Annotated in this window: 326 protein-coding genes and 6 pseudogenes; 153 read left to right on the top strand and 179 right to left on the bottom strand. The window is 72.8% G+C overall.

Annotated features, from left to right (window positions below; translation table 11 throughout):
* Positions 1 to 128 precede the first annotated feature (128 nt).
* From ABGB06_RS18025 to ABGB06_RS17980, 10 genes are all read right to left on the bottom strand, one after another.
* A complete protein-coding gene (locus tag ABGB06_RS18025) occupies positions 129 to 1,421 on the bottom strand; it encodes a YcaO-like family protein (protein ID WP_347590458.1) in 1,293 nt (430 codons plus the stop codon).
* Positions 1,418 to 2,152: a nitroreductase family protein gene (locus ABGB06_RS18020; protein ID WP_347590456.1), complete on the bottom strand. Its 735-nt coding sequence runs from the start codon at positions 2,150 to 2,152 to the stop codon at positions 1,418 to 1,420. The genes ABGB06_RS18025 and ABGB06_RS18020 overlap by 4 nt, the downstream gene beginning before the upstream one ends.
* An 11-nt stretch (positions 2,153 to 2,163) precedes the next feature.
* Positions 2,164 to 3,747, bottom strand: coding sequence for a hypothetical protein (locus tag ABGB06_RS18015; RefSeq protein WP_347590453.1), 1,584 nt, complete (start codon positions 3,745 to 3,747; stop codon positions 2,164 to 2,166).
* A 1-nt stretch (position 3,748) separates the two neighbouring features.
* Positions 3,749 to 4,123 carry a TOMM precursor leader peptide-binding protein gene (locus tag ABGB06_RS18010; protein ID WP_347590451.1) on the bottom strand — a complete coding sequence of 125 codons (375 nt, stop codon included), beginning with the start codon at positions 4,121 to 4,123 and terminating at the stop codon, positions 3,749 to 3,751.
* Between the two features lie 286 nt (positions 4,124 to 4,409).
* A complete protein-coding gene (locus ABGB06_RS18005) occupies positions 4,410 to 4,601 on the bottom strand; it encodes a hypothetical protein (RefSeq protein WP_347590449.1) in 192 nt (63 codons plus the stop codon).
* A 185-nt stretch (positions 4,602 to 4,786) separates the two neighbouring features.
* Positions 4,787 to 5,719, bottom strand: coding sequence for a ParB N-terminal domain-containing protein (locus ABGB06_RS18000; protein WP_347590447.1), 933 nt, complete (start codon positions 5,717 to 5,719; stop codon positions 4,787 to 4,789).
* Positions 5,720 to 5,725: 6 nt separating this feature from the next.
* Entirely contained in the window at positions 5,726 to 7,681 is a 1,956-nt protein-coding gene (locus ABGB06_RS17995; RefSeq protein ID WP_347590445.1) for a condensation domain-containing protein, read from the bottom strand.
* A 264-nt stretch (positions 7,682 to 7,945) separates the two neighbouring features.
* Positions 7,946 to 9,352 (bottom strand): beta-xylosidase, encoded by a 1,407-nt coding sequence (locus tag ABGB06_RS17990; RefSeq protein WP_347590443.1) that lies wholly within the window; start codon positions 9,350 to 9,352, stop codon positions 7,946 to 7,948.
* Positions 9,353 to 9,558: 206 nt separating this feature from the next.
* Positions 9,559 to 10,581, bottom strand: coding sequence for a LacI family DNA-binding transcriptional regulator (locus tag ABGB06_RS17985; RefSeq protein WP_347590441.1), 1,023 nt, complete (start codon positions 10,579 to 10,581; stop codon positions 9,559 to 9,561).
* Between the two features lie 83 nt (positions 10,582 to 10,664).
* Complete coding sequence (locus tag ABGB06_RS17980; RefSeq protein ID WP_347590439.1) at positions 10,665 to 11,213, bottom strand: MaoC family dehydratase; 549 nt, start codon at positions 11,211 to 11,213, stop codon at positions 10,665 to 10,667.
* 253 nt (positions 11,214 to 11,466) lie between these two features.
* On the opposite strand from ABGB06_RS17980, the gene ABGB06_RS17975 reads away from it, so the two are divergent.
* The 3 genes from ABGB06_RS17975 (at position 11,467) to ABGB06_RS17965 (ending at position 15,716) form a co-directional block, all read left to right on the top strand.
* A complete protein-coding gene (locus tag ABGB06_RS17975) occupies positions 11,467 to 12,456 on the top strand; it encodes a GNAT family N-acetyltransferase (protein ID WP_347590437.1) in 990 nt (329 codons plus the stop codon).
* 190 nt (positions 12,457 to 12,646) lie between these two features.
* Positions 12,647 to 14,863 (top strand): PQQ-binding-like beta-propeller repeat protein, encoded by a 2,217-nt coding sequence (locus ABGB06_RS17970; RefSeq protein ID WP_347590435.1) that lies wholly within the window; start codon positions 12,647 to 12,649, stop codon positions 14,861 to 14,863.
* A gap of 61 nt (positions 14,864 to 14,924) precedes the next feature.
* The gene (locus tag ABGB06_RS17965) at positions 14,925 to 15,716 is read left to right on the top strand and encodes an SAM-dependent methyltransferase (RefSeq protein WP_347590433.1); all 792 of its coding nucleotides are present in this window, start codon (positions 14,925 to 14,927) and stop codon (positions 15,714 to 15,716) included.
* 39 nt (positions 15,717 to 15,755) lie between these two features.
* Here ABGB06_RS17965 and ABGB06_RS17960 read toward each other — a convergent pair whose 3' ends face one another.
* Entirely contained in the window at positions 15,756 to 16,568 is an 813-nt protein-coding gene (locus tag ABGB06_RS17960) for a universal stress protein (RefSeq protein ID WP_347590503.1), read from the bottom strand.
* Positions 16,569 to 17,108: 540 nt separating this feature from the next.
* Between ABGB06_RS17960 and ABGB06_RS17955 the strand changes: the two genes are divergently transcribed.
* From ABGB06_RS17955 to ABGB06_RS17925, 7 genes are all read left to right on the top strand, one after another.
* Positions 17,109 to 20,096: a glycoside hydrolase family 2 TIM barrel-domain containing protein gene (locus ABGB06_RS17955; RefSeq protein ID WP_347590431.1), complete on the top strand. Its 2,988-nt coding sequence runs from the start codon at positions 17,109 to 17,111 to the stop codon at positions 20,094 to 20,096.
* 236 nt (positions 20,097 to 20,332) lie between these two features.
* Positions 20,333 to 21,613 carry an extracellular solute-binding protein gene (locus ABGB06_RS17950; RefSeq protein ID WP_347590428.1) on the top strand — a complete coding sequence of 427 codons (1,281 nt, stop codon included), beginning with the start codon at positions 20,333 to 20,335 and terminating at the stop codon, positions 21,611 to 21,613.
* A gap of 64 nt (positions 21,614 to 21,677) precedes the next feature.
* Positions 21,678 to 22,631: a sugar ABC transporter permease gene (locus ABGB06_RS17945; protein ID WP_347590426.1), complete on the top strand. Its 954-nt coding sequence runs from the start codon at positions 21,678 to 21,680 to the stop codon at positions 22,629 to 22,631.
* Entirely contained in the window at positions 22,628 to 23,545 is a 918-nt protein-coding gene (locus ABGB06_RS17940) for a carbohydrate ABC transporter permease (RefSeq protein ID WP_347590424.1), read from the top strand. The genes ABGB06_RS17945 and ABGB06_RS17940 overlap by 4 nt, the downstream gene beginning before the upstream one ends.
* Positions 23,546 to 23,651: 106 nt before the next feature.
* A complete protein-coding gene (locus tag ABGB06_RS17935) occupies positions 23,652 to 24,857 on the top strand; it encodes an ROK family transcriptional regulator (RefSeq protein ID WP_347590422.1) in 1,206 nt (401 codons plus the stop codon).
* A 75-nt stretch (positions 24,858 to 24,932) separates the two neighbouring features.
* On the top strand, positions 24,933 to 25,055 hold the full coding sequence (locus ABGB06_RS17930; protein WP_347590420.1) for a hypothetical protein: 123 nt from the start codon (positions 24,933 to 24,935) through the stop codon (positions 25,053 to 25,055).
* 266 nt (positions 25,056 to 25,321) lie between these two features.
* The gene (locus ABGB06_RS17925; protein WP_347590418.1) at positions 25,322 to 25,969 is read left to right on the top strand and encodes an RICIN domain-containing protein; all 648 of its coding nucleotides are present in this window, start codon (positions 25,322 to 25,324) and stop codon (positions 25,967 to 25,969) included.
* Positions 25,970 to 26,055: 86 nt separating this feature from the next.
* Here the strand turns inward: ABGB06_RS17925 and ABGB06_RS17920 are convergent, their stop codons facing one another.
* Positions 26,056 to 26,706, bottom strand: coding sequence for a hypothetical protein (locus ABGB06_RS17920; RefSeq protein ID WP_347590416.1), 651 nt, complete (start codon positions 26,704 to 26,706; stop codon positions 26,056 to 26,058).
* A gap of 214 nt (positions 26,707 to 26,920) precedes the next feature.
* On the opposite strand from ABGB06_RS17920, the gene ABGB06_RS17915 reads away from it, so the two are divergent.
* Positions 26,921 to 27,652: a D-Ala-D-Ala carboxypeptidase family metallohydrolase gene (locus ABGB06_RS17915; RefSeq protein WP_347590414.1), complete on the top strand. Its 732-nt coding sequence runs from the start codon at positions 26,921 to 26,923 to the stop codon at positions 27,650 to 27,652.
* Positions 27,653 to 27,741: 89 nt separating this feature from the next.
* Here ABGB06_RS17915 and ABGB06_RS17910 read toward each other — a convergent pair whose 3' ends face one another.
* On the bottom strand, positions 27,742 to 28,287 hold the full coding sequence (locus tag ABGB06_RS17910; protein WP_347590501.1) for a choice-of-anchor C family protein: 546 nt from the start codon (positions 28,285 to 28,287) through the stop codon (positions 27,742 to 27,744).
* A gap of 639 nt (positions 28,288 to 28,926) precedes the next feature.
* Between ABGB06_RS17910 and ABGB06_RS17905 the strand changes: the two genes are divergently transcribed.
* Both ABGB06_RS17905 and ABGB06_RS17900 read left to right on the top strand, forming a co-directional pair.
* Positions 28,927 to 29,391 carry a hypothetical protein gene (locus ABGB06_RS17905; RefSeq protein WP_347590412.1) on the top strand — a complete coding sequence of 155 codons (465 nt, stop codon included), beginning with the start codon at positions 28,927 to 28,929 and terminating at the stop codon, positions 29,389 to 29,391.
* 89 nt (positions 29,392 to 29,480) lie between these two features.
* Positions 29,481 to 31,700: a tetratricopeptide repeat protein gene (locus ABGB06_RS17900; protein ID WP_347590410.1), complete on the top strand. Its 2,220-nt coding sequence runs from the start codon at positions 29,481 to 29,483 to the stop codon at positions 31,698 to 31,700.
* Here the strand turns inward: ABGB06_RS17900 and ABGB06_RS17895 are convergent.
* Positions 31,658 to 33,883, bottom strand: a complete 2,226-nt coding sequence (locus ABGB06_RS17895) for an alpha-glucuronidase family glycosyl hydrolase (RefSeq protein ID WP_347590408.1) — start codon at positions 33,881 to 33,883, stop codon at positions 31,658 to 31,660. The two genes, ABGB06_RS17900 and ABGB06_RS17895, sit on opposite strands and share 43 nt — an antisense overlap.
* A gap of 260 nt (positions 33,884 to 34,143) precedes the next feature.
* On the opposite strand from ABGB06_RS17895, the gene ABGB06_RS17890 reads away from it, so the two are divergent.
* From ABGB06_RS17890 to ABGB06_RS17875, 4 genes are all read left to right on the top strand, one after another.
* Complete coding sequence (locus ABGB06_RS17890) at positions 34,144 to 34,434, top strand: DUF2087 domain-containing protein (RefSeq protein WP_347590406.1); 291 nt, start codon at positions 34,144 to 34,146, stop codon at positions 34,432 to 34,434.
* A 142-nt stretch (positions 34,435 to 34,576) separates the two neighbouring features.
* Complete coding sequence (locus tag ABGB06_RS17885; RefSeq protein WP_347590404.1) at positions 34,577 to 35,572, top strand: right-handed parallel beta-helix repeat-containing protein; 996 nt, start codon at positions 34,577 to 34,579, stop codon at positions 35,570 to 35,572.
* A gap of 223 nt (positions 35,573 to 35,795) precedes the next feature.
* Positions 35,796 to 40,028: a LamG domain-containing protein gene (locus ABGB06_RS17880; RefSeq protein ID WP_347590402.1), complete on the top strand. Its 4,233-nt coding sequence runs from the start codon at positions 35,796 to 35,798 to the stop codon at positions 40,026 to 40,028.
* A gap of 77 nt (positions 40,029 to 40,105) precedes the next feature.
* The gene (locus tag ABGB06_RS17875) at positions 40,106 to 46,882 is read left to right on the top strand and encodes a polymorphic toxin-type HINT domain-containing protein (RefSeq protein ID WP_347590400.1); all 6,777 of its coding nucleotides are present in this window, start codon (positions 40,106 to 40,108) and stop codon (positions 46,880 to 46,882) included.
* Positions 46,883 to 47,085: 203 nt separating this feature from the next.
* Here the strand turns inward: ABGB06_RS17875 and ABGB06_RS17870 are convergent, their stop codons facing one another.
* A complete protein-coding gene (locus tag ABGB06_RS17870; protein ID WP_347590398.1) occupies positions 47,086 to 47,262 on the bottom strand; it encodes a hypothetical protein in 177 nt (58 codons plus the stop codon).
* A 1,268-nt stretch (positions 47,263 to 48,530) separates the two neighbouring features.
* Here ABGB06_RS17870 and ABGB06_RS17865 point away from each other — a divergent pair.
* Complete coding sequence (locus tag ABGB06_RS17865) at positions 48,531 to 50,996, top strand: LamG domain-containing protein (RefSeq protein ID WP_347590396.1); 2,466 nt, start codon at positions 48,531 to 48,533, stop codon at positions 50,994 to 50,996.
* 416 nt (positions 50,997 to 51,412) lie between these two features.
* Here the strand turns inward: ABGB06_RS17865 and ABGB06_RS17860 are convergent, their stop codons facing one another.
* The 4 genes from ABGB06_RS17860 to ABGB06_RS17845 form a co-directional block, all read right to left on the bottom strand.
* Positions 51,413 to 51,838, bottom strand: coding sequence for a hypothetical protein (locus ABGB06_RS17860; protein WP_347590394.1), 426 nt, complete (start codon positions 51,836 to 51,838; stop codon positions 51,413 to 51,415).
* Between the two features lie 125 nt (positions 51,839 to 51,963).
* Positions 51,964 to 53,151 (bottom strand): helix-turn-helix transcriptional regulator, encoded by a 1,188-nt coding sequence (locus ABGB06_RS17855; protein WP_347590499.1) that lies wholly within the window; start codon positions 53,149 to 53,151, stop codon positions 51,964 to 51,966.
* A 158-nt stretch (positions 53,152 to 53,309) separates the two neighbouring features.
* Positions 53,310 to 53,963 (bottom strand): HAD family hydrolase, encoded by a 654-nt coding sequence (locus tag ABGB06_RS17850; protein ID WP_347590392.1) that lies wholly within the window; start codon positions 53,961 to 53,963, stop codon positions 53,310 to 53,312.
* Between the two features lie 230 nt (positions 53,964 to 54,193).
* Positions 54,194 to 54,511 carry a VOC family protein gene (locus ABGB06_RS17845; protein ID WP_347590390.1) on the bottom strand — a complete coding sequence of 106 codons (318 nt, stop codon included), beginning with the start codon at positions 54,509 to 54,511 and terminating at the stop codon, positions 54,194 to 54,196.
* Positions 54,512 to 54,660: 149 nt separating this feature from the next.
* On the opposite strand from ABGB06_RS17845, the gene ABGB06_RS17840 reads away from it, so the two are divergent.
* Positions 54,661 to 55,896, top strand: a complete 1,236-nt coding sequence (locus tag ABGB06_RS17840) for an MFS transporter (protein ID WP_347590388.1) — start codon at positions 54,661 to 54,663, stop codon at positions 55,894 to 55,896.
* A 471-nt stretch (positions 55,897 to 56,367) separates the two neighbouring features.
* A complete protein-coding gene (locus tag ABGB06_RS17835; RefSeq protein WP_347590386.1) occupies positions 56,368 to 57,045 on the top strand; it encodes a lytic polysaccharide monooxygenase auxiliary activity family 9 protein in 678 nt (225 codons plus the stop codon).
* Positions 57,046 to 57,127: 82 nt separating this feature from the next.
* Here ABGB06_RS17835 and ABGB06_RS17830 read toward each other — a convergent pair whose 3' ends face one another.
* From ABGB06_RS17830 to ABGB06_RS17820, 3 genes are all read right to left on the bottom strand, one after another.
* Complete coding sequence (locus ABGB06_RS17830) at positions 57,128 to 58,579, bottom strand: hypothetical protein (protein WP_347590384.1); 1,452 nt, start codon at positions 58,577 to 58,579, stop codon at positions 57,128 to 57,130.
* 83 nt (positions 58,580 to 58,662) lie between these two features.
* Positions 58,663 to 59,157 carry a DinB family protein gene (locus tag ABGB06_RS17825; RefSeq protein WP_347590382.1) on the bottom strand — a complete coding sequence of 165 codons (495 nt, stop codon included), beginning with the start codon at positions 59,155 to 59,157 and terminating at the stop codon, positions 58,663 to 58,665.
* Positions 59,154 to 59,819: a class I SAM-dependent methyltransferase gene (locus ABGB06_RS17820; RefSeq protein WP_347590380.1), complete on the bottom strand. Its 666-nt coding sequence runs from the start codon at positions 59,817 to 59,819 to the stop codon at positions 59,154 to 59,156. The genes ABGB06_RS17825 and ABGB06_RS17820 overlap by 4 nt, the downstream gene beginning before the upstream one ends.
* A gap of 50 nt (positions 59,820 to 59,869) precedes the next feature.
* On the opposite strand from ABGB06_RS17820, the gene ABGB06_RS17815 reads away from it, so the two are divergent.
* Positions 59,870 to 60,487 (top strand): XRE family transcriptional regulator, encoded by a 618-nt coding sequence (locus ABGB06_RS17815; protein ID WP_347590378.1) that lies wholly within the window; start codon positions 59,870 to 59,872, stop codon positions 60,485 to 60,487.
* 13 nt (positions 60,488 to 60,500) lie between these two features.
* Here ABGB06_RS17815 and ABGB06_RS17810 read toward each other — a convergent pair whose 3' ends face one another.
* Positions 60,501 to 61,130: an NAD(P)H-dependent oxidoreductase gene (locus tag ABGB06_RS17810; RefSeq protein ID WP_347590376.1), complete on the bottom strand. Its 630-nt coding sequence runs from the start codon at positions 61,128 to 61,130 to the stop codon at positions 60,501 to 60,503.
* Positions 61,131 to 61,242: 112 nt separating this feature from the next.
* On the opposite strand from ABGB06_RS17810, the gene ABGB06_RS17805 reads away from it, so the two are divergent.
* Entirely contained in the window at positions 61,243 to 62,079 is an 837-nt protein-coding gene (locus tag ABGB06_RS17805) for a helix-turn-helix transcriptional regulator (protein WP_347590374.1), read from the top strand.
* Positions 62,080 to 62,111: 32 nt separating this feature from the next.
* On the opposite strand, the gene ABGB06_RS17800 is transcribed toward ABGB06_RS17805, so the two are convergent.
* Both ABGB06_RS17800 and ABGB06_RS17795 read right to left on the bottom strand, forming a co-directional pair.
* Entirely contained in the window at positions 62,112 to 63,269 is a 1,158-nt protein-coding gene (locus ABGB06_RS17800) for a DUF6596 domain-containing protein (protein WP_347590497.1), read from the bottom strand.
* A 19-nt stretch (positions 63,270 to 63,288) separates the two neighbouring features.
* Positions 63,289 to 63,696 carry a YciI family protein gene (locus tag ABGB06_RS17795; protein ID WP_347590372.1) on the bottom strand — a complete coding sequence of 136 codons (408 nt, stop codon included), beginning with the start codon at positions 63,694 to 63,696 and terminating at the stop codon, positions 63,289 to 63,291.
* Between the two features lie 134 nt (positions 63,697 to 63,830).
* Between ABGB06_RS17795 and ABGB06_RS17790 the strand changes: the two genes are divergently transcribed.
* The gene (locus tag ABGB06_RS17790) at positions 63,831 to 67,043 is read left to right on the top strand and encodes a BTAD domain-containing putative transcriptional regulator (protein WP_347590370.1); all 3,213 of its coding nucleotides are present in this window, start codon (positions 63,831 to 63,833) and stop codon (positions 67,041 to 67,043) included.
* Here ABGB06_RS17790 and ABGB06_RS17785 read toward each other — a convergent pair.
* From ABGB06_RS17785 to ABGB06_RS17760, 6 genes are all read right to left on the bottom strand, one after another.
* Positions 67,021 to 67,815: an ABC transporter permease gene (locus ABGB06_RS17785; RefSeq protein WP_347590368.1), complete on the bottom strand. Its 795-nt coding sequence runs from the start codon at positions 67,813 to 67,815 to the stop codon at positions 67,021 to 67,023. The genes ABGB06_RS17790 and ABGB06_RS17785 overlap by 23 nt on opposite strands.
* Entirely contained in the window at positions 67,812 to 68,798 is a 987-nt protein-coding gene (locus ABGB06_RS17780; RefSeq protein WP_347590366.1) for an ATP-binding cassette domain-containing protein, read from the bottom strand. The genes ABGB06_RS17785 and ABGB06_RS17780 overlap by 4 nt, the downstream gene beginning before the upstream one ends.
* A gap of 134 nt (positions 68,799 to 68,932) precedes the next feature.
* Entirely contained in the window at positions 68,933 to 70,354 is a 1,422-nt protein-coding gene (locus ABGB06_RS17775; protein ID WP_347590364.1) for a serine/threonine-protein kinase, read from the bottom strand.
* Positions 70,341 to 72,605 carry a PQQ-binding-like beta-propeller repeat protein gene (locus ABGB06_RS17770; protein WP_347590362.1) on the bottom strand — a complete coding sequence of 755 codons (2,265 nt, stop codon included), beginning with the start codon at positions 72,603 to 72,605 and terminating at the stop codon, positions 70,341 to 70,343. The genes ABGB06_RS17775 and ABGB06_RS17770 overlap by 14 nt, the downstream gene beginning before the upstream one ends.
* An 86-nt stretch (positions 72,606 to 72,691) precedes the next feature.
* Positions 72,692 to 73,240: a hypothetical protein gene (locus tag ABGB06_RS17765; RefSeq protein ID WP_347590360.1), complete on the bottom strand. Its 549-nt coding sequence runs from the start codon at positions 73,238 to 73,240 to the stop codon at positions 72,692 to 72,694.
* 88 nt (positions 73,241 to 73,328) lie between these two features.
* Positions 73,329 to 74,120: a hypothetical protein gene (locus ABGB06_RS17760; protein ID WP_347590358.1), complete on the bottom strand. Its 792-nt coding sequence runs from the start codon at positions 74,118 to 74,120 to the stop codon at positions 73,329 to 73,331.
* 275 nt (positions 74,121 to 74,395) lie between these two features.
* On the opposite strand from ABGB06_RS17760, the gene ABGB06_RS17755 reads away from it, so the two are divergent.
* Positions 74,396 to 76,429 (top strand): FAD-dependent oxidoreductase, encoded by a 2,034-nt coding sequence (locus ABGB06_RS17755; RefSeq protein ID WP_347590356.1) that lies wholly within the window; start codon positions 74,396 to 74,398, stop codon positions 76,427 to 76,429.
* 82 nt (positions 76,430 to 76,511) lie between these two features.
* Here the strand turns inward: ABGB06_RS17755 and ABGB06_RS17750 are convergent, their stop codons facing one another.
* From ABGB06_RS17750 to ABGB06_RS17740, 3 genes are read right to left on the bottom strand one after another with little or no spacing between them, the layout of a single operon-like run.
* Positions 76,512 to 77,552: a sulfotransferase gene (locus ABGB06_RS17750; protein ID WP_347590354.1), complete on the bottom strand. Its 1,041-nt coding sequence runs from the start codon at positions 77,550 to 77,552 to the stop codon at positions 76,512 to 76,514.
* Entirely contained in the window at positions 77,549 to 78,805 is a 1,257-nt protein-coding gene (locus ABGB06_RS17745; protein ID WP_347590352.1) for an ATP-grasp domain-containing protein, read from the bottom strand. Before ABGB06_RS17745 ends, ABGB06_RS17750 begins: the two co-directional genes overlap by 4 nt.
* Complete coding sequence (locus ABGB06_RS17740) at positions 78,802 to 79,560, bottom strand: methyltransferase domain-containing protein (protein ID WP_347590350.1); 759 nt, start codon at positions 79,558 to 79,560, stop codon at positions 78,802 to 78,804. The genes ABGB06_RS17745 and ABGB06_RS17740 overlap by 4 nt, the downstream gene beginning before the upstream one ends.
* Before the next feature lie 155 nt (positions 79,561 to 79,715).
* Between ABGB06_RS17740 and ABGB06_RS17735 the strand changes: the two genes are divergently transcribed.
* Entirely contained in the window at positions 79,716 to 80,408 is a 693-nt protein-coding gene (locus tag ABGB06_RS17735) for a hypothetical protein (RefSeq protein WP_347590348.1), read from the top strand.
* On the opposite strand, the gene ABGB06_RS17730 is transcribed toward ABGB06_RS17735, so the two are convergent.
* Together ABGB06_RS17730 and ABGB06_RS17725 are read right to left on the bottom strand one after the other, a co-directional pair.
* Positions 80,381 to 81,058, bottom strand: coding sequence for an alpha-L-rhamnosidase C-terminal domain-containing protein (locus tag ABGB06_RS17730; protein ID WP_347590346.1), 678 nt, complete (start codon positions 81,056 to 81,058; stop codon positions 80,381 to 80,383). The genes ABGB06_RS17735 and ABGB06_RS17730 overlap by 28 nt on opposite strands.
* Positions 81,046 to 81,228: a hypothetical protein gene (locus tag ABGB06_RS17725; RefSeq protein ID WP_347590344.1), complete on the bottom strand. Its 183-nt coding sequence runs from the start codon at positions 81,226 to 81,228 to the stop codon at positions 81,046 to 81,048. The genes ABGB06_RS17730 and ABGB06_RS17725 overlap by 13 nt, the downstream gene beginning before the upstream one ends.
* Positions 81,229 to 81,341: 113 nt before the next feature.
* On the opposite strand from ABGB06_RS17725, the gene ABGB06_RS17720 reads away from it, so the two are divergent.
* The 10 genes from ABGB06_RS17720 to ABGB06_RS17675 all read left to right on the top strand — a co-directional run bounded on the left by ABGB06_RS17720 (position 81,342) and on the right by ABGB06_RS17675 (position 93,078).
* Entirely contained in the window at positions 81,342 to 81,668 is a 327-nt protein-coding gene (locus tag ABGB06_RS17720) for a hypothetical protein (RefSeq protein WP_347590342.1), read from the top strand.
* 163 nt (positions 81,669 to 81,831) lie between these two features.
* A complete protein-coding gene (locus ABGB06_RS17715) occupies positions 81,832 to 82,650 on the top strand; it encodes a serine protease (RefSeq protein WP_347590340.1) in 819 nt (272 codons plus the stop codon).
* A 654-nt stretch (positions 82,651 to 83,304) separates the two neighbouring features.
* Positions 83,305 to 83,493: a hypothetical protein gene (locus tag ABGB06_RS17710; RefSeq protein WP_347590338.1), complete on the top strand. Its 189-nt coding sequence runs from the start codon at positions 83,305 to 83,307 to the stop codon at positions 83,491 to 83,493.
* A gap of 16 nt (positions 83,494 to 83,509) precedes the next feature.
* The gene (locus ABGB06_RS17705; protein WP_347590336.1) at positions 83,510 to 84,208 is read left to right on the top strand and encodes a hypothetical protein; all 699 of its coding nucleotides are present in this window, start codon (positions 83,510 to 83,512) and stop codon (positions 84,206 to 84,208) included.
* Positions 84,205 to 85,182 (top strand): hypothetical protein, encoded by a 978-nt coding sequence (locus ABGB06_RS17700; RefSeq protein ID WP_347590334.1) that lies wholly within the window; start codon positions 84,205 to 84,207, stop codon positions 85,180 to 85,182. Before ABGB06_RS17705 ends, ABGB06_RS17700 begins: the two co-directional genes overlap by 4 nt.
* Positions 85,179 to 86,099 (top strand): hypothetical protein, encoded by a 921-nt coding sequence (locus tag ABGB06_RS17695; RefSeq protein ID WP_347590332.1) that lies wholly within the window; start codon positions 85,179 to 85,181, stop codon positions 86,097 to 86,099. Before ABGB06_RS17700 ends, ABGB06_RS17695 begins: the two co-directional genes overlap by 4 nt.
* Positions 86,096 to 87,160 carry a serine hydrolase domain-containing protein gene (locus ABGB06_RS17690; protein ID WP_347590331.1) on the top strand — a complete coding sequence of 355 codons (1,065 nt, stop codon included), beginning with the start codon at positions 86,096 to 86,098 and terminating at the stop codon, positions 87,158 to 87,160. Before ABGB06_RS17695 ends, ABGB06_RS17690 begins: the two co-directional genes overlap by 4 nt.
* A 95-nt stretch (positions 87,161 to 87,255) precedes the next feature.
* Positions 87,256 to 89,442 carry a SpoIIE family protein phosphatase gene (locus ABGB06_RS17685; protein ID WP_347590329.1) on the top strand — a complete coding sequence of 729 codons (2,187 nt, stop codon included), beginning with the start codon at positions 87,256 to 87,258 and terminating at the stop codon, positions 89,440 to 89,442.
* A 159-nt stretch (positions 89,443 to 89,601) separates the two neighbouring features.
* Positions 89,602 to 91,047: a family 43 glycosylhydrolase gene (locus tag ABGB06_RS17680; protein WP_347590327.1), complete on the top strand. Its 1,446-nt coding sequence runs from the start codon at positions 89,602 to 89,604 to the stop codon at positions 91,045 to 91,047.
* A gap of 132 nt (positions 91,048 to 91,179) precedes the next feature.
* Positions 91,180 to 93,078, top strand: coding sequence for a chondroitinase-B domain-containing protein (locus tag ABGB06_RS17675; protein WP_347590325.1), 1,899 nt, complete (start codon positions 91,180 to 91,182; stop codon positions 93,076 to 93,078).
* Positions 93,079 to 93,134: 56 nt separating this feature from the next.
* Here ABGB06_RS17675 and ABGB06_RS17670 read toward each other — a convergent pair whose 3' ends face one another.
* The 4 genes from ABGB06_RS17670 to ABGB06_RS17655 form a co-directional block, all read right to left on the bottom strand.
* The gene (locus tag ABGB06_RS17670; protein ID WP_347590495.1) at positions 93,135 to 93,914 is read right to left on the bottom strand and encodes a carbohydrate ABC transporter permease; all 780 of its coding nucleotides are present in this window, start codon (positions 93,912 to 93,914) and stop codon (positions 93,135 to 93,137) included.
* A 132-nt stretch (positions 93,915 to 94,046) separates the two neighbouring features.
* Positions 94,047 to 95,003: a sugar ABC transporter permease gene (locus ABGB06_RS17665; protein WP_347590323.1), complete on the bottom strand. Its 957-nt coding sequence runs from the start codon at positions 95,001 to 95,003 to the stop codon at positions 94,047 to 94,049.
* Positions 95,004 to 95,017: 14 nt separating this feature from the next.
* Positions 95,018 to 96,412: an extracellular solute-binding protein gene (locus ABGB06_RS17660; RefSeq protein WP_347590321.1), complete on the bottom strand. Its 1,395-nt coding sequence runs from the start codon at positions 96,410 to 96,412 to the stop codon at positions 95,018 to 95,020.
* Positions 96,405 to 97,889, bottom strand: a complete 1,485-nt coding sequence (locus ABGB06_RS17655; protein WP_347590319.1) for a sulfatase-like hydrolase/transferase — start codon at positions 97,887 to 97,889, stop codon at positions 96,405 to 96,407. Before ABGB06_RS17655 ends, ABGB06_RS17660 begins: the two co-directional genes overlap by 8 nt.
* A 168-nt stretch (positions 97,890 to 98,057) precedes the next feature.
* Between ABGB06_RS17655 and ABGB06_RS17650 the strand changes: the two genes are divergently transcribed.
* On the top strand, positions 98,058 to 99,086 hold the full coding sequence (locus tag ABGB06_RS17650; protein ID WP_347590317.1) for a LacI family DNA-binding transcriptional regulator: 1,029 nt from the start codon (positions 98,058 to 98,060) through the stop codon (positions 99,084 to 99,086).
* A 34-nt stretch (positions 99,087 to 99,120) separates the two neighbouring features.
* On the opposite strand, the gene ABGB06_RS17645 is transcribed toward ABGB06_RS17650, so the two are convergent.
* The 3 genes from ABGB06_RS17645 to ABGB06_RS17635 all read right to left on the bottom strand — a co-directional run bounded on the left by ABGB06_RS17645 (position 99,121) and on the right by ABGB06_RS17635 (position 101,697).
* Entirely contained in the window at positions 99,121 to 100,068 is a 948-nt protein-coding gene (locus tag ABGB06_RS17645; RefSeq protein ID WP_347590315.1) for an RNA polymerase sigma-70 factor, read from the bottom strand.
* Positions 100,069 to 100,183: 115 nt separating this feature from the next.
* The gene (locus ABGB06_RS17640) at positions 100,184 to 100,657 is read right to left on the bottom strand and encodes a carboxymuconolactone decarboxylase family protein (protein WP_347590313.1); all 474 of its coding nucleotides are present in this window, start codon (positions 100,655 to 100,657) and stop codon (positions 100,184 to 100,186) included.
* Positions 100,658 to 100,755: 98 nt separating this feature from the next.
* Positions 100,756 to 101,697, bottom strand: coding sequence for a hydrolase (locus ABGB06_RS17635; protein WP_347590311.1), 942 nt, complete (start codon positions 101,695 to 101,697; stop codon positions 100,756 to 100,758).
* 494 nt (positions 101,698 to 102,191) lie between these two features.
* Between ABGB06_RS17635 and ABGB06_RS17630 the strand changes: the two genes are divergently transcribed.
* Positions 102,192 to 103,301 (top strand): non-reducing end alpha-L-arabinofuranosidase family hydrolase, encoded by a 1,110-nt coding sequence (locus tag ABGB06_RS17630; RefSeq protein ID WP_347590309.1) that lies wholly within the window; start codon positions 102,192 to 102,194, stop codon positions 103,299 to 103,301.
* Between the two features lie 109 nt (positions 103,302 to 103,410).
* Complete coding sequence (locus ABGB06_RS17625; protein ID WP_347590307.1) at positions 103,411 to 104,337, top strand: alpha/beta hydrolase; 927 nt, start codon at positions 103,411 to 103,413, stop codon at positions 104,335 to 104,337.
* A gap of 76 nt (positions 104,338 to 104,413) precedes the next feature.
* Here ABGB06_RS17625 and ABGB06_RS17620 read toward each other — a convergent pair whose 3' ends face one another.
* The 3 genes from ABGB06_RS17620 to ABGB06_RS17610 form a co-directional block, all read right to left on the bottom strand.
* Complete coding sequence (locus tag ABGB06_RS17620) at positions 104,414 to 105,316, bottom strand: carbohydrate ABC transporter permease (RefSeq protein WP_347590305.1); 903 nt, start codon at positions 105,314 to 105,316, stop codon at positions 104,414 to 104,416.
* Positions 105,316 to 106,215, bottom strand: a complete 900-nt coding sequence (locus tag ABGB06_RS17615) for a sugar ABC transporter permease (protein WP_347590303.1) — start codon at positions 106,213 to 106,215, stop codon at positions 105,316 to 105,318. Before ABGB06_RS17615 ends, ABGB06_RS17620 begins: the two co-directional genes overlap by 1 nt.
* Before the next feature lie 97 nt (positions 106,216 to 106,312).
* Entirely contained in the window at positions 106,313 to 107,599 is a 1,287-nt protein-coding gene (locus ABGB06_RS17610; protein ID WP_347590301.1) for an ABC transporter substrate-binding protein, read from the bottom strand.
* Between the two features lie 274 nt (positions 107,600 to 107,873).
* Here ABGB06_RS17610 and ABGB06_RS17605 point away from each other — a divergent pair, with 274 nt between their 5' ends.
* Genes ABGB06_RS17605 through ABGB06_RS17590 form a run of 4 tightly spaced genes read left to right on the top strand, consistent with a single transcriptional unit; the run spans position 107,874 to position 112,160 of the window.
* Complete coding sequence (locus tag ABGB06_RS17605) at positions 107,874 to 108,992, top strand: ROK family transcriptional regulator (RefSeq protein WP_347590299.1); 1,119 nt, start codon at positions 107,874 to 107,876, stop codon at positions 108,990 to 108,992.
* Positions 108,989 to 110,140 carry a substrate-binding domain-containing protein gene (locus ABGB06_RS17600; RefSeq protein WP_347590298.1) on the top strand — a complete coding sequence of 384 codons (1,152 nt, stop codon included), beginning with the start codon at positions 108,989 to 108,991 and terminating at the stop codon, positions 110,138 to 110,140. The genes ABGB06_RS17605 and ABGB06_RS17600 overlap by 4 nt, the downstream gene beginning before the upstream one ends.
* A complete protein-coding gene (locus ABGB06_RS17595) occupies positions 110,137 to 110,910 on the top strand; it encodes an ATP-binding cassette domain-containing protein (protein WP_347590297.1) in 774 nt (257 codons plus the stop codon). Before ABGB06_RS17600 ends, ABGB06_RS17595 begins: the two co-directional genes overlap by 4 nt.
* Complete coding sequence (locus tag ABGB06_RS17590) at positions 110,907 to 112,160, top strand: sugar ABC transporter permease (protein WP_347590295.1); 1,254 nt, start codon at positions 110,907 to 110,909, stop codon at positions 112,158 to 112,160. The genes ABGB06_RS17595 and ABGB06_RS17590 overlap by 4 nt, the downstream gene beginning before the upstream one ends.
* 76 nt (positions 112,161 to 112,236) lie before the next feature.
* Here the strand turns inward: ABGB06_RS17590 and ABGB06_RS17585 are convergent.
* Positions 112,237 to 112,476 (bottom strand): annotated as a pseudogene (locus ABGB06_RS17585) (alpha/beta fold hydrolase); the annotation flags it as partial.
* A 71-nt stretch (positions 112,477 to 112,547) separates the two neighbouring features.
* Between ABGB06_RS17585 and ABGB06_RS17580 the strand changes: the two are divergent.
* Positions 112,548 to 112,720 (top strand): annotated as a pseudogene (locus ABGB06_RS17580) (AraC family transcriptional regulator); the annotation flags it as partial.
* Between the two features lie 204 nt (positions 112,721 to 112,924).
* Here ABGB06_RS17580 and ABGB06_RS17575 read toward each other — a convergent pair.
* Positions 112,925 to 113,473 (bottom strand): DUF1707 domain-containing protein, encoded by a 549-nt coding sequence (locus ABGB06_RS17575; RefSeq protein WP_347590293.1) that lies wholly within the window; start codon positions 113,471 to 113,473, stop codon positions 112,925 to 112,927.
* Between the two features lie 275 nt (positions 113,474 to 113,748).
* Between ABGB06_RS17575 and ABGB06_RS17570 the strand changes: the two genes are divergently transcribed.
* The gene (locus ABGB06_RS17570; protein ID WP_347590291.1) at positions 113,749 to 114,681 is read left to right on the top strand and encodes an aldo/keto reductase; all 933 of its coding nucleotides are present in this window, start codon (positions 113,749 to 113,751) and stop codon (positions 114,679 to 114,681) included.
* Positions 114,682 to 114,738: 57 nt separating this feature from the next.
* Here the strand turns inward: ABGB06_RS17570 and ABGB06_RS17565 are convergent, their stop codons facing one another.
* The 8 genes from ABGB06_RS17565 to ABGB06_RS17530 form a co-directional block, all read right to left on the bottom strand.
* The gene (locus ABGB06_RS17565) at positions 114,739 to 116,319 is read right to left on the bottom strand and encodes a S8 family serine peptidase (RefSeq protein ID WP_347590289.1); all 1,581 of its coding nucleotides are present in this window, start codon (positions 116,317 to 116,319) and stop codon (positions 114,739 to 114,741) included.
* Between the two features lie 267 nt (positions 116,320 to 116,586).
* Positions 116,587 to 119,016, bottom strand: a complete 2,430-nt coding sequence (locus ABGB06_RS17560) for a SpoIIE family protein phosphatase (protein ID WP_347590287.1) — start codon at positions 119,014 to 119,016, stop codon at positions 116,587 to 116,589.
* 155 nt (positions 119,017 to 119,171) lie between these two features.
* Positions 119,172 to 120,395, bottom strand: coding sequence for an alginate lyase family protein (locus ABGB06_RS17555; protein WP_347590493.1), 1,224 nt, complete (start codon positions 120,393 to 120,395; stop codon positions 119,172 to 119,174).
* Positions 120,396 to 120,533: 138 nt separating this feature from the next.
* Entirely contained in the window at positions 120,534 to 123,845 is a 3,312-nt protein-coding gene (locus ABGB06_RS17550; protein WP_347590285.1) for an alginate lyase family protein, read from the bottom strand.
* Positions 123,842 to 125,377 (bottom strand): glycosyl hydrolase family 28 protein, encoded by a 1,536-nt coding sequence (locus ABGB06_RS17545; protein ID WP_347590283.1) that lies wholly within the window; start codon positions 125,375 to 125,377, stop codon positions 123,842 to 123,844. The genes ABGB06_RS17550 and ABGB06_RS17545 overlap by 4 nt, the downstream gene beginning before the upstream one ends.
* 124 nt (positions 125,378 to 125,501) lie before the next feature.
* A complete protein-coding gene (locus ABGB06_RS17540; RefSeq protein WP_347590491.1) occupies positions 125,502 to 126,269 on the bottom strand; it encodes a carbohydrate ABC transporter permease in 768 nt (255 codons plus the stop codon).
* A gap of 56 nt (positions 126,270 to 126,325) precedes the next feature.
* Positions 126,326 to 127,201, bottom strand: a complete 876-nt coding sequence (locus ABGB06_RS17535) for a sugar ABC transporter permease (protein WP_347590489.1) — start codon at positions 127,199 to 127,201, stop codon at positions 126,326 to 126,328.
* 116 nt (positions 127,202 to 127,317) lie between these two features.
* On the bottom strand, positions 127,318 to 128,673 hold the full coding sequence (locus ABGB06_RS17530; protein WP_347590281.1) for a sugar ABC transporter substrate-binding protein: 1,356 nt from the start codon (positions 128,671 to 128,673) through the stop codon (positions 127,318 to 127,320).
* Between the two features lie 160 nt (positions 128,674 to 128,833).
* On the opposite strand from ABGB06_RS17530, the gene ABGB06_RS17525 reads away from it, so the two are divergent.
* From ABGB06_RS17525 to dgoD, 3 genes are read left to right on the top strand one after another with little or no spacing between them, the layout of a single operon-like run.
* Positions 128,834 to 130,060 (top strand): ROK family transcriptional regulator, encoded by a 1,227-nt coding sequence (locus ABGB06_RS17525; RefSeq protein WP_347590279.1) that lies wholly within the window; start codon positions 128,834 to 128,836, stop codon positions 130,058 to 130,060.
* Positions 130,057 to 130,860, top strand: coding sequence for an SDR family NAD(P)-dependent oxidoreductase (locus ABGB06_RS17520; RefSeq protein ID WP_347590277.1), 804 nt, complete (start codon positions 130,057 to 130,059; stop codon positions 130,858 to 130,860). The genes ABGB06_RS17525 and ABGB06_RS17520 overlap by 4 nt, the downstream gene beginning before the upstream one ends.
* Positions 130,861 to 130,899: 39 nt before the next feature.
* Entirely contained in the window at positions 130,900 to 132,045 is a 1,146-nt protein-coding gene (gene dgoD, locus ABGB06_RS17515; protein WP_347590275.1) for a galactonate dehydratase, read from the top strand.
* A 25-nt stretch (positions 132,046 to 132,070) separates the two neighbouring features.
* Here the strand turns inward: dgoD and ABGB06_RS17510 are convergent, their stop codons facing one another.
* Both ABGB06_RS17510 and ABGB06_RS17505 read right to left on the bottom strand, forming a co-directional pair.
* Positions 132,071 to 132,418: an SH3 domain-containing protein gene (locus ABGB06_RS17510; protein ID WP_347590273.1), complete on the bottom strand. Its 348-nt coding sequence runs from the start codon at positions 132,416 to 132,418 to the stop codon at positions 132,071 to 132,073.
* A gap of 58 nt (positions 132,419 to 132,476) precedes the next feature.
* Positions 132,477 to 132,929 carry an MmpS family transport accessory protein gene (locus tag ABGB06_RS17505; RefSeq protein WP_347590271.1) on the bottom strand — a complete coding sequence of 151 codons (453 nt, stop codon included), beginning with the start codon at positions 132,927 to 132,929 and terminating at the stop codon, positions 132,477 to 132,479.
* A gap of 167 nt (positions 132,930 to 133,096) precedes the next feature.
* Between ABGB06_RS17505 and ABGB06_RS17500 the strand changes: the two genes are divergently transcribed.
* Positions 133,097 to 133,906: an SAM-dependent methyltransferase gene (locus ABGB06_RS17500; protein ID WP_347590269.1), complete on the top strand. Its 810-nt coding sequence runs from the start codon at positions 133,097 to 133,099 to the stop codon at positions 133,904 to 133,906.
* A gap of 32 nt (positions 133,907 to 133,938) precedes the next feature.
* Here the strand turns inward: ABGB06_RS17500 and ABGB06_RS17495 are convergent, their stop codons facing one another.
* From ABGB06_RS17495 to ABGB06_RS17475, 5 genes are all read right to left on the bottom strand, one after another.
* On the bottom strand, positions 133,939 to 134,892 hold the full coding sequence (locus ABGB06_RS17495) for a GNAT family N-acetyltransferase (protein ID WP_347590267.1): 954 nt from the start codon (positions 134,890 to 134,892) through the stop codon (positions 133,939 to 133,941).
* Positions 134,893 to 134,901: 9 nt separating this feature from the next.
* Positions 134,902 to 135,753, bottom strand: coding sequence for a DUF6202 family protein (locus ABGB06_RS17490; RefSeq protein ID WP_347590265.1), 852 nt, complete (start codon positions 135,751 to 135,753; stop codon positions 134,902 to 134,904).
* 187 nt (positions 135,754 to 135,940) lie between these two features.
* The gene (locus tag ABGB06_RS17485) at positions 135,941 to 137,056 is read right to left on the bottom strand and encodes a DUF6421 family protein (protein WP_347590263.1); all 1,116 of its coding nucleotides are present in this window, start codon (positions 137,054 to 137,056) and stop codon (positions 135,941 to 135,943) included.
* Positions 137,057 to 137,281: 225 nt separating this feature from the next.
* On the bottom strand, positions 137,282 to 138,448 hold the full coding sequence (locus ABGB06_RS17480; protein ID WP_347590261.1) for an aldo/keto reductase: 1,167 nt from the start codon (positions 138,446 to 138,448) through the stop codon (positions 137,282 to 137,284).
* The gene (locus tag ABGB06_RS17475) at positions 138,418 to 139,326 is read right to left on the bottom strand and encodes an ATP-grasp domain-containing protein (RefSeq protein ID WP_347590259.1); all 909 of its coding nucleotides are present in this window, start codon (positions 139,324 to 139,326) and stop codon (positions 138,418 to 138,420) included. The genes ABGB06_RS17480 and ABGB06_RS17475 overlap by 31 nt, the downstream gene beginning before the upstream one ends.
* 261 nt (positions 139,327 to 139,587) lie before the next feature.
* On the opposite strand from ABGB06_RS17475, the gene ABGB06_RS17470 reads away from it, so the two are divergent.
* The 8 genes from ABGB06_RS17470 to ABGB06_RS17435 all read left to right on the top strand — a co-directional run bounded on the left by ABGB06_RS17470 (position 139,588) and on the right by ABGB06_RS17435 (position 150,339).
* Positions 139,588 to 141,264, top strand: coding sequence for an AMP-binding protein (locus tag ABGB06_RS17470; RefSeq protein ID WP_347590257.1), 1,677 nt, complete (start codon positions 139,588 to 139,590; stop codon positions 141,262 to 141,264).
* A gap of 41 nt (positions 141,265 to 141,305) precedes the next feature.
* On the top strand, positions 141,306 to 142,787 hold the full coding sequence (locus ABGB06_RS17465; protein WP_347590255.1) for an MFS transporter: 1,482 nt from the start codon (positions 141,306 to 141,308) through the stop codon (positions 142,785 to 142,787).
* A complete protein-coding gene (locus tag ABGB06_RS17460; RefSeq protein WP_347590253.1) occupies positions 142,784 to 143,962 on the top strand; it encodes an FAD-dependent oxidoreductase in 1,179 nt (392 codons plus the stop codon). The genes ABGB06_RS17465 and ABGB06_RS17460 overlap by 4 nt, the downstream gene beginning before the upstream one ends.
* An 18-nt stretch (positions 143,963 to 143,980) precedes the next feature.
* On the top strand, positions 143,981 to 147,505 hold the full coding sequence (locus ABGB06_RS17455; protein WP_347590251.1) for an amino acid adenylation domain-containing protein: 3,525 nt from the start codon (positions 143,981 to 143,983) through the stop codon (positions 147,503 to 147,505).
* A 7-nt stretch (positions 147,506 to 147,512) separates the two neighbouring features.
* Positions 147,513 to 148,496 carry an aldo/keto reductase gene (locus tag ABGB06_RS17450; protein ID WP_347590249.1) on the top strand — a complete coding sequence of 328 codons (984 nt, stop codon included), beginning with the start codon at positions 147,513 to 147,515 and terminating at the stop codon, positions 148,494 to 148,496.
* The gene (locus ABGB06_RS17445) at positions 148,484 to 149,215 is read left to right on the top strand and encodes a sulfotransferase family protein (RefSeq protein WP_347590247.1); all 732 of its coding nucleotides are present in this window, start codon (positions 148,484 to 148,486) and stop codon (positions 149,213 to 149,215) included. Before ABGB06_RS17450 ends, ABGB06_RS17445 begins: the two co-directional genes overlap by 13 nt.
* 30 nt (positions 149,216 to 149,245) lie before the next feature.
* Positions 149,246 to 150,076 carry a family 3 encapsulin nanocompartment shell protein gene (locus ABGB06_RS17440; protein ID WP_347590245.1) on the top strand — a complete coding sequence of 277 codons (831 nt, stop codon included), beginning with the start codon at positions 149,246 to 149,248 and terminating at the stop codon, positions 150,074 to 150,076.
* Positions 150,077 to 150,165: 89 nt separating this feature from the next.
* On the top strand, positions 150,166 to 150,339 hold the full coding sequence (locus ABGB06_RS17435; protein ID WP_347590243.1) for a hypothetical protein: 174 nt from the start codon (positions 150,166 to 150,168) through the stop codon (positions 150,337 to 150,339).
* Between the two features lie 152 nt (positions 150,340 to 150,491).
* Here the strand turns inward: ABGB06_RS17435 and ABGB06_RS17430 are convergent, their stop codons facing one another.
* From ABGB06_RS17430 to ABGB06_RS17415, 4 genes are all read right to left on the bottom strand, one after another.
* On the bottom strand, positions 150,492 to 151,217 hold the full coding sequence (locus ABGB06_RS17430; protein ID WP_347590241.1) for a hypothetical protein: 726 nt from the start codon (positions 151,215 to 151,217) through the stop codon (positions 150,492 to 150,494).
* A gap of 240 nt (positions 151,218 to 151,457) precedes the next feature.
* Positions 151,458 to 151,910 (bottom strand): PIN domain-containing protein, encoded by a 453-nt coding sequence (locus ABGB06_RS17425; protein ID WP_347590239.1) that lies wholly within the window; start codon positions 151,908 to 151,910, stop codon positions 151,458 to 151,460.
* Positions 151,903 to 152,193, bottom strand: coding sequence for a type II toxin-antitoxin system prevent-host-death family antitoxin (locus ABGB06_RS17420; RefSeq protein ID WP_347590237.1), 291 nt, complete (start codon positions 152,191 to 152,193; stop codon positions 151,903 to 151,905). Before ABGB06_RS17420 ends, ABGB06_RS17425 begins: the two co-directional genes overlap by 8 nt.
* A 48-nt stretch (positions 152,194 to 152,241) precedes the next feature.
* A complete protein-coding gene (locus tag ABGB06_RS17415; RefSeq protein WP_347590235.1) occupies positions 152,242 to 153,093 on the bottom strand; it encodes a slipin family protein in 852 nt (283 codons plus the stop codon).
* 369 nt (positions 153,094 to 153,462) lie between these two features.
* Between ABGB06_RS17415 and ABGB06_RS17410 the strand changes: the two genes are divergently transcribed.
* Positions 153,463 to 154,821 carry a dicarboxylate/amino acid:cation symporter gene (locus tag ABGB06_RS17410; RefSeq protein ID WP_347590233.1) on the top strand — a complete coding sequence of 453 codons (1,359 nt, stop codon included), beginning with the start codon at positions 153,463 to 153,465 and terminating at the stop codon, positions 154,819 to 154,821.
* 117 nt (positions 154,822 to 154,938) lie between these two features.
* Positions 154,939 to 155,823, top strand: a complete 885-nt coding sequence (locus ABGB06_RS17405) for an aminoglycoside phosphotransferase family protein (protein WP_347590231.1) — start codon at positions 154,939 to 154,941, stop codon at positions 155,821 to 155,823.
* Positions 155,824 to 156,094: 271 nt separating this feature from the next.
* On the opposite strand, the gene ABGB06_RS17400 is transcribed toward ABGB06_RS17405, so the two are convergent.
* From ABGB06_RS17400 to ABGB06_RS17390, 3 genes are all read right to left on the bottom strand, one after another.
* The gene (locus ABGB06_RS17400) at positions 156,095 to 156,442 is read right to left on the bottom strand and encodes a YciI family protein (protein WP_347590229.1); all 348 of its coding nucleotides are present in this window, start codon (positions 156,440 to 156,442) and stop codon (positions 156,095 to 156,097) included.
* Between the two features lie 132 nt (positions 156,443 to 156,574).
* The gene (locus tag ABGB06_RS17395; protein WP_347590227.1) at positions 156,575 to 157,849 is read right to left on the bottom strand and encodes a lipase; all 1,275 of its coding nucleotides are present in this window, start codon (positions 157,847 to 157,849) and stop codon (positions 156,575 to 156,577) included.
* A gap of 197 nt (positions 157,850 to 158,046) precedes the next feature.
* Entirely contained in the window at positions 158,047 to 158,613 is a 567-nt protein-coding gene (locus ABGB06_RS17390) for a GNAT family N-acetyltransferase (protein WP_347590225.1), read from the bottom strand.
* A 336-nt stretch (positions 158,614 to 158,949) separates the two neighbouring features.
* On the opposite strand from ABGB06_RS17390, the gene ABGB06_RS17385 reads away from it, so the two are divergent.
* Both ABGB06_RS17385 and ABGB06_RS17380 read left to right on the top strand, forming a co-directional pair.
* The gene (locus tag ABGB06_RS17385) at positions 158,950 to 161,277 is read left to right on the top strand and encodes a beta-L-arabinofuranosidase domain-containing protein (protein WP_347590223.1); all 2,328 of its coding nucleotides are present in this window, start codon (positions 158,950 to 158,952) and stop codon (positions 161,275 to 161,277) included.
* 186 nt (positions 161,278 to 161,463) lie between these two features.
* The gene (locus tag ABGB06_RS17380) at positions 161,464 to 162,435 is read left to right on the top strand and encodes a hypothetical protein (protein ID WP_347590221.1); all 972 of its coding nucleotides are present in this window, start codon (positions 161,464 to 161,466) and stop codon (positions 162,433 to 162,435) included.
* Between the two features lie 162 nt (positions 162,436 to 162,597).
* Here the strand turns inward: ABGB06_RS17380 and ABGB06_RS17375 are convergent, their stop codons facing one another.
* The 5 genes from ABGB06_RS17375 to ABGB06_RS17355 all read right to left on the bottom strand — a co-directional run bounded on the left by ABGB06_RS17375 (position 162,598) and on the right by ABGB06_RS17355 (position 167,688).
* Positions 162,598 to 164,043 (bottom strand): amidase, encoded by a 1,446-nt coding sequence (locus ABGB06_RS17375; RefSeq protein ID WP_347590219.1) that lies wholly within the window; start codon positions 164,041 to 164,043, stop codon positions 162,598 to 162,600.
* Between the two features lie 118 nt (positions 164,044 to 164,161).
* Positions 164,162 to 164,794: an SRPBCC family protein gene (locus tag ABGB06_RS17370; protein WP_347590217.1), complete on the bottom strand. Its 633-nt coding sequence runs from the start codon at positions 164,792 to 164,794 to the stop codon at positions 164,162 to 164,164.
* Complete coding sequence (locus ABGB06_RS17365) at positions 164,791 to 165,144, bottom strand: metalloregulator ArsR/SmtB family transcription factor (RefSeq protein WP_347590215.1); 354 nt, start codon at positions 165,142 to 165,144, stop codon at positions 164,791 to 164,793. Before ABGB06_RS17365 ends, ABGB06_RS17370 begins: the two co-directional genes overlap by 4 nt.
* Positions 165,145 to 165,195: 51 nt before the next feature.
* A complete protein-coding gene (locus tag ABGB06_RS17360) occupies positions 165,196 to 166,428 on the bottom strand; it encodes a sialidase family protein (RefSeq protein ID WP_347590213.1) in 1,233 nt (410 codons plus the stop codon).
* 225 nt (positions 166,429 to 166,653) lie between these two features.
* On the bottom strand, positions 166,654 to 167,688 hold the full coding sequence (locus ABGB06_RS17355) for a pectin esterase (protein ID WP_347590212.1): 1,035 nt from the start codon (positions 167,686 to 167,688) through the stop codon (positions 166,654 to 166,656).
* Between the two features lie 286 nt (positions 167,689 to 167,974).
* On the opposite strand from ABGB06_RS17355, the gene ABGB06_RS17350 reads away from it, so the two are divergent.
* Positions 167,975 to 169,060 carry a LacI family DNA-binding transcriptional regulator gene (locus ABGB06_RS17350; RefSeq protein WP_347590210.1) on the top strand — a complete coding sequence of 362 codons (1,086 nt, stop codon included), beginning with the start codon at positions 167,975 to 167,977 and terminating at the stop codon, positions 169,058 to 169,060.
* A gap of 26 nt (positions 169,061 to 169,086) precedes the next feature.
* Here the strand turns inward: ABGB06_RS17350 and ABGB06_RS17345 are convergent, their stop codons facing one another.
* From ABGB06_RS17345 to ABGB06_RS17335, 3 genes are all read right to left on the bottom strand, one after another.
* Positions 169,087 to 170,268, bottom strand: a complete 1,182-nt coding sequence (locus ABGB06_RS17345; protein WP_347590208.1) for a serine hydrolase domain-containing protein — start codon at positions 170,266 to 170,268, stop codon at positions 169,087 to 169,089.
* Between the two features lie 125 nt (positions 170,269 to 170,393).
* Positions 170,394 to 170,837 (bottom strand): HIT family protein, encoded by a 444-nt coding sequence (locus ABGB06_RS17340; RefSeq protein ID WP_347590206.1) that lies wholly within the window; start codon positions 170,835 to 170,837, stop codon positions 170,394 to 170,396.
* Between the two features lie 86 nt (positions 170,838 to 170,923).
* On the bottom strand, positions 170,924 to 171,349 hold the full coding sequence (locus tag ABGB06_RS17335; protein ID WP_347590204.1) for a hypothetical protein: 426 nt from the start codon (positions 171,347 to 171,349) through the stop codon (positions 170,924 to 170,926).
* A 122-nt stretch (positions 171,350 to 171,471) separates the two neighbouring features.
* On the opposite strand from ABGB06_RS17335, the gene ABGB06_RS17330 reads away from it, so the two are divergent.
* Together ABGB06_RS17330 and ABGB06_RS17325 are read left to right on the top strand one after the other, a co-directional pair.
* Positions 171,472 to 172,020 carry a GrpB family protein gene (locus ABGB06_RS17330; protein WP_347590202.1) on the top strand — a complete coding sequence of 183 codons (549 nt, stop codon included), beginning with the start codon at positions 171,472 to 171,474 and terminating at the stop codon, positions 172,018 to 172,020.
* Between the two features lie 291 nt (positions 172,021 to 172,311).
* Positions 172,312 to 173,520, top strand: a complete 1,209-nt coding sequence (locus ABGB06_RS17325; protein ID WP_347590200.1) for a helix-turn-helix transcriptional regulator — start codon at positions 172,312 to 172,314, stop codon at positions 173,518 to 173,520.
* Between the two features lie 146 nt (positions 173,521 to 173,666).
* On the opposite strand, the gene ABGB06_RS17320 is transcribed toward ABGB06_RS17325, so the two are convergent.
* Positions 173,667 to 176,048 carry a bifunctional serine/threonine-protein kinase/ABC transporter substrate-binding protein gene (locus ABGB06_RS17320; protein ID WP_347590198.1) on the bottom strand — a complete coding sequence of 794 codons (2,382 nt, stop codon included), beginning with the start codon at positions 176,046 to 176,048 and terminating at the stop codon, positions 173,667 to 173,669.
* A gap of 190 nt (positions 176,049 to 176,238) precedes the next feature.
* Entirely contained in the window at positions 176,239 to 177,276 is a 1,038-nt protein-coding gene (locus tag ABGB06_RS17315; protein ID WP_347590196.1) for a LacI family DNA-binding transcriptional regulator, read from the bottom strand.
* A gap of 185 nt (positions 177,277 to 177,461) precedes the next feature.
* Between ABGB06_RS17315 and ABGB06_RS17310 the strand changes: the two genes are divergently transcribed.
* The 3 genes from ABGB06_RS17310 (at position 177,462) to ABGB06_RS17300 (ending at position 180,139) form a co-directional block, all read left to right on the top strand.
* On the top strand, positions 177,462 to 179,297 hold the full coding sequence (locus ABGB06_RS17310; RefSeq protein ID WP_347590194.1) for a sugar-binding domain-containing protein: 1,836 nt from the start codon (positions 177,462 to 177,464) through the stop codon (positions 179,295 to 179,297).
* 198 nt (positions 179,298 to 179,495) lie between these two features.
* Positions 179,496 to 179,741 carry a hypothetical protein gene (locus tag ABGB06_RS17305; RefSeq protein ID WP_347590192.1) on the top strand — a complete coding sequence of 82 codons (246 nt, stop codon included), beginning with the start codon at positions 179,496 to 179,498 and terminating at the stop codon, positions 179,739 to 179,741.
* Positions 179,738 to 180,139, top strand: coding sequence for a DNA-binding protein (locus tag ABGB06_RS17300; protein ID WP_347590190.1), 402 nt, complete (start codon positions 179,738 to 179,740; stop codon positions 180,137 to 180,139). Before ABGB06_RS17305 ends, ABGB06_RS17300 begins: the two co-directional genes overlap by 4 nt.
* Positions 180,140 to 181,119: 980 nt before the next feature.
* Here ABGB06_RS17300 and ABGB06_RS17295 read toward each other — a convergent pair.
* The 5 genes from ABGB06_RS17295 to ABGB06_RS17275 all read right to left on the bottom strand — a co-directional run bounded on the left by ABGB06_RS17295 (position 181,120) and on the right by ABGB06_RS17275 (position 185,868).
* Positions 181,120 to 182,031, bottom strand: a complete 912-nt coding sequence (locus ABGB06_RS17295; RefSeq protein ID WP_347590188.1) for a right-handed parallel beta-helix repeat-containing protein — start codon at positions 182,029 to 182,031, stop codon at positions 181,120 to 181,122.
* A 395-nt stretch (positions 182,032 to 182,426) separates the two neighbouring features.
* Positions 182,427 to 182,765 carry a hypothetical protein gene (locus ABGB06_RS17290; protein ID WP_347590186.1) on the bottom strand — a complete coding sequence of 113 codons (339 nt, stop codon included), beginning with the start codon at positions 182,763 to 182,765 and terminating at the stop codon, positions 182,427 to 182,429.
* A 306-nt stretch (positions 182,766 to 183,071) separates the two neighbouring features.
* Positions 183,072 to 183,287 carry a DUF397 domain-containing protein gene (locus tag ABGB06_RS17285; protein WP_347590184.1) on the bottom strand — a complete coding sequence of 72 codons (216 nt, stop codon included), beginning with the start codon at positions 183,285 to 183,287 and terminating at the stop codon, positions 183,072 to 183,074.
* Positions 183,284 to 184,111 carry a helix-turn-helix transcriptional regulator gene (locus ABGB06_RS17280; RefSeq protein ID WP_347590182.1) on the bottom strand — a complete coding sequence of 276 codons (828 nt, stop codon included), beginning with the start codon at positions 184,109 to 184,111 and terminating at the stop codon, positions 183,284 to 183,286. Before ABGB06_RS17280 ends, ABGB06_RS17285 begins: the two co-directional genes overlap by 4 nt.
* Positions 184,112 to 184,323: 212 nt before the next feature.
* The gene (locus tag ABGB06_RS17275; protein ID WP_347590180.1) at positions 184,324 to 185,868 is read right to left on the bottom strand and encodes an alpha-L-arabinofuranosidase C-terminal domain-containing protein; all 1,545 of its coding nucleotides are present in this window, start codon (positions 185,866 to 185,868) and stop codon (positions 184,324 to 184,326) included.
* Between the two features lie 78 nt (positions 185,869 to 185,946).
* Here ABGB06_RS17275 and ABGB06_RS17270 point away from each other — a divergent pair, with 78 nt between their 5' ends.
* The 5 genes from ABGB06_RS17270 to ABGB06_RS17250 all read left to right on the top strand — a co-directional run bounded on the left by ABGB06_RS17270 (position 185,947) and on the right by ABGB06_RS17250 (position 190,110).
* A complete protein-coding gene (locus ABGB06_RS17270; RefSeq protein ID WP_347590178.1) occupies positions 185,947 to 186,453 on the top strand; it encodes a hypothetical protein in 507 nt (168 codons plus the stop codon).
* A gap of 545 nt (positions 186,454 to 186,998) precedes the next feature.
* Positions 186,999 to 187,364, top strand: coding sequence for a DUF4180 domain-containing protein (locus ABGB06_RS17265; RefSeq protein WP_347590487.1), 366 nt, complete (start codon positions 186,999 to 187,001; stop codon positions 187,362 to 187,364).
* Between the two features lie 37 nt (positions 187,365 to 187,401).
* Positions 187,402 to 187,764 (top strand): MazG-like family protein, encoded by a 363-nt coding sequence (locus tag ABGB06_RS17260; RefSeq protein WP_347590176.1) that lies wholly within the window; start codon positions 187,402 to 187,404, stop codon positions 187,762 to 187,764.
* A gap of 49 nt (positions 187,765 to 187,813) precedes the next feature.
* Positions 187,814 to 188,824 (top strand): peptidyl-alpha-hydroxyglycine alpha-amidating lyase family protein, encoded by a 1,011-nt coding sequence (locus ABGB06_RS17255; protein ID WP_347590174.1) that lies wholly within the window; start codon positions 187,814 to 187,816, stop codon positions 188,822 to 188,824.
* A gap of 29 nt (positions 188,825 to 188,853) precedes the next feature.
* Positions 188,854 to 190,110: a pyridoxal-phosphate dependent enzyme gene (locus ABGB06_RS17250; RefSeq protein WP_347590485.1), complete on the top strand. Its 1,257-nt coding sequence runs from the start codon at positions 188,854 to 188,856 to the stop codon at positions 190,108 to 190,110.
* Positions 190,111 to 190,213: 103 nt separating this feature from the next.
* Here the strand turns inward: ABGB06_RS17250 and ABGB06_RS17245 are convergent, their stop codons facing one another.
* On the bottom strand, positions 190,214 to 190,585 hold the full coding sequence (locus ABGB06_RS17245; RefSeq protein ID WP_347590172.1) for a MarR family transcriptional regulator: 372 nt from the start codon (positions 190,583 to 190,585) through the stop codon (positions 190,214 to 190,216).
* A gap of 101 nt (positions 190,586 to 190,686) precedes the next feature.
* Between ABGB06_RS17245 and ABGB06_RS17240 the strand changes: the two genes are divergently transcribed.
* Positions 190,687 to 192,177 carry an MFS transporter gene (locus ABGB06_RS17240; RefSeq protein WP_347590170.1) on the top strand — a complete coding sequence of 497 codons (1,491 nt, stop codon included), beginning with the start codon at positions 190,687 to 190,689 and terminating at the stop codon, positions 192,175 to 192,177.
* A gap of 69 nt (positions 192,178 to 192,246) precedes the next feature.
* Here ABGB06_RS17240 and ABGB06_RS17235 read toward each other — a convergent pair whose 3' ends face one another.
* Positions 192,247 to 193,461: a glycosyltransferase family 4 protein gene (locus ABGB06_RS17235; protein ID WP_347590168.1), complete on the bottom strand. Its 1,215-nt coding sequence runs from the start codon at positions 193,459 to 193,461 to the stop codon at positions 192,247 to 192,249.
* Positions 193,462 to 193,735: 274 nt separating this feature from the next.
* On the opposite strand from ABGB06_RS17235, the gene ABGB06_RS17230 reads away from it, so the two are divergent.
* On the top strand, positions 193,736 to 195,865 hold the full coding sequence (locus ABGB06_RS17230; RefSeq protein WP_347590483.1) for a TIM-barrel domain-containing protein: 2,130 nt from the start codon (positions 193,736 to 193,738) through the stop codon (positions 195,863 to 195,865).
* Between the two features lie 42 nt (positions 195,866 to 195,907).
* Here the strand turns inward: ABGB06_RS17230 and ABGB06_RS17225 are convergent, their stop codons facing one another.
* The 5 genes from ABGB06_RS17225 to ABGB06_RS17205 all read right to left on the bottom strand — a co-directional run bounded on the left by ABGB06_RS17225 (position 195,908) and on the right by ABGB06_RS17205 (position 202,046).
* Positions 195,908 to 197,245: an FAD-dependent oxidoreductase gene (locus ABGB06_RS17225; RefSeq protein WP_347590166.1), complete on the bottom strand. Its 1,338-nt coding sequence runs from the start codon at positions 197,243 to 197,245 to the stop codon at positions 195,908 to 195,910.
* Positions 197,246 to 197,291: 46 nt separating this feature from the next.
* The gene (locus tag ABGB06_RS17220) at positions 197,292 to 198,107 is read right to left on the bottom strand and encodes a carbohydrate ABC transporter permease (RefSeq protein ID WP_347590164.1); all 816 of its coding nucleotides are present in this window, start codon (positions 198,105 to 198,107) and stop codon (positions 197,292 to 197,294) included.
* A gap of 11 nt (positions 198,108 to 198,118) precedes the next feature.
* Entirely contained in the window at positions 198,119 to 198,946 is an 828-nt protein-coding gene (locus tag ABGB06_RS17215; protein WP_347590162.1) for a sugar ABC transporter permease, read from the bottom strand.
* A 173-nt stretch (positions 198,947 to 199,119) separates the two neighbouring features.
* Entirely contained in the window at positions 199,120 to 200,430 is a 1,311-nt protein-coding gene (locus tag ABGB06_RS17210; RefSeq protein ID WP_347590160.1) for an extracellular solute-binding protein, read from the bottom strand.
* Between the two features lie 23 nt (positions 200,431 to 200,453).
* A complete protein-coding gene (locus tag ABGB06_RS17205; RefSeq protein ID WP_347590480.1) occupies positions 200,454 to 202,046 on the bottom strand; it encodes an FAD-dependent oxidoreductase in 1,593 nt (530 codons plus the stop codon).
* A gap of 35 nt (positions 202,047 to 202,081) precedes the next feature.
* Between ABGB06_RS17205 and ABGB06_RS17200 the strand changes: the two genes are divergently transcribed.
* On the top strand, positions 202,082 to 202,930 hold the full coding sequence (locus ABGB06_RS17200; RefSeq protein ID WP_347590158.1) for a helix-turn-helix transcriptional regulator: 849 nt from the start codon (positions 202,082 to 202,084) through the stop codon (positions 202,928 to 202,930).
* Positions 202,931 to 202,954: 24 nt separating this feature from the next.
* Here ABGB06_RS17200 and rocD read toward each other — a convergent pair whose 3' ends face one another.
* The 3 genes from rocD to ABGB06_RS17185 all read right to left on the bottom strand — a co-directional run bounded on the left by rocD (position 202,955) and on the right by ABGB06_RS17185 (position 205,629).
* Positions 202,955 to 204,190, bottom strand: coding sequence for an ornithine--oxo-acid transaminase (gene rocD / locus ABGB06_RS17195; RefSeq protein ID WP_347590156.1), 1,236 nt, complete (start codon positions 204,188 to 204,190; stop codon positions 202,955 to 202,957).
* Complete coding sequence (gene ddaH, locus ABGB06_RS17190) at positions 204,187 to 205,002, bottom strand: dimethylargininase (protein ID WP_347590154.1); 816 nt, start codon at positions 205,000 to 205,002, stop codon at positions 204,187 to 204,189. Before ddaH ends, rocD begins: the two co-directional genes overlap by 4 nt.
* A gap of 123 nt (positions 205,003 to 205,125) precedes the next feature.
* Positions 205,126 to 205,629, bottom strand: coding sequence for an Lrp/AsnC family transcriptional regulator (locus ABGB06_RS17185; protein ID WP_347590152.1), 504 nt, complete (start codon positions 205,627 to 205,629; stop codon positions 205,126 to 205,128).
* Positions 205,630 to 205,799: 170 nt separating this feature from the next.
* Here ABGB06_RS17185 and ABGB06_RS17180 point away from each other — a divergent pair, with 170 nt between their 5' ends.
* The 6 genes from ABGB06_RS17180 to ABGB06_RS17155 all read left to right on the top strand — a co-directional run bounded on the left by ABGB06_RS17180 (position 205,800) and on the right by ABGB06_RS17155 (position 212,720).
* Complete coding sequence (locus ABGB06_RS17180; RefSeq protein ID WP_347590150.1) at positions 205,800 to 206,069, top strand: dsRBD fold-containing protein; 270 nt, start codon at positions 205,800 to 205,802, stop codon at positions 206,067 to 206,069.
* 262 nt (positions 206,070 to 206,331) lie between these two features.
* Positions 206,332 to 207,984, top strand: a complete 1,653-nt coding sequence (locus ABGB06_RS17175) for an alkaline phosphatase D family protein (RefSeq protein WP_347590148.1) — start codon at positions 206,332 to 206,334, stop codon at positions 207,982 to 207,984.
* Between the two features lie 142 nt (positions 207,985 to 208,126).
* Entirely contained in the window at positions 208,127 to 209,572 is a 1,446-nt protein-coding gene (locus tag ABGB06_RS17170) for a multidrug effflux MFS transporter (protein ID WP_347590146.1), read from the top strand.
* Between the two features lie 83 nt (positions 209,573 to 209,655).
* Positions 209,656 to 210,573 (top strand): alpha/beta hydrolase, encoded by a 918-nt coding sequence (locus ABGB06_RS17165; RefSeq protein ID WP_347590144.1) that lies wholly within the window; start codon positions 209,656 to 209,658, stop codon positions 210,571 to 210,573.
* 9 nt (positions 210,574 to 210,582) lie between these two features.
* Entirely contained in the window at positions 210,583 to 211,692 is a 1,110-nt protein-coding gene (locus ABGB06_RS17160; protein ID WP_347590142.1) for a small ribosomal subunit Rsm22 family protein, read from the top strand.
* Positions 211,693 to 211,970: 278 nt separating this feature from the next.
* Positions 211,971 to 212,720, top strand: a complete 750-nt coding sequence (locus ABGB06_RS17155) for a bifunctional DNA primase/polymerase (protein ID WP_347590140.1) — start codon at positions 211,971 to 211,973, stop codon at positions 212,718 to 212,720.
* Between the two features lie 995 nt (positions 212,721 to 213,715).
* Here the strand turns inward: ABGB06_RS17155 and ABGB06_RS17150 are convergent.
* On the bottom strand, positions 213,716 to 214,714 hold the full coding sequence (locus ABGB06_RS17150) for a hypothetical protein (protein WP_347590138.1): 999 nt from the start codon (positions 214,712 to 214,714) through the stop codon (positions 213,716 to 213,718).
* 101 nt (positions 214,715 to 214,815) lie between these two features.
* Here ABGB06_RS17150 and ABGB06_RS17145 point away from each other — a divergent pair.
* A pseudogene (locus ABGB06_RS17145) lies at positions 214,816 to 215,535 on the top strand (CDP-alcohol phosphatidyltransferase family protein); the annotation flags it as partial.
* Here ABGB06_RS17145 and ABGB06_RS17140 read toward each other — a convergent pair.
* Positions 215,481 to 216,002 (bottom strand): adenylyltransferase/cytidyltransferase family protein, encoded by a 522-nt coding sequence (locus ABGB06_RS17140; RefSeq protein WP_347590136.1) that lies wholly within the window; start codon positions 216,000 to 216,002, stop codon positions 215,481 to 215,483. The pseudogene ABGB06_RS17145 and the gene ABGB06_RS17140 overlap by 55 nt on opposite strands.
* A gap of 181 nt (positions 216,003 to 216,183) precedes the next feature.
* Here ABGB06_RS17140 and ABGB06_RS17135 point away from each other — a divergent pair, with 181 nt between their 5' ends.
* Genes ABGB06_RS17135 through ABGB06_RS17125 form a run of 3 tightly spaced genes read left to right on the top strand, consistent with a single transcriptional unit; the run spans position 216,184 to position 220,636 of the window.
* Entirely contained in the window at positions 216,184 to 217,470 is a 1,287-nt protein-coding gene (locus ABGB06_RS17135) for a glycosyltransferase family 4 protein (protein WP_347590478.1), read from the top strand.
* On the top strand, positions 217,467 to 219,347 hold the full coding sequence (locus tag ABGB06_RS17130; protein WP_347590134.1) for a lipopolysaccharide biosynthesis protein: 1,881 nt from the start codon (positions 217,467 to 217,469) through the stop codon (positions 219,345 to 219,347). Before ABGB06_RS17135 ends, ABGB06_RS17130 begins: the two co-directional genes overlap by 4 nt.
* Complete coding sequence (locus tag ABGB06_RS17125; RefSeq protein ID WP_347590132.1) at positions 219,347 to 220,636, top strand: hypothetical protein; 1,290 nt, start codon at positions 219,347 to 219,349, stop codon at positions 220,634 to 220,636. Before ABGB06_RS17130 ends, ABGB06_RS17125 begins: the two co-directional genes overlap by 1 nt.
* A gap of 54 nt (positions 220,637 to 220,690) precedes the next feature.
* Here the strand turns inward: ABGB06_RS17125 and ABGB06_RS17120 are convergent, their stop codons facing one another.
* The 4 genes from ABGB06_RS17120 to ABGB06_RS17105 form a co-directional block, all read right to left on the bottom strand.
* Entirely contained in the window at positions 220,691 to 221,095 is a 405-nt protein-coding gene (locus ABGB06_RS17120; RefSeq protein WP_347590130.1) for a hypothetical protein, read from the bottom strand.
* 73 nt (positions 221,096 to 221,168) lie between these two features.
* Positions 221,169 to 222,116, bottom strand: a complete 948-nt coding sequence (locus tag ABGB06_RS17115; RefSeq protein ID WP_347590128.1) for a M28 family metallopeptidase — start codon at positions 222,114 to 222,116, stop codon at positions 221,169 to 221,171.
* Positions 222,117 to 222,273: 157 nt separating this feature from the next.
* Positions 222,274 to 223,734 (bottom strand): O-antigen polymerase, encoded by a 1,461-nt coding sequence (locus ABGB06_RS17110; RefSeq protein WP_347590126.1) that lies wholly within the window; start codon positions 223,732 to 223,734, stop codon positions 222,274 to 222,276.
* Between the two features lie 55 nt (positions 223,735 to 223,789).
* On the bottom strand, positions 223,790 to 224,377 hold the full coding sequence (locus tag ABGB06_RS17105) for a hypothetical protein (protein ID WP_347590124.1): 588 nt from the start codon (positions 224,375 to 224,377) through the stop codon (positions 223,790 to 223,792).
* 171 nt (positions 224,378 to 224,548) lie between these two features.
* On the opposite strand from ABGB06_RS17105, the gene ABGB06_RS17100 reads away from it, so the two are divergent.
* Positions 224,549 to 225,703, top strand: a complete 1,155-nt coding sequence (locus ABGB06_RS17100; protein WP_347590122.1) for a glycosyltransferase — start codon at positions 224,549 to 224,551, stop codon at positions 225,701 to 225,703.
* Here ABGB06_RS17100 and ABGB06_RS17095 read toward each other — a convergent pair.
* The 4 genes from ABGB06_RS17095 to gmd form a co-directional block, all read right to left on the bottom strand.
* Complete coding sequence (locus tag ABGB06_RS17095) at positions 225,655 to 226,524, bottom strand: glycosyltransferase (RefSeq protein ID WP_347590120.1); 870 nt, start codon at positions 226,522 to 226,524, stop codon at positions 225,655 to 225,657. The genes ABGB06_RS17100 and ABGB06_RS17095 overlap by 49 nt on opposite strands.
* Entirely contained in the window at positions 226,521 to 226,997 is a 477-nt protein-coding gene (locus tag ABGB06_RS17090; RefSeq protein WP_347590118.1) for a hypothetical protein, read from the bottom strand. Before ABGB06_RS17090 ends, ABGB06_RS17095 begins: the two co-directional genes overlap by 4 nt.
* Positions 226,997 to 229,801, bottom strand: a complete 2,805-nt coding sequence (locus ABGB06_RS17085; protein ID WP_347590116.1) for a DNRLRE domain-containing protein — start codon at positions 229,799 to 229,801, stop codon at positions 226,997 to 226,999. Before ABGB06_RS17085 ends, ABGB06_RS17090 begins: the two co-directional genes overlap by 1 nt.
* A gap of 224 nt (positions 229,802 to 230,025) precedes the next feature.
* Entirely contained in the window at positions 230,026 to 231,039 is a 1,014-nt protein-coding gene (gene gmd / locus ABGB06_RS17080; protein ID WP_347590114.1) for a GDP-mannose 4,6-dehydratase, read from the bottom strand.
* 30 nt (positions 231,040 to 231,069) lie between these two features.
* On the opposite strand from gmd, the gene ABGB06_RS17075 reads away from it, so the two are divergent.
* Positions 231,070 to 232,047, top strand: coding sequence for a GDP-L-fucose synthase (locus ABGB06_RS17075; protein WP_347590112.1), 978 nt, complete (start codon positions 231,070 to 231,072; stop codon positions 232,045 to 232,047).
* Positions 232,048 to 232,291: 244 nt separating this feature from the next.
* Here ABGB06_RS17075 and ABGB06_RS17070 read toward each other — a convergent pair whose 3' ends face one another.
* From ABGB06_RS17070 to ABGB06_RS17055, 4 genes are all read right to left on the bottom strand, one after another.
* Entirely contained in the window at positions 232,292 to 233,806 is a 1,515-nt protein-coding gene (locus tag ABGB06_RS17070) for a sugar transferase (protein ID WP_347590110.1), read from the bottom strand.
* Between the two features lie 292 nt (positions 233,807 to 234,098).
* Positions 234,099 to 234,971, bottom strand: coding sequence for a heme ABC transporter ATP-binding protein (locus ABGB06_RS17065; protein ID WP_347590108.1), 873 nt, complete (start codon positions 234,969 to 234,971; stop codon positions 234,099 to 234,101).
* Positions 234,968 to 236,104, bottom strand: coding sequence for an iron ABC transporter permease (locus ABGB06_RS17060; RefSeq protein WP_347590476.1), 1,137 nt, complete (start codon positions 236,102 to 236,104; stop codon positions 234,968 to 234,970). The genes ABGB06_RS17065 and ABGB06_RS17060 overlap by 4 nt, the downstream gene beginning before the upstream one ends.
* Before the next feature lie 728 nt (positions 236,105 to 236,832).
* Complete coding sequence (locus ABGB06_RS17055; RefSeq protein WP_347590106.1) at positions 236,833 to 237,885, bottom strand: ABC transporter substrate-binding protein; 1,053 nt, start codon at positions 237,883 to 237,885, stop codon at positions 236,833 to 236,835.
* A gap of 60 nt (positions 237,886 to 237,945) precedes the next feature.
* Between ABGB06_RS17055 and ABGB06_RS17050 the strand changes: the two genes are divergently transcribed.
* Entirely contained in the window at positions 237,946 to 239,397 is a 1,452-nt protein-coding gene (locus tag ABGB06_RS17050; RefSeq protein WP_347590104.1) for an HtaA domain-containing protein, read from the top strand.
* The gene (locus tag ABGB06_RS17045) at positions 239,394 to 240,866 is read left to right on the top strand and encodes an HtaA domain-containing protein (protein WP_347590102.1); all 1,473 of its coding nucleotides are present in this window, start codon (positions 239,394 to 239,396) and stop codon (positions 240,864 to 240,866) included. Before ABGB06_RS17050 ends, ABGB06_RS17045 begins: the two co-directional genes overlap by 4 nt.
* 857 nt (positions 240,867 to 241,723) lie before the next feature.
* Here the strand turns inward: ABGB06_RS17045 and ABGB06_RS17040 are convergent.
* The gene (locus ABGB06_RS17040; protein ID WP_347590100.1) at positions 241,724 to 242,710 is read right to left on the bottom strand and encodes a LysR family transcriptional regulator; all 987 of its coding nucleotides are present in this window, start codon (positions 242,708 to 242,710) and stop codon (positions 241,724 to 241,726) included.
* Between the two features lie 103 nt (positions 242,711 to 242,813).
* On the opposite strand from ABGB06_RS17040, the gene ABGB06_RS17035 reads away from it, so the two are divergent.
* Positions 242,814 to 243,788: a pyridoxal-phosphate dependent enzyme gene (locus ABGB06_RS17035; RefSeq protein WP_347590098.1), complete on the top strand. Its 975-nt coding sequence runs from the start codon at positions 242,814 to 242,816 to the stop codon at positions 243,786 to 243,788.
* A 75-nt stretch (positions 243,789 to 243,863) separates the two neighbouring features.
* Here ABGB06_RS17035 and ABGB06_RS17030 read toward each other — a convergent pair whose 3' ends face one another.
* The 3 genes from ABGB06_RS17030 to ABGB06_RS17020 all read right to left on the bottom strand — a co-directional run bounded on the left by ABGB06_RS17030 (position 243,864) and on the right by ABGB06_RS17020 (position 245,193).
* Positions 243,864 to 244,088: a hypothetical protein gene (locus tag ABGB06_RS17030; protein ID WP_347590096.1), complete on the bottom strand. Its 225-nt coding sequence runs from the start codon at positions 244,086 to 244,088 to the stop codon at positions 243,864 to 243,866.
* Between the two features lie 81 nt (positions 244,089 to 244,169).
* A complete protein-coding gene (gene npdG / locus ABGB06_RS17025) occupies positions 244,170 to 244,904 on the bottom strand; it encodes an NADPH-dependent F420 reductase (protein WP_347590094.1) in 735 nt (244 codons plus the stop codon).
* 19 nt (positions 244,905 to 244,923) lie between these two features.
* Entirely contained in the window at positions 244,924 to 245,193 is a 270-nt protein-coding gene (locus ABGB06_RS17020; protein WP_347590092.1) for a hypothetical protein, read from the bottom strand.
* 33 nt (positions 245,194 to 245,226) lie between these two features.
* On the opposite strand from ABGB06_RS17020, the gene map reads away from it, so the two are divergent.
* The 7 genes from map to ABGB06_RS16985 all read left to right on the top strand — a co-directional run bounded on the left by map (position 245,227) and on the right by ABGB06_RS16985 (position 252,767).
* On the top strand, positions 245,227 to 246,093 hold the full coding sequence (gene map, locus ABGB06_RS17015; RefSeq protein WP_347590090.1) for a type I methionyl aminopeptidase: 867 nt from the start codon (positions 245,227 to 245,229) through the stop codon (positions 246,091 to 246,093).
* A 163-nt stretch (positions 246,094 to 246,256) separates the two neighbouring features.
* Positions 246,257 to 246,943 (top strand): biliverdin-producing heme oxygenase, encoded by a 687-nt coding sequence (locus ABGB06_RS17010; protein ID WP_347590089.1) that lies wholly within the window; start codon positions 246,257 to 246,259, stop codon positions 246,941 to 246,943.
* Positions 246,944 to 247,044: 101 nt separating this feature from the next.
* Complete coding sequence (locus ABGB06_RS17005) at positions 247,045 to 248,673, top strand: alpha-amylase family glycosyl hydrolase (RefSeq protein ID WP_347590087.1); 1,629 nt, start codon at positions 247,045 to 247,047, stop codon at positions 248,671 to 248,673.
* A gap of 291 nt (positions 248,674 to 248,964) precedes the next feature.
* Positions 248,965 to 249,486 carry a DUF6879 family protein gene (locus tag ABGB06_RS17000; protein WP_347590085.1) on the top strand — a complete coding sequence of 174 codons (522 nt, stop codon included), beginning with the start codon at positions 248,965 to 248,967 and terminating at the stop codon, positions 249,484 to 249,486.
* Positions 249,483 to 250,337: a helix-turn-helix transcriptional regulator gene (locus tag ABGB06_RS16995; protein ID WP_347590084.1), complete on the top strand. Its 855-nt coding sequence runs from the start codon at positions 249,483 to 249,485 to the stop codon at positions 250,335 to 250,337. The genes ABGB06_RS17000 and ABGB06_RS16995 overlap by 4 nt, the downstream gene beginning before the upstream one ends.
* Positions 250,338 to 250,545: 208 nt before the next feature.
* Positions 250,546 to 251,691 carry a protein-L-isoaspartate(D-aspartate) O-methyltransferase gene (locus ABGB06_RS16990; RefSeq protein ID WP_347590082.1) on the top strand — a complete coding sequence of 382 codons (1,146 nt, stop codon included), beginning with the start codon at positions 250,546 to 250,548 and terminating at the stop codon, positions 251,689 to 251,691.
* 131 nt (positions 251,692 to 251,822) lie between these two features.
* Entirely contained in the window at positions 251,823 to 252,767 is a 945-nt protein-coding gene (locus ABGB06_RS16985) for a phosphotransferase (protein WP_347590081.1), read from the top strand.
* Here ABGB06_RS16985 and ABGB06_RS16980 read toward each other — a convergent pair.
* The 4 genes from ABGB06_RS16980 to ABGB06_RS16965 all read right to left on the bottom strand — a co-directional run bounded on the left by ABGB06_RS16980 (position 252,764) and on the right by ABGB06_RS16965 (position 254,406).
* Positions 252,764 to 253,252 (bottom strand): GNAT family N-acetyltransferase, encoded by a 489-nt coding sequence (locus tag ABGB06_RS16980; protein WP_347590079.1) that lies wholly within the window; start codon positions 253,250 to 253,252, stop codon positions 252,764 to 252,766. The genes ABGB06_RS16985 and ABGB06_RS16980 overlap by 4 nt on opposite strands.
* A 90-nt stretch (positions 253,253 to 253,342) precedes the next feature.
* Positions 253,343 to 253,507 carry a hypothetical protein gene (locus tag ABGB06_RS16975; RefSeq protein WP_347590077.1) on the bottom strand — a complete coding sequence of 55 codons (165 nt, stop codon included), beginning with the start codon at positions 253,505 to 253,507 and terminating at the stop codon, positions 253,343 to 253,345.
* On the bottom strand, positions 253,504 to 254,019 hold the full coding sequence (locus ABGB06_RS16970; RefSeq protein ID WP_347590075.1) for a hypothetical protein: 516 nt from the start codon (positions 254,017 to 254,019) through the stop codon (positions 253,504 to 253,506). The genes ABGB06_RS16975 and ABGB06_RS16970 overlap by 4 nt, the downstream gene beginning before the upstream one ends.
* Before the next feature lie 111 nt (positions 254,020 to 254,130).
* Positions 254,131 to 254,406, bottom strand: a complete 276-nt coding sequence (locus tag ABGB06_RS16965) for a hypothetical protein (protein WP_347590073.1) — start codon at positions 254,404 to 254,406, stop codon at positions 254,131 to 254,133.
* Positions 254,407 to 254,536: 130 nt separating this feature from the next.
* Here ABGB06_RS16965 and ABGB06_RS16960 point away from each other — a divergent pair, with 130 nt between their 5' ends.
* Positions 254,537 to 255,946 carry a glycoside hydrolase family 43 protein gene (locus ABGB06_RS16960; RefSeq protein WP_347590072.1) on the top strand — a complete coding sequence of 470 codons (1,410 nt, stop codon included), beginning with the start codon at positions 254,537 to 254,539 and terminating at the stop codon, positions 255,944 to 255,946.
* On the opposite strand, the gene ABGB06_RS16955 is transcribed toward ABGB06_RS16960, so the two are convergent.
* Together ABGB06_RS16955 and ABGB06_RS16950 are read right to left on the bottom strand one after the other, a co-directional pair.
* Positions 255,930 to 256,709: a class I SAM-dependent methyltransferase gene (locus ABGB06_RS16955; protein WP_347590070.1), complete on the bottom strand. Its 780-nt coding sequence runs from the start codon at positions 256,707 to 256,709 to the stop codon at positions 255,930 to 255,932. The genes ABGB06_RS16960 and ABGB06_RS16955 overlap by 17 nt on opposite strands.
* 10 nt (positions 256,710 to 256,719) lie before the next feature.
* Positions 256,720 to 257,289, bottom strand: coding sequence for a GNAT family N-acetyltransferase (locus tag ABGB06_RS16950; protein WP_347590068.1), 570 nt, complete (start codon positions 257,287 to 257,289; stop codon positions 256,720 to 256,722).
* A 166-nt stretch (positions 257,290 to 257,455) separates the two neighbouring features.
* Here ABGB06_RS16950 and ABGB06_RS16945 point away from each other — a divergent pair, with 166 nt between their 5' ends.
* On the top strand, positions 257,456 to 257,734 hold the full coding sequence (locus ABGB06_RS16945; protein WP_347590066.1) for a type II toxin-antitoxin system Phd/YefM family antitoxin: 279 nt from the start codon (positions 257,456 to 257,458) through the stop codon (positions 257,732 to 257,734).
* 20 nt (positions 257,735 to 257,754) lie between these two features.
* On the opposite strand, the gene ABGB06_RS16940 is transcribed toward ABGB06_RS16945, so the two are convergent.
* On the bottom strand, positions 257,755 to 258,357 hold the full coding sequence (locus ABGB06_RS16940; RefSeq protein WP_347590064.1) for a hypothetical protein: 603 nt from the start codon (positions 258,355 to 258,357) through the stop codon (positions 257,755 to 257,757).
* Between the two features lie 207 nt (positions 258,358 to 258,564).
* Here ABGB06_RS16940 and ABGB06_RS16935 point away from each other — a divergent pair, with 207 nt between their 5' ends.
* Together ABGB06_RS16935 and ABGB06_RS16930 are read left to right on the top strand one after the other, a co-directional pair.
* A complete protein-coding gene (locus tag ABGB06_RS16935; RefSeq protein ID WP_347590062.1) occupies positions 258,565 to 259,395 on the top strand; it encodes a helix-turn-helix transcriptional regulator in 831 nt (276 codons plus the stop codon).
* Positions 259,392 to 259,610 (top strand): DUF397 domain-containing protein, encoded by a 219-nt coding sequence (locus ABGB06_RS16930; protein ID WP_347590060.1) that lies wholly within the window; start codon positions 259,392 to 259,394, stop codon positions 259,608 to 259,610. The genes ABGB06_RS16935 and ABGB06_RS16930 overlap by 4 nt, the downstream gene beginning before the upstream one ends.
* A gap of 386 nt (positions 259,611 to 259,996) precedes the next feature.
* Here the strand turns inward: ABGB06_RS16930 and ABGB06_RS16925 are convergent, their stop codons facing one another.
* Positions 259,997 to 260,569, bottom strand: coding sequence for a hypothetical protein (locus tag ABGB06_RS16925; RefSeq protein WP_347590059.1), 573 nt, complete (start codon positions 260,567 to 260,569; stop codon positions 259,997 to 259,999).
* A gap of 148 nt (positions 260,570 to 260,717) precedes the next feature.
* On the opposite strand from ABGB06_RS16925, the gene ABGB06_RS16920 reads away from it, so the two are divergent.
* The gene (locus tag ABGB06_RS16920; protein WP_347590057.1) at positions 260,718 to 261,275 is read left to right on the top strand and encodes a hypothetical protein; all 558 of its coding nucleotides are present in this window, start codon (positions 260,718 to 260,720) and stop codon (positions 261,273 to 261,275) included.
* Positions 261,276 to 261,409: 134 nt separating this feature from the next.
* Here ABGB06_RS16920 and ABGB06_RS16915 read toward each other — a convergent pair whose 3' ends face one another.
* The gene (locus ABGB06_RS16915) at positions 261,410 to 261,778 is read right to left on the bottom strand and encodes a helix-turn-helix domain-containing protein (RefSeq protein ID WP_347590055.1); all 369 of its coding nucleotides are present in this window, start codon (positions 261,776 to 261,778) and stop codon (positions 261,410 to 261,412) included.
* A gap of 62 nt (positions 261,779 to 261,840) precedes the next feature.
* On the opposite strand from ABGB06_RS16915, the gene ABGB06_RS16910 reads away from it, so the two are divergent.
* Positions 261,841 to 262,251 (top strand): DUF4440 domain-containing protein, encoded by a 411-nt coding sequence (locus tag ABGB06_RS16910; RefSeq protein ID WP_347590053.1) that lies wholly within the window; start codon positions 261,841 to 261,843, stop codon positions 262,249 to 262,251.
* On the opposite strand, the gene ABGB06_RS16905 is transcribed toward ABGB06_RS16910, so the two are convergent.
* The 4 genes from ABGB06_RS16905 to ABGB06_RS16890 form a co-directional block, all read right to left on the bottom strand.
* Complete coding sequence (locus ABGB06_RS16905; RefSeq protein ID WP_347590052.1) at positions 262,215 to 262,505, bottom strand: hypothetical protein; 291 nt, start codon at positions 262,503 to 262,505, stop codon at positions 262,215 to 262,217. The genes ABGB06_RS16910 and ABGB06_RS16905 overlap by 37 nt on opposite strands.
* A 36-nt stretch (positions 262,506 to 262,541) precedes the next feature.
* On the bottom strand, positions 262,542 to 263,888 hold the full coding sequence (locus ABGB06_RS16900) for a TRAP transporter large permease subunit (protein ID WP_347590050.1): 1,347 nt from the start codon (positions 263,886 to 263,888) through the stop codon (positions 262,542 to 262,544).
* A gap of 117 nt (positions 263,889 to 264,005) precedes the next feature.
* Positions 264,006 to 264,917 carry a CoA ester lyase gene (locus ABGB06_RS16895; protein ID WP_347590048.1) on the bottom strand — a complete coding sequence of 304 codons (912 nt, stop codon included), beginning with the start codon at positions 264,915 to 264,917 and terminating at the stop codon, positions 264,006 to 264,008.
* A complete protein-coding gene (locus ABGB06_RS16890) occupies positions 264,914 to 266,101 on the bottom strand; it encodes a CoA transferase (protein WP_347590046.1) in 1,188 nt (395 codons plus the stop codon). The genes ABGB06_RS16895 and ABGB06_RS16890 overlap by 4 nt, the downstream gene beginning before the upstream one ends.
* Positions 266,102 to 266,271: 170 nt before the next feature.
* Between ABGB06_RS16890 and ABGB06_RS16885 the strand changes: the two genes are divergently transcribed.
* Together ABGB06_RS16885 and ABGB06_RS16880 are read left to right on the top strand one after the other, a co-directional pair.
* Complete coding sequence (locus ABGB06_RS16885) at positions 266,272 to 266,919, top strand: GntR family transcriptional regulator (RefSeq protein ID WP_347590045.1); 648 nt, start codon at positions 266,272 to 266,274, stop codon at positions 266,917 to 266,919.
* Positions 266,920 to 266,988: 69 nt separating this feature from the next.
* Positions 266,989 to 268,014: an aldo/keto reductase gene (locus ABGB06_RS16880; RefSeq protein ID WP_347590043.1), complete on the top strand. Its 1,026-nt coding sequence runs from the start codon at positions 266,989 to 266,991 to the stop codon at positions 268,012 to 268,014.
* On the opposite strand, the gene ABGB06_RS16875 is transcribed toward ABGB06_RS16880, so the two are convergent.
* The 3 genes from ABGB06_RS16875 to panB form a co-directional block, all read right to left on the bottom strand.
* On the bottom strand, positions 267,965 to 270,901 hold the full coding sequence (locus tag ABGB06_RS16875) for a SpoIIE family protein phosphatase (RefSeq protein WP_347590041.1): 2,937 nt from the start codon (positions 270,899 to 270,901) through the stop codon (positions 267,965 to 267,967). The two genes, ABGB06_RS16880 and ABGB06_RS16875, sit on opposite strands and share 50 nt — an antisense overlap.
* Before the next feature lie 82 nt (positions 270,902 to 270,983).
* On the bottom strand, positions 270,984 to 271,367 hold the full coding sequence (locus ABGB06_RS16870; protein WP_347590039.1) for a VOC family protein: 384 nt from the start codon (positions 271,365 to 271,367) through the stop codon (positions 270,984 to 270,986).
* Between the two features lie 142 nt (positions 271,368 to 271,509).
* Positions 271,510 to 272,397, bottom strand: a complete 888-nt coding sequence (panB, locus tag ABGB06_RS16865) for a 3-methyl-2-oxobutanoate hydroxymethyltransferase (RefSeq protein WP_347590037.1) — start codon at positions 272,395 to 272,397, stop codon at positions 271,510 to 271,512.
* A 300-nt stretch (positions 272,398 to 272,697) separates the two neighbouring features.
* Between panB and ABGB06_RS16860 the strand changes: the two genes are divergently transcribed.
* From ABGB06_RS16860 to ABGB06_RS16850, 3 genes are all read left to right on the top strand, one after another.
* A complete protein-coding gene (locus tag ABGB06_RS16860) occupies positions 272,698 to 273,753 on the top strand; it encodes an endonuclease/exonuclease/phosphatase family protein (protein ID WP_347590035.1) in 1,056 nt (351 codons plus the stop codon).
* Between the two features lie 65 nt (positions 273,754 to 273,818).
* A complete protein-coding gene (htpX, locus tag ABGB06_RS16855; RefSeq protein WP_347590033.1) occupies positions 273,819 to 274,715 on the top strand; it encodes a zinc metalloprotease HtpX in 897 nt (298 codons plus the stop codon).
* Between the two features lie 5 nt (positions 274,716 to 274,720).
* Positions 274,721 to 275,320 (top strand): hypothetical protein, encoded by a 600-nt coding sequence (locus tag ABGB06_RS16850; RefSeq protein ID WP_347590031.1) that lies wholly within the window; start codon positions 274,721 to 274,723, stop codon positions 275,318 to 275,320.
* Positions 275,321 to 275,374: 54 nt separating this feature from the next.
* Here ABGB06_RS16850 and ABGB06_RS16845 read toward each other — a convergent pair whose 3' ends face one another.
* On the bottom strand, positions 275,375 to 277,195 hold the full coding sequence (locus ABGB06_RS16845) for an NAD+ synthase (protein WP_347590029.1): 1,821 nt from the start codon (positions 277,193 to 277,195) through the stop codon (positions 275,375 to 275,377).
* A 329-nt stretch (positions 277,196 to 277,524) separates the two neighbouring features.
* On the opposite strand from ABGB06_RS16845, the gene ABGB06_RS16840 reads away from it, so the two are divergent.
* Positions 277,525 to 278,589, top strand: coding sequence for a terpene cyclase (locus ABGB06_RS16840; RefSeq protein WP_347590027.1), 1,065 nt, complete (start codon positions 277,525 to 277,527; stop codon positions 278,587 to 278,589).
* Between the two features lie 30 nt (positions 278,590 to 278,619).
* On the opposite strand, the gene ABGB06_RS16835 is transcribed toward ABGB06_RS16840, so the two are convergent.
* The 5 genes from ABGB06_RS16835 to ABGB06_RS16815 form a co-directional block, all read right to left on the bottom strand.
* The gene (locus ABGB06_RS16835) at positions 278,620 to 280,143 is read right to left on the bottom strand and encodes a cytochrome P450 (RefSeq protein WP_347590025.1); all 1,524 of its coding nucleotides are present in this window, start codon (positions 280,141 to 280,143) and stop codon (positions 278,620 to 278,622) included.
* The gene (locus ABGB06_RS16830) at positions 280,140 to 280,787 is read right to left on the bottom strand and encodes an ATP/GTP-binding protein (RefSeq protein WP_347590023.1); all 648 of its coding nucleotides are present in this window, start codon (positions 280,785 to 280,787) and stop codon (positions 280,140 to 280,142) included. The genes ABGB06_RS16835 and ABGB06_RS16830 overlap by 4 nt, the downstream gene beginning before the upstream one ends.
* Positions 280,768 to 281,157 carry a DUF742 domain-containing protein gene (locus ABGB06_RS16825; RefSeq protein WP_347590021.1) on the bottom strand — a complete coding sequence of 130 codons (390 nt, stop codon included), beginning with the start codon at positions 281,155 to 281,157 and terminating at the stop codon, positions 280,768 to 280,770. The genes ABGB06_RS16830 and ABGB06_RS16825 overlap by 20 nt, the downstream gene beginning before the upstream one ends.
* Positions 281,154 to 281,558, bottom strand: a complete 405-nt coding sequence (locus tag ABGB06_RS16820; RefSeq protein ID WP_347590474.1) for a roadblock/LC7 domain-containing protein — start codon at positions 281,556 to 281,558, stop codon at positions 281,154 to 281,156. Before ABGB06_RS16820 ends, ABGB06_RS16825 begins: the two co-directional genes overlap by 4 nt.
* 140 nt (positions 281,559 to 281,698) lie before the next feature.
* Positions 281,699 to 283,198, bottom strand: a complete 1,500-nt coding sequence (locus ABGB06_RS16815) for an ATP-binding protein (protein ID WP_347590019.1) — start codon at positions 283,196 to 283,198, stop codon at positions 281,699 to 281,701.
* Between the two features lie 399 nt (positions 283,199 to 283,597).
* On the opposite strand from ABGB06_RS16815, the gene glnA (ABGB06_RS16810) reads away from it, so the two are divergent.
* Positions 283,598 to 284,959: a type I glutamate--ammonia ligase gene (glnA, locus tag ABGB06_RS16810; RefSeq protein ID WP_347590017.1), complete on the top strand. Its 1,362-nt coding sequence runs from the start codon at positions 283,598 to 283,600 to the stop codon at positions 284,957 to 284,959.
* Positions 284,960 to 285,491: 532 nt separating this feature from the next.
* Positions 285,492 to 288,557, top strand: coding sequence for a bifunctional [glutamine synthetase] adenylyltransferase/[glutamine synthetase]-adenylyl-L-tyrosine phosphorylase (locus ABGB06_RS16805; RefSeq protein WP_347590015.1), 3,066 nt, complete (start codon positions 285,492 to 285,494; stop codon positions 288,555 to 288,557).
* A gap of 145 nt (positions 288,558 to 288,702) precedes the next feature.
* Here ABGB06_RS16805 and ABGB06_RS16800 read toward each other — a convergent pair whose 3' ends face one another.
* Both ABGB06_RS16800 and ABGB06_RS16795 read right to left on the bottom strand, forming a co-directional pair.
* On the bottom strand, positions 288,703 to 289,632 hold the full coding sequence (locus ABGB06_RS16800; RefSeq protein ID WP_347590014.1) for a phosphatase PAP2 family protein: 930 nt from the start codon (positions 289,630 to 289,632) through the stop codon (positions 288,703 to 288,705).
* A 695-nt stretch (positions 289,633 to 290,327) separates the two neighbouring features.
* Positions 290,328 to 291,356 carry a LacI family DNA-binding transcriptional regulator gene (locus tag ABGB06_RS16795; protein ID WP_347590012.1) on the bottom strand — a complete coding sequence of 343 codons (1,029 nt, stop codon included), beginning with the start codon at positions 291,354 to 291,356 and terminating at the stop codon, positions 290,328 to 290,330.
* 291 nt (positions 291,357 to 291,647) lie between these two features.
* Here ABGB06_RS16795 and ABGB06_RS16790 point away from each other — a divergent pair, with 291 nt between their 5' ends.
* From ABGB06_RS16790 to ABGB06_RS16770, 5 genes are all read left to right on the top strand, one after another.
* Positions 291,648 to 292,901 carry an extracellular solute-binding protein gene (locus ABGB06_RS16790; protein ID WP_347590010.1) on the top strand — a complete coding sequence of 418 codons (1,254 nt, stop codon included), beginning with the start codon at positions 291,648 to 291,650 and terminating at the stop codon, positions 292,899 to 292,901.
* A 200-nt stretch (positions 292,902 to 293,101) separates the two neighbouring features.
* Positions 293,102 to 293,980, top strand: coding sequence for a sugar ABC transporter permease (locus ABGB06_RS16785; protein ID WP_347590472.1), 879 nt, complete (start codon positions 293,102 to 293,104; stop codon positions 293,978 to 293,980).
* A 1-nt stretch (position 293,981) separates the two neighbouring features.
* Positions 293,982 to 294,884: a carbohydrate ABC transporter permease gene (locus ABGB06_RS16780; RefSeq protein WP_347590008.1), complete on the top strand. Its 903-nt coding sequence runs from the start codon at positions 293,982 to 293,984 to the stop codon at positions 294,882 to 294,884.
* 53 nt (positions 294,885 to 294,937) lie between these two features.
* Positions 294,938 to 296,659 carry a glycoside hydrolase family 13 protein gene (locus tag ABGB06_RS16775; RefSeq protein ID WP_347590006.1) on the top strand — a complete coding sequence of 574 codons (1,722 nt, stop codon included), beginning with the start codon at positions 294,938 to 294,940 and terminating at the stop codon, positions 296,657 to 296,659.
* On the top strand, positions 296,644 to 297,714 hold the full coding sequence (locus tag ABGB06_RS16770) for a LacI family DNA-binding transcriptional regulator (RefSeq protein WP_347590004.1): 1,071 nt from the start codon (positions 296,644 to 296,646) through the stop codon (positions 297,712 to 297,714). Before ABGB06_RS16775 ends, ABGB06_RS16770 begins: the two co-directional genes overlap by 16 nt.
* Here ABGB06_RS16770 and ABGB06_RS16765 read toward each other — a convergent pair.
* Positions 297,711 to 299,264 carry an alpha/beta fold hydrolase gene (locus ABGB06_RS16765; RefSeq protein WP_347590002.1) on the bottom strand — a complete coding sequence of 518 codons (1,554 nt, stop codon included), beginning with the start codon at positions 299,262 to 299,264 and terminating at the stop codon, positions 297,711 to 297,713. The genes ABGB06_RS16770 and ABGB06_RS16765 overlap by 4 nt on opposite strands.
* A gap of 28 nt (positions 299,265 to 299,292) precedes the next feature.
* Positions 299,293 to 300,843, bottom strand: coding sequence for an MFS transporter (locus ABGB06_RS16760; protein WP_347590000.1), 1,551 nt, complete (start codon positions 300,841 to 300,843; stop codon positions 299,293 to 299,295).
* Positions 300,844 to 300,982: 139 nt separating this feature from the next.
* Between ABGB06_RS16760 and ABGB06_RS16755 the strand changes: the two genes are divergently transcribed.
* Positions 300,983 to 301,594, top strand: a complete 612-nt coding sequence (locus ABGB06_RS16755) for an NADPH-dependent FMN reductase (RefSeq protein WP_347589998.1) — start codon at positions 300,983 to 300,985, stop codon at positions 301,592 to 301,594.
* 210 nt (positions 301,595 to 301,804) lie between these two features.
* Here the strand turns inward: ABGB06_RS16755 and ABGB06_RS16750 are convergent, their stop codons facing one another.
* Together ABGB06_RS16750 and ABGB06_RS16745 are read right to left on the bottom strand one after the other, a co-directional pair.
* Positions 301,805 to 302,341, bottom strand: coding sequence for a GNAT family N-acetyltransferase (locus ABGB06_RS16750; protein WP_347590470.1), 537 nt, complete (start codon positions 302,339 to 302,341; stop codon positions 301,805 to 301,807).
* 35 nt (positions 302,342 to 302,376) lie between these two features.
* Positions 302,377 to 303,216 (bottom strand): phytanoyl-CoA dioxygenase family protein, encoded by an 840-nt coding sequence (locus tag ABGB06_RS16745; protein ID WP_347589996.1) that lies wholly within the window; start codon positions 303,214 to 303,216, stop codon positions 302,377 to 302,379.
* 364 nt (positions 303,217 to 303,580) lie between these two features.
* Between ABGB06_RS16745 and ABGB06_RS16740 the strand changes: the two genes are divergently transcribed.
* The gene (locus tag ABGB06_RS16740) at positions 303,581 to 305,011 is read left to right on the top strand and encodes an alpha-amylase family protein (protein ID WP_347589994.1); all 1,431 of its coding nucleotides are present in this window, start codon (positions 303,581 to 303,583) and stop codon (positions 305,009 to 305,011) included.
* Positions 305,012 to 305,135: 124 nt separating this feature from the next.
* A pseudogene (locus ABGB06_RS16735) lies at positions 305,136 to 305,568 on the top strand (alpha-1,6-glucosidase domain-containing protein); the annotation flags it as partial.
* Between the two features lie 26 nt (positions 305,569 to 305,594).
* Here ABGB06_RS16735 and ABGB06_RS16730 read toward each other — a convergent pair.
* The 6 genes and pseudogenes from ABGB06_RS16730 to glnII form a co-directional block, all read right to left on the bottom strand.
* Positions 305,595 to 306,338 (bottom strand): peptidoglycan-binding domain-containing protein, encoded by a 744-nt coding sequence (locus tag ABGB06_RS16730; protein ID WP_347589992.1) that lies wholly within the window; start codon positions 306,336 to 306,338, stop codon positions 305,595 to 305,597.
* Positions 306,339 to 306,629, bottom strand: coding sequence for a hypothetical protein (locus ABGB06_RS16725; RefSeq protein WP_347589990.1), 291 nt, complete (start codon positions 306,627 to 306,629; stop codon positions 306,339 to 306,341).
* A 188-nt stretch (positions 306,630 to 306,817) separates the two neighbouring features.
* Positions 306,818 to 306,982, bottom strand: a pseudogene (locus ABGB06_RS16720) (alkaline phosphatase PhoX); the annotation flags it as partial.
* Between the two features lie 55 nt (positions 306,983 to 307,037).
* Complete coding sequence (locus ABGB06_RS16715; RefSeq protein WP_347589988.1) at positions 307,038 to 307,700, bottom strand: response regulator transcription factor; 663 nt, start codon at positions 307,698 to 307,700, stop codon at positions 307,038 to 307,040.
* Between the two features lie 34 nt (positions 307,701 to 307,734).
* The gene (locus ABGB06_RS16710; protein WP_347589986.1) at positions 307,735 to 309,027 is read right to left on the bottom strand and encodes a sensor histidine kinase; all 1,293 of its coding nucleotides are present in this window, start codon (positions 309,025 to 309,027) and stop codon (positions 307,735 to 307,737) included.
* A gap of 286 nt (positions 309,028 to 309,313) precedes the next feature.
* Positions 309,314 to 310,336, bottom strand: coding sequence for a glutamine synthetase (glnII, locus tag ABGB06_RS16705; protein ID WP_347589984.1), 1,023 nt, complete (start codon positions 310,334 to 310,336; stop codon positions 309,314 to 309,316).
* A gap of 212 nt (positions 310,337 to 310,548) precedes the next feature.
* Here glnII and ABGB06_RS16700 point away from each other — a divergent pair, with 212 nt between their 5' ends.
* Positions 310,549 to 311,436, top strand: coding sequence for a Gfo/Idh/MocA family oxidoreductase (locus tag ABGB06_RS16700; protein ID WP_347589982.1), 888 nt, complete (start codon positions 310,549 to 310,551; stop codon positions 311,434 to 311,436).
* Between the two features lie 304 nt (positions 311,437 to 311,740).
* Here ABGB06_RS16700 and ABGB06_RS16695 read toward each other — a convergent pair whose 3' ends face one another.
* The 4 genes from ABGB06_RS16695 to ABGB06_RS16680 all read right to left on the bottom strand — a co-directional run bounded on the left by ABGB06_RS16695 (position 311,741) and on the right by ABGB06_RS16680 (position 314,726).
* Positions 311,741 to 312,736: a bifunctional helix-turn-helix transcriptional regulator/GNAT family N-acetyltransferase gene (locus ABGB06_RS16695; protein ID WP_347589980.1), complete on the bottom strand. Its 996-nt coding sequence runs from the start codon at positions 312,734 to 312,736 to the stop codon at positions 311,741 to 311,743.
* Positions 312,737 to 312,923: 187 nt separating this feature from the next.
* Positions 312,924 to 313,334, bottom strand: coding sequence for a Rid family hydrolase (locus ABGB06_RS16690; protein ID WP_347589978.1), 411 nt, complete (start codon positions 313,332 to 313,334; stop codon positions 312,924 to 312,926).
* A 31-nt stretch (positions 313,335 to 313,365) separates the two neighbouring features.
* Positions 313,366 to 313,938 carry a chloramphenicol phosphotransferase CPT gene (gene cpt, locus ABGB06_RS16685; protein WP_347589976.1) on the bottom strand — a complete coding sequence of 191 codons (573 nt, stop codon included), beginning with the start codon at positions 313,936 to 313,938 and terminating at the stop codon, positions 313,366 to 313,368.
* A 227-nt stretch (positions 313,939 to 314,165) separates the two neighbouring features.
* Positions 314,166 to 314,726 (bottom strand): hypothetical protein, encoded by a 561-nt coding sequence (locus ABGB06_RS16680; RefSeq protein WP_347589974.1) that lies wholly within the window; start codon positions 314,724 to 314,726, stop codon positions 314,166 to 314,168.
* Positions 314,727 to 314,911: 185 nt separating this feature from the next.
* Here ABGB06_RS16680 and ABGB06_RS16675 point away from each other — a divergent pair, with 185 nt between their 5' ends.
* On the top strand, positions 314,912 to 315,379 hold the full coding sequence (locus tag ABGB06_RS16675; protein WP_347589972.1) for an SPW repeat protein: 468 nt from the start codon (positions 314,912 to 314,914) through the stop codon (positions 315,377 to 315,379).
* 117 nt (positions 315,380 to 315,496) lie between these two features.
* On the opposite strand, the gene rsgA is transcribed toward ABGB06_RS16675, so the two are convergent.
* The 4 genes from rsgA to arsM form a co-directional block, all read right to left on the bottom strand.
* Positions 315,497 to 316,618, bottom strand: a complete 1,122-nt coding sequence (gene rsgA, locus ABGB06_RS16670; RefSeq protein WP_347589970.1) for a ribosome small subunit-dependent GTPase A — start codon at positions 316,616 to 316,618, stop codon at positions 315,497 to 315,499.
* Positions 316,619 to 316,801: 183 nt separating this feature from the next.
* Positions 316,802 to 317,980 (bottom strand): serine/threonine-protein kinase, encoded by a 1,179-nt coding sequence (locus ABGB06_RS16665; RefSeq protein WP_347589968.1) that lies wholly within the window; start codon positions 317,978 to 317,980, stop codon positions 316,802 to 316,804.
* A 102-nt stretch (positions 317,981 to 318,082) separates the two neighbouring features.
* A complete protein-coding gene (locus tag ABGB06_RS16660) occupies positions 318,083 to 320,173 on the bottom strand; it encodes an acyltransferase family protein (RefSeq protein ID WP_347589966.1) in 2,091 nt (696 codons plus the stop codon).
* Between the two features lie 61 nt (positions 320,174 to 320,234).
* Positions 320,235 to 321,044 carry an arsenite methyltransferase gene (arsM, locus tag ABGB06_RS16655; protein WP_347589964.1) on the bottom strand — a complete coding sequence of 270 codons (810 nt, stop codon included), beginning with the start codon at positions 321,042 to 321,044 and terminating at the stop codon, positions 320,235 to 320,237.
* A gap of 103 nt (positions 321,045 to 321,147) precedes the next feature.
* On the opposite strand from arsM, the gene ABGB06_RS16650 reads away from it, so the two are divergent.
* The 3 genes and pseudogenes from ABGB06_RS16650 to ABGB06_RS16640 all read left to right on the top strand — a co-directional run bounded on the left by ABGB06_RS16650 (position 321,148) and on the right by ABGB06_RS16640 (position 322,303).
* A complete protein-coding gene (locus ABGB06_RS16650) occupies positions 321,148 to 321,534 on the top strand; it encodes a metalloregulator ArsR/SmtB family transcription factor (protein ID WP_347589962.1) in 387 nt (128 codons plus the stop codon).
* A pseudogene (locus tag ABGB06_RS16645) lies at positions 321,525 to 321,797 on the top strand (phosphotyrosine protein phosphatase); the annotation flags it as partial. The gene ABGB06_RS16650 and the pseudogene ABGB06_RS16645, both read left to right, overlap by 10 nt.
* A 32-nt stretch (positions 321,798 to 321,829) precedes the next feature.
* On the top strand, positions 321,830 to 322,303 hold the full coding sequence (locus tag ABGB06_RS16640) for an N-acetyltransferase family protein (RefSeq protein ID WP_347590468.1): 474 nt from the start codon (positions 321,830 to 321,832) through the stop codon (positions 322,301 to 322,303).
* 78 nt (positions 322,304 to 322,381) lie between these two features.
* Here ABGB06_RS16640 and glnA (ABGB06_RS16635) read toward each other — a convergent pair whose 3' ends face one another.
* Complete coding sequence (gene glnA / locus ABGB06_RS16635; RefSeq protein WP_347589960.1) at positions 322,382 to 323,797, bottom strand: type I glutamate--ammonia ligase; 1,416 nt, start codon at positions 323,795 to 323,797, stop codon at positions 322,382 to 322,384.
* 241 nt (positions 323,798 to 324,038) lie between these two features.
* On the opposite strand from glnA (ABGB06_RS16635), the gene ABGB06_RS16630 reads away from it, so the two are divergent.
* Together ABGB06_RS16630 and thrS are read left to right on the top strand one after the other, a co-directional pair.
* Positions 324,039 to 324,506 (top strand): RDD family protein, encoded by a 468-nt coding sequence (locus ABGB06_RS16630; protein ID WP_347589958.1) that lies wholly within the window; start codon positions 324,039 to 324,041, stop codon positions 324,504 to 324,506.
* Positions 324,507 to 324,723: 217 nt separating this feature from the next.
* Positions 324,724 to 325,968, top strand: coding sequence for a threonine--tRNA ligase (thrS, locus tag ABGB06_RS16625; RefSeq protein ID WP_347589956.1), 1,245 nt, complete (start codon positions 324,724 to 324,726; stop codon positions 325,966 to 325,968).
* A 55-nt stretch (positions 325,969 to 326,023) separates the two neighbouring features.
* Here the strand turns inward: thrS and ABGB06_RS16620 are convergent, their stop codons facing one another.
* From ABGB06_RS16620 to lipB, 4 genes are all read right to left on the bottom strand, one after another.
* Positions 326,024 to 326,740: a DUF4191 domain-containing protein gene (locus ABGB06_RS16620; RefSeq protein ID WP_347589954.1), complete on the bottom strand. Its 717-nt coding sequence runs from the start codon at positions 326,738 to 326,740 to the stop codon at positions 326,024 to 326,026.
* A gap of 118 nt (positions 326,741 to 326,858) precedes the next feature.
* Entirely contained in the window at positions 326,859 to 327,059 is a 201-nt protein-coding gene (locus ABGB06_RS16615; protein WP_347589952.1) for a hypothetical protein, read from the bottom strand.
* A gap of 115 nt (positions 327,060 to 327,174) precedes the next feature.
* Complete coding sequence (gene lipA, locus ABGB06_RS16610; protein WP_347589950.1) at positions 327,175 to 328,134, bottom strand: lipoyl synthase; 960 nt, start codon at positions 328,132 to 328,134, stop codon at positions 327,175 to 327,177.
* Positions 328,135 to 328,266: 132 nt separating this feature from the next.
* Positions 328,267 to 329,082 (bottom strand): lipoyl(octanoyl) transferase LipB, encoded by an 816-nt coding sequence (gene lipB, locus ABGB06_RS16605; RefSeq protein WP_347589949.1) that lies wholly within the window; start codon positions 329,080 to 329,082, stop codon positions 328,267 to 328,269.
* Positions 329,083 to 329,291: 209 nt separating this feature from the next.
* Between lipB and ABGB06_RS16600 the strand changes: the two genes are divergently transcribed.
* Positions 329,292 to 330,878 carry a regulator gene (locus ABGB06_RS16600; protein ID WP_347589948.1) on the top strand — a complete coding sequence of 529 codons (1,587 nt, stop codon included), beginning with the start codon at positions 329,292 to 329,294 and terminating at the stop codon, positions 330,876 to 330,878.
* Between the two features lie 88 nt (positions 330,879 to 330,966).
* Here ABGB06_RS16600 and ABGB06_RS16595 read toward each other — a convergent pair whose 3' ends face one another.
* The 3 genes from ABGB06_RS16595 to ABGB06_RS16585 all read right to left on the bottom strand — a co-directional run bounded on the left by ABGB06_RS16595 (position 330,967) and on the right by ABGB06_RS16585 (position 334,148).
* Positions 330,967 to 332,349 carry an FAD-dependent oxidoreductase gene (locus ABGB06_RS16595; RefSeq protein WP_347589947.1) on the bottom strand — a complete coding sequence of 461 codons (1,383 nt, stop codon included), beginning with the start codon at positions 332,347 to 332,349 and terminating at the stop codon, positions 330,967 to 330,969.
* A gap of 233 nt (positions 332,350 to 332,582) precedes the next feature.
* Positions 332,583 to 333,575, bottom strand: a complete 993-nt coding sequence (locus ABGB06_RS16590; protein WP_347589945.1) for a TIGR01777 family oxidoreductase — start codon at positions 333,573 to 333,575, stop codon at positions 332,583 to 332,585.
* Between the two features lie 54 nt (positions 333,576 to 333,629).
* On the bottom strand, positions 333,630 to 334,148 hold the full coding sequence (locus ABGB06_RS16585; RefSeq protein ID WP_347590466.1) for a DUF4240 domain-containing protein: 519 nt from the start codon (positions 334,146 to 334,148) through the stop codon (positions 333,630 to 333,632).
* A gap of 138 nt (positions 334,149 to 334,286) precedes the next feature.
* Between ABGB06_RS16585 and ABGB06_RS16580 the strand changes: the two genes are divergently transcribed.
* Positions 334,287 to 335,258 (top strand): SDR family oxidoreductase, encoded by a 972-nt coding sequence (locus ABGB06_RS16580; protein ID WP_347589943.1) that lies wholly within the window; start codon positions 334,287 to 334,289, stop codon positions 335,256 to 335,258.
* Between the two features lie 147 nt (positions 335,259 to 335,405).
* Here the strand turns inward: ABGB06_RS16580 and ABGB06_RS16575 are convergent, their stop codons facing one another.
* From ABGB06_RS16575 to ABGB06_RS16550, 6 genes are all read right to left on the bottom strand, one after another.
* A complete protein-coding gene (locus tag ABGB06_RS16575) occupies positions 335,406 to 336,413 on the bottom strand; it encodes a YafY family protein (RefSeq protein ID WP_347589941.1) in 1,008 nt (335 codons plus the stop codon).
* Positions 336,414 to 336,684: 271 nt separating this feature from the next.
* Positions 336,685 to 337,308, bottom strand: coding sequence for a GntR family transcriptional regulator (locus tag ABGB06_RS16570; RefSeq protein WP_347589939.1), 624 nt, complete (start codon positions 337,306 to 337,308; stop codon positions 336,685 to 336,687).
* A gap of 128 nt (positions 337,309 to 337,436) precedes the next feature.
* Positions 337,437 to 339,248, bottom strand: coding sequence for a 2-oxoglutarate dehydrogenase, E2 component, dihydrolipoamide succinyltransferase (sucB, locus tag ABGB06_RS16565; RefSeq protein WP_347589937.1), 1,812 nt, complete (start codon positions 339,246 to 339,248; stop codon positions 337,437 to 337,439).
* Positions 339,249 to 339,291: 43 nt separating this feature from the next.
* Positions 339,292 to 340,680: a dihydrolipoyl dehydrogenase gene (gene lpdA, locus ABGB06_RS16560; RefSeq protein WP_347589935.1), complete on the bottom strand. Its 1,389-nt coding sequence runs from the start codon at positions 340,678 to 340,680 to the stop codon at positions 339,292 to 339,294.
* Between the two features lie 238 nt (positions 340,681 to 340,918).
* Positions 340,919 to 342,445 carry a leucyl aminopeptidase gene (locus tag ABGB06_RS16555; protein ID WP_347589933.1) on the bottom strand — a complete coding sequence of 509 codons (1,527 nt, stop codon included), beginning with the start codon at positions 342,443 to 342,445 and terminating at the stop codon, positions 340,919 to 340,921.
* A 488-nt stretch (positions 342,446 to 342,933) separates the two neighbouring features.
* The gene (locus ABGB06_RS16550) at positions 342,934 to 343,755 is read right to left on the bottom strand and encodes an adenosylcobinamide-GDP ribazoletransferase (RefSeq protein ID WP_347589931.1); all 822 of its coding nucleotides are present in this window, start codon (positions 343,753 to 343,755) and stop codon (positions 342,934 to 342,936) included.
* A gap of 34 nt (positions 343,756 to 343,789) precedes the next feature.
* Here ABGB06_RS16550 and ABGB06_RS16545 point away from each other — a divergent pair, with 34 nt between their 5' ends.
* Positions 343,790 to 344,533, top strand: coding sequence for a hypothetical protein (locus tag ABGB06_RS16545; RefSeq protein ID WP_347589929.1), 744 nt, complete (start codon positions 343,790 to 343,792; stop codon positions 344,531 to 344,533).
* A 321-nt stretch (positions 344,534 to 344,854) separates the two neighbouring features.
* Here ABGB06_RS16545 and ABGB06_RS16540 read toward each other — a convergent pair whose 3' ends face one another.
* Both ABGB06_RS16540 and ABGB06_RS16535 read right to left on the bottom strand, forming a co-directional pair.
* A complete protein-coding gene (locus ABGB06_RS16540; protein ID WP_347589927.1) occupies positions 344,855 to 345,988 on the bottom strand; it encodes a nicotinate-nucleotide--dimethylbenzimidazole phosphoribosyltransferase in 1,134 nt (377 codons plus the stop codon).
* An 80-nt stretch (positions 345,989 to 346,068) separates the two neighbouring features.
* The gene (locus ABGB06_RS16535; RefSeq protein WP_347589925.1) at positions 346,069 to 347,274 is read right to left on the bottom strand and encodes a bifunctional adenosylcobinamide kinase/adenosylcobinamide-phosphate guanylyltransferase; all 1,206 of its coding nucleotides are present in this window, start codon (positions 347,272 to 347,274) and stop codon (positions 346,069 to 346,071) included.
* A 177-nt stretch (positions 347,275 to 347,451) separates the two neighbouring features.
* Here ABGB06_RS16535 and ABGB06_RS16530 point away from each other — a divergent pair, with 177 nt between their 5' ends.
* Positions 347,452 to 347,664 (top strand): hypothetical protein, encoded by a 213-nt coding sequence (locus ABGB06_RS16530; protein ID WP_347589923.1) that lies wholly within the window; start codon positions 347,452 to 347,454, stop codon positions 347,662 to 347,664.
* 160 nt (positions 347,665 to 347,824) lie between these two features.
* On the opposite strand, the gene ABGB06_RS16525 is transcribed toward ABGB06_RS16530, so the two are convergent.
* Entirely contained in the window at positions 347,825 to 348,940 is a 1,116-nt protein-coding gene (locus tag ABGB06_RS16525) for a trypsin-like peptidase domain-containing protein (RefSeq protein ID WP_347589921.1), read from the bottom strand.
* Between the two features lie 176 nt (positions 348,941 to 349,116).
* A complete protein-coding gene (locus tag ABGB06_RS16520) occupies positions 349,117 to 349,713 on the bottom strand; it encodes a DUF3043 domain-containing protein (RefSeq protein WP_347589919.1) in 597 nt (198 codons plus the stop codon).
* A gap of 265 nt (positions 349,714 to 349,978) precedes the next feature.
* On the opposite strand from ABGB06_RS16520, the gene ABGB06_RS16515 reads away from it, so the two are divergent.
* The 4 genes from ABGB06_RS16515 (at position 349,979) to ABGB06_RS16500 (ending at position 353,473) form a co-directional block, all read left to right on the top strand.
* Positions 349,979 to 350,770 carry a PspA/IM30 family protein gene (locus ABGB06_RS16515; RefSeq protein ID WP_347590464.1) on the top strand — a complete coding sequence of 264 codons (792 nt, stop codon included), beginning with the start codon at positions 349,979 to 349,981 and terminating at the stop codon, positions 350,768 to 350,770.
* Positions 350,771 to 350,846: 76 nt separating this feature from the next.
* Positions 350,847 to 351,176, top strand: coding sequence for a hypothetical protein (locus ABGB06_RS16510; RefSeq protein WP_347589917.1), 330 nt, complete (start codon positions 350,847 to 350,849; stop codon positions 351,174 to 351,176).
* A 357-nt stretch (positions 351,177 to 351,533) separates the two neighbouring features.
* Entirely contained in the window at positions 351,534 to 352,805 is a 1,272-nt protein-coding gene (locus ABGB06_RS16505; protein ID WP_347590462.1) for a histidine kinase, read from the top strand.
* Positions 352,796 to 353,473 (top strand): response regulator transcription factor, encoded by a 678-nt coding sequence (locus ABGB06_RS16500; RefSeq protein WP_347589915.1) that lies wholly within the window; start codon positions 352,796 to 352,798, stop codon positions 353,471 to 353,473. The genes ABGB06_RS16505 and ABGB06_RS16500 overlap by 10 nt, the downstream gene beginning before the upstream one ends.
* A 596-nt stretch (positions 353,474 to 354,069) precedes the next feature.
* On the opposite strand, the gene ABGB06_RS16495 is transcribed toward ABGB06_RS16500, so the two are convergent.
* Both ABGB06_RS16495 and nadA read right to left on the bottom strand, forming a co-directional pair.
* Complete coding sequence (locus tag ABGB06_RS16495; protein WP_347589913.1) at positions 354,070 to 354,957, bottom strand: GNAT family N-acetyltransferase; 888 nt, start codon at positions 354,955 to 354,957, stop codon at positions 354,070 to 354,072.
* A 99-nt stretch (positions 354,958 to 355,056) separates the two neighbouring features.
* Positions 355,057 to 356,247, bottom strand: a complete 1,191-nt coding sequence (nadA, locus tag ABGB06_RS16490; protein WP_347589911.1) for a quinolinate synthase NadA — start codon at positions 356,245 to 356,247, stop codon at positions 355,057 to 355,059.
* A 296-nt stretch (positions 356,248 to 356,543) separates the two neighbouring features.
* On the opposite strand from nadA, the gene ABGB06_RS16485 reads away from it, so the two are divergent.
* Positions 356,544 to 356,897, top strand: a complete 354-nt coding sequence (locus ABGB06_RS16485) for an iron-sulfur cluster assembly accessory protein (RefSeq protein ID WP_347589909.1) — start codon at positions 356,544 to 356,546, stop codon at positions 356,895 to 356,897.
* 121 nt (positions 356,898 to 357,018) lie between these two features.
* Here the strand turns inward: ABGB06_RS16485 and ABGB06_RS16480 are convergent, their stop codons facing one another.
* On the bottom strand, positions 357,019 to 358,839 hold the full coding sequence (locus ABGB06_RS16480) for a hypothetical protein (protein WP_347589907.1): 1,821 nt from the start codon (positions 358,837 to 358,839) through the stop codon (positions 357,019 to 357,021).
* 163 nt (positions 358,840 to 359,002) lie between these two features.
* Between ABGB06_RS16480 and ABGB06_RS16475 the strand changes: the two genes are divergently transcribed.
* Positions 359,003 to 359,977 carry a carbohydrate kinase family protein gene (locus tag ABGB06_RS16475; RefSeq protein WP_347589905.1) on the top strand — a complete coding sequence of 325 codons (975 nt, stop codon included), beginning with the start codon at positions 359,003 to 359,005 and terminating at the stop codon, positions 359,975 to 359,977.
* A 49-nt stretch (positions 359,978 to 360,026) separates the two neighbouring features.
* Here the strand turns inward: ABGB06_RS16475 and ABGB06_RS16470 are convergent, their stop codons facing one another.
* A complete protein-coding gene (locus ABGB06_RS16470) occupies positions 360,027 to 361,433 on the bottom strand; it encodes an aminotransferase class V-fold PLP-dependent enzyme (RefSeq protein WP_347589903.1) in 1,407 nt (468 codons plus the stop codon).
* 214 nt (positions 361,434 to 361,647) lie between these two features.
* On the opposite strand from ABGB06_RS16470, the gene coxB reads away from it, so the two are divergent.
* From coxB to ABGB06_RS16450, 4 genes are all read left to right on the top strand, one after another.
* On the top strand, positions 361,648 to 362,625 hold the full coding sequence (coxB, locus tag ABGB06_RS16465) for a cytochrome c oxidase subunit II (RefSeq protein ID WP_347589901.1): 978 nt from the start codon (positions 361,648 to 361,650) through the stop codon (positions 362,623 to 362,625).
* Positions 362,626 to 362,708: 83 nt separating this feature from the next.
* Positions 362,709 to 364,346, top strand: coding sequence for a cytochrome c oxidase subunit I (gene ctaD, locus ABGB06_RS16460; RefSeq protein WP_347590460.1), 1,638 nt, complete (start codon positions 362,709 to 362,711; stop codon positions 364,344 to 364,346).
* Positions 364,343 to 364,741 carry a cytochrome c oxidase subunit 4 gene (locus tag ABGB06_RS16455; protein ID WP_347589899.1) on the top strand — a complete coding sequence of 133 codons (399 nt, stop codon included), beginning with the start codon at positions 364,343 to 364,345 and terminating at the stop codon, positions 364,739 to 364,741. The genes ctaD and ABGB06_RS16455 overlap by 4 nt, the downstream gene beginning before the upstream one ends.
* A 109-nt stretch (positions 364,742 to 364,850) precedes the next feature.
* Entirely contained in the window at positions 364,851 to 366,137 is a 1,287-nt protein-coding gene (locus ABGB06_RS16450; protein WP_347589897.1) for an Ig-like domain-containing protein, read from the top strand.
* Between the two features lie 229 nt (positions 366,138 to 366,366).
* Here the strand turns inward: ABGB06_RS16450 and ABGB06_RS16445 are convergent, their stop codons facing one another.
* Positions 366,367 to 366,771: a hypothetical protein gene (locus ABGB06_RS16445; RefSeq protein ID WP_347589895.1), complete on the bottom strand. Its 405-nt coding sequence runs from the start codon at positions 366,769 to 366,771 to the stop codon at positions 366,367 to 366,369.
* A 104-nt stretch (positions 366,772 to 366,875) separates the two neighbouring features.
* On the opposite strand from ABGB06_RS16445, the gene ABGB06_RS16440 reads away from it, so the two are divergent.
* The 5 genes from ABGB06_RS16440 (at position 366,876) to trpD (ending at position 372,362) form a co-directional block, all read left to right on the top strand.
* Positions 366,876 to 367,523: a heme-copper oxidase subunit III gene (locus tag ABGB06_RS16440; protein ID WP_347589893.1), complete on the top strand. Its 648-nt coding sequence runs from the start codon at positions 366,876 to 366,878 to the stop codon at positions 367,521 to 367,523.
* A gap of 74 nt (positions 367,524 to 367,597) precedes the next feature.
* Positions 367,598 to 368,404 carry a c-type cytochrome gene (locus tag ABGB06_RS16435; RefSeq protein ID WP_347589891.1) on the top strand — a complete coding sequence of 269 codons (807 nt, stop codon included), beginning with the start codon at positions 367,598 to 367,600 and terminating at the stop codon, positions 368,402 to 368,404.
* On the top strand, positions 368,401 to 369,468 hold the full coding sequence (locus ABGB06_RS16430) for a Rieske 2Fe-2S domain-containing protein (RefSeq protein WP_347589889.1): 1,068 nt from the start codon (positions 368,401 to 368,403) through the stop codon (positions 369,466 to 369,468). The genes ABGB06_RS16435 and ABGB06_RS16430 overlap by 4 nt, the downstream gene beginning before the upstream one ends.
* Positions 369,465 to 371,108 (top strand): cytochrome bc complex cytochrome b subunit, encoded by a 1,644-nt coding sequence (locus tag ABGB06_RS16425; RefSeq protein ID WP_347589887.1) that lies wholly within the window; start codon positions 369,465 to 369,467, stop codon positions 371,106 to 371,108. Before ABGB06_RS16430 ends, ABGB06_RS16425 begins: the two co-directional genes overlap by 4 nt.
* A 189-nt stretch (positions 371,109 to 371,297) precedes the next feature.
* Positions 371,298 to 372,362, top strand: a complete 1,065-nt coding sequence (gene trpD / locus ABGB06_RS16420) for an anthranilate phosphoribosyltransferase (protein ID WP_347589885.1) — start codon at positions 371,298 to 371,300, stop codon at positions 372,360 to 372,362.
* 806 nt (positions 372,363 to 373,168) lie between these two features.
* Here trpD and ABGB06_RS16415 read toward each other — a convergent pair.
* Positions 373,169 to 373,450, bottom strand: a complete 282-nt coding sequence (locus ABGB06_RS16415; protein WP_347589883.1) for an Lrp/AsnC ligand binding domain-containing protein — start codon at positions 373,448 to 373,450, stop codon at positions 373,169 to 373,171.
* Positions 373,451 to 373,745: 295 nt separating this feature from the next.
* On the opposite strand from ABGB06_RS16415, the gene ABGB06_RS16410 reads away from it, so the two are divergent.
* The 9 genes from ABGB06_RS16410 to ABGB06_RS16370 all read left to right on the top strand — a co-directional run bounded on the left by ABGB06_RS16410 (position 373,746) and on the right by ABGB06_RS16370 (position 384,060).
* Complete coding sequence (locus ABGB06_RS16410) at positions 373,746 to 375,092, top strand: NYN domain-containing protein (protein WP_347589881.1); 1,347 nt, start codon at positions 373,746 to 373,748, stop codon at positions 375,090 to 375,092.
* A 950-nt stretch (positions 375,093 to 376,042) separates the two neighbouring features.
* On the top strand, positions 376,043 to 377,077 hold the full coding sequence (locus ABGB06_RS16405) for an NlpC/P60 family protein (protein WP_347589879.1): 1,035 nt from the start codon (positions 376,043 to 376,045) through the stop codon (positions 377,075 to 377,077).
* A gap of 210 nt (positions 377,078 to 377,287) precedes the next feature.
* Positions 377,288 to 378,397, top strand: coding sequence for an NlpC/P60 family protein (locus ABGB06_RS16400; RefSeq protein ID WP_347589877.1), 1,110 nt, complete (start codon positions 377,288 to 377,290; stop codon positions 378,395 to 378,397).
* 156 nt (positions 378,398 to 378,553) lie between these two features.
* The gene (locus tag ABGB06_RS16395) at positions 378,554 to 379,705 is read left to right on the top strand and encodes a glycosyltransferase family 4 protein (RefSeq protein WP_347589875.1); all 1,152 of its coding nucleotides are present in this window, start codon (positions 378,554 to 378,556) and stop codon (positions 379,703 to 379,705) included.
* Between the two features lie 116 nt (positions 379,706 to 379,821).
* On the top strand, positions 379,822 to 380,274 hold the full coding sequence (locus ABGB06_RS16390) for an SRPBCC family protein (RefSeq protein ID WP_347589874.1): 453 nt from the start codon (positions 379,822 to 379,824) through the stop codon (positions 380,272 to 380,274).
* On the top strand, positions 380,271 to 381,623 hold the full coding sequence (locus ABGB06_RS16385; RefSeq protein WP_347589872.1) for an ArsA-related P-loop ATPase: 1,353 nt from the start codon (positions 380,271 to 380,273) through the stop codon (positions 381,621 to 381,623). Before ABGB06_RS16390 ends, ABGB06_RS16385 begins: the two co-directional genes overlap by 4 nt.
* A 137-nt stretch (positions 381,624 to 381,760) precedes the next feature.
* On the top strand, positions 381,761 to 382,288 hold the full coding sequence (locus ABGB06_RS16380) for a DUF5304 family protein (protein ID WP_347589870.1): 528 nt from the start codon (positions 381,761 to 381,763) through the stop codon (positions 382,286 to 382,288).
* A gap of 85 nt (positions 382,289 to 382,373) precedes the next feature.
* On the top strand, positions 382,374 to 383,315 hold the full coding sequence (locus tag ABGB06_RS16375) for an ROK family glucokinase (protein ID WP_347589868.1): 942 nt from the start codon (positions 382,374 to 382,376) through the stop codon (positions 383,313 to 383,315).
* Between the two features lie 19 nt (positions 383,316 to 383,334).
* Complete coding sequence (locus ABGB06_RS16370; protein ID WP_347589866.1) at positions 383,335 to 384,060, top strand: endonuclease/exonuclease/phosphatase family protein; 726 nt, start codon at positions 383,335 to 383,337, stop codon at positions 384,058 to 384,060.
* Positions 384,061 to 384,582 lie beyond the last annotated feature (522 nt).

The raw sequence follows: 384,582 nt of genomic DNA, 5'->3' as shown, positions 1-384,582 counted from the left end.
ACCGGCTGCTCGGCCAGCTCTACCACTGCCTGCAAACCCGGCAGCACTTCGACGAGCATCGCGCATTCACCTCCTTCTCAGCAGTTCCAGCCGTCGCGGCTTGACTTCTTAGGCACGTGAGATGTCTCTCAGGCGAACGGCTGGGGGTGGGGATTCAGCTGGCTCTCGGGAAGGGCCCGTTGGCCCAGCAGGCCGGGGAGCGTGTGGAGCCGGGGATGGCCGAGGTACTGCGCGTGCGGATGGAAGTTGAGCGGCTGGAGGCTCGGGATGACCGCCTTCGCCACGCGCAGGCCGACGCTGCGGAGGTCGGGTGTGGTCAGGTCCACCGCGTACACCGGATGGCCGGCGTCGCGGCAGCGGCCGACCAGCCAGCGCAGGAGCGTCCGCTCGTCCGTTCCCGGCGGCGGCGTCACGGCTCGGGAGGGCTCGGGCGCGGGTCCCCGGTCCCCGCCGGGGCCCCCGTCGTCGAGGAGGAAGTCCAGCGCGCCCTCGCCCTCGGGGCCGCCGATCCACACGGCGCCCCGGACGAGGAGGTCGGCCTCCTCGGGGTTCTCCGCCGAGCGGTGGACGAGCGGGCGCAGATAGAGCGCCTCCGTGAGCGCCGCCCTGGCCGCGCTGTCGAAGTCGAGCTTGGTGCAGGCCGCGACGACGCGTTCGGCGACGGGGTCGTGGGGTGCCTCCAGGACGCAGTAGACGGTCGGCAGGCCGATCTCCGTGGTCGCGTCGAAGAGGTGCACCCGGGTGTACTTCCGCTCGCACCAGCCCACGAGCCGCCGGGTGAGCGGCGACAGCAGGGAGGCCGGCAGCCGGGGCAGGGACAGCCGCTGGAGCCAGAGGGTGCTGACGATGTCCCGTTCCAGCACCTCGAGGACGCCCGACAGCAGGGCCGACTCCCAGGTGAACCCCGCTGCCGCCCCGTTGCTGATCGGAAGCCAGAAGTTCTCCGCGTCGTCCCGCGGCGGGGCCGTGTACACGATGACCGCCGGGAGGTGGACGGGCGTGCCGTGCGGGAGTTCCACGCCCTCGACCCAGCGGATGGGGGCGGCGGGGTCGGGGGAGTTCAACGGGCACCGGGGGTCGGCGAGTTCGCGCTCCGAGCACACGGGAAGATCAGTCAGCGGGACGGCCGAGGGGACCGCGTGCGCGGGCGCCGTCAACAGATCGGCCGGGGGACTCCGGAGCGCGGCGCGTTCCATCGCCTCGATGACCGACACCGCGCGAGCGGTCCCGATCCGGTCCGATCGGCCGCCGCCGGTCGTCTCGCGCGGATGGCGGTGCCGGCCGCCGCCCTCCTGGTTGAGGATCGACGCCGCGTAACTGTAGTACCACGGTGGGCAGTACGCGGCCTGCTGCCGGTTCGGGGCCACGGTGACGGCGGCGTAGGGGCCGACGAGATCGAGCATCTCCTCGAGCGATGTCATGACGGGTCTCCCGCCTGCCCGGAGTCGGTGGTGTCGACGGGCTCCCGTGGGTGCCCGAGTGCCAGCGTCAGGAAGGGCCTCGCGTCCACCCCGCCCAGCGCGACGGTCGCGGAGAGCAGCGCCGGGTGCAGGTCCCGCAGCAGACAGCCGGACAGGCCGAGGTCGAGGGCCGTGAGCCAGGAGACGTAGAGGCTGGACCCGGTGGCCAGCAGCAGGTTGAAGTAGCCGTCCGTCCCGCGTTCCCGCAACGCGCTCTCCAGCTCCCATACCGGAAGCAGAAGGCACGGCGCGTCGACGAACTCCGGTTGGACGGCGCGGGCCCAGCTCCGGTCGTCGGGCGGGTCGGCGACGAGGGAGAAGTCGCCCGACGCGTCGTACGAGTGGACCCCCGGCTGCAGTCCGTCGACCCGGCGGGCGAACACCAGCCAGTGTGCGGAGGCGGTGAGCCGTCCGGGAGCGGTGGCCAGGACCGTCGACGCCTGCGAACCGCTGGCGCAGATCTCGGCGAGATGGTCACGCCGCACGGGCCGGTCCGCGTAGTCCCGGACGGAGCGGCGACGCCGCAGCAGGTCCGCGACGGGTTCGGCGCCGAGCCGCGTCAGGCGTTCGGGCAGTTCGGGCGCGAAGGCCGCGGAACCGTCGTCGGCGAGCCGCCGGACCTCTCCACGGTCCAGCAGTTCGGCCGCCTGCGCACCGAACACCTCGCGGCGGTGGTCGCGTTGGGAGAGCAAGGTTGACCCCTTCAGAAAAGCGTGATTCCGGTGACGATCTCCGTGTCCGGGGACAGGTCGAGGAGCTCTGTGAGCGGAGCCGAGCGCCACGACGTCGGCATGCGCGGTCGGCTCCCCAGCGTGGCCGCCACGAGGAGGGCGTGGGTCATGGCGACCCCCGCGTCGAGGTGGGCCAGCCGGACGGCGAGGTCACCGTACTTGCGGGAGAGATGCCCCACCCGGGCCACCCACACCACGGCGTGCTGCCACTCGGAGTCGGGCAGCGCCTCGGACATCAGGCGTGCGACGAGATCGTCGGTCGTGGGCGCGGTGGCGACGAACCTGTCGCCGTGCCCGTCGTACCACGCCGTGTGGCTGTCCAGCAGCGGCAGCGGAGCGCGGGCGACGACGTAGGCCTCCTGCGAGGTCAGACCCCCGGCCGACGGAGCCGGTCGCCGGGCCGGCTCCGCCTCCCGGCCGGCGGACGGGCCCAGGGTCAGTGCGAGGACCAGGGAAGGCGTCCGCAGCGACGTCCCGGCGGCGGCCATCGCCGAACGCGTGGCGGCCGGGCAGGTGAGCAACGTCTGGTATCCGGTGCGCGGATGGGGCGGGCTGGCGGCGGGCCGGGGCTCGGCCGCCGTGGCGAACAGCGGGCCGGGCAGCGCCACGTGCTGCTCGTACGTCCAGGGCGCCAGCGACTCGGGGGTGAGCGTGTCGCCCGAACAACCGGTGGTACAGAACACCTGCTCGGTGCCGAAGGAGTACGGTCCCCGCATCCCGCGCCCTTCCTCCCTGACCACCGTTCGCGCCCGGTTGACCGTGGTCATCTCGGCCGCCCCGGTGAGGGCGTGCAGCACCTCGGCGACCGCCAGCCCGGCGAGGATCCGATCCGAGGCGCCGAGGGCGTCCCCGGCCGGCGCGACGCCGGCGCGGCGCGCCCGCGCGGCGAGCCAGCTCCAGGCGCAGGGAAAGCAGGAGTAGTCGGGATGGACCGTGGGCCCGACGAACCCGCCCGACGGGTCCACGCCCACGCCGAGCCAGGGGGTGCCGTTCTTCCGGCATTCGCGGAACAGCTCCGAGCCGACCTCCCCGGCGTCGTCGAGAACCTGCACCACCATGGCGACGGCCCGGGGTGAGGAGGCGTCCGCGACGGTGACCCCACCGGCGGCCGTCAGCTCCGCGCGGATGGCGGCGGCGAGTGGCTGCCGGCCGGCCACGAGGACGGGCGCCCGCCGGAGGCTGGCGGCGAGCTCCGCGCCGGAGCCCCGGCGTTCGGCGGTGCCGGCGCTCCTGGCCAGGAACGCCCGCGTCGCCGGCGGAACTCCCGGCGCTTGCGGTCGGGCGCGCGGCGCGATCTCCGCCAGACCCCGCTCCAGCAGCAGGTCGACGCCGTCCTCGACGTCCCGCGTGGGGAGTTCCAGGATCTGACCGACCTGCGCCGGCGTGCGCGTGCCGTCCAGCAACGCGCACAGCTTCGGCAGGAGGTCCGTCGCCCCGGGGCCGCTGAACACCGCGGTGGTGGCGGCGCCCTCGACCACGTAGGACTCGTCGACCGTGTAGTGGACCAGCCCGGGGACGATCCGCGGGAGGTGGCCGTTTCCTTCGGAGGTTCGCATCCTAGGCCGCCTCCACGGACCAGCGGTGACAGCGGGGCAGGGGCGAGAACACGTGCTCCATGACAGCGCCGGACAGCACGTCGTAGGTGTACAGGGCCCGGTGCTCCCGGTGTCCCTCCTCGACGAGGGAGAGCGAGAGCCCGGCCGCGAGGGCCGCGTGGCTCGGGAGATGCCCGCGCACCCCGGCCCCGTCGTCGGAGTCGTGGAGATCCCAGAGCGCCTCCGTGATCCGGGGATCCTTCCGCAGCGCCAGTTCGCGACCGGTCAGACAGTCGTAGCAGCCGGGCAGTTCCCGGCCGAGGACGGGACCCACCCGGATATGCGGATGGGCGTAGACGACCGGGAGCCACCAGGGGATGGCGGACGTCGCGTCCACGATTCGCGCCAGTCGGCGTGACTCCCGCCAGGCGGGCATGATCAGCGGAGCCCCATCCGAATCCGCGGGGTCGGAAATCGTGAACGCGTTCGTGAGGGAACGTTGCAGGCGGTTCGCCACTGCCTGGCCGAAATCGCCGACGGGAAGCAGTGCGACGCGCCCTCCGGGGCCGGTGGACGGCATTGCGTAGGGCAATTGATGACACATTTCTCGGAAAGAGGAGGGGTTATGTGGTGAGGCGCGTATCGCGCCTCACCACGGCGTTCATGACGTCATGAACAGGGGGTCAGCAGTGGCTGCAGTACACCGGCCCGCACGGGCTGGAGTCACAGCTGTCACAGGCCAGGCAGCCGCCACCCGTACAGCCCTTGATCGCCTGCGAAACGGCGACCATGTCGTTGTCCTGAACCGTGAGTCGAAGGCGGGTCCCGTTCTCGGCCGGGATCGCCTCGGTGGTGTCAAGCGCGACGCTACTCATCGAACTCCTTTCTGCGTCATATTCCTTCCGGTCATTTGATGTCGCGCGGCGGTAACGGGTCAAGCGTTCAAGTCAGCGACTGCCGAAACAGATAAACGTCGGCCGTACCCCGCGCTTTGGTCATGGCATGCGAAAGGCCCCGCGGGCGGATGCGGGGGATTTCGCGGGCTGCGGGAGCAGAGGGCTCAGCGACGGTCGGCGCCGTCCTCCAACGGGAGTTCGAGAAGGTCGGCCAGGTCTTTCCACTGGCGGGCGAACTCCCGGGCCAGGCGCGCCACGGTCGTCGCCTGGGACGTGGGGACGGCGCGCGCCATCGACTCCCACTCCCGGTCGTCGCAGGGGTGGGCGTGGATGAGCCGCAACAGGAGCCTGCCCTGGTCCGTGTAACGGAGCGCGGGGTCCCTGAGGAGCCGGGACGGCTCGGACGGATCCGGCCGCGTCGCCGCCGCCGGCGCCCCGGTGGCCGCGACCGACGCGTTCCCGGGACGGCCCGACCCGTCTGGGAGAGGGCTCTGGCCACGTCGCAGTCGGTCGCGGACGTCCTTCGCCGTTCCCAGGGCGATGCCGGCGCGTGCGGCCACGTCACGCAGCGAGGCCGCCGGCTCGCGGGCCATGATGTCCGCGGCGCGGCGGCGGCCTTCGGCGGCGCTGAGCGGGCGGACCCGGCCGTCCTGCCCGATCCGCCTGTTCGACTGTTCGGCGATGTCGGTCGAACGCCTGCGGAGACCCGCGACCGTGCTCGCCGCGAGGCCGGTGGCCGAGGCGATGAGACGGTCCGACCAGTCCGGATGCGAGGCCATGATGCGCCGCGCGGCCGCGAGCCGGTCCTCGCGCGACAACGGGAGCCCGTGCTGGATGTTGAGCCGCACCCCGAGGACGTAGGCGTCGGCCTCGTCGCCCTCGAAGAACGTGGCACGGATGGTTTCGCTGCCGCGGCTCTGGGCGGCGCGCAACCGGTGCATGCCGTCGATGACCCGCATGGTGGCGCGGTGCACGGTGATCGGCGGCAGCGGCCCCTGGGCAGCGGCGAGCAGCCTGATGTGCTCGGGATCCTCGCCGCCCCGACGCGGCGAGTCCGCCGTCCGCAGCACGGCGACGGGCAGGGAGACCGGTCTCATGGTCGGTCACGCGGTCACGGACGTCGCGGGCTCGACGACGTCCTCGTCGGCCGTGGCCACCCGGGCGGCCAGATGGCGCAGATCCGCCGGGCGGAGGAAGTCGTTCATCGTGAGCCCTCCGAGCCCGGCCTCGCGAAGCCGCGCCAGCAGCGCCGGCACGACGTCCAGCCTCCCGCCGCACTCCACGTAGGAGAGGTCGGCCCGCGGCGCCTCGACGAATCCCTCGTCGCGCAGCAGGTCCAGCAGCCGTGACTCGGCCGGCGGGACGCCCTCCGCCGCACGCGGACGGGTGGGGTGCGCGGCCTCGACGGTGATCGTGTCGGGACAGACGAGGCGGCGCGCGGGCGCCAACTGTGCCATGACGTGCGCGCGCACGGCTGGTTCGTCGAGTGCCGGATCGTCGGCGACGACCGTCACGGACAGGGAGCCCGGCACATGGTCGAGTCGGGCGCTGAGCACGCCGGGGCAGGTCTGCACCGCGCGCAGCACCTCCGCCGGGTCGAAGTCGTCCGCTCCGCGCCGGTGGCGCGGCGGGGCGCCGCGGTCGGCGGGGGCGGACAACTCCTCGATCTCCTGCCAGGAGACGTCGGCGCACGCGGCCCGCGCCAGCAGCGCGTCGGGCAGGCCGATGAGGAAGCGCATCTGGGCGGGGGTGAAGACGGCGCCGTTGAAGCTGCCGACGACGAGGGTGTTCGCCGCGCTGTTGATGGCGAGCACGTAGGCCTCCTCCCCGATCGGGTCGGCCGTGGTCTCCCTCCGCAGGAGCAGCAGTCTGTGCTCCGCCGCACGATCCCGAAGGTCCCGCAGCCGCTCGGCGCTGAGCTCGGCGAGGCGTTCGAACCCCGCCTCGTTGACGAAGTTGAGTGTCGATCCCTCCGCGAACGACACGCCACGGCGGCGCTCCTCGCGCAACAGGATCCGCCGCAGGGACAGGTGGCTTATCCGGTGCCGACGCTGCGCCTCCAGCCTGGCGCGTGCCGTGCGGCGCACGAGTTCCGCGAAACCCGGCCGGTCTCCCGTGTCGACGATCGCGCTCAGCACCTGGTGGAAACACCCGACCGTGCCGCGGTCGGCGGCCCCCCGCCCCGCGAAGTGGCCGCGCAACACGCTCCGGTCCTGGCCCGAGAGGATCGTGAGCCCGGCGTGCAGCGTCGCCTCGAAGATGATCGCGGGCGAAGCCCGGTACGTACGGGAGGCGAGATGCAGCAGGGGCGGCGTGAGCGCGGACGTGTACTCGAAGCCGAACCTGGTGCACACGCCCTGCTCCCGGGGCGGCACCAGCCGGTTGGGCAGCTGCCGCGCCATCGCCTCCCAGTGGGCACGGGCCGCGGCCCGACCTCGTGAGCCCTCGTCGGAACGCTCCGCCAGCGCCGCGTCACACGCCTGGGTGGCGGGCGGCCGGAGGCCCTGGCCGCCCGGCCCGGGGCGCCCGGCGAGGAGCCCGCCGAGCTCGGCCTCGATGATCTGTCGGCTGAAGCCGTCACAACACATGTGGGAGACGGCGACGAAGAGCTCCACGGGCCTCCCGCCGTCGTGGAGCACTCCGGCGTGCAGCGGCGTGCCGTCCGCGAAGCGTCCGGCCGCGCGCCTGACCGAGGTACGGAAGGCCTCGCTCCGCTCCCCGGACGCCGTCGGACACACGTCGATCTCCGGCCGCCGGGGCGGGTATACGACCTGAAGCGGTCCCGCCCCCTCGTCACGGACCACGGTCCGCAGCGATTCGTGACGCTCCACGACCTCGGCCAGGGAGTCCACCACGACCTCGATCGCACAGCCCTCGGGGATAGGCACCTGGAAGGCGACCGTCATCGCGTCGGACCCCGGGTCGTTGCCGGTGATCAGAGTCTTCAGCCACTCGTACTCCTGCGCCCCCAGGAGCGGCGCCGTGCGTTCCGCTCCCGCGCTCCTCGACTCCGCGCCCAGCCGAGACGGCCGCCGTGCGGCCGCTCCCACCCCATCCATGTGAAATCCGTTCCCCCGTGTCGTCGGGGCCGCGGGTCGCCCGCCGGTGCGGCGGTGAACGCGGCTCTGACCACGAGGATGCGGGGCGCGCTTTCGTCCGGCTTTCGTGCCGGCCGAAGCATCGGGCACGGGACCCTCCGGCGCCGTGAGCCCGTGGAACGGCCGACGGCGCCAGCCGGTCCGGCCGGCCGGCGTGCGGAGCCCCGCCCCCGCGCTGCCGCTGGTGGCGGGAGCGGGGGCGGGGCAACGGGGTGGCGCGGCGGGTCAGGAACCTTCCGGCGGGAGCAGGGTCACGGTGTAGGCGTCGTGGTAGTCGGTCCACGGGATGGTGACCGTGGCCGCGCCGCCCTCGACGGTCAGCTGCTCGTCGGCGACCGGCTGCAGGCCGGTCACCACGCCGCCGTTGTTCCACGGGACGCGCTCCACCACGGCGCGGACCGTGCCGTCCTGGACCAGGCCGGTGACGGCGTCGAGGCCGGTGAGGTCGACGGTCATGGTGCCGGTGGAGCCCTTGGTGCCCAGCAGGACGGCGGCGCGGCTCGCCGCGTCGTCGCCCGTCGCGTAGCCGTCGAGGTCGGCGCCCGGGGTGACCTCGGCACGCGTTCCGGTCATCCCGGCGTAGAACCGGTAGAGCTGCCAGTCGCCGAGCGGCTGGTAGACGCCGTCGACCTGGGTGAGGAGGCCGGCCATGTTGTCGTGGAGGGCGTTGCCGGAGGCCCAGTTGGCCCGCAGGCCGTCGACGTCGCCGTGCTCCAGGCGGGAGATGAACCAGCCGGAGTTGCCCGGGTTCTGCTGCTCGGGCCAGGCGTACTCGTTGACCGAGTAGTCGTCGACCGTGAGGCCGCGGTCCGACAGCATCTGCTGGACCGCGGCCTTGCTGGCCGCCGGGTCCTGGTTGTGCGGGCTGCCGCCGATCTCGTGCCAGCTGATGATGTCGGGCACGGTGCCGGCCTCGGCGACGTGGTCGAGGAAGGTGGTCCACCAGGCGTTGTCCGGGGCGGGTTCGCCCGCCGTGCTGGGGCCGACGATCACCGTGTCGGGCAGCTCCTCGCGGATCCGGGCGTAGGTCCGGTCCCACATCTCCAGGTACTGCTCCTGGGAGCGGTTCCAGAACTGCGTGATGTCGGGCTCGTTCCAGATGTCCCACTGCGGGGTGATCCCGGCGGCCCTAATGTCGGAGATGAGTTGGTCGAGGAAGGCGTCGTAGTCCGACCAGTCGCCGTCGTCGCCGGGGAAGCGCGGCGAGGTGGTGCCGTCGGCTCCCCAGAGGTCGTGCGGGAGCATCTGGAACGTGCCGCCGAGGTCGACGGTGCGCTGGTACTGGGCGAGCGTGGAGTCCCAGCGACGCTGGTAGTCGCCCGCGACCCAGCCGCCCGGGCTGCCGAGTTGGGCGCCGCCGGCCCGTTCGAAGCGGAAGTCGATGCCGGTGAAGAACTCGTCCGGCGGATTGGCGCCGTCCTCGGTGATGCCGTAGAGGATGCCGGAGGCGCGGTGCTGGGGGGCGCCCAGATCGGTGGCGAAGTCGACGGTGACGGAGTCGTCGAGGGTCTGGGCCGAACCGGAGCCGGCGGGGACCAGCAGCGCGGCCGTCGCCGCGGCGAGGGTGGCGGCGAGGGCACTGCCGAGCCGCCGCAGCCGGCGCTTCCGGCGGAACGTGTGGGGGTGGCGCATGGTGGTTGCCTCCAGGTGTGGGGGTGCGGCTCGGGAGGCGAGCGCTGTCGAACCGGTGCCCCGAAACGGTGAATCGAACCGGTTCGACGCAACGTAACACCTCGCCGTGGGGAGGGCAATGGGCCTGCGGCCCGGGCGAGTAGCGGCGGTGCGGGGCCCAGGGCGCCGGCCACGGAACCGGATCCGCCGCCCGGGTCGGCGGCCGATCAGGAGCCGGGAGTGGGGGAGGCCGTGCTGCCGCGCCGGGTGAGCTCGGGCGCGACCAGGCGAACGCGGTGGGGGCCGGCGCGTTCGCCGTCCCGGAGCCGACTGACCACCTGCTCGACCGCCATGCGACCGAGCTCCCGGGGCGAGGTCTCCACCGCGGTGTAGGGGAGCGAGAACGTCTGCCCGAACTCCCGCGAGAAGAGGCTGACCACCGACAGGTCCTCGGGGACGCGGACCCCGCGCTGGTGCAGGACCATGGGCAGTGCGGCGACCAGGGCGTCGTTGTGCACGATCATGGCGGTCGCCTCGGGATGCGCGTCGAGGACCTCGTGTAGGCCGGCCTCGACGGTCGGCTGGTTCGCCCCACCGTGCTGCGGGTGGATCGCCATGCCGAGCTCGGCGGAGCGCGCGACCACCGCGTCGTGGAACCGCCAGCCGTAGGACGCCCGCCGTTTGAAGACCTCCTCGGGAGGCATCACCAGGATCACCTCGCGGTGCCCCAGTTCGTGCAGGTGGTCCACGAGCAGGGTGGCCGCCGCCGAGAAGTCGAGGTCCACGACGTCGAGTCCCTCGGTGTCGTGCGGCAGGCCGATCACGACCCCGGGCCGTCCGGAGGCGCGCAGCGGTTCGATCCGGGGATCGTCGTGCGTCACGTCGAGCAGGACCAGGCCGTCGACCTTCTTGGTGCTGGTGATCCGCCGCAGCGCGGCCGGGCCGTCCGCGTCGGTGACCAGGAGCATGTCGTAGCCCATCTCCCGGGCGGTGTCGGAGATGGGCAGCACGTACTGCAGCATGGCCGGGGCGAACTCGTCCTCGTGGAACCGCAGCATCAGCCCGATCACCTTGGTCTGCGCGGTCGCCAGGGTCTGGGCGCCCGCGTTCGGCGTGAAGCCGAGCCGCTGGATCGCCTCCTCGATCCGTTGGCGGGTCTCCTCCGAGATCGTCCGCTTGCCCGACAGGGCGTAGGACACCGTGCTGCGGGAGACGCCCGCGGCCCGGGCCACGTCGCCGATCGTCACCATGGACACCGCTCCCGCCCCGTCGAACCGATTCGACGCAACGTAGCACCGGCCCCTGCCGGGAGCAACAGCGCCTCCACCTCGCCCTATCCCGTCTCGGGGGGAGGGTCGGTGACGGGGCGGCGGATGTCGTCACCGGTGAACGGCCAGCGCGTGTGGCGCCCCCGTGGCGGCGCGAGCGGGTGCCGGCCGCGCGGGACCTCCAGCTGGCGGTCGTAGGCGGCGATGAGCTCCCCGTGCTGGTTGACGCCCTCGGTCCGCGCGTGCACCGCGCCGCGGGCCGGGTGGCCGTCGACGGGCCGCACGGCGAGGATCGTCGTCCGGGCGTAGAGGGTGTCGCCGTGGAAGAGCGGGGCGCTGTGCTCGAAGTTCGCGAAGCCGCGGTGGGCGAGCGCGGCCCCCGCGATGTCGGCCTCGGAGAGGCCCGTGAGAAGGGCGAAGATGAGGGGGCTCACCACCAGGGGCCTGCCGTGTCGGGTGAACGTCCGCGCGAAGTGGTGGTCGGTGTGCAGGGGGTGGCGGATCATGGTCAGCAGGCAGAAGTGGTGGTGGTCGTATTCGGTGACTGTCTTGCCGGGCCAGTGCTGGTAGGTGGCGCCGGGCTCGAACTCCTCGAAGTATCTGCCGTACGTCACAGGTCCGCCGTCCCTCGCTGGTCGTCCAGGTGCCGAAGCCGCTTCGCTGGGCATACCCGGCCCGAACCCCGTGGTGCATGCTTTCCCCCGTGGGGAGGACCGCCGTCGAAAGGGCGGGCGAACGCGTCGAACTCCCCGGCACCGCCGGCCCTGCCACCCCGGCGTTTCCCGCCCGGGTGGGGGCGGGGTTGCCGTCGGCGCGGCCACCGGGGCTCTCCGCCGCCCGGCCGCCGCGGAGCAGGTGGGAGAGAAGATGTCAGAGCACAGCGAAACACCGTCGTCCAGGGGCGGATTCCTGCTCCGCCCCTACGCGGGCGACGCGGATCACGAGCCCGTTCTCGGGGTCCGGCTGGCGTGCCGGGGCGCCGACGGCATCGACCACCGGTCGGTGGTCGAGCCGCTGCCCACCGCGCGCGAGGTGGCCGACGCCGCGGCGGCGCCCGAGGATCCGCATCGGGACCAGATACTCGTGGAGTACGAGGGCTCCGTCGCCGGGTACGCCACCATCACCTCCTGGCGGGACCAGGACGGCACGGAGGTCTACCTGCACCGCGGCTGGCTGCTGCCCGAACTGCGGGGCCGGGGCGGCGGCACCGCGATGGTGCGGTGGGCGGAGGGACGGATCGCCGCGCTGGTTCGTGCGCACGGCACCGCGGATCGCGCGTGCTTCGCGGCCAACGCCGCCGACGTCGAGCCCGCGTCCGTGGCGCTGCTCACCGACCTGGACTACCGACGCGTCTTCAGCGTCACCGAGTTCGAGCGGGCCACCCTCGACGACCTGCCGCCGCTCGTTCGCGAACTGCCCGGCGGCGCCGAACTGCGGCCCGTCGAGGAGTCGCACCACCGGCCTGTCTGGGAGATGGTCAGGGCGGCGTACGCCGACACCGGCAACGTCGGCGGTTGGGACTTCGAGGCGTTCGCCCGACGCGCCGAGCCCGCCCACTGGCAGGTCGCCTGGGACGGCGCCGAGGTGGTGGGCGCGGCGCTCTGCGTCGCGGGACCGGACGGCGGTCGCGTCGGCGAGGTTCGCGAGCTCAGCGTCCGCAAGGACTGGCGGCGCCGCGGGCTCGGCCGGGCGCTCCTGGTCAGCGGCCTGCACGCCCTGGCCCGCCACGGCGAGCGCGGCGTGCGGCTGTTCACCGGTTCCGCCAACCCCTACCGCTCGTACGAGCTGTACCGGAGTGCCGGATTCCGCCGCGTCGCGGAGTTCGGCCGCTACCGCAAGCCCTTCCACGGCGCATGACCGGCCACCCGCGCGGCGAGGAACGGACCCCGTCTTCGCGTCGGCGGACGACCCGGCCAGGGGGCGCGTCCCGCTCACCACCCCGCGCCGGTCGTGGCCGCGTGGCCACGTGGCCGCGCCGGGTCCCGGGAGGGGTGGTCCGGCCACCGGCGTTTGGCCAGGGTTCACGGAGTTCGCGGATCATCGGGTCATGAACCACACGCACCCCCCTCGTCCCTCGGGCCTCTTCCACCTCGGCCGCCGGCGGTTTCTGACGGCGGCCGGCGGCGCCGCCTCGGCCGTCGCGCTCGGGAGCGCCGTCGGCGCCCCCGAGGCGTCCGCCGCCCCGGCGAGCCGCGCCCGCGGCTTCGCGCTGCTCGGCGACACCCAGATCGACGTCTCGGTGCCGGCGCGCACCGAGTGGGTCAGCTGGGTCTACCAGGAGATCGCCGCCGCCCGGCCGCCGTTCGTGCTGCACGTCGGCGACATCGTCGAGCACGGCTCCGCCGAGGAGTACGAGGCCTACCTCGGCACCGTTCCGGCGGAGCTGAGACCGTTGCTGCGGCATGTGCCGGGCAACCACGAGTGGCGGTGGGACGCCACCGGGGGCGAGCGCTACCGCGCGCTGTTCGGCCCGTCCCGGTACTCCTTCGACGCGCTCGGCATCCACTTCGTCGGCCTCGACCCGAGCCATCTGCTCCAGGAGCCCGGCGGGTTCGGCGAGGCGGGCATCGCCTGGCTGGAGCGCGACCTGAGCAGGGTCCGCCGCGACACGCCCGTGGTGTTCATGTCGCACTTCCCCTTCGGCGGGGAGAACTACTACGTCTCCGACACCGACCGGCTGCTGGAGGTCGTCGAGTCGCACAACGTCCAGGCCGTCTTCGCCGGCCACATCCACCGCGAGCAGCTGTACCGCTTCAACGGCACGACCCAGTTCGCCGTCCGCGACGCCCGCGGCGGGCCACGCTACTACTGGGTCGACGTGGCGGACACCGGCTCCGGACCCGCCCTGCGCGTCACCGCCGTCGAACGGACCGGGGACGGCGCCGTCACCCGGACGGAGGCGGCCGTCATCCCGCTGACCGGGCCGCGTCCCGGGCTGGCCGCCCGTCCCGCCCGCGTCCGGCTGGACGAGACGGCGGTGGCCGCCGGCGCGTTGGGCGTCTCGCTCCTCGCCCGGGACGAGCCGGCCGCCGCGGCGGCGCAGCTCTACCCGCAGCACACCTACGGCGGCGCGACCGCCGGTGACTGGCGGGAGCTGACCGCGAACGAGGCGGGCCGGCCGCACACCGGGGAGTTGGACGTCTCCCAACTCCCGCCGGGCGGCCACCGGATGACGGTCCGCGTCACCGGCGACGACGGCGCGTGGTACGAGCGCACGCTCGGCTTCACCGTGCCCGGGGCCGAGGACCGGGCCCGCTGGCGCGTGGAGCTGGGCCACCCGCTGCAGGCGGGGCTGGCCGCGCACGACGGGCTGCTGGTCGTCGCCAGCACCCACGGCGACGTGCTGGCCGGCACGCCCACCGGCCGTGGGCTGCGCCGCCGTTGGGAGACGCGGGTCGGTCCGGTCCACGGGCGGCCGGCGTTCTCGGACGACGGGCGCACGGTCTTCGTGCCGTCGGCGGACCACCGGCTGTACGCCTTCGACGCGCGTTCCGGGCGGCGTCGTTTCGCCTACGACGCGGGCGCTCCGGTGCTCGGCAGCCCGCTGGTCACCGAACTCGCCGGCCGGCCGGCGGTCGTGGTCGGCGCGGGGGAGGGCCGGCACGCCATCGACGCCGTCACCGGTCGACGGCTGTGGCTGGCCGCCGGGCGGGGCCCGTTCTCCGGTCTCGCCGCGAGCGACGGCGTCCGCGTCTTCACCGGTTCGGGCACCGGCGACGCCTGCGCCTACGACGCGGCGGACGGGACCGAACTGTGGCGGTTCAGCACCACCACCCGCACCGGCCCCTACGCCCGGTTCATCTACGGCCCGTGGTACGACACGCTCGGTCTGCTGCCGGAGGGCACGGTCCTGGTCGGCACCGTCTCCGCGGTCTTCGCCCTGGACTCGGCCACCGGCACGCAGCGCTGGACCCGCCCCGGCTCCTACGGGTACGCGCCCAAGCTGCGCCACGACGACGAGGTGATCCTCGTCGACGACTACGCCAGGACGGTCAGCCGCGTCGACCCGGCGACCGGAACGGCCAGGTGGACGGCCACCATGGGGGTGCGAGCGCTCAACACCGCGCCGGTGGTGCACCGGGACGTCGCCTGGATACCGGGCACCACCGGCCAGCTCACGGGCGTGAACCTCGCCGACGGCACCGTCCGCGACCGCCTGCAGCTCACCACCGCCTACTGCTACGGCCCGCCCGTGGTCGTCGGCGACCTGCTGCTGTTCGGCGACCAGGACGGCACGCTGCACGCCGTCGCCCTTCCGGACTGACCGTCGGAGCGCGCAGCTGACCGCTGGTCAGAGGGCATGGAACTGGCCTAGGTTGTCGGTCATGAGCGAGGCGGAGCCCAGGATCGACACGTCCGTGCCGCAGTCGGCCAGGATCTGGAACTACTTCCTCGGCGGCCGGGACAACTACGAGGTGGACCGGGCCGCCGGCGACGAGGTCATCAAGATGTTCCCCGGCATCGTCGACGGCGCCCGCGGCGCGCGCTACTTCCTGGCGCGCGCCGTCCGCCACCTCGCGGAGGAGGAGGGGGTGCGGCAGTTCCTCGACATCGGCACCGGCCTGCCCAACGTCGACAACACCCACCAGATCGCCCAGAGCGTCGCTCCCACCTCGCGCGTCGTCTACGTCGACAACGACCCCCTGGTCCTGGCGCACGCCCGCGCTCTGCTGTCCTCCAGCCCCGAGGGCGTCACCGACTACATCGACGCCGACCTCCGCGAGCCCGAGGTCATCATCGAGGCCGTGCGGCCGGTCCTGGACCTCGGCCAGCCCGTCGCCCTCATGCTGATGGGCATCCTCGGCCACATAGAGGACTACGAGGAGGCGCGCTCCATCGTCCGCCGCCTGGTGGCCGCCCTGCCCTCGGGCAGCTTCCTGGTGCACTACGACAGCACCAGCACCAGCGAGGAGTACGTGGCCGCGGCCGACTTCTACAACGCGCGCGCCACCGTCCCGTACATCCTGCGCAGCCCCGAGCAACTCGGCGGCTTCCTGGAGGGCCTCCGGGTGCTGGAGCCCGGCGTCGTCTCCTGCTCCCGCTGGCGCCCCGACACCCTGGCGCTCGGCCTGCCCGCCGAGATCCACCAGTACGGGGGCGTCGGCCGCAAGCCCTGAGCCGAGCCCGCCCGTCGGGGCGGGCCGGGGACCGGTCGGTCACGCCTTACCGCGGACCACGGCGACCGAGCAGTGGGCGTGGTGCAGCAGCGCCCGGCTCACCGAACCCAGCAGCAGCCTGAGGAAACCGCCGCGTCCCCTGGAGCCGACGACCACCAGCGGGGCGGTCCTGCTGGCCTCGATCAGGGACTCGCGGGGGTCGTCGGCCACCACGTCCTGTCTGACCGTGACGTCGGGAAACGTCTCCCTGCGGCCGGCGAGCACCTGGGCCAGCAGGCGTTCCGCGTCCCGCATGTCCGTATCGACCGGTTCACCGTCCGGCTGACTCGCGTGCACGGCGACGATCCCGGTTCCCCGCAGTGCCGCCTCGGCGAAGGCGAAGTCGACCGCCTCCTCGCCGCCCGGGGTGCCGTCGACGCCCAGCACGACCGGCCCGGAGTTCTTCGGTTCCTCGCGGACCACCAGCACCGGACACTCGCCGTGCGCGGCCAGGGACTCCGCCGTCGAACCCAGCAGCATGCCGACGAAGCCCCCCATGCCCCTGCTGCCGACGACCACCAGGTCGGCGGTTCGCGACTCGCCCGCCAGCACCGGTACCGGGGCGCCGTCCGCCACGGTCTGGGTGATCTCGACCTCGGGTGCCACGCTCCTGGCATGCTGTGCGGCGCCCTCCGTCAGGTCATCGAGTGGCGACAGATCCAGCGGCGGCACGTGCGTGGGCGCGACCGGCCGGCGGAAGACGTGCACCACGTGGAGCCGCGCACCACGCCACCTGGCCTCGCGGGCGGCCTGTAGCACCGCGGCGTCACTCGACGACGAGCCATCCACTCCGACGACGACCAGGCTGCTCACCGCGCCTCCCGTACTCACTCCGGCTCCCAGCTTCACTCCGGCCCGACGCCGCCGCCAGCCGGCGGCACGGGCCCGAAGCGAGGGGCGAACGGAAGTGCGGGACGTCCCCGCGGGCCCCGACCTCCCCGTGGGCGTGGCAGGACCGCGCCTCCCCCCGTCGTCCGTGAAGGGGCGGTCCGGGCCTCGCGAAGGGTCAGGTCACGGTGGCCGCCTTTCGAGGGACGCTGGCGGAGCGTGGCGAACGCAAGAAACTCGCCATGGCGATCCCCTCCCGTGCGGTGGAAGTGTTCCTGACCAGCGCGGCCCCCTGTTGTCACGTACCTGCCCAGTCGCCCGTCGAATTACGGGCGCGAACGGAGCGATTGACCCGGACGAGTTACCCGCGCCCGGTGCGCGCGGTCACTCGCGAAGCCGGGGGAGTAGCTCTGTTGCCGAACCAACCTCGGTGGAAGACTGGCTGAGCACCGGCTTCGCCGGCGCTTCCAGCGCGACCCTGCGTTCGAAAAGACTCTGTGTCGAAGCCATGTCCGAGGGAGACCCATGCAGGACCGACCCCACGGCGAGGCGTCCCGCCCCATGCCGCTGCCCTACCACGAGGACCCCGTCCCCGCCCCGGGCACCCTCGCCCCCCGTGCCTGGTGGGCCGCCTCCGATGCGGCCCGGCTGTCGCTCAACGGCACCTGGGAGTTCCGGCTCGCGCCGACCGCCTCGGGCACCGGCCCGGACTTCGGCGCGGACGACCCGACCGCCACCGCCGGCTGGGACCGGATCGCCGTGCCGGGGCACTGGGTGCTCCAGGGGCACGGCGCTCCCGTCTACACCGGCGTCGCCTATCCCTTTCCGGTGGATCCGCCGCGAACCCAGGACGAGAACCCGACCGGTGATCACCGCCGGGTGTTCGACCTGCCCGGCGGCTGGCCCGCGGGTGGTGAGAGCGTGCTGCGGTTCGAGGGCGTGGACTCCTGCGCCCGGGTGTGGCTCAACGGCACCGAGCTGGGCACCTTCCAGGGCAGCCGGCTGCCGCACGAGTTCGCCGTGGGCCACCTGCTGCGGGAGCGCGGCAACGTGCTGGCCGTGCGGGTGCACCAGTGGTCGGCCGGGTCCTATCTGGAGGACCAGGACATGTGGTGGCTGCCGGGTCTCTTCCGCGACGTCACGCTCCACCACCGCCCGGCGGGCGCCCCCGCCGACTTCTTCGTGCACGCCGGGTACGACCACACCACCGGTACGGGCACGCTGCGGGTGGACTGCGACGTGCCCGGCCGTGTTCTGGTGCCCGAACTGGGTCTGGAGGTGTCCACCGGCCTGCCGGCCTCGGTGCCCGTCGAGCCGTGGAGCGCGGAGGTGCCCCGGCTCTACGACGGGGAGCTGGTCACCGACGGCGAGCGCGTCCGGCTGCGGATCGGTTTCCGGACGGTCGGCGTGGTGGACGGGGTGTTCCAGGCCAACGGGCGGCGGATCCTGTTCCGGGGCGTGAACCGGCACGAGTTCCATCCCGAGACCGGTCGGGCCGTGGACCTGGAGACGATGCGCCGGGACGTGCTGCTGATGAAGCGGCACAACATCAACGCCGTGCGGACCAGCCACTACCCGCCCCACCCCGCCTTCCTGGACCTGTGCGACGAGCTGGGCCTGTGGGTCATCGACGAATGCGATCTGGAGACCCACGGCTTCTGCTTCTTCCCCGGCTGGCGCGGCAACCCCGTCGCCGACGACCGTTTCACCCCCGCGCTGCTGGACCGCGCCCGGCGGATGGTCGAACGCGACAAGAACCACCCCTCGGTGGTGATCTGGTCGCTGGGCAACGAGTGCGGCACCGGCGCCGGCCTGTCCGCCATGGCCGCCTGGATCCGCGAACGCGACCCGTCCCGCGCCGTGCACTACGAGAACGACGGGAACTACCCCGACAGCGACTTCTACTCCCGGATGTACGCCCCGCACGCCGAGGTCGAGGCCATCGGCCGCCGCGAGGAGCCGCCGCTGGAGGACCCGGAGCTGGACGCGCACCGCCGCTCCCTGCCGTTCCTGTTGGTCGAGTACGCCCACGCCATGGGCAACGGCCCTGGCGGCCTGGCCGACTACCAGCGGATCTTCGAGACCTACGAACGCTGCCAGGGCGGCTTCGTGTGGGAGTGGATCGACCACGGCATCGCCACCCGGACCCCGGACGGGCGCCCGTTCTTCGGCTACGGCGGAGACTTCGGCGAGGAGTACCACGACGGCAACTTCGTCTGCGACGGCCTGCTGTTCCCCGACCGCACCCCCTCGCCCGGCCTGGTCGAGTACAAGAAGGTGATCGAGCCGATCCGGTTCACGGGTGACGCCACGCGGGGCAGCGTGACCATCCGCAACGGCCACGACGTCGCCGACACCGCCCACCTCGCCTTCACCTGGAGCTACCAGGTCGAGGGGGAGATCGTCGCCGAGGGCGACCTGCCCGTCCCGCCGCTGCCCCCGGGCGCCGCCACCGAGGTCGCGCTGCCCGCCACGCCACCCGCCACGCCCGCCGACATCCGGCGCGGCGAGGCGATCTGGACCCTCCGCGCCGTGCTGGCCGCCGACACGCCGTGGGCCGAGGCCGGTCACGAGGTGGCCTGGACCCAGCTGCCCGCCGCGCCCCCGCGGCCTGCCGACCCCGTCCCCGCCCGGGCGCCGGGCCCGTCCGTGGCTCCCGACCGCAGCGCTGGCCGGATCACCCTCGGCCCGGCGGTCTTCGACGCCGCCACCGGTCGACTTCGCGCCCTGGGCGACCTGATCCTGACCGAGGGCCCGCGCCTTGACGTCTTCCGCGCGCCCACCGACAACGACCGGGGCATGCACTGGGAGCCCGACGCCCAACTGATCGTGCGCTGGGAGCGGCTCGGGCTGCACCGCATGCGGCACCGGACGGACGCGGTGCGGCTGACCGGCGACGCCCTGACCGTGCACACCCGGATCGCCCCGGACGCCACGGACGTGGCCCTGACCGCCGTCTACCGGTGGACCGTCGACGAGGACGCCGCGCTCCGGCTGACGGTCGGCGTCCGGCCGCTGGGCGACTGGCCCTGCCCGCTGCCGCGGCTCGGGCTGCGCCTGGGGCTGCCCGCCGCGTTCGGCCGGGTGCGGTGGTACGGGGGCGGCCCGGGTGAGGCGTACCCCGACACCCGAGCCGCCTCCCGCCTCGGCCGCTACCAGGCGACCGTCGACGACCTCCAGACACCGTACGTCCGCCCGCAGGAGAACGGCGCGCGCGCCGACGTCCGTTGGGTCGAGCTCCGGGCCGACGACGTGGCCCTGCGCGTGGCGGCCGACCCGCTGCCGTTCTGGTTCACCGCCCGCCGCTGGACGAGCGAGGAACTGGACCGGGCCGAGCACACCACCGACCTGGTCCCCGGCGACACCGTCTGGGTCAACCTCGACCACGCCCAGCACGGCATCGGCACACAGTCTTGCGGCCCCGCCCCGCTGCCCCGGTACCACCTGACAGCCGCTCCGGCCGAGTTCGGCTTCGCGTTCCGCGCCCTGCGGGGCGGGTCTCGACACTCCTGAACGAGGCCGAAGGATCAAAAGGTTCAAAAGGCGCATAGCGCCGCACGATCGCTTCGACACAAAACCATCGAACGGCGTCGCGCGGTCAATTTGTCATGTATTGCGGTCAATATTCGTTCGTTATCAGTCATGGACAGCGCATATTTGGCCGGAGTAGGTTGTGCGCATCAATCGCCGGCGGGCTCGGAGGGGAAGCTCGTTCCGTGCGTGGATCACTCTCGGGACGGAGAACCTCCATGCGGAGACGCTTCCTTGGACGCCTGTGCGCGTTCGCGGGTGTGACGGCCGTGCTGGCCGCCTGTGGCGGTGGCGGCAGCGGCGATGACGGTGGCGTCGTCACGCTCGACTACTGGTGCTGGGGCGAGACCACGAAGGTCGAGGAGTTCAACGCCACCCACGACGACATCCGGATCAAGCACACGGACGCCGGCGGCGGCACGGACACGGCCACCAAGCTGCTGACGGCCAGCCGCGCCGGTAACGCCCCGGACGTCGCCTGCATCGAGTACCAGACGATCCCCTCGCTGATCGTGTCGGACGTCCTGGTCGAGATCGAGGACCAGGCCCAGACCCTGGAGGGCGAGTTCAATCCGGGGACCTGGAACCTGACGAGCTTCGACGGCCACCTCTACGGCGTGCCGATCGACATCGGCCCCCAGGTGCTGCTGTACAACAAGGCCCGCTTCGACGAGCTCGGCATCGAGGTGCCCACGACGTGGGAGGAGTTCGCCGACGTCGCCGAGGAGGTGCGGAACGAGGACCCCGACACGTACCTGGCGACCTTCGCCCCGTCGGAGTTCGGCCAGTTCGCCGGGCTCGCCCAGCAGGCGGGGGGCCAGTGGTGGCAGGTCGAGGACAGCACGTGGTCGGTCGGCGTGGCAGATGACGCGTCGCTCGGGGTCGCCGCCTACTGGCAGGACCTGCTCGACCGCGACCTGATCCAGGGCGGGGAGATCCTGACCCCCGAGTGGAACAACAAGCTCAACCGGGGCGAGATCCTCTCCTGGCCCGCGGGCCTGTGGTCGCCCGGCGTCATCTACGGCATCGCCGAGTCCCAGGCCGGTGACTGGGCCATCGCCCCGCTGCCGCACTGGGAGGGCGGCGAGGAACAGGTGGCGTTCCAGGGCGGTTCGGCCCTGACCGTCACCGACGACGACGAGGTCGAGGCGGCGGTGGAGTTCATCACCTGGATGAACACCTCGAACAAGGCCTGCGAGCTGCAGATCGCCAGCGGCGAGTACCCGGCCTCCGTCGAGTGCCAGGAGGCGACCGCCGAACAGCCGCCGTCACCCCTGGTGGGCGAGCAGCAGGACTACTGGGAGATCGCGAACGACGCGGCGAGCAGCACCCTGCCCAACATCCAGTGGGGACCCAACGTCAACGCGGCCCAGTCCGAGTTCACCGACGCCTTCGGGGAGGCCGTGCGCGAGGGCACGTCCCTGGAACAGGCGCTGCAGCGGGTCCAGGAGGCCGTGGTCAGCGACATGGAACGCCAGGGCTTCAACATCGCCAAATGAGCGGGACGTAGCCACTCACAGCCACTCCCTCTCCCTCCGAAGTCCCCCTAGCGCGAAGGTCATCATGGCAGGACACGTCACCCGGCGGGCCAGCGAGCCCGTGGGGAGGCCCGCGGCCGGGCGAAGGCCCCGGATCTCGGCTCCCTACGTCTTCATCGCCCCCGCGCTCCTTCTCTTCCTCGCCTTTCTGGCGATCCCGGTGGTCTACGCGCTGTACCTCAGCGTGCGGGGCATGCGGGTCGAGGAGGGGAGCCTCTTCGGCAGCCGACGCGAGGTGTTCGTGGGGCTGGCGAACTACACCCAGACCCTGTCCGACGGCGAGTTCTGGGCCGGGTTCGGCCGGTTGGCCCTCTACGGCGTGCTGGCCATCCCCCTCACCCTCGGGCTCGCCCTGTGCTTCGCGCTGATGCTCGACCACACGGGGGCCAGGGGGCGGCGCCTGTCCCGGGCCGCGATCTTCCTTCCGTACGCGGTGCCCGGGGTCATCGCCTCGCTGCTGTGGGGCTTCATGTACCTGCCGTCCACGAGCCCGTTCAGCTATCTCACCGAGAAGGCGGGGATGGACGCGATTCCCTTCCTGGAGGGCTCGGCCATCTACGGGTCGCTGGCCAACATCGCCGTGTGGGGAGGTGTGGGTTTCAACATGCTGATCATCTACACCTCCCTGCGCGCGATCCCGAACGAGGTCTACGACGCGGCGCGGATCGACGGCTGCACCGAATGGCAACTGGCCCTGCGAATCAAGGTTCCCCTCGTCGTCCCCGCCCTCGTGTTGACCGGCCTGTTCTCCCTCGTCGGCACGCTCCAGGTCTACGGCGAGCCCACCACGCTGCAGCCCATGACCACCGAGATCTCCGGCGACTGGGTGCCCCTGATGCACATCTACGACAACGGCTTCGTCCGCGACGACCTGCCGATGGCCGCCGCCGGATCCGTCATCCTGGCGATCGGCACCTTCCTCGTCTCGCTGCTGCTGCTCCGGGTGGCCCAGCGCCGGGCGTTCGGAGGTTTCCAGTGAGCGCCCAGACCACCACCCGCGGCACCGCGCGGACCCGGCGGCCGACGCCGCCGCGGGCCGACCGGCCCGCGACACGGCAGGCCCACCACCGCGCCAAGCTCCTCCCCACCGTCGTCCTGTTGATCGGCGCCTTCTACTGCCTGGTCCCGATCGCGTGGATCGTCATCGCGGCCACCAAGTCGCAGTCCGACCTCTTCTCCACCTTCACCTTCCAGCCCGGCGACGGCCTGGTGGACAACCTGCGCGACCTCTTCGCCTACAGCGACGGGCTGTACGGCCAGTGGGCGCTCAACAGCCTGCTCTACGCGGGCGTGGGATCGCTGCTGTGCACCGTGATATCCGCGGCCGCCGGCTACGCCTTCTCCCGTTACTCCTTCCGTGGCCGCAACGCGCTCTTCTACATGATTCTCGCGGGCGTGCTGCTGCCCGGCATGACGCTGGCGATTCCCCAGTACCTCATCATGTCCGAACTGGACATCGTCGGCAGCTACTGGTCGGTACTCCTGCCGGGCCTGATATCCCCCTTCGCGATCTACCTGGCCCGTATCTACGCCGACGCCTCGATACCGGCCTCCTTCATCGAGTCGGCCCGCATCGACGGGGCCAGCGAGTACCGCATCTTCACCACCATCGGGCTGCCCATGATGCTTCCCGGAATGGTCACCATCTTCATGCTCCAGTTCGTGAGCAACTGGAACAACTTCCTGCTGCCGTACATCATGCTCGCCGACGAGAGCAAGTACCCCATCAATCTGGGTCTCTACACGGTGCTGTCGAAGGGCTCGGGAGAACCGTCGCTGTACGGCATAGCCATCACCGGCACGGCCGTGTCCATCATCCCGCTCATCGCGCTGCTGCTCTTCCTCCAGCGCTTCTGGCGGCTGGACATGATCAGCGGAGGACTCCGTGGCTGACGCGCAGGAGTTCTCCTTTTCGGAGATTTCCGTTTCTCTCTGTCCGTTCTCGTCTGGATGAGGGATGGCTTCACAGAAGCTAATCGAGTGCTTGTACGCTGCGCCTGTGCACGTAGCTTCCGAGCAGAGCGGCAGTCAGCCGACGATCGAGGCGTGGGACTCCGTCTCCCAGCCCGCCCGCCCCATCATCAGGGAACTGCTGGTCACCGGCCCGCGGTCGAGGACCGAGCTCGCCCGCCTGCTGGGTCTGTCGACCGGCAGCCTGACCCGCCTCACCAAGCCCCTCGTGCAGTCCGGGCTCCTGGTGGAACGGGAAATCCTGCACGACCCGAACAACGGCCGCCCCACCCTCCCGCTGGACATCGTCGCGAAGGACTTCCACTTCTTCGGGGCGAAGCTGACGGCGGACTGGATGCACGGAGTCATCACCGATCTGCGGGCCGAGGTGGTCGCGCAGCACTCCGAGCCGCTCGACGTCCGCACGCCGGAAGGGGTCGCCGCGCAGGCCAGGGCACTGATGGACCGGCTCGCGCGGGAGAGCAGGCCGCCCGTCGCCGCGGGATTCACCATGGGCGGGAACTCGTCGGGCGGCGATCGCGCGTCGGGCGGCGATCGCGCGCCGGAGCCCGCGCTGTTCGACGCGCCCTGGCTCGACTGGTGGCAGGTTCCCCTGAGATCCCTGCTGAGCGACGCCATGGGCATTCCGTGCGTGGTCCGCAACGACGTCTTCGCCCTCGCCTACGGCCAGCACTGGTTCGGGGTGACCCGCGGCCTCCCGGACTTCGCCCTGGTGACCATCGGGCCCGGCATCGGATACGCCCTCTGCCTGAACGGCCGCGTCCTGCAGTTCGCCGAGAAGGGCGTCATCGAGTTCGGGCACCACATTCTGGATCCCGGCGGCCCGATGTGTGCGGCGGGGCACCGGGGCTGCGTCTTGTCGTACCTCTCGACGGAGGCGGTCCTCTCGGCCGCCGCGTACGGACTGCACCGCACGGTGACGGTGGACGAGATCGCCGCCCAGGCCGCGGACGGCAACGCGGTGTGCCAGGACATCGTTCGCCAGGCGGGCTGGGCGCTGGGGATGCTCGTCGCCACCATCGCCAATCTCACCGGCGTGGAGACGGTGGTGGTCGCCGGCGAGAACGTCGACGTGGTGCGCGGCGCACACCGGCACATCAGGGAGGGCATCAGCCGGCGGCGCTTCCGCGACCCCCAGTCCGCCGACACGCTGATGCTCTCCTCCTCCTTCACCGAATGGGCGCGCGGCGGCGCCGTCGAGGCGATCAGGGCCTTCGTCGTCGAGGGACGCTGAGCGCCCCCTGGGCTCGACCTGCCCGGGCCGACCTGCCCGGGCCGACCTGCCCGGGCTCGGCCGTCGGGCGGCGAGTTGACCGTCGAGCCCGCCGCCGTTCCCGCCTTCGCCGCCCGGTTCGCCCGGTTCGCCGACGCGCGGCGGCTGCCCGAGCCGCTCCGGGTGGCCCGCGCCCTGGCGGACTTCTTCACGGCCTGACCGGTGACCCCGGTGGTGGGCCGGATCAGCGGGGCGGATGCGGGAGTTGCGGACTCTGTCATATCCGGGGTCGGGGTGGCCGTCTGACTTGCGCTCGATGACGAAGACACCGGCCGTGGGGCCCTGCGATGCTCCGGAGACGCGTACGGCGTTACGCGATCAGCCCGAAGCGGCCGGCCCGTGTCGTCGGATGAGGCGAGGACGTGGGGCGGGCCGGCCCCGGGCTGGACGGGACCTTTGCCATCGACCCCGCGGGAGGCTTCTCCATGGCACGTCACAGACGGCTCCGCACGCTGCTGACCACGGTCATCGCCCTCATGACCGGGTGGCTGGCGGTGCTCGGCACCGCCACCGCGGCGCCCGCCACCGCGGCGCCCGCCACCGCGGCGCCCGCCACCACGGATCTGATACTGGAGGAGGTCTCGCCGCTGGTCGCCGTGCCGGCCGGCGTCTACCAGATCAGGCCCAGGTTCTCCTACGACAGTTGCCTGCGTGCCGGGCCGCAGATCGACCCGGCGACCGGGGACATCGCGGTGTACGTCGGCAGCTGCAACGACGCCGCGGCCCAGTGGTGGTTCGAGCCGACCGACCCCGCCCACGGCTCGCAGTACATGGAAGTCCGCAGCATGTCCTACAACAGGTGCCTGGACGCGGACAACAGGAGCGGACGCCTGACGGGCATCATCCACCTCTACACGTGCAACCAGAGCCCCAACCAGGCATGGGACTTCCGCGGCGGCACCACCTCGGAGGCGTACGCCTGCGTGGCGGCGTCCCCGACGTGCGAGTACCTGCTGCGGTCGCAGGGGTCGTTCCACACCTGGGGCGGCTGGAAGATCGGCGTGATTCGGAACACCCCGGAGGACACCGGAGGCCAGTCGGACCGACGCTGGATGCTGAGGCCGGTCGGCTGACCCGGACCCCCGCGGTCCTCCCGGCTCCCCGCGCCGGCCACTCCTGGCGGCGCGGAGAGCCCGGGCGCGGGGAGCCGCCGCCGGGGTCAGCCGAAGGACATGTTCATGTCGGTCACGTACCACCGGTCGTCGATCTCGGTGGCGTCGATCCCGATGCCGATCTGGCCTGGCTCCACTCCGGTGGAGTTCGACACGACGACGTCCGTCAGCGGCTGGCCGTCCACGGTGACCTGCTCCCCGTCGAACGTCGCCGTCCCGCCGGACTCCGCGCCCCCGGCGGCCTCCACGACGGGCGGGTTCCCCGGGTTCTCGGGGGTGAACGACTCGCGGAGCGAGCTCACGCCCTCCCGCGCCTCCACGGCCTCGGGGCTGTCGCCCTGGCACATCTCGCGGGTGTTGGCCACGTGCGCGCCGTCGGCGCCCGGCGTTCCCATGGCGAGGCAGGCGTCCACGGGCTGGTCCTCGATGATCGCGGTGACCCATGTCGCCACCGCCTCACCGGCCGTTGCCTGACCCGTCGCCTGGCCCGTGGTCTGCTCGTCCTGGGCCGCGTCGTCCGCCGGCTCGTCGCCGGCCTCCTCCGACTCGTCGGCCCGCTGCGACTCGCCGGTCTCCGACGTCGTGTCCGTCGGCTCCTCGGACTCGTCGGAGCAGGCCGTCATGGCGAGCGCCGCCGCCACGGCGAGCCCGCATATGCGGCCGGCTCCGCGCGTGACCGTCGACTTCGGAGTTCTCATCTCGTTCCCCAGCGTTGCCGTTTCGGTGTTCGTGCAGCCGGTACGGTACGCGAACGGCGCTGGCCGCCGGTGCGCGCGCCCGCCTCGTGCCGCACCCGGCGGGCGCGTCGCCGGCCGGGGTGGGAGTTGACGCGCGTTGATTGTTCGGCCAAGCTACTGATCCGTAAGCCCTTCACATTCGCGCACACTTCTTCACCACCTCACGGAGGAAGCGTTGTTCAGACGTGTGATACGGATCGTTCTCTCTGTTGTCATGCTCGCGACGGCTTCGGTGGCCCTCTCGGTGAGCACGGCCGGGACCGCCCAGGCGGACGGCTGCTACACCTGGAGCGGCACGCTCGAGGAAGGCGACCGGGGCGAGGCGGTGCGGCAGCTACAGATCCGCCTCGCCGGCTACCCCGGCTACGACTCGACCTTGGCGATCGACGGCGTCTTCGGCCCCCACACCGAGTCCGCGCTGCGTCGCTTCCAGGACGCGTACAACCTCTCGGTCGACGGCGTCGCCGGATCCGAGACGTTCAACAAGCTCTACGCGCTCCAGGACAACGACTGCACCCCGATTCACTTCAGCTACGCCGAGCTGAACACGTGCAACTCGACCTGGTCGGGCGGCGCGGTGAGTGCCTCCACGGCGAAGGCGAACGCCCTGGTGACCATGTGGAAGCTGGAGGCGCTGCGGCACGCGCTGGGCGACGACCCGATCACCATCAGCAGTGGCTTCCGCTCGTACTCCTGCAACAGCGCGGCGGGCGGCGCCTCCACCAGCCGCCACCTGTACGGCGACGCCGCCGACATGACCGGCACCCACTCGCTGTGCACGCTCGTCCGGCAGGCCCGTTACCACGGCTTCCGCGAGATCCTCGGCCCGGGCTACCCCGGACACAGTGACCACGCGCACGTGGCGCACGACCCGAGCAAGTACTGGTCGGCGTCCTCCTGCTTCTGAGCCTCTGAGGACCGTCGGGGCCCCGGCACGCGGCTCGGTTAACGAGCACGCGTGCCGGGGCCTTCACGATGGTGGGTCCGGCGGTCGGATCAGCAGGGGCAGGAGCAGGTGGTGACCAGCACGTCGTCGACGACCGGTCCGTAGGCGCTGTTCGGGGTGGTGCTGGCGAACCCGAGCGTGGTGGTCGCGGCGGTGGCCACGAAGGTCACCTGCCGCTTGATGTACCCCATGTCGGTGAACGACTTGCCGGTGACGTCGAAGGAGAAGTCCTGGATGTTCTGGCCGTCGAGGAGCACCCGGCCGGTCTTCACGGCCGGGCCGCCCGCCGGGTTCCCGGCCAGCGCGTAGGTGACGGTGTAGGTCTCCCCCGGGGTGGTGGTGAAGGTCTGCGACACCGCCCCGGGGATCCCGGCGTTGAGGTCGAGCGACTGGTTGCCCTCGGCCGCCTGCCAGAGTCCGTCGTCGACGAGGTCCACGGCCCCGCTCGTCACCTCCCACGGTCCGAGGGACTGTCCGGCCTGGTACGTGGTGAACGAGCCCGCCTGGGCGATCGGGTACTCGAAGCTGCCGTTGTCGAACCTGCTGACGAGGACGCTCGCGTCGGCCGGCCCGGGCTCCTGGGCCGGGGCGGCCAGTGCCGTGCCGGCGCCGGAGACGGCGCCGGAGACGACTATGCCGACGATGGCCAACGCGGTGAGTAGGAAGCGCTTGACTGCCAAAACTCCTCCTCGGTGAACGTTGTCCCGGCTCTTCGCTTTTTGGCCGGGAGCTAGTCAACTGTCGCGTCGCACAAGCGAGTTGGCCATATCGGCGTGACGGGGCACGGAGGTGCGCGGCGAGGGCGCGGAGCCGGTCGCGGGCGCGTTCTCCCACCGCGCGCCACGAGCGCTCACCCGCAGACCGTTTTCGCGCCCGCACAACGCCTCGGGTGTCTCAGCCCACACAGAAGAGGACGGCGTTCACCGCATCATCGGCGCGCGAATGGCGGATTCCGACGCGGTCCCGGAAAGCGGCCGACCGTGCGGCGGTCTTCTGTCGAACCCGTCCGCCCGGACGGGTTTCTGTCAAACCCGTTCGGGCGAGAAAACCTCTCGACGGCTCCTGCGGTTCGCCGCGGAAGGCCGCGCGACGGATTCTCGCGAGGGAGGCCGCCCGCTCCCGGGCGCCCCCTCCGGTTCCCGACCCCGCATCGACGATACGAAAGCTGCGAACGAGCGTCCAGGAACCGGGTAGAACCCTCTGGAACGAGTAGCCCGGCGAGGGAGGAACCGAGGATGCTCGACGAGGCGTTGGTCGCGCTGGCGGCGGGCGGGGGCGCGGCCGTCGCGGCCGCGGCCGGCACGGACGCGTGGGTCGCCGTACGGGCGTCGGCCGCCCGGTGCTTCGGTCGGGGCGGGGCCGAGCGCGAGCGGGAGGAACGAGATCGGCTGGACGCGACGGCGGCCGCGCTGCGGGGTTCCGGTGCGGCCGACGACGATCCGGTCCGGCGCCGCGAACGTGAGGCGTGGCGGCGCCGTTTCGAGGATCTGCTGGTGAGCCTGGATGCGTCCGAACGTCGCGAGGCCGCCCGCGAGTTGGCTCGTCTGGTCGAACAGCACGTCGGCGAGGACCCGGTGCGCGGCGTGGCCGTGACGCGGGACGTGCGGATCCGCGACAACCATGGGGCGATCGTGTCCGGCGTCAACAGCGGCGGTGTTCACCTGCATTTCCCTTCGACGCCGGATCCGTCGAAGGGCTGAACGGACCGGCGCGCACCACCAGCCCTGCCCGCCGCGGTGTCCGGGACTCCCCGGCGGGTCCCGGACCGTGGCCGCTCCAGGTCGGCCTGGTGCCCCGGCGGGCCGGCGTCTTTCAACACCGGGACGCCCTGGCCCGTCTGGAGCCGCCCGAGGCGCGGGACGGTGAGCCGCTGCCGTGGCACGTGCTGGTGGGCATGGGCGGCGTCGGCAAGACCCAGATCGCCGCCGAGCACGTCCGCACGCGGCTTCCGGACGTGGACCTGCTGGTGTGGATCACCGCCAGCGGCAGGGGCGACCTCGTCACCGGCTACGCACGCGCCGCGCAGTTGGCCATCGGCGCGGACACCGCCGACCCGGAAGAGGCGGCGCGCCGGTTCCTGGAATGGCTGGAGCCGAAGCGCGCGGGCACCGACCCGTGTCGCTGGCTCGTCGTCCTCGACGACGTTCTGGAGCCCGCCGACCTGCGGGGGCTGTGGCCGCCCGCCAGCCCCTCCGGGCGGGTGCTGATCACCACCCGTCGCCGGGACGCGGCACTGGCCGGCGGCGACCGGCACCGGGTGGACGTGGGCTACTTCACCGAGGAGGAGGCGACCTGCTATCTGGCCAACGCGCTGGCGGCGCACGGCCGCCGGGAACCGAACGACGACCTGGCGGCCCTCGCCGGGGACCTCGGCCGGCTGCCGCTCGCGCTGTCCCAAACCGTCGCCTGTCTGGTCGACAGCGGACTGTCCTGCGCCCGACACCGCGAGGTGCTCAACGACCGGGCGCGGGCCCTGGCGGACGCGTTCCCGGATTCCTCGGGACTCCCCGACGACTACCCCAGGGCGCTGCCCGCCGTCTGGTCCCTGTCCACCGAACTGGCCGACCGGGCGCGCCCCGCCGGGCTGGCGCGCCCGCTGATCGAGGTCGCCGCGTTCCTCGACCCGAACGGCGTTCCCGTCCAGGTGCTGACGAGCGCGGCTGTCCGGGCGTTCCTCACCGAGCGGCGGGACGGCCCTGGCGGCCCGGGTGGTCCGGGCGGCCCGGGCGATCCCGGCCGTCCCGGCGGCTCCGGTGCGCGGGGCACGGTCTCGCCGGACGAGGTCAGGGCGGCGCTGCGGGTGCTGCACCGGTTCAGCCTGGTCGACGACTATCCACAGTCGTCGCCCCATGTCGTTCGGGTCCACCCGCTCGTGCAACGGGTCACCCGGGACGACCTCCCGCCCGACCGGCGCGACCGGGTCGCCCGCGTCGTCGCGAACGCCCTCGTCGAGACCTGGCCCGCCACCGAGTACGACGCGGCGCTCGCCGAGGCGCTGCGCGCCAGCGCCCGCACGCTGACCGGATGGGCCGACGCGGCCCTGTACCACGGCGGCGAGGCCCACGAGGTGCTCTACCGCCTGGGCGAGAGCCTCGGCGCGTCCGGCCGTGAGGAGGCCGCCGTCCGCCATTTCGAGCGCCTGACGGCGACCGTCGCGGACCGGCTGGGTGACCGTCACCCGCACGCGTTCGACGCCCGGCACAACCTGGCCCTGTGGCGGGGCAGATCGGGGAACGGCCGCGCCGCCGTGGCGGAGTACGCGCGGTTGGCCCGCGACCGGGTGGACGTGCTGGGGCCGGCCGACCCCGACGCGATCGCGGCCTGGCACGCCCACGCGCACTGGCTGGGGGAGACCGAAGGCCCGCGGGAGGCCGTGACGTGCTACGGCCTGATGGTCGCGTTCGCACGAGAGGTGCTGGAACCCGACCACGTCGAGGTCCTCGCGGCGCGGCACGCCCTGGGTCACTGGACGGGGGTGGCGGGGGACGCGGACGGTGCCGTGGCCATCCTCGGGGAACTGGTCCGCGACCGGAGGCGGGTGCAGGGGGAGGACGACCCCGACGCCCTCGACGTCCGGCACCACCTGGGTCACTGGACGGGGGTGGCGGGGGACGCGGACGGTGCCGTGGCCATCCTCGGCGAGCTGGTCCGCGACCGGAGGCGAGCACAGGGCGAGGACCATCCGGAGACGCTCGTCGCCCGGCACAACCTGACGCACTGGCGCGGCAGGGCGGGCGACGCCGCGGGCGCCGTGGCGGGGTTCGAGGCGCTGGTCGCCGACCGCGAGCGGGCGCAGGGCCCGGCCCATCCGGGTGTGTTGGACTCCCGCCACGACCTCGCGCACTGGCGGGGCACCGCGGGCGACGCGGTCGCCGCCGTGGCGGCGTTCACGGCGCTGCTCCGCGACCGGGAGCGGGCGCAGGGGCCGGGGCACCCCGGCACCCGCGCCGCGCGGGAGCAACTCGCCTACTGGTCGGGGATCTCCCGGCCGCTGAACTGCTGCCAGTAGCCCACGCAGGTGTCCCGCCAGTCGGCCGCGTCCACCTCGTGGAGGGCGAGCTTCGCCCTGACCTCGGCGAAGCGGCGGGCGTCGATCGCCGGCTCCAGGGAGTCCCAGGTCCGCCGCATCCCGCCGACGTACTCGACGCCGGAGTAGTAGTGGTCGACCAGCTCGTCCCAGAAGATCCGGCCGCTGCGCATCGGGTGGTCCCACGGCACGTGGTGGAACCACATCATCAGGTTCTCGGGGACGGTGTCGATGCTCCCGTACTCGGCCGCCAGGGCGGGGAAGTACTGGGCGGTCAGGTCGCTTCCGGTGGGGGAGCGGTCGTAGCCGAGGCCGACGCTGTCCGCCTGGTTGTAGTAGGTGGGGTTCCAGTCCTCCCGCGGCAGGTCCGACTCCGAGGGCCCGGGCCCGTAGTGCACGTCGGCGGTGAACTGGTGGCCGATGCCGAGCGGGGTCTGGTAGCTCACCAGCGCCTCCCAGGAGCCCATCATCATGCCCACGATGGCGTCGACGACGTCCTCGTCGCCGCTCCAGGTCATCCGGACCCAGTCGTCCGCGAGGTCGGCGGAGTCCAGCGTCCAGTCCCAGGCCTGGCGGCCGAAGGCGTAGAAGTTGGCCTGGGAGAAGTGGTGTCCGGTCAGGTTGTCCGCGTTGCCGAGGTTGGCCACGCCGACGATGGAGGTGGCCGAGTGGCCCTGGGCGGTTCCGTCCACGACATGGCCCACCAGGCGGTGGTCGAGCGGCCGCCCCTGGTCGTCGGTGGCGTGGGTGTCGGTCTTGAGGATCTCCTCCCACATGGGAGCCAGGAAGCAGAGCATCCGGCTCTGCCCGGTGTACTCCTGGGTGATCTGGAGCTCGATCGCCTGGTTGGTGTTCGCCATGCGGCCGAACATCGGGTGGATGGGCTCCCTGGCCTGGAAGTCCAGGGGGCCGTTCTTGGTCTGCAGGAACACGTTCTCCAGGAAGCGGCCGTGCGAGCCGTCGGGCTGGGGCTCGTCGTCGATGGGGCCGAACTCCAGGTAGGCCCGCTTGAGTCGGTCGGTGTCCACGTCCGGGTTGTAGACGAAGGTGCGCCAGTAGATCGTCAGGCCGAGCGGCGCGACCGCGACCGCCATGCCGTTGGCGCCGTCGCCGTGGTCGTAGCCGAAGTCCTGCGGGCCCGGCTGGCCCTCGGAGTTGGCCTTCACGGTGAAGCCGACGAAGTCGGGGATGGACTCCTGGATCTGCCGGGCCCTCCGGTTCCACCACGCCTGGAAGTCGGCGTCGACCGGGGCCATCTGCTCCTCGGTGAGGGTGTCGGGCGCGAACCGCGGGTCCGTGGGCGCCGCGTACCTGATGGAGAGGGCGAGCCTGATGCCGTAGGGCCGCAGCGCGTCGGCCAGCGCCGCCTCCTGCGCTATGTACTCCGGCGTCAGGTAGGCGTTGTTGGCGTTGACGTTGTTGATGGTGATGCCGTTGATCCCGACGGACGCCATGGCGCGCGCCGCCACGAGGTAGCGGTCGAGGATGAGCGGCAGGTTCAGGTCGGCGCTGGCGCCGGTGGCGGCGAAGTTGAAGATCGCGCCGTTCTCGCCGTTCAGGCCGCCCGTGCCGGACTCGTCGTTGCCGGCGTAGAGGCGTTCGGTGTCCCAGTAGTTGAGGTGGCGGTTCGCGACCCTGGGGCGGTCGGCGATGTCGAGGTCCGTCACGGGCTTGCCGGTCTGCAGCAGGCGCAGGAAGGCGAACGCGCCGTAGAGGGCGCCCACGGCGGTGCCGCCGGCGATGACGGTGAACTCGTGCGGGCCCGCCGAGAGCGACCGGACGAGGTAGCCGGCGTCGCCGAGGGCGGCCAGGTCCTCGGCGGGGACCAGACGCCGGACGGTTGCCGAGCTGTCCCGCGTGCCCACGATCACCGCACCGTCCGGGATGTGGTGTCCAGGACGGGACTCCACCCGGACCCTCCGGTCCAGCAACCCGCTGAGGCCGCGGACCAGTTCCTCCCTGGCCGCCTCCAGGGTGCTCTCCATCAGCCGCTCGGTCGACCCCGGGGCCATGGCCAGGTCCGGGGTGTGGCGGTACACCTTGTCGCGGTCGGCGTTCTCCACGATGACGGTGGTCACCGCCTTCCGGTACCGCCGGAGCAGGCCCGGATCGCTGACCGGCACGTAGCGCAGCCACAGGTCGGAGCCGTCGTAGTCGTCGTTCATCGACGCCGCTCCCTCCTCCTCTCGCCTCTCCTCTCGACCCGTCGCCCGCGCGGTCGCACCCGCACCCGTCGCCGCCAGTCCGGTGCCGGCCGCGATCGCACCCATGAACGCCCGTCGCCTCAGATTCATGTCAATCGTCATACCATTGCCCACCGGCATCTGTCAGCATGGCGGACACTGTCCATGTACGTGAACGATCGTTTCCTTGTGGGGTGGGAATCCCGGTTGCCGGTGCTCGCCCGGCTTGCCAGGCTGCCGCCATGTCCGACTCGCCCACCCCTCCCACCTCCCACGACCCCACCTCCCACGACGTCTCCGCGCTCTTCGCCCGCGGCCGGCTGATCGCCATCCCCCGCAAGGCCGCCCGCCGGGAGCAGTTGCTCACGCACCTGGCCAGGACGCTCTTCGACCCGGACCGGCCCTACACCGAGCAGGAGGTCAACGAGGCGCTGCTCACCGTCCACGACGACTACGCCGCGCTGCGCCGCTATCTGGTCGAGTCCCGCCTGCTGACCCGCACCAGGGACGGCAGCCTCTACTACCGGCCCTGAGCGCCGGCCCTCACCCTGGCGCGCGTGATAGTCCACGTGGGGACCGTCATCGTCCACGGGCCCCGGCCTAGCATCGCCTGCACGGTGCCGACAGCCGCAGGGCACCGGCAACACCGGACCCCCACACCGGATGGAGATTCCCATGCGCAGGACGAGCGCACGATTCAGGCTGGGCGGTGTCGTGGCGGTGGTCGCGGCCGCCGCCACCGTCGGCGGGCTCACCGCCTGGAACGGCAACGCCAGCGAGCCCGCGGCGGCGGAGACGCTCGCGGTCGGCACCCCCGAGGGCTACGGCGCCGCCACCACCGGCGGCGCGGGCGGCGACGTCGTCCAGGTCTCCAGCGCGTCGGAGTTCGAGGAACTGGTGAACAGCGACGGCGCGTTGCAGATCGAGGTCACCGGCACCATCCAACTCGACGACATGGTGCGGGTCGGCTCGGACAAGACCATCGTCGGATCCGGCACGTCGGGCGTCATCTCCGGCGGCGGCCTGAACATCCGTCAGGTGGACAACGTGATCGTGCAGAACCTCACGTTCACCGGCGCCGGCGACGACGCCATCAACGTGGACGAGTCCACCAACGTGTGGATCGACCACAACGACATCTCGAACGCCAGCGACGGGGCGACGGACATCAAGCACGGCGCCGACAACGTCACCGTGTCCTGGAACCACTACCACGACCAGGACAAGAACTCCCTCGTGGGCCACAGCGACGACAACGCCTCCGAGGACTCAGGCCGGCTGCACGTCAGCTACCACCACAACTGGTTCGACGGCACTGGACAGCGCAACCCGCGCGTCCGCTTCGGCAACCCGGTGCACGTCTACAACAACTACTACCTCAACGTCGGCAACGCGGACGTGGGCAGCGGCGAGGGCTACGGCGTGGCCTCCACCCAGGACGCGGGCGTGCTCGTCGAGGGCAACTTCTTCGAGGACACGATCGACCCGTTCCACCTCGGCGAGGGCTCCTCGTCCGAGGGTTCCCTGGTGGCCCGTGACAACGAGTTCGTCAACTCGGGCGAGGGCCAGCAGGGCGGTTCGGTGAGCGACCCGTCCTACGCCTACACCCTCGACCCGGCGGCCGACATCCCCGGCATCGTGACCGCGGGCGCGGGCGTCGGCAACCTCTGAACCGAGCCGCCCGAGCGCACAACCCAACAGGCAGCGGGGCACCGTCCACGTGGACGGTGCCCCGCTGTGATCATGTCCATGTTTGAGGACGAATTCGCCCTGCGTCACCCCGGTTTGTCGGATCCTGTCGGTCTGGACATGTGTGCGATGCATCCCTAATCTCCTTGCGACGTTCGTGAACGAGCGTACTGGGTGGGGACCTTGGGGAGGGCATGTGACTTTCGTGCGCGCTGCGGTCGTCGGTGGTCTGGGGTGGGCACTGACGGTCGGGCTGCTGGGGGTTGCCGAGCCGGCCGTGGCGCGAAACGCGGCGCCGGCACGCGAGGCGTCCCAGACCGCCGAGGCGGATGCCGGGACGGACGACGAGCCCGGTGCCGCGTCCGAAGAGGCGGCGCTGGAGGAGGCCCAGCGGACCGGTGAGCCCGTCGAGGTGCTCTCGGCACGCGGCGAGAGCAGCGAGGTCTTCGCCAACCCGGACGGGACGCTGGAGGCGCGCGAGTATCTGCGCCCGGTGCGGGCGAGGGTGGACGGCGAGTGGCGGGACATCGACACGACGCTGGCGGTGGATGAGGACGGCATGGTCGCCCCGGCCGTGGCCACCGTCGACCTGGCGTTCTCCGGCGGCGGCGCGGACGACCCGTTGGTCCGCATGACCCGGGCGGGCCGGACGCTGGAGCTCAGCTGGCCCGGCACGCTCCCGGCCCCCGAACTCGATGGCTCGGACGCGGTGTACCGGGACGTGCTGCCGGACGTTGACCTGCGGATGGGGGCCGGCCCCGACGGGTTCACCCAGCTGCTCGTCGTGAACTCCGCTGAGGCGGCAGAGAGCGCCGAGTTGGACGAGCTGACGCTGGGCCTCGATGCGGCGGGCATGGACGTGCGGGTGACCGACGCCGGCGGTGTGGAGGCAGTGGACGAGGGCGCCGGCAACGCGGTGTTCGAGGCCCCGGCACCGTTGATGTGGGACTCGACCACCGGTGCGGAGGCCGAGCCGGCGTCCGTCGACACCTCCGAGGTGGGCTCGGACGAGTCCGCCCGCCAGGGTCGGGTCGCCGTCGAGGTGACGGACACCTCGCTCGCGTTGACCCCCGACCCGGACATCCTGCGGGGAGAGGAGACGCGGTACCCGGTCTTCATCGATCCGCAGTGGCACACGCCGGGCGCGTCGGCGTGGACGATGGTGTCGCGGTACTGGAACGACTCGCCGCAGTGGAAGTTCAACGGCGAGAACAACGCCGGTCTGGGCTACTGCGGGTGGGAGTACTGCGCGCCGGAAGATCTGAAGCGGCTGTTCTACCGCCTGCCGGTCTCTCGTTTCGGCGGAACCAAGATCCTCGAGGCCCAGTTCAGAGTCCCCAACGTGTACTCCGCCTCCTGCACAGACCGTGAGGTACAGGTGTGGCGCACGAAGGGCATCGATTCAGGGACGACGTGGGACTCCCAGAACAACGACGCGTTCTGGATCGACCGGCTGGACACCCAGAGCTTCGCCTACGGGTACGACGGATGCGCGGCGAGGGACGCGGAGTTCAACGTCCTTCCCGCGGTGCAGCAGGCGGCGGACGCGGACTGGTCGACCCTCACGTTGGGGATGCAGGCCACGAACGAGTCGGACCGGCTGGGCTGGAAGCGCTTCTCCGATGATGCGTACCTCCGGGTCAAGTACAACCGCCCACCGCCCCAGATCAAGACGAGCCAGCTGCTGATGGAGTACGGCGGGCAGTGCGCGCCCGCGAACGACCCGACTCTGGTACGTAGCGTGGGCGAGATTTACGCCACCAACGTCACGGACCCGGATGGTGACAAGGTGCGGGTCGAGTTCCGTGCGCTGTGGGACAACGGGGACGGCCAAGGAAACGTCGTGCGCTGGGAGTCAGGGCTGAGCACGCTCAAGAACTCCGGCTCCACCTTCAACGTGACGCTGCCCGACAGGCTGCCGGACAACGGGCGGGTGCAGTGGGAAGCCCGGTCCCACGACGGTGAGCGGGCCTCGCCGTGGTCGGCCAGCGGATCGCCCTCGCGGTGCACCTTCCACCTCGACACCAACGTCCCCAGGGCGCCGACGGTCACCTCGCCGGAGTATCCGGCCGCGGATCCGGCGGACCCGCAGGACGGGTGGCATGACGGCCTGGGGCGGTACGGCGACTTCACCTTCGACTCGCCCGCCTCCGACGCGAACCGGTACCGGTACGGCCTGAACTCCGATCCGCGGGCGGCGAACGAGGTCGCGACGACGAACGGGGCGGCGCGTACCGTGCGGCTCGCGCCGCCGAAGGTGGGCGTCAACTGGGTGACGGTCGCGGCGTACGACGAGGCCGGTAACCGTTCGGAGCCGCGCACCTACCTGTTCGTCGTGCGGGCGGGCTCGCCGGAGCGGACGGTGTGGGACCTGGACGAGGAGGCGGGCGCCCCCAGTGCTTCGGGTGAGGGGGAACCCTGGGAGGCGGCACTGGCCGGTGACGCGGTGACCGGCGCGGCCGGGGTGAGCGGCGGCGCGTTGCAGTTGGGCGGGGAGAGCGGCTACGCCGCGACGGAGACCTCGGTGGTGGACACCTCCAAGAGCTTCGCCGTCTCCCTCTGGGCCCGGCTGCCCGAGGGAGGCGTGTCCGCCACGGGCACGGCCGTCTCCCAGGCCGGGAAGAACACGTACGGTTTCCAGATATCGGTCGATCCGGGCACGGGCGGCTGGTCCTTCGCCGTCCCCGCCGCCGACAGCACCAGCGCCTCCGTGACGCGGGCCCGGCAGGGCGAGGCCGCCACGGTGGGGGAGTGGACACACGTGGTGGCAGTGTCCGACCGCCCCCTGAACCAGCTCCGGCTCTACGTCGACGGCCAGTTGGCCGCCACCACCGCGTTCACCAGCCCGTGGGAGGCACGCGGCGTCGTCGCGTTGGGGGCGGCGCTGTCCGGACAGACGGCGGGGCAGTTCTTCGCGGGTGAGGTGGACGAGATCCGGTTCTACGACCGTTGGCTGTCGGAGTCCCAGGTCGAGGAGTTGCACGCCCAGCAGTCCCTGACCGACGGCGGTCGCCCGGCGGTGGCCGTCTGGCCGCTCGACGAGGCGGCCGAGGCCACGAGCGTGACGGGCGCGAGTCAACCGCTGGCGGCCGATGTCCACGGCAACGTCACCTTCGGCGGCGAGGGCGTCTCCGGTACCTCCGCGTCGTTCGATGGTGACACCACCACGGGCAGTTACCTGGCGACCGAGCAGCCGGTGCTGGACACCTTCCAGTCGTTCGCGGTGTCCGCATGGGTGCGGCTGCCGGAGGACAAGGCGAACCAGAACATGGTGGTCGCGGCGCAGACCGCCGACACCAACTGGGGCTTCGCCCTGGTCCACGCCCCGGACGGCCGGGGGTGGACCTTCCGTCGTTGGACGGCGGACGACGCGGAAGGGTCGTTGGTGCAGGCCAGCGAGTGGCCCTGCACGTCAGGCGATCCGGACTGCGCGAACGCCCGCCTGGGGGCCTGGACGCACGTGGTGGGCGTCCACGACCTGGACGCCCAGGAACTGCGGCTGTACGTCAACGGCGAACTGGTGGCCACCGAGGACTTCACCGGCCACTGGACCGCCACCGGCCGGATGACGATCGGCGCGGCCGACCACCGCGACGGGACCCCGTCCGGAGAGTTCGCCGGGCAGATCGACGACGTGAGGCTGTTCGACCGGATGACGACGGCCGGTGAGGTCGAGCAACTGTTCCAGCAAAACCCGCAGCTGGCCGGGCGGTGGCAGTTCGAGGAGAGCGACGCCGGCACCACACCGGACTCCTCCGCCGCCGGCACCGCGTTGAACCTGAGCGGCGGCCCGGTGATCGGCCCCGGCAACGTGGACGACGGGGCGCTGCTGCTGGACGGCGTGGACGACCACGCGGCCACCTCGGCCGGAACCGTGCCCGTGGACACCTCGGCCAGCTTCACCGTGACCGCCTGGGCCCAGGCCGCCGCACTCCCCGACACGGGCGCGACGGTGCTCAGCGCGGCGGGAGCGGAGCGCAGCGCGTTCGCCGTCCGTTTCGAACCCGAGTCTGCGGACGGGCGCGGCACCTGGCAGATCGTGCTGCCCGACGAGGACGATCCGGGGGCCACGGTGGTCAGCGTCGACAACGCCCGCTTTCTGGATGCCCGGGACTGGAACCACCTGGCGCTGGTCTACGACGGCTTCCGCCGTCAGGCCCAGCTCTATGTCAACGGCATGCTCGCCGAGGTGGCGTGCGCCGGCGGGATGGACGACGCCTGCGGCTCGGTCTCCTGGGCCGAGAACGTCCTCACCTTCCCCGCCAACCACTCCCTCCAGGTCGGCCGCGCCCGCACCGACACCGGCGGCTGGGGCGAGTACTGGCCCGGCGCGATCGACGACGTCTGGGCCTTTCAGGGGGCGTTGAGCAGCGCGCAGGTGGCGTGGCTGTCCATGGCGTTTGCCGACACTCCCACCGAGGTTCCGCCTTCCAGCTAGCAGCACGCACGAAGTCCACGAACGACGACGCCCGAACTCTCACCGCACATCGAGCCAGCGAGGAGCCGAGGTACGCGATGAACGACAGACGGCAGCGACGCCGGGCCCGCACGTGGCGCCGGTACCTGGGGCACGGCGCGACGCTCATGCTGATCGGCTCTCTGCTCCAGGCCGTCTCCCTGCCGACGACGGCGCTCGCGAACGACGGCCCGCCGCCGCTGCCCGAGTCCGAGCAGCCGGTTGACGGGACCGACGGCCTCCCGGTCGAGGAGCGGACGGTCGAGGAGGGCCCGCGGGTACCGGAGCGCGACCCCCGGGCCGCGTGGCCGGAGTCCACCCCCGCCGACGTGCTGCTGTCGAACGACGACGCCGACGGCCTCACCCAGGCCGGTGACCTTCCGTTGTCCCTCCGGACCGCCCAGGACGGCGACTCCGCGCGCACCGCCGAGGACAGCGACGTCGCGGCCGAGGTGACGGTGCTGGACCGCGAGAGCACCGAGGCCGCGGGCGTTCTGGGCGTGGTGTTCACCGTCGAGCAGCAGGCCGCGGCCGACCAGGCCCAGGACCAGACACAGGAACAGACCCTGGCGGACTCCGCCGTCGACGTCCAACTGGACTACGCGACGTTCGCCGAGGCGTACGGCGGCGGCTTCGGCTCGCGGCTCGGTCTCTACCAACTCCCCGCCTGCGCCCTGGACACGCCGGACGACCCGGCCTGCCGCGAGCGCACTCCGCTGGAGTCCACCAACGACGCCGAGGGCCAGATCCTCACCGCCGAGGGCGTCGGGCTGGACGCCTCGCAGCCGCTCGTGCTCGCCGCCGCGGCCGACGAGGAGAGCATGGAGAGCGACTACACCGCCACGCCGCTCTCGCCCTCCGGAACGTGGGACGTCGGCCTGAACACCGGCGACTTCACCTGGTCCTACGACATGCCGGTGCCCGAGGTGCCCGGCGGCCTGACGCCCAACGTCGGCCTGTCGTACTCCTCCGGCTCCATCGACGGCCGCACCGGCGGCACCAACAACCAGTCCTCCTGGGCCGGCGACGGATTCGAGCTGTGGCCCGGCTACATCGAGCGCCGCTATCAGTCCTGCGCCGAGGAGGGGGTGAAGAACGGCGACGGCAACGAGGTCGGCGACCTGTGCTGGGAGTACGACAACGCCTTCATCTCCCTCAACGGCACGGCCGGCGAGCTGGTCCCCGTCGCGGACAACGAGTGGAAGCTGCAGCAGGACGACGGCACCCGCATCCGCCGCCTCACGGCCGACGCCCGGGCCAACGGCGACAACAACAACGAGTACTGGGAGGTCACCACCCCGGACGGCACCCGGTACTACTTCGGCTACCACCGCCTGCCCGGCTGGTCCTCCGGTGACGAGGCGACCGACTCGACCTGGACCGCCCCGGTCTACGGCAACGACTCCGGCGAGCCCTGCCACGCCAGCACCACCGCCTCCTCCTGGTGCGACCAGGCGTGGCGCTGGAACCTGGACTACGTCGTCGACCCGCACGGCAACGCCGTCGCCTACTACTACAACATCGAGCAGAACTCCTACGGCCGCTTCCTCAACGAGGACAACAACACCCGCTACATCCGCGGCGGCTTCCTGGACCGCATCGACTACGGCCTGACGGACGGCGACCTCTACGCCCAGCAGCCGCTGGCCCGCGTCGACTTCGCCAACGCCACCCGCTGCCTGCACGAGAACATCGACTGCACCACCGGCGCGATCAACGACAACGAGCAGTACTGGTACGACACCCCCTGGGATCTCAACTGCGGGGCGAGCGCCACCTGCGACGCCGGCCGCTTCTCGCCGACGTTCTGGTCGCGCTTCCGCCTGGGCTCCGTCACCACCCAGGTCTACGAGGCCGGCGCCTACCAGCCCGTCGACTCCTGGGAGTTGACCCACCGCTGGGGCACGTCCGACGTCGACTACCAGCTGCTCCTGGAAAGCATCCAGCACACCGGCCACACCGGGACCAGCTCCACGCCCACGATCGCCCTGCCGGAGACGACGTTCGCCTACACCCAACTGGCCAACCGCCTCGACGAGATCGGCGACGGCTACGCCCCGTTCATCAAGGAGCGGCTGTCCACCATCGCCGACGAGTACGGCGGCCAGATCGACGTCGCGTACTCCGACCCGGTCTGTAACGCCGGGAATCTGCCCACCCCGCAGACGAACACCACCCGCTGCTTCCCCCAGTACATCGGCGGCGGGGTGGACATCGACCCGGACCTGGAGTGGTTCAACAAGTACGTCGTCACCTCCGTCACCGCCACCGACCGCACCGGCGGCGCCCCCGACCAGGTGACCCGCTACCAGTACCTGGGCGGCGCGGCCTGGCACTACGACGACGACAACGGTCTGGTCCCCGCGTCGGAGAAGACCTGGTCACAGTGGCGCGGCTACGGCCAGGTCCGCGTCCAGGCCGGCGGCCAGGGCACCGACGGGATGGTCTCCCAGCAGGACACGTACTTCCTGCGCGGCATGGACGGCGACCGCCAGTCCCCGTCCGGTGGCACCAAGTCCGTCACCGTCGACCTGCCCGCGGGCGAGGGCGATCCGATCACCGACCATCCCTCCGCCCAGGGCTTCGCCTACCGCACGGTCACCTTCGAGGGTGTCGGCGGCGACGTGCTGGAGAGGTCGGTCTCCCGCCCCTGGCACCACGAGACCGCAAGCGACTCCCGCGACTGGGGTGAGATCACCGCCGATCTCACGGGCACCGAACGCACCACCACCTGGACCTCGTTGGACGAAGGCGCGGGCGACGAGTGGCGCACCACCCGCGTCATCAACACCTACGACACCGTCGCCGGCCGCCTCACCACCGTCGACGACCGTGGGGACATCTCCGCCGCAGCCGACGACCGGTGCACCCGCACCACCTACGCCACCAACTCCTCCGGCAACCTGCTTGTCCTGCCCTCGCGGGCCGAGACCGTCGCGGTCAACTGCGACGCCACGCCCGACCGGTCCGAGGACGTTATCTCGGACGAGCGGTATGCCTACGACGGCCGCGACTACGGCCAGGCCCCGACCGCCGGCGACGTCACCGCCACCGCCGTGATCGCCGAGCACGACGGCAGCACGGCCAGCTACCTGGAGTCCGGCGCGACCTACGACGACTACGGCCGCCAGCTCACCGCAACCGACCTGACCGCCGATGTCACCGCCACCGGCTCCACGGTGACCCGCGACCCGCGCTCGGACGGCCGCACCACGACCACTGGTTACAGCCCGGCGACCGGCATCCCCACCACGGTCACCGAGACCACCCCGCGGGCCGATCCCGACGACCCCGCCACGGCACAGAGCACCACGACGAACCTGGACCCGTTGCGCGGCCTGCCCACCAAGGTCACCGACACCAACGACTACGTCACCACCCAGACGTACGACGCCCTCGGGCGACTCCGAGGGGTCTGGTACAACATCCCGACGAGCTTCTCGCCCACGTACGAGTTCACCTACCGCGTCACCGAGGGCCAGCCTGTCGCCGTCGGCACCCGCACCCCCGGTCACAACGGCGGGCAACTCCCCACCTCGTACGTCCTGTACGACGGCTTCCTGCGCGAGCGGCAGACCCAGGCGCTTGGCCCGGACGGCGGGCGGCTGCTGACCGACACGTTCTACGACGCACGCGGCCTGGCCGAAAGGACCTTCGCCACCTACTACGCTGACGGCGCCCCGACCCAGACGATCTTCTCCCCGGAGAACGCGCTCGACGTCGAGACCCAGACCTGGACCAGCTACGACGGGCTGGGACGAGAGATCGAGTCGCGCCAGGTCGCGGGCAACGGCGACGGCGTCGACGTGCTGGGCATCACCACCACCGGCTACGGCGGTGACCGCACCACCGTGATCCCGCCCGAGGGCGAGACCGCCACCACGACGCTCGTCGACGCCCGCGGCCAGGTCACCGAGCTCCGCCAGCACCACCAGCCCACGGCCGGCGCCGACTTCGACACCACCTCGTACGCGTACACGCCCGCCGGGCTGCTGTCCTCCGTCACCGACCCGGCCGGCAACGAGTGGACGTACACCTACGACCTGCTGGGCCGCACCACCGCCACCACCGACCCGGACGCCGGCGAGACGACGAGCGTCTACGACGACCGCGGCCAACTCGTCGAGCGCACCGACGCCCGCGACCAGACCCTCGCGTACGTCTACGACGACCTCGGCCGCCAGACCGAACTCCACGACGACTCACCCAGCGGCGCGCTGCGCGCCGAATGGATCTACGACACCGTCGCCCGCGCCCAGGGCCAACTGGCAGAGTCCATCCGCTACGCGGACGGAGCGGCCTACAGCCACGAGATCCCCGAATACGACCACCAGTACCGTGCCACCAGGGAACGTACGGTCATCCCCGAGACCGAAGGCGAGTTGGCCGGTACCTACGAGACACGTTACGAGTATTTCGAGTCCGGACTTCCCCGAGGCCAGCACTGGGATGGGGCTGGTGCACTGCCGGGGAACACGGCCGTCTTCGAGTACGACGCCCGCACGCTCTGGCAGACGGGTACCTATGGCGCCGGCTTCGACTCGGAGGTCAGCCACAGCCTCACGGGGAAGCCGCTCCAATACGACCTCTCGCAGGGACCGGACAGTAACTCGACCTGGGTGAACAACACCTACGAGTGGGGCACTCAGCGTCTGGCCTCGGCACAGGTCAAGCGCTTCGGCCAGGACGGATGGGACCGCAGCGAGGCGTTCACCTACGACGAGGCGGGCAACGTCCTGTCCGCCGCCGACGTCTCCCGCACCGGCACGGACGTGCAGTGCTTCGCGTACGACTACCTGCGCCGGCTGACCGAGGCCTGGGCCCAGGGCCAGCAGGACTGCGCGGACGAGCCTTCGACCTCGGCGATGGACGGGCCGGCCCCGTACTGGCACTCCTACACCTACGACGCGGTCGGCAACCGCCTCACGGAGAATCTGCACGAGCAGGACACCGAGCGCACCTACGACTACCCCGAGCCCGGCGCCGCCCAGCCGCACACCCTGACCTCGGTGACCGAGGAGGCCCCGGGCGTCACCTCGCTGGAGGAGTACGACTACGACGCGTCCGGGAACACCACCAGCCGCCAGACCAGCGGGGATACCCAGACCCTCACCTGGGACGCCGAGGGCAACCTCACCCGGGTCGAGGAGGTCAACGGGGGCACGACCGAGTACGTCTACGACACCGAGGGCAACCGTCTGATCGGCCGTACCCCGACCGAGACCACCCTCTATCTGGGCGGCCACACCGAGGTCACCCTCCCGAACGGCTCATCCACTCCGGAGGCCACCCGCTATTTCGACCTCGGGGGCGGCCACACGGCCGTGCATGAGAACGACGGGGACGTCTTCCTCACCATCGCCGACCACCACGGCACCGCCCAACTCGCGGTCAACGCGGCCACCCTGGAGCTCGAACAGCGCCGCACCCTGCCTTTCGGTGATCTTCGCGGCGAGCAGCCCGCCTCCTGGCCGGGCACCCGCGGCTTCGTCGGTGGCACCAGCGACACCTCGACGGGCCTGACCCATCTCGGGGCCCGTGAGTACGACCCGGCTCAGGGCCGCTTCGTCTCGCTCGACCCGATCATGGACCTGACCGACCCGCAACAGATCCATGGCTACACCTACGCCAACAACAACCCGCTCACCTTTGCCGACCCATCCGGGGAGCTGTACATCCCGGTCCGCCCGGACGTCGTGACCACACCGGGCAATGTCAGCTCCGGCCAGAAACCCCCGAAGCCCACTGCCCCGGTCAGTTCCTCCTCCACCAGCAGCGCCGTCTACTCCGACACGGGCTCCAGCTCCGGATTCGGAGAGGTGCAGCAGGTCGGCTGGAATCCCATTGCCCCTCTCCAGGGAATGTTGCTTGACCCGTGGGAGATGGCCTCCACGGTCAAGGACCTCTTCGTGCCCGACCCCTGGGGAGCGGTGACCGACTGTCAGGAGGACATGGTCTCCCTGGGCTGCAGTTCACTGGTGCTGGACCTTTTTCCAGGCGGCAGGTTGTTCGGGAAGACGGACGAAGCCCTGGACGAGATCGGCGACGCGAACCGGCGCTCTGACGGTTCCGACGCCCCGAGCTGCAACAGTTTCGTCCCTGGCACGCACGTCCTGATGGCTGACGGGACGACCAAGCCCATCGAGGACGTCGAGATCGGCGACGAGGTCCTGGCCACCGACCCAGAGACGGGCGAGACCATCCCCCGCACGGTCACCGCCGAGCTCCTGAACACCGGCACCAAACAGCTCACCACCGTCACCCTCACCACCGAGGACGGCGCCACTGAAACCCTCACCTCCACCGACGAACACCCCTACTGGACCCCCGACACCCAAACCTGGACCAACGCCGAATCCCTCAACCCCGGCGACCACCTCACCACCCCCGACGGCACCCAAGCCACGGTCACCACCGTCCAGAACCACACCCAACCCGCCACCGTCCACAACCTCACCATTCAAGACACCCACACGTACTACGTGGTCGCGGACGACACTCCGGTACTTGTGCACAACTGCAACTTCAGGCCGGGAGCGGCGGATGAGCACTATGACAAGCACGTACTCGGCTTGGACGATGCAGGTGAACCGACTCGAACCCCGGACATGCCTGAGTACGATCGCAAGGGCGGATTCGAGGAGTATGTTGCAGATGCCTGCAGCCTTATGTGCGGTCCGCTTCCAGCGGGAGCCCGGGAGGCGACTCGTAGTGACGGGGTGGTGATTCGCTTGGATGCCAGCGGGCGTATCGGAATGAGAAATGGAGAGGAGATCACCACGTTCTTCCGGCCTGACGATCCCGCGACATACTTTTCACGAGAGGCTGCCCGTTGACGAGTTCACAGTCCTTCGATGCGGTGTTCTCTGAGTTCACGAGGGCATCGGGCCGGTGGCGGGATACATCGCCAACCGATCTGCTTGCCCGCTGGGAGCAGTTCGTCTCGGAATGCGAGCATGGTTATTCGAGTGATGCTGAGGACTACTTCAATGACTTGACCTCCCGCGATGCGATCGAGCGTGCGATGTGCGATGAGAAGCTATCTCAATATCCTGAGATGGTGGTCTTCAAGCAGCGAGTTGCGCAGATTGACGCTCGATTCCGTGTCCTTCTGCGACCGAATGCCTTCCCACGCCTCCCAGTGGAAGACTGGTGGGCACGCGGCGTCGTCCGCAGTGCGGGGAAGCGGCTCGCGGGTGACCTGCTCGATAGTCATGGAGTTACTATTAGAACTACAGATCGCCGTGGCGAGGCATGACTACAGGCCCTGCCATGGCTTCGGCCGGTAGTGTTACGCCGAAGTCGGGGCAACTCGCTGAGTGAGGACGAGTCAGATCTTCAGAACGCGCAGTGAGAAACGGCATGGAGACAACGAGGAACCGACCGGCCCTTGAGATCACGCTAGGCTGACGGCTGAGTTGGCTCGATGAGGGACCATGGGAGACAGAGAACGGAGTGGATTACCGAAGCGCCTCGTATACCCACTTCGGCCGTGCGCGACGACGACGCCGACCAGGGTTGAGAGGACAGCCGAGGAGACGAGTGGAAGGCTGACGCCTCGCACGCGAGAGCGTGATTCGCCGCTTGAATCTCTCCGTGGCCCTACTGCGCCAGACTCCGCCGAATGCTGCAGTTGACATCCTGAATCCGAGTCACCTAATCGACCTTCTAGCTCAAGAGCTTCCGATCTCCGTTGAAAAGGCTCGGGATCTATTGGTCGGTTGGCGCGTTCTCGACATTGCGCAGATTCGGATTCTGCGAGCTGTTAAGAATCTTATTGCGCCCGCTCTTAGTCTCGCGGGAGTGGCGTCCAGAGGAGACATCGACGGGAGGTTGAAAGCTTGGGAGGAAGTCCTTCCTTCACTTCCGTGAGTAGCCACCAAAAGACCTACCCGGTGGCGGTCATCACAGTCCCAAGCGCCTTGAGGTACGCAAACCTTGGTTTCGGTGGAGAAATCGGGAGGCAAGAACGGGAGTGTCTAATCAACGGCAGATCTGATGATCAAGGAGACGCCAGATGACTGAGACTCCTGCTGGGCCGGCGACGGCGGCGAGGGCGCCAAGTTCTGGCTGTATGTGTCACCGAGCTGAAGAACCGCGGCCTCGGTGACGTGCGAGGGGCAGCAGGGCGGTTCGGTGAGCGACCCGTCCTACTCCTACACCCTCGACCCGGCCGCCGACATCCCCGGCATCGTGACCGCGGGCGCCGGCGTCGGCAACCTCTGAGCCGAGCTGCCCGCCCGTTCCGGAAACGCGCAACCCAACTGATAGCGGGGCACCGTCCGTGAGGGCGGTGCCCCGCTGTGATCATGTCCATGTTTGGGAGTGAGTTGGTGCTGCATCGCCCCGGGTTGTCGGACTCTGTCGGTCTGGACGTGCGTGCGATGCGTCCCTAATCTCCTTGCGACGTTCGTGAACGAGAATTTCTGGTGGGAACTTTGGGGAGGGAATGTGACTTTCGTGCGCGCTGCCATGGTCGGTGGCTTGGGGTGGGCACTGGCGGTCGGGCTGCTGGGGGTTGGCGAGCCGACCGCCCGCACCACCAGCACCCCGGCGGCTCCGACCGTCACCTCGCCGGAGTATCCGGCCTCGGATCCGGCGGACCCGCAGAACCCGTGGCACGAGGGCGAGGGGCTGTACGGCGACTTCACCTTCGACTCGTCGTCTTCCGATGTGAACCGGTACCGGTACGGCCTGAACTCCGATCCGCGGGAGGCCAACGAGATCGCGACGACGGACGGGGCGGCGCGTACCGTGCGGTTGACGCCGGAGGCAGGGGTCAACTTTCTGACCGTCGCGGCGTATGACGAGGCCGGGCACCGTTCGGCGACGACTACGTACCTGTTTCGTGTGCTGGAGGGCTCGCCGGAGCAAGCGGTGTGGGACCTGGACGAGGAGGCGGGAGCCTCCAGTGCCTCGGGCGACGGGAGATCATGGGAGACGGCGCTGGCCGGTGACGCGGTGGCCGGCGTGGCCGGGGTGAGTGGCGGGGCGTTGCAGGTGGGCGGCGAGAGCGGCTACGCCGCGACGGAGACCTCGGTGCTTGACACTTCCAAGAGCTTCGCTGTCTCCTTCTGGGCCCGGCTGCCCGAGGGCGGGGTCGACTCGACGGGCACTGCGGTCTCTCAGGCGGGGAAGAACACTTACGGCTTTCAGGTATCCGTCGATCCGGGCACGGGCGGCTGGTCCTTCGCCGTCCCCGCCGGCGACAGCGCGAGCGCCTCCGTGACGCGGGCCCGGCAGGGCGAGGCCGCGGCGTTGGGGGAGTGGACGCATGTGGTGGCGGTGTCCGACCTCTCCAGGGACCAGCTCCGGCTCTACGTGGACGGGCAGTTGGCCGCCACCACCGCGTTCACCAGCCCGTGGGAGTCACGCGGAGCCGTCGCCCTGGGGGCGGCGCTGTCCGGACAGACGGCGGGGCAGTTCCTCGCCGGCGATGTGGACGAGGTCCAGTTCTACGACCGCTGGCTGCCGGAGGCCCAGATCGCCGAACTGCACGCCCAGCAGCCCCTGACCGATGGCGGTCGCCCGGCGGTGGCGGTGTGGTCCCTCGACGAGGCGGCCGAGGCCACGACCGTGACGGGTGTGAGCGAGCCGCTGGCGGCCGACGTCCACGGCAACGTCACCTTCGGCGCCGAGGGCGTCACCGACACCTCGGCGTCGTTCGACGGGGACACCACAGTGGGCAGCTACCTGGCGACGGAGCAGCCGGTGCTGGACACCGACCAGTCGTTCGCGGTGTCCGCGTGGGTGCGACTGCCGGATGACAAGCCGAACCAGAACATGGTGGTCGCGGCGCAGACGGCCGACACGAACTGGGGCTTCGCCCTGGTCCACGCCCCGGACGGCCGGGGGTGGACGTTCCGCCGCTGGACGGCGGACGACGCGGAGGGGTCGTTGGTCCAGGCCAGCGAGTGGCCCTGCGCCAAGGGCGATCCGGACTGCGCGAACGCCCGTCTCGGGGCCTGGACGCATGTGGTCGGCGTCCATGATCTGGATGCCGAGGAGCTACGGCTGTACATCAACGGCGAACTGGTGGCCACCGAGGAGTTCACCGGCCGCTGGACCGCCACCGGTCGGATGACGATCGGCGCTGCCGACCACCGCGACGGAACCCTGTCCGGGGAACTCGCCGGACAGATCGACGACGTGCGGCTGTTCGACCGGATGACGACGGCGAGCGAGGTCGAGGAACTGTTCCAGCAGAGCGCGTCGGTCGCCGGGCGGTGGCAGTTCGAGGAGAGCGACGCCGGGACGACACCGGACTCCTCCTCCGCCGGGACCCCGTTGAACCTGCACGGGGACCCGGTGATCGGTCCCGGCAGGGTGGACGACGGGGCGCTGCTGCTGGACGGTGTGGACGACTACGCGGCCACCTCGGCCGGAACCGTGCCCGTGGACACCTCGGGGAGCTTCACCGTGACCGCCTGGGCCCGGGCCGATGCCCTGCCCGAGGCCGGCGCGACGGTGCTCAGCGCGGCGGGAGCGGAGCGCAGCGCGTTCGCCGTCCGCTTCGAGCCCGAGTCGGCGGACGGACGCGGCACCTGGCAGATCGTGCTGTCCGACGCCGATGATCCGGGAGCCACCGTGGTCAGCGTCGACAACCGCCGCTTCCTGGACGTTCGGGAATGGAACCACCTGACGCTGGTCTACGACGGCTTCCGCCGTGTAGCCCAGCTCTACGTCAACGGCCAGCTGCAAGTGACGTGTGACGAGGAGACGGACGACCCCTGCGACACGGGCTCCTGGGCCGAGAACGTCCGGACCTTCCCCGCCGACCACTCCCTCCAGGTCGGCCGCGCCCGCACCGCCACCGGCGGCTGGGGCGAGTACTGGACCGGCGCGATCGACGACGTCTGGGCCTTCGAGGGCGCGTTGAACGCCGAGCAGGTGGCGGTGCTGTCCATGCAACTCAACGGCATTCCGACCGAGGTCCCTCAAGTCGGGTAAGGCATCTGACCGCGACGCACGTCAATGTCCGGCGCACACCGTGATCCGAGCGAGCGGGGGCACCGTGCCCACTCCCGCAGGACTGTGCCCCGTGGGGACGACGCGGGAGGCCGCGCTCACCCTCGTAGTCGACAGGCGCGAAACGTTGGGGCCGCGGGGTTGATGGCGGTACCCAGGAATCGTACGCGAGGACGCGGGAGTTCCTCGCCGGGCATCGCCCGTGACGGACCCGTCATGGGCGATGCCCGGCATCTGATCGCGCCGCTTGGTCACGCCCACTCGGACCGGTGCGTGCGGGGTCCGGCTGTGGGCCGGGGCAGTTGTCGTGGGCCTCGCCCAGATCCAGGTCGGTCCAGCACATGGTGCAGGTGACCCATCCGACAGGCATCGTGGGTGGCGGTGATGGCGTCTTGTGCTCACGCGCCATGGCGGGGCCCCCGCGACGAGCGGCGGCGGGTGCCGAGTACTTCGGTCAGCGTGGCGTATAGCAGTTCCGGGGAGGTGAGGCAGTCTCCGGCCACGGGTGGTTCGATCAGCCAGCGTCGGGTTGTCTTCCACCGTGCCGGGGGAACCTGGATCTCCCTACCAGCGCCGAGCACGTCCACGCCGGGCAGCTTCCAGACGTCGGCGGTGCGGACCGGCACCAGCCAGGTGACGGTGTCCTTCGTCTGGTCCTCGATGGCGGGGCCCGCGCGGTGCTGTATGAGCCCGATGGCGCAGACGGCGTCGAAGGCGTCCACGACCACCGCGTCGAACCACCGGCCGCACGGCACCGCGCGCACGCCGGTCGCTGTCGGCGGCAGCCAGGCTGGACGGGTGAGTGATGCGACAGACTCGCTCATAGTCAGCTCCCGTGATACGGCGGCACACAGTCCGACCGTCGATACGGGAACGCTAAGAAGGCAGCATGACCTTGAGCAATGACAGTTTGACGCTCAGCCGAAGCGAACTAACCGTCACCGGGCAGTTACAGCGGCAGTCTGATGTCGTCTGCCAACTGACGCATCTCGGGCGTCAGAGTTCTACGTCGAGAGATGATCGTGCCCAGGATGTCCCTCGCGTACCGCTGGTTGGCGAGCCACGCCGGGGCCCGCTCGTTGACCGCCAACAACGTCTCCATGGCCTCGCCGTAGTGCCGGAGCTTGGCGTGAGCGTTCGCCACGTCCAGGCGGTGTCGGTTGAAGTTGCCGTCGGAGGGCAGCGCTGCCGTCACTCGGGCCACGCGCTCGGCCAGGTCGAGTGCCCTGTCCGGCTGGTCCGTGATGACGAGGTTCTCGATGCGCTTGTGCGCCACGACGGTCGCACCCCACCGGTTCATCCGGCGGCCGTACCCGAGGTCCCTACCGGTGAGCACTGCCGCTGCCTGTGCCAGCTTCATCGCAGTGGCGGCCTCGCCCTCCCGGTTGTCCCTGATGGCCGCGGCTCCGGCGTGTAGGAGCAGCCATCCCCACGCCGCGAGGTCGTCAGGGGTGGCTCGGGAGACACGGTGTGGTTCCAGGTCGTCCGCCCACTTCGTGGCCAGCACCCGTGCGTTGGAGATGTGGCCCTGCCGCAGCAGCAGCCAGCACCGCGTCGTGATGATGCCGGCGGCCGTCGCCGCGTCGGGGGCGGCGTCCAAGGCATGATCCAGGGCGCTGTCAGCCCCCTCCCACTGTCGCACCTGCGTCAACGCGGCGCCGGTGAAGTGCAGCACCCGGGCGCGGACATGGCGCGCTGCCGCGGAGTCGCCGAGGGCGTCGGTGTCCCGGAGCAACGGAGGGAGCACCTGTGCGAGCGCGATGAAGTCGCCGCCGAAGTACGCGGCACGCGCAGCGGCGAGCGCTGCCTCGACACCGTCGAGCGTCGGTGCGGGCAGGTCACCGCGTTCCTGGGGCCGTTCGACCGCATGCTGCACCGCGCGCCACGCCTCCTCCGGAACGTGGTCCGACTCGGGTGTCTCCTCTCCCCGGTCGAGCAGGCGCGTCGTGGGCACGCGCAGGGCTGCGGCCAACTTCCTCGCGGTTTCCAGCCGCGTGTCCCTCTGCTCGCCCTGCTCCAGTTTGCGGATGGTGGACAGGGACACGCTTGCGGCCTGTGCGAGTTCCTGTTGTGAGAGGCCTCGGCGCTTACGGAGGTCTTCCAGGCGGGCCCCGATGCCCGTGGCGGCGTCAGGCATACCGACTCCCATACGGTCTGGCTTCGACACTCGGAACGTACCCCGCGAAGCTGGGGAACCCTCACGAAACGGCCACTTCTGCTGTGTCTCTCGTGCTGAGCGCGCCTGGCGCTGGCGTAGAAACGAGCGGCGCGCGGCCCGGAGGCACGCGCCGACGTTCACCTGGAGCTAGCCGCCACGATGTCGACCAGCTCGCTCAGGCTGTTGACGCTCCACGTCGCCGTTGTCCGCACCGCGGGGTCGTCCGCCCACAGGTGGCCCCAGGGGCCGCGTCGGATGTGCGCGGTCAGTAGACCGCAGCCGGCCGCCGGGAAGACGTCGTTGGCCGGGTGGTCCCCGACGTACACCACCTCGCCCGGCTCGCTGACGGCGGTCAGGTCGACGACCTTCAGGAAGAAGTCCCGGTCTGGCTTGGTAACGCCCCATTCTCCGGACACGGCAACGGCGTCCACGGGCAGGGCGAGGGAGCGCAGCAACTCACCCGCACGAGCCGTCTGGTTCCCGGCCACCACCACCCGCACACCGACATCCCGCAGCGCGGCGAGCGCCGGCCGCACGTCCTCGTACAGGTCGGACTCGTCCAGCCGTTCGCCGCTGCCGGCCGCCTCTCGCGCCGCGTACTCCGCGGCCAGGTCGATGTCTGGGCGCAGCAGTCGGATGGCGTCCGCGTTGTCCCGGCCCCGGGCGACGACGGCGCCGACCAGGGCGGAGAGGGTGTGACGGGGGACGTCCAGCCAGTCGGCCCAGGCCGCCCAGTAGCGGTCATCGCGGGTCAGCGTCTCGCCGACGTCGAGGGCCACAGCTCTGATCACCGTGACAGCGTAGGCACGCGCCCGGCGAGGGCGGGTCCCAGGCCAGGACCCGCAACGCGCTCGCCGTCCGACGACCTGGCCCGCGGCGCGCTCAGGCCCACCGGGTACGTCAACACCGCCGCCGGACGCCGAACCCACACCGAACGCGATCAATGAGGGCGGGGGCCGCGGGATCGTGAGCACGGGCTCCTGCGGGAACGCCGGAGCCCGCGCGTGTAGCAACAGGAGGACTACTGCGACGGCGAGACCTCACCGCCGATGCCGGTCTCGTTGCCGTCGGAGTCGTGGAACACCCACTTGCACACGTTGCCGTGCTCCTCCACGTCCACCGGCTTCAGCCCTCGCTCGGCGATCCGGGCGACTTCGGAACCGGGATCGTCCACCCAGATCATGCTCACCGCACCGCCAGCACGTTTCGTGTCCTCGATGATGTACACGTACCGATCGTCGGCCAGCTGCCACACCGCCTCGATGTCGTTGGGGTAGAAGGTCGGCTCCGAGCCCAACAGCTGCTTGTACCACTCCAGCGCACTCCCGAAGTCACGCACTGCGATCCCCGCGAAGATTCCTACCGGCACGACTGACACCCACTTCCAAGATCAATTCTGACCAGGCAACTGCCTCTGCCGGAAGGCAGACTCCACCAGCCAGCAGAATTCATCGGTACGGGACGGTGGGGTCCTCTAGGTTTCTCCGCATGGGCTCATCCGTCGGACCTGAGGACCGGGCCGCCGAGGTGCGGCCGCGGCTGGTGACGCGGGCGTTGATGTTGCGCTTCGTGACGGTGGTCGGGTCGTCGGCGAGCTTCTTCCTGCTGTTGTCGGTCGTTCCGGCGTACGCGCAGGGCGTGCCGGGTCGGGGCAGTGACGCGGCGGGGCTGGTCACCGGTGCGCTGATGCTGGCCACGGTGGCCGGGGAGGTGATGGCGCCGTGGCTGGCCGCGCGCTGTGGCTACCGCCTGATGCTTGGGGTTGGGTTGGCGTTGCTGGGCGCCCCGGCGCTGGTGCTGACCGTGTCGGACAGCATGGGATGGATCGTGGCGGTGTGCCTGGTCCGCGGGCTCGGCTTCGCGTTCACGCTGGTGGCCGGTGGGGCGTTGACGGCGGCGCTGATCCCGGCCGAACGCCGCGGCGAGGGGCTGGCGCTGATCGGCATCGCGGCCGGCGTGCCGTCGCTGGTGTGCCTGCCGCTCGGGTCCTGGCTGGCCGCGCACACCGGGTACGGGCCCGTCTGCACGGCGGCGGCGCTGGCCGCGTTGGTCGCCATCGCCGCCGTGCCGGGCCTGCCGGGACGGGAGGCGGGGTCGGGGCCACCGCTGGGGATCTGGGCCGGGGCCCGTTCGGGCGCGCTCGGCCGCCCCGCGATCGTGTTCGCCGTGACGGCGGTGGGCGCGGGGATCGTCGTCACCTTCCTGCCCCTGGCCGTGGGGTCGGGCCATTCCGGCGCGGTCACCGCCGCGCTCTTCCTGCAACCGGCCGCCGCGACCGTCTCCCGCTGGTTCGCCGGCCGCCGCGCCGACCGGCGCGGCGCCGCCAGCCTGGTCATACCCGGGCTGGTCGCCTCGGCCGCCGGCATCCTCGTGCTCGCCCTCACGGGCCTCCCCGTCGCGGTCGTGGTGGGCGCGGCCGTTTTCGGGGTCGGCTTCGGCATCGCCCAGAGCGCGACCATCACGCTGATGTACGCCCGGGTCCCGGCCTCCGGGTACGGGACGGTGAGCGCGCTGTGGAACATCGCCTACGACGCGGGGATGGGCATCGGCGCGGTCGGCTTCGGCGCGGTGGCCGGCCTGACCGGCTACCCCTGGGCGTTCGTCCTGACCGCGTGCCTGATCCTGGCGGGGCTGGTGCCGGCCTGGTGGGACCGGGCGGCGACGCGCGGACAGCGTGCGCGGGGCGGGGAGGAGCGGGCGGTGGTGGCGGAGGGGCCACCGTGAGCGGTCACCGGCACCCTGCCGACTTCGTGCGCGGTGGGTCCCGTTCGGCGGGACTCTTCGCGCACGATGGGGCGTTCCGGACGACCTCGGCCGGCCGTGGCCTGCGCCGGCACCTCAACGTGGGTTCGTGCGCGGTGAGTCCCGTTTGGTGGGACTTCTCGCGCACGAGGGGGGCGATCCGGACGACCTCGGCCGGCCGTGGCCCACGGCGTCAGCGGGGGAGTGCGGCGTAGGCGGCGTCGTGGGCGATGCCGGGGTGGCGCGGCGCACGCCGCGCGACGTGGGGAAACGGGGGCAAGGTGCCTCGGTGTGAGGGACGTTCACCGCGAACCCGGGGAGCGAATCTGGTGCAGAGGGGTGTTACGGCGACGTGTCGTTGGGTAGGGTGCCCGGAGCCTTGGGAGCGCTCCCATGGGCCGGGAAACGATCCGGGACCCCCCACTGCCTTCCGGAGGACGGAGACCGCACACCATGCACGCACTCACCCCCACCCGCCGCCTGACGATTCGAGTGATCGCTCCTGTGCTGGCCGGCATCGTCGGCCTGCTCGCGCTGTTCATGAGCCCGTGGAACGACTCGGCGAGCGCCCACGGCTCCATGGTGGACCCCGCGTCCCGCGCCTACAGCTGCTGGGACCGCTGGGGCGACGACCACATGAACCCGGCCATGGAGCAGGAAGACCCCATGTGCTGGCAGGCCTTCCAGGAAAACCCGAACACCATGTGGAACTGGATGAGCCTGTTCCAGGAGAACCTGGCCGGCAACTGGCAGTCGAAGATCTCCAACGGGAACCTGTGCAGCGCCGGTGACGCCCAGAGCGGCCTGGCCAGCTCGCTCGACACCCCGGGTGAGTGGACCACGACCGACATCAGCAGCAACTTCAGCATGCACCTGTACGACACGGCCAGCCACGGCGCGGACTTCTTCGAGGTCTACGTCACCAAGCAGGGCTTCAACCCCGCGACCGACGCGCTCGGCTGGGACGACCTCGAACTGGTGGAGACGACCGGCAGCTACGCGCCGGCCCAGGACATCACCTTCGACGTCAGCGCTCCGGGTCGCAGCGGCCACCACATCGTGTACACGATCTGGCAGGCCTCGCACCTGGACCAGACCTACTTCATCTGCAGCGACGTCAACTTCACCTGAGCCCACCGGGTGACGACGTCGCATCCCGCCCGCCGGGTCCCGTCACGGGGCCCGGCGGGCTTCTTGGTGACCGAGTCCGGCCTCAGGCGTCCATCGCGGTGAGGAGGTCGGCGAGCACCGGGATCAGCGCGTCCTCCCCGTAGCCCTCGAAGCCGTTCGCGCCGTACTCGCCGCCGGTGAGGCGGATGCTGACGTAGATGTCCCCGTTCCCTACGACGTAGCCGGCGCGGACCTCGGTGCTGAAGCCGCTGCTGTACTCGCCCTCGGAACGGGAGTGGATCATGTACCCGGACTCGCCCACCGGCAGCTCGTAGAGCTCCCCGAGGATCACCTCGTCGCCTTCGAGGGCCGGGTTCTCCGGCTCGGCCATGATGGTCTGGAGGTCGCTTCCGAGGTCCTCCGTCGGGAAGAGGTTCTCCGAGGCGTCGGAGTAGTCGTACTCGTGGACCTCGACGCGGTAGTGGGGCAGCCCGTTCTCGCCGAACCGCGCGTTGTCGACGCCGAGGGAGTAGTGGCACTGCGTCAGCGCAGGACTGCTGGTACCGAAGCTGAGATCCTCGACGTCGGAGCCGAGCCCCTCGGCGAAGGAGGTCACGGCCGCGCACCGCGCCACCGGCGAGTCGCCGTCCGCCAGGCGCGGCTCGGTCAGCTCCGGCAGGTCCGGGTACTCGGCCATCTCGGCCTGGGTGATCCGGGGTTCGCCGGCCGACTCGTCGCCGCCGAGCGTCTTGACGATGTCCACGAGCTCCTGGCGGGTGAGGTCCATCGGCAGCGGTTCGTTCGGGGTGTCCTCGTCGACATGGTTGACGCTGCCGCTGAGGTAGACGAAGAAGGTGTCGTCGCCGGAGCGGAAGCCCGCGGTCGCGCTGCCCGAGGGGCCGCGGCTCCACTCGCTCTGGCTGAGGAAGCCCTCCTCCCCGGACGGGAAGTCGTACAGCTCGCTGAAGGTGAACGTCGTGTCGTCGGCCAGGTTCTCCCGGCCGTTCACGGTCGATTCCAGGTACGCGTCGTAGGCGGAGCGGGCGCCGCCGCCCCGGGTGAGCGCGACCTGGACGCTGAGGCTGAGCGAGCCGTCCTCCAACTGGGAGGTGCCGGGGGCGCCGAGGATGCAGGAGATGCCGTTGCCCTCCTCGGTGCCCAGCAGCACGTAGCCCCGGGCGGCCATGAGCTCCTCGACCGCGGCGCAGTGCGCGTCCACGCCTTCCTCGTAGCTCAGCGCCCCCGCGTCGGGGAAGGGGAGTTCGGACAGGTCGTCGTGGGTCGCCATCTCGGGCCGGTCGGGGCCCCCGCCGCCGAGGAGGACGAGCCACGCGCCCACCGCACCGGCGACCAGGACCAGCGCCGCGACGATCGCGAGGATCACCTTCGGCCGCTTCGAGCGGCCGGCCGGCGGCGGGGCGGGAGGACCGCCGTGGCGAGGGGGGTCGGACTGGGGATACGGACCTGGATACGACGGGGGCCCGGCCGCCTGCGCCTGCGGCTGGTGTTGGTTCTGGTACGGCGACGGCTGGTGCTGGGGATATGGGCTGGACATGCTTCTTCCGTGCGGGTCGCGTCCGGCCGAGCCGGACGTCGGGCGGGAGTCGCACTCTGCCGGGGCGTGCTTTCACCCCGCTTTCAACGTCCGGTGGCGCCGTCGATCCGCTCCCGCAGGATGTCCGCGTGGCCCGCGTGGCGGGCGGTCTCCTCGATCAGGTGGGCCAACGTCCACCGCCGGGACGGCGCCGGTCTGCCGCCCTTCGCCGGTCGGGGACCGGGCTCGGCGAGGTCGTCCCAGGCGGCGATCCGCTCGTTGGCCGCGGCGTTGGTCTCCCGGTAGGCGGCGAGGATGCTCTCCGCGGTGTCGCCCGGGGCGGGGTGGAAGGTGGCCGGCCAGTCCGCGACGTGCTGGCCGAGGAGCCAGTGCCGTTCCACGTGGGTGAGGTGCCGGACCAGCCCGATCAGGTTCGTCCCCGACGGCACGCCGGGGGCGCGGGCCTCGGTTTCCGGCACGCCCTCGGCCTTCGCCGCGACGGCGGCGCGCAGGTAGTCGAGGAAGCCGGCGAGCACGTCCCTCTCGCCGGGGCCGGTCGCCGGCGGCCCGGCGTCGCGCGGCCGCGGCCTCGCGCTCATCGCTGTCCCTCCGCGGCTGCCCCCGCTCGCCGGATGACCAGCACGTGGTCGACGACGGTCGCGGTCTCGCCCGCGGGCCCGGTGGCCCGCCGGCGCGGGGACTCGGCGCGTTCGATCGACCATTCCGCGGGATCGAGGGCCAGGTCCGCGGCCACCTCGTTCGGCGTCGGGTAGTGGAGGTCGGGATCCTGGTTCCAGGACCACGGCGCGGTGGAGCCGTGGTCGACGACGGCGAGCCGGCCGCCCGGGTTCAGCGACGCCGCGGCGGTCCGCAGCGCGCGGGCGCGGTCCAGGGCGAACGGCGTGTGCAGGTACTGCGCGGACACCAGGTCGAAGCGGCCGGCGGGCAGGACGAGGGGGTCCTCGGCGAGGTCGAGGCGGAGCGCCGTGACGGGCACACCGGCGTGGTCGGCATGCCGCCGCAGCGAGGCCACGGCCGCGGCGGAGATGTCGACGGCGGTCACCCGCCAGCCCCGGCCAGCGAGCCAGAGCGCGTCCCCGCCGGTTCCGCAGCCGAGGTCCAGCGCGGCGCCCGGGGGCAGCGGGTCGGCGATCTCGGCCAGTCGCGGGTTCACCCGCACCGGCGGCAGCTCGGCGGCGTGGCGGCTGTAGTGCTCGTCCCAGAAGCGGGCGGCTGGTTGCGGGGGTTGTGGCGTGTTCATGAGCACCACCCTGCGGCGGGGCGGCGGGAACCGCACGAGAACTTGCCGCCGTGGCAATATCGGGCCTCGTGGCGGAGGAGACGGACGAGGCGGACGAGACGGATCAGGTGCTGGACGCGGTCGGCCCCCGGCTGCGCGCCCTGCGGAAGCGGCGCGGGCTGACCCTGGCGGAGGTGTCGGCGGCGACCGGGACGTCGGAGAGCACCCTGTCCCGGCTGGAGAGCGGCGGACGACGCCCGACCCTGGAACTCCTGCTGCCGCTGGCCCGCCTGTACGGGGTGCCGCTGGACGAGCTGGTCGGCGCCCCGCGCACCGGCGACCCGCGGATCCACCTGCGGCCGATCCACCGCCACGGCATGACGTTCGTCCCGCTCAGCCGCCGGGCGGGCGGGGTGCAGGCGTTCAAGATGCTGATCCCCGGCCGCCCGGAACCCGCGGAGCCGACGCCGCAGAGCCACGACGGCTACGAATGGGTCTACGTGCTCAACGGCCGGCTCCGGCTGCTGGTCGGCGACCGCGACCTGGTCCTGACGGCCGGCGAGGCCGCCGAGTTCGACACGGCCCTGCCGCACTGGCTCGGCACGGCCGACGGCGGCCCCGTCGAGACCCTCGTCCTGTTCGGCCCGCAGGGCGAGCGGGCCCACGTGCGCGCCCGCCCCGCGCGGTAACGCCCGCCACGGCTCAGGCCGGATAGGGCGTGGCCTCGCGGGCCGACCGGAGCGCCGCCGCCCACCAGGCCAGCTGGTCGAGCAGCGTCTTGGCGTATCCCGCGGCGTCGGGGTCGGTCGGACGGCCGTCGTCCCATGCCGTGAAGTAGTTCGGAAACGCCAGACCGTCGCGGATGGTCACCGCGTGGAGTTCGGTCAGCACGTTCTCCAGGTGCAGCACGGCGTGCCGGCCGCCGGCCGCGCCGCCGTAGCTGACGAAGGCGACGGGCTTGGCCGTCCACTGGGTGAAGTGCCAGTCGATGGCCGCCTTCAACGAGGCGGGGTAGCTGTGGTTGTACTCCGGCGTGACCACGATGAACGCGTCCGCGCCCTCCAGGGCCGAGGTCAGCGGCGCCATCCCGGCCGGGCGGGGGTAGCCGTCGCCGGCGTACTTCGGCGAGGTCGCGGGCAGCGACAGCGGGATGTCGAGCTCGGCGAGATCGACGACCTCCACCTCGAAGCCGCCGCGGGCGCGGGCCTGGTCGGCGACCCACGAGGCCACGACCGGGCCGAACCGGCCCTCCCGGACGCTGCCGACGATGACCACCAGCTTGTGCGTGTTGCCGTGCGTCCTGCCGTGCGTGTTGCCGTGTGTGTTCTCCATGACCATCACGATCGGACGCCGCGCGTGCCGCAACCAGACCGTGCTCAGGCTGGCCCCGGCAGGGCCACCCTGAGCCCTCCGGGACGCGAACGCGGCGCCGTATGCTCGCGGCATGGGCACACCGCTGGGGGACTTCGTTCGGGTCAAGCGGGACAGCATCCAGCCGGAGTCGTTGGGGCTGCCGGTGCACGGGCGGCGCAGGTCGCCGGGTCTCCGACGCTCGGACCTGGCCGCGCGGGCCGGCATCAGCGTCGAGTACCTGACCCGCATCGAGCAGGGCAGGGACCGCAACCCCTCGGTGGCGGTGGTGAACGCGTTGGCGGATGCGCTCAGCCTGGATCCCGCGGAGCGGAAGCACCTGCGCTACCTCACGAAGATCACCGGCGGTGAGTGCGCCGCTCATCCCCGGCCGGCACCACCGCCCCGCGACGTCCGCCCCTCCGTGCTGGAGACGCTGCGCCTCCTGGAACCGGGCATCGCGCTGCTGACGAACCGGCTGGGCGACATCCTCGCCCACACCAGCGGCTACGCGTCGGTGATGGGCGACAGCGGGCTGCTCGACGCCGAGGCCCCGAACCTGACCCGCTACGTCTTCACCCACCCGCGGGCCAGGTCGTTCTTCGCCGACTGGGACGACGTCGCGGACGAACAGGCCTTCGACCTGTGGCTGGGGCCGTCCGCCGCGAGCACGGAGTGGTTCACCGCCGAGCTTGCCCCGCTCGCCGGCCCCGAGTTCACCCGCCGACTGAACGGTCACGTCCTGCCGCGGCGCGGGGTGCTCCGGCTGAGCCACCCGGCGGGGCACGAACTGCGGCTGCGCCGCGAGACGCTCGAACTCTCCTCGGACGCCCAGCACCTGGTCGTTCTCCTCCCGGCGGACGACCGGACCGCCCAGGCCGTCGACCAGCTCCGCCACCAGCCCCACGGCCGGCTCCGCGCCATCTCGTAGGCCGCCGCCGGAGGTGGCTCGGGCGGCGCGGCTCAGCCGCGCCGGTGGGCGTTGAGTCGGCCGTTGAGGCGGGCCGCCTGGCGGGTCAGGTGGTGGCGTTCGGCGAGGGTGGGTGCCTGCTCGGCCGCCTCGGCGTACAGCCGGGCCGCCGTGGCCAGATCGCCGTCGCGCTCGTGGAGGTACGCCGCCACCGCGGCGTGGCGGGGCAGCGAGTCGTCCAGCGCCGCGAGCGCCGCGAGACCGGCGCGCGGCCCGTCGGCCTCGCCGACGGCCACCGCCCGGTTGAGCCGGACCACCGGGCTGTCGGTCAGGCGCGCGAGCTCGTCGTACCACTCGACGATCTGCACCCAGTCGGTCTCCTCGGCGGTCTGCGCGTCGGCGTGCAGCGCCGCGATGGCGGCCTGGGCCTGGAACTCGCCCAGCCGGTCGCGGGCGAGGGCCGCCTGCAGGATCTCGACGCCCTCGGCGATGGACGCGGTGTCCCACCGGCCGCGGTCCTGCTCGGCGAGCGGCACCAGGCTGCCGTCGGGCGTGGTCCGGGTCGCGCGCCGGGCGTGGTGCAGCAGCATGAGGGCGAGCAGCCCCGCCACCTCGGGGTGATCGATCGCGGCCGCGAGCTGCCGGGTGAGCCGGATGGCCTCGGCGGCGAGGTCGACGTCGCCGGAGTAGCCCTCGTTGAAGACCAGGTAGAGGACGCGCAGCACGGTGGCGACGTCGCCCGGCTGGTCGAACCGGACGCCGGAGACGGTGCGCTTGGCGCGGCTGATCCGCTGCGCCATGGTCGCCTCGGGCACCAGGTAGGCCCGGGCGATCTGGCGGGTGGTCAGCCCGCCGACCGCGCGCAGCGTGAGCGCGACGGCGGACGACGGCGTCAGCGACGGGTGGGCGCACAGGAAGTAGAGCTGGAGCGTGTCGTCCGTCGCGGCGGCGGGCCCGGGCGCCGGCTCCTCCTCGACCAGGTCCTCACGCCGGCGGCGGGCGGTGTCCGCCCGGGTCGCGTCGAGGAACCTGCGCCAGGCCACGGTGACCAGCCAGCCCTTCGCGTCCCGCGGGGGGTCGGCCGGCCAGACCCGGACCGCCTCGACCAGCGCGTCCTGGACGGCGTCCTCGGCCGCCGCGAAGTCGGCTCCGCGGCGGACGAGGATCGCGAGCACACCGGGTGTGAGGCTTCGGAGTATGGCCCCATCGATCGGTGGAGTCATCGACGAGTCACTCCGTGATGGTGGGCGTCGAGCCGTAGAACGGGCGCAGCTCGAGCCACTCGTGGATCGGCTTGCCGTCGGCCCCGGGGGCGGCCGACAGCTCCCCGGCCAGCTCCAGGGCGCGCTCGTGGCTGTCGACGTCGATCACCATCCAGCCGGCGATCAGGTCCTTCGTCTCGGCGAACGGGCCGTCGGTGACCGGCGGGCGCCCCTCGCCGTCGTACCTGACCCACGTCCCCTCGGGGGCGAGCGCCTGCTCGTCGACGAACTCGCCGGTCTCCTTCAGCCGGTCCGCGAAGTCGCGCATGTACTGGATGTGCGCCGAGACCTCCTCCGGCGTCCACTGGTCCATGGGCGCGTCGTTGACCGCCGCGGGAGCGCCGCGGTAGTGCTTGAGCAGCAGGTACTTGGCCATGGTGTCTCTCCTTGGTGCTGGTGCGACCCATTGTGGTCGGCTTCACCCCGGGGACGGAGCCAGCCGCGGGTTCTCGACATCGCCGGCGGATTTTTTTCGGGCGGGTCCGGTGCGGTGCTGGTTACGCTGCACGAGTGACGACGGAGGTGGCGCTGCTGTCCCGCGTCGCCTGGCGCGGGGAGGAGATCACCGCGCCTCGGCTGCGCGGGCTGCTGGCGCTGCTCGCTGAGGAGCCGCGCGCCGGGTGCAGCACGGGCCGCCTGGTGGCCGGGCTGTGGCCGGACGAGCTGCCGGAGCGTCCCGGCAAGGCGGTGCAGGTCCTGGTGTCGCGGCTCCGGGCGCGGCTGGGTGCCGAGCTGGTGGTCAGCACGCCGACGGGGTACCGGCTGGCGCTGGACGAGACGCGGGTCGACAGCTCCGCGCTGCTGCTGCACGAGGCGGCGAGCGCCGAGCGCGCGCGGGCGGGGGACCACGCGGGCGCCCTGGCGCGGGCCGAGGCGGGCCTGGCCCTGTGGGACGGGAGCGTGGGCGCCGGCGCGGGCGAGGAGCTGCGCGATCCGGTGGTGGCGCTGCGCGTCGAGCGGGTCCGGGCGCACCGCTCGCTGGTCCGTTCCCGGGCGCTCGCGCTCAGCCGGGTGGGGCGGCGGGAGGAGGCCGCGGCACCGCTGGCCGAGCTGGTGCGGGAGGCGCCGCGGGACGAGGAGGTGCTGGCGGAGCTGCTGCGCTGCGAGGCCGTCACCGCCGGCCGGGCCGCGGCGCTGACCCGTTACGACGCCTACCGTCGCGGTCTGCGCGACGAGCTGGGGACCGACCCCGGGCCCGGGCCGCGGTCCGCGTACCAGGAGCTGCTCCGGGCGGACGCGCCGCGGGTCCGCCAGGGCGTGCTGCACGAGCCGAACCCGCTGCTGGGGCGGGACGCCGACCTCGCGGCCGTGGCGGGGATGCTGCGCGCCGCCCGGGTGGTCACCGTCGTCGGCCCCGGCGGGCTGGGCAAGACGCGCCTCGCCCACGCGGTGGGCCGGGCGGCCGAGCAGCCCGTCGTGCACGTCGTCGCCCTGGCCGGCGTCACCGCCGACGAGGACGTGGCCGGGGAGGTGGCGTCGGCCGTCGGCGCCGGGGAGGACCGGCAGTTCGCCGGCGGCAGGGACGGGGTGAGCGGCGTCCTCGCCGCCCTCGGTCCTGGTCCCGCGCTGCTGGTGCTGGACAACTGCGAGCACGTGATCGCCGGCGCGGCCGCTCTGGTCCAGGCGTTGGTGGCGCGGTCGAGGGAGCTGCGGGTGCTGGCCACCAGCCGGGCCCCGCTGGGCCTGACCTCGGAGTCGGTGTACGACCTGCCCGAACTGTCCCCGGCGACCTCGGCCGAGCTCTTCGGGCAACGGGCGCGGGCCGCCCGGCCGGACGTGGCACTGCCCGCCGAGGGGGTGGCGGAGATCTGCCGCCATCTGGACGGGCTGCCGCTGGCCGTCGAACTGGCCGCGGCCCGGGTGCGGGTGCTCTCCGTCACCGACATCGCGCGCCGGCTGGGGGACCGCTTCGCGCTGCTGCGCGGCACCGCCCGGGACGTACCCGAGCGGCACCGCACGCTGCGGGCCGTGGTCGACTGGAGCTGGAACCTGCTGGCGGCCGACGGCAGGGCGGCGCTGCGGGCGCTGGCGGTGTTCCCCGGCGGCTTCACCGAGGACGCGGCGCGACGAGTGCTCGACGGCGACGATGGCGACGATGGCGGCGGCGGCGACGGGGACGGAAACGGCAACGGCGGCGACGCGCTGGCCCTGCTGGAACAGCTCGTCGGCCAGTCCCTCCTCAAGGTGGCCGACACCCCCTCGGGGGTGCGCTTCCACATGCTGGAGACGCTGCGGGAGTTCGGCACCGCCCGGCGCGCCGAGGCCGGCGAGGAGGAGGCGGTCGTCCACCGGTTCCTGTGCTGGGCGCGGGACTTCGGCCAGGCCCACCACGACGTGCTGTTCCGCGGCGATCCGCTGCCCTCCTGGACGCGCATCAGGGCCGAACAGGACAACCTCGTCCTGGCCCTGCGGTACGCGCTGGACCGGGCCGACGGGTCCGCCACCGCGGCGTTGACCGCCGTGCTGTCCTCCCTGTGGGCGACCGACACCAACTATCCCCGGCTCGCCGCGCTCGCCGCCGAGACCGGCGGGCCGCTGTCCCGCTTCCGTCCGGGACCGGAGAATCCCCGGGACCTGGAAGCCGCCCGCAGCGCCGCGGCCGTGTGCGCGGGCAGCCTGTTCATGGGGTACGGCGCCCACGCCGTGCGCCAGCTGGTCACGCTGCGCCGGCTGCCGCCCGCCCCGCCGGACACCGTGCTGAGGGCGCTGGCCGTGGTGCTGTGCGCCGTTCCGGACATGCATCCGCCCGGCTACGCGCGGCTGGGGGAGCTGTGCGACGCCGAGGAGCCGATGCTGGCGTGCGTCGCGGCGTGCGTCGCCAGTTACGTGTGGGACGCCGAGCACGAGCCCGAGCGCGCGCTGGAGTGCGCCCGCCGGATGATCGACGTGCTGGAGCCGCTCGACAGTCCGGCCCTGCGGTTGCTCAGTCACGGGCGGATCAGCGAACTGTGCCTGGAGTCCGAGCGCGGCGCGGAGGCCTACGGCCATCTGCGCGCCGCGCTGGAGGTCCTCGGGGAGTTCGGCGACTGGTCGGAGCCGGTCGGCGTCCGCTGGGGGCTGGTGCTCGCCTGCCTGCAGCGCGGGGAGGTGGACGAGGCGGAGTACTGGCTGGGGCTCGCGGCCTCGAACCAGTCGCCGGAGTACGCCCAGCTCTACGCCCCCGATCTGCCGGCCCGGGCGGAGATCGCGCTGGCCCGGGGACTGACCGAGGTCGGGCTCGGGCTGTGGCGCCGGGCGGTGGAGCGGCTCCGGGAGGACAGCCGGTCGCACGACGCCGACCCGTTCGTGGATCCGTGGTCGCTGCAGGTGCGGTCGGCGGCGCTGGCCGCGCACGCGCGGCACGGCCGGCTGCAATCCGCGGCGGACCTGGCCGAGCAGCTGCGGGAACGGCTGCTCGGGATGCTCTCCCGCGTCGCGGGGGGTGCGGGGGCCGCGAGGGAGCGGGCTCCGGTGGAACTGCCGGTGTACGGCACGGTCCTGCTGGCGCTCGGATGGGCGGGACTGGCCGGGGGCGAGCCGGCGGGCGTCCGGCTGGTGGCGCTGGCGGAACGGATGCCGGTGGTACGGGAGTTCCCCTCGCTGTCCCTGGTGCGGGCCCGGCGGGCGGCCGAGAACGCCGACCGGGCGGCGTACGCCGCGGCGCGGTCGACGTACGCCTCCCTGGGGCGGGAGGACCTGCGGGCCGCGGCGCTGCGCGAGCTCACCGGCGCGGCTCGCGACTGAACCGCGACCGGGACCACCAGTAGCCCAGCACGGTCAGCCCCAGGCACCAGACGACGGTCAGCACCGCGTTCCCGGCGCCGATCTCGCTGCCGAGCAGCAGCCCGCGCAGAGTCTCGATGGCGGGCGTGAACGGCTGGTACTCGGCGAACCAGCGGAACCAGTTCGGCATGGCGTCCACCGGCACGAACGCGCTGGACAGGAACGGCAGCATGATCAGCGGCACCGCGGCGTTGCTGGCCCCCTCGGGGTTGGGACTCACCAGGCCGACGCCGACCGCGACCCAGGTCAGCGCGACGCTGACCAGCGTCAGCAGCGCGGCCGCCGCGACCCACTCCACCGGCGTCGCCCCGGGCCGGAAGCCGATCGCCAGGCCGATGCCCAGCACCAGCAGCAGCGAGGCCAGCGTCTGGAGCACGCTGCCGGCCACGTGGCCGATCAGCACGGAGGCGCGGTGGATCGCCATGGTGCGGAACCGGGCGATGATGCCCTCGGTCATGTCGGTGGCCACCGAGACGGCGGTGCCGAGCGCGGTCCCGCCCACGGTCATGAGAAGGATTCCGGGGACCAGATAGGCGACGTAGTCCGCGCGGTCCGCTGGGCCGCCGTCGATGCCGGCGCTCATCACGTCGCCGAAGACGTAGACGAAGAGCAGCAGCAGGATGACCGGGGTGAGGAGGACGTTCAGGGTGAGGGAGGGGTAGCGGCGGGCGTGCAGGAGGGTGCGCCGCAGCATGGTGAGGTTGTCGCGGAGGGCGTGGCCGGCGGCGCTCATCGGATGGTCTCCCCGGGCTGGTTGGGCTGGTTGGGCTGGTTGGTCTGGTGGCCGCTGGCGGTCAGGGCGAAGAACACGTCGTCGAGGTCGGGGGTGTGCACGGTCAGCTCGTCGGCCTCGACGCTCTCGGCGTCGAGCCAGTCGAGGATGGCGCGCAGTTCGCGTTGGCTGCCGTCGGAGGGGATCTGGAGGGTCAGGGCCTGGTCGTCCCGAGTGGCTTCGGTCAGGGCGGAGGCGGCGGACTGGTACGCGGCCGGGTCGGCGAAGCGGAGTCGCACGTGTCCGCCGGGGATCAGCCGCTTGAGTTCCTCTGCCGTGCCCTCGGCGGCGATCCTGCCGTCGTGGAGCACCGCGATGCGGTCGGCGAGTTCGTCGGCCTCGTCCAGGTACTGCGTGGTCAGGAAGACGGTGGTGCCGCCGGAGACGAGTTCGCGGATGATGCCCCACATGGTGTGGCGGCTGCGCGGGTCCAGGCCCGTCGTCGGCTCGTCGAGGAAGATGATCCGCGGGTTGCCGACCAGCGTCATCGCGATGTCCAGCCGCCGCTTCATGCCGCCGGAGTAGGTGGCGGCGGGCTTCCTCGCGGCGTCCACGAGATCGAAGCGCTCCAGCAGTTCGGCGGTCACCCGCCGGCCCTCGCCGCGCGGCAGGTGGTGGAGGTCGGCCATCAGCAGCATGTTCTCCTCGCCGGTGATCAGGCCGTCCACCGCCGAGAACTGCCCGGTCACCCCGATCGCGGCCCGCACCGCCTGGGCCTCGGCGACCAGATCGTGCCCGCCGATCCGTGCCCGCCCGCCGTCGGCGGAGATCAGGGTGGAGAGGATCTTCACGACGGTCGTCTTGCCGGCGCCGTTCGGCCCGAGCAGCGAGAAGACCGTGCCGGCGGGCACCTGGATGTCGATGCCGTCGAGGACGAGCGTGTCCCCGTAGGACTTCCGCAGTCCGGTCGCGGCGATCGCGGGTTCGTGATGCGTCGTCGTCATGCCGCAGAGCGTGCGCCCGAGGCGGTTCAGCACGGCCTCAGACCGGTTTCAGCCGCTCCCGACCGGCTCGGTGGCGTTGAAACCCGGGTCCCCGTGGACCGTCGGACGCGGACCGGCCGGGCGGGAGCGCGGGCTCAGACGGTGCCGTCGGCCTCGAACGGCTCGACGTCGATCTCCGTCCCCCAGCCGCGTTCGAAGCCGTCCACGAGGACGTGGTAGTCGACCGACCGGGCGTCCGTGAAGCGGCCCCTGAGCCGCCATGCGGTCTCCTCCGGACGCGGAGGGATGTCGACGGTGGCGCGCCAGGGGAGGGCGGCGTCCCGCACCGTCGTGGACTCGCCGTTCACGGTGTAGGTGAGGGAGGTGATCCCGCCGTCGCCGAGCAGGACGAACTCGAGCTCGCGGGACTCCGCGGCCGGTGACGAGGTCGACGAGCTCGTCGGGGTCGACGGGGTCGACGGGGTCGACGGGGTCGACGGGGTCGACGGGGTCGACGGGGTCGTCGAGGTCGACGTGGACGAAGGGGCCGACGAGGACGCGGGGGACTGCCGCGGCGAGTCCGCGGGGTCGGGCTCCGGCTCCGACCCGGGGCCGTCCGCGAGCAGGGTGCGGCCGGTGACGACGCCGACCACGCCCGCCGCCGCGGCGCAGGACGCGAGCAGCAGGCGTCGCCTCCCTGGTGCCGTCGGGGAACGCCGGGGCGGGGGCGGGTGGTCGGCCTCGTTGAGCCGCGCGGCGATCGCCGCCGTCACCGGCGTCGGCAGCCAGGCCGTCTCCGGGCCCGCGTCCGGCTCCGCCGCGTCCCACGTCTCCAGGGCGCGGCCGATCCGTTCGGCGAGCCGCGGCAACGTGGGCCGGGCGGCGGGCTGGCGGTGCCGGCAGTCCGCGATCAGCGCGTCGAGCTCCGCGTCCGCCGGCGTTTCGGCCGGCCCGTCGTCCGGCTCCGCGCCGCGGGCGAAATCCAGCGTCGCGCCCAGCGCGTACACGTCGCTCGGCGGCCCGACCTCGGCGCCCGCCACCTGTTCCGGTGCCATGAACCCCAACGAGCCGGCGCGTTCGGCCGGCCGCGCCCTGGTGGCGATGCCGAAGTCGATCACCCGCGGCCCGTCGTGCGTCAGCAGCACGTTGGCCGGTTTGACGTCGAGGTGCACGAGCCCGGTGCGGTGGATGGCGGCCAGCGCCTCCGTGAGCCCGGCGGCCAGTCGCCAGACGGCGTCCGTGGGCAGCGGGCCGAACCGGGCCACCGACTCGTGCAGCGACACCGCGGGCAGGAACTCGGTGGCCAGCCACGGCACCCTGGCGTCGGGATCCGCGGCGAGCACGGCCGGGCTGTGCGTTCCCCCGGCCGCCTCGGTGGCCGCCACCTCGTGCCGGAACCGTTCGCGGGGCCGCGGCTCGCGGGCCAGGTCGGCGTGCATCACCTTGACCGCCGCCAGCCGGCCGCCCCGGGAGCGCCCCAGGTAGACGACGGCCATGCCGCCGGAGCCGATGCGCGCCAGGATCCGGTACCGGCGGCCGACGAAACGCGGGTCGCGCCCCGCCTCACACGGTTCCACGCGAGGCTCCGTCCGAGTCCGAGTCCGAGTCCGAGTCCGGCGGCGCGAGGGCGGTCAGGTGTCCGTCCTGGGTGCTGACGAACGCCAGGCCCGCGGTCGCCGTCACCTTGGCGGAGGGGTCGCCCGTCGGGTAGGTCCACAGCACGCGGCCGTCGGCCGGATCCAGGGCGCGGACTACGCCGTCCGTCCCCGCGATGTACAGCGTGCTCAGGCCGTCCGGACCGTCCGCGAGGACGAGCCGGTGGGATTCGGCGTAGTCCGCGCCCTCGCCGTTGCCCAGCTGGCGCGACCAGAGGGGCTCGCCCGAGTCGGGCGCCAGCGCGACCACCTCGCCCCCGACCTCGGCCAGGTAGAGCACACCGTGGTGCAGCCTGATGCCGGCGCCGAGCGTGCTCAACTGCATGCCCCACGCGGGCGCCCCGTCCCCGGCACGGAAGGCGTAGAGCGCCCCGGCGCGAAGGCTGCTCGCGATGACCACACCGTCCGCGACCAGCGGGTTGATCAGCTCCGCCGGGTGCCGCCAGCGGATCCGTCCCGAACCGGCGTCCAGGGCGGTCAGCGCCTCCGTGCCGGCCGCCGCCACGAAGCCGTGGCCGGCCGCCAGCCCGCGGTCGGCCTCGACCTCGGCGGACCAGCGGGTGCCGCCGTCGGCCGGATCGAACGCCCTGATCAGTTTGGTGACGGTGGTGTCGCCGAACGGCGGGACGACGTAGCCGTGACAGAAGACCGTGGCGGAGGTGACGGCCGCCTGCGTCAGGAACACGAAGTCCGAGGACCCGGACGTCCACCGCGGGGTGCCCGAGGGGGTGGCGAGGGCGACCAACGTGCTGGAGCCGGTGCCCCCGTCGAGGAAGACCGCGTCGGTGCTGGCGGCCAGGCACGCTGAGTCGGGCCGCGTCCACAGCCTCGTGCCGGTGCGCGGATCCAGGGCGAGGGTGCGGTCGTCGTGGTCGGAGGTCGCGACGACCGCGCCGTCCGCCGTGTGGAGCCGCACGTAGTAGTCGCCCACCCTGGCCCGCCACCGCCGCGTGCCCTCGGGCGGTGGCGGCGGGTCGGTCGGCGGCGCCTGGGAGCGTCCGGTCGGGGTCTCGTCGTCCGGCGGAGCCGTGTCGTCGCTGCCCCAGGCCAGCGTGGCCGCCGCGATGCCCACGGCGGTGACGGGGACGGCGGCGGCCAGGGCCCGCAGGACCCCGCGGCGGCGCGGAGCGGTCGGGGGCGGCGGAGCTGGCGGCGCGTCACACGAGGGCTGGAGGGAGGGGGTGGGTGCCGAGGGCGCGGGCTCGTCCGTCTCCGCCGCCGCGATCCCAGCCGCCGGAACCTCCGCCCCCTCGCCCTCGGCGGCGCCCGCGCCCCGTTCGGCCTCCCGGGGCCGCGGCGGCCGGGCGGAGCGGTGTTCGATCTCCGTCGCGAGCGCGGCCGGCAGCCAGCGGGTGCCGTGCACCGAGGCGCTCGGCTCGCCGAGCCGCCGCAGCAGCGCGGCCGCGGTCGGCCGCCGTGCCGGATCCCGCCGCAGGCACGCGGCGATGGCGGCGCGCAGCGCGCGGTCCGTCACCCCGCCGAGGTCCACCCGGGCCCGCTCGACGAGGTCCAGGGTCTCCGCCGTGTCGGGCGCGTCGAACGGCCGCCGCCCCGTCGCGGCGAAGGCCAGCACCGCGCCCAGCGCGAAGACGTCGGCGGGGGGCCCGGCGCGCCTGCCCAACGCCTGTTCGGGAGACATGAAGCCCGGGGTGCCGATGAGGCTGCCCGGCTGGGTGACCGTGGGGGAGTCCTCGGGGCGGGCGATGCCGAAGTCGATGACGCGGGGTCCTTCGGGGGTGAGCAGCACGTTGCCCGGCTTCAGGTCGCGGTGCACGAGCTGGGCCCGGTGGATGTCGGCGAGCGCCTCGGCCAGGGCCGCGGCCAGCAGCCGCACCGCGTCCGCGGGCAGCGCGCCGAAGCGCGTGACCGCCTCGTGCAGCGTCGGTCCCGGCAGGTAGCGGGTGGCCAGCCACGGCGCCTCCGCGTCCGGGTCGGCGTCGAGCAGCGGGGCGGTGAAGGCGCCGGTCACCCGGCGGGCGGCCGCCACCTCGCGCCGGAACCGGGCGCGGTAGCTGGGGCGGAGCGCGAAGCGCGGCCGCACCACCTTGACCGCGACCAGCCGGCCTCCCGGCGAACGCGCCAGGTAGACGATGCCCATGCCGCCCGAGCCCAGCCGGCGCACCAGCCGGTAGTCGCCCAGGCGTCGCGGATCACCTCGCTGTAAGTCCCCCACGGCCGACGGCCCTCCTCCCCGGGACCTCACTTCGGTCGCACGACTGTAGCGGCGCCGCGGGTGGCGCCGCCCCGCCCGACGGGCCGTCAGTCCACGGGCCGGAAGCGCAGCACCGCGGCACCGTCGACGATGCCGGCGACCTCCACGCTCAGCCCGTTGACCACGGCCTCGTGGCCGGCGGGGCAGCTGATGTCGACGTGGCCGGGGCCGTAGTCCGAGGACGTGGTGACGCCGAACGAGCAGACGCCCTGCGGGGAGTCGGTGGACATGCTCGTCCCGGTCAGCAGCGCCGTCATCGAGATGCGGTCCTCCTCGATGGAGGTCACCTCCAGCGAGCCGACGCCGATGCGCTCCGGGACCAGCACGACGATCGGCCCTGTGACCCGGACCTCGCACGTGCCGTCCGCGCACGCCTGGGTGTTCTCGCCGTCCGCCGGCTCCGGCAGCGTCGGGGACGGGGACGGGGATGGAGACGCCGAGGCGGTGGGCCGGTCGGAGGCCGCGTCGTCGGACGGTTCGGAGGAGTCCTCCGACGAGCCCGAGGAACACGACGCGAGCACGGCCGTCAGGGCCGCGCACACCAGGACCCGGGGGAGTGCGCCGAGCCACGGCGGTAACTGACTTCTGCGGATCATGCGTGCCATCCAACCGACCCGGAGTGGGACCGGTCCCGACATCGGGTCCCGGCCACCCCTTCGGGGGACCGGGACCCGCGAGCCGCGTTCAGTCTCCGAGCAGGTCCAGGTCCGACTTCTCGATGGACGCGGTGAGCAGCAGGTCGGTGATGAGGTTGTGGTTGAGCGCGTTGCCCACCGGGGGCGGCACCTCCTCCATCACGAGTCCGGGAACGCCGTCCCTGCCGCTGAGCCGCCTGCGCACCTTGGCGACGACGAAGGCGGCCCGCTTCTCGTTCCACGGCGCCGGCGGGTGGAGCGCGTTGAGCGCCTCCGCGACCTCGGCCCAGGTCAGGGGCTGCGGGCGCGGCTCGTTGCGCAGGTAGCGTTGGGCGAGGCAGACGAGCACCAGCTTCTCGGTGTCGCTCAGCTCACGCTCCTCGCCGAAGGTCGTCTCCTCGTGCACCGCGGGCCACTGACCCCGCTCGTCCGGTGCCACGGGCCCGGTGACGCGGATCTCCAGGAGGTGCTCCTGCCGGGGCGACACGATGAACAGCGGGGTGTACCCGTCCGGCAGTTCGGCCTGGTCACCGCCGTGCACCAGCCGCGAGTCCGGGAAACGGATCGGCCGCCTGCCGGTGTTGGTCAGCATCCAGCGCGCGTAGTCGCGCGTGATCAGCCCGTGCCGTCGGCTGACGTTGCGGTCGTCCCCGCCGACGCACACGTGCACGTCCAGCTCGTTCCGGCCGAAGAACAGGGGGAAGTCGGCGTCGGGCGCGACACTCACGCCGTTCGATCCCAGCACGAAGAGCCTGCCCGCCTCGTGCGGGGACCCCGACGGGGGAAGTCCATGGCTGAGGCTGCCGATACCCTCGGGCAGGAAGTGGACCTTGCTCGCCATGACGCGTTCCCCTCTTCTCGGCGGACGGCGGTTCACGTTAGCCGTCGGGGCTTGGGAGGGGACCCACGACGGCGTCTCCGCGGTGGTCACCGGCCGGTGAGCGTCACCCGTTCGTGTGAGCGGTGGAAAGTATGCGCCTAACTCTTTCGGGTGATACGTGAGGCGCGCCTCGCCCCCGCGCCGGCCCTCTGCTTCCTGGATCGTTCCGTTCCGACCCGCCGCCCGGCGCGTTCCGGTCCCCTGGACGGGCGTGGAGGAAGTGGGACCTTCCCTTCATGTCCCACGATCATGAGATGAACGAATTAGAGGATTCGGGCCCCACGCGGCGGACCTTCGCCGTCGGCACGGCCGCGACGGCCACGGCCGCCGCGGCCGGTGTGCTGGGGGCGGAGCCCGCGGCGGCGTCCCCCGCGGGTCGCGTCCGGGGGGCGCCCGCGGCCGTCCCCGCGCAGGCCCCCGGCGTGGACCCCGCCCGCAACCGGGCGGTGGCCCGCGCGGTGCTGGTGCTCGACGAGGACGAGCGGCCGCTCACCGAGACCTACCGCGGCATCCTGCGCGACGGGCTGCCGCGGCCCGGCACCCGCGGCCGGAACGTGCTGGTCGTGGGCGCCGGCCCGTCGGGGCTGCTCGCCGCGCACCTGCTGAAGCAGGCGGGGCACCAGGTCACCGTGCTGGAGGCCAACGGCAACCGGGCCGGCGGCCGCCTGAAGACGTTCCGCATCGGCGGCCACGAGGACGCGGAGCAGCCGTTCGCCGACCCTCAGCAGTACGCCGAGGCCGGCGCGATGCGGTTCCCGGACAGCCATCCGTTGGTGATGGACCTCATCGAGCAGCTCGACCTGACCAAGCGGCCCTTCAAGCTCGTCGCCGAGGACGAGAACGGCACGAGGACGAACGCGACCTGGCTCTACGTCAACGGCGTCCGCATCCGCCGCGGCGACTACGAGCGGTCCCCGCGGGAGGTCAACCGCTCCTTCGGCGTGCCCGAGGAGTACGAGAACACCCCCGCCTCGGCGATCCTCGCCGGCGTGCTCGACCCGATCCGGGACCGGTTCAGCACGAAGCGGCCCGACGGCAGCCGCGAGAACAAGCCGCTGCCGGAGGCGCTGGACGGCTGGACGTCCGTCATCGAGGAGTTCGGCGACTACTCGATGTTCCGCTTCCTGACCGAGTACGCCGGCCTCGACGTGCGCACCGTCGATCTCGTCGGCACGCTGGAGAACCTGACGTCACGGCTGCCCCTGGCGTTCCTGCACAGCTTCACCAGCTCCGCGGTCATCAGCCCGATCACCCAGTTCTACGAGCTGGAGGGCGGCACGGCCGTGCTGGCCGACGCCCTGCTGGAGCGGGTGCGCGGGGAGGTCGTGTTCGACCGCCGCGTCACCCGCATCGCGTACTGGCGGCCGGACGGCGCCGGCCAGGGCGGCGAGCCCGCGGAGGTGGCGGAGGACGGCCCGCACGTGTGGCTGGAGGCGGTGTCCGAGGGGCGCGACGGCACGGTGGTCCGGGAGCAGTTCACGGCCGATCTCGCGATCGTCACCGTGCCGTTCTCCGGCCTGCGCCAGGTGCAACTGCTCCCCATCCCGTCCCTCCCGAAGCGGCGCGCGCTGACCGAACTGCACTACGACGCCGCCACCAAGGTGCTCCTGGAGTTCAGCCGCAGGTGGTGGGAGTTCACCGAGGGGGAGTGGGAGCAGGAGCTGAACGCGATCCGGCCCGGACTGGCCGACGACTACGCCGCCGGCGACGTCCCGGACGACGGCAGCCTCCTCGGCGCCCACCCCTCCGTGCCGGACGGGTACCTCACCGAGGCGCAACGCGTGCACTACGCGGCCAACCGCTGGCTCTCCCCCGACCAGCCCCCGGCGCTCCACGCCTACGGCGGCGGTTCGGCCTGCGACAACACCAACCGCTTCACGTTCAACCCCTCGCATCCCGTACCCGGCAGCGACGGCGGCGTCGTCCTCGCCTCCTACAGCTGGGCGGACGACGCCGTGCGCTGGGACGCCTTCGACGACGACGCCCGCTATCCGCACGCCCTGCGCGGGCTCCAGGAGATCTACGGGCAGCGCATCGAGGTCTTCTACACCGGGGTGGGGAAGACCCAGAGCTGGTTGCGCGACCCCTACGCCTACGGCGAGGCGTCGGTGCTGCTGCCGGGGCAGCACACCGAGCTGTACCCGGACATCGGCACGCCCGAGGGGCCGCTGCACTTCGCCGGCGACCACGCCTCCCTCAAGCCGGCGTGGCTGGAGGGCGCCCTGGAGTCCGCCGTCCGCGCCGCCCTGGAGGTGCACGGCCGCGACTGACCGACTGACCCGATGCGGCCATGCCCGGAGCGCCCCGCTCCGGGCATGGCCCCGACGGCGCCGGCCAGGGCGACCGCGACGGTCAGGGGGCCGGACGCCCGCGCAGGGCGCGGGTGCCGGGCGCGCAGGCCTCCGTCAACGCGTCCCGGTCCCGGGCCGTGAGGCGCCGGATGAGGTCCCGTCGCCCCGGGTCGAGCACCGTGCGGGCGACGGCCAGCCACGGGGCGGGGGCCGGCAGGCCGGCGAACGTGGCGAGCCGGGTGAGTTCCGCGTCCGGCCGGTCGAGCAGGTCCTCGTAGGCCAGCGTGGTGCGCTGCCGCTCGGGAACGTCGGCGAGCGCCGCGACCCCGCCGGTGATCATGTCCGACCACAGGGCGCCGAAGCGGCGCAGCGTCAGGTCGGCGTCCCAGACCAGCGCCGCGTCGAACCGGTCGGCGAACAGGCCGGCGAGGTCGCCGGGCAGCGCGGCGATCCGCTCGCCGGTCAGCTCCGCGGGCGCGCGGACCCCGGCCAGCCGGACGGCGTCCTCCACCAGCAGGATCTTGCGGAACCCGACGTGGCGGCTCATGGAGACCGCGCAGTCCGGCCCGTTGCGGTACAGGTGGACGAACCGCGCCTCCGGGAACGCCGCGCGCAGGTAGGGGACCCAGCGCAGGGAGAATCCTGATCGTTCGACGACCGCCCGCCTGCCGAAGCGTTCGCGTAACAGCTCGAAGAGCGCGGCGTAGTGCCCGGCGGCGGGCCGGCGGGGCCAGGGCGTGATCAGGGGACCGAGCTCGTCGAACAGGGCGTCCGGGTCGTCGGTGAGGTGCGGCAGCACCATCATGCACAGCAACGGGATGCCGCCCGCCTCGGCGGAGAACCGCCCGGGGCGGCGGACGTAGAGGAACTCGCCCGGCGCCACCCCGCTGCGCACCAGCGAGTCGAAGGTCTCGTTCGGCCGGGACAGCAGCCGCCAGAAGTGTGCGCCGGTCAGCGGCTCGGGCGGGAAGGCGTTCTCCGGGCGCATGAGGGAGGCGAAGAACTCGTTGACGCTGAGCACGTCGGGGTGGGCGCGCAGGATCGCGGACAGCGCGGTGGAGCCGGTGCGCCCGGTGCCGACGACGAACGTCGGGGCGCTCACGGGTGGCTCACCGGCCCGGCGGGCGCCTCCGGCGTGACCCGCGGCGTGACCTGTGGCCGCACGCTGCCGGCGGCGCTGAGCGCGCGGTGCAGGGCCAGTTCGGCGGTCGCGGCCTCGGCCAGCAGGATGCCGGTGCAGCCGCGCTGGTCGTTCAGATGGGCGATGCGGTCGCCCGGGGACATGGTCGGATACCACTCGGGCGAGCCGGGGAAGGCGTCGAGCGTGTCGAGCCCCGACCAGCCGGTCAGGGTGCCGGCCCGGTCCGGGTAGACCAGGACGAAGCCGGTGGCGGGGCCGGTGTGTCCGGGGCCGTCGAGCAGGTCGGGGCGGCGCCCGAGCGCGGTGGCGACGAGGGCGTCGTAGACGTTGACGCCCAGGGAGCGGCACAGGGCCTCCCCGACGAGGGCGCCGCCGATGCGGCGGTTGATCTCGACCAGTTCGGGCCCCTCGGCGGTGAGCACGTACTCGACGTGGGCGAAGCCCTGGTCGTGGCCCGCGACGTCGAGGACCCGGGCCACCCAGGTCGCCAGCCCGTCGAGCTCGGCGGCCGGGTGGGCGACGGGGAACGCGGACGCCTCCTCCCGGACGAACGGCTCGGGCGAGATCTGCCGGCTGAGCACCCCGAGCAGCCGGGTCCGCCCGGCCCAACTCAGCGTCTCCGCGCTGTAGACCGGTCCTGCGACGTACGGCTCGGCGAACAGCCGCCCCATGAACGGCCGTTCCGCGGCCTCGGCCAGGGCGGCGGAGAGCCGTGCCTCGTCGCGCGCGATCCAGACGTTGCGGGAGGAGGTGCCCGAGGTGTCCTTGAGGACCGCCGGCAGCCCCACCGTCTCCAGCACCTCCTTGGCGGCTCCGGGACCCGGCCGGACGGCGTGCGCGCGGCCCCGGCTCAGCCCGTTCCCGTGCAGCAGGTTCCGCACCCGGCTCTTGTCGCGCAGCACGCGGACGGCCGCGGGGTCGGGGCCCGGCAGGCCGAGTTCGGCGGCGAGGTCGGCGCCGGGAACGCTCCAGGTGTCGGTCGAGTTGATCAGGCCGCGCAGGTCGGGCAGCCGGGCCAGGGCGGCGCGGCACGCGTCCTGGTCGCGGGTGTCGAGGTCGACGATGTCGAGGGCGTCGGGCGCCAGCTGGGCGAGCTCGTGGCGGTAGACGCCCCGGTCCCCGGTCAACAGGCAGAGCCGGTGCCCGGCGTCGGCCGCCGCGGCGGCCATCCGGCCCAGTCCGAAGGAGAGCGCCTCCAGCGCGGCGATGGTCATCGCGTCGCCTCGGCTCCACCGGGACGGGTGCCGCGGACGATCAGCCGCCGGGCGCCCAGGTCGTAGGGCCGCAGGTCGAAGTCGCCGTGGCAGGTGACGTCGGCGAAGCCGGCCGACTCGAACATGGCGCGCAGTTCGGCCGCGCTGTAGAGGTACGAGGTGATCGACGCCTCGCGGGCGGTGCCGCCGCGCACCAGCGTCCAGTCGGTGCGGATCCGGGTCCAGTCGTCCAGGATGGTGTCCCGCTGCACCACGTAGCCGTCGTCGAGCTCGACGAGTTGCGGGCGCCCGATCCAGCCGGCGACCACCTCCTTGCCCATCATGTCGATGACCAGCCGCCCGCCGGGCGCCAGCGACTCCCAGGCGTTGCGCAGCACCCGGACGTTGTCCTCGGGGGAGGGGAAGTAGCCGAACGAGGTGAAGACGTTGAGCACCACGTCGTAGGCGCCGGGCTCCACGTGCGTCAGCATGTCGGCCCGCACCAGCCGGACCTCGACGCCCGCCGCCTCGCACGCGGCCCGGGCCCGTTCCAGCATCGCCGGGCTGAGGTCCACCCCGGTGACCGCGCAGCCGCGGCCGGCCAGCGGCACCGCGAAGAGCGCGGGACCGCAGCACAGGTCGAGCACCCGGGTGCCGGACGGGAGGTCGAAGAGCGGCGACTCGGCCACGATGCCCGCGACCCTGTCCCGGCGCGCGGCGGAGAACATCACCTCCGCGTAGTCGACCCAGAAGCCCTCGTCCTCGTACCACTGCATGGAGAGACCTCGATCCCGGGGGTCGTCCACCCCGCTCGATGGGTTCCCAGCCGAGCCTCGGGGAGGTTATCGCGGGTCAACGGCCCACCACCAGAGCGGACATGGGGACGGGAGAGGCTCTTGCGGCGGGTGGGGCCCTGGTGCAGCATGTGCCCGTGACGGGGGAGTTGATCGCCGGGTTCACCGGCGGCCGGACCGGAACGTGGCCGGCGACGTTCACCCAGGCGAACGTGTTGGACTGGATCGCGCGGGAGCCCGGCCCCTCGATCCTCTGCCAGGTCGCGTCGCTCGCGCCCGCGGTGGTGCTCACCGTGACGTGGCACGGCCGGCTCGTCGCCCCCGACGAGATGCGCGGTCTGCTCCGCGGGGTCGAGGACCTCCTGACGGCCGCCGGCGCCGACGACGTCGAGCTGTCGAACCTTGGCGGCCGCACCGGGCTGCGGCCGGTGGAACGCGGCCCGGACTGGGTCCGGGTGGACTCCTGCTGGATCGATCTGGCCGAGACCCGGCGCATCGCGGAGGCCGCGCTCCGGCCGCGCCCGGTCCGGCTGTTCACCGTTCCCGCCGACCCCGCGGAGCCGTCCGACCCCGCCGGGGGACAGGCGCTGGTGGCCTGCACGGTCGAGGTGCCGGGGGAGCGGAACGACGTCGGCTGGCTGCACGAGCGGTGCATGGCCGCCCTCGGACCACGACACGGCGTGCGGGCGCCGCAACGCTACCTGCTGTTCGCCGAGGCCCCGCAGGACCTCGACGACTGGGCGGCCTGGCACGAACGCGAGCCGCTGGCGACGGGCACGCCGCGGGACGCGGGAGGCGCCGCTCAGCCCAGGGCCGAGGTCAGGTCGTAGCGTCCCGAGGGCAGCAGGAAGGCGGCCGTGCCGTCCGCGGAGCCGAGGTACTCGACGCCCGGCACCTCGGCCAGCGGCGTGCCGTCCTCGCGCACCTCCTCGGGGGCGGCGGCCGGGATCCGCAGGGTCGCCGTGGTGTTGGCCGGCACCGTGGCCCGGTAGCTGAGGGTGTCGCCCCGGACCGTCCACTCGCTGGCGATCTCGCCGTGCGGTGACAGGTGCGCGGCGGACACCTCGAAGAGCGCGCCCTGGCCCGTGTAACTCTCGCCCGTCCGCTGGCGGATCCAGTCGACGTAGCGGGGCATCGCGGGCCAGCCGCGCTCCACGACGGTCAGGTCGCCGGTCATCTGCCAGAGGGTCCACGGGACGACGACCCCGCAGTCGGCCCACCCGCTGATCGGCTCGGCGGCGTTGTAGCCGTTGCCGGGCGCGACGGCGGTGAACTGGGCGCCGTCGAGGCCGTAGACGCGCTGCGAGTCGACGAGGACGTCGGCGCGGTAGCCGGCCGCCGAGGCGTCAGGCAGGGGCAGGTGGTACGCCTCGGCGATCCGGAAGTCCGCCTCGGGCCACCGGCCGCGGGCGCCGGCGATCATCCGCTCGTCCGGGTCCACGCCGACGGCCCGCACGCCGCGTTCGGTCAGTTCGGCCACGGCCGTCCGGCGCCGCAGCCGACGTCCACCGCCCGCGCCCCCGGGCCGGCGTCCAGCAGGTCGTAGGAGCGGGCCCGCAGGGCCCGCACCGCCGGCAGCCGGTCCGCGGCGTCGAGCAGCGTGACGAGGTCGTTCGTCGCCGGGCGGGCCGGTTCCGTTTCCTGGGTCATGAGCCCCAGACTGCGCCCTCATGTCGACATGAGGTCAAGCGTCCGGCGGGCCCGGCCGGTCCGTCAGCGGGTCGCCGAGGACTCGCCGCGGGCGAGTTCGGCGGCCAGCCGCCATGCTCTGGCGCGGGCTCACCGACCCCGGCCTGGCGGCGCAGGGGCGGCTGTTCTTCGAGATCTGCGGCCAGGCCCTCCAGGGACGTCCCGAGGCCGTTCCGGTCCTCGACGGGATCGTCACCGACTGGCTCGAACCCCTGGCCGACGCGGAGGCGGCGCAGGGCGCGGACCCCGCGACGGCGCGCGCCCGCGCCCGCCTGGGGCTCGCGGTCGTGCGAGGGCCGCTGCTCGACCTGCTCGCCACCGGCGACCGGGCCGCCGTCGACGCCGCGATGGAGGAGTACGTGCGGCCGCACCACGCACCCGCGGACCCACCCACGGGCTGAGCCACGGGCGGCAGGGAGATTCGGGCACGGGGTCGGGACGGCGTGGTGCCCTCTTCGCCGCGACGGGCTGCCCGTGGGGTGCGGCGGGGCGGTGGCCCGTCGCGGTTCCGCGTGGTGAAGTCGCGGCCGACGCACCACGTACGCACCATCGATAAGGAAACGCATGTTCGTCCAGCTACGCCGCCGCGTCACCGCGGTGTTCGCCGTGCTCGCCGCCTGTCTGACCGTCACGTTCGCCCTGCCCGCCGGCGCGGGCGCCAGCGACTCCGCCGGGGGTCCGTCCACCCGCATCGTGGGCGGCACGCCCACGACCACCGCCGAGTACCCGTTCGTCATGCAGGTCACCGGCAGCTCCGGCGGCCACATGTGCGGGGGCACCCTCGTCGCGCCGACGAAGGTCGTCACCGCCGCCCACTGCGTGCGCAACTCCGCTCCCAGCCAGCTCGGCGTGGTGGGCGGGCGTGAGGACCGGTTCAGCGACACCGGCACGTTCCGGCAGGTCAGCGAGGTCTGGAGCTACCCGGGCTATACCTCCACCGAGAAGGTGGGAGACATCGCGGTGCTCACGCTCGCCGCGGAGATGCCGTTCCCGACCGTGCCGTTCGCGGGTCCGAACGACACCGACCTGTACGCCCCCGGCACCGTGTCCCGCATTCTCGGCTGGGGCCGGACCGCGGAGGACGAGATCGCCACGGACCACCTGCGGACCGCCGAGGTCCCGATCGTCGCGGACGCGGACTGCGAGGCCTCCTACGCGTCCCACGACACGCAGGTCCAGACCCCGGCCATGGTCTGCGCCGGCCTCCCCGAGGGCGGCGTGGACGCCTGCACGTACGACAGCGGCGGGCCGCTGATGGTCGACGGCGTGCTGGCCGGCGTCGTCTCCTGGGGGAACGGCTGTGCCCGCCCCGGCTTCCCCGGCGTCTACGCCCGGGTGCAGGCGTTCTCCGCGGAGGTGAGCGCGCAGGTCGGCGCTCCCTGAGGTGCCACACCCGGTGCCTCTTCAGGCACTGTTCGCCCTGTGCCACGCGCCGCCCGGAATCGCCCCGGGCGGCGCGTGCGCGTTCAGCGGTCGGCGCAGTGCCGCGAGAGTGCCTCGATAAGCAAATACGATCGCCGTACCGTTCACTCTTGCGCGTGGATATCTTTCCCTCGTCTTGTTGTCAGGCCGGCAGTTCGCTTTCCTTGAATGGCGGAAGCGTTCAACCCGCTCTGCCGCACCAGCCCGTCGGGCCATCCGTCGGACCACCGCGGCAACTGAACAGCTCCTGGTCACCGCTGGAAGTAGTCCCTGCTGGAAGAAGGTCCCGGTCTCCGGCACGTTGTCGCGCAGCGCGGAATTTCCGCGCTGGGAGTGGCGACGCTCGACGGGAACGCACGATCCCTCAGCGAACGGGATATTCGTGATGCGATTCCGCTTGTCCCTGCTCCCCGCCGCCCCGCTGGCCGTGGCACCGCCGGTCATTCCGTCGAGTCGCCCGAAGAGCTTTCCTTTTCCCTCCCCAGCCTGAGCTGACGTCCTGCCGGCACGGCCGAGCGCCGTCCCGGCGACGCAGGACGCATGGATGCCATGCGCGCCTCCCCGCACGTCGTGGCAGCGGCCACGGCATCGGAAATGACAGAAGGAGTGGATCACATGGTGAAGGTCACGACACCGACCACGGCGACGACGTCGCTCGCCGGCCTCACGGACGACGTCGAGGCACTGCTCGACCCGGTCGAGCCGCAGGGCCACATCAGCTACGACGCCGAGTGCGGGGCCCTGCTGCTGGCCGCGGGCGCGGCCCTGCTCGCTCCGCCGGCGCCGCGGCCGAAGAAGCGCTGAGGCCGGGGTCCTGGTGGTGAGCCCCACGGCGGTGCTGACCGAGGCCGTTCAGGAGCTCACCCGCGTGGTCGCCTCCGCCCTGCGGGGTGGAGGCGACCACGTCGCGGTGACTCCGATGGTGGCCGGCGGCGACGAGGCCGATCCGGTGGTGTTGGCGGCCGCGCGGGTGCTCGGCGCCGACCTTCTGGCCCCCCGCACCCTCGCCGGACGGGCCGTGCAGGCGGAGCAGTTGCGGCTCGCCGACGCCGCGGCCCGCGCCTTCCCGCCGGCGGCGGGCTCCGCGACGAGCGCGTGGAGCCACTGGGGTCTGGTGGCCGCGCTTCGCGCCGCCGGCCGCGCGGGCCCCGGCGCCGGTACGGGCGCCCTGCCCGGGGAGCCCGACTCCGCCTGGGTGCGCGAGGAAACCTGGCAGCGGGTGACCGGGCGGCTGGCGAACCTGGCCGCGCTCGCCGTCCCCGGCCTGTCGACCGCGCTGTCCGGCGCCGCGGCGGGCCGGACCGGGGACATCGCGCGTGGCTTCGTCCGTGCGGTGCGCCGACGCGACTGGCTCCAGGCCGCCGGCGCCGGACGCTGGTTGGCCACCCTGGCGGACGTGCCGGCGACGTTGGGGCTGGACGCGGGGCTGGCGTTCGTCGCCCAGATGGGAGGCGAGGACGCCAGGGTCGAGCTCCACGTGTGCGCGGCCCAGCTGATGCGTGAGGACGCGGACCGGTGAGCGCTGCGGACCTGGAGCGGGTCCTCACGGCCGCGTTGGGCTGGTTGCACGACCAGCGCGACCGCTTCCGCCTCCCCGACGACCCCACCCACCCCAGGCACGACCGGAACGCCACCTGGCGGCCGCTGGCCGAGCTGGCCCAGCTGTCCCTGACCATCTCCCGGGTCAGCGCCCCGGGCGGCCGACCGCACCGCATGGCCCGCTCCCTCCTGGACCTCGCCTGGCGCCTCACCGGCGCGGGCGAGGCGTTCGTCGAGCTGGCGCGGCGCGAACCGCACGCGGTGTATCCGCTGGAGCTGTACGCGGCGTTCGCCGAGGCCGGACTGCACGACGAGCGCTTCGAGGCGCAGCTGCGCTGCGTCCGCGCCTCGCGGTGGTGGCGGGTGGTGGAGCGGGAGCCGACCCGCACCCTGGCGGTGCTGAACGCCGAGCGCAGGCTCGGGCTGCCGCCGCACCGCGATCCGGCGGAGGCCCAACACCGCACCTGGCTGGGCGGCATGGGCGAGCCGTGGGCGTTCACCACCCGGGTCGGATACGGCGTCACCCACCACGTCTTCCACGTGACCAACTGGGGCGTCAGCCCGCAGGGCCTGCCGCGGGACCTGCGGGACTACCTCACCCTGTGGCTGCCCGCCTGGCTGGACTGCACCGTCGAGGCCCGGGAGTGGGACCTGACGGGGGAGTTCCTCGTCGTCGCCGCCCTGCTGCCGGACCTGGCCCACCCGGCCGACGCCTGGGACGCCCTGTGCGGCGCCCAGGCCCCCGACGGTTCCGTCGCCGAGAGCGACGCTCTGGCCGCCGAGCCCACGCGCTGGTTCCACAACCGCTACCACTCCACCCTCGTCACCGCCTTCGCCGCCGCGCTCGCCCACGCGAGGGCCCGGGCCGAGGCCCACCCCGTACCGGCCCCCGTACCGGCCGCCGTGCCGGTCCGGACACCGGTACCGGCACCCACACCTGGAGCGTCGCGATGACAGAGCCGCACGTCCCGCACCTGATCGCGACGAGGGCGCTGGACTGGCTGGACCAGCACCGCGAGCGCTTCCGACCGCGCCTCGGCCCCACGCCCGACCTCCAGGTCAAGGAGCGCCTCAAGCCGCTGGGCGAGCTGGCCGTCACCAGCCGCATCCTGCTGCGCGAGGGCGTCGCCGGGTCCCGCACCGCCCGGCGGACCAGAGCCCTGCTGGACTTCGCCTGGCAGGAGGCGCTCGACGGCGGCGACCTGCTGGTCTGGATGTGCGCCGACGAACCCTTCTCACCCATCCCGCTGGAGGTGTACGCGCTGTTCCACGAGGTGGGGTACCGGCATCCCGGCGTCGAACGCCACGCCCGGCTGGTGTGTCGCACCACCAGCTGGCAGGCGGTGGAGGCGGTCCCCAACCGGCGCCTGGGCCTCACCCGAACGGAGGCGCGCCTCGGCCTGCCGGCCGGCATGGACACCGCGGTCGCCGCCGGGCGCACCTGGCTGGGACAGCTGCCCGAACCGTGGACCGCCGAGTACCACCACGCCTACGCCATCACCCACACCGTCTTCCATCTCACCGACTGGGGAGAGAACCTGGCGGCCCTGCCCGAGGACATCGCCGACTACCTCGCCCGGTGGCTGCCCGCCTGGATCGACGAATGGGCGGAGCTCCAGCACTGGGACCTGCTCGGCGAGCTCCTCGTGGTGGACGCCTGTCTGCCCGACCCCGCCCTGGACCCGGCCGTCTGGGCGCGCTACGCCGCCGCCCAGGGCCCGGACGGCGCCATGCCCGTCGACCACACCGTGCCGACCGGGGATCCCGACGACGTGTTCGACCTGGTGCACCACTCCACCATGGTGGCCGTCCTCGCCTCCACCATGGCCACCTCCCGCGTCCTGACCGCCCTCTCCCACGCCACGCCATGACGCCGGCGAACCTCGGCCGCAGCCTTCAGGACCTGGCCGACAGCGTCGACGCCCCCGACGTGGTCCTGGCCTGTTCCCGCGACGGGCACCGCACCGTGGCGACCTCGGGCACCGCCCCGGAGTCGCCCTCCCACCCCCGGCAGACCCTGCGGTACGAGATCGGGTCGGCCACCAAGACCTTCACCGGCCTGCTCCTGGCCCACCTCGCCGAACAGCGGATCGTGCGGCTTTCGGATCCGGTCCGGGCCCATCTGCCGCTCACCGCCCCGCCGCACCGGCACCGCGACGCGATCACCCTGCTGCACCTGATCACCCACACCTCGGGGCTGCCCCGCCTCCCGGCCGGCTTCTACCGCCAGGGCCTCCCCAACTGGCGCAGCAACCCGTACGCCAACTACGCCAGCGACCGGCTCCTCGGCGCCTTCGCCCGCCGCCGCCCGCGCCGCCCCCCGGGCCGGCGCTGGCGCTACTCCAACTTCGGCGTCGCCCTGCTGGGCCCGGCCCTCGGCCACACCACCGCCACCCCCTTCCACCGGCTGCTGACCGACCACCTCCTGGCCCCGCTCGCGCTGACCGGCACCACGCTCCAGCAGGGAGCGACGGGCGGCCGCCGCGAGCCGGCCGGCGGGCCCGCCGTCCATGACGCCGTCGGCCACCTCCGCGATCAGCGGCAGCGGCTGCCCGCCTTCGACGCCGGGGGCTGCTACGCGGCCGGTGCGGTGCGCGCCACCCCCGCCGATCTCCTCAGCTACCTGGAGGCCCATCTCCAACCACCGCCCGGCCCGCTGGGCGCCGCCCTGCACGCGGTCCGCGAACCCCGCGTGCGCCACCGGTTCGGTCACCACACCCTCACCTGGTTCCAGCGCCCCACCCCCGACGGACCGGTGTTCTTCCACGGCGGCGCCACCCCCGGCCAGGAGGCGTTCCTCGGCTACGCCCCCGACACCGGCACCGCCGTCGTCGCCCTGGCCACCCGCCGCCACCACCGTGCCGGCCGGCTCGGCGACATCGCCTACGACCTGCTCGCCACCCCGGGGCACCCGGCACTCCGCGGTCCCTGACGGCGCCGACCGCCGCCGGGACGGTCCCGGCATGAAGGCTCCGGCATGACGGCCCCGGCGTGGCTGGCCGCCCGTTATGGCGCATAATATGGTATATGCGAGCTTCGTCCCCTCAAGGTCCCGAGATCCTGGTGCCGACGTTCAGCGAGGTGGTCGAGAAGAGCGGTGCCCACGGCGGACTGCTGATGCTGCTCTCGCCGAGCGAGCCGACGCTCCACGCGACGCTGCTCAGCGGCGTCCCCGTCAAGTTCGCCGGGCCGTGGGCGCGGATCTGGCTGGAGGCCGACTTCGCCCTCGCGCAGGCCGCGCGCGAGCGGCGGCAGATCTGGGTGGCCCCGAACGAGCGGTCCACCAGCTACCCGGAGCCGGCCGCCGCGGCGCCGTATCCCTTCGCCGCCATCGACACGCCCCTGCTCAGCGGCGACACCCTGTGGGGCACCCTGGGCGTCATGTGGCCGAGCTCGCATCCGCCCGAGCCGGTGCCGGGGGAGCTGGCGGTGGTGAACGCGGGGGCCCGCCGCCTCAGCGCGTTGCTGAGCCGCTGCGCCGAGGAGGGGCGCCCGGTGCGGCCGCACCGGGAGGCGCTCTTCGTCCCGCGGCGGGAGGGCAGCCGGTACGGGGGCGAGGAGGCGCTGGCGGGCGCCCGTTTCGCCGAGCGGCTGCCGGGGGGCAGCCTCACGCTGAGCCTGGAGGGCGAGGTCACGTTCCTCACCGAGGCCGCCGCGAAGCTGCTCGGTGCCCCGGCCGGGGACCTGCTCGGATCGCTGCCTTGGGACGTCCTGCCCTGGCTGCGGGATCCGGTGTACGAGGACGGCCTCCGGCGGGCCCTGTTCACCCGCCAGCCCACGTCGTTCACCGTGCTGCGGCCCCCCGACGTCTGCCTGTCGTTCGCGCTCTTCCCGGACGTCTCGGGCATCAGCGTCCGCCTCCAGCGGACCGCGGAGCCCGTCGAGGACCGGGCCGTGGGCGCGTCGACGCTCACCGCCGAGGCCGAGGCGGAGGTCTCCGCGCTCGCCTCGCCGGGGTACGACGAGGCGCCGACCCGGGTCGGCTCGCTGTACCACGCGATGCACCTGGCCGTGGTCCTCACCCAGGCCGTGGAGGTGCGGGACATCCTCGACATCGTGTACCACCCGGTGATGTCCGCCTTCGAGGCCGACGGCGTCGCCCTGATCACCGTGGAGGGAGACCGGCTGCGGATCCTCGGCCACCGGGGACTCACCGAGGAGTCGCTCCGGCTGCTCGTCGGTCATCCGCTCGACGCCACCCCCGCGCCCGCCGCCCGTTCCGTGCGGGACCAGGAGGCCCTGTTCTTCACCGGCCCCGAGGAGATGGACGGCGCCCTGTCCGGCTGGTCGGCCCGCGGCGGGATGTCCGCCTGCGCGCTGATGCCGTTGACCGCCTCCGGCAGGCCGATCGGCTGCGTCGCCTTCTGCTACCAGGAACCGCACCGGTTCGGCTCGGGCCACCGCACGCTGCTCACCTCGGTGTCCGGGCTGCTCGCCCAGGCCCTCGACCGCGCCCTCCTCTACGACGCCCAACACCAGCTCGCCCGACGGCTCCAGGCCGGGCTGCTGCCCGCGGTCCTGCCGCACGTCCCCGGCCTGCACGTGGCCGCGCGGTACGAGTCCGCGACCCGGGGCGTGGACATCGGCGGTGACTTCTACGACCTCATCCGGCTCGACGACGGCTGCGCGGTGACCATCGGCGACGTCCAGGGCCACAACATGGAGGCCGCCGCCCTGATGGGGCAGGTCCGCACCGCGGTGCACGCCACCGCGGGCGCCCGGCCCGACGAGGTGCTCGCCCGCACCAACCGGCTGCTGACGGACCTGGACGCCGAGCTGTTCGTCAGCTGCCTGTACGTCCAGGTCGACTTCGCCGCCCACCGCGCCCTGCTGGCCACCGCGGGGCACCCGCCGCCCCTGCTGCTGGACGCCGACGGACGCGTCACCCTCCTCACGGTGCCCCCGGGACCGCTGCTGGGCGTCGAGCCCACCGCGCCCTACACCTCGACGGAGATCCCGCTGCCGCCGGGCAGCGCCCTGCTCTGCTACACCGACGGCCTGGTCGAGACGCCGGGAGTCGACCTCGACGCCTCCCTCGCGGAACTCGCCGACCAGCTGCGCCGGGTGGCCGCCGAGACGCCGGACGTCATCGTCGACACGCTGCTGCGCCAGGCGCACCGCTCCGGCACCCGGTCCGACGACATGGCACTGCTGCTCGTCCAACGCGGCACGGCCGCCACGACCAGCACGGCGCACGCGGCCGGCAGGGGCTGACCGACGCCCCGCCCCGGCGCGGACGAGGGATGTTGACAGGGGCGTGGGCCACGCCTACCTTCTGGCCGAAGTTACGAATGGTGATCGAAATGTCGAACATTCCGCACAGCCCGCACATCCTGAGCCGTCGCCGAAGACCCGATCGGGAGAACCGCCCCCATGAGACGCCCCTTAGCCCGCGTCCTGACGGCGTTGATCGCCGCGCTGACCCTGCTGACCACCGGCGCGCCCGCGCACGCCGCCGAGGCTGACTCCGCCGCCGTGACCTTCACCAATCCCGTCGCCCTGCAACGCGCCGACCCGCACGTCTACCGGCACACCGACGGCTACTACTACTTCACCGCGACCGTGCCCGCCTACGACCGGATCGTGATGCGCCGGGCCACCACCCTCCAGGGGCTGTCCACGGCCCCGGAGACCACCGTCTGGACCCGACACTCCAGCGGCGAGATGGGCGCACACATCTGGGCGCCGGAGATCCACTTCATCGACGGCAGGTGGTACATCTACTTCGCCGCCGGGGCCACCGACGACGTCTGGAAGATCCGCCCGTACGTCCTGGAGACGTCCGCCGCCAACCCGCTCACCGGAACCTGGACCGAGCGGGGCCGGATCGCGTTGCCGCTGGACACCTTCTCGCTCGACGCGACGACCTTCGTGCACGACGGCACCCGCTATCTCAGCTGGGCGCAGAACGATCCGGCCGTCGGCAGCGGCACCAGCATCTACCTCGCCCCGATGGCCAACCCCTGGACCATCAGCGGCACTCCCGCGCGGATCTCGACGCCGACCCACGCGTGGGAGACCGTCGGCCACCGCGTCAACGAGGGACCGGCCGTCCTCCAGCGGAACGGCCGCGTCTTCATGACCTTCTCGGCCAGCGCCACCGACAGCAACTACTGCCTCGGTCTGCTCACCGCCGACGCCGACGCCGACCTGATGAACCCGGCCTCCTGGACGAAGAACCCGAACCCGGTCTTCACCAGCAACGCCGCGACCAGCCAGTACGGCCCGGGACACAACACCTTCACCGTCTCCGAGGACGGCGCCTCGGACATCCTCGTCTACCACGCCCGCACCTACCGGGACATCAACGGCGACCCGCTCAACGACCCGAACCGCCACACCCGCTACCAGAAGCTGTACTGGAACGCCGACGGCACGCCCAACTTCGGCATCCCCGTCGCCGACGGCGCCACCCCGGTCCGCTTCTCCTCGTTCAACCACCCGGACCGCTACATCCGGCACTGGGACTTCCGCGCGAGGACCGAGGCGAACGTCACCAACCTCGCGGACTCCCAGTTCCGCGTCGTCCCCGGCCTCGCCGGCAGCGGCACCGTCTCCCTGGAATCCGCGAACTACCCCGGCTACTACCTGCGCCACCGGGACTTCGAGGTGTGGCTGGAGCGCGACGACGGTTCGGCCACCTTCGCGAACGACGCGTCGTTCCACCAACGGCCGGGGCTGGCGGACTCGGCGAACGGCGTGTCCTTCGAGTCCCTCAACTACCCCAGACGCTACGTCCGGCACTACGCCGACCTGCTGTACGTCCAGGCGGTGAGCACCTCACTCGACCAGGCCGACGCCACCTACCGCGTCGAGTAGTCACTATCCCCGTCGTCCGGAGACCCCTCTCACCGCCCGCGCTCTACGGTCCCGCCTGACGTCCTCTCACCAGCTCCCCACCGCGCCCCTTCCCGTGGGCGCGGCGGGGAGCTCGACCAAGGAGCGCACCCTGTGAGGCATCCCCTCTTGTTCCGTTTCGGGCGCGGGAGAGTCGGGCGGCTGTCGTTGGCGGCCGCCGTCCCCCTCGCGGTCCTGGCGGCGTTGGTCGTGCCGGGGGCCGCGCAGGCGGCCGACGAGCAGATCACGGTGGCCGCCGGCGACGTCACCGCCAGTACCAGTGACGAGAACGAGCCGGCGAACGTCGTGGACGGCGACCTGAGCACCCGCTGGTCCGGCGAGGGCGACGGCGCCTGGCTGCAACTGGACCTCGGCGCCACCCGGACCGTCAACGAGGTCCGACTCGCCGTGCACCAGGGCACCACCCGGCAGAACCTCTTCGAACTCCAGGCCTGGACCGGAACGACCTGGCAGACCGTCCACGACGGCGAGACCAGCGGCACCAGCACCGCCCTGGAGTCCTTCACCTTCGACCCCGTCGAGACCTCCCGGATCCGCTACCTCGGCCACGGCTACACCGGCGACGGCGAGGGCGACTGGAACAGCCTCACCGAGGTCGAGATCTGGCACACCGACGACGACCCCGACGACCCCGACGACCCCGAGCCCGGCCGCACCGTCGAGGTCGCGGACTCGGACGAACTGCGGGGCGCGCTCGACGACGCGCGGGCCGGGGACCGGATCGTGCTGGCCGACGGCGAGTACGACATCGGCTCGATGACCGGCCGGCACGGGACGGAGAGCGAGCCCATCACGGTGGTCGCGGCCAACCGCGGCGAGGCGGTCATCACCGAGGGCCAGCTGGAGATCGAGGACTCCTCGTACGTCACCTTCGAGGGCCTGGAGTGGACGAACAGCGACACGTTGAAGATCACCAGCTCGAACAACGTGCGCCTGACCGGTAACCACTTCCACCTCACCGAGGAGGAGTCGCTGGACTGGGTGCTCATCGGCGGGGCGGACAGCCACCACAACCGGATCGACCACAACCTCTTCGAGGACAAGCACCAGCTGGGCAACTTCATCACCATCGACGGCTCCGAGACCCAGCAGTCCCAGTACGACCTCATCGACCACAACCACTTCCGCGACATCGGGCCGCGGGCGGAGAACGAGATGGAGGCCATCCGGGTCGGCTGGAGCGAGATCTCCGAGTCGAACGGGTTCACCGTCATCGAGTACAACCTCTTCGAGGAGTGCGACGGCGATCCGGAGATCATCTCCGTGAAGAGCAACGACAACACCGTCCGCTACAACACCTTCGTCGCCTCCCAGGGCTCGGTGACCCAACGGCACGGCAACCGCGGCGAGTTCTACGGCAACTTCTTCTTCGGCGAGGGTAAGGCGGGGACCGGCGGAATCCGGGTCTACGGCCAGGACCACACGATCTACAACAACTACTTCGAGGGCCTGACCGGCACCGGCTACGACGCCGCGCTGCAGCTCGACGGCGGCGACGTGGACACCTCGGGCGCGCTGAACGAACACTGGCGGGTCTACCGGGCGACCGTGGTGAACAACACCTTCGTGAACAACGTCTCGAACATCGAGATCGGCGCCAACTACGACCTCGCCCCGGTCGACTCGGTCATCGCGAACAACGTGGTCACCGGCAGTCAGGGCAGGCTCATCAACGAGCTCATGACGCCGGAGGACATGACCTACGCCGGCAACATCGCCTGGCCCACCGGGGACGCGACCGTCGGCGTCGACGAACCCGACTCCGCCGTGCTGTCGGTCGACCCGCGGCTGGCCCTCGACGGGTCCGTGTACCGGATCGGCGCGGACAGCCCGGCGATCGACGCCGGCGCCGGCGACCACCCGTTCGTCACCGACGACATGGACGGCCAGGCCCGCGCCGGCGGCACCGACGTCGGGGCGGACGAGCGCTCGTCGGCCGCCGCCACCCGCGGTCCGCTCACCGCGTCCGACGTCGGCCCGGGCGCCGCCTAGGACCCGCGTCCGTCCGGGTCCTCCTGGTCCGCCGGAGGCCGGGCGGCGCGGTGTGCCTACTGGCCGCCCAGTCCCGTGGTGGCGACGGAGCGGACGATGCGGCGCTGGAAGAACAGGAAGACGACCAGCAGCGGCAGGGCCGCGAGCACCGCCGCCGCCATCGACTGGGCGTACTGCACCCCGTAGGAGTCCTTGACCGTCGGCAGCCCGACCGGGAGCGTCATCAGCGCCGGGTCGTTGGTGCTGACGAACGGCCACAGGAAGTTGTTCCAACTGCTGATGAAGACGAAGATCGCGACGGCCGCCAGGATGGGGCGGGACAGCGGCAGCACGATGTACCAGAACACCCGGGGATGCCCGGCCCCGTCGATGCGCGCGGCGTCCTCCAGCTCGCGCGGGATGCCGTCGAAGAACTTCTTCAGGATGAACACCATCATCGGCGCGACCGTCTGCGGCAGGATGATCGCGGCGTAGGTGTCGATCAGGTTCATCGCCAGCATCTGCCGGAACAGCGGCACGATGAGGATCTGCGGCGGCACCATGATCGAGGCCACGGTGATCGCGAGCAGCACCCTCCGGCCGCGGAACACGGTGCGCGAGAAACCGTAGGCGGCCAGCGCGGAGACGGCCACGGTGAGCAGGGTGACGGCGGTCGCGACGATCAGGCTGTTGAGCGTCCACACCGGGAGGTTGCCCTGGTCGAGCACCGTCCGGTACGCGTCCAGGGTGAAGCCGCCGGCCGGCAGCCACGAGGCGTCGGGCGAGGCGGCGTCGGTCTCCGACTTGAACGAGGTGTCGATCGCCCAGGCGAGCGGCAGCAGCCAGGCGGCGCTCATCAGCACCAGCGCGGCCAGGGCGCCGATGCGGGCGCCGGGCCCGGGGCCGAGGGTGCGGTTGGCCGGCAGCAGGCGGCGCGTGCGCTGCCCGTTCAGGCGCGTGGTGGTGGTGTCGGCGGTGGTCACGGCGCGTCAGTCCTCCCCGCGGGAGACGAATTTCATCTGCGCGATCGACAGGACGATGATGATCGCGAAGAAGACGTACGAGATGGCCGCGGCGTAGCCGAGGCGGTAGCCGGTGAAACCGGTGTCGTAGACGTAGACCAGAACCGAACGGGTGGCGCCGTTCGGACCGCCCTGGGTGAGCAGGTAGATCTGGTCGAACACCTTGAGCGAGGCGAGGATCTGCAACACCCCGACCACGCCGGTGACCCGGCGCAGCTGCGGCAGCGTCACCGACCACAGCCGCCGCCACGCGCCGGCGCCGTCGATCGCGGCGGCCTCGTACAGGTGGTCGGGTATCGACTGCAGCGCCGCCAGGTAGAGCAGGAAGTTGAAGCCGACGTGCCACCACACGCTGACCAGCGCGACGGAGAGCAGCGCCACGTCCTCGTCGATCAGCCAGCCGACGTCGTCGGCCCTGAGGTACCCCAGCAGGTCGTTGAGCAGGCCCAGTTCCGGCTGGAACAGCCACGACCAGACCATGGTGACCACGGCGACCGGGAGCAGGAACGGCGCGAAGAAGGACAGCCGCCACAGCCACTGCCCGGGCAGGCCGGTGTTGACCAGTACCGCCATGCCGAGCGCCACCAGGATCAGCGGCACCGACGCGAGCACGGTGAACAGCAGCGTGACGCCGAGCGTGTCCCACACCTGCGGATCGGCCAGCGCCTCGGCGTAGTTGTCGAAGCCGATGAACCGGTCGTCGCCGAGCCCGGTGAGGGACGAGTCGGTCAGGCTCATCCACACGCCGTAGCCGATCGGCACGACGAGGAACAGCGCGAAGAGGGAGAGGAAGGGAAGGACGAAGAGGGAGCCCGAACCCGCGAACGGGCGGCGCCCGGGCCCGCGCCGCCGCGGCGCGGACGGCCGGTCCGCGGTCGGCGGCGTGCTGGTCGGGAGGGGAGAGCTGTGGCGCACCGTGGTCATGTCCGACGCTCCTTTCAGGTGCCTGCGACGGGCGTGGGCCTGGACAGGAAGACGTCGATCTCGTCGACCATGGCGTCGACCGCCCGCGCGGCCGGCCGCTCGCCGAGCATCGCGCTCTGCATGGCGTCGCACATCCGGGTCTGGAACTCCGAGCCGGCGCCGGTGAACCACACCGGCGGGTCCAGGAACACCCGGTCGGCGGCGGCGGCGTAGTGCGACTGCGGGGTCAGCTCCCGGTAGGCGTCGCTCTCCTGGACCGGCCGGTAGGCGGGGATGTGGCCGGCCTCGGCCCAGGTGAGCGAGGACTTCAGCATCTCCGCGACGAACCGGTGCGTCGCCCGCCGCCGTTTCGGGTCGGGCGAGGACTGGTGGGGGAGGACGAAGGTGTGGCTGTCGGCGAAGTTCGCCGGCCGCCCGAACAGGACGGGGAAGGCCGCGCCGTCCAGCGGCAGCCCCGGCACCGCGGCGTACGTGGTCAGCTCCCACTCGCCGCACAGCACCGCCGGCGCCTTCCGCCCCGCGAACTGCGAGGTGGCCGTCTCCACGTTGTACGTGCGGCAGTCGGGGGCGACCAGGTCCACCATGAACCGCAGCACCCGGGTGGCGGCGTCCCGGTCGACGTCCGCGCGCCGCCCGCCGAGGTCGAAGGTGGCGCCCGTCTGGCCGAACAGGCCCCAGAACAGCCGCCAGTTCTGCGCCGGATCGGAGACGTGGCCGAAGACCGGGCCGAGCCCGTGCTCGTTGCGGCGCCGCAACTCGGCGGCGGCGTCGAGGAAGTGCTCGGGGGACTCGAAGTCGATCAGCCGGCCCTCGGCGGTGAGCAGGTCCGCCGCCGCCATGGCGTCCCGGTCGTAGAAGACCACCAGCGGGTGGGTGTCCAGCGGTATCGCGTACGTCGCGGCGTAGCCCTGGCGGCACTGCCGCCACAGCTCGGGCGGGAAGTGCTCGGGCGTCACCCCCAACTCGGCGAGCAGCTCCATGTCCCACGGGTCCAGCAGCCCGCCCGGCGCGTGGCCGGCGAGACGGCTGGCGTGCATGACGGCGACGTCGGGCGCGCGCCCGCCCGCCGCGGCCATCGCCAGCTTGGTGTAGTACGGCGCGCCCCAGGCCAGCACGGTGTCCTCGACCCGGACGCCGGCCCGCTCCTCGGCCTCGGCGATCATCTGCCGTTGCAGGCCGCCGGCGCCGCCGGAGAAGAGGTTCCAGTAGCGGACGGTGTTCGGGTCGGCGGTGGCCCCGGCGACCGCGCCGCATCCGGCGGCGGACGCGCCGAGCGTGGCGGCGCCGGCGCCGGCCAACAGGCCGCGCAGCAGCCGGCGGCGGCCCAGGGGGGCGCCCCCCGGACTCCGGAGGCCCGGGGGAGAGCCGCCCGGCGGCGGGCCGTCCGGCGGTGCGGGTTCCTCACGCATGGCTGGCTCCTTCCTGGCTCCAGTTGTGTGGTGCGGTGCGCGGCCGGTAGACGGCGCGGGGCAGGTCATCGTCGGTGCGCAGCGACCAGCGCAGCAACTCCTCCACCAGCTCGGCGCGGACCGGGGCCAGCGCGGGTTCGGCGGCCCGGTCGCGCAGCTCCGCCGGGTCGGTCCCAAGGTCGTAGAGCTCGACGCGTCCGGTGGCGTCGAAGAGGAGCTTCCAGCGCCCGCGGCGGACCATCCTGGTGGTGCCGCTCATGGTCACGGAGTTCAGCTCGTCGAAGGTCGGGCCGGCGTACGGGAAGTGCAGCTCCGGCCGGTCGTCGGGCCCGTACGGCAGCCCGCCGAAGCCCACCTCGGCGCAGATGCTCCCGAACTCCTCCTCCGGCGCCGCCCCGCCGGTCAGGAGCGGCGCGAGGCTGCGGCCCTGGACGCCCGGGGGCAGGTCCCGGCCGAGCATCTCGCACAGGGTGGGCAGCACGTCGACGAGGCTCACCAGCGCGTCGTCCCGCCGCTGCGGCGCCACGCCGGGGCCGGTGATCCAGAAGGGGATCCGCACCAGACACTCGGGCAGCCCGGCGCCCTTCCGCTGGAGGCCGTAGTCGCCGGCGTAGTCGCCGTGGTCGGAGACGAAGAGGAACAGCGTGTCCTCGACCAGGCCCCGCCGGGCCAACTGCTCGTGGAAGCGGCGTATCTGGTCGTCGAGGAGGCGCAGCATGCCGCAGTAGTTGGCGCGGTAGCGACGCCACTGCGCGTCGTACCCCGGCCGCTTCTCCTCCACCAGGTCTCGCAGCCAGCGCCAGTCGCCGCCCTTGGCCTCGGCGGCCTCGGGCCCGGCGGCGCGCTCGGGGACGTCCCGTTCGGGGAAGAGGCTGAAGTACGGCTCCGGCACCTGGTACGGGTTGTGCGGTTCGGGAAAGGACAGCCACAGGAAGAACGGCCGGTCCGCGGGGCGGGCGTCCACGGCGTCGATGGCGTCGGAGACGATGCGGTACGGCAGCTGGCACTCCAGGGGGAACGGCGTCGGCTCGGACGAGACGCCGTGGTCGAGGTCCGCCAGCCAGTCGTCGAAGGCGCGCTCCCGCTCGGTGCGGCCGCCGGGTCCGCTGGTGTGCCAGTAGGGGGCGGCGAAGGTGTCGAAGTCGTCCGCGCCGCGGTGGATGTGCGTCTTGCCCGCCATGTGCAGCGAGTAGCCGGCGTCCCGCAGCACGTCGAGCAGGTCCTCGCCGTACCTGGCGTGCGCGGTGGCGCTGTTCTGCCGCACGCCGTGGGCCTTGGGGAAGCGGCCGGTGAGCAGGCTGGTGCGGGCCGGGGCGCAGGTGGGGTTGGGCGTGTAGGCCCCGGTGAACCGGGTGCCCCGGCGGGCGAGACCGTCCGTGAACGGCATGGTGTCCAGCGGGAAGCCGGCGCCCGCGGTGAAGTCGGCTCGCTGCTGGTCCGTCATGATCAGGACGATGTTCGGTCGGGGGGTGGTCATGCGCGTTACCTCTGCCGCTCACGGGCCGTGTCGGTTCTTGTACAGCGCTGTACAGGATGAACGCTCCGGTGTGTACAGCGCTGTATTTCCAACGATGTATAGCTCCTCGTGTACAGCGCTGTAAAGTGGTTGACGTCGAATTCACGGTGGGCAACACGGGGAGCGCGGATGGCGAGCGTGCGGATGGCGGATGTCGCCCGGCAGGCCGGGGTCTCCCTGAAGACCGTCTCCAACGTGATCAACGAATGGCCGCACGTCACGCCGGCCACCCGGGCCAAGGTGCTGCGCGCCGTCGAGGAGCTCGGCTACCGGCCGCACCCGTCCGCCCGCGCCCTGGCGCGCGGCCGCACCGGGGTGATCGCCCTGGCCGTGCCGCGCATCGGCATGCCGTACTTCTCCGAGCTGGTCGAGCACGTCGTGGTCGCCGCCCAGCTCAGGCGCTGGACCGTCCTGGTGGAACAGACCGAGGGCCGCCGGCAGCACGAGGAGAAGGTGGCGCGCGGCCACCTCGACCAGCAGGTGGACGGCGTCATCGTGGTCCCCACCCATCCCGCCGACGGCCTCACGGGCCCCGGCGGGCCACCGCTGGTGCTGCTCGGCGAGTACGGCGACACGGCGCCGTGGCCGAACATCTCGATCGACAACGTCGCCGCCGCGCGCGCCGTCACCGCCCATCTCGCGGCGCTCGGCCGCACCCGCGTCGCCGCCATCGGCGACCGCGTCAGCCGGCCGCCCGGCATGGGTGCCTCCGGCCAGCGGCGGGAGGGCTTCCGGCAGGCGCTCGCGGACGCCGGCCTGGAGTACCGGCCCGAGTGGGTGCGGGAGGTGGCCGACTTCACCGGTGAGGAGGGCGAGGCGGCCATGTACCGGCTGCTCGACGCGGCGGGCCCGGACGGTCGTCCGGACGCCGTGTTCTGCTTCACCGACCTGATGGCGCTCGGCGCCCTGCGCGCCCTGCGCCGCCGCGGCCTGCGCGTCCCCGAGGACGTCGCCCTCGCCGGCTTCGACGACATCCCCTACGGCCGGGTCTCCGCCCCGTCGTTGACCACCATCACGCCGGACCGCGCGAGGATCGCCGAGCACGCGGTGGACCTCCTCGACCGGGCCTGTCGCACCGGAGACAGCCCGACCAGCGCGGACGGCCTGCTCGTCCCCTTCGCCCTCACCGTCCGGGAGAGCGCGCCCCCCGCGCCGTGAGTGTCGGGGGCCCGGCCGCCGACGCGGCCGGGGGTCAGTCGGGCTGCCGGCGGGCGCGCCGCACCTCGCGGTCGACGGCCCAGGCGTCGCCGACCGGGCCGAGGTGGGCGAGCTTGTCGGGGTTGAGCATCAGGCGGACGGCCTGGATCCGACCGTCGAGCACGTCGAGGACCACGCTCTGCAGGATCCTGCCGTCCCGGTCGCGGAAGAGCGCGCCCGGCTGGCCGTTGACCTCGTGCGGTTCGAACGTGACGCCGATCCGGACCAGCCGGGGGATGTTCGTGCCCAGCACCCGGGCCACCTTGTCGGCGCCCGTGACGGCCCTGGCCAGCTGCGGCGCCTTGCCGCCGCTGTCGCCGACCAGCTGCACGTCGGCGGCCAGCAGCTCCCGCAGTCCGGCCACGTCGCCGTCGCTCAGCGCGTCGAAGAACCGGGTCGCCAGCTCCTGCCGCTCCCGGCGGTCCGCCGCGAACCGCGGCCGCCCGGCCTCCATGTGCCGCCGCGCCCGCACCAGCAGCTGCCGGCACGCCGCCTCCGAACGCTCCACCGCCTCGGCGACCTCGTCGAACCCGAAGCCGAACACCTCGCGCAGCAGGAAGACCGCCCGCTCCAGCGGGCTGAGCCGCTCCAGCAGGAGCAGCGCCGCCATCGACACCGAGTCGGCCAGCTCCACGGACCGCGCCGGGTCCTGGTACGGGTCGTTCAGCAGCGGCTCGGGGAACCACGGCCCGACGTACGCCTCGCGGCGCACCCGCGCGGACCGCAGCACGTCGATCGAGATCCGGGTCACCGTGGCCGACAGGAACGCCTTGGTGGAGGTGGGCAGGGTGGCCGAGCCCTGGAAGCGCAGCCAGGTCTCCTGCACCGCGTCCTCGGCCTCGCTCACGCTGCCCAGGATCCGGTAGGCGATCGAGAACAGCAGCGGCCGCAGCTCCTCGAACTCCTCGACCCTGTTCGGTCCGGCGTCCATCCCGGTGTTCATCCCGGATCTCCTCCTCAACGGTGTCCCGTCCGGACCACCGGCAGGTCAGGGTAACGCCGCCGGGCCCGGCGGCCCGGGGCCCGTGGCCGGGCCCCGGGCGGGTCGCCGGCGGCGCTCAGTGGAACTGTCCGGGCTCGTAGCCCCCGGCCGGCTGCTGGGAGATGATGTTCAGCCGGTTCACCGCGTTCATGAACGAGACCAGGATCACCAGGGCGGTGAGCTGCTCCTCGTCGTAGTGCTTGGCGGCCCGCGCCCACACCGCGTCGCTGACCCCGGTGCCCGCGTCCGCGACCCGGGTGCCCTGCTCCGCCAGCTCCAGCGCGGCGCGCTCGGCCTCGGTGAAGACCGTGGCCTCCCGCCACGCCGCGACCAGGTTCAGCCGCACCGAGGTCTCGCCCGCGAGGGCGGCCTCCTTGGTGTGCATGTCGAGGCAGGCGGCGCAGCCGTTGATCTGGCTCACCCGCAGCGCCACCAGCTCCTGGGTCTCGGCCGGCAGCGGCGACTCCTTCAGCGCCCTTCCGGTCGACATGAAGTACTTGCGGGCCTTGTCGGCGGTCGCGCCGGCGAGGAAGTTCAGTCGGGCGTCCATGGTGTGCCTCCGTGGTGGTGAGTGGGCTTCACCTCCTGAGACGGGACAGCCCGATCCCCTGTGACACGGCCGGATGTGACCCGCGTCTCGCCGTCGGGTCAGAGCGTGGACTCGAACTGCGTGAGGAACGCCCAGGCCTCGTCGGGGACCCAGGTGTCGGCGCCGCTGCCGGAGGCCCCGTCCCGGGGGGCGGGGTTGTGGTCTCCGTCGAACGAGGCCCACACCAGGGGGTATCCCTCGGCGCAGCCCTGGTAGGTGGTGGTGATGTGGGTCAGGCTGCCGGGAGCCGGTTCGGGTGTGTCCTGGGGGGTGCAGCCGTTGTTCGCGACGAAGGTGTCGCGTGCCGCCTCTCCGTTGCCGAACTGGTCGTTGGTGCCGTGCACGCCCAGGTAGGCGACGGGTTCGGTGCCGCCGGCGCAGCCGCTGATCGCGCCGGGGGATGACTGGGACACGATCGCGCGGAAGACGTCGGGGCGGGAGCACGCGAGGGAGTGGCTCATGGCGCCGCCGTAGCTGAAGCCGATGGAGAAGCGCAGCGTGGTGTCGACGCAGAGGTCCGCCTCGATCATCGCGAGCATGTCGTCGGTGAAGACCACGTCCTCGCCGCCGGCGTTGCCCCAGCCGCTGTTGAGGCCCTGGGGGGCCACGAAGATGGTGCTGTCGTCGGCCCGTTGCTGGAGCCCGTAGTAGGCCCAGGTGCCGGTTTCCACGATGCGGCCGGTGGCGACGTCCTGGGCGGAGCCGCCCAGCCAGTGGAACCCGAGGACCAGCCGGTAGGGGTGGCTGCTGTCGTAGCCGTCGGGGACGTCCAGGATGAAGGTGCGGTTCTTGCCGCCGCTCTGGATCGTGTACGTGCCGTCCTGGAGCGTGGGGGTCTGGCCGCATCCGGCGGTCGCCCCGGTGGTGCTCACGGGGCTGTCGCCCAGCGACGTGCCACCCGTGGTCACGACGAGCAGCGCCGCGAGCACGAGGGAGCCGAACAAGGTGCCGCGTGACGCCCGGTGGGGGCGTCGTGGGAGGCCGTACCTGTGCAGTGACATGAGCACTCCTTGAGGTGTGGGCACACACCTCCCAGCCCGACCGCAACGTAGCAACGCGTCCCGCCGTGCGGAAGTGCTCGTGGCGAGATCCGTGAAAAAAAGTTCACAGACGCCGGACACTGATCATTCGGGCCGTCATTCGAAAGTAGCCGTCGACGGGGCGGCGTGAGGGCTGGTGATCTGCGGCTCCGCACGGCGATGCCGCAGCTGTGGTCGGTATTTTCGGTGCTCATTCCGCAAATGAATGCCCGGAGGGGTTGACGGCCCCGCCCGAGGGGCGCCTATGCTTCCTGGCTGTCTGGAGATCCGGTCGTCGTTCGATATGCCGGATGCTCCTTCGCCCGGCCTGTGCCCGCCCCTCAGGCCACACGACAGCACGCGCACCATCCGTTTCTGTTCCGGTGAGGTCCCCCCACACGCCAGTTCACCGGATGCCCAGGACAGGCGATGTCCTGTGGGCGGACCCGACCGGCTGAGCCGCAATGGAGTCCCACGTGTTCCTCTCAGCTCGTCGTTCCCGTCCACGCCTGATCCGTGCCGCCGTGGCCGCGGTGGCGGCCCTGGCCGGCCTGACGGTGGCGATGTCCGCCTCACCCGCCTCCGGCGGTCAGGACGCCGGGGCCGCCCCCGCCGCCACCGCGGCCGCGGATCTGCCGGGCAGTTTCCAGTGGTCGTCCGGTGGTCCGGTGATCTCGCCCGCCGGGAACATCAACTCCGTCGCGGCGAAGGACCCGTCGGTGGTGCAGGACCAGGACGGCACCTGGCACGTCTTCTTCACCCGGGTCGACACCGCCGGAGACTGGGGCCTGGCGCACACCAGTTTCGACGACTGGTCCCAGGCCGGGTCCGCGCCGCAGACCGATCTGGAGTCCGCCTCGGCCATCGGTGGCGGCTACCGGGCCGCCCCGCACGCGTTCTACTTCGAGCCCACGGGCGAGTGGTACCTGGTCTACCAGACCGGTATGCCCTCGTTCTCCACGACCACGAACCCCGACGATCCGTCCAGTTGGTCGGCGCCGCGGAACTTCATGGACAGCATGCCCGACATCGTCCAGCAGAACATCGGCAACGGGAACTGGCTGGACTTCTACGTCATCTGCGACGCGAGCATGTGCTACCTGTTCTCCGCCGACGACAACGGGCACGTCTACCGGTCCGAGACCACCGTGGGCGAGTTCCCGAACGGCTTCGACAACACCCAGATCGTGCTGCAGGACTCCGCCAACAACCTCTTCGAGGGCGGCGCCGTGTACCAGGTCGAGGGCAGCGACCAGTACCTGCTGATCTGGGAGGCCATCGGGTCCGACGGCCGGCGCTGGTACCGCTCCTTCACCGCCGACAGCCTCGGCGGCCAGTGGCAGCCCCTGGCGGACACCGAGCAGAACCCCTTCGCCCGCAGCAACAACGTCTCCTTCGAGTCCGGCGCCTGGACCCAGGACATCAGCCACGGCGAACTCCTGCGCACCACCGCCAACCAGACCATGACGATCGACCCCTGCAACCTGCAACTCCTCTACCAGGGCCTGGACCCCAACGCCGGCGGCGAGTACTCCCAACTGCCGTACCGCCTGGGCCTGGCCAGCAACACCACCGACGGCTGCTGACAACGGTCTCCCGCGGCTCCGGGAGAGGGGGTCTCCCCGGAGCCGCGGGCCTTCCCCCACGTCCCCCCACGTCCCCCACGTCCCCCACGTCCCTGGAGTGCCCATGTCGATGAAACGACGTTCCCTGCTGAGCTCGATGGCGGCCCTGAGCGCGGCCGGGGCGGCGGGCGTGCCCCTGCTCGGTGCCGGGCGGGCGCGCGCCACCACCACGCCGAAGGACGCCCCGACCGAGACCTTCGCGATCGGGGTGCGGGAGTACGCCTGGAGCCGCGGCGACCGTCAGCTGGTCACCCGGATCTTCTATCCGGCGACCGGCACGCCGGGCGGTGAGCCGGTCCGTGACGCCCCGATCGCGGACGGGGTGTTCCCGGTCTGCGAGTTCAGTCACGGTCTGGGTGGTAATCCGGAGAGCTACGCGCCGTTGGTGCGTCCGCTGGCGGAGGCCGGGTTCGTGGTTCCGGCGCCGGTGTTCCCCACCACCTCGACCGGGACGGAGGGGAACATCCAGGACGTCTACAACGGCAACCAGTCGATGGACGTCTCGGAGGTCATCACCCGGACGCTGGCGCTGAACGAGGCGTCCGGTGATCCGTTCGCGGGGCGTATCGACACCGCGGTCGGGGTCGGGGTGGCGGGGCACTCGCTGGGTGGGATGACCACCCATGGTCTGCTGACCGCCTGGCCGGACGAGCGGATCGCCGCGGCCGTGCCCTTCGCCTGCGTGGACATGGGCAACCCGGACGGCACGGTGGGCGCGAACGTGCTGTTCGTGCACGGCGACCAGGACCCCGTCTGCCAGTACTCCTCCGCCCGCACCGCCTACGAGGAGCTGGCCGCGCCCAAGGCGTTCCTCACCCACCTCGGCGCGGCCCACGACGAGTACATCTGGAGCGGCTACAACCACACCCAGACCGTCGCCACGTACGTGGACTGGATGCGCTGGAGCCTGTACGCCGACACCGCCGCCCGCGACCGCCTGCAGGCCGACGCCACCTCGGGCACCACCACGACCAACTGGGAGGCGGAACTGGCGTAGCCCGCGCGACGCAACGGGCCGGGGCCGGCGCGGTCGCGCCGGTCCCGGCCCGTCGGCCGGTCCTCGGGGAGGGGCGTCAGCTCTTCACCGAACCGGACATCAGGCCGCCGATGAAGTACCTGCCGAGCACGATGTAGACCACCAGCGTCGGCAGCGAGGCGTAGAGCGCGCCGGCCATCGAGACGCCGTAGTTCGTGAGCAGGGCGCCGTTGGCCAGGTTGTTCAGCGCGAGGGTGACCGGGCCGTTCTGGCTGGAGGAGAAGAACACGGCGAACAGGAAGTCGTTCCACGCCGAGGTGAACTGCCAGATCAGCACGACCACGAAGCTCGGCACCGAGATCGGCAGGATGACCGACCAGTACGTGCGCAGCATCCCGGCGCCGTCGATGCGTGCCGCCTCGATCAGCTCGTGCGGGACGGTCTGGTAGTAGTTGCGGAAGATCAGCGTGGTGATCGGTATGCCGAAGATCACGTGGAGCAGGATCAGCGTGGGTATGCCGCTGGACAGTTGCAGGTCGAGGACCAGCTCGTTCAGCGGGATGATGACCGCCTGGTAGGGGATGAACATCCCGAACAGGATGAGCGTGAAGACGAGGTTCGCGCCGCGGAACGACCAGCGGGAGAGCACGAATCCGTTGAGGGAGCCGAGCACGGCGGCGATGATCGCCGAGGGCACGACCATCTGGACCGTCCGCCAGATCGCCGGTGTCAGCGCCTCCTCGGCCTGCCGCCAGTTCTCGAGCGTCCAGGTCGAGGGCAGGCTCCAGGCGCGGGCCGGCGACGCGTCGCCCGGGCCCTTGAAGCTGGTCACCAGCAGCACGTAGACCGGGATGAGGACGATCAGGAGGAAGAGCAGCAGCGCGGCGTAGCGCAGGGTGCGGGCGAGCCGCGGGCTGCCGGGACGTCGGGCCTCCGACGACGGGGCCAGCTGGCGCGCGGCCTCCTGGGGCGCGACCGGCTGGGTGGAGAGCGTCGCCATCACTTCTCCCTGCGATGCGTGCGGACGAGGTAGGGCACGACCACCAGGGCCACGAGGACCAGGAGGATCGACCCGACGGCGGCGGCGTTGGCGTAGTCGAAGCTCGACTTGAAGACGTACATGTCCACCGCGGGGACCTTGGTCTGGTAGTTCGCCGGCTTCGAGATGGACATGATCAGGTCGAAGGACTTCAGCGACATGTGGCCGATGATGATCAGCGCGGAGAGCGCGACCGGGGACAGCTGCGGGAACAGCACGTGGCGGTACAGCTGCCAGGTGGTCGCGCCGTCCATCCGCGCGGCCTCGCGCAGCTCGTACGGTATGCCGCGGAAACCGGCGAGGAACAGCGCCATGACGTAGCCCGACAGCTGCCAGATCGCCGGGATGGCGATCGCCGTGATGCCGTAGTCGACGTTGTTCCACCAGTTGTTCTGCAGGAAGTCCAGGCCGACCATCTGGAAGAGGCGGTTGAGCCCGGTGGCGCTCTCGTCCTGCCCGGAGTTCAGCAGCCACCGCCACACCACGCCCGAGGCGACGAAGGACACCGCCATCGGGAAGAGGTAGACGGCGCGGAAGACGCCCTCGCCCCGGATCGGGGTCTCCAGCATCCAGGCCCACAGGAAGCCCATGATCATGGTGCCGGCGAGGAAGAGGAGGGTGTACAGCAGCAGGTTCTTCAGCGAGTGCTGGAACGCCTCGCTGCCGAGGAGGTCGAGGTAGTTGTCGAACCACACCGTGCCGGACGGCTCCTGGCCGGTGGTCTGGGCCGCGGTGTGGATGTCGGTCGTCGAGGTGCCGAGGTTCACGGCTATCAACCCGTAGACGAACACGCCCACGAGGATCAGCGAGGGGGCGAGCAACAGCAGCGGCGCCCCGGCTCGTTTCAGAGTCTGTGTCATCGAGGTCTCGTGTCTCCCTGGGACGCTGGCGCGCCGCCGGCGGGGAAGGGCCGGCGGCGCGCTCTCACGGCGGTCCTGACGCGGCGAGGGGCAGGGATCAGCTGCCGGCCGTCGCCGCCGCGAGCTCCGACTGGAACGCCGCCAGGTCGGAGGCGCCGGAGGTGAACTTGCTGGTGGCGTCCGTGATGAGGTTGAGCTGGGACACCGGAACGGCGGCTCCGTGCGCCAGGGAGGAGACGATGGTGTCCTGGCTGAAGGACTCCATGGCCGACTGCTGGTACTCGGAGAAGTCGGCCGGGTCGGCGTCCTCGCGGGCCGGGATGGAGCCCTTCGCCGCGTTGAACGCGGTCTGGCCCTCCACCGAGGAGACGGTCTCCAGCCAGGCCTCGGAGCCCTCCGGGTTCGGCGCGCCGGTCGGCAGGGTGAAGGAGTCGGCGAGGAAGTCGAAGACGCCGTCCGTGCCGGGGACCGGGGCGGCCGTGAAGTCGGTGCCCAGCTGCTTGTCCTGCTCCTCGAACGCCGCGATCGCCCAGTCGCCCATCACGTTGAAGGCGGCGTTGCCGTCGATGACCATCTGGGTCGCCTCGGGCCAGTCCAGGCCGTCGCGGTCGTCGTTGGTGTAGCTCATGGCCTGCTCGAAGTCCTCGAGGGCCGCGGTGACCTCGGCGCCCTCCCAGTCGGTGGAGCCGTCCCACAGGCCGCTGTAGCCCTCGGGGCCGAGGTCGGCCAGCAGGATGGTCTCCAGCAGGTGCACCTGGGTCCAGGCGGTGGCGACCGAAAGCGGCGTGACGCCGGCGTCCTGGAGGGTCTCCAGGTCGGCGAACCACTCGTCGAGCGAGGCGTAGCTGGCGTCCGGGTCGATCCCGTTGTCCTCCAGCACGGCGCGGTTGGACCACAGCATGTTCGCCCGGTGGATGTTGGACGGGATCGAGTAGATCTTGCCGTCCTGGGTCAGCAGCTCCATCAGGTCCTCGGGGAACGCCTCGCGCAGGTTGAACTCGTCGTACAGCCCGGAGACGTCCTCCAGCTGTCCGGCGTTGATGTAGTCCTGCAGTTCCATACCGGCGTGCGCCTGGAACGTGTCCGGCGGGTCGCCGGCCTGGAGCCGGGACTGCAGCAGGTCCTTGGCGGCCGAGCCGGCGCCGCCGGCGACGGCACCGTTGACGAACTCGATGTCGGGGTGCTGGTCGTCGAAAACGCCCACCAGGGCGTCCAGGCCGGCCTTCTCGGAGCCGGCGGCCCACCAGGTGAAGACCTCGACCTCGTCTCCCGAACCGCTGCCGCCCGAACTGCCGCTGCCGCTGGAGCCGCTGCACGCTCCGAGTGTGAGTGCGGCGATGGCGACACCCGCCGCCACCGCGCTGACCTTGCGATTGACACGCATGGGAATTCCTACGCCTTCGTTGCCGTACCCGGAGATCGGCGCACGTGGGGACCAGCGCCGCCGACCGGACGCTGTGAGTGCGTCCTCGGTGTCTGGCGTCATCCAAGGGCCGGTCATCCTTGAAGTCAAGAAGTAAATCCAAAGAAGCCTCTGATCGTTATTTGCGGTCGTGTTATGGATTCAAGGGCGGGACGGTATCCTGCCCGCTGTGCGCACTGACCGGGTGACTCCGGGCTCGCAGACTTCACTACGTGAGGCCAACCGAGCCCGCATCGTGAGCGCCGTTCAGCGGCACGGCTCCCTCACACAGATCGAACTGGCCGGTGTCACCGGCCTGTCTCCGGCGACGGTCTCCAACATCGTCAAGGAGCTCGCGGCCGGCGGCGTGCTGCACACCTCCCCGTCCACCCGCAGCGGGCGGCGCGCGCTGCAGGTGACCCTCGCCCGTGGCCTGGGCCTGGTGGCCGGCGTCCACTTCGGCAGCCGGTCGCTGCGGGTCGCGCTCGCCGACGCCTCGATGCAGGTGCTCTCCGACCAGCGGATGCCGCTGGCGCCCGACCACCGGGCCGACGCCGGGCTGCGCCGCGCGGCGCTGCTGGTGGTGGAGATGCTGGAGTCCCTCGACGCCCGCCCCGGCGAACTCCTCGCCGTGGGCGTCTGCCTGCCCGCCCCGGTCGACCGCCGCACCGGCCGCGTCACCACGGTCGGCATGCTGCGCGGCTGGGACGACGTGGCGGTGCCCGAGGTGATCGGCGAGGAGCTCGACGTTCCGGCGATCCTCGACAACGACGCCAACCTCGGCGCCCTGGCCGAGACGCGGTTCGGCGCGGCCGCCGGCCACAGCGACGTCGCCTACCTGCGGGTGTCCCACGGGGTGGGCGGCGGCCTGGTCATGGGCGGGCAGCTCGTGCACGGCCGCGCGGGCGGCGCCGGTGAGATAGGTCACGTGACGATCGACGAGAGCGGCCCGATCTGCCGGTGCGGCAACCGCGGCTGCCTGGAGACCTTCGTCGGCGCCCCCGCCCTCCTCGGCATGCTCGCCGCCAGCCACGGGCACCTCACGCTGCGGGACGTGATCACCCGCGCCCAGGACGGCGATCCCGGCTGCCGCCGGGTGCTGTCCGACACCGGACAGCACCTGGGCGTCGCCGCCGCCAACCTGTGCAACCTCGTCGACCCCGAGATCGTCGTGGTCGGCGGCCAGCTCGCGGCGGCCGGCGAGATCCTGCTCGGCCCGATGCGGGCCGTCATGGAGCAGCGCACCATGCCCAGCACCCCGGGCCCGGCCCGGGTCGTGGCCTCCGAACTCGGCGCCGCGGCCGAGGTCCGCGGCGCCCTCGCGGTCGCCCTCGACACCGCCCGCCTCGCCGGCGCCCTGGGGGTGAACCCGTGATCCGCCGCGCGTCCGCGTTCTCCGCCGCCGCCGGGCCCCGCCGGTCCCGGTGGCCCCGGCGGCGGTTCCGGGCCGCCGCGCTCTGCCTCGGCGTCCTCGCGCTGGTGGCCACGGCGTGCACGCCCGGCGCCGCCGGCGCGCCGGCGGAGGGCGCCATCGCGCTGCTGCTGCCCGAGGCGAAGACCGCGCGCTACGAGACCACCGACCGCCCCACGTTCGTCGACGTCGTCGGGCAGCGATGTCCCGGCTGCGAGGTGTACTACGCCAACGCCGACCAGAACGCCGCGACCCAGCAGCAGCAGGCGGAGTCGATGCTCGCCCGGGGCGCCGACGTCCTCGTCCTCGACGCCGTCGACACCGTGGCCGCCGCCAGCATCGTCCGGGAGGCGCAGCGGCACGACGTCCCCGTCATCGCCTACGACCGCTTCATCGCCGACGCCGACATCGACTACTACGTCTCGTTCGACAGCGAGCTCATCGGCTACCTGCAGGGCGCCGCGCTGGTGACCGCCGTCGAGGAGGCCGCCCGGCGCGAGGGACCGCATCCGGACGGCAGCGCCCCCGGCATTCTCCTCGTGCACGGCGCGCCCACCGAGCGCAACGCGGGCGATCTCAGCGCCGGCGTCGCCCGCGCCCTCGAGGGAGCTAACATCGAGGTGCTGGCCGAGTACCACACCCCCGACTGGAGCCCGGACAAGGCCACCGACTGGGTCGAGAGCCAGGTGACCCGGTTCGGCGACCGCATCGACGGGGTCTACGCCGCCAACGACGGCATCGCGGGCGGCGCGATCGCCGCGATGAAGGCCGCCGGGTTCGACCCGGTGCCCCCCGTCACCGGCCAGGACGGGGAGCTCGCCGCGGCCCAGCGCATCATCTCCGGCGACCAGTACATGACCGTCTTCAAGGCGACCACAGAACAGGCCCGCAGCGCGGCGGAGCTCGCCGTGCGCGTGCTGCGCGGCGAGACCCCCCGCACCACCGCGACCATCGAGGGGGTGCCGAGCCTGCTGCTCGCCCCCCGGGCGGTCGGCGTGCACGACGTGGAGCGCGTCCTCGTCGACGGCGGGGTGCACTCGGTGGAGGACATCTGCACGCGTTACTACGAGGACGCGTGCGCACGAACCGGACTGCTCGAGGAGGCGCCGTGAACAGCACCCCGGCCGCGCCGCCCGCGCCCCTGCTGTCGCTGCGCGGGGTGTCGAAGAACTTCGGCGGCGTGCGCGCCCTCATCGACGTGGACCTCGACATCCACCCGCACGAGGTGCTGGCCGTCGTGGGCGACAACGCCGCCGGCAAGTCCACCCTCGCCGGCGTGATCGCCGGCGTGTACCGCCCCGACGCCGGCCAGATCCTGCTCGACGGCGCCCCCGTGGTGCTCGACTCCCCGGCCGTCGCCCGCGGCCTCGGCATCGCCGCCGTCTTCCAGGACCTGGCCCTGTGCGACAACCTCGACGTCGTCGAGAACCTCTTCCTCGGCCACGAGCGCACCCGCGGCGGATTCCTCGACGAGGTCACCATGGAGCGCCGGGCCTGGGAGCTGCTCGGCCAGCTCGCCACCAGCGTCCCCTCGGTCCGGCTGCCGGTCCGGGCCCTGTCCGGCGGCCAACGGCAGGTCGTCGCGGTGGCGCGGGCGCTGCTCGGCTCGCCCCGGATCGTCGTCCTCGACGAGCCCACCGCGGCGCTCGGCGTCCGGCAGACCGCCGAGGTGCTCAACGTCGTCGAGCGGCTCCGCGAACGCGGGCACGCCGTCGTCCTCATCAGCCACCAGGCCGCCGACCTGCAGGCCGTCGCCGACCGGTTCGCCGTGCTGCGACTCGGCCGGGTCGGCGGCGAGCTTGACGCCGCCAGCGTGGGCTACGAGGATCTGCTCGCCGCGATGACCGGAGCCAGCTGGCCCAGCGGCAGGAAGTTCCGATGAGCCGAGTCACCGCCACGCCGCAGCGCCGCGGCCACGTCGCCATGTTCGCCGGCGACGAGCAGCCATGGCCGCGGCTGCTGCGCCGCATCCCCGACCGCGAGCTGGGCATGGTCCCCGTCGCCGGGGCGCTCGTGCTGATCTGGGGCGTGTTCGCGGCCATCGAGCCGGCGTTCCTCTCCGCCGACAACCTGGTCAACCTCACCCTGCAGAGCGTCCCCACCGGCGTGATCGCGCTCGGCCTCGTCCTGGTGCTGCTGGTCGGGCAGATCGACCTGTCGGTCGGCTCGGTCAGCGGCCTCGCCGCGGCCGTCGTCGCCGTCACCACCGTGCAGACCGACTGGCCGATCACGCTCGGCCTGCTGCTCGCGCTCGCCGTGGGCGTCGTCGTCGGCCTCGGCTACGGGGTGCTGGTCACCCGGCTCGGGCTGCCCAGCTTCGTGCTGACCCTCGCCGGGCTGCTCGTCCTCGCCGGCGTGCAGCAGCGGGTCCTGAGCCCGCAGGGATCGATCAACCTGCCCTTCGAGTCGTGGCTGGTGCGGTTCGCCCAGCAGAGCTTCCTGTCCCCGCTCGCGGCCTGGAGCCTGGTGGTCGTCGCGGTCACCGTGGTCACCGCGGTGCAGCTCGTCGAGCGCGCCCGGCGCGCCCGGGCCGGGCTGCCCCGGGTCGGCCTGGGCCGGCTCGTGCTGCGCACCGCCGCCCTGGCGACGCTGCTCTGCGCGACCGTCGCCTATCTGGGCACGGAGCGCGGCATCGGCTACCCGGTGGTGCTGCTCGTGGCGCTCGTCGTGGTGTTCGACGTGCTGCTGCGCCGCACCCGGTGGGGGAGGTCCGTCCGCGCGGTGGGCGGCGATCCCCGCTCCGCGCTGCTGCTGGGAGTGGCCGTCCGGCGCACCACGGTGTCCTGCTTCGTCGCCTGCTCGACGCTGGCCGCGCTCGGCGGCATCCTGTCGGCCGGGCGGCTGGCCGCCGCGAACCAGGGCACGGGCGGCACCGAGACGTTCCTGACCGCCATCGCGGCGGCCGTGATCGGCGGCACCAGCCTGTTCGGCGGGCGGGGCAGCGCGTGGTCCGCGCTCCTCGGCGTGCTGGTCCTCACCTCCATCTCCAGCGGCCTCACCCTGCTCAACCTGGACACCTCCTCCCGCTACATCGTCACCGGCCTCGTTCTCGCCCTCGCCCTCACCGCCGACACCCTCATCCGCGGTCGCCGCGCACCGGACAAGGGGCCCGCGGCCCGGCTCCGGCCCTGAGCCGGGCGGATCGACGCGGCCGGTGTGCTCGGTGCGACCGGTGCGGTGGTCCCGGTCAGTCCGGCCGCGCGGCGTGGCCGGTGATCGCGAGCCGGCGGACCAACTCGTCGGCCGGCGGCCACTGTTCGGGTCCGAGGGCGGCGGGTTCCTCCGGCGCGAGGAGGGCGTCCATGCCGGGCCCGGTGTTGATGAGCGCGAGGGCGGTCACCAGCTCGGGGCGCTGTTCGGCGAGGGCGGTGGCGGCCATTCCGCCGCTGGAATGGCCGACCACCAGGGCGCGTTCGACGCCGAGCCGGTCCAGGGCCGCGCCGACCCTTGCGGTCCACCGCGGGTGAACGCGACGATCCGGCCGAGTGGGACGTCGCACGTCCGGAGCGGCCGAGCCGGTTGGCCGGCGTCAGCATGGCCGGGTTCGGCGTCCGCAGCCTGACCGAGCTGCGGATGGTCCCGCATCCGGCGGTGACGCTGCTGCTGGAGTTCGGCGCCGGCCGCCCCGTCGTGTCCGACGCCGCCGGGCGGCGGGCGCGCGTGATGGCCCAGGTCTGCCGGCACTGGGCGGCGAAACCGGCGTGGCAGGTCGCCGTTCGGCGCCACCGGAATCTGCCCGGAGACGTGCACGACGCGGGCGGGTGCGGCGATCTCGTACGAATGACGATAGCCGCCGCCGTCGGGGACGAGCGGGCCAGGAGTGATCATGCGGGGATGCTCACAGCGGAGGAGCGCCACGGCAACCGGGAACGGCCGGGACCTTCGAGGGGAGGGCGTCAGCGGCGGGCGTGGCGGATCGTCAGCCGGCCCATCCCCATGGCGCCGGAGATCCGGACCGTGGGTCCGTCGGGGCCGGAGCGGGTCCTGGGGCGGTAGCGCAGGTCCTTCCACACCGTGCGCAGGTCCTCGACGTCGACGATCGCGTCGCGCGGCACCGTGATCACGGCTCGGCCGGTGCCGAGCCGCAGCTCGATGTCGACGACCGGATGCTCGAAGACGGCCCGGGACAGATCCAGGCGCACCCTGCCGAACGCGGACTCGACCCTGAGGGTCCGCGGCACCTTCCAGGCGCCGCGCCGCTGGATCCGCCCGCTGGCGGCGCCGATCGTGGCCGTCCTGCCCGCGTCCTCCTCCGGCGGGAGCGGGAGCGAGGCCACGGCCCGCGCGATCTCGCCGTGCGTCGTGGCGGCGAGCACCTGGTCGAGCCGTTCGTCCAACTCCTCGTGCGAGACGTGGCCTTGGGCGTACGCCTCGCGCAGGCGCCGCACGGCCGCGTCGCGGTCGTCCTCGCCGACGGGTCGCGGCGTCTCCGGCTGTGCGGTCACCCGTTCACTCTAGGCCCTGTCCGGCGGATCTTCGCGGGCCCGCGACTCCCCAGACTCCGTCCGGGGGACGCACCTCGCTGCGTTACCGAATCGCCCACGTACGTCCCCCAGACTCCGTCTGGGAGGTGCCCCCATCGATCCACCGGACAGGACCTAACCCCGCGCCGACCCGACGGCCCCGCCGCGCGACGACCCGGGCCGCGGGACGGCGGCACTGTTAGGGTCAGGCGACGCTGATACGTGGCGACGGACCGAAGTCGAGGGGTCGAGGGATCGTGGACGAGCTGACGGACGAGCGAGTCGTACCGGGGACGTCGTTGCGCGCGACGGCGGTGAGCGTCGGAACCTCGTTCCTCGGCAATCCGCCGGGGCCGGACGGGTCGCCGGCCGCGGCGGCCGACGCCCTGGCGCGGGCGTTGCTGGCCGGCCCGTTCGCCGTGATCGACACCTCGAACAACTACGCCGAGGGCCGCAGCGAGACGGTCCTCGGGACCGCCGTGCGGCGCGACGGGCTGCCCGCGGACAAGGCCATCGTCACCAAGGTCGACGCGGATCCGGAGTCGGGAGCGCTGGACCGCGACCGGGTCTGGCGGTCGTTCGAGGAGAGCGTCGAGCGCCTGGGCCTGCCGTACCTGCCGGTGCTGCATCTGCACGACCCGTACACCATCGAGGTCGCGGACGCGCTCGCGCCGGGCGGCGCCGTGCAGGGCCTGACCGAGCTGCGGGACCAGGGTCTGGTCGGCGCCGTGGGCATCGCCGCGGGACCCGTGTCCCTGATGCGCGCGTACGCCGTCAGCGGCGCGTTCGACGTCCTGCTGACCCACAACCGGTACACCCTGGTGGACCGCAGGGCGGAGGAGCTGATCGACCTCGCCGCCGACCGCGGCATCGGCGTCTTCAACGCCGCGCCCTTCGGCGGCGGGATCCTGGCCGGCTCGGGCGACACCTACGCCTACCGCACGGCGGGTCCCGACCTCCTCGCCTGGCTGGAGCGGGCCCGCGAGCTGTGCCGACGGTGGGAACTCCCGCTGCACGCGGTGGCGTTGCGGCACTCGCTGCGGCATCCCGGCATCGCCTCGACGATCGTCGGGGTGGGCCGTCCCGAGCGCCTCGACCAGCTGCGGGAGCTGCAGGCCACGCCCATCCCCGAGTCCTTCTGGCCGGAGCTGGCCGCCCTGGGCACGCCGCCCTCCACGTTGGAGGACTGACGCGGTGACCGGCGGGATCGCCCGCCGGTCACCGGTGCGGGAGACGGTGGGACGGCCTCAGAAGCGCAGCGACCAGGAGTCGATGACGCCGGTGTCACCGGCGGCGGGGTCCCTGACCCGCAGCTGCCAGCCGCCGTTGGGGTCGAGTCCGGACTGGGTGAAGGTGAAGGTGCGGTAGATCTCGGTCCAGTCGCACACCACCTGCGGGCTGCACAGCACGCGCACGGTGCCGTCGGGCTGGACGAGTTCGACGGTGAGGTTGATGGCCCACTGGTGCTCGATGTCGACGTCGACGTAGAACGGGCCGGAGAGCGCGGGCACTCCGGACACGGTGATGCCGGAGGTCACCGTGGTGCTGTCCGTGATCGGCACGTCCGTGTCGTTGGTGAAGGTGGGCTGTTGCGGCACGTCCACCTCGCCGGACTCGTCGCCGGTGTGCAGCAGGACGTTGGCGGTGCCGACCGGCAGCAGCCGGACGGCGCCGGTGACGGCCCCGGCGACCAGCGCGTCCCTGACCTGCTGCGGGGTGGCGGTGGGGTGGTCCGCCAGGTAGAGCGCGGCGGCGCCGGTCACGTGCGGGGCCGCCATGGAGGTGCCGCTGCGGACCCGGCTGGCGGTGTCGCTGACGTTGTCGGCGGAGGTGATCTGGACGCCGGGGGCGAGGATGTCGACGCCGGGGCCGCGGTTGGAGCTGGCGGCGAAGGTGTCGGTGCTGTCCACGGAGCCGACGGTGATGACCTCGGGCACCCGGGCCGGGGAGGAGATGCTGACGTTCTGGCCGGAGTTGCCGGCGGAGGCGACGTAGGTGACGCCGGCGGCGATGGAGTTGCCGACCGCGGTGTCGAGGACGGGGTCGGCGTTGATGCCGAGGCTCATGTTGGCGACGGAGGGCCCGTCGGCCTGGCCGGTGACCCAGTCGACGCCGCCCGCGATGGTGGCGGTGGTGGCGACGCCGGCGGCGTCGATGACGCGGACGGAGATGACGGTGGCGTCCTTGGCGACGCCGAAGGTGGCGCCGGCGACGGTGCCGGCGACGTGGGTGCCGTGGCCGTAGCCGGTGGTGACGCCGTCGTTGAAGGCGTCGTAGCCGATGCTGGCGCGGCCCTCGAACTCCTGGTGGGTGGTGTGCACGCCGGTGTCGATGACGTAGACGTCGACGCCCGCGCCGCCGTGCGAGGGGTACTCGTAGGCGTTGTCGAGGGGGAGTTCCGCCTCGTCGAGGCGGTCCAGGCCCCAGGAGGGCGGATTGGGCTGGACGTCGGTGGCCACCTGCTGGGCCTGGTCCTGCCTGACCAACTCGACGGCCGGGTCGGCGGCCAGCCGGAGCGCCTCGGCCTCGCTCAGCTCGGCGGCGAAGCCGTTGAGCGCGTGCCGGTAGACGTGGGTGAGCTCACCGCCGTACTCCTCGGCCAGTAACGGGGCCGCGGAGGCGGCGGGGGACGCGTCGTCGAGAAGCACGACGTAGCTGCCTGGGACGGTGCCGGGATCACCGGCGTTGGCTATCAGGTCGGTGGTCGGGGCGGCGTCCCCGCCGCCGGCCCCGGCCGGGGAGGCCGCGGCCGCGAGCCCCGGGAAGAGGGCGACGGCGGCCACGGCGATCCCGGCGAGGGCGCGGCGCGTCAGGCGTGAGCTGTTCATGTGGTGCTGGATGTCCTCTCATCGGCATTGCGCCACGAGGGTCACGTCCCGGCACCCCCGTGATCTTCACCGCGAACGTACGCAACTCGCCTCGTCGCCACAAGAGTCAGCCACTTGCGGAGGTTTCACGACCGGTCGGCGTAGATGGAGTGAGCATGACACTGTGGGCTGCCCGAGGGGAGCGCGGGCAGGGCAGGGCGGGGATGCTGGCGCGGCCCGTTCCCGTCCGTTGGCTCGTGACCCGCTGCGCGGACCCGACGGCTCCCGTCAGCGGGTGGGCAGGCTCTGCTCGGCCCAGATCGTCTTGCCGGCGTAGGTCTGGCGGGTGCCCCAGCCCTGGGTGAGCTGGGCGACCAGGAGCAGCCCCCGGCCGCCCTCGTCGGAGGTGCGGGCCCGGCGCAGGTGCGGCGCGGTGCTGCTGGCGTCGGAGACCTCGCAGATCAGGCTGCGGTTGCGGATCAGCCGGAGCTGGATGGGCGCGGCGCCGTGCCGGATGGCGTTGGTGACCAGCTCGCTGACCACCAGTTCGGTGACGATCGCCAGCTCGTCCAGGCCCCAGTCGGCCAGCTGCCGGAGGGCGTTCCGCCGGGTCTCGGCGACGGCGGCGGCCTCCCGCGGCACGTCCCAGGTGGCGACGTGCGCCGTGTCCAGGGCCCGGGTGCGGGCCATCAGCAGCGCCACGTCGTCGGCGGGCACGTCGGGGAGCAGCTCCCGGAGCACGGCGTCGCAGGCGTCCTCCAGGGACGACGCGGGCCGGCCCAGCGCCTGGCGCAGCCTGTCCAGGCCCTCGTCGATGTCACGCCCTCTGGCCTCGACGAGACCGTCCGTGTACAGCGCGAGGACGCTCCCCTCGGGCAGTTCCAGCTCCGTGACCTCGAAGGGCAGGCCGCCGAGCCCGAGCGGCGGTCCGCCGGGGACGTCGAGGAACTTCACGACGTGGTCCGGGGTCACCAGGGCGGGCACCGGATGGCCGGCGCGCGCCATGGCGCAGCGCCGGGAGACCGGGTCGTAGACGGCGTACAGGCAGGTGGCGCCGAAGTCGCCGGACGGCCCCTCGGCGCCGTTGGCGTCGTCGGCCGCGGTGGACAGGTGGATGACCAGGTCGTCCAGATGGGTGAGCAGTTCGTCGGGCGGCAGGTCGACGTCGGCCAGGGTACGCACGGCGGTGCGCAGCCGTCCCATGGCGGCCGAGGCCTGGATGCCGTGGCCGACCACGTCGCCGACGACGAGGCCGACCCGGGAGCCGGAGAGCGGGATCACGTCGAACCAGTCCCCGCCGACGCCGGCCCGGGTGCTGGCGGGCAGATAGCGGGAGGCGATCTCGATGGCGGCCTGCCCGGTCAGCCGTTGCGGGAGCAGGCTGCTCTGCAGGGTCAGGGAGGTGTAGCGCTCGCGGGCGTAGCGCCGGGCGTTGTCGATGGACACGGCCGCCCTGGCGGTGATCTCCTCGCCCAGCAGCAGGTCGTCCTGTTCGAAGGGTTCGGGACTTCGGTGGCGGGAGAAGGTGGCCACGCCGAGGGTGATGCCGCGCGCGTGCATCGGCACGGCGAGCACCGAGTGGAAGCCGAACCGGCGCACCCGCTCGGCCCGCTCCGGGGCCTGCCGCTCCCATGCGGCCAACCCGGCGGTGGTCACCTCCCGGATCAGCGGCCGGCCGGTGGCCAGGCATTCGGCGGCCGGCGAGCCGTCGGGGTAGTTGGCCACCGTGCCGTGCTCGATCACCGCCTCCGGGCAGCCCTCCAGGACGGACTGGCAGGCGAGCCGGCGCAGCATCACGGGGCTGCTCGGCGGGCCGACGCGCGGGTCCTCGCCGCCCTCGATGGTGGGCAGCAGGTCGACGGTGGCGAAGTCGGCGAGGCGCGGGATGGCCACGTCCGCCAGCTCCTGGGCCGTTCGGGCGATGTCCAGGCTGCTGCCGACGCGGGAGCTGGCCTCGTTGAGCAGGGCCAGCCGCTCCCGGGCCAGCTGCTCCTCGGTCATGTCATGCCCGGAGACGAGCACCCCCCGCACCGTCCCCCCCTCGTCCCGCAGCGGGACGAGGGACAACGTCCAGATGCTGTCGCGTTCATGGCCCGCCAGGTGCAGGACCGCCCGCGTCTGTTGCGGTTCGCCGGTCTGCAGCGCCCGGCGCATGCCCTCCTCGATCCGGATGCTCTGCGGCTCGTCCACGAATTCGGGCACCCGCAACCCGCGGATCGCCGCCTCGGGCAGGCCGAGCACGCGTTCCGCGTCGGCGTTCGCCCGGAGCAGCCGCAGGTCGGTGTCGTAGAGCGCCATCGTGGAGCGGGACTGGTCGAACGCCCACCTCAGCAGCGCGTCCTCCTGAACGGGCGGACGCGAGCGGGCCAGCGGGGAGACCAGGAACCACCCGCCGTCGGGACCGCCGACGCGATCCGGCTCGCGGTGGTGGGCCAGCAGGTCGACCGCGACCCGGCGGCCGTCCCGGTGGCGCAGCGGCACCGTGCCGTGCCACATCGGCAGCGCCCGCAGGGAGCGCAGCCGCTCGGCGGGCGGCTCCTCGGCCAGCAGCCGGGCCGCGGGCCGGCCGACGACCTCGGCGGCCGGGTAGCCGAGCAGCCGGCGGGCTCCCTCGCTCCACCGGGTGACGGTGCCGCGCGCGTCCAGGACGGCGCGGGCCGTGGCGGGATCCTCCGACCACCCCGCCCGCTCGCCCCCGGCGGCCTCAGCGCCCGTCATCGTGCCATCTCGCCCTCAGCTCGGTCCTTCCCGCATGGCCTCGTGGGCCACTCTGGTCCGGGGACACCGATACGTAAATTTATAGTATATTTTATCCCTTTCTGTGTCCGCCACCTGATGTGGCCGCCGGGGGAGTCCGGCGGCCACATCAGGGCTCATTTGGCGTACATCAGGGTGCCGAAGCCGAGCTGGTCGTAGCCGCCGCTGGTGGAGCCGTAGTCGCCGCCGCCGCCCTCGGGCGCGACGAGGCCGTAGTACATGTCGCGGATGTGCGGGTCATCCCAGTACCTGCGCCGGTTGTAGTGGAAGTGGATCAGCGCCCACACCGGGCGCACCTGGCCGCGGGAGGCCGAGGAGATCACGGTGTGCTCGCTGTAGGCGCAGCTCTGGCCGGTGCCCCAGGTGTACCTGGTGAAGGGCACGTCCTGGCCGAGGTTGTACTTCGCCACGTACTGGGCCGCCTTGAAGAAGCGCGCGTCGTCGTAGCCGTACAGGTCCTCGCCCTGGTTCCAGGCCATCTCGCAGAACGCGCCCATCTGGCCCATGCCCATCACGGTGTGGCCCTGGTCGCGGCCCGACTCCTGCCACTGGCCGAGGTCGTGACCGTCGACGTTCGGGTGCAGGAACGGCACGGCGTGCTGGATGGAGCCGTTGCCCTCGCCGGACGTGAAGTAGGTGACGGCCTGGTCGTACAGGGGCCCGTCGTCGCACAGGATCCCGATGGCCAGGACCGAGGCCATGTTGCACAGGTCCCAGTTCGCCCAGTAGTTGGTGATGCAGGCGCCGTTGTGTTCGGTGAGGAACTGGTTGTTGAGCGGGTAGAAGACGTTGACCATCATGTCCTGGAACCGGCCCAGCTCGAAGCCGGGGTAGCCGCGCATCAGTTCCGCGGCGTTGGCGAACTGCCACCCCTGGAGGCCGGCCAGCAGGAACCGGTCGGCGCTGCCGTTGAGCACGCGGAGCGTGGACGACCAGGCGTTGAGGATGTCGCGCGCGCAGTCCCCGTGCGCGGTGGAGCCGGAGACCTGGTAGCGCAGCGCGTTCTGGTACGCGGCGGCGATGTCGTTGTACAGGACCGGGTAGTTCTGCTCCCAGCCGGAGCCTCGGTACACCTCCGCCAGCGGGCGGGGGGCCCAGGTGGAGGCCGAGTGCGGGTTGGCGGTGAGGCGGTTCCAGCCCGACAGCCACGGGTCGGTGCCCTCCCGGACCCGCACCCGGGCCCGGTTGATGTCCCCGGCGTTGTGCAGCATGCCGGGGTGGGTGAACGTGGCGGGCGCCGCGGTCGCGTTGCCGCCGCCGAACGCCGCCGTGCCGGCGGCGCCGGCGGCCCCGGCGGCGGCCAGGCCGCCCGCGGCCTTCAGCAGGCCGCGGCGGCTCATCGGCGTGGAGTGCCGGTGACTGCTGGTGGTGCGCTGTTCGGTGGTGCGACTCCTTGTACTCATGGGAGAGGTGTCTCCGTTTCTGCGAGTGGGGGGTTGGGGGTGATGACCGTGCGGATCCGTGCGGATCCCGCGGCCTCACACGACGCTCACCTCGTCGAAGACGACGGTGGTCAGCGTCGCGGGGTCGCGGGAGCAGACGACGAGGCCCGCGTGGTACGGGGCCTCGCCGAAGTTCGGGATGGCGCCCTCGGCGATCGGCGTCCAGCTCTCGCCGTCGTCCGAGACGGCGGCGGCGAAGGTGGTGCCGGTGCGGCTCAGGCGCAGCCACAGCGGGAGTTCGGCGGCGGTCGCGGTGCCGGTGAACGCGCTGGCGCCGGCCACGGTCGGGCGCAGCATGAGCTGAGCCGCGCGGCCGCCGGTGAGGATGGCGCCGGCCGCCTGGTCGAAGGGGGAGAGCGACTTCGCCATCAGCAGGCCGACGCGGTCGGCGGTCAGGGCGCCGGTGCGGGAGACCAGACGGGCGGTGAGGGTGGCGTCGCCGCTGACCGGCCGGCGGGCGAAGTGGCCGGTCATGCCCTGGTTGTTGACGGTGAGGTCGGTGCCGGCGCCGCGCAGGGTGAGGCGGCCGGCGCCGGCGTCGTGGGCCGTGCCGCCCGGGGTGCGCACCGCCACCACGCCGTGGGTGCCGAGCCGCCGTTCGTCGACGACGTGGTCGCCGAGGTCGCCGAACGTCCAGGGTGCGGGCGGGGGAGTGGCGACGGTGAGGGTGAGCCGCCCGGTGGCCGTGGCGGTGGCGTTGGCGGCGCTGACGGTCAGGACGAACTCGCCGGTGGCCGTGGGCGTTCCGGAGATCAGACCGGTGCGGCGGTCGAGGCGCAGCCCGTCGGGGAGCCCTTCGGCGGCGAAGCGGCCGGGCTGGTGGCTGGCCCGGAGCAGATGCTGGAAGGGGACGCCGACGGCGGCGTGGGCGGCGTCGGGTCCGGTGAGTTCGGGAGCGCGCGGGGTGGGCATCGTCGCGCTGGCACGCGCCGAACGGGGGCCGCCGCCGGCGACGTTGGTCTTGGCGACGGCGTAGTGGTGGCGGCGTCCCGGGGTGCCGGTGGGGTCGGCGTGGTGGATGAGGGTGCCGAAGCCGACCGGGCCGACGCCGGCGGCGATCGGTTCCCCGTCCCGCAGCACGGTGTAGCGGGCCGCCGGGTCGGGGTCGCGCCAGCTCAGCTCGACGGCGTCGGGTCCGGTCCGGGCGGTCAGCCCGGTGGCGGTGGTCGCGGGGACCGGCACGGACCAGCCGCCGTCGGCCGCGGTGAGGCGGACGTTGTCGAACGCCGCCGTGCCGGTCTCGGCGTACGGGGCGTCGACGCCGAGGCAGGAGGTCAGCACGAGACCGGCGTGGACGGTGCCGCCGAGGGCCGGCAGACGGGTGTCGCCGACCTCGGTCCAGGTGGCGCCGTCGGGCGATATGGCGCCGGTGAGGCGCGTGCCGCGGCGTTCGATCCGCACCCAGTACGGCATCCGCATCCGGTAGCCGTCGCCCGCGCCCTCGACGTACGGGGCGGCGAGCGGGGTCGCGGACTCGGGGAGGGTGCCGAGTTCGGAGAGCGGGAACGCGGCGGCGCTGGTGATCGCCTGGCGCTGGGTGGGCGGCACGGGGGTGCTGCCGGTGCCGGTGGCGGGCGCGCCCGCCTCGGCGCGGGTGGTCCACACGCCGCTGAAGGTGTGCAGGGGCAGGCCCTGGATCAGCATCGCGGCCTGCGGGGCGCCGGCGTCGAGCGAGGCGCGGACGGCCACGCCGGCCTTGGCGTACTGGGAGCTGAGCGGCCACACCAGGCGGGCCACGAGGGCGCCGTCGCCGCGCAGCGGGAGGTGAGCGAAACGCGCCGCGTCGGCGGTGCCCCCCAGGTCGGCGCCACCCGCCTCGACGATGAAGCGCTCGCCGTCGAACGCCGCCCGCCCGGGGCGGCGCACCTCGCCGACGTCGGCCGACCGCCAGGGTTCCGGCAGCCCTGCGGTGGCGGCCAGGACGGTCGAGTCGGGGCCGGCACCGGCGGAGTTGGCGGCGCTGACGGTGTAGTAGTACGTGCGGCCCTGCCGGGCGGTGCGGTCGGTGTGGACGGGCTCGGTGAGGTCGGCGACGAGCGGCCGGAACGGGCCTGCGGGGGTGCTGGCGCGGCGCAGCGCGTAGCTGTCCGCGCCGGACGAGGCGATCCAGGCGAGGGTGGGGGCGCCGTCGTCGGCGGGGGCGGCGTGGAGCCCGGCGGGGGCGGCGGGCGGTGCGGTCGTCGGCACGGGTTCGGCGCCGGCGTAGGCGAGGGTGCCGAAGGACGGCAGGTCGTCGTTGCCGCCCTCGACGCGGCCATCGATCGCCCGGCCGGTGTTGGGGGCGGAAAGGCCCCGCACGCCGGCGTAGTGGGCGTGGAGCATCGTGTAGATGGGCGGGATGTTGCCGCGGGCCCTGTCGGAGACGGTCTGTTTGAGGTACTTGCCGGTCCGGTCGAGGTCCGGGGTGAACGGCACGTCGTCGCCCAGGTTGTAGCCGGCGGCGTACTCGGCGTTGGCCAGGATGCGCTGGTCGGCGAAGCCGTAGAGGTCGACGCCCTGGTTCCAGGCGACCTGGGCGGCGTCGGCGAGCAGGCCGACGGCTAGCTGCTCGTGGCCCTGGTCGCGGCCGGACTCCTGGCCCTGGCCCTCGGCGGTGACGATGCGGCCGAGCACGCTGCCGTTGCCCGCGCCGGCGGCGGCGAAGCGCAGCGCGTCCTCGAAGAGGGTGCGGTCCTCGCAGAACACGCCGATGGCGAGGATGGTCTGGACGGCGGTGAGGTCCCAGTTGCCGTTGGCGTAGAGCATGTAGCCGGAGACGGACGGGTACCACACCCGCAGGAACGACTCCGCGCAGGCCGCGACGTCCGCGTCCGCCCAGCCCTGGTAGCCGGTGTGCCGCAGCAGTTCGGCGGCGTTGACGAACTTGAAGCCCTGCAGGCCGGCGCCCAGCGGGCCGTCGGCGCCCGTGACCGCGGTGAGCGAGGCGGACCAGGCGTTGAGGATGTCGCGGGCCTTGTCGGCGTGCGCCCGTTCGCCGGTGACGCACCACATGAGGGCGTTCTGGTAGGCGGCGGCGGAGTCGGCGACGGCCTCGGCCATGTGGTTGCTGGGGCCGCGGCCCCAGGAGGTGACCTGTCCGGTGTTGCCGACGGCGTAGCCGGCCTGCGAGCGGGGGTGGGCGGCCAGCGCCTGGAAGCCGGCGTACTGCGGCGCGGCCTGGGCGGCGACGGCGTCGCGCATCCGCACCAGGTCGGCGGCGGTGTGCAGCAGTCCCGGATGGGTGAACGCGAAGGGCGCGGCGCCCGCCCGCGCGGGGGCGGGCAGGGCCAGGGCGCCGGCGCCCGCCGCCAGCAGGGCGGACGAGGCGGCCAGGACGCTGCGCCGGGTGGGGTGCGGGAGGCGGGTCACTGGGCCGCCGCCTCCTCCGTGGTGAGGAAACGCAGGTTCCGGACGTGGTCGTTGGCGAACATGGGCACGCCGTCCGCGGCCAGGTACCAGCTCGGCTTGCCGCCGCTGTCGCGGAGGACCCGGCCGTTGACGACGAGGTTCTCGAAGGTGACGTCCTTGATGAGGTGGTCGGCGTCGTAGCCGATCAGCAGCGAGATGTCGGCGTGGGTGCCGGTGTAGGTGAGGTCCTTGATGTGGACGTTCTCGATGCCGCGGCCGGCCGTGGTGTTCCACTTCGGGTTGAAGGTGACCCGCATGTGGATGAGCTGGCCCCAGCGGAAGTCCTCGACCCGCATGCCGTCGACCCGCACGTTCCTGACGAGGTTGCCGTCGCCCGGGTTGATGGCGACGCAGCCCTGGTAGAGCAGCTGCGGCTCGCGGTGGTCGAGGATGTCGATGTTCTCGAAGACCAGGTTCTCCAGCACCTCCGGGTTGTCGGGGTCGGGGTTGCCGTGGGTGCCGATGTTGATCGGGTGGGCGACGTCGGCCCAGAGGGTGGTGTTCCTGACGGTGATGTCGCGGGTGTCGCCGTAGTACTCCCAGCGGTGGGTGTAGAGGGCGATGCAGTCGTCGGAGTTGCGCAGGAAGCAGCCGTCGATCGTGACGCCGGTGGAGCAGAAGACGTCGATGCCGTCACCCCAGCCCTGCTGGCTGAACGAGCGCAGGTTGCTGATGGTGACGTTCTGGGATTCGGCGACGGTGATGGTGTTGTACCGGGGGTTGACCACCGTGATGCCGTCGACCTGGACGTTCTCGCAGTCGTGGACGAGGATCGCGCCGCCGGTGGCGCCGTGGATCACGCCGCGCCCGACGAGCCGCGCGTTCTCCACGCCCTCGAAGATGACGTTCGAGGTGAGGACGGCGCCGCCGGCCAGGTAGACGGTCTTGCCGCTGGGAACGGTCAACGTGCGGTCGGGGTGGGTGTGCACTCCGGGGCCGAAGTAGATGACGTCAGGATCGTCCTGGGCGGGCGGGTCCTGCTCGACGGGGTTGGTGAGCAGGTGCAGGCAGTCGAAGATCTCGTCGTCGCCCTGGACGACCACGTTGCGGGGCTCGGTGAGGGTGAAGCGCACGGTGCTGCCGCGGAGTTCGTGCGCGATGCCGTAGGAGTCGGGGCGGATGCGGGCGCTCCTGACACCGCCGCGCGAGAAGGTGACCTCGACCTCGACGGTGCCGGCGAAGTCGAAGGTGGCCATCGAGGAGTTCTGGGACCGGTTGGCGCCGGTGGTGGCGTCGATCAGCGGCAGCTTGACCAGGTGGATGCCTATCGTTTTCCAGGCGCCGCCGACGGGACGGACCCGCACTCTGACGGCGTCGTTGGTCGGCACCCCGTCGGGGATGGCGTAGTGGACCACCCGGTTCGCGGCCCGGCTCCCGACGGTCTCTTCCTGGGCTCCGGCGGATCCGGCCGCCACCGTGGCGGCCGCGGTGCTGGCGAGGACGCCTGCTCCGGCGGCCTGGAGGACCGAGCGGCGCGAGAACGGCGTGCGCATGAGATATCCCTTCAGAAAACGAAATCTAGAAAACGTTCATCTATCGTGGCGCACGGACGCCCGTGAGGCCATGGCCGTGCGGGTACTTCTGGGTGGGTGCTTCCGTGCGGGGCTCCCGCCGCGGCTACTTGAGGCCCGAGGTGGAGATCCCCGCGATGAAGCCGCGCTGGGCGACGAGGAAGAGCAGCAGCGGCGGCAGGACGTAGATGACGGCGCCGGCGGCCATGAGGTTGTTGATCGGCAGGCCCTGTTCGTTGACGAACGACGTGGACAGCGCGACGGCGAGCGTGGTCCTGTCGCTGCTGAGCAGCATCATCGGGGCGAGGTAGTCGCCCCAGCTCCAGGCGAAGGAGATCACCAGGCTGGCGGCGATGGCGGGCCAGGACTGGGGCAGGAAGATGCGCCAGAAGATATGGGCGTAGCCGCAGCCGTCGATGATCGCCGCCTCCTCCAACTCCCGCGGCATGCCGGCGAAGAACTGGCGGAAGAGGAAGATCAGGTAGGGGGCGCCGACCACGCCCCACAGCACCCACGGCCAGTAGGTGTTGAGCATGTTCAGTCGCGCGAAGATCAGGTACGTGGGGATGAAGGTGATCATCTGCGGCAGCATCATCGTGCTCAGCAGCAGGCCGAAGAGCGCCTTCTTGCCCGGCGCCGACAGCCGGGCGAAGCCGTAGCCCGCCCAGGCGGAGCTGAGGGTGACCAGCACGCTGTAGATGGCCGCGATGATCAGCGAGTTGCGGGCGTAGCCGAGGTAGTCGATGACCCCGCTCCACGCCTCGGAGTAGTTGCCCCACCGGAAGGTCTCGGGGAGCCACTGCACCGGGAGCGCCGCCACCTCCTCCGGGGCCTTCAGGGAGGTGAGGACGAGCCAGCCGAACGGGCCGAGCATCAGGCCGGTGACGATCACCAGCGCCGAGTACAGGAGGAGCCTGGGTGCGCGGACAGTCACTTCTTCGCCTCCGGGTCGACGTTGTAGAACACCGCGCCGGCGGTGAGCTTGAAGATGAGGGCGGTGACCGCGACGATCACCGCGAACAGCACCCACAGCAGCGCGGAGGCGTAGCCGAAGCGGCCGTAGGCGAAGTACTGCGCGAACACGTTGATCATGTACATGTAGTTGTCGCCCGGTACGCTGGTGGCGCCCGCCGGGGTGGAGTTCGCCGCCAGCAGCAGCGGCATGAAGGTCTGCAGCGCGCCGATCACGCCGGTGATCGTCTGGAAGAGGATGACCGGGGAGAGCAGCGGCAGCGTGACGCTCCGGAAGGAACGCCAGGCCGTGGCGCCGTCGATGCGCGCGGCCTCCTGGAGGTCCCGGGGGATGTCCTGCAGACCGGCCAGCGAGATGATCATGACGTTCCCCGCGCCCCACAGCACCGTCATCATGATCACGTAACGGGCGTAGGGGTCGGTCAGCCAGCTGACGGCGTTGACCCCGAAGACGTCGAGAACGCCGTTGGCGGCGCCGGCGTTCTTGTCGAAGACCAGCTTGAAGGTGAGGGCCGCGCCGACCGGCGGCACGACGGCGGGCAGGTAGAGGAGCGTGCGCCACAGGCCCCGGCCGCGCAGCGGGCGGTTGACCATGACCGCCAGGATCAGGCCGGCGACGATCGACATCGGCACCGTGACCGCCACGAACAGCAGGGTGCGTCCGAGGGACTGCCGGGTCAGCGGGTCGGACCACAGCTCGCGGTAGTTCTCCAGGCCGACCCAGTGCCAGTTGGGCGAGATGCCGTCGAAGTTGGTGAAGCTCATCCACAGGGCGTAGCCCATGGGGAAGACGGTCAGCAGCACGAAGCCGAGCAGCCAGGGGCCGGTGAACATGTAGAAGGCGCGGTGCCGGCGCCTGGTGGCGCTGTTACGCCGCGGCGTCGACGCGCGGGCCGCGCGCGCGACCCGCGCGGGCGGGCTGGCCGCGCCCCGGATCTCCTGTACGGCCATCACACGAGCTCCTTACCGAGGTCCATCTGGTGGTTCATGCGCTCGTTGAGCTCGCGGACCAGGTCGTCGACGGCCCGCTCGCCCCGCATCGCGGCGGGCAGCAGCTGGTTCAGTACCGCGTCGAACGCCTCGGGGCGCACGTAGGGGGTGAAGGAGAGGACGGAGAAGTACTCCAGCTCCGCCTGCTGCACCTCGAAGGCCTGCCGCTGGAACGGCTCGGCCGTGGGCATCAGCGGGCGGAGGGACTCGAGGGTGGGGATGCCCCAGCCGCCCGACGCCCGGGCCTCGGCGGGTCCCTCGCCGAAGTACCACTCGAAGAGGCGCCAGGCCAGCTCCTTGTGGGGCGCCTTTTTCGGTATCCAGAAGCCCGTTCCGGCCTGGCAGGGGCTGACCCGCCGGCCGGTGTCGAACTGGGGGGCGGGGGCGAAACGCGACGCCTCCGCGATCTCGGGCGTGGCGGCGATGTTGCCCAGGAACCAGTAGCCGGCGCCCGCCATCGCCATGCGGCCGGCGTTGTACGTCGGGCCGTCCCATCCGTCGGGGTTGGGGTCGATGAGGCTGGGGCCGACGCCGGCCCTGGCGAAGTCCAGGTACCAGGTGAGCGCCCTGCGGGCCTCGGGGGTCGAGAAGTCGACCCGGCCCAGGTCCTCGCTGAACAGCGAACCGCCCGCGGACGCGGTGAGCACCATGAGGTTCGAGAACAGGCCCAGGCCGCTGGCGCTCAGGCCGTAGACGGTGGTCCGGCCGTCCCTGCGCTGGGTCACCCGTTCGCCCAGGTCCAGCAGCTCGTCGTACGTCACGGGCTCGGTGGTGGACGGGTGGCCGACTCCGGCCTCGTCGAAGAGCGCCGTGTTGAACCAGAACATGGAGTCCTGGGAGTAGTCCTTGGCCATGCCGTAGATCGGGCCGCGGCCCTGCCGCCGGCCGTCGTAGCGCCAGAGGTCGTTGACCGGGTCGAGGTCGTCGACGTTCAGGATCGAGCTCCGGGCGAAGTACGGATCGAGCTCCTCGGCCACGTCGCGCGCGGCCAGGTACGGCGTCTGCAGGGCGCCCAGGCCGCGCACCAGGTCGGGCGGTTGGCCGCTGGCGAGCATCGCGGTCAGCAGGGTGACGTCCTCCAGGACGACGTTGATCCTGATGCCCAGCTCGTCCGCGGCCTGTTCGATCATCTCGTCGGTGAAGTCCCCCTCCGTCGCCATGATCGTGACGGTGTTCCTGCCCGTCGCGCCGCCGGCGACCGAGAGGGCGCAGCCGGAGAGCGCGGCCGCGCCCGTGGCGGCGCCGCCCGCCGCGAGCCCGAGGAAGCCGCGGCGGCCGAGGGGAGCGCCGGGGCGCGGGAAGTTGCTTTGCGTCATGCACTCATCACTTTCGTGTGAAGAGTTGATGGGTACGTCGGACGTGCGTTGCGGAAGTGCGTCGGAAGATGTGCGGTTGAGTGGCCAGAGCCTCGGACTGCGGCGGGAGTCTGTCAAGACTCTTGACGAACTTTCGAAACGACGAGGTACTCTGCGCTCTATGAGCCAGAAGCCCGGAGGAGCCCTGCGCAACCTCCGCCGCACCAACCAGGAGGGGGTCCTCTCCCTGCTGCTCGCCCACGGACCCCAGCACCGGGCCGGCCTGGCGCGGCGGGCCGAGGTCTCCCGGACCACGGTCTCCACGATCGTCACCGACCTCATGGACCGCGGCCTGGTGATCCAGTCCGAGGGGGACCCGGGCCCGGACGGCGACGGGCAGGTCCGCGACGGGCGGGTCCGCGACCTGCTGGCGGTCAATCCGCGGGCCGCCGCCGTGGTGGGCATGAACCACATCCACGACGGCGTCTGGGTGCACCTGAGCGACCTGTCCTCGCGGCGGATCGCCAGCGCGGGCGCGGGCGTCGACCCCGCCACCGGCCCCGACCAGCGCATCGCCGCCGGGCTCGGCGTCCTCACCCGGCTGCTGGACGAGCACGGCCTCGGGCGCGACCAGATCATCGGCGCCGGCATCGGCGTGCCGGGCCCCATCGACCACACCACGGGCGTGGTCGGCGTCTCCCTGCCGGGCGAACCCTGGTCCAACTTCCGCGCCGCCGACGCGTTCGGGCGGGCGCTCGGGGTGCCGGTGGCGGTGGAGAACAACACCCGCCTGGAGGCCGTCGCCGAGGCGCGCTGGGGTGCCGGCCGGGGCGTCGCCGACCTGCTGTACGTGGGCCTGTCCAGCGGCATCGCCGCGGGCCTGATCCTCGACGGGCGGCTGTACCGGGGCACCCTCGGCGCCGCCGGCGAGCTGGGCCACGTCTCGGTCAGCATCGACGGGCCCGCCTGCCGCTGCGGCAACCGCGGCTGCCTGGTGCTGCACGCGGGCATCCCCGCCGTACTCGACGCGCTGCGCCCCGTCTTCGGCCCCGGCACCGGCCTGGAGGAGATGCTGGCCCGCACGGCGGCCGGCGACCGGGCGGGCGAGGGCGTCCTCGCCGACATCGGCGCGGTGGTCGGCCAGGTGCTGGCCAACCTGTGCAACCTGCTCAACCCCGAGCGCATCGTGGTGGGCGGCGAGCTCTCCCGGGCCGGGGAGACGCTGCTCGCGCCGATGCGCACCGCGCTCCGCCGCTACGCGCTCTCGCTGGTGCGCGACGTGGACGTGGTGGCCGGCGAGTTGGGGCTCGGCGCCCGGGTCGGGGCGCTCGGCGGCGCCGCGTTGATCCTCGGCGAGCCCTCGGACCTCGCCGCCGCGCTCAACCGCATCACCGGACCCCCGGCGTGACCCGCCTCCCGGACCGCCTCGCGACGCGCCTCCCCGGCCGCTTCGCGACCCGTTTCCCTGACCGCTTCGCGGAGCGGGTGGCCGTGGTGACCGGCGGCGGCAGCGGCATCGGCGCGGCCTGCGCCCGGCGCTTCGCCGCCGAGGGCGCGGCCGTCGTCATCGCCGACGTCGACGCCGAGGCCGGCGAGCGGGTCGCCACCGCGCTGCGCGCCGAGGGCCACCGGGCCGACCACGTCGCGTGCGACGTGGCGCGCGCCGCCGACTGGCAGCGGCTGGCCCGGGCGACGCTCGCCGCCCACGGCCGGGTCGACGTCCTGGTCTCCAACGCCTACGCGATGAGCGTCAGGCCGGTCCACGAGCTGCCCGAGGAGGACTGGCACCGGGTCCTCGACGTCTGCCTGACCGCCGCCTACCTCGGCGTGCGCGCGCTGCGCGAACCGCTGCTGGCCGCCCGCGGCAGCGTGGTGGCCGTGTCCTCGGTCCACGCCAGCGCCGGGCGGGCCGGCTTCGCCGCGTACGCCGCCGCCAAGGGCGGCCTGGAGGCGCTGGTGCGGCAACTGGCCGTGGAGTGCGGCCCGGCGCTGCGCGTCAACGCCGTGGCACCTGGCCCGATCGACACCCCGCAGTGGAGCCGGGCCGGCGAGCAGGAGCGTCGGGCCGAGGCGGAGCACACCGTCCTGGGCCGCTTCGGCCTGCCCGAGGAGGTCGCCAGCGCCGCGGCGTTCCTCGCCTCCGACGAAGCGGGTTTCATCACCGGCGCCACCCTGCCCATCGACGGCGGATGGCGCATCCGCCTCTGAGGCGTGACGCGTCGCCACCCGCCCGATCTGAGAGGTTCCATGAAGATCGTCAGGATCGAGACCTTCCTCGTCCCGCCGCGCTGGCTGTTCCTGCGCGTGGAGACCGACGAGGGCATCACCGGCTGGGGCGAGCCCATCGTCGAGGGCCGTGCCGAGACGGTGGCCGCCTGCGTCGCCGAGCTCTCCGAGCACCTCATGGGCTCCGACCCGCGGCTCATCGAGGACCACTGGCAGGTGCTGGCCAAGGGCGGTTTCTACCGGGGCGGTCCGGTGCTGAACAGCGCGCTGGCCGGCATCGACCAGGCGCTGTGGGACATCAGGGGCAAGGAGTTGGGCGTGCCCGTGCACGAACTGCTCGGCGGCCCGGTGCGGGAGCGGGTCAGGGTCTACCGGTGGATCGGCGGCGCCAGCGCCGCCGAACTCGCCGAGGCCGGGCAGCGCGCCGTCGCCCAGGGGTACACCGCGGTCAAGTGCAACGCCGCCGAACGGCTGCGGGCCGTCGACTCCGCCGCCGCGGTGCGCGACGTGGTGGCGCGGCTGACCGCGCTGCGCGAGGCCGTCGGCTGGGAGGTGGACATCGCCGTCGACTTCCACGGCCGGTTCTCCGCGGCCATGGCCCGCCGCACGCTGCCGCTGCTCGAACCCCTGCTGCCGCTGTTCGTCGAGGAGCCGACGCTGCCGGAGTTCTCCCGCGACCTCGCCCAGATCACGGCCGCCACCGCCGTGCCCATCGCGGTCGGCGAACGCCTCTACTCCCGCTGGGACTTCAGGGACGTGCTGCCGACCGGCATCGCCGTCGCCCAGCCGGACCTCTCGCACGCGGGCGGCATCTCCGAGGTGCGCCGCATCGCCGCCATGGCCGAGGCGTACGACGTGGCGTTCGCCCCGCACTGCCCGCTCGGCCCGATCGCGCTCGCCGCCTGCCTGCAGACGGACTTCGCCACGCCCAACTTCCTCATCCAGGAGCAGAGCCTCGACGTGCACGCGCCGGAGGACAACGAACTGCTCGGCACACTCGTGGACCCGACCGTCTTCCGCTTCGCCGACGGGCACCTGGCGCGACCCCCGCTGCCGGGACTCGGCGTCGACATCGACGAGAGGGCGGTGCGCCACGCCGCCGCGGCCGGCCACCGCTGGCGCAACCAGGGCTGGCGGCACGCGGACGGCTCGTTCGCCGAATGGTGACGCCCCCGGGCTCGTACGACCGGCGCTACCCCTCGGGCGACAGGGTCGAGAGCGGCACCCAGCCCTCCCGGCCCGCGCCGTCGCGACACCACAGCCAGCCGCTGGCCAGGTCCTCCGCCAGCACGTCGAGGACGTCGCCCGCCGCGGTGGGCAGTTCCGTCGTGTCGTAGGGCTTCTCGACCCTGACCTGTCCCGAGGGTCCGGAGAGGTGCCGGGCCGGGACCCACCCCGTGCCGTGGGCGGCGGTCACGAACACGAACTCGGGCCACACATCGTCGCGTTTCCCCGCCTCGACGAGCTCTCCGGCGGCGAGTCGCAGGGGCGCGCGCTCCGGGATCTCGTGCGGGGTGGCGGCGGTGACCTGTCTGTTCATGGGCCAGACGGTGACACGGGGCGAGGCGCCGCGCAAGCCGCGGACGGTCAGTCGCCGGTCAGTCGCCGGCCGCCGCCATGCGGAGGTCCGGCACGGCGCACATGACCTGGAGCGGTCCCGTCTGCTCCGCGGCGACCTCGTCGTCCACGGTCACCCGGCAGCTCAGCTCCTCCGTGTCGGACCCGGGGGCCAGCACGTCGGCCGGCGTCACGCTCAGGTTGGGGCTGGCGCCGGCCTGCTCGGACCGTCGGGCGGTGAACTCCAGGCTCCAGGGCAGTTCGGCGTCGTCGACGATCTGGAGGGTGCCGTCGGCCTCGGTGTAGGTGATGTCCGCCGCACCCGACGGGGCGTCCACGCGGTAGTCGACCGTCACCGAGGCGGGCTGGTCGCCGAGCGGGGAGAGCCCGCCCGACGAGCCCTCGGGCGCGTCGTCCGAGGAGCATCCCGTGGCGCCGATGCCGAGGATCGCGGTCAGCGCGGCGACGGCCGCGCCCGTTCTTCGGGACGTCATGTCTCCCCCGTCGTTCGACCGGCCGGACGCCGGAACGCCGCTCATCCTAGGACGGTTCGCCGCCACCGGCGCGGCGTGGCACGAACGCTCGACCGCGGGAATCGCCCTGTGGCAGGCTGCTCCCACGTAGGTACCGAAGGCGGCGACGAGGACGAGGGCGGGGCACGGTGAACGACGGTGGCGCGGGGCCCGTGGACGGGCTGATCGACAACACCCGTCCCCATTCGGCGAGGATCTGGAACTACCTGGCCGGCGGCAAGGACTACTACCCCGTGGACGCCGCCGCGGCCGAGCGGGTGCTGTCGGTGTTCCCCGGCATGCGCGACATGACGCTGCACTCGCGCGCGTTCATCGGCCGCGTGGTGCGGCACCTGGCCGGGGAGGTGGGGATCCGGCAGTTCCTCGACATCGGCACCGGACTGCCCACCCAGGACAACACCCACGAGGTGGCCCAGCGGGTGGCCCCCGAATGCCGGATCGTCTACGTCGACAACGACCCGCTGGTGCTGGCGCACGCGGAGGCGCTGCTCACCAGCGACCCCGCCGGTTCCTGCGCCTACCTGCACGCCGACGTCCGCGAGCCCGAGGAGATCCTGCGGCAGGCGGAGAAGACGCTCGACCTCTCGCGCCCGGTCGGGCTGATGCTGATGGGCATCCTCGGCCTGGTGCCCGACGCCGACGAGGCCCGGTCGATCATCGCCCGGCTGCTCGCGGCGCTGCCGCCCGGCAGCTACCTCGGGCTGAACGACGGCGCCACGACCGACCCCGCGTACGTGGAGGCCATCCGCCGGCACAACGCCAACAGCGGCGCCGTCCCGTACACCCCGCGCGACCCCGAGCAGATCACCACCTTCTTCGACGGCTTGGACCTCCTCGAACCCGGCGTCGTCAGCTGCTCCCACTGGCGCCTCGAGGTGACCCCCTTCGGCCTCCCCGACGAGGTCGCCGTCTGGGGCGGCCTCGCCCGCAAGGCCTAGGCTCTGGCTCCTGGGCCGGCGCGCGCCCACGCCTACCTCCCGGCCGTCGCCGGCGTCGTCCGGGGGACGGGGTGGAGGATGGGTGGGGCCAGGTTGGGGGCCGTGTAGCGGGTGGCGTCGACCGGGGTGACGTGGAAGACGTGGGGGACCAGGCGGGCCTCGGCGTGGGGCGTCGTGGGGTCGGGGTAGCCGAGGATCAGCGCCGGGTCCGCGAGCGAGTCGAGGCGCAGCACCAGGTCGGCCTCGTCCTGGGCGCCGGGGTCGGCGAACTCGTGCGAGGGCACCGGTCGGAAGCCCAGCTCGGACTTGAACACCAGCAGTCCCGGACGGGTGAGGTGGCCCAGCAGGTTGGGCTCGTTCCCCAGGGTGGCCCGGGTGTACCCGCGGCGGCGGCCCTCGGCCAGGGCCGTCAGGTAGAGCACCCGGGCCAGGCTGGCGCGGCGCCAGCGGGCGCTGACGGCGGAGAAGCGCAGCACCAGCGTGTCCACCGCCGGGCATTCCAACACCAGGCAGCCGCCGGCCAGTTCGTCGCCCTCCCAGGCGAACACACCGAAGAACCGCCGGGGCCCGTGCAGCACCGCGTCCCGGTAGTCGAGGGCGAACGGCACGCCGAACCGCATGGCGCCGACCCGTTCCCGGTAGAGCTCGAGGAAGCGGTCCAGGGACCGGGGGGTGACCGGGTCCTCGACGGTCTCGCGCAGGCCCGCCCGCCGCGCGTCGCGGCGGGCGCGGCGGACGGCCCTGCGGGGATAGCGGCCGAGGCCCGCCAGATAGGCGTCGTCGTCCGGGCCGGCGTCGCCCGCCCACGTCACCACGGCCGGTTTGCGGACGAAGCCGCGCCGCGCCAGTTCGTCCCAGAGGCGGGCGGGCGGGTTCGGCATCCGGACGACGTCGAGGGGACGGTCCGTCCGGGTCCACGGCTCCCGGTCCAGCTCCGCGGGCTCGATCAGCGCCAGCCGCAGCCCGAAGCGGTCGACGATCTCCATCGGGCGAGGTCAGGCCCCCGCGACCGGCGACGGCGCCGCGGACCTGGCCAGGCAGTCGCCGAAGCACTCGAGCGTCGCCGACCAGTTGGCGGCGTACTCCCGGCTCACGGCGAGGAACTCCTCGGCCTGCGCGGGGTCGGTGACCATGTGGGTCATGCCGGTCTCGTCGTCGCTGACCTGCGCGGCGTGCACGGTCTCGGCCTTGATGTGCGAGTCGATCCAGGCGAACTGGTCGTTCTCGGTGAACACCTTCTCGCCGCCCACGAGGACCTTGCCGTACATCCGGCGGAACGCCACCGCGATGTCCAACGCGATGGTCTCCACGACGCGCAGCTGCACGGCGGCGCCCAACGGGGAGTCGGCCAGCCGTTCCATGTTGTCCAGCAGGCCGCGGATCGGCTCGGGGAGCTCCGCGTCGCTCGCGTCCTCGGACGCGTCCTCGCCGAGCCTCGCCGCGAGCGGGGCGACGATCGTGTCGTGCCACCACACGTAGTGGATGCCGGCGGGGCCGGTCGGCGCGACGGCCTTGAACTCGGGGGCGGCGTTGTCCAGGTCGTCGCCGATCACCTGGTACACGGTCTGGAAGGCGGCCAGGACCTCGCGGTTCGGGGCCGGCTGGGTGGCGAACCGCCGGGCCATCTCGCCGAGCCCGGCGAGGGTGGTGAACATGAAGCCCTTGGTCGTCTCCCGCCACCACACCGCGACGCGGTAGGCGGCCCGCGGGTCGACGGTCTCGAGGCTCCTCGCGGTGCCGAAGAAGCCGTTGTCGGCGCGGCGCAGCCGGGCTTCGTCGATCACCCGCTCCACCCGCTCGTCGAGTTCGGTCCGGGCGGCGTCGGTGAACACAGGTGCGGTAGTCACGATCACTCCTGTAGGTGTGAGCTCTGGTGGGCGTCCGATAGGTGCGGACGTGGGTGGTGCACACAGGTGGTGCACGTGCCGGAGGCACTGGCGGTGCTGCGGTGCTGCGGTGCGGCGGTGCCGGAGAGAAGGAACCGGGGGAGTGGCCGCCGGGCCGTGGGGACCTGGGCGGCCGGGGCGCAGCGGGCTAGATGCCCAGCCTGCGCTTGACGTCCGCGAAGAACGGGACGTAGCGGTAGTCGCGGGCCACCGGATCGTAGTCCGTGTAGTGGTTCACGAACTCCAACAGCCGCTTGCGGACGGCCTCCACGGGCTCCTCGTGGATCCGACTCTCGATGCGCTGGATCTCGGCGAGGAACGCGGCCAGCACCTCGGCGACCGACGGGCTGAGCTCGATGATCTCGTTCCGGACCCGGATGCCGTCGTGCTCGCGGAGAAAGCCGAACAGTAACTGGGAGGCCACGGCGTCGTAGTTGGGGTGCGGGATGCCCTCCACGGCGTAGCGCAGCAGGCGCTCCGCGAGGATGTACTCGTAGGCGACGAGCGACTCCTCGCGCGGCAGCCGCTCGTCGTTCAGCAGCGCCATCATGCCGGAGACGTCGACCCGCAGCTCCTCCAGACCGGCGAGCGGCTTGTACTTCTTCGCCGGGAGGAATTCGGGGATCGGCATGTCGCCCTGGCGGTGGTGGTACTCGTGCAGCCGCACCCACCAGGAGGACGCCTGCTGGACGGTCTGGTCGTCGGCGCCCCGGATCAGCGGGAAGCTGCCCTCCGCCATGACCGCCTCGATCATTTTCCGGGTGATGCGGTTGTGGCGCTCGACGAACTTGTCGATGAAATAGAAGATGAGGTCGTCGGGACGCTGGATGCCGTCGATGTGGTTCTCCGGGAAGAGGGCCACGACGACCCGCGACCTGAATCCCTCGGAACTGCCCTTGATGACGACCGGCATCGTCGGACTGGCATAGGTCTGGACGAGATGGGAATCCGCCGGGAGTTCCTCGTAGACGAGATAGTCGAGGGACAGTTTGGGGAAGTAGGAGGCGTCGAACAACGAGAATATGTGGTTGTCGCGCCGCTCGTTGATGTGCGCTTTGGTGGCGTTGAGTCGAGCCCCTGGGGAAAACGATCGGAGATCGTCGATGAGTGCCTGGGCCAGCGGCTGTTTTCGCAGCTCACGGGAGTCTTCGAGGCGGTTGACAAGCTTCTTGAGGTTCTCTTCCTCACGGAAGCCTGAGCGTTCTCCCAGACCCTGCCGCAGTGCGTTGACCTCCGCGAGTACCGAGCGCATGTCGTCTGTCACAATGCCTCCGCTTAGGTGGCGCCGGGATCTGCGCCGAAGCCTACACACGATCTTGCGCCGGTGGAAGGTTTTTCGGGGAAGTTCTGTCGTGTAAAGGCGCTCTGCCGGAATTTCGGCGGTTTGCTGGATACGTACACCCCTACTGCGACTGGGGTGGGGTCTATTCACCCCCGATAGCCGCCCGGAATACGGGCGGCGAGGCGCCTGCGGCTAGGCACCGGCGGGCTAGGCAACGGGCACCCGCGGCGTGGCGACGCGGTCGGCCGCGCCGCCCACGATCGCGTCGTGGACGAGGGCGGTGATCTCGTGCGGGCTGCCGAGCGGTTCGGCGCTGACCTCGTCGAGCCGGGCCACCTGTTCCCCGTCCAGGGTGGTGTCGAGCGCCCGGAGGTAACCGGCGAGTTGGTCGTCGGTGCGCGGCCCGACGAGCGGCACCACACCGGTGGCGGACCGGTCAGCGCGGGCCCGAAGCCAGGCGAACGCGACGTGCGACGGCGGGACTCCGGCCTCGGCGGCGATGTCGCGCACGGCGTCGACGACCCCCTCGACGCGGTCGGTGTTGTGCCGCGGATGCCGGCGCCCCGACGCGCTGGTCCACCCCTCTGGGGTGCGGCGGTATCCGCCCGTCAACAGCCCGCCGGCGAGCGGGGACCAGGCGGCCACCCCGAGGCCGAGCGCCTCCGCCATCGGCAGCGTCTCGCGCTCGGCGGTCCGGTTGACGAGGTTGTGCTCCGTCTGCACGCCGATGATCGGCGACCAGCCCCGGGTCTCCGCCAGCGTGACGGCCCGGGCCACGCGCCAGGCCGGGAAGTTCGACAGGCCCGCGTAGAGGATCTTCCCGGCGGCGACCAGATGGTCGAGGGCGGCGAGTATCTCCTCGGTCGGGGTGAGGGCGTCGGGGAAGTGCGCCCAGAACAGGTCGACGCGGTCGGTGCGCAGCCGGCGCAGGCTGGCCTCCGCCGAGCGGATGATGTTCTTGCGGCTGTTGCCGGTGCCCGAGACGCCGGCGTCGGGGCCGTCGCCGGCGGTGAACTTGGTGGCCAGCACGAAATGGTCGCGGTCCGCGGCGACGAACTCCCCGAGCAGTTCCTCGGCCCGACCGAACTGGTAGCAGTCGGCGGTGTCCAGGAACGTGCCGCCGGCCTCCGCGAAGCGGTCGAAGATCCGCCGCGCCTCCGCCCGGTCGGGACCGTCGGTCCGGCGCGCCCACAGCGGCCGCCCGGAGTGCGGCGCGCCGCCGGTACCGGCACCGGCACTGGCACCGGCACCCGCACTGGCGCCGGCGCCGCCGAAGTGCGAGGTGCCCAGCGCGATCTCGGAGACCCGCAGGCCGGTGGTCCGGCCGAAGGTCAGGTACCGCATCAGGCCGCCCCGTCCGCCCCTTCGGCGCACGCCCGCTCCACCCAGTCGAACACGCCGGCCAGCACCTGCCGGTGCTGCTCCCGGCCGAGGATGTTGAGGAAGCCGGGCACCGGGTTCACCTCCAGGATCACGTAACCGTCGGGGGCGGGCAGGATGTCGAGGCCGGCCAGGGTCAGGCCCATCGCGCGGGTGGCGCGCACCGCGATGTCGACGAGTTCCTCCGGGGCGTCGAGGCGCTCGAAGGTGGCGCCCATCGTCGTCCGGCACTGCCAGTTGCCGGGCGCCGGAAGCTTGAGGATGTTGATCGGCGTGGCGTCGCCCGCCACGGTGATGCGGTACTCGCCGCCCTCGGTCGGGTAGAACGGCTGGCACAGCAGGGTGGGGTGGCTGGCCAGCAGCCGCTCCACGACGGCCTTGTCGGCGACCGGGTCGACGATGCGCTCCACCCCGTCACCGGCGAAGCCGAAGGTCGCCTTGAGGATCACCGTCCCCCACTCGGCGCAGGCGGCCTCCAGTTCCTCGAACGAGCGCACCGACCGGGTCGGGGGCACCGGCAGCCCGTGCGCCGCGAGCAGTTGGGTGGTGCGGAACTTGCTGTCCCCCGCCAGCCACGCCTCGGCCGGGTCGAAGATCCGCAGCCCGGGGACGTTGCTGAGCAGCGTCAGCCGTTCGATACGGTCCCGGAAGTCGTCGCCGTAGAGCTTCCCGCGGCTGATGACGGCGTCGAACGACTCGGCCGGTTCGCCGCGCAGCGAGAGGGCGAAGCCGGTGTCGCCGCCCGGCTGGTAGTCGATCTCCTCCAGCGTGAAGAGCGACATCTCGTGTCCGCGTTCCCGGCCGAAATCAACCAGGTTGACGCTGTCCGGGTCGATGCCGGAGTAATCCCATCCCAACAGACCGATCTTCATTGGACCTCCCCGCGCCTCGCCTGCCTGCGAAGCTTCACCAGCCTTCCGATGGTCTGTCAAGTGCCCTGTAATTACGGGGCATTGTGGTGTCAGAAGGGCGTTTTTGCGCCAATGCGACGAGAATTAGCAATCCGCGCAAGGATTGCGTCAAACAGGCGGAGAACCAAAATTTTGCGAGTAATCAAGGCTGCCGTGACGTCAATCTCTGCTGTTAGCCTTTCAGCCACGGAAGTTCATGATCAACTAGGGGAGGGGTGTGCCGTGGGCATATGGGAGACGCTCGTGGCGCCGAGCCCGGACCAGGCCGCCTCGTACCGGGCGCAGGGTGCCTGGCGGGAGACCACGTTCCTGGACGACCTGGCCGAGGCGGCCCGCCTGCGCGGCGATCACCCGGCGATCATCGCCTACGAGCGGCGGGAACGCGTCGCGGAGCTCAGCTACGCGGGGCTGGCCGCCAAGGTGGAACGTTTCGCCTCCGCCCTGGCCGAACTCGGCGTCGGGCGCGGCGACGTGGTGGCCTTCTACCTGCCGAACCGCTGGATGCTCACCCCCCTCTACCTCGCCTGCCAACGGGTGGGCGCGGTCGTCTCCCCCGTCATCCCCGCCCTGGACGTCCGCGAACTGGGCTTCGTGCTCCGCGAGAGCGGGGCCCGGGTGTGCGTCACCGTCGACCGGTTCAACGACGAGGACTACGGCGCCCGCCTCGCCGAGGCCGCCCCCGACACCCTGGCGCACCGCGTGGTGGTGGGGGACGCCGCCGCCTCCGGCGCGATCGACTTCGAGGAGTACTTCGACCGCACCCCCTGGGAGGAGCGCCACCCCCTCGACCCCGAGGCCGCGCTCGGCCCCGACGACCCCGCCCTGCTGCTGTACACCTCCGGCACCACCGGCCGCAGGAAGGGCGTGGTGCACACCCAGAACACCCTGCACGCGGCGGTGCTCGCGGTCACCCGGCCGCACCTGCTCGGCGCCGACGACGTCATCTCCATCCCCAGCTTCGCCACGCACATGGCGGGCCTCACCTACGCCTGCTACATGCCGCTGCTGCTCCACGCCACCTGCGTCGTCCAGGACCCCAGCAGCGACATGGAGCTGCTGCTCGACATCATCGCCACCCACGGCGTCACCTGGGCCTACGCCACCCCCGCCTACCTCGTGGGCATGATCGGCGCGCAGCGGGAACGGCCCCGCGACCTGTCGGGCCTCACCCAGCTCGTCTCCGGCTCCGCGCCGATCCGGCCCCAGCTCATCGCCGAGGTGCGGGACACCCTGGGCGTCGAGGTGCGCGCGCTGTGGGGCATGACCGAGAACGGCGCCGTCACGGTGACCCGCCCCGACGACCCCGAGGGCTGGGGCGCGCACAGCGACGGCCGCGCCGAGCCCTTCATGGAGCTGCGGATCGACACGGGCGACGCCGCGCCGCGGCCCGGCGCCGAGGCCGCCGAGGGCCGGCTGCTGGTGCGCGGCGCCTCCCAGTGCCTCGGCTACCTCGGCCAGCGCGAGGTCTACGAGGCGTGCCTCGACGCGGACGGCTGGTTCGACACCAGCGACATCGCCAGGGACGACGGCCGGGGCGGCATCCGGATCACCGGACGCAGCGCCGACCAGATCACCCGGTCCACCGGGCTCAAGGTCTCCACGCTGGAGGCCGAGTCCGTGCTCGCCGTCCACCCGGGCGTCAAGGAGGTCTGCGTGGTGGGCGCCCCCGACCCGAGGGTGCCCGGCGCCGAACTGGTCTGCGCCGTCGTCGTCCCGCAGGGCGAGGAGGTGCCCACCCTGGAGGACCTGCGCGCCCACCTCGCGGAGGAGAAGGTCACCGAACTCCTCTGGCCCGACCGCCTGCAGTTCATGTGGGAGCTGCCGAAGAACTCCCTCGGCAAGGTCCTGCGCCACCCGCTCCGCGAGCGCCTCGAGATCGAGCACGCCGCGCGCCGATGACCGGGCCACCGGCAGCGTCACCGGCACCGCGCCGCCCGGCCGTGACCGCGGGGGAGGGGCCGGCGGGCGCGGAGGACGGCGGCGGGGGACACACCTCGCTCGCGCTGGGCGTGATCTCCGCCGCGCAGCTGATGTTCCTGCTGGACTCCACCATCGTGAACGTCTCGCTGCCCGGCATCCAGGACTCGCTCGACGTTTCGGGCTCGGGCCTGGAGTGGGTCGTCGCCTCCTACTCGGTCGCCTTCGGCGGCCTGCTGATGCTCGGCGGCCGGATGGGCGACATCCTGGGCCGGCGGCGGATGTTCCTGGTCGGCGTGGCCACCTTCACGGCGGCCTCGCTGCTCGGCGGCTTCGCCGTCGAGGCGTGGCAGCTCATCGGCATGCGCATCCTCCAGGGCGTCGGCGCCGCCGCGGCCTCGCCCGCCGCGCTGTCCCTGATCGCCGTCACCTTCCCCGAGGGGTCGCGGCGCGACCGGGCCGTCGCCTGGTACACGGCGGTCGCCACCGCCGGCGGCGGCGCGGGCCTGCTCGCCGGCGGCCTGATCAACGACCATCTTTCCTGGCGCTGGGTGATGTTCGTCAACGTCCCGGTCGGCGTCGTCATCCTCGCCGCCGGGGCCCGGGTGCTGCGCGAAACCCCCCGCATCCGCGGGACGTTCGACGCCACCGGGGCGCTGACCGGCACGCTCGCCGCACTGCTGCTGATCTACGGGCTGATCGAGGGCGCCTCCGGCGGCGGCGACGGCTGGACCACCCCGCACGTGCTCGCGGCGCTGGTCACCGCCGCGCTGCTGGTGCCGCTCTTCGCCGTGGTCGAGCGGCGCGCCCGGCAGCCGTTGATGCCGCTGCACCTCGTCACCGACCGGGTCCGCTTCGCCGCCTACGCGGTCGCGGTGTGCACCAGCACCTCGATGTTCGGCATCTTCTTCTTCCTCACCCTGTTCCTCCAGGACGTCTGGGACTACAGCCCCACCCACACCGCGCTGGTCTACCTGCCGCTGACCGTCCTGCTGGTCGTCGGGGCCCGGGCCAGCGCGCCGCTGGCCGAACGCTTCGGCGCCCGCGGCCTGGTCTGCGCGGGACTGCTCGTCTCGGGCGCCGGCATGCTGTGGCTGGCGCGCATCGGTGACTCGGGCGGCTACCTCACCGGCATGCTGGTGCCCACCGTACTGACCTACGTCGGACTGAGCGTCACCGGCGTGCCGTTGACGCTCGCCGCCCTCGCCCGGGTGCCACACGGCGACACCGGCGCCGCCTCCGGATTACTGACCACCTCCCGCCAGATCGGCGGCGCCACCGGCCTGGCCGTGCTCGGCACCGTGGTGTGGGCCAGCGCCGGCGCCAGCGACGGGACGGTGTCCGACGCGGCGCTGTCCACCGCGATCGGCCACGGCTTCGCGGTCGCCGCGGGCGCCACCCTGCTCTCCGTGCTCGTCGCCCTCGCCGCCCTGCCCGGCAAGCCGGCGCACCCCGCGCCGCCGGGCCTGGCCGGGGAGGCGGGGGAGGACCGAGGTACCGGATGACGGGGCCGGCGACGGACTGCCTGGTCGTGGGGGCCGGCATCGCGGGGGCGGCCGCCGGCTACTTCCTCGCCCACCACGGCCACCGGGTCACCCTCCTGGAGGCCGAGGCCGCCCCGGGCACGCATGCCACCGGACGGTCGGCCGCGCTGTTCTCCGAGTACTACGGCAACCCGACCGTGCGCGCCCTCACCTCGGCCAGCCGCCCGTTCTACGACGCCCCACCGCCCGACGTCCACCCGGGACACTCGGGCCCCCCGGCGCCGCTGCTCCGCCCCCGCGGCGTGCTGGCCCTCCAGACGCCCGGCAGCGAGGCCCTGTTCGCGCCCGCGCTCGCCGCCGGAGCCACCGCGCCCCAGCCCGCCACCGCGCTGGACGCGCCCGGCGCCCGGCGGCTCGTCCCGGCGCTGCGCCCCGGCGCGTGCGAGCGCGCGATCCACCGTCCCGGCGCGTGCGACATCGACACGGACGCCGTGCACTCCGGCTTCCTGCGCGGGCTGCGCGCCGCGGGCGGCACCGTCGTCACCCGGGCCCGGGTCACCGCCCTGGCGCGGCGCGGCGGCCGGTGGCACGCCGCCACCACGGCGGGCCCGCACGTCGCGCCGGTGCTGGTCAACGCCGCCGGCGCCTGGGCCGACGAGGTGGCCGCGCTGGCCGGTCTCGCCCCCGCGGGGCTCGTGCCGCTCCGCCGCACCGTCGCGATCGCCGCCGTGCCCCCGGACCAGGCCGACGCCGTGGCCCGCTGGCCGATGATCTGCGATCTCGCCGACACCTTCTACGCCAAGCCCGAGCCCGGCGGGCTGCTGCTCTCGCCCTCCGACGCCATGCCGTTCCCGCCGGGCGACCCGAGGCCGGACGAGCTCGGCGTCGCCGCCGCGCTGGACCGGGTCCGCGCCGTGGTCGCGCTCGACCTGAAGCACATCAGGCACGCCTGGGCCGGGCTGCGCACCGCCCCCGACGACGACACCCCCGTCATCGGGCAGCACCCGGCCGAGCCCGCCTTCTGGTGGCTCGCCGGCCTGGGCGGCTACGGATTCCAGACGGCCCCGGCGGCGGCAACGCTGCTGGCGGCGCTCATCGCGGGACGCGAGCCCTCACCCGGGCTCGCCGCACTGGCGCCGGCCGTCAGCCCGGCCCGCGCCGGCGCGGCACCCTCCTCCCGCACCCGACCCCGATAACCATGGGAGTGCGAGGCCGTGTCGAACGAGGTGTCCAACGAAACCCCGCCCGCGGGCTACAGACCGGCAGCCGCGCCGGCGGTCGCCGGCCGGCGCGTCGACCACGGCCGCTACCGGCCGGTGACCGCGTTGATCGAGGACCGGGCCGACGCCACGCCCGACCGCCCCGCCGTCACCGTCACCCGCCGCGCCGGCGGCGGCCGGGCGCCGGCGGTGGAGACCACGTTGCGCTACGCCGAGTTCGACGCGCTCGCCAACGGGCTCGCGGCCGACCTGGTCCGGGCCGGCGTGCGCCGGGGCGACACGCTGCCGCTGCTGCTCGGCAACAGCGCCGAACTCCCGGTGTGCATGGTCGCCGCCATGAAGCTCGGCGCCGTCTTCGCGCTGTGCGACCCGGCCTGGCCGGAGGAGCGGATCCGCGCCGTGCTGCGGACGTTGGGCGCCCGGCTGGTCCTCACCGCGGGCGCCCCGGTGCCGGCGGGCCACCGCCCGTACCTGGTCGCCGTCGACGACCTCGCCCCGCGCGCCGACCGTCCGGGCCCGCCTCCAGGGGCCGGTGAGCCGGCCTACGGCGTCTTCACCTCCGGCAGCACCGGCGTCCCCAAATGCGCGGTCAACGTGCACGGCGGCCTGACCAACCGGTTCCGCTTCATGTCCCGCTACTTCGCCGCCACCGGCGACGAGGTGGTGCTGCAGAACAGCCGCCACACCTTCGACTCCGCCATCTGGCAGCTGCTGTGGCCGCTCACCACCGGCGGCCGCACCGTCATCCCCGAACAGGGCGACTTCCTCGACCTGGAGCACACGGTCGCCACCATCGCGCGCCACCGGGTCACCGTCACCGACTTCGTGCCCGCCATCCTCGGCATGCTCGTCTCGCTGCTGGAGTCCGGCGCCGCCGACCCCGCCGCCCTCGCCTCGCTGCGGCATCTGGTGGTCGGCGGCGAGGAGATCATCCCCCGCGCCGTGCACCGGCTGCGGGCACTGGTCCCCGGGCTCGACATCACCAACGGCTACGGACCCTCCGAGGCGTCCATCGGCATGGTCTTCCACCGGGTCACCGGCCAGGAGGGCGACCACATCCCGCTCGGCAGCCCCATCGACAACTGCTACGCCGTCGTCGCCGACGACGCGCTGCGCCCGTTGCCGCCCGGCGCCACCGGAGAGATCCTCATCGGCGGCGCCTGCCTCGGCGCCGGCTACCTCGGCGACCCGACCCGCACGGCCGAGGTCTTCGTGCCGAACCCGCTGCCCGGAGTCCCCGGCCGCCGGCTGTACCGCACCGGGGACCTCGGCTGGTTCGACGAGGCCGGGCTGCTGCGCTTCGCCGGCCGCCGCGACCGGCAGGCCAAGGTGGACGGGGTGCGGATCGAGCCCGGCGAGATCGAGACCGCGGCGGAGAGCTGCCCCGGCGTGGTCCAGGCGAAGGCGCTCACCCTGCGGCGGGGTGGCCGCATCCGGCTGGTGGCGGTGGCCGCCTCGGACACCGCCGTTTCCCCCGGGATCTCCCCCGAGACGCTGCGCCGCCACCTCGAGGTCCGGCTGCCCCGGGTCCATCTGCCATACCGCTGCGTGGTGTTGCAGACGCTGCCGCTCACCGACAACGGCAAGGTCGACCTGGCCGCGCTGCGCGCGATCGTCGAGCAGAAGCTCGACGAGGAGGCGGGCCAGCGAGCCCCGGCGGAGCGGGACCCGGCCGAGCCGGGCTGTGGCTCTGCCGGCGGGGCCGGCGGCGAACCTGACGGAGGGATCGGCGACGGCAGGTCAGGCGGCGGATCCGGCCGGTCCTGCGGTGGGTCGGTCGATGGGCCTGACGCTGGGTCGGACGGCGCGTCAGGCGGGGCCGGCGGTGGGCCGGTCGGGGCGTTGGCCGGTGCGTCGGACGGGGCGTTCGACGGGGAACCGGATCCCGCGTCGGGCGGCGAGCCGGCACCGACACGGCCGTCCGTGACCCCAGCGAGCCCTTCGACCCCCGCGCCCCGGGCCGCCCCGGGCCGCCCCCGCACCGCCGCCGCGCCGGCCGACCGGCTGGCGCGCCTGATGGGCGAGGCCCTGGGCCTGCCCGGATTCGGCACGGGTGACGACTTCCTGCGGCGCGGCGGCGACTCGTTGACGGCGCTGCGCGTGGTGGTGGCGATCCGGGACGCGTTCGGCGTCCGGGTCTCGGTCGCCGACGTCTACGACCGGCGCACGCCCGCCGCCTTGGCCGAGCACCTGGTCGCATCGGCCGGGCACGGCCGGGCCGCCCGTGCGGCCTCGGCGGGCGCGGCCCGGGAGGACACCGCCGCGTCGGCGAACCGTGCCGATCCGGCCGACGCGGCGGAGCTGGTGCGCGACGCCGCGCTGCCGCCCGACCTGGCCCGACTCGCCGAACGCGCAGCCCGCGAGCGGCTCCCCGACACCACCCCGCCCCGCACCGTGCTGGTCACCGGCGCGAACGGCTTCGTCGGCGCCCGCGCCGTGCACCGCCTGCTGACGACCACGCCCGCCCGCGCCGTCTGCCTGGTCCGCGCCGCCGACGACCACGGCGCCCGCGAGCGGCTCGCCCGCGTGCTGCGCGCCCAGGGGCTGTGGCACGACGCCATGGCCGAACGGCTCGACGTCCGGCACGGCGACCTCGCCCGCCCGTGTTTCGGCTGGCCGCCGGGGGAGTGGGAGGCGCTCGCCGCGCGCTGCGACGCCGTGCTGCACATCGGCGCCCGCGTCAGCTTCGTGCTCGACTACCGCGCCCACCGGCCGGCGAACGTGCGCGGCACCGCCGAGGCCCTGCGGTTCGCCCTCTCCGGACGCCCCAAACCGCTGCACCACGTCTCCACCCTCGGCGTGCTCGACCACCACGCCGCGACCGTCGCGGCCCCGCTCGCCGAGGACTTCGCCCCGGAACGGGCGGCGCCGCCGCCGAGCGGCTACAGCCGTTCGAAATGGGTGGCCGAACGCCTCGTGCTCGACGCCGGCCGGCTCGGCGCCCCCGTCGTGGTCTATCGACTCGGCGAGGTGATGCCCGCCGCCGACAACGGCGTCGCCAACCCGCGGGCGTTGACGCATCTGCTGCTGTCGGCGTTCCACCGCCTGGGCGTGCGGCCCGACGTGCCGATGCGCTCCGACTACACCCCGGTCGACGAGGCCGCCGCCCGCCTGGTCGCCGGCCTGACCGAGACGGCCGCGCCCGCCGCGCCCGGCGTCGGCGGCGTCTACCACGTCTTCCGCCCCGGCAGCGTCGACTTCGCCGCACTCGACCTCGCCGCCCCCGGGCGGCCGGCGCCACGCCCGGTGGCACCCGAGGAGTTCCTGGCGCGGCTCGGGCGGGCCGCGGCGACCGGCGGCGAACCGGCCGTACTGCACGCGTTGTTGACGACGCTGCCGGCCACCGACCCCGGCGGCGTGCCCGAGTTCCGGCGGCTGCTCGCCGACAATCCCGCGCTCTTCGCCCGGGAGGCCTGCGACGCGCTCGACGCGCGTCACGCCCTCCGCGAGGGCGCCCTCCCGGCGGCGCTCGCCGCCTACCGCACCACCCTCAACGGCCAGGACGACACGGAGGAGTAGAGACCAGATGCGCTACCGCACCATGGGCCGGCTCGGCTGGCAGGTCAGCGAGATTGGCTACGGCATGTGGGGCATCGGCGGCGGCCCCGGCGGCTTCACCGGCTGGGACTACGACGTCGCGCCCGACTGCCTGGACCTCGCCGTCGACGAGGGCTGCACCTTCTTCGACACCGCCTGGATCTACGGCCGCGGGGTCAGCGAGCGAATGCTCGGCGACCTGCTGCGGCGCCACCCCGACCGGCGGCTCTTCGCGGCCACCAAGGTCCCGCCGCTCAACCGCGAGTGGCCGCCGCGCCCCGGCGACACGCTCGACGACGTCTTCCCGGCCGACCACGTCCGCGCGTACGTCCACCGCAGCCTGGAGAACCTGGGCGTGGACCGGATCGACCTCCTGCAGTTCCACGTGTGGGAGGACCGGTGGGCCGCCGACGAACGGTGGCAGAAGGTGGTCGCCGACCTCAAGGCGGAGGGCGTGATCGACGGGTTCGGCATCAGCGTCAACCGTTGGGAGCCCACCAACTGCTTCGCCGCCCTCGACACCGGCCTGGTCGACGTCGTCCAGGTCATCTACAACGTCTTCGACCAGGCCCCGGAGGACGAGCTGTTCCGCCGGGCCGAGCGCGAGGGCATCGGCATCATCGCCCGCGTCCCCTTCGACGAGGGCGGCCTGACCGGCACCCTCACCCGGGAGACCACCTTCCCCGAGGACGACTGGCGCGCGGTCTACTTCGGCCCGGAGAACCTCGGCCCCACCGTGGACCGCGCCGAACGGCTCGCCAGGGTGGTGCCCGACGGCACGACGATGCCCGAACTCGCCCTGCGCTTCGTCCTCGACCACCCCGCGGTGACCACCGTCATCCCCGGCATGCGCCGGCCCGCCCACGTGCGCGCCAACCTCGCCGTCTCCGAGGCGCCGCCGCTCAGCCTCGCGCTGCGGGCCAGGCTGCGCCACCACCGCTGGGACCGGGAGCCCGCGCCGTGGTCCATGTGATCGCGCTGTGGGCCCACCCCCGGTCGGTCTCCACGGCGTTCCTCCGGATGATGGTGGAACGCGGCGACCTGACGGTGGTGCACGAGCCGTTCGTGCTGCTCACCGACCACGGCTCGGTGGCGCTGCCGGCGGTGGGCGGCGCCGACGGCGACACCGTCACGCTCGACGAGCCGGGCGCGGTCCTGTCCCATCTGGCCCTCCTGGGTGCGGAACGGCCCACGTTCTTCAAGGACACCCTCGAATACCACTACCAGTACCTCTTCGACCACCCCGAGGCGATCGCCGGCTTCCAGCACACCTTCATCATCCGGCACCCGGCCAGGGCCATCCCCTCGCACCACCTGGTGAAGCCCGACTTCGCCTGCCACGAGGCCGGCTACGAGCACCAGTTCGCGCTCTTCGAGCTCGCCTGGCAGGCGACCGGACGGTGCCCGGTCGTCGTCTCCGCCGAGCGGCTGCTGGCCGACCCGGCGGCCACCGTCGCCGCGTACTGCGCGCGCGTCGGCCTGCCCTTCGTGCCGGACGCGCTGCGCTGGCGGCCGGGCGAACGCCCCGAATGGCGGCCGAACGCCAGGTGGCACGTGGACGCCAGCGCGAGCTCCGGCTTCCGCGCCCCGCGCGACGACTACCCGGTCACCGTCGACGACGACCCCCGGCTGCGCCGCTACTACGAGCACCATCTGCCGTTCTATGAACGCCTTCTGTCCCACGCCCTGTGACCTCTTGACCTCTCGAAGGAGCAACGCGCCATGCACGTCGAGTCCTCGCCCTCGCCCGGTCTCTCGCCCGGCGAACTGTTCGCCGACGCCTACCTGTCCGACCCCGAGAAGGCGGAGGTCCGCTTCGACTTCACCATCACGGACGCGTTCCAGCCCGGCAAGGACCGGCCGCGGCTGACCGCCCGCAACCTCTTCAAGAAGCAGCCGGTGCGCGGCGCGGTGGACGACGCCGTGCTGTGCTGGTACGAGACCAGGTCGGGCGCCGCCGACCCCGAAACCGGCCTGCGCGAGGACGCGTTCCGCTTCGGCGTGGCCGCGCACACCCTGCGCCCCATCACCGCCTGGGTCCAGCTCCCCGAGGAACTGACCGAACACCCCGCCAGCCTCGCGGCGTTCATCGACCACCGGCTGATGGTGCGCCTCGGCACCGCCGAGAACCGCGCCCTCACCCGCGACATCGTCGACCACCAGGACGTCGCCACCCTCCCGTACTCCGGGTCGTACGCGGCGGGGCTGCTCGCCGCGTTCGACGAGATAGAGCAGACCGGCGGCACCGGCCACGCGATCATGGTCAACCCCCGCGACTACTACGAGGAGCTGGTCGGCTCCGGCAGCCTGCTGGCCGACCTCGCCCGCGAACAGGTGATGATCTGCCGCCACCGCCAGGTCGCCCCGGGCCGCGCCGTGGTCGGCGACTTCGCCATGGCCGCCCGCCTCCTCGACGCCGAGGCCTCCGTCATCCGGATCGCCGAACCCCCCGCCGGCACCTTCGACCGCCCCGGCACGGCCGTCTGCGCCCAGATCCACGAACGCGTCGCCGTCCAGCAACCCACCCACTTCTTCCACATCGCCCCGGCCTGACCCCCCGCCCGGGCCCCGGCCATCCGGGGCCCCGGGCCGTATCCTGGTCATACGGGGCCGCGACGACACGGCCCGGGGGAGGAGCAGCCATGTCACCCCAGCAGCCCACGGACCCGGCCGCGGCGGCCCGCACCGCCCGCTTCGGCACACTCCCCGACCCCATCCGCCTCGACGACACGGTCGAGGAACACGAGACCACCCCCCGCGACCCGGCCAGGTACGCCTTCGACTCCGACGACTGGCTCATCCGCAACTGCGGCTGACCGAATCGCACGAAGCGCGTCCGGCCCGCGTGGGGGACGGCGCATGTCGGTCAGGGAACTCCCCGCATCCGATTCAGCAGGCCCGTGGGGTCCTTCGAGGAGGGCGTCGGCAAGCGCGGACTTGCTTACCGCATCTGAACGCGACTGGAGTACTAGGAGCCCTCCTCGGCAGCCACCGCGGTGTGGAGCTCCCCGGCGAGCTCACGGATCCGGGCGTCGATGTCGGCGGCGGTGAAGACGATGTCCTCGGCGGCAACAGACGAGGCCTGCCAGGTGATCTGGGCCTTGTAGAGCAGAGCACCGTCCCGCAGCAGGGCGTACGAGATCGCCTGGCCGTCGCCGGAGCCCGCGCTGACCTGGGTGCCCTGGGCCCAGGTGCCGTCCAGTTCCTCGACGGCGGCCTCCGGCGAGGCGCTGATCTCGGCCACGCGGTCGTCGAAGCTGCCCGAGGCGGCCTCCTCGCTGTCGTACGGCACCACGGCGAGGTGGACCTGGCCGCTGAAGTCGCTTCCCCCGCCGTGAGGGCCGAGCTGCGCCGCGCACTGCGGGCCGCCGGGGTCCGAGCCGCTGCCCGGCTCGACGTCCTCCGGCTCGACCGTGAACTCCCCCTGGACGGTGTCCAGCAGTGGCTGGAAGTCCACCAGGGAGCAGACCAGGAGGCCGTCCGTCGACAGGCCGCCGCCGGGCTCGGCGCCCCCCGTGCCGCCCTCCGAGGCACCGGCCGCGTCCGGTGGGGTCCCGGAGTCCCCGTCGGAGCCGCACCCGGTGAGGGCCAGCAGCAGGCCGGCGGCGAGGAGGGAACCCGCACGTCTCGCGCGGCGGGATCGGGCGCGGCGGAGCGCCGCGGGATGCGTGTCGGAACGCGTAGCAGATCGCATGGCGGTGAAACCCCGTGTGTGAAGGCCCTGTACGGGCCGTTTCGTTGGTCGGAGCTACTCACGCCGGGCGGTGCGTTCCGGTTCCTCCACCCTCGCCGTGGGCTGGGGCGTGGACCTCACCGCCCCCGCCGCACAAGACCGTCTGGGCCGAGCTCCACCTTTCCCACCGACTGCGGTCGGTGGGAAAGGTGGGGTCCGAGGGACTAGCCCGCCGGCGGCCTTCTGTCAGCCGCTCGAGGATCAGAGATCCTCGGGGAGTAGCCGGAAGGCATGCTGGCCGGTCAGGGGTCGCATCGTGCGGTAGTGCCGGTCGGTGGTGAAGAGGTCGGCCGTCCGGAAGGCCGCCGCGAGCGCCACGTTCATGGCGTCGGCGAGACCCACTCCCGCGCCGCCGTCGGCATCCGCGTACCCGCCCATCACCGCTATCGAGGCCCTGAGATGGGGTGCGGTGTCGGGGATCTCGAAGCGACGGGCCTCCGCCTGCCGGGCGATGAAGTCGAGGGCGTTCCTGGCCACCGACCCGCCGATCCGGGAGGTGAGCAGGTAGTCCAGCTCCGCGAGGACCATGGGGGACACCACGAGATGCCCCGTCTGGGCAAGGGCCTGCCGGTGAGTCGCGTGAAGGGGATCCTTCGGGGTGAACAGTCGGTACAGGGCGTTGGTGTCGGCGATGGCGACCGGGATGTCAGTCATCGACTCCCTCGTTCGCCGCGGCTTCGCCCATGCCGCGGAGCGTCGCGTTGATCTCGTCGTCGTCGAGGGCCGGACCTCCCAGGTCCGGGAGGTCCAGGTCGCCCATGGGGTCGGTGCGGAACGGATACGCGGGCGGGCCAGTCAACGTGCCCCTCGGCACGATGTCCCCTATGGGCACCCCGTCCTTGGTGATGGTCACCGTTTCTCCGGCCGCCACTCGGGCCAGGACGCGCGATGTCTGCTGGTTCAGCTCCCTCAGCGGGACCTCCGCACCGTCGCTCATGCCCGCCAGTGTAGTACTCGTTCTACGGCGCGGCGCGTCGTCATCAGGTCAGACCGCGCCGTCCGAGGCGCCTCGGTGGTCGGGGGTGCGGGGCTCGGCGGGGGCGGCCGGGGCGGGTGGGGCGGGTGGGCTCGGTGTGCGGCCGCCGCCGAGGGTGTCGACGAGGCGGAGGAGTTCCATGGGGATGGGGAAGACCAGCGTGGAGTTCCGCTCGCTGGCGATCTCCGTCATCGTGGAGAGGATCCGCAACTGCATCGCGGCGGGGTTGCGTTCGAGGCGTTGGGCCGCGTCCGCGAGGGTCTGGGAGGCCTCGTACTCGCCCTGGGCGTGGATGACCTTGGCGCGGCGGTCGCGTTCCGCCTCGGCCTGGCGGGCCATCGCGCGGCGCATCGCCTCGGGCAGCTCGACGTCCTTCACCTCGACAAGGGTGACCTTGACGCCCCAGGGGTCGGTCACGTCGTCGATGATGTCCCGCAGCCGCCGGTTGATCTCCTCCCGGTTGACCAGCAGCTGGTCCAGGTCCACCTGGCCGAGGATGCTGCGCAGCGTGGTCTGCGCGACCTGCGAGGTGCCCGTGATGTGGTTCTCGATCGCCAGCACCGAGCGGTTCGGGTCGAAGACGTTGAAGTAGGCCACGGCGTTGACGCGGACGGTGACGTTGTCCTTGGTGATGACGTCCTGCGGCGGGATGTCCATGGTGACCGTCCGCAGGGAGACGCGGGTGATGCGGTCCACGACGGGGATGATGAGGAACAGCCCGGGACCCCTGGCGCCGGTGATGCGTCCGAGGCGGAAGACCACGGCGCGCTGGTACTCGGGGATGACCTTCACGGCCGCCATCGCGTAGAGCAGCAGGACGGCCGCGACCACGATGACCACGACGAGCACGGCGTCGTTCATTGGCGGCTCGACCGACGGCGCGATGACTTGTTTGAGCGCATATGTCCATCATGACGGAATCTGTCATCCGCTCCGCCGTTCCCCACGGCCACTCCGCCACCCGGGTGACGGCCGGACGTGTCACCGCCCCGCGGGCGGGGCACGACCACAGCGGAGACGGTTCTGGCCAGTGGTGTTACCGTTCACCTCATGGACACCGCAGCCGCACAGCGACTCGCACGCACCCGCGTGCGCCTCGTGGCGCGCCTGCACATCGATCTCTGTCGCGGCGTGACCGCGGCCTGTCGCTGACCTTCGCGGCTACCGCCGCACGCACCGCGACCACCCCTCACCACGTCACCGCTCATCACCCTTGACCGGAGTGTGCCTGTGTCCTCCCCCTCTCCCGCCACGTCCCCCGACGCGCCCGCGCCATCCTCCGGGCGACCACGAATATCCCTCCCACCCTTCTGGGCGCAGATCCTGCTCGGTCTCGCCCTGGGCGTGCTGCTCGGCTGGGCCGCCCGCACGTGGGACGTCGACTGGCTCGGCCGAACCCTGGAGGAGGTCGGCGACACCTTCGTCCAGCTCCTGCGGCTGGCCGTCGGACCGCTCGTCTTCTTCGCGATCGCCGTCTCCATCACCAACCTCCGCGACGTGTCCAACGCGGCCCGGCTGGCCGGCCGCACCCTGCTGTGGTTCCTGACCACCTCGCTGATCGCCGTCGCCATCGGCATCACCATCGGCCTGATCACCAACCCGGGACAGGGCAGCGGCTTCACCCCGGCCGACGGCGCGCCGCCGGACGCCGGCTCCGAGGGGTCCTGGCTGGACTTCCTGACCGGGATCCTGCCGACCGACATCGTCACGCCGTTCGTCGACCTCAACGTCCTGCAGATCGTGTTCCTCGGCGCGGTCACCGGCGTCGCCGCCCTCCGCCTCGGCGAGCGCGCGGAGCCGTTGATCACCTTCGGCGAGACCGTGCTCGCGCTGCTGCAGAAGGCCCTGTGGTGGGTCATCCGGCTCGCCCCGATCGGCACGATCGGGCTGATCGGCCGCGCCATCAACGAGTACGGCTGGGACCTCATCGGCGACTACGCGACGTTCACCGCCGACGTCTACGTCGGCTGCGCGCTGGTGCTCTTCGGCGTCTACCCGCTGCTGCTGCGCTTCGCCGCCGGCGTCGACCCGCTGCGCTTCTACCGCGCCGCCTGGCCCGCCCTGCAACTCGCGTTCGTCTCCCGCTCGTCGGTCGGCACCCTGCCGGTCACCCAGAAGGTCACCGAGCGGCTCGGCGTGCCGCGCGAGTACGGGTCGTTCGCGGTGCCGTTCGGGGCGACGACCAAGATGGACGGCTGCGCCGCGATCTACCCGGCGCTGGCCGCGATCTTCGTCGCGGAGATCTTCGGCGTGAGCCTGGGGATCCAGGAGTACGTGCTGATCGTCTTCGTCTCGGTGATCGGCTCGGCCGCCACGGCCGGCCTCACCGGCGCCACGGTGATGACCACGCTGACCCTGACCACGCTCGACCTGCCGCTGGAGGGCATCGGCCTGCTGCTGGCCATCGACCCGATCCTGGACATGATGCGGACCGCCACCAACGTGGCCGGCCAGGCGGCCGTCCCGGTCATCGTCGCCGCGCGCGAGAAGATCCTCGACCACGACGCGTACGACACGGCGACGAGCTTCGACATCAACGACGCGGAGTCGGAGGCCCCACAACGCGAGGAGCTGAAGCCCGCCGCGTAGCGGAACAGCGCCTTCCCCGGGCGTGCCAGGAGCCGCCGCCCCCGATCGGTAAGCCGGCCGGGGGCGGCGGCGCTTGACCGTACCCGGGAGGGCTGTCATGGTCGCTGGCTGTGCGGGATGGGTAGTACCGACGAGTCAGGCCCGATGCGGGCGATGCTGGAGTGGGCCGCGGCGTGCGTGGACGACGCCGCCCGGGTGGTGGGCGTGCGGGCGCTGCACGCCGGTGACGGGCCCTGGTTGCTGCGGGTCGAGTCGCCTCGGCGGCTGGTCGAGGTGGTGCTTCGGGCGCCGACGCCTCGTATCGACGGCGAGATGATCGCCACCAACGTCGCCGCGCTCAGGGTGGCGGAGGAGCACTCCCTGCCGGCGCCGCGGCTTCTCGGCGCCGACCTGGATGGGCTGGCCGCCGGGGTGCCGGCCAGCGTCGAGACGGTGGTGCCGGGGAGCAGCGCCTGGCCGGCGCGGGTGGGCGCGGACCGGCTCCGGGCCGCCGGCGCGGCGATCGCCCGGGTGCACCGGATACCGCTGGCGCCCTCGGATCACCTGCCGGTGCGGGCCCGGCCCATCGCGGTCGACGACTTCGCGCGGGAACGGCGGCTGGGCCGGATGCCGACCACGCCGCTGCTCCGGCACGCCGACGTGGTGGTCCGGGCCGTCACGGCGGCGGGCGGCCCGACGGTCTTCCTGCACGGCGACGTGTGGCCGGGCAACACGATGTGGAGCGGCGCCGTCTGCCGGGCGTTGATCGACTGGAAGACCGCGGGCGTGGGCAGCCCCGGTGTGGATCTCGGCGAACTGCGCAAACAGGTGGCCCTGGCCAACGGGCCGGACGCCCCGCGCCATGTCCTGGAGGGCTGGGAACGAGCCAGCGGCGTCCGCGCCGAGGACGTGCCCTACTGGGACGCCGTCGCCGCGCTGAACACCCCGACCGCATGCGACCCCCCGGAACACACGGCGCCCCGCGACTCGTTCCTGCGCGCGGCGCTGGCGCGGCTGGAGTAGCGCGTTCCGTCCCTCCGGCGCTCGGCCTGGCTGATCAACGCCAGGGCCTCGCGCGGGTTGAGCAGCACGGCGCCGATGGCCGCGCCCAGGGATGGCGAACGGCCCGAGGGTGGTGACCCACGGCAGCGTCAGCCGGTCGCCGGAGCCGGAGGACCTTCGGGGCGGCCGACGACGCCGAGCGCGACGCGCACCGTCGCGGCGGGCAGCGGGGCCCACTCGCGTCGGTGCGCGTCGGCTACCGCCTGGCCGACGTCCGGGGCGGGGGTGGCGGTCAACGGGTGGTGGGCGGGATGCCGCCCGCCACGGGCCGCACCTCGACGCCGCCGCGTCCCCACCGGACGGCGGGGTTGCGCCGCGCCAGTTCCAGGGCGGCGTCCAGATCGGGGGCCTCGACCACGTAGAAGCCGGCGACGACCTCCTTGGCGTCGACGAAGGCGCCCTCGGTGACCACGTCGCCGCGCAGCGAGATGGCGGTGTCGGCGGACCTGAGGGCGTACGCCGTGGTCAGGACGCCGGACTCGACGAGGTCGTCGGCGTGCCGCTGGCTCGCCGCCTGCTGTTCGGGGGTGTGGTCGCCGGCCGCGGGGTCGTCGAAGATGAGGATCGCGTAGTGGGCCATGATGGGTCTCCCTGACTGTGCGTCTGGTCGGTACGCCCCTCTACGTCGGACGGGCGACGCGCATTCGACAGACCCGTACGCGGGCTTTTCTCGACAAGGTACCCGGGCCGCGCCCCGGTCGCCGGTCGCTCCCTACCCGGTCAGGGCGCGGAACCATGCGATGGTGGCCGTGGTGGCGGCGACGCTGGAGCCGAGGTGGCGGGAGTCCTGGTAGTCCACCGCGCCGAGGTCGACGACCGGCACGGCCGTCCCGTTCGCCCGCAGTTCCGCGCGGCACCAGGCGGTGTTCTCCACGACGGCCTGTTCGTCGCCCGTCGCCATGTAGAGGCGGGTCGGCATCCGCGGCGCCCAGTCCGTGCACACGCTGCCGGCCGCGCCCAGGGCCGCGGCGAACGATCCGGTGGGGGCGGTCAGCAACCGGAGACCGCGCTCCGTCAGCAGTTCCTCGGGCGAGCCGGGGAGGCCGGCCATCATCTCCTGGCCGGTGTGGCTGCCGTCGAACAGTTCCTCGACGGAAGCGGCGTACGGGGACCGGAACACCTCGGCCGGGTCCTCGTACACGCCGCCGTGCAGCCGTTGGACGGCCACCAGCGCGTACGCCGCGTACACCGCGCCGTACCTGGGCGCGACCCGCTCCGCGTCGAGGAGCGACGGCAGCGTGGTGCCGACGAAGTCGTAGGCGCCGCTCACCGGCGCCAGCGCGCCCGCCCGGAACCAACGGTCCTCGCCCGCCTGCAGGGCCCGGGCCAGGCCCATGGCGGCGGACGCGCCCTGCGAGAAGCCGGTGACCAGCACGTCCCGCCGCAGGGTGTGGCCGGTGTGCGGGGCGAACGCGCGGGCGGCGCGGAGCAGGTCCAGGGACGCGGTCGTTTCCGACGGGACGTCCATCCAGGGGTGCGTTCCTGGCCCGAGCCCCATGCCGAGGTAGTCGGGCGCTACCCCGGCGAAGCCGGCCGTGGCGTAGCTGATCGGCGCCGCGCTGACGAAGTTCCGCCGCCGCATCGAGGGCGCGTCCTCCTTGTGGACACCGGTGCCGTGGGCGAACGACACCGCGTGCAACGCGCCCTGGTGGGTGCGGGGCAGCGCGAGAAGGCCGCTGGCGGTGGTTGGTCGCCCGGCCGGGTCAACGGTCCGGTACACCAGCCGGTACACGTCGACGCCGTAGCGGGCCACGCTCCCGTCGAACCCGGCCGCGGCCAGTTCGGCCGCGGCCTCGGCACGGCCGTCCAGGGTGTAGAGCAGCTCGGCGGAGACCAACGCCCCGCGGTGCCGCTGCTCGTGCTCCGCGGTGGCCGGGGCGGAGGCGGCGGCGACGGTGGCGGCCGGTTCGGCGGCCACCGCGGCGGGGGCGCCGGCCAGCAGCAGTGCCGCGCAGGCGACGGTCACCAGGGGAGTGTGGGCGTGCATGGGATGCCTGCTTCCTTGTTCGGTCGGCGTTGTCCCTCGGCCCTCAGCATGTGGCGCCGGCGGGCCCGGCACAGTGGGTCCAACCCCCGGTCCGGGGTGGTGGCAGGTCCACCCGGGGCTCGACCGCGTCCCGGCGCCTGGAGAGCCTGGCGAGGGAGGGCGGGGAAGCCGCGAACGGCCGGTGTCGGGCGGCGCGTTCAGGCCGCGGTTCCACGCTCCCGCCACTCGCCCACGGTGATTCGCCAGACGACGCCGATCCCCACCTCGCCGGGCGCCACCGCCCCGTCGGGCGCCGGGGCGCGTTCGACCTCGGTGAACCCCAACCGGAGGGCGACGGCTCCGCTCGCGGCGTTGGCCGCGTCGTGGTGGATCTCCACGCGGTCGATGCCCGGCAACCGGAAGCCCTGGTCCGTCAGCGCCGCCCCGGCCATCGTGGCGAGCCCCCGTCCGGTCCAACGCGGGTGCAGCCAGTAGCCGATGTCGAGGCCGCCCGCGCCGATGCGGCGCATGAGGCCACAGGCGCCGATCAGCGCGCCGCCCGACGTGATCGCGTAGTTGAAGGCCTGCCCGGTGTCCCACTGGTGCCGGGCCCGGACGAGGAACTCGACGGTTCGCCGCCGATCCTGGTCGGCCGCCCAGGGCATCCACGGCACCAGATGCTCCCGGGACTCGTCGATCGCTCGCACCAGGGCGTCGAGGTCGCCCGCGCGCCACCGGCGCAGTTCTGCCTGGTCACGACGGATTCGGTCGGCGGGTGCTGCCATGCACCGGATGCTCTCGCGATGCGCCGCCGCCGACAACGGGATATCGGGCCGCACGTCCCGCCCCCGCGCCCCCCCGACGCCAGCCGAGAAAGTGGTGCGCCGGCTCTTGACCTCCCGCACCGGGGACCCAATGATTCAACCGTCTGGCTCCTCGTACGTCGTTCGTAATATCGAACCAGCGAGTTTGTGCCTGCCCCACAGACCGCGACAGCACCACGCGCACCACCTCCCCTCGGTGAGGTCCGACGCGTACCACCGGTCCGCCGTCGCGCACGCCCGTCAGCGCGCCGTCGGGGCCCGAAGGACCTCGCCCTTCTTGATCCGGAAAGGGTAAAGATGTCTTCCTCCGTCAGCCGGCGGCGGCTACTCCAGGCTGCCGGGGCGGCAGCCGTCGTCTCCGCCGCCGGGCCCGTCATCGGCAGCTCGACCGCCCGGGCGTCGGCGATCGCCCCGGCCCTGGACGAGATCGGGGTGTCCGCGCACCCGTTCGCGTTCGGTCAGGTCCGGTTGACCTCCAGCCGGTGGCTGGACAACCAGAACCGCACGGTCAGCTATCTGCGGTTCGTCGACGTCGACCGGTTGCTGTACGTCTTCCGCTCCAACCACCGGCTGTCCACCAACGGCGCCTCCTCCAACGGCGGCTGGGACGCCCCGTCGTTCCCGTTCCGCAGCCACATGCAGGGGCACTTCCTCACCGCGTGGGCGCAGGTGTACGCGGTGACGGGGGACACCACCTGCCGGGACAAGGCGAACGCCATGGTGGCCGGGTTGGCCGCGTGTCAGGCCAACAACGGCACCGCCGGCTTCACCACCGGCTACCTGTCCGGCTATCCCGAGTCCGACTTCACCGCCCTGGAGAACCGGACCCTGTCCAACGGCAACGTGCCGTACTACACCATCCACAAGACCCTGGCCGGACTGCTCGACGTGTGGCGGCTGATGGGCAGCACCCAGGCCCGTGACGTGCTGCTGGCGCTCGCGGGCTGGGTGGACTGGCGGACCGGCCGGCTCAGCGGCAGCCAGATGCAGGCCATGATGGGGACCGAGTTCGGCGGCATGAACGCCGTGCTGGCCGACCTCTACCAGCAGACCGGCGACTCCCGTTGGCTCACCGCCGCCCGACGGTTCGACCACGCCGCGGTGTTCGACCCGCTGGCGTCCAACCAGGACCAGCTCAACGGGCTGCACGCCAACACCCAGGTGCCCAAGTGGATCGGCGCCGCCAAGGAGTACAAGGCCACCGGCACCACCCGCTACCGGGACATCGCCACCAACGCCTGGAACATCACCGTCAACGCGCACACCTACGTCATCGGCGGCAACAGCCAGGCGGAGCACTTCCGCCCGCCGAACGCCATCGCCGGCTACCTGAACCAGGACACCTGCGAGAGCTGCAACACCTACAACATGCTCGTCCTCACCCGGGAGCTGTTCGGGCTCGACCCGAACCGGGCTGCGCTGTTCGACTACTACGAGCGGGCGTGGCTCAACCAGATGATCGGCCAGCAGAACCCGTCCGACAGCCACGGTCACGTCACCTACTTCACCCCGCTCAACCCCGGTGGCCGACGCGGCGTGGGCCCGGCGTGGGGCGGCGGCACCTGGAGCACCGACTACAACAGCTTCTGGTGCTGCCAGGGCACCGGCCTGGAGATGCACACCAGGCTGATGGACTCGGTCTACTTCCACACCGACGACACGTTGATCGTGAACCTCTTCGTGCCCTCGGTGCTCGACTGGACGGAGCGCGGCATCACGGTCACCCAGACCACGTCGTACCCGGTCAGCGACACCACGACGCTGACGGTCACCGGCGACGTCGGCGGCAGTTGGTCGATGCGGATCCGCATCCCCGGCTGGACCAGCGGCGCCACCATCAGCGTCAACGGCGAAGCACAGGACATCACCACGACGCCCGGCAGCTACGCCACCCTCACCCGTTCCTGGACCGCGGGCGACACGGTCACCGTCCGGCTGCCCATGCGGGTCGTGATGCGGGCGGCCAACGACAACGCCAACGTCGCCGCGGTCACCTACGGCCCGGTGGTGCTGTCCGGCAACTACGGCAGCACGTCGCTCGGTTCCCTGCCGTCGCTGAACACGTCCTCGGTCACCCGGACCGGCACCGGATCGCTCGCCTTCACCGCCACGGCCAACGGCTCCACCGTCAACCTGGGCCCGTTCTACGACGCGCACGGCCACAACTACACCGTCTACTGGAACGCCAACGGGCAGGGCGGAGCGGACACCGTCCGGCTGGTCAACGTCGCCAGCGGCCTGGTGCTGGGCGTCCAGGACATGTCCACGGCCGACGGCGGGCGCGCGCTGCAGTGGAACGACTCGGGCACCGCGGACCACAACTGGGAGATCATCCAGGACGGCAGCGCGGTCCGGTTCCGCAACGCCAACAGCGGCAAGGTGCTCGGCGTGCAGGACATGTCCACGGCCGACAACGCGCCCGTCCTGCAGTGGGCGGACAACGGCACCGCCGACCACCGGTGGACGCTGGTCGACCAGGGGAACGGGACGTACGAGATCCGCAACGAGAACAGCGGCAAGCTCCTCGGCATCCAGAACAACTCCACCGCCGTCGGCGCCTTCGCGGTCCAGACCCCGGACGACGGCAGCGCAGACAACCGCTGGCGCGTCGTGGACAACGGCTGAACGACGGCTCCCACACTCGCCCCCAGACCCTGCCGGCGTCGCCCTCACGGCGTCGGCAGGGCGCCGGCTCCGCCTCCCGAGGGAACCGCGCGCGGTTGCACCTGCGTCCTCTTCTGACAAGCCCATGACGGGTCCATCGGGGGAAGGACAAGGGTCATGACTGTGCTTACGGTCACTCGCATACGCATGCGCGAACGTCTTCGGCTCGTCGCGGCAGCGGCGTGTGTGCTCCTCACCTGCGGTGTCCTCACCGCGTGCGAGGACGACGTGGTGGAGGAGGGCGGAGGGGCGGGCGGCTCCGAGCAGGCTGAACTGGAGGTGCCGGAGCGGGACCCGGAGAGGTTCGAGTTCTCGCTCGTCCCCGTCGAGGGGGAGGGCGGCGGCGACGGAGACGGCGCCGCGGGCCACGACCTGACACAGAACCAGGCGGCGCCGAACGAGCCGGCCTGGCAGGGATGCCTGCTCAACTGGCTGCTCGACTGGCCGCGGGAGGCCAGCGACGACTACACGCTGGACGCGACGTACGGCATCGCGCTGGAATGCGACCTGCCCGCCATGGGTGGCCCGACCATCGACTCGGACGTCCAGGCCACGCTCTACGACGCGGCCAGCGGCGAGGTGATCGACGAGGCCCCGAAGGTCACCGGCGGTTGGGACACGGAGGACTACGTCGAGAGCTCCGACACGGTCGGGGTGACGTGGCCGCGCGAGATGCGGATGACGGCGCACGTGGAGATGCAGCTGATCCCCGGCTGCGACATCGCGGGCTGCGGCGACCCCGATCCGGGGTGGATGTGGGGACCGATGCCGGCGAACTGTGAGGGCGTCGGCCTGTGGCTCGCGGTCTGCGACTACGAGTGGGAGTTCATCCCGGTCGGCAACGCCCAGTGCCCCACCGACCCGCGGTTCGACGAGGGACCCGACCACGTGCAGTTCCACGTCACCTGCTCGGGCGGCGTGTCCGTCACCGCGGAGATCGCCAACATGAGCGACGACGGGAAGTGCACCTACGCCATCGCCGTCGTGCCGGGGGGCGAACAACGCTGGGACGCGGTCTGCGAACCGGGCGAGACGAAGACCGTCGACCTCGGCAGCTCCACCGCCGACGGCACGGGAGGGACCGCGCACGTCACCATGCTCCGCCAGTACGGTTCGTGACGTGACGTGATCTCCCGGACGGCGGCCGAGGCTCAGCCGCCGTCCGCCTCCGTGTTCGGGTCGGCGTCGACCGCACACCGCTGAGACGACCTGGCGGTCAACGCCGACCGGCGGACGGGCGCGTGCACCCGCCGTCCGCCACCACCCGCCGCCCGCCGGGCGTCACGGGTGGGTGGGCGCCAGCAGGGCGGTCAGCAGACCGGCGACGTGGGTGACGGTGCGGTCGGCCAGACGGGGGCCGACGAGCTGGACGCCGAGCGGGAGCCCGTCGGACGTGGTGCCCACCGGGACGGCGGCCGCCGGGAGGCCGGCCAGGCCGGCGAGGTTGAGCCAGGTCGTCTGCTCCCAGTACCTCCGCCGCCGGCCGTCGACGGTGAGGTGCCGCCGCGGGACGGGCAGGTCCGTCTGGTCGGGCACGGCGGCCGTGGGGGCGGCGGGCGTGACCAGCACGTCGACCCCGTCCACCCCGTCGAAGTAGGCCGCCCACCGGTCGCGCAGCCGGCGGCGTTCCTCGTCGGCGAGCAGCCAGTCGCGGTGGCGCATGGTGCGGGCGCGCCGGAAGCCCGCGAGGGCCGAGCCGTCGTCGGGGTCCAGCGCCGCCGCGGCCTCGACCTCGGCGGCGAACTCCTCGGGCGCGGCGGTCGCCGACGAGCCGGCGAACAGCAGGGACTGGAAGAGGCGGTCGGAGTCCGCCAGGTCCACGGGCCGGGTGGTGCGGTCGATCCCGGCACCGGCGCCGGCCAGGGCCTCGGCCACCCGCTCCAGCAGCGCGCGGGTCTCCGCGTCCACCCGGCAGTACGGGTCGTCGGCCCAGACGCCGACGCGGTACTCCGCGATCCGCTCGCGGCGCGGGGCCGGCAGCGCGAGGCGCCAGGCGGCCGCGTCGCCGGGCGCGGGGCCGGCCAGGACGCCCAGCGCGAGGTCGAGGTCGGCGGCGTCGCGCGCCACCGGGCCGAGCGTGATCATGTCCGAGGAGGACAGCCATCCGGGCGGGCGCGGGACATGGCCCCGGGTCGGCACGAGGCCCCGGCTGGGGCGCAGGGCGAGGACCCCGCAGTAGTGGCCTGGCAGCCGCAGCGACCCCGCCAGATCGCTGCCGAGGTCCAACGGGCTCAGGTGGGCGGCCACCGCGGCGGCCGACCCGCCGGAACTGCCGCCGGCCGTGCGCCCCGGGTCGTGCGGGTTGGGCGTGGTGCCGAACAGCGCGTTGCCCGTCTGGATGTCCTGGCACAGCGCGGGGCAGTTGGTCTTGCCGAGGACGACCGCCCCGGCGGCGCGCAGCCGCGCCACGGCGTCGGCGTCCCGGTCCGGCACGTGCCCGGCCAGCTCCGGCGACCCGCAGGCGGTGCGCAGGCCCTCGGTCTCCAACGAGTCCTTGACGGTGACGGGCAGCCCGAGCAGCGGCCCACCCGGCCGTCCTGCGGCCCGCAGTTCGTCGGCGTCCGCCGCCGCGGCCAGCGCCCGTTCCGCGTCGAGGGTGACGACGGCGTTGTACTCGGGGTGGTCGTCGATCCGCCGCAGGTGGGCCGCGGTCAACTCCCGGCTGGAGACCTCGCCCCGCCGCAGCGCGTCCACCTGCGCGGCGGCCGAACGACGCGTCGGATCCATGATCTCGCGGCTCCCTCTGCGATGTGTGCGGCACCCGGTCGACCCCCAACGCTACGACGCCCACCCCCACGCCCGCGCGAGCCCTGACCCTCGCGCGGGCGGGGATGGTCGGGCGCGCTTACTCGGGGACGTAGAACTTCGTGGTGGCCGCGACCGTGGTGGCGACCTCGTCGGGGGAGGCGCCGAAGGCGGCGTGGGCGGCGCCCCATGCCTCGGCGCTCCGGGTCATGAACTCCTTGGCCTCCGGCGAGTGTTGCCAGGTCTGCTCGTCGAACGTCTCGCCGCGCAGGTGCGCGGCCAGGCTGAGCAGTGATCCGTCCCAGCCGACGCCCACCGCGCCCGGTCCGAACTGCCCCCAGAAGCCCGGGTCGACGACCGCCGCGTGCTCCAGCACCAGCAGCGTCCCGCCGTCCGGCTCGGCGGACAGCCGCACCTCGACCTCGCTGATGTCCTTCTCGGTGACGTTCTCGCCGAAGATCCAGGTCACCCGGAGCAGCCGGGGCGCCTCGCAGACCAGGATCTCGCCGCGGGCGTTGCCCTCCAGCTGGTACTCGCCGCCGAGCGTGAGGTCGCCGCTGACGGGCAGGAACCAGCGGCGCAGCCGCTCGGGGTCGGTGCAGGCGTCCCAGACGTCCGCCACGGACGCGTCGTAACTGCGGCGCAGCACGACGACGGTGGCCTCGCCCGCCGGGATGCGCTTCTCGCCGAGCTCCCGGTGGACGGCGTTGATCTGGTCGACGATGTCGCTCATGAGCCTTGTGAGCCTTTCCTTCGTTCGCGCTTGCCGCGGGCAAGCTCGGTGGCCAGCGCGTCCAACGGCTGGGACCAGAACGCGCGGAAGTGCGCCAGCCACGCGTCGACCTCCCGCAGCGGGGTGGGGTCGACGGCGTAGAGGCGCCGTGTGCCTTCGGGTCGGACGGTGGCGAACCCGTTCTCGCGGAGCACCCGCAGGTGTTGCGATGCCGCGGGCTGGGATATCCCGAACTCCTCCTGGATGACCGCGCTGATCGCACCCGAGGTCTGCTCGCCGTCGACGAGCAGTTCCAGGATGCGGCGGCGCACGGGATCACCGAGGACGTCGAAGGCGTGCACGGCGCTCACTCTTTCAGTCTGTGCTTATTTAAGTCAAGACTTATAGATGGGCGGGCGGGGTCAGATGAGACCCGTCGCGTAGTAGGGCTTGCAGACGTCGCCGTCCCAGTCGGTGGCGATCTCCAGCACCCGGGTGCCGTCGGTGGAGGGCAGCAGGGGAGAGGAGTAGTTGGGGCAGAAGTTGACGGTCGCGCCGGGGACCGCGACGGGGGACGGGATGTCGCGCCAGGGGCCGGCGCCGTTCGCCTCGTTGACGAGGATGGTGTTGCCGTTGCCCGCCGCCGTGGAGCCGTCCGCGTTGAGCAGCATCTGCCCGATCAGCAGGATCCGGCCGTCCGGGTTGCCGTCCGGCGAGGGCGCCCAGGCGATGGTCGGCGTGGCGCGGAAGTACCGGCCGTCCGCCGTCTCCGGTCGGTACCCGAGGTGGGCCGGGTCGCCCCAGTTCCAGCCGTCGGCCGAGGTCCGGTAGTGCACCACGCACTGGTACTGGCCGCCGGGGTTGCAGATCTCGTAGCTCATGAAGTAGGTGCCGTTGGGCAGTTGCCGCACCATGGGCATGCCCGGGCGGTCCTCGGACCAGCCGCTGGCGACGGTGTCGTGGTGGTCGGTCCAGGTGATGCCGTCGTAGCTGCGGGCGGCGGACAGCTTCTGGCTGTGGCCCGGGTCGGTCTCGTCCGCGTAGTGGCACACCAGGGCGCCGTCGGCGGCGATGGAGAACTCCGGCTCCCACAGCCCGCCGGTGCCGGTGGCCGTCGCGCACGCGGACAGGTACGACCAGGTGCGGCCCACGTCGTGGCTGACCCAGACGCGCAGCGCCATGCGGCGGTCCGCCTCGTCCTGGCCCGCGGAGGACGCCCACAGCAGCGTGCCGGCCGGCAGGTCGCCGACCTGCCGCGGCAGTTCGTAGAGGGTGGCGCAGCACAGGCCCTGGCCGGCGGCCGACTCCGGGTCGGCGACCGCGCCGACCTGCTGGAAGGTGGCGCCGTCGTCGGTGCTCTCGTGGATGGCGCCGAGGCCGTTGTTCCCGTCGAACGTGACCACGCTGGCCAGGATCCGGCCGTTGGCTTCGCCGTTGTGCGCCAGTCGGATGGCCCGCGGGTAGAGGCCGGTGTCGTTCCGCAACGGGGTGCCGGTGGCGGTCGGTTCGACGGCGTCGGCGCTGAGGGTGGGGTCGGCGCCGGGGGCGGCCGCGGGGGTGGCGGTCGCGGCGGGCGGGCCGAGCAGCGCGGCCAGCAGCGCGCAGACGCAGAACAGCACGGCGCGGGTCGGCCAGGACGCGGGGGATCGGGTCACGGGGCGTCTCCGGAGTGTGGGGGGACGGGTGCGGGCGCCGCCGGAACGGGCGTTCGGCCCCGGCGGTCTAGACCAAACGTATCGGCGGCGGATGCGCGAGGGGAGGGGTCGGACCGCGCCATGCCGCGTTCCCCGCAACCGGGCGTGCCCGGCGCGACGGTCGAACCGCCGTGCCGGGCACGTTCCCATGAGACCGGGCCGGAACCAGGGGGAGGACCCCCGGGATCAGACGCCGATGTCCGCCTGCGGGCCGGCGCCGTCCTGGACGATGGACGGGACGTCCTCGGCGGAGTCGAGGGTGTAGTCGTAGAACGAGCTCGGGTCGAACGCGTCGCCGCCCGAGTTCTGGTCGCCCTCGCAGTCGACGAAGATGTTGCCGCTGTCGACGAGTTGGGCCGCGTCGTCCTTGATGAGGGGGTCGTTGACGCCCTCGAAGTAGCTGTTCTCGATGACGGTGTTCGACGCGCCTCGTGACCAGTTCCCGCTTCCGAGGTCCTGCATGTAGTTGTTGTACAGGTGGGCGTTGGCCACGTTGTCGATGCTCGGGTTGCGGGAGTCGGTGTTGCTGAACCAGTTGTGGTGGATCGTCATCTGCGAGGTGACGTTCTCGGTCCAGCCGATGCCGAACGTCTTGTGGTTCTCGTTGATGATGTTCCAGGACACGGTGAGGTTGGTGGTGTCCTCGCGGCTGTCGATCAGGCCGTCGTTCATCCGCTCGAGACGGTTGTGGTCGATCCAGACGTGGTCGGCGTTGTCCATCTGGATGGCGTCGTAGTCGTAGGCGTCGTCGTCCGGGTCGTCGTCCGCCATGCGCGTGTCGCGGATGGTGAGGTTGCGGATGATGACGTTGCTGGTGTCCTCGCCGAGGAAGAACCCGCCGCCGACGATCTCGCCCGCGGTGCCGACGCCGATGATGGTCTTGTTCGACGTGACATCGACCTCGTGCCCCATCTCCGGGTACTCGATGGTGCCGCCGACCTGGATGACGTGGGCCCCGTCGGCGCCCGCGTACTCCTCCAACTCGTCGAAGCTGGTGACGGTGATGGTCTCGCCGCCGGCGCCGCCGGTGGTGCCGCCGTCCGTGGAGGCGAAGCCGTCGGCCGTGTCCGCCCAGGTCGGGACCGGGCCTGGTCCCGCCTGCTCGGGCACCGTGTCCTCGGCGTTGCCCGCGGGGGCGTTGATGGCCAGCAGGCCGCCGCACAGGGCGACCGCCGGCACCATGAGCAATGACCAGCGCTTCGTCGCGGCTCTCGTGGTCATGACGTCTCCAGTTGTCGTGGGGGATACGGCCGAGGGTGGGGGTTCCTCCGGGCCCGGGGCCCGGAGGAGGCTCGACCGGCCGCTGACGTGCTGATCGCCGCGTGCCGGGAGGCGAGGTGGGGCCCGGCGCGCCGCGTGCTCGAAAGTTTCGTTGAGATCGAGGCACCCAGCGGCCCGGAGACTCTAGGAATCCGCCCCGAGACCGTCAAGTCCCCCTCGGCCCAGGGGTCGCTGAGCTGGACCGCACATCGAAACGTTCGAAGTGCCGTCCCCTACACTGCCCCTCATGTCCCCAGCAGAGCGGAGCGATTCCGCCGACGGCGCCAGCACCCCGACCGGCACCGGCGCTGGCACGGGCACCGGCGCCGAACCGCTGACCACCGCGCAGATCGCCGAGCACGCCGGGGTCTCCGTCGCGACCGTCTCCAAGGTGGTCAACGGGCGTTCGGACGTCGCCGCCGGAACCCGCGCCCTCGTGGAGGAGATCATCCGCCGGCACGGGTACCGGCGGCAGAAGCGGGCGGCCCGCCCCGCCGCCGTGCTGGAGCTGGTCTTCCGCCAGGTGCGCGACGCGTACGCCATCGAGATCATCAACGGCGTCCAGCTGGTGGCGCGCGAACACCGCCTGGCCGTGGTGCTGTCCGAGCTCCAGGGCCGCCACACGCCCAGCTACGGGTGGGTCGAGGACGTCCTCTACCGCCGCCCGACCGGCGTGATCGAGGTCTTCTCCGGCCTCACCGACACGCAGAGCGGTCAACTCCGCAGCCGCGGCATACCGTTCGTCCTCGTCGACCCCGGCGGGGAGCCGGCCCACGCGTCCCCCTCGGTGGGCGCCAGCAACTGGAACGGCGGCCTCTCGGCCACCCGGCACCTGCTCCAGCTCGGGCACCGGCGCATCGCCGTGATCACCGGACCCGAACGCGCCCTGGCCTCCCGGGCCCGGGTGGACGGCTACCGGACCGCGATGGACACCGCGGGGGTGCCGGTGGACCCGGACCTGGTCCGCGTCGGCGACTTCCGCGCCGAGGAGGGCCACGCCCGCGCGCGGGAGCTGCTCCGCCTGCCGGACCCGCCGACCGCGGTCTTCGTCTGCAACGACGCCCAGGCGCTCGGCGTGTACCGGGCGGCCGCCGAGGCCGGGCTGCGCATCCCCGAGGACCTGAGCGTGGTGGGCTTCGACGACCTGCCCGCGGCCCGCTGGACCGTCCCCCCGCTGACCACGGTCCGCCAGCCGCTCACCGAGATGGCCGCCACCGCCGCGACGATGGTGGTCACCATGGCCCAGGGCCAGCCGCTCGCCCAGAACCGCGTGGAACTCGCTACCGAACTCGTCATCCGCGACAGCACCGCACCCCCGCGCACCGCCCCCTGACCCGGGAGCGCCCCGGCCCGGCCCGCTCAGCGCCGCGAGGTGGTGAACGCCGCGTCGACGGCGTTCACCAGACGGGCCTTGGCCTGGTCGGAGCCGGTCCGCGCGGTGATGTAGGCGGTGACGTGGCGGCCCGAGGCGTCGAGACCGCTGCGGATGGACGAGCCGAGGGTGTCACCGAGGTGGCCCCAGAAGCAACCGCCGCCGGTCAGCCGGAACCGTTGGAGACCAAGGCCGTAGCCCTCGCCCGGCCCCGACTCCATAACAGTCCGCATCTCGGCCAGCGCCCGCCGGGACAGCAGCCGGCCCGCGAACAGCCGCCGCCAGAACGCGTCCAGGTCCGCCGGGGTGGAGACCATGGCGCCGGCGGCGCCCGAGAGCGAGGGCTCGAACTCGGTGACGTCCCGGAGCGGAGCCTGCGGATCCGCCGGATCGCCCAGATACACCTGGGCGTGGCGGCCGCGGATCTCGCGCTCTCCCGTGGGCGGCCAGTAGGTGTCGGGCAGCCGCGCGGGCTCGATGACGCGTTCGGTCACCGCCGTGCCGATGTCCTGGTCGGTCAGCCGCTCCACCAGCATGCCGGCGATCAGGTAGCCGGTGCTGCAGTACTTCCAACCCCTCCCCGGGTCGAAGTCCGGTTCGATGGCCAGGGCAAGCCGGACCAACTCCTCCGCGTCGACCGGACGGTCCCACTCGGGCGGGTTGATGTGGTCCATGTAGTCCGGCACGCCGCTGGTGTGTTGCAGCAGTTGCCGCACCGATATGTGGCGGCCGTCGATCTCCGCGCCGTCGCCCGTGCCGCGCACCACGCCGGGCAGATAGGTCTCGATCGGCTCGTCCAGCCGGACCGCACCGTGGTCCACCAGCTGGAGGACGGCCACGGCGGTGAACGTCTTGGTGACGCTGCCGATCCGGAACCGCGCGTCGCCCCCGACCATCGGCCGGCCCGTGCCCAACTCCGCGGTTCCCGACGTCAACGTGGTCGCCGGGCGGTCACTGTCGCGGATGTACGCCAGGACCCCGGGGATGCCGTCGACGCCGGTCAACAGGTCGAGCTCCCGCTGCACGGCGTCAGACCTGTCGACTCCGTTGTCCGCCGAACCCCGCCTCGTGGCGGCGTGCCCCGCGAACGCCCCCACACCCACCGCGCCCACCGCGCCCATCGCCATGCCGATCATCGCGCGACGGCCCACGCGCCTGCTGTTCCCCACTGCATCTCCCTCGAACGGTTCGACCGCAGTCAGCCTCGTTCACGGTTGGGGGGCGCGGCCATGGAGCCATCCCCTCAACCGGTACTGGTGCTGGCCCCACCCCACCCGCCGGGTCGCCCCGCAGGTCAGGGGACGAGTGCGGCGCGTAGCCGCTCCGCGTAGGCGCGGCGGCGGTCGGCGGGGAGCCAGTCGGGCTGCGGGGGCGTGCCGTAGAGGTCGTCGCCGGGGTAGCGGGGGAAGAGGTGCTGATGGAAGTGCCACACGTCCTGGTTGCCGGCGGGCTCGTTGTGCTGGCGGGTGGAGACCCCCGCGCAGTCGTAGGCGGCGCGCATGGCGCGGGCGAGTGTTCGGGTCGCGTCGAAGACGGCGTGGCCCTCGGCGGCGGGGAGATCGTAGAGGTTCTCGTGATGGGCGACCGGGATCATCAGCAGATGGCCCGGGTTCCGCGGCCACCAGCGCGGGCAGACCATCGCGAAGACGCGCTCGTCGCGGTAGACCACGTCGGGTTCCCGGTCCGGGGTGAGGTGGCAGAACGGGCAGAAGTAGTCCGGCGGTTCGTGGTTGTGCACGAGGCACCTCCCTGGCTGGTCGTCGGCGTCCGCGGAGTCCGGCTCTCCGCCGCGCGGTTCGTGCGCTCAGCCGTCGCGGGAAGCGCTCAGGAACCGGCCGACGGCCATGCGACCAGGTCGTCGAGGATCGGGGGTTGGTAGCCGAGGCCCTTGAGCACCTTGCCGTCGGCTCGGCGGAGGACTCGGCCGTCCGCGTCCCGCTTGCTCATGTTGGACCGGTGGACCTCGACGAAGACGGCCGGCAGGTCGATCCCCAGCGCGTCCGCGGCGCCGTAGGTGACGTAGAGGACGTCGGCCAGCTCCTTGGCCACCGCCCGGTACGCGGGGAGCGGATCGTCGCCGGTCCGCAGCGCCTTCGCGAGGTCGGTGAGGGCGTCGGCAGCCTCGCGGGCCTCCTCGACCAGCAACGTCCGGCGGTGGTCCGGCAGTGCGTGGCGCTCGGCTGCCGTCTCGGCCGCACCGTCGAACACCTCACGGAACTCGGCAACTCGCCGCATCGGCTCATGATCCATGCCCTGACCCTAGGCGTTCGGTGTGACATTCCCCCACCAGCCCCTCGTGGTGCCCGGCGGCGGCAGGCGTCGGGCTCGAAGCGCTCCCGCCACGAGGGCCGAGGCCGCGTTAGCGTGACGAGATGAGCAACGGCAACCCCCCGTGGGCGTACGAGAGGGCCGAGGTGCACGCGCCCGACCCGCGGTGGGCGGCCGATGCGGAGGCCGAGCGCGCCCGGCTCCTGGACCTGCTGGCGCCGTGGCTGGTCGACGGCGTCGAACACGTCGGATCCACGGCGGTGCCCGGCCTCGTCGCCAAGCCGATCCTCGACCTCATGGCGTCGGTGCACGATCCGGAGGCGGTCGTCGAGCGGGCGCTCCGGCGGCTCGTCGAGGACGGCTGGTGCCACGTGCCGCCGGAGCTCGACGGCCGGCCGTGGCGCCGCTTCTTCGTCAAACCGGACCCGTCGGGCCAGCGCCGGAAGGCGCACCTCCACCTGCTCCCCTGCGACCACGAACGGTGGAGGGAGCAGATCGCCTTCCGGGACATGCTGCGCCGGGACGCCCACCTGGCGGCCCGGTACGCGGACCTGAAACGCCGGCTGGCGCACGAGTACGGCGACGACCGCGAGGCCTACACCGAGGCCAAGGCGCAGTTCATCGCCGAGGCCCTACGCCGCGGAGCCCGCTAGCCTGCCGCGCCGGAACGAGCGCGGCGGCCCGGGGCCCCCCGGGGACTTCGTGCGCACCACGTCCCACGACATGGGACCTGCCGCGCACGAAGTCCTGTCAGGGCCGGGTCAGCGTTCAAGGCGGGCTTCCCCGAAGGTCCGCGTCGGCCAGCACGTGCGGCCCCGACGCGTTTCGTCCGCCACAGTTGGTCAGAACGCGTCAGGTGTGGGTCGGTCACGGCGAGCCCAGCCCGGGTACGCTCGACCGCACAGCGAGCACCCATCTCGCCGTTCGTGCCCCGTGAGGTGCTGATGAACTGTCACGAGAGCATCGGCGACCGGATCGCCCGACAGCGACGCCGGCAGCGGCTCACCCAAGAACAACTCGCCGAGCGGGCCGGCCTTTCGGTCGACATCGTGCGCAAGCTGGAACAGGGACGGAGGCAGACCGCGCGCCTGGCCACGCTCAACGCGCTCGCCCGCGCGCTGGACGTCGAGCCGTCCGTGCTGGTCGGCCAGCCGACCACCTTCGAGCCGAAGGACAACGAGGACACCGCGTCCGTCCTCGCCCTGCGGCAGGCCGTTTCGCCCGCCTCCGCCGTGCTGGGCGAGGAGCCGGACTCCGAGGAGCCGCCGCCCCTGGGGCAGTTGCGCGCCTCGCTCCGATCCACCGAGGAGATCCGCCGGGAGGGACGGATGGCCGCGATCGGCGCGTTGCTGCCGCAGCTCATCCGTGACGCCAGGGCGGCGGCCCACGCGTTCACGGGCGACGAACGGGCCGGTGCCTGGGCGGTGCTGGCCGAGGCGTACCAGGTGGCCGCAACCACGCTCACCGCCCTGGGCAGGGAGGACGCCGGATTCACCGCCCTCGAGCGCTCGTTGGACGCCGCGCGCCGCTCCGACGACCCTCGTCTGGAGACCGTCGGCATCTCCACGCTGTCGTGGATCTTCACCAAACAGGGGCGGCTCGCCGACGCCGAACGCGTCGCGCTGGCGCACGCCGAGCGCATCGAGCCCGGTTTCCGCTCCCAGCCGCTCGACCTCGCGCTGTGGGGAATCCTGCTGCTCCGCGCCGCCACCGCCGCCGTGCGCCAGGAGAAGGAGGACGCGGTGGTCGAGGCGCTGAACATGGCCTCGGCGGCGGCGGCCCGCATCGGCAGGGACGACCTCGTGTACGCGACGCCGTTCGGGCCAACCAACGTGGGGGTGGCCAGGGTCAACTTCCTCGTGGAGATGGAGCGGAGCGGCGAGGCGCTTCGCGCGGCGCGCGCCGTGCCCGAGCCCCGGAGCCTCCCTCCGACCTGGTGCGCCCGTTTCCACGTGGACCGCGCCATCGCCCACATCGATCTGGAGGACGACGAGGGCGCCACACGCGCACTTCTGGTCGCCGAGACGGCGGCGCCGGAATGGATGCGCTACCACGCCACCTCCCGCCGCGTCGTCGCCGAACTCCGCGGGCGCGAGCGCCGACGCAACTCACCGGTCACCGAACTGGCGAACCGCCTGCGCCTGGACGCCTAGGACGCGGCGTCCCACCCCGCGCCGACGTGCGGACGCCACGTCCCCACCCGCCGCGCGACAGGACGAGGTGTCCCTGTCACCGGGCAGCCGTCGTACAAACCTCCCGGATCGCGATCCGGAACAACGCCTGTGTCCCGGCCACCGGGTCAGTCGCGGTAGTCCTCGGTGGGGCCGAGGGGTTCGAAGGTGGCGTTGTTGACGTGGAAGAGCTCGGTGCCCGAGCCGCGGTACTCGCCGTTGGCGTCGAAGCGGATCTCGCCCGTCAGTCCGTCGTAGCGGGCGCCGGCGAGCTCCTCGTACACCGTCGTCCGGTCGGCCTCCTCGCCCAGTTCCGCCACCGTCTCGATGATCATCATGGTGACGTCGTACGCCCTGGGGGCGTGGGGACCCGGCGGCCGGCCGGTCCTCGTCTCGTAGCGGTCGGCGAAGTCGCGGCCGTCGGAGCTCTGCGAGGGGTCGGAGCACGGGCACACCGCGTACCAGCCGTCGCGTCCGGGACCCGCCAGGTCGAGGAACTCCTGGTTCATGATGCCGTCCCCGCTGACCCGGATGCCGGCCCAGCTCTCGTCCGACAGCGCGGCGGCCAACGGGCCCGCCTCGGGGTAGGAGCCGCAGAACGCCAGGGCCTCGGCGCCGGAGGAGATGACCGTCTGCGCCAGGGCGTTGAAGTCCGGGGTGTCCGCCAGGGACTCCTCCATCACCTGCACCCCCACGCTCGTCAGGACGCTGGCCGCCGCGTCGGCGAGCGTCACCCCGTACTCCGTGAGGTCGTCGACCAGCATCACGCTGGTGACCTCCTGGAGCGCCAGGAACTGGCCGATGTCCGTGCCCACCTGCTCGTCGTTCGGCGTGGCGCGCAGGAAGGTCGGATAGCCCTGCTGGGTGAGGGACATGTTCGTCGCGGTGGGCGTCACGATGGCGAGTCCGGCCTCGCCGTACTGAGGGGCCGCCGACTGCACCGCTGCGGAGAGCACGGGGCCCACCACGGCGAGGACGAGCGGGTCCGCGATCGCGGTATCGGCCGTCTCCCCGGCGAGCTCGGCCATGCCCTGGTCGTCCAGTTCGAGGATCTCGACGCGCAGGCCCGGGTGGTCGCCCGACTCCCGGGCGTCGTCCACCGCGAGCCGGGCGGCCTCGAGCGCGTCGGAGCCCATGGCGGAGGCGGAGCCCGTGAGGGGCGCGTGGACGGCGATCCGCACGGTACGGGACACGACGCCCTCCTCGCCCTCGCCGTCGGCCGCCCAGCCGTTCCCCCCGGTGCCGCCGTCCCCGGTGGGGTCCCCGTCCTCGGAGCCGTCGGGTCGGGTGAGCTGCCAGACCAGCCCGCCGACGGTCGCGACGGCGGCCGTGGCGCCCGCGCCGGTCAGCAGGGCGCGCCGTGACACCCGCGGCTTGGTGTTCGGCGGGACCGGCGGGCCCGCCGGCGTGAACCCGGGCGGGAGATAGCCGCTCGGCGCACCGGCGGGCGGGGGCGGTGTCGTGGACGCCGCCGTCGCGGTGGGCGCCGTTGTGGAGAGCGGTGGGGCCGTGGGCGGCGTGGGGGTGGTGGCCGGCGGCGTCGTGGGCGCTGTGGGGGTGGCCGCGGGCGGTGGCGGAGTCGACGGCAGGACGGCGTTGTTGGCCTGGCCGACCGTGTCGGCGACGGGGGCGGGGAGCCAGTCGGCCGTGCCCAGCGCCGTGGCGGCCGGCGGGCCGGCCTCCGCGTCGCCCGTCGCGTCATCCGCTTCGGCCAGCCGGTCCAGCAACTCGGCCACCGCGGGGCGCCGCCCCGGGTCCTTCTCCAGGCACCGCCAGAGCAGCTCGCGCAGCCCGGGCGCGACGCCGCCCAGCTCCGGCGGCTCGTACACCGCGCGGAAGTTGATTCCGTGCGCCGAGCCGGTGCCGAAGGGGCCCGACCCGGTGGCCGCGTAGGCGAGCACCGCGCCCAGCGCGAAGACGTCGCTGGGCGGACCCACGGGCGCCCCGGTCAGCTGCTCGGGCGACATGAAGCCGGGCGTTCCGACCACGGAGCCGGTCTGCGTCAGGCCGGTGTCCTCGACGGCGAGCGAGATCCCGAAGTCGATGACCCGCGGGCCGTCGGGCGCGAGGAGCACGTTGGACGGCTTCAGGTCCCGGTGCACCATGCCCACGCCGTGGATCGCCTCCAGCGCCTCGACCAGGCCGGCGCCCAGCGCACGCACGGAGCGCTCGGCCCAGGGCCCGTGCGCCGTGACGGCCTCGACCAGCGAGACCCCGGCGACGTACGCGGTGGCCAGCCACGGCGGCGAGCCCTCCGGATCGGCGTCCACCACCCCGGCGGTGAAGAAGCTGTTGACCCGGCGGGCCGCGGCGATCTCGCGCGCGAAGCGTTGCCGGAACCGCGGGTCGTCGGCCAGTTCGGCGCGCACCACCTTCACCGCGACGGGCCGCCCGCCGGGGGAGCGCGCCAGGAAGACCAGGCCCATGCCGCCCGCGCCCAGCCGGGCCAGGACGCGGTACCGGCCCACCTGCCGCGGATCGCCCGCCGCCAGCGCCTCGAACTCCGTCACGTTCCGCTCCACCCCGTCGACACGGCCGCCCGTCAGCCGCCACATTCTCCAGCACACCCGTGCGACCTGCGTCAACGCCCCGGCGAACGTGACACGTTGGTGACACCGCACCGGCCGAGGTCCGGCGGGTGGGCAGTCGTCCTCGTGCGCGTGGTGTCCCGCGGAACGGGACACCACGCGCACGTTCCCGTCAGCGCGCGGTGCTCTCCCGGATCACCAGGCGGTGCGGGACCACCCGCTCCTGCGGCGGCGTCGCGGGGGCGCCGGACTCGGCGATGCGGGCGGTCAGCAGCTCCACGGCGACGGCGGCGAGCGCCTGCTTGTCCGGGGACACGGTGGTCAGTGTCGGCACGCTGAACCGGCCGCCCTCCACGTCGTCGAAGCCCATCACCGCGACGTCCTCCGGCACCCGCAGGCCCCGCTCGTGCAGGGTGCGGAGGGCGCCGAGCGCGAGTTGGTCGTTGAGGCAGAGCAGCGCGTCGGGGGGCGCGGTGCCGTCGCGGTCCGCCGCGTCCAGCAGCGCGCCGACGGCGGCCGCGCCGTCCGGGATGCGGAACTCCAGCACGGGCAGCACCGCCTCGGCGTCGGCGATGCCCGCCGCGGCGAGCGCCTCGCGGTAGCCGAGGGTGCGGGCCTCGGCGGTGCCGGGCCCCGGCCGGTCCCGGCCGCCGACCACCAGCACCCGGCGCCGGCCGAGCCCGAGCAGGTGCTCGGTGGCCTCGCGCGCGGCCCGGACGTTGTCGATGGCCACGTGGTCCGCGTAACCGGGCTCGACGCGCTCGCCCAGCAGCACCGTCGGCAACGAGCCCCGCCGCCCGCTCAGGCCCGCCAGGTCCTCGGCGGTGAGGGCGAGCGGGCTGAGGATCACGCCGTCGGCGAAGTCGGAGCCGAAGCCGTCGAGCGCGGCCAGCTCGTGCTCCCGGTCGGCCCGGGTGCGGTGCACCAGCACCGTGAGCCCGGTCCGCTCGGCCTCGGCGATGATCCGGTTGGCCAGCTCCGCGAAGTACGGTATGTCCAGCTCGGGCACGACCAGGGCGATGATCCCGGTGTGGCCGCGGCGCAGATGCCGGCCGGCGAGGTTGACCCGGTAGCCGAGCTCCTCTATGGCCTCGCGCACCACCCGCCGGGTGCGGTCGGAGACGTGCGCGTAGTCGTTGATCACGTTGGAGACGGTCTTCTCCGAGACGCCGGCACGCGCGGCCACGTCCTTGATCCTTGGCCTCGCCACCCGAACCTCCCGTAGACCTGTAGATCGTACGTCCTGCGCCGCTGGTCACCCGTGCCGCGCGGTTCCGCACGGAAAGTCGTGGCTGGTCCAGCCTTTACACGGCGCGGGCGCCGATGGGAAAGTACATCGATGTAAATGCGCGAATCGCACCCGCGCCGCGCCCCCCGCACGTCACAGGAGTCCTTGTGTCCACCCCATCCGCCGTGCCCCGGCCCGAGTACCCGCGGCCCCAGTTCGTCCGCGGCGACTGGCTCAACCTCAACGGCAGCTGGCAGTTCGAGTTCGACCGCGGCGACAGCGGCCTGGAGCGTGGCCTGCTGGACCGCGACCTCACCCACGAGATCACCGTCCCGTTCTGCCCGGAGTCCGAGCTCTCCGGGATCGGCGAGACGGACTTCCTGGAGGCCGTCTGGTACCGACGGACGCTGACCCTGCCCGCGGCCTGGGCCGGACGCCGGGTGCTGCTGCACTTCCAGGCGGTCGACTACGACACCACGGTGTGGGTGAACGGCACCGAGGTGGTCCGTCACCGCGGCGGCTTCACCCCGTTCACCGCCGACCTGCACGGCGTCGCCGAGCCCGGTGAGGAGATCACCGTCACCGTCCGGGCCAGGGACCCCAGGTCGGGCCCGCAGGCGCGCGGCAAGCAGTCCGACCGCTTCCAGAACTACTCCTGCCTCTACACCCGGGTCACCGGCATCTGGCAGACGGTGTGGCTGGAGCCCGTGCCCGAGACGCACCTGCGCCGGCCCCGGATCACCCCCGACCTGGCCGGCTCCGCGTTCCACCTGGAGCTGCCGCTCTCCGGCAACGCGTCGGGCCACCGGGTGCGGGCCGTGCTGAGCGACGCCGACGGCGAGGTGGCCCGCGCCGAGGCGCGCGCCGATCTGGACCTGGCGCCCCGGCTGTACCTCCCGATCCCCGAGGACCGCCGGCGTGAGTGGCGTCCGGGCGCGCCCCATCTCTACGACCTGCGCCTGGAACTGCTCGACGGGGCGGGCGAGGTGGTTGACACCGCGGACAGCTACGCCGGCCTGCGCGCCGTCGGCATCCGTGGCAAGGCGATCACGATCAACGGCCGGACCGTGTTCCAGCGCCTGGTGCTCGACCAGGGCTGGTACCCGGACGGGCTGATGACGGCGCCGAGCGACGAGGCGCTGGTCGAGGACATCGAGCTGTCCATGGCGGCCGGCTTCAACGGCGCCCGGCTGCACCAGAAGGTCTTCGAGGAGCGCTTCCTCTACCACGCGGACCGGCTGGGCTACCTGGTGTGGGGCGAGTTCGGCGACTGGGGCGCGGGCACCGGCGGGGACTCGGGCGACCTGCAACAGCCCGATGCCTCGTACGCCGGGCAGTGGCTGGAGGCCGTGGAGCGCGACTACTCGCACCCGTCGATCGTGGGCTGGTGCCCGCTGAACGAGACCCGCCAGAGGATCCACGACCGGATCACCCAGCTCGACGCCGTCACCCGCGCGATGTTCCTGGCCACCAAGGCGATGGACACCAGCCGGCCGGTGCTCGACGCCTCCGGCTACAGCCACCGGGTCGCGGAGACCGACGTCTACGACTCGCACAACTACGAGCAGGACCCGGGGAAGTTCGGCGCCCAGGTCGCGGGCCTGGACCGCGACGAGCCGTACATCAACACCTGGTCCGACGGCACCCCGGAGTCGCTGCCCTACCGGGGCCAGCCGTACTTCGTCAGCGAGTTCGGCGGCATCTGGTGGCACCCGGAGACGGCGGCCGAGGCGCGCGGCGACGACCGGCAGGAGTCCTGGGGCTACGGTGAACGGCCGCGCGACGAGGAGGAGTTCCAGGAGCGCTTCGCCGCCCTGACCGGGGTACTGCTGGACGACCCCGACATGTTCGGCTACTGCTACACACAGCTGACCGACGTCTTCCAGGAGCAGAACGGCGTCTACCGCTTCGACCGCACCACGAAGCTCGACGTCTCCCGCGTCCGCGCCGCCCAGATCCGACCCGCCGCCATCGAGCGGGCGGCCAAGGACGACGACGCCTGAGCCTGCCCGCGGCGCCCGTCGCCCGGTCGCCCGCTCCTTCGCACGGACGGCGGCCGGGCGATGCGTCGGCCCGCCCCGGACTCCCGCTCTGTCAGGGACGTGGCCCCGATCGCCATCGTTGTCGGGCAGCTCCCGGATGGATCACTTGGCAGGCCATTCAGCTGTACCGGTAGGCGCATACTGCAGTATGCTTACCTCATGTCCGGTACCACGCGTATCACCGTCACACTTCCGTCCGAGCAGGTGACCGAGCTCAGGAAGCTCACCGACAATGTCTCTGGCTATGTCGCGGAGGCGGTGGCTCGCCAGATCAGGCACCAGCTCCTCGGTGACGATCTACGGCGCTACCAGGAGGAGCACGGTGCCTTCTCCGAGGGGGAGCTGGCCGAGGCGCACGCCCGGATTGTCGCCGCTGATGACGCCTCGCCGCCGGACGCCGCGTGACACAGCACTTCGAAACCCTGGTTCTGGACAGCCAGGGGCTCTCCGCCTGGATCGCCCAGGATCGCAAGATCCTCACCATGCTCCAGGTGTTCCACAGCATGGGAGCTGATCCCGTCATCGGCGCCAACACCATCGTCGAGGTGAGCCACGGCCGCGTCAGCGTGCCGCGGCTGAACTGGGTGCTGTCCCGTCTCAAGATCGAGCCCGTGACCGGCCAGACCGCCAAGGCTGCCGCCCACCTGCTCAAGACCTCGGGACTGCACGGCCACAAGCACGCGATCGACGCCACCGTCGCCGAGACCGCACTGCGTCAGCCAGGCCCCGTCGCCATGCTGACGTCGGACGTCGACGACATGCGCAGACTGTGCGGCGAGCGCGTGCGGCTCATCGGCATCTGAGGCGGCCCGCCGACGGGACACCGCACGGCAGCCAACTGTGCCGGCCGGGCCAGCAGCGTGGCAGATGCGGAGCCCGCTCCACCGCCGAAGTCCCAGGGCAGGCTCAGGAGCCGCGTCCGGTGATCCAGATCACGTTCGGGCCGAGTTGTCTGTGCCCCAAGGGCAGAGTGTGTAGTGGCGGTCACAGGGTGACCGCCGACCGGCGGTCGTCGGTGCCGTTCGAGAGAGCTGTTGTCGCCCGTACCACTTTCCCGCGGCACGTCGTTGACGTCGGCCGCAATCAGGCGGACGGATCGTCACGCAGCAGCCCTTTCGAGGCCGAATCGCAGCGAACGATCGAGGAGTACCAACGCTGAAGAAGTGTGTCGTTTCCGCGGCTCTCGCCGCGAGTATCGCGGCGGGGGTCGGTCTCACCTCCGGGCACGGCCAACGCCGCCGAGATGGTTCCCGGCGGGGTCTACCGCTCGCACAGCGCGTGCGTGTCCGCCGGTAACGCCGGACTTGCCCAGGACCGCTGGGTGGGCTGGCAGTGCGCCGAACTCCGCAGCAACCAGGGCTGGCTGCTGTGGGTGCAGCCCACTCACTGAGGCCGCGCGCCCTCAGACGCGGAACCCCCAGACGGGGCGCCCCGCGGACGTCGACCGCTCCAACGAGCACGAGCGCGGCCCGGGCGTGCCCGGGCCGCGCGGCAGGGCCCCGGCCGGTGCGCTTCCGGTCGGGGCCCCGGGCCGTGCCGTCGCGCCGCCCGCGGCCCGTGGGCTGGGTGAAGGGGGCGCGGGCGGTGGGCACCGGCCGGGTGGGGGGTCACGGCGGCTCGTGCGGACCCCCGGGGGTTTCGCTCGTCCGGCCAGGCGCGCCTCCCCGTCCGCGCGCGGAGAGGACGCGGAGAGGGATCGGGGAGGCACACCCGTGACGGTGGCCGGCCGGCGATGGTGCGTGGTGCGGTGGGACCGTGGTGCGGGGTGGCGGGCGCGGCCGGATCAGTTGGCGCCGGCGCCGCCCGTGACGATGGACTTGACGGAGCTCGCGTTGTCCAACGTGTACGAGTACGGGATGGAGTTCACCGAACCCGCGGTCTCCAGCGGTCCGGAGCCGGTCGCGTAGTTGTTCCGCGCCACGACGTCGCCCGCGTCGCTGCTGGCGTAGCCGACGAGGGTGGGCTCGTCGCAGTTCTCGAAGTAGTTGCCCTCGACGAGGACGCCCGCGCCCATGGTGGAGGCGACGCCGTACTCGTTGTCGTAGTAGTAGTTGTTGTACACGTGCACCGGGTCGCCGAAGCGCACCCGCGGGTGGCGGGTCTCGCTGCCGTCGAACCAGTTGTGGTGGTAGGTCACCCGCAGATGGCCGATGTCCTCGGAGTGGTCGTCGGAGTGGCCGAGCAGCATCGACTTCCCGCTGCCGTCCAGGTGGTTCCACGACACGGTGATGAAGTCCGACTCGCGCTTGATGTCGACCGCGCCGTCGGAGCCCGTGTAGAAGGTGTTGTGGTCGATCCAGATGTTGGTCGAGCTCTCCTGGACGTTGATGGCGTCGTCGTCCCAGTCCTCGAAGGTGAGGTTCTGGATGATGACGTTGCTCTGACCGTTGATGTCGAAGCCGCCGCCGGTGATCCGGGCGCCGTTGTTGCCGACGATCGTCTTGTCGCTGGCGACGTCGTTCATGCCGGAGAGGTTGATCGTGCCGCTCACCTGGACGACCAGCGGCCCCGACTGGCCGATCGCGCTGGTGAGTTCGCTGGCCGAGTCGACGGTGACGGTGCTTCCGCCCTGGCCGCCGGTGGTGCCGCCGTTCTGCGTGGCCCAGCCCTCGAGGCCGGCGGCAGCGGCCGTCGCGGTCCCGCCCGTGGAGGCGATGCCGGCGCCGGCGGCCACGGCCGTCAGCAGCCCGGCCACGATCAGGGAACGGCGACGGGTAAATCTCTTGTGGGGGGTGTGGTCAGGGGACATCCCGGATCTCTCTTTCGTGTTCGTCCAACACTTCTCGCGCGAGGCGTGGCGGCTCGGACCACGTTCCTGGTGGGATATCGGAGGGGAATTCAGGTCCTGTGAACCTCCAGTGCAGCAAGCGCTTTCTATTGCACCGGAAAGTAGCGCCGGGATTTATGGCTGTCAAGACGCCTGGGAGCAAGAGGTTTTGGCTTCCTCGGCGTTTGTGGAGATCGCGAGCGAACTGCCCGGGCGGCGTGGAAAATACCGCTTACCTGGTGGACATTAGCGCGGTGGACTGCCGGTCCCCCGGACGAGGTCCGGGGGAGGCGAAACGGGTCGGCGATCCGGGGTCGGAGCATTCACGGCGTCGCGTCCGTGAACATCCGGACGTCGTCGAGCGCGTTGGCGGGGGCGCCGGAAAGCTCCGCGTCGTCCAGCAGCGCGGAGACCGCGGCGACGGCCTCCGGCGAGACCTGTCCGTGCAGCCGGGCCAGATGACCCAGGGCGAGCGCGGCGGCCCGCCGCACCCGGACCTCGGGATGACCGGAGAACCGGATCAACCACCCCTCGACCCATTCTCTTTCCGAACAGTGGAACGCCGAGGAGATCAGCGTCTCCGCGATTCTGGTCGAATCCTGCGAACGAAAGGCGTCCTCGGCTTCCGCGGGGGTGATTCTCCTCGGATGCTGATACCGCATGCGTCTCCCTCGTCGACGGGACCGGGACGGGACGGGGCGGACGAACCCCCCTCCCGGCGAGCGCTCCGGAACCCCGGTACCCCGCTCGCGCGCCTCGACCACGGGCCGGCCCCGATGAGTCCTGCCCGGGCGCCGCGGCCGTCGGGGCCGCCCGTTCCGGTGCCCGGGACGGGCGTCGAAAGTTCGCGAGGTTGGCACCGGGCGCAACGTGCGGAAACACGAGCCGGACGGCACGGAAGAGACGTCAGGAGACGTGAAGAGAGGTGAAGAGAGGTGAAGCGACGGAAGAGAGAAGGACGGAGGGATTCAGGCGGCGAGTTCGTTCCGTTGGACGGCGGTCACGAACGACGCCCAGCCGGTCGGCGGGAATGTCAGGGACGGACCTTCCGGGGCCTTGGCGTCCCTGACCGGGACGACACCGGAGGGGAGATGGACCCGGGAGAACTCCACGCACTCACCGCCGGATGAGGCGCTGTAGGACGACTTGATCCACTCAGCGGGCGTGAGGTCCTCTTGTCTCATGGGGCGAACTCCTTGCGCACGGTATCTATGAAGGTCAGCGACTCGTCCGGCGGCAGCGCGTGTGCTCGGAGGCGATCATAGACGTGCAGGGAGGAGGCGACGGTTGACGCCGTTCGGCACAGCCGACCTCCCTGCGGATCCTCCGAATACAGCACCGCCGGCGAGTCCCTGAAGGTCAGGAGCGTGAACGGGACCGAATGCCCGGCCGCCGCTCCCGCCACGAAGGGCATTACCTGCACGTCAATACCGGGTCGGGCGGCTAAATGCATCAGGAACTCCAATTGGCCGGCCATGACGGAAGCTCCGCCCACATGCGTACGCAGGCACGCCTCGTGCAGCACGGTCCAGAGCTTCGGCGGGCGATCCTGGTCGAGGACTTCCCGCCGCCTGAGGCGCGCCGCCACCTTGCCCCGGATCACGTCATCCGTCTCGAAGGGGTGTCCGGCGCGGAAGATGGCGGTCGCGTACTCCTCCGTCTGGAGAATGCCCATGATCGTCGTCGCCGCGAAGCCGAGGATGCTCGACGCCTTCTGTTCCAACTGCACGTAGGGCACGAAGCTGGTGGGGTGGTCACCCTCCTCGATGCGGTGGAGCAGGCCACTGAACAGACCGTTGGTCCCGAACGCCGCGTCACATCCGATGGCGAACCGCTCGCTGGGCAGGAGCTTGCCCGACTCCACCTGGCTCACGTACGACTCGGAGTAGCCGGTGGTCCGGCCCAACTGCTTCTGCGTGATCTTGCGGCCGAGGCGCACCCGCTTGACGTCGGCGCCGAAACGTTGAAGAGGGTCACTGAAGTCTTCAGGCGAGATCGGCTCGTTCACCGCTGTGACCTCCCCAAACGCTCCCCCGGCCACCGCTCGGGCAGGGGTTAGGACTACAGCGGGCCCGCTGAAGTCACTTTAGTTTACGGGTTGTCGCGTCGTTGGGTGACGGTTCGGCGCACTTCCGTGAGGACCGCCACGCGCGGCCCGTTCCCCCGGGCGGGTAGCCACCCGGGCCCGGGGGAACGGCCGTTCGGGCCGGGGCCCGGACGTCAGGCCAGTGGGACCTGGAGGGTGACGAACGAGTGGGCGGGCAGCGTGACGCGCAGGCCGCCCTCGACGACGCTCACCCCGTCGAGCGGCCGCGGCGCCACCGTCGTCGGGTGGTCCGGGGTGTTGTGCGTCTGGAGCCGGTCGGCGGTCAGCACGCGGGCCGTCGGCGTGCCGATCGCGCCGCCGCGCAGGTCGAAGTCCAGGTCCACCTCCGCCTCGGCGTCCAGGTTGGTGCAGGAGATCAGCACGGTGCCGTCCTTCACGCTCGCCGAGACCGACAGCGTCTCCAGCTCCACCTCCCGCTTCCCGTCGTGCGTCGGCCGGGTGGTGCCCGAGGCGCGCAGGTGGACGGCGAGGGAGGCGGCGTCCTGGTGGCCCTTGTTCATCTCGAAGACGTGGTAGGTGGGGGTGAGCACCAGCGTCTCGGGGTGCTCGGGGTCGGTCAGGATCATCGCCTGGAGCACGTTGACGGTCTGGGCGATGTTCGCCATGAACAGCCGCTCCGCGTGCCGGTGGAAGATGTCGAAGTGCAGGCCGGCGACGAGCGCGTCGCGCAGGGTGTTCTGCTGGAAGAGGAAGCCGGGGTTGGTGCCGGGCTCGACGTCCCACCAGGTGCCCCACTCGTCGAGCACCAGGCCGACCTTCCGCCCCGGGTCGTAGCAGTCCATGACGGCGGAGTGGCCGGCGATGACGCGGTCGACGCGCTGGGCGGCGGCCATCGTCCGGTAGTGGTCGTCGGTGTCGAAGTCCGTCGCGCTGCCCTTGGCCGCCCACGGTCCGGCCAGCGTGTAGTAGTGGAAGGAGACGCCCTGGAAGAAGTTCTTCGGGGTGGCCTCGCAGCCGAAGCAGCTGATCTGCTTCATCAGCGTCTCGGTCCAGGCGTAGTCGTCGTCGGCGGCGCCCGCCGCGATCCGGTAGAGGGTGTTGTCGCCGTGGTCGCGGCAGTAGGTGGAGTACTGCCGGGCCAGGTCCGCGTAGTGCTCGGCGCGCATGTTCCCGCCGCAGCCCCAGGTCTCGTTGCCCAGGCCCCAGAACGGCACCCGCCACGGCGCCTCGCGGCCGTTGGCCTTGCGCAGGGCGACCATCGGGCTGTCGCCGTCGCGGGTGAGGTACTCCACCCACTCGCTCATCTCCTGCACGGTGCCGCTGCCGACGTTGCCGCTGATGTACGGCTCCGCGCCGAGCAACTCGCACAGTGCCATGAACTCGTGCGTGCCGAAGTGGTTGTTCTCCTCGACGTTGCCCCAGTGGGTGTTCACCATCCGGGGGCGCGTCTCCCGCGCGCCGACACCGTCCCGCCAGTGGTACTCGTCGGCGAAGCAGCCGCCCGGCCAGCGGAGGTTGGGGATGTTCAGGGCGCGCAGCGCCTCGACGACGTCCAGCCGCAGGCCGCCCTCGTTCGGGATGGGGGAGTCCTCGCCCACGTAGAAGCCGCCGTAGATGCAACGGCCGAGGTGTTCGGCGAAGTGACCGTAGAGGTGCCGGCTGATCCGCGGCCCGGCCAGGTCGAGGTTGATGATCGCCGTGCCGGCGTTTCTGGGCATGGGTGTCTCCTCCGTCTTGTATCGATACAGGACGCTGGCACGGGCTCCCGAGGGTGTCAAGGATGCCTCGGCAGAGACGTGACGATAGAAAAAGTTTTCTGCGCACGAAGCAAGTGGTCCCTGGTCGTCTCGCACGGCCTGATGGGCACGGCGATGCTGGCCACCGGACTGGCGACCGAATTCTGGGCGGTGGCCGCCACCCAGATGCTGTGGGGCCTGTCCTGGACCTTCGCCAGCGGCGCCGAGGTCGCCTGGGTGACCGACGAGTTGGCCAGGCCCGAGGCGATGCCGGCGGTGCTGGTGCGCTCCGGGCGGGCCCAACCGTCCGGCGCCGCCACCGGCGTGGTGGGGCTGGGCCTGCTCGCCACGCTCACCGAGCGCCGCGCCACGATGCTGCTGGCCGGCGTCGCCATGCTGCTGCTCGGCCTGTACGCGTGCTGCGGTTCCGCGAGGAGCGCTTCGTGCCGGCCGCCGCGGGCCGCTGGTCGGCGATGGGGGCACCTCCCAGGCCCTCCAGGGCCTGGGGGAGGGCGATTCTGCGCCGCGGCCTCGCGCTGGTGCGGCGCGGCCGGGCGCTGCTGCTGATCTTCGCGGCCACGTTCCTGGTCAACGGCGCCCTCGACGGCTTCGCCCGGCTCTACCCGCAGCGCCTCTTCGCGGTCGGCTTCCCGGCCGATCCCCTCGTCTGGTTCACGGCGCTCAACGTCGCGGCCCTGCTGGTCGGGGCGGCGGCCCTGCGGATCGCCGAGTCCCGCCTGCACGGCGCGCGGGCCGCGCGGCGCGGCTACGCCGTGGCGTGCGCGGCGGGGGCGGCCGGCGTCGCGGCCCTGGCCCTCGCCCCGGACGCCGTCACCGGCGGCGCTGCGGTGCTGCTGGTGGCGGGCGTCGCGTCGCCGCTGACCCGGGTGATCGCCACCATCTGGGTCAACGAGCAGACCACGGACGACGTCCGGGCCACCGTGCACTCCTTCCTCGCCCAGGCCGAGTACGCCGGCGAGATCAGCTGCGGCCTCGCGATCGCCCTGGCCGCCACGGCGGGCCCGCACTGGGCCCTGGTGACCGCCGCGGCGCTCCTCGCGCTCACCGCCCGCCTCGTCACCCGCCCGGGCGGGCGGCTAGCCTCGACGAGCATGAGCGACCTGCGGACGATCAACGACGTGCCGGTGTTCGTGTGCGACCCGGAGGGCGAGCCCATCGCCGGGGAACGGGACGTGCTGGACCTCATCGGCGACGCCGGCTACCAGGGTGCCCGGTGGGTCGTCGTCCCGGCCGCGCGGCTCGACGAGACGTTCTTCCGGCTGCGCACCCGGGTCGCCGGGGACATCGTCCAGAAGTTCGTGCAGTACGACATCGGGCTGGTCGTCCTCGGCGACATCGCCCGCCACACGGAGGCCAGTCCCGCGCTGCGCGACTTCGTCCGCGAGTGCAACCGCGGCCGGCACACCTGGTTCCTCTCCGACGACGAGGAACTGCGGGAGCGGCTGGGTGGGCGCTAGGGTGCCGGCCGCGGCGGCGGACGGTGCGGGGAGCGGCGTGGGATCACCCGAGACCGGGGACGCAGGGGACGCAGGGGACGTCTGGGACGTCGTCGAGCGGCTGGCCGCCCGGCTGGAGGCGCACAGCACGTTGCCCGTGGAGCAGCGGCGGATCCTCCAGATCCTCAAGATCACCGAGGAGGCCGGGGAGGTCGCCGAGGCGGTCATCGGGGCGACCGGCCAGAACCCGAGGAAGGGCTACTCGCACAGCTGGGCGGACGTCGAGTCCGAGCTCTGCGACGTCATCATCTCGGCGATGGTCGCCCTCGCCCGCCTCACCCCCGACGCCCGCGCGACCTTCGCCAGCCACCTCGCCCGGATCACCGACCGGGACCTGACACCGACCGAGCCGGGCGACTGAGCGGCGGGTTATGATTCCGGGCCGGTGCGCGGGGCCTGGAGGGAACAGCATGGGTGTCGGACCGGCGACCAGTGAGACCGTGTATGAGCCGGTGCCCTTCTGGGCCAAGGTCCCGCACGGGATCTGGCTGCGGGAGGCCACCTCCGTCGCCGTCGACTCGGCGGACCGGGTCTACGTCTTCAACCGCGGCAACATGCCGGTGCTCGTCTTCGACCGCGACGGGAACGTCGTGGACATGTGGGGGAACGAGACGCCGTTCGTCGGGACGGAGCTCTTCGAGGACCCGTACGGGAACCTGATGCCGCGCTGGAAGGGCTGCCGGTTCCTGCGGGCGCACGCGATCACCGTGGACCACGAGGACAACCTGTGGCTGGTGGACGACGTCGGCAACACGGCGACCAAGACCGACCGGTGGGGCGGCACGCTGCTGACGATCGGGACCGGCCGGCCCAGCGGGTTCCAGAGCGGCGAGCCATTCAACCGGCCCACCGACGTGGCCGTGTCGCCGCTGACCGGCGACGTCTTCGTGTCGGACGGGTACCGCAACTCCCGGGTGCACCGCTACGACGCGGAGGGCCGGCACATCGCGTCGTGGGGTGAACCGGGCAGCCAACCGGGCCAGTTCAGCCTGCCGCACAACGTGGCGATGTTCGGCGACGACGCGGTCGTGGTGTGCGACCGGGAGAACCACCGGGTGCAGGTGTTCTCGCTGGACGGGGAGTTCCGCACCACCTGGCACGCGCACAAGGCGGTCGCCGTCTGCGCCGGGCGCGGCGCCGACACCAACGTGTACGTCGCCGAGCAGGGCCCGCCGCCGGTCCAGCACGGGGTGCCCAACCTCGGCCACAAGATACGGATACACGACCGGGAGGGCCGGCTGGTCACGTCGTTCGGCGCCGACCTGCCGGGCGAGGCGCCCGACCAGTTCAACTGGCTGCACAGCGTCGCCGTCGACTCCGAGGGGAGCGTCTACGCCGCGGAGGTCTCCTACGTCGAGGTCGGCAGCCGGGAGACGCCCCCGCGCGAGATGGTCAGCCTCCGGAAGTGGCGCCGCGCGTGACCGGGGCCGGGGTGGGGGAGTCCGGCGGGATCGAGCCGGGCGCGGGCGCCGAGGTCTCGCTGGCGCGCGGGCAGCGGTCGCTCGGCGACCCGGACGTCACGTACCCGCTGTGGCCGCCGCTGACTGACGGCTGCCCGCGGACCAGCACGGACGAGGTGGCCTACCCGGTCGAGGTGGACTACGACTACGAGCGGCTGCCCGCGGACCTCTTCGCCACCCGGGAGTCGGCCGCGCCCCGGCTCGGCCTGGAGCGCTGGGGCCCGCTGCTGCCGCCGCTGGCCGCGCCGGGGCTGGGGGAGGGGCAGACGCCGCTGGTGGACGTCGGGGACGGGGTGTTCGTCAAGGACGAGTCGCGCAACCCGACGTGGAGCCACAAGGACCGGCTCAACCGGTGCTCGGTCAGCGCGGCCGTCGGGGTCGGGGCGCCGGGGGTCCTGGTGGCCTCGTCGGGGAACCACGGCGCCTCGGCTGCGGCGTTCGCGGCCCGCGCCGGGCTGCGCTGCGTCGTGCTGACCTCGCCGGAGGCGCCGCCGGCGGTGCGCGCGTTCATGGACGCGTACGGCGCCGTGGTGCTGCCGGTGCCGGTGGCCGAGCGGTGGCCGCTGGCCCGGACGCTCATGGCGCGTTGCGGGCTGCACCCGGTCAGCAGCTCCACCGTCACGCACACCGGCCACCCCTTCGGCGTGGAGGGGTACAAGACGGTGGCGTACGAGATCTTCACCGAGATCGGTGTGCCCGAGGCGGTGTTCGTGCCCACCGGCTACGGCGAGCTGCTGTTCGGCGTGTGGAAGGGCTTCGCCGAGCTGCGCCGGCTGGGGCTGGCGACCCACGTGCCGCGGCTGTACGGATGCGAGCCGGCCGCCGGCGGGCCGTTGCACGCCGCGCTGCGGCAGGGGCGCCCGGCGGCGGTCGTCGACCTGGGGCCGACCGACGCGTACGCGATCGCCTGTCCGGTGGGCGGCTACCGCGGCGTGCTGGCGATCGCCGGGAGCGGCGGGCGGGCGCTGCTGGTCACCGACGACGAGATGCGGGCCGCGCGGGCCGAGGCGGCGGCGCAGGGACTGTGGATGGAGCTGTCGAGCGCGGCGGGGCTGGCGGGCCTGGCGGCGCTGCGCCGCGAGGGGCCGGTGGACGGACCCGTGGTGTGCGTCACCACCTCCAGCGGCTTCAAGGACCGCGACCTCGCGCTTCGGCAGGAGCCGGAGCCGGCCGTGAGCTCGGCCTCGCCGGACGCCTGGCCGGACATCGCCCGCCGGCTGACGGCCGCGGGCATCGAGGTCGGCTGAACGCGCCGCGCTGGGACGCGCCGCGCTGGGAGCACTCGGGTCGGACGCGCCGTGCTGAACGCACCCGGGCCGAACGCACCGTAACGCGCCGCGACGGCCTCGCTCAGGCGAGGTGTTGGGAGAGGACCGCGAGGTAGGTCTTGCGGGCCTCGGCGTGGACGACGCGGCCCGTCTCCGTCGGCGTGACGAAGACGCCGCGGCGGTCGGTGTCGCACATGTCACGGTGGGCCAGGCCGCACTTCTCCAGGCGGGCCACCGCGCGGGAGAGCGCGCTCTGGCTGAGGTGCATGTCGTCGACCAGGTCCTGGACCCGGACCTTGCGGTCGGGCTCGCTGAGCAGCCGGTCCAGCGCCTCGTAGTCGCTGACGGTCAGGCCGTGCGCGGCCTGGAGCTCGCGGTCGAGGTCGTGCGCGATCCGGCTGTACCGGGACAGCAGGGACCGCCACCGATCGGCGAGCACAGCATCTGCGGACACCCCCTCACGCTATCGGACAGCCGTGCTACATGCAACCGAATTTATTGCTCACACATTTTATGCGTAGACACTAGATGCGTGCGCATGTAATGTCTCGGGCCATGTCCCTCTCTACGACCTCTACGACCGTCGAGGCGCAGCCCACCGCCGTGCCCACCCGGGCGCCGGCCGCGCCGTCAGCCCCCAGGGCCACCGTCGACGAGCAGCGCTGGACCCCACGCCTCTGGGGCGTGCTGGCCGTGCTGTGCCTGGTGCTGTTCCTGGACGCGCTCGACGTGTCGATGGTGGGCGTGGCCCTGCCGTCGATAGGCCACGAACTCGGCCTGTCCGCCACCTCGTTGCAGTGGATCGTCAACGGCTACGTGCTCGGCTACGGCGGCCTGATGCTGCTGGGCGGCCGGATGGCCGACCTGCTGGGGCGCCGGCGGGTCTTCCTCATCGCCCTCACCGTCTTCGCCGCCGCCTCGCTGCTCGGCGGACTGGTCGACAACGGCCCGCTGCTGATCGCCACCCGCTTCGTCAAGGGCCTCGCCGCCGCCTTCACCGCGCCCACCGCGCTGTCCATCCTGACCACCACGTTCCGCGAGGGCCCGCAACGCAACCGGGCGCTCGCCGTCTTCTCCGCGTTCGGCGCGAGCGGCTACTCCTCGGGGCTGATCCTGGGCGGCCTGCTCACCGGCCTCGGCTGGCGCTGGACGTTCCTGACGCCCGTTCCGCTCGCCGTGCTCGCCGTCGTGGCCGGCTACCTGCTGATACCCCGGGACCGTCCCGCGGCCGGCGGCGGCCACGACCTGGTCGGCGCCGCCACCCTGACCGGTGGCATGCTGCTCGCCGTCTACACCGTGGTGTCCGGGCCCGAACGCGGCCTGTTCGACCCGCTGACGCTCGGCTCCATCGCCCTCTCCGTCGCGCTGCTGACCGCTTTCGTCCTGGTGGAGAAGCGGGTCGCCCACCCGCTCGTGCGGTTCGGCATCCTGCGGATCGGGACCGTGGTGCGCGCCAACCTGAGCATGATCGGCCTGTTCGGCTCGTACCTGAGCTTCCAGTTCGTCATGACCCTCTACCTGCAGGACGGTCTCGGCTGGTCGCCGCTGCGGATGGCGTTCGGGCTGCTGCCCGCGGGCCTGCTGGTGGCCCTCAGCTCCCCGTTCGTCGGCCGGCTGATCAACCGGTACGGCACGCCGCCGCTGATCCTCGCCTCCATGGCGTCGATGAGCCTCGGCTACGGATGGTTCCTGGCCACCGCGGGAACCACGCCCGACTACCTGGTCACCGTCCTGCCGACCATGCTGCTGCTCGGCGGCGGCTTCGCCTTCGGGTTCAGCGCGATCATGGCGCAGGCCACCGAGGGCATCGACGACTCGGAACAGGGCCTGGCCTCCGGGCTGGTGCAGACCTCCGGACAGGTGGGCGCCGCGCTGGTGCTCGCCCTGGTCACCGCGCTGGTGGCCGGAGCGGAGGGCGCCGGCGTCGACTTCGGCCCCTACCGGCCCGGCATCAACCTGGTCACCGGCGTCGCGGTGGGCGGCCTGCTGCTCAACCTGCTCCCGCTGGTCGGCGCCCGGCGCGCCGGCCGTCGCGCGCTCCGCTGAGCGTCCCGACCCGCACGGTCCCCGGCTCCCGGCCCGCAGGCCGGGAGCCGGGGACCGTTGTTGGTCGAGTCAGCCGGATTCCCGCCGGTGGTCGAAGGTGCGGCGGGCCTGGGCGACGGCTTCGGCGACGGTCGCGTTCAGGACCGCGGCGCCGTACCGGTGGTCGACCAACTCCCGGGCGCCGGCCACGATCCGCCGCCGGGCCGCCGGGTCGCGGAGCAGGCCGAGCACGGCCGCGGCCTGCTCCTCCGCGTCGTCCGCCAGCAGGATGTGCTCGCCGTGCGTCGCCGCGATGCCCTCGGCGCCCAGCTGCGAGCTCACCACGGGCGTGCCCATCGCGAACGACTCCAGGAGCTTCAGCCGGGTGCCGCTGCCGAAGCGCAGCGGCACCGCGACCACGTCCGCCGCGCGCACGTACGGCCGGACGTCGGGCACCACGTCGAAGATCCGGACGTCGTCCCGCCCGGCGTAGCGGTCGAGCTCGCCCCCGTGCTGCCCGACGAACCAGACCCGGGCGTCCGGGAACTCCCGCTGGACCAGCGGCAGGACGTCGTCGACCAGGCGTCTCGCGGCGTCCGCGTTCGGCGGATAGCGGAACAGGCCCTGGAGCAGGATGCGCGGCCGGGGTTCGGCGCTGGATAACGGCGTGACCTCCGCCGTGTCGAGGTAGACGTTCGGCACCACGCCGCAGTTCTCCACGCCGAGCCGGCAGCGGTCCAACTCGCTGCACACCACCAGCCAGTCCGCGCCGCGCGCCGCGGCCTCCTGCGTGCGCAGCCAGCGCTTGGCGTTCTCCGCCTCCGCCGCGTCTCCCGTGGCGTCGAGCCGCTGCTGCGCCAGGCGGTTCTGCAGGTCGTCGACGTCGATCACGCAGGGGGCGGTGAGCAGCCCGTGCACGGGCGCCCAGGAGTTGACGCGGTTGCACCAGACGACGTCGTACCGGTGGCCGGCCAGCCAGTCGGCGAGCCGGTCGCGGTAGGCGCCGCACATCTCCGCGACCTGCGCCGGGTAGTCCGCGTCGCGGGCCGCCTCCGTCGCCCGCGCCGCGGCGGAGAGGACCTCGGGGGCGGCGGCGTCCAGGGGGAGCAGCGTGACCGACTCCCGCACGTCCGGGTCGGGTTCGTCGGGCACGGCCGGGCGCCGGGTGCCGGCCAGCTGGACGACGTCCACGGGGCCGAGGGCGGCCAACGCCCGCACGGTCGCGGCCGCCCGTAACCGACCTCCGGAGTTCCGGGGCCAGGGCCAGACGCCGGTGATGTAGAGGCTTCTAGTCCTCGGGGTCAACGGAGCACTCCTCACGCACTGCGACGAGACGTGCACGCATCCTAGTGTGAGCGGAACGCCGTGGTCAGCGGTGCGAAAGGAGGTAGGGGCCATGGATCCCGTGGCTCGTCCGCGAGTTCGGCCGCGAGGTCGTGCGGGGTGGCCACGGCGACCGGCTGACGGTCCCCGTGCGGCCCTGACAGAGCGTAGCTGTAGTAGCCGGATCCGACCCCCGTCGTGCCCCACCGTTTCCGCGCCGTTTGCTGGTGGGACGGCCGGGTACCCGGCGCCGGTGATGGAGACGGACCCGTACGTGGCCTGCGCCCCCGAGACGGGTGGCCGGCTGCGGGTCACCCTGGGGTCGGGGCGGGTGGTGCGTTTCGCCTGCTCCGTTCCGGTGCCCGGGGTGCTGCGGCTGCGCACCGAGGGGGCGGAGGGGAGGGGCGCCGACGAACTGCTGGTGGAAGGACTCGCCGACCATCCCGCGCGGCTGACCGGCACCAGCCGGGGCACCGTCATCTCCGGGCCCGGCGTGGAGGCGCTGTGGGGCCCGGCCGAGGGCGCCGACGCCCCCGCGGGACCCAACGGGGACGTCCCGCAGCGGCTGAGCCTCGGCCCGTACGAACGGTTCGCGGAGGCCGAGGGCAGGACCGTCCCGTTCCACGCGGGCCGGCTCCCGGCCGCCGACGGCCGGCCCGCCGGCTGGGTGGAGACCATCCATCTCGCGCCGGACGCGGCCGTGTACGGCGGCGGCGAGAGCTACCAGGGCATCAACCTGCGCGGCCGGCACCGGAGGCTGCGGAACATCGAGGAGAACCGCGCCGCCGGCCGGGACTCCGCCTACCTCAACGTCCCGCTGCTCTGGTCCGACGCCGGCTGGGCGGTGTTCGCGCGGACCGGCGAGGCGGTGGACGCGGACATCGGCGCCACCCACTCCGAGGCGGCCAGGCTGCTCATCGGCGGCGACGAACTGGACCTGTTCCTGATCACCGGCGACGCGCCCGCCATCCTGGCGCGCTACCACGCGCTCACCGGCGTGCCGTGCGCGCTGCCCGACTGGGCCTACGGGGTGTGGATGAGCCGCAGCTCCTACTTCACGGCGGACGAGGTGCTCCGCACGGTGGACGAACTCCGCGCGGCCGGCTGCCCGGTGGACGTCGTGCACGTCGACGAGTGGCTGGCCGAGTCGGTGCTCGACGACGCGTCCTGGACCGCGGGCCCCGACCGCCGGCGCTTCCCCGCCGGATGGAGCCGGCCGCTGGCCGAGCGCGGCGTCCGCACCAGCCTGTGGATCAACCCCTACGTCAGCCGCGACTCGCCGCTCGCGCACGAGCTGTCCGAGCGCGGCCACCTGGTGCACACCGCGAACGGCCGCCCGGCGGCCACCGCGGACAACCCCGAGACGGTGCCCGTCGACTTCACCAACGCGGAGGCCAGGGCCTGGTGGCGGAGGCGGCTGGCCCGGGTGCTGCGGGAGGAGGGCAACACGGCGTTGCTCGCGGACTTCGGCGAGGAGATCGCCGAGGACGCGGTCTTCGCCGACGGCAGCGTGGGCGGCGAGCGGCGCGACTCGTACGGCGTGCTCTACCAGAAGGTGGTGCGCGAGGCCGGCGCGGAGGTCAGGGGCGCGGACTTCGTGCCGCTGTGCCGGTCGGGCTCGGCCGGCTCCCAGCGGTACGCGGCGCACTGGGCCGGCGACATGCCGTCCACCTGGAGCGGCCTGACCTGCACGCTCCGCGCGGTGCTGTCGATGTCGCTGAGCGGCTTCTCGGCCGTCACCTTCGACGCGGGCGGCTACTGGACGCCCGACTCGTTCGCCCAGGCCGGCGAGCTCCGCCGCGGGATGACGCCCGACGCGGTGTTCGCGGACGTGGACCCCGAGCTCTACGGGCGGTGGGTGCAGTGGGCGGCGTTCGCGCCGATCATGCGGATGCACGGGATGGGGCGGCGGGAGCCGACCGCCTACCCCGAGCCCGCGCGCTCCGCCGCCATCGAGGCGTGCCGGCTCCGGCACCGGCTGCGGCGCTACCTGATCCGCTGCGCGGTGGCGGCGTCCCAGCCGCCGGACTTCCCCCCACAGCCGCTCGAGCCCGGCACGGAGGGCGGTCTGGAGAGCGGCGCCGAGCGGGAGTCGTGGGCCGGCGACGGGCTGCCACTGATGCGGCCGATGCCGCTGGCCTACCCCGGGGACCGCCGGGCCCGCGACGCCGACCTGCAGTACCTGCTCGGCCCCGACGTCCTGGTGGCGCCGATCCTCCAGCCCGGCGGCCACCGCGCCCTGTACGTTCCGCCGGGGGAGTGGACGCCGCTCGTCGGCTGCCCGCCGCTCACCGGCCCCGCCTGGGCCGACGTGGAATGCGCCCCCGACCAGTTCCCCGCCTTCGCCCGCGCCGACACCACCCACCGCGTCCTCGACCCCGAATGACCGTGCCGGTCCTGTGCGTTCCGCCGGTCAGCGGTCCGAGGTTCAGTCAACGATCGCTCCGGAGCTCCTCAGCGCCGCTCTCAGGAGTTCCGGGTCGAGTTCATGTGCCGACGTTCGTCGCAGGGCGGCCAGGGCGGCGGCCGTGCCCGCTGCCTGTCCGGTCGCCATGGACGGGCTCAGGACCCGCAGTGCTGCCAGCGCCTCGTGGCTGGCGCTGATGCAACGCCCACTGGCGAACAGGTTCTCCACCTCCCGGGCCACCAGGGAACGGTAGGGGATGGTGTAGTAGTCGCCGTCGCTCAGGTGTTGCCACTGTACGCTTCCGCTGTCCGGTTGATGGTTCTCGACCGAGCTGGCGTTGCAGGCGATCGAGTCGGGGAACTTCCGCCCGGTCAGCAGGTCGCTGACGCTCATCTCGTACAGCCCGGAGACGCGTCGGGTTTCACGTACGCCAACGTGGTTGGCTATCTGGGCAAGGAAGCAGTGCTCGTACCCGGGAACGCGCGCCCGCAGGAATGACTCCACAAACTCTTCGATCTGCTTCCGCCCCTCCAGTTCGGCCACGGCGAGCAGTCTGTTGTCGGTGCCCTTGGGGACATGGATTCGGGTGGCGATGAACGAACGCCATCCTGGCCGGTTGATCACGCGGTTGATCGATGGGTTGCGGCGCTGGTTCCGCCGATACGTACCGGTCTCCTGCAACCTGTTCCACAGGTCCACGACCGCGTCATCGGGCGGAGTTCGGCGTTCCCTGATTCCGGCCACCGAGAAGACCAGCGACATGGTTTGTGTGCGTCCGTCGCGTTGGCGGCCCATGGGCGTGGTGAGTCCGGCGAGGCGCGCCACCTGTGCGTCTCCCGTGGTGTCGACGAACATCTCCGCGCGGTATCTCAGAGCGCGCCCGTCCTTGTTGTAGAAAACAGCATCACTGATCCGAACACCGGCGCGGACCGCGGCCAGCAGCGGAGAGTACGTGAGCAGGGTCACGCCCGCCGACTCCAGAAGGTGTCCCAGAACGAGCTGCAACTGTTCGGCGTCCACCGCGATCCAGTCCTGACGCGCGAAGTCGCTGCTCACCGCGCTGCGGCGACGCATCAGATCAAGAATCTCAGCGACGAGACCGCGAACGACCACGCTGTCGGAGTTCCTGGCGCGCAGCCCGCTGATGGGCAGCCCGGTGGTTCCGTTGCCGCCAACGAACGGAAGGGCCTCGGCCAGCAGCGTGCGTGCCCCCGTTCTGGCTGAGGCGACGGCCGCGCACACGCCACTCAGCCCGCCGCCGACGACTATCACGTGATACCTGCCGGCCTCCTCGACGGGAATCTCGACTGCCTGACTGCTCTGCGGTGAGGTAGCAACCTCTCCGGAATGTTGTGTCATCTCCCCATGCCCAGGAAAAGAGTGGTTTCCGAGACGTGAACGCTCATCAGCCCTTGATGGCGCCCGCGGTCATTCCGGCGATGAAGTAGCGTTGCAGGAAGACATAGGCGAGTACCACGGGCGCCGAGGCGATGATCACGCCCGTGAACAGCAGTGGGTAGTCCGTGAGATATTCGCCCTGGAAGTCCAGCAACGCCAGCGGCAGCGTCTTCTTGTCCGGATCCGTGATGAGCAGGAGTGGGTAGAGCACATCATTCCAATGGATAACGAACAGGAAGATGGCGGTAGCCGCCAGGGACGGCTTCGACAGCGGCATGACGATCTGCCGATAGGTCCGCCACGGTCCGGAGCCATCGAGGGAGGCCGCCTCGAAGATGTCGCGCGGCAGAGACCGCATGAATCCGGTCAGGATGAAGACCGCGATGGGCAGGGTGACGACAACGTGGATCAGCACGAGCCCGACCAGGCTGTCGGTCAGTCCGAGGGAGTAGAACAGCACGTACTGCGGGACCATGTTCGTCTGCGCCGGCACGGCCATGCCCAGTATCAGGAACGCGTAGACCACGCCTATCAGCCATCCGGTGATCCGAGTGGCGGCGTAGGCGGCCAGGCTGGCCAGGAAGAGCGTCAGGCCCACGGAGCACACGGTTACCAGCATGCTGTTGACGAACGCCGTCGTGAGGTTCTGTTTGCCCAGGACCTCCGCGTAGTTGTCGAGCCGCAGTGACGTGGGCAGCGCGTAGGGGGAGGAGAACAGCTCGGGTGTGCTCTTGAGACTGCCAAGCAGGACGACGATGAGCGGCACGGTCACGATCACCGCATACGTGAACAGCATGCTTCGGCGGATCAGTTGATAACCCATTTCGTTTTCCTTCACGTCCCTGCCTGGAGAATACGGACGGCGCGACGCTGCAGGAAGGTCACCATCGCAATCACGATCATGAACAGGACCGACTCCGCCGCGGCGTAGCCGTATTCCGAGTTGGAGAAGGTGCTGAAGATGCGGGTGGACAGGATGTCCAGGGAGGGCTTCGGCGGGTTGCCGCTGAGGCCCAGGATCAGATCGAACGCCTTGAAGGACTGGATCGTGGTATAGGCGACGACGATCGCCGTCGCCGGCGCGAGCAGGGGCCACGTCACGAACCGGAACTGCTGCCAGCGGGACGCGCCATCCACCTCCGCCGCCTCGTACAACTCGCGAGGGATCACCTGGAGACCCGCGATGTAGATCACCATCATCTGACCCGTGTGAAACCAGATCTGGGTGAGGGCGACGAAGTAGATCGCCTGCTGCGGGTCGCCCAGGTACGAGCTGCGCAGGCCGTCCAGCCCCACGGCGTCCAGGCCGCGGTTCGCAAGCCCGAAGCTGGGGTCGTAGACGAACCGCCAGACGAAGGCGACCGACACCGAGGACAGGATGGTGGGGAAGAAGAACAGCGCCCGCAGGAAGACGGACGACCGTGTCGTGGCCGCCAGATAGACGGCGAACACCAGCGCGAACAGCGTCTGGAAGACGACCACGGTGAGCATGAACCTGAGGTTGTTGCTGAGGGCTTGGGAGAACAAGTCGTCGTCGGTGGCCAGATTGGAGAAGTTCTCCATCCCGACGTTGCGATAGGTGTCCTCATATCCGTTCCAGTCCGTGAGCGCGTACTGGACCGCCTGAACCGTCGGGCCGGCGAAGAAGACGACGTACAACACCAGTGCGGGAATCGGGAACAGCCACAGCGCCGGATGCGTCCGCGACGAGCCCTGAGGCCTCTTCCGTCGAGCCGGTCGCGGCAGCCGCGCGAGTCGCGGTGTGGCGCGCCGCGGACCCTCGGGGAGGCGGCCCGCGTCCGGTTCACCCGACGGGCGTGGGGTCAACGAGGTCGTCATCGCTGCTGCTCGACCAGATGCTGGGCCTGCTCGGCCGCCTGCTCGGGGTCGGCTCCGCCGAGTACCTCAATGCTCGCGTTGTCCAGGACGCGCCGGATCTCCAGATTGCGTACCGGGACGTGCGGGGCGAGTATGGTCTCGGCGGTGAGCCAGTGTGCCGTCGTCCGCAGATCCGGGTTGTCGTACTCGATTCCGCTGACGCAACTGTGCTGCACCGTGCCGTCCGCGTAGGTCTTCGCCACGTCCGGCTCGGTGAGGAACTCCACGAACTTCAACGCCGTGTCCAGTTCCTCCGTGTCGGACCGGACCCCGACCACGAAGGACTGGTTGTGCACCCCGACGTACCTGGCCTCGTTCCTCGAGACCGTGATGGGGGCGACGAGGTCGATCGGGAACTCCGCACCGGCCTGGCGCACCGCGCCGATGTGGAACGACCCGGTGGCGAGCATCCCGGCGTCTCCCTGTGCGAACGACTGCTGGAGCGGCTCGACGGTGGACCCCAGGGCCTGCGGCTGCACGTAGGGACGCAGCTCCACGAACTGCTGGAGGGTGCGGACGAACCAGTCGTCGGTGGCCGTCGCCGTACCGGCCTCGATACGGGCGAACATGTCGGGCCAGGGGGCGTTGTTCATCACCATGGTCTTCAACAGCTGCCCGGCGTTGGCTGGCTCGCCGCCGGGCCACGCGATCGGTACCACGCCCAGGCCCAGCAGCGCCTCGCACAGGCCGAGGAAGCCGTCCCAGTCCGCGGGCTGTTCCGAAACGCCCGCTCGCTCCAACAGATCCATGTTCGCCAGGGGCATGTGGAAGATGTGCTGGTACGGCAGACCAAGACGGCGGCCGTCCGCGTCGGTGCTCAGGTCGAGCGCGGAGGTGTCCACGCGAGACAGGAAGGTCTGGCTGGAGAGATCCGTGAACAGTCCCGCGGCCGTCATGTCCTGGAACTGAGCTCCCACGAAGGCGGCGAACACGTCGCCGACGCTGCCGCTGCGGATTCGCTGCAGCGCGGTCGTGAGATAGGAGCCCGAGGACAGGACGTCCTGGCGCACGGCGGATCCCGGGTTGCGGTCCGTGAAGGTCCGGACGAGGTCGTCGAAGACCTCCTTGTCCTCGGCGCGCCAGTGCGCGAACGACAGCGAGCCGTCCACCGGATCGGATCCCACGGGACCGGGAGCGGACGCCTGGGACGAGGAACCTCCGCCGGTCGTGCCGGGCGGTGCGCATCCGGCGATCACGCCGGCGGTGAGTATGCCGGCGCTCGTGAGGAAGGAGCGTCGGGTCTGCGGTGACCCATCAGTTGCGGGCATGGCGAACTCCTGTACGTGACGGGTCAGTAGCCGTGGACGGGTGGCCAGGAAAGTTCCACGCCCGCCGCGATGAGGCGTTGCTGGAAGGCGTCGAGATGGTCGGGTTTGGCGCGGACCGCGCGCGGCGGCATCCGATGTGCGGTGCAGTAGGAAACGAGATGTGCCGCCACCTCGCCGACGTTCCATTCCACGAGCGGCATGCGGTAACAGCCGTTGGTGATGTGGGTCGTTCCGATGTTCTTCGCCGCCGGCAACAGGTTGTCGACCCGGACGGGGAGCAACGCACCGAGCGGGAGCTGGAACGGGCAGCAGCCGATGTCGATGTACGGATCGCCGCCCGTGGAGGGGTGCAGGTCGATGCGGTAGGAACCAAGGCCGACGGTGTCGGGGAAGGCGACCGCGCCGTGATCGCCTCGCACGTCGAGGGCGATGTCCTGTTCGACGACGGTGCGTTCGGCCTTGATGCGTCTGGACTCGCGGACATAGGGCGCTTTGGCGAGACCGTCCGTGGTGTCGCCCACGACATCCCCTCGCAGCCGGAGGCCGGGCCAGCCGGTTCCGCCGTCCGGTCGGGGCGCCGCCGTCTGCAACCAGTACAAGAGGCTCAGGCTCAGCGCTTTGGCCCGGCGAAGATGCTCCGCGGCCTGCTCCTCCGCCACCCCGATGATCGGTCCGCCCCAGTAGTCCATCTGCGGCCAGTTCACCAGCGTGATGTCGGTGTCGTAGGCGCCCGGCGTGAAGTTCTGCCGGTTGGCGATGCGTCGAAACAGCCACAGTTCCCGGTCGCCCTCGCGGGCGGCGTCGGGTGGCGGGTTCGGGAGAAAACCGCGTTTGACCACCCTGCGGGTCTTCGGCTCGGGGGCCAGAAAGCTCAGCTGACCCTCCGGCCAGTCCGGCCACCGTTGAGTGAGGAATTCCTCGTACTCGTCCGGCTTGGCGATGGTGAAGTCCGCCTCGGAGACATGGTCCAGCGCGAAGCACACCGAAATCGGCTGCATGTTGAGGGGATCGGAACGCTCCGCGGCGTGCGGCTCCCCGGTGTCGGCGCGGGCCTCCGCGCCCATCACGTGCTCGACCCCGCACAGGGGAAGCAACTCGCCGGTGTCCGTGGCGTCGACGAACCAGTCCGCCGTCACGCTCACCTGCTCGCCGCTGCGTGCGTCCCTCAGGACGACTTCCATCACGCGGTCGCCGTCCGCGTGAGCGGCGGTGGGCTGGTGCTCCAACAGCACACGCAGCCGCCCCGACGACACGAAGGGCGCCAGCATCGCCTCGATCACCCGCACGCCGACCCGAGGCTCGAAGCACAGGGCGGACACCCGGCCGTCTCCCGGGTTCAGATCCGGTCGCCGACGAGCCGAGTCGACGAGCGGGTAATGTCGCCGATAGTAGTCGCGGATGTCATCCCGAAACCGGCGATACGTCCGAGTGCATCCGAACTGCTCGATCCATGGGTGTTCGTCCGGCGGTACCGCCTGGCTGGTCAGCACGCCGCCGAGCCAGTCGGTCTGCTCAGTCACTATGACATTGATCCCGTGCTCGGCGGCGGTCAGGGCGGCGGCCACACCTCCGAGCCCTCCGCCGACCACCAGCAGGTCCGTACGCAGCATTAGCATGGCGGTAACCGTAGCGACACCGACAGGGCGGACCAATGGCTGAGATGTGTGATTCCATGTCTGAGTTTGATGCCGGTACTGGCGACCTGTTCGGGGTCCTCGGGGCTCGTTTCGGCGAGATCACCTATCCCGCGGGCACCGCGACCACTCCGCAGGCCCTGCGCGAGGTCCTGTTCGTCATCACTCAACGTGGGGCGATGCGGGCGGAGTTGGTGGACATGACGTTCCAGGCCGGGGAGGGCGAGGTCGCCCTCTTCCTTCCGGGGGATGTCAGCAGGCTGCGGTTCGACGACGCCCAGCTCACGCGGCAGTCCTGGTTCGCCGGTGAGCTCCGGGGACTCACTCCCGCGATGCGTGAGCGCCTGTGGAAGCTGCCGCGGAGGAAGGCCGCGTCCTCCGCCATCACCTACCTCGTCCGCGAGGCCCTGACCTGCGAGCTCACCCACCTCACGGCCGACGGCGCCCTGCTCGACGCACTCGCCACCGCGATACTGCTGCGCTACCTGGCCGAGGTGGAAGCCGACCCGAAGCGATTTCCGCGGTCACTCGAACTGGCCCGCCTGCACATCCACAGGAATGTGGAGCAGCGGCTCACCCTCGGCGATATCGCGGAGGCCGCGGGCGTCACGCCACCACACCTCATTCGGTTGTTCCGCGCGCATCTTGGTACGACGCCCATGGAGTATCTGTGGAGCAGGCGGGTCACTCTGGGGATCGAACTGCTGTCGTCCACCGATCTGTCGGTCGGCGCGGTTGCCGCCCACTGCGGCTTCAGCACCAGCTTTCACTTCTCCCGTCGCATCCGCGAAGCGACCGGGGTCAGTCCGACGCAGCTGCGTAAAGGGCTGACGAGGACGGGCCCGATGCCGGAGGGGCCCGGCTGACGCCGCCGCGCTGACGCGGGACGGCTACGTCAGGACCGTCGCCAGGGTGGCGAGGGCGGCCTCCAGGTCCTCCTGGGTGATGGTGAGCGGTGGGGCCAGCCGGATCGTGGAGCCGTGGGTGTCCTTGACCAGGACGCCCTCCTGCATCAGGCGCTCGCTGATCTCCCGCCCCGTGCCGATCGCCGGGTCCACGTCGATGCCGGCCCACAGCCCGCGGCAGCGGTAGGCGACCACGCCCTTGCCGGTCAGCTCGGCCAGGCCGGCCCTGAGCACCTCGCCCAGCTGGGCCGCGCGTCGCTGGAACTCGCCGGTGCGCAGCAGGTCGACGACGGCCGAGCCGACCGCCGCGGCGAGCGGGTTGCCACCGAACGTGGAGCCGTGCTCGCCGGGGTGCAGCACGCCGAGCACGTCGCGGCGGGCGACCACCGCGGACACCGGGACGATGCCGCCGCCCAGCGCCTTGCCGAGCAACACCGCGTCGGGGCGCACGCCCTCGTAGTCCACGGCGAGCGTCGTGCCCGTGCGGCCGAGTCCGGACTGGATCTCGTCGGCGATGAAAAGCGTCCCGGTCCGCAGCGTCAGCTCCCGGACGCCCATCAGGTAGCCCTCGTCCGGGATCAGCACGCCCGCCTCGCCCTGGATCGGCTCGATCAGCACCGCCGCCGTGGTCTCGTCCACGGCGTCGGTCAGCGCCGCCAGGTCGTTGTAGGGGACGACCCGGAAGCCCGGCGCGAACGGGCCGAAGCCCTCGCGCGCCACCGGATCGCTGGAGAACCCCACGATGGTCGTGGTCCGGCCGTGGAAGTTGTTCGCCGCGACCACGATCGTGGCCTGGTCGGGCGGCACGCCCTTCACGTCGTACGCCCATTTGCGGGCCACCTTGATGGCGCTCTCCACGGCCTCGGCGCCGGTGTTCATCGGCAGCGTCAGGTCGAGCCCGGTCAGCTCGGCCAGGCCCTCGGCGAAGCCGGCCAGCCGGTCGTTGCGGAAGGCGCGGGAGGTCAGCGTCAGCTCGTCGAGCTGCCGGTGCGCCGCCGCGACCAGCGCCGGGTGCCGGTGGCCGAAGTTGAGGGCCGAGTAGCCGGCCAGCATGTCGAGGTAGCGGCGGCCCTCGACGTCCTGCACCCAGGCGCCCTCGGCCCGGGCGATCACCACCGGCAGCGGGTGGTAGTTGTGCGCCAGAACGGCGTCCTCGGCGCGGATCAGCTCCGCCGAGGAGCGGGAACGGGCCGCGTCGCGCGCGGGCGAGTCCAGGGTCATGACCGAACCTCCTGAGTGCAGCACTTGATGCCCCCGCCGGCCCGGCGCAGCTCGGAGAGGTCGACGGGGACGGGCCGGTAGCCCCGCCGCTCGAGCTGCCGGATCAGCCCGGTGGCGTCCGGCGCGACGAAGACGTGCCGGCCGTCGGAGACGGAGTTGAGCCCGAACGCCATCGCGTCGTCGCGGGTCGCCACGATCGCGTCGGGGAAGAGGCGCCGCAGCACCTCGCGACTGCCGGGGGAGAACGCGCCGGGGTAGTAGGCGACGTTCTCGTCGTCCAGCGCGAAGAGCGCCGTGTCCAGGTGGTAGAAGTACGGGTCCACCAGCCGCAGCCCGACCGTCGGTACCCCGAGGAACTCCTGCACCTCCCGGTGCGCCTCCGGCGTGGTGCGGAAGCCGGTGCCGGCCAGCACCAGTCCGCGCACCGGGACCAGATCGCCCTCGCCCTCGCAGACCGACTCCGGCTCGGGCTCCTGCACGTCGAAGCCGGCGGCCTTGAACCAGCTCGTGTAGGCGGCGGACTCCGGGCGCCGCTCGGGGGCCAGGAAGCGGGAGCCGAAGACCCGGCCGTCCAGGGTGAGCGCCGCGTTCGCGGCGAACACCATGTCGGGCAGTCCGGGGACCGGCTCCACGGTCTCGACCGTGTGACCGTGGTCGCGGTACGCCTGGACGAGTGTTCGCCACTGGGCGATCGCCAGGTCGGTGTCGACCTCCGCGCCCGGCCGGGCCGCCTCGGTCATCCAGGGGTTGATGGCATAGCGCACGTCGAAGTAGCGGGGTTCGCAACACAGGTAGCGCCGGGGTCGTGGCACTGGGTCCTCCCGTCCGCGGGTTTCGCGTCGATGGGGTTCACCAGTCAGCGTAGGAACGACCGTCGTGAGCGACAACAAATCGACATTGCGTGTGGACGCAACGATGTTGCGTGCTTCGGCCCCTCAGCGGCGGTTCGTTTCGTCGGGCTCGGGGGGCGGGCTCGCGCCGGCCTCCACGCTGCCGCTGAGCAGGTGCGAGAGCACCACGTGGCTGACCGTCTTCCGGATGAACGGCACCGCCCTGATGCGCTCCAGCACCTCCTCGAAGTGCGCGATGTCGGTGGCCCTGATGTGCAGCAACGCGTCGGGCCCGCCGGTCACGGTCATCGCGGCGGTGATCTCCGGGTGGTCCCGCACCACGTCCGCCAGCCGCCGGGGCGGCGCCGCGCTGTCGCAGTACACCTCCACGTACGCCTCGGTGCGCCAGCCGAGGGCGGCGGGCAGCACGGTGGTCGTGAAGCCGGTGATCACGCCGGCCTCCCGCATCCGGTCGGCGCGCCGCTTGACGGCGGGCGCGGACAGGCCGATCGCGGCGCCGATCTCCGCGTAGCTGGTGCGCGCGTTCGCGACCAGGGCGGCGATGATGCGGCGGTCGAGGTCGTCGAGCGCCGGCGGATGAGCGGTCATGGGCGGCCCTCCGGTCCCCGGCGTGCGGCGCCGGGCTTTCGGGGTGACGATGGAAAGGACGGAACACGAACACGAACGGGGGAGCGACGACGGAGCGAGCCACCGTCGGAGCGGACGACGAGCCAACGGTTCGACCGGGATTCGACCGGGATTCGACCGGGAGGTGCATCATGACGCACGAGACCTGGGACGTGCACCTGGCCTTCGACACCAGCGACCGCCTCACCCGCGCGGAGGCGCGGCTGGAGGGTCTGGAGGACACGGTGCTGGTGGCCGAGGGCACGGCCCGCGCCAACCCCGACGACGAGAACGTACCGGACATCGGCCGGGAACTCGCCGCGGCCCGTGCCCTCTCGGAGCTGTCGCACCAGCTGGTGCACTCCACCATCCAGGACATCGAGTCGCACACCCACGAACGGGTGCGGCGCCTGCGCGTCTGACGGGGCGCGCGGGGACCATACGCGGCGGGGCCGCAGGAACGCCTGAGGGCGTTCCTGCGGCCCCGCCCTGCGTTGCTCCGAACGGGTGAGGCCACGGGGTCGTCACATGCGCGTTCGGAGCAACGTTCAACGACGCGTCGCCTGCTGGCGTGGTTTGGGCGGGGGACTCGTTACCTTCCGTGGACAACCTTTCATCTGTCCGTCACGCCACTGATGCGCCACCGTAAGCGGTGCGCTGGCCTCCCCCGCTGCACTTACCTGCATGACGCAGACATCGTCCCCCACAGACGAACTCCGGGCCGCGGCCCGCACCTTGGACCGTCGTCGATTTCTGACCGTCAGTGGCGCCGCGGCCGCGCTCGCGTTCACCACTCACCTGCCGGCCGGCGATTCGGCCGCCTCCGCGGCCACGGCCCCGCGCCGCGCGCTGGACGTCGCCACCACCATCGACAGCGACCCGTTCACGCTGGGCGTCGCCTCGGGAGACCCGCTGCCCGACTCGATCGCCCTGTGGACCCGGCTCGCCCCCGCGCCCTTCGAACCAGACAGCGGCATGGCGGCCGAGCCGGTCGCCGTCGCCTGGGAGATCACCCAGGACCCCGACTTCCTGGTCCCGGCCGGCAGCGGCGAGGTCGTCGCCTACCCCGAGTTCCACCACGCCGTGCACGTCGAGGCCGGCAACCTGCTGCCGGCCACCACGTACTACTACCGCTTCACCACCGGCACGTGGACCAGCCAGGTCGGCCGCACCCGGACCGCGCCCGCGGCGGACGAGATGCCCGCCCAGCTGCGCTTCGCGCTGGTCTCCTGCCAGCGCTACGACCAGGGCTACTACACGGCCTACGCGCATCTGGCGACGGAGGAGGGCGTCGACGCCGTCATCCACGCCGGCGACTACCTCTACGAGTACGCCGTCAACTCGGTGGCCGGTGCCCGGGCGTACGACGAGGAACTGCCGGACGTCTTCAACCGGGAGACGGAGACCCTGGAGGACTACCGGCTGCGCTACGCGCTCTACCGCAGCGACCCCGACCTCCAGGCCGCGCACGCGGCCCACCCGTTCATCGTCACCTGGGACGACCACGAGGTGGACAACAACTACGCGGCCGCCGTCTCCCAGGACGACGTGCCGGCCGAGGAGTTCCTGGTCCGCCGGGCCGCCGCGTACCGCGCCTACTACGAGAACATGCCGCTGCGGGCCCCGCAGCTGCCGGTCGACGCCGACCTCCAGCTCTACCGCCGGCTGCGGTACGGCCGGCTGGTGCAGCTCGACATCCTCGACACCCGCCAGTACCGGGACGACCAGGCCTACGGCGACGGCTGGCAGCTGCCGGGTCCGGAATCCGACGAGCCCGACCGCTCGCTGCTGGGCGCCACCCAGGAGCGCTGGCTGACCGACGGCCTGGGCGCGAGCGAGGCGGTGTGGAACCTGATCGGCCAGCAGGTCGTCGTCTCCCGCCGCACCAACCCGCTGGAGGGCGAGGGCGCGGTCTCCATGGACGCCTGGGACGGCTATCCGGCCGCCCGGCAGCGGCTGTTGGACGGCGTGCGGACGGCCGGGGTGGACAACCTGGTGGTGCTCACCGGAGACGTGCACGTCCACCTCGCCTTCGACATCAAGGAGGACTTCGCCGACCAGGACTCCCGCACCCTCGGCGTCGAGCTGGTCACCACCTCCGTCTCCAGCGGCGGCGACGGCGTGGAGAACCCGGAGAACTGGGAGGCCGTCACGGAGGCCAACGAGCACCTGCGGTTCTTCGACGGCCGCCGCGGCTATCTGGTGGTCACCGTCGACGAGGAGCAGCTGCGCGCCGACTTCCGCACGCTCGACTACGTGACCTCGCCCGGGGCGACGCTGGCCACGGCCGCCTCGTTCGTCTCCCTGGCGGGCGACCCGGGGCTGACCGAGGTGTGACGGCACGTCAGTTCGAGGAGCCCGTCGGATCCATCAGTACGGAACGCAGAGTGATGTGATCAGCCGGACATGATCGACGGCCCCGGGCAGGGGTCAGATCATGGGATGATTGGGCTGATCGCAACAACTCACGGAGAGGTGCATGTCCCAGTCCGGCCTGTCAGCCCCGACCGCGGAAGCCGACATACGACCCGCCAGCCCGTCCCCAACCTCCCTTCCGGCCCACCCAAGGCGCGTCACGCCGGAGCCACCACCACCGCATCCCTCCGCCTCCGGTCCGGACCCCCGGCCCTCAGCGCACGGCGTTCCAGCACAGCAGCTGAGCCGTAAGCAGAGGGCCGGACTGATGCTCACCCTCGTGCTCGGCAGCCTCTCGGCGCTGCCGGCGCTCTCCATGGACATGTACCTGCCGGCGCTGCCCGAGGTCGGCGACGCGCTCGGCACCGGTACCACCACCGTGCAGCTCAGCCTCACCGCCTGCCTGCTCGGGCTCGGCCTCGGCCAGCTGGTGGTCGGCCCGATGAGCGACCAACTCGGCCGCCGCCGGCCGCTGCTGGTCGGCATGGTCTGCTACGTGGTGGCGTCGCTCGCCTGCGCGCTCGCACCCACCGCCGAGGCGCTCATCGCCTTCCGCCTGGTGCAGGGCCTGGCCGGTGCCGCCGGCATCGTCATCGCCAGGGCCGTGGTCCGCGACCTGTTCGACGGGCTGGCCATGGCGCGGTTCTTCTCCACGCTGATGCTGATCTCCGGCGTCGCGCCCATCCTGTCCCCGGTGTTCGGCGGCCAGCTGATGCGGGTGACCAACTGGCGCGGCATCTTCCTGGTGCTGGTCGCCATGGGCATCGTTCTCGTGCTGATCGTCGCCCGCTGGCTGCCCGAGACGCTGCCGCGGGAGCGGCGGGACGCCGGCGGCCTGCCCACCGCGTTGCGCACCATGGGCGGGCTGTTCCGCGACCGGGTCTTCACCGGCCACCTGCTCGCGGGCAGCCTCACCTTCGCGGCGCTGTTCGCGTACATCTCGGCCTCGCCGTTCGTGGTGCAGGAGATCTACGGCGCCTCGCCGCAGACCTTCAGCCTGATCTTCATGGCCAACTCCATCGGCCTGGTCGGCATGAGCCAGGTCAACGGAAAGATCCTGGTCGGCCGGGTCTCGCTGAACCGGGTGATGGCCGCCGGGTTCGCCGTCCTCACGCTGGCCGCGGCGTCGCTGCTGGTGATGACGAGCGGTCTCCTCGGCCGCCCGGGCCTGGTGCCGATCTCGGTCGGGCTGTTCGTGCTGATGGCCGCGATGCCGCTGGTCCTGCCCAACGCGAACTCGCAGGGCCTGATGCGCACCCCGCACGCGGCCGGTTCGGCCGCGGCGCTGCTGGGCGCCTCGGCGTTCTTCGTCGGCGCCGTCGCCTCGCCGCTGGTCGGCGTCGCGGGCGAGGACACCGCCGTCCCGATGGCGGTCGTCCAACTCGTCGCCGTGCTGCTGGCCGGCGCCAGCTTCCTCGGGCTGTGCCGGCCCTGGCGGCACACGCCGCGCCCGGCGGTGGCGCGGCGGGTGGCCGTCACCGTGGCCGCCAGGAGTGAACCGGGCAAGTGACCCCGGCGGCGCGCCCGACGGAACCACGGGTGGAACCGATGAGTTCGGCCGCGTCGGACGGTCCACCTCCGTGGAGGTGCGCCATGGAACCCGAACCCCACGGAGTGAACCCCGCGGACGCGGTGCCGCGGAGCGAGGAGCGGATGGTCGAGGCCAACGGTGTGCGCCTGTGCGTGCAGACCTTCGGCCACGCCACGGACCCGCCGCTCCTGCTGGTGGCCGGCGCGGCCAGTCCCATGGACTGGTGGGACGAGGAGCTCTGCCGGAGGCTGGCCGCCGGCCCGCGGTACGTCGTCCGGTACGACCACCGGGACACCGGCCGGTCCGACAGCTTCCCGCCGGGTGCCCCGCCCTACACCGGGCGGGACCTGGTCGAGGACCAGGTCGGCGTGCTCGACGCGCTCGGGCTGCCCGCCGCGCATCTGGTCGGGATCTCCATGGGGGGAGCGCTCGCCCAGTGCGTGGCCCTGGACCATCCGGACCGGGTCAGCACGCTGACGCTCGTCGCCACCAGCCCCGCCGTGCCGGTCGACGTGGAGCTGCCGCCGATGGCGGACCGGCTCCGCCCGGTGTTCGCGGAGCCCGCGCCCCCGCCCGACTGGACGGACCGGGCGGCGGTGGTCGACCACCTGGTGGAGAGCGAGCGCCCGTTCGCCGGCTCGCTGCCGTTCGACGAGGAGCGGCTGCGCGAGTTGGCAGGCCGGATCCACGACCGGACCCCCGACATGGCGACGGCGGACAACCACTGGGCGGTCGACGAGGGAGAGCCGTACGGGTACCGCCTGGACCGGATCGCCGCGCCGACGCTGGTGCTGCACGGCACGGACGACCCGCTCTTCCCCTACGGCCACGGCGAGGCTCTCGCGGCGGCGATCCCCGGCGCCCGCCTCGTGCCGCTGGAGGGCTGCGGGCACCAGATGCCGCCGCGGTCGCTGTGGGACGTGGTCGTCCGGGAGATCCTCCGGCAGACCGGTTCCGGCGCCGCGGGCGGGCGTTCCTAGACTGGGCGGGTGACCAGCACCTCGCAGGCGGGCGGGGCGCGGCTGCGGGCCGCGCTCGAACCGCTGCTCGACGGGCTGCCGGCCCGGGACGCCGCCTCCGCGGTGGAGCGGTTGATGACCAGCTACCGGGGCCGCACGCCCACCCACACGCCCGTGCTGCGCGACCGCGCGGACGCCGTGGCGTACGCCGCCTACCGGATGCCCGCGACGTTCGCGGCGGTCGCCGACGCGTTCGGCCGGCTCGCCGCGCGCCGCCCGGGATGGGCGCCCGCCGACCACGTGGACGTCGGCGCCGGCACCGGCGCCGCCGCCTGGGCGGCGGCGGACGCCTGGTCCGCGCCGGCCGGGCGGCGCACGCTGCTGCTCGACTGGGCCGGGCCGGCCATCGAGCTGGGCCGGGAGCTGGCCGCCCGTTCCGCCGAACCCGCGCTGCGCGCCGCCGAGTGGCGCAGACAGGCCGTTGATCCGGCCTGCGAGCTGCCGGCGGCCGACCTGGTCAGCGCGTGCTACGTGCTGGGCGAACTGGACGAGCCCGCCCGCGCGGCGGTCGCCGACGCGGCGGCCCGGGCCGCGCGGCCCGGCGGCGCCGTGGTCCTGGTCGAGCCCGGCAGCCCGGACGGCTACCTGCGGATCCGCGCCGCCCGGGACCGGCTGATCGCCGCGGGGCTGCGCGTTCTCGCGCCGTGCCCGCACGGCGGTGTCTGCCCGATCGAGGTCGGCGCGGACTGGTGCCACTTCGCCAGCCGGGTCGAACGCTCCTCGCTGCACCGGCGGGTGAAGGGCGGCTCGTTGCCGTACGAGGACGAGAAGTTCAGCTACGTGGCGGCCGTCCGGCCGGAGGCGTCGGCACCGGAGGCCCCGGCGTCGGAGGCATCGGCGTCGGACGCATCGGAGGCTCCGGGGGAGCGGCCGGAGGCCCGGGTGGTGCGCCGGCCGCTGCCGCGCAAGGGCCAGGTGCTGCTCGACCTGTGCACGGCCGACGGCGAGCTGCGCCGGGAGACCGTGTCCCGCCGGCAGGGCCCGGCGTACCGGGCCGCCAGGAACGCGGGCTGGGGCGACGCGTGGCCGGCGCCCGGCCCGCCTCAGAGCCCGCCGGAGAGCCCGCCGGAGGCTCCGTGACGACCGCGCCGCCCGGCGGGCGGGGGCCGATCCGAGGCCCGTCGCGGCCCCTCGGGGCGGGGTGCGCTGTGGGTGTCAGTGAGCCCCGTGTGCTCCCCTGTGCTTCCGTGTGCCTGCGTGCTCCGATTACCCATCCGGGAGGCCCGCGGTGCAGGATGGGCGGAATCGACGGGCGGACCGGCCCACGCACGCCGCCGCGGCTGGCGCCGCGGCGCGGAATAATCGCGGCGCCGGCGCGCTTGGGTCGAGCGGGACGGAAGTGAGGCGGTAGTCGGCTGATGGAACGCGAGAGCAGAATTCCCCGCTGGTTGCGCCGAGGCGCCCGGAGCGAGGCGGCCGGTGCGGCCGCCGCGCGGGCCCGTGAGGAGCTGCTGCTCGCCGCCGCCGCCGCGGGGTTCCCGCTGGCCCCCGCCGCCTACCCGCAGGGGTATGCCTGCTCCTGCGACCGGATCGGCTGTCCCACGCCCGCCCGCCACCCCGTCTCCCTCGCCTGGCAGACCCAGGCCACCACCGACCCCGACCAGATCCTGCGCTGGCTGCGCGCCGAGCCGCTGGCGAACTTCGTCACCGCCACCGGGCGCGCGCACGACGTGCTCGACGTGCCGGCAGCGGCGGGCTACGCGGCCCTGGCGCGACTGGCCGCGGAGGGCACCGAGGCCGGCCCCGTCGCGGTCGCGGACCCGGACCGGGTGCTGTTCTTCACCACCACCCGGGGCACGCCGGACGACGAGGACGAGTGGTGGCCGTGCGAGCTGGACTGCCACCCGGAGACGATGGACGAGCATCCGGGACTGCGCTGGCACTGCCGCGGCAGCTACGTGCTGCTGCCGCCGTCGCGGCTGCTGGCCGGCGGCCTCACCGCGAGCGGCGACGGCGGCGTGCGCTGGCTGCGCGGCCCCGAGCATCCGCTGCCCGAGCCGCTGACCCTGCTGGAGGCGCTCACCGACGCCTGCGCCACGGTGGCCGCGGCCGAGGCGGCCCGCGAGGCCCGCGAGGCCGACGAGTACCACCACCACGCCTGGCGCTGACCGCTTCCCGCGGATCGCTTCCCGCGACCACCCGCACCGGCACGACGCGGCCCGCCGCCCGCGGCGCATCCGCTGCCCGAGCCGCTGACCCTGCTGGACGCCTGCGCCACGGTGGCCGCGGCCGAGGCGGCCCGCGAGGCCCGCGAGGCCGACGAGTACCACCACCACGCCTGGCGCTGACCGCTTCCCGCGGATCGCTCCCGCGACCACCCGCACCGGCACGACGCGGCCGCCGCCCGCGGCGACCCCGGGGCCTTCGGTCCCCTTGCCCCCGTGTCGCCGCCGGTCACACGAACCCGGACCTCCGGTATCCCACTGCCGAGGGGAGCGTCGGCCCTTCGGCCCGGTCGCCGATGCTCGTTGGTGGTCCTGGACGTGCCGGCTTCCCGCCACCTGTGGCGACCCCGTGTCCCCCGGCCTCCTGCCCGTGCGTCGGTCGCCGTCCGTCGGGTGGTCCCGAACGGTCGGACTCCCGCTGCCGGGGGCGAGCCCCGGACCTTCGACCTCCTGCTTCCCGGGTCGTGGCCGCCCGTCGGGTGGTCCCGGAGTGCGGTCTCCCGACCGCCGGCGTCGCCCTGAGCCGTCGGGTCCCCCGGACGGAGTCCGGGGGAGGCCGGGCGATGCCCCCATCGATCCACCGGGCAGGACCTGGTGGACCGCGGCTCCGCCGGCTCCGCGGCCACGGGGTCCGGCCCGCCTCCGGGTCGGCCCCCGCCCTCGGCGGATGTCCACGCCTGCGGCGGGGCCGCACCGTTCGGTGTCGGGCGTGGCCGTCGTGGGGGAGTGGACGCCCGGCCACCGGCCGGTTTCTCCGGGTCGCGCGGTCGTGCGACCGCGGCCGATCCGCCCCGGATGGGCCGTGCGCGCGGCGGGCGGACCGTTCGGCCCGGCCGTGGGTCGCGTGCGCGCCGGGGCGGAGCGGCGGCAGGTGGTCCGGCCGCGGACCGACGCCGGGGCGCGGTGCGGCGCCGTCGGGGGTGGCTGCCCGGGAAGGGCTATTCGCCCTGGGCGCTGATGACGCCGGCGCGGCGGCTGAGGATGTCGATCTGGCCGTCGCCCTCGGGGACGAGGGCCGCCTGCATGCCCATCCACTCGCGGGTCACCTGCGTCACCGCCTCGCCCTCCATCAGCGCCTCCACCAGCGGGTCGACCGTGGGCGTGTAGCCCTGGGCCACGGCCTGCCGGTCGAAGTGGTGCGTCGCGAAGATCACCAGTGCGCCGCCGTCCTCGGTGCGGACCGCCACCGGCGCGTTCTCCGGCTCGTCCGCGGCGTCGTCCTGGTAGTGCATCTCGTACTCGGGCGTGCTGTTCTCCTCCGCCCGGTTCGCGAGCACGTCGCTGGTGAACTGCCCGTCCGCGAACAGCGCCGCGACCTCCGCGTCCTCCTGGAGGTACCGCGCGTAGTTGCCGCTGAGCTCGCCCGGAGCCATGGCGAGGCCCTCGCCCGCGTCCTCGCCCGACGCCTCGACGGAGTCGCCGATCGGGATGTCGGCCAGGAACCCGTCCTCGTCCTCGGCGAACTCCGGGACGTCGTTCGCCGGCAGCACCGCCAGGTACGTCGCGTACCACTTCTCGTCGATGCTGTTGCGGGAGAAGACCTGCAGCAGGTGGCTGTCGCTGCCCTCGGCCGCGCTGTCCGCCAGGAAGAACTTCGGCCAGCCCGCCTGCTGCGGGATGTGGAGCGTGGTGTCGGAGAGCTCCAGCGGCTGGTAGTCCGGGTTGCCGTCCGGGTTGACCGTCTGCTGTGCCCGCAGCACCGCGTTGTCGATCGCGCCCATCGGCCCGCGTTCGACGCGCTCGCTGAGCGCCGGGTCGAACGAGCTGTAGGCGTCGTTGTAGACCTCCACCCAGCGGTCCAGCGCCTCCTGCGCCTCCTGCTTGGTGGTGGCCGGGACGACGGCGGTCTCCCCGTGCACCGTGATGCAGCCCGTCAGGGACGCCACCATGGCTGTCAGGGCACCCGCCAGCCCCGCCACCCGTGCTCGCACCCGCATCGTGGGCCCTCCCCTTGGGTCTCGCGTGTCATGTCGCGTTGTGTCTCGTCCTTTGGCCCACGCATCGTATCCGTGCCACCGGAGGAGTCGTGCATGGGATGATGCCAGGCATGGTGGGGACGATGAGCTACGGGGCGGCGCTCGACCGGCTGCGGTCGGCACAGAAGTCCGCCAAGGGCGTGTCCTTGTACTCCCGGTACGTCAACCGCCCCCTGGGCCGGCGCCTCGCCGCCGCCGCCTACCGGGCCGGCCTCACCCCGAACCAGGTCACCGTGCTCAGCGCCGTCTGCTCGGGCGCCGGGCTGGCCGCGGTCGCGCTGGCTCCGCCGTCCTGGACGCTCGGCGTCGCGGTCTACGCGGCGCTGGTGCTCGGCTTCGCGCTGGACTCCGCCGACGGCCAACTGGCACGGCTGCGCGGCACGTCGAGTCCGGTGGGGGAGTGGCTCGACCATGTGGTGGACTGCGCGAAGATCACCGCGCTGCACACCGTCGTGCTGATCTCCTTCTACCGGCACTTCGACCTGCCGGACCCGGCCTGGCTGTTGGTGCCGCCGCTGTTCCAGCTCGTCGCCGTGCTGGTCTTCTTCGGCGGCCTGCTCACCGACAAGCTGCGGCCGGCGCGCCCCGCGCATCTCCCGGCGCCGCGCCCCTCCACGCTGCGCGCCGTGGCGCTGCTGCCGATCGACTACGGCGTGCTGTGCGTGGTGTTCGTGCTGCTGGGGCACGAGACGGCGTTCCGCTACGGATACGCCGCGCTGTGCGCGGTCTACGTGCTGGGCTGCGCCGCGTTCCTGGCGAAGTGGTTCCGCGAACTGTCCGCCGCCGCGCCGCCGGTGGCCGCCGCGGTGCCCGCGCCGGCGGCGGGACCTGACAGCGCGTCCAACGCGGCGCGCAGCTGAGTGCTGGACGTGTGCACGGTGTAGGGGAAGTAGACCACCTCGACCCCCACCGTGGAGAAGTCCCGTTCCAGCTTGTCGCCCTTGGGGGTGCCGCGCCAGTCGTCGCCCTTGAACAGCACGTCGAAGCGCACCTGTTGCCAGGTGTCCAGCTTCTCCGGCACGGTCTCCACGAAGGCGGCGTCGACATAGCGGATGCTGCGGACGATTTCCAGCCGTTCCACCAGCGGTATCACCGGAGTTCGGCCCTTGGCGAGCGCGGCCATCTCGTCCGAAACCACCCCCGCCACCAGGTAGTCGCAGCGACTGCGGGCGTGTCGGAGGATGTTGAGATGGCCGACGTGGAAGAGGTCGTAGACCCCCGGCGCGTAACCCACGGTGTGCCGCGACATGCGCATGACCCCCACAGATTCCCCACATGGCTGCTGATTCCGCCGAGCATAGTCTCAACGTCCACCGTGCGTGGTCCGAATGACGACATCGCGTCATGCTGAACATATAAGCTGACTACTCACCGCTGTGGGTATGGTCACCCAGGGGGAGGGAGCTCGCGTGAATCGTGAACGGCTGCTGCTGGTGTCCACCAACTACGCCCCGGAGCAGGCCGGTATCGGTCCGTACGCGACGCAGCTCGCCGAGCACTGGGCCGCGACCCGCGACGCCGAGGTGCACGTGCTGGCCGGCCTGCCGCACTATCCGGCCTGGCGGCTGGCGCCCGAGTACCGCGGTGTCTGGCGGACCACGGAGACCCGCGGCGGCGTGCGCGTGCACCGCCGCCGGCACACGGTTCCGCCGCGCCAGTCCGCGGCCAGGCGCGCCCTGTACGAGGCGTCCATCCTCGCCGGCGGCCTGTTCGCGCCGCCGCGCACGGGCCGCCTCGACGCGGTGGTCGCGCAGGTGCCGAGCCTGGCCGGCGGCGTGCTCGCCGCTCGGCTGGCGCGCCGGCACGGGGTGCCCTTCGTGCCCGTCGTGCAGGACCTGATGGGCGCCGCGGCCGAGCAGAGCGGCATCAGCGGCGGAGGGCGGGCGGCCCGGGCCGCGGCGGCCGTGGAGGGCCGGATGCTGCGCGGCGCGACGCTCGTCGGCGTCATCCACGAGACCTTCCGCGAGCGGGTGCGCGCCCTGGGCGTGCGCCCCGAGCGAATACGACTGGTTCCCAACTGGTCCCATATCGCCGAGCCGACGACGCCGCCCGCCCAGACCCGGGCCCGGCTCGGCTGGGGCGACCGCACGGTGCTGCTGCACGCCGGCAACATGGGCCTGAAACAGGGCCTGGAGGTGCTGGTGGACACCGCACGCGCCGAACCCCGACTGCACGTGGTGCTGATGGGCGACGGCAGCCAGCGGCCGCGCCTGGAGGGACTGGCCGCCGGGCTGGCGAACGTGGAGTTCCTGCCGCCGGCCGCCGCCGAGGACTTCCCCGACGTGCTGGCCGCCGCCGACGTGCTGGCCGTGACCCAGCGGGCCACCGTGCTCGACATGAGCGTCCCCTCCAAGCTCACCTCCTACTTCGCCGCCGGCCGACCGGTGCTCGGCTCGGTCGCCGAACACGGCGGCACCGCCGACGAGTTGCGCCGTTCGGGCGCCGGCCGGCTGGTTCCGCCCGAGGACCCCGCCGCGTTGGCCGCGGCCGCCCGCGCGCTCGCCGCGGATCCGGCGGCCGCCGACGAGCTGGGCGCCGCGGGCCTCGGCTACGCGAGGGACCAGCTGTCCAGCGCGGCGGGACTCGCCCGGATGACGGCGTTGCTTGACGAGGCGTTGGGTAGGCAGAGCCACACGGTCCACGACGCGGCATCGGCCACCGGCGAGGCGCGCGACACGACGGGTACCGGTGGCACGAAGGGCGGAAGCAGCGCATGAGGGAGATGGCGGGGGTCCGGGACGACGGGCGCTCGGGGGCGAGCGCGTACGACGAGCCCGACCTGCTGCGCGACCAGTTCCGGCAGCTGCTGCGCTACCGCCTGCTGATCGTCTGCGGCATCCTGCTCGGCTTGGCCGGCGGCGGCTATCTCGGGCTGACCGCCGAGGACACCTACATCGCCACCACCGAGATCACCGTCCGGATGCCCACCGCCGACCCGTTCGCCGGCGAGCCGGTGGACCAGGTCGCGATGGGCTCGGAACGGCGCACCGCCTCCAGCGACACCGTGGCCGAGCGCGCCGCGCGGCTGCTCGGGGTGCCGGGCGACGCCCAGGAGCTCACCCGCGGCCTGTCCGTCACCAACCCGCCCAACACCGAGGTGCTGCGCTTCGCCTACTCCGCCGGCGACGCGGAGGCCGCCGCCGAGCGCGCCAACGCGTTCGCCGAGGCGTACCTCGCGAACCGGCAGTCCGACGCCGACGAGTCCATCGCCCATTCGGTGGCGTCCCTGGAGGACCAGCGGGAACCGCTGCTGGACCGCAGGGACGACATCCAGGCCGAACTCGACGCGACGTTCGAGGGCACCGCCGCCTACGAGAGCGCGCTCGCCGACCTGTCGTCGGTGACCGGCCAGATCTCCGAGATCAACGCCAGCATCTCCAGCCTGCAGGCGCTGGACACCACCGGCGGCCGGGTCATCACCGAGGCCACGCCGCCGGGCGACCCGGCCGGCCTCGGGCTGCCGCTGCTGCTCGGCCTCGGCTACGTGCTCGGCATCGGCATCGGTCTGCTCGCCGCCTGGGTGCGGCTGGTGTTCGACCCCACGGTGCGCTCGCCCGGCGACGTCACCCGCGCGCTGCGCGCGCCGGTGCTCGGCGTGCTGCCGCGCACCGGGCGCGGCCATCCGGACCAGCTGCTCGCCGAGGGCCGCCTGGCCGAGGAGTACCGCTCGGTCGCGTTCCGGCTGGCCTACGACGAGTGGTTCGCGCAGCGCCGCCGGCTGCTGGTGATCGCCCCGCGGGGCAGCATAGAGACGCCGTTGGCCGCCTCGGTCAACCTCACCGCCGCGTTCGCCGAGATGGGCCTGGACGCCCTGCTCGTCGAGGCGGACCTGCGCACGCCCAAGCTGATCGAGCAGCTGCGGCACGCCGACGGCGTGCGCCCCGGCTGGGCCGCCACCCCGGACGAGCAGACGGCCGGCGGCTGGCCGGCGGGGCTCCGCGTCCCGATAGACGCGGGGGAGTCCGGGATCTTCGACCTGGTGCCGGGCCTGCGGGTGCGGAACGTGCCGCGCGCGCTCACCTCGCCGGCGGCCACCCATCTGATCAGCCACGCCGACACCAAGGGCGCGGTGGTCGTGGTGCTCGCCCCGGCCGTGCTGTCCTACGCCGACGCGATCGCGCTCATCGACCGGGTGGACGGGGTACTGGTGGTTTGCGACCCCGGACAGGTGCGCAGGGACGATCTGGCGCGGGTGCGCGAGCTGGTGGTGGGCGCCGGCGGGATGCTGCTGGGCGCCGTGCTGCACTCCTGGGGCACCGGCAGCGACGACGTGCGGGACGGCGCGCAGCAGGGCACCGCGACGTCCGAGGCGGCGCAGCCCGCGCCCAAGGGCGCGGCCCAGGGCAGCCGCGCGCCGGCGGAGTCCGCCGCGCTGCTCGCGGCGCGCGCCCGGGCGGAGCGCGCCGCCGAACTGGACCGCAAACCGGAGCGGAAGCCGGATCGCAAGCCCGAGCGGAAGCCGGACCGTAAGCCCGAGCGGAAGCCGGACCGCAAGTCCGACCGCAAGCCGGACCGCGAGGACGTCAACTCCGAGACACTCGGCCTGCGCATCCTCGACCCGACCGAACTGGAAGACCGCACCAACAGGCCGTGATGCGCAAGCGCAGCAGAGGAACCCATCGCCGCGGCCGCCTCGCCGAACTGGGCGGCCTGCGCGGCGCCGTCGCCGTGTCCGCCGCCGACCAGGGCGTCGCCGCGCTGACCAACATCGTCGTCGTGGTGGTCACGGCGCGCCAGTCCACGGCCGCGGACTTCGCGGACTTCGCGGTCGTCTACACGGTCTTCGCGCTGCTGCTCGGCGCGTTCACCGCCTATCTCGGCCAGTCCCTGGTGCTCCGCCAGGGCACGGACGCCGAACTGCGCCGGGACTGCCGGAGCTCCGTGACGGTCACCCTGGCCGGCTCCGCCTCGGTGGGCGTGCTGCTGCTCCTGTTGGCGCCGCTGGCACCGGAGTTCGGGGCGCTGGGCCTGGTGCTGCCGATCCTGCTCACCCAGGACGGCATGCGCTACGCCTTCTCGCTGCTGCGCCGTCCCGGCCTCGCGCTGACCGCCGACGTGCTGCGGCTGGTGGTGGCGGTGCCGGTGCTCGCCGTCCAGCCGGACGGGGCCGGCGCCGCGCGGATGGTGGTGGCCTGGGGCCTGTCGGCGTTCCCGGCGCTGCTGCTGGGCGGCGCGCTGCTGGTCTGGGTCACCCGCGGCGCGGGTCTGCCCTTCGCCGAGGCCCGCGCGCTGGTGGCCGACCGGCGGCATCTCGGGCGGCGCTTCGTCGTCGAGTTCGGGGTCGGCAACGCCGGGTCACAGGCCGCCATCGTCGGCCTCGGCCTGCTCGCCAACCCGCTGGCGGTCGGCGCGCTGCGCGGCGCCAGCACGCTCTTCGGGCCGCTGAACGTGCTCTTCAACGCGGCCACCGGCTTCGGACCGCCGCAGCTCAACCGGCTGCCGGGCGGGGCCGCCAAGGCCCGCGCCGCCTTCGCGGCCGGCGGCGCGTTGGCCGCGTTGGCCGCCTGCTGGGCGCTGGTGCTGGCGCTGCTGCCGGACGTCGCGGGCCGGCAACTGCTCGGCGACACCTGGCGGTCCGCCTCCGAACTGCTGCCGGCCACCGGCAGCCAGTACGCCGCGATGGCCCTGGGCACCTGCGGGCTGCTGGCGTTGCGGGTGCTCAACCCGCGCGCCACCCTCGGCATCCAGCTGGTGTTCTCCGCGCTGACCGTGGTCTGCCTGCTGGTCGGCTACGCGCTCGGCGGCATCCTCGGCGCGGCCTGGGGCCTGTGCCTCGGCTCGGTCGCGAAGGCCACCGCCAGCTGGGCGCGGGCCGCGCTGGAGGTGCGCGTCACCTACGCCCGCCCGGGTCCCGACGCCGGCCCCGAGGGCGTCGCCGGCTGATCCGGGACCGCCCGCACCCGCCGAACGGCCCCCTGGCGGCCCTCCTGACTGCCCTTACTGGCAGAGGTTCTTGAACGACGTCGCCCCCGGCCGGACGCGGAACGCCACCTCGTGGCCCGCGTCGTCGGTGAAGACGGCCCTGGTGTCGGACACCACGGTCATCCAGCCCTGCTGGACCGGGTTGTCCCAGCCCGCCGGCGGGCTCCCCGCACCGTCGGAGAGCGGGGTCACCGCCTCGTAGTACGTCGAGCCGACGCGAGCCTCGTCGATCCCGCAGTGCGTGTACAGCTGGAACGGGACCGCCTGGGGGGTACCGCCCAGGACCTCGGGGTCTGCGAGCGGGTCGGCGGACTTCGGGGCGCGGTCGGCGGCGGCCGGTTCGTCGGTCCCGGCGCAGCCGGCGAGCGCGCCGGCGGCCAGCGCCAACGCCACGGCGGCGCGGGTCAGGGTTCTGGTCATGCCGCTTGGATGCCGGCGACCGGCCGCCGGTTCCGCCCGCCGAGGCGTACCACGCCGTCGTTCAGCCGGTGTCTCAGCCGGCGCTCAGCTCCCAGACCGCGTGGGCGAGGGCGTCGGCGTTCCGGTCCAGGGCCGTCTCGTTGACGTTGTCGAGCCCGTCGCAGGCGCGGTGGTAGCACGGGTCGAAGCGTTCGCCCGCGGTGCCGTCCCACTTGGCGGCCTGTTCGTCCGTCATCACGTAGCCGGCGCCGGTGAACAGCCCGCCGACCGGGACCCCGGCGGCCGCGAAACGGGCGTGGTCGGAGCGGCCCGACGCCTCCAGCGCGGGTTCGGTCTCGATGCCCCTGGCCGTGAACCAGTCGGTGAACACGGCCTCGATCGCCGGATCGTCGTTGTAGACGAAGTAGCCCGCGTTCGGGGAGGCGATCATGTCGAAGTTGAGGTAGCCGGTGATGCCGGCCAGCTCCTGGTCCGACAGCTGCGCGACATAGTGGCCCGAGCCGAGCATGCCGAGCTCCTCCGCGCCCCACCAGCCGAAGCGCAGCCGCTCCTGCGGCTGGTAGTCCGCCTCGGCCACGGCGAGGGCCACCTCGAGCACCGCCGCCGAGCCCGAGCCGTTGTCGTTGATGCCGGCCCCGGCGCTCACCGAGTCCAGGTGCGCGCCGGCCATCAGTACCTCGTCGGTGGCCGCGTGCGGCCACTCGGCGATGAGGTTGTAGCCGGTGGCGCCGCCCTGGGTGAACTCCTGCCGGGTGGTCTCGTAGCCGGCCGCGTCGAGCACCTGCTGCAGGTAGTCCACGGAGGCCACGTAGCCGGGCTGGCCGTGGGCGCGGTTGCCGCCGTTGGCGTCGGCGATGGCCTGCAGCTCCGCGAGATGCGCCTGCACGTCGGCGACGGCTATGTCCGGGGCCGCCGCCGGTTCGGCGGCGGTTCGGGCCTGGGCGGAGGCCGTCCCCGACAGGACGGCGGCCAGGGTGCCGCAGAGGACCAGGGGCAGCAGGCGGCGCGGTGAGCGGTTCATCCCGACTCCGATGCTCGACGACGTGTGGGGCGCGCGAGTTCGATGGTCACGCGTTCGAGTGAGCGTGACGCGAACATGAGCATCGGGCGGCGGGCCGTCTCCGGTCAAGGGTGCGCGCCGGCCCCGGCCGCACGGGCGGGCCGCGGCACGGGCGCGGTCAGGTCAGCCGGGACCCGGAGTCCTGGCGGAACGTGGTGACCAGCGCCAGGCAGATCAGCGCGATGCCGATCCGCCCCGACGCCTGGAGCAGCGAGCCGCGCAGCAGGATGAAGCTGTAACCGGCGAGCACCGGCGCCACCACCGCCAGCACGTTGCCGGGCGAGGGATCGTCCACGGTGCGCTGCACGTACCGCCGGTCCGTGCGCGCCGCCAGGTACCCCACGACCAGGAAACCGGCCAGCATGCCCGCCGAGCCGAAGTCCAGCCACAGCTCGGCCCACAGCGGCGAGGAGAGGTTGGGGCTGTCGGTGCCCATCCAGCCGCCGACCACGAAGCCGGTGTCCTCGGGCTTGGCCTCCCACATCGAGCGTGGCACGAAGAACAGGACGGCGCCGGTGAGTTGCTCGCCGTAGGAGTGGCCGTTGCCGTCGGCGACATAGGTGATGGTGTTGGCGAACATGTTGACCTGGTCGTAGTCCTTGACCACCAGGGGTTCCAGCAGCGAGCCGGTCTCCATCGGCCGCTGCCCCTGCTCGTCGTAGCGGAAGCGGTCGGAGAACGGGAACACCAGCAGCGCGATCACCACGCCGAGCGCCAGCGCCGCCCGGTACATCACCGGGCTGCGCGGGAAGACGGTGAACAGCAGCGCGAAGAGCACCGTGAGGAACCAGTACCGCGGGTTGGAGATCGGGTTGTTGACGATCGCGTTGAGCACCAGCAGCCCGACCCAGGGCAGCACCACCGAGGGGCGCTGCCTGGCGTGTCGCGAGGTCACCAGCCAACGGGTCAGGAACAGCAGCGCGAGCAGCGCGGGCACCGTGCCGAAGCCGCGCAGCAGCGCGTTGCTCGCCTCGCCCGTCTCGGCGCCGGTCGCGTCGCTGAGGCTGTCGCTGATGCCCTCGCGGCTGGTGAAGAAGACGTCGGGGCCGCCCACCCGGAGGATGAACGCGGTGCTCGCCACGTAGGCGAACGCGACCAGCACGTACAGCCGCCACCGGTGCACGCTGGCCGCCGGGCGCCGGCGGCTGCGCAACGAGGGCCGGTGCCGGGCCAGCAGCGCGCCCACGTCGAAGGCGACCATCCCGGACAGCACCAGCACGGTGGCCAGCAGGGTGTCGGAACGCGGCCCGAGCACCGGCGTCGGATCGCGGCCGAGAACGCTCTGCGCCAACGGCGCGATGCCCATGGCCAGATAGCAGAACAGCCAGAACGCGCCCTGCACCAGCCGCCGCCGTCCTGACAGCACCATCGCGCACAGCCGCACCCCGGCGTAGCAGGCCACGGCCAACTGCAGCCAGAACGCGGTGTCCCTGGTCCCCTCACCCGGCTGCGCCGCGACGAAGAGCGGCAGGCCGCCGACGATCAGGCCGATCAGCGGCACGGAAAGAGGCAGCGACAGCAACGGGCGCGTCGGCGGCGTCCGCCGCGCCGACTCCCGCCCCACCAGGTCAACCGTCATGGGGTCCAGTCTGGTGCACCCCGGCGCCCCGTGTGCCGGATCCGGTCAGCGGCCGTCAGTCCGTCGTCCGACGGTCGTCGAGGTGGCCGCCGAGCAGGCCGATGGCGTCGTCCACCGGGCCGAGTTCCTCGCTTCCGTCGGTGAGCAGCGAGCGCCCGTCGTAATCGAAGAGGTAGTGGAACATGTCCGCGGCCTGGTCGTCGATGCTGGCCGCCGGCAACTGGTCGAAGTCCACCCGGGCCAGCGCCTCGGCGAGTTCCGTCAGTTCGGCTTCGGTCAGGGCGGCCGCGGGGCGCGGGTCGTCGCCGTCGTGCACCCGCACGTCGCCGTCCGGGTCGACCTCGATGCCCTCGTTCACGCCCGCGAAGCCGCCGCTGATGGACAGCGCCACGGGCCCGGACAGCCGGGCCGGCTCGTCCGCGTCCGGCTCGTCCCCGGTGGTCTGGTCCCCGTCGGTCTGGTCTCCGGTGGTCTGGTCCCCGCCGGTCTCGTTTCCGCCGTTCTCGTCCCGGCCGGTCTGGTCCCCACTCGTCTGCTCGGGTGCGGGCTCCGGATCCGCCGACTCCCTGCCGCACCCGGCCAGCGCCAGGCCCAGCAGCGCCACACCCGCCGCGACCCTGCCGACCGCCGATCCCACCCGCATCGCCGCCTCCTCGCCCCTCGCCAACCCTGGTTGGTCACTTGGACGCGGCCGAGCCGTCATCGGTGCCCGCGTCGGTGCCCGGATCCGAGCGGAACGCCCCGGGCGGGCGCCCGACTCCCGCTAGGGTGGGGCCAGTTGGCGGGGAATACCGGAAGAGGGTGGGGAGCCGCTGTGAAGGTGCTGCACGTCGTCACGCTGCACACGCCGACGCACGCGTTCGGAGGACCGACCCGGGTCGCGTTGAACCTCTGCCGCGGACTGCGGGAACGCGGCGAGCGGGCCGTGCTCGTGGCGCTGGCCGACGGCTTCGACGGCGGCGTGCTGCCGCGCGAGGTGGAGGGCGTGCCGGTCCGGCTGTTCCAGGCGCGACACGTCGCGCCCCGGTTCGAGGTGAGCGGCATCACCTCCCCCGAACTCCTGGCCCGCGCCTGGGGATACGTGCGCTCCGCCGACGTCGTCCACGTGCACCTGATGCGCGACCTGATCACCCTGCCACTCGCCCTGCTCGCGCTCCAGGCCGGCACCCCGCTGGTGTTGCAGACCCACGGGATGGTGGACCCGACCGAGAAGCCGGTCGCCCGGGTGGTGGACGCGCTCGGCGTGCGCCGGGTGCTGCGCCGCGCCGACGCGGTGCTGCACCTGACCGAGCGGGAGCGGCGGGAGACCGCCGAGGTGGTCGCGCCGGCGCCCATCGCGCCCGCGTACCGGCTGGTCAACGGCGTGGCCCGGCAGCCGCGCCGGATGCTGACCGGCGGCGAGCCGCCGCGCGTGCTCTACCTGGCGCGGGTGCAGGCGGGCAAGCGCCCCGAGGACTTCGTCGGCGCCATGCCGGCCGTGCTGGCCGGACAGCCGACGGCCCGTTTCGTGCTGGCGGGGCCCGACACCGGGGCGCTGGCCGACACCCTGGCGCTCGCCGAGTCGCTGGGCGTGCGCGGCAACCTGGACCACCTCGGGGCGCTGGACGCGCCCGAGGTGCTGGACCAGCTGCGGCGCGCCAGCGTGCTGGTGGTGCCGTCGATCCAGGACGCCTTCTCGATGGCGGTGCTGGAGGCGATGTCCGTGGGCACGCCGGTGGTGGTCACCGAGACCACCGGGCTGGCCCCCGACGTGGCGCGGGCCGGGGCCGGACGGGTGGTGGCCGGCGGCCCGGCCGACATCGGCCGGGCCGTGCTCGAACTCCTCGACCCGGCGGCCAACGACGAGGCGTCGCTGGCCGCCTGGCGGCTCGTCGAGGAGCGGTTCACCATCGACGCCGTGGTGGACACGCTGCTGGACGTCTACTCCCGCGTCCGCTCCGGCGCCCCGGCCCCGTCCGCCGCCTCCTGAAGGCGCAGCTCGCGCGTCTTCAGGCCGATCTGCCAGCGGTAGAAGCTCATCGCCAGCGCGTAGTCCAGGCCGGCCCGGCCGTCCAGGAAGCCGCGCTTGACGAGGTACGCGTAGCCGAACGACAGCAGCGGCTTGAACGGCGCCCGGTGGAAGATCTGCCCCTGCCGGGACTTGGCGACGCGGATCTGCTCCCGCACCGCCGGGTTCCGTTCCAGCCACGCCTCCCAGTCCGAGTACCGGTTGTGCCGGTCGAACCAGGTGCGCACCGGATCCAGGTCGCAGTGCTCGATCGGGGCCCGCAGCCGGTGCGCCGACTCGGCCAGCGGCTGGTAGTGGCCCTCCTGTTCGCCCATGCCGGGCGCGTCCAGGTCGTCCGGCTCGGGGAACCGGGTCCGGGTGCGGTCCATCAACGCCCGTTTGACGATGGTGTAGCCGTGCCGCAGCCGCCGCCCGCCGAACCAGTAGCCCAGCGGGATGTCGAACGCGGCCGGCTTCACCGGGCGTCCGTCGAGGAAGATGCGGTACAGCTCGGACACCAGCTCCTCGGACGGCGTCTCGTCGCCGTCGAGGAAGAGCACCCAGTCGATCTCCGGATGCACGTGGTCCAGGCACCACTGCTTCTTCTTCGGGTACCGGCCGTCCCAGGTGTACGGCACCACCTCGGCGCCCGCCGCCTTGGCCAGCACCCGGGTGTCGTCGTCGCTGTCGGAGTCGACCACGGCGACCACCGCGAAGTGGTCGACGACCGAGCGCACCGCGCCGGTGATGTTCGCCGCCTCGTTCTTGGTGGGTATGACGACCGCGATCGGTAGCCTGGTCACCCTTGGTCCTCCGCATCGGGATCGGCATCGGCATCGGCGCCGGCCAGCAGGTCGGCGTACTCGGGGCACAGATGCTCGACGGCGCCCTCGGCCTCCGGGATCTCGCCGTCCCGGACCGCCTCCGCCACCGCGTCGGGTTCGTGGCGGTCCAGGTACCCGATCCGGTCGCAGGCGTCGAGGCCCAGTTGCAGCATCGCCGCCGGGTCGACGCCGACCGGCACCCGGTCGGTCAGGTAGGCGAGCTCGTCGTCACTGAACTCGCCCTCCGCCGGCGTTAGTTCGTCGGTCGCCAGGGTCTCGTCCGGGATGCCGTCGTCGGCCTCGCCGGCCACCGCCGTGGTCTGTTGCCCGGACGGTTCGTCGTCCGTGCTCTCGCTCCCGCCGGAGGCGCCGAACAGCGCCACCGCGGCCGCCACGGTGGCGGCCGCCGCCACCACCGCGGCCGCCAGTCGGGCCCATCCGAAGAGTCGCATCAGGGGCTCCCGAAGGTGAGCACCAGCTCGGGCTGATACCCGGTCTGGCTGGCCTCGCTGGAATACAGCCACAGGCTGTCGGTGCCGCCGCCCACCAGCGCCATGTCCGTGCTGCCGCCGAGGCCCGCCGCCACCGTGGCGGTGTCCAGCGGGACGGTGTACACCCCGCCCGCCGCGTCGGGCGAGCTGAGCGTGCCCACCGGTGGCTCGCCGAGCGAGGGTCTGGTGGCGTAGGTGGTGCCGGACTCCGTCCAGTCGCCGGTGATCGGGACCACCTGGAAGCTGTCGGTGGAGCCCGAGATGGCCTCGCTCCCCACCCGGACCCGCAGCGCGGCGCCCTTCAGCACCGTGCCCTCGGGGGCCGTCGGGAGGTCGAAGCTGAGGTAGCTCTCGTACGGGCTGCTGCCGCGCACCGCGAGTTGCTGGTGGCCGCCGTAGTTCGTGGTGGTGGCCGAGCCGTTGACGTAGGTGTCGGCGCTCGCCGTCACCTGGGTCACGGTGTCGGTCGGCGCGGACGCCGCCTCGTAGTGCGCGTCGACCCGGCTGCCGGACAGCTGGCTGCCGTAGATCGCGGTCTCGTCCAGCTGGCCGGCGAAGTAGTCGCTGTCCGGCTGGTTCGGGAACCGGTCCAGGCTGTCGCCGCCGGTGTGCCAGTAGTAGCCGTTGAGGTTGCGGCCCGAGGTGATGCGGGTGTTGCGGTCGACCCGCTCGCCGTCCACGTACAGCTCCATGCCCGCCGAGCCGACCGAGGCGACCAGGTGGTGCCACTCGCCGTCGTTGTACTCGTCGTCGGAGGTCGCGGTGCGGTAGCTGCCGTTGTACACGGTGAACTGCAGTTCGCCGTCGTCCAGCATGTAGACGTTGTTGTCGTGGCTGTAGCTCTCCTGGTTGATCCGGTCGCCCAGGCCGATGAGCTTGCCGCCCTCGGTCGACGTGGTTCTGAACCAGGTCTCCAGCGAGAACCGCGTGACGCCCGAGACCACGTCGTCGCCGTAGGTGTACGAGTCCACGCCGTCGTAGGTCGCGGCGGCGGCGTTCGGGCCCTGCACGGCCGGCGGGGTGGTCCCGGGGTCCACGCCCAGCTTGTGGACGCCGCTGTTGCCGTTGCCCGAGGCGTCCGAGGCGAAGTCGTTCGCCGGCTCGTCGTACCGCCAGTACAGCAGCGGGTCGTCGGCCAGCACGGCGTCCACGTACGGCTGGCTGGACGTCGCGGAGACGGCCGTGACCGGCGGGGACAGCGCGCTGACGTTGCCGGCGCCGTCGGTCGCGGTGATCCGGTAGCTGTGGCTCTCACCCGCCGGGATCCCGGTGTCGGTGAACGTCAGCTGCGGCCGCGACCAGGGCAGCGACTCCTCGGACACCGTGTGGATCGGCTGGCTGCCGCCGTCCCGGTAGACGTTGTAGGTGATCAGGCTGTCGTCCATGTCCTGGCTGGCCCGCCACGTCAGATCGATCTCGCCCGGCCTGATGCTGGCCGCGTGCGTCTCCGGCACGCTCGGGTCGCCGTTGTCGGGGGAGGAGGCGAAGCGGGTCAGGCCCCACTGCGAGACCCCGTTGACCGTGGTGAAGCCGCCGCCCACCCACAGGAAGTCGCGGCTCTCGTCCGGCACGTCCTCGGCGACCGCCAGCACCCGCGGGCCGAGCGCCTCGCCGAGCCCGTCGTTGGTGTTCGGAAACCAGCCCAGGAGCTGGGGGTCGAACACCGACTGGCCGAACAGGTGGTAGCGCGGCTGGTCGGGGAACTCGCCCATGCTGGAGCAGTCGTGGGCGTGGTGGGCGCTGTAGAGCACCTCCTGGTGGACGGCGAGCCCCTGGGTCGCGCCCAGGCAGGTGTCCCGCCACACCTCGTCGAAGGTGTCCAGGCTCAGCGCGATCCGGCCGTCGAACACGCCGCCGCCCGAGCCCTCGGCGCCGACGTAGAAGCCGTTCTCGTCCGTGGTGATGTCCTGGATGGTGGACGAGTTCCCGATGAAGCTGTTCGAATAGGTCTGCTCCACGTCGCCGGTGTCCGCGCTGACCACGGCGAGTCCGTGCGTGCTCGCGTTGTTCACCTCGAAGAAGTCGCCGCCGAGCAGCACGTGCTGACCGTCCGGGGTGACCTCGACGGCCTTGCCGACCTCGTCGGCGTCGGCCTCCCAGTCCAGCACCTCGCCGCTGGTGTCCACCGCGGCGAAACGGGAGTGCGACTCGCCGCTCATCTCGGTGAAGTCGCCGCCCAGATAGACGCGGTCCTCGGTGGCGGCGATGCTGCGGACGATGCCGTTGGCGGCCGGACCGAAGGAGACCCGGGTGCAGCTGTCGATGTCGATGGCCGCCACGCTGGACGCGCCGGCGCTTCCGGAGGGCGTGCCGACGGTGCCGAAGGTGCCGCCGACGTAGAGCGTCTCCTTGTCGGGGGAGACGGCGAGCGCCCGCACCTGGGCCGTGCCGGAGCCGACGGTGAACGACAGCTCGCAGTCGGTCGGTTGGCCGGTGGCCGCGTCGAAGGCGACGAAGTTCACCGCCTCCTGCTCCTGGGTGCCGGGTGCGGCGCCGGGCGGCCGGATCGTGGAGAAGGTGCCCCCGACGAAGACAACCCCGTTCGCCTCGGCCATGCTGTAGACGATTCCGTTCGTCTGCCACGTGGGCAGCGTGTCGGCCGTCATGCTCAGCGGCGGAGTCAGGGCGCTGGGGGCCGATGCCCCGGTGATGCTGCCGAGCGCTCCCGCGGTCAGCAGCAGCGTGGCGCCGTACGCCAGCGGGCGTCTGCGCTGCGCGAACCGTCTTTCTGACGTTCTGGTTCCTGGCCGTGCGTGTCTGCTCATGCGCTGGATTCGTCTCCGTCTTCTGACCTGCCGCCTGGCGGGCGGGGCAATGCGGGTGGTGAAGGTGCTTCATGGGGAGCGGAGTTGGCCGTGTCACGGAGGGAGAGATGCGACGCCACGATCCCTTCCCCCCGGACGGTCGGTGGTCTCTCGGATGAGACCACCGAACCGTTCGTTTGGTTGTGGACAGTCAGGTGCGCGCCCAGCGCGCGGGGCGCATGCTTCTACCGATCGATACGAACATGCGCCCCCCGCAACTCGGCGTCCAGCGCGGCGACATCGGCCTCGACCATCAGCTCGGCCAGCTCCCGCCAGCGGACCGCCGGCTGCCAGCCCAGCAGCTCCCGCGCCTTGGCGGCGTCACCGATCAGCGCGTGCACCTCGCTGGGCCGCTCGTACTTGGGGTCGAAGCGCACGTGCTCGGTCCAGTCCAGGCCGGCGGCGGTGAAGGCGGCCTGGGCGAACTCCCGCACGCTGGCGGGCACCCCGGTGGCGAGCACGTAGTCGTCCGGCTCGTCCCGCTGCAGCATCCGCCACATCGCCTCGACGTACTCGGGCGCGTAGCCCCAGTCGCGCACCGCGTCGAGGTTGCCGAGGAACAACCGGTCCTGCAGGCCCGCCTTGATCCGGGCGACCGCCCGGCTGATCTTGCGGGTCACGAAGGTCTCGCCACGGCGCGGCGACTCGTGGTTGAACAGGATGCCGTTCACCGCGTACATCCCGTACGCCTCACGGTAGTTGACCGTGGACCAGTAGCTGTACACCTTGGCGCAGCCGTACGGGCTGCGCGGATGGAACGGCGTGCGCTCGTTCTGCGGCGGCGGGGCGGCGCCGAACATCTCGGAGGACGAGGCCTGGTAGATCCGGGCGTCGATGCCGCTCGCACGGAGCGCCTCCAGCAGCCGGAGGGTGCCGAGCCCGGTGACCTCGCCCGTGTACATGGGGGAGTCGAAGGACACCCGAACGTGGGACTGGGCGCCGAGGTTGTACACCTCGTCAGGGCGAAGCTCCCGCAGCAGGTTGACCATGGCCACCCCGTCCGTGAGGTCGGCGTGGTGCAGCACCAGCGTGCGACCCGGCTGCTGCGGGTCCTGGTAGATGTGGTCGATCCGCTCGGTGTTGAACGACGAAGAGCGGCGCACCACACCGTGCACCGTGTACCCCTTCTCCAGGAGGAGTTCGGCGAGATACGAGCCGTCCTGTCCGGTAACCCCGGTGATAACTGCGGTCTTGGCCATGATGTGACCCCCCAGCGGGAAGATGTGGTCATGATGAGAAGAGATGAACACGCTGTGCCGGCCTCGTCGCCGGACACGCTGCTGTCGCCCGACGCCCGGATCTTCGTCGCCGGACACCGTGGCCTGGTCGGTTCGGCCGTCGCCCGCCTGTTGGCGGCCGAGGGCCATGAGGTGATCACGCGGAGCCGGGAACAGCTCGACCTGAGGGACGCCGCGCGGACCAGGGATTTCCTGACCCGGCTGCGCCCGGACGCCGTGGTGCTGGCCGCCGCCAAGGTGGGGGGGATCATGGCGAACCAGCGGTTCCCGGTGCCCTTCCTCGAGGAGAATCTGCAGATCCAGCTCAGTGTGATCGCCGGTGCGCACGCGGCGGACGTCAACCGCGTGCTGTTCCTGGGCTCGTCGTGCATCTATCCGAAGCACGCGCCGCAGCCCATCCGCGAGGAGGCGCTGCTGACGGGGCCGTTGGAGCCGAGCAACGAGCCCTACGCCCTCGCGAAGATCGCGGGGATCTCGCAGGTGCGTTCCTACCGCCGGCAGTACGGGCGGGCGTACATCGCCGCGATGCCGACGAACCTGTACGGGCCCGGGGACAACTTCGACCCCGAGACCTCTCATGTGCTGCCCGCGCTGATCCGCCGCTTCCACGAGGCGCGGGAGGCGGACCGTCCCGAGGTGGTGCTGTGGGGGAGCGGCACCCCGCGCCGGGAGTTCCTGCACAGCGACGACCTGGCCCGGGCCTGTCTGCTGCTGCTGCGCGGGTACGACGACGAGATGCCGGTCAACGTCGGCTGCGGCGAGGACCTGACGATCGCCGAACTCGCCGGCATGGTGGCGGGAGCCGTCGGTTTCTCGGGTCGGATCGGCTGGGACACGACGCGGCCTGACGGGACGCCACGAAAGATGCTGGACGTCTCCCGGCTGCGGAAGCTGGGCTTCGTACCGCGGATCCCGCTGGGGCGGGGGATCCGCGAGACGTATGAGTGGTGGCGGCACAGCGGCTCCTAGGGAGGTCCGGGCCGAGCGGGACGGGGCCCCGTTCGGTCCGGGGTGGCCTGTGAGGGCGTGTGTGGCGGTGCTCGGAGGGGTGCGGGGTGGAGCGGGGTGTGCGGGGCGAAGCGGGGTTGCGACGGGGTGGAACGGGTGGTGCGGATCCGGCGCCGCGCGGGCGTGCGCGGCGCGCGTTGATCGGTCCCGGTGGTCGGGTGTTGCTGTGGGGGGTGGCACGGGCCCGGCGGGGCGGTGTGGTTCTTCAGTAGGCGCCGCGGCCGTCGACGACGGCCCGCATCGTGCGGGCCAGCACGTCCAGGTCTCCGGTCATCGACCAGTTGTCCGCGTAAGCCAGGTCCAGCGCGAGCCCTTCGTCCCAGGACAGCTCGGAGCGCCCGCTGACCTGCCACAACCCGGTCATCCCGGGCCGCACGCCGAGCCGGCGCAGTTCCACCACCCCGTAGCGGGCGACCTCCTCCGGCAGCGGCGGGCGCGGTCCGACCAGCGACATGTGCCCACGCAGCACGTTGATCAGCTGCGGCAGCTCGTCCAGCGAGGTGCGGCGGAGCAGCCGCCCGACGCGGGTGCAGCGCGGGTCCCGACGCATCTTGAACAGCGGCCCGCTGGACAGGTCGTTGGCGCGCTCCAGGGCCGGACGCAGCCGTTCCGCGCCGTTCACCATGGTGCGGAACTTCCACAGGGTGAACGGCTCCCCGCGGTAGCCGATCCGGGTCTGCCGGAAGAGCACGGGCCCCGCCGAGTCGACCCGGACGGCCAGGGCCAGCAGGACCATCAGCGGGGCGAGGACCATCAGCCCCAGCGCGGCGGCCACGCGGTCGAACGTCGCCTTCATCCGCGGCTGCGGGCCCCGGCGTTGCGGCGCGGCCACGTGCAGCAGGTTGAGCCCGGCGGCGGTGGCCACGGTGATCCGGCGTCTGGCCACCTCGACCAGCCCGGAGCTGACGGCCAGCGCCAGGCCGGCGTCCTGCACCGCCCAGACGAGGCGCCGGAGACGTTCGCCGGTCAGCTGGCTGCCGGGCACGATCAGCACCAGGTCCGCGCCGTTCCGCCGGGCGGCGGCGACCACGGTGCCGCCCTCGGGCCCGTCGGGCACCAGATCGCCCGGCGCATCGACCGGCCGGACGTCGGGCGCGAGGGGTGCGGCCAGGGCGGCGGGCCGGTCCGCCGCGGCCTCGGCCGGTTCGGGCGCCGACGCGGCGTCGGGCAGCCGGCCGAGCTCGGGGATGCCGCTCGTCAGCACGCCGGTGCCGGCCGGCACCGTGCCGATGACGACGTACGGATGGTCGGTGCGCGCCGCGAGCTGGGCCGACACGGCCTCGACCGGGCCCGCCTCGCCGACCACCAACACCCGGCGCACGGCCCGGGCCTGGTGCCGTTGCCGCACCAGGTGTCGGTGGATCGCCCAGCCGCTGAGGCCGGTGACGAGGAGGGCGGGGCACAGGGCGAGGGCGGCGTTCGAGAGGGACGAGCTCTCGCCGGTCAGCGCGCGGAGCGCGGCCAGCACCCCGAGCAGGACGAGCCAGTCGTGCACGGCGGCCAGCAGGCCGCGGAACTCTCCGACGCCCAGGGTCCGTCCGCCGTAGCGGCGGTGTGCGGCCCGGACGGATATCCAGCAGAGTGCGGCGACGACCGCGGCGGCGAGCGGGCGCCGCTCCCCGTGAATTGTGAAGATCACTAATACGGGGGCGAAGACGCCGATAGCATCGACGGAGAGGGCAAGTGGTGCATACCAGGGAGATGTGTCGCGACGGGGCATGACGGGGCATCCCGCCACGCCTGGTCTTCGGGAGCTTTCCGGGCGCGACAGGTCCGGTTGGCGCATGAACCCCCCAATAGTCCGGGTCCGATGAAGGCGAGCGATGATCGTTCGGTACTGGTGCGGTGGCGCCGCGTGATACTGGGTCAAGAAAAGCGCGTCCTCATCTCCCCGTGTGAGTACGCGCCAGGTTCCGTGTACGAGTCACTACGACCTGTACGACCCAGAAAAGGTTAGGGCATTCGGCGACTGTTCGGCTGTCGTTTGGTGAAACTTTCCGAAACCGCCTGCTTCAAGGGCTGGTTTGTTCGGGTCGCCTTGGAACGATCAATCGCACGTTTGTGCTCGCATGGTGCAACACTTCGATCGGATGGCGATAGACGCGGGTCAACAGCCCCTCCGAGAACACCTCTTCGGGCTCACCGGCCGCCGCGATTCCGCCCTCCAGCAGCACGGCGACGCGGTCCGCGTACGCCGCGGCGAGGCCCAGATCGTGGAGCACGACGACCACCGCGTGGCCGTGCGCCGCCAGGTCCCGGCAGAGCCGCAACACCAGTTCCTGGTGCCGCAGGTCGAGCGCCGCCGTCGGCTCGTCGAGCAGCACCAGCGGCGCGCGCTGGGCCAGCACCCTGGCCAGCGCCACCCGGGCCCGTTCGCCCCCGGAGAGCGCGGCGAACGGCCGGCCGGCGAAGTCGGCCACCTCGGTCGCCGCCATCGCCTCGGCCACCGCCGCGTCGTCCGCCTCCTCGGCGGCGGTCCCGGCCCAGGGCGCCCGCCCCATCCGCACCACCTCGGCCACGGTGAACGGGAAGGACAGCGTGGCGGTCTGCGGCAACACCGCGCGGCGCAGCGCGAGATCGCGCGGCCGCCACGCCGCGGCCGGGCGGCCGGCGATCGTCAACGTGCCGGCGGCGACCGGCAGGTCGGCGGCCAGGGCCGCCAACAGCGTCGACTTGCCCGCGCCGTTGGGGCCGACCAGCGCCAGCAGCTGACCGGCGGTCACCGTGAGGTCGACGTCCCTGACCACGAGACGCTCGCCCAGCCGCACCGCGATCCCGCGCGCCTCCGCGAGCGGCGCGCCCGCGACCGGCGGCTCCGGCGGGTGCGGGGCGCGCGGGCGGAAGAGCCGCCGCGCGCGGTCGTGCGCGCCGCCCCGGACCCTCATGCCCATCCCCCGTGACGGCGCCGGGTCACGCGCAGCAGCCAGAAGAAGAACGGGCTGCCGATCAGCGCGGTCAACACGCCCAGCGGCAGTTCGGCGGGCTGTGCGGCGGTGCGCGCCACCAGGTCCGCGGCCAGCAGCACCAACGCGCCGCCGAGCGCGCTGCCCGGCAGCAGCAGCCGGTGTCCGGGTCCCGCGACCATCCGCAGCAGATGCGGCACCAGCAGCCCGACGAACGTCAGAATGCCCGCCACCGCGACGGCCGCCGCCGTCAGCAGCGCGACCACCACGACCAGCGCCAGCCGCAGCCGCTCCACGTCCACGCCCAGGTGCCGGGCCGGCCGCTCGCCCAGGGCCAGCAGGTCGAGCCGGCGCGCGTAGGCGGGGGCGACGAGGAGCCCGACGGCGGCGCACGGCAGCACGGCGAGCACCTTGGGCCAGGTCGCCTGAGCCAGCGAGCCGAGCTGCCAGAAGGTGATCTGGGTGACCTGGGCGTTGTCGGCGAAGAAGACGCAGAGCCCGATCAGCGCGCCCGCGAAGGCGTTGACCGCGATCCCGGTCAGGATCAGCGTGACCACCTCCGTCCGGCCTCCCGACCGGGACAGCACGTACACCAGCGCGACGGTGACCACCCCCGAGACGAACGCGCAGGCGGTGACCGTCCAGGTACCCAGGAACTCGACGCCGAACGCGATGGCCGCGACCGCGCCCACCGCGGCGCCGGCGGAGATCCCGATGACGCCGGGCTCGGCCAGCGGATTGCCGAACACCCCCTGGGTCAACGCCCCCGCGCAGCCGAGCGAGGCGCCGACCAGCAGGGCGAGCGCCACGCGCGGCAGCCGCACGTCCCACAGCACGCTCTCCCCGACCCGGTCCAGCGGCGCCCCGCCGAGACCGACCCGGTGCCGCAACGAGGCCAGCACGTCCCCGAGCGGGATCTCGTACGCCCCGACGGACATCGCGACGAGCGCCACCGCGACCAACGCCGCCGCCATCCCGCCGAGCAACGCGGAGCGCTTGCCGCTTCTCCCGCGTGCCGCACGCCCGTCCCGATGCCGCCGTCCGGCCCGCCGGACGGCCGCACCGGGCTCCGGGCCCGGGCGCCGGCCGACGGACCAAGGCTCCTTCGCCGCCATGGCCGAGCCAGGGCCGGTGCCGGTGTCGGGGCCCGGTGACTCGGGCGCCGGCTCGGGGGACCGGTCGGCAGGCGCCGGACCCCCCTCGACCCCTTCCCCGGTCCGCCGCCCGGCGACCGAGGCCGACCCGCTCGGGTCGGCCTCGGTCGCGGTCCCGGCGTGCGGGTCGGGCTCGGTCGCGCTCGCCCCATCCGGATCCGTCCTGACTGCTCGTGCCACGTGCGGGTCGGTGTCGGGCGTGCGTTTCGCGGCGGGGGCGGTGTCGGTCGCGTCTCGGGGCGTCGGCACGGACCCGATCGACGGACCGGGCCGGTGGCCGGGCGCGGACGCCGGTGCCGCGTCGGACGCGGCGGCCTGACCGTGCGGCGGCGCCTCCCCGCCCCGCGGCCAGGTGGGCAGGGCCGACTCGTTCCGGTCAAGGCCGGCCGGCGGGTTGGTCCTGAGGCGCCGGGTGCCCGTTGGCGGGACGCCGGGCGACCGGCGTTGACCGGTCGGCGCCGGCTCCGCGGTGACGGCGGCCCGCACCGGTCGTTCCGGTGGCCCGTCGTGTTCCGTGTCGGCAGTCACCGCCTTCGCCTCCGGGTCGGCCGGAGGCGGGTCCGGCTGCCCGGCCCCACCGGTCGCCGGTGACTCCCGCGACACCGGTCCGCCCGGCCCGCTCGGTCTGCCCGGCCCGCTCGGGGAGCCGGGGTCGCTCGGGTCGGCCGGGCCGGCGAGTCTCGGGGTGCTCATCCGCGGGAAGCGGCGTCGTGGAACTGGGTGGCCAGGGAGGCGATCACCTGGTCCGTGCGCGGGCCGTAGTTCAGCAGCACGCCGTCCTCGACGCTGGCGATCCGCCGGTCCATGCCGGCCGGGGTCTGGGACACGCCCGGGATCTCCAGCAGCCCGTCGACGCCGCCCACCGACTCCAGGCCCTTCGTCATCACCAGGATCACGTCGGGCGCCGCCGCGGCCAGCGCCTCGCTGGTGATCGGCGTGAAGTCGCGCTCCAGGCCGGACTCGGCCCCCGCGTCGACGCCGCCCGCCGCCTCGATCAGCGAGACCGCGCCCGACTCGGCGCCGCCCAGCAGGTACACGGAGGCCGAGCCGCGGAGATAGAGGAAGGCCACCCGCGGCGGGTCGTCGCCCGCCGGCACCTCGGCCCGCGCGGCGGCCACCCGGTCCGCCGTGCGCTCGGTCAGCTCCCGGCCGGCCGCGGGCACCCCCAGGGCCTCGGCCACCGCCGCGATCCGGGTCTCGACGTCGGCCAGTTCCAGGGCCGGATCGAGGACCACCAACGGCACTCCGGCGTCCCGGATCTGCTCCAGTGCCTCGGCCGGGCCCGTGGTGGCCTCGGCCAGCACCACGTCCGGGTGCAGCGACAACACGCCCTCGGCGGAAACGTCGTGACCTCGCGTCACCACGGGCAGATCCTCGGCCTGTTCGAACGTGGCGGTGACGTCGCGGGCGACGACCCGCTCACCGAGCCCCAGGGTGTAGACGATCTCCGACAGCGATCCGGACAGCGGGACGATCCGCTCGGCGGAGGCGACGGTCAGCTCCGCGCCGTCCGCGCCGGTGACGGTCACCGGCAGCGCGGGCTCGGGCGCGGGGCCCGGCAGCGGCTCGACCCGGTCGGCCGTCGCCGGAGTCGACGCGCCGCCGTCGTCCGGACGCCCCGCGTCCGCGGCGCCCCCGCAGCCGACGAGCGCGACCGCGAGGCCCAACGAGGCGGCCACAGTTCCGAGAAGTCGTCGGTGCCGGTGAATCACGCGATCCCGCCTTTCCCCTGCGACGAACATGGCTTAGGTTAGCCTAACCTTAGTTCGGATGCCGAGGCTCGGCGCTGGGAGGGACCTTCGATGCTGCGCAAGCTCGCGTTCGCGGTGCTCGTGGCGTGGCCGTTGACGCTGTTGCCGCAGCTGCTCGGCGCCTCCACCGCGGCCACCGGCGCGACCGCCACCGAGCGGACGGTGGCCGGCGGGCGGCTCGACTGGGGCGTGAAGGCATCGTTCCAGACCTACCTCACCGGGCCCGTCGCCCAGGGCGGCTGGGAGCTGCTGGACGGCGCCACCACGGTGGGGGAGAGCGGCTTCCGCTTCCACTCCGCGAGCGGCGACTACGACCCGGATTCGGGCGAGGTGACGGCGGGTTACTCCGGCGGCGTCCGGTTCACCGGCCACCAGACCGAAACGGGCGAGTACCAGCTGGACCTCACCCTCAGCGATCCCGAGGTGCGGATCTCCGGCGACTCCGGCACCCTCTACGCCGACATGCGGAGCCGCGACCGGGAGACCGGCCGGATCAGCGACGCCACGCATGTGCCGCTGGCATCCCTCGACCTGACCGGCGTGGACCTGCGCGGCGGCACCCAACTCGCGGTTTCCCAGATCCCGGCCACCCTCACCGAGGACGGTGCCTTCGCCTTCGCCGGCTTCTACGAGGCCGGCGAGCAGCTGGACCCGGTGGCGTTCACCGCCGACACCCGGGACCCGGAGCCCGAGCCGACGGAGCCGTCCGAACCGGCCGAGACGGACGACCCCGACGGCGACGGCTCGGACGGGACGGTGGACGGCGCCTTCGTGGACGCCGCCGTCGACTGGGGCGTGCGCCGGACCTTCCGCGAGTACGTCACCGGGAACGTCGCGGCCGGCGAATGGCGGCTCTCCGACGGCGCCAGGGACGGCGGCGCGGTCTTCCGCTTCCCGGCGGGTGAGGGCGGCCTGGACCTCGCGGCCGGCACGCTCGACGCCGCGTTCGCCGGCTCCGTCCGGTTCACCGGCACCGGCCTCGACCTCGAACTCAGCGGCGTCACCGTGACCGTGGCGGACGGCACGGGCACTCTCGCCGCCGACGTCAGCACCGCTGGCGGAGCGCCGGAACGCGACCAGCCGCTGGTCACCTTCCCCGCCCCCGCCGCCGAACTGACCTCCGAGGACGGCCTGTTGCTCATCGAGGAGGCGCCGGCCGAGCTGACCGAGGCGGGCGCCGCGGCCTTCGCCGGGCTGTACCAGCCGGGCGACGCCATGGATCCGGTGACCCTGGCGGTGGCCCTGGACGACGCCGCCGAGCTCCCGGCCCTGCCCGACCTCGGCAGCGAGCCGACCGCGACCGTCCAGCCGGACGCCCGGACCGACGCGGACCCGGCCGCCGGCGAGGACCCGGCCGGCCCCGCCGACGCCACGGACTCCGGCGGCTCCCTTGACCTGCCGCTCATCGTCACCGGTGCCGGGGCGGCGGCGGTGTTGGCCGTCTCCGCCTTCCTCATCCTGCGCCGCACCCGTTCCCAGAACACCGAGGAGATCACGTCATGACTGCCCACGTCGCCCACCCCGGACCGCACGCGTCGCGCAGGCTCCCGCGGGCCGGCCTCCGACTGCTGACGGCCACCGCGACGGCGCTCGCGGCCACCGCGTTCGCGACCCCGGCCCTCGCCGCCGACGGGGCGCCGACGTCGTTGCTCGAGATCACCGACGGGACGTTGGACTGGGGCGTCAAGGAGTCGTTCCGCTCCTACGTCACGGGCCCGATCGCGCACGGCGAGATCACGTTGGCGGACGGCGCCGAGGAACATCCGGACGCCGGCTTCCGGTTCACCGGCGGCACCGGCGACTACGATCTGGCGACCCATTCCGTGGACGCCTCCTTCGCCGGCGGCGTCCACTTCACGGGACACGGCGGCACGCTGGACCTCGAACTCGCGGGGCTGCGGGTGGTGACCGAGGGGACCGAGCGCGGCGCGATCGTCGCGGACGTGACGGTCGCCGGGGAGACCACCGAGGACGTCGAGTTCGCCGCCCTCGACCTCTCCGGGGTGACCCCGGGTGGCGGTGAGGGCGGTGCGGTGGTGCTGGCCGACATTCCGGCGACGCTGACCGCCGAGGGCGCGACCGCGTTCGAGTACAACGGGCAGCCGATGTATCCCGAGGGCACCGAACTCGATCCCGCGACCCTGACCGTCACGGCCGCCGCCGGTGAGGACCCGGGCACCGAGGGGCCCGGCGGCGAGGACCCGGGTGCCGAGGACCCGAACGGCGAGGACCCGGCCGCGGTGACCGGCACGGTGCACGACGGGACGCTGGACTGGGGCGTCAAGGAGTCGTTCCGCTCCTACGTCACCGGGCCGATCGCGAACGGGGACGTCGCCCTCGCGGGCGGCGCCAGCGAGGTGGCCGCCGGCTACCGCTTCCCCGACGCGGAGGGCGAGTTCGACGGGGACGCGGCCGCGCTCGACGCCGCGTTCGCCGGCGGCGTCCGCTTCACGGGTCACGAGGGCGCCCTCGACCTGTCGTTCGACGGACTCTCGGTGCGGGTCACCGCGGACGGGGCCGCGTTGACGGCCGACGTGTCGTCCAAGGACATGGACACCGGCGAGGTCAACGAGTACGACGACATCGCCGTCGCCGACCTCGACGTGCCGGCGAGCGCGCTCGTCCCGGACGGCGAGGTGCTGGCGCTGGACGCGGTCCCCGCCACGCTCACCGCGGAGGGCGCCGAGGCGTTCGCCGGCTTCTACCCGGCAGGCGAGGAACTCGACCCGGTGACCGTCACCCTCGCCCTCGACGAGGACGCCGAACTGCCCGGCGGCTCCGACCAGGGCGGCACCGGCGGCGACGGCACCACCCCGACCGGCGCCTTCGGCGGCGCCAGCGGCGGTGCCCTGGCCGCGACCGGCGACGAGACGCCGGTCGCCGGCCTGCTGACCGGCGCCGTCCTCATGACCGCGGCCGGAGCGGCGGCGACGGGTGCCACGCGCCGCCACCGGCAGCGGGCGGAGGGCTGAGCGGGACGCCACACCGACTCGACCCTCCGCGGCCGTGCCCGGCTCTCCCCCCGCCGACGGGAGACCCAGCCGGGCACGGCCCCGCCGCGGCCGCCGGCCCCGGCGGGAACGCGGCTCCCGCGCTCCGGCCCGCCGCCGTGTCGGGCCGGTCCCAGCTCGGACCGCCGCCGTCGCCTGCTGTCACGGGGCCGACGGCAGTTTCGCCCACGCGGCCGTCGACCGGCGCGCGCGCCGCGCCTTCCGCGGGTACGCCACCGGCGACGTCGGCACGGTCCTCCGAAGCGCCGACCTACTCCACCGGTCCCGGTGCGCGACCCGTCGCGCAGGCCTGCCCCACCGCCTTCGCCGGCTGCCACGGCGGCGACGGCTCAGGGCGGGTGGACAGCGCGCCGCCGTCCCCGGCGGCCCGGCGTTCTCGCCGCACCTTCCTCGCGGAGTGGCCGGCGACATCGGCACGCTGCCGCAGGCAGCCGACTCGTGCCTCCGCCGCCGCCAGCACGCGGCCCGCCGCCCCGCCCCCACCGTCCGCGTTCCCGGCCCTGTCGGGGCCGGGCGGCGACCCGCATGCCTGACAGGCGGCACGGCTCGCCCGGGCAGCGGGACCGATCGAGACACGCTCCGGTCAGCGGTCTGGTGAACCGGCATCCGTCACCGCGCCGACATCTGGTCGGCCGTCCCTCGGCGTTCGGAGCCGGTCGGTCGGGCGGCCGGTAACACCACGGGACGGCACGTACCCCGCGCCGGACGACAACCCGCCCGCCGACGCCGCCGCCCGGCGAGGACCTGTCCGGTGGACCGTGAGGGCCCATCCCGGCTTCCCTCGACCTCGTCTCGGGGACCCCTGTGGCTGGGGAGGATCAGCCCGGGTCGCCCCAGGCCCATGGGGCGGCCTGGGGAGTGCCCCCGTCCCCTGGGGTCGCGGTCCGCGGGGATCGGCCGGCAAGGCCCAGTGCGGCGGCGAAGGCCCGCACCGGTTCCGGCGCGGGCGGGCGGCCGTAGACGGCGAACGAGACGCGCCGCCGGTCGCCCGGGAGCCGGTCCACCCGCACCCCCGGATGCCGGTGCGCGTCCAGCGCGAGCCCCGGCAGCACGCTCACCCCGAGCCCGTCCGCGACCAGCGCCTGCACCGCCACGTAGTCGTCCGTCTGGAACGTGATCCGCGGCGCGAACCCCGCGCGTTCGCACACCGCGACCAGATGCGCCCGGCACCGCGCGCAGCCGGCGATCCAGCTGCGCTCGGCGTACGCCGCGAGGTCCTCGAACCGCCCGGCCTCGCCGGCCGGCGTCACCAGGAACAGCGGCTCCTCCAGCAGCGGCGTGACCGTCATGTTGCGCCGCTCCCCGGCCCCGGGCCCGCCCCCAGCCCCGCCCCCGACCGGGTCCGCCGGCTCCCCGAGCTCGAACACCAGCGCCGCGTCCACCTCCCCGTTGCGCAGCGCGACCAGCGCCTCCGGCGGTTCGGCCTCGGTCAGCGCCAGCTCCACGCCCGGATGCTCCGCCGCCAGCCGCGCCGCGGCCGACGGCACCAGGGTGGCCAACGCGCTGGGGAACGCCGCGAGCCGCACCCGCCCGGCGCGCAGGCCGGCGTGCGCCGCCAACTCGGCGCGCGCCGCCTCGACCTGCCCGAGAATCTCCTCCGCGCGCTCCACCAGCAGCCGCCCCGCGTCCGTGAGCACCACCCCGCGCCCGACCCGGCGCAGCAGCACCACGCCCGCCTCGGCCTCCAGCCGGGCCAGATGGTGGCTGACGGACGGCTGCGCGTAGTGCAGCGCCTCGGCGGCGGCGGTCACCGAGCCCTCCCGGGCGACGGCGACCAGCACGCGGAGGCGGTTCAGGTCCAGCATTCCCTCACCCTAGGGTCGGGCCGGCACGATCCATAGACCATGTCGATATGTTCATCGGTAGCATCCATTGGAGCTATGTGACCGTTTCGTGGGACGGTGGGGCATGTCCACCGACACGGGGCTGTTCCCCCCGACCATCACCGACGCGCTGCGCGCCCGTCGCCTGCTGGCGGCGCACCTCCCCCCGACCCCGATGTGGTCCTATCCGGCGCTGTACGCGACCACCGGCGCCCACGTGCTGGTCAAGCACGAGAACGTCCAGCCCACCGGCGCGTTCAAGGTCCGCGGTGGGCTCACGCTGCTCGCCGGCATGACCCCGGACGAGCGGGCCCGCGGCGTGCTCGGCTACTCCACGGGCAACCACGCCCAGTCCCTCGCCTACGCCGCCGCGCATTTCGGCGCGCCCTGCGTCATCGTCATGCCCGAGGACCCGAACCCGGCCAAGGCCGCGGCCGTCCGGGCGCGCGGCGCCGAGCTGATCGAGCACGGCGCGGACCTGGAGGCGGCCCGCGACCACGCCGCCAAGATCGCCGCGGAGCGCGGCATGCGCCTGGTGAGCGCGGCGGACGAGCCCGAGCTGATCGCCGGCGTCGCCACCGCCTACCTGGAGGTCTTCGAGCGGGCCCCCGACCTCGACGCGGTCGTGGTGCCGATCGGCGGCGGCAGCGGCGCCGCCGCCGCGTGCCTGGTCGCCGCGGCCGTGGCGCCCGGCTGCCAGGTCATCGGCGTCCAGTCCGCCGCGTCGCCGGCGGCGCATGACTCGTGGCGCGGCGGCCGGCTGGTGGCCCGCGCCAACCGGACCCGGGTGGAGGGCGTCGCCACCGGCTGCGGCTTCGAGCTGACTCAACGGATGCTGCGTCCCGGGCTCGCCGACTTCGTGCTGGTCGAGGACGAGGCGATCGCCGCCGCCCAGTGGCTGCTGATGCGCGACGCGCACACCCTGGCGGAGGGCGCGGGCGCCGCCGCGCTGGCCGCGGTGCTGGCCGACCCGGAGCGCTTCGCCGGCCGCCGGGTCGCCGTGATGTGCAGCGGCGGCAACGCCAGCGAGCGGGAGATCCGCGCCTGCACGGCCCGCTGACCCCGACCTGGCCCTGGCCGGCTGACCCTGGCCGGCTGGCTTCGACCGGTCAGCGGCCGGTCAGCGGCCGGTGGGCTACGCGTCGCCGGCGCGGCCGGCCGGGCGGGAGCGCCTGAAGTAGTACCAGGCGATGTTCGAGGACAGGCCGGCCAGCAGCACCCAGATCACGCCCAGCATGTTGCCCCGGACGAACGAGACCACCGCCGCCGCGACCGTCAGCGCGCAGACCAGCAGGGCGTAGTAGGCCAGGCGCCGGGACCTGGTGGCGGCGGGCGCGGGCGTCGTGGGGGCGGGGGACATGGCGGCGGCTCCGGGCGGGCGTCGGGACGGTGCCCCGCCATTGTCCCAGGCCCGGCGACGTCCTTCGCCGGACGGTCCGGGTCAGACGTCCGTGAGGCGGATGCCGGCGTGTGCCTTGTACCGGCGGTTGACCGCGATCAGGTTCGCCACCAGCGACTCCACCTGGTGCGCGGTGCGCAGCCGGCCGGCGAAGATGCCCCGCATGCCCGGAATGCGCCCGGCCAGCGCCTGCACGATCTCGCAGTCCGCCCGGGAGTCCCCGAGCACCAGCACGTCCGTGTCGATCTTCTCGATCGCCGGGTCCCGCAGCAGCACCGCCGACAGGTGGTGGAACGCGGCCGTCACCCGGGACTCGGGCAGCAGCGCGGCCGCCTGCTCGGCGGCGCTGCCCTCCTCGGGGCGCACCGCGTAGGCGCCGCGCTTGTCGAAGCCGAGCGGGTTGACGCAGTCCACCACCAACGTCCCCGCCAGGTCCCCGGCGAGGCCCTCCAGGGTGCGGGCGTGCCCCTCCCACGGCACGGCGACGATCACCACGTCGCTGGCCCGGGCGCACGCCGCGTTGTCCATGCCCCGTACTCCGTGACCGAGTTCGGCCGCGGCGGCCTCGGCCCGTTCGGCGGCCCGGGAGCCGATGATCACCTGTTGGCCGGCCCTGGCCAGCCGGTAGGCCAGCCCGCGCCCCTGGTCGCCGGTGCCGCCGAGCACCCCGACCACCAGCCCGGAGACGTCGGGCAGCTCCCACGGGTCCCTGGCGGGAGCCTTCTTCGCCGAGCCCGCGTCGTTCCCTGCATCGCTTCCGGCGTCGCTAGTCGTCATGCCCCCGATCCTGCCAAAGCTACGACTCGTCGTCGCGACCCCGGTCGTTCCACCGCGGGTCACGGCGCCAGGACTCGTCCCGGTCCCGGGCGATCTCGATGGCCCGGGCCGCCTCCTCCCGGGACTCGTACGGGCCGAGGCGGTTCTTGGCCGGGCATTCGGGCCCCTCCTCGACCTTGTGGTGCTTCAGGCAGTAGTACCACTCGCCCGGCTGGCCGGTCGGGGCGCGGCGGGAGCGGCCGAACACGTTGAAGCGACCACCGGAGGAACCACCAGAGGATGCAGCCATGCCCTTATCCTGCCCGCCCGTAGACTCGTTCGCATGTCTGGCCAGTCGCTTCTCGCCCCCGGCACCATCTCTCCCACCCGCATCGTGCCGACCGCCATCCCGCGCCCCGAGTACGTGGGCCGCAAGGGGCCGACCCCGTACCGGGGACCCGCCGTGCAGGACGCGGAGACGATCGAGCGGATGCGGGTGGCCGGCCGGATCGCCGCCCAGGCGCTCGCCGAGACCGCGAGCCACATCGCGCCGGGCGTCACCACGGACGCGCTGGACCAGGTCACCCACGACTTCCTGTGCGACCACGGCGCCTACCCCTCGCCGCTGGGCTACCGCGGCTTCCCCAAGTCGCTGTGCACCTCCGTCAACGAGGTGATCTGCCACGGCATCCCCGACTCCACAGAGCTGCGCGAGGGCGACATCGTCAACCTCGACGTCACGGCGTTCGTCGGCGGCGTGCACGGCGACCTCAACGCCACCTACCTGGTCGGCGGCGAGGACGCGGTGGACGAGGAGTCGCGGCTGCTGGTCCAGCGCACCAGGGAGTCGCTGGACCGCGCCATCCGGGCGGTCCGGCCGGGCCGGCAGATCAACGTGATCGGGCGGGTCATCGAGTCCTACGCCAAGCGCTTCGGCTACGGCGTGGTGCGCGACTTCACCGGGCACGGCATCCACACCGCGTTCCACTCCGGGCTGATCATCCCGCACTACGACGATCCGGGGGCGACCACGGTGCTGCACCCCGGCATGACGTTCACCATCGAGCCGATGCTGAACCTCGGCACCCACGAGTGGGAGATGTGGGACGACGACTGGACCGTGGTCACCAAGGACGGCAGGCGCTCGGCGCAGTTCGAGCACACGCTGCTGGTCACCGAGTCCGGGGCGGAGATCCTGACGCTCCCGTAGCGGCCGGGCGGGCGGCGCGAGAGGAGCGCGAGAAGGGCGCGAGAGGGGCGCGTGTTTACCGACAGACCGTCGGCAAGTCCTTGACTTAGGTAAGCCTAAGTAGTCACCATGGGCGGGCGCGGCCAGCCTGCCGCGCGCCCGCCGCACGGCCTGGAGGCTCGGCATGACCACCGCGCTGGACGCCACGACCACCCCCTTCTCCGCACTCATCCGTCAGGCGTCGCACGAGCTGCACGACGAGGTGAACGGCTCCGCCTTCATGACCGAGTTGCTCGCCGGCCGGCTGGGCGTGGCCGCGTTCCGGCACTACACCGAGCAGCTGTGGTTCGTGTACCGCGCCCTGGAGGACGTCCCGCGGCCACTCACCGAGGACCCGGTGGCGGGCCCGTTCGTGCGCCCCGAACTGATGCGCACCGCGGCGCTGGAGCGCGACCTCGACCACCTGCACGCGCTGGAGGACGGCGACGACGACTGGCGCGCCTCGGCGACCCCGCTGCCGGCCACCGCCGGCTACGTCGCACGGCTCCGCGAGGTGGCCGGGGACTGGCCCGGCGGGTACGTCGCCCACCACTACACCCGGTACCTGGGGGACCTGTCGGGCGGTCAGGTGGTGCGCGGCACCGCCGAGAAGGCATGGGGCCTCACCCGCAAGGGCGACGGCGTGCGGTTCTACGTCTTCGACCTGATCGGCAACCCGGCCGCGTACAAGCGCGAGTACCGCGCCCGGCTGGACGCCGTGCCGGTCGGCGCCGACGAGAAGCTGCGCATGGTGGAGGAGTGCCGGCACGCCTTCGCGCTGAACTCCGCGGTCCTCACCGAGCTGGGCGCCGCGGCCGGCGCGCTCCCCTGACGGTCCCACGCCGCTGACGGTGCGGCGTGCGAGGCTGGGACCGTGACCGGTGGACGCCGGTCACGGACCCGCCCGCTCCCGCACGAAAGGGCCGTAGCCGCATGCCCCCCACGTCGCCCTCCCCGCACCCGCACCACGTGCCGTCCTGGCTGGCCGACGCCGTGCTCTACCAGATCTACCCGCAGAGCTACGCCGACTCGAACGGCGACGGGATCGGCGACTTCGACGGCATCACCGAGCGCCTCGAGTACCTGGAGTGGCTCGGGGTCAACACCGTCTGGCTCAACCCCTGTTTCGCCTCCCCCTTCCGGGACGCCGGCTACGACGTGTCGAACTACCTCGCCGTCGCCCCGCGGTACGGCACCGACGACGACCTGGCCGAGCTGGTGGACAACGCGGCGCGGCGCGGCATCCGGGTGATGCTCGACCTGGTGGCCGGGCACACCTCGGACCAGCACCCCTGGTTCACGGCCGCCGCCAACGACCCCGACGACCACCGGTACATCTGGACCACCGGCGAGGAGCCCGGCGGCGACGCGGTCCTGCCCGACCGCTTCGTCCGCTCGCCCGGCAGCCGCCCCGGCGGCTACCTGAAGAACTTCTTCGACAGCCAGCCCGCGCTCAACTTCGGCTACGCCCGGCCGCACCCCGAGGAGCCCTGGCGGCAGTCGGTCGACGCCGAGGGCCCACGCGCCAACCGGAAGGCGCTGCGGGACATCATGAACCACTGGCTCTGCCTCGGGCTGGCCGGCTTCCGCGTGGACATGGCCCACTCGCTGGTCAAGGACGACCCGGGTCTGAAGGAGACCCGCCGGCTGTGGACCGAGCTGCGCGGCTGGCTGGACCGCACCCACCGACAGGCCGCGCTGCTGGCCGAGTGGGGCGACCCCGAGCAGTCCGTGCCGGCCGGCTTCCACTCCGACTTCTTCCTCCAGTTCGGCGGCACGGACGACGGCCTCCCGATGCGCTCGCTGTGGAGCAACGGCCACGGCACGGTCAACGAGAACTGGCCGCCGTTCACCACCTACTTCGACGCCGAGGGACGCGGCTCGTTCGACGAGTTCCTGGCGGCCTGGCAGTCGGCCACGACCGCCATCGGCGACCGCGGCTTCGTGTCGCTGCCCACCTCGAACCACGACTTCTCCCGGCTGGCCTGCGGCCCCCGCACGGCCGAACAACTGCCCCCGGCCTTCGCCTTCCTGCTCACCTGGCCCGCCCTCCCCGCCATCTACTTCGGCGAGGAGATCGGCATGCGGTACATCCCCGACCTCCCCGACCACGAGGGCAGCGTGCTCGGCCCGCACTACAACCGGGCCGGCTCCCGCACCCCGATGCAGTGGGACGACACCGCCAACGCCGGCTTCTCCACCGCCCCGGCCGACCGCCTCTACCTCCCGATCGACCCCGACCCCGCGCGCCCCACGGTCGCCGCCCAGCGCGCCGACGAGGGCTCCCTGCTGCACCTGGTGCGCCGCCTCATCGCGCTCCGCAAGGCCACCCCCGAGCTGGGCAGCCGCAGCCCGGTCGAGGTCCTGCACACCGGCTACCCCCTCACCTACCTGCGCGGCGACCGCCACCTCGTCGTCATCAACCCCCGCCGCGACCCCGTCACCCTCGACCTCCCCCACCCCGCCCTGACCACGGCCCGCCCCCTGGACCACTCCGGCGTCACCCTCACCACCCAGTCCATCCGAGCCGACGGCTTCTCCCACGGCATCTTCGAGCTCTGACGGTGTGTTTATGCAAGGACGCGCATAGCGGTTGCCGCGCTCAAGTTGATAGCTCTACGCTCATGGTCGATCACACGAAGCATCGGGAGAGGGTGCTGATGGACCTACGCTTAATCGCCGGCGGGCCGTGTGGAATGTCGGATGAAGAGGACTGCGGGGAAGACGACTGTCCTGGGGTCTATGTCACCGATCGGCGCACGATTGCCGTGCAGGGGGCTGTGGTCGACCGTCCGGTCCCGGAAGGAGAGGCCATCGTGGAGATTCCCGAGCGCCTTCTGAGGGAGGCGGCTCGTGCGCTTGGACGGTGAGGAGTGGCCTCGCTTCTTCGACTCCTTCAAGCGAGCCGCATGGCGGCTGGAGACTCTGCCTGTCTACCGGATGCCCGGCGAACAGGACGACTTGGCGCGGTTTCGGGCGACGGGCAAGGTCGAGGTTCCCGAGGACAGTGCATGGCGGAGACGAATCCGCCATTTCTGCGCCACCGGGCGGACGATCGGACGCGTGCACGTGGTGACCCGACCCCTCACGGACTACCTGCGATGGGAGTTCGCCTTCCAGGCTCACAGCGTGCGGGCCGGTGAGGAGATCCGCGTCCTGGACCTCACCGACCGCGCGAATCCGGGACTTCCTGGTCAGGACTTCTGGATGTTGGACGACCAGATCGTGGAGATGCGCTACGACTCCGAGGGACATCAGATCGGGCGCTTCCTCCTCGACGACCCGGATCTCGACCAGTACCGGGAGTGGAAGCGAATCGCCGTCGAGCATTCCGTTCCACTCGCGGAGTTCGAGGAAGCGCACCTGGCTCGTTGACCATAGACCCCCGGCAGGCCGGCAGCGACCGCAGAGACCTCGCGCAGGCGCTGAGGTCCCTGCGGCTCGCCTCCGGCCTGTCGGGGGAGCGGCTGGCCGTCCGTTGCGGGATGAGTCAGTCGAAGATCTCACGCATCGAGACCGGACGAGTGCTTCCCAGCGTGGTCGACGTGCGACAGATCGTCCGCGCACTCGAGGTGGATGACGAAACAGTCGCACAACTCGTCTCGCTGGCAAGAGTCGCGAACACTGAGTACGAGGACGTTCGCGCTTCGGTGCGGCGCGGACTTCATCACCGGCAGCGTGAGCTTGCCTCCCTGGAATCGTCGGCCACCCATCTCAGATACTTCCTCCCGACGATGCCCACAGGGCTGATCCAGACGGCTTCCTACATGCATGCGGCGATGTCTCATCCCATGGCGGCAGCTCATGGTGATGTCGCCCGGGTGATCGCACTCAAACTTCAGCGGCAGGAGGCGCTGCGTGACACGAGCAAGCGCTTCGACTTCCTGCTGACCGAGTCGGCGGTCCGGTGGAGACTGTGCTCCCCGGAGGTCATGAGCCTTCAGATCGACAGACTGGTGGAGCTCTCGTTCCAGCCCAGTATCAGAATTGATGTGTTGCCGCTGCTCAGATTCGTCCCGGAGGCTCCCTTTCAGACGTTCACCGTGTACGACCGAGCGCTGGTTACTGCGGAACTCTTCTCGGGACGCATCGTCCTCCGCGATCCGAAGGACGTCGACCATTACACCGCCCTGTTCGAGTACTTCCAGCAGCACGCCGATACCGGCGACGACGCCAGGCGTCTCCTGCGGCGGTGGGCCGACGAGTTCCGTGCCGAGGCCGAATAATGCGGGTACGCGAATAGCCCTGGAATTCCCGGCTGTTGCGGGGCCAAGGTGGGACGGCCAGCGGAACCAGCAACTCGGAGGAAAAAGTGGGAGCGCACGCCAAGCCGCCGCCGAACGCGGACCAGCCGGCGCCGCAGCCGAAGGCGCCGCCGAACAACAGCGACGGGCAGACGGACGCGTTGAAGCCAGGGAACGGAAAGCACGGGAAGTGAACGAGCGTGATGTGCACGCCCTGCGCCAGCGGCTCACCGAGTCGCTGGCGCGGGCCGGGGAGTTCGGGCAGGACTGGATGCGAGCGGCGTTCGAGCGCGTCGCGCGCCACGCGTTCGCGCCGGACGAGGTGTGGGTGTGGGACGAAGGCGTTGGCGGGTGGGCGTCCGTCGAGCGGCGGGAGGAACCGGACCGCTGGGCCGAGTTGGTGTACGGGGACGCCGCGCTGGTCACGCAGGTCGACGACGGGAACACGCGGTCCGGGGCCGGTGCGCTGGGTCGCGAGGCCACCAGCTCGATCAGCGCGCCCGGGGCCGTGGTGAACATGCTCGCCGCGCTCGACCCGCGGCCGGGGGAGCGGGTGCTGGAGATCGGTACCGGCAGCGGATACAACGCCGCACTGCTCTGCGAGCGGGTGGGGGACCGCGGCGTCACCTCCGTGGAGATCGACCCGGTGCTGTTCCGCTGTTCCATCCAGGCGCTGTGCGCGGTCGGCTACCGGCCGCACGTGGTGCTCGGCGACGGCGAGGCGGGTTGGCCCGCGGGAGCTCCGTACGACCGGCTGATCTCGACGGCCTCCGTACGGCGCGTTCCCCCGGCGTGGCTGGAGCAGGTGCGGCCGGGCGGGGTGATCGTCACGCCGTGGTTCCCCAACTATCACGGCCGGGGCCTGATCCGGCTGCGGATGCGGGGTGACGGCACGGCGCGCGGCGGCTTCTGCGGCGGCGAGACGTTCATGCCGGTGCGCGGCCAGCGCGTTCGCCCGCTGGACGTCGGCGGCGTGTGGGCGGCCACCCACGACCGCGCGGAACGAATCCCGGGCGCCGCACCGGACCTGCGCGACCTGGACGCGCACGGCGAGTTCGCGCTGAGCGTCCGCCTCCCCGGCGTGGGCTGTTACCGCCAGGAGCCGGACGGCTGGTTCTTCCTCGCCGGCGACAACTCCGCCTGGGCGCGGATCGCGGGGGCCGACACGTACCGCTACGGCGACCGCGACCTGCTTGCCGAGGTCGCGGCGGCCGTGCGCTGGTGGCGCGAGAACGGCCGCCCGCGCCTGTCCGCCTACACGGTCACGGCCACCAGGGACCGCCAGACCATCCGCCTCCACGACTCGGAGGCGCCACCCGCCGGCACGATCTGCTGACTGAGGCGTGTCTCCTCTGCCTGGTGAGGCTCGCGGCATACTGGCCGAGTGAGTTCTCCGCGTTACCGGGCCCTGACCAACGAGCATCGGCGGGACCGGCCATCCGAGCCGGCGATCGGCCCTTCGAGCCGATGAACGAGGGCACCCATCCCGAAGAACTGCCGGCCGAGGTCCTGGACGACGTGGCCAGCGTGGTCGGGGCAGAAGTCACTCCTCTCGGTCGCCTACCCCGAGGCGTCAACGGGGTTGCCGTGCGCGTCCAGTTGGTCGGAAGGGCGAACGCGGTGCTCAAAGCGGCGCCTCGGGCACACCCCGACCAACTGGCCGAGACGTTGCGAGCCCGGAGAATCGTCGAGCACATGCGTGGGCGCGGCTACCCCACCCCGGCCTGGCTCGGAGTGGGGGCCACCGCCACTCATGTGTGGCATCTGATGGACTTCGTTGACGCGGCTCCCGCGCCAGAGCTGACCCCGTCCCTCGTTGAGCAGCTGATGGAGATCATCGAACTCCAGGCTGGCCAGGCCTCCGAGCCCTACGACCACTGGTCGTATGCCTGGCGGGTCGCCACCGGTCAGGATCCGGCTGTCGCCGGGCCGGATGTCAACGAGACGCCCGAGCAGTCGCTTCTCCGCCAGTCCCTGGCCAGGCTTCCGGGGTATTCCTCCGAGGTGTCGGCCCTGGTCGAGTGCCTGCGGCTGGTGTGTGCCGACGTCCCACCACCACGAGAGGCACCCGACATGGTCCATGCCGATCTCGCAACGCCGGGCAACGTCCTGGTCCGTGACGGAGCGGTGGTGGCGGTCGTGGATATCGGGAACGCGGGTAGCGGCACGCGGGCGACCGATCTCACCACCCTCGTGTGGTACACCTTCCGGGATCCGCTGCTGGACGGTGTCCGCAGGCGGCTGTGGACGAGAATCTTCGACCTGGTCGGCTGGGAGGGGGCGGCGGTGCTCGCAGCGGCACATATCCTCCACATGCTCGAGATCCCCATCCGCGACGGGCGCCACGATGCCGTTCCAGGGGTGGTCAGGCGCGGCCATCGCGCCCTCGACGAGCTGAACGCGCTTCGCTAGACGAGGCGCTTCCGCATCATCGTGCACACCGTCTCGTAGCGGCGCACCGAGCCGTCAGGACCCAGCTCGTCCCATGCGGCGGGCTCGCTGCCGTACGCGACGTAGCCCAGCCGTTCGTAGAGCGTCCGCGCTCGCGGGTTGACCTCCTCCACGTCGAGCTCGGCCAGCCGGAGGCCGCGGGCCGTGATGCGCCGCTCCGCGGACCGGACGAGGAACGTGCCGACTCCGCAGGAGCGCAGCGCGGGATGGACGACCAGCTGCCACAGCATGCCGGCGTTCTCCCGCACCCGGTAGTCGACTCCGCCGATGGCCACGGGCAATCCCGAGGGCGGGCAGACGGCCAGGTAGTCCACCTCATCCAGCTCGGCCCTGCCCAACTGCTTCGCCACCGAGTCCAGATGCAGGGGCGACCCGGCCCAACCACAGGCCCCCAGGTCGGCAGCGACCAGGTCACGAACCGAGAGAGCCACCGAAACCTCGACCACCAGCACTACCTCCGGCCGCCCAGACTCGACCCCCACCGCCCCGACCGCAAGCCGTTTTCCCTCGCGGCGGGCGCTACCCCGCTACGGACGTCACCGCTTACCCGCGTCAGGGTCCTCATCGAGCAGCTTGGCCGCGGCGACGGGGTCCATGAGGTTGGACCACGCCTGTTCGGCGGGCAGCAGGTCGCGTTCGGGCAGGGCGTACTCGGGATACCAACCGTCAGCCTCGCAGCCCGGAACGTTCCCGAGGATCACGGTCGCGAGGTTCCCCGGGACCGAGCCGGTGATCCGGACGGCGACGTACGTCTCGTGCCCGTGTCCGCCCGCACCTGGAGGCCGAGGGCGAAGCTCTCGAACTCGCCCGTGTGCTCGCGTCCGTCGCACAACGAGGCGCGGACCAGGTCACCGATCGTCGCGCGCAGGCGGCGCAGGAGACGGACCGCGCCCTCGGCCTGATAACGGATATGGTCCTCGTGGTTCGGCAGCAGGTGCACGGTGTGCGTGTTCGTCCTGAGGCTGTCGGCGTGGGTGGCGTTGTGGCGGGTCCGAGCCGCCGCGCCCTCCGCGGTCAAGGCGGCGTAGAAGTCGTCGGATGAACCATCCTCCCGACGCCCGGCGGCCACCAACCAGGGCAGATCGACGTTCAGCCAGACCGCCCCGCGCCACCGCTGGACCTTGACCTTGAACAACACCCGGTCATCAATCGCTCGGATGCGCTCGTGCCGTGTGGCGTCTTCCGAGAACTGTCGCTCCGTCTTCGCGATCAACGGATGCTCCAGCTCGTCCAGTGGGACGGTCACCGGGGGCAGGGCAACATCGAGGTCCTGGCGCAGGCAGCGCAGAGTCGGTCGAGATGGTCACACTGGGCGATTGTCTCATTACTCCTCGACGCCGCCGACCGCGTCGATCTCCTCCGATGTCAGTCCGGTCAGCATCATGACGTCCCCCTTCAGCGAGCCGTCCAGTACGCGCAGCGCCTCGACCATGCCGGCTCGCAGCTCCTCGCGCCGCTGCTCCAGATAGACGCGCACCGCCTCGGCGACGAGGTCCTTCTTCGTGAGCCCGAGGAAGTGCGCGCCCTGGCTGATCAACTTGTCGGTATCCGGATCCACCTTCAGGGGGGCCTGCCGCCCCGCCTTCGCCGTCGCCGGCATGCGACCACCTCCTGAGGTCATAGTACCTCAGTACCTCATTCTCGCCCTGGGTGATCCGTTTGAGCGATGGGCGTTGACGTGTACGCGGCGTGTGTTTACGGTTTGGTCGATGTGCCGAACTCTGTTCGAAATGGTGAACGCGAAGAGAGATGAGGAGCCGCACGTGAACCCACCCCGTTTCAGACCCTCCCGCCGCACCGTGCTGCACGGGCTGGCCGCCCTGCCCGCCGCGGGGCTCGTCCTGGGGGAGGCGCCCGGGGCGTTGGCCGCGGCGCCGCCCCGGGGGTCCGCCACCCGGTACACCATCGTGCCGTTCCTCAACAGCAACGACGGCACCGTCAACGTCTACCAGTCCGACGACGCCACCGACTTCCGGCTCGCCAGGGCCTCCGCCTACACGCCGCCCAGCAACCGGGTCCGCGACGCCAGCATCCTCAGGCACACCGACGGCTACTACTACCTCACCTACACCACCCACACCTGGCAGGACCCCAGCAGCACCATCGGCTTCGCGCGCAGTTCCGACCGCCTGAGCTGGACCTTCCTGTACGACCACCCGGTCCCCATCGCGAACCTCTCCCGGGCCTGGGCGCCCGAATGGTTCGTCGACAGCGACGGCAGCGTCAACGTCATCGTGTCCTGCTCCACCACCAACGACGAGTGGATCTTCACCCCGTACCTGCTCAGGGCCAGCAACGCCGCGCTGACCGCATGGGGTTCGCCCGTCGCGCTGTCCGGCATCGGCGCCAACCACATCGACACGTTCGTCGTGCGGATCGGCTCCACCTACCACGCCTTCACGAAGAACGAGACGACCAAGTACATCGAGTACGCCACCGCGTCCCGCGTCACCGGCCCGTACAGCATCAGCAGGACCGGCAACTGGGCGGGCTGGGGCGGCACCCGCGAGGGCCCCGCGCTGGTGCAGCTCGACAGCGGCGGCTGGCGGATCTTCTACGACGGCTACGGCGACGGCACCTACTACTACAGCGACAGCTACGACACCTTCGCCACCTGGACCACCCCGGCCGGCCTGCCCGGCATCTCGGGCATGGCGCGCCACTTCACCGTGCTCAGGGAGACGGTGTCCGGCGGCGTCAGCCTCGGCACCGGCGTCACCCGCTCCTTCCAGTCCGTCAACTACCCCGCCCAGTACTGGCAGGAGCAGTCCGCGCTGCTCAACCTCGCCGCGGTGACCGCCTCCAGCACCGCCGCGCAGAAGCAGGCCGCGACGATCACCGTCGTCCCCGGCCTCGCCGACGCGAACGGCTACTCCCTCCGCAACGCGGCCGGCGCCTACCTGCGGCACTACGACTTCCGCGGGCGGTTCGACGCCGACGACGGCACGGAGATCTTCGCCCGCGACGCCACGTTCGTCGGCCGGACCGGCACGTCCTCCGGCTCCGTCCGCTTCGAGTCGTTCAACTACCCGGGACGCTACCTGCGCCACTACGACTACCAGCTCCGCGTGGACGTGTCGGACGGCACCGACCTCTACCGCCAGGACAGCTCCTTCACCCCCGTCACGGCGTGGGCGTGAACCGCCGGTACCGCTCGGCGGCGACGATCAGGAAGTTGGGGAGGTGCACGTAGCTCTCGATGCCGGATGCGGTGGCGGCCGCCTCCCGCGCGACGTCGGGATCGAGGCCGGGCTCGGCGATCTCGCGCAGCCGGCACCCGAGGGCCGCCAGCTCGTTGAGGTAGGCCGAGATCGGACGGTGGAAGTCGGTGGCGTAGGTGAGGGGTATCGCGTACTCCTCCAGGTAACGCCTCGTCCGGTACGCCCCGTGTTCCCGCCAGGTGGTCAACAACTGCTCGAAGGCCGGGTGGTTGACGGAGAAGACGAACAGCCCACCCGGCCGCAGCGCCCGCACACAGGCCCGCATGGCCGGCCTCCAGTCCGGGATGGCGGGCAGCACCATGCTGCAGACGACGGCGTCGAACCCGTCGCCTTCGTCGTGGACGTCGTGGAGGTCCGGCAGCCGGGTCAGGTCGGCCTGGACGTAACGGATGCCCTGCGGGTGGGCACGCTCCTTCTCCCGGGCGTAACCGAACATCGCGTCGGTGGGCTCGACGCCGGTGACGCGGGCGCCGCGTTCGGCCAGCATGCGGCTGAAGTAGCCGTGGCCGCATCCGGCGTCCAGGATCCGCTGGTCCCGCACGTCGCCGAGCATCCGCAGCAGCACCGGGTTGATCAGATGGCGCTTGGCGAAGTCGCCGTCCGGCTCCATCGCTTCCAGCGCCTCGCGGGGCAGGGTGTTCCACTGCCGGATGGCGTCCTCGTTCGTCGGTTGGCTGGTCATCGGCAGACTCTCACGGCTCCATCGAGAAGCGACGGCAGACGTGCACCCGGCTGAACCGCTCCCGCATGGTCCGCTCGTCGCGCAGGTCACCGTGCAGGAAGACGGTCATGGGGTGAAGTTCCGGCCTGCGGTCGGCGATCGCCCGGTCCGGCTCCGCCGCGTCGGCGTAGTGGTTGGCGAAGACATGGAGGTAGTGCTCGCTCTCGGCGAAGCCCATCGCCCGGTACCACCGCAACGTCTCCGGGTCGTCGCGGGTCCAGGCGTCCAGCGTCGCGCTCCCGACGCGTCGGACGCGCGCACGGGCCTCGGCGAGCAGGGCGCGGCCGATGCCCCGGTGCTGGTAGTCGGGATGCACCGCGACGGTGTCGATGGTGGCCAACTCGCCCTCGACGGTGACATCCATGACGCCGACGACGAGCCCGTCGTCCGCCACGGCGACCAGTTCGAAGCCGGGCGGATCGATGTCCGTCTTGGCCTTCTTCACGTTGTCGAAGTAGGCGGTACCGAGGAAGGAGAGCACCCGGCAACGCAGCCAGGAGGTCTCGTCGGCGGGCGCGTACTCACGTATCGCGTAGCTCAAGGTGGTGATCCTCAACGTGGGTGGCGGGTTCCGGATGACGGAGGTCGCGAAGTTGAGGGATCACCCGGCCATTCTGCGGCGTCGCCCGGCACCGAGGCAATCGGGATTCGTCGCCTCAGCCGTTGCCACCGGCCCCGGAGAGGTGCCCGACGCCTACACTGAGTTCATGAGCGATGACACGCCGCCGCCTGGTCTGACGAGGGAAGGACCCTGGGAGACCATCCCCATCGCCGACGCACAGACGCGCCTGGGCGAGCTGGCCGCCCACGTGGCCGCCAGCCGGCGGGACGTTGCCCTCACGGACGAGAAGGGCCGTGTCGTGGTTCTGCTCGTCAGCCCTCAGGCTCTTGAGGACCTGGAGGACGATCTGGCCCTCGCGCAGAACAGGCTCGACGAGTTGGACGGCGTCGAGGCGACGCCGCACGACGAGTTCGTGCGGCCGTGACTTCCATGACCTGAGCTCGGCTATGCCGTGAGTTCGGCGGCGAGGTCCACGACCGTGCAGCGGCGGAGTTCCGCGACGAGTTGGGAGGCCAGGAACCAGGCGCGGTGGCGGTGGGTGTACGGGAGGAGGCCGCCGCCGGCCCTGGTCAGGCGGCCGCTGGCGTCCGGCACGTAGAAGTCGCCGTAGACCGCCCGGGCCCTGGGCCGCCGGACGCGGACGGCCAGCGGCGCGGTGCTGTCCGAGAGATGCGGACAGTGCCGCAGGGCGATGCCGGCGCAGGGCAGGCAGACCGGCGGCTTCATGCTGTGCATGCCCTCGACGACCTCGGCCGCGTCGGCCGCCGCGACCAGGTACAGCCACCCCTGCCCTGTCCGGCTGGCCGGCCCGCCGCACACCTGACACAGGTTCTCCAGCAACGCCCGGCGCTGCCGGGCGGGGTGCACGACGCGGAACCTGGGTGTCCCCTCGCCGGGCGCCCAGACCAGCCGGCTCCACAGCACGCCGTGTGCGTCCCGGTCGGCCGCCGTCTCGTCCTCGTAGCACAGCCCTGTCCCGTCCCGGCGGACGGCCAAGGCGCGGCCCGCGCATACGCGTTCGGCGCTCCACGGCGTGATGTACGGCACGGGGATTTCCTTCGGTCCCCACGTCAACGGGCGGGGACGCGCCGCATCGAGTTCGTCCATGTCGTCAGCCTCCGCAGGGTCGTGGATGCGTGTCCGTTCGACCAGGACAACGCGCGACTCGTTCGGGTGACGCGACTTGAAGGCCGATGCGCAAGCCCACTACCTGCTGCGATGCTGCTCGCGTCCCCAAGGCGAGAGGTCACGGCGTTGGACGAGACGGCCCCTGCTGCGCACTTGAACCCGCTCCAACGCTTCGGTGCGGACGTCAAGAAGCTGCGCCTCACGCGGAAGCTGACGCAGAAGCACCTCGGCACGGCCGCCGGCTACTCCGAGGCCTACGTGAGCCGCGTCGAGGCCGGGAAGTTGCTGCCCAGGCCGAGCGTGAAGTTCGCCCAGGGCTGTGACAGGGCGTTCGGTACTGGGGAGTTGTTCGCGGACCTGCTGCGCCGCATCGACGAGGGCGACCATCCGTCGTGGTTCGTGCCCTACCTCAACCTGGAACGCAAGGCGTCGCGGATCCTGGACTACTCCGCGACCCTGGTGAAGGGTCTTCTCCAGACCGAGGACTACGCGCGGGCCATCTTTCGCAGTTACTTCCCCGACGAGGAAGCGGAGGTGATCGACGGCAAGACCGCCGCGCGTGTGCGGCGCCGCGAGATCTTCGAACGAGACGCTCCGCCGTTGCTCTGGATCATCCTCAACGAGGCGTGTCTCCGTACGGTGGTGGGCGGCTCGGAGGTCATGGTCGGCCAGCTGCAGTATCTTCGGGCCGCTGCCGCGTCACCCCACATCCGACTCCAGGTGCTGCCGTTCACGGCGGGCGTTCCGGCCGCGTCCACGAAGCCGTTCACCGTGTTGCACTTCGACGACTCGCCCACCGTGCTCTATACGGAGACGCGAGTGGGCGGCAGGATGCACGACTCCGCCAAGACGGTCACTGCCGCGCTGGACGATTATGATCTGCTCAGGGCGCACGCGTTCTCGCCCGAACAGTCGCGGAACCTGATCACCAGCTTGATGAAGGAGTACCGCGGATGAGTGTGATCCGGGACCTCACCGCAGTCGAGTGGCGTAGGTCCTCTCACAGTGACGCCAACGGCGGCGACTGCGTCGAGTTCTCGCGAAGCAGCGTCTCATCCGGCGTCGTTCCCGTCCGGGACAGCAAGAACCCCCACGGCCCCGCGCTGGTCGTTCCGTCGACGAGTTGGGGCGTCTTCGTCCGGGCCGTGGCGCGGGGTCAGGTCGCGAGCTGAAGGCCGGCTCCCCTCCCGACCACGAGGTCATCCCGGACAGCGAGCGGAGCGTCACAGGGGCCACTCATGGGCCCGCCCGTCCGGGGCGGTGAAGCGGAGGGTCTGACCCCCCCGGGTGGCCGTGATGGTGAACCACTCACGGCGCGGTCGGTTCATGCCGAGCCAGTGGTCGTGGGCGTTCTCGATGTCCGCCCAGAGATCGCGAGGCCCCGAGGTGACGACCGTTGCCCCGGGGCCCTGACGGCGGTCCGTGACGCGTGCTGTCGAGCCGTCCATGGGATCGTGGAGGGTCGTCGTGTGGGTCCCCTCCACACTCTCGTATGTCCGAACCGTGGTGACGGACATGTGCAGTTGGGCGAAGCGACGCGAGGGTCATCGTCTTCCCGTCATGCCGGTTCCACCACCGGGTGGATCGGTGGCAGACCCCACATCTCCAGGGGGTCGCCGTTCAGCCACTCGGTGAGGAAGTCGCACATGCCGCCCTCGAAAACGGACCAGACGTCGCTCCTTGTCGCGATGACGGTCGGCCACCGCTCCGGATCGCCAGGCGACGTGTCCCAGAAGAACATGTCTCCCTCGAGGGAGTCTCCCCACGGCAGCAGGCCACCCGCCCGCGGATAGGCCGCATAGCCCCTGCTCATGTCGCGTCTCGACCAGTCGCCGAGAATCTCCAGTCCGGATCTCACGTCCCGGAGGAACTGTTCGCAGTCCTCGGGCCCGGGCGGGGTGAGGCGGACGAAGTCGTCGATCACGACGGCACCGAAGCGGTCGGCGAACGCCCTGAAGTCACCGGGCAGATCGGTGCCCAGCCGTCCGGTGACCTTGTCCCAGTCGATCGAGGCGGACTGGCGGGCCTCAAGGTGACGCAACGCGGGCAGGGCCAGCGTCAGTCGTTCGACGGGGTTCGGCGATGTCGGGCCGATCTCCGCGTCCGGATGTCGCCGCGCGTGCCGTTCCACGATGTCCCTCCCGACGTTCGGTGACGCCTCCCCAGCGTCCGACCGGTCCGGACGAGGATGTCACGGACGTCCGACAACCAGGGTCAGCCAGTGTCAGTGTCAGTGGCAGGCGGCATGCTGGGGCTCCGTGGGGGAGAGGAGTCGTGGGATGGCGATGCGGGTGGTCAGTCGTCGGCGGGCGCGGGCCGCGGTGAGTGCGACGTTTCCGAGGGCGGAGATCGTCGACGTGACGTCCAGGGGCCCCGAGCCGTGGGCGCGGTTCAGTCCGTTCTTCCCGCACGGCGGGATACCGGTGCCGTTCTCGGAGGGGGTGACCAGCCAGTCGGTTGAGGGGATCTGGCAGGCGCTGAAGGTCTTCGAGGGCGCGGACGTCGATCCGACGCGACTCGGCGTCACGACGATGCGGGGACTGAAGCGGACGGTGCGGCGGTACGGGCCGGTCCGGGGGCACCGCGCGGGGCTGGAGGGCGACGGGCTGCTGCCGTACGAGGCGGCGCGGCGCCGCATCTACCTGCCGGCGTACCGGTGGGTGTTGGAGCACCGCGTCGCCGACCTGGTCGAGCGGCTGCGCGCCGCGGAGGACGTGGTGCTCCTGGACTACACGACCAACGGGGACGTCGCCGATCTCGGCAGCCCGCTCTCCCACGCCGCACTGATCCAGCTCCACATCGAGGACCGCTGGCCCCGGGAGGAGGGCTTCCGGTAGGGGCAGTCCGAAGACGCCCCATGGTCAACGCTGTGTCCGGGGTGTCTCCCACAAGGCGCTGATGGGGATGGCGCGGAAGTGAGGGCCGAAGGGGAGGGCCTGCTGGCCCCCGGCGGACTGCCGGCCTGCGGCGGCTACCCGTCCCGTGCTCCCCAGTCCCACAGGGCCTGGAGGACCGGGCCGAGGCGGTGGCCGTGGGGGGTGAGGGTGTAGCGGACCCGTGGGGGCCAGCCCGGGTGGCGGTCGCGGTGGACGACGCCGGTGGCGGTGAGGTGGGAGAGGCGGTCGGTGAGGACCTTGTCCGACAGGGTGGGGAGGGCCCGCCTCAGGTCGCTGTAGGACCGGCTGCCGCGGAGGAGTTCGCGTATCACCAGGGTGGTCCACCGGCCGCTCAGGGCGGCGAGCGTGATCTCCACCGGGCAGGTGGGGGTGGGCGCCGGGGCGGTGGTGTGCGGGTGGTCGGGGAGTCCGGGTGGTGGGTGACCAACCGTTTGGTGAGCCACGAGGGCACCTCCTAGCGTCTGGGTCACGTCGATTGTCCGCCCACGGAAGGACGCACCCCATCATGCGAGAGCTGGCCAGGGAGCCGGACGAGGTGCCCGCGGTGTTCGCCGAGCGGTTCAACAGTGGTGACGCCGCCGCGCTGGCCGAGGTCTACGAGGACGCCGGGGTGCTCGTCCCGGAGCCGGGGCGACCCGTGACGGGTGCCGATCTGAACGCCGCCAACGGCCGCCTCCAGGGGCTCGGCGTTCCGATCCGGGTCGCGTCCCGACACGTCTACCGCAACGGGGACGTCGCGTTGCTCGTCGTGGACTGGGTCATCGCCGGCACCGGGCCGGACGGAGCGGCGGTGCGGGTCGAGGGCACGGCGACGGACGTGGCCCGCCGCGGCCCGGACGGCCGCTGGCGGTACGCCATCGACAACCCCTTCGGCGTCGCTCAGTCCTCGCCGCCGCTGTCCCAGGAGAAGAGATAGGACATGGCGAACGCGAGCAGGCCGGTGAGCCCCGCGACGACCGTCATGGCCCTGCCGATGGTGTCGACGGCCCCGGAGACCAGGCCGGGGTCGCCTCCGGCGACGCCGATCGCCTGGCTGACGACCACGACGAGGCCGAGCAGCAGGAAGACGACGAGGCCGGTCTTGAACAGGGGCATGGTGACGCGCCGCGCCAGGGCGAGCGGGCCCCGGGCGCCGGATGCGCCGGACGAGTCGGGTGTGTTGGTGCTCATGTCGATCCTTCCCGGAGGGGGTGGACGGGTGGGCTGCTAGGCGAACAGCGGCAGGGCGCCGACGGCGACGAGGACCCCGATCGCGAGGACCGGGAGCACGAACCAGAGGATGAGCCGGACGAAGGTGCGGGCCGGATCCACGCCGGCGATGCCACTGGCGATGTAGATCGGCGCCGCGCCGGGCGGCGACGCGCCCTCGGTCGAGGCGAAGATCAGCACGGCGGTCGCCGCGGTGGCCGGGGAGGCGCCGGCGGCGGTGAGCGCGCTGAAGGCGACGCCGCCGATGGCCGCGATGGTGGCGGTGCCCGTCAGGGGGGAGGCGACGACGACGATGAGGATTCCGACCAGGCTGGCGACGACCCACAGCGGGGCGTCGAGCCGGTTCATCATGGTCGTCAGCTGGTCCACCAGGCCGAGTTCGCCCAGGCTGCCGGCGGCCGCGAAGGCGAAGAACAGAGTGGCGCCGATGACGGCGTAACGGGGCGCCATGTCGCCGAGCATGACGCCGTACTCCCTGGGGGTGCGCGGCAGGCGCCGCGCCGCCACCAGCAGGGTGGCGAGCAGCGTCAGCACGGGGATCCAGACGACGATGCTGATGTCCTCCGTGGCGGCGGCGCCCACCCGGGACTCGAGGAAGTCCACGCCGACGTCGAGCGTCATCAGCACGGGGATGGCGATGCCGACGTAGACGAGCATCGAGGCGAAGCCCTGTTTCAGGGCGAGGCGGAACGGGGTGATGTCGTCGGCCCGCATGGCCTCGATCCGGTAGCGACGGGTCCAGACGAAGACCACGACGAACCGGTAGAGCACGGTCCAGAGGCCGCCGACGAGGCTGGCGACGAACAGTTCGTCCGCGGTGAGCACGGGGGACACCGCCGCCGAGCCGAGCAGCAGGAACATCGACGAGCTCGGCGGAATGGAGATGCCGAGGCCCGCGTTGCCGGCGACGAGCGAGGCCGCCAGGTCGGGACGCCAGTGGGACCTGATCATCCAGGGGATGGTCACGGAGCCCACGGAGGCCGCGATTCCGGAGCCGGATCCCGAGGGGCCGCCGAGCAGCGCCGCCGTCGAGGTGGACACGTAGGCGGAGCCGCCCCTGAGCCTGCCGAACACCGAGTTGAGCAGGGTGACCTGCTCGTCGATGAGGCCGAGCCTGGTCAGCAGGTAGCCCATGAAGACGAACGCCAGGGCGGCGAAGACGACCTCCTCGGACAGCGCCACGTCGAGCCCCGTCCCCACCAGGTCCGGCGCGTCGGCGCCGCCGAAGAGGCACACCACCAGGAAGCCGACGAGCATGGCCTCGCCGATGCTGCGTTTCAGGACGCCGTTCCAGGCGACGATGGTGACTATGTAGGCGATGAGTGCCCAGACCGCTGTGCCCACGAGGAGTTCCTTTGGTCGTACCGGCGTATGTGTTTCGGGGGTTGACTGACATGGGTGGTGCCATCGCCGGATGGGGGTGGGTCGGGGCGTTGGGTGACACCGGTGGCTCGGGAGCGCTCAGGCGAGTCGATCCGCCAGCGCGAGGATTCCGCGAGCCTTGGTGACGATGGGGGCGTCGACGAAGCGGCCGTCCGGTAGGGCGAGCGCTCCGACGCCGTGGATTCCGGCCCGGTCGGCCGCGTCGACGACCTCCCGGGCGCGGGTGATCTCTTCGGGGCCGGGTGTGAAGGCGGCGCGGATCGCGGGAATCTGCCGCGGGTGGATCGCGGTGCGCCCGAGCATCCCGAGGCCCCGCCCGTGCGCGCAGGACGCCAGCAGGCCGTCCCGGTCGCGGACGTCCGGGTAGACGGACATCGGCACCGGGCCGAGCCCGGCCGCGGCGGCGGCCAGCACGACCCGCAGCCGGAGCTGGTCGAAGGCGGTCTCGAGGCCGATGGAGAGCGCGGCGGCCAGGTCCTGTTCGCCGAGCGCGAGGCCCGCGACCCGCGGATGCGCGGCGATCGCGTCGACGTTCGCCAGGCCGCGCGCGGACTCGATCAGCGCGTGCGCCCTCGTCGGCTGGGTCCCGAACGCCTCGTCGACCGCGGCGAGGTCGTCCGCGGAGTCGACCTTGGGCAGCCGGAGGGCGTCCAGCCCCGGCACCCCGACGAGGGCCGCGAGGTCGTCCCGACCCCGCGGGGTCGCCAGGTCGTTGACGCGCACGTGAAGCGCCGGTCCCTCTGGTCCGGCCGGTCCGGCCGGTCCGTCCGGTTTCTCGCCGGTGTTCCGTCCGGCCAGGTACCGCACGGCGTTCTCCCGCGCCTCGTCCTTGCGGGCCGCGTCGACCGCGTCCTCCAGGTCGATGATCACGACGTCGGCGCCGCTAACCGCGGCCTTGTCGAACCGGTCCGGGCGGTCACCCGGGACGTAGAGCCAGGTGATGGGCAGGGGCGTGCCGGGCGTGCCGGTCGCGCTGGTCGGCGTGGTCATGCGATGACCCCCCGCTCGCGCAGCAGGTCGATCTCCTCCGGGTCGTAGCGCAGGCCCGCCAGGATCTCGTCGGTGTGCCGCCCCAACGGTGGCCCGGGCCAGCGGACCTCGCCCGGACTCCGGGACAGGCGGAACAGCACGTTCTGCATCGTGACCGTGCCCAGTTCCTCGTCGGGCAGGTCGATGAACGTGTCCAGGGCCGCGTACTGCGGGTCCCTGGCGATGTCCGACACGTCGTACACGGGGGCGATGGCGGCCTGCGCCCGGGTGAACTCCGCGAGCACCTCGTCGGCGTCCCGCTCCGCGATCCAGGAGCCGACCGCCTCGTCGAGCTCCTCGACGTGCCGGACCCGGCCGTGGCCGGTGGCGAACCACGGCTCCCGGGTCAGCTCGGGCCGGCCGACCAACCGCAGCACGCGCTCCGCGACCGGTTGGGCGCTGGTGGAGACCGCGACCCAGCGGCCGTCCCGGGTGCGGTAGGTGTTGCGCGGAGCGTTGCTGGTGGAGCGGTTGCCGGTCCGCTCGGGGATCACGCCCAGAGCTCGGTAGGCGGTCATCTGCGGTCCGAGGATGGCCAGGATCGGCTCGATGATCGCCATGTCGATGATCTGGCCTCGCCCGCTGGCCTCGCGGTCCTTCAGCGCGACCATGATCGCGAACGCCATGGCGAGCCCGGCGATCCCGTCGGCCAGCGCCAGCGGCGGCAGCACCGGCGGTCCGTCCGGCTCCCCGGTGCTGGTGGCGAATCCGCTCATGGCCTCGGCCAGCGTGCCGAACCCGGGCTGCGCCGACATCGGCCCGAACTGCCCGAAGCCGGTCATCCGGGCGACGATCAGCCGGGGATTGATCTCCAGCAGCTCCTCGGGCGCGAGCCCCCACCGCTCCAGCGTCCCGGGGCGGAAGTTCTCCACCAGAACGTCGGAGTCCTCGACGAGCCGCCGCATGATCCGTCGCCCCTCGGGGGTCGAGAGGTCGACCGCGGCCGTGCGCTTGTTACGGGACAGCGTCTTCCACCACAGGCCGACCCCGTCCACGGCCGCCCCGTGCCCACGGGAGGGATCTCCTCTCCTGGGGTGCTCGATCTTGATCACGTCGGCGCCGAAGTCGCCCAGCATCATGGCCGCGGTGGGGCCGGCGAAGAGGGTGGCGGTGTCGATGATCTTCAGATCGGCGAGGCTTGTCATGGCGCTGTAACTTATAAGATATACAGTGCAAGTCAAGGGGGTCGTCGAATCCCGCCTCCCGAGCCGGCTTCCCGAGCAGGACTCACGCGAGATACTTCATGACCGGGGGTCATGAGAATCGAAGGGCAGCGATGCAGCCAGGTGAGCAGGCGGGGGGCGTCCGCCAGCCGATGAGTAAGGCCGACTACGTCTACGAGGTGCTTCGGGACGAGATCCGCAACGCCCGGGTCCCCGGCGGCACCCAGCTCAAGGCCGCGCACGTCGCCCAGCGCCTCGGGGTCTCGATCACCCCCGTCCGCGAGGCGCTGCGCCGGCTGGAGAAGGACCGGCTGGTCAGCTACCAGAGCCATCGCGGCGCCACCGTGATCGATCTCAGCGACGAGGCCCTGCTCGAGTTCTACAGCCTGCGCGCGGTGGTGGAGGGGCTCGGCGCCAGGCTCGCCGCGGACCGGATCACCCCGGAGCAGCTCGCCGGGCTGCGCCGGATCCACCGGCAGATGACCGAGGACCTGGCGCACCAGCGCAGGGACCAACTCGGCGAGCAGAGCCGCCAACTGCACCTCGCGATAGCCGGCATCGGGGGCCCGGCCTTCCTCGGACAGCACGCCCACACCATCCGGGACAGCTTCCCGGTGCCCGCCGAGGCGTCGCTGTGGCTGGACACCGAACAGGCCGAACGACACCTGCTGGAACACGCGCGGCTGCTCGACGCGCTCGAGGCCGGCGACGGCGAGACCGCCGAGCGCATCATGATCGGACACGTCACGGCCAGCGGCGCCTACCGGGTGAACGGACAACCGTCGGAGGACCGGGCGTAACGGTCCGACCACGGACCCGCCGGATCGGCGCTTGCCGTGGAGCGCACTCCAGGGTGCAGGCTCTCGGCCATGGACGTGACACGAGAGAACTGGGCACCCGAGCGGAGGCTCGGGCGCGGCGGCATCACGACGAGCGCGCTCGGGTTCGGCTGTTGGGCGATCGGCGGGGAGTGGTTCAGCGGCACCGGGCAGCCGTGGGGGTGGGGGAAGGTCGACGACGACGAGTCGGTGGCGGCCCTGCGCCGCGGCATCGAGCTCGGGGTGACGTTCTTCGACACCGCCGCCACGTACGGCACGGGCCACAGCGAGGAGGTGCTGGGCCGGGCGATCGCGGGCCGGCGCGACGAGGTGGTGATCGCCACCAAATGGGGCCTGCCCTTCGAACCAGGAAGCCGCCGGTCCGACCTGGTCCCCGACACCAGCCCGGAACACGCGAGGGAGTCGCTGACCGGCTCGCTGCGCCGGCTGGGCACCGACCACGTGGACCTGTTCCAGCTGCACGTCGGCGACGCGGCGCCCGAGGAGGCCGCCGCGCTGCGCGAGGTCTGCGAGGACCTGGTGGCCGAGGGCCTGGTCCGGTCCTACGGGTGGTCCACGGACGACCCGGCCCGCGCCCGGCTCTTCGCCGAGGGCCCGCACTGCTCGGCGGTGCAGCTCAACGCGAACGTCTTCGAGGACGCGCCGGAGCTGTTCGCGCTCTGCGCGGAACTGGACCTCGCCGCCGTCATCCGGGGGCCGTTGGCCATGGGGGTGTTGACCGGCAAGTACGCCGGCGCGCCGGGCAGCGCGCCCGCGCTCGCCGGCGGCGACATCAGGGCGCAGCCGCCGGAGTGGCTGAGGTTCTTCGCGGACGGCCGGCTGAAGCCGGAGTGGCGGGACCGGTTCGACGCGGTACGGGAGGTGCTCACCAGCGAGGGCCGCACCCCGGCGCAGGGCGCGTTGGCCTGGTTGTGGGCGCGGAGCCCGCACGCGGTGCCGATCCCCGGTGTGCGCACCGTCGCGCAGGCCGAGGAGAACGCCGGGGCGCTGGCCTTCGGACCGCTCGCTAACGAGCAGCTGAGGCAGGTTGACGCCCTGCTGGGGCGGGCGGGTTGAGCCCCGGCACGGCCTGGTCGGCCCAGATGCACTTGCCGGCCTCGGTGTAACGGGCGCCCCATTCGGTGGCGACCAGGGCGACCATCTGCAGGCCCCGCCCGAACTCGTCCTCGAACGACGGGTGCCGCACGTGCGGGGTGGCCTCGCTGCCGTCGTAGACCTCGGTGGTCAGCACCCCGTCGAGGAGCAGCAGCCGCAGCCGGATGGGCCCGACCGCGTGCCGGATGGTGTTGCCGATCAGCTCGCTGACGATCAGCTCGGTGGAGTCGGTGAGCGCCCGCAGGTCCCAGTCGGCCAGCTGGGCGCCGCACAGCTCGCGCGCCCGGCCGGCGGACTGCGGGGCGTAGGGCAGGTCCCAGGAGGCGATGTGGTCGGCCGGGATGCGCCGGGTGCGCACGGTCAGCAGCGCCGCGTCGTCCTGCGGGCCGCGGGGGTCGGGGCGCAGGCTGTCGGTGATGGTGTCGCAGAGCGACTCCAGCCAGGCGGTCTGCCGCTCCGGCGGGGCGGCGAGCGCGGGCGGCGAGGCGGCCGCCCGGTCGAGGATGCCGCCGAGCCGGGCGGCGCCCGCGTCCGGGTCGTCGGAGCCGAGCAGCCCGTCGGTGTAGAGGACCAGCAGGCTGCCCTCCTCCAGCTCCACCACGCTGGTCTCGACGGGCAGTTGGGCGACGCCCAGCGGCGGGCCCTGCGGGATGCGGTTGAGGAACTCGGGCGGCCGTCCTGGCCGGACCAGGGCGGGCGGCGGGTGCCCCGCGCTGGCCAGGTCGCAGCGGCCGGTGGTCGGGTCGTAGACCGCGACGAGGCAGGTGGTGTAGACGGCGGTGCCGTCGTTGTCCCGGCCGAGGCGGGTGACCACGTCGTTGAGGTGGGCCATCAGCTCCTCGACGGCCATGTCCAGGGTGGCCAGGGTGAGCACCGCGTTGCGCAGGATGCCCATGGTGATGGCCTGGTCGAGGCCGTGGCCCATGACGTCGCCGACGACCATGGTGACCCGGCCGCCGGGCAGCGGGATCGCGTCGTACCAGTCGCCGCCCACCTGGTCCCCGCCGCTGGCCGGCCGGTAGCGGGCGGCGGCGCTCACGCCGGGGAGCGACGGCAACGCGCCCGGCAGCAGCGCGCGTTGCAACCGCTGCGCGCGCCCCTGGGTGTCGTCGAAGAGCCGGGCCCGCTCCAGCGCCTGGCCGATCAGGGCGGCGAGGGTGAGCAGCAGGCCCCGCTCGTCGCGGCCGAACTCGCGCGGTTCGTCCCAGCTGATCACGCAGCTGCCGACGTGCCGTCCCGACGCCATCAGCGGCAGTATCGCCCAGGCCTGCTTGCCGCTCGCCTCCACCAGCGGCGCCAGCTGCGGCCAGCGGCGGTGGTGCTCGCCGGGCGAGCCGACGAACTGCGGCTCCCGCCGGGTCGGCACGGAGAGCTGCTCCGAGTCGCCCAGCTCCCGCAGCTGCCGCAGGAAGGTCGTCGAGTATCCGGCGGAGCCCACCAGCCGGGAGCGGCCGCCGAGCAGCGAGTGCACCACCAGGCCCGAGGCGCCGAACGAGGGCAGCACGTGCTCGGCCACGGCGTCCACCACGTCGCCGGCGGCCAGCGACTGGGCCAGCGCGGTGGTCAGCGCCGAGATCTGCCTGGCCCGGTCGGCGGCGGCCCGTTCGGCGCGCTCCTGTTCGGTGATGTCGACCATCTGGCCGGCCAGATAGGAGGAGACCGGGACCAGCCTGATCCGGTAGTACGCCTCGCCGCCGCGCCGGGTCATCCGTAGCTTGAACGTGGTGGGGCCGGTCGCGGCCCGGGCCTCGGCGAACCGCTCCCGCAGCCCGGTCTCGGCCAGGAACGGCGCCGTCTCCCACAGCACCCGCCCGCCGATCTCCGAGCCCTCCTCGGCGGTGATCCGCAGGCCCTCGCGGTTGGCGTACAGCACCCGGTCGTCGGGGCCGACCACGTAGAACGGATCGGGGAGGTCCTCCAGCACCCCGCGCAGCCACTCCAGCATGCCGCGTCGGGTGGTGACGTCCCAGGCGGTGCCCGCCATGGTCAGCGGCGTGCCGTCCTCGGTGTAGGTGGTGTGGGCGCGCAGCTCCAGCCAGCTGAGCCGGCCGTCGAGCGCGCGCACCCGGTACTCCACGGCGAAGGTGTCGCCGGTGGCCAGGGAGCGCTCGATCTCCGCCTCGACGCCGGCCCGGTCATCCGGATGGATGCGCGCCATCCAGGACTCGATGCGGTGGTCCCATTCGTCGGGGTCCACCCCGAGCACGTGCTTGACCAGCTCCCCGCCCAGCTCGTCGATGGTCAGCAGCCCGGTGGCCAGGTCCCAGGACCAGGCGGCCACGGAGAGCGAACGCATCGCCTGGCGCCACTCCGCGCCCGACGGCTCCTGCCACCACGGCGGGACCCCGCTGCGCGGCTCCCGCACGTGCTCCAGGCGTTCGCCGAGCAGCCGGCACAGCTCGCCGAGGAACTCCTGCCAGCGCTGGTCCGGCGCGGCCTCGGCCAGCACCGACAGCACGCCCACCACCTCCTCGCCGGACCGGATCGGGACCGACAGGACGCCGACACCCTCCCAGCCGGCAAGGGCGTCGGACGCGCCGGCCGGACGCGCCGTGGACCACACGGCGTCCCGCTCCCGGACCGCCCGCGCGGGCGCGGCCGGATCGTCCCGCGCCAACTGGTCGTACGGGCGGACCAGCGTGGTGGGCAGGCCGGTGGCGGCGGCCAGCCGGAGCGCGTCCTCGCGGGGGCGCGCCAGATGCGCGAGGCCGCCCAGGGCGCCGACCGCGGACACGGCCTGCTGGAGCCCGAGTCGCAGCAGCTCCACCTCGCCGGGCAGGTCGCTCGCCTCGGCGATCAGCCGCAGCCGGAATCCCTTCGGATCCGCGGACGGCTGGCTATCGGACATCGGTATGACCTCCTCAATCACACCTCCTCCCGCTTCTCCATCATGCTGCATCGACCGGATATGCGCGGTTCAGTCCAGCGGTTCAGCCCAGGCTGACGCAGAACTCGTTGCCCTCGGGGTCGGCCAGCAGGGTGAGGCCGTTCTGGCGGTTCAGCACGGTGGCGCCGAGCAGGGTCAGGCGCTCGATCTCCAGCTCCGGGTCGCCGACGGCCAGGTCCAGATGCACCCGGTTCTTCACCCGCTTGGGCTCGGGGACCCGTTGGAACCACAGACGCGGGCCGCCGTTCCGGGACTCGACGAGCACCGTGGGGTCGTCCTCGGGGTCGTGGATCCCGAAGGCGCGCAGCCGTTCGAGCTCGGCCTCGTCGTACGGGGCGACGGCGTAGCCCTCCAGCGCGTCCGCCCAGAAACGGGCGATGGAGGCGGGATGAGCGGCGTCGAAGACGATGTCGTGGAGTCGGGCCATCCGGCCATCATGGTCGTGCCCAACGCGCCGTGTCACCACCTCGTTCCGTCTCCGTGGTCCCGCCCGACCGGCCCGTGGCGGGCGGGGTTCCGCGGGGCGGCGCCGGGGTCCTTCGGGCCCCGGCGCCGAGCTCCACGGCGGATCAGCGGAAGCTGTGCTCCGTCGCCGGGTAGGAACCGTCCACCACGTCCTCGGCGAACGACCTGGCCGCGTCGCCCAGGGTTTCGCGCAGCCGCGCGTACTCCTTGACGAAGCGCGGCACGCGCCCGCCCGGCCAGGAGGTCATGCCGGCCATGTCGGTCCACACCAGCACCTGGGCGTCACACTCCGCGCCCGAGCCGATGCCGACGGTGGGAATGTGCAGGCTCCGGGTCACCTCGGCGGACAGCTCCGCCGTGACCAGCTCCAGCACCACGGCGAAGGCGCCCGCGTTCTGCACCGCCTTCGCGTCCCGCAGCAGCTGCTGCGCCGCCTCCTCGCCGCGCCCCTGCACGGGGTGACCGCCGTAGGCGTTGACCGACTGCGGGGTCAGCCCGACGTGCGCCATCACCGGGATGCCGGCCTCGACCAGCAGCTTGATCTGGTCGGCCGAGCGTTCCCCGCCCTCCAGCTTGACCGCGCCGACGCCGGCCTCCTTCATCAGCCGGGTGGCGCTGCGCAGCGCCTGCGCGGGACCCTCCTGGTACGAGCCGAACGGCAGGTCGCCGATGATCAGCGCCCGGCGGGTGCCCCGCACCACGGCGGCGGACAGCATGGTCATCTCGTCGAGCGTCACCGGCACCGTGCTGTCGTACCCGAGGTGGCAGTTGCCCATCGAGTCGCCCACCAGCATCACCGGGATGCCGGCGTCGTCGAAGACCGACGCGGTCATCGCGTCGTAGGCCGTGAGCATCGGCCACTTCTCGCCGCGTTCCTTGGCGGCCGCTATGTCCCTGACGGTGATCCGCCGGTTGCCCTTGCCGCCGTACAGCCCGGTGCGCTCCTGACGCGTCGATGCCTGGGCAGACGTGTGCGACGTCATCGCGTTCATGGTGGTGCTCCTGTTCGTCGTCTCGAGGCGCCGCGCGGCGTCCCCGGATCGCTCCTCCATAGTCGCACCGCGGCCGCGATTGAGGAATCGTTGTGCCGCGGAACCTGGCGGCGCGCGCCGCTCGTCCAGGTCGGTACGGGGCGCCGGCCCGCGCGGGGCCGGTAAGTGACGCCGGGCGCGGGAGTTCCCCTATCGTGCCCAGGGCGTACGGCCGGCCCGCGCGGGGGAGGGGACGGGGCGTGCGGCAGCGGCGGTGAACGGACACAGCGGAGCACGGGGCGAAGGTCAGTGAGCGGACGGATGGCACGGTTGTTGAGCCCGGACACCCGGCAGGAGCCGAGCGCCGGAGCGGACGGAGGGAGTCGTCCCCGGTGGGGCGACCGCGCCGGCCGCTGGCGGCGTGGCCTGGTGGTCGCCGGCCTGGCCGCGTTGCTCGCGCTGCTGATGCTGCTGCACTCGAAGGTGCCCAACGGCATCGGCAACCTCGGCAGCCTGCTGCAGACCTTCCTGCCCTGGTTCGGGCTCGGCATCCCGGTGCTGGCGCTGTGCGCGGTGCTGCGCCGGTCGCTGACGGCCGTGCTCGCGCTGGTGCTGCCGGTCGCGGTCTGGTTCGACCTGTTCGGCGGCCTGCTGGTGGACAAGACCACCGAGGGCGGCGCGCTGATGGTGGTCAGCCACAACGTGGACGCGGACAACCCCGACCCCGCCGCGACCGCCCGGGAGCTGGCGGAGTCGGGGGCCGACGTGATCGCGCTCCAGGAGTTGCCGCAGGAGAAGCTGGCCGCCTACGAGGCGGCGCTGGAGGCCGACTATCCGCACCACGCCGTGGAGGGCACGGTCGGGCTGTGGAGCCGCTACCCGCTCGGCGAGGCCAGCCCGGTGGACATCGGCATGGGCTGGACCCGGGCGATACGCGCCACCGTGCACACCGACGGACCCGAAGGGCTCGGCGACGTGGCGGTCTACGTGGCGCACCTGCCCTCGGTGCGGGTCCAGTTCAACGCGGGCTTCACCGCCGAACAGCGGGACGAGGCGGCCGAGCTGCTGGGGCAGGCCATCGCCGCGGACCCGGTCGGTCAGGCCGTGCTGCTCGGCGATCTCAACGGCACCATGAACGACGGCGCGCTCGCGCCGCTGACCTCGCAGCTCCGCTCCACCCAGGGCGCGGCCGGCGCAGGCTTCGGCTTCAGCTGGCCGGCCGGCCTCCCGATGGCCCGCATCGACCAGATCCTGGTGCGCGGCCTGGAGCCGGTGTCCTCCTGGACGCTCCCGGACACCGGCAGCGACCACCTGCCGGTCGCCGCCACGGTCGACCCCGCGCACTACTCCCGGGCATCCGCCGACGCCACGGGGTGATCGAGGGCGATCATTCTTATTCGCCCGTTTAATCGCTTCTGCCCGGTCTGGACTATGTTGGAGGCATGTCCCGTACTCGTTACGCACCCGACCGGGGACTGACCGGGCGCATGGTCACCACCATGTTCCTGATCGGGCTGCTCTACGTGGTCTTCGTCGGGGTGCTGATCGTCGCCCTGGGCAAGGCCTGGCCGCTGATCGTGCTCCTGGTGGGCGGGCTCTTCGTCGCGCAGTTCTGGTTCAGCGACCGGATCGCCGCGTACAGCATGGGCGCCCGGGAGGTCACCCCGGAACAGGCGCCCGAGCTGCACGGCGCGGTGGACCGGCTGTGCGCGCTCGCGGACATGCCCAAGCCCCGGGTGGCCATCGCCGACTCCGACGTGCCCAACGCGTTCGCCACCGGCCGCAGCCAGCGGAAGTCCCTGGTCTGCGCCACCACCGGACTGCTGCGGCGGCTGGAGCCCGAGGAACTGGAGGGCGTGCTCGCGCACGAGCTCTCACACGTCGCGCACCGCGACGTCGCGGTGATGACGGTCGCCGCCTTCCTCGGCGTGCTGGCCGGGCTGATCACCCGGATCGCGCTGTGGTCCGGGCTGATGCGCGGCGGGCGGAACAACCAGAACGTCGCGCTGCTGCTGGTCCCGCTGGTCAGCGCCGTGGTCTACGTGCTGAGCTTCCTGCTGACCCGGCTGCTGTCCCGGTACCGCGAGCTGTCCGCCGACCGCGCCGGCGCGCTGCTCACCGGCCGCCCCTCGGCGCTGGCCTCCGCGCTCACCAAGGTCTCCGGGCAGATGTCCCGGATCCCCACCCGCGACCTGCGGCGGGCGGAGCCGTTCAACGCCTTCTTCTTCGCCCCGGCGCTGTCCGGCGGCGGGATGAGCCGGCTGCTGTCCTCGCACCCCACGCTGGAACGGCGGCTCGACCAGCTGGGCCGGATCTCCGCCCAGCTCGGACAGGGGTGAGCGGGATGGGCCTGCTCGACATCCTGCTGGGCCGCAGCAAGCCGGTCCGGCCCGATCTGGACCAGCTCTTCGCGGTCCCCTCGGCGGCCGTCACGCTCCAGGCCGCCGCCGGCTTCGTCCCGACCGGGCTCGGCTCGGTCTGCTTCGCCAGCGTGGAGGGCGGGGCGTTCGCCCGGCTCCAGGAGGAGGTGCGCGGCCTGCTGGACGCGGACTCCGGCACGCCGGACGCGGGACCCGCCGGCGTGCCGGTGGACTTCAGCGAGGACTCCTACGGCTACACCTGGCTGCTCACCCGGCACGCGCCGGAGGAGTCCGCCGCCCTGGTCAACGACCTGCACGCGGTCAACACCCTCCTCCAGGACGGCGGGTTCGGGCCGCAGCTGCTGTGCTCGCTGGTCGGCTTCCGCGACGAGCGGGAGCGCCCGCTGGCCCTCGTCTACCTCTACAAGCGCGGCACCTTCTACCCCTTCGCACCGCGTCCCGGCGCCACCGAGAAGCGCGACAACGAGCTGGAGCTGCAGGTCAGGGCGCTGCTGGCGAACGACCTGCGGATCGAGTCGGACCTCGGCCGCTGGTTCCCGGTATGGGGCGCGCCCGGCCTGTGAGCCGCCCCGCCCGGCCGAGGTCCGGTCCGGGGTCCGGGCCGGCCGGGCCGCCCGTCAGCCCGGCTCCTCGCGCCAGCCGTTGGTGATCGGCAGGCGGCGGTCCTTGCCGAAGCCCTTCGGCGAGATCTTGGTGCCCGGCGGGTACTGCCGGCGCTTGTACTCGGCGGTGTCCACCAGGCGCAGCACCCGGGTCACCAACTCGGCGTCGAAGCCCTCGGCGACCAGCTCCTCGCGGCCCTGGTCACGGTCCACGTAGCGTTCGAGCAGCGGGTCGAGCACGTCGTAGTCGGGCAGCGAGTCGGTGTCCATCTGGCCGGGGCGCAGCTCCGCGCTGGGCGGCTTGCTGATCGAGTTCTCCGGGATCGGCGGCGTCTCGCCGCGCCGCTCCGCCGCCGCGTTGCGCCACCTGGCCAGCCGGTAGAGCGAGGTCTTGTACAGGTCCTTGACCGGCCCGAACGCGCCGACCGAGTCGCCGTAGAGCGTGGAGTAGCCGACGGCCAGTTCGCTCTTGTTGCCGGGCGCCAGCACGATGTGGCCCTCCTGGTTGGAGATCGCCATCAGCAGGGTGCCACGCAGCCGCGACTGGAGGTTCTCCTCTGCCAGTCCCGTCAGCTCCACCGAGGACATGTACGCGTCGAACATGGGGCGGATCGGCACGGTGCGGAGGTGCAGTCCGGTCCGCCGGGCCAGTTCGGCGGCGTCCGTCTCCGAGTGCTCCGAGGAGTACCGGGACGGCATGGCGACGCCGTAGACGTTCTCCGGGCCCAGCGCGTCGCAGGCCAGCGCCGCGACCAGCGACGAGTCGATGCCGCCGGAGAGCCCGATCAGCACCGAGCGGAAGCCGTTCTTCGCCACGTAGGCGCGGACGCCGGTGACCAGCGCCTGGTAGATCTCCTCCTCGTCGTCCAGGCGTTCGGCGAAACGCTCGGGAGCCGCGGCCGGATAGCGCGGCGGATACGTGTCGAGCGGCGTCTCGGAGAGCGTGTGGCGCTCGATCCGCAGCCCGTCGGCCACCCGCTCGTCCGCCCCCGCCGCCGCGGTTCCGGCTTCGGCGTCCGGGTCCTGCTCCGGGTCCTGGTCCGCCCGGGGCAGCTCCAGGTCCAGCAGCAGGCACTCCTCGGCGAACTGCGGACCGCGGGCCAGCACCGTGCCGTCCCGGTCGACCACGATCGAGTCGCCGTCGAAGACCAGTTCGTCCTGGCCGCCGACCATGGCCAGGTAGGCCAGCGTGCACCCGGCCTCGGCGGCCCGCTTGCGCACCAGGTCGAGGCGGGTGTCGTCCTTGTTCACCTCGTACGGCGAGGCGTTGATGGTCAGCAGCAGCCCGGCGCCCGCCTGGCGGGCGGCCGGCACCCGGCCGCCGTCCTGCCACAGGTCCTCGCAGATCGCCAGCGCCACGTCCACCCCGTGCAGCCGCAGCACCGGCAGGGTCTGTCCCGGCACGAAATAGCGGAACTCGTCGAACACGCCGTAGTTCGGCAGGTGGTGCTTGGCGAGGTTGAGCACCACCGCGCCGCGGTGCAGCACCGCGGCGGCGTTCTGTGGGGCGCCGGCGGGCTGGCCGACGTTGCCCGGCGGCCGCTCGGCCTCCCGGGCCCGGTCCAGGTAGCCGACCAGCACCGGTACCTCGCCGAGGTCCTCCTCGGCCAGTCGTTGGGCCAGCCGGTCCAGCGCGGCCCGGCTGGCCGAGACGAAGGAGGCGCGGAGCGCCAGGTCCTCGACCGGGTAGCCGGTGAGCATCATCTCGGGGAACGCGACCAGATGCGCGCCGCGTTCGACGGAGTGCCGGGTCCAGCGGAGCACGGCGTCGGCGTTGCCGGCCAGGTCGCCGACCCGGGAGTCGATCTGGTTCAGGGCGATGCGTAGCTGAGGCACGTCGTCGAGTCTAGTCGCTCTAATCGTCTGATTGACATTATGGGGCGCGCGTCACAGTGTCGAGCGCCGGCGCGATCCGGCCGGGTTCGGGCCCTCCGCGAACGCAGGGCGCGGCGCCGGCCCACCCGGTTCGGCCACCCGATATGCCTGTCGCATATGCGCTCCCGCGGTGGGTCACCGACTCGGCATTCGCGCCACGATGCCCGCCCGCGCGGTTCCCCGCGCGCGCCGGAGGGCAGGGCTAAGCCACCCCGCACCCCACGTCCTTCGCTGGCACACCAGTTCCCGCTGATCCCACGGCACGCTGCATCAACGGAAATGGGAGTGGAATGCCCCAGGACATCAGCTTCTTCCTGCCCTTCGTCCCCCGAGTCAACGCCGAGGCCGACCGGGCACGCGCCCACCACCTCGCCTGGGTCAGCGCGCACGACCTGGTGTGCGGCCCGGACGCGCTGCGCCGCTACCGCGCCTGGCGGCTGACGGACCTGGCCAGCTACGCCTACCCCGACGCCGCGGGCGAGGAACTGGACCTGGTGACCGACGCCGTGTGCCTGGGCTTCCCGCTCGACGACCAGTTCGACGGCGAGCTCGGCCGCCAGCCGGAGCGGGCGGCGCGGCTCAGCGCCGGACTGTCCGCCATCCCGTACCAGGCGCCGGGCGCCCGTCCCCGCCTCGACACCCCCCTCGCCCGCGCCTACGCCGACCTGTGGCGGCGCACCGCGCGCGGCATGTCCTCGGCCTGGCGGCGGCGCGCCGCCGCCAACCTCACCCGCTTCTTCCACGCCTACGTCGAGGAGGCGACCAACCGGCACCGGGGCACGGAGCTGACCGAGGCGGCGTACATGGCGCTGCGCCGTCACGCGGTCGGCACCGCCCTCTGCTTCGACCTGATCGAGCGCGCCGGCCGATTCGAACTGCCCGCCCGCGCCCACCGGAGCCCCGAGCTGCGGACCCTGGTGCGCTGCGCGGGGGACGTCGTCTTCCTGTGCAACGACGCGCATTCCGTGGAGCGCGAGGAGGCCCAGGGCGATCCGCACAACCTGGTGCTCATCCGGCAGCGCGACCGGGGCTGCGGCCGGCGGGAGGCCATCGACCAGGTGGGCGCGCTGGTGCGGGCGCGGGTCGAGCGGTTCCAGGCGCTGGCCGGCCGGCTGCCGGAGACGGCCGCCCGGCTGCGCCTCGACGCGGCGGGCCGCGAGCATCTGGAGCGCTACGCGGACGGGCTGCGCTCCTGGATGATCGGGAACCAACTCTGGGGCGTGGAGTCCCCGCGCTACGCCCACCACACCGCCGCCGACCACACCACGGCCGACCACACCACCGCGGGCGTCGCCACCGCCGGCCGGGCCGGTGGTCTGGCCGCGTCGCTGCCCGGCTTCGGCGGTCCGCGCTAGGTCCTGTCCGGCCTTCCGGGCGGGGCGTGCTCAGCCGGGTTTGGGCGTCCGTCCTGAGCCCGCGCCCGGCGCCTCGGGCCGCGCGTGCCGGGGCGCGGCCCGACGGCCCAGCCGGCGGAGCCGTCCCAGCAGCCCGCGCCAGCGCGGCGGCCGCGCCCGGGCGCCGCGCCTCCCGGGCGCGGCAGTCCGCCCCCCGGGGCGGGTCGCCGGCGACTCGACCCGGGGCGCGGCCGCGCCGGGCGTCGGCGGGCGCTCCGGGTGCACGGCGCCGTGCGGCGTGAACGCCACGGGCAGTGCGTCCAGATGGCGCGACCAGGTGGAGGCGCTCCAGCTCAGCGCGTCGGGCTCGACCGTCAGCCGGATGTCCGGCAGCCGGCCGAGCAGCACCTCGATGCCGGTGCCGGTGATGGCCCGGCCGATGTCCTGTCCCGGGCACTCGTGCGGTCCACAGGTGAACGACAGGTGGGAGCGGTTGCCGTGCATGATCGCGCCCGGCTGGGGCCGGATGCCCGGATCGGTGTTCCCGGCCGCCAGGCCCAGGAGTAAGACGTCGCCGCGGCGCACCGTGTGCCCGGCCAGCTCCATGTCGTACGCGGCGAAACCGCCGGGGCACACGGAGATCGGCGGCTCGTCCCAGAGCACCTGCTCGACCGCCGAGGGCAGCGTCAGCCGCCCGCCGCGCACCGAACCGTGGAACCGCGGGTGGGTGAACACCATCCGCAGGGTGCCCGCGATCAGGTTGGTGGTCGACTCGTTGGCCGCGATCATCACCAGCCGCAGATGGTGGCTGACCTCCGCGTCCGAGAGGTCGCTGGGGTGCGCGATCAGCCAGGACGTCAGGTCGTGGCCCGGCTCCTCGTGCTTGCGGGTCACCAGCGCGCCGAGCGTCCGCTGGATGTACTGGTCGGCGGTGACCGCCTTCTCGGTGCCCATCAGCAGCTGCCGACTAGCCTTGACCAGCCGCGGGCCCTCGTCCTCCGGCAGCCCGAAGAGGTTCGTCAGCACCAGCATCGGCAGCTGCTGCGCGTACTGGCCGAGCAGCTCGGTGCGCCCCGACTCGCTGAAGCGGTCGATCAGCTTGTGCCCGTAGTACACGACGTTGCGGCGCAGCCCGCGGCGGTCGAACCGCTCCAGGCTCTCGTTGACCGCGCGGCGCAGCCGCTGGTGCTCCGAACCGTCCTGGTGCGTGCAGTCGGGACCCCAGGCCAGCACCGGGGCGATGGGGGAGTGCGGCTGCACCCGACCCTCCTGCCACTCCCGCCAGTTCCGGCCGTCCCGGCTGAACCGGCGGGGATTGCGGACGATGTGCAGGATCTCCTGGTAGCCGAGCACCAGCCAGGCCGGCACGTCGCCCTCCAGCAACACCGGTGCCACCGCGCCGTGTTCGGCGCGCAGCCGGTCGTACACGCCCATCGGATCGGCGGACACGCCAGGACCGTACAGCCGCTGCACGCCCCCGGGCCCGGTGCCGTGCGCCGGGCAGCCGGGGGGCGGGGCCGGCGGGGAGCCAGGGAGCGGCACGGCGGGGGAGTCGGCGCGGGGGGAGTCGCTCATGATGCCTCCGAGGTGGCGGTGGTGTAGAGGTGGCGCATCAGCGTCAGCAGCACGTCCCGGCTCGAGTCGAGCTTGCGGGCGTCGCAGTTGACCACGGGCAGCCGGTCCGGCAGGTCGAGGGCCGAGCGCAGCTCGGTCACCGGGTGCAGCGGGGCGTCGGGGAAGTTGTTGATGGCGACGACGAACGGCACACCCGCCTGCTCCAGACGGTCCATCGCGGCGAAGCTGTCCTCCAGCCGTCGGGTGTCGACCAGCACCACCGCGCCGAGCGCGCCGTCGATGACGCCGTTCCACAGGAACCAGAAGCGCTGCTGGCCCGGCGTGCCGAAGAGATAGAGCACCAGCCGCTCGTTGAGGGTGATCCGGCCGAAGTCCATCGCCACCGTGGTCTCGGTCTTGCCCTCCACCCCGGCCAGGTCGTCGACGCCGACGCCGGCGGTGGTCATGGTCTCCTCGGTGGTGAGCGGCCGGATCTCGCTGACCGAGCCGACCATCGTCGTCTTGCCGACGCCGAAGCCGCCGACGATCACCACCTTGACCGACTTCTCGGCCGAGCTGGGCAGCAGGTCGGCCGCGCACGGCCCCCGCTCGGCTTCCGCGTACCCGCGGCCGGCGCCGGGGCGTTCAGAGTCGTTGCAGTCCATCGATCAACGCCTTCAGGGTCTCAAGGTCGGGATCGGCCGCGGCCTGCTCCTGCTCGGCGCGGGTCTCCCGAACCAGCACGTGGTCGCCGGACAGCAGCTCCGTGACCAGCAGGCTGACGGCGCTGAACGGCAGGTCAAGGTGGGCCGATATCTCGGCCATCGACAGCGGGCGTTCGCACATCCGCAGGATGGCCGCCTGTTCGGGACGCATGCCGGAGTGGGGGGCGGATCGGGCCACGACGAGCGTGACCAGATCCAGGAGTAAGGACTCCGCGTCCCCCTCCCCGCCCCCGCCCGTCACCACGTAGAGCGGCACCGGGGCGCCCTCCCGGCCTCCCCGGTCCGCCCCGCGCTCCGCCGGCCCGCTCACGGGGCTGCCTGCTCCGGGGCCCGGGGTGCGCTGGAGAGGTGCTCGCCGATGCGCAGCACCAGGTCCCGCATGCGGTGGCTGACCAGGCCCGGATCGACCTCGGAGCTGGCGGTCACCGCCAGGTAGGAGCGCTCGCCCGCGGACATCAGGTAGAAGAAGCCGCCCGCCAGCTCCAGGATCACCATCCGGACCTCGTCGCCCGCCGCGTCCGGATCCTCGGCCGGCAGTTCGGCCGCGATGGACTGCGCCAGGCTCTTGATGCCGGAGGCGGCGGCGGCGATCCGCTCCGCGGTGTCCCGCTCGGTGCTGTGCCGCGCCATGCACAGCCCGTCGGCCGACAGCACCACGATGTGGCGGATCGTCGGGACGGTGGCGGCCAGGTCCCTGAGCAGCCAGTCCATGTTCTTGAGCCGTTGCTGTGTCACGTGCTACTCCACCTTGCGTTCCATGACGTCGTCTGCGGGTCGTCTGCGAGGACGGGGAGGGGGACGGGGTCGGTCGGGGGCCCGGCGCCGGGGATCCGGCGGGCCGGTGCCGTCGGCTATCTGCGGGACTCGCGCTCGGGCCGGGACTCGGGCCCGGGGCCCCCGTCGTGCGGAAGGCCGGGCTCCCCGAGGTCGCGGACGTCGGTCGACGCCGTGCCCCGGCGCGGCGAGGGCGTCGACCGGGCGGCGAAGAACGCCTCCACCCACCGGCCGGTCTCCCGGCGCGGATCCGACGCCCGCGCGCGCCGCTCCCGCCCGGCGCCGGCCTCCGCCCGCGGCGGCGGCGGGGGCGGCGTCGCCTGCGGGTCGAGCGCCCGCCGCCGGCGGCGCTGCGGCAGTCCGTTGGCGCCCCGCTCGTACTCGTAGAGGTCGTCCTGCGCCGGCTGGGCCAGCGGCGCGCTGGTCGCCAGCTCCGCCGGATGCGGGTTGTAGATCGGCGGGCCCTTCAGCGGCGGCGCGGGCGCCAGCAGCTCCTGCGGCACGAAGACGACCGCGCGCACCCCGTCGCAGGTGGACGGGCGCAGCGAGATCCGCGCCCGGATCTGGGCGGCCAGGATGCCCGCCACCCGCAGCCCCAGCCGCGCGGTCTCGCCGAGGTCCTCGATGTCCATGCCGTCCACGCCCTGCCGCAGCAGGAACTCGGCCCGCCCGCGCTTCTCCTCCGACAGCCCGGTGCCCTTGTCCTCCACGGAGATCTCGATGCCCGTGGCCACCTCCTCGGAGTTCATGATCACCATGGAGGTGGGCGGGGAGTACCGGGTGGCGTTGTCCAGCAGCTCGCCGAGGATGATGATCAGCGGCTCGACCACGTCGCCGCGCACCCCGACCTCGACCACCCGCTGCTGCTCGACCCGCAGGTACTCGTTGATCGGGCCGGCGCCGGCGCGCATCACGTCGTAGAGCGAGACCGCGTCGCGCCAGCGGCGCACCGGGCCGCCGCCGCCCAGCACGGCCAGCCCGGCGGCGAACCGGCCGGCGACGTTGATGCCGTGCTCCACCCGCATCAGGTCGCCGAGCATGCCCGGCGCGCCGTGCCGGAACTGCATCTTGCCGATCTCCTCGCGCATCCGGTTGATCTCGGCCTGGATGCGGTTGGCGATGCTGACGATCGCCTGTTTGCCCGAGTCGCGCTGCAGCTCCATCTCGCGCAGCGTGTCCGTCACCGTGAACAGCACCGCGTTCAGCAGCTCGGCCATCCGCGGGTCGGTGGACGACTCGGGCGACAGCGCCATCGACCGCGTGAGCTCCATGTCCCGGCGGGCCCGCACCATCGCGGCCGGCAGCACCTCGCGGGCCAGGTGCCCGGTGTCCGCCAGATGGTGTTCGACCCGCCGCAGCAGCTCCGCGACGACCCGGCCGCGCCGCGCCGTCTCGCCCGCCATGGCGCCCACCGCCAGGCTCGCCACCCCGCCGCTGACCGCCACCGGGAGCCGCGCGTCCGCCGGGACCAGGAACACCGCGACGGCGGTGCAGGCGACGAGCAGTGCGGAAGGCAGGAACCACACGCCCGCGCGGGCGGGGTGTCGGGCTCGGGATAAGGAGGCGGCGCGCACCATGGGCATCCTCTGGGTCGCTCGTGACGGGTGGCTGCACACAGAGGCGTATGCCCCTGACATGTACGAGAGTCACGGCCGCACGCAGCGAAGATCAACCGGGGGTAGCCGCCACAACTCGCAATGTGACTGGGAGAGTAGGGGGCCCGAGGCGCTCGCCGCAGCCGGTTGCGGAAACCTCCCCCGAACGGGTCGCGACTGCGGTATGGAACCGTGGCGGGGGACTGCGGCGAAGGGCCGGGGGTACCCGCACCCGAACACGGCACCACTCGTACCGTTGTTCCACAATGACTGCGGGAATGACTGCGGGAAGCGATACACAGAGGTACACACAGGTGATGTGGGGCGGCCTCCTCGCGTGCGCAACGCCCCGGAAACCCCGGCCTGCGAGGATGGGTGGCTATGGAGAAGCAACAGGAGTTCGTGCTCCGGACCCTGGAGGAGCGGGACATCCGTTTCGTGCGGCTGTGGTTCACCGACGTGCTGGGCTTCCTGAAGTCCGTCGCCGTCGCACCCGCCGAGCTTGAGCAGGCCTTCGACGAGGGCATCGGCTTCGACGGCTCCGCGATCGAGGGCTTCGCCCGGGTGCACGAGTCGGACATGATCGCCAAGCCGGCGCCGAGCACCTTCCAGATCCTGCCGTGGCGGGCCGAGTCGCCGGGCACCGCTCGGATGTTCTGCGACATCCTGATGCCGGACGGCTCGCCCTCCTACGCCGATCCGAGGTACGTGCTCAAGCGCACCCTCGCGAAGAGCTCCGACCTGGGCTTCACCTTCTACACCCATCCGGAGATCGAGTTCTTCCTGCTGCACGACAAGCCGGTGGACGGCAGCCGGCCCACCCCCGCCGACTCCTCCGGGTACTTCGACCACACCCCGCAGAACGTCGGCATGGACTTCCGGCGGCAGGCCATCACCATGCTGGAGTCCATGGGCATCTCCGTGGAGTTCTCGCACCACGAGGGCGCGCCGGGCCAGCAGGAGATCGACCTCAGGTACGCGGACGCGCTGTCCACCGCGGACAACATCATGACGTTCCGGCTGGTGATGAAGCAGGTGGCGCTGGAGCAGGGCGTGCAGGCCACGTTCATGCCGAAGCCGTTCTCCGAGTATCCGGGCTCCGGGATGCACACCCACCTCTCGCTCTTCGAGGGCGACCGGAACGCCTTCCACGAGACGGGCGCGGAGTACCAGCTCTCCAAGATCGGGCGTTCCTTCATCGCCGGGCTGCTGCGGCACGCCGGCGAGGTCTCCGCGGTCACCAACCAGTGGGTCAACTCCTACAAGCGGATCTGGGGCGGCGCGCAGCGCCCGGCCGGCGCCGGCGGCGAGGCGCCCTCGTACATCTGCTGGGGCCACAACAACCGCTCGGCGCTGATCCGGGTCCCGATGTACAAGCCCGGCAAGACCGGCTCCACCCGCATCGAGGTGCGCTCGCTGGACTCCGGCGCCAACCCCTACCTGGCCTACGCCGTGCTGCTGGGCGCCGGCCTGAAGGGCGTCGAGGAGGGCTACGAGTTGCCGCCGGGCGCGGAGGACGACGTCTGGTCCCTCACCGACCGCGAGCGCCGCGCCCTGGGCATCGAGCCCCTGCCGCAGAACCTCGGCGAGGCCATCGAGCTGATGCAGGGCAGCGAACTCGTGGCCGAGACCCTCGGCGAGCACGTCTTCGACTTCTTCCTGCGCAACAAGAAGCAGGAGTGGGAGGAGTACCGCTCCGAGGTCACCCCCTTCGAGCTGCGGAAGAACCTGCCGGTCCTCTAGCCCTTGCCGGGCGGGGGAACGCAGCCCGGGCGCGGGTTCCGCGGCCGGCCGCACCGGACCTGGCCGGCGCATGGCCCTTCGGGCCGGACGCCCGGACCGCTGGGCAGACGGGCCGTGCGGGACGCACGCCCCAGGGCGGGTGCCGGCCCGCCAGCCCGATCGGGTTCGGGGGGCCGGGGGCAGGGCCCTTCGGTGCGGCGGTGGCCGGGGTTCGGAGGTTCGGAGGGCGGAGCCCTTCGGGATAGGTGCCGGCGCGGCGGCGCGGCTTCGGGAGTCGGGCGGCGGGTCTTGGGTGGTGCCGGCCCGCCAGCCCGATCGGGTTCGGGGGGCCGGGGGCAGGGCCCTTCGGTGCGGCGGTGGCCGGGGTTCGGAGGGCGCAGCCCTTCGGGGGTGCCAGGGCCGCGGCCCTGGCTTGGGGGCCGGGGCGGAGCCGCATGGTGTTGGGGGGCAGCCCCGTGGGGTAAGCGCCACCAGTGGCTACGCTCGGGGGACACACGCGCGGCAAGCGCACACGCACGACGGGAGGAGCTCCGTGGCGGTAGGCGGGCGACGGGAGAGCCGGTTCGGGCGACTGCTGCGCCACGGGTTCACCGACCCCGGCGCGGCCGAGCGCCTGCTGGACGAGGAACCACTGCGCCCCGCCGCCGACGGGGGGCTGATCGACGCGCTGGGCGCGGTCGCCGACCCCGATCTGGCGCTGCGCTCCCTGGCCCGGCTGGTCGAGGCCCAGCCGCCCGCCGAAAGCGCCGTGCTGCTCGACACCGTGGCCGCGGCCAAACCGTTGCGGGACCGCCTGCTCGCGGTGCTCGGCGCCTCCGAGGGCCTCGGCGACCATCTGGCGGCCCATCCCGACCAGTGGCGGGCGCTGGCGGCCTTCGAGGCCGCCAGCGATCTGCACCCGGGCGTCGCCGAGTTCGAGGAGGCGCTGGAGCCCGCCGTCGACGCCGACACGCTCCGGGTGCACTACCGGCGCGCGCTGCTGGCCATCGCCGCCCGCGACATGACCGGCACCACCGGATTCGCCGAGACCGCCGCGGAACTGGCCGACCTGGCCACCGCCACGCTGCGCGCCGCGCTGCGCATCGCGTGCGCCGACGCGCCCGAGGACGCCACGCTGTGCCGGCTCGCCGTGATCGGCATGGGCAAGTGCGGCGGCCGGGAGCTGAACTACGTCTCCGACGTGGACGTCATCTTCGTCGCCGAGCCCGCCGACGGGATCACCGAGGACCGTGGCATCCAGGCCGCGACCCGGCTGGCCGCGGCGCTGATGCGGATCTGTTCGGACACCACCGCCGAGGGCACCATCTGGCCGGTCGACGCGAACCTCCGCCCCGAGGGCCGCAGCGGCCCGCTGGTCCGCACCCTCAGCAGCCACCTCGCGTACTACCAGCGGTGGGCGAAGACCTGGGAGTTCCAGGCGCTGCTCAAGGCCCGGTCGGTCGCCGGCGACCCCGGGCTCGGCGCGGAGTACTGCGAGGCCGTCGCGCCCCTCGTGTGGCGCGCCGCCGAGCGCGACAACTTCGTGCCCGACGTGCAGGGCATGCGCCGGCGCATCGAGCGGTCCATCCCCGCCGCCCAGCTGGAGCGCGAGCTCAAGCTCGGGCCCGGCGGGCTCCGCGACGTGGAGTTCGCCGTCCAGCTGCTGCAGCTGGTGCACGGCCGCACCGACGCCGAACTGCGGACCGGCACCACCCTCGACGCCCTGGCCGCGCTGGCCGCCCAGGGCTACGTCGGCCGGCAGGACGCCGCCTCGCTCGACGCCTCCTACCATTTCCTGCGCACCGTGGAGCACCGCATCCAGCTGTACCGGCTGCGCCGCACCCACCTGATGCCGACCGACGCCGCCGAGCTGCGGCGTCTGGGCCGGTCGCTCGGCTTCACCGCCGAGCCGGTCACCGAGCTCACCGAGGCGTGGAAGCGGCACACCGCCGCCGTCCGCCGGCTGCACGAGAAGCTCTTCTACCGGCCGCTGCTCGACGCCGTCGCCCGGCTGGAGGCCGGCCAGGCCCGGCTCCGCCCCGAGGCCGCGAGGGAGCGCCTGGTGGCGCTGGGCTACGCCGACCCCGCCGCCGCGCTGCGTCACCTGAAGGCGCTCGCCTCCGGCGTCTCCCGGAAGGCCGCGATCCAGCGCACCCTGCTCCCGGTGCTGCTCGACCGGTTCGCCGACTCCGCCGACCCGGACGCCGGGCTGCTCGGCTTCCGCAAGGTGTCCGACGCCCTCGGCACCACCCCCTGGTACCTGCGGCTGCTGCGCGACGAGGGCGCCGCCGCGGAGAACCTGGCCCGGGTGCTCTCGGCCGGGCGGCTCGCCCCCGACCTGCTGCTGCGCGCCCCCGAGGCGGTCGCGCTGCTCGGCGATCCGGAGGGCCTGACGCCGCGCGGCAGGGCCGCGCTCCACCAGGAGGTGCAGGCAGCCGTCGGCCGCGCCGACACGCCCGAACAGGCGGTCACCGCGGCCCGGGGCGTGCGCCGGCGCGAGCTGTTCCGCACCGCGGCGGCCGACATCGTCGGCGCCTACACCCCGGAGGGCACGGGGGAGGTGGGCCCGACGGACCCGCTGGACCCGGCCCTGGCCGTCGAGCCCGTGGACCCGAGCGACGCCCTGGACCGGGTGGGCAGGGCGCTGACGGACATCAACGCCGCCACCCTGGCCGGCGCGCTGCGCGCCGCCACCGAGGCCCGTGCCGCCGCCACCGGCGAGCAACTGCCCACCCGCCTCGCCGTCGTGGCGCTCGGCCGCTTCGGCGGCCAGGAGCTGGGGTACGGCTCGGACGCGGACGTGCTCTTCGTACACCAGCCGGAGGACGGTGCGGACGAGCGGGCCGCGGGCGAGGCGGCCTTCGCGGTGGCCAACGAGACCATCCGGCTGCTCCAGCTGCCCAGCGTGGACCCGCCGCTGCTCATCGACCCCGACCTGCGGCCGGAGGGCAGGAGCGGCCCGCTGGTCCGCACGCTCCCCGGCTACGCCGCGTACTACCGCCGCTGGTCGCTGGTCTGGGAGAGCCAGGCGTTGCTGCGGGCGGCGCCCGTCGCCGGCGACGCGGCGCTGGGCGAGCGGTACGTCGAGCTGATCGACCCGCTGCGCTACCCGGAGGAGGGGCTCGACGAGCGGGCCGTGCGGGAGATCAGGCGGCTCAAGGCCCGGATGGAGGCGGAACGGCTGCCGCGCGGCGCCGACCCCACCACGCACACCAAGCTCGGGCGGGGCGGCCTGTCGGACGTCGAGTGGACCGTGCAGCTGCTGCAACTGCGGCACGCCGGGCGCGAGCCGGGGCTGCGCACCACCCGCACCCGGCAGGCGCTGGCCGCGGCGGTCACGGCCGGGCTGCTCGCGGCGGCGGACGCCGAGGTGCTCGACGAGGCGTGGGTGCTGGCGTCGCGGGTGCGCAACGCGGTGATGCTGGTGCGCGGCCGCCCGCTGGACACGTTCCCCACCGACCCGCGGGAGCTCGCCGCCGTCGCCCGCTACCTCGGGTACGAGCCGGGCGCGGCGCGGCAGCAGGACACGGGCAGCAGCGGCGAGATGCTCGACGACTACCGGCGCACCACCCGGCGCGCCCGCGGGGTCGTAGAGCGCCTCTTCTACGACGGCGACTGAGCTGCGAACGCCCGGCGCGTGGCGCCTTGCCGGCGCAACGGACATCGGTGTCCGCGCCCGAGCCGCAGACGCCCGGCGCGCGTGGTGGCCGCCGGGCTTGGGAGCGCCGGAGGGCGCCCGAGGTCGGAGATCCCGGCGGGAGCTTCTAGGAGAGGCGCGGGGCCATCGAGCCGCGGGAGCTGGCGCCCCCGGAGCCGCGCGCCGGCGCGGTGTCCGTCGGCACCTCCCGCGGCAGCCGGTAGCACCACCGTCCGAACCACAGGTAGGCCACCAGGTACCCGAAGGCGAGGCACACCATGCCGCCCACCGCGTCCAGCCAGAAATGGTTCGCGGTTGCGACGATCACGAGCAGCGTGACGGCCGGGTAGAGCACGCCCAGGGCCTTCAGCCACAGCGGACGGGCCAGCACGGCGATGGTGATGCCGCACCACACCGACCAGCCGATGTGCATCGACGGCATGGCCGCGTACTGGTTGGAGACCTGGGCCATCGTGGAGCCCTCGGCGGACAGCGACCCCCAGGTCTGGTGCACGGTCGCGGTGTCCACGAAGTCCATGCCCTCCATCAGCCGAGGCGGCGCGAGGGGGTAGAAGTAGTAGCCGACGAGCGCGACCCCGGTGGTGCAGAACAGCACGAGGCGGGTCGCCCCGTACCGCCCGGGATGCTTGCGGAACAGCCAGACCAGAACGACGATCGTGACGACGAAGTGCAGTGTCGCGTAGTAGTAGTTCATCGACACGATCAGCCAGGTCACGCCCTCGAGGGCGTGGTTGACCGAGCGCTCGAACGCCAGCCCGAGCGAGCCCTGGAGGTCCCAGACCCGGTGGGCGTTGCGCTGCGCCTGGTCCACGCGTTCGGGCGCGGCGTTCCGGATGAGCGAGTAGACGCCGTAGCTGATCGCGATCAGCAGCAACTCGAACCAGATCCGCGGTCGGCGCGGGCTCCATCGTCCGTGCAGCCGTGACCGCAGCGAGGTCGCCGACGACGCGGGCGTCGTCTCGACTTCAGGTCGGTTCACGGCGCCCGTCGCTTCGGCTCGCTGATCATCCTTCGGCCTGACGCTGGTAGCCCCCATGCGCCCATAGTCTGCCAGAGCGCTGACACCAACCCGATCATCCTTCGGTCGGTTATTCACCCCGGCACACTCATCCGCCGGTCGGATACCCCCCGTCCGGGTCGAGCCGGCCCCATTCAGGGTTCCGAATCCGGGTCAACCTGGCCAAAAACGACCCGGACCCCGGCTCTGTGCGGATTTCGTCACGGTTGCTCGCACCACCCGTGCACCCCGTGAGACCCGTGCGACCCCCCGGGCCCCCGCGTGCGCCGGTGGTCAGTGGCGGGTGGTGTACGGGGCGGTGGCGGTCGACCCGCGGACCACCGGCTTCGGCATGCTCGTGTTGTTCGGGGGGCGACCCCCCGGGCCCCCGCGTGCGCCGGTGGTCAGTGGCGGGTGGTGTACGGGGCGGTGGCCGTCGACCCGCGGACCACCAGCTCCGGCATGCTCGTGTTGTTCGGGGGGCGACCCCCCGGGCCCCCGCGTGCGCCGGTGGTCAGTGGCGGGTGGTGTACGGGGCGGTGGCCGTCGACCCGCGGACCACCGGCTTCGGCATGCTCGTGTTGTTCGGGGGGCGACCCCCCGGGCCCCCGCGTGCGCCGGTGGTCAGTGGCGGGTGGTGTACGGGGCGGTGGCCGTCGACCCGCGGACCACCAGCTCCGGCATGCTCGTGTTGTTCGGGGGGCGACCCCCCGGGCCCCCGCGTGCGCCGGTGGTCAGTGGCGGGTGGTGTACGGGGCGGTGGCCGTCGACCCGCGGACCACCAGCTCCGGCATGAAGACGAACTCGCTGGGTGGGGCCGGGGTGCCGCCGATCTCCTCCAGGAGGGCGCGGACGGCGGCCTGGCCCATCGCCGGGACGGGCTGGCGGATCGTGGTCAGCGGCGGGTCCGTGAACGCGATCAGCGGCGAGTCGTCGAAGCCGATCACCGAGCAGCCCTCGGGCACCGAGAGCCCGCGCTGCCGCGCCGTGCGGATCGCGCCGAGCGCCATCATGTCGCTGGCGCAGATGATCGCCGTGCAGTCCTGGGCCAGCAGCGCCGCGGTGGCGGCCTGCCCACCCTCCAGGGTGTAGAGCGAGTGTTCGATCAGTCGCTCGGTGTCCCGCTGCGCGAGCCCCAGCTCCTCGCCCATCGCGCCCACGAAGCCCTCGATCTTGCGCTGCACCGGCACGAACCGCGCCGGGCCGAGCGCCAGCCCGATGCGGCGGTGGCCGAGCGACGCCAGGTGGGTCACCGCCAGCCGCATGGCGGCCCGGTCGTCGGGCGACACGAAGGGTGCCCGCACCTTCGGCGAGTAGCCGTTGATCAGCACGAACGGCACGCCGTGCCCGCGCAGCCGCTCGTACCGCTCCATGTCCGCGCTGGTGTCCGCGTGCAGTCCGGAGATGAAGATGATCCCCGACACCCCGCGCTCCACCAGCATCCCGGTCAGCTCGTCCTCCGTGGACCCGCCGGGCGTCTGGGTCGCCAGCACCGGCGTGTACCCCTGCCGGGTGAGCGCCTGGCAGATGACCTGCGCGAACGCGGGGAAGATCGGGTTCTCCAGCTCCGGAGTGATCAGGCCGACCAGGCCCGCGCTCCGCTTCTGCAGACGGGCCGGCCGCTCGTAACCAAGCATGTCGAGCGCCGCCAGTACGGATTCGCGGGTGCCGGTGGCGACGCCGGGTTTGCCGTTCAGCACGCGGCTGACGGTCGCCTCGCTGACCCCCGCCTGAGCTGCGATGTCAGCAAGCCGTGCGGTCACAGTTCCGGACTGTACCGGCAGGGCCCCCGGCTGCCCACAGCTGAGGGGCGAGTGTACCGGAATGTATGAATTTCGGTGCTTGTCTTCCGTTGCGAGGTTGTTCCGTGCTGGTGCGCGACGCCGGGAACCCCTTGCCCCGCCTGGGGATAACGGCCTTGCAGAAATTTGCCGCAAGCTCTTTCCAAACGATGAGCCCGCTGTTACGTTCCTGCTCAGTCCGGCGCCGTGGGGGCGTGGCGCCTAGGCTGGATGGAAGCCCCCAAATCGGGTGTAACGCTTGAAGGAGTTCACATGCGGCGCAGCATAGGGACGACAGCGGTGGTAGCCGCCCTGACTCTTGCGGCAACAGCTTGCGGCGGTGGCGGGGACGACGGCGGGGGCGAGGGGTCGGACGGCGAGCTGTCCGGGACCGTCACTTTCTGGGACACCTCGGGGGAGACCGAGAAGGACGTGTTCCAGGCCGTCGCGGAGGACTTCGAGAAGGAACACCCGAACGTGACCGTCGAGTACGTCAACGTGGGGTTCAGCGACGCCCAGAACCGGTTCAAGAACGCCGCGGGCGCCAACGAGGCGCCCGACATCATGCGCACCGAGGTCGCCTGGGTGGCCGACTTCGCCAGTCTCGGCTACCTGTACCCGCTGGACGGCACCGCCGCCGTGCGGGACCAGGGGGACTACCTGGAGTCGGCCTGGGCGAGCACCCAGTACAACGGCGAGACCTACGCCGTGCCGCAGGTCACCGACACGCTCGCGCTCTTCTACAACAAGGCGCTCCTCGACGAGGCCGGGGTCGAGGTGCCGGAGACGCTCCAGGACGTGAAGGACTCGCAGGGGGCCTTCGAGGACATCGACGTCACGCCCATGTACGCGCAGGGCGACGATCCGTACTACTTCCTGCCCTTCCTCTACGGCGAGGGCGGCGACCTGCTGGACGTGGAGGCCGAGGAGGTCACCGTCGACGACGAGGCGGGCGTCGCCGCGTTCGAGGCGTTCCAGGACCTGATCGACTCGGGCGCCGCCATCACCGACACCTCCGAGGGCAACGAGAACAAGATGCGGTCCTTCGCGGAGGGCGAGGTGGCCATGATCGTCGGCGGCCCCTGGTCCCTCGGGGAGGCCAGCGAGGCGCTCGGCGACGACCTCGGCGTCGCCCCGGTGCCCGGCGGCAGCCAGGCCCAGGCGGCCCCGCTCGGCGGCTGGAACTACGGCGTCTACGCCGGCACCCCCAACGCCGACACCAGCTTCGAGTTCGTCCGCTACATGAGCTCCCCCGAGGTCCAGCAGCGCATCACCGAGGAGCTGAGCCTGCTGCCGACCCGCACCTCCGTCTACGAGCAGTCCAGCGTGCAGAACAACGAGATGGTGCAGTTCTTCCGCCCCGCCGTGGACGTGGCGCACGAGCGCCCCTGGATCCCGGAGGGCCAGTCCCTCTTCGAGCCGCTTCGGGTCTCCATGGAGGCCATGCTGACCGGCTCGGCCTCGCCCGAGGACGCGGCGGGGGACACCGGCGACGCGTACCGCGACCTGCTCGAAGACTGGCAGTGACCGGGGCACGCCTGAGACGGAGGGCCGACACCATGGATGATGCCGACGCCGTGCACCCCGCGAAGTCCGCCGGGGCGGTCAGCGTCGCGACGGACCGCCGGCCGGTGACCGGCGCCGCGGACGCCGTGCGGGGCCGCAGCCCGCGCCGTTCACCCGGACGGACGCGTCGCACCCTGACCAACTTCTGGTACGCCTGGGCCATGATCGCCCCGGTGGTCGCCGTGGTGGTCGCCATCATCGGCTGGCCGCTGGTCCGGGGCATCTACCTCTCGCTCACCGACGCGGACGAGACCAACGTCGAGCGCACCATCGGCGTGAACACCATCGAGGCCAGCTACGACTGGGTCGGCCTGGAGAACTACCGCGAGATCCTGGCCGACAGCGTCTTCTGGGACCGGCTCGGCTGGACCGTGCTGTGGACGGTCAGCTGCGTCGGCATCACCTTCCTGCTCGGCCTCGGCCTGTCCATCATGCTCAACCGCCGGTTCCGCGGCCGCACCCTCTACCGGATGGCGCTGATCCTGCCCTGGGCGATCCCGGCGTTCGTCTCCGTCTTCGCCTGGCGCATGCTCTACAACGAGCGCAACGGCATCCTCAACACCGTGCTCGACGACCGCGGCCTGGCCGGCATCGCGTGGCTCTCCGACCCGGTCTGGGCCAAGGTCGCCGTCGTCGCGGTGAACGTCTGGCTCGGCGTGCCGTTCATGCTGATCGCGATGCTCGGCGCGCTCCAGTCCATCCCGCTCGACCTCTACGAGGCCGCGGAGATGGACGGCGCCAACGCCTGGCAGCGGTTCTGGAACATCACGCTGCCCGGCGTCCGCTCGGTGAGCATGACCGTGGTGCTGATCAGCACGATCTGGACCTTCAACATGTTCCCGGTGATCTTCCTGCTCACCCGAGGCGGGCCGGCGGGGGAGACCGACATCCTGGTGACCGAGGCGTTCAACCTCGCCTTCATCAGGGCTCCGCGGGACTTCGCGGAGTCCGCCACCTGGGGCGTGCTCATCCTGCTGCTCCTGGTGCTCTTCGCGGCCGCCTACCGCAGGGCGCTCCGCCGGCAGGGAGAGGTGTGGTGACATGACCTCCGAAACGACGGCCTCCGGCCGGAACCGGAACGCCGGGGCGCCGACCCGTTCGCCGCGCCGGCAGCGCCGCCGCGGCGAGCGCGGCCCGCTGGCCTCGATCGGGCTGCACGCCACGCTGCTGGTCGCCGCGCTGATCGCGGTGTTCCCGCCGTTCTGGCTGCTCGTCACGTCGTTCAAGCCGAAGGCCGACACCTTCACGCTCTCGCTCGTCTCGGACTTCAGCTTCGACAACTACGACTACGTGCTCAACGAGACGGAGTTCCTGCGCTGGTTCGGCAACTCGGTGCTGATCGTGGTGACCACCACGATCATCGGCGTGCTGATCTCCGCCACCACCGGCTACGCGCTCAGCCGCTTCCGCTTCCCCGGCATGCGCGCGCTGATGTGGACCCTGCTGATCACCCAGATGTTCCCGATGGCCGTGCTGATCGTGCCGCTGTACAACCTGATGTCGCGGTACGGGCTGCTCAACCAGCCGATCTCGCTGATCGTCACCTACCTGACCATCGCCGTGCCGTTCTGCGCCTGGATGATGAAGGGCTTCTTCGACACCATTCCGGTCTCCATAGACGAGTCGGGACGGGTGGACGGCCTCTCGCCGTTCGGCACCTTCTGGCGGCTGGTGATGCCGCTGGCCCGCCCGGGTCTCGCGGTGACCGGCTTCTTCACCTTCGTGACCGCCTGGGCCGAGGTGGCGTTCGCGACCGCCTTCCTGACCGGTGACGAGAACCTCACGCTGGCCGGCGGCCTCCAGACGTTCGTCAACCAGCACACCCAGGACTGGCACCTGATGACCGCCGCCGCGGTGCTCATCGCCGTGCCGGCGCTGCTCGTCTTCGGCTACGCGCAGCGTCACCTGCAGTCCGGGCTCACGGCCGGCTCCACCAAGGCGTGACGGGCCAGGCCCCCGCGCGTTCCCTCCCGTAGCGACCACACCACAGGGACGACATGACCCAGCATCTCGCCGACCGCACCCAGCCGCCGTCGGGCGACCCCGTAGGGGTCCCGCGCCCGGCACCCGCCGTGGCCGACTCCGCCCCGGGACACCAGCCGCAGTGGTGGCGCGACGCCGTCATCTACCAGGTCTATCCCCGCTCCTTCGCGGACGGCAACGGGGACGGCATGGGCGACCTGGCCGGCATCCGGCGCCGCCTCCCCTACCTCGCGAACCTGGGCGTCGACGCCGTCTGGCTGAGCCCCTTCTACGCCTCGCCGCAGGCCGACGCCGGCTACGACGTCGCCGACTACCGGGCGATCGACCCGATGTTCGGCGACCTGCACGACGCCGACGCGCTGATCCGCGACGCGCACGAGCTCGGCCTGCGGATCATCGTGGACCTGGTGCCCAACCACTCCTCCGACCGCCACGAGTGGTTCCAGCGCGCGCTGCGCGAGGGACCGGAATCGCCCGCCCGCGACCGCTACCACTTCCGCCCGGGACGGGGCGAGGGCGGCGAGGAGCCGCCCAACGACTGGGAGTCCATCTTCGGCGGTCCCGCCTGGACCCGCACCAGGAACCCCGACGGCACGCCGGGGGAGTGGTACCTGCACCTCTTCGCGCCCGAACAGCCCGACCTCAACTGGGACAACCAGGCGGTGCACGACGAGTTCCGCTCGCTGCTGCGCTTCTGGCTCGACATGGGCGTGGACGGATTCCGCATCGACGTCGCGCACGGCCTGGTCAAGGCCGCGGGCCTGCCCGACATGGGCCGCAGCGGTCAACTGAAGCTGCTCGGCACGCAGGTGCTGCCGTTCTTCGACCAGGACGGGGTGCACGAGATCTACCGCTCCTGGCGCCGGATCCTGGAGGAGTACCCGGGCGAGCGGATCGGCGTCGCCGAGGCGTGGACGCCCAACGAGAACCGCACCGCGCTGTACGTGCGCCCCGACGAACTGCACCAGGCGTTCAACTTCCACTACCTCAACGCCTCCTGGGACGCCGCCGAGCTGCGCCGGGTGATCGACACCTCGCTGGAGTCGATGCGCCCGGTCGGCGCGCCCACCACCTGGGTGCTGTCCAACCACGACGTGGTGCGCCATCTCACCCGCCTCGGCGGCAGCCTGCGGCGCGCCCGCGCCGCCACCCTGCTGATGCTGGCGCTGCCCGGCTCCGCGTACATCTACCAGGGCGAGGAGCTCGGCCTGCCCGAGGTCACCGAACTGCCCGACGAGGTGCGGCAGGACCCGGCGTTCTTCCGGCGCGGCGCCGGCAGCCCCGGCGGCGTGGACTCGTCCGACGGGCAGGAGGGGCTGCGGGACGGCTGCCGGGTGCCCATCCCGTGGACCCCGGGCGGCAGTTCGTACGGCTTCGGGGAGAACGACAGCTGGCTGCCGCAGCCCGCCGGCTGGGGTGAGATGTCCGTGGCCCGGCAGACCGGCGACCCCACCTCCACGCTGGAGCTGTACCGCAGCGCGCTGGTGCTGCGCCGCGACCTCGACGCGCTGGGCGCGGGCGACGGCGTCGAATGGCTGCCCGCGCCCGAGGGCGTGCTCGCGTTCCGCCGCCGCGGCGCGGACGGCGGCGCGCTGGTCTGCGTCAGCAACACCCGGGCCGAGCCGGTCACCGTGCCGGACGAACTGACCGGCCGCGGGGAGGTGCTGCTGGCCAGCGACGGCCACCCGGGCGGTGGCACGATCGCGGGCGACACCACCGTATGGTGGGCGGCGTGACAGAAGGGACCGCGGTGCCCGGCCCACCGGGCGCCGCAACGCCCGCCCCGGCCCGGCTGGCCGACATCGCGCAGCAGGCCGAGGTCAGCGAGGCCACCGTCAGCCGGGTGCTGAACGGCAAGGCCGGCGTGGCCGCCGCCACCCGGCAGCGGGTGCTCGCGGCGCTCGACGTGCTCGGCTACGAGCGGCCGGTCCGGCTGCGGCAGCGCAGCGCCGGCCTGATCGGGCTGGTCATACCGGAGCTGACCAACCCGATATTCCCCGCGTTCGCCCAGGTCATCGAGCAGGTGCTGGCCGGGCGCGGCTACACGCCGGTGCTCTGCACCCAGTCGCCGGGCGGCGCCACCGAGGACGAGCTGGTCGACCAGCTCGTCGAACGCGGCGTCACCGGCATCGTGTTCATGTCCGGGCTGCACGCGGACACCAGCACCGACCCGGGCCGCTACGACCGGCTGAGCGGGCGTGGCGTGCCGTTCGTGCTGATCAACGGCTTCAACCCGCGGATCAGGGCCCCGTTCGTCTCCCCCGACGACGCGGCGGCCACCCGCATCGCCGTGCGCCACCTGCGGGCTCTCGGCCACCGGCGGATCGGCCTCGCCGTCGGCCCCACCCGTTTCGTGCCGGTGCAGCGCAAGGTGGCCGGCTTCCTGGCGGAGACCGGGGAGGCGGACGTCGAGGGCACGGTGCAGCACACCCTCTTCAGCGTCGAGGGCGGCCAGGCCGCCACCAGTTCGCTGCTCGACGCCGGCTGCACGGCGGTGGTCTGCGGCAGCGACATGATGGCGCTCGGCGCGATCCGCGCGGCCCGCCAGCGCGGGCTGCGGGTGCCGGAGGACGTCTCGGTCGTCGGCTACGACGACTCCGACCTCTTCGCCTTCACCGATCCGCCGCTCACCACCCTGCGCCAGCCGGTCCGCGCGATGGCCAGCGCCGCGGTCAGCTCGCTGCTGGAGGAGATCAGCGGGAACCTGGTCCAGCACACCGAGTTCGTCTTCCAGCCCGAGCTCGTCGTCCGCGGCTCCACGGCGGCGGCACCCCGCGACACGCCCTCCTAGGCGGGGCAGGTCGCGTCCCGTTCGGGGAGCTGTCCGGTGCGCAGGTAGGCGTTGACCAGCCCGTCCGCGCAGGCGCTGCCGTACTCGCCGTAGACGCCGTGCTGATGGGCGCCGTCGAGGGTGACCAGACGCGCGGAGGGCCAGAGATCCTCGCGCATGTCGAGCGTGCGCTCGTAGACCGTGCGGGGGTCGCCGGTGGCGGCGACCAGCAGCGCCTCCTGGTCGCCCTCGACGACCGTGGGCGGCTCCACCGGCCGGTCCCAGAACGAGCACGGGGTGATGTTGTTCATCAGGGGTCCGGCCAGCGGGTGTTCGGCCCGGCTGCGCTGGACGTCCGTCCAGTACTCGGCGGGTTGGCGCGAGGCCGACACGTCCCCGCACAGGATCGCCGTCTGCATGCTGGCCTGGGCGGAGGCGGCCCCGGTGAGGAGGAAGTCGAGGGTCTCGGCCAACGGCGGCGTGGGCTCGACCGGCTCCCCGTTCGCCGCCCTCGCCAGCGTCCCCACCACGCCCGCCAGATCGGCGTAGCGGTCGGGGTGGTCGGCGCCCAGGTTGCTGAAGAGGACGATGGGCAGGACGCTCTCGTCGACCTCGTATCCAGCCACCCGCAGCGGCCGGTCGGCGGCCACGTCGAAGACGCGCTCGACCGTCGCCCACACCGCCTCCGGGGTGGCGCCCAGGCCGTGGGCGTCGTGGTGTTCGGCCGCCCAGGCGGCCCAGTCGCGCAGCGCCGCCTCGTTGGCCGCCTCGGCGCCCCGCAGCATCCGGGGCTGGTAGACGCGCGGGTCAATCACCCCGTCGAGCACCATGCGGTCGGTGCGGCCGGGGAACAACTCGGCGTACACCTCGCCGAGGTAGCTGCCGTAGGAGTAGCCGAGGTAGGAGATTGCCTCCTCGTCCAGCGCGCCCCTGATCACGTCCATGTCCCTGGCGGTGTTCCGGGTCGTGGCGTGGGGCAGCACGTCGCCCTCGGCGCGGCGGCACCGCTCGGCCAGATCGCGCTGGAACGCCACGGCGTCGCGGAACTCCGCCCGGGTGTCGCCCGGCGCCCGGGTGAAGGTGCCGGTGGACCAGCCGCAGTCCAACGGTGTGCTCCGGCCGACGAACCGTGGGTCCATGCCGATGATGTCGTAGCGGGCGGACAGTTCGCCCATCGCCTCGCGGATGTCCGGGGGCATGTCGATCCCGGTGCCGCCGGGGCCGCCGCCGTTGAGCAGCAGCGGTCCGATCCGGTGCTCGGCGTCGGTGGCGGGGATGCGCGAGATCGCCACGGTGAGGGTGCGTCCCCCGGGGTCCGCGTAGTCCAGCGGCACGGTGACGTCGGCACATTCGACACCGGCCGCGTCCAACTCCCGCCCCAGCTCGTCGTCCGGGCCCAACGCGCCGCCGCCCCAGTCGACGTCCTGCTGGTGGTAGCGCTCCAGCCCGGACTGCCCCTGCCCCGCGGCGCCCGCCGGCACCGCGACCGTGCCCACGACCGCGGCCAGCGCCACGACCATCGTCCTCGTCCTCGTCGCCGCCCGCCGGGCGGTCGACCTGTGTATGACCATGCCGGATCACGCTAGGCCGGGACGACCGTCACCTCATTCCGGCGGTCCCCCGACCCGACCGGGGGGCCACCCCCACCCCGGCCCGGTCCTTTTCGGCCACCTCGGCCGCGCCGTGCTCGCCGGGATCCCGCCGGCCGAGCAGGAGGCCGACGGCGACGGCGGCCACCAGACAGGCCGCGGCGACCGCCCACAGCGCGATCTGCCACGCCTCGGTGTACTGGGCCGCCCGCCACGCCCGGTCGGGGCCCGAGAGATCCCCCGCGGCGATCCGTGCCGCCAGCCCGCCGTCCCCGACCCGGGCCCGCAACAGGCTGATCAGGCTGGTGCCGAACACGGTGGTGACCAGGGTGGAGCCGGTGGTGCGGACGGTGTTGAGCACGCCGGCCGCCATGCCGAGCCGGTCGGCGTCGACCTGGTTCATCGCCTGGCCGTCGGTGGTGCCCATCGCCAGCCCCATGCCGATCCCCATCGTGGCCAGCGGCCCGAGCAGACCGGCCGCGCCCACGCCCGGGTGCAGGGTGGTGAGCCAGGCGTTGCCGGCCGCGATCAGCGTCAGGCTCAGCACCACCAGCGTCCGGGCGGACACGCCCCAGTTCACCAGCCGCCCGGTGATCTGGGGCAGCACCAGCACCGGACCTGCCTGCATCAGCATGATCAGCCCGACGGTGCGCGGCGAGAGGTCGTTGACGCCCTGCAGGTAGGTCGGCAGGAACACCATCACGCCCGCGGGCCCCGCGGCGACGAACACGCTGGCGAGGCACCAGGCGGCGAACCGCCGGTCCGCGAAGAGCGTCAGGTCCAGCACCGGCTGCGCCCGCCGGCGTTCGACCAGGACGAACGCGCCGAGCAGGGCGGCGCCCGCGGCGCCGCTGCCGAGCACCGGCGCGCTGCCCCAGCCCAGCCCGGACGCCTGGTTGGCGCCGAACATCAGCAGGACCAGCCCGGCGACCAGGACCAGCGCGCCCACCACGTCCACCCGCGGCCGGTGCCGTGCCCTGGTCTCCACGATCACGACCGCGCCGAGCAGGATCAGCGTGCCGACGCCGGCGAAGACGCCGAACGTGGCGCGCCAGCCGAGCGAGTCGACCAGCCAGCCCGCCAGGCTCGGTCCGGTCGCGATGCCGACGCCCGCCGTGCTGCCCATCGCGGCGAACGCCCGGGTGCGGGCCGCGCCGGTGAACGTCGCGCCGAGGATCGCCCCGCCGCTCGCCATCACCCCGGCGGCGCCGACGCCGGACACCGTGCGGGCCACGTCGAGCAGCACGATGTCGCCGGCGCACGCACTGGCCAGCGCGCCCGCGGTGTAGATCCCCGCGCCGCAGACGAACATCCGCCGCCGGCCGACGATGTCGCCGAGCGAGCCGGCGACCAGCATCGTCGAGGCGGCCGCGAGGAAGTACCCGACGACGACCCACTGCAGGGCCGCGCCGGAGGCGTGCAGATCGTTCCCGATGCGGGGCAACGCGACCGTGGTGCCGGTCATCAGCATGGGCAACGTCAGGAACCCCAGCAGCACCGCCGCCAGGGTCAACGAGGCCCGCAGCCGGCCGTGGGCGTGCTCCGCCGTCTCTCCTGTCATGGGACGAAAGTACAACGAGCATGGCAATGAGTGCAACGATCGTTGTAATCAATTTGCAGAGCTCGTTGTACTTGATGCCATGAACGTTGTACCTTGGCGCCGAAGCACAGCACAGACCCCTCGTGTGAAGGAGCACCTCATGGTGAAGCTGGCCGTGATCGTGGGCAGCACCCGGCCGGTCCGCCGTACGGCGGTCGCGGCCCAGTGGGTTCTCGACGTCGCCCGCGCACACCCGTCCGTCCTGGACGGCACGGCGACCGTCGACCTGCTCGACCTCGCCGACTTCGACCTGCCGCTGCTGGACGAGCCGCTGCCGCCGCTCTTCGGCGACTACCGGAACGCGCACACCAGGCGCTGGGCGGAGGCGGTCGGCGCGCACGACGGCTTCGTCTTCGTGACCCCGGAGTACAACCACGCCATGCCGGCCGCGCTGAAGAACGCGATCGACTACCTGTTCGCCGAGTGGAACGACAAGGCGGCCGGCTTCGTCAGCCACGGCGTGCAGGGCGGCACCCGCGCCGTGGAGCAGCTGCGGCAGGTGCTCGCCGAGGTGAAGGTCGCGGGCGTGCGGAGTTCGGTCGCGCTCTCGGCGTTCACCGACTTCGTCATCGACGACCCCGCCCTGCCGGGCACCATCGCTCCCTGCGAGCACCAGACCGGAACGCTGCACGAGATGCTGGACGAGCTCGTGGCCTGGTCCGCCGCCCTGCGCCCGCTGCGGACGCGACCGACGGAGCGGGTCGGGGCCTGATCTCCGGCCCGCGGGTCACGGAGCGGTCGCCTCGGCGGCCGGTCCGTAGCGGTCGCCGAGGCTCAGGAGGCGAGTGCCCGTGGCCGCCGCCCGGGCGTGGAGGTCGGGAGTGAAGCCGGCCCGGGAGAACAGCGCGAGGCGCGAGCGGCCGAATCCGGCTGAGGAACGGTCCCGGAACGGTGTCGGCCGTGCGTGTCCTGACCGACACGGTCAGGTGCGGGAACGGCGCAGGTCGAGCATGTAGAAGACCTTGTCGTGGCGGCGCTCGCCGACGGCCACGAAGTCGGGCAGCCGGCCGTACTCGGTGAAGCCCAGCGAGCGGTAGAGGTGCAGGGCGTTGGCGTTGTCGCCGCGCGAGTCCAGGGTGAGCACCTCCACCCCGGCCCGTCGGGCGTCGTCGATCAGGGCGGTGACCAGCAGCCGCCCGATGCCGCGCCCGTGCACGGCGGCGCTCACCGCGAGCTTCACCAGGTCGGCGTGCGGCCGGTTGGTCGGGCGGGTGTAGCGCAGCCAGTACCCGAGGCCGACCAGCTGCCCGTCGACGAGGGCGACGCGCAGCGCGCCGTCGCCGGTCCGCGCGGCCGCCAGGGCGTGCTCGATCAGGTCCGACACCTCGTCGCGCGAGGGCGGTTCGACCCAGCCCAACGAGGCGCCCGCCCGCACCAGCTCGGCCAGGATGCGGTGGGCGGGCTCGACCAGCCCGGCGACCCGCTCGGAATCGGCCGCCAGGTCCGCCGCGCCGAGGATCTCGGCATCCGCGCCCGGGACTGGCGCCACCGAACTCACTCCCACGGGTCGAGGCCGAGCAGGCGGCGGGTCAGCGGCGTCATGGCCGCGAGCTGGGCGGCGTCGTAGCGGTCCCGCGGTCGGGGCCGGTCCGCGCCGTGCGGATGGCCCTCGCGGACGTAGCGCATGAACTGCGCGACCCGGGTCGTGGGCCGCCGGTTGTGCGAGGCGCCGTGCGGCACCAGGTGGTGCAGCAGCGCGAACGAGCCGGCGGGACCTGTCACCTCGACGCTGTCCAGATGCGTGACCCGCTTCCACGCCTCGTGCAGCGCGCGGCCGTTCTCGCCGGCCGCCCGCGCGGCCCTGACCTCCTCCTCCAGGAGGCGGTGGCCGCCCGGCACGACGTGGATGCCGCCGCCGTTCGGCTCGACGTCGGTGAGGTAGTAGCAGCCGCCGAGCTGCACCTCCTCGGGCGTGAAGAGGAAGTCGACGTCGGCCGGCACGGAGGCGTCGATGTGCAGGTCCTGGCTCAGGACCCGGTCCGCCAGGCCGTCGTTGCGCAGCGTGATGCCGACGGAGCCGTCGAACGCGCGCAGCCGGTGGGTGCCGAAGAGCCGCGCCATCACCGCGTGGAGCCGCTCGTTGCCCATCAACGGCAGCAGCTCGGGCGTGTCGAACATGTCGTCGTCCGGCGACCGCATCGGCTTGATCCGGCCGTGGTGGACGTACCAGTGGGCCGGCAACGACAGGTCGTCCGGCAGCAGCCCGAGCGCGGCCCGGCGGTACCGCTCGACCTCCTCGGCCGTGAGCACGCCCTCGACCAGCAGGTACCCGTCCCGCCAGAAGCGGTCCACCTGCTCGTCGGTCAGCACGTCCGTCCATCCCTCGGTGGCCACACGACCTCCTCCGGCTCGACCCCCACCCCTCGGCGGGCTACCCCCGAGTCTCCTGCCCACGCCCCCGTGCCCTCAACGCGATTTCCGCCAGCCGCGGCCCGTGCGGCCTCCCCCGGCCGGCCGGGCGCGTGGGGCCGGTGGGCCCTTCGGCCGGCCGGGGGGTTGGGGTGAAGCTAGCAGTCGGCAAGAAGTTGCGAAAGGAGTTGCGGGGCAGATGCCTGAAGTTTCCCAGGGGTCGTGCGCGGAGTATTGACCGGACTGTGGGGTCGTCCCTACGGTCGGCGATGCAAGAATTTGCAGAAGGCCCGTCCAGGCATGGCGCGTTGCCTCTCCACGGCCGCCCCCCACCCTCCCAGGAGGCGTCATGTCCCGTGCGCACCGCAGGACGTCGCACCGCAGGAAGTCGCTTCTCGCCGGCCTGGCCGCCGGCGTCTGTCTCGCCGCCACCCTCACCGGCCTCAACGTCGCCGCCACCGCTCCCGCCGCCCAGGCCGCCCCGCCGGGCGACAGGGACGTCACCGCCGTCCTGTTCAACTGGAACTTCGACTCCGTGGCCCGCGAGTGCACCCAGCGCCTCGGCCCGGCCGGCTACGGCCACGTGCAGGTCTCGCCGCCGCAGGAGCAGATCCAGGGCGGCCAGTGGTGGACGAACTACCAGCCCGTCAGCTACCGCATCGACAGCCGCCTCGGCGACCGCGCCGCGTTCCAGAACATGGTCAACACCTGCGACGCGGCGGGCGTCGGGGTGGTCGTGGACGCGGTGATCAACCACATGACCGCGGGCTCCGGAACCGGCACCGGCGGCTCCGGCTACAGCAAGTACGGCTATCCCGCCGTGCCGTACGGCGACGGCGACTTCCACTCCTGCCGCGGCAACATCTCCGACTACACCAACCGCGACAACGTGCAGAACTGCGAGCTCGTGGGCCTCGCCGACCTCAACACCGGCAGCGCCTACGTGCAGCAGAAGATCGCCGACTACCTCAACGACCTGCTGTCCATGGGCGTCGCCGGCTTCCGCATCGACGCCGCCAAGCACATCGCCGCGAGCGACCTGGCCGCCATCAGGGCCCGGGTCAACGGCGGGAACGTCTACTGGAAGCAGGAGGTCATCCACGGCGCGGGCGAGGCCGTGCAGCCCGGCGAGTACACGGGCGTCGGCGACGTGCAGGAGTTCCGCTACGCCTACGACCTCAAGCGCGTCTTCCAGAACGAGCGCCTCGCCTACCTGGAGAACTACGGAGAGGGCTGGGGCTACCTCCCCGGCGGCGGCGCCGCCGTCTTCGTCGCCAACCACGACACCGAGCGCAACGGCTCCACCCTCAACTACACCAACGGCGCCGACCACACCCTCGCGCACGTCTTCATGCTCGCCTGGCCCTACGGCTCGCCCGACGTGCACTCCGGCTACGACTTCTCCAACCACGACGCGGGCCCGCCCAACAACGGCCAGGTCAACGCCTGCTACCAGGACGGCTGGCGGTGCCAGCACGCCTGGCCGGAGATCGAGTCGATGGTCGCGTTCCGCAACGCCACCGACGGACAGCCGGTCACCGACTGGTGGGACAACGGCAACGACGCGATCGCCTTCGGCCGCGGCTCGGCCGGTTTCGTCGCCATCAACCACGAGGGCGGCGCGCTCACCCAGACGTTCGACAGCTCGCTGGCCGCCGGCACCTACTGCGACGTGCAGCGCGACAGCACCGTGACGGTGGACGGCGAGGGCCGGTTCACCGCCACCCTCGCCCCGAACACGGCGCTCGCCCTGCACACCGGCGCCCGCACCTGCGGCTGACCCCCGCCGCCCCGGCGGACCCGGCGCCGGCCCTCGCCACCGACCTGAGCGAGGCCCGGGCCATGGGGGCACCCCCAGGCCCGCAGGGCCTGGGGGAGGATCGACGCCGCCACCGTCGTCTGGCCCGCCCGCGTGGGACAACGAGGACAAGTGGCCCTACGCCGGACCGCTGCTGGCCGGCGACGCGCCGGTGGTCGGCTGCGCCGAGATCGAGGCCGCCTCCGCCGCCTACCGGGACCTGCTGACGATCCGCTCCGGCGAGGACGCCTTCCACCTCGACACCGCGGCCGAGGTGCAGGAGCAGGTCGCCTTCCCGCTCTCCGGACCCGACGAGACCCCCGGCGTCATCACGATGACGGCCGGGGACCTCGTCGTGGTGTTCAACGCCACCCCCGAGCCCCGAACCCAGCGGGTCGCCGCGCTGGCCGGCGCGGACTACGCGCTGCACCCGGCGCAGGCCGGCGGCTCCGACCCGGTCGTGGCCGCGGCCCGCTTCTCGTGCGGACGACTCCTTCGAGGTGCCGGCCCGCACGGTGGCGGTGTTCCAGCGGAACTAGACCGGGCTGGGCCGGGCCGGGGGCGCTCAGGCGAAGGCCGCGTTCCAGGTGTCCGGGCCGACGATTCCGTCCACCGTCAGACCCGCGTCCGCCTGAAACTCCTCGCAGACCGCCTGGGACGCGGGCCCGTACTGCCCGTCCACACTGAGCGAGTAGCCCAGGGCGACCATCCGCGCCTGCCAGGTGGACACGGACGCGTGGGTGAAGACCGGCGGATAGCTGAAGTAGACGCCGGGCCACGGCGGCGGGCCCTCGTCGCCGTCCGGCTCCAACGAGCCGTCCAGCACGTAGGCGGACAGCTGCCCGGGGCAGGAGGTGGACAGGTGGTCCATGTGACGGTTGATGCCGGTGGCCGCGCCGCCGGTGCTGCGCAGGGTCGCGATCGACCAGTGGAACGCGTCGACCAGCTCCGGCGTCACCGGGTCGTAGCTGCCCTCGGCGCCGCCGACCAGCCCGCACACCGCGTACCAGTTCTGGTTGCCCGTGGTGGTGCCGTTGGCGGCGGTGCGGTGGCCGGGGCCGCGGCCCTCGAAGACGTAGCCGTGCACGCAGGTCAGGTACGTGTACGCGATGTCGGCCCAGCCGTTGCCGTCCATGTGGTGGTTCTGGATGCCCCGGACCTGACCGGCGCATTCGGCGTGGTCGTCCCTGGCCACCGGGACGCCGTCGACGTAGTGGACGGTGACCCCGCCGTTCTCCGGCGTGATGTTGGTGCTCTGGCTGGTCGGGTTGCGCGCGCCCCATTCGGCGCGGGAGACGAAGGTCGCCATCTACAGCGCCCCCTGTCCGTGCCCCGGCGCCTGCGGCAGCCCGCAGTCCACGCCGGCGTTCAACGGCTCGGCGCCGCCCGCCGCGTACTCGGCGGCCGGGTGGCGGGGGTGGGTGACCAGGGGCAGCTCGCCGTGCCCGCCCGCGGCGGTGCCGGCGTGCGAGGTGCCGGTGCAGATGACGGGCAGCGCGGCGACGGCGGCCGTGCCCCCGAGGGCCCCGGCCAGGAAGCGGCGGCGGGTCTGGCGTCTTGCCTGGCGTTTCGCCTCATGTGACGACGGACGGTGGGTCAACGTTCCTCCTCGAACGGCTGAACTGTCATGCCCACGCCTCTCGGCGTTCGCCAGGGTCGATTCCCCGCCCCGCACGCAACACGCGTTGCATCGTGCGACGATTGTGCAAACAGACGTTTACACGTCGCTCGCGAGCCTCAACGCCGGAACGGTCCCGACATCTCGTAGATGATGCCGCCGAGCCCGGCGTGGGTGAACCGGCCCATCGCCGAACGCGCCACCGCGTCGCGCTGGCCATAGGGGTCGGTCTCGAACACCCGCCCGCGGAACACCTCCTCGCAGGACAGCCAGGCGCCCCACGGGAACGCGCCGCCAGCGCAGTTCAGGGTGGTGCCGTCCAGGATCCGGTAGGCGCGGTCGACGCCGCCGTCCCGGTGCGCGCCGCGACCGCGCCACGGCGGACGGCACCTAGGCCTGGGCGGCGCCGTGTTCCAGGTAGGCGAGGACCGCCAGCACCCGGCGGTTGTCGTCGTCCGACGGCGGCAGGCCCAGCTTCGAGAAGATGTTGGAGGTGTGCTTGGCGACCGCCCGTTCGGTGACCACCAGCCGCTCGGCGATCGCCGCGTTCGAACGGCCCTGCGCCATCAGCTCGATGACCTCCAGCTCCCGCGGGGTCAGCTTCTCCAGCGGCGCGTCACGCCCGCCGCGCTGCGCCAGCAGCTGCTGGATGACCGTCGGGTCCATCGCGGTGCCGCCCGCCGCGACCCGGCGCACCGCGTCCACGAACTGCTCCGCGTCGAAGACCCGGTCCTTCAACAGGTACCCGACGCCGCCGGCGCCGTCGGCCAGCAACTCGCGGGCGTAGAGCCGCTCGACGTGCTGGGAGAGCACCAGCACCGGCAGCCCCGGGCGGTTCCGGCGGGCGGTGAGGGCGCACTGCAGGCCCTCGTCCGTGAACGACGGCGGCAGCCGGACGTCCACGATGGCCACGTCGAGATCGAGGTCGGCGAGCGCCCGGGTCAGCCCGGGCCCGTTGTCCACCGCCGCCGCGATCTCGAAACCATGGGCCTCCAGCAGCCGGACCAGGCCATCCCGCAACAGGAACAGATCTTCGGCAACGACGACTCGCACCCGCACAGCGTACCGGCGCCGCCGCCGGTCGGGATCAGCCGGCCCGCCCGAGCAGATCGCAGGGGATCTCGATGGTGACCAGGGTGGGCCCGCCCTTCGGACTGCTGATGGCCATCACCCCGTCGAACGGGCCGAGCCGCCGCTCGATGCCCTGCAGCCCGGTGCCGCCGTCGAGGCGCGCGCCGCCGCGCCCGTTGTCGGTGATCGCGACGCGCAGCGTGCGGTGCTCCCGGCTGTAGTAGATGTCCAACCAGGCCCGCTGGGCGCCCGAGTGCTTGGCGGCGTTGGTCAGCACCTCGCTGATCGCGAAGTAGGCCGCGGTCTCCACCGGTTCCTCGAGCCGTCCCGGCAGTTCGGTGTCCACCTCGACGGGCAGCTGCATTCGCAGCGCCAGCGCCCGGGCGGCGTCCACCAGCCCGCGCTCGGCCAGCACCGGCGGGTGGATGCCGCGCACCAGGTCGCGCAGTTCGGTCAGCGCCTCCGCGGAGTTCTCCCTGGCCTGCGCCAGCAGCTGTTTGGCCTGGGTCGGGTCCTTCTCGATCAGCGCCTCGATGGCGCCCAGGCTCATGCCCATGGCGACCAGCCGGGCCTGCGCCCCGTCGTGCAGGTCCCGCTCGATGCGCCGCAGCTCGGCGGCGGAGTTGTCCAGCGCGTCGTGCCGGGTCTCGGTCAGCCGCTCGACCCGCTGGGTCAGCATCTGCTTCTCGGAGGCGCCCAACAGGAACGCGGTCATCAGGAAGTGGCCGCGCAGCAGCAGCGGGTTCCACAGGTGGGCGACCAGCAGCAGCGCGCAGCCCAGCACGGCGGCGAGGAGCGCGGTGAACCACGAGTCGACGCGCACGAAGCCGTACCAGAAGGATCCGCCGGCGGTGACCGGCGCCCACAGCCCCAGCGGCAGCAGCACGCCGAACAGGCCCTGCGCGATCAACGCCGGGGGGAGCAGCGCCGTCACGAAGCCGCCGATCGCGTCGAGCAGCAGCCACTGCAGGTCCCGCCAGGTCGTCGGATCCCGCAGCAGCTGCGCGGTGCGCGCGACCTGTCCCGCGATGCCGGGGCGCGGCGGGGACGGGCGGTAGCCGGACGGGATGGTGACCGCGGACCAGTCCCGGGCGAAGACCCGCCGCTGGTTGGCGTGTGCCCGGACGGCGTCCACGATCACCGGGGTGGTGAACAGGCCGATGCCGGTCAGGATGAGGGAGAGCGACACCACCAGGAGGATGAACAGCACCAGCGAGACGCCGAGGGTGAGCAGGGTCAGCAGCAGCCCCTGCGCCGCCGCCAGCAGCGCCTCCCCCGACCGCCGCCTGTCGATGCCCAGTCCGTCCATGCCCAGTCCTTCCCGTTTCGCCGGCCGTACCGCCGGTCACCCCGTGGTCACACTCTCACGCGGCCGGAAGGACCTGTCAGGAGGCCGGCGCCCCGATCAGGGGTGTACCTGCCTACACCCCACCCGACCCACCCCGCCGGCCGCCGGGTCGCGGGCACACCAAAGGCGCCCGCCGCACGGCGGGCGCCCATGGTGTCTCCCCGGAGTCACGCCCGAGCTGCTGGCCGCGCCCGGGGAGACGTTCGTGGTCGCGCGCGGAGCCCGCCGCGCGCGGTATCCGCCGGTCTCAGACCAGGCCCGACTTCTCCAGCTGGGTGCAGCAGGTGTCCACCAGCAGCCGGGTCACCACGTACGGGTCGCAGTTGGCGTTCGGCCGGCGGTCCTCGATGTAGCCCTTCTTGTCGCGCTCCACCTGCCACGGGATGCGGACCGAGGCGCTGCGGTCGGACACGCCGTAGCTGAACTTGTCCCACGGCGCGGTCTCGTGCGCCCCGGTGAGGCGGTCCTCGACGCCGACGCCGTAGTTCCTGACGTGCTCCAGCGGCTTGCCCTCCTTGCCGAGGGAGTCGCAGGCGCCGATGATCGCGTCGTAGCCCTCGCGCATCGCCTTCGTGGAGAAGTTGGTGTGCGCGCCCGCGCCGTTCCAGTCGCCCTTGACCGGCTTGGGGTCGAGGGTGGCGGAGACGCCGAAGTCCTCGGCGGTGCGGTAGAGCAGCCAGCGGGCCACCCACAGCTGGTCGGAGACCTCCAGCGGGGACAGCGGCCCGACCTGGAACTCCCACTGGCCCGGCATCACCTCGGCGTTGATCCCGGAGAGGCCGAGGCCGGCCTTCAGGCAGTTGTCCAGGTGCGCCTCGACGACGTCGCGGCCGTAGATCTCGTCGGCGCCGACGCCGCAGTAGTAGCCGCCCTGGGGGGCCGGGAAGCCGTTCTCCGGGAAGCCGAGGGGGCGGGAGCCCTGGAAGAAGGTGTACTCCTGCTCGATGCCGAAGATCGGCTCCTGGTCGGCGAACCGCTCGGCGACCGGGCGCAGCAGGGCGCGGGTGTTGGAGGCGTGCGGGGCGTCGTCCGCGACGTTGTAGACCTCGCAGAGCACCAGCCGGTCGTCGCCGCCGCGGATCGGGTCGGGGTAGGAGGCGACCGGCTTGAGCACGCAGTCGGAGGCGTGGCCCTCGGCCTGGTTGGTGCTGGAGCCGTCGAAGCCCCAGACCGGCGGCTCGGCGCCGTCCGCGAGGATCTTGGTCTTGGAGCGCAGCTTCGCGGTCGGCTCGGTGCCGTCGATCCAGATGTACTCGGCCTTGTAGCTCACGGTCGGGCTCCTCCAGGAGGGTCTACGCGGGTGCGCGTGGGGTCTTGCGCCCTACGCTGCCTGGTACCTTCGCGAGCTGCGGTTTCCCATCAGTTGCCCATCTGTTAAGCCACTGTGAACTAGCTCCGCCAGCACCCGGGCACCGGCCGAGAGGCGGCGCCCGTAGGGTGGGCGCGGACGCTCGAACCCGTAAGCGAAAGAAGGCAGCGGCTATGAGATTCGGCCTGCTCGGCACCGGCCCGTGGGCGGAGGCGGCGCACGGCCCCGCGCTCGCCGGGCATCCCGAGGTGGACCTGGTGGGTGTCTGGGGGCGCCGTCCCGAGGCGGCCGGCAGCCTGGCCGCCCGGCTGGAGACCCGCGCCTACCAGAACGTTGACGAGCTTTTCGGGGACTGCGACGCGGTGGCCGTGGCGCTGCCGCCCGACGTCCAGGCGCCGCTGGCGATGCGGGCCGCGGCCGCCGGCTGCCATCTGCTGCTCGACAAGCCGGTGGCCACGTCGACGGCCGTGGCGCGACGGCTCGCGGACGCGGTGGCACAGGCCGGGGTGGCCTCCGTGGTGTTCTTCACCCTGCGGTTCGCCCAGGAGACGGCGTCCTGGGTGGCCGCGCAGAGCGCGACGGACGGCTGGCTGACGGGCCGCGCCGACTGGTTCTCGCCGGTCTTCGGCGGGGCGGACAGCCCGTACGCGGCCTCGGCGTGGCGCCGGGAGAAGGGCGCGCTGTGGGACGTCGGGCCGCACGCGCTCTCCGTGCTGCTCCCGCCGCTGGGCGACGTGGCGGACGAGCCGGGGGCGATCACCGCGGTGCGCGGCCCCGGCGACATGACGCACGTGGTGCTGCGGCACGTGTCGGGCGCCTCCAGCGTGGTGACCGTGAGCCACACGGTGCCGCCGCAGGCGTCGGCGGTCGCCGCGGAGCTCCGCGGCAGCGCGGGCGTCTCCACGCTGCCCGAGCGCGCCGAGGGCGGTCCGGTCCGCCCGCTGCAGCGCGCGGTCGACGCCCTCCTCGACGCGGCCCGCACGGGGACCCCGCACGCCTGCGACGTCCGGTTCGGCCTCCGGGTCACGGAGATCCTGGCCGCCGCGGAGGCGGCGCTCTAGCCCTTGCCGGGCGGGGGCGGACACCTCGGCGGGTGGCGGCGAGTGACGTGGTCCGGTGGCCGCCGGGGCCCCGTCTCGGCGTCGGCGCCGGAGCGACGGCCGGCGGTGTGGCGGGACCGGAGGCGACGCCGCTGGTCCGCGCCCCGCGGAACGGGCGGCGCCGGGGCCGGGGCTCGCGGTACGGCCCGGGCGCCGGGTCCCCTGACCGCGCCCTGGAGCGTCGGCCGGGCGTGCCTCCCCCCGGCCCGCAGGGCCTGGGAGGTGCCCCCATGCACGACCGTCCGGGCGCGGGGGGTCTTGCGGCTCAGACCAGGTCGAGCGCCCAGTCCTGGCCGTTCTCCGGGCGGCCGAAGAGCGTGTGCGGCGCGGTGGCGACGAGGGTGAAACCGCAGGACTCGTAGATCCGGCGGGCGCTGCCGAGCACGTCGTTGGTCCACAGCACCATCCGCTGGTAGCCGGCCCGCCGGGCGAACCCGAGGCACTCGTCGACCAGCGCCCGGCCCATGCCCAGACCCCGTGCCCGCGGTTCGACCAGCAGCAGCCGCAGCCGCGCGGTGGGCACCGCCACCTCGTGCTCCGCCGCCTCGTCCACGCAGAACACGCAGCCCGCCGGCTCGCCGTCCAGCTCCGCGATCCAGGCGGCCTCGCGGGCCGGGTCGCGGTGCCGGGCGAAGCGCGCCACGACGTCGGCGACCAGCGCCTCGAAGGCGTCGTTCCAGCCGTACTCGGCGGCGTAGAGCGCGCCGTGCCGGGCGATGACCCAGCCGAGCTCGCCGGGCCCGGGCGGGCGCAGCCGGAAACCGGGACCGGCGCCGCCGAACCGGGGAGCGCCGGGGCGACCGGGACCGAGCAGCCGGGAGACCGTGCGCAGCGCGACCGTCAGCCGCTCGCGTTCGGGCGCCGACAGCGGCCGGACCAGCGCGGCGACCTCGTCCTCGGCCCGGGTGTCCAGCAGGGCCGCGGCCTTCCGTCCGGTGCCCGTCAGCCGGATCAGCTGGCGGCGCGAGTCCGCCGGGTCCCGTTCGCGCACCACCAGGCCGTCCTCCTCGGCGCGGCCGAGCAGCCGGCTGAGCTGTCCGGGATCCATCTCCAGCTCCCGGCGCAGCTCGGCGAGCGGGGTCTGGTCGCGGCGCGCCAACTCGTACAGCACCCGGGCCTGCGGCAGCGAGTACGGCGTGTTCAGCCGCCGCCCGTAGTCGAGCGCGCCGATGAGCCGGGTGTAGTCCCGGTTGAACTCCCTGATCCGCGCGATCAGTTCACCGGCGGCGGAGCCGGCGTCACCTCTCCTTGACTCGGTCATTGACTCAGTCAAACGTATACGGAAGCGGGGCGTCAACCGATCGGACGCGGGCACGCCGCCGTCCGTTTCAGCCCGACGGGCAGGGGCACCCGAGCACTCCGGCCAAGGGGCCTCTCCGGGGGACGGCTCCGGGCAGGGGAATTCAGGGGTCCCGGCCCGGAGCCACCTCTCGTCCGGGCGCGGGAACTCAGGCGTCGAGCACCGCCGCGACGGCCTCGATCTCCACCAGCTGGTCGGGATAGCCGAGCACCGTGACGCCGAGCAGCGTGCTGGGCACGTCGTGGTCGCCGAACGCGTCCCTGACCACCTGCCACGCGGTGACCAGGTCCCGCCTGCTGGCGCTGGCGACGAGCACCCGCGTGCTGATGACGTCCGGGAGCGCGGCCCCGGCGTCGGCGAGGGCGGTCCGCAGGTTCTCGACGGCCTTCGCCGCCTGCCCGGCGTAGTCCCCGACCGCCGCGGTGGAGCCGTCCGGGTTCAGCGGGCACGCGCCGGCCAGGAAGATCAGCCGCGCCTCGGCCGGCGCGGTGGCGGCGTAGGCGTACTCGGCGACGTCGGACAGCGACGCGGAGCGGATCAGCGTGACGGCGCGGACCATGGCGACTCCCTCTCGGATCTGCGGGTCGGACTCATGAGCCGAGCGCCGTGCTGGCGGCCGCGTCGGCGGGGGCGCCGAGCCGGTCCGCGATGGCCCGGGCACAGCTCAGCGCCTCGGCGTGGGTGGTGTCCACCTCCATGTCGTAGCGCACGCCGCGGTGCACCACCTCGGCCTGGGACTCCGCCATCCCGGCCACCCGGTCGCCGCGGGCGGTCTCCCGGCCCGCCGCGACCGCGGCGTCGCACCGGACGCCCACCCACAGCGCGGGCAGGTCGCCCAGGGCGTTCCGCCAGCGAGCCTGGGAGGCCGGGCCGCCGAGGAAGACCTCGTCCACGATGATCCGGGCGCCGGCCCGGGCCATCGCGGCCAGGCCCTCGGCCCACGCCTCCTCCAGGGCCCGGAACCCGGGCCCCACCACCACCTCGCCGTCCGCGGCGAACTCGATGCCGCCGCCAGGTCCCCGCAGCGAGGCGGGCATCGCCTCGACCAGGGTGTCGACCCCGAAGACCAGCCACGGTTCCGGCAGCACCGCCTGGAGACACCGGGCGATACCGGACTTCCCCGAGCTGGAGCCACCGTTGAGCACGATCACCTGAGCTGTCACGCCAGCAGCCTACGAAGACGTGCCCCCGGCCTGAAAGCGATTTCCGCTCCCACCGATCTCCACGACCCGGCCTCGCCCGGTGCCGAGCGTCCCGGTGTCGGCCCACGCCGCGCGGCCTGGCGGCCTCGGCAGGGGTGCGTGCCCGAGGGCGCCGCTCAGCCCTCCCCGGACTCCGTTCGGGCCCCACGCTGGGGGCGTCGCAGCAGTCTGCGGGGATTTCGCGGTTCCTAGCCCTGGTCCTCGGTGTCGGCCGCGCGCCGCGCGGCCTGCGCGTCCGGGCCCTGTGCGCGCACCCGGCGCACCCGCTCCAGCGACTCGCCCAGCTCCGCCAGCCAGCCGTCGGCGTTGCGCTGCACCAGACGGACGCACCAGGCCAGCGCCTCGCTGCGGCTGCGCGCGACGCCGCCGGCGATGAGCGTGTCGAGCACCTGGCGCTCGGGCTGCCGCAGCCGGGTCATCACCGGCACCGCGACATGGGTGAACAGCGTCCTGGTGTTCCCGCAGGCCACCCCCCACGACACCTTGCGCCGGAAGCGCCGCTCCGCCTCCCTGGCCACGGCCATCCGCTCCTCGCGGGTGCGTTCGCGGAACTCCGCCACCCGCCCCTCCGCCGCCGCCTCACGCTCGGTGGCCGACGCCGCCGAGTCCAGCTCGGGCTCGGGGATCCGGCCGATGACGGTGATCTCCTCGCGGTCCACCGCGACCTCGACGACCTCGGTGAACAGTCCTTCGGGCAGCCGGCCGGCGAACCAGCCGCGCACCTCGTCCCTCTCCTCGTCCGTAATCATGTAATCAAGATTACGCCGTTGCAGCGCCCCGGCGGCGGGTGTCCGCGCACGGCGAAACCGCAGGTCGGAGACCGATGTGGGGCCAGTTGAATGAATTGCCTCATACCGGGCATTCGACGCATGATGGGAAATGTCCATGGTTTCCCAGAGTGGCCGCACAGACGGACCGTAAGGAGGCAGATCGCATGACCGACGTCTCTCACCGCAGGACGGCGGAGCGAACCGATCTCAGGGAACACCCCGACGCGATGGAGATGCGGGAGCGCTACGACCGCGTGCTCGGAGGACGCGACGCGACGTACGTGGAAGGGCTGGTGTTCCTGGCCGGTCTCTACGCCGCCATTTCCCCGTGGGTCGTGGACTTCACCAACGACCACCCCGACCTGAGGTTCAGCAACCTGATCGTCGGCATCGCCGCGTGCGTGCTCGCCCTGGTCTTCGCCATGGCCCCCGCGCGCATGGACGGGCTGGGCTGGGCGATCTGCGGGATCGGCGCCTGGCTCGTCGTCTCGCCGTGGATCGTCGCTGACGGCCCGGATGGTGGGGTGATCCTGAGCAACATCCTTGCCGGAGGTGTCCTGGTTCTGCTGGGACTTGCGAGTGTCTTCGCGGCGATGAGGGCTCGCAAGAAGTTGAAGGGAGCCGAGGCATAACCACAGTTGAGGACACGACAAGAGAAGAAGCAAGGCACGGAGGGTGGGGGCGCCGCCGAGGACCGGCGACGCCCCCACCTCCTGTCGAGAGCTCCTTCGGGGCCACCGTCGTGCCCGCTACCGCCCCCGGTGCCCCCGGGCGCGGTACAGCGCGCGCTGGAACCTGGTGATCTCCTTGCGGCCGCTCGCCAACTCGGCCCGCAGCCGGGCGTCGTCCCGGGCCGCCGCCCACCTGTTCTCGCGCTGCAGCCTGCGGTAGCTGTCCAGGCGGCGGGCGGGCAGGTCGCCGGAGTCGATGGCCGCCCGCACGGCGCAGTCCGGCTCGGACACGTGCGCGCAGTCACCGAACCGGCACGACTCGGCCAGCTCCTCGATCTCCGCGAACACCCGCTCCAGGCCGTCCGCCGCGTCGTGCAGCCCGACGCCCCGCAGGCCCGGCGTGTCGATCAGCACGCCACCGCCGGGCAACGGCAGGAGCTCCCGGCGCACGGTGGTGTGCCGGCCCTTGCCGTCCTGCGCCCGGACCGCGCCGGTGGCCAGCCGCTCCTCGCCGAGCAGCGCGTTGGCCAGCGTGGACTTGCCGGTGCCGGACCGGCCGAGCAGCACCACGGTGCCGGTCAGCAGCGCGGTCAGCACCTCCAGACCCTCGCCGGTGACCGTGCTGGTGAGCACGGCGTCCACGCCGTTCGCCAGCGCCGCCGCCTCGGTGAGTGCGGCCGCCGGATCGGCCGCGACGTCGGCCTTGGTCAGCGCCAGCACCGGCTGGGCGCCGCTGTCCCAGGCCAGCGCCAGCAGCCGCTCCAGCCGCCCGGCGTCCAGCGGTTCGGCCAGCGAGACCGCCAGCACCACGGTGTCCACGTTGGCCGCGAGCACCTGCCCGTGCGAGTCGCGGGAGGCGGAGGAGCGGACGACGGCCGTGCGGCGCGGCAGCAGGGCCGCCAGCTCGGGCAGCCCGTCGGGACCCGGGCCCGGCTCCGGCCGCAGCGCCGCCCAGTCGCCGGTGCACGGTGCCCACACGGGATCGGGGGAGTACACCGCCGCGGTGCTGGCGCGGAGCGGTCCTGTCTCGCCGACCGCGTCGCATCGGCCGCGGTCGACGCCGACCACCCGGACCGGCACCAGCCCGGCGGCGCGGTACTCGGCGAACTCCCGCTCGCGCTCGGCGTCCCAGCCGTACGCGGCCAGGTCGAGCGGTGCGTCACCGGAGTCGGAGGAATGATTCTGAGAAGGGGAATGCACGGTGAGAGACCCTTTGCGGAAAGGGGCCCAGGCAGTCGGAGGTGGGGATCAGGCCAGGGCCCGGGGGGTGGGATTCGTTGACCGGAGGCTGCGCGGGGCAGCCGTCATCGCCTCGACAGTCATCGACCTCAACCCCCTTCCACTCCTCGTGCGCGCCCGACGCGGGCGCGATGCGTGGTCAGGTTAGCACCGGTCGCCGTCCGCCGTCCCGGGCCGCGGTTCGGCAACGGCGGCGGGCTCTGCGGCGGACCGGGTCTCCTGGCTGCTCTGGTCGTCGGGCGTCCGCCCGCCCGGCTCGTCGTCGGGGAACGGCGGGAGGCCCAGCACGTAGGCGATGATCGCGGCCAACACGACGACGCTCGCCGCGGCCGCGGCGGCCACCGCCGCGCGCGGCGGGAGTCGGCGGGGGGGAGGGGGAAGGGGAAGGGGAGCGGCGAACGGCGCGACGTGGGGCGGCGGCGCCGGCATCGCGGGCGGCCGGGTGGGCGGTTGCGGCGGGGCGAGGGCCGGGGGCGCGGGCCGCGGGGTGGGCGCCGGGACGGTGGGCGACGTCACGGCGCGGGTCGACGGGCCGACGAGGTCCTCCAGCAGCCGCCGGGTCTCGGCCGCGTCGGGACGGTCCCACGGGTCCCGTTGCAGCATCGCGACGAGCACCTCGTACAACGGGCCCAGTCCGGCGTCGTCCAACTCGACGACGCCGCGCTCGGCCCTGGCGTACATCAGCCGCTCGTCCCCGGTGTCGCCCCGCGCCGGCGCCCCGGTGACCAGCGCGTGCAGCGTCATCCCCAGGGAGAAGACGTCCGACGCGGGCAACGGGAGATTCCCCCTGGCGAGTTCCGGAGGCGCGTACTCGGGGGTGAAGCTGATCGGGCCGTTGGCGGACAGCGTCTCGATGCCGCCGACCCGGTAGGCGGCGCCGAAGTCGAGCAGCTTGGCGGTCCCGCGCCGGGTGAGGCCGATGTTGGCGGGCTTGAGGTCGCAGTGCACGATGCCCGACGCGTGGAGCGCGACCAGCGCGTCGGCGATCTGCGCCCCCACCCGCGCCGCCTGCATCGGCATCATCAGCTCGCCGTCCAGGCCACCGCCCGGCACGTACTCCATCACCAGCCAGAACGCCGCCAGGAACTGCTCCGTGGTGTACAGCGTGACGACGTGCGGATGCTCCCGGAACCGGCCCAGGGCGCGCGGCTCGCCTCTCAGGCGCGTGATGGTGTTGCCGCGGTCGTCCCCCAGTCGCACCGGCTTGAGTGCCACGTCCTGACCCACGACCTCGTCATGGGCCAACCAGACGTCGCCGCCCCTGCCTCGGCCGACGGGTTCCCTCAGCACGTAGCGATCGGCGATCTTGTCCCCGGGCCGCACCGTTTCTCGCTCTCCTCACCCGTGTCCGGACTCCGCCGCCACGCGCGGACGGTGCCTCGAACCTACTGCGAACTTACTGCCTCCGGGCGTGTACGGGCGGTGTCACCGGGACGAAGAGATGCCTCTGTGACCGGCGGTCCAGAACCCCGAAGCGCCGGGCAGTTCGGCGAGCCGGGCGCCGAGCACCGGCGCGAGCGCCGCGGCGTAGGCGTCGTTCAGATGGTTGTCGTCCCGGTAGACCAGGGTGTCCGCCACCACCACCGGACAGGTCCCGGCCGGGGCGCAGAACCAGGGCAACGGGTCGATCACCGTGGCGCCGGCGGCGCGCGCCGCGCCGGCGGTCCACTCCCGCTGCGCCACGTTCCGCAGCGCGTGCGGCAGTTCGTTGGTGCACCGCTCCAGGCGCAGCGGATGCCGGGCCGCGCAGTCGACCGGATCGCCCGTCGGCCAGGGGGTGTCCAGGATGACGGCCACCTCGCCGGCGGCCCCGGCCAGGGCGCGGAACGTCTCCCGGTAGCCCGCCGACCACTCCGCCGCAGGATCGTCGACGGGCTCCGCCAACGCGCCGTCGTCCGACGAGGAGGCCAACACCAGCGCCGGCCGCAGCTCCGCGATGTCGTCGAGCGCCGCGGCGCGCCACTCGTCACACGCCTCGTACGGCTCGCCCTCCTTGATCGTCGTCACCGCGGCGAGCTTGCACGACGCCTTGGTCAACGAGACCAGCCGCCAGCCGCGTTCCCGCGCGATCCGGTCCAGGGCGGGGAACCACTGGGCGGCGTGCGAGTCGCCGAAGAGCACCACCGTCCGCTCCGCGTCGGGGTCGCCGTAGACGCACGTCGGCGTCTCCGTTCCCGACCTGCCCACGTGACACTCGTCCTCGTACACGGCGGAGCGCACGCCCCTGACCTCGTGGAGGGCGGGGGAGAGGTTGCTCGGCACCCTCGACTCCGCCGTCGCCAGCAGTTCGGTCAGCCGCCGCTCCGGATCCGGCGCGGTCGCCACCACGTCGTTCAGCGCCGTCGCGGCGCCGCCGGACGCGATCTGCGGCGGGAACGCGGAGGCGGTCACGGCCAGCGCCGCCGCCCCGGCCGACAGGCCGAACCCGAGCCCCAGCGCCCGGCGCGGCCGGCGGCGCAGCACGGGGTGGAAGCGCACCGGGTCCTCCACCAGACGCAGCGTCAGCCAGGCCAGCCCGAGCGCCGCCGCGCACAGCGGCAGCGACAGCGCCACCCCGGCCGGTCGGCCCAGCGCCGCGGGGCCGATCAGCAACGCCGGCCAGTGCCACAGGTACCAGCCGTAGGACAGCCCGCCCAGCCAGACCGCCGGCCGCCGGCCCAGCAGCAGGCCGGCGCCGCCCCCGGCCGGCGCGCAGCCGCCGGCGATCACCGCCGCCGTGCCCAGCACCGGCAGCAGCGCGTGGTGCCCGGGAAACGGCGTCGCCTCGTCGAACCACACCGCCGCCGCCAGCACGCCGGTCAGCCCGACCCAGGTCAACGGTCCGGCGACCGCGGCCGGCAGCCGCGCCAACCGGTCCGCGCCCAGCGCCAGCAACGCGCCGGCACCCAGCTCCCAGATCCGGGTGTGCGGGCCGAAGTAGGCCCAGGAGGCCGCGTCCGCGGTGGTCGCGACGCTCAGCCCGAACGACGTCGCGCACACCGCCAGCGGCGCCACCGCGACCCACCGCCGCCGCCCCCGGGCCAGCCACCAGCTGCCGGCCAGCAGCAGCGGCCACCCCAGGTAGAACTGCTCCTCGACCGCCAGCGACCAGAAGTGCTGGAACGGGGACGGCGGTTGGCCCTCGTCGAGATAGTCCGTGCCGGCGCTCGCCAGCCGCGCGTTCATCCCGTACAGCGCACTGGCCAGCGCGTCGCCGGCGTACTCGGTGAACCGGACCTTCGACAGGAACAGCCACGTGCCGGCCAGCGTGGTCAGCGCCACCAGCGTGGCGGCCGGCAGCAGCCGCAACACCCGCCGGGCGTAGAACCGCCGCAGCGACACCCGTCCGGTGCCGGCCAACTCCCGGGTCAGCGAGGCGGTGATGACGAAGCCCGAGACCACGAAGAACACGTCCACGCCGACGTAGCCGCCGCGCAGCCACCCCACTCCGGCATGCGACACCACGACCAACACGACCGCGACCGCCCGCAGCCCCTGCACGTCCAGCCGAGTCCCCGGCCCATCAGATTCCGTCACATTCCTACGAGTCCCACCGGATTCGTAGAAAACACCTGTGGGCCGCCTCGCCCGCTCGGCCTCAGGAGCCGCAGCAGCGGTTCGTCGTGGTCACGGCCGAACTGGTGGCGGGCTCGGTGGTGGTGGGCTTGGTGGCGCGGATGATGGCGGAGTGCATGCCGTCGGCGACCTCGTGGGTGGGGGCGATGTCGATGTCCGTGAAGCCGGCCGCGGCCAGGCCGGCGCGGTACTCGGCGAAGGAGAGCGCGCCGGCGATGCAGCCGACGTAGTCGCCGCGCTCGGCGCGCTGTTCGGCGGTGAGATGGTCCTCGGCGACGACGTCGGAGACGCCGATCCGGCCTCCGGGGGCCAGGACGCGGAACGTCTCGGCGAAGACGGCGGGCTTGTCGACGGACAGGTTGATGACGCAGTTGGAGATCACGACGTCGATGGTGTGGGCGGGCAGCGGGATGGCCTCGATGGTGCCCTTGAGGAACTCGACGTTCGTCGCGCCGGCCTTCTCCCTGTTGGCCAGGGCGAGGGCGAGCATCTCCTCGGTCATGTCCAGGCCGTAGGCCTTGCCGGTGGGGCCGACGCGGCGGGCGGAGAGCAGGACGTCGATGCCGCCGCCGGAGCCCAGGTCCAGCACCCGCTCGCCCTCCCGGAGCTCGGCGACGGCGGTGGGGTTGCCGCAGCCGAGGGAGGCGGCGACGGCCTCGGCCGGTAGCGCGTCGCGTTCGTCCGAGCCGTAGCGGGTGGAGCCGAAGTTCTCGTCGAGCTCGGTGGCCTGCGGGTCGCAGCAGGCGCTGCCGCCCGCGACCGAGACCTTGAGAGCCGCCGCGGCGTAGCGCTCGCGGACGGTCTCGCGCAGGTCGGTGGTCTGCTCGGTCATCACTCACTCCTCTTGACGACGAGCCTGTCCAGACGGGACCAGGCTGTATCGATGTTCTTGAAACCAGCTTGCACGGTGAATCGAAAGGCGTCAACATAGAAGCATGTCGAAACAGGAGCTCGTGGTGCTCGACCAGGCCGGGACCGGATCCTGCTGCCCCGGGCTGGCCGCGGCCCCGTTGGACGAGGGCCGGGCCGCGGAGCTGGCCAGGGTGTTCAAGGCGCTGGGCGATCCGGTGCGGCTGCGGCTGCTGTCGATGATCGCCTCGCGGCGGGGCGGCGAGGTCTGCGTGTGCGAGATGACGCCCGCGTTCGAGGTGTCCCAGCCGACCATCTCCCACCACCTGCGGCTGCTGCGCCAGGCCGGGCTGATCGACTGCGAACGCCGCGGTACCTGGGTGTACTACTGGGCGCTGCCCGAGGCGCTGGCCAGACTGTCCGCCCTACTCCAGGCACCCACCGCGCCCGCCGACGCCGTCGACCGGCGGTGACGGGGGCCATGCGGGAGGTCGGCGTCGGCCTCTCCGCCGAGACGCCGAAGGTCCTCACCGTCCAGGCGGTGCGGTCCTCGGACGTGGTGATCACGATGGGCTGCGGGGACGCCTGCCCGGTCCTCCCCGGCAGGCGGTGCCTGGACTGGACGCTGCACGACCCCGCCGGCCGGAGCGTCGAGGCGATCCGGCCGATCCGCGACGAGATCCGGCTGCGCGTCCGCGGCCTGCTCGCCGAACTCGACATCCGGGAGCGGGCGTGAGCGCCCCGGCGACCGGCGTGCGCGTTGCCGCGATGGGGCCGGAGCACGCCGCGCAGGTGCTGGCCATCTACCAGCGGGGCATCGACGAGGGCGACGCCACCTTCGAGACCGTCGCCCCGACCTGGGAGGCCTTCGACGCCGCCAGACTGGACGCCCACCGCCTGGTCGCCCTGGACGCCGCCGGCGGGGTGCTCGGCTGGGCCGCCGTGGTGCCGGTCTCCAGCCGCCGCGCGTACGCCGGGGTCGTCGAGCACTCCGTCTACGTCCACCCCGACGCCCGCGGCCGCGGCGTGGGGCTGGCGCTGCTGACCGCCCTGCTCGCCGAGACGGAGGCCGCCGGCATCTGGACGGTGCAGTCCGGCATCTTCCCCGAGAACGCCGCCAGCCTCGCCCTGCACCGACGGGCCGGGTTCCGGGTCATCGGCACCCGCGAGCGCATCGGCCGCCAGCACGGCCGGTGGCGCGACGTCGTGCTCGTCGAACGCCGCGCGCCGACCGTCGACTGACCGCCCCGGCGCGGCCACAGACGCGACCGGGGGTGCGCCCTCGCGGACGCACCCCCGGTCATGGGGAGGAAGGGCAGCTCACACGTCGAAGTAGAGCTCGAACTCGTGCGGGTGCGGGCGCTGGGCCATCGGGGCGATCTCCTTCTCGCGCTTGAAGTCGATCCACGTCTCGATGACGTCCGAGGTGAAGACGCCGCCCGCCAGGAGGTAGTCGTTGTCCTCCTCCAGGGCCTCCAGCACGGCCGGCAGGGAGGCCGGGACCTGCGGGAGGTCGGCGTGCTCCTCGGGGGCCAGCTCGTAGAGGTCCTTGTCGATCGGCTCGGCCGGCTCGATCTTGTTCTTGATGCCGTCGAGACCGGCGAGCAGCATCGCCGCGAACGCCAGGTACGGGTTGCAGGACGGGTCGGGCGCGCGGAACTCGACGCGCTTGGCCTTCGGGTTGGAGCCCGTGATCGGGATGCGCATCGCCGCGGAGCGGTTCCGCTGCGAGTAGACCAGGTTGACCGGGGCCTCGAAGCCCGGCACCAGCCGGTGGTACGAGTTGACCGTCGGGTTGGTGAACGCCAGCAGCGACGGCGCGTGCTTCAGCAGACCGCCGATGTAGTAGCGGGCGGTGTCCGACAGGCCGGCGTAGCCCTGCTCGTCGTAGAACAGCGGGGTGCCGTTCGACCACAGCGACTGGTGGCAGTGCATGCCGTTGCCGTTGTCGCCGAAGATCGGCTTCGGCATGAACGTCGCGGTCTTGCCGTTCCGCCAGGCGACGTTCTTGACGATGTACTTGTAGAGCATCAGGTCGTCGGCGGCGGCCAGCAGCGTGTTGAACTCGTAGTTGATCTCGGCCTGTCCGGCGGTGCCCACCTCGTGGTGCTGGCGCTCGACCTTCAGGCCGGCCTTCATCAGCTCCAGGGTGATCTCCGCGCGCAGGTCGGCGAAGTGGTCGACCGGCGGGGCCGGGAAGTACCCACCCTTGTACCTGACCTTGTAGCCGCGGTTGCCGCCCTCCTCGATGGAGCCCGTGTTCCAGGCGCCCGCCTCGGAGTCGATGTAGTAGTACCCGGCGTTCTCCCGGGTCTCGAAGCGCACGTCGTCGAAGACGTAGAACTCCGCCTCGGGGCCGAAGTACGCGGTGTCGGCGATGCCGGAGGAGGCCAGGTACGCCTCGGCCTTCTTCGCCACGTTCCGCGGGTCGCGGCTGTACGCCTCGCCGGTCACCGGGTCGTGGATGAAGAAGTTGATGTTGACGGTCTTGTCCTTGCGGAACGGGTCCAGCCGCGACGTCGACAGGTCGGGGACGAGCGCCATGTCGGACTCGTGAATGGCCTGGAAGCCGCGGATCGACGACCCGTCGAACATCATGCTTCCGTTCGGATCGAAGCTCTCGGCCGGGACGGTGAGGTGCTGCATGATGCCCGGCAGGTCACAGAAGCGGACGTCGACGAACTTCACGTCCTCATCCGCAATGAACTTCTTGATCTCGTCGGCGTTCTCGAACATCCGGTGTCCTCCTCGGCCCGCCGCCTGGACGGGGAATCTGCAGCTCGGGGTACGGCCCGGCACGCGGGCCTGCCGGGGCCGACCCTAAAGACACGCCATTTCTCAAGGATGACCCGGTTGTTTCGCCGATGTTAACCAGATCGCACGCCCCCGACCGGTCAACGAACCGGGCAACGGGGCCACCGGCGCCCGCCCCCCGGCCGCGCGCCGGACAGCGGGACGACCGCGCTACCGTGGCTGCATGGAAAAGCGGCAGGCTATCGGTTCCTGGCTGTCCGGCCCGCGCGCGGCGGCCGAGGACATGGGGGTGGACCTCGGTTACCGGGGCCAGCGGCTCGGCCTGCCCGAGGACGGTCCGGGGTCGATCGCCTCGTTCGGCCGACGGCTCGGCGCGATCGTCGTCGACTGGGCGCTGTGCACCCTGATCGCATACGGTCTGATCGCCGACGGTCAGCCCGCCACCGCCAGCAACTGGACGCTGATCATCTTCCTCGTGATGGGCGTGCTCACCGTCGGCACCCTCGGCGTCACGCCCGGCAAGCGGCTGCTGGGCATCCGGGTCGTGCACGTCGGCGGCGGCCGGCTCAGCTTCCCCCGGGCGGCGCTGCGCACGCTGCTGCTGTCCCTCGCCGTGCCCGCGCTCGTCTGGGACCGGGACGGCCGCGGCCTCCACGACCGCGCCGCGCAGTCCGTCCAGGTGCGCGGCTGAGCCGCGCCCGGGCCGCGCGCCGGCCCTAATCACCCGGCGGGCGAGACCCGTCGGGTGCTAGCGTGGCACCCATGCAGCGTGCCGCGATGACGACGACGCCGGACCACGTCCCGGCGCGCTGACAGCTGACCAGTCGAAGGCCCCGGGGCGAGCGCCCCGGGGCCTTCGCCATGTCCGCCCGGTGGTCGCCCGCCCTCCCGTGTGCGAGGAGACCACGATGCACGACCACCGCAGGCTCGGCCGCGAGCTCGACCTGTTCGACACCGACCCGCTGATCGGCGCGGGACTGCCGTACTGGCTGCCGGACGGCGCGACCGTGCGGCACACCCTGGAGGAGTACGTCCGGGACGCCGAGCGCCGCGCCGGCTACCGGCACGTCTACTCGCCCGTGCTGGGCAAACGCGAGCTGTACGAGATCTCCGGGCACTGGGCGCACTACCGCGACGACATGTTCCCGCCCATGGACCTCGGCGGCGAGCAGGTGGTGCTGCGGCCCAGCCTGTGCCCGCACCACGCCCTGATCTACCGCTCCCGCGGCCACAGCTACCGCGAGCTGCCGCTGCGCATCGCCGAACTGGGCGGCATGTACCGCTCGGAGCTCTCCGGGGTGCTCGGCGGCCTGACCCGGGTGCGGGCCATCCAGCTGAACGACGCGCACGTCTTCTGCACCCTGGACCAGGTAGCCGCCGAGGCCACCGCCGCCCTGGGGATGATCCGCGCCGCCTACCGGGCGATCGGTATCCGCCCGGCCAGGTACCGGCTCTCGCTGCCAGGACCCGCGGGCAAGTACGTCGCCGCACCCGAGAAGTGGCGCCGTTCCGTCGAACTGCTCACCGAGGTGCTCGACCGCTCCGGGCTGCCCTACGAGGCGGCGGAGGGCGAGGCCGCGTTCTACGGGCCGAAGATCGACGTGCAGATCGTCGACGGCGCCGGCCGCGAGTCCACCCTCTCCACCGTCCAGGTCGACTTCCACCAGCCGGAGCGGTTCGACCTGAGCTACGTCGGCGCGGACGGCGCGAAGCACCGTCCTGTCATGGTGCACCGCAGCATCATCGGCAGCGTCGAGCGGGTGGTGGCCCATCTCGTCGAGGCGCACGGCGGCGCGTTCCCCGCCTGGCTCGCGCCCACCCAACTCGTCGTGCTCCCGGTCTCCGAGGCGGAGGCGCCCCGCGCCGCCGCGCTGCTCGCGCGCTGCGCCGAACGGGGGCTGCGGGCCGAACTCGCGGGACCCGAGGGCGGCAGCCTGGGCGCCCGGATCCGGGAGGCCAGGCTGGTGCCGTACCAGGCCGTCGTCGGCGCCAGGGAGGCGGAGCACGACCACGTCGCCCTGCGCCTGCGGGACGGGCGCCGCCTCGACCCGCTGCCCGCCGCGGCGGCCGTGGACCGGATCGCCGCGCTGGTCGCGGCGCACCGAGTCGACCTCTGGGACGACGACGGGGTGGACGACCGGCAGGCGGGGTGAAACGACGGCGGGCCGGCCCGCGGGCCCGCCCGTGCCGAACGCCGCAGCCGAACGCCTAGCGGCCGCGCCGCTGGATGTTCCCCTTCGGCATCCGCATGCCCTTGGGCATCGGGCCCTTCGGGATCGGCATGTTCTTCATCAGGTCGCCCATCGCGCGGAGCCGGTCGTTCACCTCGGTCACGCGCGGTCCCGCCAGCACCTTCGGGTACTTCATCACCGTGGAGCGCAGCTTCTTCAGCTCCACCTGACCCTCGTCGGTGCCCACGATCACGTCGTGCACCGGAACGTCGGACACCACGCGGTTCATCCGCCGCTTCTCGGCGGCCATCAGAGTCCGCAGCCGGTTCGGGTTCCCCTCGCCGACCAGCACCACGCCGAACTTGCCGACCGCCCGGTGCACCACGTCCTGGTTCCGGTTGATCGCCACGGCCGGGGTGAAGGCGATGCCGCGCTTGACGTTCTCCAGCACCGCCGCGGCCGCGCCCGGCTGGCCCTCCATCTGGCTGAACGCGGCCCGCTCGGCGCGCCGGCCGAAGACGATCGCGGTGGTCAGCAGCGCGACGAGGAAGCCCAGGATGCCCAGGAAGATGGGGTGTCCGAGGAGGATGCCCAGGGCCAGGATGATCCCGAACGTGCCCACGAAGACGGCCGAGATGATCCAGCCGATCCAGCGGTCGCCCCGCCGGGTCATCTTGTAGGTCAGGCCGATCTGCTTCAGCCGACCCGGTTCGGAGTCCGGTGCCGGGTCCTGTGCCTTGTCCTTCCGCGCCATGCGGGTCAGTGTACGGTGCCCCGGCGGCCCGCCGGACCGCGCGGTGGCCGTGGGTGTGCGGCGTCTGGCGAGGGCCCGGATACTCCGGAGTACCCGGGCCCTCGCCGCGCGCGATGCCCTACAGGGCGCGGAGCGACCGCTCCGCCTCGAAACGGGCGGCGGCCCGCTCCCGGTCCTCCTGAACCGCGGCCCAGGCGTTGCGCAGCGCGGTCTCCCGGCGGCCGCGCAGCAGCCGCTCCTCCAGCGCGCGGAGCGCCCGCAGGGCGGTCACCTGCTCGGTCCTGGTCGTGGTGGTCGTGACGGTGTTGCTGGCCCCCATGGCCGGTCCCTCCCCGGGCGGCGATTCGAACAATGAATCCATTGTCCAGGAGGGGAGTTACCGACCGATGACCACGGCGTCAAAAGTCGCCGTGAGACGCGTCACCACAACGTCGTCAGGCGGCCTGCGACGGCAGCCCCGAGCCCGCCTGCGCGCGCTGCTCCACCGCCTGCCGGTACAGCCGTCCGGCCCGGTACGAGGAGCGCACCAGCGGCCCGGACAGCACGCCGGAGAAGCCGATCTCCTCAGCCTCCTGCCGCAGCTCCACGAACTCCTCCGGCTTCACCCAGCGCTCCACCGGGTGGTGCCGCGGCGTCGGCCGCAGGTACTGGGTGATGGTGATCAGCTCGCAGCCGGCCGCGTGCAGGTCGCGCAGCGCCTGGCTGACCTCCTCGCGGGTCTCGCCCAGGCCGAGGATCAGGTTCGACTTGGTGACCAGGCCGTCCTCGCGGGCCAGCCGCAGCACCGAGAGCGAGCGGTCGTAGCGGAACGCCGGGCGGATCCGCCGGAAGATCCGCGGCACCGTCTCGACGTTGTGCGCGAGCACCTCGGGCCGGGAGCCGAAGACCTCGGCCAGCTGGTCGGGCTCGGCGTTGAAGTCCGGGATCAGCAGCTCCACGCCGGTGCCGGGCAGCAGCTCGTGGATCTGCCTGACCGTCTCCGCGTAGAGCCAGGCGCCGCCGTCCGGCAGGTCGTCGCGCGCGACGCCGGTGATGGTGGCGTACCTGAGCTCCATCTGCCGCACCGACTCCGCGACCCGGCGCGGTTCGTCGCGGTCCAGCTCCGCCGGGCGACCGGTGTCGATCTGGCAGAAGTCGCAGCGCCTGGTGCACTGCTCGCCGCCGATCAGGAACGTCGCCTCGCGGTCCTCCCAGCATTCGAAGATGTTGGGACAGCCGGCCTCCTGGCACACCGTGTGCAGGCCCTCGCGCTTCACCAGGCCCTGCAGCTCGCGGTACTCCGGGCCCATGACCGCGCGGGTCTTGATCCACTCCGGCTTGCGCTCGATCGGGGTCTGGCTGTTCCGGGCCTCGAGGCGCAGCAGCTTGCGCCCCTCGGGTGCGACAGCGGACACGTCCGGCTCCCTACCACTTTCGATTCCTCGGCGAACCCCAGCGTACGCCTGTTGTTTCACCGGTGCTCCGCCGGCCAAGCCCTCGACTCCGCGGCCTCACGCCCGGCCCACGCCGGCACGCGGCCGGCGCGCTCAGACGGCGCGCGGCAGCGGGACCGTGGTCTCCAGCACCGCCCGCAGATGCTTCTCCAGCACGGGCAGCACCTCGGCGACCGAAACCGTCCGCCCGGCCTCCTGGGACAGCGAGGTGACCCCGGCGTCCCTGATCCCGCAGGGCACGATCCGGTCGAACGAGGTGATGTCCGGGTCGCAGTTGAGCGCGAAGCCGTGCATGGTGACGCCCTTGGCCACCCGGATGCCGATGTTGCACAGCTTGCGGTCCTCGCGACGCTGGCCGGCGTTCGACGGCGCGTACTCGGGGCCGCAGAGCCGGGGGTCGAACTCCTCGTCGTTCAACCGCGGGTCGAAGTCCAGCGACAGGCCGCCCACGCCAGGACCGCCGAGGGGCCGTCCGGCGTCCACCGAATCGCCCAGCACCCACACGCCGCTGCGGCCCTCGACCCGGGTGGTGCCGACCCCGAACTCCTCGCACACCCGGATCACCGCCTCCTCGAGCCGGCGCACGTGGGCGATCACGTCGACCGGCCGCGGCAGCTTCAGGATCGGGTACCCCACCAGCTGGCCCGGACCGTGCCAGGTGATCTTCCCGCCCCGGTCGACGTCCACCACCGGGGTGCCGTCCAGCGGGCGCTCGCTGTCCTCGGTGCGCCGCCCCGCGGTGTACACGGCCTGGTGCTCCAGCAGCAGGCAGGTGTCCGGAATCTCGTCGGCGAACCGGGCGGTGTGCACGCGCCGCTGCTCCTGCCAGGCCGCGTGGTACTCGACGGCTTCCACGCCGAAGCCGAGACGGACAAAGCGCAGCTCGCTCGATGGGCTCGCGTCGCTCACGACGGTTCACTCTCCTCAAGGCACACGCGCACGACGGGCGCGCCTGAATGCCTCAGACCACTGTACGGCCGTCCCGAAGCTGATCCCCAAGGGCCCTCGCCCTCACACATACGGATGAATCCTCGGCGCGAGCGGCGATGCGGCACTGCAGGACCGTTACATTCACGCCGTTCCAGCCGCACGCCGTAAGGCAGGAGACCGCTTCGCTGATGTCCACGGAACGACCCCGAGGCTCGACCTCGCCGCAGCCCGGCCCCTCGCCGCAGCGCACCCCGAACCGCCAGCTCGCCGCGCTGATCGCCGAGGCCGGATTCTCACACGCCGGGCTGGCCAGAAGAGTGGACCAGCTCGGCCTCGAACACGGTCTGGACCTGCGTTACGACAAGACGTCGGTCACCCGCTGGCTGCGCGGCCAGCGGCCCCGCGGCACCACTCCGGCGCTGATCGCCGAGGTGTTCACCCGGCGGCTCGGCCGCCGGCTGTCCGCCCAGGACCTCGGCCTGGAGGCGTGCGCCCCGGTCTACGCCGGCCTGGAGTTCGCCGCCAGCCCCGCCGAGGCGGTGGACATCGTGGCCGGGCTGTGGCGCAAGGACTCCGGCAGCTACGCGGAGCTCCGCAAGATCGCCTTCACCCCGGCCGGCCTCGTGGTGCCCAGCCGCGACTGGCTGATCGGCCGCCCGGACGAGCGGGTCGCCCGCGGCGAGCCCGCCGCGCCGGGCGCGGGCCCGGGCGGCGCCCCGGGACCCGGGCCGGTCGGCCGGGTGCCGGGGCAGTCCCGCGGCGCGGTCCGGACGGTCGGGCAGCCGGGCGCCGCCCGTCCCGGGCCGCCGGGCGCCGCGGCGGCGGTGCTGCCCAGGCCCAGCCGCCTGGACCGGGTCGAGCGCGGTCCCGGACAGCGGGTGACCGCGGGTGACATCGCGGCGCTGCGCTCGGTGGCCGAGCTGTTCCGCACGCTCGACCAGGCCTACGGCGGCGGCCACGCCCGGCAGGCCCTGGTGCGGTACCTGGAGCACGAGCTGGAGCCGATGCTGCGCGGCACGTACGGCGAGCAGACCGGGAGGCGGCTCTTCTCGGCCGCCGCCGAGCTGACCCGGCTGGCCGGCTGGACCGCGTACGACATCGCCGCGCACGGCCTGGCCCAGCGGTACTTCGTGCAGGCGCTGCGGCTGGCCCAGGCGGCGGGCGACCGCTCGTACGGGAGCTACGTGCTGGTGTCGATGAGTCGTCAGGCGGTGTACCTGGGGCACGGCCGGGAGGCCGTGCAACTGGCCCGGGTGGCGCAGCAGGGCATGGCCAGCTCGGCGGTGCCGACCGTGCAGGCGCTGCTGCACGCGGTCGAGGCGCGCGGGCACGGGCTGCTGGGCGAGGTGCGGTCCTGCACCGCCGCGCTGGCCCGGGCGGAGCGCGCCCTGGAGGCGGCGCGGCGGGCCGAGGACGTGCCGCCCTGGGCGCGGTTCTTCGACGAGGCGCAGCTGGCCGACGAGCTCGGGCACTGCCACCGCGACCTCAAGCAGTACCGGGCGGCGGCCCGGCACGCGGAGCGCTCGCTCCAGCTGCGCTCGCCCGCGTACGCCCGGAGCCGGCTGTTCTGCCGGGTGGTGCTGGCGTGCGCCCGGCTCGGCCTGGGCGATGTGGAGCAGGCGTGCGCGCTGGCGGCCGAGGCGGCCCAGCAGGCCACGGAGATGCGTTCCGCGCGCGCCCACGAGTACCTCCAGGACTTCGAGCGTCGCCTGGAGCCCTACCGCGACGCCGCCCCGGTCCGCGCCTACCGCGAGCGGACCGCGGCCCTGGTCTGACCCCCGATCGCCGGCCATGCCTCCCCGCCGGCGCCCGCGGCCCCGCCCATGTCCAGGGCGGGGCCCGGGCGGGGCGGGCGCGGGGACGTCACGCCGCCGGCGTGGCGGCGAGGTCGCCGGGCGGTTCCTGGCCGGCGTCCGCGAGCAGCGCCCGCGCGGCGCGGGTGGCCGAGCCCAGGTCGCCGAGCAGCCCCGGGACGTCGCGGTGGTCGCCGCAGACGTACAGGCCGTCGATGAGCCGCGTGGTGCGCGCGGGAGCGTACGGCGGCGCCAGCAGCGGCGCGGCCAGCGGGTCGTGGCGCACGGACAGCAGCTCCCACTCGTCGGCCGGGGCGCCGTGCAGCTCGGTCAGCTGCGGCCGCGCCGCCTTGTCCAGCAGCTCCGCCGGCTCGGCCGCCCGCGGCCCGAGCACCACCGACGTCACCAGCGTCCGGCCCTCCGGCGCGCGTGCCGGATCGGCCGCGGACGCGGCCACGCTGTACGCCACGGGGCCGCGTCCGGCCGTGTCCACCAGCAGCGCGGGCCCGTGCGGCGTGCCGGGCGGCGCGCCCGGCACCGCGTGGTGCAGCACCGTCGCGGGGCCGTGCGGCGTCCGGCGCAGCCCGGGCAGCAGCCGGGCCGCCTCCGCCACGCCGGTGGCCACCACCACCGCCCGGCAGGGGATCGACCCGCGCTCGCCGTCCGCGCGTTCGGTCTCCACCGCCGTGGTGGCGACCCGTACCGCGCGGGTGCCCGTGCGCACCGTGACGCCCTCGGGCAGCCCGTCGACCAGCAGCCGGGTCAGCGCCCCCGCCGCCGGCAGCGCCAGCCCGTGCCGGGCGAAGGCGCGCAGCCGCAGGTCGCTCTGCCGGCTGGAGGTGACCAGTTCGGGGTCGCCGAGCAGCGCGGCCAGCAGCGGCCGCAGGGCCCCGCCGGCGATCCGGTCCGGGATGTCGCGGGCGCGCAGCGCCGCGGCGGCCGTCAGCTCGGGGCGGGCGTGCAGCCGCTCGTCCGGCAGGCCGCTGAACCGCGCCAGGTGGGCGCGCAGCCACACCCGGTCGAAGTCGGCGGTCGCCTCGGCGGGCGCGTCGTCCTCCGGCGGCGTGGCGTCCCCGAGCCGGAGGACGCCGGCGGCGCCGTGCAGCGCCACCCCGCCGGACAGCCGACACAGCGGCAGCGGGCGCGGCAGCAGCCCGAGCGCTCGCCGGTCGGCGACCAGCGGATGTGCGGAGCGGTCGAGGAGGAAGCCGTCGCGTCGCTCGGTGGCCAGCCGGCCGCCGAGCTGGTCGGTCGCCTCGGCCACGGTGACCGCGAGGCCGGCGGCGGCGAGGTGGCGCGCGGCGAGCAGCCCCGCCGGGCCGCCGCCCACGACGACGACGTCGGCGGACTCGGCCCGTTCCGAGGCCGGGCGGCGGTCCGCGTGGCGTTGGATGAGACGGTTTATGTGCGGGTCCTTGTGGTGACCCGTGTCGCTGGTCCGGCTGCCTGGCACGTGCCCCTCCCGGGTCGGCGGTCGGTGCTTCCGAGCGGCGGAAGTCGCAGGCTGTGGGTGAGCCTCTCGAACTGATGCCCGCTCATCGGCCGGGAAATCACGGCGCGGGGGACCTTGTCGGTCAAAAGAACCACATTCCCCCAGACCAGCGGCGGGGGAGCGACCCCGAGGACGCGGACCGGCGCACGGGCGCACGCCCGGGTCACGGTGCGTCCCCGAACGGGTCCACGGGGTCAGCGCGGCCGGGCGAGCGCGGCCCGCAGCGCGTCCTCCACCGTCGGGTGGGCGAACGAGAAACCCGCGGCCAGCAGGCGGGAGGGCAGCACCCGCTGGCTGCCGAGCACGTCCTCGGCGAACTCGCCCAACACCAGGCGCAGCAGGGGCGCGGGGACCGCGAAGACCGTCGGCCGGTGCAGCACGCTCCCCATGGCGCGGGTGGCGGCGCGGTTGGTGACCGGCTCGGGTCCCGTGAGGTTCACCGGGCCCGACAGGCCCCCGTCCAACAGGAAGCGGAGCGCCGCGATGTGGTCGTCGAGCGAGATGACGCTCCAGTACTGCCGCCCGTTGCCCAGCCGGCCGCCGAGCCCGGCGCGGAAGATCGGGAACAGCCGGCCCCACGCGCCGCCGGACCTGGCCACCACCAGGCCGGTGCGGGCGAACGCCGTCCGCACACCGGCGTCGGTGGCGGGCGCGGCGGCCGCCTCCCACTCCTGGCACAGGTCGGCCAGGAAGCCGGTGCCGGCCGGCGCGTCCTCGTCGACGGGGGTCTCGCCGGTGTCCCCGTAGTAGCCGACCGCGCTGCCGCACACCAGGGTGCGCGGCCGGGCGGAGTCCGGCAGCGAGGCGAGCGCCGCCGCGATCGCCGCGGTGCCGAGCACCCGGCTGTCCCGCAACTCGCGCTTGTAGCGCTCGGTCCACCGGTGCTCGGCCACCCCGGCGCCGGCCAGGTGCACGACGGCGTCGCAGCTCTTCAGCGCCCCGGCGGTCAGCTCCTGCCGGCGCCCGCTCGGATCCCACTCGGCCTCGTCGTCGGCCCGCGGCGGGCGCCGCACCAGCCGCACGACCTCGTGCCCGTCCGCGCGCAGCGCGGTCACCAGCGCCGAGCCGATCAGCCCCGAGGCGCCGGTGACGGCGACGCGCCCCGGGCCGCCGGGGGAGGAGCCGGCGGCGGAGTCGGGGGACGAACCGGGGGACGAGCCGGGAGCGGGGGAGTCGGGAGTGTCCATGGCGTCATCCTGCTGGATGCTGGTGACCGCCGCCACGCAGGGGGTGCCGGGGCGTCAGATGCGGAACCGGGACCACAGGCGGGGATAGGCGGCGGTCAGCACGTTCGGGTCCTCCAGGTCCAACGGCCGCCCGGTCGGCTCCTCGGACGGCTCGTCGAGGCCCAGGTCGGGCAGCTCGTTGCCGGTCAGCCGTTCGTAGGCGTCGAACGACGCGTACCCCACGTCCTCCGCCTCCCCGTCCCGCCGCGGATCGAAGCGGTCGAGCAGGTCGGCGAGCGCGTCCGGCTCGTGCAGGGTGCCCTCGAACACCCGGCGGCCCTGGCTGATCAGCCAGCAGCGGAAGTTCTCGAAGGTGTCGTCGGAGGCGCCGTCCAGCAGTACCCAGGCGGCGCCCCACACGTCCCAGCGGTAGGCCCGGTTGAACCGCGCCTCGAAGTGCCGGGCGAAGTCGATGACGGAGTCGGGGTCGAGCCCGGCCAGCCGGTCGACCAGCAGTTCCGCGTGGGTCACCGGATCGCCGTCCGCGGCGTCCCGGGTGCCGTCCACGATCTCCCAGAAGTCCGTCTCGTCCATCACGGCTCCAGCATCGGCGCTGCGGCATCCGGCCGCACCCCGTGGCACGGGGCCGAGGGTCGCCGGGAAAGCCGGACAGGAGATGTCGGGATTAGCTGCGAGCGTCGTCCCGAACGCCACTTTCGGAAGGACGCACGCGTGGAACAGCAGCAGGACACCCGGGAACACGACGACCAGCCGGGGCCGCTGGCCGGACGGATCGCGCTGGTGGCCGGGGCGACCCGGGGGGCCGGCCGGGCGATGGCCGTGGAACTGGGCCGGTCGGGGGCGACCGTCTACGTGACGGGACGGACCACCCGCACGCACACCAGCGAGATCGGCCGCAGCACCGAGACCATCGAGGAGACCGCGGAACTCGTCACCGCGGCCGGGCAGGAGACCGGCGGCACCGGGATCGCGGTGCCCACCGACCACCTGGAGCCCGAGCAGGTGCGGGCGCTGACCGAGCGCATCGACCGGGAGCAGGGCCGGCTCGACGTGCTGGTCAACGACGTCTGGGGCGGGGACCACCTGCTGGAGCACCCGTTCCGCGGGAAGATGTGGGACCAGGGGCTCGACACCGGTCTGCGGATGCTCCGGCTCGGCGTCGAGACGCACATCGTGACCAGCCACTACGCGCTGCCGCTGCTCACCCGCCGGCCGGGCGGGCTGGTGGTCGAGGTGACGGACGGCACCGCCGAGTCCAACCGGGCCTACCGCGAGCACTTCTACTACGACCTGGCGAAGACCGCGCCGATCCGGATGGCCCTCGCGCTCGCCGAGGAACTGCGCGACCTGGGCTGCACCGCGGTCTCGCTGACCCCGGGCTTCATCCGCTCCGAGGCGATGCTCGACACCTACTTCAAGGTGACCGAGGAGAACTGGCGGGAGGGGATCAAACAGGAGCCGACCTTCGCCGTCTCCGAGTCGCCGGTGTTCGTCGGCCGGGCGCTCGCCGCGCTGGCCGCCGACCCCGACGTCGCCCGCTGGAACGGCCAGTCGCTGTCCAGCGGCCAACTCTCCAGGGAGTACGGCTTCACCGACGCCGACGGCTCGCAGCCGGACTGCTGGGCGTACATCTCCGAGGTGATCCACGGCGGAAAGGAGGCCGACGCGGCGGAGTACCGGTGAGCCTGCCGCTCGGCGATCAGCACTGAGCCGCCCCCGGGCGCCGCGGCGCCCGGCCGCCCGACGCGTGGCCGGGCCCGTGGGCGACTCCCGTGCCGGTCCCCGCGTCACCCTCCGTCCGGCCGTCCCGCTGGACCACCGCCCGCCTCGTCATCCGCCGTCGGTGGGCCGGCGGCGGTAGTGCGCTGCCGCGCGGGCCGTGGCGTCGGCGAGGCGGGTGCGGAGGGTGGGCGGGGCGAGGACCTCGACCTCCGGGCCGAGCCCGAGCACCTGGGTGTAGGCGACGTCCTCGGACTCGACGGGCAGGGTCACGGTGACCAGGCCCTGCTCGTCGGGTGGGCCCGCGGCGGCCAGCGCCTCCTCGGCGGCCGTCCGGTCGGTGACGTAGCGCAGCGCCCGGGTCCCGGCCGCGGTGAGCCGCACGGTCACCTCGTCCCGCAGGATCGAGCGGGCGAAGGCGGCCGCCCGTTCCGCCCAGAACCCGGGCAGATCGAAGCTCTCGTCGCGTTCGAAACGGGTACCCGTGTCCGTCGCCCGGGTGAAGCGGTCCACCCGGTACACCCGGTAGCCCCGGTGGCCGCCCGCCGGGTCGGGCACCCGGGCGGCGAGGTACCAGACGCCGGCCTTCAGCACGAGACCGTACGGCTCCAGCGTCCGGCGCACCTCGGGCTGGTCGCCGCGTCGGTAACCGACGTCCAGCCGCAGGTCGTCCCACACCGCCTCGGCCACCGCGGGCAGCAGCGCGGGGCTCTCCGGCGGCTGCCACCAGCCGGGGGCGTCCAGGTGAAAGCGTTGCGCCGCGGTCTGGTGCGCGTCGCTCAGCTCGGGTATCAGCGCCGCCGACACCTTCAGCCGGGCGGCGGAGGCGGCGTCGGCCAGGCCCATCTCGCGCAGCGCCGAGGGCACGCCCGACAGGAACAGCGCCTCGGCCTCGCTGCGGCCTAGCCCGGTCAGCCGGGTGCGGTAGCCGCCGATCAGCCGGTAGCCGCCGGCACGGCCCCGGTCCGCGTAGACCGGCACCCCCGCCTCGGAGAGCGCGGCGACGTCCCGCGTCACGGTGCGTTCGGAGACCTCCAGCTCCTCGGCCAGCTCCGCGGCGGTCATCGCCCGTCGGGCCTGGAGCAGCAACACCATCCTGATCAACCGGGCCGCGCGCATGCGCCCATGATCCATGATGGCGCGGATCCCCCCGGCGACCGGCGGCGACCACCGTGAGGGCCGGGCCCCGTGCTTCGGCGCGACGTACGGGACCCGGGCCTCGGGCGGGGAGCCACACCACGGGCAGGACAGGCACATGTGGTGCGGCTCGCCTTACGGGAAAGACTCTGACACTGATCGATGATCGATCAAAGAGGTTGAGGCGAAAAAACCAGCGAATCGGGGAAATTGGCATCCCGTGCCAGACGTCGTCGCAGCTCAGCCGCGAGGTTCAGGCACGCGGTGCACAGTTCATCACGTGCTCCTTGACCAGCTCGCCGATGCGGGGATCGCGTCGCACGAAGGCGTCGATGAGGTCCTGGTGCTCCTCGGCGTACGACTGCTGCCGGGTGCCGAGCCAGCGGATGGAGAGTGCGGTGACGATCTCGATGCCCAGCGACTCCCAGGTGTGCAGCAGCACGCTGTTGCCGGACGCCTTGACCAGCTCACGGTGGAACGCCACCGTGTGGCCGACCTGCGCCTCCGCGTCGCCGGCCCGGTCGGCCCGCTGCAGCGCCGCCACCTCGGGGGCCAGCGCGGAGACGTCCTTGGCCAGCCGCTCGGCGGCGAGTTCGGCGGCGATCTGCTCCAGGCCCGCCCGGACCGGGAAGATCTCCTCCAGGTCGGCGGCGGTGAGGGCGCGCACCCGCACGCCCTTGTTGGGCGACGACTCGATCAGCCGGAGCGACTCCAGCTCGCGCAGCGCCTCCCGCACCGGCGTCTGGCTGACCTGGAGCTCGGTGGCGATCCGGCGTTCCACGATGCGCTCGCCGGGCTGCCAGCGCCCGCTGACGATGCCCTCCACGATGTGCTCGCGGATCTGCTTGCGCAGCGAGTGGACGACGGGCGGGCTCATCTCGGTGCTCCTTCCTGCCGCGCGCGGGGCGCGCGGGACGGCCGCGCCGACCGGGTGGCCACGGTCGGGCGTACGGGTGCGCCCCGCCCGGAGGGATCCGGGCGGGGCGCGGGGGTCGGTCTCGCCTGCTACAGGCCGAGCTCGCCCTCGAACTCGCCGGCCTCCAGCCGGGCCTTGACGTCACCCAGGTAGCGGGCCGCGTCCGCGCCGTCGACCAGCTGGTGGTCGTAGGACAGGGTGAGGTACACCATGTCCCTGATGGCGATGGTCTCGCCCAGCTCGGGGTGGTTCACCACCATGGGCCGGCGCACCGTCGCGCCGATGCCGAGCTCGGCCACCTGCGGGTAGTTCACGATGATCGTGTCGAACAGGGCACCGCGCGACCCGGTGTTGCTGATGGTGAACGTCCCGCCGGACATGTCGTCCGGGGTCAGGCCGCCGTTGCGCACCTTGCCCGCCAGCTCCGCGGTCTTCTTCGCGATGCCGGCCAGGCTCAGGTCGCCCGCGCCCTTGATGACGGGGACCATCAGCCCCTTCTCGGAGTCCACGGCGATGCCGACGTTCTCCACGTCGTGGTACGTGACCGTGCCGTCGTCGTTGATCTTGGCGTTGACCGACGGGTGCGCCTTCAGTGCCTCGGCGGCGGCCTTGACGAAGAACGGCATCGGCGACAGCTTGACGCCCTCGCGCGCCTGGAAGGCGTCCCTGGCCCGCGCCCGCAGCCGCATGACGCGGGTGACGTCCACCTCGACGACCGTGGACAGCTGCGCCTGCTTCTGCAGCGCGTTGATCATGTTCTCGCCGATGAGCTTGCGGATGCGGCTCATCTTCACGGTCTGGCCACGCAGCGGCGACGGCTGGACCGGGGCGGCGGCCCTGGCCGGCGCGGCGGCGGGCGCCGCGGGCGCGGCGGCCGCCGCCCTGGCCGCCTCGGCGGCGGCCAGCACGTCCTGCTTCCTGATCCGGCCGCCGACGCCGGAGCCGTTGACCCGGGACAGGTCCACGCCGTGCTCGCTGGCCAGCTTGCGCACCAGCGGCGTGACGTAGGCGCCGTCGGCCGGCGCCTGCTCCGTCGCCCGCGGCGCGGCGGCGGGGGCCGGCGCGGGCGCGGGGGGCGGCGGCTGGGCGGCGGCCACGGGCTGGCCCGGTGCCTGCTGCTGGACGGGCTCGGCGGGCTGCTGCGCCGGCCGAGCCTGCTGGGCGGGCTCCTTGGCCGGCTCGGCCTTCGGCGCGGGGGCCGGCTCGGCCTTCTGGGCCGGCTGGGCGGGCGGCTGCTGCGCCGGCGCGGCCGGCTTCGCCCCCGCGGCGCCGATCACGCCGAGCTTGGCGCCGACCTCCGCGGTCTCGTCCTCGCCGACCGTGATCTCCAGCAGCGTGCCGGCGGTCGGGGCGGGGATCTCGGTGTCGACCTTGTCGGTCGAGACCTCGAGCAGTGGCTCGTCGGCCTCGACCTCCTCGCCGACCTCCTTCAGCCACCGGGTGACGGTGCCCTCGGTGACCGACTCGCCCAGCGCCGGCAGCACGACGTCGGTGCCCTCGGCGGCCCCGCCCGACGGCTGGGCCGGCTCGGCCGCGGGGGCCGGCTCGGGGGCCTGCTGCGCGGGCTCGGGCTGGGGCTCCGGCTCGGCGGCGGGCTGGGGCTCCGGCTCGGGGGCCTGAGCCGCGGCCGTGTCCTGGCCACTGTCGGAGGCGGGGGCGCCGGATCCGTCGTCGATCACCGCCAGCTCCGCGCCCACCTCCACCGTCTCGTCCTCGGCGACCTTGATGGCGGACAGCACGCCGGCCGCGGGTGCGGGAATCTCGGTGTCGACCTTGTCGGTCGAGACCTCAAGCAGTGGCTCGTCGGCCTCCACGCGCTCGCCCTCTGCCTTGAGCCAGCGGGTGACGGTGCCCTCGGTCACGCTCTCGCCGAGCGCCGGAAGGGTTACGGAAACCGCCATGGTTTCTGGTGCTCCTTACGCAATGTGGTGTCGCGGCCAGGTGTCAGTCGTGGGAGTGCAGGGGCTTGCCGGCCAGGGCCAGATGGGCCTCGCCCAGCGCCTCGTTCTGCGTCGGGTGCGCGTGGATGAGCTGAGCCACCTCGTCGGGCAGCGCCTCCCAGTTGTAGATGAGCTGCGCCTCCCCGACCTGTTCTCCCAGCCGGTCCCCGACCATGTGGACGCCGACCACGGCGCCGTCGCGGACCCGCACGAGCTTGATCTCGCCGGCGGTCTTCAGGATCTTGCTCCTGCCGTTGCCCGCGAGGTTGTACTTGAGGGTGACCACCTGGTCGGCGCCGTAGAGCTCCTTCGCCCTCGCCTCGGTCACGCCGACGGACGCGACCTCCGGATGGCAGTAGGTGACCCGGGGCACGCCGTCGTAGTCGATCGGTACCGGGGAGAGGCCGGCCAGCCGCTCCGCCACGAGGATGCCCTCGGCGAAGCCGACGTGCGCCAGCTGGAGCGTCGGGATGAGGTCCCCGACCGCGGATATCGTCGGGACGTTCGTCCGGCAGTACTCGTCGGCGAGCACGAAGCCGCGGTCCATGGCGACCCCGGCCTCCTCGTAGCCCAGGCCCTGGGAGACGGGGCCGCGGCCGATGGCCACCAGCAGCAGCTCGGCCTCGAAGGTCTTGCCGTTCTCCAGGGTCACCCGGACCCCGTCGTCGGTGTACTCGGCCGTCTTGAAGAAGGAGCCGAGGGAGAAGCCGATGCCGCGCTTGCGGAACGCCCGCTCCAGCAGCTTGGAGCTGCTCTCGTCCTCGGCCGGCACCAGATGGGGCAGGCCCTCGACGATGGTGACCTCGGCGCCGAACGAGCGCCAGGCCGAGGCGAACTCCACGCCGATGACGCCGCCGCCCAGCACCACGGCCGACTTCGGCACGCGGTCCAGCACCAGCGCGTGGTCGGAGGAGATGATCCGGTCCCCGTCGATGGTCAGACCGGGCAGCGACCTGGGCACGGAGCCGGTAGCGAGCACGACGTGCCGGCCGGTGTAGCGCCGTCCTGCCACGTCGACGGAGGTCGGCGAGGACAGCCGGCCCTCGCCCTCCACGTAGGTGATCTTGCGGGAGGCCACCAGGCCCTGGAGGCCCTTGTAGAGGCCGGCGACCACGCCGTCCTTGTACTTGTGTACGCCCGCCATGTCGATGCCGTCGAAGGTGCTGCGCACGCCGAACTCGGCGCCCTCCCGGGCCGCGTCGGCGATCTCCCCGGCGTGCAGCAGGGCCTTCGTGGGGATGCAGCCGTTGTGCAGACAGGTGCCGCCCAGCTTGTTCTTCTCGATCAGGGCCACGTCCAGGCCCAGCTGCGAGGCGCGCAGGGCCGCGGCGTACCCGCCGCTGCCGCCACCGAGAATCACCAGGTCGAAAACGGTACTGGCGTCGTTCGCCACGTCACGTTCCTCCAAGGATGGGGTTGTGGGGCCGCGGTCGCGGCCGGAGTGTGGCTCGTTCCCGTGTGGTGAGCCTGGCCCTGTCCTGCCAGGAGAACATCTTCGCACCTGCCGCCGACCGGTGAGACGCCGGGCCGGTGGCCGGCCGCCCGGCCGGCCGCGCGATCGCGCAGGGCGAACAGCGCGGGGCCGGGCGACCGCCGTCCGGGCGGGGTCCGCGGTTCAGCCCGTCATGCCGTCAGCCCGTCAGGTCGCCGTCCGCGATCCGCTCGGCGAGCAGCAGCAGCGTCCGCACGGCGGAGCCGGTGCCGCCCTTGGGCGTGTAGCCGTAGGGCGCGCCCTCGTGGAACGCGGGCCCGGCGATGTCCAGGTGCGCCCACCGGGTGCCGTCGGCCACGAACTCCTTCAGGAACAGGCCCGCGGACAGGCCGCCGCCCTTGCGCCCGCCGACGTTCGCGATGTCCGCCACCGGCGACTTCATCGCCTCCAGCAGTTCCTCCGGCATCGGCAGCGGCCACGACAGCTCGCCGGCCCGCTGGGCGGTCTCGTGCACCAGGTCGCGGAACGCCTCGTCGGCGCCGAGCACCCCGAAGGTGCGGTTGCCCAGCGCGATCGTCATCGCGCCGGTCAGCGTCGCCACGTCCACCAGCGCGTCGGGGGACTCCTCGCAGGCCCGGGTGAGCGCGTCGCCCATCACCAGCCGGCCCTCGGCGTCGGTGTTGCGCACCTCCACCGTCTTGCCGCTGTACATGGTGAGCACGTCGCCGGGCCGGGTGGCGGAGCCCGAGGGCATGTTCTCGGCCAGCGCCAGCCAGCCGGTGACGTTCACCGGGAGCTCCAGCCGGGCCGCGGCGACCACGGTGGAGAACACCGCGGCGGCGCCGCTCATGTCGCACTTCATCGTCTCGTTGGCGCCCACCGGCTTCAGCGAGATGCCGCCCGAGTCGTAGGTGATGCCCTTGCCGACCAGGGCCAGCGTCGCCGACGCGGCGGCGTTCGTGTAGGACAGGCGGACCAGCCGCGGTGGGGTGGCCGAACCCCTGCCGACGCCCAGAATGCCGCCGTACCCGCCGTCGGCCAGCGCCCTCTCGTCCAGCACCTCCGCCTTCAGGCCGAACTCCTCGGCGGCGGACTGCGCCGCGGCCGCGAAGTCGGCGGGCGCCAGCGCGTTCGGCGGCGTGTTGATCAGGTCCCGGGCGCGGGCCACCTCGGCGGCCAGCACCTCGGCCCGGCGGGCCGCCGCCTGGTGGGCGGCGTCCTCGGCCCCGGCGTCGAGCACGGTGACCCGGGCCAGCGGCCCCCGGGAGTCGTCCTCGGCCCGCTCGCCGCGGAAGAGGGTGAAGGAGTAGGCGCCGAGCAGCGCGCCCTCGGCCACGGCGGCGAGCGCGTCCCGGTCGCCGACCGGCAGCGCGAACGCCGCGTGCTCGGTGCCGGCCAGCGCGCGGGCCGCGGCGCCGGCGGCGCGGCGCAGCTTCTCCGGCTCGAACGTGCCGGAGGACGGCGTGGCGCCGAGTCCCACGGCCACCAGCAGCGGGGCGCCGAGCCCGTCGGGTGCGGGCAGCTTGGTGATCTCGTCCTCACCGCCTCTGGCGCCGACGGTGGCCAGTGCTGCCGCCAGCCGGCCGCCGAAGGCCGCGTCCGCCGCCTCGGCGGCCGGGTGGCCCGGCGCGAGCGCCGGCGCCCCGCCGTCCTTCACGACGCCGACGACCAGGGCGTCCGCGGCGGCCTCCGCGGCGGTTGAGGGCTTGAGGGTCAGGGAAGTCACGGTGATCCTGCGTCCTTTCGGGATGCCCGGCCGGGCCGGGGCGTGGTGCGGGTGTCCGGGAGCACGAGGCGGGCGCCGGACGGAACACTGGGTATCCGTCCGGCGGCGCGGCATGGCTCCGGGGCGGGGTGCGGGGCATGGACGGGGGCGGCTGGCCGCGGCCCGCTTGAGGGCCCGGCGCCGGGCGAGTACCTCCGCCGTCGCCCCTCCCCGAGGGGATCGCCGGGGCGGCGGTGCGCGGTCACCCGTCGGGCACTCCCGCCGCGGCGGGCGGTGCGCCGCCGGTGCCGGCGGCGTTCCGGCAGGGCGGACGGGCGCGTCCGCGGGGCGGCCGGTCGGACTGGTCCGGCCGTGCCCCGCCGGAGCGTCGACGATGACCGGCTTCCGTGTTCGCGCCGCCTCCCGGGGTCTGCTGGCAGCAGCCTACGCCCTGCCTCGCGCGGCCCCGGGCCGGCCGTTGGAGGTCGCGCCGCCGCCCGGCGCCCCGGTCACGCCGTCACGGCGAGGACCAACAGCGCGGCCGTGCCCGCCGTCTCGGCGACGGCGCCCAGCACGTCCCCGGTGACGCCGCCGAGCCGGCGCCGGCAGTGGTGCAGCAGCAACTCGGCGGCGCTCAGCGCGAGCAGCATCGCGCAGAGCGCGGCGACCGCCCGGGTGATCTCGCCGGTCATCGCGCCCAGCAGGAACGCCACCGCGCACGCCGTGCCCGCCACGCCCAGCGCGGAGCGCACCGGCACGCTCCCCGCCACGGTGGCGCCCAGGCCCTCGGTCCGGGCGGCCGGCACGCCCTCGCGGCAGGCCCAGGTCAGCGCCGTACGGCCGGCCAGGCAGGTGAGGAAGGCGGCCAGCACCCCGTGCCCCGTGCCGTGGTGCAGGATCTCGTAGAGCGCCGCGACCTGGGCCAGCAGCGCGAACACCAGGGTGGCCACGCCGAACGGGCCGATGTCCGAGCGCCGCATGATGGCCAGCGCGTCGGCGGCCGGCCGCCCGCTGCCGAGCGCGTCCGCCGTGTCGGCCAGCCCGTCCAGGTGCAGGGCGCGGCTCAGCACCGAGCCCAGCGCGACCGTCACCACGGCGGTCAGCAGCCAGCCCACCTCCAGCTCCAGCAGCAACCAGACCAGCGCGGCGGCGGCCAGCCCGAGCGCTGCGCCCGCGACGGGCGCGCACAGCATGCCGCGCCGGGCGGTGTTCCGGTCCCAGCGCGGCGTGCCCACGGGGAGCACGGTCAGGGTGCCGAAAGCGAAGCGCAGTGCGTCCGTCCCGGTGGCCCGGGGCGGTTCGGCTGGGGGTGGCGGCGGCGTGGCGTTCATCGCACCGCAGCCTAGCGCCGGACCCTGATGCGTTATGGAGCATTGGTGGTATCGAAACGTGGTCGAGCCCGGGAAGCTGCCGTTGCTCCTGGCCCTGGCCGCGTTCGTCGTCAGCTTCGCCGTGACGCGGAGCGTGACCCGGCTGATCCGCGCCGGGCGTGGGCCGTTCCACGACGTCTCGGTGGGTGGACGGCACGTGCACCACGTGGTGCCCGGGGTGGTGCTGATGTGCGTCGGCGGCTTCGGCGGGGTCGCGGCCGGCGGGCGGGGATGGCTGGCCGGGGTCGCGGCGGTGGTGTTCGGCGTCGGCGCGGGGCTGGTGCTCGACGAGTTCGCGCTGATCCTCTACCTGCACGACGTCTACTGGACGGAGCAGGGGCAGAAGAGCGTGGAGGCAGTGGTGACGACCGCGGCGCTGCTGGTCATGGTGCTGGCCGGGCTGTCGCCGCTCGGCGTCAACGGCGTGGACCAGGACGAGTCCCAGGGCCGGGCCGGCGCGATCGTGACCGTGCTCGGCAACTTCCTGCTGGTGCTCGTCGCGCTGCTGAAGGGCAAGCTGCGGACCGCCGTCTTCGGCGTGCTGGTGCCGCTGGTGGCGCTGGTCGGCGCGGTCCGGCTGGCGCGTCCCGGTTCCCCGTGGGCCACCCGCGCGTACCGTCGCCGACCGCGCACGGCGACCCGCGCGGAGACCCGCGCCCGCCGCCACCAGGCCCGCTGGGGCCGCGTGCAGCAACGCATCCGCGACCTCATCGGCGGCACCCCGACCGACGGCTCCTGAACGGCCGCCCTGCCGGCGGCCGCCGTTCGTCGGAGCGGCGTCGTGGTGCCGCCACGGGCCCCTTCGGCCGGGGAGTGGTGCGAGACAGCCTGGTCGGCTCGCGGGGCGCGGTGACGTCCCAACGCCCACCGGCCGCCGGCCCGCCGCGCTACGGCCCGCGGCGGGCCGGGAGGGGCGCGGAGCACCGACGCCCGCCGGCCGCCGGCGGTGCGACGGTACGGGCCGCCGTGGCCCGCGGGTTGGGATGCCGTGTCGGGGAAGGGGGGCGGCGCGGGCCGCCAACGTTCGCCGGTCGCCGGCGGGGTGCCCAGCCGGGAAGGCTCAGGTGGCGTCGGCGACGGCGGTTGGGGACTCGGTGGTCTCGGCCTCCGTGGCGTCCTCGGTGTCGGCGTCCGCCGCGGGCTCCGGCCGGCCCGGCAGTTCCGCAGCGAGGGCGGCGGCCGAGCGGATCAGCGGCACGGCGAGCAGCGCGCCGACCCCCTCACCGGCCGTCACGCCCTGGTCGAGCAGCGGCTTCAGCGACATCCGGTCCAGCGCCTTGGCCTGCCCCGGCTCGCCGGTGACCTGCCCGGCCAGCCACCAGTCGGGAGAGCGGAACGCGATGCGCTGGGCGACCAACGCGCAGGCCGCGGAGACCACGCCGTCCAGCACCACGGGGGTGCGCCGCACCGAACACTGGAGCAGGAAGCCGGTCATCGCGGTCAGGTCCGCCCCGGCGACCGCGCCCAGCAGCCGCAGCTGTTCGCCGAGCACCGGCCGGGCCCGGCGCAGACCGTCCCTGATGGCCGCGCACTTCCGCATCCACGCCAGGTCGTCGATGCGCTCGCCGCCGCGGCCGGTGACCACCGAGGCGTCGGTGCCGCACATGACGGCGACCAGCACACCGGCGGCGGTGGTGCCGCCGACCGAGACGTCGCCGAGCACCAGCAGGTCGGCGCCGGAGTCGGCCTCCTCGTCGGCGACGGCCATGCCGGCCCGGAACGCCTGTTCCGTCTCCTCGGGCGTGAGCGTGTCCTCCACGTCGAGGCGCCCGGAGCCGCGGCGCACCCGGTGGCGGCTCACCTCGGCGGGCAGCTCGTCGGGCGGGCAGTCGAGGGAGACGTCCACGACGCGCAGCGGCACGTCCGTGGCGCGGGCCAGCACGGCGGCCGGGCTGGTGCCGTCCAGGGTGGCGCGCACCAGCGCGGTGGCGCCGCCGGCGGGACGGGCCGAGACGCCCTGCGACGCGACGCCGTGGTCACCGGCGAACAGCACGGCCCGCGGCCGCTCGATCGGCGACGCGACGCCCTTGCCCTGCACCGCGGCGAACCAGGCGCCGAGCTCGTCCAGCCGCCCCAACGCGGTGGGCGGCAGCCCGATCCGCTTCCGCCGCTCCTCGGCCTGCCGCCGGAACCTGGAGCTCGGCCGCTCGATGAGATCGCCGAAGTCGTTGAGATTCAGCCCGCCGTCGGTCATGCGCACGAGGGTACCGCCCGCCCCACGAGCACTCCGGACCACCCACCAACCGGCCGCGCTGGTCCCGGCCCAGCCCTGGTCTAGCCGCGCAGCAGGGTGGCCGTCCCCGCCGTCAGGAGCAGCACCTGCTCGCATTCGGCGGCGACCGACGCGTTGAGCCGACCCAGTTCGTCGCGGAAGCGGCGGCCTGACGCCGTGTCCGGCACGATGCCGGAGCCGACCTCGTTGCTCACCAGCACCACCGTGCGCCAGGTCGCACGCAACGCGGCGACCAACTCCGCCGTGCGCCGGGTGAGCGCCGCCCGGGCCGTGCCGTCGTGCCAGGCCGAGTCGTCCCAGCAGCCGGCGGCGTCCATGGCGTCGGTCAGCCACAGCGTCAGGCAGTCGATCAGCAGCGGCGGCCCCGTGGGCTGGGCCAGCAGCGGCACCAGGTCGCGGGTCTCCGTCGTGCTCCAGCCGGCCGGGCGCCGCTCCCGGTGGCCCGCGATCCGGTCGGCCCACTCGGCGTCGGCGTCGGCGCGCCCGCCGGTGGCCACGTAGACGACGTCGGGAAACGCCGCGAGCCGGCGCTCGGCCTCCGCGGACTTGCCGGATCGCGCGCCGCCCAACACCAGCGTGCGCCGCGGCAGATCGGGCACGAGCTGGGAGTCGCCGACCGCCAGGGTGGCGCCGTCCGGTTCGGCGCGGGCGCCGGCCGCGGCCAGCCGGCGGCGCAACTCCGCCCCGGGCGGCACGTCGTGGTCGAGGTGCACGGCGAGCACGTCGGTCATCGGCGCCACCGCGCCGGCCGCGCGCAGCCGAGCCAGCGCGTCCGGCCGGCCCACGACGTCGAGCAGGCACATGTCGTACGGCGGCCCGCCGGACGTCAGGCCGGCCGGTGCCGCGCCCGGCGGCAGGTAGAGCAGCAGGTGGCCCTCCGGTCCCGTCACCGCGTAGCCGGTGCCGGGCGCGTCGACCGCAACGGCGCGGATCCGGTGACCGGTGAGCAGCGCCAACTCCCGGCCGTCCGACACCCGTACCGGCGTGGGCAGTTCGGCCGGCAGCTCCAGCACGGGACCGCTGTGCGGGTGGGTGAGCAGCACCTGCCGCACCCCGTGCAGCGACTGCCCGGCCCGGGCCGCGGAGAGCACCGCCCCCGGCGTCAGGTCGAGCAGCAGCACCCCGTCGACCAGCAGCGCGGTCGGGGTTCTGGCGTGCGCCCCGAGCGCCCGGGCGCAGACCGCGCAGGGACAGTCGGGTCGCGGCAGCCCCACGGGCGCACCGGTGCCGAGCAGAGTGACGTCCACTCCCAGATCTTCCCTCTTCCCGGCCGCGTGGCGCGTTACCTCCCGGGCCCCGGGCGTCCGGAAGGCAGCCCTCGGACGACGCGGCGTGCCCGCACAGCGGTCAAACGGGGTGGTCGTGATCTAGGCTGCCGGGAGCATGCGCAGTGGCACCGTGGCACCCCGGGAGGCGGAGCGGACATGGCGTGGGAGTGGCGATTCGAGAAGGCCGACGGCTCGACGACCGAGCCGTCTCAGGCGCCCGGCGACTTCGGCACTCAGGGCGACGCGGAGTCCTGGATCGGGGAGATCTGGCAGGACCTGCTGGACGAGGGCGTCGACCAGGTGACGCTCCTGGAGGACGGCGCCAAGGTGTACGGCCCGATGAGCCTGCACGCGGCGTCCGAGACGTAGCCGCCCGCGGCCGCCCGGCCGGACCGCCGGGCGGCCACGTTCCCGCTCGTCTTCTCGGCCGCGTTCCCGGCCGCTGTCCGGGGCGTGTTCCTGGCCGTCTTCCTGGCCCTGTTCCGGGTGCTCCTCCGCCGATGTCGCGAGGTGCCGCCGGACCCGGGGCCTAGGCCGAGGCCTCGCCGAGCGTGACCTGGGCGGTGTGCCGCTCCTCGTTGCGCAGGTACTCGACCTCGGTCTCCTGGTTCGGGCGTTGTCCGGCCAGTGCCTCGGCCAGCGACACCACGTCGGTGACCGGTTCGCCGGCCAGCGCGGTGATGACGTCGCCGGGTCGCAGGCCGGCGCTCGCGGCGGGCCCGTCCTCGGTGATCTCCGCGATCGCCGCCCCCGCCGGCTCGAAGCCGTCGCCCAGCACCGTGCGCACCGTGACCCCGAGCACGGCCCGTCCGGACTCGGTCACCCGCCCGTTCTCGATCATCTGGTCGGCGAGGAAGGTGACCGTGGCCGCCGGGATGGCGAAGCCGATGCCCGGGGCCTGGTCGCCGCCCATCTGCGGGTTCCGCGCGGCCAGTGTGGGGATGCCGATGACCTGGCTGGAGAGGTTCACCAGCGCGCCGCCGCTGTTGCCCGGGTTGATGTCGGCCGACGTCTGCACCATGTCGCCCAGCGTGGCCTCGCCCTCGCCCTCGCTGACGGACCGGCCGACCGCCGAGACGATGCCCTGGGTGACGCTGGAGTTCAGCCCCAGCGGGTTCCCCATGGCCAGCACGATCTGCCCCACCTCGACGGCCCTGGAGTCGCCGAACGTGGCGGGGTGCAGCCGGTTGGGCAGCTCGGTGAGCCGGATGACGGCCAGATCCTGCTTCTGGTAGGCGAACACCAGCCGGGCCGGGATCGCCTCCCCGCCGGTGGCCAGCACCACCTCGAACTCCTTGGCGTCACCGACCACGTGGGCGTTCGTGACGATGTGCCCCTCCTCGTCGTAGATCACCCCGGAGCCGAGGGCGTCGCCGGCCGAGATCTCCACGACGGAGGGCAGCACGTCGCCCACCACCCGCTGGTAGCTGTCCTGCAGCTCGCCCGAGACGGTGGGAGCGGGCGCGGTCGCCGGTTGCTGCGGGGCCGAGGAGCCCGAGGCCGGGCCCGAACAGCCGGCCAGGAGCAGCAGCGCACCACAGAGCGCGGCGGCGCCCCCTGCCCGGAGGGCGAGCGACCCGCCGGATCCGCGGGAACGTCCGAGTTCGCCGGAAAGGCGGCTGAGGCGAGGAATGCCGGGATTCATGGCGGCATTGTCGTCGCCCGCGACCTCACGGCCGTGCAGCGGCGCGGCCCCGTTCGGGGTGACCCTCCCCCAGCCTGGAAGGCTGGGAGGTGCCCCCATCCAGCCTGGAAGGCCGGAGGAGGTGCCCCCATCCAGCCTGGAAGGCCGGGGGGAGGCGCCCCATGGCCCGACCGGGCCTAGCGGGGCTCCTCGCCGCGCTTGACCTGCGGCTTGGGAAGCCGCATCCGCCGCATCTGCAGCGTGCGCATCAGGGCGTAGGCGCTGATGCCCTTCACGCTCTCGTCGGGGTGCCGGGCGCGCAGTGCCTTCTTCAGGCGCCGGGTGGTGAGCACCGAGTCGAACACGATCATGACGATCACGAACAGCCACATCAGCAGCGCGAGGTTCCGCGTCGCGATGGACGGCACCATGCTCAGCACCAGGATGAGCACCGCGATCGGCAGGAAGAACTCCGCCACGTGGAACTTCGCGTCGACGTAGTCACGGGCGAAGCGCCGGGCGGGGCCCCGGTCGCGCGCCGGCAGGTGCCGTTCGTCGCCCGAGACCAGCGCCTCGCGCTGCTTGGCCAGCGCGGCGCGGCGGGCGTCCCTGGCCCGCTTGGCCGCCTCCTTGCGGTTGGCCGGCGGCTTCACCACCGCGCGGCGCAGCGCCTCGGCGTCGCGGCGCTTCGGGGTCGGGCGGCCCTTGGGCGCCTCGGCGTCGCGGAGCTCCTGCTCCTGCTCCGCGGGCGGCTCGGTGGGCGCCTGGTCTTCTTTCGAACGGCTTCGGAACACACCTCCACCCTACGGGCTGGTCGCGGCGCTCTTCCCGGCCCGTGGGAAAACGATCGTGCAACGGCGTGGCGCGTCGTCTTCGCCACCGTGAGCTACGCCCTGGGCGGGAGGCGTCAGGGTCGCGATCATTCTGTAGGAGGAGCGCATTCGGCTCTGGAGAGTGCCCTAATAGATACAGGCCCCGTAGGCTAGGGGTGCAGAAGGAACAGGCCCTAGGGGTACGAGTCCGTCATGAAGGGGGCGCGGCAGGCCCATGAGCGGCATCATGAAGCGGATGGGGATGATCTTCCGCGCGAAGGCCAACAAGGCCCTTGACAGGGCCGAGGACCCGCGGGAGACGCTCGACTACTCCTACCAGAAGCAGCTGGAGCTGTTGCAGAAGGTGCGGCGCGGGGTGGCGGACGTGGCCACCTCCAGGAAGCGGCTCGAGCTCCAGCTGAACCAGCTCGGCACCCAGTCGACGAAGCTCGAGGAGCAGGGCAAGAAGGCGCTGGCGCTGGGCCGGGAGGACCTGGCCCGCGAGGCGCTGACCCGGCGCGCCGCCCTGCAGCAGCAGGTGGCCGACCTCCAGCAGCAGCACGAGACCCTCCAGACGGAGGAGAACAAGCTCACCCTGGCGGCCCAGCGGCTGCAGGCCAAGGTGGACGCCTTTCGTACCCGCAAGGAGACGATCAAGGCCACCTACACCGCGGCGCAGGCGCAGACCCGGATCGGCGAGGCGTTCTCCGGCATCTCCGAGGAGATGGGCGACGTCGGCATGGCGATCCAGCGCGCCGAGGACAAGACGGCGCAGCTGCAGGCCCGCTCCGGCGCCATCGACGAGCTGCTCGCCTCGGGCGCCCTGGACGACCCGACGGGCACCACCAAGGACGACCTGACCGCCGAGCTCGACCGGATCTCCGGTAACGCGGACGTCGAGTTCGAGCTGGAGCGGATGAAGGCCGAGCTGTCCGGGGGCAGCTCCACCGGGCGGCAGGCGATCGAGGGCAGCGCGGCCAAGGACGCGGAGCCGCGGGGGGAGCAGCAGCGCGACGCGTCGAAGTTCGACAAGCAGTGACCGGCGGGCAGTGGTAGACAGGCCGGGAGACCGGCGCTGACCGCACCGCCGGCGGCCCCCTGACGAGGAGAGCGGCATGATCGTACGGATCATGGGTGAGGGGCAGGTGCTGCTGGACGACAGCCACTTCCCCCTGCTGGACAAGCTCGACGACGAGCTGATGGCGGAGCTGGAGTCCGGCGACGAGGCCGGCTTCCGCCGCACTCTGGACGCCCTGCTGGAGGCCGTGCGGACGGCCGGCTCGCCGCTGCCCGACGACGCGCTCGAACCGTCCGAGCTGATCCTGCCCGCGGCCGACGCGTCGATCGAGGAGGTGCGCGACATGCTGACCGAGGACGGACTCATCCCCGGCGAGGCGGGCGACGCACCGGACGGGGTCTCCGGTGGCCGCTCGGATGCCGGCTGACGCCGCCGCGTTCCCTTCCGCAGCGCCGTGTCCCGCCCCGTTCGTTCCGCTCGTCGCGCCGCCGCGCCGATGAGCACCGCGCCCGTGCCCTCGTCGTCCGTGCCCTCGACGTCCGTGGTCGCCGCGGCCGGGGCCGCGCCGTCCGCCGGCCACCCGGCGGTGGGGGACGCGGCCGCGGGTACCACGTCCGAGGGCTCGGTCTCTGCCGGATCCGCCGAATCCCCGCCCGCGAGCGCGCCGCGGGCCGCCGGCGCCCGGCACTGGCCGCGGGTGCCCCCGCTGGCCGTCGACTGCCTGGTCGCCGCCGTCGTCTACACCGCCTACCTGGTCGCCGCGGTCACCGTCTCGCAGTCACCGATGGACGGCCCCGGCTTCGGCGAGCGGCAGCTCCCGCCGCACAGCGTCGTGCTGGGCCTGCTCGCCTGCGCCGCGCTGGTGCTGCGTCGCCGGGCGCCGACCTGCGTGCTGGGCGTCACGCTGGCGCTGAGCGTGCTGGAACTGGTGCTCGGCACCTACAGCCACGCCCCGGCGGAGCGGCACTCGTCGATCCTGATGACCTCGGCCTTCGCGCTCTTCACGGTGGCGATCCAGACCGACCGGCGAACCACGGTGCGGGTCGGGCTGCTGACCCTGGCCGTGGCCACCCCCGCCGCGATGCTGCTGGGCCAGCAGCCCTGGTACTCGCAGGAGCAGCTGGGCGTCTTCGCGTGGACCGCGCTGGGCGCGGTGACCGGGGAGGCGATCCGGAACCGGCGCGCGATGGTGGACGCGATCAGGGAGCGCGCCGAACGGGCCGAACGCACCCGGGAGGAGGAGGCCAGGCGCCGGGTCACCGAGGAGCGGATGCGCATAGCGCGCGAGCTGCACGACGTGGTGGCGCACCACATCGCACTGGTCAACGTCCAGGCCGGGGTCGCCGCGCACGTCATGGACAGCCGCCCGGACCAGGCCAAGGAGGCGCTCTCGCACATCCGGCAGGCCAGCCGGCGGGCGCTCGGCGAGCTGCAGACGACGGTGGGCCTGCTGCGCCACCAGGACGAGCCGATCGCGCCCACCGAGCCGGCCCGGGGCCTCGCGGTGCTGGACGATCTGGTGGAGGGCTTCGTGCGGGCCGGCATGTCGGTGACCGTGGACGCCCGGCTGGCGGAGGGGCCGCTCCCGTCGGCGGTCGACCTGGCCGCGTACCGGGTCGTTCAGGAGGCGCTGACCAACGTGCACAAGCACGCCGGCGCCTCGGCGTCGGCCCTGGTCAGGCTGGTCCGCTCGGGCGGCGCGGCGAACGAGACGCTGGACATCACCGTCCTCGACGACGGCCCGGACGGTCCTCCGGGTTGGTCGGCCGCGGACGGACCCGCCGACCCCGGGACGGACGCAGCCCGCGAGGCGACGGACGGAGCGGCGGAGCCGGCGGCGGAGGGATCGGCGGGACCCGCGGGAGCCGCCGGATCCGAGGGGGCCGGCGGAGGGCACGGGCTGACCGGCATGCGGGAGCGCGCGGCCGCGCTCGGCGGCACGTGCGAGGCCGGGCCGTTGGACGAGGGCGGGTTCCGGATCAGCGTCCGGCTGCCGCTCCAGCCGCCGCGGCCGGACGAGCCGGTGGGGCGGCGCGACCGGGGGCGATGCGCGTGATACGCGTGCTGCTCGCCGACGACCAGGCGCTGCTGCGCAGCGCGTTCCGGGTGCTCGTGGAGTCCGAGCCCGACATGACGGTGACCGGCGAGGCGTCGGACGGCGCGGAGGCCCTGCGGCTGGCCAGGGACAACGGCGCGGACGTGGTGCTGATGGACATCCGGATGCCCGGCACGGACGGTCTGGCCGCGACCCGGGCGATCGGCGCGGACCCTGACCTCGCCGGGGTGAAGGTGCTGATCCTGACGACCTTCGAGTCCGACGACTACGTGGTGGAGTCCCTGCGCGCCGGCGCGTCCGGCTTCCTCGGCAAGGGCGCGGAACCGCGCGAGCTGCTCAACGCGATCCGGCTGGTGGCGGGCGGCGAGGCGCTGCTGTCGCCGGCGGCGACCCGCGGGCTGATCGCCCGTTTCCTGGCGCAGGGCGCCGGCCCCGACTCCCCGTCGGCGGACGCCTCGGAGCTCGCGGTGCTGACCGCGCGCGAGCGCGAGGTGCTGGTCGAGGTCGCCGCCGGCCTGTCCAACGACGAGATCGCCGGCCGCCTGGAGGTCAGCCCGCTGACCGTGAAGACGCACGTCAACCGCCTGCTGGCGAAGCTGGGGGCCCGGGACCGGGCCCAGCTCGTCGTCATCGCCTACGAAACGGGCCTGGTCCGCCGCCGCGCGTGACGCTGGCGCTGTACCCTGGCCACGACGCCGGCCGCCCGGGGTTCGCCGGCCGGCTTCGCGCCGGCGGCGACCCCCGGGGCGGCCGGTGTCGAAAGCGCTCCGCCGCGGCACGGGTCCGGGGCCCGCGCCTTGCCGGCCCGGGAGGACACCCCTGTTGCCCTCGGCGCGCGTCGATGAGCCCTTGGCGGCGCGTCAGCGCCCGGAGGCTTCGCTTCGCGTGTGCTCCCGCCTTCGGCGTGGAGGGCGGTCGGGGGCACGGGTCCGCCGGATCGGGCGGCCAGAGAGGTGCGTCGCTGGGCCGCTGTGGCGCGGGTCTGTCCGTGGGGGGTCGGCGCCTCGCGCCGCTGCGCCACCGGCGCGGGGCGCCGCGGCTCCGGATCCTGGTAGGGATCACCGTCGCGCCGCCTGCCGCGCGGGGCCGGTCCCGGTCTGGGTGGGCGACTTGGTCTCCAAGCCGTCGTTTCCCGAGACCACGCTGTCGAGGCGACGTCGCGGTCCGGCCGTCTGGCGGCGCTGCCGTCCACGAGCTCGTCGAGGCGCCTTTCCTTCGCCGCTCCCTCGCGGTCCGGGCCGGGAAGGCCGGGGCCTCGCCGGGGTCAGAGAAACGTGGGGGAGGGGACGTAGGGCGTGGGTGGGCGCATGGCGCGGAGGCAGAGGTAGCCGTCGGGGGTGAGGTCCAGGCCGGCCGCGAGGCCGACGTCGATCGCCCACTCCTGGTTCGCCGTCAGGTGCCGCAGCCGGGTCGTCACCGCGGCCGGCGCGCTGAGCAGGGCCGACGTCAGCAGCCTGGTCGCGATCCGGCGGGACGTCGCGGCCAGCAGCCGCACCCGGCCCCGGTCGTCGAGGTAGCAGTAGCCGCTGCCCGCCAGGTCGTCGGCGACGACCAGCCGGTAGTGCCGGAGCAACTCCGCGTGGTCGGGCCCGTGTGCCCCGCCGCGCACCTGCCGGTCCACCGAGTCCATCAGGTCCTGCTGCCGGGCGCCGCCCTCGATCGCCGGTCCGTCGGGCAGGGGGAGGCCGGCCGGGTCCACCGCCCCCGCCATCCGCATCGTCGGGTGCAGCGTGAAGCCCGCGCCGCGGAAGAGGCGGGCGGCCACCGGGCGCGCCGTGGCGCAGATGATGCCGCGCAGCGTGCCCCGGCCGTAGTCCAGCGCCCGCCGCAACAGCTCCGTGCCCACGCCCTTGCCCTGCGCGTCCGGGGCCACCACCAGCAGCGACAGGCCCCACAGGCCCTCCCGTCTGCTGGTCAGCGCGGCCCCGACGGGCCGCCCCGCGTCGTCCTCGGCGAGCCAGCAGCCGAGCGGGTCGGTGACCGTCAGGTGCCGCACCCGGCGCAGGAACCCGCCGGTCCGCGCCGCATCCGACACGTCCGACGCGTCCGACGCGTCCCGCGCGCCCTCCGCGTCGGGCGCGAACGCCGCGTCCGCCACGGACCTGACGGCCTCGGCGTCCGCGCCGGTGTCGCGGAGTTGGCGCAGCATCATGACCCCCATCGTGACGCGCCGGGCGGGTGCCGCGACAGGGGTCGCCGGGTCGGCGCGACGGGGGCTCCTCTCGGGCCCCCTGGGCCTCTGGGGGGAGGATCAGGGCAGGGCGAGCATCTGTTCGAGCGCGAGCCTGGCGTACCGCTCGGTCTCCGGGTCCACCTGGATCCGGTTGACCACCGTGCCGTCGGCCAGCGACTCCAGCGCCCACACCAGGTGCGGCAGGTCGATGCGGTTCATGGTGGAGCAGAAGCACACCGTGCGGTCGAGGAAGACGATCTCCTTGCCCTCGGGGGCGTAGCGGTTGGCGAGCCGCCGCACCAGGTTCAGCTCCGTGCCCACCGCCCACCTGGAGCCGGCGGGCGCGGCGTCCAGGGTGCGGATGATGTGCTCGGTGGAGCCGACGTGGTCGGCCGCCGCGACGACGTCGTAACGGCATTCGGGGTGCACCAGCACGTTGACGCCGGGAATCCGCTCCCGCACCTCGTCCACCGAGTCCAGCGTGAACCGGCCGTGCACCGAGCAGTGGCCGCGCCAGAGGATCATCCGGGCGTCGCGCAGCTGCCGCGTGGTGAGGCCGCCGTTCGGCTTGTGCGGGTTGTAGACGACGCAGTCGTTCAGCGAGAGGCCCAGCTCGCGCACGGCGGTGTTGCGGCCGAGGTGCTGGTCGGGCAGGAAAAGCACCTTGCCGGCGCCCTGCGCGCGCTCGGCGAAGGCCCACTCCAGCGCCCGCCGGGCGTTGGACGAGGTGCACACGGTGCCCCCGTGCCGCCCGGTGAACGCCTTGATGTCCGCCGAGGAGTTCATGTATGTGACGGGAATGGTGTCGTCGGCGACGCCGGCCTCGGTCAGCACGTCCCACGCCTCGGCGACCTGCTCGGCGGTGGCCATGTCGGCCATCGAGCAGCCGGCGGCCAGGTCGGGCAGGATCACCTGCTGCGCGTCCGTGGTGAGGATGTCCGCCGACTCGGCCATGAAGTGCACGCCGCAGAAGACGATGTACTCGGCCTCCGGCTGGGCGGCGGCGTCGCGGGCGAGCTTGAACGAGTCCCCGGTGACGTCGGCGAAGGCGATGACCTCGTCGCGCTGGTAGTGGTGACCGAGCACGAACACGCGCTCTCCGAGCCGGGCCTTGGCCTCGCGGGCGCGGGCCACCAGGTTCGGGTCGGAGGGCGCCGGCAGGTCGCCGGGACAGTCCACCCCGCGCTCGCTGGACGGGTCGGAGTCGCGACCGAGCAGGAGCAGGGCGAGCGGGGTGGGCTCGACGTCCAGGGACTGGGCGGTGTTCACGGCACCAACCCTTTCTGTTGCTGTTCCACGACTTTTCGTCGAACTGACGTAATGGATCATAACCCCCTTCATGTCAGTTTGACGATGGTGATCGCGTCAATGTGACGCATTCGCCAGCGGGCACGATGACCGATCCCGCCCGGTGTGCGAGCATGAGAGGACGGCCCGGATCCGGAATGAATCCGGGAAACCGGCTGTTGCAGCACTCGGCAGTGTCTCGACGCTGCTGAGCGGTGCGACGGCAGCGCGTTGGCAGCGCAAAAGGCAGAGCATTCCGAACTACCCGGGAGAAGCAGATGTCCGTATCGGAACAGACCGCTGTGAGCGACGGCATCATCCTGTCCGACGCGGCCGTGGCGAAGGTCAAGAGCCTGCTGGAGCAGGAGGGGCGCGAGGATCTGGCGCTCCGGGTGGCGGTCCAGCCCGGCGGCTGTTCCGGTCTGCGCTACCAGCTGTTCTTCGACGAGCGTTCGCTGGACGGCGACGTGGTCAAGGACTACAGCGGCGTCAAGGTGGTCACTGACCGGATGAGCGCCCCGTACCTCGGTGGCGCCGCCATCGACTTCGTGGACAGCATCGAGAAGCAGGGCTTCACGATCGACAACCCCAACGCCAGCAACTCCTGCGCCTGCGGCGACTCCTTCGGCTGAGTCGGCCGACTCGGCCGAGCGAGCGAGCGTCGGACGGCCGGCCGCGGCCGGCCCCACACGTGAGGGCGGCGGCACCAGACCCTGGTGCCGCCGCCCTCACGTGTGCGTGGTGCGCCCGTCGTCACCGCACCGGGACCTCCGCTCCCTGGGCGTCGACGACGACGCGGTCACCGACGGGCCCGTCCAGCCGGACCTCGGCCGTCCGCTCCTCCGCGATCAGGATGCACTCGCGGTCCGGGTCGGCGTTCTCGGCCGTGACCCGCACGACGATCTCGTCGCCCGACTCCTCGGCCGTGGCCGTGTACTCGTCGCACACCCCGGCCCAGAAGCGTACGGTCAGCGTCTCGCCCTCGGCGGCGTAGGACTCGATCGCCATGCCGTCGACGGGCAGCTCCACCTCGGCGCCGCCCTCGTCGCCGGGCTGTTCCTGCCCGACCGCGCCGTCCTCCGCGCCCGACTCCTGGGGCTCGGCGCGCTCCTCCGCCTCGGAGACGTCCACCGCGGCCCCGTCCCCGGTGTCGTCCCCGGCGTCGTCGGACTCCGTGGCGTACTCGAAGGGCACCGCCGGCTGCGAGGCCAGGTAGTAGCCCGTGGCGTCATCGGCCGCGCTGAACAGCCAGGACGGCACCAGCAGCGACTCGCCGTCCGAGCTGTGCAGGGCCAGCCCGAACTCGACCGTCACCTCCGTGGGCTCCGGCTTCGGCGCCTCGGCGCACAGGTCCTCGCCGGTCTCCCCGCCGTCCACCGGCGGCATGGGGTCCGTGCCGTCCCCCGCGTCCGAGTCGGAGCCGCCGCCGGCGTCCGGGGCCGCCCCGCTGCCCTCGGCGGACTCACCGGACTCCGTGGACTCGGTGGACGCACCGGCACCGGACTCACCGGTCTCCACCTCGGTCTCGGGCTGCGGCATCGGCGCCGGTTCGATGGCGTCGGCGCACTGCGGCTCGCGGAGGATGCTGTCCTCGGTGGCGTGCGCGTTGTACGCGTCGAGCGCCTCCCGCGCGCCGATCACGTCGCGTTCGGTGCCCTCGCCGGTCGGCTGGAGCAGCGTGCCGGCCGCGGAGCCGACGGCCCCGTTCGTGCCGACGGTGACGTACGTCTCCAGGCCGCTCACCGGCAGGCCGTCCACCAGCGGCACGACCCGCACCAGCCGATCCGAACCGGCCGACGAGGTGTCCGTCCGGGCGTCCGCCAGGCCCAGCTCCGTGATCAGCGGCTCGGCCGCGGCCAGCGCCTCCTCGGCGGAGGGCGGCTCAGGCATGACCATGCCGGTGTCCGCGTCGCCGTCGCTGGTCGGCTCCTCCGGGTCGTACGGGCTGACCGTCGAGTCGCCGTCGGTCTCGACCGACAGCTCCGCCGAGGATCCCTCCCCCTCGGCCGCGCCGGCCGCCGTCGCGCTGCCCAGCCACCAGAAGCCCGGGGCCTCCTGCGACACGGTGAGCATCGGCGCGTCCGGCTCCGTGCCCGCCACCGTCCAGGAGCCGCCGGACTCCGTCACCGGTCCGTCCAGACCCAGGGCCGCCGCGAGCCCGGCCACCCGGTCGCGCGGCACCTCGCCGTCGAAGCCGTGTTCGGCCGCCCGCTCGGGCCCGTCGGGCAGCACGCCGGCGGCGGACAGGGTCTGCGCGTATCCGGCGTAGCCGAGGGAGTCCGAGCTGGCCGCCTCGTCGCCGGCCGCGTCCAGTTCGACCGCGTACTCGTCCAGCACCAGCGGTTCGGCGGCGTCCGCCGCACCGTCGGAGCCGGTCAGCCCCTGCACGCCGTACAGGCCGCCGGCGATCGCCGTGACCGCGACGGCCACCGCCGTCACCACCGGCCAGCGACGCCGCCCCGCCTCCTCGTCCTGACGGTCGTCCCCACGGCTGTCCTGACCGATGTCCCCACCGTCGTCCGGCCCGTCGTCCGGCAGGTCCGCGCTCTCCTGACCCGTTTCCTCGTCGGCCACGCCGTACTCCTGTGATCGTCGTACTCGTCGGATGATGATGGGACGTGCAACTGCGTTACCCCGGTTGGACGGTGCGCCCTGGCGACCGGTTCCCCGGAGGTGAGTTGACGCTAGCCTGATCAGGCGTGACCGTCCGCCGTCCCCACCCCAGGGAGCACCCGCCGTGCGCATCGCCGTCTCCGGCTCCATCGCCCACGATCACCTGATGACCTTCCCCGGCCGCTTCGCCGACCAACTCGTCGGCGACCAGTTGCACACCGTCTCGCTGTCGTTTCTGGTGGACGCTCTGGAGGTGCGGCGCGGTGGCGTCGGCGCCAACATCTGCTACGGCATGGGGCAGCTCGGCGCCCACCCGATCCTGGTCGGCGCCGCCGGGGCCGACTTCGACGAGTACCGCGCCTGGCTGGACCGGCACGGCGTGGACACCGCCTCGGTCCGGATCTCCGAGGTGCTGCACACCGCCCGGTTCGTCTGCACCACGGACGCCGACCACAACCAGATCGGCTCCTTCTACACCGGCGCGATGAGCGAGGCCCGGCTGATCGAGCTGCAGACCGTCGCCGACCGGGTCGGCGGGCTCGACCTGGTGCACATCGGCGCGGACGACCCGGAGGCGATGCTGCGCCACACCGAGGAGTGCCGGTCCCGGGACATCCCGTTCGCCGCCGACTTCTCCCAGCAGCTCGCCCGGATGGAGGGGGAGGAGATCAGGACGCTCACCGACGGCGCCTCCTATCTCTTCCACAACGAGTACGAGAAGGCGCTGGTCGAGTCGAAGACGGGCTGGTCGGCGGAGGAGGTGCTGGCGCGGGTCGGCACCCGGGTCACCACCCTCGGCGCCCGGGGCGTGCGGGTGGAGCGCGCGGGGGAGAAGCCGCTGGAGGTCGGCTGCCCGGAGGAGCTGGCCAAGGCCGACCCGACCGGGGTAGGCGACGCGTTCCGCGCCGGGTTCCTGGCCGGGCTGGCGTGGGGCGCCCCGCTGGAGCGCAGCGCACAGGTGGGCTGCATGGTGGCCACGCTGGTCATCGAGACGGTCGGCACCCAGGAGTACACGCTGAGCCGAGGGCCGTTCATGGAGCGCTTCACCAAGGCGTACGGCGAGGACGCCGCCGCCGAGGTGCGCGAGCACCTGGCGTAGCCGGCGGACCGGGTCCGGCGGACGGGCGGCGGCGCGGTCGGGTGGGGGTCTAGGTGGTGCGGCGGACCCGGTAGGCCGTGCCGTCGCCGGTGGCCAGCGCGGTCTCGCCCAGGTACTCCTGGTTCCGCATCGTGCACCAGGCGGGGATGTCCAGCGAGGCCGCCGCGTCGTCCGCGAGCACGGTGACCACACCGCCGACCGGCACCCGGACGATGGCCTTGGCCAGTTCGATCACCGGCACGGGGCAGCGGCGACCCAGCGAGTCGACGGTGACCTCGGCCGACTCCCCGCCCGCGCGGGCGACGTCTCGGGCCGGGGCCGGGGCGGCGAGTTCGTCACGGACCGCCGCCACCGCTCCGGGCAGCACGGCGAGGAAACGGTCCACGTCCTCCGCCGCCGTGCCCGGCGGCAGCGAGACCCGGACGTTGCCCTCCGACAACACCCCCATGGCCCGCAGCACGTGGCTGGGGGTCAGCGTGCTGGCGGTGCACGAGGAGCCGGACGAGACCGCGAACCCCTCCCGGTCCAGCGCGTACAGCAGCGCCTCGCCGTCCACGTAGGCGCAGGAGAACGTGACGACGTGCGGCAGCCGCCGCACCGGATCGCCCACCACCTCCACGTCGGGAACGAGCCGGGGCACCTGCTCGCGGATCCGGTCCACCAGACCGGAGAGCCGGTCCGCCTCCCGCCGCGCGTCCTCGCGCACCGCGCGCAGCGACGCCGCCGCGGCCACCAGGGCCGGGATGTTCTCGAACCCGGGGGCCCGGCCCGACTCCCGTTCGTCCCCGGGCGCCCGGGGCGCGAAACGCACCCCCTTGCGCACGGCGAGCAGGCCCACACCGGGCGGTCCGCCCCACTTGTGCGCGCTCGCCGCCAGCAGCGACCAGTCGCCGGGGACGGGCTCCCAGCCGAGCGACTGGGCGGCGTCCACGAGCAGCGGCACCCCGGCCGCCCGGCACGCCTCGGCGATCTCGGCGACCGGCTGCCGGGTGCCCACCTCGTGATTCGCCGACTGCACGCAGACCAGCGCCGTCGGGCCCGGCGCGGCGTCCAGCGCCGCCGCGACCGCCTCGGGCGCGACCCGGCCGCCGCGGTCCACGGCGATCTCGGCGGACGTGCCGCCCGCCGCCCGGTGCGCCTCGGCCGCGTGCAGCACGGCCGAGTGCTCGACCGCCGAGACCAGCAGATGCCGCCCCGCGCGGGCCCGGCCGGCCAACGCTCCGGCGACGCCGTCGTGCAGCGCGCGCGTGCCCGAGGTGGTGAACGTCAGCTCGTCGGGCCGGCAGCCGACCGACTCGGCGGCCGACTCGCGGGCCGCGTCGAGCAGCAGCCTGGCCCGCCGTCCCGCCCCGTGTGGCCTGGCCGGATCCGCCCAACCGTCCTCGACGGCGGCCAGGAACGCCTGGCGCGCGACCGGGTGCAGCGGGAGGGCCGAGGCCGCGTCGAAGTAGGGCACATGGCAACGCTAACGCCACGACGCATCGTCCCGTGGCGCGGCTTCGACCTGCGACGGCGCGTTGGGCACCCTCCCCGCGTCGGCCCGCCGGGGGTCGAGTAGGGTTTGGTCCGCATAAAGCAACGACACCCTGCCCGTGTCAGGGTCGGCCCCGCGGAAGTGGACGTGCGCAAGCACCCGGCCGTCACGGGCGAGACTCTCGGGAAGGCGCTACGTGAGTCCCAACGGCTCCGACCGCTCGTCGCGGCGCCCGGTGCGGCTGATTTCCAGGCGAACGCTGCCGCACGCGCTGATCACGGGCGCGGTCCTGGTAACCGCCACCGGTTGCACCTCGGAGGACTTCCCCCGCCTCGGCATGCCCACCCCGGTGACGGAGGAGGCGCCCCGGATCCTGTCCCTGTGGCAGGGCTCGTGGGCCGCCGCGCTCATCACGGGCGTGCTGGTCTGGGGCCTGATCCTGTGGAGCGTGTTCTTCCACCGGCGTTCCAGGACCAAGGTGGAGGTACCGCCGCAGAACAGGTACAACCTGCCGATCGAGGCGCTCTACACCCTCGTCCCGCTCATCGTCGTCTCGGTGCTCTTCTACTTCACCGCCCGGGACCAGACCGAGCTGATGGAGACGTCGGAGGAGCCGGACCACGTGATCAACGTGGTCGGCTTCCAGTGGAGCTGGGCGTTCAACTACCTGGAGCCGGTCGGCGCCTCTGACACCGACGCGCACACCGCGCCCGAGCTGGCGAGCATCCCGGACCGCGTGCTGGACCGCGTCCCGGAGAACGCCGACGGCGTGTACGACGTGGGCACGCCGGGCGAGCGGAACCCCGACACCGGCAACCCGGGCCCGACCCTGGTGCTGCCCGAGGGCGAGACGGTGCAGTTCGTGCTGACCTCGCGGGACGTCATCCACTCCTTCTGGGTGGTGCCGTTCCTGATGAAACAGGACGTCATCCCCGGACACACCAACACCTTCGAGGTGACCCCCAGCCAGCAGGGCACGTTCATGGGCAAGTGCGCCGAGCTGTGCGGCGTCGACCACTCGCGCATGCTCTTCAACGTCGAGGTGGTCTCCCCCGAGGAGTACGACCAGTACCTGCAGGACCTGGCGGACCGCGGCCAGACCGGCTACGTCCCCGCGGGCATCGAGCAGACGGAAGACGCGGTGAACGCGGAGACCAACGAGGGGCGACCGTGACCATCCTCGACCACGACCAGGCGGCGGGCGCCGCCTCGCGCGAGCCCGGGGCCGAAGCCCCGCGCAAGCCGCGCGGTGCCGTCATCGTCTCCTGGCTGAGCACCACGGACCACAAGACGATCGGCTCGCTCTACCTGATCACGTCGTTCGTCTTCTTCATCATCGGCGGCGTGATGGCCCTGGTGATGCGCGCCGAGCTGGCCCGCCCCGGCACCCAGCTGGTGACGAACGAGCAGTACAACCAGCTGTTCACCATGCACGGCACGATCATGCTGCTGATGTTCGCCACCCCGCTCTTCGCCGGGTTCGCGAACTGGATCATGCCGCTGCAGATCGGCGCGCCCGACGTGGCGTTCCCCCGGCTGAACGCGTTCGCGTACTGGCTCTACCTCTTCGGCAGCATCCTCGCCGTCAGCGGCTTCTTCACCCCGCAGGGCGCCGCGAGCTTCGGCTGGTTCGCCTACGCCCCGCTGTCCGACGCGGTGCACTCGCCGGGACTCGGCTCCGACATGTGGATCATGGGCCTGGCCTTCTCCGGCTTCGGCACCATCCTCGGCTCCGTCAACTTCATCACCACCATCATCTGCATGCGCGCCCCCGGCATGACGATGTTCCGCATGCCGATCTTCACCTGGAACGTGCTGCTCACCGGCGTGCTGGTGCTGCTGGCCTTCCCGGTGCTGGCGGCGGCGCTCTTCGCGCTGCAGGCCGACCGGACGTTCGGGGCACACATCTTCGACTCGGCCAACGGTGGCGCCATCCTGTGGCAGCACCTCTTCTGGTTCTTCGGCCATCCCGAGGTGTACATCATCGCGCTGCCGTTCTTCGGCATCGTCTCCGAGGTCATCCCGGTGTTCAGCCGCAAGCCGGTCTTCGGCTACATCGGCCTGGTCGCCGCGACGATCCTGATCGCCGGCCTCTCGGTGACGGTCTGGGCGCACCACATGTACGTGACGGGCGCGGTGCTGTTGCCGTTCTTCTCGTTCATGACCTTCCTGATCGCGGTGCCGACCGGCGTGAAGTTCTTCAACTGGATCGGCACCATGTGGAAGGGCTCGCTGAGCTTCGAGACGCCGATGCTGTGGTCGATCGGCTTCCTGGTGACCTTCCTCTTCGGCGGCCTGACCGGCGTCATCCTGGCCTCCCCGCCGCTGGACTTCGCGATCTCCGACTCCTACTTCGTGGTGGCGCACTTCCACTACGTGGTCTTCGGCACGGTGGTCTTCGCGATGTTCGCCGGCTTCCACTTCTGGTGGCCCAAGTTCACCGGGAAGATGCTCGACGAGCGGCTCGGCAAGATCACCTTCTGGACGCTCTTCATCGGCTTCCACGGCACCTTCCTGGTCCAGCACTGGCTGGGCGCGGAGGGCATGGTGCGCCGCTACGCCGACTACCTGGCGGCGGACGGCTTCACCGCGCTGAACACCATCTCCACCATCAGCTCGTTCCTGCTCGGCCTGTCGATGCTGCCGTTCTTCTACAACGTCTGGAAGACCTGGAAGTACGGCGAGAAGGTCGAGACCGACGACCCGTGGGGCTACGGCAGGTCGCTCGAATGGGCCACCGCCTCGCCCCCGCCGCGGCACAACTTCACCTCGTTGCCGCGGATCCGTTCCGAGTCGCCCGCGTTCGACCTGCACCACCCCGAGATCGCGGCGCTCGACCAGCTGGACATCCAGAACCGTGAGGCCGTCGAGGCCGGCGAGGGGGCGGTCAAGTGAGGCTCCAGGGATACCTCTTCAGTGGTATCGCCATCTTCATGCTGGGCTCGGCCGTGGTATACGGCCTGTGGTCCAAGGAGCCGGTCGGCACCACGGCGCTGTTCCTGTCCTTCGGCCTGGCCGGCATGATCGGCTTCTACCTGGTGTTCACCGCCCGCCGGGTGGACACCGGGGCGCAGGACAACAAGGAGGCCGACGTCGCGGACGACGCCGGCGAGGTCGGCTTCTACAGCCCGACCAGCTGGGCCCCGCTGCTGCTCGCCGGAGGTGGCCTGTGCGCCTTCATGAGCCCGGTGTTCGGCTGGTGGTTCCTGTACTTCACCGCCCCGCTGGTGGCGGTGGGCCTGTGGTTCTGGGTCTTCGAGTACTACCGCGGGGTCAACCAGAACCAGTGACCCGAACGCCGTGCGGTCCCGGCCCCCGGAAGGCAGTGTCCTTCCGGGGGCCGACCCGTTTGCAGTCAGCCAGCGCGCCGTACGGGGGAACTTTACGTACTTTTTGGCTATGAGTAACGACATAGGCCGCACCGACAGCCGCGCCGACATAGGCCGCATCGCCCGGACCGCGATCGGCTGCGTACTGGTCCTCGTCCCGCTCTCGGCCGGCCTCGCCGGATGCGTCGGCGGCGGCTCGTTGACCGGCAGCCCGTACGACGCCACCGAGGAGCTCAGCTTCGGCACCCAGGGGGGCGTCCAGGGGGGAGGGAAAACGGTGGATCCGGACGAGCCGCTGCGCATCACCGCGAGCGGCGACGGGGACAGCCGGATCACCGACGTGGTCGCCACCGACGCCGACGGGCGCACGCTGCCGGGCGAGCTGACCGCGGACGGCCGCGGCTGGAGCAGCACCGGACCGCTGGCCCCGGACAGCAGCTACACGGTCCGGGTCAGCACGGAGAACGACGACGGGGACCAGGGCCGCGGCGAGCACGCGTTCCGTACGGGACCGTCGGACGCCAGGGAGCTCGGCGTCACCCTCGGCCCCGAGCCCGGCGAGTACGGCGTGGGGCAGCCGCTCACCGCGGCGCTCGACAGGAAGATCAGCGACCCCGCGCAGCGGGCGCTGGTCGAGAGCGCCCTGCTGGTGAGCTCCGAGCCCGCCGTCGTCGGCTCCTGGTACTGGGTCGACGACCAGACGGTGCACTACCGGCCCAAGGAGTACTGGCCCGCCGACGCCAGCATCACCGTGCAGGCGGACCTGACGGGGCTCCCGCTCGGCGAGGAGCTGCGCGGCACCCGCGCCGAGCCGCTGGAGATCACCACCGGGGACCGCATCGAGGCCGTCGCCGACATCACCGCCCTCACCATGACGGTGTCGCGCAACGGCGAGGAGCTGCGGACCATGCCGATGACCACGGGCAAGGAGGGCTTCCGCACCCGGGACGGCAAGAAGGTGGTGCTCGGCCAGGCGTCGAACGTCCGGATGACCGGCACCAGCATCGGCATACCGGCCGGCAGCGCCGAGTCCTACGACCTCAACGTCGAATGGGCGACCCAGCTCACCTGGAGCGGCGAGTACGTGCACGGCGCGCCCTGGTCCCTGGCCTCGCACGGCATCGCCAACGTCAGTCACGGCTGCACCGGCCTGAGCACGGAGAACGCCCTCTGGTTCTACGACCTGGTGGGCCCGGGCGACATCGTCGAGCACGTCAACGGCTTCGGCGAGGACATGCCCGCCTTCGGCAACGGCTTCGGGGACTGGAACCTCAGCTGGGAGGAGTGGCAGCAGGGCAGCGCGCTGTCGGCTGTCGCCGACGAGACCCAACAGGGCCACCTGAGCCCGACCATCTGAACCCGGCCCGGCGCCGGCCCCATCATCGTTGCGCCGGGACCGGTGGCCATTGACCGTCCGGCCCGGCGGTCGCCGGTCATCCGGCCGCACCGGGCAACGGCACAGCCAGGACCGGTGGCCCTGACCCACCGGGCCGCGGGTGCCGGGCCGTCCCGGTCGGTGGTCAGGCCTGGGGGTCACGGGCTGAGGCCCGTGACCCGCACGCGGACCCGTCCGGCAAGGACGTCGCTCAGGCCGGTTCGGCCAGAACCTTGCCGCGGAGCAGGGACGCGAGGGCCGCGGCCAGCTCGGCCGGGTCCAGCGGGTGGGCCACCGCCGCCTCCGCCCGGCTCCAGGTGGCCAGCCAGGCGTCCGTCGGCCGGCCGATCAGCAGCAGCACGGGCGGGCAGTCGAAGATCTCGTCCTTGATCTGCCGGCAGACGCCCATCCCGCCGGCGGGGACGGCCTCGCCGTCCAGCACGCAGGCGTCGATGCCGCCGTCCCGCAGGGCGCTCAGCACCGCGGGCAGCGTCGCGCACTCCACGTACTCGACGGCCGGCACGTCGGCGGCCGGCCGGCGGCCCGCGGCCAGCCGCGTCTGCTGGCGGGTGTTGACGTCGTCGCTGTAGACCAGCACCGTGGCGGTGCGCTGCATCGTTACCTCCGTGGGCCCGGGCGGACACGCCGGATGCTACTCCTCGGTGGTGGAACACTCCGAACGGCACCCCCGGAGCAAACGTCGGATGAGCGACCGACATAATGACGGGCGTGGCGACAGCAACAGCAGTAGACACCGGGCACGCGCATCCGTCGGTTCCGTCGGTGAACCGGCCGAACGTCACGAGCGTCGGAACCGTCATCTGGTTGAGTTCCGAGCTGATGTTCTTCGCGGCCCTCTTCGCGATGTACTTCACCCTGCGTTCCGTGATGGGGTCCGAGTACTGGCAGGAGAACGCCGACACGCTCAACGTGCCCTTCTCGGCCGCCAACACCACCGTGCTGGTGCTCTCCTCGCTCACCTGCCAGCTCGGCGTCTTCGCGGCCGAGCGCGGTGACGTGAAGCGGCTCCGCAAGTGGTTCGTGATCACCTTCATCATGGGCGCCGTCTTCATCGGCGGCCAGGTGACGGAGTACGTCGAGCTCGTCGCCCACGAGGGAATCTCGCTCTCCTCCGGGGTCCACGGTGAGGACGATCCCTATGGTTCGGCCTTCTACCTGACCACCGGATTTCACGGTATGCACGTGCTGGGCGGCCTGATCGCCTTCCTGCTCGTGCTGGGTCGCACCTACGCGGCCCGACGCTTCACCCACGAGCAGGCCACCACCGCGATCGTCGTGTCGTACTACTGGCACTTCGTCGACGTCGTCTGGATCGGCCTCTTCGCCACGATCTACCTGATCAAGTAGCCCGACACCACCGCACCCACGCACCGACCACAGCACACGCAGCGACGCAGAAGATCCTGACACCGGGGTAATCCGTGAAAAAGCTCACCGCACGACGGCGCCATCCGCTGGCGGCGTTCGTCGTCCTCCTCCTCGCGCTGGCGGCCACGGGGGGGTTGTACACCGCGCTCGCCCCCGCGGACGAGGCGCAGGCCGGGAGCAACTCGGCCCAGTCCCTCGCCATCGAGGAGGGCAAGAAGCTGTACGACCTCGGCTGCTCCAGCTGCCATGGCGACGGTGGCCAGGGCGGCAGTGACGGTCCGAGCCTGGTGGGCGTCGGCGCCGCCTCCGTGGACTTCCAGGTGGGCACCGGCCGCATGCCGCTGCAGCAGCCGGGGCCGCAGGCGGAGGAGAAGCCCACCAGCTACACGCAGGCCGAGATCGACCAGCTGGCCGCGTACATCGCTTCCCTCGGCCCCGGCCCGAGTGTGCCGGAGGAGTCGGCGTACGACCCGGCCGACGGTGACGCCGCGCACGGCGGCGAGCTGTTCCGCACGAACTGCTCGCAGTGCCACAACTTCACCGGTGAGGGCGGCGCCCTCACCGCGGGCAAGGAAGCGCCGAACCTGCACGACGTCGACCCTCGGTACATGTACGAGGTGATGATGACGGGCTCGGGCAGCATGCCGTCCTTCCCCGCGCTCAGCGACCAGGACCGGCGCGACATCATCGCGTGGCTGGAGGAGGTCAACACCTCCGAGTCGGCCAGCCCCGGCGGCTTCACCCTGGGCGGCTACGGGCCGGTCGGCGAGGGACTCTTCGCCTGGACGTTCGGCGTGGTGTTCCTGGTCGGCTGCGCCGTCTGGATCGGTGCGAGGAGTGCGAAGGCCAGGAAGTCATGAGCCAGACAGAGCAACACGCAGCAGAAGACACCTCGCGGGCGGAACACCTGCCCGCCGAACGTGAGCACGGCACGGTCGTGCACCACGACGACCCGTTCGCGGACCCGGGGCTGCCCCCGCACGAACACCGGCGGCAGGACGTCGACGAGGAGGCCGCCAGGCGCTCCGAGCGCACGGTGGCGTTCCTCTTCACCCTCTCGATGCTCGCCACGGTCGGCTTCATCGTCTCCTACGTCGCCATTCCGATCGACGAGATCGTCTACATCTGGCCGTTCGGCCACGTCGCCGGGCTGCACTTCGCGCTCGGCCTGACGCTCGGGCTCGCCCTGCTGTGCATCGGCGCCGGCGCCGTGCACTGGGCCAGGACCCTGATGTCGGACGTGGAGGTCTCCGAGGACCGCCACGCGATCGAGGCGTCGGAGGAGACCAGGGCGTACGTCCTGCGGGAGTTCGCCGAGGGCGCCAGGGAGTCGCAGTTCGGCCGGCGCACCCTGGTGCGGCGCACGCTGTACGGCGCGCTCGCCCTGGTGCCGCTCTCCGGCGTGCTGCTGCTGCGCGACCTCGGCCCGTTGCCGGGCAACAAGCTCCAGCACACCGCCTGGCGCGCCGGCGCGCGGATCATCAACGAGAGCACGATGCAGCCGCTGCGGCCCGAGGACATCACGGTCGGCTCGCTGACCCAGGCCATGCCCGAGGGCATCGACCCGCACGACCACGACTTCCCCGAGCAGATCGCCAAGGCCGCGGTCATGCTGGTGCGGCTGGAGCCCGAGGACATCAAGGACGCGCGGTCGGCGGACTGGGGCCACGAGGGCATCCTGTGCTATTCCAAGATCTGCACGCACATCGGTTGCCCCGCCACGCTCTACGAGGCGCAGACGCACCACGCGCTCTGCCCCTGTCACCAGTCCACGTTCGACCTCGCGGACGGCGCCAGGGTGCTCTTCGGGCCGGCGGGCCACCCGCTGCCGCAGTTGCGCATCGCGCGGGACGACGAGGGCTTCCTCGTGGCGCTCGGTGACTTCGAGGAACCGCCTGGACCGAGCTTCTGGGAGCGCGGATGAGTACGGCAACAGAAGCCCCGAAGAGCAGGACCAGGGGCAAGGCACCAGCGGGCGAACGGGTCGCCGACTGGGCCGACGGCAGGGTGGGGCTGTACGGCCTCGCCAAGGCCAACATGCGGAAGATCTTCCCCGACCACTGGTCGTTCCTACTCGGTGAGGTCTGCCTCTACAGCTTCCTCATCCTGATCCTGACCGGCGTCTACCTCACGCTGTTCTTCGTGCCGAGCATGGCCGAGATCGAGTACCACGGCCCGTACGAGCCGATGCACGGCGTGATGATGTCCGAGGCCTACGCCTCCACCCTGGACATCAGCTTCGACGTGCGCGGCGGCCTGCTGGTCCGGCAGATCCACCACTGGGCGGCGCTGATCTTCGTGGTCGGCCTGTTCATGCACATGATGCGGGTGTTCTTCACCGGCGCGTTCCGCAAGCCGCGCGAGATCAACTGGCTGTTCGGCTTCACGCTGCTGGTGTTGGCGATCTTCACCGGACTCACCGGATACTCGCTGCCCGACGACCTGCTGTCCGGCATCGGCATCCGGTTCGCCGAGGGCGCGGTCCTGGCGACCCCGGTGGTCGGCAGCTACCTGCAGATGTTCATCTTCGGCGGGGAGTTCCCGGGCAACGACATCATCCCGAGGTTCTTCATCATCCACGTGCTGGTGTTGCCGGGGATCATGCTGGGCCTGGTGGTGGCGCACCTGATCCTGATCGTGTACCACAAGCACACCCACTACGCCGGCCCCGGACGCGGCAACGACAACGTCGTGGGCATGCCGTTCCTGCCCGTGTACATGGCGAAGGCGGGCGGCTTCTTCTTCCTGGTCTTCGGCGTCATCGCGGTGATCGCGGCGACCGTCACGATCAACCCGATCTGGGTGCTCGGGCCCTACCGACCCGACCAGATCTCCACCAACGCCCAGCCGGACTGGTATCTCGGCTTCTCCGAGGGCATGGTCCGGATGATGCCTGGCTGGGAATGGGTGCTGCCCGGCGGCTACACGCTGAACTTCGGCCTGCTGGTGCCGCTTGCGGTGTTCCCCGGCCTGCTGCTGGTGATAGGGCTCTACCCGTTCTTCGAGGGCTGGGTGACGAAGGACAAGCGCGAACACCACATCGCCCAGCGGCCGCGTAACTCGCCCACCCGCACCGCGTTCGGCATGGCGTGGCTCACGGCGTTCTTCGTCTGCATGATCGCCGGCGGCAACGACGTGTGGGCGGTCAACTTCAACCTGTCGATCAACTCCATCACCTGGTTCTGCCGGATCGCGTTCTTCGTGCTCCCGGTGATCGCCTTCGTGGTGGTGCGCCGGATCTGCCTCGGCCTCCAGCGCCGGGACCGGGAGAAGGTGCTGCACGGCAGGGAGACCGGCATCATCAAGCGGCTGCCGCACGGCGAGTTCATCGAGGTGCACGAGCCGCTGTCCGCCGAACAGCGCCACATCCTCACGGCGCACGACCAGCACCGTCCGTTCGAGATCGGTCCGGAGACCGACGAGAACGGCGTGCGCCGGCGGATCGGGCCGATGGAGCGGGTGCGCGCGCGGCTCAGCCGCGGCTACTACGGCGACCACGCGCAGATCGCCAAGCCCACGGCCGAGGAGTACCGCGCGATCACCAGCGGCGAGGGCCATCACTGACGGTCGTCACCACGGTCGCACCGGGCGTTCGCCCGGCGGGGGCCGCGGCACCTCCACTCCGGAGGAGCCGCGGCCCCCGTCGGCGTTCGGCATGACCGACCGGTAAGGCCATATGCTCGGTGCGACGGCTGCGGTGTCGGCCGTCACCCTCCGACCACATCTGCCATGACCACGCCTGGAGTGATCCCCATGAGTGCTGCGACCCCCGCCGGAGGCGACACCGCGACGGCGCGCACCTGGCCCGACCTGCTGAGCGCGCTGCTCGCGGGCCGGGACCTCGGCACCGAGGACACCGCCTGGGCCATGGACCAGATCATGACTGGCGAGGCCACCGACGTGCAGATCGCCGGCTTCGCGGTCGCGCTGCGCGCCAAGGGCGAGACGGTGGAGGAGATCACCGGGCTGGTGCGGACCATGTACCAGCACGCCAACGTCATCGAGGTGCCGGGCGACACGGTGGACGTCGTCGGCACCGGCGGCGACCGCGCCAGGACCGTGAACATCTCCACCATGGCCGCCATCGTGGTGGCCGGCACCGGCGCCCGGGTCGTCAAGCACGGCAACCGCGCCGCGTCCAGCGCGTCGGGCTCCTCGGACGTGCTGGAGAAGCTGGGCGTCAACCTCGACCTCAGCCCGGCCCGGGTCGCCGAGGTGGCGCTGGAGGCCGGCATCAGCTTCTGCTTCGCGGTGCGCTTCCACCCCGCGCTGCGGCACGTGGCCGTGGCCCGCAAGGAGCTGGGCATCGCCACGCCGTTCAACTTCCTGGGCCCGCTGACCAACCCGGCCCGGGTGAAGGCACAGGCGACCGGCGTCGCCGACGCCCGGATGGCGCCGATCCTCGCCGGGGTGCTGGCGGAGCGCGGCACGTCCGCGCTGGTCTTCCGCGGCGACGACGGCCTGGACGAGCTGACCACGACCGCCACCTCGACGGTGTGGACGGTGAGGGACGGCAAGGTCACCGAGGAGTCCTTCGACCCGCGCTCGGTGGGCCTGGAGCTCGTGGACGTGGAGGCGCTGCGGGGCGCTGACGCGGCGTACAACGCGGACGTCGCGCGCCGGCTGCTGGACGGCGAGCGCGGCCCGGTCCGGGACGCGGTGCTGCTCAACGCGGCGGCCGCGCTGGCCGCCCTGCGGCCGAGCGACGTCTCGCTCGCCGAGCGGATCGCCGCCGGCATCACCGAGGCGGCCGAGTCCATCGACTCCGGCGCCGCCCGCACCACCCTCTCCCGCTGGGTCGCCGCCAGCCACGCCTAGCCCTCGCCGGGCGGATCCCGGGAGCCCGGGGCCCGCCGGTACGGCCCGAGACGCGGGCCGTACCGGCGGGCCCGCGGCCCGGGCGCCCGGCCGTGGCCGCGCGCCCGCTTTCGGCCCTTGCCGGGCCGTGGGCGAGGCAGCACTCGGCCGTGACGAGCGACCCGCCATAGCGAGTCCCGGCACGGCTCGCTTCTGAGGGCCAGGAGCCGTCCGGAGGACTGGGCGCCGGGCGGCCGTGGCCCGCTGGGGCCGACGGTGGAAGACGAGCACGTCCGCCGGAGCGCCGGCCCTCGCGGGCGAGCCGCTGTCGGCGGCTCGCCTGGGGGACCGGCCGGAGCCGTGTGGCGGATTCGGCCGCGCCGGTTCGCGGCGCCGTGAGTGCGTCCGAGGCGGCTGGGCAGATCCGCCGGAGCACCGGCTCTCGCGGGTGCGAAGCAGATGGGACGTGTGCCGCGGCGGGGCCCGATGGCCGAGCCGCCTCCGGCGTCGTGGTTCGTGGGTGACCGTCCGGCTCGCGCAGGCGGGGAGCGCGTGCTCGCGGCTGAACCCGGTCGTCCGCGAACGCGGAGCCGTCTGCTCGCGATCAGGTCCTCATCGGTGCGGAGCGGCAGCGGGGGCGTCCCAACGCCGGCCCGCCCGGACATCGTCGCGGGCGGGCACGGTGGCGGTCATGTGAGCCCGGCGGCCCCGGGCGTCGCGCGGTGTGGGCCGGTCGCGCCGGGTCGTGGCCGGCCGGTGGGTGGGAGCCGGCGGCTCGCGGCGGCTCCCACCCACCGGCCGGGAATCCGTGGCGCGCCCGGCAAGGGCTACGCGTCGAGGCCGATCGCGAACGCGGCTTCCAGGTCGTGTGACGAGTAGGCGCGAAAAGCGATGTGCGTCTCGGTGGAGGCGACGCCCGGCACCTTGCTGATGCGCCCCGGGATCACCTCCGCGAGATCGTCGTGATGGCGCACCCGGACGATGGCGATAAGGTCATGGGGCCCGGTCACGGAGTACACCTCACTGACCCCCTCCAGCGACGCGATCTGCTCCGCGACCTCCGGGACGCGGTCCACGCTGGTCTTGATGAGCACGATCGAAGTGATCACGTCTGGACCTCTCCCTGCGTTCCCGGTCCGCCGCCCACCCGCGGGCGGCGGCGTACGACGACGTACGCAGCTCACCTTAGCCCGCCGCCCCAGGCGCGCCGCGGTCGCGGCAGACGCGAGGCGTACCAGGTCGTAGGGTGACAGGGAGGCGCTCACCACGGGCATGTGACGTGGACACGGAGAGTAGACGGAGAGTAGGCGACACGATGGCGCATCACCCACCGCCGCGACCGACCCTCGGGGCCGGCCGCTCCGGCGCGCCGGTCCCGTTGGGCTGACGGACGGTGTGAGGGCGATGGGTCCCAGGGACGACGACCCGGCGGAGCCGGGCGGCGAGGGCCTCGAACGACCGCTCCCGGAGCGGGTCAGACACCGGGTCATCTCGCTGGCCAGCGACGCCTTCGCCGGCCTGACGGTCTCCGAGCTTCCCGCCCCGCTGCGTCAGTACGCCCGCTTCACCCCCTCCCGCCGGGTGCGGTTCGGCGGCAGCGCCATGGCCACCGCGCTGGAGAGCGACCCCATCTTCCGGCAGCGGGTGGCCGCCCGGTTGCGAGTCACCGACTCGGAGCTCGCGCAGGCCGTGGAGCGCGGTTCGCCGCCACCCGCCGCGGATCCGGCCGAGGTGGCCGCCGCGGCCTTCGTGCTGCGGCCCCCGGGCTGGGCCAAGCTGGTCGCCGCCGCCGGCGAGGAGGCGCAACGGGCGCAGGCCGAGCACGTCGAGCAGGAGCGCGAGCGGGAGCTGTCCCGGCTCCGCGAGGAGCTGGCGCAGGCCCGGGCCGCGGCCAGACACGAGGGCGAACGGCTCCGCGGCGAGGTGGAGTCGGCGCGCCGGGAGACCGACGCGGTGCGCCGCAAGCTGCGCAGCGCGCTGAGCGATGTGCGCCGCGGCGAGGCGGCGCTGCGCAAGGTGCAGTCGGAACTGGACGAGACGCGCGCGGAGTCGGCCGCGGCCAAGGCGCAGGCCGACGGCGAGGCGCGGCGGTTGCGGACCCGGCTCGCGGACGCTGAGGAGGCGCTGGAGGCGAGCCGCCGGGCGGTGCGGGAGGGGCGCAGCCTGACCGACATGCGGCTGCGGCTGCTGCTCGACACGGTGCTGGAGGCCGCGCAGGGACTCCGCCGCGAACTGGCGCTGCCGCCCGCCACCCTGCGGCCGGCCGAGACGGTGGAGGCGGTGACGCCCGGCGACGTGAGCCCGCAGGAGGTGGCGCGCCGGGCGCTGGCCGAGGACGATCCGGCGCTGCTCGACCAGTTGTTGGCGCTGCCGCAGGTGCACCTGGTGGTCGACGGCTACAACGTGACCAAGACCGGCTATCCGAGCATGCCGCTGGAGAAGCAGCGGCTGCGGCTGCTGGGCGGCCTCGCGGGGCTCGCCGCGCAGAGCGGCGCCGAGGTGACGTGCGTCTTCGACGGCGCGGAGCTGGCCGCGCCGGTGCTGCTCGCGCCACCGCGGGGCGTGCGGGTGCTGTTCAGCCGGCCGGGGCAGACCGCGGACGAGCTGATCCGGCGCCTGGTGCGGGCCGAACCGCCGGGCCGCCCGGTGGTGGTGGTGTCCGCCGACCGGGAGGTCGCCGACGGCGTCGCCCACGCCGGCGCCCGCCCCGTCGCCTCCGCACTCCTGCTCCGCCGCCTCTCGCGCGCATAGCGCTTCCCGCGCACCCCGCACCCCCAACGCCGCCCGCAGCGCCCGCCTGCGCCCCGGCTGTCCGCCGCGGGCGGCCTCGCGCGCCCGGCAGCGGCCGGTTCTCCTCGCCCTGCCGTGGACTCGCGCGCCCTCGCCGCGCCTCCTACGCGCCCCTGGGCACCTACGCGAGACCGCGCACCAGCCCGCCCCGCTGGCCCGCTCGGACCTCACGCCGTCCGGCAGCGGCCGACAGGGATTCCGGGCCCCGCCGGCGCGCGGTGCCGCTGGCGCGGGCCTGTGCCGCCGGTGGGCCGTCGCCGCGGCTTGTGCCGTCCGGCAGTGGCTGGTTGTCGTGGGACCCGCACTGGTGGCAGAGCCGGCACGAGGCCGCGCAGGAACCGGCCGCCCCGGCGGCCCGGGCGGAGTGCGAGGCCGCACCAGCGGCGCTGCGTCCGGGCACGCCCGAAACCCCCTACCGCGCCCGCTCAGGCCGCGCGCCAGCGCGTTGTGGTGGGGAGTGGGCGCGCGGGAAGCGCACTCGCGCCTGGGGGAGGATTCACCAGTCGTCGCGGGGGGCATCACTTTCGCGGCCGGCCGTCACAGGGCGTCCGCCGCGTCGGCGGATCGGCACGGAATCTTCGCGTGTGGTCACACAGGCGGTGTCCGTTGCGCGCCCATCTGCCGGATTGCGCGCGTTCCGCGCCCTTGCCACCGCTTGCGTCCTGCTTGCCACACCGTGTCATCCACACACCGTGGGGTGGCGATCGCTAGCCGTGTGAGGTAAGTAAAATATGCCCGCAGGGATTTGAACCGGCGAAACTCCGCTCGCTAGGGTCAGGGCTCGAACCTTCACGCGGTCGATCACCCACCCGGGGTGGCCGTGAGGTTACCGCCGAATCCGCGGTTGTGATGCGGAGCCGGGTTCGTCCCCCATCCCCGGCAGGCGGCTGAGGAAGAAGGAGCTCGCCTTCGTGGCGTCCCACCGTCGTCCCAAGCAGCCAAGCCGCGCCCGTGTGACGTTCTTCGGCGCCACCGCCGTCGCCACCGCAGCCCTCGCCTCCACCCACGCCGCACAGGCGGACCCGAACCCCACGCTGGAGGAGGTTCAGGAGGAGGTTGAGGAGCTCAACCACGAGGCCGAGGAGGCCATCGAGGAGTACAACGGCGTCAAGGAGGAGGAGCAGGAACTCCAGGACGAGGTCGAGGAGCTCCAGGACTCGGCGGCCCGCGGCCAGGAGGAGCTGAACGAACTGCGCGGCAGCCTCGGCTCCGTCGCCTCCTCGCAGTACCGCAACGGCGGCCTCGACCCTTCCGTGCAGCTCTTCCTCTCCGCCGATCCCGACGCCTATCTCGACCAGGCGTCCACCCTCGACCAGGTCAGCGGCCGGCAGGCCGAGACGCTGCGGTCGATCGAGGCGCAGCAGCGCACTCTCGACCAGCAGCGCGAGGAGGCCACCGAGAAGCTCGACGAGCTGGAGCAGCTGCGCGAGGAACTCGACGAGCAGAAGGACATCATCCAGGGCAGGTTGAACGACGCCCAGGAGCTCCTCAACCAGCTCACCGCCGAGGAGCAGGCGGAGCTGGAGGCGCAGCAGGAGCAGGAGGCCGCCGACGCCGCCGCGGCGGCCGGGGGACCGGTGGACCTGAGCGGTGCCTCCTCGTACGGCGCGGCCGCGCTGAGCGCCGCGCAGACCGCGCTGGGCGCCCCCTACGTCTGGGGCGCCACCGGACCCAGCTCCTTCGACTGCTCGGGCCTCACGTCCTGGGCCTACAGCCAGGCCGGCGTCTCGCTGCCGCGCATCTCCCAGGACCAGGCGTACGCCGGCGCCACGGTGAGCCGCGACCAACTCGCCCCCGGCGACCTGGTGTTCTTCTACGACGAGCTGAGCCACGTGGGCATCTACGCCGGCAATGGTCAGATGATCCACGCACCGCGGCCCGGCGGCGTGGTCGAGTACAGCTCGCTCGACGTGATGCCCTTCATGTGGGGAGTCCGCGTCGGCTGAACCGCCGCCCCTCACAAGCTCCCTGACGTCAGCTCAGTGTGCTGGCCCATCCAGGTGATTCCGGGGAGTCGCGCTTCGGCCTCGCGCCGGGTGTGACCTGCACCGCGGCGTCGCGCGTCGGTTCGCGCGCCGGTGGCCTCCCGTGCATCTGCCCGTCACGCGGTTAGATTCTGCTCCCCTCAGGACCCCACCGAAGGGAGCGCGGCCGACGTGGTCTGCCATCGACGTCCTCCGCAGGCCCAGGCGAACCGGGCGCTCGTGGCTCGGGTCACCGTCATCGCCGCGGCGGTGACCGCGGCGACCGCCGTGGCCGCCATGACCGCGGTGCCGGTGCTCGCCGACCCGGGCCGAGCCACCACACCGGAGGCGCCGCCGGCCGACAGCTCCGCCGCCGCGGCCGAGGTGGACCGGCTGTTGGCCAGCGCCGAACGGGCCGTCGAGGCGTACAACGGCACCGCCGAGCGGGTCGCGGAGCTCCAGGCCGAGGTGGCCCGCCGCCAGGAGCGGGTGGCGCGCGGCCAGGAGGCCGTCAACGAGCAGCGGCGTGCCCTCGGCACGGCCGCCGCCGCCCAGTACCGCGCCGGCGGCATCGACCCGTCGCTGGCCCTGATGCTCTCCGGGGACCCCGACGGCTACCTGGACCGCGCCACCACCCTGGACCGGATCAGCGACCGGCAGTCGGGACAGTTGCGCGAACTGCTGGCCGCCCAGCGCACGCTGGAGCGGCGGCGTGCGGAGGCCGAGGACGCGCTGGAGGAGTTGGCGGGCGAACGGGACCGGCTGGCCGACCGCAGGCGCGCCGCCGAGGAGCGGCTGGCGGAGGCCAGGGAGCACTACGAGCGGCTGTCCGCCGAGGAGCGCGCCGAGCGCCAGGCCCGCGAGGAGCGGCAACGGGCCGCGGCCGCCCTGAGCAGCCCGTCCCCGGTGCCCACCCCGGCCGCCGCCCGGACCGCCCCGCCGCCCGCCCCCGTGTCCTCTCGGGCCGCCGCGGCCGTCGCGGCCGCCCAGAGCGTCCTGGGCGCCCCCTACGGCTGGGGACAGGCGGGCCCCGACGCCTTCGACTGCTCGGGCCTGATCCAGTGGTCGTACGCCCAGGCCGGCGTCGCCCTGCCGCGCACCTCGCAGGGCCAGGCGGGCGCGGGACCGCACGTGTCGCTGGACCAGGCACAGCCGGGCGACATCGTCGTCTACCGGTCCGACGCCAGCCACGTCGGGATGTACGTCGGCGACGGCCAGATCGTGCACTCGCCCCACCCCGGCGCGACGGTGCGCTACGACCCGGTGGGCATCATGCCGGTCTCCGCGGTCGTCAGACCGTGAGGAGACGCACATCCGAACCCAATACAGGCTAAATCACGGCTAAATCAGGATGAAAGAGTTCTTGAACGCCCACTGAACCGCGTTTGTGGGGCTCTGACTGATCTCGGTGACCCCTGGCGGATCCGAGGCGCCTCCTGAGCGGATATGGTCAGGGCGATGCGTAAGACGTTGATCGTGACCAATGACTACCCGCCCCGCCCGGGAGGGATCCAGATCTTCCTGCACACGCTGGCGCAGCGCCTCGACCCTCGACAGGTCGTGGTGTACGTGTCGGACTGGACGCGGGACGACGAGACGCGGCGGGCCGCCGAGCGGTTCGACGCCGAGCAGCCCTTCCCGGTCATCCGGGACCGGGCCGGCATGCTGCTGCCCACCCCCCGGGTCGCCAAGCGGGCCGCCGAGCTCCTGAAGGAGCACGGCTGCACCGGCGTGTGGTTCGGTGCCGCCGCGCCGCTGGCGCTGATGGCACCCACGCTGCGCGCCGCGGGCGCCGAGCAACTGGTGGCCACCTCGCACGGGCACGAGTCCGGCTGGGCCGGCATGCCCGGCACCAAGCGCCTGCTGCGCCGGATCGGGGAGCACACCGACACCATCACCTACCTCGGCGAGTACCACCGGGAGAAGATCTCCCGGGTGCTCACGCCCGAGGCGGCCTCGCGGATGGTGCAGCTGACGCCCGGCGTGAACGAGAAGACGTTCCACCCGGACGCCGGCGGCAAGGCGCTCCGCGCCGAGCTCGGCCTGAGCGACCGGCCCGTGGTGGTGTGCGTCTCCCGGCTGGTGCCGCGCAAGGGCCAGGACACCCTGATCCGGTCCATGCCCCACATCCTCCGCGCCGAGCCGGACGCCGTGCTGATGATCGTCGGCGGCGGCCCGTACCGCGGGGCGCTGGAGAAGCTCGCCCACAAGACCGGGGTGGCCGACTCGGTGCGGTTCGCCGGCGAGGTGTCCTGGGAGGACCTGCCGGCCTACTACGGCGTCGGCGACGTCTTCGCCATGCCGTGCCGCACCCGGCTGGGCGGCCTCGACGTGGAGGGCCTGGGCATCGTCTACCTGGAGGCCTCCGCGACCGGTCTGCCGGTCGTCTGCGGCGACTCCGGCGGCGCGCCCGACGCGGTGATCGACGGCGAGACCGGCTGGGTCGTGCGCGGCTCGGGCGAGGCCGCGCCGGCCGAGACGGCCGAGCGGATCGTCGCGCTGCTCGCCGACCCGGAGCTGCGGCGGCGGATGGGCGAGCGCGGCCGGGCCTGGATCGAGGAGAACTGGCGCTGGGACCTGCTCGCGGAACGCCTCGACGGCCTGCTGTAGACCGCGGGTCCCGGCCGTCAGGCGTCGCCGGCTGGCCCGTCCCCGGGCGCGATAGCCTTCCCGGGACGGCCACGGGGTACGCCCGGCCCGCACCACATCTCCAAGGAGCCACGGCGATGGCCGAACACACCAGGTCGAGCACCACCATCGAAGCCACCCCCGCGGAGGTCATGGCGGTGATCGCCGACTTCGGCCGCTACCCCGAGTGGACGGGCGAGGTGAAGGAGGCCGAGGTGCTCTCCGCCGACGCGGCGGGCCGCGCCGAGCAGGTGCGGCTGCTGCTGGACGCCGGCGCGATCCGGGACGAGCACACGCTGGCCTACCAGTGGGCGGGTGACCAGGAGGTCAGCTGGACGCTGGTGCGTTCCAAGATGCTGCGGGCGCTGGACGGCAGCTACCGGCTGGACCCGGTGTCCGGTGGCAAGCACACCGAGGTCACCTACCAGCTGACCGTCGACGTGAAGATCCCGATGCTCGGCACGATCAAGCGGAAGGCCGAGAAGGTCATCATCGAACGGGCGCTGGACGGGCTGAAGAAGCGGGTGGAGAGCGCGGCCGGGGAGCGATGACCGCGGAGCCGCGCACGCTCTTCGTGACCGGACCCGGCGGCGACGGGAGCACCACCGTCGCGGCGGGCACCGCGCTCGCGGCGGCCCGCGCCGGGGCGGCCACGCTGCTGCTGACCACGGCGCCGCCGGCGCCGCTGGCCGCGCTGCTCGGCACCGCCCCACCGGTCTGGCCCGAGACCGTCGCGGTGCCGGAGGACGCCCGTGGGGCCGCGGGCGGCCACTCCGATGCGGAACGACCCGGTGCGGAACGACCCGGACGGGCGGCACGGCTGGACGTGGCGCGGGTGGACGCCGCCGCGGCGTTCCGCGCGGGCGTGCTGGAGCTGCAACGGCGGGTGCGGCCCGCGCTGGACGCGGCCGGTGCCGCCGCCCTGGACGACGACGAGCTCACCGACCTGCCGGGCTCGTGCGCGCTGGCCCTGCTGCGGTCGGTGCCCGCGGCGCACGCCGCCGGCCGCTGGGACCTGCTGGTCGTCGACCTGCCGTCGGCCACCGAGGCGTTGCGGCTGCTGGCCCTGCCCGAGCAACTGCGCCGCTACCTGCGCCGGCTGCTCCCGCCCGAGCGGCTCACGGCCCGCGGGCTGCGCCCGTTGCTGGCCCAGCTCACCGGCGTGCCGCTGCCGTTCCCCGACCTGTTCGCCGCCACCGACCGCTGGGACGCCGCGCTGGCCTCCGCGCAGCGGGTGATCGACGCGCCGGGCACCGCCGTGCGGCTGGTGGTCGACCCGGGCTCCGACCGTTCGGTGACCGTCGCGCGCGCCGCCCGCGCCGGGCTCGCCCTGCACGGCCTGGCGCTCGACGCCGTGATCGCCAACCGGATGCTCCCGGCCGGTTCCGCGGATCCCTGGCTCGCCGGCGCGGCCGACCGGCAGCGGACCGCGCTCGCCGGGCTGGTCCGGGCCGCCGGGCTCCTCGCACCGCACCCGGAGCCCCGCGAACTGCCGCATCTGGGCCGCGCACCGGGTCCTGCGGACCTCGGGGAGGTGCCTCCCCCAGGCCCTTGGGGCCTGGGTGGGGGCACCTCCCGGGCCGCCAGGGCCCGGGGGAGTACCCCCATGCCCGCCGCGCACCCGCACCGGGTGGCCGCGTCGCTGGACGACCGGCGCACCGCCGACGGCCTGCTGGTCTGGCGGCTGCCGCTGCCCGGCGCGGTGCGCGAGGAACTCGACCTGGTCCGCCGCGGGGACGAACTCATCGTCACCACGGGACCCTTCCGCCGGCTGCTGGCGCTGCCCGCCGTGCTCCGCCGGTGCACCGTGACCGGCGCCGCGCTGGAGGACGACGGCACCCTCGCGGTGCGCTTCGCCCCGGACCCGGCGCAGTGGCCGCGCGAGCCGGCCGGCGGCTGACCCCCCGGGAACCGGCTTCGATCTGACCGACCGGCCCGGCGTCCGGTACCGTCGGGAAGAGGCCGGGAGAGCGCCCGAGAGGGCCGTGGACGGCCTGGCAGACAGGTGCAGACAGGTCATGTCGCAGGAGGCCGCTGATGAGTGACGCCGAGGAGCAGCAGCCCGCCGGGCAGCAGCGCCGCACCGAGGGCGACGCCCCCGACGCCGACGCTGACGCCTGGGCCACCGCCACCGAGGAGGATCTCGCCGCCGAACAGGCGCGCCGCCGCGAGCGCTACGGCTCGCCACCGCCGGACCCGGCCGAGGAGTTGCGCCGCCTCGCCGACGCCGTGACCCAGCGGATCGCCCGCCTCCCCGGCGGCCTCGGGCTGGGCGCCGCGCCGCTCGCCGCCCAGGCCAGGGCCAGGATCGAGCCGGTGATCGAGCGCAACGCGGAGGTCTTCCAGCACCTGGCCGCGGCCGGGCAGGAGTTGCTCGCCGCCTACCGCTCCGCGGTCGAGGGCCAGGAGCGGACCTGGACCCGCGTCGATCGCCCCGACCGTCCCGAGCAGCCGCGGCCGGCCCGTGAAGCGGACGCGGAAGACCGGGACGTTCCGGACCACCGGGACGATTCGCGGGACGATTCCCCGGGGCAGGACGGCCCACACCGTATCGACCTGGACTGATCCGGAACGATGACCGCACGGTAGCCTCCGCTCCCTCCGGTACCGTGTTCAGCGGCGGGGAACCACTGACACGACTGAGGGACACATGGGACTGACCATCGGCGTCGACATCGGCGGCACGAAGATCGCGGCCGGCGTGGTCGACGAAGACGGCACCATCCTCGACACCTGCCAGGTGGCCACTCCGGGCACCCCCGAGGGCGTCGTCGAGGCCATCGCCGACGCGATCCGGGCCGTGGGCAGCGGAAGCTCCGCGGACGCGGTGGGCATAGGCGCGGCCGGCTACGTCGACGACAAGCGGGCCACGGTGCTCTTCGCGCCCAACATCCGTTGGCGGCATGAGGCGTTGAAGGACAAGATCGAACAGCGCGTCAGCCTCTCCGTGGTCGTCGAGAACGACGCCAACGCCGCCGCCTGGGGGGAGTACCGCTTCGGCGCCGGGGTGGGCCACGACGACGTCGTCTGCATCACGCTCGGCACCGGGCTCGGCGGCGGCATCATCATCGGCGGCCGGCTGCATCGCGGCCGGTTCGGCGTGGCCGGCGAGTTCGGTCACATCCGGGTCGTCCCCGACGGCCTGCTGTGCGGCTGCGGCAGCCAGGGCTGTTGGGAGCAGTACGCCTCGGGGCGGGCGCTGGTCCGGTACGCGCAGCAGCGGGCCACCGCCACCCCCGAGGCGGCCGAGACGCTGCTGGGCCTCGGCGACGGCACCCCCGAGGGCATCGAGGGCCGGCACGTGAGCACCGCCGCCCGGCAGGGCTGCCCGGTGGCCGTCGACTCCTTCCGCGAGCTGGCCCGTTGGGCCGGTGCGGGCCTGGCCGACCTCGCCTCGCTCTTCGACCCGTCAGCGTTCATCGTCGGCGGCGGCGTCTCGGACGAGGGGGACCTGGTGCTCGAACCCATCAGGAAGTCCTTCCGGCGCTGGCTGGTGGGCAGCAGGTACCGCCCGCACGCCCAGGTCGTCGCCGCGCAACTCGGCGGCCGGGCGGGCCTGGTGGGCGCGGCCGACCTGGCGCGTCAGGGCTGAGGGCGGGGAAGACCGGCGGATGGCCGCCCAGGTACGCCTGCTGAGCTACAACATCCGCTCCATGCGCGACGACGTGGCGGCGCTGGCCCGGGTGATCCGGGCCTGCGCTCCCGACGTGGTCTGCGTGCAGGAGGCCCCGCGGTTCGTCCGCTGGCGGCACGCCGCGGCCCGGCTGGCCCGCAGCACCGGCCTGACGTACGTGACCGGCGGCGCGCCCTCCTGCGGCACCATGATCCTGTCCACGCTGCGGGCGGCCGTGGAGCGCACCGAGGACGTCACCTTCCCGCTCACCCCGGGCCTGCACCGGCGGGGCCTGGCCACCGCCGTGCTGCGGTTCGGCCGGTCGGCCCGGCTGGGCGTGGTCAGCTGCCATCTGAGCCTGCAACGGGACGAGCGGTTCGCGCAGGGCGAGCTGCTGCTGGGCCGGCTGGCCGACCTGGGCGCCCCGCACGCGGTGGTCGCCGGCGACCTCAACGAGCGGCCGCGCGGGCGGATGTTCCGGCGGCTCACGGAGCAGCTCACCGACGGCTGGGTCGCGGCCCCGGCGGGCGGCGAGTTCACCTCGCCCGCCCACGCCCCGGTGCGCCGGATCGACGCGGTGCTCTGCACGCCGGGGGTGCGGGTGCTCAGCTGCGGCGTGCCCGCCGTGGCCGAGCTCCCCGGCATCCACCGGGACGACCTGCTCAGGGCCACCGACCACCTCCCGGTCCTCGCGGTCCTCCAGGTCCCCGACCAGGAGGACTAGCACGGTCGGCCGCGCCCCGGGCGCGCCGCCACGCGAGCCACCTCAACGCCGGGCCGCCGCGGTCGGGCCCCGGCACACCCGGCCCCACGCCGGGGCGGAGCCGGCCCGTCCCCGCGGGCCCACGCGACTCGCCCCGCCGGTCGACACCCGGGCCCTGCCCCCTGTCTCCTGCAGTCCGTTCGTATCCGACCCACACAAACCCTCCCGGCGGGTACCGGTCGCCTCGTCGTGAGGGCCGTGTTCCGGGACCACCCGCACTGGGTTCGCGGTACTGGGCGGGTGCGGGGGTCCGTCCGCCTGGGTCACCCGTGCGGGTGTGCGGTGCGGGCGTCCGGCTCGCAGGGGTGCCGCTGGTCGGCCCTGCGGGGTCCGTATGTTCCGGGGCCGCCCGCGCTGGGTTCGCGCTGCGGGGCGGGCGTCCGGGCCGGTAGGTATCGGGTCGGCCCGGTCGGGGCGGCGCGTGGCCGGTCGGGCCGGGCCGCGCGTGGCCGGGCGGTCGTGTCGTCTGACCCGCGGGAGCGG

Source organism: Streptomyces sp. B6B3 (genome assembly GCF_039871525.1).
Classification (GTDB): domain Bacteria; phylum Actinomycetota; class Actinomycetes; order Streptomycetales; family Streptomycetaceae; genus Streptomyces.
Note: the sequence above shows the minus strand (reverse complement) of the source record. Positions and strands in the feature narration are given on the sequence as shown.

Coding starts and splice junctions, on each gene's coding strand:
- map (WP_347590090.1), top strand. CDS start 245,227: ATGTCTGGCCAGTCGCTTCTCGCCCCCGGCACCATCTCTCCCACCCGC.
- ABGB06_RS17220 (WP_347590164.1), bottom strand. CDS start 198,107: ATGGGTTATCAACTGATCCGCCGAAGCATGCTGTTCACGTATGCGGTG.
- ABGB06_RS17085 (WP_347590116.1), bottom strand. CDS start 229,801: ATGAGCAGACACGCACGGCCAGGAACCAGAACGTCAGAAAGACGGTTC.
- ABGB06_RS16495 (WP_347589913.1), bottom strand. CDS start 354,957: ATGATGCTGCGCCAACTCCGCGACACCGGCGCGGACGCCGAGGCCGTC.
- ABGB06_RS17610 (WP_347590301.1), bottom strand. CDS start 107,599: ATGCGTGTCAATCGCAAGGTCAGCGCGGTGGCGGCGGGTGTCGCCATC.
- ABGB06_RS16695 (WP_347589980.1), bottom strand. CDS start 312,736: ATGACCGAGTCAAGGAGAGGTGACGCCGGCTCCGCCGCCGGTGAACTG.
- ABGB06_RS17495 (WP_347590267.1), bottom strand. CDS start 134,892: ATGGAGATCGTCGACCGCTTCGGGCTGCGGCTGGCGCTGATCGAGCCC.
- ABGB06_RS16690 (WP_347589978.1), bottom strand. CDS start 313,334: ATGGTCCGCGCCGTCACGCTGATCCGCTCCGCGTCGCTGTCCGACGTC.
- ABGB06_RS17205 (WP_347590480.1), bottom strand. CDS start 202,046: ATGCTAATGCTGCGTACGGACCTGCTGGTGGTCGGCGGAGGGCTCGGA.
- ABGB06_RS17415 (WP_347590235.1), bottom strand. CDS start 153,093: ATGAACGACGCCGTGCTCGTCGTGGTCATCGTGGTCGCGGCCGTCCTG.
- ABGB06_RS17525 (WP_347590279.1), top strand. CDS start 128,834: ATGAGCCAGAAGCCCGGAGGAGCCCTGCGCAACCTCCGCCGCACCAAC.
- ABGB06_RS17065 (WP_347590108.1), bottom strand. CDS start 234,971: ATGAGGGTCCGGGGCGGCGCGCACGACCGCGCGCGGCGGCTCTTCCGC.
- ABGB06_RS17200 (WP_347590158.1), top strand. CDS start 202,082: ATGGCTGAGATGTGTGATTCCATGTCTGAGTTTGATGCCGGTACTGGC.
- ABGB06_RS16955 (WP_347590070.1), bottom strand. CDS start 256,709: ATGACCAGCCAACCGACGAACGAGGACGCCATCCGGCAGTGGAACACC.
- ABGB06_RS17680 (WP_347590327.1), top strand. CDS start 89,602: ATGAGACGCCCCTTAGCCCGCGTCCTGACGGCGTTGATCGCCGCGCTG.
- ABGB06_RS16985 (WP_347590081.1), top strand. CDS start 251,823: ATGAACGAGGGCACCCATCCCGAAGAACTGCCGGCCGAGGTCCTGGAC.
- ABGB06_RS17965 (WP_347590433.1), top strand. CDS start 14,925: ATGAGCGAGGCGGAGCCCAGGATCGACACGTCCGTGCCGCAGTCGGCC.
- ABGB06_RS16965 (WP_347590073.1), bottom strand. CDS start 254,406: ATGCCGGCGACGGCGAAGGCGGGGCGGCAGGCCCCCCTGAAGGTGGAT.
- ABGB06_RS17650 (WP_347590317.1), top strand. CDS start 98,058: ATGGCGAGCGTGCGGATGGCGGATGTCGCCCGGCAGGCCGGGGTCTCC.
- ABGB06_RS17820 (WP_347590380.1), bottom strand. CDS start 59,819: ATGAACACGCCACAACCCCCGCAACCAGCCGCCCGCTTCTGGGACGAG.
- ABGB06_RS17565 (WP_347590289.1), bottom strand. CDS start 116,319: ATGAACAGCTCACGCCTGACGCGCCGCGCCCTCGCCGGGATCGCCGTG.
- ABGB06_RS17665 (WP_347590323.1), bottom strand. CDS start 95,003: ATGACCACGGTGCGCCACAGCTCTCCCCTCCCGACCAGCACGCCGCCG.
- ABGB06_RS17435 (WP_347590243.1), top strand. CDS start 150,166: ATGTCACCCCAGCAGCCCACGGACCCGGCCGCGGCGGCCCGCACCGCC.
- ABGB06_RS17450 (WP_347590249.1), top strand. CDS start 147,513: ATGCGCTACCGCACCATGGGCCGGCTCGGCTGGCAGGTCAGCGAGATT.
- ABGB06_RS17275 (WP_347590180.1), bottom strand. CDS start 185,868: ATGCCCAGAAACGCCGGCACGGCGATCATCAACCTCGACCTGGCCGGG.
- ABGB06_RS16425 (WP_347589887.1), top strand. CDS start 369,465: ATGAGTACGGCAACAGAAGCCCCGAAGAGCAGGACCAGGGGCAAGGCA.
- ABGB06_RS16570 (WP_347589939.1), bottom strand. CDS start 337,308: ATGAGCCCGCCCGTCGTCCACTCGCTGCGCAAGCAGATCCGCGAGCAC.
- ABGB06_RS17040 (WP_347590100.1), bottom strand. CDS start 242,710: ATGCTGGACCTGAACCGCCTCCGCGTGCTGGTCGCCGTCGCCCGGGAG.
- ABGB06_RS16790 (WP_347590010.1), top strand. CDS start 291,648: ATGCGGCGCAGCATAGGGACGACAGCGGTGGTAGCCGCCCTGACTCTT.
- ABGB06_RS16905 (WP_347590052.1), bottom strand. CDS start 262,505: ATGAGCACCAACACACCCGACTCGTCCGGCGCATCCGGCGCCCGGGGC.
- ABGB06_RS16530 (WP_347589923.1), top strand. CDS start 347,452: ATGGCGTGGGAGTGGCGATTCGAGAAGGCCGACGGCTCGACGACCGAG.
- ABGB06_RS17655 (WP_347590319.1), bottom strand. CDS start 97,889: ATGACCACCCCCCGACCGAACATCGTCCTGATCATGACGGACCAGCAG.
- ABGB06_RS16710 (WP_347589986.1), bottom strand. CDS start 309,027: ATGGACGGACTGGGCATCGACAGGCGGCGGTCGGGGGAGGCGCTGCTG.
- ABGB06_RS17505 (WP_347590271.1), bottom strand. CDS start 132,929: ATGACGTCCCGAAGAACGGGCGCGGCCGTCGCCGCGCTGACCGCGATC.
- ABGB06_RS17905 (WP_347590412.1), top strand. CDS start 28,927: ATGCTCGACGAGGCGTTGGTCGCGCTGGCGGCGGGCGGGGGCGCGGCC.
- ABGB06_RS17860 (WP_347590394.1), bottom strand. CDS start 51,838: ATGAGCGAGTCTGTCGCATCACTCACCCGTCCAGCCTGGCTGCCGCCG.
- ABGB06_RS16615 (WP_347589952.1), bottom strand. CDS start 327,059: ATGGGGGCCAGCAACACCGTCACGACCACCACGACCAGGACCGAGCAG.
- ABGB06_RS17375 (WP_347590219.1), bottom strand. CDS start 164,043: ATGGATCCGACGCGTCGTTCGGCCGCCGCGCAGGTGGACGCGCTGCGG.
- ABGB06_RS17920 (WP_347590416.1), bottom strand. CDS start 26,706: ATGAGAACTCCGAAGTCGACGGTCACGCGCGGAGCCGGCCGCATATGC.
- ABGB06_RS16765 (WP_347590002.1), bottom strand. CDS start 299,264: ATGGTCATACACAGGTCGACCGCCCGGCGGGCGGCGACGAGGACGAGG.
- ABGB06_RS16410 (WP_347589881.1), top strand. CDS start 373,746: ATGGGTCCCAGGGACGACGACCCGGCGGAGCCGGGCGGCGAGGGCCTC.
- ABGB06_RS17210 (WP_347590160.1), bottom strand. CDS start 200,430: ATGCCCGCAACTGATGGGTCACCGCAGACCCGACGCTCCTTCCTCACG.
- glnA (WP_347590017.1), top strand. CDS start 283,598: ATGGAGAAGCAACAGGAGTTCGTGCTCCGGACCCTGGAGGAGCGGGAC.
- ABGB06_RS16630 (WP_347589958.1), top strand. CDS start 324,039: ATGGAAAAGCGGCAGGCTATCGGTTCCTGGCTGTCCGGCCCGCGCGCG.
- ABGB06_RS17810 (WP_347590376.1), bottom strand. CDS start 61,130: ATGGAGAACACACACGGCAACACGCACGGCAGGACGCACGGCAACACG.
- ABGB06_RS17350 (WP_347590210.1), top strand. CDS start 167,975: ATGTCCCCAGCAGAGCGGAGCGATTCCGCCGACGGCGCCAGCACCCCG.
- ABGB06_RS17970 (WP_347590435.1), top strand. CDS start 12,647: ATGAACCACACGCACCCCCCTCGTCCCTCGGGCCTCTTCCACCTCGGC.
- ABGB06_RS17475 (WP_347590259.1), bottom strand. CDS start 139,326: ATGAAGATCGGTCTGTTGGGATGGGATTACTCCGGCATCGACCCGGAC.
- ABGB06_RS17755 (WP_347590356.1), top strand. CDS start 74,396: ATGTCCCACGATCATGAGATGAACGAATTAGAGGATTCGGGCCCCACG.
- ABGB06_RS17105 (WP_347590124.1), bottom strand. CDS start 224,377: ATGCGGGTGGGATCGGCGGTCGGCAGGGTCGCGGCGGGTGTGGCGCTG.
- ABGB06_RS16945 (WP_347590066.1), top strand. CDS start 257,456: ATGAGCGATGACACGCCGCCGCCTGGTCTGACGAGGGAAGGACCCTGG.
- ABGB06_RS16600 (WP_347589948.1), top strand. CDS start 329,292: ATGTCCACGGAACGACCCCGAGGCTCGACCTCGCCGCAGCCCGGCCCC.
- ABGB06_RS17335 (WP_347590204.1), bottom strand. CDS start 171,349: ATGGATCATGAGCCGATGCGGCGAGTTGCCGAGTTCCGTGAGGTGTTC.
- ABGB06_RS16780 (WP_347590008.1), top strand. CDS start 293,982: ATGACCTCCGAAACGACGGCCTCCGGCCGGAACCGGAACGCCGGGGCG.
- ABGB06_RS16835 (WP_347590025.1), bottom strand. CDS start 280,143: ATGAGCGACTCCCCCCGCGCCGACTCCCCCGCCGTGCCGCTCCCTGGC.
- ABGB06_RS17305 (WP_347590192.1), top strand. CDS start 179,496: ATGTCCGGTACCACGCGTATCACCGTCACACTTCCGTCCGAGCAGGTG.
- ABGB06_RS17170 (WP_347590146.1), top strand. CDS start 208,127: ATGTCCCAGTCCGGCCTGTCAGCCCCGACCGCGGAAGCCGACATACGA.
- ABGB06_RS16760 (WP_347590000.1), bottom strand. CDS start 300,843: ATGACAGGAGAGACGGCGGAGCACGCCCACGGCCGGCTGCGGGCCTCG.
- ABGB06_RS16880 (WP_347590043.1), top strand. CDS start 266,989: ATGGACGTGACACGAGAGAACTGGGCACCCGAGCGGAGGCTCGGGCGC.
- ABGB06_RS16830 (WP_347590023.1), bottom strand. CDS start 280,787: ATGGACTGCAACGACTCTGAACGCCCCGGCGCCGGCCGCGGGTACGCG.
- ABGB06_RS17895 (WP_347590408.1), bottom strand. CDS start 33,883: ATGAACGACGACTACGACGGCTCCGACCTGTGGCTGCGCTACGTGCCG.
- ABGB06_RS16675 (WP_347589972.1), top strand. CDS start 314,912: ATGACCGACGTCTCTCACCGCAGGACGGCGGAGCGAACCGATCTCAGG.
- ABGB06_RS17510 (WP_347590273.1), bottom strand. CDS start 132,418: ATGAACAGACAGGTCACCGCCGCCACCCCGCACGAGATCCCGGAGCGC.
- ABGB06_RS16680 (WP_347589974.1), bottom strand. CDS start 314,726: ATGATTACGGACGAGGAGAGGGACGAGGTGCGCGGCTGGTTCGCCGGC.
- ABGB06_RS16640 (WP_347590468.1), top strand. CDS start 321,830: ATGGGGCCGGAGCACGCCGCGCAGGTGCTGGCCATCTACCAGCGGGGC.
- ABGB06_RS16700 (WP_347589982.1), top strand. CDS start 310,549: ATGAGATTCGGCCTGCTCGGCACCGGCCCGTGGGCGGAGGCGGCGCAC.
- ABGB06_RS16550 (WP_347589931.1), bottom strand. CDS start 343,755: ATGAACGCCACGCCGCCGCCACCCCCAGCCGAACCGCCCCGGGCCACC.
- ABGB06_RS17840 (WP_347590388.1), top strand. CDS start 54,661: ATGGGCTCATCCGTCGGACCTGAGGACCGGGCCGCCGAGGTGCGGCCG.
- ABGB06_RS17805 (WP_347590374.1), top strand. CDS start 61,243: ATGGGCACACCGCTGGGGGACTTCGTTCGGGTCAAGCGGGACAGCATC.
- ABGB06_RS17130 (WP_347590134.1), top strand. CDS start 217,467: ATGAGGGAGATGGCGGGGGTCCGGGACGACGGGCGCTCGGGGGCGAGC.
- ABGB06_RS17540 (WP_347590491.1), bottom strand. CDS start 126,269: ATGCTCGGCCCGTTCGGCTGGCTCGTCCTCACCTCCCTGAAGGCCCCG.
- ABGB06_RS17835 (WP_347590386.1), top strand. CDS start 56,368: ATGCACGCACTCACCCCCACCCGCCGCCTGACGATTCGAGTGATCGCT.
- ABGB06_RS16920 (WP_347590057.1), top strand. CDS start 260,718: ATGGCGATGCGGGTGGTCAGTCGTCGGCGGGCGCGGGCCGCGGTGAGT.
- ABGB06_RS16895 (WP_347590048.1), bottom strand. CDS start 264,917: ATGACCACGCCGACCAGCGCGACCGGCACGCCCGGCACGCCCCTGCCC.
- trpD (WP_347589885.1), top strand. CDS start 371,298: ATGAGTGCTGCGACCCCCGCCGGAGGCGACACCGCGACGGCGCGCACC.
- ABGB06_RS16815 (WP_347590019.1), bottom strand. CDS start 283,198: ATGGTGCGCGCCGCCTCCTTATCCCGAGCCCGACACCCCGCCCGCGCG.
- ABGB06_RS17535 (WP_347590489.1), bottom strand. CDS start 127,201: ATGTTCACCGGCCCCTGGCTGCTCGGCTTCGTGCTGCTGACCGTCTTC.
- ABGB06_RS17240 (WP_347590170.1), top strand. CDS start 190,687: ATGTCCCTCTCTACGACCTCTACGACCGTCGAGGCGCAGCCCACCGCC.
- ABGB06_RS17010 (WP_347590089.1), top strand. CDS start 246,257: ATGACCACCGCGCTGGACGCCACGACCACCCCCTTCTCCGCACTCATC.
- ABGB06_RS16575 (WP_347589941.1), bottom strand. CDS start 336,413: ATGCGCGCGGCCCGGTTGATCAGGATGGTGTTGCTGCTCCAGGCCCGA.
- ABGB06_RS16585 (WP_347590466.1), bottom strand. CDS start 334,148: ATGGACGAGACGGACTTCTGGGAGATCGTGGACGGCACCCGGGACGCC.
- ABGB06_RS17430 (WP_347590241.1), bottom strand. CDS start 151,217: ATGCGATCTGCTACGCGTTCCGACACGCATCCCGCGGCGCTCCGCCGC.
- ABGB06_RS16375 (WP_347589868.1), top strand. CDS start 382,374: ATGGGACTGACCATCGGCGTCGACATCGGCGGCACGAAGATCGCGGCC.
- ABGB06_RS17185 (WP_347590152.1), bottom strand. CDS start 205,629: ATGACCGCTCATCCGCCGGCGCTCGACGACCTCGACCGCCGCATCATC.
- ABGB06_RS17285 (WP_347590184.1), bottom strand. CDS start 183,287: ATGAGACAAGAGGACCTCACGCCCGCTGAGTGGATCAAGTCGTCCTAC.
- ABGB06_RS17985 (WP_347590441.1), bottom strand. CDS start 10,581: ATGGTGACGATCGGCGACGTGGCCCGGGCCGCGGGCGTCTCCCGCAGC.
- ABGB06_RS17715 (WP_347590340.1), top strand. CDS start 81,832: ATGTTCGTCCAGCTACGCCGCCGCGTCACCGCGGTGTTCGCCGTGCTC.
- ABGB06_RS17780 (WP_347590366.1), bottom strand. CDS start 68,798: ATGACGACGACGCATCACGAACCCGCGATCGCCGCGACCGGACTGCGG.
- ABGB06_RS16755 (WP_347589998.1), top strand. CDS start 300,983: ATGGTGAAGCTGGCCGTGATCGTGGGCAGCACCCGGCCGGTCCGCCGT.
- ABGB06_RS17110 (WP_347590126.1), bottom strand. CDS start 223,734: ATGACGGTTGACCTGGTGGGGCGGGAGTCGGCGCGGCGGACGCCGCCG.
- ABGB06_RS16540 (WP_347589927.1), bottom strand. CDS start 345,988: ATGACCGACGGCGGGCTGAATCTCAACGACTTCGGCGATCTCATCGAG.
- ABGB06_RS17825 (WP_347590382.1), bottom strand. CDS start 59,157: ATGAGCGCGAGGCCGCGGCCGCGCGACGCCGGGCCGCCGGCGACCGGC.
- ABGB06_RS17290 (WP_347590186.1), bottom strand. CDS start 182,765: ATGCGGTATCAGCATCCGAGGAGAATCACCCCCGCGGAAGCCGAGGAC.
- ABGB06_RS17745 (WP_347590352.1), bottom strand. CDS start 78,805: ATGACCATCGCCGCGCTGGAGGCGCTCTCCTTCGGACTGGGCCGGATG.
- ABGB06_RS17055 (WP_347590106.1), bottom strand. CDS start 237,885: ATGTTCGTCGCAGGGGAAAGGCGGGATCGCGTGATTCACCGGCACCGA.
- dgoD (WP_347590275.1), top strand. CDS start 130,900: ATGAAGATCGTCAGGATCGAGACCTTCCTCGTCCCGCCGCGCTGGCTG.
- ABGB06_RS17620 (WP_347590305.1), bottom strand. CDS start 105,316: ATGGCGACGCTCTCCACCCAGCCGGTCGCGCCCCAGGAGGCCGCGCGC.
- ABGB06_RS17995 (WP_347590445.1), bottom strand. CDS start 7,681: ATGGATGGGGTGGGAGCGGCCGCACGGCGGCCGTCTCGGCTGGGCGCG.
- ABGB06_RS16445 (WP_347589895.1), bottom strand. CDS start 366,771: ATGCAGCGCACCGCCACGGTGCTGGTCTACAGCGACGACGTCAACACC.
- ABGB06_RS17075 (WP_347590112.1), top strand. CDS start 231,070: ATGATGAGAAGAGATGAACACGCTGTGCCGGCCTCGTCGCCGGACACG.
- ABGB06_RS16840 (WP_347590027.1), top strand. CDS start 277,525: ATGCCCCAGGACATCAGCTTCTTCCTGCCCTTCGTCCCCCGAGTCAAC.
- ABGB06_RS16650 (WP_347589962.1), top strand. CDS start 321,148: ATGTCGAAACAGGAGCTCGTGGTGCTCGACCAGGCCGGGACCGGATCC.
- ABGB06_RS17425 (WP_347590239.1), bottom strand. CDS start 151,910: ATGACTGACATCCCGGTCGCCATCGCCGACACCAACGCCCTGTACCGA.
- ABGB06_RS17150 (WP_347590138.1), bottom strand. CDS start 214,714: ATGCGGGTGCGAGCACGGGTGGCGGGGCTGGCGGGTGCCCTGACAGCC.
- htpX (WP_347590033.1), top strand. CDS start 273,819: ATGTCCCGTACTCGTTACGCACCCGACCGGGGACTGACCGGGCGCATG.
- ABGB06_RS16740 (WP_347589994.1), top strand. CDS start 303,581: ATGTCCCGTGCGCACCGCAGGACGTCGCACCGCAGGAAGTCGCTTCTC.
- arsM (WP_347589964.1), bottom strand. CDS start 321,044: ATGACCGAGCAGACCACCGACCTGCGCGAGACCGTCCGCGAGCGCTAC.
- ABGB06_RS17030 (WP_347590096.1), bottom strand. CDS start 244,088: ATGTCCCCCGCCCCCACGACGCCCGCGCCCGCCGCCACCAGGTCCCGG.
- ABGB06_RS16875 (WP_347590041.1), bottom strand. CDS start 270,901: ATGTCCGATAGCCAGCCGTCCGCGGATCCGAAGGGATTCCGGCTGCGG.
- ABGB06_RS17050 (WP_347590104.1), top strand. CDS start 237,946: ATGCTGCGCAAGCTCGCGTTCGCGGTGCTCGTGGCGTGGCCGTTGACG.
- ABGB06_RS16515 (WP_347590464.1), top strand. CDS start 349,979: ATGAAGCGGATGGGGATGATCTTCCGCGCGAAGGCCAACAAGGCCCTT.
- ABGB06_RS16380 (WP_347589870.1), top strand. CDS start 381,761: ATGAGTGACGCCGAGGAGCAGCAGCCCGCCGGGCAGCAGCGCCGCACC.
- ABGB06_RS17875 (WP_347590400.1), top strand. CDS start 40,106: ATGAACGACAGACGGCAGCGACGCCGGGCCCGCACGTGGCGCCGGTAC.
- thrS (WP_347589956.1), top strand. CDS start 324,724: ATGCACGACCACCGCAGGCTCGGCCGCGAGCTCGACCTGTTCGACACC.
- ABGB06_RS16850 (WP_347590031.1), top strand. CDS start 274,721: ATGGGCCTGCTCGACATCCTGCTGGGCCGCAGCAAGCCGGTCCGGCCC.
- ABGB06_RS17545 (WP_347590283.1), bottom strand. CDS start 125,377: ATGCGCACGCCGTTCTCGCGCCGCTCGGTCCTCCAGGCCGCCGGAGCA.
- ABGB06_RS16390 (WP_347589874.1), top strand. CDS start 379,822: ATGGCCGAACACACCAGGTCGAGCACCACCATCGAAGCCACCCCCGCG.
- ABGB06_RS17440 (WP_347590245.1), top strand. CDS start 149,246: ATGCACGTCGAGTCCTCGCCCTCGCCCGGTCTCTCGCCCGGCGAACTG.
- ABGB06_RS17760 (WP_347590358.1), bottom strand. CDS start 74,120: ATGGCGAGCAAGGTCCACTTCCTGCCCGAGGGTATCGGCAGCCTCAGC.
- ABGB06_RS17590 (WP_347590295.1), top strand. CDS start 110,907: ATGAGCCGAGTCACCGCCACGCCGCAGCGCCGCGGCCACGTCGCCATG.
- ABGB06_RS16860 (WP_347590035.1), top strand. CDS start 272,698: ATGGCACGGTTGTTGAGCCCGGACACCCGGCAGGAGCCGAGCGCCGGA.
- ABGB06_RS17005 (WP_347590087.1), top strand. CDS start 247,045: ATGCCCCCCACGTCGCCCTCCCCGCACCCGCACCACGTGCCGTCCTGG.
- ABGB06_RS17125 (WP_347590132.1), top strand. CDS start 219,347: ATGCGCAAGCGCAGCAGAGGAACCCATCGCCGCGGCCGCCTCGCCGAA.
- ABGB06_RS17120 (WP_347590130.1), bottom strand. CDS start 221,095: ATGACCAGAACCCTGACCCGCGCCGCCGTGGCGTTGGCGCTGGCCGCC.
- ABGB06_RS17370 (WP_347590217.1), bottom strand. CDS start 164,794: ATGAGCGACATCGTCGACCAGATCAACGCCGTCCACCGGGAGCTCGGC.
- ABGB06_RS17230 (WP_347590483.1), top strand. CDS start 193,736: ATGGAGACGGACCCGTACGTGGCCTGCGCCCCCGAGACGGGTGGCCGG.
- ABGB06_RS17925 (WP_347590418.1), top strand. CDS start 25,322: ATGGCACGTCACAGACGGCTCCGCACGCTGCTGACCACGGTCATCGCC.
- ABGB06_RS17390 (WP_347590225.1), bottom strand. CDS start 158,613: ATGGCAGCACCCGCCGACCGAATCCGTCGTGACCAGGCAGAACTGCGC.
- ABGB06_RS17890 (WP_347590406.1), top strand. CDS start 34,144: ATGTCCGACTCGCCCACCCCTCCCACCTCCCACGACCCCACCTCCCAC.
- ABGB06_RS17175 (WP_347590148.1), top strand. CDS start 206,332: ATGACGCAGACATCGTCCCCCACAGACGAACTCCGGGCCGCGGCCCGC.
- ABGB06_RS17690 (WP_347590331.1), top strand. CDS start 86,096: ATGACGCCGGCGAACCTCGGCCGCAGCCTTCAGGACCTGGCCGACAGC.
- ABGB06_RS17685 (WP_347590329.1), top strand. CDS start 87,256: ATGCGAGCTTCGTCCCCTCAAGGTCCCGAGATCCTGGTGCCGACGTTC.
- ABGB06_RS17975 (WP_347590437.1), top strand. CDS start 11,467: ATGTCAGAGCACAGCGAAACACCGTCGTCCAGGGGCGGATTCCTGCTC.
- ABGB06_RS17385 (WP_347590223.1), top strand. CDS start 158,950: ATGTCTTCCTCCGTCAGCCGGCGGCGGCTACTCCAGGCTGCCGGGGCG.
- ABGB06_RS17395 (WP_347590227.1), bottom strand. CDS start 157,849: ATGCACGCCCACACTCCCCTGGTGACCGTCGCCTGCGCGGCACTGCTG.
- ABGB06_RS16770 (WP_347590004.1), top strand. CDS start 296,644: ATGGTGGGCGGCGTGACAGAAGGGACCGCGGTGCCCGGCCCACCGGGC.
- ABGB06_RS16730 (WP_347589992.1), bottom strand. CDS start 306,338: ATGGCGACCTTCGTCTCCCGCGCCGAATGGGGCGCGCGCAACCCGACC.
- ABGB06_RS17045 (WP_347590102.1), top strand. CDS start 239,394: ATGACTGCCCACGTCGCCCACCCCGGACCGCACGCGTCGCGCAGGCTC.
- ABGB06_RS16525 (WP_347589921.1), bottom strand. CDS start 348,940: ATGAATCCCGGCATTCCTCGCCTCAGCCGCCTTTCCGGCGAACTCGGA.
- ABGB06_RS18000 (WP_347590447.1), bottom strand. CDS start 5,719: ATGAGACCGGTCTCCCTGCCCGTCGCCGTGCTGCGGACGGCGGACTCG.
- ABGB06_RS17460 (WP_347590253.1), top strand. CDS start 142,784: ATGACGGGGCCGGCGACGGACTGCCTGGTCGTGGGGGCCGGCATCGCG.
- npdG (WP_347590094.1), bottom strand. CDS start 244,904: ATGACGACTAGCGACGCCGGAAGCGATGCAGGGAACGACGCGGGCTCG.
- ABGB06_RS17990 (WP_347590443.1), bottom strand. CDS start 9,352: ATGCGCCACCCCCACACGTTCCGCCGGAAGCGCCGGCTGCGGCGGCTC.
- ABGB06_RS16590 (WP_347589945.1), bottom strand. CDS start 333,575: ATGGACACTCCCGACTCCCCCGCTCCCGGCTCGTCCCCCGGTTCGTCC.
- ABGB06_RS17115 (WP_347590128.1), bottom strand. CDS start 222,116: ATGAACCGCTCACCGCGCCGCCTGCTGCCCCTGGTCCTCTGCGGCACC.
- panB (WP_347590037.1), bottom strand. CDS start 272,397: ATGAACGCGATGACGTCGCACACGTCTGCCCAGGCATCGACGCGTCAG.
- ABGB06_RS16890 (WP_347590046.1), bottom strand. CDS start 266,101: ATGACAAGCCTCGCCGATCTGAAGATCATCGACACCGCCACCCTCTTC.
- ABGB06_RS17555 (WP_347590493.1), bottom strand. CDS start 120,395: ATGAGCCGCCGCGGCCTGCTGAAGGCCGCGGGCGGCCTGGCCGCCGCC.
- ABGB06_RS16500 (WP_347589915.1), top strand. CDS start 352,796: ATGCGCGTGATACGCGTGCTGCTCGCCGACGACCAGGCGCTGCTGCGC.
- ABGB06_RS17070 (WP_347590110.1), bottom strand. CDS start 233,806: ATGCCCCGTCGCGACACATCTCCCTGGTATGCACCACTTGCCCTCTCC.
- ABGB06_RS18025 (WP_347590458.1), bottom strand. CDS start 1,421: ATGACATCGCTCGAGGAGATGCTCGATCTCGTCGGCCCCTACGCCGCC.
- ABGB06_RS17140 (WP_347590136.1), bottom strand. CDS start 216,002: ATGTCGCGGCACACCGTGGGTTACGCGCCGGGGGTCTACGACCTCTTC.
- ABGB06_RS17615 (WP_347590303.1), bottom strand. CDS start 106,215: ATGACACAGACTCTGAAACGAGCCGGGGCGCCGCTGCTGTTGCTCGCC.
- ABGB06_RS17955 (WP_347590431.1), top strand. CDS start 17,109: ATGCAGGACCGACCCCACGGCGAGGCGTCCCGCCCCATGCCGCTGCCC.
- ABGB06_RS17020 (WP_347590092.1), bottom strand. CDS start 245,193: ATGGCTGCATCCTCTGGTGGTTCCTCCGGTGGTCGCTTCAACGTGTTC.
- ABGB06_RS17740 (WP_347590350.1), bottom strand. CDS start 79,560: ATGCAGTGGTACGAGGACGAGGGCTTCTGGGTCGACTACGCGGAGGTG.
- ABGB06_RS16870 (WP_347590039.1), bottom strand. CDS start 271,367: ATGGCCCGACTCCACGACATCGTCTTCGACGCCGCTCATCCCGCCTCC.
- ABGB06_RS17265 (WP_347590487.1), top strand. CDS start 186,999: ATGAGCGACCTGCGGACGATCAACGACGTGCCGGTGTTCGTGTGCGAC.
- ABGB06_RS17090 (WP_347590118.1), bottom strand. CDS start 226,997: ATGCGACTCTTCGGATGGGCCCGACTGGCGGCCGCGGTGGTGGCGGCG.
- ABGB06_RS17180 (WP_347590150.1), top strand. CDS start 205,800: ATGACGCACGAGACCTGGGACGTGCACCTGGCCTTCGACACCAGCGAC.
- ABGB06_RS17035 (WP_347590098.1), top strand. CDS start 242,814: ATGTCCACCGACACGGGGCTGTTCCCCCCGACCATCACCGACGCGCTG.
- ABGB06_RS17855 (WP_347590499.1), bottom strand. CDS start 53,151: ATGCCTGACGCCGCCACGGGCATCGGGGCCCGCCTGGAAGACCTCCGT.
- ABGB06_RS16910 (WP_347590053.1), top strand. CDS start 261,841: ATGCGAGAGCTGGCCAGGGAGCCGGACGAGGTGCCCGCGGTGTTCGCC.
- ABGB06_RS17710 (WP_347590338.1), top strand. CDS start 83,305: ATGGTGAAGGTCACGACACCGACCACGGCGACGACGTCGCTCGCCGGC.
- ABGB06_RS16430 (WP_347589889.1), top strand. CDS start 368,401: ATGAGCCAGACAGAGCAACACGCAGCAGAAGACACCTCGCGGGCGGAA.
- ABGB06_RS16510 (WP_347589917.1), top strand. CDS start 350,847: ATGATCGTACGGATCATGGGTGAGGGGCAGGTGCTGCTGGACGACAGC.
- ABGB06_RS17725 (WP_347590344.1), bottom strand. CDS start 81,228: ATGACCCAGGAAACGGAACCGGCCCGCCCGGCGACGAACGACCTCGTC.
- ABGB06_RS17720 (WP_347590342.1), top strand. CDS start 81,342: ATGCTCTGGCGCGGGCTCACCGACCCCGGCCTGGCGGCGCAGGGGCGG.
- ABGB06_RS16440 (WP_347589893.1), top strand. CDS start 366,876: ATGACGGGCGTGGCGACAGCAACAGCAGTAGACACCGGGCACGCGCAT.
- ABGB06_RS17885 (WP_347590404.1), top strand. CDS start 34,577: ATGCGCAGGACGAGCGCACGATTCAGGCTGGGCGGTGTCGTGGCGGTG.
- ABGB06_RS17950 (WP_347590428.1), top strand. CDS start 20,333: ATGCGGAGACGCTTCCTTGGACGCCTGTGCGCGTTCGCGGGTGTGACG.
- ABGB06_RS17355 (WP_347590212.1), bottom strand. CDS start 167,688: ATGACCACGAGAGCCGCGACGAAGCGCTGGTCATTGCTCATGGTGCCG.
- ABGB06_RS16785 (WP_347590472.1), top strand. CDS start 293,102: ATGATCGCCCCGGTGGTCGCCGTGGTGGTCGCCATCATCGGCTGGCCG.
- glnA (WP_347589960.1), bottom strand. CDS start 323,797: ATGTTCGAGAACGCCGACGAGATCAAGAAGTTCATTGCGGATGAGGAC.
- ABGB06_RS17420 (WP_347590237.1), bottom strand. CDS start 152,193: ATGAGCGACGGTGCGGAGGTCCCGCTGAGGGAGCTGAACCAGCAGACA.
- ABGB06_RS17625 (WP_347590307.1), top strand. CDS start 103,411: ATGAAACGACGTTCCCTGCTGAGCTCGATGGCGGCCCTGAGCGCGGCC.
- ABGB06_RS18015 (WP_347590453.1), bottom strand. CDS start 3,747: ATGCGAACCTCCGAAGGAAACGGCCACCTCCCGCGGATCGTCCCCGGG.
- ABGB06_RS16545 (WP_347589929.1), top strand. CDS start 343,790: ATGGAGCATTGGTGGTATCGAAACGTGGTCGAGCCCGGGAAGCTGCCG.
- ABGB06_RS16885 (WP_347590045.1), top strand. CDS start 266,272: ATGAGTAAGGCCGACTACGTCTACGAGGTGCTTCGGGACGAGATCCGC.
- rocD (WP_347590156.1), bottom strand. CDS start 204,190: ATGACCCTGGACTCGCCCGCGCGCGACGCGGCCCGTTCCCGCTCCTCG.
- ABGB06_RS16370 (WP_347589866.1), top strand. CDS start 383,335: ATGGCCGCCCAGGTACGCCTGCTGAGCTACAACATCCGCTCCATGCGC.
- sucB (WP_347589937.1), bottom strand. CDS start 339,248: ATGGCGGTTTCCGTAACCCTTCCGGCGCTCGGCGAGAGCGTGACCGAG.
- ABGB06_RS17670 (WP_347590495.1), bottom strand. CDS start 93,914: ATGAGCGCCGCCTGGCTGCTGCCGCTCGCCTGGGCGATCGACACCTCG.
- ABGB06_RS17785 (WP_347590368.1), bottom strand. CDS start 67,815: ATGAGCGCCGCCGGCCACGCCCTCCGCGACAACCTCACCATGCTGCGG.
- ABGB06_RS18005 (WP_347590449.1), bottom strand. CDS start 4,601: ATGAGTAGCGTCGCGCTTGACACCACCGAGGCGATCCCGGCCGAGAAC.
- ABGB06_RS17645 (WP_347590315.1), bottom strand. CDS start 100,068: ATGAACACCGGGATGGACGCCGGACCGAACAGGGTCGAGGAGTTCGAG.
- ABGB06_RS17830 (WP_347590384.1), bottom strand. CDS start 58,579: ATGTCCAGCCCATATCCCCAGCACCAGCCGTCGCCGTACCAGAACCAA.
- ABGB06_RS17330 (WP_347590202.1), top strand. CDS start 171,472: ATGAGCAACGGCAACCCCCCGTGGGCGTACGAGAGGGCCGAGGTGCAC.
- ABGB06_RS16800 (WP_347590014.1), bottom strand. CDS start 289,632: ATGGGGGCTACCAGCGTCAGGCCGAAGGATGATCAGCGAGCCGAAGCG.
- ABGB06_RS17660 (WP_347590321.1), bottom strand. CDS start 96,412: ATGCGTGAGGAACCCGCACCGCCGGACGGCCCGCCGCCGGGCGGCTCT.
- ABGB06_RS17325 (WP_347590200.1), top strand. CDS start 172,312: ATGAACTGTCACGAGAGCATCGGCGACCGGATCGCCCGACAGCGACGC.
- ABGB06_RS16930 (WP_347590060.1), top strand. CDS start 259,392: ATGAGTGTGATCCGGGACCTCACCGCAGTCGAGTGGCGTAGGTCCTCT.
- ABGB06_RS17405 (WP_347590231.1), top strand. CDS start 154,939: ATGGGTAGTACCGACGAGTCAGGCCCGATGCGGGCGATGCTGGAGTGG.
- ABGB06_RS17400 (WP_347590229.1), bottom strand. CDS start 156,442: ATGGCCCACTACGCGATCCTCATCTTCGACGACCCCGCGGCCGGCGAC.
- ABGB06_RS16450 (WP_347589897.1), top strand. CDS start 364,851: ATGAGTAACGACATAGGCCGCACCGACAGCCGCGCCGACATAGGCCGC.
- ABGB06_RS16620 (WP_347589954.1), bottom strand. CDS start 326,740: ATGGCGCGGAAGGACAAGGCACAGGACCCGGCACCGGACTCCGAACCG.
- gmd (WP_347590114.1), bottom strand. CDS start 231,039: ATGGCCAAGACCGCAGTTATCACCGGGGTTACCGGACAGGACGGCTCG.
- ABGB06_RS16485 (WP_347589909.1), top strand. CDS start 356,544: ATGTCCGTATCGGAACAGACCGCTGTGAGCGACGGCATCATCCTGTCC.
- ABGB06_RS17945 (WP_347590426.1), top strand. CDS start 21,678: ATGGCAGGACACGTCACCCGGCGGGCCAGCGAGCCCGTGGGGAGGCCC.
- ABGB06_RS17165 (WP_347590144.1), top strand. CDS start 209,656: ATGGAACCCGAACCCCACGGAGTGAACCCCGCGGACGCGGTGCCGCGG.
- ABGB06_RS17640 (WP_347590313.1), bottom strand. CDS start 100,657: ATGGACGCCCGACTGAACTTCCTCGCCGGCGCGACCGCCGACAAGGCC.
- ABGB06_RS17380 (WP_347590221.1), top strand. CDS start 161,464: ATGCGCGAACGTCTTCGGCTCGTCGCGGCAGCGGCGTGTGTGCTCCTC.
- ABGB06_RS16775 (WP_347590006.1), top strand. CDS start 294,938: ATGACCCAGCATCTCGCCGACCGCACCCAGCCGCCGTCGGGCGACCCC.
- ABGB06_RS17560 (WP_347590287.1), bottom strand. CDS start 119,016: ATGACGGGCGCTGAGGCCGCCGGGGGCGAGCGGGCGGGGTGGTCGGAG.
- ABGB06_RS17060 (WP_347590476.1), bottom strand. CDS start 236,104: ATGGCGGCGAAGGAGCCTTGGTCCGTCGGCCGGCGCCCGGGCCCGGAG.
- ABGB06_RS17695 (WP_347590332.1), top strand. CDS start 85,179: ATGACAGAGCCGCACGTCCCGCACCTGATCGCGACGAGGGCGCTGGAC.
- ABGB06_RS17155 (WP_347590140.1), top strand. CDS start 211,971: ATGGAACGCGAGAGCAGAATTCCCCGCTGGTTGCGCCGAGGCGCCCGG.
- ABGB06_RS16395 (WP_347589875.1), top strand. CDS start 378,554: ATGCGTAAGACGTTGATCGTGACCAATGACTACCCGCCCCGCCCGGGA.
- ABGB06_RS17765 (WP_347590360.1), bottom strand. CDS start 73,240: ATGATCCGCAGAAGTCAGTTACCGCCGTGGCTCGGCGCACTCCCCCGG.
- ABGB06_RS17255 (WP_347590174.1), top strand. CDS start 187,814: ATGGGTGTCGGACCGGCGACCAGTGAGACCGTGTATGAGCCGGTGCCC.
- ABGB06_RS16505 (WP_347590462.1), top strand. CDS start 351,534: ATGGACGGCCCCGGCTTCGGCGAGCGGCAGCTCCCGCCGCACAGCGTC.
- ABGB06_RS17635 (WP_347590311.1), bottom strand. CDS start 101,697: ATGTCACTGCACAGGTACGGCCTCCCACGACGCCCCCACCGGGCGTCA.
- ABGB06_RS16385 (WP_347589872.1), top strand. CDS start 380,271: ATGACCGCGGAGCCGCGCACGCTCTTCGTGACCGGACCCGGCGGCGAC.
- ABGB06_RS16820 (WP_347590474.1), bottom strand. CDS start 281,558: ATGGACTGGCTGCTCAGGGACCTGGCCGCCACCGTCCCGACGATCCGC.
- ABGB06_RS16960 (WP_347590072.1), top strand. CDS start 254,537: ATGGTGAACGCGAAGAGAGATGAGGAGCCGCACGTGAACCCACCCCGT.
- ABGB06_RS17870 (WP_347590398.1), bottom strand. CDS start 47,262: ATGACTATCGAGCAGGTCACCCGCGAGCCGCTTCCCCGCACTGCGGAC.
- ABGB06_RS17530 (WP_347590281.1), bottom strand. CDS start 128,673: ATGACGCAAAGCAACTTCCCGCGCCCCGGCGCTCCCCTCGGCCGCCGC.
- ABGB06_RS17795 (WP_347590372.1), bottom strand. CDS start 63,696: ATGGCCAAGTACCTGCTGCTCAAGCACTACCGCGGCGCTCCCGCGGCG.
- ABGB06_RS17225 (WP_347590166.1), bottom strand. CDS start 197,245: ATGACACAACATTCCGGAGAGGTTGCTACCTCACCGCAGAGCAGTCAG.